The organism is Streptomyces sp. NPDC002795, from assembly GCF_042888725.1.
In the GTDB taxonomy this organism is placed as follows: domain Bacteria; phylum Actinomycetota; class Actinomycetes; order Streptomycetales; family Streptomycetaceae; genus Streptomyces.
On record NZ_JBIAQB010000003.1, the window covers coordinates 111405 to 562401 of the forward strand.

420 protein-coding genes, 8 pseudogenes and 1 riboswitch (1 of these 429 running past the window's edge) are annotated in these 450997 nt (G+C 71.1%); of the genes and pseudogenes, 205 read left to right on the forward strand and 223 right to left on the reverse strand.

Annotation, left to right across the window (positions count from 1 at the left end):
• Positions 1 to 307: 307 nt before the first annotated feature.
• On the reverse strand, positions 308 to 1747 hold the full coding sequence (locus ACFYWS_RS09815; RefSeq protein WP_389272146.1) for a PLP-dependent aminotransferase family protein: 1440 nt from the start codon (positions 1745 to 1747) through the stop codon (positions 308 to 310).
• 103 nt (positions 1748 to 1850) lie between these two features.
• Here ACFYWS_RS09815 and ACFYWS_RS09820 point away from each other — a divergent pair.
• Positions 1851 to 2687: pseudogene (locus ACFYWS_RS09820) on the forward strand (DMT family transporter); the annotation flags it as partial.
• A gap of 36 nt (positions 2688 to 2723) precedes the next feature.
• Here the strand turns inward: ACFYWS_RS09820 and ACFYWS_RS09825 are convergent.
• Positions 2724 to 3554: an alpha/beta fold hydrolase gene (locus ACFYWS_RS09825; RefSeq protein ID WP_389272149.1), complete on the reverse strand. Its 831-nt coding sequence runs from the start codon at positions 3552 to 3554 to the stop codon at positions 2724 to 2726.
• Positions 3555 to 3706: 152 nt separating this feature from the next.
• Between ACFYWS_RS09825 and sigJ the strand changes: the two genes are divergently transcribed.
• Positions 3707 to 4588: an RNA polymerase sigma factor SigJ gene (gene sigJ, locus ACFYWS_RS09830; protein ID WP_389272152.1), complete on the forward strand. Its 882-nt coding sequence runs from the start codon at positions 3707 to 3709 to the stop codon at positions 4586 to 4588.
• Between the two features lie 203 nt (positions 4589 to 4791).
• Complete coding sequence (locus ACFYWS_RS09835; protein WP_389272155.1) at positions 4792 to 5553, forward strand: GntR family transcriptional regulator; 762 nt, start codon at positions 4792 to 4794, stop codon at positions 5551 to 5553.
• 183 nt (positions 5554 to 5736) lie between these two features.
• Here ACFYWS_RS09835 and ACFYWS_RS09840 read toward each other — a convergent pair whose 3' ends face one another.
• The 3 genes from ACFYWS_RS09840 to ACFYWS_RS09850 form a co-directional block, all read right to left on the reverse strand.
• Entirely contained in the window at positions 5737 to 6894 is a 1158-nt protein-coding gene (locus ACFYWS_RS09840) for an ROK family protein (protein WP_389272158.1), read from the reverse strand.
• A gap of 130 nt (positions 6895 to 7024) precedes the next feature.
• Complete coding sequence (locus tag ACFYWS_RS09845; protein WP_389272161.1) at positions 7025 to 7675, reverse strand: response regulator; 651 nt, start codon at positions 7673 to 7675, stop codon at positions 7025 to 7027.
• A 14-nt stretch (positions 7676 to 7689) separates the two neighbouring features.
• A complete protein-coding gene (locus tag ACFYWS_RS09850) occupies positions 7690 to 8907 on the reverse strand; it encodes a sensor histidine kinase (protein ID WP_389272164.1) in 1218 nt (405 codons plus the stop codon).
• A gap of 108 nt (positions 8908 to 9015) precedes the next feature.
• Between ACFYWS_RS09850 and ACFYWS_RS09855 the strand changes: the two genes are divergently transcribed.
• The 3 genes from ACFYWS_RS09855 (at position 9016) to ACFYWS_RS09865 (ending at position 11570) form a co-directional block, all read left to right on the forward strand.
• Positions 9016 to 9939, forward strand: coding sequence for an ABC transporter ATP-binding protein (locus tag ACFYWS_RS09855; protein ID WP_389272167.1), 924 nt, complete (start codon positions 9016 to 9018; stop codon positions 9937 to 9939).
• A 3-nt stretch (positions 9940 to 9942) separates the two neighbouring features.
• Entirely contained in the window at positions 9943 to 10686 is a 744-nt protein-coding gene (locus tag ACFYWS_RS09860; RefSeq protein ID WP_389272171.1) for an ABC transporter permease, read from the forward strand.
• An 86-nt stretch (positions 10687 to 10772) separates the two neighbouring features.
• A complete protein-coding gene (locus tag ACFYWS_RS09865) occupies positions 10773 to 11570 on the forward strand; it encodes an SAM-dependent methyltransferase (protein ID WP_389272174.1) in 798 nt (265 codons plus the stop codon).
• Here the strand turns inward: ACFYWS_RS09865 and mug are convergent, their stop codons facing one another.
• The 3 genes from mug to ACFYWS_RS09880 form a co-directional block, all read right to left on the reverse strand.
• A complete protein-coding gene (mug, locus tag ACFYWS_RS09870) occupies positions 11571 to 12122 on the reverse strand; it encodes a G/U mismatch-specific DNA glycosylase (RefSeq protein ID WP_389274048.1) in 552 nt (183 codons plus the stop codon).
• Positions 12119 to 13558, reverse strand: a complete 1440-nt coding sequence (gene purB / locus ACFYWS_RS09875) for an adenylosuccinate lyase (RefSeq protein WP_389272177.1) — start codon at positions 13556 to 13558, stop codon at positions 12119 to 12121. The genes mug and purB overlap by 4 nt, the downstream gene beginning before the upstream one ends.
• 68 nt (positions 13559 to 13626) lie before the next feature.
• A complete protein-coding gene (locus ACFYWS_RS09880; RefSeq protein ID WP_389272180.1) occupies positions 13627 to 14421 on the reverse strand; it encodes an SGNH/GDSL hydrolase family protein in 795 nt (264 codons plus the stop codon).
• Between the two features lie 111 nt (positions 14422 to 14532).
• On the opposite strand from ACFYWS_RS09880, the gene ACFYWS_RS09885 reads away from it, so the two are divergent.
• The gene (locus tag ACFYWS_RS09885; protein WP_389272183.1) at positions 14533 to 14823 is read left to right on the forward strand and encodes a holin; all 291 of its coding nucleotides are present in this window, start codon (positions 14533 to 14535) and stop codon (positions 14821 to 14823) included.
• Here ACFYWS_RS09885 and abc-f read toward each other — a convergent pair.
• The 8 genes from abc-f to ACFYWS_RS09925 all read right to left on the reverse strand — a co-directional run bounded on the left by abc-f (position 14778) and on the right by ACFYWS_RS09925 (position 25238).
• The gene (gene abc-f, locus ACFYWS_RS09890; protein ID WP_389272186.1) at positions 14778 to 16406 is read right to left on the reverse strand and encodes a ribosomal protection-like ABC-F family protein; all 1629 of its coding nucleotides are present in this window, start codon (positions 16404 to 16406) and stop codon (positions 14778 to 14780) included. The genes ACFYWS_RS09885 and abc-f overlap by 46 nt on opposite strands.
• A gap of 59 nt (positions 16407 to 16465) precedes the next feature.
• The gene (locus ACFYWS_RS09895) at positions 16466 to 17479 is read right to left on the reverse strand and encodes a hemolysin family protein (protein ID WP_389272189.1); all 1014 of its coding nucleotides are present in this window, start codon (positions 17477 to 17479) and stop codon (positions 16466 to 16468) included.
• Positions 17476 to 18912, reverse strand: a complete 1437-nt coding sequence (locus ACFYWS_RS09900) for a hemolysin family protein (RefSeq protein ID WP_389272192.1) — start codon at positions 18910 to 18912, stop codon at positions 17476 to 17478. Before ACFYWS_RS09900 ends, ACFYWS_RS09895 begins: the two co-directional genes overlap by 4 nt.
• A 232-nt stretch (positions 18913 to 19144) precedes the next feature.
• A complete protein-coding gene (locus ACFYWS_RS09905) occupies positions 19145 to 19570 on the reverse strand; it encodes a GNAT family N-acetyltransferase (protein WP_389272195.1) in 426 nt (141 codons plus the stop codon).
• A gap of 56 nt (positions 19571 to 19626) precedes the next feature.
• On the reverse strand, positions 19627 to 20517 hold the full coding sequence (locus ACFYWS_RS09910) for an LLM class F420-dependent oxidoreductase (protein ID WP_389272198.1): 891 nt from the start codon (positions 20515 to 20517) through the stop codon (positions 19627 to 19629).
• A gap of 64 nt (positions 20518 to 20581) precedes the next feature.
• Positions 20582 to 23146 (reverse strand): ABC transporter permease, encoded by a 2565-nt coding sequence (locus tag ACFYWS_RS09915; protein ID WP_389272201.1) that lies wholly within the window; start codon positions 23144 to 23146, stop codon positions 20582 to 20584.
• A gap of 2 nt (positions 23147 to 23148) precedes the next feature.
• Positions 23149 to 23925, reverse strand: a complete 777-nt coding sequence (locus ACFYWS_RS09920) for an ABC transporter ATP-binding protein (RefSeq protein ID WP_389272204.1) — start codon at positions 23923 to 23925, stop codon at positions 23149 to 23151.
• The gene (locus ACFYWS_RS09925) at positions 23883 to 25238 is read right to left on the reverse strand and encodes a sigma-70 family RNA polymerase sigma factor (protein ID WP_389272207.1); all 1356 of its coding nucleotides are present in this window, start codon (positions 25236 to 25238) and stop codon (positions 23883 to 23885) included. The genes ACFYWS_RS09920 and ACFYWS_RS09925 overlap by 43 nt, the downstream gene beginning before the upstream one ends.
• A gap of 141 nt (positions 25239 to 25379) precedes the next feature.
• Here ACFYWS_RS09925 and ACFYWS_RS09930 point away from each other — a divergent pair, with 141 nt between their 5' ends.
• Both ACFYWS_RS09930 and ACFYWS_RS09935 read left to right on the forward strand, forming a co-directional pair.
• Positions 25380 to 25619, forward strand: a complete 240-nt coding sequence (locus ACFYWS_RS09930; RefSeq protein WP_327664513.1) for a toxin-antitoxin system HicB family antitoxin — start codon at positions 25380 to 25382, stop codon at positions 25617 to 25619.
• Positions 25620 to 25680: 61 nt separating this feature from the next.
• Positions 25681 to 26019 (forward strand): fic family toxin-antitoxin system, toxin component, encoded by a 339-nt coding sequence (locus ACFYWS_RS09935; RefSeq protein WP_389274051.1) that lies wholly within the window; start codon positions 25681 to 25683, stop codon positions 26017 to 26019.
• A gap of 2 nt (positions 26020 to 26021) precedes the next feature.
• Here the strand turns inward: ACFYWS_RS09935 and ACFYWS_RS09940 are convergent, their stop codons facing one another.
• The 4 genes from ACFYWS_RS09940 to bioB form a co-directional block, all read right to left on the reverse strand.
• Entirely contained in the window at positions 26022 to 26720 is a 699-nt protein-coding gene (locus ACFYWS_RS09940; RefSeq protein WP_389272210.1) for a class I SAM-dependent methyltransferase, read from the reverse strand.
• A gap of 528 nt (positions 26721 to 27248) precedes the next feature.
• Positions 27249 to 27965 carry a dethiobiotin synthase gene (bioD, locus tag ACFYWS_RS09945; RefSeq protein ID WP_389274054.1) on the reverse strand — a complete coding sequence of 239 codons (717 nt, stop codon included), beginning with the start codon at positions 27963 to 27965 and terminating at the stop codon, positions 27249 to 27251.
• 8 nt (positions 27966 to 27973) lie between these two features.
• Entirely contained in the window at positions 27974 to 29272 is a 1299-nt protein-coding gene (locus tag ACFYWS_RS09950; protein WP_389272214.1) for an adenosylmethionine--8-amino-7-oxononanoate transaminase, read from the reverse strand.
• Positions 29265 to 30323: a biotin synthase BioB gene (gene bioB / locus ACFYWS_RS09955; RefSeq protein WP_389272217.1), complete on the reverse strand. Its 1059-nt coding sequence runs from the start codon at positions 30321 to 30323 to the stop codon at positions 29265 to 29267. Before bioB ends, ACFYWS_RS09950 begins: the two co-directional genes overlap by 8 nt.
• A 144-nt stretch (positions 30324 to 30467) precedes the next feature.
• Here bioB and ACFYWS_RS09960 point away from each other — a divergent pair, with 144 nt between their 5' ends.
• Positions 30468 to 31637 (forward strand): 8-amino-7-oxononanoate synthase, encoded by a 1170-nt coding sequence (locus ACFYWS_RS09960; protein ID WP_389272220.1) that lies wholly within the window; start codon positions 30468 to 30470, stop codon positions 31635 to 31637.
• Here ACFYWS_RS09960 and ACFYWS_RS09965 read toward each other — a convergent pair.
• Together ACFYWS_RS09965 and ACFYWS_RS09970 are read right to left on the reverse strand one after the other, a co-directional pair.
• Positions 31621 to 31830, reverse strand: a complete 210-nt coding sequence (locus ACFYWS_RS09965; protein ID WP_389272223.1) for a DUF397 domain-containing protein — start codon at positions 31828 to 31830, stop codon at positions 31621 to 31623. The genes ACFYWS_RS09960 and ACFYWS_RS09965 overlap by 17 nt on opposite strands.
• A 50-nt stretch (positions 31831 to 31880) precedes the next feature.
• Positions 31881 to 32732 (reverse strand): helix-turn-helix domain-containing protein, encoded by an 852-nt coding sequence (locus tag ACFYWS_RS09970; protein ID WP_389272225.1) that lies wholly within the window; start codon positions 32730 to 32732, stop codon positions 31881 to 31883.
• A 283-nt stretch (positions 32733 to 33015) separates the two neighbouring features.
• On the opposite strand from ACFYWS_RS09970, the gene ACFYWS_RS09975 reads away from it, so the two are divergent.
• Positions 33016 to 33453 carry an ATP-binding protein gene (locus ACFYWS_RS09975; RefSeq protein ID WP_389272228.1) on the forward strand — a complete coding sequence of 146 codons (438 nt, stop codon included), beginning with the start codon at positions 33016 to 33018 and terminating at the stop codon, positions 33451 to 33453.
• On the opposite strand, the gene ACFYWS_RS09980 is transcribed toward ACFYWS_RS09975, so the two are convergent.
• From ACFYWS_RS09980 to ACFYWS_RS09995, 4 genes are all read right to left on the reverse strand, one after another.
• Complete coding sequence (locus tag ACFYWS_RS09980) at positions 33437 to 33910, reverse strand: DUF6328 family protein (RefSeq protein WP_389272231.1); 474 nt, start codon at positions 33908 to 33910, stop codon at positions 33437 to 33439. The genes ACFYWS_RS09975 and ACFYWS_RS09980 overlap by 17 nt on opposite strands.
• A gap of 48 nt (positions 33911 to 33958) precedes the next feature.
• A complete protein-coding gene (locus ACFYWS_RS09985; RefSeq protein ID WP_389272234.1) occupies positions 33959 to 34432 on the reverse strand; it encodes a C40 family peptidase in 474 nt (157 codons plus the stop codon).
• Between the two features lie 539 nt (positions 34433 to 34971).
• Positions 34972 to 35280, reverse strand: coding sequence for a hypothetical protein (locus tag ACFYWS_RS09990; RefSeq protein ID WP_389272237.1), 309 nt, complete (start codon positions 35278 to 35280; stop codon positions 34972 to 34974).
• 7 nt (positions 35281 to 35287) lie between these two features.
• Positions 35288 to 35923 (reverse strand): ATP-dependent Clp protease proteolytic subunit, encoded by a 636-nt coding sequence (locus ACFYWS_RS09995; RefSeq protein ID WP_389272240.1) that lies wholly within the window; start codon positions 35921 to 35923, stop codon positions 35288 to 35290.
• Positions 35924 to 35990: 67 nt separating this feature from the next.
• On the opposite strand from ACFYWS_RS09995, the gene ACFYWS_RS10000 reads away from it, so the two are divergent.
• The 8 genes from ACFYWS_RS10000 (at position 35991) to ACFYWS_RS10035 (ending at position 42924) form a co-directional block, all read left to right on the forward strand.
• Positions 35991 to 36281 (forward strand): type II toxin-antitoxin system Phd/YefM family antitoxin, encoded by a 291-nt coding sequence (locus tag ACFYWS_RS10000; protein ID WP_389272243.1) that lies wholly within the window; start codon positions 35991 to 35993, stop codon positions 36279 to 36281.
• A 212-nt stretch (positions 36282 to 36493) separates the two neighbouring features.
• Positions 36494 to 36796, forward strand: a complete 303-nt coding sequence (locus tag ACFYWS_RS10005; protein ID WP_326020178.1) for an urease subunit gamma — start codon at positions 36494 to 36496, stop codon at positions 36794 to 36796.
• A gap of 16 nt (positions 36797 to 36812) precedes the next feature.
• A complete protein-coding gene (locus ACFYWS_RS10010; RefSeq protein WP_389272247.1) occupies positions 36813 to 37124 on the forward strand; it encodes an urease subunit beta in 312 nt (103 codons plus the stop codon).
• Complete coding sequence (locus ACFYWS_RS10015; RefSeq protein WP_389272250.1) at positions 37117 to 38838, forward strand: urease subunit alpha; 1722 nt, start codon at positions 37117 to 37119, stop codon at positions 38836 to 38838. The genes ACFYWS_RS10010 and ACFYWS_RS10015 overlap by 8 nt, the downstream gene beginning before the upstream one ends.
• Before the next feature lie 31 nt (positions 38839 to 38869).
• Positions 38870 to 39544 carry an urease accessory protein UreF gene (locus ACFYWS_RS10020; RefSeq protein ID WP_389272253.1) on the forward strand — a complete coding sequence of 225 codons (675 nt, stop codon included), beginning with the start codon at positions 38870 to 38872 and terminating at the stop codon, positions 39542 to 39544.
• 175 nt (positions 39545 to 39719) lie between these two features.
• Positions 39720 to 40397 (forward strand): urease accessory protein UreG, encoded by a 678-nt coding sequence (ureG, locus tag ACFYWS_RS10025; protein WP_389272256.1) that lies wholly within the window; start codon positions 39720 to 39722, stop codon positions 40395 to 40397.
• Entirely contained in the window at positions 40385 to 41158 is a 774-nt protein-coding gene (locus ACFYWS_RS10030) for an urease accessory protein UreD (RefSeq protein WP_389272259.1), read from the forward strand. Before ureG ends, ACFYWS_RS10030 begins: the two co-directional genes overlap by 13 nt.
• Positions 41159 to 41289: 131 nt before the next feature.
• Positions 41290 to 42924: an alpha/beta hydrolase gene (locus ACFYWS_RS10035; protein WP_389272262.1), complete on the forward strand. Its 1635-nt coding sequence runs from the start codon at positions 41290 to 41292 to the stop codon at positions 42922 to 42924.
• Between the two features lie 25 nt (positions 42925 to 42949).
• Here the strand turns inward: ACFYWS_RS10035 and ACFYWS_RS10040 are convergent, their stop codons facing one another.
• Both ACFYWS_RS10040 and ACFYWS_RS10045 read right to left on the reverse strand, forming a co-directional pair.
• Positions 42950 to 43984 carry an NAD-dependent epimerase/dehydratase family protein gene (locus ACFYWS_RS10040; protein WP_389272265.1) on the reverse strand — a complete coding sequence of 345 codons (1035 nt, stop codon included), beginning with the start codon at positions 43982 to 43984 and terminating at the stop codon, positions 42950 to 42952.
• A 74-nt stretch (positions 43985 to 44058) separates the two neighbouring features.
• Positions 44059 to 44775, reverse strand: coding sequence for a lysophospholipid acyltransferase family protein (locus ACFYWS_RS10045; RefSeq protein WP_389272268.1), 717 nt, complete (start codon positions 44773 to 44775; stop codon positions 44059 to 44061).
• A gap of 239 nt (positions 44776 to 45014) precedes the next feature.
• Between ACFYWS_RS10045 and ACFYWS_RS10050 the strand changes: the two genes are divergently transcribed.
• The gene (locus ACFYWS_RS10050; RefSeq protein ID WP_389272271.1) at positions 45015 to 45407 is read left to right on the forward strand and encodes a subtilase-type protease inhibitor; all 393 of its coding nucleotides are present in this window, start codon (positions 45015 to 45017) and stop codon (positions 45405 to 45407) included.
• 18 nt (positions 45408 to 45425) lie between these two features.
• Here the strand turns inward: ACFYWS_RS10050 and ACFYWS_RS10055 are convergent, their stop codons facing one another.
• From ACFYWS_RS10055 to ACFYWS_RS10075, 5 genes are all read right to left on the reverse strand, one after another.
• Positions 45426 to 45584 carry a hypothetical protein gene (locus ACFYWS_RS10055; RefSeq protein WP_326020160.1) on the reverse strand — a complete coding sequence of 53 codons (159 nt, stop codon included), beginning with the start codon at positions 45582 to 45584 and terminating at the stop codon, positions 45426 to 45428.
• Positions 45585 to 45687: 103 nt separating this feature from the next.
• Positions 45688 to 46641 carry a cytochrome c oxidase assembly protein gene (locus ACFYWS_RS10060; RefSeq protein WP_389272275.1) on the reverse strand — a complete coding sequence of 318 codons (954 nt, stop codon included), beginning with the start codon at positions 46639 to 46641 and terminating at the stop codon, positions 45688 to 45690.
• 111 nt (positions 46642 to 46752) lie between these two features.
• Complete coding sequence (locus ACFYWS_RS10065) at positions 46753 to 47778, reverse strand: 6-phosphofructokinase (RefSeq protein WP_389272278.1); 1026 nt, start codon at positions 47776 to 47778, stop codon at positions 46753 to 46755.
• A 177-nt stretch (positions 47779 to 47955) separates the two neighbouring features.
• Positions 47956 to 48687 (reverse strand): type 1 glutamine amidotransferase, encoded by a 732-nt coding sequence (locus ACFYWS_RS10070; RefSeq protein WP_389272281.1) that lies wholly within the window; start codon positions 48685 to 48687, stop codon positions 47956 to 47958.
• A gap of 36 nt (positions 48688 to 48723) precedes the next feature.
• The gene (locus tag ACFYWS_RS10075) at positions 48724 to 49962 is read right to left on the reverse strand and encodes a MurT ligase domain-containing protein (protein ID WP_389272284.1); all 1239 of its coding nucleotides are present in this window, start codon (positions 49960 to 49962) and stop codon (positions 48724 to 48726) included.
• 141 nt (positions 49963 to 50103) lie between these two features.
• Here ACFYWS_RS10075 and def (ACFYWS_RS10080) point away from each other — a divergent pair, with 141 nt between their 5' ends.
• Complete coding sequence (def, locus tag ACFYWS_RS10080; protein WP_389272286.1) at positions 50104 to 50658, forward strand: peptide deformylase; 555 nt, start codon at positions 50104 to 50106, stop codon at positions 50656 to 50658.
• 4 nt (positions 50659 to 50662) lie between these two features.
• On the opposite strand, the gene ACFYWS_RS10085 is transcribed toward def (ACFYWS_RS10080), so the two are convergent.
• The gene (locus ACFYWS_RS10085) at positions 50663 to 51316 is read right to left on the reverse strand and encodes a TetR family transcriptional regulator (protein ID WP_389272289.1); all 654 of its coding nucleotides are present in this window, start codon (positions 51314 to 51316) and stop codon (positions 50663 to 50665) included.
• 161 nt (positions 51317 to 51477) lie between these two features.
• On the opposite strand from ACFYWS_RS10085, the gene ACFYWS_RS10090 reads away from it, so the two are divergent.
• Positions 51478 to 52704 carry an acyl-CoA dehydrogenase family protein gene (locus ACFYWS_RS10090; protein WP_351331104.1) on the forward strand — a complete coding sequence of 409 codons (1227 nt, stop codon included), beginning with the start codon at positions 51478 to 51480 and terminating at the stop codon, positions 52702 to 52704.
• A 206-nt stretch (positions 52705 to 52910) separates the two neighbouring features.
• Here the strand turns inward: ACFYWS_RS10090 and ACFYWS_RS10095 are convergent, their stop codons facing one another.
• Together ACFYWS_RS10095 and ACFYWS_RS10100 are read right to left on the reverse strand one after the other, a co-directional pair.
• The gene (locus ACFYWS_RS10095; protein ID WP_389272292.1) at positions 52911 to 54170 is read right to left on the reverse strand and encodes an SWF or SNF family helicase; all 1260 of its coding nucleotides are present in this window, start codon (positions 54168 to 54170) and stop codon (positions 52911 to 52913) included.
• Positions 54167 to 56977 carry an SNF2-related protein gene (locus ACFYWS_RS10100; protein ID WP_389272295.1) on the reverse strand — a complete coding sequence of 937 codons (2811 nt, stop codon included), beginning with the start codon at positions 56975 to 56977 and terminating at the stop codon, positions 54167 to 54169. The genes ACFYWS_RS10095 and ACFYWS_RS10100 overlap by 4 nt, the downstream gene beginning before the upstream one ends.
• A gap of 342 nt (positions 56978 to 57319) precedes the next feature.
• On the opposite strand from ACFYWS_RS10100, the gene ACFYWS_RS10105 reads away from it, so the two are divergent.
• Positions 57320 to 58375, forward strand: a complete 1056-nt coding sequence (locus tag ACFYWS_RS10105) for a fatty acid desaturase family protein (RefSeq protein WP_389272298.1) — start codon at positions 57320 to 57322, stop codon at positions 58373 to 58375.
• Between the two features lie 149 nt (positions 58376 to 58524).
• The gene (locus tag ACFYWS_RS10110; protein ID WP_385764163.1) at positions 58525 to 58707 is read left to right on the forward strand and encodes a hypothetical protein; all 183 of its coding nucleotides are present in this window, start codon (positions 58525 to 58527) and stop codon (positions 58705 to 58707) included.
• A gap of 60 nt (positions 58708 to 58767) precedes the next feature.
• Here the strand turns inward: ACFYWS_RS10110 and ACFYWS_RS10115 are convergent, their stop codons facing one another.
• From ACFYWS_RS10115 to ACFYWS_RS10125, 3 genes are all read right to left on the reverse strand, one after another.
• On the reverse strand, positions 58768 to 59607 hold the full coding sequence (locus ACFYWS_RS10115; protein ID WP_389272302.1) for a hypothetical protein: 840 nt from the start codon (positions 59605 to 59607) through the stop codon (positions 58768 to 58770).
• A gap of 180 nt (positions 59608 to 59787) precedes the next feature.
• Positions 59788 to 60075 (reverse strand): hypothetical protein, encoded by a 288-nt coding sequence (locus tag ACFYWS_RS10120; protein ID WP_389272304.1) that lies wholly within the window; start codon positions 60073 to 60075, stop codon positions 59788 to 59790.
• A gap of 99 nt (positions 60076 to 60174) precedes the next feature.
• On the reverse strand, positions 60175 to 60777 hold the full coding sequence (locus ACFYWS_RS10125; protein WP_389272307.1) for a class I SAM-dependent methyltransferase: 603 nt from the start codon (positions 60775 to 60777) through the stop codon (positions 60175 to 60177).
• Between the two features lie 230 nt (positions 60778 to 61007).
• On the opposite strand from ACFYWS_RS10125, the gene ACFYWS_RS10130 reads away from it, so the two are divergent.
• The 5 genes from ACFYWS_RS10130 (at position 61008) to ACFYWS_RS10150 (ending at position 65817) form a co-directional block, all read left to right on the forward strand.
• Complete coding sequence (locus ACFYWS_RS10130; protein ID WP_389272310.1) at positions 61008 to 61781, forward strand: MHYT domain-containing protein; 774 nt, start codon at positions 61008 to 61010, stop codon at positions 61779 to 61781.
• Between the two features lie 62 nt (positions 61782 to 61843).
• Complete coding sequence (locus tag ACFYWS_RS10135) at positions 61844 to 64378, forward strand: nitrate- and nitrite sensing domain-containing protein (protein WP_389272312.1); 2535 nt, start codon at positions 61844 to 61846, stop codon at positions 64376 to 64378.
• Positions 64375 to 64815 carry a roadblock/LC7 domain-containing protein gene (locus ACFYWS_RS10140; protein WP_389272315.1) on the forward strand — a complete coding sequence of 147 codons (441 nt, stop codon included), beginning with the start codon at positions 64375 to 64377 and terminating at the stop codon, positions 64813 to 64815. Before ACFYWS_RS10135 ends, ACFYWS_RS10140 begins: the two co-directional genes overlap by 4 nt.
• 17 nt (positions 64816 to 64832) lie before the next feature.
• Positions 64833 to 65228 (forward strand): DUF742 domain-containing protein, encoded by a 396-nt coding sequence (locus tag ACFYWS_RS10145; RefSeq protein ID WP_389272318.1) that lies wholly within the window; start codon positions 64833 to 64835, stop codon positions 65226 to 65228.
• Positions 65209 to 65817: an ATP/GTP-binding protein gene (locus ACFYWS_RS10150; RefSeq protein WP_389272321.1), complete on the forward strand. Its 609-nt coding sequence runs from the start codon at positions 65209 to 65211 to the stop codon at positions 65815 to 65817. The genes ACFYWS_RS10145 and ACFYWS_RS10150 overlap by 20 nt, the downstream gene beginning before the upstream one ends.
• A gap of 12 nt (positions 65818 to 65829) precedes the next feature.
• On the opposite strand, the gene ACFYWS_RS10155 is transcribed toward ACFYWS_RS10150, so the two are convergent.
• On the reverse strand, positions 65830 to 66258 hold the full coding sequence (locus ACFYWS_RS10155; protein WP_389272324.1) for a PPOX class F420-dependent oxidoreductase: 429 nt from the start codon (positions 66256 to 66258) through the stop codon (positions 65830 to 65832).
• Positions 66259 to 66377: 119 nt separating this feature from the next.
• Here ACFYWS_RS10155 and ACFYWS_RS10160 point away from each other — a divergent pair, with 119 nt between their 5' ends.
• Together ACFYWS_RS10160 and ACFYWS_RS10165 are read left to right on the forward strand one after the other, a co-directional pair.
• The gene (locus ACFYWS_RS10160; RefSeq protein ID WP_389272327.1) at positions 66378 to 66782 is read left to right on the forward strand and encodes a roadblock/LC7 domain-containing protein; all 405 of its coding nucleotides are present in this window, start codon (positions 66378 to 66380) and stop codon (positions 66780 to 66782) included.
• A 154-nt stretch (positions 66783 to 66936) separates the two neighbouring features.
• Positions 66937 to 67800 (forward strand): DUF6397 family protein, encoded by an 864-nt coding sequence (locus tag ACFYWS_RS10165; RefSeq protein WP_389272330.1) that lies wholly within the window; start codon positions 66937 to 66939, stop codon positions 67798 to 67800.
• A 24-nt stretch (positions 67801 to 67824) separates the two neighbouring features.
• Here ACFYWS_RS10165 and ACFYWS_RS10170 read toward each other — a convergent pair whose 3' ends face one another.
• Both ACFYWS_RS10170 and ACFYWS_RS10175 read right to left on the reverse strand, forming a co-directional pair.
• On the reverse strand, positions 67825 to 68697 hold the full coding sequence (locus ACFYWS_RS10170) for an acyl-CoA thioesterase II (protein WP_266722381.1): 873 nt from the start codon (positions 68695 to 68697) through the stop codon (positions 67825 to 67827).
• Positions 68698 to 68779: 82 nt separating this feature from the next.
• Positions 68780 to 71434 (reverse strand): DUF3516 domain-containing protein, encoded by a 2655-nt coding sequence (locus ACFYWS_RS10175; RefSeq protein WP_389272333.1) that lies wholly within the window; start codon positions 71432 to 71434, stop codon positions 68780 to 68782.
• Between the two features lie 52 nt (positions 71435 to 71486).
• On the opposite strand from ACFYWS_RS10175, the gene ACFYWS_RS10180 reads away from it, so the two are divergent.
• Positions 71487 to 72281: a metal-dependent hydrolase gene (locus ACFYWS_RS10180; protein ID WP_389272336.1), complete on the forward strand. Its 795-nt coding sequence runs from the start codon at positions 71487 to 71489 to the stop codon at positions 72279 to 72281.
• Between the two features lie 29 nt (positions 72282 to 72310).
• On the opposite strand, the gene ACFYWS_RS10185 is transcribed toward ACFYWS_RS10180, so the two are convergent.
• Positions 72311 to 72964: a hypothetical protein gene (locus ACFYWS_RS10185; RefSeq protein WP_389272339.1), complete on the reverse strand. Its 654-nt coding sequence runs from the start codon at positions 72962 to 72964 to the stop codon at positions 72311 to 72313.
• A complete protein-coding gene (locus ACFYWS_RS10190; RefSeq protein WP_389272342.1) occupies positions 72945 to 73538 on the reverse strand; it encodes an RNA polymerase sigma factor in 594 nt (197 codons plus the stop codon). Before ACFYWS_RS10190 ends, ACFYWS_RS10185 begins: the two co-directional genes overlap by 20 nt.
• A 120-nt stretch (positions 73539 to 73658) precedes the next feature.
• Here ACFYWS_RS10190 and ACFYWS_RS10195 point away from each other — a divergent pair, with 120 nt between their 5' ends.
• Positions 73659 to 74174: a hypothetical protein gene (locus ACFYWS_RS10195; RefSeq protein WP_389272345.1), complete on the forward strand. Its 516-nt coding sequence runs from the start codon at positions 73659 to 73661 to the stop codon at positions 74172 to 74174.
• A gap of 59 nt (positions 74175 to 74233) precedes the next feature.
• Here the strand turns inward: ACFYWS_RS10195 and ACFYWS_RS10200 are convergent, their stop codons facing one another.
• Both ACFYWS_RS10200 and ACFYWS_RS10205 read right to left on the reverse strand, forming a co-directional pair.
• The gene (locus ACFYWS_RS10200; RefSeq protein WP_389272348.1) at positions 74234 to 76033 is read right to left on the reverse strand and encodes an ABC transporter ATP-binding protein; all 1800 of its coding nucleotides are present in this window, start codon (positions 76031 to 76033) and stop codon (positions 74234 to 74236) included.
• Positions 76030 to 77880, reverse strand: coding sequence for an ABC transporter transmembrane domain-containing protein (locus ACFYWS_RS10205; protein ID WP_389272351.1), 1851 nt, complete (start codon positions 77878 to 77880; stop codon positions 76030 to 76032). The genes ACFYWS_RS10200 and ACFYWS_RS10205 overlap by 4 nt, the downstream gene beginning before the upstream one ends.
• A 190-nt stretch (positions 77881 to 78070) precedes the next feature.
• Between ACFYWS_RS10205 and ACFYWS_RS10210 the strand changes: the two genes are divergently transcribed.
• Positions 78071 to 78823, forward strand: coding sequence for a L,D-transpeptidase family protein (locus tag ACFYWS_RS10210; protein WP_389272354.1), 753 nt, complete (start codon positions 78071 to 78073; stop codon positions 78821 to 78823).
• Between the two features lie 58 nt (positions 78824 to 78881).
• On the opposite strand, the gene ACFYWS_RS10215 is transcribed toward ACFYWS_RS10210, so the two are convergent.
• The 3 genes from ACFYWS_RS10215 to ACFYWS_RS10225 all read right to left on the reverse strand — a co-directional run bounded on the left by ACFYWS_RS10215 (position 78882) and on the right by ACFYWS_RS10225 (position 83936).
• Positions 78882 to 80336 carry a Gfo/Idh/MocA family protein gene (locus tag ACFYWS_RS10215; protein WP_389272357.1) on the reverse strand — a complete coding sequence of 485 codons (1455 nt, stop codon included), beginning with the start codon at positions 80334 to 80336 and terminating at the stop codon, positions 78882 to 78884.
• A gap of 140 nt (positions 80337 to 80476) precedes the next feature.
• On the reverse strand, positions 80477 to 83410 hold the full coding sequence (locus ACFYWS_RS10220; protein ID WP_389272360.1) for an FAD-binding and (Fe-S)-binding domain-containing protein: 2934 nt from the start codon (positions 83408 to 83410) through the stop codon (positions 80477 to 80479).
• Positions 83411 to 83492: 82 nt separating this feature from the next.
• Positions 83493 to 83936, reverse strand: a complete 444-nt coding sequence (locus ACFYWS_RS10225) for a MarR family winged helix-turn-helix transcriptional regulator (RefSeq protein WP_389272363.1) — start codon at positions 83934 to 83936, stop codon at positions 83493 to 83495.
• Between the two features lie 138 nt (positions 83937 to 84074).
• Here ACFYWS_RS10225 and ACFYWS_RS10230 point away from each other — a divergent pair, with 138 nt between their 5' ends.
• Positions 84075 to 85898, forward strand: a complete 1824-nt coding sequence (locus ACFYWS_RS10230; RefSeq protein ID WP_389272366.1) for an ABC transporter ATP-binding protein — start codon at positions 84075 to 84077, stop codon at positions 85896 to 85898.
• A 120-nt stretch (positions 85899 to 86018) separates the two neighbouring features.
• Positions 86019 to 86852, forward strand: coding sequence for an endolytic transglycosylase MltG (gene mltG / locus ACFYWS_RS10235; protein ID WP_389272369.1), 834 nt, complete (start codon positions 86019 to 86021; stop codon positions 86850 to 86852).
• Positions 86853 to 87512: 660 nt separating this feature from the next.
• Here mltG and ACFYWS_RS10240 read toward each other — a convergent pair.
• The 6 genes and pseudogenes from ACFYWS_RS10240 to ACFYWS_RS10265 all read right to left on the reverse strand — a co-directional run bounded on the left by ACFYWS_RS10240 (position 87513) and on the right by ACFYWS_RS10265 (position 92489).
• On the reverse strand, positions 87513 to 88640 hold the full coding sequence (locus ACFYWS_RS10240; protein WP_389272372.1) for an NAD(P)-binding domain-containing protein: 1128 nt from the start codon (positions 88638 to 88640) through the stop codon (positions 87513 to 87515).
• 76 nt (positions 88641 to 88716) lie between these two features.
• Positions 88717 to 89886 carry an LLM class flavin-dependent oxidoreductase gene (locus ACFYWS_RS10245; RefSeq protein WP_389272375.1) on the reverse strand — a complete coding sequence of 390 codons (1170 nt, stop codon included), beginning with the start codon at positions 89884 to 89886 and terminating at the stop codon, positions 88717 to 88719.
• 4 nt (positions 89887 to 89890) lie between these two features.
• Positions 89891 to 90513, reverse strand: a pseudogene (locus ACFYWS_RS10250) (hypothetical protein).
• A 73-nt stretch (positions 90514 to 90586) separates the two neighbouring features.
• Entirely contained in the window at positions 90587 to 91354 is a 768-nt protein-coding gene (locus ACFYWS_RS10255) for an ABC transporter ATP-binding protein (RefSeq protein WP_389272378.1), read from the reverse strand.
• The gene (locus tag ACFYWS_RS10260) at positions 91327 to 92220 is read right to left on the reverse strand and encodes an ABC transporter permease (protein ID WP_389272381.1); all 894 of its coding nucleotides are present in this window, start codon (positions 92218 to 92220) and stop codon (positions 91327 to 91329) included. The genes ACFYWS_RS10255 and ACFYWS_RS10260 overlap by 28 nt, the downstream gene beginning before the upstream one ends.
• Positions 92221 to 92342: 122 nt before the next feature.
• Positions 92343 to 92489, reverse strand: coding sequence for a putative leader peptide (locus ACFYWS_RS10265; RefSeq protein ID WP_389272383.1), 147 nt, complete (start codon positions 92487 to 92489; stop codon positions 92343 to 92345).
• A 59-nt stretch (positions 92490 to 92548) separates the two neighbouring features.
• Between ACFYWS_RS10265 and ACFYWS_RS10270 the strand changes: the two genes are divergently transcribed.
• Positions 92549 to 92971: a YjbQ family protein gene (locus tag ACFYWS_RS10270; protein ID WP_389272386.1), complete on the forward strand. Its 423-nt coding sequence runs from the start codon at positions 92549 to 92551 to the stop codon at positions 92969 to 92971.
• A 45-nt stretch (positions 92972 to 93016) separates the two neighbouring features.
• Here ACFYWS_RS10270 and ACFYWS_RS10275 read toward each other — a convergent pair whose 3' ends face one another.
• Positions 93017 to 94522, reverse strand: coding sequence for an MFS transporter (locus ACFYWS_RS10275; RefSeq protein WP_389272389.1), 1506 nt, complete (start codon positions 94520 to 94522; stop codon positions 93017 to 93019).
• A 100-nt stretch (positions 94523 to 94622) separates the two neighbouring features.
• Between ACFYWS_RS10275 and ACFYWS_RS10280 the strand changes: the two are divergent.
• A pseudogene (locus ACFYWS_RS10280) lies at positions 94623 to 95093 on the forward strand (MarR family winged helix-turn-helix transcriptional regulator); the annotation flags it as partial.
• 64 nt (positions 95094 to 95157) lie between these two features.
• Here ACFYWS_RS10280 and ACFYWS_RS10285 read toward each other — a convergent pair.
• Positions 95158 to 97650 (reverse strand): NB-ARC domain-containing protein, encoded by a 2493-nt coding sequence (locus tag ACFYWS_RS10285; RefSeq protein WP_389272392.1) that lies wholly within the window; start codon positions 97648 to 97650, stop codon positions 95158 to 95160.
• Positions 97651 to 97733: 83 nt separating this feature from the next.
• The gene (locus ACFYWS_RS10290; protein ID WP_389272394.1) at positions 97734 to 99428 is read right to left on the reverse strand and encodes a hypothetical protein; all 1695 of its coding nucleotides are present in this window, start codon (positions 99426 to 99428) and stop codon (positions 97734 to 97736) included.
• A gap of 429 nt (positions 99429 to 99857) precedes the next feature.
• Between ACFYWS_RS10290 and ACFYWS_RS10295 the strand changes: the two genes are divergently transcribed.
• On the forward strand, positions 99858 to 100784 hold the full coding sequence (locus ACFYWS_RS10295; protein WP_389272397.1) for a TIGR03619 family F420-dependent LLM class oxidoreductase: 927 nt from the start codon (positions 99858 to 99860) through the stop codon (positions 100782 to 100784).
• Between the two features lie 54 nt (positions 100785 to 100838).
• Here ACFYWS_RS10295 and ACFYWS_RS10300 read toward each other — a convergent pair whose 3' ends face one another.
• A complete protein-coding gene (locus ACFYWS_RS10300) occupies positions 100839 to 101825 on the reverse strand; it encodes a LuxR family transcriptional regulator (RefSeq protein WP_389272400.1) in 987 nt (328 codons plus the stop codon).
• 164 nt (positions 101826 to 101989) lie between these two features.
• Here ACFYWS_RS10300 and ACFYWS_RS10305 point away from each other — a divergent pair, with 164 nt between their 5' ends.
• Positions 101990 to 103399 carry an aminopeptidase P family protein gene (locus ACFYWS_RS10305; RefSeq protein ID WP_389272403.1) on the forward strand — a complete coding sequence of 470 codons (1410 nt, stop codon included), beginning with the start codon at positions 101990 to 101992 and terminating at the stop codon, positions 103397 to 103399.
• A 51-nt stretch (positions 103400 to 103450) separates the two neighbouring features.
• On the opposite strand, the gene ACFYWS_RS10310 is transcribed toward ACFYWS_RS10305, so the two are convergent.
• Entirely contained in the window at positions 103451 to 105100 is a 1650-nt protein-coding gene (locus ACFYWS_RS10310; RefSeq protein WP_389272406.1) for an AMP-binding protein, read from the reverse strand.
• Between the two features lie 284 nt (positions 105101 to 105384).
• The gene (locus tag ACFYWS_RS10315) at positions 105385 to 106605 is read right to left on the reverse strand and encodes a metallophosphoesterase (RefSeq protein WP_389272409.1); all 1221 of its coding nucleotides are present in this window, start codon (positions 106603 to 106605) and stop codon (positions 105385 to 105387) included.
• Positions 106606 to 106705: 100 nt separating this feature from the next.
• Between ACFYWS_RS10315 and ACFYWS_RS10320 the strand changes: the two genes are divergently transcribed.
• Positions 106706 to 108031: a deoxyguanosinetriphosphate triphosphohydrolase family protein gene (locus ACFYWS_RS10320; protein WP_389272412.1), complete on the forward strand. Its 1326-nt coding sequence runs from the start codon at positions 106706 to 106708 to the stop codon at positions 108029 to 108031.
• A gap of 70 nt (positions 108032 to 108101) precedes the next feature.
• On the opposite strand, the gene ACFYWS_RS10325 is transcribed toward ACFYWS_RS10320, so the two are convergent.
• From ACFYWS_RS10325 to ACFYWS_RS10345, 5 genes are all read right to left on the reverse strand, one after another.
• Positions 108102 to 108410 (reverse strand): hypothetical protein, encoded by a 309-nt coding sequence (locus tag ACFYWS_RS10325; RefSeq protein ID WP_389272415.1) that lies wholly within the window; start codon positions 108408 to 108410, stop codon positions 108102 to 108104.
• A 153-nt stretch (positions 108411 to 108563) separates the two neighbouring features.
• Positions 108564 to 109697: an LCP family protein gene (locus ACFYWS_RS10330; RefSeq protein ID WP_389272418.1), complete on the reverse strand. Its 1134-nt coding sequence runs from the start codon at positions 109695 to 109697 to the stop codon at positions 108564 to 108566.
• Positions 109698 to 109961: 264 nt separating this feature from the next.
• Positions 109962 to 110795, reverse strand: coding sequence for a PIG-L family deacetylase (locus ACFYWS_RS10335; RefSeq protein WP_389272421.1), 834 nt, complete (start codon positions 110793 to 110795; stop codon positions 109962 to 109964).
• A gap of 149 nt (positions 110796 to 110944) precedes the next feature.
• Positions 110945 to 111418 (reverse strand): aminoglycoside 6'-N-acetyltransferase, encoded by a 474-nt coding sequence (gene aac(6') / locus ACFYWS_RS10340; protein ID WP_389272424.1) that lies wholly within the window; start codon positions 111416 to 111418, stop codon positions 110945 to 110947.
• A 42-nt stretch (positions 111419 to 111460) separates the two neighbouring features.
• A complete protein-coding gene (locus ACFYWS_RS10345) occupies positions 111461 to 111904 on the reverse strand; it encodes an ATP-binding protein (RefSeq protein ID WP_389272428.1) in 444 nt (147 codons plus the stop codon).
• Between the two features lie 164 nt (positions 111905 to 112068).
• Here ACFYWS_RS10345 and ACFYWS_RS10350 point away from each other — a divergent pair, with 164 nt between their 5' ends.
• The gene (locus ACFYWS_RS10350; protein ID WP_389272431.1) at positions 112069 to 112911 is read left to right on the forward strand and encodes a Scr1 family TA system antitoxin-like transcriptional regulator; all 843 of its coding nucleotides are present in this window, start codon (positions 112069 to 112071) and stop codon (positions 112909 to 112911) included.
• Positions 112908 to 113108 (forward strand): DUF397 domain-containing protein, encoded by a 201-nt coding sequence (locus ACFYWS_RS10355; RefSeq protein WP_389272434.1) that lies wholly within the window; start codon positions 112908 to 112910, stop codon positions 113106 to 113108. Before ACFYWS_RS10350 ends, ACFYWS_RS10355 begins: the two co-directional genes overlap by 4 nt.
• 9 nt (positions 113109 to 113117) lie before the next feature.
• On the opposite strand, the gene ACFYWS_RS10360 is transcribed toward ACFYWS_RS10355, so the two are convergent.
• The 3 genes from ACFYWS_RS10360 to ACFYWS_RS10370 form a co-directional block, all read right to left on the reverse strand.
• Complete coding sequence (locus ACFYWS_RS10360; RefSeq protein WP_389272437.1) at positions 113118 to 114245, reverse strand: hypothetical protein; 1128 nt, start codon at positions 114243 to 114245, stop codon at positions 113118 to 113120.
• Between the two features lie 40 nt (positions 114246 to 114285).
• Positions 114286 to 117927: a CDP-glycerol glycerophosphotransferase family protein gene (locus tag ACFYWS_RS10365; protein WP_389272439.1), complete on the reverse strand. Its 3642-nt coding sequence runs from the start codon at positions 117925 to 117927 to the stop codon at positions 114286 to 114288.
• Between the two features lie 263 nt (positions 117928 to 118190).
• Positions 118191 to 118916 (reverse strand): winged-helix domain-containing protein, encoded by a 726-nt coding sequence (locus tag ACFYWS_RS10370; RefSeq protein WP_389272442.1) that lies wholly within the window; start codon positions 118914 to 118916, stop codon positions 118191 to 118193.
• Positions 118917 to 119105: 189 nt separating this feature from the next.
• On the opposite strand from ACFYWS_RS10370, the gene ACFYWS_RS10375 reads away from it, so the two are divergent.
• Together ACFYWS_RS10375 and ACFYWS_RS10380 are read left to right on the forward strand one after the other, a co-directional pair.
• Entirely contained in the window at positions 119106 to 119363 is a 258-nt protein-coding gene (locus ACFYWS_RS10375) for a hypothetical protein (RefSeq protein WP_389272445.1), read from the forward strand.
• Entirely contained in the window at positions 119350 to 120576 is a 1227-nt protein-coding gene (locus tag ACFYWS_RS10380) for a glycosyltransferase (RefSeq protein WP_389272448.1), read from the forward strand. Before ACFYWS_RS10375 ends, ACFYWS_RS10380 begins: the two co-directional genes overlap by 14 nt.
• A gap of 19 nt (positions 120577 to 120595) precedes the next feature.
• Here ACFYWS_RS10380 and ACFYWS_RS10385 read toward each other — a convergent pair whose 3' ends face one another.
• The gene (locus tag ACFYWS_RS10385; protein ID WP_389272451.1) at positions 120596 to 122803 is read right to left on the reverse strand and encodes a penicillin acylase family protein; all 2208 of its coding nucleotides are present in this window, start codon (positions 122801 to 122803) and stop codon (positions 120596 to 120598) included.
• 331 nt (positions 122804 to 123134) lie between these two features.
• On the opposite strand from ACFYWS_RS10385, the gene ACFYWS_RS10390 reads away from it, so the two are divergent.
• The 3 genes from ACFYWS_RS10390 (at position 123135) to ACFYWS_RS10400 (ending at position 125221) form a co-directional block, all read left to right on the forward strand.
• Entirely contained in the window at positions 123135 to 123470 is a 336-nt protein-coding gene (locus ACFYWS_RS10390; RefSeq protein WP_389272454.1) for a hypothetical protein, read from the forward strand.
• An 81-nt stretch (positions 123471 to 123551) separates the two neighbouring features.
• Complete coding sequence (locus ACFYWS_RS10395; RefSeq protein ID WP_389272457.1) at positions 123552 to 124292, forward strand: hypothetical protein; 741 nt, start codon at positions 123552 to 123554, stop codon at positions 124290 to 124292.
• 473 nt (positions 124293 to 124765) lie between these two features.
• Positions 124766 to 125221: an RDD family protein gene (locus ACFYWS_RS10400; RefSeq protein WP_389272461.1), complete on the forward strand. Its 456-nt coding sequence runs from the start codon at positions 124766 to 124768 to the stop codon at positions 125219 to 125221.
• Here the strand turns inward: ACFYWS_RS10400 and ACFYWS_RS10405 are convergent.
• On the reverse strand, positions 125212 to 126612 hold the full coding sequence (locus tag ACFYWS_RS10405; RefSeq protein WP_389272464.1) for an MFS transporter: 1401 nt from the start codon (positions 126610 to 126612) through the stop codon (positions 125212 to 125214). The two genes, ACFYWS_RS10400 and ACFYWS_RS10405, sit on opposite strands and share 10 nt — an antisense overlap.
• 177 nt (positions 126613 to 126789) lie before the next feature.
• Between ACFYWS_RS10405 and ACFYWS_RS10410 the strand changes: the two genes are divergently transcribed.
• The 4 genes from ACFYWS_RS10410 to ACFYWS_RS10425 all read left to right on the forward strand — a co-directional run bounded on the left by ACFYWS_RS10410 (position 126790) and on the right by ACFYWS_RS10425 (position 130121).
• The gene (locus ACFYWS_RS10410; RefSeq protein ID WP_389272467.1) at positions 126790 to 127212 is read left to right on the forward strand and encodes a hypothetical protein; all 423 of its coding nucleotides are present in this window, start codon (positions 126790 to 126792) and stop codon (positions 127210 to 127212) included.
• A gap of 12 nt (positions 127213 to 127224) precedes the next feature.
• Positions 127225 to 128175 (forward strand): polyphosphate kinase 2 family protein, encoded by a 951-nt coding sequence (locus ACFYWS_RS10415; protein WP_389272470.1) that lies wholly within the window; start codon positions 127225 to 127227, stop codon positions 128173 to 128175.
• A gap of 100 nt (positions 128176 to 128275) precedes the next feature.
• Entirely contained in the window at positions 128276 to 128416 is a 141-nt protein-coding gene (locus ACFYWS_RS10420; protein WP_389272473.1) for a hypothetical protein, read from the forward strand.
• 25 nt (positions 128417 to 128441) lie between these two features.
• On the forward strand, positions 128442 to 130121 hold the full coding sequence (locus ACFYWS_RS10425) for a SulP family inorganic anion transporter (protein ID WP_389274057.1): 1680 nt from the start codon (positions 128442 to 128444) through the stop codon (positions 130119 to 130121).
• A gap of 139 nt (positions 130122 to 130260) precedes the next feature.
• Here ACFYWS_RS10425 and ACFYWS_RS10430 read toward each other — a convergent pair whose 3' ends face one another.
• From ACFYWS_RS10430 to ACFYWS_RS10440, 3 genes are all read right to left on the reverse strand, one after another.
• Positions 130261 to 131733: an alpha-amylase gene (locus ACFYWS_RS10430; protein ID WP_389272476.1), complete on the reverse strand. Its 1473-nt coding sequence runs from the start codon at positions 131731 to 131733 to the stop codon at positions 130261 to 130263.
• 5 nt (positions 131734 to 131738) lie between these two features.
• A complete protein-coding gene (locus ACFYWS_RS10435; RefSeq protein WP_389272480.1) occupies positions 131739 to 134420 on the reverse strand; it encodes a glucosidase in 2682 nt (893 codons plus the stop codon).
• A 97-nt stretch (positions 134421 to 134517) separates the two neighbouring features.
• On the reverse strand, positions 134518 to 135981 hold the full coding sequence (locus ACFYWS_RS10440) for a hypothetical protein (protein ID WP_389272483.1): 1464 nt from the start codon (positions 135979 to 135981) through the stop codon (positions 134518 to 134520).
• Between the two features lie 132 nt (positions 135982 to 136113).
• Between ACFYWS_RS10440 and ACFYWS_RS10445 the strand changes: the two genes are divergently transcribed.
• The 3 genes from ACFYWS_RS10445 (at position 136114) to ACFYWS_RS10455 (ending at position 139595) form a co-directional block, all read left to right on the forward strand.
• Positions 136114 to 136668, forward strand: a complete 555-nt coding sequence (locus tag ACFYWS_RS10445; RefSeq protein WP_389272486.1) for a DUF1269 domain-containing protein — start codon at positions 136114 to 136116, stop codon at positions 136666 to 136668.
• Positions 136668 to 137153 (forward strand): DUF1269 domain-containing protein, encoded by a 486-nt coding sequence (locus ACFYWS_RS10450; protein WP_389272489.1) that lies wholly within the window; start codon positions 136668 to 136670, stop codon positions 137151 to 137153. The genes ACFYWS_RS10445 and ACFYWS_RS10450 overlap by 1 nt, the downstream gene beginning before the upstream one ends.
• Positions 137154 to 137312: 159 nt before the next feature.
• Complete coding sequence (locus tag ACFYWS_RS10455; protein ID WP_389272492.1) at positions 137313 to 139595, forward strand: LuxR C-terminal-related transcriptional regulator; 2283 nt, start codon at positions 137313 to 137315, stop codon at positions 139593 to 139595.
• Between the two features lie 22 nt (positions 139596 to 139617).
• Here the strand turns inward: ACFYWS_RS10455 and ACFYWS_RS10460 are convergent, their stop codons facing one another.
• A complete protein-coding gene (locus tag ACFYWS_RS10460; RefSeq protein WP_389272495.1) occupies positions 139618 to 140079 on the reverse strand; it encodes a response regulator transcription factor in 462 nt (153 codons plus the stop codon).
• Positions 140080 to 140202: 123 nt separating this feature from the next.
• Complete coding sequence (locus ACFYWS_RS10465) at positions 140203 to 140469, reverse strand: hypothetical protein (protein ID WP_389272498.1); 267 nt, start codon at positions 140467 to 140469, stop codon at positions 140203 to 140205.
• A 142-nt stretch (positions 140470 to 140611) separates the two neighbouring features.
• Between ACFYWS_RS10465 and ACFYWS_RS10470 the strand changes: the two genes are divergently transcribed.
• The gene (locus tag ACFYWS_RS10470; protein WP_389272501.1) at positions 140612 to 141073 is read left to right on the forward strand and encodes a hypothetical protein; all 462 of its coding nucleotides are present in this window, start codon (positions 140612 to 140614) and stop codon (positions 141071 to 141073) included.
• 190 nt (positions 141074 to 141263) lie between these two features.
• Here the strand turns inward: ACFYWS_RS10470 and ACFYWS_RS10475 are convergent, their stop codons facing one another.
• A complete protein-coding gene (locus ACFYWS_RS10475; protein WP_389272504.1) occupies positions 141264 to 142577 on the reverse strand; it encodes a diacylglycerol/lipid kinase family protein in 1314 nt (437 codons plus the stop codon).
• Between the two features lie 124 nt (positions 142578 to 142701).
• On the opposite strand from ACFYWS_RS10475, the gene ACFYWS_RS10480 reads away from it, so the two are divergent.
• A complete protein-coding gene (locus tag ACFYWS_RS10480) occupies positions 142702 to 144105 on the forward strand; it encodes a DUF2252 domain-containing protein (RefSeq protein WP_389272507.1) in 1404 nt (467 codons plus the stop codon).
• Here the strand turns inward: ACFYWS_RS10480 and ACFYWS_RS10485 are convergent.
• On the reverse strand, positions 144097 to 144906 hold the full coding sequence (locus ACFYWS_RS10485) for a YhjD/YihY/BrkB family envelope integrity protein (RefSeq protein WP_389272510.1): 810 nt from the start codon (positions 144904 to 144906) through the stop codon (positions 144097 to 144099). The genes ACFYWS_RS10480 and ACFYWS_RS10485 overlap by 9 nt on opposite strands.
• Before the next feature lie 207 nt (positions 144907 to 145113).
• Between ACFYWS_RS10485 and ACFYWS_RS10490 the strand changes: the two genes are divergently transcribed.
• From ACFYWS_RS10490 to ACFYWS_RS10505, 4 genes are read left to right on the forward strand one after another with little or no spacing between them, the layout of a single operon-like run.
• Entirely contained in the window at positions 145114 to 146412 is a 1299-nt protein-coding gene (locus ACFYWS_RS10490; RefSeq protein ID WP_389272513.1) for an ABC transporter substrate-binding protein, read from the forward strand.
• Positions 146412 to 147401 carry a carbohydrate ABC transporter permease gene (locus ACFYWS_RS10495; protein ID WP_389272516.1) on the forward strand — a complete coding sequence of 330 codons (990 nt, stop codon included), beginning with the start codon at positions 146412 to 146414 and terminating at the stop codon, positions 147399 to 147401. The genes ACFYWS_RS10490 and ACFYWS_RS10495 overlap by 1 nt, the downstream gene beginning before the upstream one ends.
• Positions 147394 to 148227 (forward strand): carbohydrate ABC transporter permease, encoded by an 834-nt coding sequence (locus tag ACFYWS_RS10500; protein ID WP_389272519.1) that lies wholly within the window; start codon positions 147394 to 147396, stop codon positions 148225 to 148227. The genes ACFYWS_RS10495 and ACFYWS_RS10500 overlap by 8 nt, the downstream gene beginning before the upstream one ends.
• 7 nt (positions 148228 to 148234) lie before the next feature.
• Positions 148235 to 149464 carry a Gfo/Idh/MocA family protein gene (locus ACFYWS_RS10505; protein WP_389272522.1) on the forward strand — a complete coding sequence of 410 codons (1230 nt, stop codon included), beginning with the start codon at positions 148235 to 148237 and terminating at the stop codon, positions 149462 to 149464.
• Positions 149465 to 149479: 15 nt separating this feature from the next.
• On the opposite strand, the gene ACFYWS_RS10510 is transcribed toward ACFYWS_RS10505, so the two are convergent.
• The gene (locus ACFYWS_RS10510; protein ID WP_389272525.1) at positions 149480 to 151843 is read right to left on the reverse strand and encodes a phosphoketolase; all 2364 of its coding nucleotides are present in this window, start codon (positions 151841 to 151843) and stop codon (positions 149480 to 149482) included.
• 68 nt (positions 151844 to 151911) lie between these two features.
• Complete coding sequence (locus ACFYWS_RS10515) at positions 151912 to 152433, reverse strand: GNAT family N-acetyltransferase (RefSeq protein ID WP_389272529.1); 522 nt, start codon at positions 152431 to 152433, stop codon at positions 151912 to 151914.
• Here ACFYWS_RS10515 and ACFYWS_RS10520 point away from each other — a divergent pair.
• Together ACFYWS_RS10520 and ACFYWS_RS10525 are read left to right on the forward strand one after the other, a co-directional pair.
• A complete protein-coding gene (locus ACFYWS_RS10520) occupies positions 152432 to 153019 on the forward strand; it encodes a helix-turn-helix domain-containing protein (protein WP_389272532.1) in 588 nt (195 codons plus the stop codon). The genes ACFYWS_RS10515 and ACFYWS_RS10520 overlap by 2 nt on opposite strands.
• Positions 153016 to 154203: an MFS transporter gene (locus ACFYWS_RS10525; RefSeq protein ID WP_389272535.1), complete on the forward strand. Its 1188-nt coding sequence runs from the start codon at positions 153016 to 153018 to the stop codon at positions 154201 to 154203. Before ACFYWS_RS10520 ends, ACFYWS_RS10525 begins: the two co-directional genes overlap by 4 nt.
• A gap of 71 nt (positions 154204 to 154274) precedes the next feature.
• Here the strand turns inward: ACFYWS_RS10525 and ACFYWS_RS10530 are convergent, their stop codons facing one another.
• Positions 154275 to 154679 carry a DUF5997 family protein gene (locus ACFYWS_RS10530; RefSeq protein ID WP_389272538.1) on the reverse strand — a complete coding sequence of 135 codons (405 nt, stop codon included), beginning with the start codon at positions 154677 to 154679 and terminating at the stop codon, positions 154275 to 154277.
• Between the two features lie 58 nt (positions 154680 to 154737).
• Here ACFYWS_RS10530 and ACFYWS_RS10535 point away from each other — a divergent pair, with 58 nt between their 5' ends.
• Positions 154738 to 155508 carry a LysR substrate-binding domain-containing protein gene (locus ACFYWS_RS10535; RefSeq protein WP_389272541.1) on the forward strand — a complete coding sequence of 257 codons (771 nt, stop codon included), beginning with the start codon at positions 154738 to 154740 and terminating at the stop codon, positions 155506 to 155508.
• Between the two features lie 65 nt (positions 155509 to 155573).
• On the opposite strand, the gene ACFYWS_RS10540 is transcribed toward ACFYWS_RS10535, so the two are convergent.
• On the reverse strand, positions 155574 to 156164 hold the full coding sequence (locus ACFYWS_RS10540; protein ID WP_389272544.1) for a TetR/AcrR family transcriptional regulator: 591 nt from the start codon (positions 156162 to 156164) through the stop codon (positions 155574 to 155576).
• A 212-nt stretch (positions 156165 to 156376) separates the two neighbouring features.
• On the opposite strand from ACFYWS_RS10540, the gene ACFYWS_RS10545 reads away from it, so the two are divergent.
• From ACFYWS_RS10545 to ACFYWS_RS10560, 4 genes are read left to right on the forward strand one after another with little or no spacing between them, the layout of a single operon-like run.
• Complete coding sequence (locus tag ACFYWS_RS10545) at positions 156377 to 156964, forward strand: 2Fe-2S iron-sulfur cluster-binding protein (protein WP_389272547.1); 588 nt, start codon at positions 156377 to 156379, stop codon at positions 156962 to 156964.
• A complete protein-coding gene (locus ACFYWS_RS10550) occupies positions 156961 to 157953 on the forward strand; it encodes an FAD binding domain-containing protein (protein WP_389272550.1) in 993 nt (330 codons plus the stop codon). Before ACFYWS_RS10545 ends, ACFYWS_RS10550 begins: the two co-directional genes overlap by 4 nt.
• Positions 157950 to 160079: a xanthine dehydrogenase family protein molybdopterin-binding subunit gene (locus ACFYWS_RS10555; RefSeq protein WP_389272553.1), complete on the forward strand. Its 2130-nt coding sequence runs from the start codon at positions 157950 to 157952 to the stop codon at positions 160077 to 160079. Before ACFYWS_RS10550 ends, ACFYWS_RS10555 begins: the two co-directional genes overlap by 4 nt.
• Positions 160072 to 161184, forward strand: a complete 1113-nt coding sequence (locus tag ACFYWS_RS10560; protein WP_389272556.1) for an XdhC family protein — start codon at positions 160072 to 160074, stop codon at positions 161182 to 161184. Before ACFYWS_RS10555 ends, ACFYWS_RS10560 begins: the two co-directional genes overlap by 8 nt.
• Before the next feature lie 2 nt (positions 161185 to 161186).
• Here the strand turns inward: ACFYWS_RS10560 and ACFYWS_RS10565 are convergent, their stop codons facing one another.
• The 4 genes from ACFYWS_RS10565 to ACFYWS_RS10580 are packed head-to-tail and all read right to left on the reverse strand — an operon-like array spanning position 161187 to position 167108.
• Positions 161187 to 163208: a CocE/NonD family hydrolase gene (locus ACFYWS_RS10565; protein ID WP_389272559.1), complete on the reverse strand. Its 2022-nt coding sequence runs from the start codon at positions 163206 to 163208 to the stop codon at positions 161187 to 161189.
• A gap of 14 nt (positions 163209 to 163222) precedes the next feature.
• Complete coding sequence (locus ACFYWS_RS10570; protein ID WP_389272562.1) at positions 163223 to 164521, reverse strand: acetyl-CoA carboxylase biotin carboxylase subunit family protein; 1299 nt, start codon at positions 164519 to 164521, stop codon at positions 163223 to 163225.
• 21 nt (positions 164522 to 164542) lie between these two features.
• A complete protein-coding gene (locus tag ACFYWS_RS10575) occupies positions 164543 to 165532 on the reverse strand; it encodes a YihY/virulence factor BrkB family protein (RefSeq protein WP_389272565.1) in 990 nt (329 codons plus the stop codon).
• A 49-nt stretch (positions 165533 to 165581) separates the two neighbouring features.
• Entirely contained in the window at positions 165582 to 167108 is a 1527-nt protein-coding gene (locus ACFYWS_RS10580; protein ID WP_389272568.1) for an FAD-dependent oxidoreductase, read from the reverse strand.
• A gap of 79 nt (positions 167109 to 167187) precedes the next feature.
• Here ACFYWS_RS10580 and ACFYWS_RS10585 point away from each other — a divergent pair, with 79 nt between their 5' ends.
• Entirely contained in the window at positions 167188 to 168033 is an 846-nt protein-coding gene (locus tag ACFYWS_RS10585) for an endonuclease/exonuclease/phosphatase family protein (protein WP_389272571.1), read from the forward strand.
• Here the strand turns inward: ACFYWS_RS10585 and ACFYWS_RS10590 are convergent.
• Positions 167973 to 169148, reverse strand: coding sequence for an aromatic acid exporter family protein (locus ACFYWS_RS10590; RefSeq protein WP_389272574.1), 1176 nt, complete (start codon positions 169146 to 169148; stop codon positions 167973 to 167975). The two genes, ACFYWS_RS10585 and ACFYWS_RS10590, sit on opposite strands and share 61 nt — an antisense overlap.
• A 130-nt stretch (positions 169149 to 169278) precedes the next feature.
• Between ACFYWS_RS10590 and ACFYWS_RS10595 the strand changes: the two genes are divergently transcribed.
• From ACFYWS_RS10595 to ACFYWS_RS10610, 4 genes are read left to right on the forward strand one after another with little or no spacing between them, the layout of a single operon-like run.
• Positions 169279 to 170334 carry an iron-containing redox enzyme family protein gene (locus tag ACFYWS_RS10595; RefSeq protein ID WP_389272577.1) on the forward strand — a complete coding sequence of 352 codons (1056 nt, stop codon included), beginning with the start codon at positions 169279 to 169281 and terminating at the stop codon, positions 170332 to 170334.
• Positions 170331 to 170990, forward strand: a complete 660-nt coding sequence (locus ACFYWS_RS10600) for a HemK2/MTQ2 family protein methyltransferase (protein WP_389272580.1) — start codon at positions 170331 to 170333, stop codon at positions 170988 to 170990. Before ACFYWS_RS10595 ends, ACFYWS_RS10600 begins: the two co-directional genes overlap by 4 nt.
• A complete protein-coding gene (locus tag ACFYWS_RS10605) occupies positions 170971 to 171183 on the forward strand; it encodes a CDGSH iron-sulfur domain-containing protein (RefSeq protein ID WP_389272583.1) in 213 nt (70 codons plus the stop codon). The genes ACFYWS_RS10600 and ACFYWS_RS10605 overlap by 20 nt, the downstream gene beginning before the upstream one ends.
• A gap of 38 nt (positions 171184 to 171221) precedes the next feature.
• Positions 171222 to 172733 (forward strand): aminotransferase class I/II-fold pyridoxal phosphate-dependent enzyme, encoded by a 1512-nt coding sequence (locus tag ACFYWS_RS10610; protein ID WP_389272586.1) that lies wholly within the window; start codon positions 171222 to 171224, stop codon positions 172731 to 172733.
• On the opposite strand, the gene ACFYWS_RS10615 is transcribed toward ACFYWS_RS10610, so the two are convergent.
• The 3 genes from ACFYWS_RS10615 to ACFYWS_RS10625 form a co-directional block, all read right to left on the reverse strand.
• Complete coding sequence (locus tag ACFYWS_RS10615) at positions 172687 to 173775, reverse strand: acyltransferase family protein (RefSeq protein WP_389272589.1); 1089 nt, start codon at positions 173773 to 173775, stop codon at positions 172687 to 172689. The genes ACFYWS_RS10610 and ACFYWS_RS10615 overlap by 47 nt on opposite strands.
• Before the next feature lie 101 nt (positions 173776 to 173876).
• Entirely contained in the window at positions 173877 to 175232 is a 1356-nt protein-coding gene (locus ACFYWS_RS10620; protein ID WP_389272592.1) for a VWA domain-containing protein, read from the reverse strand.
• Entirely contained in the window at positions 175229 to 176086 is an 858-nt protein-coding gene (locus tag ACFYWS_RS10625) for an AAA family ATPase (protein WP_389272595.1), read from the reverse strand. Before ACFYWS_RS10625 ends, ACFYWS_RS10620 begins: the two co-directional genes overlap by 4 nt.
• Positions 176087 to 176267: 181 nt before the next feature.
• Between ACFYWS_RS10625 and ACFYWS_RS10630 the strand changes: the two genes are divergently transcribed.
• The 3 genes from ACFYWS_RS10630 (at position 176268) to ACFYWS_RS10640 (ending at position 178434) form a co-directional block, all read left to right on the forward strand.
• Positions 176268 to 176765: a winged helix-turn-helix transcriptional regulator gene (locus ACFYWS_RS10630; RefSeq protein WP_389272598.1), complete on the forward strand. Its 498-nt coding sequence runs from the start codon at positions 176268 to 176270 to the stop codon at positions 176763 to 176765.
• A gap of 95 nt (positions 176766 to 176860) precedes the next feature.
• Positions 176861 to 177376: an SRPBCC family protein gene (locus ACFYWS_RS10635; RefSeq protein ID WP_389272600.1), complete on the forward strand. Its 516-nt coding sequence runs from the start codon at positions 176861 to 176863 to the stop codon at positions 177374 to 177376.
• Positions 177376 to 178434 (forward strand): LLM class flavin-dependent oxidoreductase, encoded by a 1059-nt coding sequence (locus ACFYWS_RS10640; RefSeq protein WP_389272603.1) that lies wholly within the window; start codon positions 177376 to 177378, stop codon positions 178432 to 178434. Before ACFYWS_RS10635 ends, ACFYWS_RS10640 begins: the two co-directional genes overlap by 1 nt.
• On the opposite strand, the gene ACFYWS_RS10645 is transcribed toward ACFYWS_RS10640, so the two are convergent.
• Both ACFYWS_RS10645 and ACFYWS_RS10650 read right to left on the reverse strand, forming a co-directional pair.
• A complete protein-coding gene (locus ACFYWS_RS10645; protein WP_389272606.1) occupies positions 178414 to 179442 on the reverse strand; it encodes a Ppx/GppA family phosphatase in 1029 nt (342 codons plus the stop codon). The two genes, ACFYWS_RS10640 and ACFYWS_RS10645, sit on opposite strands and share 21 nt — an antisense overlap.
• Before the next feature lie 29 nt (positions 179443 to 179471).
• Positions 179472 to 182609, reverse strand: coding sequence for a carboxyl transferase domain-containing protein (locus ACFYWS_RS10650; protein WP_389272609.1), 3138 nt, complete (start codon positions 182607 to 182609; stop codon positions 179472 to 179474).
• An 87-nt stretch (positions 182610 to 182696) separates the two neighbouring features.
• On the opposite strand from ACFYWS_RS10650, the gene ACFYWS_RS10655 reads away from it, so the two are divergent.
• Both ACFYWS_RS10655 and ACFYWS_RS10660 read left to right on the forward strand, forming a co-directional pair.
• The gene (locus ACFYWS_RS10655) at positions 182697 to 183338 is read left to right on the forward strand and encodes a TetR/AcrR family transcriptional regulator (protein WP_389272612.1); all 642 of its coding nucleotides are present in this window, start codon (positions 182697 to 182699) and stop codon (positions 183336 to 183338) included.
• Between the two features lie 11 nt (positions 183339 to 183349).
• A complete protein-coding gene (locus ACFYWS_RS10660; RefSeq protein ID WP_389272615.1) occupies positions 183350 to 185005 on the forward strand; it encodes an AMP-binding protein in 1656 nt (551 codons plus the stop codon).
• On the opposite strand, the gene ACFYWS_RS10665 is transcribed toward ACFYWS_RS10660, so the two are convergent.
• From ACFYWS_RS10665 to ACFYWS_RS10675, 3 genes are all read right to left on the reverse strand, one after another.
• Positions 184953 to 185669: an HAD family hydrolase gene (locus tag ACFYWS_RS10665; RefSeq protein ID WP_389272617.1), complete on the reverse strand. Its 717-nt coding sequence runs from the start codon at positions 185667 to 185669 to the stop codon at positions 184953 to 184955. The two genes, ACFYWS_RS10660 and ACFYWS_RS10665, sit on opposite strands and share 53 nt — an antisense overlap.
• A 32-nt stretch (positions 185670 to 185701) precedes the next feature.
• A complete protein-coding gene (locus ACFYWS_RS10670) occupies positions 185702 to 186187 on the reverse strand; it encodes an Lrp/AsnC family transcriptional regulator (RefSeq protein ID WP_389272620.1) in 486 nt (161 codons plus the stop codon).
• A gap of 76 nt (positions 186188 to 186263) precedes the next feature.
• Positions 186264 to 187340, reverse strand: a complete 1077-nt coding sequence (locus tag ACFYWS_RS10675) for a LacI family DNA-binding transcriptional regulator (RefSeq protein WP_389272623.1) — start codon at positions 187338 to 187340, stop codon at positions 186264 to 186266.
• A 273-nt stretch (positions 187341 to 187613) separates the two neighbouring features.
• Here ACFYWS_RS10675 and ACFYWS_RS10680 point away from each other — a divergent pair, with 273 nt between their 5' ends.
• The 5 genes from ACFYWS_RS10680 to ACFYWS_RS10700 all read left to right on the forward strand — a co-directional run bounded on the left by ACFYWS_RS10680 (position 187614) and on the right by ACFYWS_RS10700 (position 193125).
• Complete coding sequence (locus ACFYWS_RS10680) at positions 187614 to 188888, forward strand: extracellular solute-binding protein (protein WP_389272626.1); 1275 nt, start codon at positions 187614 to 187616, stop codon at positions 188886 to 188888.
• Between the two features lie 101 nt (positions 188889 to 188989).
• The gene (locus ACFYWS_RS10685; RefSeq protein WP_389272629.1) at positions 188990 to 189982 is read left to right on the forward strand and encodes a carbohydrate ABC transporter permease; all 993 of its coding nucleotides are present in this window, start codon (positions 188990 to 188992) and stop codon (positions 189980 to 189982) included.
• Positions 189983 to 190001: 19 nt separating this feature from the next.
• Positions 190002 to 190922: a sugar ABC transporter permease gene (locus ACFYWS_RS10690; RefSeq protein WP_389272632.1), complete on the forward strand. Its 921-nt coding sequence runs from the start codon at positions 190002 to 190004 to the stop codon at positions 190920 to 190922.
• A 24-nt stretch (positions 190923 to 190946) separates the two neighbouring features.
• The gene (locus tag ACFYWS_RS10695; RefSeq protein ID WP_389272635.1) at positions 190947 to 192611 is read left to right on the forward strand and encodes a glycoside hydrolase family 13 protein; all 1665 of its coding nucleotides are present in this window, start codon (positions 190947 to 190949) and stop codon (positions 192609 to 192611) included.
• A 67-nt stretch (positions 192612 to 192678) separates the two neighbouring features.
• Positions 192679 to 193125: a hypothetical protein gene (locus ACFYWS_RS10700; RefSeq protein ID WP_389272638.1), complete on the forward strand. Its 447-nt coding sequence runs from the start codon at positions 192679 to 192681 to the stop codon at positions 193123 to 193125.
• A gap of 29 nt (positions 193126 to 193154) precedes the next feature.
• On the opposite strand, the gene ACFYWS_RS10705 is transcribed toward ACFYWS_RS10700, so the two are convergent.
• Positions 193155 to 194588 (reverse strand): alpha-amylase family protein, encoded by a 1434-nt coding sequence (locus ACFYWS_RS10705; RefSeq protein WP_389272641.1) that lies wholly within the window; start codon positions 194586 to 194588, stop codon positions 193155 to 193157.
• A gap of 217 nt (positions 194589 to 194805) precedes the next feature.
• Here ACFYWS_RS10705 and pulA point away from each other — a divergent pair, with 217 nt between their 5' ends.
• Together pulA and ACFYWS_RS10715 are read left to right on the forward strand one after the other, a co-directional pair.
• The gene (gene pulA, locus ACFYWS_RS10710; protein WP_389272644.1) at positions 194806 to 200121 is read left to right on the forward strand and encodes a pullulanase-type alpha-1,6-glucosidase; all 5316 of its coding nucleotides are present in this window, start codon (positions 194806 to 194808) and stop codon (positions 200119 to 200121) included.
• A gap of 46 nt (positions 200122 to 200167) precedes the next feature.
• Positions 200168 to 200980: a MerR family transcriptional regulator gene (locus ACFYWS_RS10715; protein ID WP_389272647.1), complete on the forward strand. Its 813-nt coding sequence runs from the start codon at positions 200168 to 200170 to the stop codon at positions 200978 to 200980.
• A 25-nt stretch (positions 200981 to 201005) separates the two neighbouring features.
• On the opposite strand, the gene ACFYWS_RS10720 is transcribed toward ACFYWS_RS10715, so the two are convergent.
• The gene (locus ACFYWS_RS10720) at positions 201006 to 201377 is read right to left on the reverse strand and encodes a hypothetical protein (RefSeq protein WP_389272650.1); all 372 of its coding nucleotides are present in this window, start codon (positions 201375 to 201377) and stop codon (positions 201006 to 201008) included.
• A 154-nt stretch (positions 201378 to 201531) separates the two neighbouring features.
• Between ACFYWS_RS10720 and ACFYWS_RS10725 the strand changes: the two genes are divergently transcribed.
• Both ACFYWS_RS10725 and ACFYWS_RS10730 read left to right on the forward strand, forming a co-directional pair.
• Positions 201532 to 202269: an HNH endonuclease family protein gene (locus ACFYWS_RS10725; RefSeq protein ID WP_389272653.1), complete on the forward strand. Its 738-nt coding sequence runs from the start codon at positions 201532 to 201534 to the stop codon at positions 202267 to 202269.
• A 62-nt stretch (positions 202270 to 202331) separates the two neighbouring features.
• Entirely contained in the window at positions 202332 to 202547 is a 216-nt protein-coding gene (locus ACFYWS_RS10730) for a hypothetical protein (protein WP_389274060.1), read from the forward strand.
• Here ACFYWS_RS10730 and ACFYWS_RS10735 read toward each other — a convergent pair.
• Together ACFYWS_RS10735 and ACFYWS_RS10740 are read right to left on the reverse strand one after the other, a co-directional pair.
• A complete protein-coding gene (locus ACFYWS_RS10735; RefSeq protein ID WP_389272655.1) occupies positions 202537 to 203520 on the reverse strand; it encodes a phosphotriesterase in 984 nt (327 codons plus the stop codon). The genes ACFYWS_RS10730 and ACFYWS_RS10735 overlap by 11 nt on opposite strands.
• A 172-nt stretch (positions 203521 to 203692) precedes the next feature.
• Positions 203693 to 204124: a hypothetical protein gene (locus ACFYWS_RS10740; RefSeq protein ID WP_389272658.1), complete on the reverse strand. Its 432-nt coding sequence runs from the start codon at positions 204122 to 204124 to the stop codon at positions 203693 to 203695.
• Positions 204125 to 204572: 448 nt separating this feature from the next.
• Here ACFYWS_RS10740 and ACFYWS_RS10745 point away from each other — a divergent pair, with 448 nt between their 5' ends.
• From ACFYWS_RS10745 to ACFYWS_RS10755, 3 genes are all read left to right on the forward strand, one after another.
• Positions 204573 to 206063 (forward strand): FUSC family protein, encoded by a 1491-nt coding sequence (locus ACFYWS_RS10745; RefSeq protein ID WP_389272661.1) that lies wholly within the window; start codon positions 204573 to 204575, stop codon positions 206061 to 206063.
• Positions 206064 to 206235: 172 nt separating this feature from the next.
• Positions 206236 to 207576, forward strand: a complete 1341-nt coding sequence (locus tag ACFYWS_RS10750; protein ID WP_389272664.1) for a nitric oxide synthase oxygenase — start codon at positions 206236 to 206238, stop codon at positions 207574 to 207576.
• A 61-nt stretch (positions 207577 to 207637) separates the two neighbouring features.
• Positions 207638 to 208678 carry a lactonase family protein gene (locus ACFYWS_RS10755; protein ID WP_389272667.1) on the forward strand — a complete coding sequence of 347 codons (1041 nt, stop codon included), beginning with the start codon at positions 207638 to 207640 and terminating at the stop codon, positions 208676 to 208678.
• On the opposite strand, the gene ACFYWS_RS10760 is transcribed toward ACFYWS_RS10755, so the two are convergent.
• The 8 genes from ACFYWS_RS10760 to ACFYWS_RS10795 form a co-directional block, all read right to left on the reverse strand.
• Positions 208675 to 209325 (reverse strand): class I SAM-dependent methyltransferase, encoded by a 651-nt coding sequence (locus ACFYWS_RS10760; RefSeq protein ID WP_389272670.1) that lies wholly within the window; start codon positions 209323 to 209325, stop codon positions 208675 to 208677. The genes ACFYWS_RS10755 and ACFYWS_RS10760 overlap by 4 nt on opposite strands.
• Positions 209326 to 209483: 158 nt before the next feature.
• On the reverse strand, positions 209484 to 210419 hold the full coding sequence (locus tag ACFYWS_RS10765) for a sirohydrochlorin chelatase (RefSeq protein ID WP_389272673.1): 936 nt from the start codon (positions 210417 to 210419) through the stop codon (positions 209484 to 209486).
• A 140-nt stretch (positions 210420 to 210559) separates the two neighbouring features.
• Positions 210560 to 211528 (reverse strand): N-acetylglucosamine kinase, encoded by a 969-nt coding sequence (locus ACFYWS_RS10770; RefSeq protein WP_389272676.1) that lies wholly within the window; start codon positions 211526 to 211528, stop codon positions 210560 to 210562.
• On the reverse strand, positions 211525 to 212202 hold the full coding sequence (locus ACFYWS_RS10775) for a uracil-DNA glycosylase (RefSeq protein ID WP_389272679.1): 678 nt from the start codon (positions 212200 to 212202) through the stop codon (positions 211525 to 211527). The genes ACFYWS_RS10770 and ACFYWS_RS10775 overlap by 4 nt, the downstream gene beginning before the upstream one ends.
• Before the next feature lie 48 nt (positions 212203 to 212250).
• Complete coding sequence (locus tag ACFYWS_RS10780) at positions 212251 to 214140, reverse strand: glycogen debranching N-terminal domain-containing protein (protein ID WP_389272682.1); 1890 nt, start codon at positions 214138 to 214140, stop codon at positions 212251 to 212253.
• The gene (locus ACFYWS_RS10785) at positions 214137 to 215486 is read right to left on the reverse strand and encodes a trehalase family glycosidase (RefSeq protein ID WP_389272685.1); all 1350 of its coding nucleotides are present in this window, start codon (positions 215484 to 215486) and stop codon (positions 214137 to 214139) included. The genes ACFYWS_RS10780 and ACFYWS_RS10785 overlap by 4 nt, the downstream gene beginning before the upstream one ends.
• Positions 215483 to 216283: a sugar phosphate isomerase/epimerase family protein gene (locus ACFYWS_RS10790; protein WP_389272688.1), complete on the reverse strand. Its 801-nt coding sequence runs from the start codon at positions 216281 to 216283 to the stop codon at positions 215483 to 215485. The genes ACFYWS_RS10785 and ACFYWS_RS10790 overlap by 4 nt, the downstream gene beginning before the upstream one ends.
• Before the next feature lie 47 nt (positions 216284 to 216330).
• Positions 216331 to 217377, reverse strand: coding sequence for a zinc-binding alcohol dehydrogenase (locus ACFYWS_RS10795; RefSeq protein ID WP_389272691.1), 1047 nt, complete (start codon positions 217375 to 217377; stop codon positions 216331 to 216333).
• Between the two features lie 130 nt (positions 217378 to 217507).
• Between ACFYWS_RS10795 and ACFYWS_RS10800 the strand changes: the two genes are divergently transcribed.
• From ACFYWS_RS10800 to ACFYWS_RS10820, 5 genes are read left to right on the forward strand one after another with little or no spacing between them, the layout of a single operon-like run.
• Positions 217508 to 218914 (forward strand): ABC transporter substrate-binding protein, encoded by a 1407-nt coding sequence (locus tag ACFYWS_RS10800; protein WP_389272694.1) that lies wholly within the window; start codon positions 217508 to 217510, stop codon positions 218912 to 218914.
• Between the two features lie 52 nt (positions 218915 to 218966).
• A complete protein-coding gene (locus tag ACFYWS_RS10805; protein ID WP_389272697.1) occupies positions 218967 to 219989 on the forward strand; it encodes a carbohydrate ABC transporter permease in 1023 nt (340 codons plus the stop codon).
• Between the two features lie 32 nt (positions 219990 to 220021).
• Positions 220022 to 220888 (forward strand): carbohydrate ABC transporter permease, encoded by an 867-nt coding sequence (locus ACFYWS_RS10810; RefSeq protein WP_389274063.1) that lies wholly within the window; start codon positions 220022 to 220024, stop codon positions 220886 to 220888.
• Positions 220889 to 220927: 39 nt separating this feature from the next.
• Positions 220928 to 222169: an ROK family protein gene (locus ACFYWS_RS10815; RefSeq protein ID WP_389272700.1), complete on the forward strand. Its 1242-nt coding sequence runs from the start codon at positions 220928 to 220930 to the stop codon at positions 222167 to 222169.
• The gene (locus ACFYWS_RS10820; RefSeq protein WP_389272703.1) at positions 222166 to 223071 is read left to right on the forward strand and encodes a Gfo/Idh/MocA family protein; all 906 of its coding nucleotides are present in this window, start codon (positions 222166 to 222168) and stop codon (positions 223069 to 223071) included. The genes ACFYWS_RS10815 and ACFYWS_RS10820 overlap by 4 nt, the downstream gene beginning before the upstream one ends.
• 48 nt (positions 223072 to 223119) lie before the next feature.
• On the opposite strand, the gene ACFYWS_RS10825 is transcribed toward ACFYWS_RS10820, so the two are convergent.
• The 5 genes from ACFYWS_RS10825 to ACFYWS_RS10845 all read right to left on the reverse strand — a co-directional run bounded on the left by ACFYWS_RS10825 (position 223120) and on the right by ACFYWS_RS10845 (position 230071).
• Positions 223120 to 224208: a WD40/YVTN/BNR-like repeat-containing protein gene (locus tag ACFYWS_RS10825; RefSeq protein ID WP_389272706.1), complete on the reverse strand. Its 1089-nt coding sequence runs from the start codon at positions 224206 to 224208 to the stop codon at positions 223120 to 223122.
• Between the two features lie 91 nt (positions 224209 to 224299).
• The gene (locus ACFYWS_RS10830) at positions 224300 to 226384 is read right to left on the reverse strand and encodes a dipeptide ABC transporter ATP-binding protein (protein ID WP_389272709.1); all 2085 of its coding nucleotides are present in this window, start codon (positions 226382 to 226384) and stop codon (positions 224300 to 224302) included.
• Positions 226381 to 227286 (reverse strand): ABC transporter permease, encoded by a 906-nt coding sequence (locus ACFYWS_RS10835; protein ID WP_389272712.1) that lies wholly within the window; start codon positions 227284 to 227286, stop codon positions 226381 to 226383. Before ACFYWS_RS10835 ends, ACFYWS_RS10830 begins: the two co-directional genes overlap by 4 nt.
• Positions 227283 to 228233, reverse strand: coding sequence for an ABC transporter permease (locus tag ACFYWS_RS10840; protein WP_389272715.1), 951 nt, complete (start codon positions 228231 to 228233; stop codon positions 227283 to 227285). The genes ACFYWS_RS10835 and ACFYWS_RS10840 overlap by 4 nt, the downstream gene beginning before the upstream one ends.
• A complete protein-coding gene (locus tag ACFYWS_RS10845; protein WP_389272719.1) occupies positions 228230 to 230071 on the reverse strand; it encodes a peptide ABC transporter substrate-binding protein in 1842 nt (613 codons plus the stop codon). The genes ACFYWS_RS10840 and ACFYWS_RS10845 overlap by 4 nt, the downstream gene beginning before the upstream one ends.
• A 243-nt stretch (positions 230072 to 230314) precedes the next feature.
• On the opposite strand from ACFYWS_RS10845, the gene ACFYWS_RS10850 reads away from it, so the two are divergent.
• Both ACFYWS_RS10850 and ACFYWS_RS10855 read left to right on the forward strand, forming a co-directional pair.
• Positions 230315 to 231502 carry an ROK family protein gene (locus tag ACFYWS_RS10850; protein WP_389272722.1) on the forward strand — a complete coding sequence of 396 codons (1188 nt, stop codon included), beginning with the start codon at positions 230315 to 230317 and terminating at the stop codon, positions 231500 to 231502.
• Positions 231499 to 233073: a M81 family metallopeptidase gene (locus ACFYWS_RS10855; protein WP_389272724.1), complete on the forward strand. Its 1575-nt coding sequence runs from the start codon at positions 231499 to 231501 to the stop codon at positions 233071 to 233073. Before ACFYWS_RS10850 ends, ACFYWS_RS10855 begins: the two co-directional genes overlap by 4 nt.
• A gap of 3 nt (positions 233074 to 233076) precedes the next feature.
• Here the strand turns inward: ACFYWS_RS10855 and ACFYWS_RS10860 are convergent, their stop codons facing one another.
• The 4 genes from ACFYWS_RS10860 to ACFYWS_RS10875 all read right to left on the reverse strand — a co-directional run bounded on the left by ACFYWS_RS10860 (position 233077) and on the right by ACFYWS_RS10875 (position 236695).
• Positions 233077 to 233907: a transporter substrate-binding domain-containing protein gene (locus ACFYWS_RS10860; RefSeq protein ID WP_389272727.1), complete on the reverse strand. Its 831-nt coding sequence runs from the start codon at positions 233905 to 233907 to the stop codon at positions 233077 to 233079.
• Between the two features lie 127 nt (positions 233908 to 234034).
• Positions 234035 to 235213 (reverse strand): globin domain-containing protein, encoded by a 1179-nt coding sequence (locus ACFYWS_RS10865; protein ID WP_389272729.1) that lies wholly within the window; start codon positions 235211 to 235213, stop codon positions 234035 to 234037.
• Positions 235214 to 235291: 78 nt separating this feature from the next.
• Positions 235292 to 235735, reverse strand: coding sequence for an RrF2 family transcriptional regulator (locus tag ACFYWS_RS10870; protein ID WP_389272732.1), 444 nt, complete (start codon positions 235733 to 235735; stop codon positions 235292 to 235294).
• A gap of 36 nt (positions 235736 to 235771) precedes the next feature.
• A complete protein-coding gene (locus ACFYWS_RS10875; protein ID WP_389272735.1) occupies positions 235772 to 236695 on the reverse strand; it encodes a LysR family transcriptional regulator in 924 nt (307 codons plus the stop codon).
• A 215-nt stretch (positions 236696 to 236910) separates the two neighbouring features.
• Here ACFYWS_RS10875 and ACFYWS_RS10880 point away from each other — a divergent pair, with 215 nt between their 5' ends.
• The 3 genes from ACFYWS_RS10880 (at position 236911) to ACFYWS_RS10890 (ending at position 239451) form a co-directional block, all read left to right on the forward strand.
• Positions 236911 to 237744: a transporter substrate-binding domain-containing protein gene (locus ACFYWS_RS10880; protein ID WP_389272738.1), complete on the forward strand. Its 834-nt coding sequence runs from the start codon at positions 236911 to 236913 to the stop codon at positions 237742 to 237744.
• Between the two features lie 62 nt (positions 237745 to 237806).
• Positions 237807 to 238595, forward strand: a complete 789-nt coding sequence (locus ACFYWS_RS10885; RefSeq protein WP_389274066.1) for an amino acid ABC transporter permease — start codon at positions 237807 to 237809, stop codon at positions 238593 to 238595.
• A gap of 73 nt (positions 238596 to 238668) precedes the next feature.
• Entirely contained in the window at positions 238669 to 239451 is a 783-nt protein-coding gene (locus ACFYWS_RS10890; protein WP_389274070.1) for an amino acid ABC transporter ATP-binding protein, read from the forward strand.
• Positions 239452 to 239721: 270 nt separating this feature from the next.
• Here ACFYWS_RS10890 and ACFYWS_RS10895 read toward each other — a convergent pair whose 3' ends face one another.
• Positions 239722 to 240081, reverse strand: coding sequence for a nuclear transport factor 2 family protein (locus tag ACFYWS_RS10895; protein ID WP_389272741.1), 360 nt, complete (start codon positions 240079 to 240081; stop codon positions 239722 to 239724).
• Between the two features lie 132 nt (positions 240082 to 240213).
• Between ACFYWS_RS10895 and ACFYWS_RS10900 the strand changes: the two genes are divergently transcribed.
• Positions 240214 to 240999: a helix-turn-helix domain-containing protein gene (locus ACFYWS_RS10900; RefSeq protein WP_389272744.1), complete on the forward strand. Its 786-nt coding sequence runs from the start codon at positions 240214 to 240216 to the stop codon at positions 240997 to 240999.
• A 49-nt stretch (positions 241000 to 241048) separates the two neighbouring features.
• Here ACFYWS_RS10900 and aztA read toward each other — a convergent pair whose 3' ends face one another.
• Complete coding sequence (aztA, locus tag ACFYWS_RS10905) at positions 241049 to 241792, reverse strand: zinc ABC transporter ATP-binding protein AztA (RefSeq protein WP_389272747.1); 744 nt, start codon at positions 241790 to 241792, stop codon at positions 241049 to 241051.
• A 14-nt stretch (positions 241793 to 241806) separates the two neighbouring features.
• On the opposite strand from aztA, the gene aztB reads away from it, so the two are divergent.
• The 4 genes from aztB (at position 241807) to aztD (ending at position 246149) form a co-directional block, all read left to right on the forward strand.
• The gene (gene aztB, locus ACFYWS_RS10910) at positions 241807 to 242700 is read left to right on the forward strand and encodes a zinc ABC transporter permease AztB (protein WP_389272751.1); all 894 of its coding nucleotides are present in this window, start codon (positions 241807 to 241809) and stop codon (positions 242698 to 242700) included.
• Positions 242697 to 243923, forward strand: coding sequence for a hypothetical protein (locus ACFYWS_RS10915; RefSeq protein ID WP_389272754.1), 1227 nt, complete (start codon positions 242697 to 242699; stop codon positions 243921 to 243923). The genes aztB and ACFYWS_RS10915 overlap by 4 nt, the downstream gene beginning before the upstream one ends.
• Complete coding sequence (aztC, locus tag ACFYWS_RS10920; protein ID WP_389272756.1) at positions 243920 to 244885, forward strand: zinc ABC transporter substrate-binding protein AztC; 966 nt, start codon at positions 243920 to 243922, stop codon at positions 244883 to 244885. Before ACFYWS_RS10915 ends, aztC begins: the two co-directional genes overlap by 4 nt.
• A 64-nt stretch (positions 244886 to 244949) precedes the next feature.
• Complete coding sequence (gene aztD, locus ACFYWS_RS10925; protein WP_389272759.1) at positions 244950 to 246149, forward strand: zinc metallochaperone AztD; 1200 nt, start codon at positions 244950 to 244952, stop codon at positions 246147 to 246149.
• Positions 246150 to 246214: 65 nt separating this feature from the next.
• Here the strand turns inward: aztD and ACFYWS_RS10930 are convergent, their stop codons facing one another.
• Positions 246215 to 247297, reverse strand: a complete 1083-nt coding sequence (locus tag ACFYWS_RS10930) for an NADH:flavin oxidoreductase/NADH oxidase (protein WP_389272762.1) — start codon at positions 247295 to 247297, stop codon at positions 246215 to 246217.
• A 173-nt stretch (positions 247298 to 247470) separates the two neighbouring features.
• Between ACFYWS_RS10930 and ACFYWS_RS10935 the strand changes: the two genes are divergently transcribed.
• A complete protein-coding gene (locus ACFYWS_RS10935) occupies positions 247471 to 247845 on the forward strand; it encodes an ArsR/SmtB family transcription factor (protein WP_389272765.1) in 375 nt (124 codons plus the stop codon).
• An 18-nt stretch (positions 247846 to 247863) separates the two neighbouring features.
• Here the strand turns inward: ACFYWS_RS10935 and ACFYWS_RS10940 are convergent, their stop codons facing one another.
• Together ACFYWS_RS10940 and ACFYWS_RS10945 are read right to left on the reverse strand one after the other, a co-directional pair.
• Complete coding sequence (locus ACFYWS_RS10940) at positions 247864 to 249216, reverse strand: NADP oxidoreductase (protein ID WP_389272768.1); 1353 nt, start codon at positions 249214 to 249216, stop codon at positions 247864 to 247866.
• Between the two features lie 80 nt (positions 249217 to 249296).
• Positions 249297 to 249941 carry a DUF305 domain-containing protein gene (locus ACFYWS_RS10945; RefSeq protein ID WP_389272771.1) on the reverse strand — a complete coding sequence of 215 codons (645 nt, stop codon included), beginning with the start codon at positions 249939 to 249941 and terminating at the stop codon, positions 249297 to 249299.
• 108 nt (positions 249942 to 250049) lie between these two features.
• Between ACFYWS_RS10945 and ACFYWS_RS10950 the strand changes: the two genes are divergently transcribed.
• Positions 250050 to 251549 (forward strand): LVIVD repeat-containing protein, encoded by a 1500-nt coding sequence (locus ACFYWS_RS10950; RefSeq protein WP_389272774.1) that lies wholly within the window; start codon positions 250050 to 250052, stop codon positions 251547 to 251549.
• Here the strand turns inward: ACFYWS_RS10950 and ACFYWS_RS10955 are convergent.
• The 5 genes from ACFYWS_RS10955 to ACFYWS_RS10975 form a co-directional block, all read right to left on the reverse strand.
• Positions 251537 to 252253 (reverse strand): TetR/AcrR family transcriptional regulator, encoded by a 717-nt coding sequence (locus ACFYWS_RS10955; protein WP_389272777.1) that lies wholly within the window; start codon positions 252251 to 252253, stop codon positions 251537 to 251539. The genes ACFYWS_RS10950 and ACFYWS_RS10955 overlap by 13 nt on opposite strands.
• 164 nt (positions 252254 to 252417) lie before the next feature.
• Positions 252418 to 253113: an HAD family hydrolase gene (locus tag ACFYWS_RS10960; protein ID WP_389272781.1), complete on the reverse strand. Its 696-nt coding sequence runs from the start codon at positions 253111 to 253113 to the stop codon at positions 252418 to 252420.
• A 33-nt stretch (positions 253114 to 253146) separates the two neighbouring features.
• On the reverse strand, positions 253147 to 253827 hold the full coding sequence (locus ACFYWS_RS10965) for a phosphatase PAP2 family protein (protein ID WP_389272784.1): 681 nt from the start codon (positions 253825 to 253827) through the stop codon (positions 253147 to 253149).
• A 62-nt stretch (positions 253828 to 253889) separates the two neighbouring features.
• Positions 253890 to 254825, reverse strand: a complete 936-nt coding sequence (locus tag ACFYWS_RS10970) for a M56 family metallopeptidase (protein WP_389272787.1) — start codon at positions 254823 to 254825, stop codon at positions 253890 to 253892.
• A gap of 86 nt (positions 254826 to 254911) precedes the next feature.
• Positions 254912 to 255448 (reverse strand): DUF5134 domain-containing protein, encoded by a 537-nt coding sequence (locus ACFYWS_RS10975; protein WP_389274073.1) that lies wholly within the window; start codon positions 255446 to 255448, stop codon positions 254912 to 254914.
• A gap of 161 nt (positions 255449 to 255609) precedes the next feature.
• Here ACFYWS_RS10975 and ACFYWS_RS10980 point away from each other — a divergent pair, with 161 nt between their 5' ends.
• Positions 255610 to 257274: an FUSC family protein gene (locus ACFYWS_RS10980; protein ID WP_389272790.1), complete on the forward strand. Its 1665-nt coding sequence runs from the start codon at positions 255610 to 255612 to the stop codon at positions 257272 to 257274.
• 56 nt (positions 257275 to 257330) lie between these two features.
• Positions 257331 to 257867, forward strand: coding sequence for a MarR family winged helix-turn-helix transcriptional regulator (locus tag ACFYWS_RS10985; protein WP_389272793.1), 537 nt, complete (start codon positions 257331 to 257333; stop codon positions 257865 to 257867).
• 53 nt (positions 257868 to 257920) lie between these two features.
• Here the strand turns inward: ACFYWS_RS10985 and ACFYWS_RS10990 are convergent, their stop codons facing one another.
• From ACFYWS_RS10990 to ACFYWS_RS11000, 3 genes are read right to left on the reverse strand one after another with little or no spacing between them, the layout of a single operon-like run.
• Positions 257921 to 258670: a cupin gene (locus tag ACFYWS_RS10990; protein ID WP_389272795.1), complete on the reverse strand. Its 750-nt coding sequence runs from the start codon at positions 258668 to 258670 to the stop codon at positions 257921 to 257923.
• Positions 258664 to 259614: a PmoA family protein gene (locus ACFYWS_RS10995; RefSeq protein WP_389272798.1), complete on the reverse strand. Its 951-nt coding sequence runs from the start codon at positions 259612 to 259614 to the stop codon at positions 258664 to 258666. Before ACFYWS_RS10995 ends, ACFYWS_RS10990 begins: the two co-directional genes overlap by 7 nt.
• Positions 259611 to 260726: a Gfo/Idh/MocA family protein gene (locus ACFYWS_RS11000; RefSeq protein ID WP_389272800.1), complete on the reverse strand. Its 1116-nt coding sequence runs from the start codon at positions 260724 to 260726 to the stop codon at positions 259611 to 259613. Before ACFYWS_RS11000 ends, ACFYWS_RS10995 begins: the two co-directional genes overlap by 4 nt.
• A 358-nt stretch (positions 260727 to 261084) precedes the next feature.
• Here ACFYWS_RS11000 and ACFYWS_RS11005 point away from each other — a divergent pair, with 358 nt between their 5' ends.
• A complete protein-coding gene (locus ACFYWS_RS11005) occupies positions 261085 to 262482 on the forward strand; it encodes an MFS transporter (protein WP_389272803.1) in 1398 nt (465 codons plus the stop codon).
• Between the two features lie 134 nt (positions 262483 to 262616).
• Here the strand turns inward: ACFYWS_RS11005 and ACFYWS_RS11010 are convergent, their stop codons facing one another.
• The gene (locus ACFYWS_RS11010; protein ID WP_389272806.1) at positions 262617 to 264047 is read right to left on the reverse strand and encodes an NAD(P)/FAD-dependent oxidoreductase; all 1431 of its coding nucleotides are present in this window, start codon (positions 264045 to 264047) and stop codon (positions 262617 to 262619) included.
• A gap of 241 nt (positions 264048 to 264288) precedes the next feature.
• A complete protein-coding gene (locus ACFYWS_RS11015; RefSeq protein ID WP_389272809.1) occupies positions 264289 to 264681 on the reverse strand; it encodes a VOC family protein in 393 nt (130 codons plus the stop codon).
• A gap of 82 nt (positions 264682 to 264763) precedes the next feature.
• Between ACFYWS_RS11015 and ACFYWS_RS11020 the strand changes: the two genes are divergently transcribed.
• The gene (locus ACFYWS_RS11020) at positions 264764 to 265297 is read left to right on the forward strand and encodes a GNAT family N-acetyltransferase (protein WP_389272813.1); all 534 of its coding nucleotides are present in this window, start codon (positions 264764 to 264766) and stop codon (positions 265295 to 265297) included.
• 11 nt (positions 265298 to 265308) lie between these two features.
• Here the strand turns inward: ACFYWS_RS11020 and ACFYWS_RS11025 are convergent, their stop codons facing one another.
• The 3 genes from ACFYWS_RS11025 to ACFYWS_RS11035 all read right to left on the reverse strand — a co-directional run bounded on the left by ACFYWS_RS11025 (position 265309) and on the right by ACFYWS_RS11035 (position 267428).
• Complete coding sequence (locus tag ACFYWS_RS11025) at positions 265309 to 265992, reverse strand: glycerophosphodiester phosphodiesterase (RefSeq protein WP_389272816.1); 684 nt, start codon at positions 265990 to 265992, stop codon at positions 265309 to 265311.
• Positions 265993 to 266257: 265 nt separating this feature from the next.
• Complete coding sequence (locus ACFYWS_RS11030; protein ID WP_389272819.1) at positions 266258 to 266860, reverse strand: PadR family transcriptional regulator; 603 nt, start codon at positions 266858 to 266860, stop codon at positions 266258 to 266260.
• 25 nt (positions 266861 to 266885) lie between these two features.
• Positions 266886 to 267428, reverse strand: coding sequence for an FABP family protein (locus ACFYWS_RS11035; protein ID WP_389272822.1), 543 nt, complete (start codon positions 267426 to 267428; stop codon positions 266886 to 266888).
• A gap of 187 nt (positions 267429 to 267615) precedes the next feature.
• On the opposite strand from ACFYWS_RS11035, the gene ACFYWS_RS11040 reads away from it, so the two are divergent.
• The 6 genes from ACFYWS_RS11040 to ACFYWS_RS11065 all read left to right on the forward strand — a co-directional run bounded on the left by ACFYWS_RS11040 (position 267616) and on the right by ACFYWS_RS11065 (position 273851).
• Positions 267616 to 268746: an LLM class flavin-dependent oxidoreductase gene (locus tag ACFYWS_RS11040; RefSeq protein WP_389272825.1), complete on the forward strand. Its 1131-nt coding sequence runs from the start codon at positions 267616 to 267618 to the stop codon at positions 268744 to 268746.
• Between the two features lie 70 nt (positions 268747 to 268816).
• Positions 268817 to 269821, forward strand: a complete 1005-nt coding sequence (locus tag ACFYWS_RS11045; RefSeq protein ID WP_389272828.1) for an alpha/beta hydrolase — start codon at positions 268817 to 268819, stop codon at positions 269819 to 269821.
• A gap of 81 nt (positions 269822 to 269902) precedes the next feature.
• Positions 269903 to 271312, forward strand: coding sequence for a DUF6421 family protein (locus ACFYWS_RS11050; protein ID WP_389272831.1), 1410 nt, complete (start codon positions 269903 to 269905; stop codon positions 271310 to 271312).
• A 32-nt stretch (positions 271313 to 271344) separates the two neighbouring features.
• Positions 271345 to 272106 (forward strand): SDR family NAD(P)-dependent oxidoreductase, encoded by a 762-nt coding sequence (locus ACFYWS_RS11055; RefSeq protein WP_389274075.1) that lies wholly within the window; start codon positions 271345 to 271347, stop codon positions 272104 to 272106.
• Positions 272103 to 273173 (forward strand): threonine aldolase family protein, encoded by a 1071-nt coding sequence (locus ACFYWS_RS11060; RefSeq protein WP_389272834.1) that lies wholly within the window; start codon positions 272103 to 272105, stop codon positions 273171 to 273173. The genes ACFYWS_RS11055 and ACFYWS_RS11060 overlap by 4 nt, the downstream gene beginning before the upstream one ends.
• 78 nt (positions 273174 to 273251) lie before the next feature.
• The gene (locus ACFYWS_RS11065) at positions 273252 to 273851 is read left to right on the forward strand and encodes a transglutaminase domain-containing protein (protein WP_389272837.1); all 600 of its coding nucleotides are present in this window, start codon (positions 273252 to 273254) and stop codon (positions 273849 to 273851) included.
• A 1-nt stretch (position 273852) separates the two neighbouring features.
• Here ACFYWS_RS11065 and ACFYWS_RS11070 read toward each other — a convergent pair whose 3' ends face one another.
• Positions 273853 to 274581, reverse strand: coding sequence for a lysophospholipid acyltransferase family protein (locus tag ACFYWS_RS11070; RefSeq protein WP_389272840.1), 729 nt, complete (start codon positions 274579 to 274581; stop codon positions 273853 to 273855).
• Positions 274582 to 274767: 186 nt separating this feature from the next.
• Between ACFYWS_RS11070 and ACFYWS_RS11075 the strand changes: the two genes are divergently transcribed.
• The 6 genes from ACFYWS_RS11075 (at position 274768) to ACFYWS_RS11100 (ending at position 279930) form a co-directional block, all read left to right on the forward strand.
• On the forward strand, positions 274768 to 275088 hold the full coding sequence (locus ACFYWS_RS11075; protein ID WP_389272843.1) for a TlpA family protein disulfide reductase: 321 nt from the start codon (positions 274768 to 274770) through the stop codon (positions 275086 to 275088).
• 236 nt (positions 275089 to 275324) lie between these two features.
• Entirely contained in the window at positions 275325 to 275834 is a 510-nt protein-coding gene (locus ACFYWS_RS11080) for a flavin reductase family protein (protein WP_389272846.1), read from the forward strand.
• Between the two features lie 259 nt (positions 275835 to 276093).
• Positions 276094 to 276882: an electron transfer flavoprotein subunit beta/FixA family protein gene (locus ACFYWS_RS11085; protein ID WP_389272849.1), complete on the forward strand. Its 789-nt coding sequence runs from the start codon at positions 276094 to 276096 to the stop codon at positions 276880 to 276882.
• A gap of 61 nt (positions 276883 to 276943) precedes the next feature.
• Positions 276944 to 277906 (forward strand): electron transfer flavoprotein subunit alpha/FixB family protein, encoded by a 963-nt coding sequence (locus tag ACFYWS_RS11090; protein ID WP_389272851.1) that lies wholly within the window; start codon positions 276944 to 276946, stop codon positions 277904 to 277906.
• A gap of 190 nt (positions 277907 to 278096) precedes the next feature.
• The gene (locus tag ACFYWS_RS11095) at positions 278097 to 279395 is read left to right on the forward strand and encodes a DUF6986 family protein (RefSeq protein WP_389272853.1); all 1299 of its coding nucleotides are present in this window, start codon (positions 278097 to 278099) and stop codon (positions 279393 to 279395) included.
• A 61-nt stretch (positions 279396 to 279456) separates the two neighbouring features.
• Positions 279457 to 279930 (forward strand): NUDIX hydrolase, encoded by a 474-nt coding sequence (locus ACFYWS_RS11100; protein ID WP_389272856.1) that lies wholly within the window; start codon positions 279457 to 279459, stop codon positions 279928 to 279930.
• Between the two features lie 26 nt (positions 279931 to 279956).
• Here the strand turns inward: ACFYWS_RS11100 and ACFYWS_RS11105 are convergent, their stop codons facing one another.
• The gene (locus ACFYWS_RS11105; protein ID WP_389272859.1) at positions 279957 to 281039 is read right to left on the reverse strand and encodes a LacI family DNA-binding transcriptional regulator; all 1083 of its coding nucleotides are present in this window, start codon (positions 281037 to 281039) and stop codon (positions 279957 to 279959) included.
• A 105-nt stretch (positions 281040 to 281144) separates the two neighbouring features.
• Here ACFYWS_RS11105 and ACFYWS_RS11110 point away from each other — a divergent pair, with 105 nt between their 5' ends.
• Complete coding sequence (locus ACFYWS_RS11110) at positions 281145 to 282107, forward strand: ROK family protein (protein ID WP_389272862.1); 963 nt, start codon at positions 281145 to 281147, stop codon at positions 282105 to 282107.
• Between the two features lie 39 nt (positions 282108 to 282146).
• Here the strand turns inward: ACFYWS_RS11110 and ACFYWS_RS11115 are convergent, their stop codons facing one another.
• Positions 282147 to 282695 carry an anti-sigma factor antagonist gene (locus tag ACFYWS_RS11115; RefSeq protein WP_389272865.1) on the reverse strand — a complete coding sequence of 183 codons (549 nt, stop codon included), beginning with the start codon at positions 282693 to 282695 and terminating at the stop codon, positions 282147 to 282149.
• A gap of 543 nt (positions 282696 to 283238) precedes the next feature.
• On the opposite strand from ACFYWS_RS11115, the gene ACFYWS_RS11120 reads away from it, so the two are divergent.
• Positions 283239 to 284234, forward strand: a complete 996-nt coding sequence (locus ACFYWS_RS11120) for an NUDIX domain-containing protein (protein ID WP_389272868.1) — start codon at positions 283239 to 283241, stop codon at positions 284232 to 284234.
• Here ACFYWS_RS11120 and ACFYWS_RS11125 read toward each other — a convergent pair.
• On the reverse strand, positions 284204 to 284968 hold the full coding sequence (locus ACFYWS_RS11125; protein WP_389272871.1) for an MBL fold metallo-hydrolase: 765 nt from the start codon (positions 284966 to 284968) through the stop codon (positions 284204 to 284206). The two genes, ACFYWS_RS11120 and ACFYWS_RS11125, sit on opposite strands and share 31 nt — an antisense overlap.
• A 72-nt stretch (positions 284969 to 285040) precedes the next feature.
• On the reverse strand, positions 285041 to 286402 hold the full coding sequence (locus ACFYWS_RS11130; protein WP_389272874.1) for a dipeptidase: 1362 nt from the start codon (positions 286400 to 286402) through the stop codon (positions 285041 to 285043).
• Between the two features lie 143 nt (positions 286403 to 286545).
• On the opposite strand from ACFYWS_RS11130, the gene ACFYWS_RS11135 reads away from it, so the two are divergent.
• Complete coding sequence (locus ACFYWS_RS11135; protein ID WP_389272876.1) at positions 286546 to 287784, forward strand: geranylgeranyl reductase family protein; 1239 nt, start codon at positions 286546 to 286548, stop codon at positions 287782 to 287784.
• Positions 287785 to 287787: 3 nt separating this feature from the next.
• On the opposite strand, the gene ACFYWS_RS11140 is transcribed toward ACFYWS_RS11135, so the two are convergent.
• Entirely contained in the window at positions 287788 to 288240 is a 453-nt protein-coding gene (locus ACFYWS_RS11140; protein WP_389272879.1) for a nitroreductase family deazaflavin-dependent oxidoreductase, read from the reverse strand.
• A 145-nt stretch (positions 288241 to 288385) separates the two neighbouring features.
• On the opposite strand from ACFYWS_RS11140, the gene ACFYWS_RS11145 reads away from it, so the two are divergent.
• The 3 genes from ACFYWS_RS11145 (at position 288386) to ACFYWS_RS11155 (ending at position 291099) form a co-directional block, all read left to right on the forward strand.
• Positions 288386 to 289111 (forward strand): TetR/AcrR family transcriptional regulator, encoded by a 726-nt coding sequence (locus ACFYWS_RS11145; RefSeq protein ID WP_389272882.1) that lies wholly within the window; start codon positions 288386 to 288388, stop codon positions 289109 to 289111.
• Positions 289112 to 289189: 78 nt separating this feature from the next.
• Positions 289190 to 290437 carry a sensor histidine kinase gene (locus ACFYWS_RS11150; protein ID WP_389272886.1) on the forward strand — a complete coding sequence of 416 codons (1248 nt, stop codon included), beginning with the start codon at positions 289190 to 289192 and terminating at the stop codon, positions 290435 to 290437.
• On the forward strand, positions 290434 to 291099 hold the full coding sequence (locus tag ACFYWS_RS11155) for a response regulator (protein WP_389272890.1): 666 nt from the start codon (positions 290434 to 290436) through the stop codon (positions 291097 to 291099). The genes ACFYWS_RS11150 and ACFYWS_RS11155 overlap by 4 nt, the downstream gene beginning before the upstream one ends.
• A gap of 23 nt (positions 291100 to 291122) precedes the next feature.
• On the opposite strand, the gene ACFYWS_RS11160 is transcribed toward ACFYWS_RS11155, so the two are convergent.
• The 3 genes from ACFYWS_RS11160 to ACFYWS_RS11170 form a co-directional block, all read right to left on the reverse strand.
• The gene (locus tag ACFYWS_RS11160; RefSeq protein ID WP_389272893.1) at positions 291123 to 291869 is read right to left on the reverse strand and encodes a maleylpyruvate isomerase family mycothiol-dependent enzyme; all 747 of its coding nucleotides are present in this window, start codon (positions 291867 to 291869) and stop codon (positions 291123 to 291125) included.
• A gap of 62 nt (positions 291870 to 291931) precedes the next feature.
• Positions 291932 to 293176, reverse strand: a complete 1245-nt coding sequence (locus ACFYWS_RS11165) for an MFS transporter (protein ID WP_389272896.1) — start codon at positions 293174 to 293176, stop codon at positions 291932 to 291934.
• A 62-nt stretch (positions 293177 to 293238) separates the two neighbouring features.
• A complete protein-coding gene (locus tag ACFYWS_RS11170) occupies positions 293239 to 294018 on the reverse strand; it encodes a DeoR/GlpR family DNA-binding transcription regulator (RefSeq protein WP_389272899.1) in 780 nt (259 codons plus the stop codon).
• A 156-nt stretch (positions 294019 to 294174) separates the two neighbouring features.
• Between ACFYWS_RS11170 and ACFYWS_RS11175 the strand changes: the two genes are divergently transcribed.
• Positions 294175 to 295077: an SIS domain-containing protein gene (locus ACFYWS_RS11175; RefSeq protein WP_389272902.1), complete on the forward strand. Its 903-nt coding sequence runs from the start codon at positions 294175 to 294177 to the stop codon at positions 295075 to 295077.
• A 34-nt stretch (positions 295078 to 295111) separates the two neighbouring features.
• Positions 295112 to 295963 carry a ketose-bisphosphate aldolase gene (locus ACFYWS_RS11180; protein WP_389272905.1) on the forward strand — a complete coding sequence of 284 codons (852 nt, stop codon included), beginning with the start codon at positions 295112 to 295114 and terminating at the stop codon, positions 295961 to 295963.
• Positions 295964 to 295975: 12 nt separating this feature from the next.
• On the opposite strand, the gene ACFYWS_RS11185 is transcribed toward ACFYWS_RS11180, so the two are convergent.
• The 3 genes from ACFYWS_RS11185 to ACFYWS_RS11195 all read right to left on the reverse strand — a co-directional run bounded on the left by ACFYWS_RS11185 (position 295976) and on the right by ACFYWS_RS11195 (position 298813).
• Positions 295976 to 296644 (reverse strand): TetR/AcrR family transcriptional regulator, encoded by a 669-nt coding sequence (locus tag ACFYWS_RS11185; protein ID WP_389272908.1) that lies wholly within the window; start codon positions 296642 to 296644, stop codon positions 295976 to 295978.
• A 77-nt stretch (positions 296645 to 296721) separates the two neighbouring features.
• Positions 296722 to 298236, reverse strand: a complete 1515-nt coding sequence (locus ACFYWS_RS11190; protein ID WP_389272911.1) for a class I adenylate-forming enzyme family protein — start codon at positions 298234 to 298236, stop codon at positions 296722 to 296724.
• A 4-nt stretch (positions 298237 to 298240) separates the two neighbouring features.
• A complete protein-coding gene (locus ACFYWS_RS11195) occupies positions 298241 to 298813 on the reverse strand; it encodes a VOC family protein (RefSeq protein ID WP_389272914.1) in 573 nt (190 codons plus the stop codon).
• 167 nt (positions 298814 to 298980) lie between these two features.
• Here ACFYWS_RS11195 and ACFYWS_RS11200 point away from each other — a divergent pair, with 167 nt between their 5' ends.
• Genes ACFYWS_RS11200 through ACFYWS_RS11210 form a run of 3 tightly spaced genes read left to right on the forward strand, consistent with a single transcriptional unit; the run spans position 298981 to position 302068 of the window.
• Positions 298981 to 300099, forward strand: a complete 1119-nt coding sequence (locus ACFYWS_RS11200) for a hypothetical protein (RefSeq protein WP_389272918.1) — start codon at positions 298981 to 298983, stop codon at positions 300097 to 300099.
• 46 nt (positions 300100 to 300145) lie between these two features.
• Positions 300146 to 301672 (forward strand): class I adenylate-forming enzyme family protein, encoded by a 1527-nt coding sequence (locus ACFYWS_RS11205; protein WP_389272921.1) that lies wholly within the window; start codon positions 300146 to 300148, stop codon positions 301670 to 301672.
• Positions 301673 to 301681: 9 nt separating this feature from the next.
• Positions 301682 to 302068, forward strand: a complete 387-nt coding sequence (locus ACFYWS_RS11210; RefSeq protein ID WP_389272924.1) for a nuclear transport factor 2 family protein — start codon at positions 301682 to 301684, stop codon at positions 302066 to 302068.
• 2 nt (positions 302069 to 302070) lie between these two features.
• On the opposite strand, the gene ACFYWS_RS11215 is transcribed toward ACFYWS_RS11210, so the two are convergent.
• Positions 302071 to 303735 carry a putative glycoside hydrolase gene (locus ACFYWS_RS11215; RefSeq protein WP_389272927.1) on the reverse strand — a complete coding sequence of 555 codons (1665 nt, stop codon included), beginning with the start codon at positions 303733 to 303735 and terminating at the stop codon, positions 302071 to 302073.
• Positions 303736 to 303989: 254 nt separating this feature from the next.
• Between ACFYWS_RS11215 and ACFYWS_RS11220 the strand changes: the two genes are divergently transcribed.
• The 3 genes from ACFYWS_RS11220 to ACFYWS_RS11230 all read left to right on the forward strand — a co-directional run bounded on the left by ACFYWS_RS11220 (position 303990) and on the right by ACFYWS_RS11230 (position 306919).
• A complete protein-coding gene (locus ACFYWS_RS11220; protein WP_389272930.1) occupies positions 303990 to 304865 on the forward strand; it encodes a polysaccharide deacetylase family protein in 876 nt (291 codons plus the stop codon).
• 71 nt (positions 304866 to 304936) lie between these two features.
• Complete coding sequence (locus ACFYWS_RS11225) at positions 304937 to 305581, forward strand: alpha-ketoglutarate-dependent dioxygenase AlkB family protein (protein ID WP_389272933.1); 645 nt, start codon at positions 304937 to 304939, stop codon at positions 305579 to 305581.
• A gap of 78 nt (positions 305582 to 305659) precedes the next feature.
• Complete coding sequence (locus tag ACFYWS_RS11230; RefSeq protein ID WP_389272936.1) at positions 305660 to 306919, forward strand: ROK family protein; 1260 nt, start codon at positions 305660 to 305662, stop codon at positions 306917 to 306919.
• Here the strand turns inward: ACFYWS_RS11230 and ACFYWS_RS11235 are convergent.
• The 5 genes from ACFYWS_RS11235 to ACFYWS_RS11255 form a co-directional block, all read right to left on the reverse strand.
• Positions 306906 to 307079 carry a hypothetical protein gene (locus ACFYWS_RS11235; protein WP_389272939.1) on the reverse strand — a complete coding sequence of 58 codons (174 nt, stop codon included), beginning with the start codon at positions 307077 to 307079 and terminating at the stop codon, positions 306906 to 306908. The two genes, ACFYWS_RS11230 and ACFYWS_RS11235, sit on opposite strands and share 14 nt — an antisense overlap.
• Positions 307080 to 307106: 27 nt before the next feature.
• The gene (locus ACFYWS_RS11240) at positions 307107 to 308027 is read right to left on the reverse strand and encodes a phosphotriesterase (RefSeq protein WP_389272942.1); all 921 of its coding nucleotides are present in this window, start codon (positions 308025 to 308027) and stop codon (positions 307107 to 307109) included.
• Positions 308021 to 308605 (reverse strand): DUF4865 family protein, encoded by a 585-nt coding sequence (locus ACFYWS_RS11245; protein ID WP_389272944.1) that lies wholly within the window; start codon positions 308603 to 308605, stop codon positions 308021 to 308023. The genes ACFYWS_RS11240 and ACFYWS_RS11245 overlap by 7 nt, the downstream gene beginning before the upstream one ends.
• A gap of 11 nt (positions 308606 to 308616) precedes the next feature.
• Complete coding sequence (locus ACFYWS_RS11250; protein WP_389272947.1) at positions 308617 to 309210, reverse strand: TetR family transcriptional regulator; 594 nt, start codon at positions 309208 to 309210, stop codon at positions 308617 to 308619.
• Between the two features lie 93 nt (positions 309211 to 309303).
• Positions 309304 to 310023 (reverse strand): DUF998 domain-containing protein, encoded by a 720-nt coding sequence (locus tag ACFYWS_RS11255; protein WP_389272950.1) that lies wholly within the window; start codon positions 310021 to 310023, stop codon positions 309304 to 309306.
• 263 nt (positions 310024 to 310286) lie between these two features.
• Between ACFYWS_RS11255 and ACFYWS_RS11260 the strand changes: the two genes are divergently transcribed.
• Genes ACFYWS_RS11260 through ACFYWS_RS11270 form a run of 3 tightly spaced genes read left to right on the forward strand, consistent with a single transcriptional unit; the run spans position 310287 to position 313965 of the window.
• Positions 310287 to 310628: an SHOCT domain-containing protein gene (locus ACFYWS_RS11260; protein WP_389272953.1), complete on the forward strand. Its 342-nt coding sequence runs from the start codon at positions 310287 to 310289 to the stop codon at positions 310626 to 310628.
• Positions 310625 to 311407 carry an ABC transporter ATP-binding protein gene (locus ACFYWS_RS11265; RefSeq protein WP_389272956.1) on the forward strand — a complete coding sequence of 261 codons (783 nt, stop codon included), beginning with the start codon at positions 310625 to 310627 and terminating at the stop codon, positions 311405 to 311407. Before ACFYWS_RS11260 ends, ACFYWS_RS11265 begins: the two co-directional genes overlap by 4 nt.
• Positions 311404 to 313965 (forward strand): ABC transporter permease, encoded by a 2562-nt coding sequence (locus tag ACFYWS_RS11270; RefSeq protein WP_389272959.1) that lies wholly within the window; start codon positions 311404 to 311406, stop codon positions 313963 to 313965. Before ACFYWS_RS11265 ends, ACFYWS_RS11270 begins: the two co-directional genes overlap by 4 nt.
• Positions 313966 to 313994: 29 nt before the next feature.
• On the opposite strand, the gene ACFYWS_RS11275 is transcribed toward ACFYWS_RS11270, so the two are convergent.
• Both ACFYWS_RS11275 and ACFYWS_RS11280 read right to left on the reverse strand, forming a co-directional pair.
• On the reverse strand, positions 313995 to 314507 hold the full coding sequence (locus tag ACFYWS_RS11275) for an ATP-binding protein (RefSeq protein WP_389272963.1): 513 nt from the start codon (positions 314505 to 314507) through the stop codon (positions 313995 to 313997).
• A 205-nt stretch (positions 314508 to 314712) separates the two neighbouring features.
• Positions 314713 to 315027, reverse strand: a complete 315-nt coding sequence (locus ACFYWS_RS11280) for a hypothetical protein (protein ID WP_389272966.1) — start codon at positions 315025 to 315027, stop codon at positions 314713 to 314715.
• Positions 315028 to 315348: 321 nt separating this feature from the next.
• Between ACFYWS_RS11280 and ACFYWS_RS11285 the strand changes: the two genes are divergently transcribed.
• Positions 315349 to 316536 (forward strand): PLP-dependent cysteine synthase family protein, encoded by a 1188-nt coding sequence (locus ACFYWS_RS11285; protein WP_389272969.1) that lies wholly within the window; start codon positions 315349 to 315351, stop codon positions 316534 to 316536.
• 64 nt (positions 316537 to 316600) lie between these two features.
• On the opposite strand, the gene ACFYWS_RS11290 is transcribed toward ACFYWS_RS11285, so the two are convergent.
• Both ACFYWS_RS11290 and ACFYWS_RS11295 read right to left on the reverse strand, forming a co-directional pair.
• A complete protein-coding gene (locus tag ACFYWS_RS11290) occupies positions 316601 to 317083 on the reverse strand; it encodes an SRPBCC family protein (protein ID WP_389272972.1) in 483 nt (160 codons plus the stop codon).
• 119 nt (positions 317084 to 317202) lie between these two features.
• Entirely contained in the window at positions 317203 to 318030 is an 828-nt protein-coding gene (locus ACFYWS_RS11295; protein WP_328634412.1) for a DeoR/GlpR family DNA-binding transcription regulator, read from the reverse strand.
• Between the two features lie 236 nt (positions 318031 to 318266).
• Between ACFYWS_RS11295 and ACFYWS_RS11300 the strand changes: the two genes are divergently transcribed.
• Positions 318267 to 320714 carry a hypothetical protein gene (locus ACFYWS_RS11300; protein WP_389272976.1) on the forward strand — a complete coding sequence of 816 codons (2448 nt, stop codon included), beginning with the start codon at positions 318267 to 318269 and terminating at the stop codon, positions 320712 to 320714.
• On the opposite strand, the gene ACFYWS_RS11305 is transcribed toward ACFYWS_RS11300, so the two are convergent.
• From ACFYWS_RS11305 to ACFYWS_RS11325, 5 genes are all read right to left on the reverse strand, one after another.
• A complete protein-coding gene (locus tag ACFYWS_RS11305; protein WP_389272979.1) occupies positions 320684 to 323089 on the reverse strand; it encodes a right-handed parallel beta-helix repeat-containing protein in 2406 nt (801 codons plus the stop codon). The genes ACFYWS_RS11300 and ACFYWS_RS11305 overlap by 31 nt on opposite strands.
• A 160-nt stretch (positions 323090 to 323249) precedes the next feature.
• Entirely contained in the window at positions 323250 to 323855 is a 606-nt protein-coding gene (locus tag ACFYWS_RS11310; protein WP_389272982.1) for a hypothetical protein, read from the reverse strand.
• Between the two features lie 176 nt (positions 323856 to 324031).
• Complete coding sequence (locus ACFYWS_RS11315; RefSeq protein ID WP_389272984.1) at positions 324032 to 324856, reverse strand: MOSC domain-containing protein; 825 nt, start codon at positions 324854 to 324856, stop codon at positions 324032 to 324034.
• A gap of 76 nt (positions 324857 to 324932) precedes the next feature.
• Positions 324933 to 325361 carry a DUF6643 family protein gene (locus tag ACFYWS_RS11320; RefSeq protein ID WP_389272987.1) on the reverse strand — a complete coding sequence of 143 codons (429 nt, stop codon included), beginning with the start codon at positions 325359 to 325361 and terminating at the stop codon, positions 324933 to 324935.
• A 288-nt stretch (positions 325362 to 325649) separates the two neighbouring features.
• Positions 325650 to 326813: a glycosyltransferase gene (locus ACFYWS_RS11325; protein WP_389272990.1), complete on the reverse strand. Its 1164-nt coding sequence runs from the start codon at positions 326811 to 326813 to the stop codon at positions 325650 to 325652.
• Positions 326814 to 326872: 59 nt separating this feature from the next.
• On the opposite strand from ACFYWS_RS11325, the gene ACFYWS_RS11330 reads away from it, so the two are divergent.
• Together ACFYWS_RS11330 and ACFYWS_RS11335 are read left to right on the forward strand one after the other, a co-directional pair.
• Positions 326873 to 327658 (forward strand): glutamate racemase, encoded by a 786-nt coding sequence (locus ACFYWS_RS11330; protein WP_389272993.1) that lies wholly within the window; start codon positions 326873 to 326875, stop codon positions 327656 to 327658.
• A 75-nt stretch (positions 327659 to 327733) separates the two neighbouring features.
• Positions 327734 to 328297 (forward strand): hypothetical protein, encoded by a 564-nt coding sequence (locus ACFYWS_RS11335; protein ID WP_389272996.1) that lies wholly within the window; start codon positions 327734 to 327736, stop codon positions 328295 to 328297.
• 22 nt (positions 328298 to 328319) lie between these two features.
• On the opposite strand, the gene ACFYWS_RS11340 is transcribed toward ACFYWS_RS11335, so the two are convergent.
• Positions 328320 to 329405 carry an O-antigen ligase family protein gene (locus ACFYWS_RS11340; RefSeq protein ID WP_389272999.1) on the reverse strand — a complete coding sequence of 362 codons (1086 nt, stop codon included), beginning with the start codon at positions 329403 to 329405 and terminating at the stop codon, positions 328320 to 328322.
• 193 nt (positions 329406 to 329598) lie between these two features.
• Between ACFYWS_RS11340 and lnt the strand changes: the two genes are divergently transcribed.
• The 4 genes from lnt to ACFYWS_RS11360 all read left to right on the forward strand — a co-directional run bounded on the left by lnt (position 329599) and on the right by ACFYWS_RS11360 (position 334694).
• Entirely contained in the window at positions 329599 to 331248 is a 1650-nt protein-coding gene (lnt, locus tag ACFYWS_RS11345; RefSeq protein WP_389273002.1) for an apolipoprotein N-acyltransferase, read from the forward strand.
• A 51-nt stretch (positions 331249 to 331299) separates the two neighbouring features.
• Complete coding sequence (locus ACFYWS_RS11350) at positions 331300 to 331779, forward strand: NUDIX domain-containing protein (protein WP_389273005.1); 480 nt, start codon at positions 331300 to 331302, stop codon at positions 331777 to 331779.
• Between the two features lie 55 nt (positions 331780 to 331834).
• A complete protein-coding gene (locus ACFYWS_RS11355) occupies positions 331835 to 332623 on the forward strand; it encodes a 3-hydroxybutyrate dehydrogenase (RefSeq protein WP_389273008.1) in 789 nt (262 codons plus the stop codon).
• Positions 332624 to 332762: 139 nt separating this feature from the next.
• Positions 332763 to 334694, forward strand: a complete 1932-nt coding sequence (locus ACFYWS_RS11360; protein ID WP_389273011.1) for a GAF domain-containing protein — start codon at positions 332763 to 332765, stop codon at positions 334692 to 334694.
• A gap of 110 nt (positions 334695 to 334804) precedes the next feature.
• Here the strand turns inward: ACFYWS_RS11360 and ACFYWS_RS11365 are convergent, their stop codons facing one another.
• Positions 334805 to 336190: an MFS transporter gene (locus ACFYWS_RS11365; protein ID WP_389273014.1), complete on the reverse strand. Its 1386-nt coding sequence runs from the start codon at positions 336188 to 336190 to the stop codon at positions 334805 to 334807.
• A 229-nt stretch (positions 336191 to 336419) separates the two neighbouring features.
• On the opposite strand from ACFYWS_RS11365, the gene ACFYWS_RS11370 reads away from it, so the two are divergent.
• The 4 genes from ACFYWS_RS11370 (at position 336420) to ACFYWS_RS11385 (ending at position 342641) form a co-directional block, all read left to right on the forward strand.
• On the forward strand, positions 336420 to 337439 hold the full coding sequence (locus ACFYWS_RS11370) for a PHP domain-containing protein (RefSeq protein ID WP_389274078.1): 1020 nt from the start codon (positions 336420 to 336422) through the stop codon (positions 337437 to 337439).
• A 69-nt stretch (positions 337440 to 337508) separates the two neighbouring features.
• A complete protein-coding gene (locus ACFYWS_RS11375) occupies positions 337509 to 338210 on the forward strand; it encodes a hypothetical protein (protein ID WP_389273017.1) in 702 nt (233 codons plus the stop codon).
• 127 nt (positions 338211 to 338337) lie between these two features.
• Positions 338338 to 340557, forward strand: a complete 2220-nt coding sequence (locus tag ACFYWS_RS11380) for an NADP-dependent isocitrate dehydrogenase (RefSeq protein ID WP_389273020.1) — start codon at positions 338338 to 338340, stop codon at positions 340555 to 340557.
• 122 nt (positions 340558 to 340679) lie between these two features.
• Positions 340680 to 342641: a M13 family metallopeptidase gene (locus ACFYWS_RS11385; protein WP_389273023.1), complete on the forward strand. Its 1962-nt coding sequence runs from the start codon at positions 340680 to 340682 to the stop codon at positions 342639 to 342641.
• Positions 342642 to 342743: 102 nt separating this feature from the next.
• On the opposite strand, the gene ACFYWS_RS11390 is transcribed toward ACFYWS_RS11385, so the two are convergent.
• The 6 genes from ACFYWS_RS11390 to rho all read right to left on the reverse strand — a co-directional run bounded on the left by ACFYWS_RS11390 (position 342744) and on the right by rho (position 350245).
• Positions 342744 to 344075 carry a hypothetical protein gene (locus ACFYWS_RS11390; RefSeq protein ID WP_389273026.1) on the reverse strand — a complete coding sequence of 444 codons (1332 nt, stop codon included), beginning with the start codon at positions 344073 to 344075 and terminating at the stop codon, positions 342744 to 342746.
• A 347-nt stretch (positions 344076 to 344422) separates the two neighbouring features.
• A complete protein-coding gene (locus tag ACFYWS_RS11395; protein WP_389273029.1) occupies positions 344423 to 346429 on the reverse strand; it encodes a GTP-binding protein in 2007 nt (668 codons plus the stop codon).
• A 148-nt stretch (positions 346430 to 346577) separates the two neighbouring features.
• A complete protein-coding gene (locus ACFYWS_RS11400) occupies positions 346578 to 347699 on the reverse strand; it encodes a HoxN/HupN/NixA family nickel/cobalt transporter (RefSeq protein WP_389273032.1) in 1122 nt (373 codons plus the stop codon).
• A gap of 30 nt (positions 347700 to 347729) precedes the next feature.
• Positions 347730 to 347959, reverse strand: a riboswitch (cobalamin riboswitch).
• A complete protein-coding gene (locus ACFYWS_RS11405) occupies positions 347949 to 348452 on the reverse strand; it encodes an inorganic diphosphatase (RefSeq protein WP_389273035.1) in 504 nt (167 codons plus the stop codon). (Overlaps the previous riboswitch by 11 nt.)
• Before the next feature lie 65 nt (positions 348453 to 348517).
• Complete coding sequence (locus ACFYWS_RS11410) at positions 348518 to 349009, reverse strand: GNAT family N-acetyltransferase (RefSeq protein WP_389273038.1); 492 nt, start codon at positions 349007 to 349009, stop codon at positions 348518 to 348520.
• Between the two features lie 42 nt (positions 349010 to 349051).
• Complete coding sequence (gene rho, locus ACFYWS_RS11415; protein ID WP_389273041.1) at positions 349052 to 350245, reverse strand: transcription termination factor Rho; 1194 nt, start codon at positions 350243 to 350245, stop codon at positions 349052 to 349054.
• 298 nt (positions 350246 to 350543) lie between these two features.
• Here rho and ACFYWS_RS11420 point away from each other — a divergent pair, with 298 nt between their 5' ends.
• Both ACFYWS_RS11420 and ACFYWS_RS11425 read left to right on the forward strand, forming a co-directional pair.
• Positions 350544 to 351254, forward strand: a complete 711-nt coding sequence (locus ACFYWS_RS11420; RefSeq protein WP_389273044.1) for a class I SAM-dependent methyltransferase — start codon at positions 350544 to 350546, stop codon at positions 351252 to 351254.
• Positions 351255 to 351352: 98 nt separating this feature from the next.
• Positions 351353 to 352147 (forward strand): VOC family protein, encoded by a 795-nt coding sequence (locus tag ACFYWS_RS11425; protein WP_389273047.1) that lies wholly within the window; start codon positions 351353 to 351355, stop codon positions 352145 to 352147.
• A 3-nt stretch (positions 352148 to 352150) separates the two neighbouring features.
• Here ACFYWS_RS11425 and def (ACFYWS_RS11430) read toward each other — a convergent pair whose 3' ends face one another.
• The gene (gene def, locus ACFYWS_RS11430; RefSeq protein WP_389273050.1) at positions 352151 to 352804 is read right to left on the reverse strand and encodes a peptide deformylase; all 654 of its coding nucleotides are present in this window, start codon (positions 352802 to 352804) and stop codon (positions 352151 to 352153) included.
• A gap of 140 nt (positions 352805 to 352944) precedes the next feature.
• Here def (ACFYWS_RS11430) and ACFYWS_RS11435 point away from each other — a divergent pair, with 140 nt between their 5' ends.
• On the forward strand, positions 352945 to 353700 hold the full coding sequence (locus tag ACFYWS_RS11435; protein WP_389273053.1) for a GNAT family N-acetyltransferase: 756 nt from the start codon (positions 352945 to 352947) through the stop codon (positions 353698 to 353700).
• Positions 353701 to 353713: 13 nt separating this feature from the next.
• Here the strand turns inward: ACFYWS_RS11435 and ACFYWS_RS11440 are convergent, their stop codons facing one another.
• Entirely contained in the window at positions 353714 to 354172 is a 459-nt protein-coding gene (locus tag ACFYWS_RS11440) for a MarR family winged helix-turn-helix transcriptional regulator (protein WP_389273056.1), read from the reverse strand.
• Between the two features lie 152 nt (positions 354173 to 354324).
• On the opposite strand from ACFYWS_RS11440, the gene ACFYWS_RS11445 reads away from it, so the two are divergent.
• Both ACFYWS_RS11445 and ACFYWS_RS11450 read left to right on the forward strand, forming a co-directional pair.
• A complete protein-coding gene (locus ACFYWS_RS11445) occupies positions 354325 to 356340 on the forward strand; it encodes an FAD-dependent oxidoreductase (protein ID WP_389273059.1) in 2016 nt (671 codons plus the stop codon).
• Between the two features lie 79 nt (positions 356341 to 356419).
• On the forward strand, positions 356420 to 356947 hold the full coding sequence (locus ACFYWS_RS11450) for a PadR family transcriptional regulator (RefSeq protein ID WP_389273062.1): 528 nt from the start codon (positions 356420 to 356422) through the stop codon (positions 356945 to 356947).
• A gap of 13 nt (positions 356948 to 356960) precedes the next feature.
• Here ACFYWS_RS11450 and ACFYWS_RS11455 read toward each other — a convergent pair whose 3' ends face one another.
• From ACFYWS_RS11455 to ACFYWS_RS11475, 5 genes and pseudogenes are all read right to left on the reverse strand, one after another.
• Complete coding sequence (locus ACFYWS_RS11455) at positions 356961 to 357956, reverse strand: fibronectin type III domain-containing protein (RefSeq protein WP_389273065.1); 996 nt, start codon at positions 357954 to 357956, stop codon at positions 356961 to 356963.
• Positions 357957 to 358088: 132 nt separating this feature from the next.
• The gene (gene dhaM, locus ACFYWS_RS11460) at positions 358089 to 358502 is read right to left on the reverse strand and encodes a dihydroxyacetone kinase phosphoryl donor subunit DhaM (RefSeq protein ID WP_389273069.1); all 414 of its coding nucleotides are present in this window, start codon (positions 358500 to 358502) and stop codon (positions 358089 to 358091) included.
• Positions 358499 to 359107 carry a dihydroxyacetone kinase subunit DhaL gene (gene dhaL, locus ACFYWS_RS11465; protein WP_389273072.1) on the reverse strand — a complete coding sequence of 203 codons (609 nt, stop codon included), beginning with the start codon at positions 359105 to 359107 and terminating at the stop codon, positions 358499 to 358501. The genes dhaM and dhaL (ACFYWS_RS11465) overlap by 4 nt, the downstream gene beginning before the upstream one ends.
• Positions 359108 to 359162: 55 nt before the next feature.
• Entirely contained in the window at positions 359163 to 360155 is a 993-nt protein-coding gene (gene dhaK / locus ACFYWS_RS11470) for a dihydroxyacetone kinase subunit DhaK (protein ID WP_389273075.1), read from the reverse strand.
• A gap of 496 nt (positions 360156 to 360651) precedes the next feature.
• Positions 360652 to 360806, reverse strand: a pseudogene (locus tag ACFYWS_RS11475) (sugar kinase); the annotation flags it as partial.
• A gap of 10 nt (positions 360807 to 360816) precedes the next feature.
• Between ACFYWS_RS11475 and ACFYWS_RS11480 the strand changes: the two are divergent.
• Entirely contained in the window at positions 360817 to 361404 is a 588-nt protein-coding gene (locus tag ACFYWS_RS11480) for a sigma-70 family RNA polymerase sigma factor (protein ID WP_389273078.1), read from the forward strand.
• 378 nt (positions 361405 to 361782) lie between these two features.
• Here the strand turns inward: ACFYWS_RS11480 and ACFYWS_RS11485 are convergent, their stop codons facing one another.
• The 3 genes from ACFYWS_RS11485 to ACFYWS_RS11495 form a co-directional block, all read right to left on the reverse strand.
• Entirely contained in the window at positions 361783 to 362502 is a 720-nt protein-coding gene (locus ACFYWS_RS11485) for an NAD(P)/FAD-dependent oxidoreductase (protein ID WP_389273081.1), read from the reverse strand.
• An 88-nt stretch (positions 362503 to 362590) separates the two neighbouring features.
• Positions 362591 to 363937 (reverse strand): L-fuculokinase, encoded by a 1347-nt coding sequence (locus tag ACFYWS_RS11490; RefSeq protein WP_389273084.1) that lies wholly within the window; start codon positions 363935 to 363937, stop codon positions 362591 to 362593.
• Between the two features lie 58 nt (positions 363938 to 363995).
• Positions 363996 to 364781 carry a class I fructose-bisphosphate aldolase gene (locus tag ACFYWS_RS11495; protein WP_389273087.1) on the reverse strand — a complete coding sequence of 262 codons (786 nt, stop codon included), beginning with the start codon at positions 364779 to 364781 and terminating at the stop codon, positions 363996 to 363998.
• Positions 364782 to 364991: 210 nt separating this feature from the next.
• Here ACFYWS_RS11495 and ACFYWS_RS11500 point away from each other — a divergent pair, with 210 nt between their 5' ends.
• The 3 genes from ACFYWS_RS11500 to ACFYWS_RS11510 all read left to right on the forward strand — a co-directional run bounded on the left by ACFYWS_RS11500 (position 364992) and on the right by ACFYWS_RS11510 (position 367733).
• Positions 364992 to 365993 carry a dihydroxyacetone kinase subunit DhaK gene (locus ACFYWS_RS11500; RefSeq protein WP_389273090.1) on the forward strand — a complete coding sequence of 334 codons (1002 nt, stop codon included), beginning with the start codon at positions 364992 to 364994 and terminating at the stop codon, positions 365991 to 365993.
• 11 nt (positions 365994 to 366004) lie between these two features.
• A complete protein-coding gene (dhaL, locus tag ACFYWS_RS11505) occupies positions 366005 to 366706 on the forward strand; it encodes a dihydroxyacetone kinase subunit DhaL (RefSeq protein WP_389273093.1) in 702 nt (233 codons plus the stop codon).
• A 259-nt stretch (positions 366707 to 366965) separates the two neighbouring features.
• Entirely contained in the window at positions 366966 to 367733 is a 768-nt protein-coding gene (locus ACFYWS_RS11510) for a GntR family transcriptional regulator (protein ID WP_389273096.1), read from the forward strand.
• Positions 367734 to 367781: 48 nt separating this feature from the next.
• On the opposite strand, the gene ACFYWS_RS11515 is transcribed toward ACFYWS_RS11510, so the two are convergent.
• Entirely contained in the window at positions 367782 to 369089 is a 1308-nt protein-coding gene (locus ACFYWS_RS11515) for an MFS transporter (protein WP_389273099.1), read from the reverse strand.
• A 428-nt stretch (positions 369090 to 369517) separates the two neighbouring features.
• Between ACFYWS_RS11515 and ACFYWS_RS11520 the strand changes: the two genes are divergently transcribed.
• From ACFYWS_RS11520 to ACFYWS_RS11530, 3 genes and pseudogenes are all read left to right on the forward strand, one after another.
• Entirely contained in the window at positions 369518 to 370513 is a 996-nt protein-coding gene (locus ACFYWS_RS11520) for an alcohol dehydrogenase catalytic domain-containing protein (protein WP_389273102.1), read from the forward strand.
• Positions 370514 to 370548: 35 nt separating this feature from the next.
• Positions 370549 to 371862 carry an MFS transporter gene (locus tag ACFYWS_RS11525; protein ID WP_389273105.1) on the forward strand — a complete coding sequence of 438 codons (1314 nt, stop codon included), beginning with the start codon at positions 370549 to 370551 and terminating at the stop codon, positions 371860 to 371862.
• A 572-nt stretch (positions 371863 to 372434) separates the two neighbouring features.
• A pseudogene (locus tag ACFYWS_RS11530) lies at positions 372435 to 372608 on the forward strand (site-specific DNA-methyltransferase); the annotation flags it as partial.
• 192 nt (positions 372609 to 372800) lie between these two features.
• Here ACFYWS_RS11530 and ACFYWS_RS11535 read toward each other — a convergent pair.
• Together ACFYWS_RS11535 and ACFYWS_RS11540 are read right to left on the reverse strand one after the other, a co-directional pair.
• The gene (locus ACFYWS_RS11535; RefSeq protein WP_389273108.1) at positions 372801 to 372974 is read right to left on the reverse strand and encodes a CsbD family protein; all 174 of its coding nucleotides are present in this window, start codon (positions 372972 to 372974) and stop codon (positions 372801 to 372803) included.
• A gap of 88 nt (positions 372975 to 373062) precedes the next feature.
• Positions 373063 to 373248 carry a hydrophobic protein gene (locus ACFYWS_RS11540; RefSeq protein WP_389273111.1) on the reverse strand — a complete coding sequence of 62 codons (186 nt, stop codon included), beginning with the start codon at positions 373246 to 373248 and terminating at the stop codon, positions 373063 to 373065.
• A 901-nt stretch (positions 373249 to 374149) separates the two neighbouring features.
• Here ACFYWS_RS11540 and ACFYWS_RS11545 point away from each other — a divergent pair.
• From ACFYWS_RS11545 to ACFYWS_RS11555, 3 genes and pseudogenes are all read left to right on the forward strand, one after another.
• On the forward strand, positions 374150 to 374560 hold the full coding sequence (locus tag ACFYWS_RS11545) for an ANTAR domain-containing protein (protein ID WP_389273114.1): 411 nt from the start codon (positions 374150 to 374152) through the stop codon (positions 374558 to 374560).
• Positions 374557 to 374837: pseudogene (locus tag ACFYWS_RS11550) on the forward strand (PRC-barrel domain-containing protein); the annotation flags it as partial. The gene ACFYWS_RS11545 and the pseudogene ACFYWS_RS11550, both read left to right, overlap by 4 nt.
• A gap of 906 nt (positions 374838 to 375743) precedes the next feature.
• Positions 375744 to 376580, forward strand: coding sequence for a DUF1206 domain-containing protein (locus ACFYWS_RS11555; protein WP_389273118.1), 837 nt, complete (start codon positions 375744 to 375746; stop codon positions 376578 to 376580).
• Positions 376581 to 376686: 106 nt separating this feature from the next.
• Here the strand turns inward: ACFYWS_RS11555 and ACFYWS_RS11560 are convergent, their stop codons facing one another.
• Positions 376687 to 378060 (reverse strand): diacylglycerol/lipid kinase family protein, encoded by a 1374-nt coding sequence (locus ACFYWS_RS11560; protein WP_389273121.1) that lies wholly within the window; start codon positions 378058 to 378060, stop codon positions 376687 to 376689.
• A gap of 204 nt (positions 378061 to 378264) precedes the next feature.
• On the opposite strand from ACFYWS_RS11560, the gene ACFYWS_RS11565 reads away from it, so the two are divergent.
• The 3 genes from ACFYWS_RS11565 (at position 378265) to ACFYWS_RS11575 (ending at position 380336) form a co-directional block, all read left to right on the forward strand.
• Positions 378265 to 378912, forward strand: a complete 648-nt coding sequence (locus tag ACFYWS_RS11565; protein WP_389273124.1) for a hypothetical protein — start codon at positions 378265 to 378267, stop codon at positions 378910 to 378912.
• The gene (locus ACFYWS_RS11570; RefSeq protein WP_389273127.1) at positions 378909 to 379298 is read left to right on the forward strand and encodes a hypothetical protein; all 390 of its coding nucleotides are present in this window, start codon (positions 378909 to 378911) and stop codon (positions 379296 to 379298) included. Before ACFYWS_RS11565 ends, ACFYWS_RS11570 begins: the two co-directional genes overlap by 4 nt.
• A 195-nt stretch (positions 379299 to 379493) precedes the next feature.
• Entirely contained in the window at positions 379494 to 380336 is an 843-nt protein-coding gene (locus tag ACFYWS_RS11575) for a SigB/SigF/SigG family RNA polymerase sigma factor (protein WP_389273130.1), read from the forward strand.
• A gap of 116 nt (positions 380337 to 380452) precedes the next feature.
• Here the strand turns inward: ACFYWS_RS11575 and ACFYWS_RS11580 are convergent, their stop codons facing one another.
• From ACFYWS_RS11580 to ACFYWS_RS11600, 5 genes and pseudogenes are all read right to left on the reverse strand, one after another.
• Positions 380453 to 381169, reverse strand: a complete 717-nt coding sequence (locus tag ACFYWS_RS11580) for an ANTAR domain-containing protein (protein ID WP_389273133.1) — start codon at positions 381167 to 381169, stop codon at positions 380453 to 380455.
• An 81-nt stretch (positions 381170 to 381250) separates the two neighbouring features.
• Positions 381251 to 381865, reverse strand: a complete 615-nt coding sequence (locus ACFYWS_RS11585) for a GAF and ANTAR domain-containing protein (protein ID WP_389273136.1) — start codon at positions 381863 to 381865, stop codon at positions 381251 to 381253.
• Between the two features lie 137 nt (positions 381866 to 382002).
• The gene (locus tag ACFYWS_RS11590; RefSeq protein WP_389273139.1) at positions 382003 to 382584 is read right to left on the reverse strand and encodes a hypothetical protein; all 582 of its coding nucleotides are present in this window, start codon (positions 382582 to 382584) and stop codon (positions 382003 to 382005) included.
• 80 nt (positions 382585 to 382664) lie between these two features.
• Positions 382665 to 383078: an STAS domain-containing protein gene (locus tag ACFYWS_RS11595; protein ID WP_389273142.1), complete on the reverse strand. Its 414-nt coding sequence runs from the start codon at positions 383076 to 383078 to the stop codon at positions 382665 to 382667.
• 617 nt (positions 383079 to 383695) lie between these two features.
• A pseudogene (locus ACFYWS_RS11600) lies at positions 383696 to 383896 on the reverse strand (DNA cytosine methyltransferase); the annotation flags it as partial.
• Between the two features lie 215 nt (positions 383897 to 384111).
• On the opposite strand from ACFYWS_RS11600, the gene ACFYWS_RS11605 reads away from it, so the two are divergent.
• The 3 genes from ACFYWS_RS11605 to ACFYWS_RS11615 all read left to right on the forward strand — a co-directional run bounded on the left by ACFYWS_RS11605 (position 384112) and on the right by ACFYWS_RS11615 (position 385425).
• On the forward strand, positions 384112 to 384282 hold the full coding sequence (locus ACFYWS_RS11605) for a hypothetical protein (protein ID WP_389273145.1): 171 nt from the start codon (positions 384112 to 384114) through the stop codon (positions 384280 to 384282).
• A 375-nt stretch (positions 384283 to 384657) separates the two neighbouring features.
• On the forward strand, positions 384658 to 385014 hold the full coding sequence (locus tag ACFYWS_RS11610; protein ID WP_389273148.1) for a PRC-barrel domain-containing protein: 357 nt from the start codon (positions 384658 to 384660) through the stop codon (positions 385012 to 385014).
• A gap of 117 nt (positions 385015 to 385131) precedes the next feature.
• The gene (locus ACFYWS_RS11615) at positions 385132 to 385425 is read left to right on the forward strand and encodes an ANTAR domain-containing protein (protein WP_389273151.1); all 294 of its coding nucleotides are present in this window, start codon (positions 385132 to 385134) and stop codon (positions 385423 to 385425) included.
• Positions 385426 to 385603: 178 nt separating this feature from the next.
• Here the strand turns inward: ACFYWS_RS11615 and ACFYWS_RS11620 are convergent, their stop codons facing one another.
• Positions 385604 to 386770, reverse strand: coding sequence for a PucR family transcriptional regulator (locus tag ACFYWS_RS11620; protein ID WP_389273154.1), 1167 nt, complete (start codon positions 386768 to 386770; stop codon positions 385604 to 385606).
• 170 nt (positions 386771 to 386940) lie between these two features.
• Between ACFYWS_RS11620 and ACFYWS_RS11625 the strand changes: the two genes are divergently transcribed.
• The 4 genes from ACFYWS_RS11625 to ACFYWS_RS11640 all read left to right on the forward strand — a co-directional run bounded on the left by ACFYWS_RS11625 (position 386941) and on the right by ACFYWS_RS11640 (position 391861).
• A complete protein-coding gene (locus ACFYWS_RS11625; protein ID WP_389273156.1) occupies positions 386941 to 387456 on the forward strand; it encodes a hypothetical protein in 516 nt (171 codons plus the stop codon).
• 92 nt (positions 387457 to 387548) lie between these two features.
• Positions 387549 to 388982, forward strand: coding sequence for a flotillin family protein (locus ACFYWS_RS11630; protein ID WP_389273159.1), 1434 nt, complete (start codon positions 387549 to 387551; stop codon positions 388980 to 388982).
• A 107-nt stretch (positions 388983 to 389089) separates the two neighbouring features.
• Positions 389090 to 389701 (forward strand): TetR/AcrR family transcriptional regulator, encoded by a 612-nt coding sequence (locus ACFYWS_RS11635; RefSeq protein ID WP_389273161.1) that lies wholly within the window; start codon positions 389090 to 389092, stop codon positions 389699 to 389701.
• Positions 389702 to 389794: 93 nt separating this feature from the next.
• Positions 389795 to 391861 (forward strand): restriction endonuclease, encoded by a 2067-nt coding sequence (locus tag ACFYWS_RS11640; RefSeq protein ID WP_389273164.1) that lies wholly within the window; start codon positions 389795 to 389797, stop codon positions 391859 to 391861.
• Between the two features lie 9 nt (positions 391862 to 391870).
• On the opposite strand, the gene ACFYWS_RS11645 is transcribed toward ACFYWS_RS11640, so the two are convergent.
• From ACFYWS_RS11645 to ACFYWS_RS11665, 5 genes are all read right to left on the reverse strand, one after another.
• Positions 391871 to 392671 carry a GntR family transcriptional regulator gene (locus ACFYWS_RS11645; RefSeq protein WP_389273167.1) on the reverse strand — a complete coding sequence of 267 codons (801 nt, stop codon included), beginning with the start codon at positions 392669 to 392671 and terminating at the stop codon, positions 391871 to 391873.
• 41 nt (positions 392672 to 392712) lie between these two features.
• Positions 392713 to 393483: a sulfite exporter TauE/SafE family protein gene (locus ACFYWS_RS11650; protein WP_389273170.1), complete on the reverse strand. Its 771-nt coding sequence runs from the start codon at positions 393481 to 393483 to the stop codon at positions 392713 to 392715.
• Positions 393480 to 394922 (reverse strand): rhodanese-like domain-containing protein, encoded by a 1443-nt coding sequence (locus tag ACFYWS_RS11655; RefSeq protein WP_389273172.1) that lies wholly within the window; start codon positions 394920 to 394922, stop codon positions 393480 to 393482. Before ACFYWS_RS11655 ends, ACFYWS_RS11650 begins: the two co-directional genes overlap by 4 nt.
• A gap of 50 nt (positions 394923 to 394972) precedes the next feature.
• Positions 394973 to 396175: an FAD-dependent oxidoreductase gene (locus ACFYWS_RS11660; protein ID WP_389273175.1), complete on the reverse strand. Its 1203-nt coding sequence runs from the start codon at positions 396173 to 396175 to the stop codon at positions 394973 to 394975.
• A gap of 234 nt (positions 396176 to 396409) precedes the next feature.
• Complete coding sequence (locus tag ACFYWS_RS11665) at positions 396410 to 397027, reverse strand: TetR/AcrR family transcriptional regulator (RefSeq protein WP_389273178.1); 618 nt, start codon at positions 397025 to 397027, stop codon at positions 396410 to 396412.
• 163 nt (positions 397028 to 397190) lie between these two features.
• Between ACFYWS_RS11665 and ACFYWS_RS11670 the strand changes: the two genes are divergently transcribed.
• The 7 genes from ACFYWS_RS11670 to ACFYWS_RS11700 all read left to right on the forward strand — a co-directional run bounded on the left by ACFYWS_RS11670 (position 397191) and on the right by ACFYWS_RS11700 (position 403868).
• Positions 397191 to 398099 (forward strand): ABC transporter substrate-binding protein, encoded by a 909-nt coding sequence (locus tag ACFYWS_RS11670; protein WP_389273181.1) that lies wholly within the window; start codon positions 397191 to 397193, stop codon positions 398097 to 398099.
• Positions 398096 to 399010 (forward strand): amino acid ABC transporter permease, encoded by a 915-nt coding sequence (locus ACFYWS_RS11675; protein ID WP_389273184.1) that lies wholly within the window; start codon positions 398096 to 398098, stop codon positions 399008 to 399010. The genes ACFYWS_RS11670 and ACFYWS_RS11675 overlap by 4 nt, the downstream gene beginning before the upstream one ends.
• Positions 399007 to 399786: an amino acid ABC transporter ATP-binding protein gene (locus ACFYWS_RS11680; RefSeq protein ID WP_389273187.1), complete on the forward strand. Its 780-nt coding sequence runs from the start codon at positions 399007 to 399009 to the stop codon at positions 399784 to 399786. Before ACFYWS_RS11675 ends, ACFYWS_RS11680 begins: the two co-directional genes overlap by 4 nt.
• 46 nt (positions 399787 to 399832) lie before the next feature.
• Positions 399833 to 401131 carry an aminotransferase class V-fold PLP-dependent enzyme gene (locus ACFYWS_RS11685; RefSeq protein WP_389273190.1) on the forward strand — a complete coding sequence of 433 codons (1299 nt, stop codon included), beginning with the start codon at positions 399833 to 399835 and terminating at the stop codon, positions 401129 to 401131.
• A gap of 72 nt (positions 401132 to 401203) precedes the next feature.
• The gene (locus ACFYWS_RS11690; RefSeq protein WP_389273192.1) at positions 401204 to 401590 is read left to right on the forward strand and encodes a VOC family protein; all 387 of its coding nucleotides are present in this window, start codon (positions 401204 to 401206) and stop codon (positions 401588 to 401590) included.
• Between the two features lie 137 nt (positions 401591 to 401727).
• Positions 401728 to 403107, forward strand: a complete 1380-nt coding sequence (locus ACFYWS_RS11695) for an aminopeptidase C (RefSeq protein WP_389273193.1) — start codon at positions 401728 to 401730, stop codon at positions 403105 to 403107.
• A gap of 221 nt (positions 403108 to 403328) precedes the next feature.
• Positions 403329 to 403868: a flavin reductase gene (locus tag ACFYWS_RS11700; RefSeq protein ID WP_389273195.1), complete on the forward strand. Its 540-nt coding sequence runs from the start codon at positions 403329 to 403331 to the stop codon at positions 403866 to 403868.
• On the opposite strand, the gene ACFYWS_RS11705 is transcribed toward ACFYWS_RS11700, so the two are convergent.
• Positions 403768 to 404406, reverse strand: a complete 639-nt coding sequence (locus ACFYWS_RS11705) for a helix-turn-helix domain-containing protein (RefSeq protein WP_389273198.1) — start codon at positions 404404 to 404406, stop codon at positions 403768 to 403770. The two genes, ACFYWS_RS11700 and ACFYWS_RS11705, sit on opposite strands and share 101 nt — an antisense overlap.
• A gap of 61 nt (positions 404407 to 404467) precedes the next feature.
• Here ACFYWS_RS11705 and ACFYWS_RS11710 point away from each other — a divergent pair, with 61 nt between their 5' ends.
• The 7 genes from ACFYWS_RS11710 to ACFYWS_RS11740 all read left to right on the forward strand — a co-directional run bounded on the left by ACFYWS_RS11710 (position 404468) and on the right by ACFYWS_RS11740 (position 409457).
• Positions 404468 to 404617, forward strand: coding sequence for a hypothetical protein (locus ACFYWS_RS11710; RefSeq protein ID WP_389273201.1), 150 nt, complete (start codon positions 404468 to 404470; stop codon positions 404615 to 404617).
• A complete protein-coding gene (locus ACFYWS_RS11715) occupies positions 404617 to 404865 on the forward strand; it encodes a hypothetical protein (RefSeq protein ID WP_389273203.1) in 249 nt (82 codons plus the stop codon). The genes ACFYWS_RS11710 and ACFYWS_RS11715 overlap by 1 nt, the downstream gene beginning before the upstream one ends.
• A complete protein-coding gene (locus ACFYWS_RS11720) occupies positions 404862 to 405494 on the forward strand; it encodes a response regulator transcription factor (RefSeq protein WP_389273206.1) in 633 nt (210 codons plus the stop codon). Before ACFYWS_RS11715 ends, ACFYWS_RS11720 begins: the two co-directional genes overlap by 4 nt.
• A 6-nt stretch (positions 405495 to 405500) precedes the next feature.
• Positions 405501 to 407003 carry an ATP-binding protein gene (locus ACFYWS_RS11725; protein ID WP_389273209.1) on the forward strand — a complete coding sequence of 501 codons (1503 nt, stop codon included), beginning with the start codon at positions 405501 to 405503 and terminating at the stop codon, positions 407001 to 407003.
• Positions 407004 to 407129: 126 nt separating this feature from the next.
• Positions 407130 to 408275: an acyl-CoA dehydrogenase family protein gene (locus ACFYWS_RS11730; protein ID WP_389273212.1), complete on the forward strand. Its 1146-nt coding sequence runs from the start codon at positions 407130 to 407132 to the stop codon at positions 408273 to 408275.
• Positions 408276 to 408318: 43 nt separating this feature from the next.
• Entirely contained in the window at positions 408319 to 408681 is a 363-nt protein-coding gene (locus ACFYWS_RS11735) for a hypothetical protein (RefSeq protein ID WP_389273215.1), read from the forward strand.
• Positions 408678 to 409457: an SDR family NAD(P)-dependent oxidoreductase gene (locus tag ACFYWS_RS11740; protein WP_389273218.1), complete on the forward strand. Its 780-nt coding sequence runs from the start codon at positions 408678 to 408680 to the stop codon at positions 409455 to 409457. Before ACFYWS_RS11735 ends, ACFYWS_RS11740 begins: the two co-directional genes overlap by 4 nt.
• On the opposite strand, the gene ACFYWS_RS11745 is transcribed toward ACFYWS_RS11740, so the two are convergent.
• On the reverse strand, positions 409458 to 409922 hold the full coding sequence (locus ACFYWS_RS11745) for a MerR family transcriptional regulator (protein WP_389273220.1): 465 nt from the start codon (positions 409920 to 409922) through the stop codon (positions 409458 to 409460).
• A gap of 24 nt (positions 409923 to 409946) precedes the next feature.
• On the opposite strand from ACFYWS_RS11745, the gene ACFYWS_RS11750 reads away from it, so the two are divergent.
• Positions 409947 to 411401 carry a DHA2 family efflux MFS transporter permease subunit gene (locus ACFYWS_RS11750; RefSeq protein WP_389273223.1) on the forward strand — a complete coding sequence of 485 codons (1455 nt, stop codon included), beginning with the start codon at positions 409947 to 409949 and terminating at the stop codon, positions 411399 to 411401.
• 17 nt (positions 411402 to 411418) lie between these two features.
• Here the strand turns inward: ACFYWS_RS11750 and ACFYWS_RS11755 are convergent, their stop codons facing one another.
• Both ACFYWS_RS11755 and ACFYWS_RS11760 read right to left on the reverse strand, forming a co-directional pair.
• On the reverse strand, positions 411419 to 411577 hold the full coding sequence (locus tag ACFYWS_RS11755; RefSeq protein ID WP_389273226.1) for an aldehyde dehydrogenase family protein: 159 nt from the start codon (positions 411575 to 411577) through the stop codon (positions 411419 to 411421).
• A 94-nt stretch (positions 411578 to 411671) separates the two neighbouring features.
• Positions 411672 to 411923 (reverse strand): annotated as a pseudogene (locus ACFYWS_RS11760) (aldehyde dehydrogenase family protein); the annotation flags it as partial.
• Positions 411924 to 412275: 352 nt separating this feature from the next.
• Between ACFYWS_RS11760 and ACFYWS_RS11765 the strand changes: the two are divergent.
• Positions 412276 to 412470, forward strand: a complete 195-nt coding sequence (locus ACFYWS_RS11765) for a hypothetical protein (RefSeq protein ID WP_389273229.1) — start codon at positions 412276 to 412278, stop codon at positions 412468 to 412470.
• 119 nt (positions 412471 to 412589) lie between these two features.
• Here ACFYWS_RS11765 and ACFYWS_RS11770 read toward each other — a convergent pair whose 3' ends face one another.
• The 10 genes from ACFYWS_RS11770 to ACFYWS_RS11815 all read right to left on the reverse strand — a co-directional run bounded on the left by ACFYWS_RS11770 (position 412590) and on the right by ACFYWS_RS11815 (position 421878).
• Positions 412590 to 413348, reverse strand: coding sequence for an enoyl-CoA hydratase/isomerase family protein (locus tag ACFYWS_RS11770; protein WP_389273232.1), 759 nt, complete (start codon positions 413346 to 413348; stop codon positions 412590 to 412592).
• Positions 413345 to 414595: a cytochrome P450 gene (locus ACFYWS_RS11775; protein ID WP_389273235.1), complete on the reverse strand. Its 1251-nt coding sequence runs from the start codon at positions 414593 to 414595 to the stop codon at positions 413345 to 413347. Before ACFYWS_RS11775 ends, ACFYWS_RS11770 begins: the two co-directional genes overlap by 4 nt.
• A gap of 89 nt (positions 414596 to 414684) precedes the next feature.
• Positions 414685 to 416115 carry a cytochrome P450 gene (locus tag ACFYWS_RS11780; protein WP_389273238.1) on the reverse strand — a complete coding sequence of 477 codons (1431 nt, stop codon included), beginning with the start codon at positions 416113 to 416115 and terminating at the stop codon, positions 414685 to 414687.
• A gap of 8 nt (positions 416116 to 416123) precedes the next feature.
• Positions 416124 to 416687 carry an ATP/GTP-binding protein gene (locus tag ACFYWS_RS11785; RefSeq protein ID WP_389274081.1) on the reverse strand — a complete coding sequence of 188 codons (564 nt, stop codon included), beginning with the start codon at positions 416685 to 416687 and terminating at the stop codon, positions 416124 to 416126.
• Positions 416688 to 416689: 2 nt separating this feature from the next.
• The gene (locus ACFYWS_RS11790) at positions 416690 to 417073 is read right to left on the reverse strand and encodes a DUF742 domain-containing protein (RefSeq protein WP_389273241.1); all 384 of its coding nucleotides are present in this window, start codon (positions 417071 to 417073) and stop codon (positions 416690 to 416692) included.
• Positions 417066 to 417875, reverse strand: a complete 810-nt coding sequence (locus tag ACFYWS_RS11795) for a roadblock/LC7 domain-containing protein (protein ID WP_389274084.1) — start codon at positions 417873 to 417875, stop codon at positions 417066 to 417068. The genes ACFYWS_RS11790 and ACFYWS_RS11795 overlap by 8 nt, the downstream gene beginning before the upstream one ends.
• 17 nt (positions 417876 to 417892) lie before the next feature.
• Positions 417893 to 419107, reverse strand: coding sequence for an ATP-binding protein (locus ACFYWS_RS11800; RefSeq protein WP_389273244.1), 1215 nt, complete (start codon positions 419105 to 419107; stop codon positions 417893 to 417895).
• Positions 419108 to 419370: 263 nt separating this feature from the next.
• Positions 419371 to 419529: an acyl-CoA dehydrogenase family protein gene (locus tag ACFYWS_RS11805; RefSeq protein WP_389273247.1), complete on the reverse strand. Its 159-nt coding sequence runs from the start codon at positions 419527 to 419529 to the stop codon at positions 419371 to 419373.
• A gap of 157 nt (positions 419530 to 419686) precedes the next feature.
• Positions 419687 to 420448, reverse strand: a complete 762-nt coding sequence (locus tag ACFYWS_RS11810) for a FadR/GntR family transcriptional regulator (protein ID WP_389273250.1) — start codon at positions 420446 to 420448, stop codon at positions 419687 to 419689.
• Positions 420445 to 421878: an amidase gene (locus tag ACFYWS_RS11815; RefSeq protein ID WP_389273253.1), complete on the reverse strand. Its 1434-nt coding sequence runs from the start codon at positions 421876 to 421878 to the stop codon at positions 420445 to 420447. Before ACFYWS_RS11815 ends, ACFYWS_RS11810 begins: the two co-directional genes overlap by 4 nt.
• Positions 421879 to 422000: 122 nt before the next feature.
• Here ACFYWS_RS11815 and ACFYWS_RS11820 point away from each other — a divergent pair, with 122 nt between their 5' ends.
• From ACFYWS_RS11820 to ACFYWS_RS11850, 7 genes are read left to right on the forward strand one after another with little or no spacing between them, the layout of a single operon-like run.
• Positions 422001 to 423554 carry an ABC transporter substrate-binding protein gene (locus ACFYWS_RS11820; RefSeq protein ID WP_389273256.1) on the forward strand — a complete coding sequence of 518 codons (1554 nt, stop codon included), beginning with the start codon at positions 422001 to 422003 and terminating at the stop codon, positions 423552 to 423554.
• Between the two features lie 16 nt (positions 423555 to 423570).
• Complete coding sequence (locus tag ACFYWS_RS11825) at positions 423571 to 424518, forward strand: ABC transporter permease (protein WP_389273259.1); 948 nt, start codon at positions 423571 to 423573, stop codon at positions 424516 to 424518.
• Complete coding sequence (locus ACFYWS_RS11830) at positions 424518 to 425372, forward strand: ABC transporter permease (RefSeq protein WP_389273262.1); 855 nt, start codon at positions 424518 to 424520, stop codon at positions 425370 to 425372. The genes ACFYWS_RS11825 and ACFYWS_RS11830 overlap by 1 nt, the downstream gene beginning before the upstream one ends.
• Positions 425369 to 426421 carry an ABC transporter ATP-binding protein gene (locus tag ACFYWS_RS11835; RefSeq protein ID WP_389273265.1) on the forward strand — a complete coding sequence of 351 codons (1053 nt, stop codon included), beginning with the start codon at positions 425369 to 425371 and terminating at the stop codon, positions 426419 to 426421. The genes ACFYWS_RS11830 and ACFYWS_RS11835 overlap by 4 nt, the downstream gene beginning before the upstream one ends.
• On the forward strand, positions 426414 to 427262 hold the full coding sequence (locus ACFYWS_RS11840; protein WP_389273268.1) for an ATP-binding cassette domain-containing protein: 849 nt from the start codon (positions 426414 to 426416) through the stop codon (positions 427260 to 427262). The genes ACFYWS_RS11835 and ACFYWS_RS11840 overlap by 8 nt, the downstream gene beginning before the upstream one ends.
• The gene (locus tag ACFYWS_RS11845; protein WP_389273271.1) at positions 427259 to 428791 is read left to right on the forward strand and encodes an aldehyde dehydrogenase family protein; all 1533 of its coding nucleotides are present in this window, start codon (positions 427259 to 427261) and stop codon (positions 428789 to 428791) included. Before ACFYWS_RS11840 ends, ACFYWS_RS11845 begins: the two co-directional genes overlap by 4 nt.
• Positions 428792 to 428795: 4 nt before the next feature.
• Positions 428796 to 429590 (forward strand): SDR family NAD(P)-dependent oxidoreductase, encoded by a 795-nt coding sequence (locus ACFYWS_RS11850; RefSeq protein WP_389273274.1) that lies wholly within the window; start codon positions 428796 to 428798, stop codon positions 429588 to 429590.
• Positions 429591 to 429606: 16 nt separating this feature from the next.
• Here ACFYWS_RS11850 and ACFYWS_RS11855 read toward each other — a convergent pair whose 3' ends face one another.
• The 4 genes from ACFYWS_RS11855 to ACFYWS_RS11870 form a co-directional block, all read right to left on the reverse strand.
• Entirely contained in the window at positions 429607 to 430335 is a 729-nt protein-coding gene (locus tag ACFYWS_RS11855) for a class I SAM-dependent methyltransferase (protein ID WP_389273277.1), read from the reverse strand.
• 93 nt (positions 430336 to 430428) lie between these two features.
• Positions 430429 to 431364, reverse strand: coding sequence for a threonine/serine dehydratase (locus ACFYWS_RS11860; RefSeq protein WP_389274087.1), 936 nt, complete (start codon positions 431362 to 431364; stop codon positions 430429 to 430431).
• 60 nt (positions 431365 to 431424) lie between these two features.
• Positions 431425 to 432420: an ornithine cyclodeaminase family protein gene (locus tag ACFYWS_RS11865; RefSeq protein WP_389273280.1), complete on the reverse strand. Its 996-nt coding sequence runs from the start codon at positions 432418 to 432420 to the stop codon at positions 431425 to 431427.
• A gap of 53 nt (positions 432421 to 432473) precedes the next feature.
• Complete coding sequence (locus ACFYWS_RS11870; RefSeq protein ID WP_389273283.1) at positions 432474 to 433208, reverse strand: helix-turn-helix domain-containing protein; 735 nt, start codon at positions 433206 to 433208, stop codon at positions 432474 to 432476.
• Positions 433209 to 433451: 243 nt separating this feature from the next.
• On the opposite strand from ACFYWS_RS11870, the gene ACFYWS_RS11875 reads away from it, so the two are divergent.
• On the forward strand, positions 433452 to 434123 hold the full coding sequence (locus ACFYWS_RS11875; RefSeq protein ID WP_389273286.1) for a DUF4097 family beta strand repeat-containing protein: 672 nt from the start codon (positions 433452 to 433454) through the stop codon (positions 434121 to 434123).
• A gap of 101 nt (positions 434124 to 434224) precedes the next feature.
• On the forward strand, positions 434225 to 435022 hold the full coding sequence (locus ACFYWS_RS11880) for an alpha/beta fold hydrolase (protein ID WP_389273289.1): 798 nt from the start codon (positions 434225 to 434227) through the stop codon (positions 435020 to 435022).
• Positions 435023 to 435051: 29 nt separating this feature from the next.
• Here the strand turns inward: ACFYWS_RS11880 and ACFYWS_RS11885 are convergent, their stop codons facing one another.
• Together ACFYWS_RS11885 and ACFYWS_RS11890 are read right to left on the reverse strand one after the other, a co-directional pair.
• Positions 435052 to 436305: an SLC13 family permease gene (locus ACFYWS_RS11885; RefSeq protein WP_389273292.1), complete on the reverse strand. Its 1254-nt coding sequence runs from the start codon at positions 436303 to 436305 to the stop codon at positions 435052 to 435054.
• A gap of 100 nt (positions 436306 to 436405) precedes the next feature.
• Positions 436406 to 437527 (reverse strand): PrpF domain-containing protein, encoded by a 1122-nt coding sequence (locus ACFYWS_RS11890; RefSeq protein ID WP_389273295.1) that lies wholly within the window; start codon positions 437525 to 437527, stop codon positions 436406 to 436408.
• A gap of 139 nt (positions 437528 to 437666) precedes the next feature.
• Between ACFYWS_RS11890 and ACFYWS_RS11895 the strand changes: the two genes are divergently transcribed.
• A complete protein-coding gene (locus ACFYWS_RS11895; RefSeq protein WP_389273298.1) occupies positions 437667 to 438620 on the forward strand; it encodes a LysR family transcriptional regulator in 954 nt (317 codons plus the stop codon).
• Between the two features lie 24 nt (positions 438621 to 438644).
• Here ACFYWS_RS11895 and ACFYWS_RS11900 read toward each other — a convergent pair whose 3' ends face one another.
• The 8 genes from ACFYWS_RS11900 to ACFYWS_RS11935 form a co-directional block, all read right to left on the reverse strand.
• Positions 438645 to 440882 carry a glycoside hydrolase family 3 N-terminal domain-containing protein gene (locus ACFYWS_RS11900; protein ID WP_389273301.1) on the reverse strand — a complete coding sequence of 746 codons (2238 nt, stop codon included), beginning with the start codon at positions 440880 to 440882 and terminating at the stop codon, positions 438645 to 438647.
• A 3-nt stretch (positions 440883 to 440885) separates the two neighbouring features.
• Positions 440886 to 442814, reverse strand: coding sequence for a cellulase family glycosylhydrolase (locus ACFYWS_RS11905; protein ID WP_389273304.1), 1929 nt, complete (start codon positions 442812 to 442814; stop codon positions 440886 to 440888).
• A gap of 51 nt (positions 442815 to 442865) precedes the next feature.
• Complete coding sequence (locus ACFYWS_RS11910; RefSeq protein ID WP_389273307.1) at positions 442866 to 443888, reverse strand: LacI family DNA-binding transcriptional regulator; 1023 nt, start codon at positions 443886 to 443888, stop codon at positions 442866 to 442868.
• Entirely contained in the window at positions 443885 to 444727 is an 843-nt protein-coding gene (locus ACFYWS_RS11915) for a carbohydrate ABC transporter permease (protein ID WP_389273310.1), read from the reverse strand. The genes ACFYWS_RS11910 and ACFYWS_RS11915 overlap by 4 nt, the downstream gene beginning before the upstream one ends.
• A 40-nt stretch (positions 444728 to 444767) precedes the next feature.
• Positions 444768 to 445700 carry a carbohydrate ABC transporter permease gene (locus ACFYWS_RS11920; protein ID WP_389273313.1) on the reverse strand — a complete coding sequence of 311 codons (933 nt, stop codon included), beginning with the start codon at positions 445698 to 445700 and terminating at the stop codon, positions 444768 to 444770.
• Between the two features lie 49 nt (positions 445701 to 445749).
• Positions 445750 to 447024, reverse strand: a complete 1275-nt coding sequence (locus ACFYWS_RS11925; protein WP_389273316.1) for an ABC transporter substrate-binding protein — start codon at positions 447022 to 447024, stop codon at positions 445750 to 445752.
• A gap of 133 nt (positions 447025 to 447157) precedes the next feature.
• Positions 447158 to 447697, reverse strand: a complete 540-nt coding sequence (locus ACFYWS_RS11930) for a GNAT family N-acetyltransferase (protein WP_389273319.1) — start codon at positions 447695 to 447697, stop codon at positions 447158 to 447160.
• Positions 447698 to 447912: 215 nt separating this feature from the next.
• On the reverse strand, positions 447913 to 448647 hold the full coding sequence (locus tag ACFYWS_RS11935; protein WP_389273322.1) for an SDR family oxidoreductase: 735 nt from the start codon (positions 448645 to 448647) through the stop codon (positions 447913 to 447915).
• 145 nt (positions 448648 to 448792) lie between these two features.
• Here ACFYWS_RS11935 and ACFYWS_RS11940 point away from each other — a divergent pair, with 145 nt between their 5' ends.
• A complete protein-coding gene (locus ACFYWS_RS11940) occupies positions 448793 to 449365 on the forward strand; it encodes a TetR/AcrR family transcriptional regulator (RefSeq protein WP_389273325.1) in 573 nt (190 codons plus the stop codon).
• A 4-nt stretch (positions 449366 to 449369) separates the two neighbouring features.
• Here the strand turns inward: ACFYWS_RS11940 and ACFYWS_RS11945 are convergent, their stop codons facing one another.
• Positions 449370 to 450119: a GntR family transcriptional regulator gene (locus ACFYWS_RS11945; RefSeq protein ID WP_389273328.1), complete on the reverse strand. Its 750-nt coding sequence runs from the start codon at positions 450117 to 450119 to the stop codon at positions 449370 to 449372.
• A 131-nt stretch (positions 450120 to 450250) separates the two neighbouring features.
• On the opposite strand from ACFYWS_RS11945, the gene ACFYWS_RS11950 reads away from it, so the two are divergent.
• On the forward strand, positions 450251 to 450997 hold the 5' portion of the coding sequence (locus ACFYWS_RS11950; protein ID WP_389273331.1) for an MFS transporter. 606 nt of this gene lie beyond the right edge of the window; the window shows 747 of its 1353 coding nt (coding positions 1-747); its start codon is at positions 450251 to 450253; the stop codon falls past the right edge of the window.

A 450997-nucleotide genomic window follows, 5' to 3' on the forward strand; every position in this document is an offset into this window, starting at 1 on the left:
CCGTGAACGGCCGAGCTCGAGTGCTCAGCGGTTCGCGCCTCGTCGCGCTCCTTGGCTACCGCTGGCGGCGGCATCGAGGTCGCATCCGCCCTTTCGGGCGCGGGACCGATGACAGGGCCCCACACCGGGACGGCCCCGGTGACACCCGCCTGTTCGACGCCCGCACAACAACCGTGTCCCCGGACAAGCCGGTTCGTGCCTTACGGAGCTCGCAGACTGGCTTCGCCAGCCTAGCGATCGCTTCCACACCCCGCGCCACTTTCCTCTGGATGCGATCTTTCCCGGGCGTGAACAACTGCCCCCACCATCAAGGGAACCTGGCGCGCGGAGCGGCCTGTGCCAGAAGGCGTACCCCTTCGGTGATCCGGGCCGGGGGCAGGTGCGCGTAGCCGATCACCAGGGACACGCCGACGCCCGCGTCCCCTCCGTAGTGGTCCAGGGCGCGGACGGACACCCCGGCGGACGCGCAGCGGTCCAGGAGCTCCTGGTGCGGTCCGTAGCGCTCGGGGAGCGTGGCGATGGCGTGGAGCCCCGCCGCGATGCCGGAGACCTCGGTGCCGGGCAGGTGTGCGTGCAGCGCCGTCACCAGGGCGTCGCGGCGCTCCTTGTAGGCGCGTTGGCAGCGGCGCAGGTGGCGGTCGTAATCGCCGCGCTCGACGAAACGGGCGAGCACCGCCTGGTCGAGGGCCGGGTTGCCGAGGTCCATGTAGCGCTTGCGCGCGACGACGTCGTCGGTCAGCGCGTCCGGCACGATCAGCCAGCCGAGCCGCAGCCCCGGCGCCAGCGACTTGCTCACCGATCCGGTGTACGCGACGTGCTCCGGGTCGAGCCCTTGCAGCGCGCCCACGGGGGCCCGGTCGTAGCGGAAGTCCCCGTCGTAGTCGTCCTCCACGACCAGGCCGCCCAACCGCCGCGCCCAGAAGAGGAGTTGTGCCCTGCGGCGCGGTGAGTACGCGATGCCCGACGGGAAGTGGTGCGACGGGGTGGTGATCGCCGTGCGGACCCCGGACTCCCGCAGCGGCCCCATGGCGAGCCCCTCGTCGTCCATCGGGAGGCGCACCGCCCGCGACCCCACGGTCGCGAACAGGTCCTCGTACTGCGGGCTGCCGGGGTTCTCCACGCCGATGTGGTGCTGCCCGCGCGCGCGGAGCACGATGCCGAGCAGCGTCACCGCCTGCGTCACCCCGGAACACACGGTGATCCGCTCCGGGTCCGCCACCACGCCGCGCCGCCGGGTGAGCAGCTCGGCGAGGGCCGTGCGCAGGCGGGGCAGGCCGCGCGGGTCCGGGTAGCCGAGGGTGTGGTGCGGCAGGTCGGCGAGGACCGCGCGCTGTGCCGCCGACCACGCCGCACGCGGGAACAGCGACAGGTCGGGGGTGCCCGCCACGAAGTCGGCCCGCACACCGGTCGGCCGGCGTGGCGCCAGATCGCTCGCGCCCGGCGCGGCCGCCCGCGCCGCCTCACCCACCCACGTCCCGGCGCCCCGCCCTGCGCGCAGGTACCCCTCGGCCGTCAACTGCTCGTACGCCTCCGTGACCAGGCCCCGCGACACCCCGAGGTCCCGGGCCAGATCCCGGCTCGACGGCAGCCGGGTGCCGGGAGCGAGTCGCCCCGAACGCACCGCGTCCCGCAGCGCGGACTGGAGGGCACGGCCACGCGCGCGTGCCGGGGCGGACGAGGCGGGCAGTAGCAACTCCCAGGCGGGCGAGGGGGATTCACGCCCCTCGGGGATGGCCGGCTGTGTCATACCGGGAGCCTACGGTGGCCTCCCGGTGTCCGTGATTGGTCCCCGATACAGCTGCGCGAATGGACCTCGTGGCGGACCACCCGTGATTCTTAACGTCACGTCCATGAACGCCACTTCCCTTCGCGGCTCCCTGCTCGCCACGTTCGCCTGCGTCCTGGTGGGCGGCTCGTTCACCGCCAACAGCGTCCTGGGCCACTACCCGTACGCCGGCGGCCAGTTCCTCCGCTACGCCGTCGCGTGCCTGCTGCTCCTGCCGCTGGTCGGGAGGGGTGGCCTGCGCCCGCTGCGGCTGCTCACGCCGCGCCAGTGGGCCCGGCTCGCGCTGCTCGCCGCCGTCGGCATGGTGGGCTTCAACCTCGCGGTCCTCGCCGCGGAACGCTCCGCCGAACCCGCGGTACCCGGCGTCTTCGTAGGATGCGCGCCCGTGGTGGTCGCCGTCCTGGTGCCCCTGGTGAGAGGCGTGCGGCCGAGCCGGGCAGTCCTGTACGGGGCGTTGCTCGTGGCGGCCGGGGCCTTCACCGTCCAGGGGTGGGGGCGTACGGACGTCGCCGGGATCGCCTTCTCGGTATGCGCGCTCGTGGGCGAGGTCGGCTTCGCCGTGCTCGCCGTGCCGGTGCTGCGCCCGCTGGGCCCCCGGCTGCTGTCCTGCGCGGTGTGCGGGATCGCCGCTCTGGAGTCCGCCGTCGCCGGGATCGTCGTGGACGGCGGCGGCTGGCTGCGCAGGCCGGACGGCGCCGAGTTCGCGGCCCTGGCGTGGCAGGCCGTGGTCGTCACGGTGGTCGGCTTCGTGTGCTGGTACATGGGTATGCAGCGGATCGGCGCCGAGCGGGCCACGCTGTTCTCCGGGCTCATCCCCGTCGCGGCGGCCTGCACCGCGCCGCTGGTCGGCTCGGGTACGTACGGCATCGCCCAGGGCGCGGGCAGCGCGCTCGTCGCCGCCGGGGTCGCCCTGGGTTCCGGTGTGTTCGCGCGGCGCTCAGCGGCTCCCGTCGAGGATCACCCGCGCGACCAGCGCCGGGTCGTCGTTCATCGGGACGTGTCCGCAGCCGGGGAGCTTGATCAGGCGGGCCCGCGGGATGACGTGCTTGGCGCGGATGCCCTGGCGGCGCACGAGGATGCGGTCGCTGGTGCCCCATGCGATGGTGACCGGCAGCTCCTGGACGTCGTCCTGGAAGAGCACCGAACGACCGGCGTCCAGCGTCTCCCGGAACCCGGTGGCCTCCCGCAGGGCCAGCGTCTCCGCGACGACCGCCTCGGGTGAACGGCGGCCGGGCCGCGCGTAGATGGTGCTGGTGAGCGCCGCGCGCCCCGCCGCGGAGCGGGAGAGCCGCTCGATCACCGGCACCGGCATGGCCCGCGCGCCCGCCCGCATCGCGAGCAGCGTCCCGAAGGCGTAGCGCCGCTCGGCCCCGGTCCAGAACCCGGCGGGGGAGAGCGCCGTGACGGACCGTACGAGCTTCTCCCGGCCGAGGTCGAGGGCGAGCAGCCCGCCCAGCGAGTTCCCCGCCACATGCGGCCGCTCGACCCCGAGATGGCGGCAGAACGCGTCGAGGACGGGGACCACGCCGGCCAGGTCGTACGCGAGTCCGTCCGGCAGCGCGGGCGACTTCCCGAACCCCGGAAGATCCACCGCGATCACGTCCCGCTCCGCCGCGAGGATCGGCAGCACCGGCTGCCAGGCCTCCCAGTGGTGCCCTATCCCGTGCAGCAGAAGCAGCGGCTCACCGCTGCCCGTGCGCTCGTACGCGAGGCGCACGGTGCGGGACCCGCCGGCGCTCTCGATATTGAAGGACGCCTCTGTCGACATGTCGCTCACTCCCTGTCCCCGCCACGCCGCGACGGTTCCTTAGACACCTTGTCAGCAACAATTACCGCTCAGTAGCGCGCAGTTCAAGCCGCGTAGCCGAAGTAGTACGGCGCCCGCTGGACAGCGCCCGAGGTGTCCTATGGGATGGGTGGGTGGCCACCGACACAGAGATCGATGACTTCGAAGAGCACCGCCCCGTCCTCATGGGCGTCGCCTACCGCATGCTGGGCCGGGTCGCCGACGCGGAGGACGTGGTGCAGGACGCCTGGCTGCGCTGGTCCCGCGCGGACCGCGCCGACGTCCGCGAACCGCGCGCCTACCTGGTGCGCGTCACCACCCGCCTCGCCATCGACCGGCTGCGGCAGGTCCAGTCGCGCCGCGAGTCCTACGTAGGCCCCTGGCTGCCCGAGCCGCTCGTCACCGACTTCGGGCCCACGGTGCCCGACACCGCCGAGCGCGCCGTCCTCGCCGACTCCGTGTCGCTCGCGGTACTCGTCGTCCTGGAGTCCCTCTCGCCGCTAGAGCGCGCGGTGTTCGTGCTGCGGGAAGCCTTCGGCCTGACCTACGCGGAGATCGCCGGCACGCTGGAGCGCGGCGAGGCCGCCGTGCGACAACTCGCCGCACGCGCGCGTAAGCACGTGGACGAGCGCAGGCCCCGCTTCGACGTCGACCCCGTCCAGCAGCGCGACCTCACCGAGCGCTTCCTGGCCGCCGCGACCGAGGGCGACCTCGACGGGCTGATGGCCATGCTCGCCCCGGACGCCCGGCTCGTGGGCGACAGCGGAGGCAAGGCCAGGGCGCCGCTGCGGGTCATCGAGACCGCCGACAAGGTGGGGCGGTTCGTCCAGGGCGCCGTACGGCAGGGAGGCTCCGGCGACTTCGAGCTGCGGCTCGTGGAGTTCAACGGCACCCTCGGCGTGCTCGTCACCGGAGACGGAAAGCCGGACTCCGTCCTCCAACTCGGCCTGCACGAAGGCCGGATCCAGCAGATCTACATCGTGCGCAACCCGGACAAGCTCGGTTCGCTCGCGTAGACGCGCGCCGGACACCCGGCCCAGGCCCGCTCCCGTCGCACATGCGGGGGCGGGTCTTCCGCGTTCCCCCACGTGAGAACCCGACGACGATTGGTATTGACCAAGTTCCGAGAACGGTCCTACTCTCGCAGAGATAAGGCAGGAACCTTTAATAAACAAGGGCGATAAAAAGCTGCCAGGGCACGGCTGTTGCGGAGGACAGGGTGGGGACCACGCAGTTGGAAGCGGCTCCGGAGCCGAAATACTGGCACCTGAAGACCGTGCTCACCGATGCGCTCGACTCCGAGTTCACGGTGGGCGAGATCCTGCCGAACGAGCGTGACCTCGCGGCCCGCTTCGGCGTCGCCCGCGCCACACTCCGCCAGGCTCTGGAGCAGCTGGAGCTGGAAGGCCGGCTGCAGCGCCGTCGCGGCGTCGGCACCACGGTCGCGCCGCCCCGCATGGGCGTCGCCGTCGCGTCGAACGACCGGGACTGGCCCGGTGGCAGCGCAGACGCGTGGCAGGCCGTCGACTCCGCCGTCGAGGTCCCGCCGAGCGCCGTCGCCGCCGCCCTGGAGACCGCGCCGGACACCGAGGTGCACGTCCTGCGCCGCACGCGCGTCTCGCACGGCCAGCCGGTCGCTGCCGAGCTGCTGTACGTCCCCGCCGGCTCCGCCCCCGACCTGACGGCCATCGACGCCGCGTCGGGCGCCGCACGCGCGCGTGCGGTCGTGCGGGAGTTGCAGCGCCTTGGCCTGGACGGGGAGGACCGCGCGGTCGAGCTGGGCTCGGCCCGCGCCGACGACGCGAAGGAACTCGACCGGCTGCCCGGCGCCCCGGTCCTCGTCGTCACGACCCGCTACTTCAGCCGCGGCACGACCGCGGCCGTCTCGGTGGCGACCTACCGCGCGGACACCTGCCGGCTCACCTTCGGTGACACGGCGGGCGTCGAGATCCACCACGCTCCGCAGACGCGGGCGTCCTGACCCCCGGGTGACCGCCGCTCGGCGTCCGGGCGAGCGGTGACGGGTTCTTCTGGGGGCGCGGGGAACTGCGCACCGGGCTCCGGGTGAGCGGCGACGGTCGGTCGACCGGGAGCTCGCAGGGGCGCGAGGGACCGCGCACCGGGCCACGGGTGGCCGCAAACCCGGTCGTCGGCGGAGCTGCTGTCACCGGCGGGCCGTGACCGTGCCCTCCGTAGCGAAGAGTTCCTCTTCCACGTGGTCGAGCGCGAGCCGCAATGCTCCCGTGGCCACCGCCGCCTCGCCCAGCGTCGACAGCGCCACCCGCGGCGGCCGCAGACAGTACCGCTCCAGCTCTCGCCGCAGCGGTTCGAGTACGCCGTCGAGCCCCGCGGCCCAGCCGCCCACCACGACCAGTTCCGGATCGAGCGCGAGCACCAGCGCCGCCACGTCGTGCACCAGCCGCTGAAGGAACCGCTCGACCGCGGCGGACGCCCGGTCGTCGCCCTCGCGCGCCAGCGTGAACACGTGCGCCACGGCGAGCTCGTCCAGCGGGTGCAGCGGCTCGTCCGTGGTGGACAGCAGCGCCTCGGGCCGCACCTCGCGGCCCAGCAGGTGCAGCGCGCCGATCTCCCCGGCGGCGCCCCCGAAACCACGGTGCAGGCGGCCGCCGATCAGGGCGCCGGCCCCGGGGCTGAGCCCGGCGAGGACGAACACCATGTCGTCGGTGTCCGACCCGGCGCCCTTCCAGTGCTCGGCCACGGCCGCCGCGTTCGCGTCGTTCTCCACGAGGACCGGGCACTTGAAGGAGCGTTGCAGCCGCTCGCCGAGCGGAAGCCCGGTCCAGCCCGGCAGCGCGGTGCTGAGCCGCACCGTCCCGTCCGCCTGCACGATCCCGGGGCTGCCGACACCGACCGCCCACAGCGAGCCACGGGCCACGCCCGCGCGGCGCAGCAGATCGGCGACGGTGCCGCGCAGCCTTTCGAGCCGCTCGTCCGCCGGAGCGGCCTCGTCGACCTCCTTGGACGCCGAACCGAGCACCCTGCCGTCGAGCGCCGAGAGCACCGCGGCCACCCGATGCGGGCCGATCTCCAGGCCGAGCAGATGCCCGGCCTCGGCCCGGAAGCGGAACTTGCGCGCGGGCCGGCCCTGCCGCCGCGCGCCCGGCTCCTCGACCGTGGTCTCCACGACGAGCCCGGCCACGATGAGCCCCTCGACGACGCCCTCCACAGTGGGCCGCGACAGGCCGGTGACGTGGGTGACCTCGGTGAGCGTCGCGAAATCGGTGGAACGCAGTGCGTGCAGCACCACCGCGGAATTGATCCGCCTGAGCAGAGAGGGATCCCCGCCGGTCAGCCGCCCCACCGTCGTCCTCCCCGCCGTCGCGCGTGTTCGCCGGATGGTACCCGCAGCCGCGGAAAGCGGCGAGAGTCGGGTGCACCTCTGTGACGTACGTTGTTCGGCCGCGCGCAGCCGAATCGGTGCAGGTCGGGTCTCACGTCGGCGCCACGAACCCCGATTCGTACGCCGCGATCACCGCCTGCGTGCGGTCCCGCGCGCCCAGTTTCGTCAGCACCGCGCTGACGTGGGACTTGACCGTCTCGGTGCCGACGACCAGGTCCGCGGCGATCTCCGCGTTCGACAGACCGCGCGCCATGAGCCGCAGGACCTGTCCCTCGCGCTCGGTCAGCGCCGCGCGCTCCAGTGCCGCGCGGGCCGCCGAACTCCCGTACTCCGCCGCCAACTTGCGGACCGCCGCGGGGAACAGGAGCGACTCGCCCGCCGCGACGAGACGAACCGCGTGCACGATCTCCTCGGGGCGCGCCCGCTTCAGCAGGAAGCCGTCGGCGCCCGCGCGCAGCGCCCCGTACACGTACTCGTCGTTCTCGAACGTGGTGATCACGAGGATCTTCGGCGGCCGCTCCGCGCCGCGCAGCACCGCGCGCGTGGCCTCGATCCCGTCGAGCAGCGGCATCCGGACGTCCATGGCGACGACGTCGGGTCGCAGCTCGCGGACCAGGGGGACGACCGCCGCGCCGTCCGCGGCCTCGCCCACCACCGTGATGTCCGGCTGCGCTTCGAGCACGGCGCGCAGGCCCGCGCGGACCAGAGGTTCATCGTCGACAAGAAGCACGGTGAGCGGCACGCCGTCAGCCTAGATCACTCCACCGGCAGTTCGACGTGAACCTGCCACTCGTCGCCGAGCGGGCCCGTCCTGGCGTGGCCGCCGAGCAGCGCCGCGCGCTCCCGTACACCGCGCAGCCCGCTGCCCGTACCGCCGTGCCCGGAGCCGCGTCCGGGCGGCAGGGGATTGCGTACCTCCAGGACGAGGTGCTTGTCCGCGACATGGAGGGTCACGGTGACCGGCACGGTTCCGCAGTGCCGCAGCACGTTCGTGAGCGCCTCCTGGAGGATGCGGTAGCCCTCGCGGGACACCGGCCCCGGCACCGTCTCCAGCGGGCCGGTCACCGTCACCTCCACCTTCGCCCCCGAAGCCCGCGCCGAGTCGAGCAGCCGGTCCGCCTCCTGGAGCGTGGGGCGGCTGCCCACCGGCTGCTCCGCCTCGCGCAGCACCAGGAGCACCCGCTCAAGGTCCTCCAGGGCGGCCCGGCCGGTCTCCTCGATGGCGCCCAGGGCCCGGTCCGTGAACGCCGGATCGCCCGCAGCGCGCGCCGCGCCCGCCTGCACCACGGCGACCGTCAGCGCGTGGCCGATGGAGTCGTGCAGCTCACGGGCGATGCGATTGCGCTCCAGCAACTGCTCGGTGCGCTCCTCCAGCGCGGCAAGCCAATCCGCCCCCGACGGCCCGAGGAGCACCTGCGCCGTGCGAGCCGTCAGCCACCCCGCGCCCGCCGCCACGTACACAAGGAAGAGCAGGACGAAGGGGATCGCCGCCACGCACAACCAGGCCGCTTCCGGCACTGGCAGCGCCGACAGCTCGTCGACTCGCTCGCCCATGGCCGCGCCCGTCAACTCCATGGCCAGCGCGGCGACTTGACCCGAGAACAGGGCGACCGAGAGCCCCAGGAACAGCCGGAACACCAGCCAGGCCGATGTCCTGCCGCGGTCCTGCCACGAGGCCGAGGGCGCGACCGAGATCTCACGCTCCGCGCCGGTGCCGGCCACGCGCGCGTGCTTCCCGGGAAACAGCATCATCCGCGCCTGCAGCCCCTCCGAACGCCGCATCACCGGAATCGCGCCGAGCGCCAGGAGCAGCGGCACGGGGATCACATAGATGAGCACCCAGGCACCCACGGAGGGGGCGGAGAGCCCCGGGTAGACCATCGCGAACACGAAGGCGAGCACCGACGAGCAGAGCAGATGCAGCCAGCGGGTGTACGTGACCGCGCGCGCGAGCGGTCTCAGGAAGCGGGGCATACCGTCATCGTGCCAGTCGCCCCGCGCCCGACGGCTCCCCCGCACGGGGGAGGCGAACTCCACCGGTGGGGGAGGCCAGGGGGCCCTGGCGCGGACGATTCTGTGGGCATGACCAGTATCGACGTCAAGGACCTCAGCAAGGAGTACGGGACGACGCGCGCCGTGGACGGGCTGACCTTCCAGGTCGAGCCCGGCCGCGTCACCGGCTTCCTCGGCCCGAACGGCGCCGGCAAGTCCACCACGATGCGCCTCGCCCTCGGCCTCGACCGCCCCACCTCCGGGACCGCGCTCATCGGAGGCCGCCCCTACGCCACGTACGACGAACCGCTGCGCGTGGTGGGCGCCCTGCTCGATCCGCAGGCGGCGCACGGCTCCCGCACCGCGCGGGACCATCTGCGGGCGCTCGCGGCCAGTAACCGGATCCCGACGCGACGCGTCGACGAGGTGCTGGAGCAGGCCGGCATCGCCGCCGTGGCGAAGAAGCGCGTCAAGACGTTCTCGCTCGGCATGCGGCAGCGGCTCGGCATCGCGGCGGCGCTCCTCGGCGAACCCGAAGTGGTGCTGCTCGACGAGCCGTCCAACGGCCTCGACCCCGAAGGCATCATCTGGATCCGGGAGTTGATGCGCGACCTCGCCCGCGCGGGACGCACGGTGCTGGTCTCCAGCCACCTCATGAACGAGACCGCGACCTTCGCCGACCACCTCGTCGTCCTCGGCCGCGGCCGGCTCCTCGCCGACACCCCGATGCCGGAGTTCATCGCCGCGCACAGCGCACGCCGCGTACGGGTGCGCTCCACGGACCCCGCACGCCTGAGAGCCGCGCTCGTGCGCGCCGGACACACGGTGTCTCTCGCCGACGACGGCCGCTGCGACGTGGAGGGCGTCACCGCCGCCGACGTGGGCGCGCTGGCCGCCGCCGAGGGCGTCCCCGTCCTCGAACTCGCCGACGAACAGGCATCGTTGGAGCAGGCCTACCTCTCCCTGACCGCGAACGACACCGAGTTCGCCGCCGCGCCCCTCCAGGAGGCCTGACCCATGACCGCCACGTCCACCACCGCCGTACTGCACTCCGAGTGGATCAAAGTCAGATCGCTGCGCGGCAGCTTCGGCTCGCTGCTCGCCGTCTTCATCGCGACCCTCGCCGTCACGGCCCTCGTGTTCCCGACGGTCGGCCAGGCCGAGGCCGACAACGGCGAGGACCTGCTCTTCGGCGCCTTCTACGCCCTCAACTTCGGGCAGATCGCGGTGCTCGCCTTCGGCGCCACAGCCGTCTCCTCGGAATACCTGAACAACGCGCTGCGCGTCTCCCTCGCCGCCGTGCCGAACCGGAACCTCTTCTACGCCGCGAAGATGGCGGTCATCGGCGGCTGCGGGCTCGTCGTCGGCCTGCTCACCGTCTTCGCCACGTTCCTCGTCGGCCAGGCGTTCATGGGCCCGTACACGCTCGACCTCGGTGACCCGGGTGCGCTGCGGGCCTGCCTCGGCGGCGGGGTGTACCTCGCGCTGATGGCGCTGCTCGCGGCGGGGCTCACGGCCGTGCTGCGCAGCGCGGTGGCCGTGCTGAGCATCCTGGTGCCGTTCCTGCTGATCGTGTCCTTCGTCGTCGGGGACATCGCGGGTTCGGTCGCCGACCTCCTGCCCGACCGCGCCGGCCAGCAGATCCTCCACCAGCACACGGAGGGCCTCCTCGGCCCGTGGTCCGGGCTCGGCGTGACCGCGCTGTGGGCGGCGGTCGCGGTGCTCGCCGGATGGTGGGCGGTGCGGCGCAGGGACGCGTAGAGCGGCGGGCCCGTCGCGCGCACCGTCGAACTCCCGTGCCAAGATGGGATCTTGAGCAGAGCCCGGCAACGTACGAGGGAGACCGCATGAGTGACGCCGACGGGACGAGGCCGGAGGGACGGATCTCCAGCCACATCGCGCACAACGCGCGCGTGTGGAACTACTGGCTGGGCGGCAAGGACCACTACGAGGTCGACGAGGAGGTCGGCGACATGGTGACGTCCATGTACCCGAGCATCGGCGAGGTCGCCCGCGCCGACCGCGCGTTCCTCGGCCGCGCCGTCACCTTCCTCGCCGGCGAGGCGGGCATCCGCCAGTTCCTCGACATCGGCACGGGCCTGCCGACCGTCGAGAACACGCACGAGGTCGCCCAGCGGATCGCGCCGGACGCGCGCGTCGTCTATGTGGACAACGACCCGATCGTCCTCACCCACGCCCGCGCGCTGCTCACCAGCTCCGCCGAGGGCCGGACGAACTACGTGGACGCGGACGCCCGTGACCCGAGGGCGATCATCGACGCGGCGTCCGAGACCCTCGACTTCGAGCAGCCCGTCGCGGTCATGCTGCTCGGCATCCTCAACTTCGTGCTCGACACGGAGGAGGCCGCGTCCATCGTGCGCGAGCTCGTCGACGCGATCCCCTCCGGCAGCTACGTGGTGCTCACCCACCCCACCCTCGAACTCGGCGGCGAGGGCAACGAGGAGGCCATGAAGTTCTGGAACGAGAACGCGAAGCCGCCGATCACCGCCCGCACCGGCGCCGAGGTGGCGGCGTTCCTCGACGGCCTGGACCTCGTGGAACCCGGCCTCGTCTCGTGCGCGCGCTGGCGCGACGAGGAGGGCACGCAGGTCGCCCAGTTCGGCGCGGTGGCCCGCAAGCCGTGATCACCGGGTAGCGGCGGCCTCGCGGAGGCGTGCGTACTCCTCCGCCATGGTCGCCGCCGTCCAATGGGCGTTCAGACCACTGGGGTTGGGCAGCGCCCACACCTGGGCGCCGCCGATCGTCCGCTCCTGCGGGCCGATCTTCGCCCGGGGCTCACCGAAGGCGGACCGGTACGCGGTCACACCCACCACGGCGAGCCACCGCGGCCGCAGCTCGCCGACCTTCTCGGCGAGCACCCGACCGCCCTCCCGATACTCCTGCGCGCTCAGCTCGTCCGCCCGCGCGGTGGCGCGCGCGACGACGTTCGTGATCCCGAGCCCGTACGACAGGAGCTCCTGCTGCTCGGACGGCTTCAGCTGCCGGGGCGTGAAACCGGACAGGTGGAGGACCGGCCAGAAGCGGTTGCCGGGGCGGGCGAAGTGGTGGCCGGTCACCGCCGTCATCAGGCCCGGATTGATCCCGCAGAACAGAACCCGAAGGCCGCTCGCGACGACGTCCGGTACGAGACGGTCACGAGCGGCCTCCAGGTTCGCCTGCGTAGGGCGCGAGGTCAGAGGATCGCCCCCGGCGTGTAACCGGCGGCCTGAGGGTGCTGCTTCGCGATCTCCTCGACGCGGGCCACGATCTGCGCGACCTGACCGGCGGCGGCGCCCGTGAAGGACAGCTTGTCCGCCATCAGCTCGTCGAGCTGCGCACGGTCCAGCGGGATCCGGGAGTCGGCGGCCAGCTTGTCGAGCAGCTCGTTGCGCTCGGCGCCCTGCTCGCGCATCGCGAGGGCCGAGGCCACCGCGTTCTCCTTGATGGCCTCGTGGGCCTCCTCGCGGCCGACGCCCGCGCGCACCGAGGCCATGAGCACCTTCGTGGTGGCGAGGAACGGAAGGTAGCGGTCCAGCTCACGGGCGACGACGGCCGGGAAGGCGCCGAACTCGTCGAGCACCGTCAGGAACGTCTCCAGCAGACCGTCGAGCGCGAAGAACGCGTCCGGCAGCGCCACGCGGCGCACCACCGAGCACGACACGTCGCCCTCGTTCCACTGGTCGCCCGCCAGCTCGCCGGTCATCGACGCGTAGCCGCGCAGGATCACCATGAGGCCGTTGACACGCTCGCAGGAGCGGGTGTTCATCTTGTGCGGCATCGCGGAGGAGCCGACCTGGCCCGGCTTGAAGCCCTCGGTGACCAGCTCGTGCCCGGCCATCAGCCGGATCGTCTTGGCGGTGGACGAGGGTGCCGCGGCCAGCTGCACCAGCGACGTCACGACCTCGTAGTCGAGCGAGCGCGGGTAGACCTGGCCGACGGAGGTGAATGCCTGCGAGAAGCCCAGGTGCTGAGCGATCCGGTGCTCCAGATCGGCCAGCTTGTCGGCGTCGCCGCCCAGCAGGTCGAGCATGTCCTGGGCCGTGCCGACCGGGCCCTTGATGCCGCGCAGCGGGTAGCGGTTCAGCAGCTCCTCGACCCGGCCGTACGCGACGAGCAGCTCGTCGGTGGCGGTCGCGAAGCGCTTGCCGAGGGTGGTGGCCTGCGCCGCGACGTTGTGCGAGCGGCCGGCCATGACCAGCTCGGCGTACTCGCCGGACAGCTTGCCGAGGCGGGAGAGAACGGCGACGGCACGGTCGCGGACCAGCTCCAGCGAGAGCCGGACCTGCAGCTGCTCGACGTTCTCCGTCAGGTCCCGGGACGTCATGCCCTTGTGGACCTGCTCGTGCCCGGCGAGCGCGTTGAACTCCTCGATACGGGCCTTCACGTCGTGCCGCGTGACCTTCTCGCGCTCGGCGATGGAGGCCAGGTCGACCTGGTCGAGCACACGCTCGTAGTCGGCGATGGCGGCATCCGGGACGTCGATCCCGAGATCCTTCTGGGCCTTCAGCACGGCGAGCCAGAGCTGTCGCTCCAGCTTCACCTTCTCCTCGGGGGACCAGAGGGTGGCGAGCTCGACGGAGGCATAGCGGCCGGCGAGAACATTCGGGATACGGGGCTTTGCAGGCGCAGTCACGTGACCTGAGTTTACCGGGCGTCCCTACAGGCTCCGAACCGTCGTCCGAATGTAGGAACGTACAGGCCCTAGGAAGCCGAGCGGTCCCGCGACTCCTCCGCGTACGGGCTCAGCTCCGACCGCTTCGGTGCCCTGCCGTCGCCCGACGACCTTCCCGTCAGGCGGCGGCCGATCCACGGCACGAGGTGCTGCTTGGCGAAGCGGGCGTCGGTCAGTCGGCGTGTCACCCAGTTCGGCGGGAGCGTGGACGGCAGTGCGGCGCGCCAGTCGGATTCCGCGTCGTAGCCGAGGCCCTGCCAGACCGCCTCGGCGACCCGGCGGTGGCCCTCCGCCGTGAGGTGCAGCCGGTCGACGTCCCACAGGCGCTGGTCGCCGAGGACCGGCGCGCCGTACAGGTCGACGACGAGGGCGCCGTGCTTCGCCGCCAGGTCGTCGATGCAGGTGAACAGCTCCTCCATGCGTGGCCGGAAGCGCTCCATCACCGGGCCGTCGCGGCCGGGGCTGCGCATCAGGACGAGCTGCTCGCAGGACGGGGCAAGCGTCTCCACGGCCCGCGTGAGCAGATCGCGGACGCGGACCATGTCGCACTTGGGGCGCAGGGTGTCGTTGAGGCCGCCGACCAGGGTCACGACATCCGCCTTCATCGCGGCGGCGACGTCGATCTGCTCGTCGACGATCTGGCCGATGAGCTTGCCGCGCACGGCGAGGTTCGCGTAGCGGAAGTCCGGGGTGCGCGCGGCCATCCGGGCGGCGAGGAGGTCGGCCCATCCTCGGTAGGAACCGTCCGGCAGCAGGTCCGACATGCCTTCGGTGAAGGAGTCGCCGACCGCGACGAGGCTGGTGTGGTGGGGGTTCGTGTGCATGGCTGTGTCGATGGTATCCCGAGGCAACGAAGTGCTGGGTGCCGTGGGTCTGTGCAGCGGCGCCCCGCGGCGGTATGCCGGGAGCGGACACGGTGAACGGGGGAGCGGATCATGTGGAGCATCGGTTTCTGGAAGGCCACCGCCGAGCGGGCGATCCGGACGTTCGCGCAGGCGCTCGCGGCGGTGCTGGTCGCGGGCGCGACCAACCTGCTGGACGTCGACTGGGCCGCGGCCCTCGGCACGGCGGGGCTCGCCGCACTGCTCGCGGTCCTCACGGCCGTCGGCACCGCGGGCATCGGGCCGCACGGGCCGGGCGTGCTGGAAACGCCGATGTCGGATCCCGCGACGCCGCGCCCTCAGCCCACGACGCCCACGACGGACCCGCCCGCCACGCACACCTGATCGCCCTCGAAGCGGTCCCGTAGCCTGCGGTCGTGGGAGACCACCACGAGCGTGCCCGCGTAGCCGGCCAGCGCCTCGTCCAGGTCCTCCGCGAGCGCGGGGGAGACGTGGTTCGTCGGCTCGTCCAGGAGCAGCAGATCGGCGGGGCGGGTGACCAGGCGGGCCAGATCGAGCCGACGGCGCTGGCCGACGGAGAGGTTCCGCACCGGCACGGCCAGGTCCTCCTCACGGAACAGGCCGAGCGCCAGCAGGGCCTGCGCGTGCTCATCGGGCAGCCCGCCGAGCCCGGCCGCGAACGCGTCGAGGAGCGGCTGCGCGGCGCCGTCGTGCGCGACCTCCTGCGTCAAGTGGCCGATGCGCGGCGGGAGTTGGATCGTTCCGCGATCCGGTGCGAGGCGCCCGGCGAGGAGTGCGAGCAGCGTCGACTTGCCCGCACCGTTCGGCCCGGTCACCAGCGTGCGCGAGCCCGGCTCCAGCACCAGCCGGTCGACCGCGAGCCGCCCCTCGACGACGACATCGGTCACCTCCACGGGGTGGAGGAAGGGGTGGTCACCGCCTTCCGGACCCTCACCCACCCGGAACCGCAACGGCTCCGGCGGTTTCGGGACCGGATCGGCGCGCAGCCTGCGCAGGCGCTCGCGCGCGTTGCGGACGACGCCGGACACCTGGCCCTCCACGGACCGCTGGTGCTTGGAGAACTTGGCGAACGTGCTGCTGTCCCGCATCCGCCAGCCCCCGGAGAGGCGCGCCGACGTGTCCTCGGCGATTCCCTCCTGCCGGTCCACCTCGTCGGACCACGCCCGGTAGCGCTCCTCCCAGCGGCGCCGCACGGTGGTCCGCTGTTCCAGGTAGCCGTCCCAGCCGTTGCCGTAGCGGGCGACGGACTGCCGGTCGCCGTCGACCTCCAGGATCGCGCCGGCCACCCGGTCGAGGAAGACGCGGTCGTGGGTGACGGCGACGACGGTGCCGCGGTGTGCCCGCAGCCGCTCCTCCAGCCAGCTCAGCGCCTGGTCGTCGAGGTGGTTCGTCGGCTCGTCCAGGAGCAGCAGCTCGGGCCGCGGGGCGAGGACGCAGGCGAGACCGAGCCGCGCCGCCTCGCCGCCCGACAAGGAGCCGAGCGTGCGCGTGCGCGCCAAATGCGGGACGCCGAGCCCGTGCAGGGCCGCCTCAAGACGGGCGTGCGCGCGGTAGCCGTCGCGCGCCTCGAAGGCCGCCACCAGATCGGCGTACGCCGTCAGCGCGCCGGGCCCGGCCGAACCGAGGGACGCCTCCGCCTCGGTGATCCGCCGCTCCAGGTCGCGCAGCTCGGCGAGCGCCGCGTCGACGGCGTCCTGCACCGTGGCCCCGGGCGGCAGCGGCTGCGTCTGGGCGAGGTAGCCGGTGCCGCCGTCGGCGCCGACCACGACGGAGCCCTCCGCGGCGGCCAGCTCGCCCGCGAGCAGCCGCAGCAGCGTCGACTTGCCGGAACCGTTCTCGCCGATGACGCACGCCTTCTCGCCGGGCCGCACCGACAGCGAGATCCGGTCGAGGACCGGCCGGTCCGGGTATCCGTACGACACGTCCTTCAGGACGAGCTGGCTCATGCCTCCCCTTTCCCCGCCCTATGGATTTCCCGGCCATGCGGAACGGCCCTACGAAGGGCTCACACCGGCTGGCCGAACAGCTCCCGCAGCACGTCCTCCATCGTCACCAGACCGGCGAGCCGGCCGTCCGCGCCGAGCACCGCCGCGACGTGCGTACGGCTGCCGCGCATCGCGGTCAGCACGTCGTCCAGCGGAGTCGTCTCCCGCACGCGCGCGATGGACCGCATGTCCGGCACCCGGAACGGCAGATCGCGCGGCATCGCGTCCAGCGCGTCCTTCACGTGCAGATAGCCGACGATCCGCCGGCCCTCGTCCACCACGGGGAAGCGCGAGAAACCGGACTCGGCGGAGAGCCGCTCCAGCTCCTCGGGCGTGACGCCCACGCGCGCGTAGACGACCCGTTCGATCGGCAGCACGACGTCCTTGATGGGCCGCCGGCCGAGTTCCAGCGCGTCGTGCAGGCGCTCCTGCGCGCGGTCGTCGATCAGGCCCGCGTCGGAGGCGTCCTTGACCATGCGGGCCAGCTCGTCGTCCGAGAACGTCGCCGTGACCTCGTCCTTCGCCTCCACGCGGAGCAGCTTGAGCAGCCCGTTCGCGAAGGCGTTGATCGCGAAGATCACCGGTCGCAGGGCGCGCGCGACGGCGACCAGGGGCGGACCGAGCAGCAGCGCCGAGCGCACCGGCTCGGCGAGCGCGATGTTCTTCGGCACCATCTCGCCGAGCAGCATGTGCAGATACGTCGCCACGGCCAGCGCGATCACGAACGAGATCGGGTGGACCAGGCCGTGCGGTACGCCGACCGCGTCGAACGCGGGCTCCAGCAGATGCGCGATGGCCGGCTCCGCCACGATGCCGAGCACCAGCGTGCACAGCGTGATGCCGAGCTGCGCCGCGGCGAGCAGCGCCGACACGTGCTGCAGGCCCCACATGACGCTGCGCGCGCGCCGGTCGCCCTCCTCGGCGTACGGCTCGATCTGGCTGCGGCGCACCGAGATCATCGCGAACTCGCCGCCCACGAAGAAGGCGTTGACGAAGAGAGTCGCCAGGCCGATGAGCAATTGGATCGCGGTCATCGGGCCGCCCCCTTCTCCTTCTCCTGAGAGGCCTTGTCGGCCTTGGCGGACCTGGTCGCCGACCTGGCCTTCGCGGACGCCCGGCCGGTCTTCGACTCGTCCGCCGCCCTGCGTTCCTCGGTGTCCAGGACCAGCGGCGCGTGCAGCAGTACGCGGGCCGCGCGATGCCCGTGCGCGTCCACGACGTCGAGCCGCCACCCGGTGACCTCGACGCTGTCGCCGATGGCCGGGATCCGGCCCAGCTCCGTCGCGACGAGCCCGGCCAGCGTCTCGTACGGCCCGTCGGGCGCACGCAGTCCGACCCGCGCGAGCTGGTCGGTGCGGGCGGCGCCGTCGGCCGAGTAGAGCGTGCGGCCCTCCGGGTCGGTGCCCGCGGCCGCGATGTCGGAGGTCTCGTGCGGGTCGTGCTCGTCGCGGACCTCGCCGACGACTTCCTCGACGATGTCCTCCAGGGTGGCGACACCGGCCGTGCCGCCGTACTCGTCGATGACCACGGCCATCGTCCGCTTTCCGGAGAGCCGGTCGAGCAGCCGGTCCACGGTCAGCGTCTCCGGTACGAGCAGCGGCTCGCGCAGCAGGTCGGTGACGCCCTTGCGGGAGCGCTGCTCGTCGGGCACGGCGAGGACGTCCTTGATGTGCACGACACCGACGACCGAGTCGAGGCTGCCGCGGTAGACGGGGAAGCGGGACAGGCCGGTGGCCCGCGTCGCGTTCGCCACGTCCTCGCAGGTGGCCTGCAGGTCGAGGGCCATGACCTGGACGCGCGGCGTCATCACGTTCTCCGCGGTCAGGTCGGCGAGGTTCAGGGTGCGCACGAACAGCTCGGCGGTGTCCGCCTCCAGGGCGCCCTCCTTCGCCGAGTGCCGGGCGAGCGCCATCAGCTCCTGCGGGCCGCGCGCGGAGGCCAGCTCCTCGGTCGGTTCGATGCCGAAGCGGCGCACGAGCCGGTTCGCGGTGTTGTTGAGGTGCGTGATGAACGGGCGGAACGCCGCGCTGAACCAGCGCTGCGGCGTCGCCACCTTCTTCGCCACGGCCAGCGGCTCGGAGATCGCCCAGTTCTTCGGCACCAGCTCGCCGACGACCATGAGGAACACGGTCGACAGCGCGGTGCCCAGCACGAGGGCGACCGAGCTGGAGGCCCCCTCGGACAGGCCGAGGGACTCCAGCGGCCCCGACAGGAGCTTGGAGATGGACGGTTCGGCGAGCATGCCGACGACCAGGTTGGTGACGGTGATGCCGAGCTGGGCGCCGGACAGCTGGAACGTGAGGTTCCGTACGGCCCGCAGGGCGCCGGCCGCGCCGCGCTCACCGCGCTCGACGGCCTCTTCGAGGTCAGCGCGCTCGACGGTCGTCAGCGAGAACTCCGCGGCCACGAACGCGCCGCAGGCCAGCGACAGCAGGACCGCGACGACGAGCAGCAGTACTTCGGTCATCGGTACGTCACCTCCGTCCCATGGTCGGCCAGGGCCGGGACGGATGCGCGCTCGTGGGGGCCGCGCGGGGAGACGGACCGGGGACTAGGGGGCTCGCCCATGGCCGGACGCTCACACCTTTCGCAAGAGTCGAGTCGTAGGAGTTCGAGTTGTAAGAGTTCGAGTCGTAAGAGTTCGAGTGACTCATTCATGGTAAAGGACCGGCAAAACGGATTTCCCCGCTGCGGGATCGTCAGTCAGTGAGCAGCTTGCCCCAGCGGGACCACCGGGGATCGGGTGCGTACCCCGCCGCCCGCCACGCGTGCTGCGCCCTCTCGTTCCGGTCAAGGACCATCGCGTCCCCCCGGCGCCCGCCGAGCGCGACGAACCGCTCCTCCGCCGCCGCGAGCAGCGCGGACCCGATGCCCTGACGCCGCGCCCGCGGGTGCACGGCGAGCCGGTAGAGATGGCAGCGCCAGCCGTCGAACCCGGCGATGACCGTGCCCACGAGCTCCCCGTCGCGCTCGGCGAGCAGCAGGGCCTCGGGGTCCCGCTCGACCAGGCGCCCGACGCCCGCGCGGTCGTCGCTGATGCTGGTGCCCTCCGCGGCCTCCTTCCAGAACGCGAGCGCGGCGTCGAGATCGGCGGGTCCTGCGGCACGTACACGGAGATCGCTCATGGTCCGATCCCACCACCGCGGATCGCAGGACGCCGCGGATTTCACATGCCGGACGATCAGCGGCCCCGCAGCTCCTCGATCACCGGCGCGAGCGCCTCCATGGACGGCTCCAGGACGGTGATGTACGAGAACCCGAACCGCTCGCGCCGCGCCAGCAGCTGCTCCGTGATCTCCTCGACGGTGCCGACGAGCAGCAGCGGTGAGTCGAGGACCTGCTCCTGCGTGAGCCGCGGCAGATGTTCGAGGAGGGGCTGGACGGCGGCGGGCCTGTCGTCCGTCACCGCCACCAGCTGCACGAGTAGGTTGAGTTCGGCGCTCTCCGGGCGGTCGGCGGCGAACTTCCGGTACCTGGCGACCCGCTCCTCCAGCTCGTCACCGGTCAGTGGTTCGAGCCCGCCCGCGTTCCCGGCGGGCGCCCGGGCCCCGGTGAACGCGGCGATGTCGGCGTGCCCGGCGGTGATCCGCAGCATCCGGTCGCCGTTCGCGCCGATCAGGAGAGGGGGCCGGGGGCCCTGGTCGGGCGCGGAGAGCAGCCGGTCGAGCTCTGCGATGGTGTGTCGCAGATGGTCGACGCGGCTGCCGGGTGTACCCCACTCCAGACCGGCCTGCTCGAACTCCTCACGTACGTAGCCGGTGCCGAGGCCGAGTTCGAGGCGGCCGCCGGTGAGTGCGACGGTGGTGGTGACCTCGCGGGCGAGCAGCACCGGGTTCCAGAACGCGCAGTTGAGGACGAACGTCCCCACCCGCGGCCGGCTCGTCGCGTCGGCCGCCGCCACGAGCGAGGGGAACGGCGACGGGGCGCCCAGGTGGTCGGGCACGAGGATCACGTCGTAGCCGAGCTCCTCGGCCCGCCTGCACTTGGCGCGCCACGCGTCGTCCGGCGCGGGCGTGACCAGGTTGACGCCGAAGCGGAACGGGCGCGTCGTCCCCGAACCTTCCGTACTCATGGGGTCTCCTGAACTCTCCTTGAAACATGGACAGTTACCGCGAGTCGACCCTACGCCCGGCCCGCTACTCGTGCGCGATCGCCGCCAGCACGTTCAGCCGCGAGGCCCGCAGCGCCGGCAGCAGCGCCGCCGCGAGGCCCACGACCACCGAGCCGACCACCACCGCGACGATCGTCGACCACGGGATCGCCAGCGCCTTCATGCCCTCCAGCGCGAGCACCCGCTGCGCGACCACGCCCCATATGAGCCCGAGCGCGAGCCCGAGCACCGCCCCGAACACGGCGATCACCACCGACTCCAGGCGGATCATGAGCCGCAACTGACGCCGCGCGAGCCCGATCGCCCGCAGCAGCCCTATCTCCCGCGTCCGTTCCACGACCGACAGGGCAAGCGTGTTGACCACGCCGAGGACCGCGATGACGATCGCCAGGCCGAGCAGCGCGTACACCAGATACAGGAGCACCGCGATCTGCCCGTGGATCAGTTCCTTGTAGTCGGCGAGGTCGCGCACCTGTACCTGCGGATAGGGGTCGAGCGTCTTCTCCAGGCGCTCGCGCAGCACATCGGGCGAAGTGCCGGAGGAGGCGTTCACGTACACCGCCGAGTCCTGGCCGCCCGGCGCGTGCTTCTCCAGCGTGGGCAGGCCCATCGCGAAGCCTCCGGACATGCCGAAGTCGTTGGCCTGCTGGTCGGTCAGGGCGCCCACCGTCAGCTCGGTGCGCTTCCCGCCGGGGAACTCCACGGGCAGCACGCTGCCGATCCGTGCCCCGTGTTCGTCGGCGAACTCCTTCTGCAGCAGCAGATGTTGAGGTGCCAGGCCCGCGGCGCTGGTGCCCCGCTCGTACGTGACGTGCGCGACGTCGTCGACCCGCCGGTCCCACCCGGCAGCCGTCGTCTTCACCCGCTTCCCGTCCGGCATGCGCACCGCGAGCGCGCTGAACCGCTGGCGCACGACCAGACCCACGCCGTCCGTCGCCCGTATCTTCCGGGTGACCTCCTGCGGGAACGGCATGAAGTTCGCGTTCTGCACCGTGAAGTCGGCGCCGAGCGTGTCGTCGATCTGCTCGTCGAAGGACCTGCTCATGGAGGCGGACGCCACCGACATCCCCGCCACCAGGGCGAGCCCCACCATCAGGGCGGCGGCCGTCGCACCCGTCCTGCGCGGATTGCGCAGCGCGTTGCGCTGGCTCATCCGGCCGATCGAGCCGAACACCCTGGGGAACGAGCCGCCGAGGACCCGGATCACGGGACGTACGAGAAGGGGCCCCGCGACGACCGTCGCGAGCAGCGTGAGGACGATGCCGAGGCCGAGCAGCGAGGCCGCCGACCCGGTCTCGTCCGCCGCCCAGCAGCCGATCAGCGCCGCGGCTCCGGCCGCGCCGATCACCGAGCCCACCAGTGCCCGGACCTTCAACGGCCGCCCCACACCCGCGATCTCGGCGTCGGCGAGCGCGGCCATCGGGGAGACGCGGGACGCGCGCCGCGACGGCAGATACGCGGCCACGAACGTGACCCCGACGCCGACCGCGAACGACACGACAGGCGTGCCCCAGCCCACCACCATCTCCGTGGACTTGAGGTTCATCCCGAAGGCGCCCATCAGCTTGATGAGCCCGACGGCGAGCCCCACCCCGAGCGCGAGCCCGGTCGCCGAACCGACGAGCCCGAGCAGCACCGCCTCCGTCAGCACGGAGCGCCGCACCTGCCGGCGGTCCGCGCCGAGTGCCCGCAGCAGCCCCAACTCCCGCGTCCGCTGGGCGATCAGCATCGAGAACGTGTTGACGATGAGGAACACGCCGACCAGGACGGCGATCCCGGCGAAGCCGAGCATCACGTACTTGATGACGTCGAGGAACCCGCCCAGGTCCTCGGCGGCCGACTTCGCGTCCTCGTCGGCCGTCTTCACGTCGTAGGCCCCGCCCAGCTCCTGGCCGATCCGCCGCTTGAGCGTCGCGTCGGCGACGCCCGGCGCCGCGTCCACCGCGATGCTCGTCGCCCGGCCGGTGCCGCCGAGCAGCCTGCGCTGCGCGGTGCCGGTGTCCAGGAAGACGAGGGCCGCGCCCGGGTTCGTCGTACGGAACGTGGCGATGCCCACGACCTCGACCTTGAACGAGCCGGGCTCGGCGAGGACGGTGAGCGTGTCCCCGACGCGTACGTGCTTCTTGTCGGCGGTGTCCGCGTCGAGCAGTGCCTGACCGGCGCCGCGCGGCGCGTGCCCCGACGTCAGGCGCACCGGACTGCGGTCCGTGGGCTCCCAGTTGGTGGCGATCGTGGGCGCGCCGGTGGTCGGCCCCACCGACTTGTTGTGCCGGTCGACGACGGTGATGTTCTCGACCCCGGCGTCGATGTGCGTGGCGGCCACGCCGTCGACCCGGTCGATCCGCCCCGCCAGCGAAGCGGGCACCGTACGCACCGTGCCCGACGGCACCGACTCGTCGAGATCGTCCTCCTCGGGGCCCACCCGTACGTCCGCCGACGTCGAAGCGAAGAGCCGGTCGAAGGTGCGCGACACGGTGTCAGAGAAGATCAGGCTGCCCGCGACGAACGCCACCGACAGGACGACGGCGAGCGCGGACAGGACAAGGCGCCCCTTGTGCGCCAGGAAGCTCCGTAACGTCGCCTTCAACATGGCTACGCCCGGGGGCTCGGGTGCTCGGGGACGGGTCCGCGCACGCTGTCGAACCGCTTAAGGCGCTCCAGGACGGCCTCGGCGGTCGGCTCCCGCATCTCGTCCACGAGGCGGCCGTCACCGAGGAAGAGCACCAGGTCCGCGTGGGCGGCGGCGCCCGGGTCGTGGGTCACCATGACCACGGTCTGGCCCAGTTCGTCGACCGACTGGCGCAGGAATCCGAGCACTTCGAGCCCGGCCCGCGAGTCCAGGTTCCCCGTCGGCTCGTCCGCGAAGATCAGCTCGGGGCGCGCGGCGAGCGCCCGCGCGCACGCGACGCGCTGCTGCTGCCCGCCGGACAGCTGAGCGGGACGGTGCTTCAGCCGGTCCCGCAGGCCGAGCGTGTCGATGACCTGCGCGAGCCACTCGGGGTCCGGGGACTTGCCCGCGATGTCCATCGGCAGCGTGATGTTCTCCGCCGCGTTCAGCGTCGGGATCAGGTTGAAGGACTGGAACATGAAGCCCACCCGGTCACGCCTCAGCCGCGTCAGTTCGCGCTCCTTCAGGCCCGTGATCTCCGTTTCCCCGAGCCACACCTGTCCCGCCGAGACCGTGTCGAGGCCGGCCAGGCAGTGCATCAGCGTGGACTTGCCCGAGCCCGAAGGGCCCATCACGGCCGTGAACCGGCCGCGCGCGATGTCCACGTCCACCGCGTCGAGAGCGAGCACCTGCGTCTCGCCGGAGCCGTACGCCTTCGTCAGGCCCCGGGCCCGCGCGGCGACGGCGGCATCCTTGACCACACCCGTTCCCCCCACCCCAACTCCCTTACTCCGTAAGCCAGTTGTGCATCGGGCTCCGAGGCTCGATATCGGGTCCGAGGATAGTCTGTCGCACTGACAACGGGCCTCTGCCGGTGGTGGGTGCTGGTGCCGGGGTGGCCCCGCCGGCCGTGCTGACGCACTTCTGACACCTGCTCTACGGGGAGGTGGGGGCGGTCCGTCGCGGCGGGGGCGGAATTCTTCCGGGGCTCGTCAGGCCTCGGGGCAGGCGTGGCCGGCGGCGGGTTCCGCCGATCAAGCCCCGCTTCCGGACGAGAGCCGGCGGGGTCCGCGGCGGAGCCCCGTGGCGTGGGCGGAAGCGCAGGCAGCGACACCGTCACTCCCGGCGCCGTCACTCCCAGCACCGAAACGGAGGGCAGCGCCACCACCGGCGGAGCAAGCGTCGGCAGCGCCACCGTCGGCAACCACCGCGCAGGTGCCTCCCCGGTGGAACGCGGACGCTCCGGACTCGGACCGGTGCGGGCGGGCGACAGGACGGCCGGGTGCGGAGCACCCCGCGTCTGGCGGGCGCGGGGGAGCGCGGAGGCGGGACGCGGCGCGCCCACGGGCCGCACCTCGCCCGTGGGCGCCCCCGCCGCCCGCGGCCCGGCCGGTGGCCGAGGGGCGGTGTGCTCGGCGGCGTACGGCAGAACGAACCCCGCCGCCACCAGGCCCCCCGTCGCCGAGGACACCGCGACGACCTGCGCCGGACCGCTCGCGAGCAGCTTCCCGCGGCCCCACAGGAGCGCGGCGAGCCCCAGCGTCCCCGCCAAGGTGGTGCGCAAGGTGCGCCGGGCCCGCGCGAGCAGCGATTCGACGGTCCGGTAGCCGAGCCGCATCCGCAGGGCGACCTCGCCCACGTCGAGGCCCTCGGACTTCAGCCGCAGTGCCTCGGCCTGCCGCTCGGGCAGCTGGGCGCTGCGGGCCGCCAGCCAGCGCGCCTCGTCCCGGTCGCACACGGCCTCGTCGACGGGGACGGGGCCCGGCACCGTCAGCGTCGGGCTGCGGTGCACCTCGGCCTCCCGCGTGACCTGCCGGTGCCGGTCGACGCACAGCCGCATCGTCACCGTCGTGAGCCAGCCGCTGAGCCGCTCGTCGTCCAGGCCGGGACGCTCCGCCGCGCGCAGCATCGCCTCGTGCACCGCGTCCTCGGCGTCCTCCGGGGTCATGGATCTGTGCCGGGCGACTCTGAGCAGGTCCTCGCGGTGGCTCCAGACGCGCAGCCAGCGCTCGGGGTACGTGTCACGGCCCGCGGCCGCGGTGGCATTCGGTGTGTCCGGTATGTCCATCGGCATGAGGGCCCCTTCGCGCTCATCCGCAGGTCCTGTCCCGTCCGGCCCGCGAGAGTACAGCCGGAGATCAAAGGTGTGGAGAGGCACAGACGATCGATCGTCCGCGCCTTGCCGGTGCTAGCACAACGGCGCTAGCGTGGAGGTATGGCCAAGACGCAGCTGAACGTCAGGGTGGAAGAGGGCACCGCCCGCGCCGCCCGCGAGCGCGCGCTCGCCCAAGGGGTGAGCGTGAACCGGTACATCGAGGAGCTGGTGCGGCGCGACGCGGGCGAGCAGGGGCGGACGTTCGTCGACGCCGCCGCCGACTTCATGAAGCAGTACGAGTCGGTGTTCGCCGAGGAGTTCGGCGCGGACACCGAAGGTCGGCGCCGCCCCGTTGAGTGAGCCGTCGAATGAACCGCTGAACGAACCGCCGCATCTCACCATCGATCTCGCCTGGCTGCTCATGGTCGCGGAGCAGAAGACCCCCGGCGATCCGCAGGTCACCGACTGGGGCGCGCTTGTGGGCGCCGTCGCCCGCCACCGGGCCGCGATATTCGATGTGCCGGTCTACGACTCGCCGCACGCGCGCGCCGCGTCGCTTCTCCAACTCCTCATCCATGTACCGGCGTTGGAGCGCTCGAACGCCATGTACGCGACAGCCGTCGCCTACGCGTACCTCGTCGCCAGCGGTCTGAAGATCGTCACGTCGCCCGAGCAGATCCGCGATCTGGCGCGCCTGGTGAAGACGGGCACGGCGACGATCGACGACATCGAGAAGGAACTCCGCACCTGGTGCCTGTGAGGCTACGACCGGTCGTCGGTGCGGCCGGGGCGCCGGGCCGTGCCCAGGACGCAGTACGACGTCGGCAGCCGGGGCCCCTGCCCCGGCATGGCCAGCACCCGGTGCGCGCCGAGCTCGAAGCCGGCCGCGCGCAGCGAGCCGAGGGCGTCCCGCCGCAGGTGACAGCCGCCGACACAGAGCGGCCATACCGTCAGGTCGAGGGCGCCCTGCACGAGGCGCATGCCGCGCCCCGGAGCCCGCACGTGTTCGAAGAACCGCACCTCGCCGCCCGGCCGCAGCACGCGCCGCACCTCGCCGAGGGCGCGTTCCACGTTCCGCACGCTGCACAGCACGGTGCTGAGCACCACCGCGTCGTACGCCTCGCTCTTCACGGGCAGCGCCTCCGCGGCGCCCGGCACCACGTCGACCGGCACATCGACGCGCTGCGCCGCGTCGACGGCGATCCGGCGCAGGGTGCGCTCGGGTTCGATGGCGACGACCTCGGAGACGGTGGACGGGTAATGCGCGAAACCGATGCCGGTCCCGGCGCCGATCTCCAGTACGCGTCCGGAGAGCCCGGCGACGAGTTCTTTGCGTACGGGGGCCATGAGGGGTTCCACGCGTTCGATGGCCTGCGCGTAGTACCGGGCGAACACGGGATGATGCACGGCGTCCCCGCGCGCCCTCGCCCTGCCGGCGAACACTGCCTGTGCCTTGCCCACGATGGCGCCTCCTCAGGGTCCGCCCCCCCACCTACCTACTTGCCCGCGCATACGGGTGCGGACCCCCAACACGGGGACGTCCGTCCTTAAGAGTCCGTCCTTAAGACACGTGCCGCGCGAACGACTCCCCGTCCCACGATCCGCCCAGGGACGGCGCCAGCCACCCCTCGGCCCGGCTCCGGAACACCTCCGGTGACATCGCCCCGGCGCCCGCCGGCACCGCGCCCAGCAGCTTCGCCCCCCCACCTACCTACTTGCCCGCGCATACGGGTGCGGACCCCCAACACGGGGACGTCCGTCCTTAAGAGTCCGTCCTTAAGACACGTGCCGCGCGAACGACTCCCCGTCCCACGATCCGCCCAAGGGCGGCGCCAGCCACCCCTCGGCCCGGCTCCGGAACACCTCCGGTGACATCGCCCCGGCCCCCGCCGGCACCGCGCCCAGCAGCTTCGCCCCCCACCTACCTACTTGCCCGCGCATACGGGTGCGGACCCCCACACGGGGGACCCCGTCCTTAAGGGGCCGTTCTTAAGACACGTGCCGCGCGAACGACTCCCCGTCCCACGATCCGCCCAAGGACGGCGCCAGCCACCCCCCGGCCCGGCTCCGGAACACCTCCGGTGACATCGCCCCGGCCCCCTCGGGCACCGCGCCCAGCAGCTTCGCCCCCGCCGCCACCGGCAGGTCCGCCACATTGCAGCGCTCTGCGAGGCCCGGGTCGCGGGGCCAGCTGCCGATGACGACGCCCGCCTGACGGAGGCCGCGCGACCGCAGGGCCTCACCCGTCAACTGCACGGAGTTCAACGTCCCGAGCCCCGCCGCCGCGACCACAAGGACCGGCGCCCCGAGCAACCCCGCCACATCCGCCAGCGTCGCCCCTTCTTCGTCGAAGCGCACGAGCAGGCCGCCCGCCCCCTCCACCAGCATGAGGTCGTGCGACGCCGCCAACTTCTCGACGGCGTCCACGACTTGCCGCGGTCGCACGGGCGCGAGCCCGCACCGCGCCGCCGCCGTCCCGGGCGCGAGCGGCTCCGGATACCGCGCCAGCTCGACCCCCGTCACCGCGTCCCCCGCGAGCCGCACCACCTCGGCCACGTCCCCCGGCTCCCCGGGCGCGACGCCCGTCTGCGCCGGTTTGAGCACGGCCACCGAGCGCCCGGACCGCGCCGCGACGGCCGCCAGCGCGGCCGTCGTCACGGTCTTGCCCACCTCGGTCCCGGTCCCGGTCACCACCAGCACACCCACCTCGGCACTCACCGTTCCCCTCGCGAGGCGGCAGCGACCGCGCACACCGCACGACCGATCCGCGCCACGTCCTCGTCGCTCGTGACGTACGGCGGCATCGTGTAGACGAGGTCCCGGAACGGCCGCAGCCACACACCCTCCGCGACCGCCGCCCGCGTCGCCGCGGCCATGTCCACCTCGTGGTCGAGCTGGACGACGCCGATGGCACCGAGGACGCGTACGTCTCGAACGCCCGGAAGCCCCACGGCTTCTGACAGGGCGTCACGCAATCCCGTCTCGATCCTCTTCACCTCGCCGCGCCAGTCCTGCTCCAGCAGCAGATCGATCGACGCGCACGCGATGGCCGACGCCAACGGGTTGCCCATGAACGTCGGCCCGTGCGCGAGCACCGGTACCTCGCCCCGCGAGATTCCCTCGGCGACCCGCGCCGTGCACAAGGTCGCCGCCATCGTCAGATAGCCACCGGTCAGCGCCTTCCCGACACACATCACATCGGGCGACACCCCAGCGTGCCCGGCCGCGAACAGCTCCCCGGTCCGCCCGAACCCCGTGGCGATCTCGTCGAACACCAGCAGCACATCGTGCGCGTCGCACGCCTCCCGCAGCACCCGCAGATACGCGGGGGAGTGGAAGCGCATCCCGCCCGCGCCCTGCACCACCGGCTCCACGATCACGGCCGCCACCTCGTGCGCGTGCCGTTCGATCGCCTCCCGCAGCTGCTCCGCGTACGACTCGTCGTACGCGTCGAAGCCGCTCGGCGGCTCGTCGACGAAGATCTGCTCCTGCAACACCCCCGCCCACAGTCCGTGCATCCCGCCCTCCGGGTCGCACACGGACATCGGCTGCCAGGTGTCACCGTGGTAACCGCCGCGCCACGTCAGCATGCGCCGCTTCTCGGGACGGCCGAGCGAGCGCCAGTACTGGAGGCACATCTTCAGGGCGACCTCGACCGACACGGATCCCGAGTCGGCGAGGAAGACGTGTTCCAGGCCCTCCGGTGACATGTCGACCAGGCGTTCCACGAGCCGTACCGCCGGCTCGTGTGTCAGGCCGCCGAACATCACATGGCTCATCCGCTCCAACTGGCCGCGCGCCGCCTCGTCGAGCACCGGGTGGCCGTAGCCGTGGATCGCCGACCACCACGACGACATCCCGTCCACCAACTCGCCGTGCCCCGCGACCCGCAGCCGCACCCCGGCCGCCGACTCGACGACCAGGGGCCGCTGCGTGCCGGGCATCGGACCGTACGGGTGCCAGACGTGGCGCCGGTCCAGGTCGAGCAGTTCGTCCAGGTTCAGTTCAGGCATTGGGCGCCAGATCCGTCCCCGCGCCCCGGCGACGTACGGCGACACCGGCCCGGTGCTCCGGCAGCGTGACCCGGTCCGTGCCCTCCACCTCGAACCCGGCGTCCGCGATCATGTCCAGGTCGGTCTTCCCGGCCTGGCCCTCGCTCGTCAAGTAGTCACCCAGGAAAATGGAGTTGGCGATGTGCAGCGCGAGCGGCTGCATCGACCGCAGGTGCACCTCGCGGCCACCCGCGATCCGCACCTCCACGTCCGGGCACACGAACCGCACCATGGCCAGGATCCGCAGACACCGCTGCGGCGTCAGGTTCCACTCCTTGGCCAGCGGTGTCCCCTCGAACGGGATCAGGAAGTTCACCGGCACCGAGTCGGGGTCGAGTTCGCGCAGCCCGTAGACGACATCGACCAGGTCCCCGTCGCTCTCGCCCATGCCCGCGATGAGTCCCGAGCAGGCGGAGAGACCCGCCCCGTGCGCCTTCTTCACGGTCTCGACGCGGTCCGCGTACGTGTGCGTCGTGGTGATGTCGCCGTACGTCGCCTCGGAGGTGTTGAGGTTGTGGTTGTACGCGTCCGCCCCCGCGCCGCGCAGCCGCTCCGCCTGCCCCTCGCCGAGCAGACCGAGACAGGCGCACACCTCCACGCCCTCGTTCCCGGACTTGATCGCGTCGATGGTGCGCGCGACCCGGTCCACGTCCTTGTCCGTCGGTCCGCGCCCGCTCGCCACCAGACACACCCGCTTGGCGCCGCCCGCGACCCCGGCGGCCGCCGCCTTCGAGGCCTCGTCGGGCTTCAGCCACGTGTACTTGAGGATCTCCGCCTTCGAACCGAGGCGCTGCGAGCAGTACGAGCAGTCCTCCGGGCACAGGCCCGACTTGAGGTTCACCAGATAGTTGAGTTTCACCCGCCGCCCGAACCATTGGCGGCGCACCTTGCCGGCCGCGGCCACCACGTCGAGCAGTTCGTCGTCCGACGTCGCGAGTACCGCGAGCGCCTCTTCACGGCTCGGCAGTTCGCGCCGAAGCCCCTTGTCCACCAGCGTGTTCAGCAGGTCCATGGGCCCTGATCCTTACCTATCCCGTGGTCCCGGGGAAAGGAGAGTCCCTACAAAGGACGGCGTACGTCGTGTGGGTATTGCCACATCCTGCCCGAGTGGCGCGGCCGCTAGTGTCTGTGCATTACCTACAAATCAGAGGGGCTCATGGCCACGGCTCACACGTCCGCGTTCGACTGGATCGGCGCACAGCGGCGCGCCCGCGAGGCCGCGGGACTCGTCCGCACCCTGCGCCCGCGCCCCGCGGACAGCCCGGTGCTCGACCTCGCGAGCAATGACTACTTGGGCCTCGCCCGGCATCCCGAGGTCGTCGAGGGCGCGGCCGCGGCGGCGCGCCGGTGGGGCGGCGGGGCCACCGGCTCCCGTCTGGTGACGGGCAGTACCGAGCTGCACGCCCAACTGGAGCGGGAACTGGCGGAGTTCTGCGGTTTCGAGGCGGCCCTCGTGTTCTCCTCCGGGTACGCGGCGAACCTCGCGGCCGTCACCGCGCTCGCCCCGCACGGCTCACTGATCGTGTCCGACGCGGGCAACCACGCCTCGCTGATCGACGGATGCCGGCTCGCCCGCGGCGCCACCCAGGTGGCCCCGCACGCGGACCCGGAAGCCGTCCGCAAGGCACTCGGCACGCATGAGGGGCCTGCCGTCGTCGTCACCGACTCGGTCTTCTCGGTGGACGGCGACCGGGCCCCGATCGCCGAACTGGCGCAAGCGGCACGGGAGTTCGGTGCGGGACTTATCATCGACGACGCGCACGGGCTCGGTGTCGTGGGCTCCGGCGGGCGCGGCGTTCCGTACGCGGAGGGGCTGGGGGGCGCGGCCGACACCGTCGTCAGTATCACCCTCTCCAAGTCCCTCGGCAGTCAGGGCGGCGCGGTGCTCGGCCCGGCCCATGTCATCGACCATCTCGTCAACGCGGCCCGCACCTTCATCTTCGACACGGGCCTCGCCCCGGCCGCGTGCGGCTCGGCCCTCGCGGCGCTGCGACTCTTGCGCCGCGAGCCCGAGCGGGCGGCGCGCGCACGGGACGTAGCGATGTCCCTGCATCAACTCCTGGTGAGCCAGGGCCTGTTGGCCGTACGTCCCGACGCTGCGGTCGTCTCCGTACGTGCCCCCTCGCCCGACGCGGCGGTGCGCTGGGCGGCGGACTGCCGCGACGCCGGGCTCTCGGTGGGGTGCTTCCGGCCGCCCTCCGTGCCCGACGGCATCGCGCGGCTGCGGCTGACCGCCCGCGCCGACCTCACGGAGACCGAGGTCGCCGAGGCCGTCCGGGTGATCAGCCGCACCGCTCCCAACGGAGCGGCTACCGCAGGGAGTTGACGAACGCCCGCCACGGCGCGGACGAGAACAGGAGCGCGGGCCCCGTCGTGCGCTTGGAGTCACGGACGGCCAGCAGTCCGGCCGTCGCGCTCGTCCTCAACGGGGCTGTCTCCACGCAGTTGTTGGCGCCCGTACTGCGGCTGCTGCGCCGCCATCGGACGCCGCTCAGCGACGTACTACAGGCAATGGCCATGATGCCTCCTCACGCGGTGCCGGCGCACGACGAGGTGTCGGCGTCCTCGCTTACCCGGCAATCTCTGCGATGAATTCCAGCGAATCCTCGGGTGACCTGGCATGGAGCAGAAGAGCTTCGAAGGCGTCCGTGTACGCCTTGAGGTCTTCTTTCCGTTCGAGGTAGAGGCTACTCGTCAAATGGTCGAGAACAACCACATCCAGATCAGATGTGTTCGGAAAAGAGAACACAACGAAAGGTCCCGTCAAGCCGATATGGCCTCCCGCCGAGAACGGAAGCACCTGGATCCGGACATGGGGCATCGCTGCCGCTTCGGCCAGATGCGCCAACTGCCGCCGCAGCACCCCGTTCCCGCCCACCTCCCTGCGCAGCACCGCCTCGTCGAGCACCGCGGTCAGCCGCAGCGGCGGCTCGGCGCGCAGCACGTCCTGGCGCGCGAGCCGCACCTCCACCAGCGCGTTGATGTGCCGGTCCGCCGCCCCGTTCAACACCGAACGTGTCACCGCGTGCGCGTACTCGGGTGTCTGCAGCAGCCCCGGTACGACGCTCGTCTCCAGGGTCCTGATGCGGCACGCCTGGGACTCCAGGCTGATGAAGTCGCGGTACGCGGGCGGCAGCAAACCCCGGTACGCGTGCCACCAGTGATGCCCGCCCGCGTCCTCCCCGCCGGCCAACGCGACCACCAGTTCGCGGATGCGGGGATCGCGGGCCTCGAAGGCGTCGAGCAGCCGCAGCACGTCCGAGGGCTTCACACCGCTGCGCCCTGTCTCGATCCTGCTCACCTTCGACTGGTGCCAGCCGACGAGCCGGGCCGCCTCCCCGCTCGTGAGGCCGGCCTGGACGCGCAGCGTCCGCAGTTCGGCACCGAGCTTGCGACGGCGTACCGCGGGACCGTATTTCATGGAGGACTCCTCGGGCTCCCCGCGCCACCCGGCCGGACTCCCTCCCGGCCCGCACGGGGCGCGTGTCTGAGCCGACGGTAGAGGCGGAGCGTACGTCGGCCCAAATGCACTCCACCGTCGCAGAGTTCACCGCATCGAGCGACAGATATATGCATATCTTGGGGGATCGGCACCACAGTGGCACGTCCAAGTGGCAATCTGGCGCGAAGCAGTTGCCGGGGGCCGAGCGCGAGCGATCCGCGAGGCCGGACGAGCCACCTCGGCGGGAAAGGGACACGTCGCCATGGCAGATCACCAGGAAGCATCCGTCACTCTGCCGAGCGATCCCGCCTCGGTCTCGGCCGCCCGCAGGTATGTCGCCACCGTCCTCGCGGAGTGGGGCATGGCGCCGGGGAGCGAAGCGGCGGACACCGTCCGCCTGATCGTGTCCGAGCTCGCGACGAACGCGGTGCAGCACACGCTCGGACAGTCACCCACGTTCACCGTCGACATGGAGCTGGAGCGCGACGAGCAGCTGCGCATCGGTGTCACCGACAGCCACCCGCGCTACCCCAAGCGGCTGCCGGCCGCGGTCCAGCAGGACAACGGCCGGGGGATGGTCATCATCCGCTGCCTCACCGCGGAGTGCGGCGGCACGCTGACCGTCCGGCCGACGCCCGAGGGCGGCAAGACGGTGTTGATCACGCTGCCCTGGGTGGCCCCGGTCAGTCGTCCCGCTTGAGGACCGCCCGCCGCAGCAGCCACGGCAGCAGTCCCCACAGGCCCGTACAGACGCAGAACGCCCCGACGCCCGCCGCGATCCCACCGCCCCTGCCGACCGTCACATCGACCACGAGCAGCACGGACCCGCTCAGCGCCAGCACCAGCGTGGCCATCCCGTACGCGGCGAGCCGCGAGGACACCCGTACGATCAGCGGCTTCGCGCCCAGCTGGAACAGCGTCCGGTGCACCGCGGCCGGCGCCGTGAACAGCGCGGCCGCGATGACCGTGAGGAGCAACGTCGTGATGTACGTGGCCCGTTGGACCGTGTCGAGCGAAGGAAAGCGCGGCGTGAACGCCAGGGTCAACAAGAACGCGAACAGGAACTGCACACCGGTCTGGATGACCCGGAGCTCCTGAAGGAGTTCTCCGAAGTTCCGATCGGCGCGCTCAAACGGCGTCTCGTTGCGCTCGTCCATCCCCTACAAGTATCCGCTCGGGACACCCTCAAGCGCGAGTGTGGCGGCTCACCGAACCCGGCCGTACATCACGCTGTTCGTCCAGATCCGCTCCAGTCGCACCACGGAACCGGTCTTCGGGGAGTGCCAGATGCGGCCCTTACCGGCGTAGATGCCGACGTGGTAGATGCTCCGGCCGGAGCGGAAGAACACCAGGTCACCGCGGGTGCGATGGGACCTGGAGATGTGCTTGGTCCTGTTGTACTGCTGGGCGGCGGTGCGCGGCAGCTTCTTGCCCGCCCGCTTGAACGAGTAGAGCGTGAGGCCCGAGCAGTCGAACCGGTGCGGTCCTGCGGCGCCCCACTTGTACGGTGCACCCTTCTTGGACGCGGCGACTTTCAGTGCCTTGACGGATGCCGTGGCCGCCGATGCCTCGGAAGCGGCGCCTGGGGCCATGAGCCCCGCGCCGGCGACGGCGAGGGAGAGGGCGGAAGCGGTACCCGCCCGGGTCAGCAGCGACGGAACACGATTCAGCGCAGTCATGCGCAACCCTTCGTCAGCCGCCTGTGAAGGATGACCTGTCGGGTTCGGGTGGCGAAGTTGCCCGGCCGCGTGCTGCGGCTTCACCCCAAGGACCGTCCGGCGCGGCCTCTGGCGAGGCGCGGCGGTGGCCCGTCGTGCTCGGGTCCTCCACTCCTGCCGATGCACTCCTGTCGACCTGGCATCCGCACGGCGGCAGGACTCGGCGTCCGTGCGGACCGCCCCGCCGCGGTGGCGGGGGCTTGTCGTCGCAACGGATCTTTGCTCACGGCGAAGGCGAAAACCGAGGTGAACCGGCGGTAAGTGAGGTTCGTCACGCTTGACCCGTTCGGGTGGACGATGGGGCGTTCGCCCTTGCCCGCCGAGACCCGACGAGCCCCGCACCAGTGACGGAACACCGGATTCCGGCAGCCGCCTACGGCTCGTACGCAACTTTGCCGGGCACATTGGCGGACCGGAGGCTAGGCCGTCCGGGGTACCCCGTACGGGTCGTTTGGGTCGGGGCGTGGCGGTTCGGGATGTCGGGTGAACGGTCCACGACGTCAACTGACCGGTTCTGACGGCAAAGTGACCCGCTTGGTGCGCCGCTCCCCGTCCAGGACGCGCAGTGCCCGCGCCAGCGTGCTCGCGTGCACCCGGCTCTCGCCCCTCTGGTGCATCAGGTTCAGCGCGTCCCGCAGCTCCGTCGCCCGGCTCACCAGCGCCTGCGCCGCGCGCAGCCCGCTGTAGGTGTCGTCGCCCCGGGCCGGGTTGATCCGCGCGATGAGGTCGACGACCTCCAGATAGCGGTCCACGAGCTCGCACTCGGCTCGGGTCATCGCGGGCAGCGGCGGAAGTTCGGGCGGATACATCGGCCGATCACCTCGCGCCGGGGGAGCGCAGCGTGGCGGTCCGGTTCTCCACGACGTGGTCCACCAGGCCGTACTCAAGGGCCTGCTGGGCCGTCAGCACGGTGTCCCGCTCGATGTCCGCGCCGACCTGTTCCTTGGAGCGCCCACTGTGCCGGGCGAGCAGCCCTTCCAGCTGATCGCGCATGCGCGTGAGCTCGCTCGCGTAGATCTCCAAGTCGCTCGGCTGACCCTGGGCCGGCTCGGGCAGCGAGGGCTGGTCGATCACCACGCGCGCGCCGGGCAGCGTCATCCGCTTCCCCGGCGCCCCCGCCGCGAGCAGCACCGCGGCCACGGAAGAGCACTGCCCCAGGCAGGTCGTCGCCACGTCGCAGCCGACGAACTGCATCGTGTCGTAGAGCGCGGTCATCGCGCTGAACGAGCCGCCCGGGGAGTTGATGTAGAGGGAGATGTCCTGGTCGGGCGCCAGGTACTCGAGGTGCATGAACTGCGCCATCACATCGTTCGCCGAGATGTCGTCGATCGGCGTCCCGAGGAAGACGATGCGCTCTTCCAGGAGCTTCGAATACGGGTCGAGGGTGCGGCTCCCCGAGCTGGTGCGCTCGGTGAACTCGGGCAGGACGTAGCGGCCGGACGGACGGTGCATGGTGCCTCCTCTGGAGATACCCGTTTCTCTAAAAATGTACAGGACGTACATGACGTACGATGTGAGCATGGCCTACGAGATTCCGGTGACGCAAGCCAGGGCTGAGCTCGCCGACCTGATCAATCGCGTCGTGTACGGCAGCGAGCGGGTGGTCGTCACCCGGCACGGCAAGCCGCTCGTCGCCCTGGTCTCGGCCGCCGACCTGGAGCGACTCGAGGCGATGGGGGAGCCCGCGGGGGATGTCGCGGATGTACCGTCGATCACGTCTGTGTCACGGATTGGCACCCTGGCGTCCGCTCCGGGCGAACAGCAAAAGTTCGGTATTGCCGCCGAGCACCGCGGCCCCGAGGTGAGGTAGCGCGACCGGCGTTCAGCAATAAGACGGTCAAGCGACGGTTAACGCCGTTGAAACTCCGCTGAATTAGCCTTCAATCCCAGGTCACCGGCCGCTTCTTGCGGCATGGGTCCACACGGATGCACACCTTTGTTGTGTGTTACATCTAGACCCGTCGCGGTGGCCGCGGCAGCCGGGCCCGCACGGTCCGGCATGAAGGACTGTGAGGTGGATTCGTGCAACTGACCCCGCACGAGCAGGAGAGACTGCTCATCCATGTGGCATCCGACGTCGCCGAGAAGCGTCGGGCCCGGGGTCTTAAACTGAATCATCCCGAGGCGGTCGCGCTGATCACCTCGCACATTCTCGAAGGCGCCCGGGACGGGCGCACCGTCGCCGAACTCATGGCATCCGGCCGCAAGTTGCTCACCCGCGACGACGTCATGGACGGCATCCCCGAGATGATCCACGACGTGCAGGTCGAGGCGACGTTCCCGGACGGCACGAAGCTCGTCACCGTTCACGAGCCGATCGTCTGACGGGGGAGCGGCAGTCATGATTCCCGGAGAAATACTCTTCGCCGACGAGCCGGTCGCATACAACGAGGGCCGCGACGTCATACGTATGACGGTGCTCAACGCCGCCGACCGGCCCATCCAAGTGGGCTCCCACTACCACTTCTTCGAGGCCAACCCCGGCCTCGACTTCGACCGCGCCGCCGCCCGCGGCGAGCGGCTGAACATCGCCGCGGGCACCGCCGTACGCTTCGAGCCCGGCATCCCCGTCGACGTCGAACTCGTAGCTCTCGCAGGCGATCGCATCGTCACCGGCCTGCGCGGCGAGACCGGAGGTGCCCTCGATGCCTGAGTTGTCCCGTGCCGCCTACGCCGATCTGTTCGGCCCCACCACAGGCGACCGCATCCGGCTCGCCGACACCGATCTGCTCGTCGAGATCGAGGAGGACCGTTCCGGCGGCCCCGGCCTCTCCGGTGACGAGTCCGTCTTCGGCGGCGGCAAGGTCATCCGCGAGTCCATGGGCCAGTCGCGCGCCACCCGCGCCGACGGCACCCCGGACACGGTCATCACCGGCGCCGTGATCATCGACCACTGGGGCATCGTCAAGGCCGACATCGGCATCCGCGACGGCCGCGTCACGGCGATCGGCAAGTCCGGCAACCCGGACACCATGTACGGCGTCCACCCCGACCTCGTCCTCGGCCCGGACACCGAGATCATCGCGGGCAACGGCAAGATCGTCACCGCCGGTGGCATCGACACCCACATCCACTTCATCTCGCCGACCCAGTTCGACGAGGCCCTCGCCTCGGGCGTCACCACACTGGTCGGCGGCGGCACGGGCCCCGCGGAGGGCTCCAAGGCGACCACCATCACCCCCGGCTCCTGGCACCTCGCCCGGATGTTCGCGGCGATGGAGAGCAGCCCGGTCAACATCGGCTTCCTGGGCAAGGGCAACACCATGTCGAAGGAGTCCATGCGCGCCCAGCTGCGCGGCGGCGCCATCGGCTTCAAGATCCACGAGGACTGGGGCGCGACCCCGGCCGTGATCGACGCCTGCCTCGACATCTGTGAGGAGTCCGGCGTCCAACTCGCCATCCACTCCGACACGTTGAACGAGGCAGGCTTCGTCCAGGACACCTTCGACGCGGTCGCGGGGCGAACACTTCACGCGTTCCACGTCGAGGGCGCGGGCGGCGGGCACGCGCCCGACATGATCACCGCGGTGTCGCTGCCCAACATGCTGCCGTCGTCCACCAACCCGACGCGGCCGCACACCGTCAACACCGTCGAGGAACACCTCGACATGCTGATGGTCTGCCACCACCTCAACCCCGCGGTGCCCGAGGACCTGGCCTTCGCCGAGTCCCGCATCAGGCCCACCACGATCGCGGCCGAGGACATCCTGCACGACCTCGGCGCCATCTCGATCATGTCCTCGGACTCGCAGGCCATGGGCCGCGTCGGCGAGGTCATCATGCGGACCTGGCAGACCGCGCACGTGATGAAGCGCCGCCGCGGCTTCCTCCCGGGCGACACCCGCGCCGACAACGCGCGCGCCCGCCGCTACGTCGCCAAGTACACGATCAACGCGGCCGTTTCGCAGGGCATCGACCACGAGGTCGGCTCCGTGGAGCCCGGCAAGCTCGCCGACCTGGTGCTCTGGGACCCGAAGTTCTTCGGCGTGAAGCCGCAGCTCGTCGTCAAGGGCGGACAGATCGCGTACGCGCAGATGGGCGACGCCAACGGGTCCATCCCCACACCGCAGCCGGTCCTGCCGCGCCCGATGTACGGCGCGTACGGCAAGGCGCCCCAGGCCAACTCGGTCAACTTCACCAGCGAGTGGGCCATCGAGGACGGACTGCCGGAGCGGCTCGGGCTCGGGCGGTCGTTCGTGCCGATCCACTCCACCCGCGGTCGCGGCAAGGCGGACATGGTCAACAACGACGCCCTGCCGCGCGTCGAGGTCGCCGCCGACTCGTTCGCCGTGACCATCGACGGCGAACTCGTCGAGCCCGCCCCCGCCGCCGAACTGCCGCTCGCGCAGCGGTACTTCCTGTTCTGATGCGGGTTCACACGCGTTCGGTGCGTACGTCATGACGCGCGCCGCGCTGCTCGTCCTGGCCGACGGCCGCTTCCCCGCCGGAGGGCATGCCCACTCCGGCGGGGCGGAGGCCGCCGTCAAGGCGGGACGCATCACCGACGCGGCGACCCTGGAGACGTTCTGCCGGGGCCGCCTGCACACCAGCGGCGCCGTGACCGCCGCCCTCGCCGCGGCGGCCGCGCTCGGCATCGACCCCGCCGTGCTCGACGAGGCCGCCGACGCGCGGGCGCCGTCAGTGGCGCTGCGGGTCGTCGCGCGCAAGCTCGGGCGGCAGATGATGCGGGCCGCCCGCGCCACCTGGCCGCATCCCGAACTCGATGCCCTGGCGCGGCAGTTCCCCAAGGGTGCGCACCAGCCCGTCGTGCTCGGGCTCGCCGCGCGGGCCGCCGGGCTCGGGGCGGAGGACGCCGCGTACTGCTCCGCGTACGAAGGGGTGGGTGGGGCCGCGACCGCCGTGGTGCGGTTGCTGAGCCTCGACCCGTTCGACGCGACCGGGGTTCTCGCGCGGCTCGCGCCGGAGGTCGACCGGGTGGTGGCCGATGCGGTGGAGGCGGCCGGGCGGGCGGTCGAGCTCGGTGTCGATGCGCTGCCCGCCGGGTCGGCGCCGCTGCTGGAGATCGGCGCGGAGGCGCATGCGGCTTGGCCCGTGCGGTTGTTCGCGTCCTAGGTGGGGTTGGCCCGCCGCACCCCGGGGGCTTCGCCCCCGGACCCCCTTGTCCTCAATCGCCGGACGGGCTGGTGGTGACGCCAGTCGGACTTCGGCTGGTGGTAGCGCCAGTCGACCACGGCTGGTGGTGACGCCAGTCGTCGCGGCGAATTCTCTCTTTGGAGTTGTGATCTTTATGCACCTCGGACACCACCACGACGAAGCCTCCGCCGTTTCCGCCGACGCCCGTCGGCCCGACGGCACCCGGCGGGCGCTGCGGATCGGGCTCGGTGGGCCCGTCGGTTCGGGCAAGACCGCCACCGTCGCCGCGCTCTGCCGCGCGCTGCGCGAGGAGCTCTCGCTCGCCGTCGTCACGAACGACATCTACACGCGCGAGGACGCCGCCTTCCTGCTGCGCGAGGCCGTGCTGCCGCCCGAGCGGATCACCGCCGTGGAGACGGGCGCCTGCCCGCACACCGCGATCCGCGACGACATCTCCGCGAACCTGGAGGCCGTCGAGGACCTGGAGGACGAGGTCGGCCCGCTCGACCTGATCCTCATCGAGTCCGGCGGCGACAACCTCACCGCCACCTTCTCCAAGGGGCTCATCGACGCGCAGATCTTCGTGATCGACGTCGCGGGCGGCGACGACATCCCGCGCAAGGGCGGCCCCGGCGTCACCACCGCCGACCTGCTCGTCATCAACAAGACCGACCTCGCCCCGTACGTCGGCTCCGACCTGGCGCGGATGGAGGCCGACGCCAAGGAGGCGCGGGCCGAACTCCCCGTCGTGCTGCAGTCCCTGCGCTCCGAGGTCGGCGTCGGGGACGTCGCGGCCTGGGCGCGGGAGCGGCTCGCCGCGTGGACCGCGTGAGCGCGGGGGTCAGGTCCACCGCCCGGATCGCCGCGCGCGGCGACGGGCGGGGCGGGACCGCGCTGCCCGTCCTGGAGGGCGAGGGCTCGTTCGCGCTGCGCCGCACGCGCGGCGCGAGCGCCGGCGAGGCCCGCGTCATGCTCGTCGGTGCCATGAGCGGCCCGCTCGGCGGCGACCACCTCACCGTGGAGGCGCGCGCCGACGAGGGCGCCCATCTGCACGTGGGCTCCATCGCCGCGACCATCGCCCTGCCGGGACAGGCCAAGGACGAGGCCCACTACGACGTACGCCTCGACGTCGCCGACGGGGCCCGCCTCGACTGGCTGCCCGAGCAGCTGATCTCGGCGGGCGGGAGCGATCTGCGGGTGAACACGCGCGCCGAACTGGCGCCGGGCGCACGGCTGGTGCTCCGCGAGGAGCAGGTGCTCGGGCGCGTGGCGGAGGAGCCGGGCCGGCTCACCAGCCGGCTCAGCGTGTACCGGGCCGGGCGTCCGCTGCTCGACCAGGAACTGGCCTGCGGTCCGGGCGCGCCGGGCGGCTGGGACGGTCCCGCCGTCCTCGCCGGCCACCGGGCCCTCGGTCAACTGGTCGTCGTACGCCCGGAGTTCGAGACGGACAGGCCGTCCGCCGCCCTTCTCGACGATGCCGGAACGGCCGCGCTCACCCCCCTCGCGGGCCCCGCCGTGCTGGTCACGGCGGTCGCGCCGGACGCCCTGCGGCTGCGCCGGACGCTCGACGAGGCGCTGGACCGACTGGCCTGAACCGCTCACCGGGCGAGTTATACCGTTTATCGGATTGGTAAAGAACACCCGATGTCTCTGTCGCCGGAGGCACCGCACGCGTCAGGATCCGCGTACCGATCAGCAACACGATCGACGTACGGATCGAATCGATGTGCGGGAGGCCTCACTTGAGACGGACCAGACAGACAGCGCGCGGCAGCCGGAAGGCGGTGATCGGCTCCGCGAGCGCGTTCGCAGCGGCGGCGCTCATAGCGGGCGCGGTCGCCGCACCCAGCGCCCAGGCCGACGCGCCCAAGTCCGGCAGCAGCACCGCCGACCGCCAGGCGCGCGGCGCGGCCCTCGCCGCCGCCAAGGCCGCGAAGGCCGGCGTCGACTGGAAGGACTGCCCCGCGGACTGGGGCCTCGCCAAGCCCATCCAGTGCGGCTGGGTCAGCGTGCCGCTCGACTACACGAAGCCGCACGGCAAGCAGATCAAGCTCGCCGTCGACCGCATCGGCAACACCGGCACCAAGGGCGAGCGCCAGGGCTCCCTCGTCTACAACCCGGGTGGCCCCGGCGGCTCCGGCATGCGCTTCCCGACGCGCGTGACCACCAAGAACCCGATCTACGCGAAGATGGCGAAGGCCTACGACTTCGTCGGCTTCGACCCGCGCGGCGTCGGCCACTCCGCGCCGATCTCCTGCGTCGACCCGCAGGAGTACGTCAAGGCGCCCAAGGCCGACCCGGTGCCCGACAGCGAGGCGGACAAGCTGGCCCAGCGCAAGCTGGCCAAGGAGTACGCGGACGGCTGCTACGACAAGAGCGGCGAGATGCTGCCGCACATGACGACGCCGAACACCGCGCGCGACCTCGACGTCATCCGTGCCGCCCTCGGCGACAAGAAGCTCAACTACCTCGGCGTCTCCTACGGCACCTACCTGGGCGCCGTCTACGGCACGCTCTTCCCGGGCCACGTCCGCCGCATGATCGTCGACAGCGTCGTCAACCCGGCGAAGAGCAACATCTGGTACCAGGCGAACCTGAACCAGGACATCGCCTTCGAGGGCCGCTGGAAGGACTGGCAGGACTGGGTCGCCAAGAACGACGCCACCTTCCACCTCGGTGACACCCGCGCCAAGGTCCAGCAGCAGTGGGAGACCCTGCGCGCCGCCGCGAAGAAGAGCCCGATCGGCGGGGTCCTCGGCCCGGCCGAGCTGATCGCCTTCTTCCAGAGCGCGCCGTACTACGACTCCTCATGGGTGCCGGTCGCCCAGACGTGGAGCAAGTACGTCGCCGGTGACACCCAGGCCCTGGTCGACGCCGCCGCCCCCGACATGTCGGACACCGCGGGCAACGCCTCCGCGGAGAACGGCAACGCCGTCTACACGGCCGTCGAGTGCGCCGACGCCAAGTGGCCCACCAGCTGGTCCAAGTGGGACAAGGACAACACCGAGCTCCACAAGAAGTACCCGTTCATGACGTGGTCCAACGCGTGGATGAACCTGCCCTGCGCCACCTGGAAGACCAAGCAGCAGACGCCGCTGGACGTGAAGACCGGCAAGGGCCTCCCGCCGGTCCTCATCGTGCAGTCCACGCGTGACGCCGCCACCCCGTACGAGGGCGCCGTCGAGCTGCACAAGCGGTTCAAGGGCTCCCGCCTGATCACCGAGAAGGACGCGGGCTCGCACGGTGTCACCGGTCTGACCAACCCCTGCGTCAACGACCGGGTCGACACGTACCTGCTCTCCGGCAGGACCGACGGCAAGGACGTGACGTGCGCGCCGCACGCCACACCCAAGCCGTAACGATTCCCTAGGTCTACGCGGAGGTCTACGCGGCCCGGGACGCCAGCCAGGCGTCCTCGGCCGCGTAGTCGAAGAGTCCGGTCGTGTACGACGCGACCATCTTCGGGAATCCGCTCTCCCAGTCCTGCTCCCGCAGCCGCGCGGTCAGCCACTCGACCGTCTCCGGGAGCGCGTCGGCGTACGTCGTCACCGGCTTGTACCCGAGCTCCCGCTCGGCGGCCGACATGTCGAGGATCAGGGGCCGCGGCACCGACCAGGGGCTGTCGCCGACGTTCGGCGCCGGGGGAGGACCGTCGACCAGCACCGTCCTGGTCGCCACGCCCATCAGCTCGTCGATCATCGCGCCGATCCCGGCGACCGAGGGATGGCCGGGGTCCGCCGCGTTCAGTACCCGGGACCCGGGCCGCGCCGCCGAGAGCCGCACCAGCTCCGCCACGTTCCGTACGCTCGCCGGATGGAAGCGGCTCTCGCCGTTGTACGCGAGAACGCGGGTGCGGCGACCGTCGAGGTTCCGCTTGACGAAGTAGAGCTCCCGGGGAGTGCGGCAGTACGGGCCGTACACGGCGGACGGCCGCAGCACGGTCGTCGGCAGCCGGTCACCGAGCGCCAGCAGATCCTGCTCGATCCGCACCTTGCTCGCCCTTGATCCATCCCCGGGCGCCGCCGTCCGCAAGGTCTCCGGGATCGGCACGGGATAGTGCGGCCAGCCGTCCGGCTCCCCCTGCGTGTGGAAGCCGCGCCCCCGCTCGTCCTCGTACACCGCCGCGCTGGACGCCACGACCGCCGAACCGATCCGGCCGGCGAGCCCCGCGAGCTGCTGTCCGTGGGCCGCCGTGAAGGCGACCAGGTCCACGACGAGGTCGACCCCGTCCCCGACGAGCGCCGCCACGGAGTCCGCGTCCTCCCGGTCGAGCCGCACCGCCCGCACCTCGGCCGGCCATCCCGCGTCCCGCCCGCCACCGCGCGAGGCCGCCGTCACCTCCCAGCCGTCCTGCGCGAGCGCCCGCACAGTAGGCCGCCCGATCTGCCCCGCCGCACCGATCACCAATGCCGTCTTCATGACCGGACCGTACGTCGGCGGGGCCCGCCCGGACCCCGGAATCTGCTCAGCGCAGAGAGCGGAACCCGGGGAGGTCAGCTCAGCGGCAGCCGCGGGAACTTCCGGGCCTTCTCCTCCTCGGCCTCCGCCTTCACGAGGGCCGCGTACTTGTCGACGTACTCCTGTCCGGACAGCTCCAGGATCGCGTACATGATCTCGTCGGTGACCGCGCGCAGGATCGCCTTCTCGCCGTCCATCCCGACGTAGCGCGAGAAGTCGAGCGGCTTGCCGAACCGGATCGTCACCCGGTGCATCTTCGGGATCTTCTGGCCGGGCGGCTGCGCCTCGAACGTGCCGATCATCGCGCACGGGACCACCGGCGCCCGCGCCTTGAGCGCCATCGCGGCGACACCGACCTTGCCCTTGTACAGGCGCCCGTCGTGCGAGCGCGTGCCCTCCGGATAGATACCGAGCAGCTCCTCACGGCGCAGCACCCCGAGGCCCTCGCGGATCGCCGCCTTCCCGGCCTCCTTGCCCGAGCGGTCGACCGGGATCTGGCCCGCGCTGCGGAAGAACGCGGCGGTGAACCGGCCCTTGAGGCCTGGCCCGGTGAAGTACTCGGCCTTCGCCAGGAACGTGATCCGCCTCTTGATGATCGCGGGCATCAGGAAGTGATCGGCGAACGACAGATGATTGCCCGCGACGATCGCGGCGCCGGATTCCGGAATGTGCTCCAGGCCCTCGATCCGGGGCCGGAAGACCAGCCGCAGCAGCGGCCCGAGGATCACGTACTTGAGCAGCCGGTAGAACATCCCGATCGCCTTCCCCCACGAACCACTTGGACCACTTGGACCACTAGGGCCGCTTGTACTGCCGCTTGTACCGCCGTGTGTTCGCGCACAGTAACCAATCGGCAGCGCCGACGCGAGAGCCCGTTCGGGCCCTGTCCGGGGCCCGAACGGCGCGTCCGCTTGGCGGCGGCGGCCCCGGCGGGTGCTCTGTTCCCACCCTGACGTCCCACCCCGACGTCCCAGCACCGGAGGTATTCCGAATGCGTTCCGTCCACGTAGCCGCAGCCGCGTTCCTGGCCCTGGCCGCGGCCGCCCCGGCCGCCCACGCCGCGACCGACCGGCCCGAGCAGCCGAGCCACCTGTTCCTGACGGTCTCCGGCGCCGAGGACACCTGGGTCCACGGCGTCCGCCTGAACTGCACGCCCCACCCCTCGGGCCACCACCCGTACGCCGCCGAGGCCTGCGAGGCCCTCGACGCGGCGGACGGCGACCTGGACGCGCTGCTGGTCGAGCAGCGGATCTGCACGCAGGAGTACGCGCCGGTCACGGTGTTGGCCACCGGCACGTACCGCGGCGAGCCCGTCGACTGGCGCAAGACCTTCGGCAACGCCTGCGCGATGGACGCGTCGACGGGCCACGTCTTCCGCTTCTGACCTCGCGGGCGCCGGCCGTCAGCTGCTGCGGGAGGCCACCATCGCCACCGTGAGCAGGCCGAGCACCACCCAGCCGAACCACAGCCACCCGTTGCTACCGAGCGCCACCGTGTAGGCGGTCACGGCCACCAGGCCGCCCACGGTGAACGCACCCATCGTTTTCGTGGAACCGGGCATCACACACCCTCCTCCCAGCAGCCGGACAAAGTCCGAACCGCGACCAGGAGGCCATATTCACCCGTAACGGGGTAGTGGCGCTACTGCCACGCGCGGGATGGCGCTACTGTCCACGCGCGTTGAGCGAGGCCAGGTAGGCGTTGTACGCCGCCAGCTCCTTGTCGCCGTCCCGGTCCGCGGCCCGGTCCTTGCGGCGCGCCTGCCGGTCGTCCGACTTCTTCCACTGGAAGAGCAGGGCCAGCAGCACCAGGACCGAGGGCACCTCGCTGAACGCCCAGGCGATGCCGCCCGCGGCCGTCTGGTCGGCGAGCGGATCGATGCCCAGCGAGGCCGGCGGGTTCTCGAACGTGCCGACCATCGTCGTCGACGCCATCATCAGCGCGATCCCGAAGAAGGCATGGAACGGCATGCCCGCGAACAGCTCCAGCATCCGCATCACATAGCCGGGCCGGTTCGGCCCCGGGTCCACGCCCATGATCGGCCAGAAGAACACCAGGCCGACGGCGAGGAAGTGCACCATCATCCCGAGGTGGCCGACCTTGGACCCCATGAGGAAGTCGAACAGCGGCGTGAAGTAGAGCGCGTACAGGCTCGCGATGAACAGCGGGATCGTGAAGGCCGCGTGCGTGATGATCCGCATGTAGCGGCTGTGCAGCAGGGCGAGGAGCAGCTCGCGCGGCCCCTTGCTCCCGCGCTTCGCGGACACCGGCAGCGCCCGCAGCGCGAGCGTGATCGGGGCGCCCATCAGGAGCAGGATCGGCGACAGCATGCTGATGACCATGTGCTGCACCATGTGCACGCTGAACATGACCATGCCGTAGTCGTTGAGCTTCGTGCACATCACCAGACCGATGGTGAGCACGCCCGCGACGTACGCGATCGTCCGGGACACCGGCCACGCGTCGCCGCGCCGCATCAGGCGCACCACACCCCACCCGTACAGGGCGAGCGCCAGCAGGCACCCGACGAGGAAGAAGGGGTCGGCCGACCATTCAAGGCCACGCCCCAGCGTGAACGGCGGCAGATCCATGTTCATGCCGTGCCCGCTGTGATCCATCCGCCGGCTCCTGTTGCTCGTTTCGTACGGATTGTGCGCACCCAGACTAGAACTGCCCCCGGCCGGTACTTCGGCCGGGGGCAGTTCTGTGCGGTTCGGGGTGGGTGTGGATCAGAGCACGCACTCGGCTTCGGCGTACCGCTCGTCCGGCACCGTCTTCAGCGTCTCCACGGCCTCGGCCAGCGGCACCATCACGATGTCGGTACCACGCAGCGCGGTCATCTTGCCGAACTCGCCGCGGTGCACGGCCTCCACGGCATGCCAGCCGAACCGCGTCGCGAGCACGCGGTCGTACGCGGTGGGGGTGCCGCCGCGCTGCACATGGCCGAGGATCACGGGGCGCGCCTCCTTGCCGAGGCGCTCCTCCAGCTCGATGGAGAGCTGCCGCGCGATCCCCGCGAACCGCTCGTGGCCGTAGACGTCCTTGCCGCCCTCGTCGTACTCCATCGACCCGACCCGGGGCTTGGCGCCCTCGGCGACGACGACGATGGCGAACTTCTTGCCGGCCTCGAACCGCTCGCCGACCTTCTTGGTCAGCTCGTCGATGTCGAAGGGCCGCTCCGGCACGACGACGGCGTGCGCGCCCGCGGCCATGCCGGAGTGCAGCGCGATCCAGCCGGTGTGCCGGCCCATGACCTCGACGATCAGCACGCGCTGGTGCGATTCGGCGGTGGTCTTGAGGCGGTCGAGTGCCTCGGTGGCGACGCCGACGGCCGTGTCGAAGCCGAAGGTCACGTCGGTGACGGCGATGTCGTTGTCGATCGTCTTCGGTACGCCGACGATCGGGAGGCCGCTGTCCGAGAGGAGGCGGGCCGCCTTCAGGGTGCCCTCGCCGCCGATCGGGATGATCGCGTCCAGGCCCAGGTCCGCGACGTGACCCCTGGCCCGCTCGACGCCGTCGCGCAGATGCGCGGGCTGTACGCGGGAGGAGCCGAGGATGGTGCCGCCGCGGGCGAGGATGCCGCCCACCGCGTCGAGGTCCAGCTTGCGATAGTCGCACTCGAGCAGGCCCTTCCACCCGTCGTGGAAGCCGATGACCTCGTCGCCGTGATCGACGACGGCACGGTGCACGACCGAGCGGATCACGGCGTTCAGGCCGGGGCAGTCGCCCCCGGAGGTGAGGACACCAATACGCATAAGCCCGGATTACCTTTGCAACGTGGGCCGATGGCCGGACCACGCCGTCCGGCTGGACCCCCGTACCTTATCGGCGTCCGGGGGGCCGTCCGCACGGGGCGTCCGACTGGTGGACCGGCCTGCTCACATGGGCGCGAGGGTGCCCTAAAGGGCCCTTTGCGGGGCCCTTTCGAGAGGTCAGGCGGGCTGCGTCGTGGCCGCCGCGATGCGCTCGCCGCGGAGCTCCTCGTACCAGTGGTCGTTCACCGGCGGCAGCGCGTTCACGTCCAGCGCCAGCTTGATCAGCAGGTCGGCGATCTGCGGATTGCGCGCGAGCACGGGCCCGTGCATGTACGTGCCGAAAACGGTGTCGTTGAAGGCGCCTTCGGTGCCGTCCCCCGTGCCGTTGCCCTTGCCGATCCGGGTGCGGGCGAAGGCTCGCGCCGTGGGGCCGAGGTGCGTGACGCCCTGGTGGTTCTCGAAGCCGGTCAGCTCCGGGAGGCCCAACTCCGGGTCGATGTCACCCAGTACGTCACCGACACAGCGCTCGCCCTCGCCGCGCGTCGAGACGACGTCGAGCAGGCCGAGACCGGGCTCGCGCTCACCGAGGTCGTTCACGAACTCGTGGCCGAGGATCTGGTAGCCGGCGCACACGGAGAAGACGATCGCGCCGTTGGCCACCGCGCGCTGCAGTCCGCCGTCGCGGCGCAGCCGCTCCGCGGCGAGGCGCTGCGGACGGTCCTCGCCGCCGCCGATGAGGTAGATGTCGCCGGAGGTCGGCACCGCCTGGTCGCTGCGCACGTCGTAGCGCTCGACCTGGAGGCGGCGCTGCTGGGCGCGGCGCTCCACCACCAGGGCGTTGCCCTGGTCGCCGTAGGTGCTCAGGAGGTCGGGGTAGACCCACACGAGACGCAGGCTGTTGTCACTCATGCTCATGATCCTTCGCTGGTCCTCGTGGCGGCGGGCTCAGTTGCCCACACGGCGGCGGACGTCCTGGAACGCGGTGTAGTTGGCGATCAGCTCGATCCGCCCCTGGGGCGACATCTGCACCGCCTCGTCGAGCGAGTCGCAGACCCGGAAGTCCAGGCCGGCGACCTCGAGGCGGACCGCGAGGTCGAGCCGGCGGTCGCCGATCACGCAGATCGGGTGCCCGGCCAGGCGCGTGTAGTCGACGTCCCACAGCCAGGAGGTGTCGGTGCCGTCGGCCCCCCGCGCGTTCACCGAGAGGATCACCGGCGTCGGCGGCGGGTCGATCAGAGTGAACGTTTCGAGCCAGCCCGCCGGGTTCTTGGCGAGCAGCAGCCGCAGCTCGCGCTCCTGGAACTGCACGACGTCGTAGCGCCCCGCCACCGCCTGCACCTGGTACATGCGCTCCAGGGCGACCTGCGGGGGCACCCCGAAGCAGGCGGCCACGGCCGCGGACGTCGCCGCGTTCGCCTTGTTGGCGCGGCCCGGCAGCTGGAGGTTGATCGGCCAGGCGGAGCCGTGCGGGTCGATGACGTGGTCGCCCTGGAGCGCCCAGCTCGCGATCGGGCGGCGGAAGCCGCATTCGCCGCAGAACCAGTCGTCACCGGGGCGCTGCATCACGCCGCCGCACGCCGGGCAGGACCAGGCGTCGTCCTTCCATTCCTGACCCGCGGCGACCCACACCACGTTCGGCGAGGAGGAGGCGGCCCAGACGATCAGCGGGTCGTCCGCGTTCGCGATCACGACGGCCTTCGAACCGGACAGGCCCTCGCGCCACTTCTCGGCGAGCATGCGGGTCTCACCGGCGCGGTCCAGCTGGTCGCGCGAGAGGTTGAGCAGCGCGATCGCCTTCGGTTCGGTGTCGCGGGCGACACCGGCCAGGTACTTCTCGTCGACCTCGATCACGCCGTACTTGGCCTCGCCGCCGCCGGCCAGCGCGGAGGTGATGCCCGCGGGCATGTTTGCCCCCAGCGCGTTCGAGACGACGGGGCCGCTGGCGCGCAGGGCCTCCGCGAGCAGTCTGGTGGTCGTCGTCTTGCCGTTCGTGGCCGAGACGAGCACCACGTCCAGGTGCTGGGCGACCCGCGCGAGCAGCTCGGGGTCGAGCCGCAGCGCGACCTTGCCACCGATCACTGATCCGCTGCCGCGGCCCGCCGCCCGCGACACCGCGGCCGCGGCCCGGCCGGCCGTCACGGCCAGCTTGGCGCGCGGAGTCATCGGCTCCGAGTTGCCTGCCATCTTCCTGGGTCCTCCTTGCGTACGGCGCCGCGCCTGCCCCCGGCATCGTTAATGGGCTCAGCCTATCGAGATCCTCTGACAAGCCCGAACAGCGGCACCACCAGCGCTTCGTGGTGCGCACAGGACCGTACCCTTACCGGCATGCGACACGGCTCGATCCCGGGCGCCTCAGGGCGCGTACGACCCCTGACCCTGCTCGGTGAAACCGTGCTGCACCAATCCTGCGCGCAGGTCACGGACTTCGGCCCGGCTCTCGCGCGCCTGGTCGAGGACATGTTCGCCACGATGTACGCGGCGCAAGGTGTGGGTCTCGCCGCGAACCAGGTCGGCGAGGGAATGCGGGTCTTCGTCTTCGACTGTGAGGATGACGACGATGTGCGCCACGTCGGCCACGTCGTCAACCCGCGCCTGGTCGAGGCCGACGGTGAGGTGATCCGCGGCCCCGAGGGCTGCCTGTCGCTCCCCGGCCTGGAGGCGGGCACGCCCCGCTTCGACCACGCGCGCGTGGAGGGGTTCGACGTCGACGGCGCACCTGTGGTGATCCACGGCACGGGCTGGTTCGCCCGTTGCCTCCAGCACGAGTGCGACCACCTGGAGGGGCGTACGTACACGGAGCGGGTCACCGGGTGGCGGCGCAGGAAGGTGCTGCGCCAGGCGGCGAAGGCGTCGTGGGCGTCGGGTTCCGTGCCATCCTGAGGCGTCAGAAGCCGGGGCCGCCCACCTTGTCGCCCGCCGCGGCGAGCCGCCCCCACAGCAGGTCGGCGAGGCCGCGCACCAACTCGGCGCGCTCGCACGGACGGTCACCGAGCCACCAGTCGCCCGCGGCGTGCATCATGCCGACGATCCCGTGTCCCCACACGCGCGCGAGCTGCTGGCTGCCGGGGCCGAGGTCCACGCGCTCCTCGATGACCTCGGCCAGCTCCTCGCCCATGCGGCGCAGCACAGGCGCCGAGTGCTGTCCGACGTCGAACCCTGATTCGGCGGGGGAGCCCTCCGACGGATGCATCAGGAAGCGGTAGACCTGGGGGCGGGCCTCGATCGCGGCGAGGTAGGTGTCGAGCGTCGCCTCGACGCGCTCACGCCGCTCCGCGGGCGCGTCCAGCGCGGCCCGCAGCGAGGCGAGCAGCGCGTCCGTGTGGCGAATGGCGAGCGCGGCGTAGAGGCCGCCCTTGTCGCCGAAGTGCCGGTACAGGATCGGCTTGGTGATCCCGGCCTCCGCCGCGATCGCGTTCATCGAGGCGCCGGGGCCGTCCCGGAGCACCACGCGGTCCGCGGCCTCCAGCAGCTCGCGCCGCCGACGCTCGGCGGCGGACTGCTGGTCCGCGCGCTGATCGGTCCGCTGTGTGGTCTCCATGAGCACTCCCCGCCCCCTGCGATTGCCTGATGCTCGCGAAAGGTAACACCCGACGGCCATCCGGTATCGAACGCGTACTCGGAGGTTGACAGGTGCTACTCGTCAGTAACAGACTCGGGTTACCTTAAGTAACACAGTATTGCGTGCGCCCTGGAGGGGTTATGGCCGAGTTCACCATGGATCTCAACGACGAGCAGAAGGAAGTGCGTGACTGGCTGCACGGCTTCGCCGCCGACGTGATCCGCCCCGCGGCCGCCGAATGGGACGAGCGCGAGGAGACCCCTTGGCCGGTCATCCAGGAAGCGGCCAAGCTCGGAATCTACTCCCTGGACTTCTACGCGCAGCAGTTCTTCGACCCTTCGGGCCTCGGCATCCCGATGGCCATGGAGGAGCTGTTCTGGGGCGACGCGGGCATCGGCCTGTCCATCGTCGGCACGGGCCTCGCCGCGGTGGGCGTCCTCGCCAACGGCACCGAGGAGCAGATCGGCACCTGGATCCCGCAGATGTACGGCGACGTGAACGACGTGAAGGTGGCCGCCTTCTGCTCGTCCGAGCCCGACGCGGGATCCGACGTCGCCGCCATGCGCACGCGTGCCGTCTACGACGAGGCCAAGGACGAGTGGGTCCTCAACGGCACCAAGACGTGGGCGACGAACGGCGGCATCGCCAACGTCCACGTAGTGGTCGCTTCCGTGGACGCGGAGCTCGGCTCCAAGGGGCACGCCTCCTTCATCGTGCCGCCGAACACCCCCGGCCTGTCCCAGGGCCAGAAGTTCAAGAAGCACGGCATCCGCGCCTCGCACACCGCCGAGGTCGTCCTGGAGAACGTCCGGGTGCCCGGCTCCTGCCTGCTCGGCGGCAAGGACAAGCTCGACGAGCGCCTCGCCCGCTCCCGCGAGAAGGCCAAGAAGGGCGGCGAGCGCGTGAAGAACGCCGCGATGGCCACCTTCGAGGCCTCGCGTCCCGCCGTCGGCGCCATGGCGGTCGGCACGGCCCGCGCCGCCTACGAGGAGGCCCTGGAGTACGCGAAGACGCGCGAGCAGTTCGGCCGCCCGATCATCGACAACCAGGGCGTGGCCTTCCAGCTCGCCGACATGCGCACCCAGATCGACGCCGCGCGCCTCCTGGTGTGGCGTGCCTCCTGGATGGCGTCCACGGGCAAGAAGTTCGAGAACGCCGAAGGCTCCATGTCCAAGCTGTTCGCGAGCGAGACCGCCAAGAAGGTCAGCGCCCAGGCGGTCCAGATCCTCGGCGGCAATGGCTTCACGCGCGAGTACCCCGTGGAGCGCATGCACCGCGACGCCGCGATCTACACGATCTTCGAGGGTACGAGTGAGATCCAGCGCCTGGTCATCGCCCGCACCCTCTCGGGCATGCCGATCCGCTAGCGGGTCCCTACCCGTCCTCGTCGGCGGAGCCGAGCGCGCCAGCTAGGGCCCTTCTGACGGATCTTGCTGGCAGGGGGGACCCCCTCGGCGTTGTCGTCGGTTGCCAACGCTCCGCGTTGACGCCCTCCTCTGCCTTGCAGCTGCACGCACCAGGCCCCGCTTGTCGGCACCGGCCCGTGAACGCCGTCCGTATCCAGCCCGATCCGTCAGAAGGGCCCTAGCGCCGAGGCGGGGTCGGACGCCGCGGGACCGGCCGGGGCCCAGCGGCCGCGCTGCTTGCGGTACGGCCACCAGCGCCCGTCCCGGCCGAGCCGCAACTGGGCCTGCCCGTCGGCGGTGCTCCAGCGGCCGCGAGCGGCCTTGAGCACGGGGCGCTCGTCGTCGTCCCAGGCCGCGTCGAGCGCGGCACGCGCGCGTGCCAGGACTTCCCCGTCCGGGGCCCACTCCTCGTCCAGTACGTCGAGCGCGGCGGCGCCCCCGTACTCCCAGGCGTGCACGGCGAGCGTCAGGCCCTCCCGGCCGCGGCCGTCGACCTCGGCGAGCCGTGCCCGGATGTGCTGTTCGGGCGACGCGGCGGCCAGACGTACGGCGTCCTGCGGCACGGTCAACTCCGGCGGGGCAGGGCGCTGTTCGTGCCCGGGGGACAACGCCTCCGTCAGCAGCCTGTGCGCCTCGGCCGCCGCCCGCGCGCCGAGGAAGCCGAGCGCGGCGACGTCCGTGCCCGCGGGCGGCGGCGTCTCCGTGTCGAGCGACGGCGGCAGGCCCGGTTCTTCGGGCAGCGGCGGCGGACCCGGCAGCGGCGGCAGCACGATCGCCGACGCGTACGCCTCGGCCGCGTCCACGCCCTCGGCCTCGGCCTCTCGGCCCTCGCGCGGCGCTTGCGGTTCGGTGCGCGCGGTGCTGCGCACCTGAAGCTCGTCGAGCAGCGCGCGCTCGCCGCGCCCGCGCAACAGGAGCAGCACGAACGGATCCTGGTCCAGCAGGCGGGCGAGCTGATAGCTCAGCGCCGCCGTGTGCGCGCAGTGGTCCCAGGCGTCGCAGTCGCAGCGCGGCTCCAAGTCGCCGATCCCCGGCAGGAGTTCCACACCTGAGGCCGACGCGTCCTCCACCAGATGCGGCGGCATGTCGCGGTCCAGGAGCGCCGCGATGTGCCCGGCCCGCTCGGCCGCCATCGTCAGGAAGGCGTCCCACTCGTCCTCGTTCAGGCACTGCAGCAGCACGTCTGAGCGGTGGGTGGCGCCGCCGCGGTCCTCCACCACCGCGGTGATGCGCCCCGGCAGGACCGACACCGCGCCCACCGCTCCCGCGCGCGCGAGTCGGCGCCCCGCCTTCAGCTGCGCGGTGTCGAGCGCGGTGTCCTCCAGAGCCTTCAACCAGGCCTGTCCCCACCAGGTCCGGGCAAAGGCCCGCCCCTGCGCGGGCGGCAGCGCCGCGAACGTGCGCATGTCGTCTTCGCTGTGGCTCATCGGGTGCCCCCTCGCAACTCGACCAGATCCGCCAGTTCCGCGTCGGTGAGTTCGGTCAGCGCCGCCTCACCGGAGCCGAGCACCGCGTCCGCCAACTCCTGCTTACGCAGGAGCATCTCCGCGATGCGGTCCTCGATCGTGCCCTCGGCGATCAGCCGGTGCACCTGCACCGGCCTGGTCTGCCCGATGCGGTACGCGCGGTCGGTGGCCTGCGCCTCCACGGCCGGGTTCCACCAGCGGTCGTAGTGCACGACGTGCTCCGCGCGCGTGAGGTTGAGTCCCGTGCCCGCGGCCTTCAACGAGAGCAGGAAGACGGGTACTTCGCCCCGCTGGAAGCGCTCCACCATCGCCTCGCGCTCCGCGACCGGGGTGCCTCCGTGGAGGAACATCACCGGGACGCCACGCGCCGCCAGATGCCGTTCCACGAGGCGGGCCATCTGCACGTACTGCGTGAAGACGAGCACACCGGCGTCCTCGGACAGGATCGTGTCCAGGAGCTCGTCGAGGAGTTCCAGCTTTCCGGAGCGGCCGGTGATGCGCGGCCTGTCCTCCTTGAGGTACTGCGCCGGGTGGTTGCAGATCTGCTTGAGACCGGTGAGGAGCTTGACGATCAGACCGCGCCGCTCGAATCCGGCCGCCCCGGAGATCTCCGCGAGCGTCTCCCGCACCACGGCCTCGTAGAGGCCCGCCTGTTCGGCGGTGAGGGACACCGCGCGATCCGTCTCGGTCTTGGGCGGCAGTTCCGGCGCGATGCCGGGGTCCGACTTGCGCCGACGCAACAAGAAGGGCCCGACGAGCTTGGCCAGACGCTCCGCGGCCGCCGGGTCCTTGCCGCCCTCGATCGCCTGGGCGTAGCGCGTGCGGAAGGCGCCGAGGCGGCCCAGGAGGCCGGGCGTCGTCCAGTCGAGCAGGGCCCACAGCTCGGAGAGGTTGTTCTCGACCGGGGTGCCGGTGAGCGCCACGCGCGCGCGTGCGCCGATGGTGCGCAGCTCCTTGGCCGTCGCCGAGTAGGGGTTCTTCACGTGCTGGGCCTCGTCGGCGACGAGCATTCCCCAGGCCGCGGTGCCGAGTTGGGCGGCGTCGAGGCGCATCGTGCCGTAGGTGGTGAGCACGAACTCGCCGTCGGCGAGGTTCTCCAGGGAGCGCCGCCCGCCGTGGAAGCGGCGTACGGGGGTGCCGGGCGCGAACTTCTCGATCTCGCGCTGCCAGTTGCCCATCAGGGACGTCGGGCAGACCACGAGCGTGGGTCCCGCGCTCTCCGGGGAACTCTGGCGGTGCAGGTGCAGCGCGATCAGTGTGATCGTCTTGCCCAGGCCCATGTCGTCGGCGAGGCAGGCGCCGAGGCCCAGCGATGTCATGTGGGCGAGCCAGTTGAGCCCGCGCAGCTGGTAGTCGCGCAAGTCGGCTTCGAGCGCGGCCGGTTGGCCGACCGGCGTCATGCCCTCGGGGTCGGCGAGGCGGTCCCGCAGGGCCGTGAGCCAGCCCGTCGGCCGCACGTCGACCCGGCGGCCCTCGACCTCCGTCGAGCCCGTGAGGACGGCGCTCAGCGCGTCGACAGGGGTGACCTTGCGGTCCTGGTGGGAGCGCGCGCGGCGGGCCTCCACGGGGTCGATCAGCACCCACTGGTCCCGCAGCCGTACGACGGGACGGTTCGCCTCGGCGAGCACGTCCAGCTCCGCGCGGCTCAACTCCTGGTCGCCGAGGGCGAAGCGCCAGTCGAACGTCAGCAGGGCGTCGGCGGACAGGAAGGACGGTCCGTCGGAGGACAGTCCGTCAGGGTCCCCGCCCTCGGCCGGGCCGATCACGGCACGGGCCGTCAGCTTGCGGGCCAGCTCCTTGGGCCAGTGCACCTCGACACCGGCCGCGGACAGCGCCCGCGCGCCCTCACCGAGCAGCTCCGTGACCTCCTCGTCGGCCAGTTCCACGGCGTCCGGCACGGTTGCGGAGAGCAGCGGCGCGAGCGGAGTCCACGCGCGCGTGGCGCGGCGCAGCGCCAACAACGCGTCCATACGGGCGCGGTCGCCGAAGGCCCGCCCCGCGGCGCCGGATGCGGCCCACACCTGTGCCGCATCCGCGACCAGGGTGGGATCGCTGACGCTGTGCAGTTGAAGCACCGCGCGGAACGGGACGCGGGCCTCGTCGTCCGCGAGCTGTTCGAGCTGATCGAGTCCAGGGACCTCCACGCGCAGCGAGATCCGCACGCCCGCGTCGAGCCCCGCCGCGACATCCGCCGCCCAGGGGCGCAGCTCGGGCACCCGCTGCGGCTCCCGCGCCGCGAACGCGGGTCCACCGGCGGCGTGCGCGGCGGCAGGGGAGCGCGGCAGGGCGTCGGCCACCGCGTCCAGGAACGCGCGCAGCAGCCGCTCAGGGGCGTGCAGGCGCGGCGGTTCGGTCCCGTCCAGGGGCACGGCGTGCGCCTCGGGCGGCATCGCGGCAGCCAGCTCCCTGACCCGGTCGAGGTCGTCGGCGCCCAGTGGGCCGGCGCGCCACGCGTCGTGGCCTTCGGCGCTCACCCCCGGCAACAGCAGGCCACGGGCGACGAGTTGGAGCGCCAGGAAGCCGGCCGCGCCCCAGAACGTCACCGTCGGGTCGGCGTCCGCGGTGCTACGCGCGCGGGTGAGCACCGGCAGCGCGGCGCGCACGGGCAGGGTGACGGCCGGTACGCTCACCGGCTCCACGGCGTCCTCGCCGGGCAGCGCGAGGCGCAGCTCGGTGCGGGTGCCCGCGTCCGGCAGCGGCGGTTCGCCGCCTTCGGGTCGCCAGAAGGACACGGTCGACGTGCGGGCCGGGTCGGCGGGGTGGAACACGGCGCCGCAGCGCGCGAGTTCGGTGGTCTCGGACGGGGTGGGCGGAGCGGTGTGGGTGTGCTCGGAGATGGCGACGTCCTCGTATTCATCAAACTTGACTACTCACCCTGGAGGCGCCGAGGGTACACCTCTGGATCAGCCGGACGCGCCTCCATGTGTCGTGATCTGAATCACTCGACCCTTAAGGGTGGGGCTTACCCCCCTCTTGAGGTGGGGTCAACCCAGGCGGTACTCGGGTGGTGGCGCCATGGCCGATCAAGGCCCGTGATCCATAGGTTCCTAGTGGTCGGGCGACGCGTAGCCCGCCGCGTCGACCTCACCCACCACAGACCGGAGACCGCCATGCCCTCGGCCGTCGGAACCCTGCCGGAACCCGCCACCAGGCCGGCCTCCCCCGAAGGGGGAAGCGAGTTCACGCCACTGCTGCGCGCCATCAAGGGGCAGGGGCTGCTGGAGCGGCGCACCGGCTGGTACGTGCGCACCATCCTGGTCAACGCCCTCTGCCTCGGCGCCGTCGTCACGGGCATGGCCCTCCTCGGCGGCTCGTGGTGGGTGCTCGCCCTCGCGCCGGTCCTCGCGGCGCTGTGTGCGCGCACCGCCTTCATCGGGCACGACGCGGGCCACGCCCAGATCACCGGGAACCGGTCGGTGAGCCGGCTGATCGGCCTCGTCCACGGCAATCTGCTGCTCGGCATGAGCTACTCCTGGTGGAACGACAAGCACAACCGGCACCACGCCAACCCGAACCACATCGAGAAGGACCCCGACGTCGCCGCCGACGTACTCGTCTTCACCAGCAAGCAGGCCGCCACGCGCGCGGGGTTCCGCGGCTGGCTCACCCGCCACCAGGCCTGGCTCTTCTTCCCGCTCACCCTGCTCGAGGGCCTCGCCCTGAAGATCTCCGGATTCCAGGACCTGCGCCGCCAGAGCGGCCGCGAACGCCTCGTGGAGGGCGCGTTCCTGGTCGCGCACGTGGCCGGCTACGTCACCCTGCTCCTCACCACCATGCCGCTCGGCCACGCGCTCGCCTTCGCGGCCATCCACCAGGCCCTGTTCGGGCTGCACCTGGGCATGGCGTTCGCCCCCAACCACAAGGGCATGGAGATGCCGGACCCGGACGGCGACAAGTGGGGCCACCTGCGCCGCCAGGTCCTCACCTCGCGCAACATCAAGGGCGGCCTGCTGACCGACTGGTTCCTCGGCGGCCTCAACTACCAGATCGAGCACCACCTGTTCCCGAGCATGCCCCGCCCCCACCTGCGCCTCGCCCAGCCCCTGGTGAAGGACCACTGCCGCGGGCTCGGCATCCCCTTCGTGGAGACAGGGCTCGTCGACTCCTACCGCCAGGCGCTGCGCCACATGTATGAAGTGGGAGAGCCGCTGCGGGTCGACATCTGACGGCATCCCGGCCGGGTGCGGGGGCACGGAATCAGGGATGTCTCAGGGTCGGTCTACGGAACTGCGGGCGACATGGGCCCGTTTCTCACAGCAGAGGCGGGTCCGCTCCACTCAGGCGAGGGCGGGCCGCCCCGAAGGAGGCCACACACATGTCGAAGAACGCGAAGATCGCCGCGGGAGGTGTGGCGGCCGGCATCATCCTGCTGATCTGGCTGCCCTGGTGGGCGGCCCTGCTCATCGTGCTGGGTGCGCCCGCCGCCGCGTACCTGATGCTCGACCCCTCGCAGCGGCGCAGGCTGCGCCGCGTCTCGCGCAAGGAGCTGGGGCGCTGAGGGGACATCGCGACGGTCGGAGCCGCGCGGGGCGCGAACGCCCCGTGCGGCTTCGGCGGTTCACGTAGGGCGTACGGCCATCTTGTCGAGTGCTTCGAGCAGGCTCGGCAGTTCCCGGCCGCGGCCGACCGGCAGCACTTCGCCCGGCTCGTCGTCGAGGAGTACGAAGGCGATGTCGTCGGTTCGCGCGACCATCGACCAGCCCGGCCCGTCGGCGCGCAGCGTCCGGGCGTCGCCGGAGGCGAACGCGGAGCGCACGCGGCCCAGGGGCGGCGGCGCGTCCACGTACCCGCGCGCCTCCGAGAGGACCCGCCGGATGCCCGTTGGCGTTCCGCTCGGCCCGTCCTCCGCGGCGTCGCCCTCCTGAGGCGCCTCGGCGTCCTCCTCCGCGGCGAACTGGGAGTCGTCGAGCTGTTCCCGCCACACGGCCCACTGAAGCGCTATCTCGTCGGCTCCCAGGCGCCGTTGGGCCGGGCCCCACGTCTCCGTGTCGGGCGGCGTCAGCGGCGCCGTGTCGGCGTACTCGGGGTCGGGCTCGGGATCGTGCGGCGCCGGGACGCCGGGGGCCGCCACGGCGAGCGCGAGCGGCCAGCCCGGCAGCGCGGCGACCATGCTGTTCTCGTCGGGCGAGAGCTCGTACTCCATGCCGCAGTCCCACGACGCGATGGCGACGGCGACCAGCGACACATCGTCGACCACGACGGTCCAGCGGGCACCCTCTCCGTCCTGGCCGAGCACCAGGCCGTATCCCTCGGCCAGCGGCTCAAGCCCCAGCGCCGCGCAGGCCTCCGGGTAGTCGTCGCCGAGCACGCTCGGGAACTTCGCAGGTGTCAGCAACACCGCCGTCAGTACGTACAGCGCGTCGTCCCCTTCGACCGCTGCTTCGTCCACTCCGGCCACGCCAGCCTCCCCTGAACTTCGTTCCACCGGCGAGACCTTAGCCAGTGCCCGATGGCGTCGTACAGGGGGGTCCATGGTCGATGACCAGGAAAATCAGCGGCAGTTCAGCTCCTGTAGCCCCGCCGTGAACATAATGTCGACGTGATGTGCTCATGATGTGCGCCCGGGGCGTGTGTGCGGTCAACCGGCGGGCAGTCCAAGAAGGGCGCGGGCGACAGTCCGTGGCGGCTCGTCGCGCTCGCGCGCGAGGGCGACGACGGCCCTGCAGGCGAGCTCGTTGACCCCGAAGGCCAGCGCGCTCGGCTCGACCCAGGTAGCCGCCTCGTCAGCACGCTCCTGATCGTCCTCGACACCCGCCACTACGTAGGCGGCAGCCGCCTCGAAGAGATTGTGCGCACGCTCTTTCCTGCTCGGCGTGCCGCCGTCCTCGCGCCACGTCCTCCAGGCCTTGCGGACTCGATCGATCATGGACGCCACCGTCCCCCTGCCCGTAACCGCCAACGTGTGTCGCGCAGTTGCGGCCATGGTGGCAGACCCGGCCGCGGAGCGGATCCCACGCGGCGCGGCTCAGTTCTCCTCCCGCACCGCGAGGGCCAGGAAGCGCTCGTCCTCGTCGGCGTACGAGGTCATGCGCCAGCCGGCGGCGGCGAGCAGCGGGCGCAGGTTGGGCTCGGCGCGCAGGTCGTCCGGCGTGAGCGTGCGGCCGTGGCGTGCGGCGAGGGCGGCCCGGCCGATGGGGTGGAACAGCGCGAGCAGCCCGCCGGGGCGCACTACGCGCGCCAACTCGCGCAGATTCCCGGACGGTTGCGGCAAGTGCGAGATGAGTCCGGCCCCGAACACCGCGTCCAGCACGCCCGTACGCAGCGGAAGCCGGGCCACGTCCGTGAGCAGCAACCGCCCTTCGGCGTCCCTGCCCGCCCGTACAGCCCGCTCCAGCATGGCCGCTGTCAGGTCGGCGCCCAGGACCACCCCGGAAGGCCCCACGGCCGCGCGCAGCGGCGACAGCGCCCGCCCCGTGCCACAGCCGGCGTCGAGCACACGGCTACCGGGGCGCAGCCCCAACGCGGTCACGGCGGACGCGTAGGCCGGGCCGTCGTCGGGGAAACGGGTGTCCCAGTCGGCGGCCCTGGCCGTGAAGAACTCCTGCACACGCGTGGCGTCATCGCTCATGCGCTCCATGATTGCGCAGCGCAGTGACAGCGGCGCCCAGGCGCGTCCTGTGACACGAGTGGGGGACACGGGGTCGAAAGGTCCCCTTCTCCGTCGAAGACATCGCATGCACGTGCGGTGCGCATGTTCGACTCTCCGGCGACCGTTCCGAACCGTATCTCCTCCGTATTCCAAAACCTTTCGAACTGCGCCCCTGCTGTACGCCCCCAGCGGCATACCGTCCCTGACCCATGGGACACCTGGACCACGCCGCCTTCGGTTGGCTTACCCCCGTGCTGTCGTACGCGATGGCCTGCATCGGCGCCGCGCTCGGACTGCGCTGCACCGTGCGCGCCCTGAACACCACCGGAAGCGCACGGCGCAACTGGCTGCTCACCGCGGCCTCCGCCCTCGGCACCGGCATCTGGACCATGCACTTCGTGGCGATGCTGGGGTTCACCGTCACCGGCACCGAGATCCGGTACAACGTTCCGCTGACCATCCTCAGCCTCGTCGTCGCGGTGACCGTCGTCGGTGTCGGCGTCTTCGCCGTCGGCCATCAGCGCGAGCGCGGGCGCGCGCTGGCCCTGGGCGGACTCACCACGGGCATCGGCGTGGCCAGCATGCACTACCTGGGAATGGCCGCCCTGCGCCTGCACGGGCAGGTCAGTTATGACCTGTTGCTGGTCGTCCTCTCCGTGGTGATCGCCGTCGTCGCGGCGACCGCCGCGCTGTGGGCCGGCCTCAACATCAAGTCGCCGGGCGCCGTCGCGGTCGCCTCCCTCGTCATGGGCGGCGCGGTGAGCAGCATGCACTACACCGGGATGATGGCGGTGAGCGTGCGGGTGGCCCCCTCCACGGCGGAACTCGCCGGGGCCACGGCGATGCAGTTCATCTTCCCGCTGGCCGTGGGGCTCGGTTCCTACCTCTTCCTGACCTCGGCGTTCGTCGCACTGTCCCCGACCGCGGACGAACGGGAGGCCTCCACGTCGGCGCAGCGCCCGCTGGAGCACCAGACCCCCTGACCGCACCGCCACCGGCCCGGCACCAGGAGCGCGAAGGTGCCCCGACCCCGATCGAGGAGGCCATGCGCCCGCCCCGCAGAACCCCCAGCTCCGGCCCTGTGCACGAGAGTTCGGCCCCCGCGCGCGGACGGCGTGCGCACGCCGGGCTCCCTGCCGACGAACGCGCCCCGGTGGAGCCGGAGCCCCGCAGGGCGCCCCCCGTGCGCGGGGGAGCCATGAATCTGCGTCCGCGTACGGTCCGCGCGAAAATCATCTGCCTCCTGATGGTGCCCGTCGTCTCGCTGCTCGCCCTGTGGGCCTTCGCCACCGTGAGCACCGCCCAGGACGTCGCACGGCTGCGGCAGTTGCAGCGGGTCGACGAGACGGTGCGCACGCCCGTGGGCGCGGCCGTGGCCGCCTTGCAGGCCGAACGCACCGCGGCCGTCTCCTACGCCACCGAGCCCACCGCCGCCCGCGGCGACAACCTCACAAGGCGCGCCGCACTCACCGACCGCGCCGTCTCCGCCCTGCGCATCGGCAAGGACGGCACCGTCGCCGACGGAGCCGACCTCCCGCGCGCGGTGGCCGGCCGACTGGAGTCGTTCGTCGGCAACGTCGAGCACCTACGAAGTGTGCGCAAGGCCGTACAGGAGCGACGCACCGGCTGGGACGACACATACGGGCAGTACACGAGGACCGTCGACAGCGCCTTCGCGGTCAGCGGCTCGCTCACCGGCATCCAGGACTCCGAACTCGGCTCCGACGCGCGCGTGCTCCTGGAGTTCGGCCGCTCCGGCGAGATGCTCGCCCGCGAGAACACGGTGCTCATCGGTGCGCGCCTGGCCGGCTCCCTGGACGGCGAGCGGCTGCGGCTGTTCACCGGGGCGGTGGAGACCCGCGGGAACCTGATGGGCACGGCCGCGAGCGACCTGCGCGGGCCCGAACGAGCCGCCTGGAAGCGCCTGGCCGCAAGCCGCGCCTACAGCGACGTGCGTGCCGTCGAGGACCGCACCCTCATCGCGGAACCGGGCGGGAAGGCGCTCGCCGCCGCGTCCGCCGGCTCCTGGAACACGGCGTACGCGACCGTGCAGGACCGATTGCGCACCATCGAGACGGACGCCGCACGCGGCGCCGCGGTCCGCGCCGACCCGCTCACCCGCGGACTGCTCACCCCGGCGGGAGCAGCCGTCCTGCTCGGACTCGTCGCCGTGGCTGCCTCGCTGGTGATCTCCGTGCGCATCGGCCGCGGCCTCGTCGTCGAACTGGTCAGCCTGCGCAACACCGCGTTGGAGATCGCCCGCCGCAAACTGCCCGACACCATGCGCAGGTTGCGGGCCGGAGAGGAGATCGACGTGGCGGCCGAAGCACCCCAGGGCCCGCCCGCGGAGGACGAGACGGGCCAGGTGTCCGAGGCGCTCACCACCGTGCACCGCGCGGCCCTGTACGCCGCCGTGGAGCGCGCCGAACTCGCCAGCGGCATCTCCGGGGTCTTCGTCAACCTCGCCCGCCGCAGCCAGGTCCTCGTCCACCGCCAACTCGGCCTCCTGGACAGCATGGAGCGCCGCGCCGACGACCCGAGCGAACTCGGTGACCTGTTCCGGCTCGACCACCTCACGACACGGATGCGCCGCCACGCGGAGAGCCTGATCATCCTGTCCGGAGCCGCGCCGGGCCGCGCCTGGCGCCAGCCCGTCCCGCTGACGAACGTCGTGCGGGCCGCGGTCTCCGAGATCGAGGACTACGCGCGCGTGGAGGTGCGCCATCTCTCCGCCGCCCAGGTGTCCGGCGCGGCCGTCGCGGACCTCACCCACCTGGTGGCCGAACTCGTCGAGAACGCCGCCCAGTTCTCACCCCCGCACACGAAGGTGCGCATCAGCGGCGAGCCCGTCGGCAACGGGTACGCGATCGAGATCGAGGACCGCGGCCTCGGCATGGGCAAGGAGAGCCTCGCCGAGGCCAACCAGCGCATCGGACACTCGGAAGCCCTCGACCTGTTCGACAGTGACCAGCTCGGCCTCTTCGTGGTCAGCAGGCTCGCCAAACGCCACGACATCAAGGTGCACCTGCGTACGTCCCCGTACGGGGGCACCACCGCCGTCGTCCTGCTGCCCACTCCCATGCTGCACAAGGACCGCGAGGTCGGGCCGAGTGCCCGTGACGCACACCAACTGTCCCAGGAAGAGCGCCGCTACGCGCGCGTGCCCGAGCCCGAAGCAGCGCCGATGAACGACAGCAACCCCGTGCCGGCGCCGGCGCCCCGCCCGGCGCTCGCCTCCTCGTCGGAGACCGAGAGCCCCCGGCACCCGCCGGGTGTCACCGCGCTGCGCCTGCGCACGTCGCCGGAGCCCGCGCTCCCCGAACAGCCCGATCACCCCGAGCATCCCGATGACGACACGGCCCCACCCCCCGACGGCCTTCCACGCCGCGTACGCCAGGCCAGCCTCGCGCCCCAACTGCGCGAGCGGCCGGCCGAACCGACGCCCCCCGCGCGCGTACCCGCACCGGACGAGCGCACCCCCGAACAGGTCCGGTCCCGGATGGCCTCCTTCCGGGACGGCTGGGCCAGAGGCGGTGGCCGCCCGCCCGGCCCCGACACCCATGAAGGAGATCCCGCATGATCAAGGAACCGAGCATTACGGGGACGGCCCACGGTTCCGGCGAACTCGACTGGCTCCTCGACGACTTGGTGCTTCGAGTGCCCGGACTGCGGCATGCCGTGATCCTCTCCAACGACGGGCTTGCCGTCGGCTCCTCCAGCGGCCTGCGCCGGGAGGACGCCGAACATCTCTCGGCCGTCGCCTCCGGCTTCAACAGCCTCGCCAAGGGAACGGGGCGGCATTTCGGCACGGGAGGGGTGCGGCAGACCATGGTCGAGATGGATGAAGGTTTCCTCTTCGTAGCGGCCGCAGGCGACGGTTCCTGCCTCGCTGTCCTGAGCACCGGAACCGCCGATATCGGGCTCGTCGCCTACGAGATGGCGCGCCTGGTCAAGAGGGTCGGCGAACACCTCTACACGGCCCCGAGAGCCGCCGGGCAGCCGCCCACCGCGGGCTGACGGGCACGGTCGGCGACATGAACGACAACGACCCCGGCAGCCAGTGGTTCGACCAAGACGCCGGGCCCCTGGTCCGCCCCTACGCGATGACCGGTGGACGGACCGCGCCCGGGCCCCAGGGGGCGCACTTCGACCTGATCGCCCTGGTGTCGCTCGACACCGCGGCGCCGGGTCCCCACGACGACACCGCCCTCGGTCCCGAGCACCGGTCGATCATCGAACTGTGCCGCACGGAGACCCAGACGGTCGCTGAACTGGCCGCAGGGACCGACGTACCCCTGGGCGTGGTCCGTGTGCTCCTCGGCGACCTGCTCGAACTGACCTGCGTGAAGGTCACCAGGCCGGTGCCGCCCGCACAGCTACCTGACGAGAAGATCCTGAGAGAAGTCATCGATGGGCTCAGAGCACTCTGACATCACGGCCGAAGGACCCACGCCCGCCCTCGCGCTGAAGATACTGGTCGCGGGCGGTTTCGGGGTGGGCAAGACCACCCTGGTCGGCTCGGTCAGCGAGATCAGGCCGCTGCGCACCGAGGAACGCCTGAGCGAAGCGGGCCAGCACGTGGACGACACCGGGGCGGTCGAACGCAAGACGACCACGACCGTCGCCATGGACTTCGGCCGCATCACCATCAGGTCCGGTCTTTCGCTCTACCTGTTCGGCACGCCGGGCCAGGACCGCTTCTGGTTCCTGTGGGACGAGCTCTCGCAGGGCGCGCTCGGCGCCGTGGTCCTCGCGGACACCCGGCGGCTGGAGGACTGCTTCCCCGCCGTCGACTACTTCGAGCACCGGCACATTCCGTTCGTCGTGGCGGTGAACTGCTTCGCGGACAGCAAGGCCTTCGGGGCGCACCAAGTGGCCCGTGCCCTGGACCTCGACCGCGGAACCCCCGTGGTGCTGTGCGACGCGCGCGACCGTGACTCGGGGAAGGAGGTGCTGATCAGACTGGTCGAGTACGCCGGGCGCATGCACTCCGCCCGGCTGCTCGACTCCGTGGGCTGACGCCAGGGCCCTTCAGCCGGCCATGTCGCCCAGCGCCACGACCTTCTCCACCCGTACGCGGACGACGAGTTCACCCGGCACCGCGTTGCGCCGGCCGAACTCCTCGGCGCGGTCCGCGCCCATGTACCGGCCGCCGATCCTGGTGGCCGAATCCAGCAGCTCGTCCGGGTCGTCGCTGAGCTCGGCGCGGCCCTGGATCGACACGAACGCGAACGGGGGCCGCTCGTCGTCGATGCACAGGGCGACCCGATCGTCCCGGGCCAGATTGCGGCCCTTGACCGTGTCCTTGCCGGTGTTGAACACGATGTCGTCGCCGTCGACAACGAACCAGACGGGCGCGATGTGCGGGCTGCCGTCGGCCCGCACCGTGGACAACTTGGCGGTGTGAGTGCCCTCGGAGACGAAGGCCTTCCATTGCTCATCGGTCATCTTGTGTGCCATGCGCCCATCCTCCTTGCCCGGATGTCCACCGTGGGGAAGGCTTGCGAGTGAGATCCTCCGGGCAGGGGAGCGGATCCCCTCCGGGGCGGGGAGCCACAGGGAAGCGGGGACAGGGGATCATGGGGCAGCAGTACGAAGGACTGGGTTGGCTGCTGGACGACCTGACGCAGCGCGTCGAACATGTGCGGCACGCTCTGGTCCTGTCCAACGACGGCCTGGTGACGGGCGCGAGTACGGGCCTGCCCCGCGAGGACGCCGAGCACCTCGCCGCGGTCTCGTCCGGTCTGCACAGCCTCGCCAAGGGATCCGGCCGGTACTTCGGCACCGGCGGAGTGCGCCAGACAATGATCGAGTTCGACGACGCGGTGCTGTTCGTCACCGCGGCGGGCGAGGGCAGCTGCTTGTGCGTGCTCAGCGCGGCCGAGGCCGACATCGGGCAGGTCGCGTACGAGATGACGCTGCTGGTGCACCGGGTCGGCGAACACCTCACCGTCGACGTGCGCAAACCGGAGCGAGGCCGCTAGCAGACCTGTGACCTGCGGCGATCCAGAAGTCGGAAGGGTTATCCACAGGCCCGCACGGGGCCGGGTGATCCGGGCTACGGTTCTCTCAAGTGGTCACGGAGAGTGACCGCGTCTGATTCGCAGACGGGGGAGAACCATCGTGCAAGGCGACATCATGACCAGGCCCCAGAGCAGCGCGGCGAAGGAACTGGGGCTGAAACGCGGCGAGTTCGACCTCGCCGTCCGGCTGGGCCGCATCCGTACCGTCCCGGCGCCGGGCGGCGGCCGACGCCGCGTTCCGCGCGAGGAGATCGACCGCATCCGTGAGGCCGAGGGCTTCCCGGACACGCTGCTCGCGCAGGTCAGGGTCGTGGGCACGACAGAGGGCTCCGAGCTCATGGACATCCCGTCGACCCGCTTCACCAGGCTGGCCCGCGCCGGGATGCTGACGCCCGCGAAGTTCTACGTCAACCGGTACCGCGCGGTGGTGTGGCTGTACCTCGCCCAGGAACTACGTGAGTTCGCGGCGGCCGAGGTCAACGGGCCGCTGTTGACGGGGCGGGCGCCCGACAGGGTGCGCGCAAGGCTGCAGGCCGGTGCGGATCTACGGCCGAAGAACTGGCGGGCCAGGCACGCCGGATATCTGCTCGGGCAGGCCGACGGCCCATGGGAACGGGCGGCGGCCGTCGCGACGCTCCTGGACCCGACGCAGCTCGCGGAACTCGTCGCGAGCCCCTACGAGAGGGCCCACTTGCAACGGCTGCGGTCCGACGAGTTCTGGTACGGAGCACCGGAGTCGCCGAACGCCGCGATCGTCCAGCGCATCCTGACCGCCGACGACCCGGACGAGATCAGCTGGCTGCGCGGCACTCTCCTGCTCAACCTGGAGGAGGCCCGAAGGCGGCTCCCGGCACCACGGCCCGCCGGGCACCTGGAGCCCGCGGCGGCGCTGCCGAAGGCCTCGCCGGAGCCCGTGGCCGAACCTCCAGAGGTGCGGCCACGGAGCCTGTGGTCCCGCCTCATCGGCAGAGGAGCCTGAACCGCGGCGCGGCCCCGCGCCAGGTCAGCCCTCGAGCTTGCGGAACAGCCCCTCCTGGACCACGGAGACCAGCAGACGGCCCTCCGTGTCGTAGATGCGGCCACGGGCCAGACCACGGCCGCCCGTCGCGATCGGCGACTCCTGGTCGTACAGGAACCACTCATCGGCACGGAAGGGACGGTGGAACCACATGGCGTGGTCGAGCGAGGCCATGTCGAAGCCGCGCGGACCCCACAGCGGTTCGACGGGCAGCCGCACGGCGTCGAGCAGAGTCATATCGCTGGCGTAGGTGAGCGCGCACGTGTGCACGAGCGGATCGTCACCGAGGGGGCCCACGGCGCGCATCCACACCGCGCTGCGCGGCTCGGCCGCCTCGATGTCCTCGGGCGACCAGCGCAGCCGGTCGACGTAGCGGATGTCGAAGGGCTGCCGGCGGGCCATCCGCTCCAGGGCGTCGGGCAGCGCGCCCAGATGACCCCGCACCTCGTCGGCGATCGTCGGCAGCGAATCCGGGTCCGGTACCTGCCGGGCCGGCGGCAACTGGTGCTCGAAGGCACCCTCTTCGGGCTTGTGGAAGGAGGCGGTGAGATTGAAGATCGTGCGACCCTGCTGCACGGCGGTGACGCGCCGCGTGGTGAACGAGCGCCCGTCGCGCATCCGCTCGACCTGGTACACGATCGGCACGCCGGGGCGGCCGGGGCGAATGAAGTACGCGTGCAGCGAGTGCACGGGGCGATCGCCCTCGGTGGTGCGTCCCGCCGCCACCAGGGCCTGCCCCGCGACCTGCCCGCCGAAGACGCGCTGGAGGGACTCGTCCGGGCTGAGTCCGCGGAAGATGTTGACTTCGATCTGCTCCAGGTCGAGCAGATCGACGAGCCGTTCCGCAGGATTCGTCATGGGTGGATCTCTCTCGTGTGTGCGGCCGGAGGGGCCCGGCGCAGGGGCGCGGCCGGAAACTACCGTCCGACCGTCCTTGGATTTACAACTGGCCGACGTCCGTGACCCGGACGACGGCACGGCCCTCGGTGTCGGATGCCGCGAGGTCGACCTCGGCGCTGACGCCCCAGTCGTGGTCACTGTTCGGGTCCGCGAAGGTCTGGCGCACCTTCCACAGCCCGTGCTCCGGATCCTCCTCGATCATGAGCAGCTTGGGGCCGCGCGCGTCGGGTCCTGTGCCGAGGTCCTCGTACTCGTCCCAGTACTTGTCCATCGCGTCGCCCCAGGCGTCCGCGTCCCAGCCCGAGTCGCCGTCCATCTCGCCGAGTTCCTCGACATTGTCGAGTGCCGCGAGTTCGACGCGGCGGAACATGGCGTTGCGGACGAGGACCCGGAAGGCGCGCGCGTTCGCCGTGACCGGCTTGACCTGGTCGGCCTTCTCCTGAGCCTCCTCGGCGGTCATCTCACCCGGGTTGGCGAGCTGCTCCCACTCGTCCAGGAGGCTGGAGTCGACCTGGCGCACCATCTCGCCGAGCCAGGCGATCAGGTCCTCCAGGTCCTCCGACTTCAGGTCGTCGGGCACCGTGTGGTCGAGCGTCTTGTAGGCGCTCGCCAGGTAGCGCAGGACGATGCCCTCGGTGCGTGCGAGTTCGTAGTGGGAGGTGAACTCCGTGAAGGTCATGGCCCGTTCGAACATGTCGCGGATCACGGACTTCGGCGACAGCGGGTGATCGCCGACCCACGGGTGGCTCTGCCGGTACGTGTCGTAGGCGTGGAAGAGCAGCTCCTCCATCGGCTTCGGGTAGGAGATGTCCTGGAGGCGCTCCATGCGGTCCTCGTACTCGACCCCGTCCGCCTTCATCAGGGCCACGGCCTCGCCGCGCGCCTTGTTCTGCTGCGCGTGCAGGATCTGCCGCGGGTCGTCGAGCGTGGACTCCACGACGGACACCATGTCGAGGGCGTACGAGGGCGACTCCTGGTCGAGCAGGTCGAACGAGGCGAGGGCGAACGTCGACAGCGGCTGGTTGAGCGCGAAGTCCTGCTGCAGGTCGACGGTCAGGCGCACGATGCGGCCGGTCGGATCCGGTGTGTCCAGCTTCTCGACGACGCCGCCGTCCAGGAGCGAGCGGTAGATCGCGATGGCCCGGCGGATGTGCCGCAGCTGCGCCTTGCGCGGCTCGTGGTTGTCCTCCAGGAGGTGCCGCATCGCGTCGAAGGCGTTTCCCGGACGCGCGATGATCGACAGGAGCATCGTGTGCGTGACACGGAAGCGCGAGGTGAGCTGTTCCGGAGCGGAGCCGATCAGCTTCTCGAAGGTGCTCTCCGTCCAGGCGATGAAGCCATCGGGAGCCTTCTTACGGACGACCTTGCGGCGCTTCTTGGCGTCGTCACCCGCCTTCGCGAGGGCCTTCTCGTTCTCGATGACGTGCTCAGGCGCCTGCGCGACAACGAAGCCGGCCGTGTCGAACCCGGCCCGTCCCGCGCGGCCCGCGATCTGGTGGAACTCCCGAGCGCGCAGCGTCCGTACGCGCGTGCCGTCGTACTTGGTGAGGGCGGTGAACAGCACCGTACGGATGGGCACGTTGACGCCGACGCCGAGGGTGTCGGTGCCGCAGATGACCTTCAACAGGCCCGCCTGGGCGAGCTTTTCCACGAGGCGGCGGTACTTCGGCAGCATGCCGGCATGGTGCACACCGATGCCATGGCGTACGTAACGGGACAGGTTGCGGCCGAACTTGGTGGTGAACCGGAAGTTGCCGATCAGCTCGGCGATCTGGTCCTTCTCCGCGCGCGTGCACATGTTGATGCTCATCAGCGCCTGCGCGCGCTCGACGGCCTGCGCCTGTGTGAAGTGCACGATGTAGACAGGCGCCTGCTTCGTCTCCAGGAGCTCCGTCAGCGTCTCCGTGAGCGGCGTGAGCCGGTACTCGTACGAGAGCGGGACGGGGCGCGTCGCCGAGCGGACCACCGACGTGGTCCTGCCGGTACGGCGCGTGAGGTCCTCCTCGAACATCGAGACGTCGCCGAGCGTCGCCGACATCAGGATGAACTGCGCCTGCGGCAGCTCGAGCAGCGGAATCTGCCAGGCCCAGCCGCGGTCCCCCTCCGCGTAGAAGTGGAACTCGTCCATCACGACCTGGCCGATGTCGGCCTGCGCGCCGTCGCGCAGCGCGATGGACGCGAGGACCTCGGCGGTGCAGCAGATGACGGGCGCGTCCGCGTTCACGGAGGCGTCGCCGGTCAGCATGCCGACGTTCTCCGTACCGAAGAGCTTGCACAGCTCGAAGAACTTCTCGGACACCAGCGCCTTGATCGGCGCCGTGTAGAACGTGACCTCGTCACGCGCCAGCGCGGCGAAGTGCGCACCGGCGGCGATCATGGACTTGCCGGATCCCGTGGGCGTCGAAACGATCACGTTCGCGCCCGAGACCACCTCGATCAGCGCCTCCTCCTGGTGGGGATAGAGGGTGAGCCCACGCTCGCCGGCCCACGACTCGAAGGCGTCATAGAGGGCGTCCGGGTCGGCGGTCTTCGGGAGCTGATCGATAAGGGTCACGGAACCATCTTGCCTGCCTTCCGGCTCGATCCGGCAATCGGATGTCCGAGCGAAGATCACGAAGGTTACGCTGGGTCGCCGACGGGGCGTCAGTACGCGCGCGGCCCTCACGGGGCAACTCGGCGCAGCAAGAAGCGACATGTCGGCACATCGCGTGCGGTCGGCACAACAGAAACAGGGGCGGAACACAGCCATGATGGGACCGGCACACTCGCTGTCAGGAGCGGCGGCCTGGCTGGGGGTGGGGGCGGCGACAACGGCAGCCGGGTACCCGATGCCATGGCCGGTCCTCCTCGTCGGAGCATTGATCTGCGCGGGCGCCGCGCTCGCCCCCGACCTCGACCACAAGTCGGCGACCATCTCCGGTGCCTTCGGCCCGATCTCCCGCGGGCTCTGCGAAATCGTCGACAAACTCTCGTACGCCGCCTACAAGAGCACCCGGAAGCAGGGCGACCCACGGCGTTCGGGCGGCCACCGCACGCTCACCCACACGTGGGTGTGGGCGGTCCTGATCGGGGCGGGCACGTCGTTCGCAGCGATCACCGGCGGCCGCTGGACGGTCCTCGGGATCCTCTTCGTGCACATGGTGCTCGCCATCGAGGGCCTGCTGTGGCGGGCGGCCCGCGGTCACAGCAGCGACATCCTCGTGTGGCTGCTGGCGGCGACCAGCGCGTGGATACTCGCGGGCATCCTGGACCAGCCCGGCAACGGCTCGGACTGGCTGTTCCCGGACCCCGGCCAGGAGTACCTGTGGCTGGGCCTGCCGATCGTGCTCGGCGCGCTGGTGCACGACATCGGGGACTCGCTCACCGTCTCGGGCTGCCCGATACTGTGGCCCATCCCGATCGGCCGCAAGCGCTGGTACCCGATCGGGCCGCCGAAGCTGATGCGGTTCCGGGCCGGCAGCTGGATCGAGCTGAAGGTCCTCATGCCGGTGTTCATGCTGGCCGGCGGCGTGGGGTGCGCGGCCGCGCTGAACTTCATCTGACCGAGGGACGGTCCCGCCATGGGCGGGCGTCAGCCATCCAGGTCCGCGGACGACCAGACCCGGCCCCTGTCGTCCACCAGGTCGACCCGGTCGATCGAGCCGGCCGCTCCGGGGGCGATCCAGGTGGCCTGGCCGGACGCAGGCAGCCACCAGTGGCCGGCGTCGCGGACGGAGCCGTCCTTCAGCTGGAGCCGGCACGTGTAGTAGCCGCCCGGGACGCCGTCCGCGATCTGCATGACCACCACGCGCTGGTCGCCGACGCGGCTGGGCTCGACCGTTCCCACCGCTGTGCCGGAGCCGGTGACGAGCGCCGCACCGTGGTCGCTCGCGGTGACGGCGGGCGGGTCCCCCCGGCCGAGCTGCCCCAGGACCGTGGCGCCGGCGCCTCCCGCACACACGCCGGCGAGCACGGCCGCGACGACGAGCAGGGCCGGCCGCCGCAGCGCGCGGCGCCGCGCGGGCCGGTGCACGTCGAGGCGTTCCAGGACCCGTGCGTCGAACCCCGCCGGGGCGGCGAGCGCGGGAGCCGCGGGCAGCACACCGTCGACGGCCGCGGACAGGTCGTCGTACGCGGAGCGGCAGTTGGAGCACAGGGAGAGGTGGCGCAGCAGCTCGTCCTGGCCACCGGGGTGCGTGCCGAGGGCGAGGGCGACCAGCTCGTCCTCATCGGGGTGGCGTGTCATCGCGGCTCTCCTCCTTCGACGCCTCACGCAGCCTCCGCAGGCCGGTCCGGATCCGGGTCTTGGCGGTGCCGAGCGGAATGTCCTCGTGCCGGCCCACCTCCTGCGCCGTGCACCCGCCGAGCACCGCGAGCACGACCGCGCGAGCCTGCTCGACCGGCAGGGCGCGCAGCCGTCGGACGGCACGGTCGCTCTCGAGCGAGACCAGGGCCAGGCGCTCCGGGCTCTCGCTCTGCAGCGACACATCGAGCAGCCGCTCCAGCGTCTCGGCCAGCACCGGTACGGGCCTGCGGGCGCGTACGGCGTCGATGGCGGCGTTGCGCGTGATCGTCAGCAGCCAGGTGAGGGCCGAGGCGCGGCGGGCGTCGTAGCTGCCCGCGGCCCGCCAGGCCCGGACGAACACCTCCTGGCTCACGTCCTCGGCCAGAGCGGGGTCGCGAGTGACCGACAGCGCGAGGCCGTACACCGCGTCCTGGAAGCGGCGTACGAAGGCGACGGCCGCCTGCTCGTCGCCCAGGGCGAAACCGGCGACGAGCGAGGCGTCGTCGGCGCGATCCGCCCGCGAGAACAGTTCCACGCCCCCTTATACGTACGAAAGAGGTGAAGGGATTGCACGCAGCGTCCGTGTTCCGTCGGGTGGCGCAATCCATCGGCGTCTCCCGCTCGTACAACCTCCGCGAGAAGGGACGGAGTGATCATGAAGAACTTCAGGATCGGCGTGGCCGGGTTCGCACTGGTGGCGGCCTTCGGACTGGCGGGCTGCGGGGGTGGTGGTGGCTCGGGTGGAGGTACGCCCGCGGTCAAGGACGCCTCCACGCTGAGCACGAGCGACTCGCCCATGGGCAAGATCCTCGTCGACGGCAAGGGCCGCACGCTCTACCTCTTCACCAGCGACGGCAAGAACAGCAACTCCATGAAGTGCGACGCGAAGTGCGTCAAGGAATGGCCGCACATGGAAGGCAAGCCGAAGGCCGGCGCCGGGGTCCGGTCGAACCTCATCGCCACGACGCAGGGAAGCGGCACAGCGCAGGCGACGTATGCCGGACACCCGCTCTACTACTACGCCGGCGATCACAAGGCGGGGGACACGAAGGGACAGGGCATCGACCAGATCTGGTACGTCCTCGATTCCCACGGCAATGCGATCAAGAAGACCGCCCCCGAGGGCGGCGGGAACGACGGCGGCAACGACGGTGGTGGCTACGGCTACTGAGGCGACGCCGGTCGGAAGTCATCCCGAAGAGAGGACTCCCGACCGCCGCCGTCGGCACATCAGCCGTGCCAGGACCTCCACAGCGCCGCGTACGCGCCGTCGGCCGCGACCAGGTCGTCGTGGCTGCCGAGCTCACGGATCCGGCCGTCCTCGACCACGGCGATCACGTCCGCGTCGTGCGCGGTGTGCAGCCGGTGCGCGATGGCCACGACCGTGCGGCCGTCGAGAACCCGACTGAGCGAGCGCTCCAGGTTGCGGGCCGCGCGCGGGTCGAGCAGCGATGTCGCCTCGTCGAGGACAAGCGTGTGCGGGTCGGCGAGGACCAGCCGGGCCAGCGCGATCTGCTGCGCTTGCGCCGGAGTGAGGGCGACCCCGCCCGAGCCGACCTCCGTGTCGAGTCCGTCGGCGAGGCCACCGGCCCACCCGTCGGCGTCGACCGCGCCGAGGGCGGCCCACAGCTCCGCGTCCTGTGCACCGGTGCGGGCCAGGCGGAGGTTGTCGCGCAGGGAGCCCACGAAGACGTGGTGCTCCTGGTTGACCAGGGCCACATGGGCGCGCACCCGCTCGGCCTGCATCCGGGAGAGTTCCGCGCCGCCCAGCGTGACCTGCCCGGTGCGGGGCGCGTAGATCCCGGCGAGCAGCCGCCCGAGCGTCGACTTGCCCGCGCCCGAGGGGCCTACGAGGGCGAGCCGCGTGCCGGGAGCGACCTCCAGGGACACCTCGCGCAGCACGTCGACTCCCTCGCGGTAGCCGAAGTGCACCGCGTCCGCCTGGACATCACGGCCGTCGGGCCGCACGGAGGCGTCGCCCGCGTCCGGCTCGATGTCCCGCACGCCGACGAGCCGGGCCAGCGACACCTGGGCGACCTGAAGCTCGTCGTACCAGCGCAGGATCAGGCCGAGCGGATCCACCAGCATCTGCGCGATGAGCGCACTCGTGGTCAGCTGCCCCACGCCGATCCAGCCCTGGAGGACGAAGACCCCGCCGACCACCAGCACCGACAGCAGCACCAGGACGTGCACGGTGTTGATCACCGGGAAGAACGCGGAGCGCAGATAGAGCGTGTAGCGCTCCCATGCGGTCCACTCCTTGATGCGCCGCTCCGACAGCTCGATGCGGCGGTCTCCGAGCCGGTGCGCCTCGATGGTGCGCCCGGCGTCCACGGTCTCGGCGAGCGCGGCGGCGACGGCCGCGTACCCGGCGGCCTCCGAGCGGTACGCCGACGGCGCCCGCTTGAAGTACCAGCGGCAGCCGAGCACCAGGATCGGCACCGCGATGAGCAGCGCGGGTGCCAGCGGCGGCGCGGTCACCGCGAGACCGCCGACGAGCAGCACCGCCCACACGACACCGATGGACAGTTGGGGCACGGCCTCCCGCATCGCGTTCGCGAGCCGGTCGATGTCCGTGGTGATCCGGGACAGCAGGTCGCCCGTGCCCGCCCGCTCCAGGACGCCGGGCGGCAGGCCCACGGACCGCACCAGGAAGTCCTCGCGCAGATCCGCAAGCATCCGCTCGCCGAGCATCGCCCCGCGCAGCCGCACCTGTCGGATGAACACGGCCTGCACCACCAGGGCGAGCCCGAACAGGCCGATGGTGCGGGCCAGTTGGGCCCCTTCGATGGAGTCGGCGCCGCCCGGGTTCTCGGAGACGTCCTGGATCAGCCCGCCGAGCAGGTACGGGCCGGCCATCGATGCGATGACGGCGACCGTGTTCACGCCGATGAGCAGGAGGAACTCGCGCCGGTGGCGCTGGTACAGCTCGCGTACATAGGCGCGGACGGTGGCCGGGGCGCCGACCGGAAGGGTGTTCGCCGTGGTGGGGGCCGCCGGGTCGTAGGCCGGGGGCGCTACGCCGATCATGCCGTCTCCTCGATGTCGATCTCGATATCGGTACTGATCCCGGTTCCGGTCGCGGCCCTGGCCCCGGTCTCGGTCCCGGGAGAGGTCTTCTCCTCGTCGGTCTCGCGAGTGACGACCGCGCGGTACAAGGGCTCGGTGCGCACCAGTTCGCGGTGCTCGCCGACCGCGGCGACCGCGCCCTCGTGGACGAACACCACGCGGTCGGCGCGGTCGAGGACCAGCGGTGACGAGGTCAGCACCACGGTCGTGCGACCACGCCGCAGGGCGCGCACACCTTGGGCGATACGAACCTCGGTGTGCGAGTCGACGGCGGACGTCGGCTCGTCGAGCACCAGCGTCTCCGGGTCGGTGACCAGCGAGCGGGCCAGCGCGAGGCGCTGGCGCTGGCCGCCGGAGAGGGACCGGCCGCGTTCGGTGATGCGGGCCGCCATCGGGTCCTCGTCCGGGGCGCCCTGGGTGAGGGCGTCCAGTACGTCGGAGCACTGGGCCGCGGCCAGCGCGTCATCGGGCGCGACGCCTCCGGAGGCCGGAACCGCGAGGAGTTCGGCGAGCGTGCCGGAGAGCAGCACCGGGTCCTTGTCCTGGACGAGCACGGCCGTCCGCGCGACATCCAGCGGCAGTTCGTCGAGCGGCACGCCGTCGAGCAGGGCGGACGGCGCCGCCTCACCCGCGTCGTCGTCGGTGGCGGAAGCGGGGTGTCCGCCCAGCCGGTCGGCGAGGCGCCCCGCCAGGTCCGGGTCGCCGCACACCACGGCGGTGAGCCGCCCCGCGGGCGCCAGCACACCGGTCGCCGGGTCGTACAGATCGCCGGTCGGAGCCTTCGCCTCGCGCAGCCCGCCCTGCGGTTCCGTGACGCGCCGCAGCGACAGCACCCTGGACGCGCGCTGCGCGGACGGCTGGGAGAACGAGTACGCCATGGCGATCTCCTCGAAGTGCCGCAGCGGGTAATTGAGGAGCATCACCCCGCTGTAGACGGTGACCAGTTCACCGACGGTGATCCGGCCTTCGCGCGCGAGGGCGACGCCGTACCAGACCAGCGCGATCGTCAGCAGACCGGGAAGGAGGACCTGGATCGCGGAGATCAGCGCCCACATGCGCGCGCTGCGCACGGCGGCCCGGCGCACGTCCTGCGAGGCGCGGCGGTAGCGGTCGAGGAACAGCTCCTCGCCGCCGATGCCGCGCAGCACGCGCAGGCCCGCGACGGTGTCCGAGGCGAGTTCGGTGGCATGGCCCGCCTTCTCCCGCTGGTGGTCGGCGCGCCGGGTGGCGCGGGGCAGCAGCGGCAGCACGGCGAGCGCCAGGACCGGCATGCCGAGTGCGACGACGACACCGAGCGCGGGCTGGTAGATAAGGAGCCCCACGGCGGCGATGACGACGGTGAGCGCGGCGGCGGTGAAGCGGGAGAGTGCCTCGACGAACCAGCCGATCTTCTCGACGTCGCCGGTGGACACCGCGACGACCTCGCCCGCCGCGACCCGCCGGGTGAGGGCGGCGCCGAGCGTCGCGGTCTTGCGGGCGAGGAGCTGCTGGACGCGGGCGGCGGCGGTGATCCAGTTCGTGACGGACGTGCGGTGCAGCATCGTGTCGCCGACCGCGACACCGATGCCGAGCAGCACGATCAGCGCACCGGCCTTGGCGAGACCGGAGCCGGAGCGGTCGACGACCGCCTGTACCGCGTAGCCGACGCCGTACGCGAGGCCGGCGACGGAGACGAAGTGGATCAGGCCCCAGACAAGGGACTTGGCCTGCCCACCGAGCTGGTTCCGGCCGAGCCAGAGCAGGAACCGGGGGCCCGAGCGTGCGTCCGGCACACCGGGGTCTGGATACGGAAGGTCGGAGATCTGCATGACGTCCCAGGGCTCGAAGCGGGGTGGATCGAAGAAGCGGACTCAAACGCAGCAAACCGTGAAAGGTTCGCGTCCCGTGGCGAGCCGAGGCAAACGGTTTTACGGCGCAGGGCAAAGAATCGGACCGGATCGACCGTCGTGATCGGATTCGACTCCGCGGTTCACGACCTGTGGTGCGACCATGGAGCGCATGCGGAGTGCGGGTGTGATCAGGGCGGGCGTCGCGATGGCGGCGTGCGGTGTCCTGCTGACGACGGTGGCCGCCTGCGGCGCCGACGGCGGCGGCAGCGGGAAGAAGACCACGACGGGGGCGAACTCCTCGGGCGGTGAGTCCCGGGGCGCCGAGGCGCGCGCGGCGGACCCGGGGCGCATCCCGGGGGTGGGCGACCGCTACCAGAAGCAGATCCCGGCGAACGCCCGGCAGGTCGTCGCCGTGTACGGCGACGGCAAGGACGCGGCAGGCTCCACCATCGCGCTCTACACCAAGTCCGGCGACACCTGGAAGAAGCAGCGCGGCTGGTCCGGGCACAACGGCAAGAAGGGCTGGACGACCAGCCACCACGAGGATGACAAGCGCAGCCCCGTCGGCGTCTTCACGCTCAGCGACGCCGGCGGCGTGCTGGCAGCCCCGGGCGCGAAGCTGCCGTACACGCAGTCGGCGTCGTTCCAGGCCCCGCACTACTGGGCGAAGTCGCACTGGCACGACTTCGACTACGTCATCGCCATCGACTACAACCGCGCCAAGGGCACGCCGCCCAACGACCCGACCCGGCCGCAGGGCCAGTCGAAGGGCGGCAGCATCTGGCTGCACATGGACCACGGCAGCGGCACCTCGGGGTGCGTGAGCCAGTCGAAGGGCGACATGGAGTACCTGCTCAAGACGCTCGATCCGAAGCAGCACCCGGTGGTCGTGATGGGCGACAAGGCCGAGCTCAAGGCGTGAGCCGGCGCCCCCCCCGCCAGGTCACGCCTCAGCGCCCGCCCCGGCCCCCGCCCCGTGCTCAGGTCTCGCTGGGCTTCTCCGAGTTGACACCGCCGCGTGCCTTGCGCCATCCGCCGCGCGTGAAGTCGGGGATCTGCTGCGGCGCGCCCTTCGCCTTGATCGAGAGGTGGCTCAGCGGGACCGGTGAGGTCCAGGTGGCGGCGTCGTACACGTCGAAGTCCGGGACGAGGCCGAGGCGCATCGTCTGCATCAGGCGGAAGACCATGATGTAGTCCATGCCGCCGTGCCCGCCCGGCGGGTTCGCGTGCTCCTTCCACAGCCAGTGGTCCCAGTCGGCGTACTTCGCGAAGTCGCCCCAGGCGTCGTTCGTGTGGTCGGGCTCGATGTAGATCCGCGCCGGATAGTCCTCGAACACGCCCTTCGTACCGCCGAGTTGGTTGATCCGCGAGTACGGGTGCGGGGTGCTGACGTCGTGCTCCAGGCGGATCACCCGGCCCTTCGCCGTCTGGACCAGGCTGATCGTGCGGTCCGACTCGATGTACGTCTCCTTCCAGCTCGGGTCGCTCTTGGGCATGTGTGCCTCGCGGTACTCGGCCAGGCCGAGAGCGGGGGTGCCGAAGCTGGAGATGTGGGTGACGCGGTCGCCGCGGTTGATGTCCATGTAGTTCGAGACCGGGCCGAAACCGTGGTTCGGGTACAGGTCGCCGCGCAGCCGGGTGTGCCACAGCCGGCGCCACGGGCCCTCGTAGTAGTCCGGGTCGAACATCAGGCCGCGCAGGTCGTGGTTGTACGCGCCGGCGCCGTGCAGCAGCTCACCGAACTTGCCCGCGTGGGCCATCCGCAGGACGCGCATTTCGTTGCGCCCGTAACAGCAGTTCTCCAGCTGCATACAGTGTCTTCGGGTGCGCTCGGACAGGTTCACCAGCTCCCACAGCTGGTCGAGTTGGAGAGAGACGGGGCACTCCACGCCGACGTGTTTGCCGTTCAGCATCGCCGTCTTCGACATCTCGAAGTGCCAGTCCCACGGCGTCGCCACGTACACGAAGTCGATGTCCCCGCGCTTGCACAGGTTCTCGAAGTCGTGGTCGCCCTTGACGTAGACGGCGGGCGCGGGCTGACCCGCCGCCGTCACCTTCGCCGCCGCCTTGGCGGTCTTCTCCTTGACCGGGTCGCACAGGGCGACGACCCGGACGCCCGGTATCGCCAGGAAGAGGTCGATCATGCTGCCGCCGCGGTTGCCGAGGCCGACGATGCCGACCCGGACCGTGGACCGTCGCTCGAACGGTACGCCGATCATCGTGTCGCCCTGCCGGGCCGGCGCCGCCGCGGCGGTGGCCTCGGCCGCCCCGGAGCCACCGGCGCCGGAAGCCTCCGCGGCCTGGGCAGGCACGCTCGAACCCAGCGCGACGAGCCCGAGTCCGGCGCCGGCGGCACCCGCGGTGCGCAGGACATCTCGGCGGGAGTGGCCATCGGGTTCGGGAGAGTCGAGTGGGCTGCGCTCGTTGTCGTGCATCGGACCTCCAACAGGGTGGGTGCGGTGCCGGGAGCAAGCGCAAGCCACCCTGCTGGGAGTGAGAGCAGGGGCGCAAGAGGTCGAATCGGACGGGTGGTTGGACTTCTGTCATCGAGCCTTTGGACTCATGTGACGAGCCTTCACGCGCGGGCCGCGCCGGGGCGCGTCGCCCGCTCCAGCTCGACCAGTACGGAGTAGTACGAGCGGCCCGTCGCATGATCCATGCCGACCTCGCACATCCGGTTCGCCGACAGATGGGCGTCGTACGCGCGGGACGTGACCTCCGCGGCCTCCTTCGCCGTGGCGGACTCGGTCAGCTCCTTGTGGAGCATGCCGCGGTCGCCCGCGAAGCCGCAGCAGCCCGCGTCGTCCGGGAGCACCACCTCGTCGGCGCAGGCCTCGGCCACGGCTCTCAACTGCCCCACGTCGCCCAGGTGTTCCATGGAGCACGTCGGGTGCAGCACGGCGGAGCCGATCGTGCGCTCGACGGTGAGCCGCGGCAGCAGCTCCTCCGCGGCCCAGACCAGGGAGTCCACGATGGTCAGCTCCGCGTGCAACTCCCGGTTGTCGTCGGTGAGATACGCCACCACCTCGTGCGCGATGCCCAGCGTGCACGAGGAGGCGTCCACCACGAGGGGCAACCGGCCGCCCCCGGTCCAGGCCCAGGCGGCCTCGACGATCCGGTTCGCCATCACCTTGTTGCCCTCGTCGTAGCCCTTGGAGTGCCAGATCGTGGCGCAGCAGGTCCCGGCCACATCGTCCGGGATCCACACCGGCTTGCCCGCGCGCGCGGAGACCGCGACAACGGCCTGAGGCAGCGATACGTCGCCGGGGGTGCCGAAAATGCGGTTCACGCACGCCGGGTAGTAGACGGCCGTCGCCCCCACGCGCGCGGTACGCGGTAGCTTGCGGGCCGCCGCGGCAGGTACCTCGGGCAGCCACTCGGGCACCAGGTCCGGCCGGATCGCCTTGCGTGCGGCGCCCGTCACGGCCGTGAGGAGGCGGTCACCGATCTTGTCGGCCGCCGCCACGGCGAGCCGGGCCGAGGCCTCCACCGCCTTGAAGTTCTTCGCGACGAGCGCGGCCGTCCGCTCCTCGCGCGGCGAGTGACGGGCGTGCCGGAAGCTCTTCATGAACGCCCCCGTGTCGATGCCGACCGGACAGGCCAGCTTGCACGTGGAGTCACCGGCGCAGGTGTCCACGGCGTCGTACCCGTAGGCGTCGATCAGCTCGTTCTCCACCGGCGAACCGGAGGGCTGGCGCATCATCTCGCGGCGCAGCACGATCCGCTGGCGCGGCGTGGTCGTCAAGTCCTCGCTGGGGCACGTGGGTTCGCAGAAGCCGCACTCGATGCACGGGTCGGCGATCAGCTCCACCTTGGGGATCGTCTTGAGGCCCCGCAGATGGGCCTTCGGGTCGCGGTCCAGCACGATGCGGGGCGCGAGCACGCCGTCCGGGTCGATGACCTGCTTCGTGCGCCACATCAACTCCGTTGCCCGAGCGCCCCATTCGAGCTCCAGGAAGGGGGCGATATTGCGGCCTGTCGCGTGCTCCGCCTTCAGGGAGCCGTCGAACCGGTCGACGGTGAGGCGGCAGAACTCGTCCATGAAGGCCGCATACCGATCCACGTCCTCGGGCCTCGCCGCGTCGAACGCCAGCAGGAAGTGCAGGTTGCCGTGAGCGGCGTGGCCCGCCACCGCGGCGTCGAAGCCGTGCCGCGTCTGCAGTTCGAGCAGCTCCTCGCAGGCCTCCGCGAGCCGCGAGGGCGGCACCGCGAAGTCCTCCGTGATGAGCGTCGTGCCCGAAGGGCGCGAGCCGCCCACCGCCGTCACGAACGCCTTGCGCGCCTTCCAGTAGCCCGCGATCGTCTTCGCGTCCCGCGTGAACTCATTGGTCACCGAGGCGACGGGCGCGACGAGGTCGAGGCCTTCGAGGGCCTTCGCGGCCGCCCTCTCGTAGGCGGCCTGTGCGGCCGCGTCCGGGGCGCGGAACTCCACGAGCAGCGCCGTCGTCTCCTTGGGCAGCTCGGCCCAGTCCCGCGGCACGCCCTGCACGCTGACGGAGGCGCGCAGCGTATTGCCGTCCATCAGCTCCACGGCCAGTGCGCCCGCCGCGTTGAACACCGGTACCGCCGCCGCGGCCGCGGGCAGGGAGGGGAAGAACAGCAGCGCCGTCGACACTTTCCGGTCCAACGGCAGGGTGTCGAAGACGACTTCGGAGATGAACCCGAAGGTGCCCTCCGAGCCCACCATCAGGCCGCGCATGATCTGCACCGGCGTCCCGCCGTCGAGGAAGGCGTCCAGACGGTACCCGTTCGTGTTCTTGATCTCGTACTTGGCGCGGATCCTGCGGGCGAGCTCCGCGTCGTCCTCGATCTCCCGCTTGATCGCCAACAGGGCCTCGCAGAGCGCCGGTTCGGCATGTGCCAGATCCTCGTCCGCGCGCGGGTCGCCCGTGTCGACGACGGTGCCGGACGGCAGCACGAAGGTGAGGGAGGACACCGTCCGGTACGAGTTCCGGGTGGTGCCCGCCGTCATCCCCGACGCGTTGTTCGCCACCACGCCGCCCACCGTGCAGGCGATCGCGCTCGCCGGGTCGGGGCCGAGCACGCGCCCGTGCCGCGCGAGCGTGGCGTTGGCCCGCACGATCGTGGTGCCGGGGCCGATCCGCGCGCGCGAACCGTCGCCGAGCACCTCGATGCCCGCCCAGAACTTGCGTACGTCGACGAGGATGTCCTCGCCCTGCGCCTGCCCGTTCAGCGACGTGCCCGCCGCGCGGAAGACGACCTCGCGGTCCTTGCCGTGCGCGTAGGAGAGCACCGCCGACACGTCGTCGATGTCCTCGGCGACCACCACGACCTGCGGCACGAAGCGGTACGGGCTGGCGTCCGACGCGTAGCGCACCAGGTCCGAGATCTTGGTGAGCACCTTGTCCGCACCGAGCAGTCGCGTCAGCTCCGAGCGCAGTGGCTCGGGAGTGCCACCGGCCTGCCGGTCCGCGACCCGGTCGGGCGCCGGCCCCGACGAGCGGGCTCCGGGGCGCAGGGCTTCCGGCTTCGGCTCCAGCAGCGGCATGGCCTCTCCTCGATCGCTTCGATCGCTGTCAGTTCTCCGGACTCAGCGCTCCGGCATTGTCACTGTCAGCACTCCGGCGCGGTCAGCACTCCGGTGTGCGCGGGAGCTCGAACAGTGCGTTCAGCAAGACCGTCAGCTGCGCGCGCTGCTCCTTGTCCAACGGTGACAGGATCTCCTCTGCCGCCGCGCGGCGCGCGCTGCGCAGCTCCCGCAGTGCGGCCCGCCCCTTGTCGGTGAGCTCGATGCGGATGACCCGGCGGTTCGTGGGATCCGGCGCGCGGCGCACCATATCGGCCGCCTCCAGGCCGTCCACCGTCGTCGTCACGGCGCGCGGGACCACCTCCAGGCGCTGCGCCAGATCGGCCATGCGCGGCGGCGTCTCGTAATGCACCAGCGTGCGCAGCAGGCGGGACTGTGCGGGCGTGATCCCGACCGGCTCCAGCTGGCGCCGCTGTATCCGCTGCAGGCGGCGCGTGAGCCGCAGCAGCTGCTCGGCGAGGAAACCGTCGGCGTCCGGTGTCTTCATGCCGGGAACATTAGCAGGACCTAGTGCATTGTGAATAGAGGTAACAATGCATTATGCTCCTCGAGTCGAGCTCGACTGCTGACCTGCCGGGACCCGGTGCGTGGCGCGTGCCGAGCTCTCCCTACGCCTAGGAGGCCCATGCGCCGCGACGAAATCGACTGGACGCCGCCTCCCGATGCCCAGGCATCGGGCCAGCCGCGACAGATCCGCCGCATCCTGTCCCTGTTCCGCCCCTACCGCGCCCGGCTCGCCCTCGTCGGCCTGCTGGTCGGCGCCGCCTCGCTGGTCACGGTCGCGACGCCGTTCCTGCTCAAGGAGATCCTCGACGTCGCGATCCCGCAGGGCCGCACCGGGCTGCTCAGCCTGCTCGCCCTCGGCATGATCGTCAGCGCCGTCGTCACCAGCGTCTTCGGCGTCCTGCAGACGCTGATCTCGACGACCGTCGGCCAGCGCGTCATGCACGATCTGCGCACCGCCGTCTACGGCCGGCTGCAGAGCATGTCCCTCGCCTTCTTCACCCGGACCCGCACCGGCGAGGTCCAGTCCCGCATCGCCAACGACATCGGCGGCATGCAGGCGACCGTGACCTCCACCGCGACCTCCCTCGTCTCGAACCTGACGAGCGTCATCGCCACGGTCGTGGCGATGATCGCCCTCGACTGGCGCCTGACGATCGTCTCCCTGCTTCTGCTGCCGTTCTTCGTGTGGATCAGCCGCAGGGTCGGCCGCGAGCGCAAGAAGATCGCCACGCAGCGCCAGAAGCAGATGGCGGCGATGGCCGCCACGGTCACCGAGTCGCTCTCCGTCAGCGGCATCCTGCTGGGCCGCACCATGGGCCGCGCCGACTCCCTCACCAAGTCCTTCGCCGACGAGTCGGACGAACTGGTCGGCCTGGAGGTCAGGTCGAACATGGCGGGGCGCTGGCGGATGGCCGTCATCAGCATCGTCATGGCCGCCATGCCCGCGGTCATCTACTGGGCGGCCGGCCTCGCCCTGCACTTCGGTGGCCCCACCGTCTCCATCGGCACCCTCGTCGCGTTCGTCTCCCTGCAGCAGGGCCTGTTCCGGCCGACCGTGAGCCTGCTGCAGACCGGCGTCCAGATCCAGACCTCGCTCGCCCTGTTCCAGCGCATCTTCGAGTACCTCGACCTGCCGGTGGACATCACCGAGCGCGAGGACGCGGTCCGTCTCGACACCGTCAAGGGCGAGGTCCGCTTCGAGAACGTCGAGTTCCGCTATGCCGCCGAAGACGCCGCCGACAAGCGGCAGAGCGCGATCCTCGACGGCATCGACCTCACCGTCCCCGCGGGCGGCAGCCTCGCCGTCGTCGGCCCCACCGGCTCCGGAAAGTCCACGCTCAGCTATCTGGTGCCGCGGCTCTACGACGTCACGGGCGGCCGCGTCACCCTCGACGGGATCGACGTACGCGACCTGGACTTCGACACCCTCGCGCGCGCGATCGGCGTGGTCTCGCAGGAGACGTACCTGTTCCACGCCTCAGTAGCCGAGAACCTGCGGTTCGCCAAGCCCGACGCCACCGACGAGGAGCTGTACGCGGCGGCCCGCGCGGCCCAGATCCACGAGCACATTGCCGCTCTGCCGGACGGCTACGACACCGTGGTCGGCGAGCGCGGTCACCGCTTCTCCGGAGGCGAGAAGCAGCGCCTGGCCATCGCCCGCACCATTCTGCGGGACCCGCCGGTGCTCATCCTCGACGAGGCGACCAGCGCGCTCGACACCCGCACCGAGCACGCCGTGCAGGAAGCCATCGACGCGCTCTCGGCCAACCGCACGACGATCACGATCGCGCACCGCCTCTCCACGGTCCGCGGCGCCGAGCAGATCGTGGTCCTGGACTCCGGGCGAATAGCCGAGCGCGGCACGCACGAGGAACTGCTCGGTCGCGAGGGCCGTTACGCGGCGCTGGTGCGGCGGGACACGCGCGTGGAAGCGGCGGCGTGACGGGTGTGGTGTCCGGTCCGCCATGGCATCGGCGCGAACAGCGGGGAGAGAGTCCGTGAGGGAGTCGGGGAAGGCAGAGATTTGTCAGGGATGCTCTGACGCACGGGTTACCGTTCCGGCATGCAGACCGAGACTCCGCGACGGAACACGACGCGACTCACGCGCCGAGGACGCGTCGCCATGACGGTGACCGGGGCCGTCGTGGCGGCAACGGCCGTCGCGGTGCCACTGGCCCTGGCGGGCGCGGACGAGGCGAACCGGACTCTGACCATTCCGGAGGGCTGGCGTTCGGGCCAGGTGTACGAGGCCGTCGACAAGGCACTCGACGTCCCGGCCGGCACCACGAAGAAGGCCGCGACCAAGGCGCACCTCAAGGTCCCGGGCGACGCGGGTGGCAACGCCGAGGGGTACCTCTTCCCGGCCACGTATCCCTTGAACGACAAGTCGACCCCGCAGTCGGTCCTTTCGTACATGGTCGACACGGCGAACAAGAGGTTCGGTGGCAGCGGCACCACCGCGGGCGCCGAGCGCAAGACCGTCAACCCGTACCAGCGGGTCATCATCGCGAGCATCGTGCAGGCCGAGGCGGACAACAAGGAGGACATGGGCAGGGTCGCCCGCGTCATATACAACCGGCTCGATCACGGCATGCCGCTGCAGATGGACTCCACCATCAACTACGCGCTCGGCCGTTCCACGTTGGACACCACGCACGACGACACCAAGATCGACAACCCGTACAACACTTACGCGCGCAAGGGGCTGCCGCCCACCCCGATCGGCAACCCGGGGGAGCAGGCGATGCAGGCGGCGACCAGGCCGACGTCCGGCGATTGGCTGTACTTCGTGACGGTCAAGGCGGGGGACACGCGCTTCACGGCGGACCTGGGTGAGCAGGAGAAGAACGTGGCGGAGTTCAACAAGAACCAGGCGAAGGCCAGGAAGGACGGCTGACGAGGCCCTCCGGGGGGCGGGTCGTGTCGTCGTGTGGTCGTGTGGTCGTGTGGGGCGGGGCAGGGATCCCGGGGGTGGAGCGGGCGCTTGGCCGGCGGGGCCGGGCCCGGGGTCGGGGCCGGATCGGGTTCGGCCGGGCGGGACCGGAGCCGGAGCCCGAGCTGGAATCTGAGCTGGAATCTGAGCTGGAACTGGAGCCGGAGCCCGAGCCCGAGCTGGAATCTGAGCTGGAGCTGGAGCTGGAGCTGGAGCCGGAGCCGGAGCCCGAGCCCGAATCTGAGCCGGAATCCGAGCCGGGCAGAAGGGCGGCGCACCGGCTCGGTTCGGATCGCCCCGACCGCGTCGCCCGGCCGTGTCATCCGGCCGCGTCGCCGGACCGTGCCGCCCGGCCGCGTCGCCCGGCCGCGTCGCCCGGCCGCGTCGCCCGGCCGCGTCGCCCGGCCGCGTCGCCGGACCGCGTCGCCCGACTGCGCCGCCGGACCGTGCCGTCCGGCCGCGTCGTCCGACTGCGCCGCCGGACGGTGCCGCCGGACCGCGTCGCCCGGCCGCGTCGCCGGACCGCGCCCCCCGGCCGCGTCGCCGGACCGCGCCGCCCGACTGCGCCACCGGACCGCGCCGCCGAACCGCGCCGCCCGACCGCGCCGCCCCAGCCTCTACGCCTCAGACCGTGACCGGCGCCGGCGCCCTCCGCCCCAGTAGCCGCTGGATGTCGCGGGCCGTCGACCGCCCCGCGCGGTTCGCACCGATTGTGCTGGCCGACGGGCCGTAGCCGACCAGGTGGACGCGGGCGTCGAGCGCCGCGTGCGTGCCCTCCATCCGGATCCCGCCGCCCGGCTCCCGCAGCTTCAGCGGCGCCAGATGCTCGATGGAGGCGCGGAAGCCGGTGGCCCAGAGGATCGCGTCGGCCGCCACCTCGTGCCCGTCGTCCCAGGCCACACCGGTCGGCGTGATCCGGTCGAACATGGGGTGGCGGTCGAGGACACCGTTCGCGCGGGCCGCGCGGATCGCGTCGTTCACCGGAAGCCCGGTCACCGACACCACGCTCTGCGGCGCGAGCCCTTGGCGTACCCGTTCCTCGACCATCGCCACGGCGGCCCGCCCCTCCTCCTCGCCGAAGGGGCCGTCGCGGAAGACGGGCGGCCGGCGGGTCACCCAGGTCGTCGAGGCGGCGTAGGGCGCGATCTCCATCAGGTGCTGCGTCCCTGAGGCCCCGCCGCCCACTACCACGACGCGCTGACCTGCGAACTCCTCGGGCCCCTGGTACTGAGCGGTGTGCAGCTGCCGCCCGCGGAAGGTCTCCTGCCCGGGGTAGCGCGGCCAGAACGGCCGGTCCCAGGTGCCCGTCGCGTTGACCAGGGCGCGCGTCGACCACACCCCGTCCGAGGTCTCGACGAGCAGCCGCCCGTCCTCCCCCTCGCGCCCCTCGCGCACCGCCCGCACGTCGACCGGGCGCCGCACGCGCAGATCGAAGGCCTCCTCGTACGAGGTGAAGTACCCGGAGATGACCTCGGAGGACGGCCGCGCGGGGTCGGCGCCGGTCAGCTCCATGCCGGGCAGCGCGTGCATGCCGTGCACCTTGCCGTACGTGAGCGAGGGCCACCGGAACTGCCAGGCGCCGCCCGGGCGGGGCGCGTGGTCGAGGACGACGAGGTCCCGCTCGGGCTCGAATCCCACGCGGCGTAGGTGGTAGGCGGCGGAAAGCCCTGCCTGGCCCGCGCCGATGATGACGACGTCGACTCGGCGCGGACCATCGGCGGAGGCGGCGTCTCGTACCCCGATGTCGTTCACGTTTCTACTAACTCCATCGGGGAGCGAGATCTTCCCGCCTGTACGAAGCCGCCTGTACGAAGCGGGTCGAAACAGATCAGCGCCCGCCCGCGACCGCCAGCGGCACACCCGACCGGCGCGCGACCGGCGCCACGAGCCCGCGTGCGGCGAGTTCCGGAATGACCCCCTCTCCGAACCAGTACGCCTCCTCCAGATGCGGATACCCGGAGAGCACGAAGTGCTCGATGCCGAGCGCGTGGTACTCCTCGATCCGGTCGGCGACATCGGCGTGGCTGCCGACGAGCGCCGTCCCGGCGCCACCGCGCACCAGACCGACCCCGGCCCACAGATTGGGAGAGATCTCCAGGCTCCCCCGCTCACCACCGTGCAGCGCCAGCATCCGCTGCTGCCCGACCGACTCACTGCGACCGAGCGCGGCCTGCGCGGCGGCGACGGCCTCGGGGGAGAGGTCGTCGAGCAGCCGGTCCGCGGTGGCCCACGCCTCCCGCGCCGAATCACGCGAGATCGTGTGCAGCCGGATCCCGAACCGCACGGTGCGCCCCTCCCGCTCGGCGAGCGAGCGGATCCAGTCGATCTTCTCCTTCACCTGCTGCGGTGGCTCGCCCCACGTCAGATACACGTCGGAGTGCCGCGCCGCGACGGGCCCCGCCGCGGCCGACGAACCACCGAAGAAGATCTCCGGCCGGGGGTTCGGCGGAAGCGCGGTGTAGCCGCCGTCGACCCGGTAGTGCTCACCGGCGAAGTCGAACGGCTCCTGCGAGCTGCCGCCCCACACACCACGCACCACCGAAAGGAACTCGTCGGTGCGGGCATAGCGCTGATCGTGGTCGAGATGGTCGCCGAAGCGCCGCTGCTCGGCCGAGTCACCACCGGTGACGACGTTGAGCAACAGCCGCCCGTTCGTGAGGCGTTGATACGTCGACGCCATCTGCGCGGCGAGCGTCGGCGAGATCACCCCGGGCCGGAACGCCACGAGGAACTTCAGGCGCTCGGTGTGCTGGGCGAGCGCGACCGTCGTCAGCCACGCGTCCTCGCACCACGTCCCCGTCGGAGTGAGAACGGCCTCGAACCCCAACCGCTCGGCAGCCTTGGCGATTTGAACGAGATAGTCGAGATCGGGCGCGCGCACTCCGGAGATCGGTCCGCCCGGCGAACGCTCGAGCGCCCCGCCGCTGAAGGCGTGCCGGTCGACGAGAGTACGGCCGTCGCCACCCGTCGGCAGGAACCAGTGCAGCGATACGTTCATGGGTTCAGGACTCCTTGCCGTACGTGCGCGGGGCGGTGGTGGACGGCGGCAGCTCGCCGTTGAAGCGCGTATCGACGTACTTCGAGAAGTCGACCTTGCGCGGAATCAGCTTCAACTGCGTGAAGACCTCCGCGATTTGCTGCTCGGAGGCGATCACGTTCTTGTCGACGGCGACCGTGACACGTGTGCCGTTCGTACGCTTCACGGCGTCGTACGCCGCCCCGTACGGCAGTCCGGTGTCCTTGGCCCACACCTTCGCCCACGCCTGCGGATGCTTGTAGACCCAGTCCTGGGCGCGCCGCAGCCGGTCGAGATAGTCCTGAATCGCGGCGGACTTCTTCTTGTCGGCGAGGGCGATGGGGGAGGCGACCTGGAAGGCGAGCCCGAGGTGAACGTGGACCAGCGAATCTTGTAGTCCAGGTCGTCGAGTTCACCGGCGGCCCTCAGTACGGCCTCCGAACCACCCTTCTGGTCACCGACGTTGAGGGTGAGCGACCCCTTTCCGTCGACGCCGCCGCCACTTCCACCGCTGCCGGTGGACGTGCTGGCGGTGGAGGCACCGGAGCAGGCGGCGAGCAGGAGGGTGAGGGGAGTGACGAGGGCGCCGGCTATGAGAGGGCGTCGCATGACAAGTCCGTTCAGGATTAGGGGGGTTGAGCGAAACGGATGGGATGGGTGGGATGGGCGGGAGGGGCGGCGATCAGGGGGAGGACTCGTCCACGCCGAGCCGGTTCAGCAGCTCGGCGCGCAGTTCGGCGAAGCGCGGATCGGTGATGTCGCGCGGCCGCTCCAGATCGATACGGGTCTCGTGGGCGATGACACCGTCATCCATGACGAGCACCCGGTCGGCGAGCAGCACCGCCTCCTCGACGTCGTGTGTCACCAACAGCACGGCACAGCCCCGCCGTTGCCACAGCTCACCGACCAGACGCTGGGCCTTGATCCGGGTCAGCGCGTCGAGCGCACCGAACGGCTCGTCGAGCAGCAGCAGATCGGGCTCGCGCACGAGGGCACGGGCGAGCGAGGCGCGCTGGGCCTCGCCGCCGGAGAGCGTCTTGGGCCAGGCGTCGTTGTGATGCCCGAGCCCCACCTCCTCCAATGCCCGCTCGGCTACGCCCCGTTCGGGCTTGCCCGGCAGGCCGAGCAGTACGTTGCGCCACACCCGCTTCCACGGCATGAGCCGCGGCGCCTGGAACGCGACGGCCTTGCGTCGCGGCACGAGTACGGTGCCCTCGATGTCGCGGTCGAGCCCGGCGAGGATGCGTAGCAGTGTGGACTTGCCGCATCCACTGCGTCCGAGCAGGGCGACGAACTCCCCCGGCTGTACCTCAAGTTGGAGGTCGTCGATGACGGCGCGCCCGTCGAAGGACCGACTGAGCCCGTCGACGCGCACGGCGGAACCGGCATCGAGGGTGGTCTCGGGGGAATCAGGAGAAGCGGTCACCGGCCGGTGAACGTCGGTCGCCATTGCAGCAACAGCCTTTCGAGGGAACGGACGACGAAGTCGGCGAGCAGGCCGAGGAACGCGTAGACGATCAGGCAGACGACGATGACGTCGGTGCGCAGAAAGTCCCGCGCCTGCACCATCAGGAAGCCGATGCCGGCGTCGGCGTTGATCTGCTCGGCGAAGACGAGCGCCAGCCACGCGATGCCGAGCGAGTACCGCAGCCCGGTCATGGCGCTGGGCAGTGCACCCGGCAGCACGACATGACGTACGAGCCCGCACCGGCCGAGCCCCAACGACACCCCGGCCTCGATGAGTTGGGAGTCGACGCCGCGAATCCCGGCGTACACGTTCAGGTACAGCGGGAACGACACACCAAGGGTGATGATGGCGACCTTCGGTGCCTCGCCGATCCCGAACCAGATGATGAACAGCGGAATCAGCCCGACGAACGGCACCGTCCGCAGCATCTGCACACTCGCGTCGACGAGATCCTCGCCGACCCGGAAAAGACCGGACAACAGCGCGAGCCCGGTCCCGACGACGACACCGCACAGCAGTCCGACGGCGACGCGTTGCAGCGAGACACCCATGGCCGCGGGCAGCGACCCGTCGGAGACGAGATCCGCACCGACACCCGCGATGGTGCCCGGCGACGCCAGTACTTCGGGCGTCAACACCCCTACAGACGTGAGGACTTGCCACAGTGCGAGGAGGAGCAGCGGCCCACTGGTGCGGCGCAGCCAACGGGGGACGCGGGTGCGGCGGGTGGAGGAGGGGACGAGAGGGACGAGCTCGGGCGGCGACGCCGGAGACCCGGGCGAGTCCGGGTCGGCGGGCGAGCCTTGTTTTCCGGCAGGCGGAACGGGCGGAGCATGACTGACGCTCATGGCACTCCATGGCAGGCGAGGGCACGCCTCGGCGTCAGCGGGCGCGCGTCAGTGGCGCGCCGTCACGGGCGAACGCCGAGGCGGCAACGAGAAAAAGGTGAGGAAGGCGAGAGGAGAAGGCGTCAGCAGCCGGGTCGACACGCGGCAGAGGCCACCCGCAGCAGGTCGATGTGACCGCGCGTGGTGAGCATGGCTGAACGCAACATGCGGCAGAACGTATCCAGTTGTCGACGCATGGTCAACAACGTCTCAGCGTATGGACCGGGCATCCCGGGGGTCGACCCTCCCCGCCGGGCGCCCGACGGCTTTCCTGGGGGACAATGTCCCCATGTCAGACGTCTTCACGACCCGAGTCCTGGACCTCACCACCGGCTCCGCCGAGCGCGTCGTCGACCTGACGCGCGACTGCGAGTCCTTCCTGCGCGAGGTCGCCCACGGCCGCGACGGCCTCCTCAACCTCTTCGTCCCGCACGCCACCGCGGGCATCGCCATCATCGAAACGGGCGCCGGCAGCGACGACGACCTCCTCGCCGCCCTCCACACCCTCCTCCCCGCGGACGACCGCTGGCAGCACAGCCACGGCTCCCCGGGCCACGGCCGCGACCACGTCCTGCCGGCGCTCGTGCCGCCGCATGCGACGTTGCCGGTGGTGGGGGGCGGGTTGGAGCTGGGGACGTGGCAGTCGGTGTGTTTGGTGGACACCAACATCGACAACCCCAACCGCCACGTTCGGTTGAGCTTCCTGGGGTAATGGGGCGGGGCCGCCGCCGTCGCGCGGACGGCTCCCGGCCCGGGGTTACACGGCCGCGTGTTGGGCGTCGGTGGGGGCCTGGGTGTCGGTGCCGTGCTGCTCGTCCTCGGGGCGTCCCTGTTTGGGCAGCAGGAAGGTGATCGCGAGGAACGCCACCAGCAGACATGCCTGGACGATCAGCGCGCGGTGGAATCCGCTGGTGAAATCACCGGTCTTGGCCTGGGCGAAGAACACTGATCCGAAGAGCGCGACTCCGATGGATCCGCCAACTGCCTGCACGGCCGACAGTACGCCGGAGGCGGAGCCGATCTCGTCGTCGTCGACCGCGGCGAGGATGAAGCTGAACAGGGCGGCGATCACCATGCCCGCTCCGATGCCCGCCACGGTGATGCCGGGGGCGATGTCCCAGATCGAGAACGAGGCGGCGTCGAGGCCGTCCAGTTCGAACCACAGCAGGGCCGCTCCGGCCAGCTGGATCAGCGGGCCGATCTGCAGGACCTTGCGGCCGATCTTGTCGGCGAGGAACGCGCCGCTGACGGCGCCGCCGATCGCGGTGCCGACGGCGAGCGGCAGGTTGCCGAGCCCCGCGTCCCCGGCGGTGAAGTGCTGGCCGATCTGGAGGAAGAGGGTGAGTACGAGCTGTGTGCCGATCAGGCCGCCGAAGAAGAGGGCGATGCCGCCGAGCCCGACGGTGAAGGCGGGTTTGCGCAGCAGGCCGGGGGTGATCAGTGGTTCCCGGTCCGCTGCGGCCGTGCGGCGCTGCTGCACGGCGAAGAGGGCGAACCCGACCGCGGAGGCGGCCATGCACAGCCATGTCCACAGCGGCCAGCCGTCCTCCTGCCCCTGGTTGAGCGGCAGCACCAGCAGGGCGCAGGAGACCGCGATCAGGGCCGCGCCGGCCATGTCGACGCGCACCGTGCGGTCGCCTGCCTTCTTGGGCACGAACGCCGCGGCGACGATCAGTGCCGCGATGCCGATGGGCAGGTTGACCAGGAACACGGACCGCCAGCCCAGGCCGAAGAAGTCGCCCTCGATGAGGAAGCCGCCGAGGACCGGGCCGATGATGCCGCCCAGGCCGAGGACGGGGCCGAAGATCGCGAAGACCTTGGTGAGTTCGGGCCCGGAGAAGTTCTCGCGCAGCAGGCCGAGGCCCTGAGGCAGGAGCATCGCCGCGGCGGTGCCCTGCAGCAGCCTGAAGGCGATCAGTGACTCGATGTTCGGTGCGACCGCACAGAGCAGCGAGGTCGCGGTGAAGGCGGTCAGGCCGAGCAGGAACATGGTGCGGCGCCCGTAGCGGTCGCCGAGTCGGCCGCCGAGTACGAGCCCGGCGCCCATCGTGAGGGCGTAGCCGCCGATCACCCATTGCAGGCCGACGGAGCTGGCGCCGAGGGACTCCTCCAGGGCCGGTCCTGCGACGTTGACGATCGAGGCGTCCAGGAGATCCATGATCTCCGCGATGATCATCACGGCCAGGATCAGCCACCGCCATCGGTGGGGTTCGGTGGTCTCTTCGCCGGTGGGGGACGGGTCGCGCACGGTCAATACCTCCATGATGGAATAGTTCCATGGTGAAAGTAAAGTGGGGGCGGTGGGTTGTCAAAATGGCCGCCGGCGCAGACGCGCGGCAGGGGAGAAAGGTGGTGGGCCCGCCATGGAAGAAGCGGTGCGCGAGGACGCCACAGCGCAGCGTGAGCGACTCATGGAGGGGCTGAGGATCCACGGCAGTCACTACGCCGAGCTCAGTCGGCGCTTCGCCGCGTGGCTGGGCCTGCACTCCACCGACGCGACGGCGGTACTGGAGATCGCCGCCGCGGAAGAGCGCGGCACGCTTCTCTCACCGGCACGACTGAGCGAGCGCATCTCGCTGTCCACGGGCGCCACCACCGCACTCCTGAACCGTCTCGAAGCGGCTGGGCACATCAGCCGCATACGCGAGCACTCCGACCGGCGCGTCATCTCCTTGCGCAGCGGCGCGCACATCCAGGAACGGGCGGACGAGTTCTTCGGCCCGCTCGCCCACCGCCTCGACGCCGCGATGTCGCACTACCCGCCGGACCTCCTGGCGCGGTTCGAGTCGTTCATGGACGATATGAACTCGACCATGGACGCCCACCTCGCGGAGCCGATCGCGGCGCCACCACGCTCCCCCGACGACGTCGCTCAGCCGAGGCCGGCCCCGTCGGTTCTCAGCCGTCCTCGTCCGCCCGCTCCGCGTCGCGCAGCCGTTGGTGCAACTCGGCCACGAAGGCGGGAGGACCGCCCATCTCCTCGTGGATGGTGAGCGCCCTGGCGAGGTCGGAGCGGAGCCGGGACCGGTCGGCGCCGGGGCGCTCGGCGATGGCCGCGAGGTCGAGCAGGGCCTCGGCCTCGTAGGCGTACGACTGCCCTTCGCGCAAGGCCTGTTCGGCCGAACGCAGTTCGCGTACCGCCTCGTCCGTGCGGCCCAGGTGGTCCAGGACGCGGCCGAGTGCGGCGGTGGCCCTGGCCGCCATGCGGTGGTCGGGGGCGGGCAGCTCAAGGAGATCGGCGCGCGCCCGTCGCAGGGTGCTGAGGGCGTCGGCAGGGGCGCCCGTCCTGTCCTCGGCGCGGCCCAGGAAGAACGCGGCGATGGCAGCGCCGCGCCGTTCGCCGCCCTGCCTGTTCAAGTCCATGGAGCGGCGGTACGCGTCGATCGCGCGGGCCGGGTCGGCCACGTCCCAATAGCGGCCGGAGAACTCCAGCACGGACGCGTGCAGGACGACGTCACCGGCCACTTCGGCGCAGGCCGAAGCCGTACTCAACTCGCGCTCCGCGGCGTCGTACAGTCCGAGGTCCATGAGCGGGCGGGACAGGAGGCTGCGCAGTCGGGCCTCCGCGGCGGGCGCGACCGCGGCACGGGCGCACCGCGCGCCGAGCTCCAGGGACTCCTGCCAGTCGCCGAGGTGGCGGTGGTGCAGGAACAGCACGGTGAAGACCTCGGCCAGTTGCCAGCCGGGTGTGTGCAGACGGAACTCGTCGGCGGCACGAAGGATCGCCACGATGGTGGTGCGTTCGGCTTCCAGCCAGTCCAGCGGGCGTGGGCCGCCGGGCACCGTGAACGGGTCCGTCCGGTGGGCCAGGAGCGCGTCCAGGTCGACGATGCGGGTCCGGTCGGCGCGCACGGCGCGGTCCGCGAACGCGGTGAGCGTGAGGTAGTGCGTCAAAACCCGCCGCACGACGACGCGTTCGGTGTCGGACGGCTCCTCGGCTGCCGCGTGAGTACGGGCGTGCAGGCGCACCAGGCCGTGGAAGCGGTAGCGGCGCTCGATGGTGCGCTCCAGCAGATTCAGGTCCTCAAGAACGTCGAGGAGGATCTGTGCGGCTGGTGTGTCCGTGTCGAGGGCGGCCGCGGCCGTCGCCGCGTCGACCGGGCCGGGGCCTGGAATCAGGGAGAGAAGCCGGTAGCCGCGGGCCATCTCCGGCGGCAGCTGCCGATACGACGCGTCGAGGACGGTGGTCACCGGGGAATCGCCTCCGACGCTCAGAGCGGTCAATCTGCCTTTCTCGTCGGCCAGTTCGGCGGCGAGGGCGGCCAGGGTGAGGTGCCGGTCGGTCGCGATCCGGGCCGCGGCGACATGGAGGGCGACCGGTAGGCCTTCGCACAGTGCAGCCACCTGCCGGGCCGCCTCGGGCTCCGCGGAGACGGCCGCCTCACCGCACCGATCGGCCAGCAGGAGAAGGGCGGCGTCCGGGGTGAGGGGGTCCAGGTGCAGTGGGCGGGCGCCGTCAAGGGTGAGTTCGCCGAGCTTCGCGGTGCTGGTGGCCAGCACGGTACTGCCGGGCCCGTGCGGGATGAGGGCACGCACCTGGGCGGGGGCCGTCACGTCGTCGAGGACGAGGAGCAGTCGCAGATCGGCGGTACGGCTACGGAAGAGGGCGGTCCGCTCGGCCAGTGCGGGTGGCAGCAGAGTGTCGTCGACTCCCAGGGAGCGCAGGCAGTGGCCGACCGCTTCCGCCACGTCCGCGCCGGAACCACCGTCGCCGGAGGCCCGCAACGCGGCGAAGTCGACGTGGAGCCGACCGTCGGGGAAGCGCCCGCGCATCCGGTGCGCCCAGTGCCGGGCCAGGGCTGTCTTGCCGACCCCGGGCTGCCCGGCGAGCACGCGAACGTCGACGTGCGTGCCGTCGGTCGCGTCCGGCCGGCCGTCGGCCGACTGGCCGTCGAGGTCGGCCAGTTCGGTGGACCTGTTGACGAATCGCGCCTGTAGCGCGGGTACCTGGGACGGCGGACCGTCGTGTCGCAGGGCGGGCGGCACGGCGTAGGCGATGCCGGAAGGCGAGGTGTCCCGGTGGGCGTCTGCGCGGATCGGGTCCGGCTCGCCGGTCCGTTCCTCGTCCTGCTCCTGTTCCAACTCGCGTAACAGGGTGACCAGTTCAGCCGCGCTGGCGGATCCCTCCCGCAAGGCGTGCCGCAGTCTGCTGCGGAGCAGGTGCCCGGCGGCCCCCACGGCGTGGTGGTCGCCTCCCTGGATGGCGACCGCCAACTCCTCGACCGCGGCCTGGAGCTGAGAGTCGTCCGCGCCGACCGTCCCCGCCTGGCGGCGGTTGCCGAACAGCCGGGCGATCCGGGTCCGCGCCTGCGTCCACGCCTCAGTGACGACGAGCCCGACCACGGTGCTCGTCGCCCCCGACGCGGCGAGCGCCGCCACCTCGACTGCCATCAGCTCCCCCTCGCATTCGTACTCGGGCCCACCGTAGAGGGATCAAGGGTTCCTGGGTAGTGCGACAGGAGGGAACCCGGAGGTCACGGCGGCGCCGGTGTGGCGGCGCGCAGCAGCAGCGTGAGGTGTGCGGCCCCGACGTGCAAGGTCACTGGGCCGTCCGCCGACGCGTGTCCGGCGCGCAAGAACGTATAGACGGCCGAGGCGGCCAGACCCGGGTCGATGCGCCCGTCGGTGGCCGATGCCACCACGGACCGCCCGTCGCGCACAGCCACCAGGCACTCGCCCGAGGGGAGCGGCGCCGCAGCCAGCAGGCTGCCGGGCCACCGGGCGAGGGCGTCCCACGCCCAGTGCGCGGCGGCGTCCGGAGTCGGCGCGGGCAGGGAACTCGACCCCAGGACAACGGAGGCGCTCTCGCACAGCCGCCGGTCCCGCTCCTCGTCGGGGCGGACGGCGAGGTGGGTGAAGTGGGAGGCCCCCTCGGGCTGTTGCTCAAGACCGGTCACGGCGGCCGGGAAGCGCCGCACGGTGACATGTGTCCGGCCCTCGGCGTCGACGTCGACACGGGTGCGTACGACCCATGAGGTGACGGGGCCGGCCGGGTTGCCCGGCGCCGGCAGAATCCGTGCGGTCGGCGGTGCGGTGGGCGGCTCCTCCAGTCGTAGCAACTGGTACACAGCCGCCCGCAGCCGGGCGAACGCCGTGCCGTGTCCCGCGGCGGCGCGGGCGGCCACGGGAGCGTACCGTTCGGATGCCTGCGCGCGGCCCCGCAGCAGCTCCTCGACCTGTGTCAGCGGATCACCCTTCGTCTCGAACCGCGGTGCGAGATCGGCCAGTTCGGCACCGGCGGTACCGGGCACCGCGTCCTCTCCGTACGCGGCCAGAGCCACGGGCTTGCCGAGCGCGGCGGCGTACAGAGTCACCGATCCGTGGTCCCCGACGACCGCGTCGGCGGCCACGAGCGCGGTCCGCCAGTCGTGCACCGGCGGCATCAGCAGCAGCCCGGCGTCGAGCGCGGCGGCCAGCAGGGTGCGGATGTGCCACGCGCCGTGCGCCGACCAGACGTTGGGGTGCAGGATCAGGCCGACGCGGTACGTGTCCCAGGGCAGAGCGGCGAGCAGCTGTGCGGGCAGTTCGGCCGCGCGGCCGATCAGGGACGTCGGCCCCCAGGTCGAACTCACCATGACCAGGCGGTGGTCGGCCGTCAGGCCGAGCGCGCGCCGGTAGTCGTCCCGCCGCTCCGTGCTGACCAGCAACTCGTCGAGGCACGGATCGCCGACGAGCAGGGTCCTTCCGGCGGTCCTGGGATGCGCGGCGAGCAACTGCCGCTCCTGCTCCGGGTGCGAGAGCGCGAGCCAGGCGCGTCCGGTTTCGAGAAGAGCGTCAGGCGCGACGCCGGACATACGGCTGTGCGGGGAGCGCGAGTCGGGCACGTACTTCTGGAAGCCGATGCCGTGCGGGAGGACGAGCACGGGACACACGCCGTCCGGAACCTCGATGTTCTCGCTCGCACTGAGGATCAGGTCCGGGTCGACGTCCGAGAGCTGCGCCCACGGCATGACGCGGCAGCCGGAATCCTGGAGCAGTTCGAGCGAGCCGTCGCTGAACGCGGAGGTGGGGTCGTACGCGAAGACCACGGTCACCCGGGGGTCGTCGCGCAGCAGGGAGGGCAGCACTTCCAGGACGCGGATGGTCGAGGTGAGGGTCCGGGCGGCGACGATCAGTGTGCGCTCGCTGGGAAACGTGCGCCAACGGTGGGCGTCGGATCCCACTGGCACGCGCAGGAACGGGAGGTTAGATGACGGCCTGGCCACCCCGGCCCCCCTCGCGCTCAGCACTGGCTACCCGGCGACGTGGTTCGTGGTTCGTGGTTCGTGGTTCGTGGTTCGTGGTTCGTGGTTCGTGGTTCGTGGTGGAGCCTCGCTAGCACATCTCAAATCGGGGTACAACCCTTCTGCTGCGTACGGATCCTGGGCATGGATCCGCCCAGGATAGAGCGCGGCCCACTCCGGCGACGGGTGACGGCAGACGCGTATCGAACCCCAGGTCAACTGGGGCCTACCGGAGCCGACTACCTGGCTACCCGCACCCCGCCCCCGCTTCGTGCCGCGCCGCGTCCCGTGGTTAGCCTGGCGTCTCCGACCAACAACTACGGCGTGCGCTCGCCACTCGGTGATGCCGTGCGCCCATCGAGAGGAGACCCGTCGGTGAAGTTCGGGATCAATGTGCTCAATTACGGGCCGGGCACCACCCCCGCGTCCATGGAGGACTGGGTTCTCCGCGCCGAGGGGCTGGGGTTCCACCTGGCGATGATCTCGGACCACGTGACGCTCCCACAGGAGGCCCTGCCGGTCTTCCCGCCGCCGTTCTACGACCCGTTCACCACCCTCGCCTACCTCGCCGGCCGCACTTCGACCATCGAGCTGGGCACCACGGTCATCGTGCTCCCGTACCGGCACCCGTTGCAGACGGCCCGGGTCGCGGCCAACATCGACCAGATGTGCAACGGCCGGTTCGTGTTCGGCGTGGGCGTCGGCTGGTCGGAGCAGGAATTCCAGGCGCTGGGCGTCGACTTCGCCGCCCGCGGCAAGATCACCGACGAGTACCTGACGTCCATCAAGGACCACTGGACCAAGCCGCTGATCTCCTTCCACGGCGAGCACCTGGACTACACGGACATCACCACGGGACCCGCGCCGGCCCGTGACCCGCACCCGCCGGTGTGGGTCGGCGGCCTCAACGGCCCCGCCATGCGGCGGGCCGCGCGCTTCGGCGACGCCTGGCACCCGTTCGGTCTCGGCCCGGCCGAGATCCGGGAGCGGCTGCCCAAGCTCAGGGCCGCGGCCGAGGAGGCCGGCCGTCCTACGCCCGCCCTCGCGCCGCGTATCCCGCTGCACATCACCGAGCGGCCGGTTGCGGAGGAGGGGCGGCTCACCGGGCACGGCACCGTCGCTCAGGTGCGGCGGGACCTGGAGGAGATGGCCGAGCTGGAGCCCGACTGGATGGTGCTCGACACCTTCCTCACCTTCTATCTCGGCGCCGTCTCCGCCGAGGAGGTCCCCCGTCACGACCCGGCCCAGCTGGAGATCGCGGCGGCGGAACTGCTCGACCTCAAGGGCGAGACCCTGCGCTGAAGTCCGGAAGTCCGGTCGGACCGCACCTCGGCGAGCGAAGGTGGACGAGGGCCCTCACAGCCACCCGTTGCGCTGCGCGTGCAGAGCCAGTTGGAAGCGGTTCGCGGCGCCGAGCCGGGCCATCAGGATCTGTAGGCGGCGGAAGAGCGTGCGTCGGCTGATGTCCAGTTCGCGGGCGATGGTCTCGTCGCTCGCGCCGCCCGCGAGGAGCCACAGCAGACGGCGGTCGGCGGGCGGTGGGCCGCCCGGGGTCGTGGTGCGGCCGTGGAACGGCAGGGCCTGGCGCCAGCACTGCTCGAACAGGGCCACCAGCGCGGACAGCAGCCCGCACGGCTGCACGACCAGCGTCGTGTGGTTCACGTCGGCCTCTTCGATGGCCAGTGACACCAGGGCGTACGCGTCGTCGATGATCACGAGTTTGACCGGTACCGAGGGGAGCACCCTGGCCTGCTCGCCGGCGTTGACGCACGGTTCGATGGACTCCCGCAGGCGGCCCGGATGCTCCAGTGACTCGCGCGAGTAGACGACCCGCTGGGTGACGCCGCGGGCGAGTGTGGCCAGTGCGTCGTCCGTGGACTCGGGCAAGGGTGAGTACGGCGGGGACTCCAGCTGGCGGATCTGTTCGCGCGCGCTCGCCCAGGCCTGCCGCGTCCGGGGGCCGACGGCGTCACCGGTGACGACCTCGACGAGTGTGTCCCGGTGGGTGGCGAGCCGGCGGCGCCGGAACGACTCGAAGGCGCCGCCGACGGCGACCCGTGACTCCTCCAGCTCCGCCGTGCGGTGCCGGGCGAGCACATCCAGCGCGGCGGCGGGCGGCACCGGCGCGACCGGATCCCCGTCCGGCCCGGCGGCCACGGCGAGACCCGCGTCGACGAGCACGCCGTACGCCGCCTCCGGGTCGTCGGTCCGGCCCAGGCCCGCCGCCGCGGCGATCTCGCTCAGCGGGGCGGGAGCCAGGTCGAGCAGCGCCGGATAGAGCCGGGCCGCCGCGTCGTCGAGGCCGAGCAGCTGGAGGGCCGCACCGAGTTTCGCGTTCGTCATGAAGCGCATTATCGGCTGTCTCCGGAGCGCGCGCGTGGCCGATCCGTGCCAATGGCACTGCTGGGCACCACAGGGCCGCCGAGCGGGCTACCGTGCGCGAGGATCGCGGCCGACGGGACGCGGAACACCCCGAGCAAGCACCCACAGATCGGAAGGCGTACGTCATGGCGGAAGGCCGCAGGAACGGGCTCTACTCCGGGATCTCCGACGAACTGTCCGCCCTGATGCGCACGCGCTGGGCGGACACCGAGCGGCGCGACCTGGCTCCCGACGAGCAGGCCCCGTACGCGGCCGCCCGGCGCACCGCGCTCTCCGCGCGCTTCCCCGGAGAGCGCCTCGTGATCCCCTCGGGGAACCTGAAGGTGCGCTCGAACGACGACACCTACCCGTTCCGGCCGTACTCGGCATACGTGCATCTGACCGGCGACCAGGCCCGTGACGGCGCGCTGGTGCTCGAACCGCGGGCGGTGGGCGGCCACGACGCGTACTGCTACCAGCTTCCGCGCGACAGCCGCGATGACGACGGGTTCTGGACCGGTGCCACCGCGGAGCTCTGGATGGGCCGCCGCCGTTCCCTCGCGGAGGCACGGAGCGTGCTCGGCATCGAGTGCCGGGACGTGCGCACGGCCGCGGCCGACCTGGCCACCGGCAGCGCACCCACCCGCATCGTCCGCGGTGTGGACCCGGCCCTGGAGGCCGCCGTCACCACGGACGCCGACCGCGACGCCGAACTGGTGGCGGCGCTCGACGACCTGCGCGTCGTCAAGGACACGTGGGAGATCGCCGAGATCCGCGGCGCGGTCGACTCCACCGTGCGCGGATTCACCGATGTGGTCGGGGAGTTGTCGAGGGCGGTCGCCTCGTCCGAGCGGTGGATCGAGGGAACCTTCTTCCGCCGCGCGCGACTTGAGGGAAACGCCGTCGGCTACGGCAGCATCTGCGCGGCGGGCGAGCACGCGACGATCATGCACTGGACCGACAACGACGGCCTGGTGCGCCCCGGCGACCTGCTGCTCCTCGACGCCGGTGTCGAATCGCGCACCCTGTACACCGCCGACGTCACCCGCACCCTGCCGATCAGCGGCACCTTCACGCCCGTCCAGCGCCAGGTCTACGACGCCGTGTACGAGGCCCAGGAGGCGGGCTTCGCAGCCGTGAAGCCGGGCGCCGCGTACCGGGACTTCCACGAGGCGGCCCAGCGTCATCTGGCGGCCCGGCTCGTCGAGTGGGGCTTCATCGAAGGCCCTGCCGAGCGCGCCTACGAACTCGGTCTCCAGCGGCGCTTCACCATGGCGGGCACCGGCCACATGCTGGGCCTCGACGTCCACGACTGCGCGCAGGCCCACACGGAGGGATACGTCGACGGTGTCCTGGAGCCAGGCATGGTGCTCACCGTCGAGCCCGGCCTGTACTTCCAGGCCGACGACCTGAGTGTGCCCGAGGAGTGGCGCGGCATCGGCGTGCGGATCGAGGACGACCTGCTGGTCACCGCCGAAGGACACGAGAACCTGTCGGCGGGCCTGCCGCGCTCGGCGGACGAGGTCGAGGCGTGGATGGCCCGGCACGCGGGCTGAGCGGCTCGGGGCCGGGGCGGGTGACGCAGCGGGCCGCCCCGGCCGGGACCCCTACACCCGCTCCTCCGCCCACCGCCGCAGCAGCTTCTTGTCCGGCTTGCCCGCGTCCGTCAGGGGGAGTGTGTCGACGAAGGTGATGTGGGCCGGTTCGTACATCGCGCCGCGCTGTCCGCGCACCGCGGCGCGCAGCTCCTCCGCCTCCACCGCGACGTCCGGCGCGGCCACGACCGCGGCGTGCACCTGCTCCATGCGGTCGGCGTCACGGACGCCGAAGACCGCGCTCTGGAGCACCTTCGGGTGCGAGTTGAGGAGGTCTTCCAGCTCCGTGGTGTACACGTGGCCGCCGACGACCACGATCATGTCCTTGAGCCGGTCGACGACGGTGATGTAGTTCTCGTCGTCGAGGAAGCCGATGTCACCGGTGTGCAGCCAGCCGTCCCGCAGCACCTCCGCGGTCAGCTCCGGCTGCTTCCAGTAGCCCGTCATCGTGCCCTCGGACCGGATGCAGATCTCGCCCAGTTCACCGACCGGCAGATCCTTGCCGTCGGTGTCGCGGACGGCGACCTCCACGCTCGGCAGCACCCTGCCCGCGGAGCGCATCCGCTCGGGCCGGTCCAGGTCGTGGTCCGCGGGGGTGAGCACGCTGATGCCGCCCGCCTCGTTCTGCCCGTAGAACTGCAGGAGTACGGGCCCGAAGCGGCGTACGGCGTCAGCGATCCGCGCGGGCGAGGCCTGGCAACCGCCGTACGTCAGGCCTCGCAGGCTGCTCAGGTCGCGGCGCTCGGAGTCGGGGTGGTCGAGGAGCTGGTACACCAGCGGCGGCAGCAGGAACAGGTGCGTGATGCGCTCGCGCTCGATGGTGGCGAGGACCTCGCCCGCGTCGAAGTCGTCGTGCAGGACGATGGTGCCGCCGGACTGGAGGACGCCGTCCGCCAGCATGCCCGCGGCGTGCGCGAGCGTGGTGCACGCGAGCTGCCGGGGCAACTCCCGTTCCGCGGGGCGCGCTTGGTCCACCATCCGGCGCATCCGGTTGACCTGTTCGAAGGTGGTGACGATGCCCTTGGGGTGGCCCGTCGTACCGCCGGTGTGCCGGATGGTGCAGATGTCGTCGGGGCGGGCGCGGGACACGAACGGCTCGTCGGGCTGCTCGGCGGCGAGCGCCAGCAGATCCTGCCCGATCTCACGCTTGGTCCCGCCCAGTACGAGGACGTGCCGGACGGGCGTGCTGTCGATGATCTCCGCGGCGCGGTCCGCGTAGTGCGGGTCGACGATCAGTACCTGGGTCTCGACGTCCTGAACGATCGCCGCCTGTACGTCGGCCGACAGCTTGTTGTAGAGGTGGTTGACCCGGCAGCCCACGAGATTGGCGGCGTAGCGGGCCGCGATGGTCTCGGGAAGATTGCCGCTGAGCAGGGTGACGGTCGCATCGCGTGTGACGCCTTGCGCGGCGATCGCGTGGGCCATGCGGTAGACCAGCGTACGGAATTGACCAGCCGTCAGGCGCTGGTTCTCGTGGACCAGGACCTCGCGGTCCGGGTGGGCCGCCAGTGCGTCGAGGTTGTCCTCGACGAAGGTGCGGAAGGCGCCCGATGTGTCGGACGCCGCGTCAGATATCGCGGGGCCGTCCGAAGTGTCCTTGGACGTAAGCGGTGTTGCGGGGGTGGGCGTGGGGGTGGTGGGTGCGGATGCCTCTGCAGGCATGGATGGTCCTCCTGGGGCCACCGGCCCGACTGTCTTCGTACGCGCCGGTGGTCGTGCTTTGTTGGGCGTGGGGGAGGCGGCCCGGAGCCGTCGGCGCATGACGCCGCGCCCGGCACAAGTGGCACCCGCCCGGGAACATTGGTTGCCCCGGACAACCAAGATCCAGGCTAACTCCCCACTCCATCCGCACTCGCCTCGGGTTGGCCCGCACCCGCACCCTTGACTCCTTCTTTTCCTTTGTACTTCCTGGATTTGACCTCTGTATGCCTCGGTGTGCCTCGGTACTACGACGCCGTGGCGCCCTGTGGCGACCGCAGCACGAGCAGTGTGATCTCGCTCGGGGCGAAGACGCGGAAGGGCGGGCCCCAGAAGCCGGCGCCGCGGCTGGTGTAGAGGAGCGTGCGGGAGCCGTGGTGGCTGAGGCCGGCGAGGGCCGGCTGGTCGAGGCGGACCAAGTGGTGGAACGGCCAGATCTGGCCGCCGTGGGTGTGGCCGGAGAGCTGGAGGTCGACGCCGTGGGCCGCCGCGCGGTCGACGAACTTGGGCTGGTGGGCGAGGAGGAGCACGGGGAGTTCGGGGTCGGCGCCGTCGAGGGCCCCGTCGAGGTGGGCGCGGTGGCCCGGGAGGCCGGAGGACTCGGCCGTGACATCGTCGACGCCGGCGACCACGAGGGTGTCACCACCGCGTTCCAGGAGAAGGTGGCGGTTGCGCAGTGGCTCCCAGCCCAGCTCGTCCATCAGGTCGACCCAGCCCTGGGCCTCGCTGTAGTACTCGTGGTTGCCGGTGACATAGACACGGGCCCGAGTCGCCTGCACGGTGCCCAGCGGGATGGCCTGGGCGCGGCGGCGTTCGGCCGTGCCGTCCGCGATGTCGCCGGTGTGGCAGACCAGGTCCGCCTCCAGGGTGTTCACCGTCTCGCAGAGCCGCTGCGACCAGCGGGCGCGGTCGAGCGGACCGTAGTGGGTGTCCGTGATCAGGACGACCCGAGTGTCGTCCAACCCGGCTCCCAGGCGCGGGAGTTGAACGTCGAGTCGGCGCACGCGCGGCACGCGGCGGGCCTCGGCGTACCCCCAGGCGAGCAGCAGGGCGGATACGCCGAGGACGGCCCAGGTGACGATGCGCGCCCGGTCCTGGCCGTCACCGACGCCGGCCACGGTCAGGGCGAGCCGCAGCAGGACGCCGAGCAGCACGGACCACGTGAACAGGACCCAGGCGCCGCCCAGCAGCGTGTCACCGACGATCGCCGCCCGGTCCCGCTGGCGGCGGCCGTGACCGCGCACCATGGCGAGTGGCATCCCGATCAGCCCGAGGGCGAACAGCGCGGTGCCGGTCAGGGTGACAGGGAGCGGCCAGTCCTGGCCGGTGTGCAGGAGGACCCAGCACGGCACGGCCCACAGCAGGACAGGGGCGATCACGGGGATGTAGCGCATCAGGCGCCGCAGCCGGCTCGATGGTTCCCCTCGCGCTCCACTGGCGGCGGATCGGGTGTCGCTGGTCTCGGTCACGCTTCCCCTCCTGCGGGTCCGATGGACCGTTCCCGTAGCGGTCCTGGAGGGCCCATTGTCCGCCGTCGAGGAAAGGAGCCGAACCAGTACCATCGCGCCCATGCGACCTGCCTATTACACCGATGAGGACCTGGAGCAGCACTCGCTGCGCCGACGCGTCGCGGACGACGGACAGCGGTCGGGGTTCGAGCACGATGTGGACCGCATCCTGTACTCGACGCAATGGCGGGCGCTCGCGGGCAAGAGCCAGGTCGTCGCCAGCAGCGAACTCGGCGCGTACCACACGCGGCTCACCCACTCGATGAAGGTCGCGCAGCTGGGGCGGCGCATGGCCGAACGTCTTGAGCGGCGTTACGGCGGCCCGAATCCGGCCCTCGTCGAGGCGGCCTGCATGGCGCACGACATCGGGCACCCGCCGTTCGGCCACGCCGGAGAGACCGCGTTGCGCGCGACGATGGACGAACTGCACGCCGGACACGGCGTCCTCGACAGCTTCGAGGGCAACGCCCAGACCCTCCACATCCTCACCTTCCTCGCCGCCCACAAGTACGCGGGCCATCGCGGCCTGCACCTGTCCCGGGCCTGCCTCGACGCGGCCACGAAGTACCCGTGGGAGCGTGCCCCGCGCGACGTCGACCCGGCGCGGCACGCGAAATGGGGTGTCTACGCGGTCGACCGGGAGGCGTTCAGGTGGGTGCGGGCGGGCCGTGACGACGGCGCGGTGCCGGTCGAGGAGCAGGTGATGGACTGGGCCGACGATGTCACCTACGCCTGCCATGACGTAGAGGACTTCTACCGCGCAGGACTGATCCCGCTGGCCGCGCTGTTCCCGCCGCCGGGGGCCGCCGGCGGAGACACCGAGCGCGAGACGCAGCGGTTCCTGGATTACGTGGCGGCCAAGCGCCACCGTGCGGGCGCCGGCTTCGACCGCGACGAGGCACTCCACATCCTGTCCGACATCGCCAAGGCACTGTCGATCGCGAAGCCCTTCGGTGGCCGCCACGAGGACGATGTCGCCCTCAACGCCCGCACCGCCAAGCTGATCGACCACTTCACCCGCGACATAGACCTTCAGGTCGGCGGCGCGGCCGCGATCCGCTTCGGCGCCCGCCTCGTCGTCCCCGCCGAACGCCGGACCGCGTGCGAGCTGCTCAAGGAACTGGTCTGGTGCTACGTCATCGACCGCCCGGCCCTGGCCACCCAGCAGCACGGCAAGCGCCGCATCGTCTCCCAACTGCTGCGCTGGACCTACGAATCCCCGCACCTGCTGCCCACCGACCGCTCCGAGGAACTCGACCTCCACGGCGACCCGCTGCGCGCCGCCGCCGACCACGTCGCTTCACTGACGGAGGGTCAGGCGGTGGCCCTGCACCGCCGGTTGTCGGGCGTCGGCCTCGGCTCGGTGAGCGACGGAGACTGGCTCTGACCTGTACGGGTACCCGTGCTGGTACCCGTACCCGTACCCGTACCGTGCTGGTCGCACAGGTCCTGACGCGTCACGCCGCCCGGTTGATGCGGGCCGCGATTCCGTGGCCGAGGAGCAGGTAGATGGCGGCCGGGAGGCCGTGGTTCAGGATGACGCGTAGGGCCTCGGTGTCCATGGTGAAGATGTCCTGCGCCCACCAGCCGAGCCAGCCGGCCGTTCCCTGCACGAATTCGACGAATACGTTCGCCTGGTTGGCACCGAGAAGGAAAAGCAGGATCCACAGGATCAGAAAGCCTGCCGCGACATCCGCGATGGTGCTGACGATCAACGCCGTGCGCCGCGTGCCGTTTTGGCGGCGCACCGCGCGGTCCGCGTCCATGGGCTGATGGTGCGAGGGGTGCGAGGGGTATCCCGAAACCGGGTCCATGTTGCTCACGAGAATTCCGATCTGACGAGTTGTACGTCGACTGCTCTGTTGCTTCTGCGTCGCGGCGGCCGGAAAGTGTTACACCGGCCGCGGAACACGCAATGCCTACCGGTCGTTTGTGACCGTGACAGCGGAGTCGCTCCGCAGTTCGTTCACGAGTTGTTTGACCTTCGGCATGTCCCAGGCGAGGTTGCCGCCGACGCTGCCGGAAATCGGCATGTTCATGGACTTGCCCTGGCCGCTGTTGACGTCCTTCATGGCGAGGAACATCCGGCCGAGCTGGTACGGGTTCATGTCCTCGTCCACCACGAGCGTGTCGAGGCCGGCGCTCATGAGGGGGTAGAGCCTGAGCGGGTTGAGGGCCGTACTCGGCGACGCCGCCTGGTTCGAGAGGGTGGACAGGAACTTCTGCTGGTTCTTGGTGCGGTCCAGGTCACTGCCGCTGAAGGCGTGCCGGGTGCGGACGTAGACGAGGGCCTGCTTGCCGTCCAGGGTCTGTTCGCCGGCCTGGAAGTCGGCGCCCGACCACTTGTCCTGGAAGCCCTTGTCGAGGTTCATGTCGACGCCGCCCATGGCGTCCACGACGTTCGCGAAACCGGCGAAACCGATCTCCGCGTAGTGGTCGACGCGCAGGCCGGTGTTGTACTCGACGGTGCGTGTCAGCAGCTGGGGGCCGTCGAAGGCGTACGCGGAGTTGAGCTTGTTGGCGCCCATCGCGGGCCGCATCCGCCCGGACTCGGAGCCGCGGAACGCCGGGATGTTCACGTTCGAGTCCCGCGGCAGGGAGATCAGCGTCGGGTCGCCCGCGCCGACGTGCAGGATCATCATCGAGTCGGTGCGCCTGCCCTCGGCCGCACCCGTGTGCAGGTCCTTCTCCTCCTGCTTGGACATGCCCTCGCGGCTGTCGGAGCCGACGATGAGGTAGTTCGTGCCCTCTCCCTCGCCCGGCCGGTCGACGACCTTGCCGAGATCGACTTCCTTTCGCAGGTGGGAATCGGCCCAGAAATAGGTGCCTCCCACAACCAGTAGGAGAAGTACGAGGACCGTCAGCAGAATTCTTCGGACTCTGCGGCCACGGCGGGGACGGGGCCGACCGGAGTCGTAGGGATCGCCGCCTTGTGGCGGCACCATCGGCCGCTGCGGTTCCGTGCCCCGTATGCCGTTCGGACGGGGGGCGGCGTACCCGCGCTCGTACCGATCTTGGAAATCGACGTTCTGGACGCCGCGCCTCTGATTCATGCGGGGCAGTGTGCATTCTGTACTGCCCTCGGGGGCAAGTCGCCAAAGGCGACGCCGCAAAAGGGGCGCGAACCTACAAGCCGCCTCCAGAAATGGTGGTTCGCGGCTCAATTCCGACAGGGAGGTGCCGAGTTCTCACTCGCGATATCCACATCCCTCCCCAAACGCTCACGGGGCCGCACGGAAACGTCCCTCGGAATTCACCGCGTCGGGCCCGGCACTGATCTCTCAGTACCGGGCCCGGGGCAGGAGGCGGATGACGGATCAGCGCAATCCGGCGAAAAGGTCGTTCTCGGGTACGGCCGCGTCCGTGGTGTCCTTCACGCGTACGAAGGTCTCCAGGCCCATCAGCTCGCCGAACCGCTCCTTGCCCATCTTGAGGAAGAAGATGTTCTCGCCCTGGCTGGCGTGCGCGGCCAGCGAGTCGAACTTCTGGTCACTGAACGCGGCGGTGTCCACCCACGTGGTGATCTCGTCGTCCGGGAGGCCGATGTCGGCCAGCGCGGCGGTCTCGGCGGGGTCCGGCTCCGGCATGTCCTCGTGGAACTCGCGCATGATCTCGCCGAACCGCTGCATCCCCGAGTGGGGCATCGTCGTCCAGTACACCTTCGGCGTGAAGTCGATCATCTCCAGTGCCGCCATGGTGATGCGGTGGGCCTGGATGTGGTCGGGGTGACCGTAGAAACCGTTCTCGTCGTACGTGACGACCACATCGGGGCGGTAGTGGCGCATGAGCTCCGCGAGGCGGGCGGCGCCCACGTCCACGGGGGTCTGCCAGAAGGAACCGGGGGCCTCGTTGCTCGGCCAGCCGATCATCCCGGAGTCGGCGTAGTCCAGCGTCTCCAGGTCGCTGACCTTCAGGACCTCGCAGCTCGTCTCCAGTTCCTGGTGGCGCATCTTGACGACGGCCGCCGGATCGTGGCCGGGTTCGCCGGGCTTGACGCCTCCCGGCCCGTCACCGCAACCGCCGTCGGTACAGGTCACGAGAACCGTGCGGATTCCTTCCGCCGCATACCGCGCGAGAACCCCTCCGGTGCTGGTGGCCTCGTCGTCGGGGTGGGCGTGCACGGCCATGAGCGTCAGGGGTCGGTCGGTCATGAAGGGGTCCTCCTGCGGAAACGTGTCTGGTCCGGGGGCGCGGTGAATGTGTGGATGTCTCGCGCCCCCGCCAGATGCAACCGCGCGGGACGGGTCGGCTGTTCCCGGGGTGACCGATCCGTGTGCCGTGCCGTGCCGCACCCCGCCGATCAGGTCAGCTCTCCGGCGAGCAGATCCATGAGCAGCCCGTCCTCCCAGAGGCCCGTCCGGTGGTCGCGCCAGTACGCCCGCATGACGCCCACGGGCTTGAAGCCGACCTTGGCGTAGCTGTGGATCGCGACGGTGTTGGCCGCGGCGGGGTCGATGGTCAGCCGGTGATGACCGCGCTCCCGCACCAGCCACCTGGCCAGCGTGCGCACCGCGTCGGTCCCCAGTCCCTTCCCGTGGTGCCTCGCCGTCAGGAAGATGTCGATGCCGGCGTGGCGGTAGTCCGGCTCGTTCTCCTCGTCGAACTGGATCGCGCCGATGACCTCGCCCTCGAAGACCACGGCGAGCATGCCCTCGTAGTCGTCCGGGGTCGACCACCATGCGGCGACCTCCGGTTCGCTCACGATCCCGGCGAGGATCTCTTCCTCACCGGCGGCCACCGGTCGCAGGAGAACCTTGTCCCCGTTCAGCTCCATGCCCCGCATCCTCCCTTGGCGGTGGGGGCCTCTCAACGGGATTTACGTCTGCTCGGCGATCGCGGAGACCGACAGCAGGCCCACGACCGTCTTGCCCCCCGGCGGATGGGCGACCGTCTCCCAGTGGTCGCACAACGCCGATACGAGGAGCAGTCCGCGGCCGCCCGTGGGGAGGGGGGTGGGCGTGGGTGGGTGGTGGGGGAGGCGGTCGCCGCGGGGGTCGGTCAGTTCGATGCGGAGCAGGTCGTCGTACGTCAGGGACAGGCGGAAGCCGCGGCCCGGTACGCGGCCGTGGGTGACCGCGTTGGTGGCGAGTTCCGCGACGACGAGTTCGGCACGTTCCGTGAGGTCGGGTGGGGCGTCCCAGGAGTGCAGCGTGGTGACTGCCAGGTGGCGGGCGAGGCGGGCGCCGCGGGGTGTTGAGGGCAGGAGCTGCGTGAAGGTGCGTGCTGGTGTGGTGAGTTGGGGCGCCGGGTGCTGGTTCATGGTGTCAGCGTGGTGGGTGTGACGCCGTGGGGGCGAGGGCGGTGGGCCGTACGGGGGGTCAGCGTACGGGCACGCGGGGTGGACAGTACGCGGGGTCAGTCGTCACTCTGAGTGCACACAACGCGGGGAGCCGTCGCGATGCGGCGCGGAGGAAGGGGCGGCGTATGAGCGGCGTCGAAGTGGTCGAGATCGAGCGGGAGCCTCAGCCGTCGGACAGTCTGCGCACGTTCGGCGCGGTCGTCCAGGCCCTGCGTGAGCACGCGGGGCTGAGCAGGGAGGAGCTCGGTGCGCGGGTGCGGTACTCCAAACACACCGTGGAATCGGTGGAGTTGGGGCGGCGGATGCCGGACGAGGCGTTCGTGCGCAGGGCGGAGGAGGTGCTCGGGAATACGGGCGCGCTGTGCAAGGCGGCGCGTCATCTCACGCGCGGCGAGGCCGGGTTCGCGGCGTGGTTCAGGCGGTGGGCGCGTCTGGAGCGGGAGGCGGCGGGCCTGTGTACGTACGAATGCCGACTGGTGCCGGGGCTGTTGCAGTCGGCTTCGTATGCGCGGGCCGTCTTCGAGGGGACCATTCCGCTGCGTACCGACGAGGAGCTGGAGGCGCAGTTCGTCGCCCGGATGGAGCGGCAGACGATGATGCGTGAGCGGCCGACCGTGCCGTTCAGCTTCATCGTCGAGGAGCATGTGTTCCGGCGGCGGTTCGGTGACGCGGACGCGATGCGTGAGTCGTTCGACCATGTGCTGGAGCTGAGCGCTCCGCGCAATGTGACGCTTCAAGTGGTGCCGTTGGAGGGCGCGTTGCATGCGTGCCTGGACGGACCGGTGCAGATTTTGGAGACGGGGGAGGGGAGGCGGCTCGGGTACTCCGAAGGGCAGGAGAACGGGCGGTTGATCTCTGGCCCGAAAGAGGTCAGTGTGCTCTGCCAGCGCTATGACACACTGCGCTCGCAGGCCCTGAACCACAAGGAATCGCGGGCTCTGCTGGAGCGACTGCGAGGAGATCTATGAGCGGCAGCGTGGGTACGACGACGGAACTCGCCTGGTTCAAGTCCAGCTACAGCGGCAGCCAGGGCGACAGCTGCGTGGAGGTCGCGATCGCCGAACAGGCCGTGCACGTACGGGACTCCAAGGACACGAGCCGCCCCGCCTTCGCTGTGGGGGCGGAGGGGTGGGGGCGGTTCGTGGGGTTCGTGTCCGGGGCGTGACGCGCGGCGTCACACGTGGACGTCCACGGGCGCGGCGGTGAAGGTGACCGTGGTGCGTTCGGACTCGATGCCGTTGGCGTTCGTCGCGAAGGTCCTCAGTGTGTGCCGGCCTGCGGACCAGAGGGTGTCGGGCATCCAGGCCCAGGTGTCGTCGGCGCCGACGCCGGTCTTGCCGACGTATCGGCCGTTTTCCCAGAACTGCACGGTGACGGCTCCGCGGGCCGTGCCCGTGAAGTTCACGGCCTCACCGGACGTGGAGGCCTTCACCACCGGTGGAGAGACCCAGGTGCCGGGGGCGGCGGTGGTTGCGAGGTAGGCGTCGAGGGCGGTGCGGTCGGCCGCGGGGTCCTCGTAGCCGTTTCGTACGAACCCGATCCGCGGGGCGATGCCGTCGATGAGGAGGTTGACGATGCCCATGATGGCGGGGACGTTACGCCCGGCCACCTGGGTGTGGTCGGACACGTAAGGGGAGTCCGTCATGCAGAAGTTGAAGTTGTCGTAGTCGCGGAAGGACAGCAGGTACGGCTTGATCTGGGTCTCGTACTGCGCATCCGCGGGCGAGGAGAACAGGTAGATGTTGGCCTCGCGGTTTCGCGCCTGCCCGACCAGGTCGGGCAGGCATGCGTCCAGGGCCGCCACGGCGTCGTCCCCGGTGCCCGCGCCGGTCATGAAGCGGGCGGTCCGCGGGTGCGTCGCGCGGACGTAGGACCCGATCGCGAACTGGGGCGCGACGGCCACGATGTTCCGGAAGTCGTACTTCAGGCCGTAGTAGAGCGCGGCGCTGGCGCCCTTCGAGCTGCCGATCAGCGTGCAGTCCCGGTTCGTGAGGCGCAACGCGTCCCGGAACCGGTCGATGACGGCGATGACGGACCGCTCGATGGAGAACTCCATGTTCCGGCACAGGTAGTAGCTGTTGTGCCCGTCGAAGCGGTCACGGATCCACAGGACATTGGCACGCAGGTCGTTCAGAACGCCGTTGGACCAGCCGTAGTCCTCGGGGACCAAGAAGTTGGCGAATACGACGACCAGGTGCCGGTTGCCCCGCCTGGCCGGGTAGAAGCGGTAGTCGACCGGGAGTTCCCCCGAGGTGTCGGTGCCGGTGAACATACGCCGGCCCTTGCTGGACATGGTCGCCATGGAAGGGCTCCTCTGCTGGGAAGTCTGTGAGGTACGAACGTCAGGCCGCGACGCGGTCGCCGTGCGCCGCAAGCGGGGTGTCGAGGCCGGCAGCGGCGAGCATGCGGTCGGTCACGCGGTCGGCCGCGTGACCGTCGTCCAAGTCGCAGAACTGACGCTGGAATCGTCGGTACGCGAGGGCGTACTGCTCCCGCAGCCCGTCGACGTCGCGGATGGAATCGATCAGTTCCTCGGACGTGGACAGCAGCGGTCCCGGTGCCTGCTGCTCGAAGTCGAAGTAGAAGCCGCGCAGCGTGTCCCGGTAGTGGTCGAGGTCGTAGGTGAAGAACAGCATCGGGCGGCCGGTGTTCGCGAAGTCGAACATCAGCGAGGAGTAGTCCGTGACCATCACATCGGTGATCAGCATCAGGTCGGCCATGTCCGAATAGTCGGTGACGTCGAACACGAAGCCGTCTCCCGCGCGCGGCACCGGGTCGATCACGTTGGGGTGCCGGCGGACCAGTAGGACGTGGTCGTCGCCGAGTTTCCGGTGCGCGTCGTCCAGGTCGATACGGAAGTCGAGCCGGTACTTCCCCGCGCTGTAGTAGAGGTGGTCCCGCCAGGTGGGTGCGTACAGTACGACGCGCTTGCCCTCCGGCAGTCCGAGCCGACGCCGCACCTGCGCCGCGCGTTCGGCGCTTTCGGGGCGGTGGTGGATGTCGTTGCGCGGATACCCGGTCTCCAGCAGCTCGCCCTCGAAGTGGAAGGCGCGACGCATGATCGGTGTGGAGAAGGAGTTCGGCGAGACCAGCATCGACCACTGGGCGACCTCGGTGGGAAGCCGCTCCAGATAGTCGTTGTCGGCGAAGTGCAGTGTGTCGATGTCGTGGGCGATCTTCTTCAACGGGGTGCCGTGCCACGTCTGCACCACGATCTGGCCCTCGCGGCGGCGGAAGAATCGGGGCAGGTGGTTGTTGTAGACGAGGAAGCGGCTGCGGGCCAACGCCTCGTGCCACTCCGGCGACCACATGCGTACGGCCTTGGCGCCCGTGGGCACCTCGAGCTGGTCGTCGCGCACGACCCACAGCAGTTCCAGGCCGGTGTCGCGCCGGACGAGTTCGTCGAAGACAGCGCGGGGGCTGCCCGATATCTGGGTGCCGCGGAAGCTGTCGAAGAGCACGGCATCGCGGAGCGGCTGCTTGCCGCAGGCCGGATAGTGCTTGTTGCGCAGCAGCTTCTGGCGGTAGGGGCCACGGCCCTCCACAGGCATTCCGGTACGGGCAAGGAGAGTGAACCGGTCGTGCCGCTGCGTCTGTACGGCGTAGTCGCGGCCGCCCACGTCGGCCGACACGGGCATCCGGGCGATAAGGTCGCGATGTACCTTCATCGGCACGTCGAGCGGGTCGGCGTCACCCGGCTGCACCAGGCGGAAGTCGAAATCCCAGCGTCCCGTGGCGAGTTCGGCCACGCCGTTGACGCTCTCCACGTGGGACGGGTCGAGGCGTACCTGGAAGCGGCCTGCCACGCAGCTCACGGGGAAGAGGAGCTCGGCATGCTTGGCCCGCGGGCTCACCACCAGGCGAAGCTGGTCACGCTGCTGCTCGGACAGGCCCTCGTACCCGGGGAAGTGTCCTTCGACGGTGAGCGTTCCGTCCTCGTCCCAGACGCAGGAGTCCGCCACCGGGGCCGCGGCGCGCTCGAAGAACACCAGGAAGCCCTGAGCGTTGCGGTGCACCACGGCCTCGCGGCCCACGGCACCCTCGCCGTCCCTGTCCGGTGCGGGGTAGATGCCGTCGGGTACGTCCGGGTTGACGACGGGGTAGAGAGGGCGATCACGGCCCGGGATGTGCAGCGTGGTCTTCCAGCCGCTGGCTCCGGAAGCCGAGGACACGGGCCCGGATCCGCCGTCGCGGTGGATGGCCGGCGGGACGAGCCCGGACAGCGGCACGCGCACGCGGAAGTGGCACCAGCCCTTGCCGCCGGGGGTGAAGACGGCCGGAGTCTCGTGCAGGCCCGCGCCACTGAGCCCGCTCAGGCGCAGCGTTCCCTCGGCGGGGGTCTCGTCGAGCAGCGCCACACCACGCAGCTCCACATGGTCGCCGCGCAGGCTGTGGGCCTCGATCCGGCAGCGGACCCGCTCGACCCGGATCTTGAGCGAGCCGTCGACGAAGAGCGGCACGACGCGTGTGTTCCTTTCCACGTAGAACGGTGCCGGGTGGGAGGCCGTGCAGTTGTCGCCCGCGATGATGCCCTTCCGGCGATACAGCCCGCGGCTCACCGCCCCAACGCCTACGTCCCAGACGCCCTCGACCCACTTGCCGTCGCGCTTCAGACGCTGCGGGTCGACCGTCGCCTCGAACCCCGCCCAGTCGTAGTTGTAGCGCTTCTGGTTCGAGTACTCAGTGGCTTCCGGGGTGCAGGTCGTCCGGGCCCGCACGATCTGGGGGCGCCGGCCCAGCTTCTTGTTGCGCAGCGCGAGGACCTTGAAGGTGTGGCGGCGCTTGTGGATGTTGAGGTTGCGGACGTAGGCGCGCCCGGTGAGCGTCAGCTTCCCGTCCTCCCAGTGGGCCGAGGTGAGCGAGGAGCGCATCGTGAACTCACGGCTCAGGCGGTACGCGCTGCGCGGCACGCCCACGGAGCGGTCGCCGAGGAACGGGTAGTCGAGGTACCGGCGGAAACGACGGCGGACCGGGATGGGACCGCCTCGGCGCTCGAATTCCAGCACCTCGAGCAGCTCGTCCATCTTGTGCGCCCGCACCAGATGCCATTTGACCCGGGTGGTCGCAGGCAGACCGTCGACGACGGTGGGGTCCGTGGTGGCCAGATACGCGTTGGCGTGCTCCAGGAAGTAGGCGCGGCACTCCTCGTCGGCCTCGGGCATCGCGTTGAGATGGTGCATGAGGTCGACACCGATCGCCGCCTCGTCGTAGCGGCGCTTGTGTTCCGCGAACTCCGGCTCCGGGCGGCTGCCGAGGTACTGGCTCACTTCCTGCACCGCGGAAATGCGGTCGCGCACATTGGTCAGCGCATGGTTGGCCTGCGTGATCGACGGGGCGGCGCCCCCGTCGCGGCGACGCCAGAAGTACACGGGCGTGCTGACCACGTCGACGGCCGTGGCGCTGTAGTGGGCGTAGAGGTTGACCCAGATGTCCTCGTAGAGAACACCTTCGGGATACGTGATCTGCGCGCGGTCCCAGAACGAGCGGCGGAAGACCTTGTTCCACACCGTCCGGTCGTACATCAGGCTCTGATCGTGGGTGATGTGGGTACGCCGCCGGTCGCGCTTGAGGTGCTCGTGGTGAAGGTTCGACGGCCACTCCGCCTGCGAGTTCATCATGCGCACATTGCCCGATACGAAGTCGGACCCGCTGTTCTCGAGCGTGCTGATCAGCAGCTCGTGCGCGTAGTCCGGGATGACGTCGTCGCCGTCCACGAAGGCGAGGAACTCGGCGTCCGGACGGGCGGCCCGGATCGCCGTGTTCCTCGCGTGGCCAGGACCGTGCGCCTCCTGGCGGATGAGCCGGAACCGGGCATCCTTGCGGCAGTACGCGGCCGCGAGCTCGGTCGAGCCGTCGGTGGAGCCGTCGTCGACGAGGATCGCCTCGAAGTCCTCGAAGGTCTGCAGCGAGATGGACCGCAGGCACCGCTCCAGGTACTGCTCGACGTTCTGGAACGGCACGACGATGCTGAGCCGCGGCGACATGGAAGGGGCCTCCCTGGGGCTTCTGCGAAAGCGCGTCAACTTTGGGCGTTTCAGGGGCGTCGGGCACACGGTGCCCCATGCGCGACGAGTGTCATTGACGAGCTGTCCCTTGCTCTGCCGTGGACCCTCGCAGGCGGATCACCCTGCGATGTCCTCGACTCTGAGCATGCTGTGGGGCAGTGAGGTCGCAGGAAGGTTGCGCGACGGTTGCAGCGGCCCCCGCGGGGAAGAAAGGGACTTTTGGCCCGGGACTTAAGTCAGTCCTAGCCAGGCAGTACGTACCGGTAGCCGACGCCGCGCACGGTCTCGATGGGGGCCTTCTCCCCGGTCGCCCGCTCGATGCCGCGGCGCAGGCGCAGGACGGCGTACTTGACCTTGTGCGCGTCGCCGCCGGGGCGGCTGCGCCAGGCGTGGTGCAGCAACTGCTCCGGGGAGAGGACCTGCCCCGCGTTGCGCGCGAGGAAGTGCAGCAGGTCGAATTCCAGCGGGGTGAGCGGTACGTACTGGCCGCCCATGCCCACCTCGCGGCTGGCGAGGTCGAGCCTGAGACGGCCGACCTCCAGGAGCTGGTCGGGCGGCGACACGGGAGTCGCGCGGCGCAGCCGGGCCAACAGCAGCGCCTTGGGCAGCCCCTCTGGCATCTCGGGCCAGACCACGTCGTCGGCGCCGGCGTCGAGGGCCCGCAGGGCGTCCGGCCCGTTGAAGTGCCGGGCGGCCACCATGACGCGGAGCTCCGCGGTCATGTCCCGGACCCGCTGGAGCACCTCCCAGGGCCCCGGATCCCGTACGTGGAGGCCGAGGACAAGCAGGTCGGGCTGGTAGCGGTACAGGTCCCGCAGGGCTTCCTGGCCGCTGTGTGCGAGCCGGTAGGAGAAGCGGGGGTCGTCGAGCTCGGCCAGCCACTCCAGGGGCGCCTCAGGCGCCACCGCCACCAGGAGCAGCGGCAGCGCCCGGCCTCGCGTGCCGAACCCGGGTGCGGATGCCTGCATACCCCACATGCTCGGGCCACGGGGACCGCGTGTCGAACGGACCGGTACGGGAGCGTTGAGCCATCGAGGCGGACGTCTCGGGCGGTGACGGTGAACGGTGGGGAGTCCGCGCGTGTCACGCCCGCCTGGCACCAGGCGACCTGCTGTGATCCACGGCAAGCGATTTGCAAGTGAGAAGCGGGGTGTGTCATGGGGGCACGCAGGGACCGGCCGGCGGTGAGGTTCCAGCCGAACAGGCCCGCCTCTCGTCGGCGCCGGGCCTTTGCCTTCCTGCTCGGAGCGGTGGTGTGGATCGGGGCGGCATGGATCGGCCTGGTGCTCCTGGGACACACCTACATCCTGTGGCACCTCGCTGTCGTGACCGCGGTGTCCTGCGTGGTCTTCGCGATCGCACTGGCCTGGGCCATCTCCGTCAGACGACGGGAGGAACGCCGTGTCCCCGATTGACCTGCTGCTGCTCTTCCTCGCCTTCTATCCGGTGGTCACCGGAGCCGCATGGATGGTCGGTGGAGTGATCTTCCGGCTCGGGCAGGAGAAGCCGCCCCTGGTCACCCCGCCCGAAGGCTGGCCGGGCGTGACCGTCCTCGTACCGGCATACAACGAGGAGAAGGTGATCGGTGGCTGTGTCGCGGCCCTGCGCGACGTGGACTATCCCGACCTCGAGATCCTGATTCTCAACGACGGCTCCAAGGACGCGACGGTCGCCGCCGCCCGCGCGGCCGCCACAGGCGACGACCGGATCACCGTCCATGACGACGGCACCAATCTCGGCAAGGCGGACCGTCTCAACGACGGCTTCCGCAGGGCAGGCCACGAGCTCGTCCTCGTCACGGACGCCGACACCCATCTGCACCCGGACGCCGTCCGCCATCTCGTCGCCCGCCTGCGGCGCTCTCCGCGCTACGCGGCCGTCGCGGGCAGCCCGCGCGTCACCAACCGGCGCGGGGTGATCACGGTCATGCAGATGCTGGAGACGGCGTCGCTGATCGGCCTGATGCGCCGCACCCACGCCCTGGCCGGGCGGGTCGGGACCGTGGCCGGCGTCTTGGGCCTGTTCCGCCGTGATGCCGTCCTGGCGGTCAACGGCTACGACCCCAGGATGGCCACCGAGGACATCGAGCTCACCTGGCGGCTGCTGCAGGCCGGACATCTGACGGGCTTCGAGCCGAACGCCCTGGTGGGCATGGAGGTGCCCCAGTCGGTGCGCTCCATCTGGGCCCAGCGCACCCGGTGGTCCCGAGGCCAGGGCGAGGTGCTCCGTACCCACCTGCGATGGGTGTGGCGGCTGCGCCACTGGCCGCTGTGGCCCATCGCAGCCGAGGCCCTCCTGTCGTACGTGTGGGTGGTGATGCTGCTCATCGCCACGGTGTACGGCCTGGTCCATGTGATCCTGCACCCCGACGACGCCGCCGGGTTCCGGTGGATGCTCGCCTGGGGGGTGGGCATCGCCGTCATCGCCATGGTTCAGATCATCGTGGCCACCGTGATCGACCTGCGTCTCGACCCGAGGCTCCCCTACGCCTGCCTGCTGCTGCCGATCTATCCCCTGGCGTACTGGACGATCAATGCGCTGGCAGCGATCGTCGCCCAGACCCAGGGGCTTGTCCGCGGCCCCCGCAAAAAGCGTGTCGTCTGGGACCTGGAGCGCAGCGACGACTGACGGAGGGCGCGGCCGCCACTTACATCCCCGGTCGATACCTCCGCTCCACGTGTCCCTCCAGCTCCTCCGGATAGAAGTACACCGGCCGCAGGTCCCCGCTCGCGTACCGCTTCACCTGGTCGCCGAAGTGCGGGGAGTCCGGGTGGCCGCTCGCGCCGCCTGCCGTGATGGCCCAGGCCCGGAGCTTCGGGCCGAATTCGACGACCGCGACGAAGCTGTTGCCGCTCGTGCCGTAGTAGCGCTTCGTGCCGGGGTAGCGCTTCGCGCCGAAGGAGGCGAGGGAGCCCCATTGGGCGGAGGTGAAGGGGACGGGGTAGCTGGGCTTGGCGTCGTCGAAGGTCTGGGTGACGGCGCCGTCGTTGCGCTGGTAGCGGTTGATCTCGGACCACGGGACCTGCCAGCCGCCGAAGTCCTGCGTCAGGCGGTCCACCGCGGATTCGAGGGCGTCGACGCGCTGGGTGTCCGTGGCGCGGTCGGCCATGTAGTCCCAGACGGAGAGGCCCGCGTCGGCCGCCGCCTTGGAGACGAGGGCCCAGAGTGCCTCGCCCCAGAACACCGCCAGTGACGTCGCCGTCGACCTGGCCGACCAGCGGTGGTCCCAGTCGCGCAACAGGTCGGTCGGGGCTGCCAGTTTCCTCTTGCGGGCACTGCCCGCCGGCAGCTGGTCCGCTGCCTTCACCAGACCGGGGAGGAGACGGGCGAACGCCGTCAGGTACGAGTCGTAGGCGCCCTCGATGAGGGTCTGCGGGGTGAAGTCGTCCCGCGATGTCAGGACGCGGATCGCGTGTGGGCCGCGTGGGTTCTCGCCCGCCTTGTCGAAGTAGCGGGGGTAGTCGGACGCGTGCGGGCTGTCCGCGCCGGCGGCCGTCCAGGGCCAGTTGTTGCTGTTGAACGCCCAGCCGCTCTTCGGGTTCACCGCCTGCGGCATGCTGTCCAGGGTGTGCAGGCCGTGCCAGTCGGTGGCCGGGTCGCTGCCGTCGACGGGTTTCATGTAGTCGAAGCGGTCGTCGCGGACCGGCATGAACTGCGGCATCAGGAAGGCGATGGCACCCTTCGAGTCCGCGAAGAGCGTGTTGTTGGAGCTGTTGGCCTTCAGCTCCGCCACCTTCATGTACTCGGCGTAGTCACGGGTCGTCGTGCGCAGGTAGCTCTGCTTCAGGGCCTCCACCGGCTTGTTCATCAGCGCGCACGCGATCCACTTTCCGCCGTCCGTCTCGCGGACGATCGGGCCGTGGTGGGTCGCGTAGGTGGTGAAGGTGTGTCGCTCCTTTCCACCTTGCTCCGTACGGCAGTTCAGGGTGATGTCGTGTGTCGTGACCGGGCGGTGTTCCTTGCCGTAGCGGTAGGTGTACGTGCCGTCCGGTGCGCGGCCGACCGTCTCCGCGAACTCGTCGATGTTGTCGACGCCGCTCGATGTGTGCATCCAGCCGGTGTTCTCGTTGAAGCCCTGGTAGATGAAGAACTGGCCCCAGGTCGCGGCGCCGTAGACGTCGAGGCCCTCTTCGCTCGTCACGTGCTGTTCCGCGCGGAAGAAGAAGCTGGTGTGGGGGTTGATCAGGAGGAGGGCGTTGCCGTCGCGGGTGTTGCCCGGGGCGATCGACATGCCGTTGGAGCCGGACGGTTCGCGGAACTTCAGGCCGCGTTCCTCGTCGGTCATGGGGATTTCGCGGCTGTCGTAGAACGCTTCGAGTTGGCTGAGTGCCACCGACTCGATGTCGCCGCCGATGCTGCCTTCGGAGAAGCTCAGGGGCATCCACGGCTCGAAGTGGGTGAGCACCTTGGGGTGTACGTCGGGGTGGGTCGCCAAGTAGTAGTTCAGGCCGTCGGCCCAGCCGCGCATCAGGGCGCGCAGCCAGGAAGGGCACTTCGCGTACTGCTTCTTGAGGTCCTCCGGGTCGATGAACAGGCGTTGGCGCAGGTCCTGCCAGAGTGCGCTCTCGCCCTCGGACTCGGCGAGGCGGCCGAGGCTGACCAGGTAGTTGCGCTCGATGCGGTTGAAGTCGTCCTCGGCCTGCGTGTACATCATTCCGAACACGGCGTCGGCGTCCGTCTTGCCCACCACGTGCGGGATGCCCCAGTCGTCGCGGGTGACCGTCACCCGGGTTGCTTGTCTTTTCCAGCGGGCGAGGTCGGCGGGGGTGGATTGGGCGGGGGCGGCGGAGGCGATGCCGGTGGGCAACGTTGTCGCGGCGGTGGCGGCGGCGAGGGTGGCCGCGGTGCCGATCACCTGGCGGCGGCTTGGGCCGTTGTGCGGTGTGTGGTTTGCGGGGGCTGCGTGATCTGCGTGATCTGCGTGATCTACGTGGGCTGCGTGATCGGCATGGTCTGCGTGGCTCATGCGGTGCTCCACCTTCGTCAGGGCCGTGCGGGGGGTGGGAAAGGGGTCCACGGTGCGACGGGGTCGAGCGTATGAACCTCCCGGGCGATGATCAACAGTGCGGGCGGGAACGGTCGTTGCCGATCCCGCCGAAGCCGCTCACCCGCGCGGAGCGATGCCGCGGGCGTGCGGCGTGACGATGCTGTCCTCCCAAGTCCGGAGCGGTCGGGGGGACTTATTCATGGCATGGAACGTTCCGCTCGTGGCGCGCAGGCCGAAGGTGGTGTCGCGCCGTTCCGACGCCTCGCCCGTTGTGATGCGACGCGTCGCGGGCTGTCTGGTGATCGAGGTGCACGAGGCGATCGGCCCCGCCGCGGAGGCCCGTATCGGGCGGGTGCTGCACGGGGCCATCCGGCCGGGTGGCGGGGGTGTCGTGGTCGACCTGCGCCAGGTAGGTGACCTGGGGGTCAGCGGCCTCAGCGTGTTGCGGCTCGCCCGCCTGCTGGCAGCGCAGCGCGGAGTGGCGTTCGGGTTCGCCGGTGAGCGTCCTCCGGTTCCTGAACTGCCCCCGGGGTGACGGACTTTTGGGCCCGCCGGTGTGCGCCACTCACCCGTGGCGGAGGATGCCGGGCGCGCCGCGGGCTGCTTCGGTCGCGGCATGGTCGAGGTGAGTACGGGCGCCGCGGTGGCGGTGGCGGTGGCGGTGACAGGCCGGGTGGCGCGGGGTGTGCTCGGTGTGGCGGGGAAGGTGCCGCGGGTCGTCGTCCGTCGGTTGGTCGGGGCGGTGCTCGACTGCCTCGACCTGGACGAGCTGGTCGACCGCGTGGACGTGAACCGGGTCGCCGACAGGGTGGATGTGGACCGGGTCGCTCGGCGGGTGGATGTGGGCGCGGTGGTGGGTCGGGTGGATGTCAACGCGATCGCCGCGCGGGTGGATGTGGCCGCGGTTGCCGGGCGGGTCGACGTGAATGCCATCGCGGATCGGGTGGATGTGGAGCGGGTCGCTCGGCGGGTGGATGTGGATGGTGTGGCGGATCGGGTGGATGTGGAGCGGGTCGTTCGGCGGGTGGATGTGGATGGTGTGGCCGACCGCGTGGACGTCGACCGCATCGCCGCGCGGGTGGATGTGGACCGTGTCGCCGGCCGCGTAGACGTCGACCGTATCGCCGACAGGCTCGATGTGGGTGCCGTGCTCGCCCGGTTCGATTTGGTGGGGATCACTCGTGGGGTGTTGCGGGAGATCGATCTCGGGCGGATCGTGCGGGACACCGGGGGCGGGCTCACCGTGGAGGCGGTGGAGGCGGTGCGGGTGTTGGGGCAGCGTGGGGATCGGAGCGTGAACCGGTTCGCCGACAGGGTGTTGCGGCGTGTTGGGGTGTCGGACGGGGGTGCCTCATGATGGCGCCGGACGGTGGGTTCGCTCGTCGTGTCCGGTTGGGCGGGGTGAGTGTCCCGTGACGGCGGCAGGCAGCGGGTTCGTCCGTTGCTTTCGGTCCGCCGAGGGTGGGCGTCCGGTGTTCGTGGTGAACAGCAGGGCCGCTCGCGGCCTTCGGCCCGCCCAGGGGGCGCCTCGTGTCCGTGTCGATCAGTGAGTTCGCTCGTGGCGTCCGGTCCGCCGAGGGTGGGCGTCCCGTGTCCGCGACCGGCAGCGGGCCCGTCCGTCGTCTCCGGTCGGCCGGGGGTGGGCGTCCCGTGTCTGTGCCGAAGAGCGGAGCCGCTTGTTGTCTTCGGTCCGTCGAGGGTGGGCGTCCCGTGTCTGTGCCGAAGAGCGGAGCCGCTTGTTGTCTTCGGTCCGCCGGGGGTGGGCGTCCCGTGTCTGTGCCGAAGAGCGGAGCCGCTTGTTGTCTTCGGTCCGTCGAGGGAGGGCGATCCGTGTCCGTGCCGAACAGCGGAGCAGCTCGTCGCCCCCCGCCCGCCGGAATCGTCTCGCGTGGGCTTGCCGTTCTGGTCGACGTGTTCGTGCTCGCGCTGGTCGGGGTGGTCGTCGAAGTCGGGGTCGGGTGTGCGCGGTTGCTGGTCGTCGGGCCGCCGTTCCAGATGCCGGATGTGCCCAACTGGCTTGCCGGGGCGTTTGGTTGGGGCCTGGCGGTCTGCTATCTCGGGGTGTCGTGGGTGGTGGTCGGGGCTACGCCCGGAGGTCGGCTGCTGGGCGTGTGTGTCACGGATCGGGCGGGGCGGCGGCTGCCGGCGGTGCGGGCACTCGTGCGGGCCGCGCTGGCCGTGAGTTTTCCGTTGGGGTTGCTCTGGATACCGTTCAGCCGGCGCCGGGCGGCGTTGCAGGACCTCGTGGTGCGCAGCAACGTCTCGTACGACCGCGTCTACGAATGATGTGGCAGCAGCGCCGCCGCCCAGAGCCCGCCGAGTCCGATCGCCGCGAGGACCGCCAGCGCGACGGCGTAGGGGCCGACGGCCGGGTTCGCCACGAGGATCGTGCCCGCGAGTGCGGTGCCCACGGACGAGCCCAGGTTGGACACGCTGCGGGACAGGCCCGAGATCTCGCCCTGAAGGTCCTCGGAGAAGCTGGACTGCACCACGTTGACCGAGGGGGTGAGCATGAGGCCGAGGCCCAGGCCGATCAGGAAGAGGCCGGGCGTGGAGGTCCAGGCCTTCGGGGAGCCGTGGGCCATGGCCAGGAGGACGCCGATGCCGCACACCGTGACGGTGAAGCCGGCCATGATGAGGGTGCGTTGTTCGCGACGCTTGGCGAACCGTTCCGCGCCGAGCGAGCTGATGAGCAGGCCCACGGTCGACGCGGTGAAGATGACGCCGGTCTCGATCGCGTTGTAGCCACGGACGACCTGGAGATACGCGGCGACCACGAACGACACCCCCATGAGCATCAGCCACTGGACGTGCTGGGTGATCAGGCCGAGGTTCGACGTCCGGTTGTGGAACAGCTCGGTGGGGAGGAGGGGTTGGGCGCCGGCCCGCTGCCGCTTGCTGACCCAGCGGAAGAACGCCACCAGGGTCAGGGCGCCGACCAGGAGCAGCGCCCCCATGAGCCAGGCGTTGTCGTCCGCCGCGAGGATCCCGAGGACGACGAGGACGAGTCCGGTCGCCGACAGGATGGCGCCCACCGTGTCGAAGTCGCGTTCGCGGTCGGCGGGGAGCGGGTCGTGGAGTCCCCGGCTCAGTAGGATGATCACCGCGACCACCGCCGCCTGGAACACGAAGGCCGCCCGCCAGCTGATCGCCGACGTGATCAGTCCGCCGAGGAGCGGTCCCGTGGCGGCGCCGATGCCGGCGAAGGCCATGATCGTGCCGAACGCCTTGGCCCGGCTGGTCACTTCGGTGAACAGGAGAGTGGTGAGGATGTAGACCGGCGGGATCAGCAGAGCGGTGCCGATGCCCTCCAGGATCGAGTTGCCCAGGATCAGCAGCCCGAGTCCTGGCGCCGCCGCGCTGAGCAGCGCTCCGGCCCCGTAGATCCCGAGGCCGAGGACGAGGCAGCGCTTGCGGCCGTAACGGTCGGCGAGGATCCCGCCGGGGATCATCAGCGCGGCCATGACCAGCAGGAAGATCGTGATCGCGGTCTGAACGCCCTGCACGGTGGTGTCCAGGTCCTCGCTGATGTCCTGGATCATCACGTTCATGTTCGAACCCGCGAAGCTGCAGATGAACTGGGCCAGCGCGAGCGGCGCGAGGACGCGGCGCTGCCTGCCCCGGTCGCGGCCGTGGTCGGGCCCGCGGCCGTCGGCCGCCTCCGGAGTGCTTGCCACGCTCATCGCCTCGCTTCAGCTCGCGGGCCCGTGTCCTCTTCAAACTCCCGACAGCCTCCGGGCGGGACCCCGCGCGGTCGTCACCCCCGGAGGGTGACGACCCGGCCCCGCCGGGCCATGACACTCGGCGGCACAGCGGTGCAATCGGCACCCTTCTCAACCCTTGGGGGTCCTGTGATGGCCACCTCGACCACTGCGCAGCACGGCATGGGCAGCGCGAAGGAAGCCGCCGCCGGCGGGCTGACCGTCTTCGCGGCGGTGATGCTCTTCATCGCGGGAATCATGGACTTCTGCCGCGGCCTGATGGCGGTTCTGAAGGACAACGTGTTCCTCAGGACGCCCGACTACACCTTCGAGTTCGACCTCACGGCCTGGGGCTGGATCCACATGATGCTCGGCATTGTCGCCGTGATCGTCAGCTTCGGCCTGTTCGTCGCGATGAAGTGGGCCCGGATCCTCGGCGTGCTCCTGGCCGTCCTGATTATGATCGGCAACTTCCTCTCCATCCCGTACTACCCCTTCTGGTCCCTGACGCTGATCGCGATCAACGTGCTGGTGATCTGGGGCCTGTGCGTGGTCAAGAGGGACACGTTGTACTGACCGGGGTGGCTCATGAAGAACAAGCGGGCCGAGCGGATCGCCGAGTTGATCGAACCCCTGCGGGTCGAGCCCGGAGCGAAGGTGCGCCTGTCCAAGGACTTCGATCCCGCACGCACGTCGGGTCTGAAGAACAAGCGGCAGGGCAAGGAGCTGCTGGGAGAGGGTATTGCTCTGCTCGCCGACCACCAGCGCAGGCTGGCCGCCGAGGGGACGCACGGGGTGCTGCTCTGCTTGCAGGCCCTCGACGCCGGTGGCAAGGACGGCACGATCCGTCATGTCATGAGCGGTGTGAACCCGCAGGGCGTGCGCGTCGCCGGGTTCAAGGTGCCCTCGCCCGACGAGCTGAGCCACGACTACCTCTGGCGGTACTCCCGCGCGCTGCCGCGCCGCGGAGAGATCGGCATCTTCAACCGTTCCCACTACGAGGAGGTCCTGGTGGTGCGGGTGCATCCCGAACTCCTGGACCGCCAGCGGCTTCCGTGCCGCAAGCAGAGCGGGAAGGCGCTCTGGCGCAACCGCTACCGCGAGATCAACGAGTGGGAGCGGTATCTGACGGACAACGGACTCAGGGTCATCAAGCTGTTCCTGAACCTGTCCAAGGAGGAGCAGCGCGTCCGCTTCCTCAAGCGCATCGACGTACCGGAGCGGAACTGGAAGTTCTCCGCGGCGGACGCGCGTGAACGCGCCCGATGGGACGACTATCAGGACGCGTTCGAGGACATGCTGTCCGCCACGAGCACACACTGGGCGCCGTGGTACGTCGTGCCCGCCGACCACAAGTGGTACGCGCGCACCTGTGCGGCCGCCGTGCTCCTCCACACCCTGATGGACATCGATCAGCAGTATCCGGACATCGGTGACAAGGCCCGGCACGAACTGGAGCTGGAAAAACGGCAGTTGGAGAAGGAGGCGCCGACCGGAGCCGCGGCCGACCCGAACGCGGCCGGGAGGCGGGCCCGGTGACCGCGGCGGCCACCGGGCCAGGGGCCTCGCCCGCACACCTGTGGCACACGGAGCCCGCCGAGTCGGTGGCCCGTGAACTCGGCATCGCGGACACCGGGTGATGGCCGCCGCGACGCGCGACCTGGCCCTGGACGTCGGCCCGGTCGATCCCGCGCGCCCCGAGTCGAAGATCGCCGAACAGATCGGGATCGGTGTGGGAAGGGTCGCGCCAGAGCACAAGCCGATCGCCCGGCGGAGGTGACTCAGTGGTGCCCAAGGCCCTGCCGATGCCGCCCGGTGTGCGGACGCTGCGCAGCTATCGGCGTTCCTGGCTGGTCAAGGATCTCGTGGCGGGCGTCGTCCTGACCACGCTGCTTGTGCCGCAGGGCATGGCGTACGCCGAGCTGGCGGGGCTCCCCGCGATCACCGGGCTCTATACGTCGGTGATGTGTCTGCTCGCCTACGCCGTCGCGGGGCCTTCCCGCATCCTCGTCCTCGGGCCCGACTCCTCGCTCGGCCCGATGATCGCGGCGACGATCCTGCCGCTGGTCGCCTCCGGCGGCGACAGCGGGCGCGCGGTCGCCCTCGCCTCGGTGCTCGCCCTGATGGTCGGGGCGATCACGATCCTGGCGGGCGTGGCACGCCTGGGCTTCGTCGCCGACCTCATCTCCAAGCCCACGATGATCGGCTACATGAACGGCCTCGCCCTGACCATCCTGATCGGCCAGCTGCCGAAGCTGTTCGGGTTCTCCGTGGACGCGGACGGACTGATCGAGGAAGTCGACGCACTCGTACGGGGGCTGGCGGACGGGGCGGCCGTGCCGGCGGCGGTCGCCGTCGGCGGCGGCTGCATCGTGCTCGTCCTACTGCTGCAACGGGTCCTGCCGAAGGTGCCCGCCGTGCTCGTGATGGTGGTGCTCGCCATCGGCTCGACCGTCGCGTTCGACCTCGGGGACCACGGCGTGAAGCTGGTCGGCCGGCTGCCGGAGGGGCTGCCGCCGTTCACCGTCCCCGACATCCGCTGGGACGACCTCGGCCCGCTGTTCGTGGGCGCCGTCGGCATCGCCCTGGTCTCCCTCGCCGACACCATCTCCAACGCCACCGCGTTCGCGAACCGCTCCGGCCAGGAGGTGCGCGGCAACGACGAGATGATCGCCATCGGTGTGGCGAACACGGCCGCGGGCCTCTTCCAGGGGTTCCCCGTGAGCACCAGCGGGTCACGTACGGCGGTGGCCGAACGGGCGCGCGCCAAGACGCAGTTGACCGGGCTCGTGGGGGCGGGCCTCATCCTGCTGATGCTCGTGCTGTTGCCAGGCCTCTTCCGGAATCTGCCGCAACCGGCGCTCGCCGCCGTCGTCATCACGGCGTCGCTCTCGCTCGCCGACTTGTCGGGTGCGGGGCGGCTGTGGCGGCAGCGCAAGGCCGAGTTCTGGCTGTGCATGGCCGCGTTCCTCGGCGTCGCGCTGCTCGGTGTGCTGCCGGGGATCGCGGTCGCGGTCGGCCTGTCGATCCTGAACGTGTTCCGGCGGGCGTGGTGGCCGTACAGCACGGTGCTCGGGCGGGTGTCGGGAATCGAGGGCTACCACGATGTGCGCTCACATCCCGGCGCGCGGTGCCTGCCGGGCCTTGTGGTGCTGCGCTTCGACGCGCCGCTGTTCTTCGCCAACGCGAAGTCGTTCCGCGACGAGGTGCGGGGGGCGCTGCGGGAGGCGGACGACCCGCGCTGTGTGGTGGTCGCCGCCGAGCCGATCACGGATGTCGACACGACCGCGGCGGATGTCCTGGAGGAGCTCGACGAGGTGCTGCGCGGGCGGGGGGTCGAGTTGGTGTTCGCCGAGCTGAAGGATCCGGTGCGGAGGAAGATCGAGCGGTATGGCTTGGGGCGGACGTTCGGTCCGGAGGCGTTCTATCCCACGGTGGAGAGTGCGGTGGAGGCGTATCGCTCGCGCGCCGGTGTGGACTGGTGAGCTCGACCGGCGTTGCGGCCTCGGGGCTCCGCCCCGGACCCCGCTGCTCAATCGCCGCAGGGGCTTGAAAAGCCAATCCCCACGGGGCTTGAGGCGCGGGGTCCGGGGCGGAGCCCCGAGGCCGCGACGCCGGGTCGGCTCACGCTGCGGAGAGCAGATGCGTACCCCACGCCGGCAGGTCCACGTACAGCCCGGAGTCCAGCAGCTCCGCGCCCGAGCGCTCGTACTGGTCGGAGCCGAGCAGGCTCGTCAACTGCCAGGTGGATTCCCCGAGTTCGGGCCAAGGGAGGCGAATCCGGCCCTGGGCCCGTTGGCCGGAGAGGTTGATCACCGACAGGAAGTGGCCCGCCGGGCCCGTCCAGCACGACGCGATGAGGGACGCTGCCGAATCGTTGTCCGGCCAGCCCGCGCAGTCGAGGAGCCGCCAGCTGCCCGTGCGCATGCCGCTGTGGTGCACGGCGGACAGCAGCCGTTCGTGGAAGGAGCGCAGCTCGACGTCGACCGGCTCGTCGGGGCGCCGGTCGAGGAACACCGGCAGCTGGACGCGGCGCCCGGTGAACTGGCCCTCGTGCCACAGCGTCGCGCCCGGCAGCGTGGCGATCAGGGCGGCCGCCGCGCGCCCCTTGTCCGGGGGCAGCGTGTGCGCGGCACGGGGCTCGTCGTGGTTCTCCAGGAAGCGGACGAGCCGCCGCTGGTACGTCTCGTCGGCGCGCAAGTGGGCACGCACGGACGTGGCGTCGTGGGCGAGGATCCGGTCGTAGAGACGCTTGTCGTAGCAGAAGTCGAAGCCCTGCTGCTGAAGCGTCCATTCGAGGTCCCAGTACGCTTCCGCCGCGAACAGCATGTCCGGGTGCTCGCGGTGCACCGCGCCGATCACCTCGACCCAGAACTCCTCCACGGGACGCTTCCCGGCCCGCTCGCCCCAGGTGCGCTCGAAGACGTCGTTGGTCATCAGCATCGCCATGTCGCAGCGCACCCCGTCACAGAACCGGCCGATGTGGTCGAGGATCTCGACGGTCGAGTGGCGCAACTCTGTCGCGAACGCGTTGAGTTGGACCACGTCCGGCCACGGCGGGAAGAACGGGTCCCGGCCCCGCGCGAGCACCGCGCGTCCCGTGTCGAGGAAGCCGTCCGGGTCCCGCCGCAGGTCCTCGGTGTCACCGCGCACGAACAGCTCCGGGTGCTCGTCCACCCACGGGTTGTCGGGCGCCACATGGTTCGGCACGTAGTCGAGCAGCAACCCGACGCCCCTGCGGTCGAGTTCGGTGCGCGCCGCGGTGAGGCCGAAGGACCCGCCGAGCGCTCCGTCGACCTCGTAGCGGCGGACGCAGTACGGGGAGCCCGCGATGTCCTCCTCGCCGATGCCGGGGACGGCCGCCTCGAACGCGGCGCGCAGCGCGGGGTTCTGGAGGGCGATGGAGCGTCCCAGCGGGCTGCGTTCCCACACACCCATCAGCCAGACGACATCGACCCCGGACGGGGTGATCTCGTCCCAGATGTCCTTGGGCACGTCCGCGAGGCCGATCTCGCGGCCGAGCCTACGTCCCGTCTCCCGCAGCCACACACGGGTGTTGACCTCGTGGATCACGGGCTGTGCCGGCGATGCGGCCATCGCTGCTACCTCCTCGTGTTGCGCGGCTGGAAGGCGTCGGGGCCGAGGGTGCCGAAGATCTTCATCAGGGCGGCGACGAGCCCCGTCCACCCCGTCTGGTGCGAGGCACCGAGGCCGGCCCCGTTGTCGCCGTGGAAGTACTCGTAGAACGAGACGAGGTCGCGCCAGTGCGGGTCGTCCTTGAAGAGCGGCTGTCCGCCGTAGACCGGGCGGTGCCCGTTCTCGTCGCGCAGGAAGATGCGGGTGAGTCGCGTGGCGATGTCCTCCGCGACCTCGAACAGGTTCTTGTGCACCCCGGACCCCGTCGGACACTCCACCGTGAGCTCGTCACCGTAGAAGCCGTACAGATGCAGCAGGGACCGGATGACGAGGACGTTCATCGGCAGCCACACCGGGCCGCGCCAGTTGGAGTTGCCGCCGAACATGCCGGTGTCGGACTCGGCGGGCAGATAGCCGACCTTGTACTCCTGGCCGTGCACCCAGAACGTGTACGGGTGCTCCGCGTGGTACCGGGACAGTGACCTGATCCCGTACGGGCTGAGGAACTCGTCCTCCGAAAGGGCCCGTGACAGGACGCGTACGAGCTTCTTCTCGTCGACCACGGAGAGGAGCCGGGGGCCGCCCGGCTTCCCGGCCCGCGCCTGTGCCAGCGGCACCGACAGGGACGGGTGGCGCGCGGCGAACCGTCGCAGGCGCTCGCCGAGGTCCGGCAGGCGCTCCAGCTGCTGCGGCTGGAACACGGTGGACGCGCACAGCGGCAGCAGGCCGACCATCGAGCGGACCTTCAGGCGCACCGCCTGCCCGTCGGGCAGCCGCAGCACGTCGTAGAAGAACCCGTCCTCCTCGTCCCAGAGTTCGTCGCCGAGGTCACCGAGCCGGTCCATGGACGCGGAGATCCACAGATAGTGCTCGACGAACTTCAGGACCAGATCGCCGTACGACTCGTTGTGCTCGACGAGTTCGAGGGCGATCTGCAGCATCGACTGGCAGTACAGGGCCATCCACGCCGTGCCGTCGGCCTGTTCCAGGGAGCCGCCGGTGGGCAGCGGCGCGCTGCGGTCGAAGACTCCGATGTTGTCGAGGCCGAGGAAGCCGCCCTGGAAGACATTGCGGCCGTCGGGGTCCTTGCGGTTGACCCACCACGTGAAGTTCGTCAGGAGCTTTTGGAAGGTGCGCTCCAGGAACGCGTGATCGGCGTGGCCCGTCGTCTTCTTCTCCACCATGTACGTGAAGTACGCGGCCCAGGCGTGCACCGGCGGGTTCACATCGCTGAAGCTCCACTCGTAGGCGGGGATCTGCCCGTTGGGGTGCAAGAAGGAGCCCCGCAGCAGGAGTTCGAGCTGCTGCTTGGCGAAGTCGATGTCGACGACGGACAGGGCCACCGCGTGGAAGGCGAGGTCCCACGCCGCGAACCACGGGTACTCCCACTTGTCCGGCATGGCCACGATGTCGTCGCTGACCATGTGGAACCACTCGCGGTTGCGTACGCCCGGCCGCGGCAGGCTCCACGGCGTCAGATGGTGCTCGCCGAGCCATGTCTCCAGGTCGAACGCGTAGTACTGCTTGGACCACAGCATCCCGGCGAGCGCCTGCCGGAACACCCGCGCCTCGTCCTCGCCCGCACCGGTTGGAGTCAACTCCCGATAGAACGCGTCCGCTTCGGCGATCCGGTCCCGGAACACCGTGTCGAAACCGCGGGCCAGCGTGAGCTGGGCACCGGCGGGTCCGAGACGCAGCCGCAACGTCTCGGACCCGCCGGCGGGCACGGTGAGTATGTGGTGGGCGGCGGCCTTGGTGCCCTCCCGTGCCGGGTTGACGGTGCCCGGCTCGCCCTCGACGACGTGGCGGCCGATGCCGTCCTTGACGTACTGGCTGTCGCTCGCTGTGCCGAACAGGCGCGCCCTGTCGGTCTCGTTCTCCGTGAACAGCAGCTCGGGTGCGCCGCCGCAGCGCAGGTCGTAGCTGCCGAGCTCGGGGTGGTCCGCGCGGATCGTGTCGGCCGAGCGGGGGCTCTCCGCCGCCCGCAGCCGGGGCCTTGCTGTCGCGGCGGCGTGCTCGCCCCACGACCAGGTGTTGCGGAACCACAGCGTCGGCAGCACGTGCAGAGTCGCCTCGTCCGGTCCCCGGTTGTCCACGGTGATCCGCATCAGGATGTCGTCGTGATCCGCCTTCGCGTACTCCACCGTCACGTCGAAGTACCGGTTCTCGGCGAAGACACCGGTGTCGAGGAGCTCGTACTCGAACTCCTGCCGGGAACGCGACCCGTTGACGGACACGAGCTCGTTGTACGGGTACTCCGCCTGCGGATACTTGTAGAGGTACTTCAGGTAGGAGTGGCTGGGCGTGCCGTCGAGGTAGAAGTAGTACTCCTTGACGTCCTCGCCGTGGTTGCCCTCCGCGTTGGTGAGGCCGAAAGCGCGCTCCTTCAGGATCGGGTCGCGGCCGTTCCACAGGGAGAGCGCCAGACACAGGCGCTGCTTCTCGTCGCAGATGCCGCCGAGACCGTCCTCGCCCCAGCGGTAGGCGCGCGAACGCGCGTGGTCGTGCGGGAAGTACGACCACGCGTCGCCGCCCGGACTGTAGTCCTCGCGCACGGTGCCCCATTGCCGCTCGCTCAGGTACGGGCCCCACAGTCGGGAGCGTCCGACTCCGTCGTTGGTCGGGCCGATGCGCGACTGCGACTTCATGTGACCTCCCAGTGCCCTCGCCGTGCCTTGTGTCGCGGTCCTCCGGCGTTGCGGTCGCGGGGCTCTGCCCCGGGCCCCGCGCCTCAATCTCCCCCGGCTAACGCTGGGAGGTGCCCCCTGCGGGGCTTGATGCGGAGGCGCCAGTCTCCGCAGGGGAGCGCGGGGTCGCCTCACCTTCCGGGGGTGAGCTCCCCGCACGGGCCGCGAGCGTGATCGCGATCTCGTACGCGGCGAGCAGCAGGGCGACCACGAGGAGAGCGGTCCACGACGACAGCAGGATCGACACCAGAGCCGCGAGGACGGCCCCGCCGACCCGCAGCGCGTCCGCGTGCCGGGCCAGCCACGGCCGCAACTGCCCGCCCATGCCCACCTGTTCCCCCGCCTTCGCGAGCCCGCGGCCGGTGGCGCGGGCGCCCTGCCCGACCCACTTGCGCAGCGCGGACGGCAGCCGCCCGGGGCCCACCAGGTAGCAGAGGACGGCGACGGCGACGCCGAGCCACAACAGTTGGTCGCCCCGTTCACGCAGCGTCGTGAAGACGGTCCACAGTGCTGAGCGCAGTCCCTCGCGGTAGACACCCTCCGGCACCTGGCCGAGCAACTGTTCGCGCACGGCCCGTAGGACCGCCGTCAGCACGGTGACCGTCACCACCAGCCACAGACCGAGCTGCAGCAAGGTGCGCCGCCGGTTCGGCGACACCCACAGGGAGAGGGCGAGCAGGACCGGGACGCCGATCAGCAGACCCACGAGGGCCTGCTTGAACAGCACGACCGCGTCCTGGAGCTGGCTGAGCGTGTTCCGGTTGTAGAGGCGGATCTGCGCGAAGTTCTCGGGCAGATCCTTCCCGATCGCCTTCTCGATCCGCTGGTGCAGACCGGGCGGCAGCTCCCCGGAGGACAGCGCCGGAAGGTCGAGCTTCTTGCCGAAGACGGACGGGAGTTCGCTCTCCAGGGAGCCCAGCAGATTGTTGACCACGGGCAGCAGGTCGAGAGTGACCGTGTCACCCTTCACCCGCACGTTCTCGTTGCGCTTCTCCAGTAGGGCGACGATGCGCTCGTGCGCGAACCGGTTCGTGGTCCGCCACAGTTCCTGGAATCGGTCGTTCGCGATCAGCTGCGAGATCTTCTCGCGCATGAAGTCGTGCACGGCCCCGGTCACCGGGCCCGCGAGGAACGCGGCACGCGGCGGCAGCGCCTCGGACAGCCGCTGCTCCACGTCGAGTTGATCGAAGATCTCGTTCGCCAGGTACGTGGAGACCGCGGCGTTCACCTTCGGATCCTCGGGCAGCGGGCCCACCGTGGCGATCCAGCGGTCCGTGTTCAGCGTGGTCCGCGAACCCCACACGCCCACCACGGAGGTGACCGCGAGCACCGCGACGAGCGCGATGAGCACCGCGGCGACGACGCGCCGCAGCGCCAACGTCCGGGCGTGACGGCGGCGTTGGGTACCGGCGCGATCGCGCAGCACCTCGACCTCGGCGCGCAGTCGTTCCAGTTCCGATGCGGTGGCGGACGGTGTGCCGGGCGCGGTCCCGCCGGCCCCGGGGGCCTGTTGATCGCTCATGGCGTGGCACCTCCCGCGGCCAGCGTCGCCGTCGACCGGGACGCGTTGCTCACCTACGGCGGGTGACGCGGGGAACGGGCGCCGCCGCTGTGATGCCGGTGGAGATTCCGTCGGCAGTCGGAGGGAGACACCATGGCGGTCATCGGACCGGTGCAGCTGCTCACCATCGAGTTCGGGCCCGACGCCAAGTTCGAGGGGCGCGTCATCGAGGAACTGGCGATCCTGGAGGCGAACGAACAGATCCGCGTCCTCGACCTGCTCTTCGTCAGCAAGGACCCCACCGGCGGACTGTTCTCCCTCGACTTCCAGCAGGAGGGGATGGGCGAGACCGTCGCCGCCCTGCTCGGAATCTCCAGGGAGCGGATCCGCGCGGCGCAGGAGACGTATCCCAGCCTGGCCGAGGGCAACGCGTTCGGGCTGAGCACCACCGACATCAGGGAGACGGCCGACTCCCTCGACCCGGGCACCTCCGCGGCGTACGTCCTGCTCGAACACGTCTGGGCGAAGTATCTGCGCAAGGCGGTCAGGGACGCGGGCGGGGTGCCTGTCGCCGAGGGCTTCCTCACCGAGGAGGCCCTCGAACCCGTGGCCGTCGAACTCGCCGCCGCGGCCAGGCGACTGGGCGACCCGGTCGTCCCCGGACCCACCCCCGTACCCAAACCCGGAAACCGTCCTAGGAGGACCTGATGGCCGATCTCGTCGTACTCGGATTCACGGACAAGGAAAAGGCCGAATCGGTGATGCGCCTCGCCGGCGAACTGTCCCGGCAGGAACTGCTGGAACTTGAGGACGCCGCGGTGGCCTGGCGCACCATGGACGGCAAGCTGCACGTCCACCAGACGCACAGCACCACCGGAGCCGGAGCGGCAGGCGGCGCCCTGTGGGGCTCGCTGTTCGGACTGCTCTTCCTGATGCCGGTCTTCGGCGCCGCCGTGGGCGCGGCCACCGGAGCCCTCGCGGGAAAGCTCACCGACATCGGCATCAACGACGCCTTCATCAAGGAGACCGCGCGCGCCCTCGAACCGGGCCGCGCCGCGGTCTTCGCACTCGTCCGGCGCACCACCCCGGACCGGGTACAGGAAGCGCTGCGCCCCTTCGGCCCCACCGTGATCCACACGTCCCTCACCAAGGACAGGGAAGACGAGCTGGTGGCGGCCCTCCAGACCACGTAGCCGCCAGTCCGCCCACTGGGCCGCACCCCCTGCCAACGTGCCGTCCCACACCGGAACTTCACCCGGGTGAGATGGCGCCTGGCATGTGCCGGACGCGATGCCCACGGCCCCACACTTCGCTGTACGTGGGTCCGCGGCGCTGCGAGAGCGAGGGGCACCATGGCCGAGTGGTCACACCGCACACCGGACTGCGATCACGACACGGGGCCCGCGGGCCCCGTGCCCGCGCTGCCCGACTGGATCGTGCCGCGCCCCCGGCTGACCGACCAGCTGGCGAGGGGCGTACGCGGCCCGCTCACCGTGGTGGTCGGCCCCGTGGGAGCGGGCAAGACGGCCCTCGCCCTGGAGTGGGCGCACACACGGCGCCCGCCCTGGCCGCTCGCCTGGGTCACCTGCGACGGCCCCGCCGAGCACCCCGGCGTGTTCTGGCAGCGGGTCTTCGGCGCGCTGCGCGCCGCGGGGGTCGATGTACCCGAACCCGCCGCGAGCGAGGACGGTCCGCTGCTCGTCGCGACACTCGCCGCCTGCCTGAACGCTCACGCCGAGCCCGCCGTCCTCGTCCTCGACGACTTCCAGCCGGCCCTCGACTCGCCGATAGCCAGCGGCGTCACGCATCTGCTCCGGCACGCCCCCGACAAGCTGCGCCTCGTGGTGCTCGCCCGCCGCGACCCGCCCCTGCACCTGTACCGCGGGCGGCTCACCAGCGAGGTCGCCGAAGTACGCACCGCGGACCTCGCCTTCGACGACCGGGAAGCGGCGGCCCTCCTCGCCCAGCACGGCATCGACGTGACGAAGCAGACGGTGAGCACGCTGCGGCGGCGCGCGGACGGCTGGGCCGCGGGACTGCGGCTCGCCGCGATGTCCATGGAGCGGCGCGACGACCCCGAACGGTTCGTCGCGCAGCTCGCGGGGGACGACGAGGCGATCTCCAGCTATCTGGTCGAGGAGGTGCTCGACCAGCAGTCGCCCGGCATGCGCAGGCTGCTCCTGACGACGAGCATCCTGGACCGCGTGAACGCCGAACTGGCCGCCGAACTCGCGGGCGACGTGGACGGCGTCCTGTTCGCGGGGCTCGTCCGGGAGAACTCCTTCCTGAGGCCCATGGGGCAGGGCTGGTACCGCTGTCACCAGATGTTCGCCGACGTGCTGCGGACCTGCCTGCGGCACGAGACGCCCGGACTCGTGGCCCCCTTGCACCGCACGGCCGCCGCCTGGCTCGCCGGGCGCGGTCTGCTCGCCGACGCCGTGCGGCACCTGTTCGCCGCGGGTGACTCGGACGAGGCGGCCCGGCTCGTCGTGCATCGTCTCGCGATCGGGCAGGTGCTCGGCCTCGCCAGGACCCGGCTGCCCGTCGACGCGGGGCGGCAGTGGCCCGGGGAACCGGCCGCCGACGAGCCGGAATCCGTGCTGCTCGCCGCGGCCGTCGCCAGGACCCGCAGGGACGATCAGGCGTGCACCAGGAATCTGGAGCGGTCCGCCGGGCTCATCGACGCGTTGCCGCCGGGGGAGGGCGACCGCGCCGCGCGGTGCCGGCTCGCCCACGCCCTGATCCGGATGGAACGGCTGCGCAGCCGCGACCCGCGCAGGGCCGGGGCCGCCGCGGCCGACGCGGAGTCGGCCGGAACGCACGTGCCGCACGCCCTGCTGGCCGAGCGGCCCGAGATCCCGGCGCTCATCCTGTCCGTACGGGGTGGCGGAGAGCTGCGCGCGGGCAGCCTGAAGGCCGCTCAAGCCTCACTCACCCGTGGCCTCAAGGCGGCGGGCGCCGCGGGAAACGGCGCGCTGCGCCGGGACTGCCTCGTCGACCTCGCGCTCCTGGAAGCGCTGCACGGCCGATTCCGGGCCGCGGACGAACTCACCGCCCAGGCCGTCCAGCCGCCGATGCCGGCGTGGACCGCGGGCGAGCCCTCGCGCGCCACGCTCCACCTGGTGCGGGCCTGGGGCGCCCTGGCGCGCGGCGAGCCGAACCGGGCGCGGCACGAACTCGCCCACAGTGAGGGCGTGCTGGGGAAGGGGTCCGACGCGTTCCTCGCCGAGATCGGCGGGGTCGTCGCCCGGATCGCCGCCACGGTGGAGCGCGGCGGCCGGGGCGCCGAGGCCGTCGCGAACGCGGTGACGGTGTCCCGGCTGCCGCAGACGGTGCAGCGGACGGTGGCACCCACCTGCGCCCGGCTGCTGAGCCCCGCGCGGCCGCGCCGCGGCTTCGCCACCGCGCCGCCCGACCAGGGCCCGCCGGAGCCGGTGCCCGCCGAGCGGCTCAGCGCACGCGAACGCGATGTCCTCGACCGGCTCGCGCAGATGATGACCACGGAGGAGATCGCCAATGAGCTCTACCTCTCGGTCAACACGGTGAAGACACACCTCAAAAGCGTCTACCGCAAACTGGCCGTGTCCCGCCGCTCGGCCGCGGTCCGCAGGGCCCGCGAGCTCCAGATCCTGTGAACGCGCCGGGCCGCTCCGCGCCTCACATCAGTCCCAACTCCCTTGCTCTGGCGAGTGCTTCGGCCCTGGAGCGGGCGCCCAGTTTGCGGTACACGGCGCGCGTGTGGCTCTTGACCGTGTTGTACGAGACGTAGAGATCGTTGGCGATCTGGCGCAGCGAGACCTCCTCCTGCAACTGTTTCAGGACGGCGAGCTGGCGGGCTGTCAGCTGCTGCGGGCCAGGGCCCGAACCGTTCTCCGGCGGGACCGGCACCGCGGCGAGCGCGGCCGACGCCCGGTGCACCAGCACCTTTGCGGTCCGTGGATCCGCCACGTCCCCCGCTGTCTCCACCAGGACGCCCGCGACCCACATCAGGCAGGTCGTCAGGGCGGCGTCGGCCGCCGCATCCTCCTGGTTGAGCGAGCACAGCTGCAGGCGCAGCGCCGATACCCGCCCCTTGCTCCCCGGCTCTTCGACCGTGCGTGGGCACAGTGCTGTGGGCATGCCCCTCACCTCCCCATGTGGAGGGCATCACCCCACCACGGTGCGGTCCGCGCGTACGCGGCGTAAGGGGTCTTCCGCGCCGTTTTCAGGGAGGGCCGACCTATTGCAGGGGCCGAGCGGCCCCTATCCGCGAGCCTCGTGCGGCCCGGGAAGCCTGCGGACCTCGAGGAGTTCGAGGCCGAGGCCCTGGATACGGTCGAGGATCCCGTACAGGGCCGCCTGGTCGAGGCCCGCGCCGACCAGCACCGTCTCGGCGGGGCGCAGCACGATCGTCAGCTCGCCGAACGCCGACCGGAAGGCGTCGCCGAGCCTGCCCCTGATACGGATCTCGAAGTCACTGCGACCGAAGGGCGTTCCGGCCGGCTCCGGCCCCGTATGTGACCCGCCCATGACGTCACCTCCAGTGCGAGCGTCACCCCGCGTGCCATTCTCCCGGCAACCGCACCGGCGCGGGCTCATCCGCTGCGGGTGAACCGGTCCCGGCGGCGCGGGCGGCATGCTCCGGGTCCACCGAGACCGAGGAGGGTCCGACATGGCTGAGCAGATCTCGCCGGGTCAGGAGCGCTCGGGAGCGTCGGAGCCGGCGCCCCGTGTCCGTCCGGTCGCCGTCGGCGGAGTCGTCTTCGCCGCGTTCGTGATGGGCATCATCGGCGCCTACCACGCGATCGCAGGACTCGCCGCGATCCTCAACGACAACTACTACCAAGCGCAGAACGACTACGCGTTCGACTTCGACACCAACGCCCGCGGCTGGGTGCAGATGATCACCGGCGTCATCGTCTTCGCCGCGGCGGTCAGCCTCTTCAGCGGCCGCACCTGGGCGCGGTTCGTCGTCATGACCATCGCCGCGATGAGCGCGCTGGAGAACTTCTTCTTCACCCCGTACCAGCCCGTGTGGTCGGCGACCCTCATCGCCCTCGACATCCTCGTGATCTGGTCCCTCGCCATGTACGGCCACCGCGAGGCACACAAGGTCTACGGGGCGCCGCTCTAGGGCCCTTCTGACGGATCAGGCTGGATCCGGGTGGCCGCCATGTGCGGTGCCGACAAGCGGGGTCTGGTGGGTGCAGCTGCAAGGCGGAGGAGGGCGTCAACGCGGAGCGTTGGCAACCGACGACAACGCCGCAGATGCGCGTGCCAGGGCCCGCGACTCCAGCAAGATCCGTCAGAAGGGCCCTAGCCCCTCAGGGCCGCCGTACCGTCAGGGCGAGGCCCGTGATGCCGCGCCAGTCGAGCGGCGGGCGTTCCCGGTACGTTCCCGGGCGCTGCCTCGGCACGACCACCCTCAGTGCGGCGGGGCGCACTTCGATGCGTACGGGGACGTCCATGTGCACCGCTTCGCCGTCCAGGCCGACGGGGATCGAGTCCCGGTCGGCGTCGACGATCACCGAGGCGGCGGTGCGCGTCGTCACGCCCGCGGACCGGCTGCCCCGCAGCAGCCCCGCGGCCTGCGCGGCGCTCGTGACCCGCACGCCTACGCAGCCGAGGATCCCGCCGTCCAGGCGGGTGCGCCGGCCGAGGCCCGCGATGTCGTGGGCTCCGTACGGGTTGTTGCTCACCAACAGCGCCTGCGGGTCCGCGACCTCGTGCTCGCCGACCCGCGCCGTGAGCTCGGCGCCCTTGTGCCGGGCGAGCAGGTCGGGCAGCAGGTCGAGGGTGGTGCGGGTCTTGCCGTCGCGGTAGGCGGGGCTCTGCACCACCTCGGCGTAGGCCCCGAACGACACGTTGTTGACGAACGGGTGGCCGCCCGCCCGGCCGAGGTCGACCCGTAGCTCCACGCCGTCGGCCAGCGCGTCCAGCGCCTTCGCCGGGTCCTCGCGGTCCAGGCCCAGGTCGAGGGCGAAGTGGTTGCGGGTCCCTGCGGGGATCACCAGGAACGGCAGCCCGAGTTCGGCGGCGACGTCGGCGACGAGGGCCTGCGTGCCGTCGCCACCCGCGACGCCGAGGAGGTCCGCCCCGGCGGCGGCGCGCTCCCGGGCCAGCGCCGCCACATCGACCGTCCTCGGTCCCTCCAGCAGTACGACCTCGGCCCCCAGTCGCTCGGCCTTCGTGCGCAGCCCGAAGCGGTCGACCTTCCCGCCGCCCGAGCGCGGATTCATGATCAGCACCGGTCGGTGGAACGCCGGAGCCGCCGTCTCGGGCATCGGGGCGGGGGACGAGCGCGGCCCCAGCGCCGCCCGGCCCGCCCCCGCGGCGAGCAGCCACAGCCCGCCCGACACCAGCACCACCCACACCAGGTGCGCGCGGGCGTACTCGACCAGCACCCAGACCGGGGCGGCGACGGCCAGGAGCAGCGCCAGGTACCGGACGGGGCCCCGCCTGCTGAGCACCCACCACACCGAGGCAGCCGTGACCGCCGTCCCCAGGATTCCCGCGCCGAGCAGCGCGAAGGTCCGCATCCCCGCGAAGGCGGCCAGGACCAGCACGGCGGCCGCCGCGGCAGCGAGCGACGCACGCGCCAGCCACCGTTGTCCCCGCCTCTGTGTCGTCGCTTCCATGCCGACATTCTGCGACGTGCGAGGGCCCGCGGGACTCACCCCCGGAAGGCGACCTCACACCGGCGGGGTGACGTCGCGGCGCCCGGCCCGGCGCACGGTGTGCACAGCCAGGAAGGAGCCCGCCATGACCGAGATGACGAGCCGTCGCCGCACCGCGCGCGAGCAGGCGGACGCGGGCAGGTCCGCGCGGTCCCGTGTCCCGCGTTCCGAGCACGCCGGCTACGCCCCGGCCGCCGACCGCCCCGACCCAGTCGAGGTGCTGGAGAGGCAGTCGGCGAGCAGGCTGCCGGAACTCATACCGATCCGCTACGGCCGCATGCTGGAGTCGCCGTTCCGGTTCTTCCGGGGTGCCGCCGCGATCATGGCATCCGATCTGGCGCACACCCCGGTCACCGGACTGCGCGCCCAGCTGTGCGGAGACGCCCACCTGTTGAACTTCCGGCTGCTCGCCTCTCCGGAGCGGCGCCTGATGTTCGACGTCAACGACTTCGACGAGACGCTGCGCGGACCGTGGGAGTGGGACGTAAAGCGACTCGCCGCCAGCCTCGTCATCGCCGGCCGCGGCAACGGCTTCGGCCGCTCCGAGCGGCAACGCGTGGTGCGGGCCACGGCGGCCTCGTACCGGCAGTCGATGGGGCGGTTCGCCGGGATGCGCACGCTCGACGTGTGGTACTCACGGATCGAGGCGGACGAGCTGTACGCCGCCGTGTCCGCGAAGCTGGACACCCGCAGCAGGCGGCGCATGTCGCAGGCGCTCAGCAAGGCCCGCGGCCGTGACCACCTCCAGGCCCTGGAGAAGCTCGCCCACGTCGTCGACGGTGAGCTGCGCATCGCCGCCGACCCGCCTCTGGTCACCCCGCTCGACCAACTGCTGCCCGGCGTCGAACGCAAGCAGCTGGAGGCCCAGTTGATCGATCTGATCGAGCGGTACGCACGCACGCTCACGGCCGAACGCAGGGCGCTGCTCACCCAGTACCGGGTCGTCGACATGGCGCGCAAAGTGGTCGGGGTGGGCAGTGTGGGCACCCGGTGCTGGATCATCCTGCTGCTCGGCCGCGACGACCACGATCCGCTGCTGCTCCAGGCGAAGGAGGCGCAGACCTCCGTGCTCGCGCAATTCGCGGGGCCCGGTGCCCACGCCAACCAGGGCGAACGCGTCGTCGTCGGGCAGCGCCTCATGCAGGCGGCCGGCGACATGTTCCTCGGGTGGGAGCGGGTGGAGGGGCTCGACGGGCGTGAACGCGACTTCTACGTGCGGCAGTTGCGGGACTGGAAGGCGATCCCGCAGGCGGACCTCATGTCCCCGCGCGTCATGGGTCTGTTCGGCCGGGCCTGTGGCGCGACGCTGGCCCGCGCCCACGCCCGCTCCGGCGACCGTATCTCCATCGCCGCCTACCTGGGCCGCTCCGACCGCTTCGACCAGGCGCTCGCCCGCTTCGCCGAGACCTACGCCGACCAGAACGAGCGCGACCACGAGGCGCTGGCCGCGGCCGCCCGGGACGGCAGGGTGACGGTGGAGTCAGTGTGAGCCGGTGCCTGCGGCGCCGCCGAGCCGGTGCCGCAGGAACTCCTCCTGGGCCAGGACGCGTCCGACGGCCACCCCGAACACCACCATGGTGAAGAACAGGATCAGCCAGGACAGCACCGTGAACACCGAGCCGAGGGCGCCGTAGCGCTCCACGCTCATCCGCAGTGCCCGGGGCAGCCACAGCCCCGACACCCCGCAGAACGCCACCACTCCCGCCCCGGTCAGCAGCGCCCCCGGCAGCAGTGGCGGCCACGGCACCCGCCCGGCGAGCAGCAGATGCTGGGTCCACCACCACATCAAGGCGGCCGCCACGAACTGCAGGGGGTAGCCGAGGAGAGCGCCTGCGCCGAACGCCCGGTGCAGCGCGCCCTGCACGATCAGCATCGCCACCCACACGAGCAGCCACACGGCCCACCGCCACGCCACGAGGCGCACCCCGGAGTGGGGCAGACCCCAGGACCGCTCGCACAGCCGCTGAAGGGCACGGGTGAACGCGGTCGCCGAGAGGAGCGCGACGAGTACGCCCGCGGCGCCCCAGCTGTGCAGGGCCGAGTCGGCGCCCCCGGTCGCCTCCTCGGCCTGCGCCACCACCGGCCCGGACGTCCCGATCAACGTACGCAGTGAGCGCAGGAGTTCACGCCGCACCACCTGCGGACAGAACGAGGCGAGGGCGATGAGCATCGGCAGGGCGGCCAGGAACGCCTGTGCGGCGAGGCGCGTCGCCATGTCCAGGATGGTGACGTGTGCCAACTGCTGCACGATCCGGCCCAGCAGGGGCCTGGCGGCGCCCGTGATCGTCATGACAACGCCCTCCCGGGGCGGGGACACGCACTCCTGCCGGGCACTGTCGGGCCCGCCGCCCGTACGCACGTCGCCCGCGCCGGGTGACACCTCGCCGGTCACCGACCCCACGTTTGCGTAAAGGTGATCGAAACAAGCCTTGACCCATCAACTTCGAGCAAATAGCGTCCTTGCATTCCGGTCGACTCTTCACCAGGAAGGCTCCCTGTGCGCAGGCGCTCTCTCCTCGCCGCGGCCGCCACGACGCTCGCGGCGGCCCCGCTCGCGTCCGGCTGCGGCCCGTCCTCGTCGAATGCCTCGGACGCCGCGGGCGGCGGTTCGCGGCGCGGCCATCTCACGTACGGCGTCTGGGACGTCTACCAACTGCCCGCCATGCAGCGCGCGGCCCGCGCCTTCGAGAGGGCCCGGCCGGGCGTCACCGTCGACGTCCAGCTGACCCCGAACGGGACGTACTGGACCAAGCTGCGCACCGCCTGCACCGGCGGCTCCGCGCCCGACGTGTTCTGGATGAACGGGCCCAACTTCGGCATGTACGCCGACGCCGGGCAGCTGCTCCCCCTGGACACCGACGGCGGCGACGCCGTGCTGCGGACCGACGACTTCCCGGCCGAACTGGTCTCCCTGTACCGCTGGAAGGGCACCCAGTACGGCGCTCCGAAGGACTTCGACACCGTCGCCCTCTGGTACAACAAGGAACTCTTCGACCGGGCCAAGGTGCCCTACCCGGACGCCAGTTGGACCTGGCAGGACCTCATCGAGCACTCCCAGCGGCTCACCGACCGCAAACGCGGGATCTACGGGGTCGGGGCGCCCGTCCGCGCGCAGGAGAACTACTACGACTCCATTCCGCAGGCCGGAGGCTGGGTCATCTCCGACGACAAGCGGGAATCCGGATACGCCGACGAGAGGACCCGCGACGGACTGCGGCTGTGGATCGACCTGATCCACCGGTACCGCTCCTCGCCCACCCTCCAGCAGATGGCCGACACCGACCCCACCCAGATGTTCCAGTCGGGCACGCTGGCCATGACCTACGAGGCGTCCTACAACGCCGCGATGTTCTACCGCGACCGCGAGCTGCGCGCCAAGGTCGACGTCGCGCCGATGCCCAAGGGGAAGAGCCGCGCAGGCGTGCTGCACGGCCTCGCCAACGTCGTCTACGCCCGCACACCGAACCCCGAACTCGCCCGCGACTTCGTCCGCTTCCTCGGCACCGAACGCATCTCCCTCCTCCAGGGCAAGTACGGCACCGCGATCCCCGCCCGCAACGGCACCGCGAAGCCATGGGCCGCAGGAATGCCGCACTTCAACCTGAAGGTGCATCTGGACGCGCTCGACGACGCGGTGCCCTTCCCCAGTTCCGCCAACAGCGCGGCCTGGTCGCACAAGGAACAGATGTGGCTCGCCAAGGCGTGGAGCGGCGTCGAAAGCCTCGAATCCGCCACCGACTCCCTCGCGGACGCCATGAACCAGCTGCTCGCGCAGGAGAGGAAGGGCAAGTCCTGATGAGCGTCGACACACAGCCGAGAGCGGCGGTTCCCGCGCAGAGCAACCACCAAAAGCCGCTGGAACAGCGGGAGTTGAGGCGGCGCGAGCGCCGGTTCCGGCATCGCGACAAGTGGTGGGGGTACGCCCTCATCGCCCCGGCAGGACTCGGCCTCGCCGTCTTCTACCTGTGGCCCGTGGTGCAGACGCTGTACTACAGCTTCACCGAATGGGGCGCCTTCGGCGGGACGACCTGGATCGGGGCCGCCAACTACCGCACCCTCGTGGGCGACCCGGAGTTCTGGCAGTCCCTCGGCAACACCGCCGTCTACACCGGACTCGTCCTCCTCGGCATCCCGGTCTCGATGGTGATCGCCGTCCTGCTCAACCTGAAGGGACTGCGCGGCACCGGCATCTACCGGACGCTCTACTTCCTGCCCGTCGTCACCATGCCCGCCGCGGTCGCCGTCGTCTGGCGCTGGCTCTACAACGGCGACGCCGGCATCCTCAACCACGCGCTGTCCACGATCGGCATCGACGGCACCCACTGGGTGTCCGACCCGGGCACCATCCGCTTCGCGGTCGCCCTCGTCGGTGTGTGGATGACCGTCGGATACAACATGATCCTGCTGCTCGCCGGATTGCAGTCCATCCCCGGCGACTACTATGAGGCCGCCGCCCTCGACGGCGCGGGCCGCGTACGGCAGTTTCTCTCGGTCACCCTGCCGCTGCTGAGCCCCACGCTGTTCTTCACCACCGTGCTCTCGGTGATCCAGTCGCTCCAGGTCTTCGACCTCGTCTACCTGATGCTCGGCGCCAACACGCAGAACGCGTTGCAGAACCCGGCCTACGGCGAGGGGCAGACGGTGGTGATGCTCTTCTTCCAGAAGGCGTTCTTCGACAACCAGCGCGGCTACGGCGCGGCCATCGTGTGCGTCCTGTTCGTCCTCATCATGGCGCTGACCGCCGTCCAGTTCCGGCTGCAGAAGAAGTGGGTCCACTATGCGTAAGACGGACATGCGCCAGGGGCGGATCTGGCCCGCCCACGTCCTGCTCGTGCTCGGCGCCGTGATCACCGTGTTCCCGCTGCTGTGGGAGCTGCTGACCTCCTTCAAGAGCTTCGGCGAGTCCGTGCGCGTACCGCCGACGATCCTGCCCTCGCACTGGGACTTCTCGAACTACGGCAAGGTCTTCGACGGCGTCCCGTTCGGCAGGCAGTTCGTGAACACCATGGTCATGGCGCTGCTGCGGACCGCCGCCCAACTGCTGCTGTGCTCCATGGCGGCGTACGCCTTCGCCCGTATCCGCTTCCCGGGACGCGGGCCGATCTTCCTCGGGTTCCTCGCCGTCCTGATGGTGCCGGGACAGCTCTTCCTGCTGCCGCAGTACCAGATCATGCAGAACCTCGGCTGGCTCGACTCCATGCAGGCACTCGTCGTCCCCGGCATGTTCTCCGCGTTCGGCACCTTCCTGCTGCGCCAGTTCTTCATGGGGCTTCCCGAGGAGGTGGAGGAGGCGGCCAAGATCGACGGCGCCAACCCCTTCACCGTCTTCTGGCGCATCGCGCTGCCGCTGGCCCGCCCCGGCCTTCTGGCGCTCGGCATCCTCACGTTCCTGTGGTCCTGGAACGACCTGATGTGGCCGCTGATCGTCAACACCGACCCGGCCAAGATGCCGCTGTCGGCGGGCCTCGCCTCGCTCCAGGGCGCCCACCTCACCGAGTACCCGGTGCTGATGGCGGGGTCCCTGCTCGCCACGCTCCCGGTGATCGTGGTGTTCGTCGCGATGCAGCGCCAGTTCATCCAGGGCATCGCTTTCTCCGGCATGAAGGGTTGAACCACGCATGACCACCGAGATCCGTATGGAAGAGCCGAACACCCCCCTGCACACCCGTGACCTCCGTCTCGGTGTCATCGGGCTCGGCCTGCGCGCCACCGTCGCCCGTGAGGCGCACCGCCCCGGCGAGGGCTCCGCCGTGGTGGCCGTCGCCGACACCGCGCCCGGCATGTTCGGCCGGGCCCGCGAGTGGTTCGGCGACGACGTGCACACCCACGAAAGCCACCGGGCCATGCTGGACGCCGAGGACCTGGACGCCGTCTTCGTCATCACCCCGGACCACACCCACGAAGAGCTCGCGGTCGACCTCCTCGAAGCCGGGGTCGCCGTCTTCGTCGAGAAGCCGCTCGCCATCACCACCGAAGGCTGCGACCGCGTCCTGGAAGCCGCCCGCACCTCCGGCTCCCGGCTCTACGTCGGGCACAACATGCGGCACATGCCCGTGGTCCGCGTCATGCGCGAGCTCATCGAGCGCGGCGAGATCGGCGAGGTCAAGGCCGTCTGGTGCCGCCACTTCGTCGGGCACGGCGGCGACTTCTACTTCAAGGACTGGCACGCCGACCGCCGCAACACCACAGGACTGCTCCTCCAGAAGGGCGCCCACGACCTCGACGTCATCCACTGGCTCGCCGGCGCCTACACGGAGCGGGTCAGCGCGCTCGGCGGGCTCACCGTGTACGGGGACATCGCCGACCGCTCGGGGCAGGCGCCCGGAGCCACCATGCCCGACTGGTACGACCCCGAGAACAACTGGCCCCCGAAGTCCCTCACCGGGCTCAACCCCGTCGTGGACGTCGAGGACCTCTCCATGATGGTGATGCGCCTCGAAGGCGGCATCCACGCCAGCTACCAGCAGTGCCACTACACACCCGACTACTGGCGCAACTACACCGTCATCGGCACCGAGGGCCGCCTGGAGAACTTCGGCGACCACGGAGACACCGCCGAGGTCCGCGTCTGGAAGCACCGCAGCGGCTACCGCGCCGACGCCGACCTCGTCGTCCCGATGCCGGCGCCCGGCGAGGGCGGGCACGGCGGCTCCGACCCGCTGCTCGTCGCCGAGTTCCTGCGCTTCGTGCGCGAGGGCGGCGCCACCGACACCAGCCCCGTGGCGGCCCGCGAGGCGGTCGCCGCGGGTGTCGCGGCGACGGACTCGCTGCGGGCCGACGGGCAGCCGGTGACGGTGGAGCGGGTCGCGCCGGAACTCGCCAACTGGTTCACCAACGGCCAGAGTTGACCGCGCCGGGGTCCCTCACCCCGTCCACGACCAGTTCGCGACCTCCGGAAGGTCCGTGCCGTGCTCGCGGATCCACGCGTCGTGCCGCGTGCGGGTGTCGGCCATCGTCTGGCGCACCGCCGCGGCCCGCACGGCGAGCCCCGGCACCCGGTCGATGACATCCATGACGAGGCGGTACCGGTCGAGATCGTTGCGCACGACCATGTCGAAGGGCGTGGTCGTGGTGCCCGACTCCTTGTAGCCGCGTACGTGCAGGTGGGCGTGGCCGTTGCGGCGGTACGCGAGACGGTGGATGAGCCACGGGTAGCCGTGGTACGCGAAGATCACCGGCTTGTCGGCCGTGAACAGCGCGTCGTACTCGGAGTCCGGCATCCCGTGCGGGTGTTCCCCCTGGGGCAGCAGCCGCGTCATGTCGACGACGTTGACGACACGCACCGCGAGCTCCGGCAGGTGGGTGCGCAACAGGCCAGCCGCGGCGAGGACTTCCTGCGTCGGCACGTCGCCCGCGCACGCGAGGACGACGTCCGGATCGCGGCTGCCGTCCTCGGTGCCCGCCCACTCCCACACCCCGGCGCCGCGCGCGCAGTGGGCGCGGGCCGCGTCCAGGGACAGCCAGTCGAAGCACGGTTGCTTCCCGGCCACCACGACATTGACGTAGTCGCGGCTGTGCAGCACGTGCTCGGCCACCGAAAGCAGCGTGTTGGCGTCCGGCGGCAGATAGACCCGTACGACGTCGGGGCTCTTGTTGAGGACGTGGTCGACGAAGCCGGGGTCCTGGTGCGAGAACCCGTTGTGGTCCTGGCGCCAGACATGCGAGGTCAGCAGGTAGTTCAGGGAGGGCAGCGGGGCACGCCACGACAACTCCCGCGAGGTCTTCAGCCACTTGATGTGCTGGTTGACCATGGAGTCGACGATGTGCACGAACGCCTCGTAGCAGGAGAACAGTCCGTGCCTGCCGGTGAGGTTGTAACCCTCCAGCCAGCCCTGACAGAGGTGTTCGGACAGCACTTCCATCACGCGGCCGTCGCGCTCCAGGTGCTCGTCGGTGGCGAGCGTGCCCGCCTGCCAGGCCTTGCCGGAGGCGTCGTAGACGGCCTGGAGGCGGTTGGACGCGGTCTCGTCCGGGCCGACGATGCGGAAGTCGCGGCGGTCCGCGGTGTCCCGCATGACCTGGGCCAGCAGGTCGCCGAGCACCCGGGTGGGCTCGTGCAGAGCGGTGCCCGGCTTGTCGACGGGCACCGCGAAGCGCTCCAACGGGGCGATCGGCAGCTTGCGGGTGAGCAGCCCGCCGTTCGCGTGCGGAGTCGCACCGAGGCGCCGGGTGCCCTCGGGGACGCAACTGAGGACCTGCTCGGTGGGGCGGCCCTCGGCGTCGAAGAGTTCCTCGGGTCGGTAGGAGCGCAGCCACGCCTCCAACTGCCGCAGGTGGTCCGGGTTCTCACGGACGCCGGGCAGCGGCACCTGGTGGGAGCGCCACGTGCCTTCGACGGGTTCGTCGTCCACGACGCGCGGGCCCGTCCAGCCCTTCGGCGTGCGCAGCACGATCATCGGCCAGCGCGGGCGGTCCTTCGTGTTCCCCGCGCGGGCCTCGCGCTGGATGCGGGCGATGCGGTCGAGGGCCTGGTCCATGGTGCGGGCGAGGTCGCGGTGGACGCGCAGCGGGTCGTCGCCCGTCACGTGCAGCGGCTCGTGCCCGTAGCCGCGAAGGAGTTCGTCGAGCTCGGCGTCGGGGATGCGGGCGAGCACGGTCGGGTTGGCGATCTTGTAGCCGTTGAGGTGCAGGATCGGCAGCACGGCCCCGTCGTGCACCGGGTCGAGGAACTTGTTCGCGTGCCAGGACGTCGCGAGCGGCCCGGTCTCCGCCTCGCCGTCACCGATCACGCACGCGACGAGCAGCTCCGGGTTGTCGAGGGCGGCGCCGTAGGCGTGCGCGAGGGAGTAGCCGAGTTCGCCGCCCTCATGGATCGAGCCGGGCGTCTCGGGCGCGACATGGCTCGGCACGCCGCCGGGGAACGAGAACTGCTTGAACAGCCGCCCCATCCCGGCTGCGTCCCGCGAGACGTCCGGATACGTCTGCGCGTACGTCCCCTCCAGCCAGGAGTTCGCGAGCACGGCGGGCCCGCCGTGGCCCGGACCCCAGACGCACAGGGCGTCGATGCCGCGTTCCTTGATGACACGGTTGAGGTGGGTGTGCACGAGGTTGAGGCCCGGGGAGGTGCCCCAGTGGCCGAGAAGGCGCGGCTTGATGTGCTCGGGCGTGAGCGGCTCGGTGAGCAGCGGGTTGTCGAGGAGGTAGATCTGGCCCGCCGCGAGATAGTTGGCGGCGCGCCAGTGCGCGTCGAGCGCGGCGGCCTGGTGCTTGGAAAGATCCTTCGCCATGGCAGCTCCATCGGTAGCGGCAGCGGTGTGCTCGGCGCCGCCAGTCTGCCGCCTGCCCCGGCCGATGGTCAGCTCAGCTTCCGCCGCATGAGCGTCAGATCGAGCCATCGGCCGAACTTGGTGCCCACCTCGCGCACCGTCCCGGCGTGTTCGAAGCCGTGCCGTTCGTGCAGGCGGATCGAGGCCGCGTTGCCCGACTCGATCCCGGCGATCATGACGTGCAGGCCCGCGGCCGTGGCCGAGTCGACGAGCGTCGCCAGCAGGGCGGATCCGATACCGGCCCCGTGGTGGCCGCTAGTGACGTACACCGAGTTCTCCACGGTGTGCCGGAAGCCGGAGTACGCCTTCCAGGGCCCGTAGACACCGAACCCGACGACCTTGCCGCCGAGCTCGGCCACGTACGCCGCACCGCGCTCACGGTGCGCGCCCAGCCAGGCCGCGCCCTCCTCGCGGGACTGCGGAGTGTCCGTCCACAGTGCCGTGCCGTGCTCGATGGCGTGGTTGCGGATGGCGAGGACGGCGTCCAGGTCGCCCTCGTGGGCCGGGCGGACCTTCACCGCCGGGCCCCGCGTCTCGTATCGTGGATCCATGTCCAATATCGTAGACCCCCTGGTGGAGCGCATCGGTGCCCGGATCCGCGCGGAGCGGGACCTGCGCCGTTGGACCCTGGCGGAGCTGGCCGAGGAGTCCGGGGTGTCCCGGGCGATGATCCACCGGATCGAGCGCGGCGAGAGCAGCCCGAGCGCCGTGATCCTCGGCAAGCTGTCGGCGGCGTTCCGGCTGAGCGTGGCGACGCTGCTCGACCCGGAACCCGAACCTCGGCCCGAGTCGGCCGACGAACGGGTGCGGCGCGCGGCCGCGGCACAGCGGTGGCACGACCCCGAGACCGGATACGCGCGACGGCAGGTGTCAGGGCCCGGATTCCCCGCGGAGGTCGCCGAGATCCGGCTCCCGGCCGGGGCCGAGGTCCCGTACCCGGCCGCGGCGTTCGCGTTCCACCAGCAGATCATCTGGGTGCTCGAAGGACACCTCACGTTCCACGAGGGCGACGCGGTGCACGAACTCGACGCGGGCGACACCGTCGAACTGGGCCCGCCCACCGCCTGCGTCTTCGCCAACTCCACTGAGCTGGACTGCCGTTACGCCGTGGTCCTCGTGCGCGGCGAGGCACCGTGAGGCTGCCGCGCGGCGGCGTCGCGGTGCTCTCCTGCACCGCAGGCGTGGCGCTCGCCAACAATTACGCGATCCAGCCCGCGCTCGGCGACGTCGCCCGCGACACCGGCTCCTCCGCCGCCGCCATCGGCCTGGTCACGACCGCCGCGCTCGGCGGCTGCATCGCCGGATTCGCCTTCCTGCTGCCGCTCGCCGACCGGACGGCCCCGCGGCGGCTCGTCACGGGGCAGCTCGCGCTGCTCACGGCGGGCCTGCTGCTCGCCTCCCGCGCACCCGGCCTCGGCCTGCTGCTCCTCGCGTACGTGATGGTGGGCGCGGGGGCGAGCGTCAGCGCGATGGCGTCCACCATCGCCGGGCGCGGGGTGCCGGGGGAGCGGCGCGGGACCGCCGTCGCGGGCGTCGCGGCGGGCATGTCGGCCGGGATCCTGCTCAGCCGGCTCGTCGGCGGAGCGCTCACGGACGCGCTCGGCTGGCGCGGGATGCTGCTCGTGTTCGCGGGGCTCGTGGTGGTGTGCGGGGCGGCGGCGTGGGCGCGGCTGCCGGGGGAGCGGCCCGAAGGCGGTGACAGCGGCGGGTACCTCGGCACCCTCGCCGCGCTGCCCGGACTGCTGCGCCGGCACCGTGCACTGCGGCTCGCCGTGCTCAGCGGCAGCCTCTGGTACCTGGCCTTCAGCCTCGTCTGGGTCGCGCTCACGGTGCGGCTCGCGCAGCCGCCGTACGGGCTCGGCGCCGCGGACATCGGTCTGTACAGCCTGGCCGGGGCGCTCGGGTTCGCGGCGTTGCCCGTGGCCGGGCGTCTTGGGGACCGGTACTCGCCGCGTGCGGTGATCGCCGGGAGCATGGTCGTGGCGGCCTGCGGTGCGGCGCTGCTGTGCACGGGGCTCGACCGGCCCGTGGTCACTGCGGCGGGGCTCGCCCTGGTCGACGCGGGCTGCTTCACGGCCCAGGCCGCCAACCAGACCCGCGTCATGTCCATCGACCCACGCCGCAGCGGCAGCCTCAGCGGGGTCTACCTGCTTTTGTACTTCTTGGCGGGCGCGCTGGGTGCGGGGGTTGCGGCGCCGCTTCTCGCGGTGGGTGGTTGGGGTGCGGCGAGCGGGGTGGTGTGTGGGGCGTTGGTTGTGGCGGGTGTGTCCGTCGTGCCTCTCCGGCTGCGGGTGGGCCAATCAAGCCCCTGCGGCGATTGAGCAGCGGGGTCCGGGGCAGAGCCCCGTGCGGTGGGGCGCAGGCCACCCGGTGACCTCAACGCCCCACTCGGTCACGCCTCGCGCTGAGCCCGCTTCTCCGCCTGTTCCGCGTGGAGCTTCTTGACGCGGACGTTCTCCTTGCGGACGTCGGCCTGCGTGGCCCGCTCCGCCTGAAGCCACTCGGGGTTCTCGGCCTTGACGGCCTCGATCTGCTCCGTGGTCAGCGCCTCCGTGATGCCGCCGCGGGCCAGGCCCGAGATGGAGACACCCAGCTTCTGCGCCACCACGGGGCGGGGGTGCGGTCCGTTCTCGCGCAGGTCGATGAGCCACTGCGGCGGCTCGGCCTGCAGCGTGGCCAGCTCGGCGCGCGAGACGACGCCGTCCTGGAACTCGGCGGGCGTGGCGTCGAGGTACACACCCAGCTTCTTCGCCGCGGTCGCGGGCTTCATGGTCTGGGTGCTCTGGTGCGAACTCATGAGGTCAAGGGTATCGAGCGTGAAGGGGCCCGCCGACCACGGCGGGTAGCCTTGCCCCGTGACCGGCACGCAAGAAACCCCCGCACCGCCCTCAGAACCAGCCTTCCGCCTGGCCTACGTTCCCGGGGCCACCCCCGCCAAGTGGGTGCGGATCTGGCGTGAGCGCCTGCCCGATGTGCCGCTCGACCTGGTGCAGGTGTCCGCGGCCGAGGTGCCCGACGTGCTGCGCCGCGGGGACGCCGACGCGGGCCTGGTGCGGCCGCCCGTGGACCGCACGTACTTCAGCGCGATCCCGCTCTACACCGAGAAGACCGTGGTCGTGGTCCCCAAGGACCATCTCGTGACCGCCGCGGACGAGGTCACCGTCGCCGACCTCGCCGACGAGATCGTGCAGCATCCGCTCGACGACGTGATCGGCTGGGAGCGGCCGCCGGGGCAGCCCGCCTTCGAGCGCCCCGCCACCACGGCCGACGCCATCGAGCTGGTCGCGGCGGGCGTGGGCGTGCTCGTCGTCCCGATGTCGCTCGCCCGCCTGCACCACCGCCGCGACCTCACGTACCGCACGGTCACCGACGCGCCGGAGTCGAGCGTGGTGCTCGCCTGGCCCGAGGAGCGCACCACGGACCGCGTGGAGGACTTCATCGGCATCGTCCGCGGCCGCACGGTGAACAGTTCACGGGGTCGTACGCAGGCGGAGCCCGAGAAGGCGGAGCCCAAGAAGAAGCCGCAGTCGGGGAAGAAGTTCGTGAAGCCGGGTCGTATCCGGCAGGACGGGAAGCCGCAGTCGAAGCGGAGTGCGAACAAGCCGGCTAGGCGGAAGCGGTCCTGAGGTAGCGGGCTGCGTGGCCGGTCGACCGTCCTCCGGTCGCGGGGCTCCGCCCCGGACCCCGCGCCTCAATCGCCGGCGGGGCTTGATCGGCCCGCCCGCAGGCCGGCCATCACCAGGTCCAGCAGGCGGCCCGCCCGTGTCTGCCAGTCGCTGTGCGGGTCGATCAGCCACAGGCCCGCGATGGCCAGCATGAAGTCGTCCGGGGTGACGCCGGGGCGGATCGTGCCCGCCTTCTCGTTGGCGTCCAGGAGATGTGTCACCGCCTCGGTCAGCGGGCCGTGTGCGAGCTGCTTCATCGCGCCGCGCGCGCTCGTCGCCTCGCGGAGCGCGTCCGCGAGACCGGCCTTGGCCATCGCGTACTGGGCGAGGCGGTCCATCCACTCGCGCAGGGCCAGTTCCGGCGGCCGTCCGCACAGCAACTCGCAGGCCGCGTCGGCGACCTGCTCCACCTCGTAGCGGTACACCTCAAGGACGAGCGCCTCACGGCTGGGGAAATTGCGGTAGAACGTGCCCTGCCCGACGCCCGCCTTCTTCGCGATCGCGCTCAACGGCGCATCCGCGGAACGCGTCAGTTCGGCCAGGGCCACTTCGAGGATGCGGTCGCGGTTGCGCTGCGCGTCCGAGCGCAGCGCGGCGGACTTCTTCGCGTGCCCCACGCGACTTCTCCTCCTTCGGCCGTGGCGGGGAATAGTCCTTGCTGGGCGGACAGTTGTCCACTACGTTCGTGTCCCGTTGAACGGACAGCTGTCCGGTTAGGTCGATACCCTAGTGGTTCCGGCTCCGGACCGCACCCATGTCCGGTCCGCGTTCCACCTTGCGTACAGCGCAGATTCTCCACGCATCAGACACGCGAAAGAAGGCTGCACACATGCCCCCAGCTGACATCGGCGGCACGACCGTGTCCGCTACGTCCAGCGTCGTCACCCTGAACATCAACGGGGAGAAGCACACACTGCCCGTCGACCACCGCACCACGCTGCTCGACGCCCTGCGCGAGCGGCTCGATCTGACCGGCACGAAGAAGGGCTGCGACCAGGGGCAGTGCGGGGCCTGCACGGTGCTCGTCGACGGGCGCAGGACCGTGGCCTGTCTCCAGCTCGCGGTCGCCGCGGAGGACCGCGAGATCACCACCATCGAGGGCGTCGCGGGCCCGGACGGCGAACTGCACCCGGTGCAGGAGGCGTTCGTCGAGCTCGACGGCTACCAGTGCGGCTACTGCACGCCCGGCCAGATCTGTTCGGCCATCGCCGTCATCGAGGAGCACGCTGCGGGCTGGCCGTCCGCGGCCACCGGGGACGTGCGGCCCGCGGCTCAGCCGCAGCCGCTGACCCCGGAGGAGATCAGGGAACGGATGAGCGGAAACCTGTGCCGCTGCGGCGCCTACGTGTCGATCGTGCAAGCGGTCGCCCACGCGGCCGCGCACTCCGCCGACGACGCGAAGGAGACCGTGGCGTGAGGGAGTTCGGATACGAGCGGGCGTCCGATGTGTCGGGCGCGGTGGCGGTGCTCGGCGCCGACCCCGAGGCGCGCTACCTCGGCGGCGGCACCAACCTCGTCGACCTGATGAAGATCGGCGTGGAGCGCCCCGCGCACCTCGTCGACGTACGGGAACTGCCGCTCGACAGCGTCGAGTCGACCCCCGACGGCGGGCTCCGTATCGGAGCCACCGTCACCAACAGCGACCTCGCCGCCCACCCCGAAGTGCGGCTCCGCTACCCGGCGTTGGCGCAGGCCGTGCTCGCCGGGGCCTCCGGGCAGCTGCGGAACATGGCCACCGTCGGCGGGAATCTGCTGCAGCGCACCCGCTGCGGCTACTTCACCGACGTCAGCAAGCCGTGCAACAAGCGGGAGCCCGGCAGTGGCTGCCCGGCCATCGAGGGGGAGCACCGCAATCACGCCATTCTCGGCGCGAGCGAGCACTGCGTGGCCGTGCACCCGTCCGACATGGGTGTCGCGCTCGCCGCGTTCGACGCCGTCGTCGAGTACGAAACCGCCGAGGGCAAGGGCGAGTTGGCGCTGACCGACTTCTACCGGCCCGTCGGTGACACCCCGCACCTGGAGACCGGTCTTCCGGCCGGTGCGCTCATCACCGCGGTCACCCTGCCGCCCGCGCCCGTCGCGGCGAACTCGACGTACCGCAAGGTCCGCGAGCGCGCCTCGTACGCCTTCGCCATCGGCTCCGTGGCCGCAGCCGTCGACGTACAGGACGGCGTCGTACGCGACGCGCGGATCGCGCTCGGCGCGGTCGCCTCGCGGCCGTGGCGGGCCCGTGCCGCCGAAGCGGCGCTGATCGGGCAGCCCGCCGAGGGAGCGACGTTCGCGGCCGCCGCCGACGCCGAACTCGCGGCGGCGAAGCCGCTGCCCGACAGCACGTACAAGGTGCCCCTGATGCGCAATCTGATCGTTGCGCTGCTCACCGAACTCGCCTCGGAGGCCACCCGATGACGACGACCACCACCACAGCGGCCGGCACGACGACAACGGACTCGGTGGGTGTCGGGCGCAGCCGCGTCGAGGGGCGCGAGAAGGTCACGGGAGCCGCCCGGTACGCGGGCGAGTTCCCGTTCACCGACCTCGCGCACGGCTGGCTCGTGCTGTCCACCGTGGCACGCGGCCGGATCCGTTCGGTCGGCGACGAGGCCGTGCGCGCCATGCCCGGCGTCCTCGCCGTCCTGCACCACGGCAACGCGCCCCGGATCAACACCGACTACATGGGCATGCTCGGCCAGCCCGACGGCATCCTGCACGTCTTCCAGCACGACCAGGTGCTGCACGCCGGCTGGCCCGTCGCGCTCGTCGTCGCCGAGACGCCCGAGCAGGCCCGGGAGGCCGCGGAGGCGCTCGTCGTCGAGTACGACACCGAGCCGCACGACATCGCCTTCGAGGCCGACAGGCCCGGCACCTACGCCCCCGAGGGTTCAGAGGCGGTCAAGGGCGATCTGGAGGCCGAACTCGCCGCGTCCGCCGCCGTCGTGGACGAGCGCTACACCACCCCCGAGGCGCACCACACCGCCATGGAGCCGCACGCGGTGACCGTGCGCTGGGAGGACGGGCGCCTGGAGGTGTACGACGCCAACCAGGGCAGCAAGGCCGTCGCCGACGAGCTCGCGCAGCTGTTCTCGCTCGACCCGGCCGCCGTCCGCGTCGTCTCCGAGCACGTCGGCGGCGCCTTCGGCAGCAAGCTCGTGCGCTCGCACCACGTCGCGGCCGTGATGGCCGCGACGCAGCTCCAGCGTCCCGTCCGGCTCGCCATGACGCGACGTCAGGTCTTCGCGCTCACCGGCTACCGCAGCCCCACCACCCAGCGGATGCGGCTCGGCGCCGACGCCGACGGACGGCTTCGCGCGTTCGGTCACGACGCCCAGTCGCTGACCTCGAACATCCGCGAGTTCGTCGAGGCGAGCGCCGGATACGGCCGCGTGATGTACGCCTCGGACGCGCACTACTCCGTGAACCGGGTCGTGCCCGTGGACCTGCCGACCCCGACGTTCGTGCGGGCGCCCGGCGAGGCCCCCGGCTCGTACGCCGTGGAGTCGGCGCTCGACGAGCTCGCAGAGAAGCTCGGCATGGACCCGGTCGCGCTGCGCGTGCGCAACGAGCCGGAGGTCGGCCCCGTTTCCGGTCTGCCGTTCAGCAGCCGCAACCTTCTCGGCTGCTACGAGGACGGCGCGCGGCGCTTCGGCTGGGAGGGGCGCGACCCGCGGCCGCGCGTGCGCCGCGAGGGCCGCTGGCTGCTCGGCACGGGCGTCGCCGCGTGCTCGTTCCCGTCCGGTGTCGCCCCGTCCACGGCGGCCATCACCGCCGAGCAGGACGGTACGTACACCGTCCGGATCACGGCGGCGGACGTCGGTACCGGCGCCCGCACCGCGCTGACCCAGATCGCCGCCGACGAACTCGGCGTCGACCAGGGCCTGGTGCGGGTGCGGATCGCCGACAGCGACTTCGGCCAGGCCTGGGTCTCCGGCGGCTCGATGGGCACGCGCTCGTGGGGCTGGGCTGTGATGGCCGCGAGCCGTGAGCTGCGCGAGCGCATGACCTCGACCGCCGCCATCCCGGCAGAGGGTTTCACCGTGCGCACCGACACCACCGCACTGGTCGGCGCCCTCGCGCAGAAGGAGCGCTACTCCTACGGCGCGCAGTTCGCCGAGGTCGCCGTGGACGTGGCGAGCGGAGAGGTCCGCGTGCGGCGCCTCCTCGGCGTCTTCTCCGCGGGCCGCATCATCAACCCGCTGACCGCGCGCAGCCAGTTGGTGGGCGGCATGACGTGGGGCATCTCCATGGCGCTGCACGAGGAGGCCGTGCGGGACGCGACGGACGGCGGGCACGTCGGCGCCGACTTCGCGGGCTACCACGTCGCCGCCAACGCGGACGTGCCGGTCGTCGAGGCGCACTGGGTCGACGACAGTGACCCGGACGACCCCGTCGGCATCAAGGGAGTCGGCGAGATCGGCATCGTCGGCACGGCCGCCGCGATCGGCAACGCCGTGTGGCACGCGACCGGGGTGCGCCACCGCGACCTGCCGCTGCGGCCGGACAGGGTGCTGCTCGCCGAGGCGCAGCGCAATGCTTGACCTCGCCGCCGAACTGAGCGAATGGGCCGCGCAGGGCCGGGAGTTCGCTGTCGCCACCGTCGTCTCGGTGAGCGGCAGCGCGCCCCGGCCGCCCGGCGCGGCCCTCGCCGTCGACGCGGCGGGCGAGGTCATCGGCTCGGTGTCCGGCGGCTGCGTCGAGGGCGCGGTGTACGAACTGTGCGTGCAGGCCCTGGAGGACGCGGCGCCGGCGCGGGAGCGGTTCGGCTACAGCGACGACGACGCGTTCGCCGTGGGCCTGACCTGCGGCGGCGAGGTCGAGGTGCACGTCGAACCGGTGCGGCTCGACTCGCCGTCCCGTGCGGCGGTGGTCTCGGCGCTCGCCGTCGCGGCGCGCGGCGAGGCCGTCGCGCTGGCCCGGATCCTCGAAGGGCCCGGTGAACTCGCCACTACTGGCGGCCTGTTGATGATCCGCCCCGACGGCTCGCACGAGGGACACCTCACGGAGGGCGACGACTCGGGGCTCGCGGCACAGGCCCGTGCCTACCTCGACCTCGGCCGCACCGGGCTGTGCGAGGTGCCCGAGAGCAAGGCGCGCTGCGACGGTGATGTCACCCTGTTCGTCGAGTCGAGCGTGCCGCCCGCGCGGATGATCGTGTTCGGCGCGGTGGACTTCGCGGGCGCGCTGGTCAAGGTCGGCAAGCTGCTCGGCTTCCACGTCACCCTGTGCGACGCGCGCGGCGTCTTCGCCACGCCGACCCGCTTCCCGGAGGCGGACGAGGTGGTCGTGGAGTGGCCGGACCGCTACCTCCGCTCGACCGACACGGACGAGCGCACCGTGCTGTGCGTGCTGACGCACGACGCGAAGTTCGATGTGCCGTTGCTGGAGGTGGCGTTGCGGCGGCCGGTCGCGTACGTCGGGGCGATGGGTTCGCGGCGCACGCACGACGACCGGATGGAGAAGCTGCGCGAAGTCGGCCTGAGTGAAGGCGAGTTGGCGCGGCTGCACTCCCCGATAGGACTCGACATCGGCGGCCGTACACCGGAGGAGACCGCCGTGTCGATCGGGGCGGAGATCATCGCGGCCCGGCGGGGCGGCAGTGGATTGCCCCTCCGGGCGGGGGAGGGCGCGATCCACGACCGCTGAGACTACAACGCGTCCCGCGGCACCGTCTCGTTCCACGTCCGTGAGAACACCCGGCGGTCGGACTCGTACGCGTCCAGTGTCGCGTTGACGTAGAACTGCATGGCGTCGCAGGTCAGCGTCGTACTCGTCCGCACCCGTACGTCCCAGCCGTCCCGCTGGAAGCGCATCGTCCACGTCGACTCGCCCTCCGGCGACGTGAAGTCGTCCGCCGTGGACGTGTACCGCTCGTGCGCCCGGCACCCCACGTCGATGTCCGCCGCGTCGAAGTGGATCGTGCCCCGGTCCTTCACGATGTCCAGGGCCGCGCCGTAGTTGATGAGGTCACGGGTGACCTCCCAGCGTTCCTCCGGCGGCGTCACCCGCGTCGACCGGATCGGGGGCGCGCCCTCGGGCGGCTCGAAGGGCGGCGCGTCGTCCGGAGCCGACGCGGGCCGTACCGGCAGCGACAGGCGGCACCCCTCCTCGTGCACGGTCAGGAGCGTGGGCTCGGGCGGTGGCCAGGCCAGCGGCCAGTACGACGTGGACAGGGAGAGCCGGACGCGGTGGCCGGGCGGGAACGCCTGCGCCACCCCGTTGAGTTCGAGCACCGCGCGACAGCGCTCGCCCGGTGCGAGGGGGTCCGGTTCGCCGGTGCCCTCGCGGCGGGTCAGGTTCAGGATCCCGTACGTGACCCGGGTCGCCCGGCCGTCGGGCGCCACGTCGGACAGCCGCGCGGCGACCGTCGCCACCGGGCGGTCCGCGCTCACCTCCAGTTCGACGCGCGGCGAGCCGAGGATCTCCAGGCGCTCGGTGAGCGGCCGCGTCTCGTAGATGAGCGAGCCGCCGTCCTCCTCGCGCTGGTCGTAGGGAAGGTCGGGCGGCGCGTTGTACGACGCCCACTTTCCCGCGAACTGGCCCACGGACAACGGGGATCGGACGGAGGCGTCCCTGGGTTCGGGGGTCGGCTCGTCAGGACCCGCCAGGTGCCGGTCGCCGAGTCCGAACGACGTCTCCTCGACGCGCGGCGACGGCCACGACAGCTCGCCGACCCAGCGGCCGGGACGCTCCTCGTACGACGTGGAAGGCGGCACGCTCTCCTGCATCCAGGCGCGCAGCATCGGCCCGTCCATCGCGCCGTTGTCCGCGCCCTTGAGCCAGTGGTCCCACCAGCGCACCACCTCCTGGAGGTAGCCGATGGCGGGCCCAGGCTCGCCGAGGTGCGGGTACTTGTGCGACCACGGGCCGACCAGGCCCTTGCGCGGGACGTCGAGGTGGGCGAGGAGACGGGTCACCGCGTTCGAGTAGCCGTCGGCCCAGCCGCTGGAGGCGAGGACGGGGCAGCGTACGGCCGTGTAGTCCTCGCAGACAGAGGCGTGCCGCCAGTACGCGTCGCGGCGCTGGTGGCGCAGCCAGTTCAGGACCCACGGATCGACGGCGGACAGCCGCTCGTGCCACAGCTCGCGCCACCGCCCGCCGACCACGGCCGGGTCGGGCGGGCACGTGGAGTAGGCGAACATGGTGCCCGCCTCGGCGAGGCTGTCCGACAGCAGCGCGCCGCCCATGTAGTGCATGTCGTCCGCGTACCGGTCGTCCGTGAACGAGGAGATGGCGATCGCACGCAGGCTCGGCGGCTGCCGGGCCGCCACCTGGAGCGCGGCGAACGCGCCCCACGAGATGCCCATCATCCCGGTCGACCCGTCGCACCAGTCCTGCGCGGCGAGCCACGCGAGCACCTGCTCGGCGTCCTCCTGCTCCTGCTCCAGGTACTCGTCCGTGAGCACACCCTCGGAGTCACCGGTGCCCCGCACGTCGACACGGACGCAGGCGTAGCCGTGTCCCGCGATGTACGGGTGGTGGATCGAGTCGCGAACCGAGCTCAAGTCCCCCTTGCGGTAAGGGATGTACTCCAGGATCGCGGGGACGGGCGCGCTGTCGGACGAGACCGGGCGCCAGACGCGCGCGGACAGCCGGACGCCGTCCGGCATCGGGATCGTGAGGTGGTCCTCTTCCTTCGTCGGGTGCGGAAGGTCATCGATGTGTCGCATGGGGGGTGCGTCTTTCAGGACGGGGTTTCAGCCGGTGTGTCGAGGCCGAGACTGAGCGCGGCCACGCAGCGGTCGTACTTCTCGCGCAGCTCCTCCTCGCTGTCTCCGCCGGTGAAGATGTGTGCCACTTCGTAGCTGTAACTGTCCTGGTGGCCGCTGTCGGAGAGGTGCTGCGGCTCGTCGGGCACCAGGTCGATGCGGACGCCGGGGATCTCCCGCTCGATGCGGGCGATCTCCTCGTCCGACGGCACACGGTGGACGACGCCGTCCGTGAACCAGCGGTAGTACCACTTGGCGGCAAGCGTGTACGGGCCCTTGCGGCGGGGGAGCGCCGGGTCGCGGCCGAGGGCGAGGGCGAGCATGCTGTGGTGGTTCGCCGCCCCGTCGACGTAGGTGAACAGCTCGGCGTGCGACTGGGAGTGGCGCGGATTGATCTCCAGGATGGCCGTCCTGTCGGTGGCCGGGTCGTGGAAGAACTCGATGCTGAACGTCGCCTCCGACCACCCGATGTGCCGCATCACGCGCTCGGCGACGGAACGCAGCCGCTGCTGCACCGGCTCGGGCAGCGCCGAAGGGTACTGGTGGCGCAGAAAGCTGGTGGAATCGGGGTAGTTGATCGAGTCGAGGACGCCGTACACGGTGATCTCGCCGTCGTGCGCGTATCCCTCGACGGCGACCTGCACCCCGTTCAGCGTCTCCTCCGCGAGGCACACCTGCCCGCCGACGTCGGCCATCTCCGGGGGCAGGTCGAGCTGGTCGAGTATGTACTCGAAGGGCCGGCCGACCCGGTGGATGCCCGCCTTGATCGCGTCGACGGCCTCCCGGAACTCGGTCATGTCCCCTACGCCGTAGGCGAGTTCGGAGGAGTACGAGAGGGCCGGCTTGAGCCACATCGGGAAGCGCACACCGTCCGGGGGGCTCGGGTTCTCGGCGGTCAGATCGACCCGGCCGAAGCGCGGGTGCTCGGTGACGACCTCCTGCTGGACGAGCCGGCTCCAGTACTTGTGCTCGCACTTGACGACCGACTCCAGGCTCGTGGCGCGCGTTCCGTAGCGCTCGGAGAGCAGGGAGACGAGAGTGCTCGCCGGGAAGTCCCAGTAGCCGACGATCGCGTCGATGGACCCCTCGAACCCGTCCAGGACGGTGCAGGCCCGGTCGATGAGATCGGGCACGTGCACCTCCCCGCTCTGAAGTTCCGTCGCGGACAGCAGCGGGTGCAGGTTCATGCGGTCGGTGCCGGGGACGGCTCGCAGTGCCGGCAGATTGGCCTCGTCGAGGCCCAGCACGAAGACGTTCGGTGGTCGGTTGCTCACGGACGGCTCCCAAGTAGGTGGTCAGGGCTCCCGCGTACCCCTGCGCCTCAGTGGCACACGTGAGGGCCACTTGCGGGTGTCACGTGGCTCCACGTACGGCTCCTCGCCCTCGGGCCGGCCGGCGCTGATGGCGCGCTGCCGGGCCAGCTCCGCGTCGAATTCCAGGCCGAGCAGCAGCGCCAGGTTCGACAGCCACAGCCAGACCAGGAAGATGATGGCGCCGGCCAGCGTGCCGTACGTCTTGTTGTACGAGCCGAACCCGGCCACGTACAGCGCGAAGCCGCCGGAGGCGAGCAGCCACAGCAGCACGGCGAGGATGCTGCCGGGGCTCAGCCAGCGGAAGCCGGGACCACGGACGTTGGGGGCGCGCCAGAACAACAGCGCCACCATCAGGACCATCAGCGCGAGCAGCACCGGCCACTTCGCGATGTTCCACGTCATGAGCGCCGCGTCACCGGCCCCGAGCCAGTCACCCGCGCGCTTGGCCAGCGGTCCTGTGAACACGACGATGGTCGCGCTCGCCGCGAGCAGCACCATCAACGTGACGGTCAGCGCGAGCCGCAGCGGTGTCAGCTTCCATAGCGGGCGGCCCTCCTCCGTGTCGTAGACGGCGTTCGCGGTGCGGATGAACGCGGCGATGTAGCTGGAGGCCGTCCAGACGGCGGTCAGCAGGCTCACCGTCGCGATCACCCCGCTGGACCCGCCCCTGTCCTGCAACTGCCCCACGGCATCGTTGAGCAGGTCCCGCACGGGACCCGGTGTGAGGTGGCGCAGGTTGTCCAGGACACCCTGCGTCGCCCGCTCGCCGGCCACGCCGAGCAGGGACACCAGGACGAGCAGCGCAGGAAAGAGCGAGAGGACGCCGTAGTACGTCAGCGCGGCCGCCCGGTCGGGCAGATCGTCGTCGAGGGACTCCTTGCCGGTGCGGCGCAGCACGGCCCACCACGAGCGGGCCGGGAGATCCGTCGGATCCCTCGGCTCCTCGTGACCGCGACGCTCGTGGTCGGCCATGGCCCTCCCTCAACTCGCGCTCGCCGCCGGGGGGTTCGGATCAGCGGGTTCAGATGTCGCGCTGCTCAAGACCCCGGGTCGCCGGGCCCTGTACGACCGTCCCGTCCGTGTCGAAGCGGGAGCCGTGGCAGGGGCACTCCCAGGCGCGCTCCGCCGCGTTGAACGCGACCAGGCAGCCCAGGTGGGTACAGCGCGCGGACACGGCGTGGAGCTTGCTGTCGGCGTCCCGGTAGACGGCCGCGCGCCCGCCCTTGGTGCGCAGCACCGCCCCGGAGTCCGGGCGCAGCTCGTCGACGGAGTCGACGCTCGGGGACCGCACCCGGTCACCCACGAAGTGATAGGCCACGTCCGCCTGGTGCTTCAGGAAGCGGGGCGCCTCACGCAGCACCGAGCGCACCCGGCGAGGATCGTAGATGCCCGCCCACTCGGGTTCCTCACGCCCCGTGATGAGCGCGCTGAGCAGCCGGCCGGCCATGATGCCGCCGCTCAGACCCCAGCCGCCGAAGCCCGTGGCGACGTACGTGTGCTTGGCCGCCGGGTGCAGCCGGCCCACGAGTGCCGTCGTGTCGCAGGGGAAGGTGTCCTGCGTCGCCCACCCGTAGGCGGGCTCGATGCCGGGGAAGTGCTCCTCGGCCCACGCCACGAGGCGCTCCAGGCGCAGCGGGGTGTTCCCGGTGCCGGGGGTGAACTTCTCGCCGGTGACGATGAGCAGCCGCTGCCCGTCCTCGTAGGGCGCGGTGCGCACCGAGCGCGTGTTGTCCTCCGGCGTGATGTACATGCCGTCCGGGTCGCGCTCCGCGTCGATCGGCGCGGCCACCACCAGCTCCCGGCGGGGCGCGAGCCGGGCGAACAGCAGGGCCCGGTCGAAGATGGGGTAGTGGGTCGCGACGACCACGTCGCGCGCGGTCACCGTGGCTCCCGTCTCGGCCGTCACATGGCAGGCGTGGTCCTCCTCCAGGCCGAACACCGACGTGTGCTCGTACAGCAGCGCGCCCCGCGCGTGCAGGTCCTCGGCGAGCCCGAGCAGGTACTTGCGCGGATGGAACTGGGCCTGGCCGGTGACGCGCACCGCTCCCGCGACGGGGAACGGCAGACCGGTCTGCGTCACGAACGACGCGGGAAGCCCTGCGGCCCGCGCCGCCTCGGCCTCGGCACGCACCGCGGGCAGATGGTGGCCGTCGGTCGCGTACGTGTAGGCGTCGCGGCGCTCCAACTCGCAGTCGACACCGAGGAGTTCGGACACCTCGAAGGCGTGCTCCACGGCCTCGGACTGGGAGCGCGCGTACAGGCGGGCGGCCTCGGAGCCACGTGTGCGCCGCAATCGTTGGTAGGTCAGTGTGTGCAGCGCGGACAGCTTGGCCGACGTGTGCCCGGTGACGCCCTCGGCGATGCGGCCCGCTTCCAGGACCGCCACGCTCAGCCCGGAGCGTGTCAGCTCCCACGCGGTGCTCAGCCCGGCGATGCCCGCGCCGATCACCGCGACGTCCACGTTCACGTCCCGCTCCAGCGGCGGGAAGTCCCGTCCCGGCGCGGACTCGATCCAGTACGAACTCCGGATGGATGCGCTCTCGGTCATGGCGGCCGGGTTCCCCCGAAAAGGCTGATCACGCTCTGACTGCCGGGTACCCGGCAGGTGTCCCCTACAAGGAGCTCCGATGGCCGCGAACCCGCGCCTGCGCGCGCTGACCATGAACGTCCTCGCCCCCGAGTACGCCGACGGCCCCACGCGCCGCGGCGTCCTCGCCGCCGCGCTCGCCGACGCCGCCCCCGACGTGCTGGCACTGCAAGAAGTGGTACCGGACGACGTGCGGCGGCTGGAGGCCGACGGCTGGCGGGTCGTCCCGCACCCCCGCAGCGGCCCGGACGGCGTCGGCGCCGTGCTCGCCGTCCGCGCGCCGCTCGGCCGCGTGCGCACCGATCCGTTGCAGGTGACCGAGCGTACGGCGGCTACGCCGTGGTGCGGGGTGGCCGCGGCCGAGGTCGCGTACGAGGAGCCGCTCGGCGGCGTCCTCGTCGTCCATCACAAGCCGAGCTGGCCCTACGGCTTCGAAGCCGAGCGGGAGCGGCAGGCGCGGGCCGCGGCCCTCCTGGCGGAGCGGATGCTCGCCGAGGGGGCCGGGCGGCTGCGGCACGTGATCGTCCTCGGCGACTTCGACGCGGGGCCCGACGCCGCGAGCCTGCGGTTCTGGCGCGGACTCCAGTCCCTGGGCGGGGCGAGCGTCTGCTATCAGGACGCGTGGGAGGCCCGGCACGGCGCAGCGCCGGGACACACCTTCAGCCCGGACAATCCGCTGGTGCGCGCGGGGGACATGCCGCTGGAGCCGGGGCGCCGCATCGACCACGTGCTGGCGCGCTGCGGACGGCACGGGCCGACCCTGCGGGTCGAGGCGTGCCGGCGGTTCCTCGTCGAACCGGTCGACGGCGTCCAGGTCAGCGATCACTACGGTGTGTTGACCGACTTCGCGGTGCCGGAGCGGGAGTCCGGGGCCTGGCCGGAGTGATCCGTCGCCGCCGACAGGTCGTCCAGCAGGCGCGTCGTCGCCGTGGTCAGCTCGCCGAGCGCCGCGAAGCCGTGACCGGCCGGATCGGCCAGGAACGCGGCGATGCGGTCGCCCGCCGCCTGCGCCGCGGTGAGCGCCTGGGCGGCCTGCTCCCCGCCCGGACGGCCGATCCGGTCGGCGTCCGTGGCGCACGCCTCGCCGGCCGAGCGGAACAGCGTGGCCAGCTCGCGCAGCGCCTGCGGCGGAGGTGTCGCGAACGGTGGTGTGTCGTGCGCGGCCTCCGTCAGTGAACGCAGCGCCTCCGCGAGGTGGTCCGCGATCCGCTCCCAGCGGATGTCTCGGGACGGCGGGGCGGGGCGCCCGCGGCGCAGCCGGCGGCCCGGATTGAGCCGGCGGCCCTCGTCCGCCCGGTGCCGCGCGGTGCGCAGCTCGGCGACCGTGGCGCCGAGCCGCAGCGCCCGCCCGTGCCACTCCTCCGCGTCGGCCGCGCCGTACCCGCCCTCGATGCCGTCCGCGATCTCCCGCAGCAGCCGGGCGCAGTCCGTCGGCACCTGGGTCCGCAGCCGCCGCACGTCGCTGGTGTGCACGGGTGGCAGCACGAGCGCGTTGACCAGGACGCCGACGACCGCGCCGAGCACCGTCTCCATGAGCCGGTGACCGATCTCCACGAGACCGTACGAGCCGTACGTCAGGACGAAGAGGGCCGCGCTCGGCGCGTACCAGCCCTGGTCGCCGAAGCGCCCGTACGAGCCGATGAGCACGGTGATCGGCAGTGCGATCGCCATCCCGATCATCACGTTCTGGGTGAGCGCCATCGCGCCGGAGGCGATGAGCGTGCCCGCCGCGACGACCAGGAACTGCTGCACCGCCGAATACACCGAGCGGTACACGGTGCTGTGCACCAGCACCACGGCGGTCCACGGTGCGAGCAGCGCCATCGGCGCGTTCCACCACCAGCCCGCCAGCGCCCACGCCACGATCGCCGCGGCGGAGGCCTTCAGCGCCTGTACGGCCGTGGCCCGCTCGGGCCCCGGAACCGACACGGCGCGGCGTGCGGAACCGCCGATGGCCCGGAACTCCTCCACGATCATGCGCCCCGGCATGTGTCGCGGCATCGGTACGTCCTCCAAGGTGTGGGGGCGGGAAGCGTCGGTCGGAAAGGTGCCCGGCCGGGTTCCCCGGGCCGCGTCGAGTGAAACACCGCAGGCCGGGAGTGGTACGGGTGGGTGTGGGTACTCGGGCGCCATGACCACCACAAACGACAGCGGGCCCACCACGGCGCCCGGCCCCGCGCAGGAACGGGCCCCGGCGCTGCCGCCCCCGCGCGGACCGGTGTCGGCCGCCGTGCTCGGGCATCTGCGCGCCGCGCGCCACCCGCTGCCCGGCCCGGAGGCGATCGCCGCGGCGCCCCCGCTCGGCGACGACGCCCAGCTGGCCCTGTACGTGTGCTACGAACTCCACTACAGGGGTTTCGCCGGAGTCCGCGACACCCTGGAATGGGACCCGGAACTCCTGCGTGTACGAGGCCAGTTGGAACAGCGCATGCTGTCCGACCTGCGTGCCCACGCGACCGGGCACACCCGCGCGCACGACGCCCTCGACGACCTGCTGGTGGAACCGGCGGACGGCGACGGCCTCACCCATCTCCTCAGTGAGAAGGGGGAGTTGTGGCAGCTGCGCGAGTACGCGGCGCACCGCTCGATCTACCACCTCAAGGAGGCCGACCCGCACGCCTGGGTGCTGCCCCGGCTGCACGGGCGGCCCAAGGCGGGGATGGCCGCCATCGAGTTCGACGAGTACGGCGGCGGCCGCGCCGACCGCATCCACGCGCGGCTCTTCGCCGACCTGATGGCCGACCTGGACCTCGCACCCGACTACGGCCACTACCTCGACGCGGCATCGGCCGAGGCGCTGGCCCTGGTGAACCTGATGTCCCTGTTCGGCCTGCACCGCTCCCTGCGCGGCGCGCTGGTCGGCCACTTCGCCACCGTCGAGACCACCTCGTCACCGGGCTCCCGCCGCCTCGCCCACGCGCTGCGCCGCGTCGGCGCGGGCGAACGCGCGGTGTTCTTCTACGACGAGCACGTCGAGGCCGACGCCGTGCACGAGCAGGTGGTACGCCATGAGGTCGTGGACGGCCTCCTGGCCCAGGAACCCGAGCTCGACCGGGACATCGCCTTCGGCGTCAACGCCACCGGGTACCTGGAGGACCGCTTCGGACGGACACTGCGGGCCGCGTGGGAGGCGGGGGAGTCGTCCCTGCGCCCGGGCTCGTCCTCATACCCAGGGAGCCCGACATGACCAGCCCACTGCTCACCTTCCCGGGCGTCTACGCCCCGCAGGACGACACCTGGATGCTCGCCGACGCACTGCTGCGGGAACCGCTCGCGCGCGGCGCGGAGGTGCTCGACGTCGGCACCGGGACGGGAGCCGTCGCGCTCTTCGCCGCCGGGCGCGGCGCACGGGTGACCGCCGTCGACGTCTCCTGGCGCGCCGTGCTCACCGCGCGGCTGAACGCCCGCCTGAACCGGCTGCCGCTGCGGGTGCTGCGCGGCGACCTGCTCGCGCCCGTCATGGGCCGCCGCTTCGATCTCATCGTCGCCAACCCGCCCTACGTACCCGCCCCCGCGGCCCGCGTGCCGCGCCGCGGCGCCGCACGGGCCTGGGACGCCGGCCGCGACGGGCGCCTGGTGCTCGACCGGATCTGCCGCGCCGCACCGCCACTGCTGCGCCCCGGCGGCACACTGCTCATCGTCCAGTCGGCACTCAGCGACGCCGACCGCACCCTCGACCTCCTGCGCTCCAGCGGCCTGCGCGCGGACGTCGTGGGCCGCAGATCGATCCCCTTCGGCCCCGTCCTGGAGGAACGCCAACAGTGGCTGCGGCGACACAAGTTGCTCGCCGCCGACGCGTCGAGGGAAGGACTGGTGGTCGTCCGTGCCGAACGAACCGACTGAGCCGACGCCGCGCCGCGAGGTCACCCGCATCACCGCCCGGCGCACCGGCCCGCTCCTCGTCGAGGGCCCCGTCGAGGTCACCCTCGACGACGGCACGACGGTGCGGTCGGACCGCTTCGAGGTCGCCCTGTGCACCTGCCGCCGCAGCCGCCGCTACCCCTGGTGCGACACGAGCCACCGGCGGCGCGGCTGAATCCGCCCTCACCACACGATCCGGCAGGAGCAGGTGGCATGAACAGGCCCGACACCCGGTACCCGGACCCCATGGATCACACCTCCGCCCCCCTTCTGGAAGCCCTCGACTCCTACCACGCACACGGCAGGCTCGCCTTCACACCACCCGGCCACAAGCAGGCGCGGGGCGCCGACGAGCAGGCCAGGAGGGTGCTCGGCGACGCCTTCCACGCGGACGTCCTCGCCAGCGGCGGCCTCGACGACCGCCGGACGCGCGGCCGGGTCCTGCTCCGCGCCGAGGAGCTGATGGCCGACGCGGTCCACGCCGACCACACCTTCTTCACCACCTGCGGCAGCTCCCTGTCGGTCAAGGCCGCCATGCTGGCGGTCGCCGGGCCCCACGAGCAGCTGCTCATCGGGCGTGACGCCCACAAGTCCGTGGTGAGCGGGCTGATCCTGTGCGGCATCGACCCCGTGTGGGTCGAACCGCAGTGGGACGCCGAGCGGGGCCTCGCACACGCGCCGTCCCCGCAGTCGTACGAGGAGGCCTTCGAGCGCCACCCGGACGCGCGCGGCGCGCTGATCACCAGCCCGACCCCGTACGGGACGTGCGCCGACCTGGAGCGGCTCGCCGAGATCTGCCACGCGCGGGGCAGGCCGCTGATCGTCGACGAGGCGTGGGGCGCCCATCTGCCGTTCCACCCCGACCTGCCCAAGTGGGCCATGGACGCGGGCGCCGACGTCTGTGTCACCAGCATCCACAAGATGGGCAGCGGCCTGGAACAGGGCTCGGTGTTCCATCTGCGGGGCGACCTCATCGACGCGGCCACGCTCACCTCACGCGCCGACCTGCTCGGCACCACCAGTCCCTCCGTCCTCATCTACGCGGGTCTCGACGGCTGGCGCCGGCAGATGCGGCTGCACGGCCGCGAACTCCTGGGCGACGCCCTCGACCTGGCGGCGGACGCCCGGCAGGCCATCGACGCGATCGACGGCCTGCACGTGTACGGCCCAGACGACCTCACGGGCCCCGGCCTCTCCCACGACCTCGACCCGCTGCCCGTCCTCATCGACGTGGCCGACCTCGACACGAGCGGCTACCGCGTGGCCGACTGGCTGCGCTCCCACCGCGCCCTCGACGTGCACATCGCCGACCACCGCAGGATCGGCGCCCAGCTCACCTTCGCGGACTCCCCGGCGACGCTCGCCGCGCTCCTCGACGGCCTGCGGGACGTCGCCGAACACCGCGCCGAACTGCGCGGCGCGCCCACGGTCGCGGTGCCGAAGCCCTCCGAACTCCGCCTGGAACAGGCCATGTTGCCGCGCGACGCGTACTTCGGGCCGGTCGAGGACGTGCCGCTGGACCGCGCCGCGGGACGGATCGCCGCCGAGATGGCCACCCCGTACCCGCCGGGGATCCCGACGGTGCTGCCGGGGGAGCGGCTCACCGACCCGGTCCTCACGTATCTACGCACCGGAATCGATGCCGGCATGAACGTCCCCGACCCGGCGGACCCCTCGCTCAGGACGCTCCGGGTGGTGGCACAGGACGCTCCGCGTCCGGCTTGACGGGATCCCGCCTGAACGCCCACGCCATCTCGGGCTCCATGGCCCAGCGGAACAGCCATCGCACGGGTGGTGTGCACAGGGCGGTGATGACCGACGCCGCGATCACGGTGACGGTGATCTCGCCGAGCGGGGTGTGCACCCAGGCGTGGTCGTACCAGCCCCAGAAGCGGGAGCCCTTCGCGAGGAAGCCGTGCAGCAGATAGCCGTACAGGGTGCCCGCGCCGAGCGCCGTGCACCACAGCCTGCGCCCCGGCACCCACGCGAAGAAGCAGGCCATCAGGATCACCGAGCAGCCGAACAGGGCGAGCGTCATCACCACGCCCGTCCAGCCGGGCGCGCCCAGCTCCTGCGCGCTGTCCCGGCGGTAGAACCAGGCGGCGGTCATCCGCGGCGAGGCCCAGTACGCGACGAGCAGCGCGCCCACGAACACCGGCACGGCGGCCAGCCGGGCCCCGCGGCGCCGCACGAACTGAAAGTGCTCCGGCTTCAGGACAAGACCGAGCACGAAGAACGGCAGGAACTGCAGCACCCGCTGAAGGTCCAGGTCGTCACCGATGTCGGGGGAGACGGCGGCGAGCACGGCGACCGCGAGAGCCAGCGGCAGCGGCGCGCGGATGACCTTCCAGAGCGGGGTGGTGAGCCGCCAGATGAAGAGCGCGATCAGGAACCAGGTCAGATACCAGGGGTCGAGCAGCGTGATCGGGTAGTCCGGGTCGTCGCCCACGGTGCGCTTGAAGTACGTATACGCGACCTCGAAGATCACATACGGCACCAGTACGCCCGTGACCAGGCGCTTCATCCGCCGAGGGCTCGCGTCGAACGACCGCGAGAAGTAGCCGGAGATCACGATGAACGCCGGCATATGGAACGTGTAGACGGTGAAGTACAGCGCGGAGGCCGCACGGCTGTCCCCGCGCAGCGGCTCCCAGGCGTGCCCGAGCGCGACGAGGACGATGGCCAGGTACTTGGCGTTGTCGAAGTACGCGTCACGGCCGTCCGCCTTCATACGGCCTCCGTCCCGGTCGGTGAACCTCCGGATCACGTTTCCCGGCCTTTCACGGTTGCGCAAGTTCGTGTCGCGCGGAGTTTGCGGGACTGTGACGGCTGACCACGACGGCGTCGTAGCTGGACGTCACAGTTCCGCTATACGGGGAGGAGGCGGCCCACCAGGGTGCTCAGCTGGCGGGCGTTGCGGCACTCGTGGAGGTCGACCACCTCCGCGTACGTGGAGGCGGCGGAGTCGCCCGTGTCCCATTGGGAGCGGGGTTCCGGGTTGAGCCAGTAGGTGCGGCGGGAGGCGCGGGTGATGCGGCGCAGGGCCGGGAGGTTCGGGTTCTGCTGGTTGTTGCGGGCGTCACCGAGGATGAGGACCGTGCTGCGGGGGCCCACCGCGGACGCGTAGCGCTCCACGAACTCGCCGAGCGCCGTGCCGTAGTCGCTGCTGCCGTGCCAGCCGGTCAGTGTGGCCTCCGACGCGATGCGGGCGCCGAGGCCCTCCGCGTCCGCGGCGCCGTGCGCGATGAGGTCGGTGACCTCGTCGATCCGGTTGACGAAGGCGAAGACGCGGATCTTGCTGAACTGGTCGTGCAGGGCCTGGACCAGCAGCATCGTGAAGTTCGCGAAGCCGGCCACCGAGCCAGATACGTCGCAGAGCAGCACCAGCTCCGGGCGGGTCGGGCGGCGTTTGCGCAGGACGGGGCGCATCGGGACGCCGCCCGTCGAGAGTGAGCCGCGCAGCGTGCGGCGCAGGTCGATGTGGCCGCGGGCCGCGCGGCGTCTGCGGGCCGCGAGGCGGGTGGCCAGCTTGCGGGCCAGGGGGTGGACCGTGCGGCGCAGCTCGGCGAGCTGGGCCTTGTCCGCGTAGAGGAAGAGGGTGCGGTCGGGGGTCTGGACCGGCATGCGGCGCGCCAGCTCGTCGCGGTCGCGGGCCTCCGCGACCCGGCGGCGGGCCTCGCCGCGCACGCCTTCGCGGAAGGCTTCGATGCGGCGGCGGATCTCGTCGGCCTCGATGCGGTCGGTGAACGCTCCGGACTGGCCGCTGCCGCCCGCGCGGATCGCGGACATGACGGGGGCGAGGAGCGTCTGCGGGCGCAGCCGGTCCAGCGTCTGCTGGGACGACCAGCCGTTCGTGTCGTAGCCGCCGAGGGCTTCCACCGCCTCGGCGGCCAGGCGGGCCAGCGCCGCGCGGTCGTTTGCCGTCAGGGCCTCGGTGAGGCGGTCGCGGAGGCTGTCCCTGTCCGCTTCGCGACTCGACCCCGGCGCGCCCACCGCCCTCGGGAAGTACACGTCGAAGACCGGGTCGAAGACCGCGCGCTGGCCCTGGTCGTGCAGGAGCGCGGAGGCCAGGCCCTCGCGCAGATGGTCACGGCTGTCCAGGCCCAGTGCCGCGACCGTCTGCGCGGCGTCCACGCTCTCCCCCGTACCGATCCGGATGCCGTGTGCGCGCAGCGCCCGGACGAGCGAGGTGACCCGGTCCGCGACCGAGAGCGCCGTGCTCACACCGCGTCCAGGTCGAGCTTCGCCGCGGCCGTGTTCACGTCCTCCTGATGCTTGAGGACGACGCCGAGGGACGCCCGTACGACCTCCTCGTCGAGGCGGTCCGCGCCGAGCGCCAGCAGGGTGCGGGCCCAGTCCACCGTCTCCGCGACCGAGGGCACCTTGCGCAGATCCATCGCGCGCAGCGCGCCCACGACCCGTACGAGGGACTCGGCGAGCACCGCGTCGAGCTCGGGCACCTTCAGGGCGACGATGCGGCGCTCCAACTCCTCCTCGGGGAAGCCGATGTGGAGGAAGAGGCAGCGGCGGCGCAGCGCTTCCGACAGTTCGCGGCTCGCGTTGGAGGTGAGGACCACGAAGGGGCGCCGGGTGGCGGCGATCGTGCCCAGCTCGGGGACCGTGACCTGGAAGTCGGAGAGGACTTCGAGGAGGAGACCCTCTACCTCTACGTCCGCCTTGTCCATCTCGTCGATCAGGAGGACCTTCGCGTCCTCGCCGCGGATCGCCGTCAGGAGGGGGCGCGGGAGGAGGAACTCCTCGCTGAAGATGTCCGAGCGGGTCTGGTCCCAGGTCTCGCCCTGGCCCGCCGTGATGCGCAGCAGCTGCTTGGCGTGGTTCCACTCGTAGAGCGCGCGGCTCTCGTCCACGCCCTCGTAGCACTGGAGGCGGATCAGGCGGGCGTCGCTGATCGCCGCGACCGCCTTCGCCAGCTCCGTCTTGCCGACGCCCGCCGGGCCCTCGACGAGCAGCGGCTTGCCGAGCCTGGCGGCCAGGAAGACGGTGGTCGCCACGGCCGGAGAGGCCAGATAGCCGGTCCCGGCAAGGCGCGTGGTGACTTCGTCCACGGAAGCGAACAACGGGGCCTCCAGCTCGGTGCGTTGTCGAGCCTTCAGGTGATCAGGCGGCGCACCTTCTTCACAATGGGTCCGCGCTGTTCATGGTGAATGTCACGTCGGCCATGTCTCCCTTCTGACCGGCTCCGTCTCGTGCGAGGACTCGGACAGGGTCTTACTTGCGGGCCTTCGTATTCTGATCGGTATGAGGCGTACTTCCTTTGCCGGCTGGCCCTGCTCCATCGCCCGCACCATGGACCTCCTGGGCGACTGGTGGACGCCGCTCGTGCTGCGCGAGGCCTTCTACGGCATCACCCGCTTCGACGTGTTCCAGCAGGAGCTCGGCATCGCCCGGACGACCCTGGCGGAGCGGTTGCGCCGGCTGGTCGATGCGGGGCTGATGGAGAAGCGCGCCTACGACAGCGCTCCGGTGCGGCACGACTACGTCCTTACGGAGAAGGGGCGCGAGTTCTTCGGCGTCCTCGCCGCCATGAACGCCTGGGGCAACCGCTGGCTGTCCGGCGAGGAGGGCGCGCCCGTCGTCTTCGAGCACGACCGGTGCGGGCACGAGAGCGAGGCCGCGGTCGTCTGCGGGCACTGCGGTGAGCCGATGACCGCCGACGACACCCACGCGCGGATGGGCCCCGGCTACCCGGAGAAGCTCGCGCGCCGCCCGGATGTCGCGGCGCGCTTCACCCGCTGAGCTGTTCCCTTCGGTGGCCGGGTAGCTCTTGACGTAGTGAGTCCATCTACGAAACTCTCATGGTCACAGGCTGTTCTACAGAGAGGTGGAGCACGATGGAGTGGACGGGCGCACGCTATGCGGACACGCCGACGGTCGAGGTGCGGCGCACGATCGCGGCGCCTCCTGGGCGGGTGTGGGAGCTGGTCAGTGATGTCGGTCTGATGCCCCGGTTCAGCGCCGAACTCCAGTCGGCCCAGTGGCTGGACGAGAAGCGCGGCGTCGGCGCCCGCTTCCTGGGGCGCAGCCGACACGAGGCGTTCGGGGCGTGGGAGACCACCTCGTACGTCGTCGAGTGCGCGCCCGAGCGCGTCTTCGCGTGGGCCGTGGGCGATCCCGAACAGCCCAGTGCTGTCTGGCGGTTCAGCCTGGCGGAGGGGGACGGCGGGGGTACGGAGCTGACGCAGTGGGCGCAGATGGGGCCCGGGCGCTCCGGCCTCTCGTACGCCATCGACCGGATGCCGGAGAAGGAGCAGAAGATCGTCTACGGGCGGCTGCGGGAGTGGGAGCGGGGCATGGACGCGGCTCTCGACGGGCTGAAGGCGCTCGCCGAGGGGAACGAGGCTCTGTGATGCGTACGTCGACCACCATCGAGGCGTCCGGCGGGAACTGGCGGGAGACCGTCGACTACGTCACCGAGGCCGAGAAGCTGGGCCTGGACATCTGCTGGGTCGCCGAGGCCTGGGGCTCCGAAGCGCCGTCCCCGCTGGGGTACTTGGCGGCGCGCACCGAGCGCATGCTGCTCGGCTCCGGAATCATCCAGCTCGCCACCCGCACCCCGGCCGCCATCGCGCGCGCCGCGATCACCTTGTCGAACATCTCGGAGGGCCGCTTCCTCCTCGGGCTCGGGCCGTCCGGGCCGCAGGTGATCGAGGGGCTGCACGGGGTGCCGTTCGCCCGGCCGCTGGCCCGGATGCGGGAGACCGTCGAGATCGTGCGGATGGCGGCGACCGGCGAGAAGATCGCCTACGAGGGGCGGGAGTTCGCGCTGCCGCTGCCCGGTGGCGATGCGAAGCCGATGCGGCTCTCGATGCGGGCGGAGCACGAACTGCCCATCTACCTGGCCACGTTGTCGCCGAAGATGCTGCGGCTCACCGGGGAGGTCGCCGACGGGTGGCTCGGGACGAGTTTCGTGCCCGAGGGGGCGAAGGAGGCGTACTTCGACCACCTGGACGCGGGGCTCGCGGCGTCCGGCCGGACCAGGGCCGACCTCGACATCTGCCAGGGCGCCGAGGTGAACTTCGTCGAGGACGAGGAGGAGCTGGCCGCCGTGGTGGGCAGCCGGAAGAAGGAACTCGCCTTCAGCCTGGGCGGCATGGGCTCCGCCTCGACGAACTTCTACAACCAGGCCTACAGCAGGCAGGGTTGGGCCGACGTCGCCGCGGCCGTCCGGGAGCGGTGGCAGGCCGGCGACCGCGAAGGGGCCGCCGAACTGGTCACCGACGACATGGTCCTGGCCACGACGCTCATCGGCACGGAGGACATGGTGCGGGCCCGGTTGGCCGTGTGGCGGGAGGCGGGGGTGGACACGGTGCGGCTCTACCCGGCCGGGGACACGGTGGACGCGCGGCTCGCGACGCTGGGGCGGGCGATCGAGCTGGTACGCAGCTCAAGCCCCGCCGGCGATTGAGGCGCGGGGTCCGGCGCGGAGCCCCGTGGCGTACGTACGGTCGGCCGCGACATGCAGCGCCGGATGCCCCGTCGCGGACCAGCCCGCGTCCCCCTCTATGCGGCGCAGCAGAATGCCCTCCCGGATCGCCCACGGGCAGACCGTGAGCTCGCGGATGCCCATGAGCTTCATCGCCGTATGACCGACGAGCGCCCCCGCGAGGGACTGCGACGCCCGGGGCGCGGAGATGCCGGGCAGCTCCGCGCGCCGCTCGGCGGGGAGCGCCGCCAGCTCGGTGATCGCCAGGCCCAGCGACCTGCGGCTCAACCGCCGTGGCACGAACGGCCCATGGCGCCCCGGAGGGGACCCGCACAGGCGCGCCAGCTGCGTGAACGTGCGGGACGTGGCCGCCGCCGTGAGCGGGCCCTCCCAGCGGATCCGCGCCGCGACATCCCTGAGCTGGTGCCGCACATGGCGCCGCAGCGCCTTCAGGTCCTGCTCGGTCGGCGGCACCCCGTCGTCCGGCAGATGCTCGCGCGTGAGCCGCCCCGCCCCGAGCGGCAGCGAGATCGCGAAGTCGGGCAACCGGCCACGCCCGAAGGCGACTTCGAGTGAGCCGCCGCCGATGTCGAGGACACCGAGCGGCCCGGCCCGCCAGCCCATCCAGCGCCGCGCCGCGAGGAACGTCAGCTCGGCCTCCACCTCGCCGGGCAGCACCCGGGGCCGCACACCGGTGCCCGCCTCGACGGCGTCGAGCACCTCGTCCCGGTTCGGCGCGTCCCGGACGATGGCCGTGGCGAAGACGAACGGCTCGTCGCTGCCCCAGCGTTCGGCCTCCGTGACCGCCGTCCGCACCGCGTCGACCAGGCGCTCGACGGCCGCGGCACCCAGCCTGCGGTCGCCGTCCACCAGCTCCGACAGGCGCAGCCGCCGCTTGGCCGTGTGCACCGGCAGCGGTGCTCCGTCCCGGGCGTCCGCGATCGCCAGGCGCACGGTGTTCGAACCGACATCCACCACACTGATCCGCATGATCGACCGAGTACCCTCCTTGGCGTGCATCAATGCGCGGGAACGGCCGGCGCATCGAGCGCCGACATGATCCAACGCCTGGAATCCGCCGGGTCGATGACCGCGTCGATCTCCAGAGCCGCCGCCGCGTTCACCGCCTTCCCGTGCTCGTACATCTCCGCGACCCGCGCCTCGAACGCCCGCTCCCGCTCGGCCGGATCGGCGATCGCCTCCAGTTCGCGCCGGTAGCCGAGCCGCACCGCGCCCTCCAGGCCCATCCCGCCGAACTCGCCGCTCGGCCAGGCCGCCGTGCCGAGCGGCACCCGCGTCGAACCACCCATCATGGCCATCGCCCCGAGCCCGTACGCCTTGCGCAGCACGAGACAGACCAGTGGCACGGTGAGGCGGGCGCCCGCGACGAACAGGTCCGCGAACTGCCGTACCGTCGCGGTGCGTTCGGACTCCGGGCCCACCATGAACCCCGGGGTGTCGCACAGTGAGAGGACCGGGAGGCCGAACGCCTCGCACAGCCGCAGGAAGCGTGCCGCCTTGTCCGCGGCGTCCCGGTCGACGGCCCCGCCGAGGTGCGCCGGATTGTTGGCGACCAGGCCCATCGGGCGCCCCTCGATCCGGACCAGCGCCGTGATCACTCCCGCCCCGAACCCGCGGCGCAGTTCGAGCACCGAGTCCGTGTCGGCGAGGCCCTCGACCGCGGCGCGGATGTCGTAGGCGCGGCGCCGGTTCTCGGGGATGGTGTGACGAAGGCGCCGGGGGTCGGGAGCTTCCCAACTCAGCCGCGGGCCCTGGAAGTACGACAGGTAGGCGCGGGCCACGCGTACCGCCTCCGCCTCGTCGGCGACCGGGACGTCCACCACCCCGTTCGGCACCTGCACCGAGAGCGGGCCGATGTCTTCGGGGCGGTGCACGCCGAGGCCACCGCCCTCGATCATCGCGGGACCGCCCATGCCGATGTTGGCCTCGGGCGTCGCGATGATGACGTCGCAGCTGCCGAGCAGCGCCGCGTTCCCCGCGAAGCAGCGGCCCGACGCGATGCCGACCAGCGGTACCTTCCCGTTGAGCCGCGCCATTTGATGGAACGTCATGACGTCCAGGCCAGCGATCGACGACGTGTCCGTGTCCCCGGGCCGGCCCCCGCCGCCCTCCGCGAACAGCACGACGGGCAGCCCGCGTTCCTCGGCCAGATGCAGCATCCGGTCCGTCTTGCGGTGGTTGTTGTGGCCCTGCGTTCCGGCGAGCACCGTGTAGTCGTACGACATCGCGACCACGGGCGCGCCGCCGATCCTGCCGGTGCCGGTCACCATGCCGTCGGCGGGCGTCGAGCGGATCAGGTCGTCCAGCGGGCGGCGCCGCCGCTGCGCGGCCACCGCGAGCGCGCCGTACTCGGTGAACGTCCCCGGGTCACAGAGGTCCTCGATGTTCTCGCGCGCCGTACGGAGCCCGGTCGCATGCCGCTTGGCGACCGCTCCGGGACGGTTCTCGTCGAGGCCGAAGGCGTGCCGCTCGACGACCTGGGCGAGGTCGGGACGCACCGCGTCGAGATCGAGCTCCTCGGCCGCCGCCTCCTGGGCGCCACCGCTCTCCGTCACATCAAGGAGCACCAACTCGGCGCCCTCGGAGACCGTTTCGCCGACTCCCGCTGACACCGCACGGATGACACCCGCGTGTTCGGCGCGCACCACGTGCTCCATCTTCATGGCTTCCAGTACGAGCAAGGTGGCACCCGCCGCGACGAGTTGTCCGGGCGAGGCATCCACGGAGACGACCGTGCCCGCCATGGGCGCGGTCACCGTGCCCGGTTCCGCGTCACCTTCCGGCGCGGTGGAGGGTGGTGCGAGTTCGGACAAGTGGCGCTGTACGAACCCGGTGTCGAAGCCGCCCGCCGTGAAACCGGGGTGGTCGAGCAGCCGGGCCAGGAAGGGGATGCCGGTCCGCACGCCCTCCACCGTGAACTCGTCGAGCGCCCGCCGCGCCCGCGCGCACGCCGCCCCGAAGTCGCCCGCAGGCGCGTGCGCGACGACCTTGGCGAGAAGGGAGTCGTAGCGCGTGCCGACGTCCGTGCCGGTGCGGGCTGCGGTGTCGACGCGCACGCCGGGGCCCGTCGGCACGTCGAGGCGCGCGAGCCGCCCCGCCGACGGGCGCACCGCACCGTCCGCCCCCGTGACCTCCGCGTTCACTCGCAACTGCACGGCGAAGCCGCGTGGCGCGGGCGGTTCCCCGGCGAGACCGAGGTCGGCCAGGCACTCACCCGCCGCGATCCGCAGCTGCGCCGCGACCAGGTCGACGCCGGTGACCTCCTCCGTCACCGTGTGCTCCACCTGGAGGCGCGGATTGGCCTCCATGAACACGAACTCCTCTCCCTGGACCAGGAATTCGACCGTGCCGACACCCGCGTAGTGGGTGGCATCGGCCAGGCGCAGGGCGGCGTCGAGGAGCCGGCCGCGCACAGTGGCGTCGAGGCCCGGCGCCGGGGCGATCTCGACGAGCTTCTGGTGGCGGCGCTGCGCGCTGCAGTCCCGCTCCCACAGATGACTCACGGTGTCACCGTCGCCGACCACCTGCACCTCGATGTGCCGGGCCCCCTCCCACAGCCGCTCCACGTACAACTCGCTGCGCCCGAAGGCCTGTTGCGCCTCCGATGCGCACCGCAGCCACGCCTCGTCGAGCTCGGCCGCGTCCCGGACGACCCGCATCCCGCGCCCGCCGCCCCCACCCACGGCCTTGACCATCACCGGCCCATCGGCGAGGAACGTCCGTGCCTCCTCCAGCGTGGTGTCACCCTCCGTGCCGGGCAGGACCGGCACCCCCGTCTCGACGGCGAGCGCACGGGCGCGTGCCTTGTCCCCGAACAGGTCGAGCACCTCCGGCGAAGGGCCCACGAAGGTGAGACCGGCGTCCGCGCACCGCCGGGCGAGCGCCGCGGACTCGCTCAGGAAGCCGTAGCCGGGGTGGAGATACGTACAGCCGGCCCGGCGCGCGGCGGCGACCAGCGCCTCGGCGTCCAGATAGCCGCCCGCCGCGAGCGGCACGGCCTCGTCCGCCAGGTGCAGGTGCGCCTCGTCGCCCGGTTCGTGCACGGCCACCGTGCGCAGCCCGAGTTCGGCGGCGGCGCGCAGCACCCGGACGGCGATCTCCCCTCGGTTGGCGACGAGTACGGCGGCAGACCCCATGTGCCCCTCCGGGAAGTCGAATGCGGATTCAGGACCGGATTCCGTCATGTTCATTGACACTGACGTCAACGTCAATACTCTGGCGCTGTGGCACGCAGTCAGCAGGCACAACAGGCATGGTCCGTCCGCACCGCCCGCGACCGGACCGACGCCCCGGCGCGCGGACGGCTGCTCGACGCCGCCGAGCAGGTCTTCGCGCGGCTCGGCTACGGCCCGGCGACCATCGCCGACATCACGGCACGGGCCGAGGTGTCACGGGCCGGTTTCTACGTCTACTTCGCGTCCAAGGAAGAGATCTTCCGGGTGCTCGCGGGGCGCGTACGGGACGCGTTCCTCACCGCGCAGGACGTGCCCGGAGTGGACACCGACGACGTGGCGGCCGTGGCCCGCGCCTCCACGGGCGCGTTCATCGCCGCGTACGCGCGGCACCTCCCCCTGCTCGTCCTGCTCGAACAGCAGGCGCGGGGCGACGCCGAGGTGCGCGCCCTGTGGGAGGAGATCCGCGAGCGCCCGGTCCGCCGCGCCGCCCGCTACGTACGCAGGGTCACGGCACAGGGCCGGGCGCACCCGGTCGTCGACCCGCTCACCCTGTCCCGTGCCGTCGGCGGCATGAGCATCGAGTTCGCACGGCTCGTCGCCGAGCGGCCGGCCACGTACGACCAGGCGGTCGCCGACGCGACCGCCATGTACCTGCACCTTCTCGGTATCGGAGCAGCACCGCAGCAGTAGGGAGCCGCACGTTGTCCACCCGCACAGCAGTCGAGGCGTATCTGCACGACCTGCGCGCCCGGCAGGCCACGTCCAGGTCCGGCCGCCAGCCGTCCGAAACCCGCCACGCGGGCGGGGAGCTGACACTCCCCGGACATGTGGCCCGCTGGGCCGAACTCCATCCGGACCGGCCCGCGATCGTCACGGCGGCCGAGACCCTCAGCTACCGCCAACTCGACGACCAGAGCGCCCGGTTGGCGGGCTGGATGACCGGGCAGGGCGTGCGGACCGGCGACCGCGTCGGCGTGTTCCTGCCGAACGGGGCCCGCTTCGTCGTCACCCTGCTCGCCGTCCTGCGCATCGGCGCGGTGCACGTGCCGGTGAACCCGATGTTCCGCGCGGCCGAGCTGCGGCACGAACTGAACGACGCAGGACCGGAGTTGGTCGTCACGCGGGACGCGCTGCTGCCCGCTGTCGACGAGGTGCGCGCCGACACCCCCGTACGTACCGTGCTCGCGGACGCCGAATGGCCGCGGGCCGTCGCCCACGACCGCCACGAGACCGTCGCCGACGACCTCGACGCGCTGGCCGCCCTCAACTACACCGGAGGCACCACCGGACTGCCCAAGGGCTGCGAGCACACCCAGCGGCACATGGTGTACACGGCCACCGCCATCGACAACGGCCGCGCCGCCACGGACGAGGAGCAGTCGCGCGGCATCGTCTCGGTCTGCTACCTGCCCATCTTCTGGATCGCCGGGGAGAACCTCGGCATCCTCGCCCCGCTCGTCTCCGGCGGCACCAGCATCCTGCTCACCCGCTGGAACGCGGCCGAGGTCCTCGACGCCATCGAGACCCACGGCGTGACCACCATGGCGGGCACCGTCGAGAACTACCTCGAACTCCTCGACCACCCCGACTTCGCGCGCCGCGACCTGACGAGCCTGTCGACCCCGCTCACCGTCTCCTTCGTCCGCAAGCTCACCCCGGCCCTGCGCGCCCGGTGGAAGGCGGCGGTCGGCGAGCACAGTGTGCTGCGCGAGGCCTCGTACGGCATGACCGAGACACATACCAGTGACACCAACACACTCGGCTTCCAGGACGGTGACCGCGATCTGCTGAGCGCCCCGGTGTTCTGCGGACTGCCGGTCCCCGGAACGGACTTCATGGTCGTCGACTTCACGACCGGTGAGCCGCTGCCGCTGGGGGAGCGGGGCGAGATCGTGGTGCGCGGCCCGTCCGTGCTCACGCGGTACTGGCGGGCGCCCGAGGCGACGGAGGCGGCGCTCCGGGACGGCTGGCTGCACACCGGGGACATCGGCGCCCTCGACGAAGAGGGGTGCCTGCACTACCTCGGCCGCGACAAGGACATGATCAAGGTGAAGGGCATGAGTGTCTTCCCGACGGAGGTGGAGACACTGCTCGGCCAGCACCCCGACGTGCTCGCCGCCGCGGTCGTCGCCGTCGAGGACCCGGAGAGCGGGCAGCTTCCCTACGCCTTCGCGCGCACCGTCCCCGGGTCCGCGCTCACCGGGGACGCGTTGAAGGAGTGGGCGGCCGGGGCCATGGCGACGTACAAGGTCCCGCACACCGTCGAGATACTCGACGAGCTGCCGCTCACCCCCACGGGGAAGATCAGGAAGACGGAGCTGAGCGCTCGAGCCACTCGCACGCGGCCCGCGCCGTGAACTCCTCCTGACCGCCCTTGAACAGCAGATCGACCGTGGTGAACGCCGGGTCGTCCGCCTGCGCCGCGACATACGGCAGCGCGATGCAGCGCATGCCGGCCGCGTGCGCGGCGGCGGCCCCCGGCGCCGCGTCCTCCAGGACCACACAGTGCGAGGCCCGCGTGCCGAGCCGGTGTGCCGCCTCCAGGAACACGTCGGGCGCGGGCTTGCCGTGCTCGACCTCGTCCGCCGACACGTACAGCGGGAGCTGCGCCCCGAGCCCCGTGCCGGTGAGGATCGCGTCGATGGCCTCCGGCGATGAGCCCGACGCGACGATCATCGGCACGCCCGCCGCGTGCAGCCGCTCGACGAACAGCCGCATCTGCGGGAAGACATCGGTCTCGGCGCGTGCGAGCTCCAGATAGCGGGCGTTCATCTCGTCGAGCAGCTCGCCGTCCGGCACGTCGATGCCGTACTTCCGCTTCCAGATGCCGATGGTCTCCAGTGTGGAGATCCCGACGTACGTCTCGTGGTCGGCCCACGTGAAGTCGTTGACGCCCTGACGGGTGAGGGTGGCGAGGGAGGCCCTGAAGTAGTTCGGCTCGCTGTCGACGAGGGTGCCGTCGAGATCGAAGACGACCGCGGTGTCGCCGAAGCGGTACGAGGGGTGGTTCGCGTCGTTCATGTGACCCAGGATGCAGGACCGGAGTCCCCGGATCATCCGCGCGGCTTGCCCGCGGCCTTTCCGATCGCCTCGACCAGGGGCAGCAGCCGGTGCGGGACGCGCTCGCGCAGGGCCACCTCCGTGCGGGTGCGGACCACGCCCGGCAGGCGGTTGAGCTGCTGGATCACATCCTCCAGATGCTCGGCGTCGCGCGCGGCCACGCGGGCGAGGAGATCGCCGCCGCCGGTGGTGGAGTACGCCTCGATGATCTCCGGGACGCCCGCGAGCTCGTCCCCGACGTCCCCCAGGTGGCCCTGCGTGGTCTCGATGTGCACGAAGGCGAGCACCGGGTGGCCGAGGGCCGCGGGGGAGAGGGACGGCTGCACGCCCGTGATGACACCGTCCCGCTCCATCCGGTCGACCCGGGCCTGGAGTGTGCCGCGGGCGACGCCGAGGATGCGGGCGTATTCGCGCATGCTGGTTCGCGGCCGCTCCAGTAGCAGGCGGAGGATTCGGGTGTCCAAGTGGTCGACCGGCACGTTGGTGACTGTACCAATGGTCTAGTTGCGCGGCACCGGCGTTGCGGTTGCGGGGCTCTGCCCCGGGCCCCGCGCCTCAATCGCCGGCGGGGCTTGAGCTGGTTGAGCCGCGGACTACCAGTTCGGGCATGAAGATGAACTCCGTGTGCGGGGCCGGAGTGCCGGCGATCTCTTCGAGGACTGTGCGGACCGCTGCCTGGCCCATCGCCTGTACGGGTTTGCGGATGGTCGTCAGTGGTGGGTCCGTGAACGCGATGAGCGGGGAGTCGTCGAAGCCGACCACCGAGATGTCGTCCGGCACCTCAAGGCCCCGCTGGCGGGCCGCCCGGATCGCGCCGAGCGCCATCATGTCGCTCGCGCACACGATCGCCGTGCAGCCGCGGTCCATCAGGTCGCAGGCCGCCGCCTGCCCGCCCTCCAGCGTGTACAGGGAGTGCTGCACGAGCTCGCGCTCGACGACGTCGGCGGTCAGGTCGAACCGGTCGCGCATCGCCCGTACGAAGCCCTCGATCTTCCGCTGCACCGGCACGAACCGCTTCGGCCCGAGCGCCAGGCCGATCCGCGTGTGGCCGAGCGAGCCGAGATGGGTGACCGCCAGTTGCATGGCCGCGCGGTCGTCCGGCGAGATGAACGGCGCCCGCACCTGCGGCGAGAACCCGTCCACGAGCACGAACGGCACGCCCTGCGCCCGCAGTTGCTCGTAGCGCCGCATGTCGGCCGTGGTGTCGGCGTGCAGCCCGGACACGTAGATGATGCCGGTGACACCCCGGTCGACGAGCATCTCCGTCAGCTCGTCCTCGGTCGAGCCGCCGGGGGTCTGCGTCGCGAGGACCGGTGTGTAGCCCTGGCGGGTCAGGGCCTGGCCGATGACCTGGGCGAGCGCCGGGAAGATCGGGTTCTCCAGCTCCGGCGTGATCAGGCCGACGAGCCCCTCGCTGCGCCGGCGCAGCCGCACCGGCCGTTCGTAGCCGAGCACGTCGAGCGCGGCGAGGACGGACTGGCGGGTGGCCGCGGCGACGCCCGGCTTGCTGTTGAGGACCCGGCTCACCGTCGCCTCGCTCACCCCCGCCTGCGCCGCGATGTCGGCGAGGCGCGCGGTCGCGGGCGGGGCCTGCGCCGCCTTGCGGGCGGCCTGGGCGGGCAGCTGGGTCATCGCACTCCTTGTGGGGGCCAAGAGTCGGGGGAGCCGGGCAAGAGTCCCGATGATCCCTGTGGCGGCGCCTTGTGGCAAGAGCTTGCAGACCCTTGCAGCATCACATAAGGCCATGTAGTGGGCTGTAACACCCCAGTATGTGCCGCAACTTGGAGGTCACGAACCCGTAACCTCCGCCTCGCTCTGCAAAATTTTTCAGCAAGGTCTTTCCTCGGGCTTGCAGCGCTGTTACGTTCACGTCGCCCAGTCGGGCCCAACCCTCTAGGAGATCTCATGCGGCGTGGCATAGCGGCCACCGCGGTGGTGGCGTCCCTCGCACTCGCGGCGACGGCCTGCGGTGGAAGTGACGACAGCGGCGACAAGGCGTCGGGCCCGGTCACCATCACCTGGTGGGACACATCGAACGCCACCAACGAGGCACCCACGTACAGGGCGTTGGCCAAGGACTTCACCAAGGCCAACCCCGACATCAAGGTCAAGTACGTCAACGTGCCCTTCGACGACGCGCAGAACAAGTTCGACACCGCGGCCGGCGCGAGCGGCGCCCCCGACGTGCTGCGCGCCGAGGTCGGCTGGACGCCGGCGTTCGCCAAGAAGAGCTACCTGCTGCCGCTCGACGGCACCGACGCGCTCGCCGACAAGGACAAGTTCCAGGCATCGCTCATCGAGCAGGCCCAGTTCGACGGCAAGACGTACGGCGTCCCGCTGGTCACCGACACCCTCGCCTTCGTCTACAACAAGGCCCTCTTCAAGAAGGCGGGCATCACCGAGGCGCCCACCACCTGGGACCAGCTGAAGAAGGACGCGGCCAAGGTGAAGGCCGAGACCGGGGCCGACGGCTTCTGGGGCTCCACGGCCGGCTACTACGCCCAGCCGTTCCTGTTCGGTGAGAACACCGACACCGTCGACGCCGAGGGCAAGAAGATCACCATCGGTTCCGCCGCCGCCAAGAAGGGCCTCACCGCCTGGAAGGGCCTGTTCAGCGGCAAGGGCCTGCACAAGGCCGACGCCACCGCGGACGCGTACGCGCACATCCAGGACGCGTTCGTGAACGGCAAGGTCGCCTCGACCATCCAGGGCCCGTGGGAGATCACGAACTTCTACAAGGGCTCGGCGTTCAAGGACAAGAAGAATCTGGGCATCGCCACCGTCCCCGCCGGCTCCGGCGGCAAGCCGGGCGCCCCGACGGGCGGCCACAACCTGTCCGTGTACGCGGGTTCGGACAAGGCCCACCAGGACGCCTCGCTGAAGTTCGTGAAGTGGATGACGTCGGCGAAGACGCAGGAGCAGATCGCCCTGAAGAACTCGACGCTGCCCACCCGCGAGGACGCGTTCACCGCGAAGGTCACCGCCGACCCCGGCATCGCCGGCTACCAGAAGGTGCTCGACGCGGCCCGGCCCCGCCCCGAACTGCCCGAGTACAGCTCGCTGTGGACGCCGATGGACCAGGAGCTGCCGAAGGTCGCCACCGGCAAGGAGTCCCTCGACCAGGGCGTGAGCAGCCTGGAGACCTCGTTCGCCAAGCTGCTGCCCGGCTTCTCCAAGTGACCTGTTAGTACCGCCGGTTCGCGCCCCGGAGGGGAGGGCGCGAACCGGCACAGCACTGTCGCAGCCCGCACACCGGCAGCCCGATTCAGAAGGTGCCCCGCATGACCCTTGCCGTCGACCGACCGGACGCGAAGAAGCGCGCGCCGCGCCCAGGCCCGATCCGGCGCTTCAAGGACTCGTACCGCAGGTACTGGTACGCGTACGCGATGATCACCCCGGTCGTCGTCGTCCTCGGCGTCCTCGTCCTCTATCCCCTGGCGCGCGGCTTCTACCTGACGCTCACCGACGCCAACAGCCTCAACTCGGCCCGCACCATCGGCGTCAACGAGATCGAGGCGACCTACAAGTTCATCGGCCTCGACAACTACGCCGACATCCTGTGGGGCCCCTCCTCGTACGACCGCTTCTGGTCGCACTTCGTGTGGACCGTCGCGTGGACGGCGATCTGTGTGGCCCTGCACTACTGCATCGGGCTCGGCCTCGCGCTGCTCCTCAACGAGAAGCTGCGCGGCCGCACCTTCTACCGGCTCCTGCTGATCCTGCCGTGGGCGGTCCCGACCTTCGTCACCGTCTTCGCGTGGCGCATCATGCTCGCCGACTCCGGGATCATCAACGTAGCCCTCGGGTCACTGCATCTGCCGCAGCCGAGCTGGCTGGAGGACCCGACCTTCCAGCGGATCGCCGCGATCCTCGTCAACACGTGGTGCGGTGTGCCGTTCATGATGATCTCGCTGCTCGGCGGCCTCCAGTCCATCGACGGGTCGCTGTACGAGGCCGCCGAGATGGACGGAGCCACCTCCTGGCAGCGCTTCCGGCACATCACCCTGCCGGGGCTCAGGCCGGTCAGCTCGACGGTCGTGCTGCTCGGCATCATCTGGACCTTCAATCAGTTCGCGATCATCTTCCTGCTCTTCGGCAACACCGCACCGGACGCGCAGATCCTCGTCACCTGGGCCTATCGGCTCGGCTTCGGTCAGCAGCCGCGCGACTTCGCGCAGTCCGCCGCGTACGGCGTGCTGCTCCTGTCGATCCTCACCGTCTTCACGTCCTTCTACTACCGCTGGCTGAAGCGCAATGAGCAGCTCGCCGTCTGACGCAGCAGGAGCCAACACCATGAGCCCTACCAGTGCTCCCCCCGCCTCGCAGGTCCCCGCGCAGCGCTCGGCGCCGCGTGCCACCGAGAGCACCAGGCCGCCGCGCAGGCGCGGCGAGCGCAGCCCGCTCGCGAAGGCTCTCTCGCACGGCGTCCTCGCCGTGGCGAGCCTCGTCGCGCTGTTCCCCGTCGTCTGGCTGGTCTATCTGTCGCTCGGACCCGACAAGGACGACTATCTGCACCCGGGCAACATCGTGAGCAAGGCGACGCTCGACAACTACGCGTACGTCCTGCAGCACACCCAGTTCTTCCACTGGGCGGCGTCGACGCTGATCGTGGCGTTCGGCACCACGATCGTCGGCGTGCTGTTCGCGGCGACCACCGGCTACGCCGTCTCTCGGATGCGCTTCCCCGGCTACCGCTCGCTGATGTGGGTGCTGCTGCTCACGCAGGCCTTCCCGATCGCCGTGCTGATCGTGCCGATCTACGAGATCTTCTCGGAACTCGGCCTGATCGACACGTACCAGGGCCTCATCCTCATCAACTGCACGACGATCGTGCCGTACTGCACCTGGCTGTTGAAGGGCTACTTCGACACCATCCCCGGCGAGATCGACGAGGCGGGCAGGATCGACGGGCTCAGCCCGTTCGGCACCTTCTGGCGGCTCATCCTGCCGCTCGCGAAGCCGGGCATCGCGGTCGCCGCGTTCTACGCCTTCATCACGGCGTTCGCCGAAGTCGCCTTCGCCAACACCTTCATGCTCAGTGACACCAAGTACACCTTCGCGATCGGCCTGTCGAGCTTCGTCAGCGAACACGACGCGCAGTGGAACCTGATGGCAGCGACCGCGGTGTTGATCGCCATCCCGGTGACCGCTTTCTTCTACCTTGTCCAGAAGCACCTGGTCACCGGCCTGACCGCCGGCGGGACCAAGGGCTGAACCCGGCTACGCAGCAAGGACATCATGAGCCAGCACTCCACGGACGCGGCACCGGCGTCTGCCACCTCGACCCGCGAGACCTCCGACTGGTGGCGGGACGCGGTCATCTACCAGGTCTATCCGCGCAGTTTCGCGGACAGCGACGGCGACGGCACCGGTGACCTCGAAGGCATCCGCCGACGGCTGCCGCACCTGCGCGAGTTGGGCGTGGACGCGGTGTGGCTTTCCCCGTTCTACGCCTCGCCGCAGGCCGACGGCGGCTACGACGTCGCCGACTACCGGGCCGTCGACCCCATGTACGGCACGCTGCTCGACGCCGACGCGGTGATCCGCGACGCACACGCCCTCGACCTGCGCATCATCGTCGACCTGGTGCCCAACCACTCCTCCGACCAGCACGAATGGTTCAAGCGGGCCGTCGCGGACGGCCCCGGCTCGCCCCTGCGCGACCGCTACCACTTCCGCCCCGGAAAGGGCGAGAGCGGCGAACTCCCGCCCAACGACTGGGAGTCCATCTTCGGCGGCCCCGCCTGGACCCGACTCCCGGACGGCGCCTGGTACCTGCACCTCTTCGCGCCGGAGCAGCCCGACCTCAACTGGGAACACCCGGCGGTCGCCGACGAGTTCCGCTCCATCCTGCGCTTCTGGCTGGACATGGGTGTCGACGGCTTCCGCGTCGACGTCGCCCACGGCCTCGTCAAGGCGGAGGGCCTGCCGGACCTCGGCGGCAGCGGCGACCAGTTGAAGCTCCTCGGCAATGACGTGATGCCGTTCTTCGACCAGGACGGCGTCCACGAGATCTACCGTTCGTGGCGCACGATTCTCGACGAGTACGACAGCAACCGCATCTTCGTCGCCGAGGCGTGGACGCCGACCGTCGAGCGCACCGCCAACTACGTACGGCCCGACGAGCTGCACCAGGCCTTCAACTTCCAGTACCTGGGCGCCCCTTGGGACGCCGAGGGCCTGCGCGCCATCATCGACAGCTCGCTCGACGCGATGCGCCCCGTCGGCGCCCCCGCCACGTGGGTCCTCTCCAACCACGACGTCACCCGGCACGCCACCCGCTACGCCAACCCGCCCGCAGGCACCCAGATCCGCACTCCCGGCGACCGCGAACTCGGCCTGCGCCGCGCCCGCGCCGCCACCTTGCTGATGCTCGCCCTGCCCGGCTCCGCGTACCTCTACCAGGGCGAGGAACTCGGCCTCCCGGACGTCACCGACCTCCCCGACGAGGCGCGCCAGGACCCGGCGTACTTCCGCGGCGCCGGCCAGGACGGGTTCCGCGACGGCTGCCGCGTGCCGATCCCGTGGACCCGCACGGGACCCTCGTACGGCTTCGGTGACGGCGGCAGCTGGCTCCCGCAGCCCGACACCTGGGGCGAGTTGAGCGTCGAGGCGCAGACCGGCGACCCGGACTCGACGCTGGAGATGTACCGCTCGGCGCTCGCGCTGCGCCGCACCACGCCGGGCCTCGGCGCGGGCGACGGTGTGAAGTGGCACGGCGACGCCCCGCAGGGTGTGCTCCTCTTCGAGCGTCCCGGCTTCGCCTGCACGGTCAACACGACGGACGCGACGGCGCGCGTCCAGGCACCCGGCACGGTGCTGCTCGCCTCGGCGCCGGTGACGGTGGAGGACGGACACATCGACCTGCCGGCCGACACGACGGTGTGGTGGGAGATCGCCTGACCCCAGCCATCAAGCAGGGGCGGCGCCCGGCCGGGTGCCGCCCCTGCGGCATAGGCTCCCGGATGTGATGTCACAGGGGAGGGGCGGCCGCGTGTCGGGCCCGCGCTGGGCCGCGAGGGCCGTGGTGTGGGCGTTGCTGCTGCTCGCGTTCGCGCTGCCGCTGCGCCATGCGCTGGTGGCGACACATGCGTACGTGGGCGGGTACTGGGCCACGGCGAACGAGGCGAACGAGGCGGCCGAGAACGGTGACACCTTCACCTGGAAGTCGCCGCACGGCGAGGCCGTGCACGGTGGCGTGCACGGCCTCGCGGAGAAGGGGTACTACGACGAGGCGCTCGAACCGGGGCAGCGGCTCGGCCCGCTGCGGATCTGGGTCTCCGCCTCCGGTTCGGCGCATGTCGACGAGGCGCCGCCCGAGAGCTCGATGGTGTTCGGCTACGGCGCCGCGCTCGCCGTCGCGGGCGCGACCGCCTACGTGATGTGGGCGGTGCGGCGCGCCCGCGACCCGCGCTGAGCGCTACGCGGTGTGGCTACGAGGTGTGCCTACGAGGTATGGAAGGCCACCGCGCCCTTCGCGGGCACCGTGAGCTCCACCTTGCCGCCGCTGACGGTCACCGAGCCCTCGCCGGCGACGTTGTCGTACGTGCCGTCGGGGACGCTCGTCGTGTACGTGTGCGTGTTGGCGGACGACGAGTTGTTGATCGCGACGAAGCCGACGTCACCGCGCCCGAAACCGATCACGTTCGAGCCGGGTGACTGCCAGTCCGTCACCGCCTTGCCGGCCGCCGCGTTGTGCCAGCCCACCATCCCGGTGATCGCGGTGTCCCGGTCCAGGCAGGACCAGGAACCCGAGCAGTCCGTGCCGGTCACGAACCCGCTGCCGTCGTTCGGCGGCGCCTGATCGCTCTGGTCGAACTTCCAGGCCGCGTAGACCGAGGGCCGGCCGTAGCCGCGCGCCAGCTGGAAGACGTTGGCGAGGGTGGCGGTCGCGCCGTCCTTGTAGCTGAGCGTGTAGCCGTTGCGTTCGGTGTCGTGGTTGGTGACGAAGGTGTTGGAGTGCTCCTCGTCCGCCAGGCCCCAACTACTGCCGAAGGACGACAGGTTGGCGATGTCACCACCGCTGAACTGCGACTTCATGGCGGCCGCGTACGTGAAGTCGAGGACGTCCCCGTTGCCGTAGTAGTCGCCGAGGGCGGGCGGATTGCCGGGGTAGACCTCCTGGGTGACGTACGGGGCGTCGCCCGCGCCCGTGGTGTGCAGCGAGCCCACGATGGCGTTCAGGTCCGCGGTGGGTATGTGCTTCGCGGCGTCGACGCGGAATCCGTCGACACCCAGGTCGATCTGCTTGTTGAGGAAGCCCGCGATCTTCTCGCGGACGCCCGGCTCGGAGGTGTCGAGGTCGGGCATGCCGAGCAGCTCGCAGTTCTGCACCTCCTGCTGGTCCGACCAGTTGGCGATGGTCTTCTTGCAGTCGTCGCTGTCGGCCGGGTCGTAGTCGGGGGTGTCGTACTGGTTGCCGATGGTGGTGCCCGCGTAGCCGGTGCCGGTCTGGGCGGCCGTGTGGTTGATGACGGCGTCCGTGTAGACCTCGATGCCGGCGCCGTGGCAGGTGTCGACCATCTTCTTGAAGTCGCTCTCGCTGCCGAAACGGCTGTCGAGCTTGTACGAGTACGGCTGGTAGACGTCCCACCAGTAGAGGTTGCCCTGCTTGAGGGACTCCTCGGGCGGGGCGACCTGCACGGCGCCGTAGCCCGCGGGGTCGAGGGTGTCGGTGCACTCCTTGGCGACCGAGGCCCAGTTCCACTGCCACAGGTTGGCGATGACATCACCGTTGGGTGTGCCGGTGTCGGCGGCGGTCGCGGTCGGCGCGGGCAGGCTCGCCATGCCACCGAGGGTGAGGGCGCTGAGAGCCACCGCGGTGGCCGTGCGGCGGCGCCTGCGAGGGCTTCTGGGGGTGAGGTGTGTGCCGTGCTGCATGTGCGGCTCCTGAATGTGGGGTTCTGGTGGCGCGTCGTGAGCGTGGGGCAGCCGAGTACGCCCCGTCAATGGGAAGTTGAAAATTCTTGCTACATCTTTCGCAACTCTTGCAGTCGTGTTCCGGCAGGCGTTACCGTCACGCGGCGGACCGGCCCCACCTCCCCACGCGCGCGGCCGGTCCGCCCCAACACACCGCATCCCGCGAGGAGTTCACGACGTGAGCCGCACTACGATTCGCGTACCGCACAGACGCGCCGCCGCGTACACCGCGGCGGCCGCGCTCCTCGTGACGCTCGCCCAGCCGCTGGCGGCCCGCGCCGCCGCCCCACCGCCCCCGCCCTCCGACGCGAAACTCGCGGCCGAGCCTGCCCGCCACGACCTCACCCGCGAGCAGTACTACTTCGCGCTCCCGGACCGCTTCGCGAACGGTGAAACCGCCAACGACAAGGGCGGCCTGACCGGTTCACGCCTCGCCACCGGCTACGACCCCACCGACAAGGGCTTCTACCAGGGCGGTGACCTCAAGGGCCTGACGAACCGGCTCGACTACATCAAGGACCTCGGGACGACGGCCATCTGGCTGGCCCCGATCTTCAAGAACAAGCCCGTGCAGGGCGAGGGCAAGGACGCCTCGGCCGGCTACCACGGCTACTGGATCACCGACTTCACGCAGGTCGACCCGCACTTCGGCAGCAACGCCGACCTCAAGAACCTGATCTCCAAGGCCCACGGCAAGGGCATGAAGGTCTTCTTCGACGTCATCACCAACCACACCGCCGACACGGTCGACTACACCGAGAAGAAGTACGGCTACCGCCCCAAGGGCGCCTACCCCTACCTCGACAGCAAGGGCCGTCCCTTCGACGACGCCTCGTCGATGGCGAAGGTCGACACCGACTCCTTCCCGTACACACCGAAGAACACGGGCGAGATGGTGCCTTCCTGGCTCAACGACCCGACGATGTACCACAACCGGGGCGACTCCACCTGGGAAGGCGAGTCCACGACGTACGGCGACTTCTCCGGCCTCGACGACCTGTGGACCGAACGTCCCGAGGTCGTCTCCGGCATGGAGAAGATCTACGAGAAGTGGGTGCGGGACTTCGGTGTCGACGGCTTCCGCATCGACACCGCCAAGCACGTGGACATGGACTTCTGGACCCAGTGGGCGACGGCGCTCGACAAGTACGCCGCCGCGCACGGCCGCGAGGACTTCTTCATGTTCGGCGAGGTCTACTCCGCCGACACCGACGTCACCTCCCCGTACGTCACCCAGGGCCGGCTCGACGCCACACTCGACTTCCCGTTCCAGGACGCGGCCCGCGCCTACGCCTCGCAGGGCGCCCCCGCCGACAAGCTCGCCAAGGTCTTCGCCGACGACTACAAGTACGCCTCCGGCAAGGCGAACGCGTACGAACAGGTCACCTTCCTCGGCAACCACGACATGGGCCGCATCGGCACCTTCCTGAAGGCCGACAACCCCAAGGCGTCGGACACCGAACTCCTTCAACGCGACCGGCTCGCCAACGAGTTGATGTTCCTCTCGCGCGGCAACCCCGTCGTCTACTACGGTGACGAACAGGGCTTCACCGGCGCGGGTGGCGACAAGGACGCCCGCCAGACGATGTTCGGCTCGAAGGTCGCCGACTACCTCGACGACGACGAGCTGGGCACCGACCGCACGCACGCCGACGCCGCGTACGACACGAAGCACCCGCTGTTCACCTCCATCGCCGCGCTGTCGAAGCTCCGCAAGGACCATCCGGCGCTCGCCGACGGAACCCAGAAGGAGCTGTACGCGAAGGATTCCGTGTACGCCTTCTCGCGGACCGGCGAGGGTCGCGAGTACGTCGTCGCCGTGAACAACGCGAGCGCGGCGAAGGCGGTCGAGCTTCCGGTCGAGTCGGTGAAGTTCCATGCTCTGTACGGCGGTTCGGGCATCGAGTCGGCGTCCGGCGGCCGCGTGAAGGTCACCGTGCCCGCCCTGTCGTCGCTCGTCCTGCGTGCCTCGTCGAAGCTCCCCGCGCCGGCCGCGAAGCCCACGCTGTCCCTGAAGGCCCCCGCCGCCGGAGCCACCGGCACGGCCACCCTCTCCGCCGACCCCGGCGACACGGCCTCGGCCCGCGTCGTCTTCGCCGCCCAGACCGGCGACGGCAAGTGGCGCACGCTCGGCTCCGTCGACCACGCCCCGTACAAGATCACGCAGCACATCCCGGACACGGTGTCGGCCGGAACGCCCCTGCGGTACAAGGCAGTTGTGGTGGACCGCGCCGGACGCACCGCCAGTGCCCTCGCCGACACGACGGCGGGGCAGACACCCGCGCCCGAGAAGCCGACGGCCGTGGACCGTGACTACGCCGTCGTCCACTACAGGCGTGCCGACGGCGACTACGACGGATGGCGCCTCAACTCCGGTGACATATCGGCGAAGTTCGTCGGCCGCGACGCCTACGGAGCCTTCGCCTGGGTGAAGGTCCCCGAGGGCGCGGGCCCGGTGACGTACACGATCGACAAGTCCGGCACGGCCGACGGCCCGCAACGCACCATCGACCTCGGGAAGACCGGCGAGGTCTGGGTCGAGCAGGGCAAGGACGCCCAGTCCGCGACCAGGCCCGACGGCGTCTACCCGCCACAGGACGCGAAGAAGGCGGTCATCCACGTGCACCGCCCCGACGGTGACTACGACGGCTGGGGCCTGCACACCTGGACCGGCGCCGCGAACCCCACCGACTGGTCGAAGCCGCTTCAGCCCACCGGCAAGGACGCGTACGGCCTGACCTTCGAGGTGCCGCTCGCCGACGGTGCGACCTCGCTCAGCTACATCCTGCACAAGGGCGACGAGAAGGACATCGCCTCGGACCGCTCCCTCGACTTCGCCACGCACGGCAAGGAGGCGTGGCTCAACTCGGGTGACACCAACTACCTGCTCCCGTCCGTGGGTTCGGGAGCGGACCTGGACCTCTCCAAGGCCGAGGCGCAGTGGATCGACGCCGACACCGTCGCCTGGAAGGTGAAGGCCACGCCCGCCACCAGCCAGCAGCTGGTGTACGCGCCCGAGGGCGGCATCGGCGTCGAGGGCGGGGCACTGGCCGACGAGGGCCACTGGCTGCGGCTGACTCCCGCCACCCTCACCGACGCGCAGAAGGCCAAGTACCCGCACCTCAAGGACTATCCGGCGTTCACCGTCGACGCGCGCGACCGGGACCGGGTGCGCGACGCGCTGCGCGGCCAGCTCCTCGCCACGCAGCGGGCGGCGAACGGGGCGCTGCTGGCGGCGACCGGCGTGCAGACGGCAGGCATCCTCGACGACACCTACGCGGACAGCGCCCAGAAGGCGTCCCTTGGCCCGGTGTTCAAGAACGGCAAGGTGACACTGTCGGTGTGGGCACCCACCGCCCGTGAGGTGTCCCTCGAACTCGCAGGGAAGGCCCTGCCCATGCGCCGCGACGACGCCAGCGGCGTATGGTCGGCGACCGGGCCCGCGGCCGCGTGGCGCGGCAAGGAGTACCGGTACGCCGTGCGGGTGTGGGCGCCCAGCGTCCAGAAACTCGTCACGAACAAGGTCACCGACCCGTACTCCGTGGCACTCACCGCGAACTCGGAGCGAAGTCTCGTCGTCGACCTCGGCGACAAGTCCCTCGCCCCGCAAGGGTGGTCGGGCCTCGCCAAGCCCAAGGCCGTGCCAATGAAGGAGGCGCAGATCCAGGAACTCCACGTCCGGGACTTCTCGGTCGAGGACAAGACGACACCGGCGAAGGACCGTGGCACGTACCGCGCCTTCACCGACAAGAACACCGACGGATCCAAGCACCTGCGCGCGCTCGCGAAGTCCGGCACCTCGTACGTGCATCTGCTGCCGGCCTTCGACATCGCCACGATCCCCGAGAAGAGGTCCGAACAGGCCGCCCTCGACTGCGCATTGAAGTCGTTCGCGCCCGACAGCGACAAACAACAGGAATGCGTCGGCAAGTCGGCCGGCAAGGACGCCTACAACTGGGGCTACGACCCGTACCACTACACCGTCCCCGAGGGCTCGTACGCGAGCGACCCCGACGGCACCGACCGCACCGTCGAGTTCCGCGAGATGGTCAAGTCGCTGAACGAGGACGGCCTGCGGGTGGTCATGGACGTCGTCTACAACCACACCGCGGCCAGCGGCCAGGACAAGACATCGGTCCTCGACCAGGTCGTGCCCGGCTACTACCAGCGGCTCCTGGCCGACGGCTCGGTGGCGAACTCCACCTGCTGCTCCAACACGGCGCCCGAGAACCAGATGATGGGCAAGCTGGTCGTCGACTCGATCGTGACGTGGGCGCGCGAGTACAAGGTCGACGGCTTCCGCTTCGACCTGATGGGGCACCACCCGAAGGCCAACATCCTCGCGGTCCGCAAGGCCCTCGACGCCCTGACCGTGGAGAAGGACGGCGTCGACGGCAAGAAGATCATCCTCTACGGGGAGGGCTGGAACTTCGGCGAGATCGCCGACGACGCACGCTTCGTCCAGGCCACACAGAAGAACATGGCGGGCACCGGCATCGCCACGTTCTCCGACCGGGCGCGGGACGCGGTGCGCGGCGGCTCGCCGTTCGACGAGGACCCGGGTGTGCAGGGCTTCGCGTCCGGCCTCTACACCGACCCCAACTCCTCGAAGTCGAACGGCACTTCTGCCGAGCAGAAGGACCGCCTGCTGCACTACCAGGACCTCATCAAGGTCGGCCTTTCGGGGAACCTCGCGGACTACCGGTTCACGGACACGGGCGGGCGCACGGTCAAGGGCTCCGACGTCGACTACAACGGCGCGCCCGCCGGCTACGCGGCCGCCCCCGGCGACGCCCTCGCCTACGCCGACGCGCACGACAACGAGTCCCTCTACGACACCCTGACGTACAAGCTGCCCGCGTCGACGGGCACGGCGGACCGCTCCCGCATGCAGGTCCTCGCGATGGCCACGGCGGCCCTCTCCCAGGGCCCGGCGCTCTCACAGGCGGGCACCGACCTGCTGCGCTCGAAGTCGCTGGACCGCAACTCGTTCGACAGCGGCGACTGGTTCAACGCGATCCACTGGGACTGCCGGGCGGGCAACGGGTTCGGCCGCGGCCTGCCGATGGCCGCCGACAACAAGCCCAAGTGGCCTTACGCACAACCCCTGTTGGCATCGGTTAAGGTGCCCGGCTGCCCGGACATCGAGCGGACATCGGCCGCGTACCAGGACCTCCTGAAGATCCGCACGACCGAGCCGGCCTTCCAGCTGTCCACATCCGCGGCGGTCCAGAAGGCACTCTCCTTCCCGCTCTCCGGCAAGGACGAGACACCAGGTGTCATCACGATGCGGCTCGGTGACCTCGTGGTGGTCTTCAACGCGACGCCCGAACGGCAGAAGCAGACGGTCGGCGATGCGGCCGGGACGGGTTACCGGTTGCATCCGGTGCAGGCCGGTGGCGCGGACGAAGGGGTCAAGTCGGCCTCGTACGCGAAGGGCTCGGGCACCTTCGAGGTGCCGGCCCGTACGGTGGCGGTCTTCACCGCGAAGTAGGCGGCTTGACCCTCACACCGTGTGAGCCCGTGGACTGGGAGACATCATGTTCACCATCGGAGAGTTCGCCCGGCACGGGCGTGTGTCGGTCCGCATGCTGCGTCACTACGACGCCATGGGGCTGCTGCGCCCGGCCCATGTCGACCCGGCCACGGGCTACCGCCGCTACGCCGCCGCCCAGCTCGCCCGCCTCAACCGTGTGATCGCGCTCAAGGACCTCGGTTTCACGCTGGAACAGGTCGGGGAGCTGCTGGACGAGAAGATCGACTCCGGTCAGCTGCGCGCCATGCTGCGGATGCGGCGCGCGGATCTGGAGACGGAGATGGCCGCGGCGGCGGCCCGGCTGACCGGCGTCGAGGCGCGGCTCCGATCGATCGAGAGCGAGGGATTCATGCCCACCGACGACGTCGTCATCAAACGCCTGCCACCTGTGCGCGTGGCCCAATTGACTGCCGTGGCACCCGACTTCGAGCCCGGCTCCATCGGCCCGGTCATCCAGCCGCTGTACGGGGAGCTGTTCCAGCGCCTCGACGCGGCCGGCATCCGTCCCACCGGGCCCGGCGTCGCCCGCTACGAGGACGCGCCCGGCGGCGGCATCCTCATCCACGCGGGCGTCGAGGTGGCCGCCGCGCCGCGTGAGGACGGCGGGCTGCGCATCCTCGACGTGCCGCCCGTCGAGCGCGCCGCGACGCTCGTGCACCGTGGCTCCATGGACGCGATTCTGCCGTCGGCCCAGACCCTCGCCCGCTGGATCGACGCACACGGGCACCGGTCGGCCGGCTACCCGAGGGAGATCAGCTTGGAGTGCCCTGAGGACCCGAAGGAGTGGGTGACCGAGCTGCAGGAGCCGCTTGCCTGAGAGGGGGTCCGCGCCCCGGCTCCGCTCAGCGCGTCGCGTCGCGCGCCACCTTGCGTGCCCACAGCACCAGCGGGATCTGCAGCGGAACCCGCGCCTGGACGGCCCGCCGCAGCGGCGCGGGGCGGTCCTTCCAGTCGGCCGCCATCTTCATGTTGGCGGGCACGACGGCGACGAAGAACGCGGCGGCCGCGGTGGCGGAGCGGGCTCGGGTGCGCGGCACGGCGATGCCCGCCGCGAGCGCCAGCTCCACCACCCCGCTGGCCTGCGTCCAAAAGCGCGGGGAGCCGGGGAGCCGGCGCGGCACGATGGCGTCGAACTGCCGGGGGATCAGGAAGTGGGCGACCCCGGCCCCGGCCAGCAGACCGGCGAGGAGGTCGGAGGAACGGGCGCGGCGCATAAGTGCCTCCTGGCGGCGGGCGGACGGAGTGCGGTGCGGCCCGCAAGATCCTACTCGCCGGTCGGGCGCTGCACCGGGTCGGTCCCTGACGCCCCGTCGGCCGCGCCGTACGCTTCGAGTGTTCGAAGCGGCCGACGGAAGGTAGTTGCGGGGCATGGGGTTTCAGGAACGTACGCGGTTCGGGCGGCTGGGGCGGTCGGCGGTGCCGGCCGCACTCACGGTGCTGTTGCTCGCGGGGTGCCAGGGGGTGGGCGACGGCGGGTCCGAGGACTCGGCGCACGGCGCGGAACCCTCGGCGTCGGCGAGCGCGACCACCGGCGCTCCCGCGCAGGACGGCACCCTCCCCGGCGTGCCCGGCGCGGACGAGGCCCGCGACGCGCTGGCCGAACTGAAGGTGGCACCCCACGGCTCCATGTCCGGCTACAGCCGCGACAAGTTCCCGCACTGGATGGAGCAGGGCGACAGCTGCACCACCCGCGAGGTGGTCCTCAAGCGCGACGGCAAGGACGTGAAGACGGACGACGAGTGCCGGGCGGTCTCCGGGAACTGGGTGAGCGTGTACGACGGCGAGAAGTTCACGGACTCCGGTGACCTCGACATCGATCACACCGTGCCGCTCGCCAACGCCTGGCGCTCCGGCGCCGACAAGTGGACCCAGGAGGAGCGCAAGACGTTCGCCAACGACCTTGAGCACCCCCAACTCCTGTCGGTGTCCGCCCACTCGAACCGCTCCAAGGGCGACCAGGGACCCGACGAGTGGCAGCCTGAGGTCAAGGACTACTGGTGCACGTACGCCCGCTCCTGGGTGGCGGTGAAGTCGACGTACGAGCTGACGGTCACCGACGCCGAGAAGGCCGAGCTGACCAGCATGCTGGGGACGTGTTCCGCGTGAGCGGGGACGAGAAGAAGGCCGAGACCCTCACCGGTGACGTGCACGCGGGCCCCGGTGGCGCCATGACCGACGAGGTCGGCGTGGTCACCGGAGATCTCACCGTCGCCACCATCCGCGAGGCCGGGGACCGGGCCAGGATCGCCGTCCAGTACACCGGCGCCGACGAGTGGTACACCCTCACCGGCAGCCCCGCGACCGTGCCGGCCGGCGGTCTTGCCGCCCTGCACGCCGAGGTGCTGCGCGGCGTGGAGCGCGGGGGAGGCGCGGTCAGCCCCTGAGGTCCTGGGCGCTGTCGCCCTCGAAGTGGCGTCGCGGGTTCGCCCGCAGGATCGTGTCGATGTCGTCCTTGGACACACCCTTGTCGGCGAGGGCGGGCAGTACGTCCTCGCTGATGTGCCGGTAGTTCCAGTGCGGGGCGACCTCGGCGCGGTCGATGTCGCCGAACCAGTCGATGACGCACGAGGCGTCGTGCGAGATCGTGATCCGGTCGGTGCAGCCGCGGCGCACCAGCTCCACGATGGTGTCGACGCGCTGCTCGGTGGTCAGCGGGGTGTCCAGCCCGAACCGGTCCATGCCGAGGTACGAGCCGGCGTCGGCGAGCCGCATCAGATAGTCGAGGTCGGCGGTGTCACCGGAGTGCCCGATGACGACACGGGAGAGGTCGACGCCCTCCTCCGCGAGCACCCGCTGCGCGACGAGCCCCGACTCCGAGGCCGCGTGGGTGTGCACGGTGATCGGCGCCCCGGTGCGCACGGACGCCTGGCCGACCGCGCGCATGGCCCGCTCGACGCCGGGCGTGAGGCCCTGTTCCTCGATGGCGCACTTGAGGAACGCGGCGCGCACACCGGTGTCCGCGATGCCCTCGGTCAGATCCTTCACGAACAGGTCGACGAGTGGCTCGGGGCCGCCGAAGAGGGTGCCGGGACCGTTGTAGTGGAACTGGAACGGCAGGTCGTCGTACGTGTAGAGACCGGTCGCGGGGACGATGTTGAGGTCCGTGCGCGCGGCGATCTTCTGGATGCGGGGGATGTATCTGCCGAGGCCGAGCACCGTCGGGTCGAGGATGGTGTCGATGCCGAGCCCCTTGAGCTCGTTCAGCTGGGCGGCGGCGTCGTCGACGACGGCCTGCTCGTCCCACTGCGCGTAGTTCTGCCGGAACTCCTCGCCGACGATGACGACATGTTCGTGGACGAGTACGTTCCCGAGTTCGCTGGAGTCGATCGGACCGCGGACCGTCCAGACCTGCGTCATCGGCGCGCCTCTCGATGTGGACGTCGGAGTTGACGTCGGATTCAACGTGAGCCGAGCGTCCCGCCGGGTGCCCGCGGGCGTCAAGGTGTGCGGCGCGATGTGATCGCAAGAGGCCCGTCGGCGGAGTCTCCAGGGCGTTGGGGGCCGCCCCGAAGTCCGGCCGACGAGCGAGTCACAGGCGGCGGATCCAGGCGGCGACGCCGTGGCCCACCACGAGGTAGATCACCGCGGGCAGCGCGTTGTTGAAGAAGACACGCAGCCCCTCGGTCTCCATGGTGAAGATGTCCTGCGACCAGCCGGAGAGCCAGTCGGCCATGCCGTGCACGAACTCGACGAACACGTTCGCCTGGTTCGCGTCCAGCAGGTACAGCAGGATCCAGAGGCCGAGGAAGACCGCGGCGATGTCGGCCAGCGTGTGGACGACCAGGGCGAGCCGGTCCGCGCCACGGCCGCTCCGGTTCCGCACCGGGCGGCCGGACGCGGTGAACCCGGAGTTCTGGCCGTAACCGGTCTGGGGCACGGGCTCGTACGGCACGTTCGGGTCCTGGCGGTAGGCGGGCTGCGGGGGACCGTCGTACGGGGCGCGGGGGCCGCCGCCGTGCATCGGGGCCCCGGGGCCGCCGTCGTACGGGGCGCCAGGGCCGCCGTGAATCGGGGCGGTGTCTCCGCCTTGAGCGGGATAAGGGCCCCTATATGGGGGCCTGTTCGGGTCGGAACCGTATGGGGCATTGCTGGGGATGCCGTCGCTGGGGTGAGTCACGGGCGGCATGTTGCCCGTCCCGAGCAGCCGAAACCCGCTTCACCTTCACTTCGCAGACACCACACATCATGGGCTTTCCGGTGCCGGTGGCCCGGCTGGACAGATGGCCCGGTGGCGCGACGGGACCGGAGCCGGGGACTGGGCCAATGGCCCAGCGATGTCGAGCACTGTTGAACCACGGGCCCCGCGGGTGCTGTGATGGGCATGTCGATGGCGCTGCGGACCCTGAAGGGTCTCCGCGGCGCCTTTTCCATGTCAGGAGACGGACGCGGTACGGAAGGGGCGGGGCACTTTGCTGAAGAGGGCGTTCGTGGCGGCGGACCCGGGACGGATACGGCTGCGGTTCGCGACGCGGGCCGTGCTGGGGATCGGGCTCGCCGTCGCACTGTGCGGCGCGGTCGGGCACTCGCTGACGGGCGCGATCACGGGCGGCCTCGCCGCGCTGCTCGCGCTGTTCACGGTGACGGACGCGACCGTGCGCGGGCAGGCCGTCACGACGGCGCTGCTGCCGGCCGTCGGGCTGCCGGTGCTCGCGCTCGCCGCGGCCCTGCACGACCTCCCCCTCGCGCGCGATCTCGCCTTCCTCGCGGTCGTGGGAGCGGGTGTGTACGCGCGGCGGTGGGGGCCGCGCGGGCACTCGCTCGGCGTCTTCGCGTTCATGACCTTCTTCGCCGCCCAGTTCCTGCACACCGTGCCGCGGCAGCTGCCCGAGCTGTACGTCGCCGTGCTGCTGTCGCTCGGCGCGGCGGCGGTCGTCCGGTTCGGGGTGTGGTGCTACGAACGGCGGCTCCCGGCGCCCGTCGGCGTGCCCGCGCCGACCGGGGGCACGGGGCTCGCGCGGATCACGACGCGGCAGGCCGTGCAGGCGACCGTGGGGGCGGGCTTCGCGCTCGGCATCGGGCAGCTGCTCTCGGACACCCGGTGGTACTGGGCCGTGGGCGCCACGTGGTGGGTGTTCGTGGCGACGGCGTCGCGCGGGGAGACCGTGGTGCGGGGCTTCCGCCGCTTCCTGGGGACGGTGCTCGGCATCGTGCTGGGCTTCCTGATCGCCGTCCCGCTGCACGACCACGCGGTGGTCGCCGCCGTGACCGTAGCGGTCAGCGTCTTCGGGATCTTTTACACCGCCCACGTCTCGTACACGTGGATGATGCTGGCGGTCACGGTGATGGCGAGCATGCTGTACGGGCTTCTCGGCGTGCTCGACCCGGCGCTGCTGGCGCTCCGGGTGGGGGAGACGGCGGTCGGCTCGCTCGGCGCCGTGCTCGCGGTGCTGCTCCTGCTGCCGGTGACCACGCACTCCGTCACCGACGCGTGGGTCGAGCGGGCGCTGCGGTGCGTGCGCGCGTGCACCGCGGAGGCGGCGGCGCGGCTGGGTGGCGACGCGGGCGCGGACCCGGCGCCGCGCGTCGCGGAGCTGGAGCACATCCTCGGGCGGGTACGTCTCTCGTTGTCGCCGCTCGTGCATCCGCTGAGCCCCGTGAAGGCCCGCAAGGGCCGGGCCAGGCAGGTGCTCGCGCTGCTCGACGACTGTGCGCGCGAGGTGCGCGGGCTCGCGTCCGTCGCCGCGGACCCGGAGGCCTCGCACGACGCGCGGCTCGCCGCGGCGTGCCAGCGGGTGGAGGCGGCGGTCGAGGCGCTCACGGCGCCCGCGCCGTACGCTCGCGCGGCGGTCGTGGTTCCGCAGGCCGCGGAGGCGGAGCATCCGGTCCTGGCCCACCTGCACGCGCTTGAGCGCGCGCTGGCGGAACTGGCGGTACCGCTGCGCGGGGCCCGGGAGGCGTAGCCCGCCGGATGTGCAGGGCGTGCGGCCGACCGCCCGCGCCCCCGGCACAGTTCCGTGCGCTCCCCGTGGGTCCGTAACCGGCCGCCGACCGGCTCCGGCTTGTGGTTGTCTCGCAGCGGCGTGGACACCACCGCACCGGGGTGGGCCCCGCGCCGACGACCAGTTGCTGGGGGTGCACCATGCGCAGCAACCTGCGCCGGAACGGAACACGAGCCGTGGAGGACGCGAAGAACGCGCCGGGCCCGGCGGACGCCGCCGGCTGGCTGGCCCTCGCCCCGAACCGGCGCACCGGCACCCGCGCCCCCGGACCACCCCGCCACGACCGCTGCCCGGTCACCGCCGACGGCGCCCGCCCCAAGCCCGCCACGCCACGCGGAACCGGCGAGGTCGCGCACGCCGCGGCCGCGTTCGTCCGCCAGCACCACGTCGAGCAGGACCTCGGCGACCGGCCGCCCGACTCGCCGAGGTCGACGCCGAGCTCGCGGCCACGGGCACGTACACGCACACCCCGCAGGAACTCGCCTTCGGCGCCCGCGTCGCCTGGCGCAACGCCAACCGCTGCATAGGCCGCCTCTACTGGCAGTCCCTGCGCGTCCGCGACCTGCGGCACCTCAGCACCGCGGAGGAGATCGCCGAGGCCTGCGCCGACCACCTCCGCGAGGCGGCACCCGGCGGCCGCATCCGCCCGCTCATCACGGTCTTCGCCCCCGACCGTCCCGACCACCCCGGCCCCCGCGTCTGGAACGAACAACTCATCCGCTACGCCGGCTACATCCAGCGCGACGGCCATGTGGTCGGCGACCCGCGCGGCACCGGACTCACCGCGTACGCCCGCCGCCTGGGCTGGCGCGGCGGCGAGGGCAGCCCCTTCGACGTACTGCCGCTGCTCGTCCAGGCGGACCCGCGCCGGCGGCCCCGCTGCTTCGACCTCCCCGCCGACGCCGTCCTCGAAGTCCCCCTGCACCACCCGGAGTTCGACTGGTGGTCCGGGCTCGGCCTGCGCTGGCACGCGGTCCCCGCGCTCGCCAACATGTGCCTGGAGATCGGCGGCGTCTGCTACGGCGCCGCGCCCTTCAACGGCTGGTACATGGGCACGGAGATCGGCGCCCGCAACCTCGCCGACACCGACCGCTACAACCTGCTGCCCTACCTCGCCGACCGCCTCGGCCTCGACACCTCCAGCGACCGCTCCCTCTGGAAGGACCGCGCACTCGTCGAGCTGAACCGCTCCGTGCTGCACTCCTTCGACCATGCGGGCGTCACCATGGCCGACCACCACACCGAGTCCCGGCGCTTCCTCACCCACCTCGCCCGCGAGGAGTCCCGAGGCCGCGCCGTCGGCGCCGACTGGTCCTGGATCGTCCCGCCGCTCTCCGGTTCGACGACCCCGGTCTTCCACCGCACGTACGAGGACGAACCGAGCACCCCCGCCTACGTCCACCACCCCGACGCCCACACCCGGGCCCGCGGCGAGGAGCCGATCACGGACAGGTCCTGGCGGGACCTGCTCTGACGTCCCCCGCTGCTACCGTCGGCGGCACGGGCGCCGGGCCCGTACGCCGAAAGGGGACGCAGTGACCGGGAGTCAGGCAGAGCGGGCGTACATCGGATCGTTCACGGCAGCCGGCGGGCGCGGCATCGTGACCGCGGCGCTCGACCCCAAGGACGGCTCGCTCACGCTTCTCGACGCCACGGACGAGCTGCCCGACCCCTCGTATCTGACGGTCTCCGGCGGACTGCTGTACGCGGTGAGCGAGACGGCCGAAGGGTCGGTGGCGGCGTTCCGCACGGACTCGGCGCCGCTGACGCCCGCCGCGCCGCCCGTGCCGGTCGACGGCGCGGGCCCCACTCACCTGTCCGTGTGGGCCGGGCGCGTCCTGACCGCCAACTACGGTTCCGGCAGCGTCAGTTCGGTCCCCTTGCGCGCCGACGGTATCCCGGCCGGGTCCGGGGCCGAGGTGCACCGCCACACGGGCTCGGGCCCGCATCCGAAACGACAGCAAGCCCCGCACGCCCACCAGATCCTGCCCGACCCGACCGGCACCTGGGCCCTCGCGGTCGACCTGGGCACGGACTCGATCCGTACGTACACGCGAACCCCCGAAGGAAGCGGCCTCCTGCCGCACCAGGAGACGGCCCTGCGCCCCGGCTCGGGCCCCCGCCACCTGGCCTTCCACCCGTCGGGCGACTACGTGTACGTCCTCAACGAACTCGTCCCCACGCTGACGGTCTGCGCCTGGAACGCCGCGGACGGCGCCCTCAAGCCGCTCACGGAGGTCCCGGTCCTGGCGGGCGCGCCGGCCGACGACGCGTACCCCTCGGCGCTCGTCGTGGCCCCCGACGGCCGCTTCCTGTGGACGGCGACACGCGGCGCCGACGTGCTCTCCCTCTTCGCCCTCGACCGGACGGGCGAGCAGCCGACCCTCCGCGGCACGGTCCCCTGCGGTGGCAACTGGCCCCGCGATCTGGCCCTCGACCCGTCGGGCCGCTTCCTCTACGCCGCTAACGAGCGCTCCGGCGACGTCACGTGGTTCACGGTCGACCGGGAGTCCGGAGTGCCGGTGCGGGGCGGCAGTGTGCCGGTGCCCGCGGCGTCGTGCGTGGTGTTCGGCTAGACCGCCGGTTCGGCGACACCCACGAGGTAGTTCCGCGCCGCGGGACGTACCTCCGCCGCCCAGCCGAGAGAGGACAGGTCCCCGGTCAGCGCCTCGGCCTCGTGGAAGACCTTCACGATGCGGTACCGGCTGCCGTCGTCGAGCTCGCGCACGGCGGCCGGGGAGGCCTCGCCCGACAGCAACTCCTCGTTCGCGGCCATGGAAGGACCGTCGTCGACGAAGACCACCTTGCCGCCCGGCGCGAGCGAGGCGGCGACGGTGTTCCAGAACCCCGGCATCCGGGCCGGCGGCACATGCGACAGCCAGAAGCCGAAGAACACCGTGTCGTAGCGCCGCGACGGCCGCCAGTCGAACAGATCGGCCTGCTCGAACCGGACGTTGGGCGCGGAGACCCGCTCCCGTGCGATCGCGAGCACTTCCTCCGACGCGTCGACGGCCGTCACGGACGTGGCCCGCGGCGCGAACAGCGCGGTCCACTGCCCGGTCCCGCAGGCCAGCTCCAGCACGTCCCCGCCGACGGGCCACTCCACGCTTTCCCGCAACAACTCCCGCAGGTCCGCCCGCTCCGAATAGGGCCGGTCGTACTCGGGCGCCCGCGCCCGGTAGTAAGCCAGCTGTTCCGTCTCCAGGGCGTCATCGAGGCTCATCCCCCGACCGTAACGGCCAAAGATCACCCTCGTCAGTCATTCCCCCTCAAGCCCGTCCAGCAACTCTCAAGCCCGCCCGGCAACTCTCAAGCCCGTCCGGCGATTGAGGACAAAAAAACGGGGCCCGGGGCACACCCCGGACCCCGACCCCCAACGGCTCAACTGCCAGAGGCAACCGGCTGAGGCGCAATCCCCAACGCCGTCGCATACTTCGCCAGCGCGAGCTTCCCCATCGCCGGATACGCCCCCAGCGGCTCCGCAACCGCACACCCCGCGTCCTTGGCGGCAGCCTCCAGCACGGACGGGTCGACCTCAGGGCCGACGAGATACGGCGCGAGCGCCAACTGCTGCGAACCGGAACCGCGCAGCTGCTCCGCGATGGAGGCGACCGCGCCCTCCTCGTCGAGCGCGGCGGCCATCACCGGCACGGCGAGCCGCGCGGCGAGCAGCATGCCGGTGATCCCGGCGGCCTGCACCGCCTCCTCGCCGCCTATGGAGGCGAGGATGATCCCGTCCGCGGCCGTGGTCACGGCGAAGAGGCGGGCGCGGTCGGCGCGGGCCAGGCCGGCCTCCGAGAGCCGCACGTGCAGCGCCTCCGCGAGCAGCGGGTGCGGTCCGAGCACATCGGTCAGCTCCGCGGCGACGCGGCTGTCGGCGATGGCCTGCCGGATCTGCCGCAGCTGGGCGTTGTCCGGTCCCGCCAGCAGCGGCACGACGACCCCGACGGGCCCGGCCGGCTCCCGCGCCTCGACACCGGCCGCGAGCGCCTGCTCGTAGCGGGCGGTGCGCTCCTTCGCGGCGTGCGCGAGCACGGACGCCAGCGAGGGGAACTCCGCGGAGATCGGGAAGTCGGTGAGCTCACCCTCCACGAAGCCGACCCGCGCGTCCAGACCGGGCAGCTCGGACCGGGCGATGCTCACCACCTCGTCGGCGAGCATGCGCGTGGCGGCGCTGGGCGTGCCGGGCACCGCGAGCACTAGAGACGGCGCGCCCTCGGGGGCGGCCACGGGTTCCGGGCGACGGTGGCGTCCGGACTGTCGGGGTCGCGGCATTCGTACGGGCAGGCCGGATGCGGGCCCAGTGGGGGTGCTCATGGCGCCGCATGCTACTGGCTCGACCGGCTTCGTTGTTCGGTCAGGGTGCAGGTGAGCGGTTTCCGTCCGAGATTGTCCTTTCAGTTACGAATTCTGTAAGTGTCCTGGTCCGGAGGGGTGTGCGGTGGATTCGAAGTGAGTTACGGCACATGAAGCAGGCGCCGGTCCAGCGGCAGCCCGAGTGCGTCCGTGGCGAGCGCGGACGCGATCACGAGAGCCCCGTGCAGGGGGTCGCCGATGGCGGTCACGACCGTGGCCTGCGGAAGCTGCTCGGTCAGCTCTTCACGCAGCGGGCCGAGCAGTGGCTCGCCCATCTTGAAAAGGCCACCGGTCAGGGCGACCTCACCGCCGTCGGCCGGGCAGACCGCCGCGGCGGCCTCGGCGATGTGCGCGGCGGCCCGGCGCAGGATGTCGGCGGACGCGGGGTCGTCGACGGCGCAGCGCGCCACGTCGGGGGCGAACGCGGCGAGCGCCGCCGGCCGGTCGGTACGCGGGTAGATCCGGCCCGGCAGCTCGATCGCGGGCCCGAAACGTTCCTCCGCGAGTGCGAGAAGCGCCTTGCTTCCGCCGCGCCGCCCGTCGAAGGCGCGCATCGCGGCGTCGAGCCCGGCCTGACCGATCCACGCGCCGCCGCCGCAGTCGCCGAGCAGGTGCCCCCACCCGTCGGCCCGCCGCCAGTTCGAGAGGTCGGTGCCGAGGGCGATCATCCCGGTGCCCGCGGCGACGACCGCGCCGCGCCGCTGCCCGAGCGCACCCGCGTACGCGGTGACACCGTCGGCGGCCAACGCGAGCCGCTCGACGCCCAGTTCACGCCCGAGGGCACCCGGCAGCTCGGCCCGCAGCTCGTCGCCGAGCGTCGCCATCCCGGCCGCGCCCAACGCGGCACCGGACAACGCGACATCCCCGGCGCGGCCCAGCAACTCCCGTGCCATCGGGACCAGTTGTTCCACCATGTGCCCGGGGTCGATACCGGAGCCGGACGTACGCACCGGGACGGACGAAGCGGCCGTCAGCGCGCGCCCGATGTCGCCGACCGGCGCGAGGGCGACACGGAGCCCCGAGCCGCCCGAGTCCACCCCGAGCACCCACTCGGCCGGGGTCCGGGTCACGGCAGCCGCCAGTCGACGGGCTGCGAACCCTGGCGTTCGAGAAGGTCGTTGGCCCGGCTGAACGGGCGGGAGCCGAAGAAACCGCGGTCCGCCGACATGGGGGAGGGGTGCGATGACTCGACCGCAGGGTAGTCGCTGAGCAGCGGCCGCAGATTGCGCGCGTCACGGCCCCACAGGATCGACACGAGCGGCGTCCCGCGTGCGGCGAGGGCGCGGATCGCCTGCTCGGTGACCTGCTCCCAGCCCTTGTCACGGTGCGCGGCGGGACGCCGAGGAGCCGTGGTGAGCGCCCGGTTCAGCAGCAGCACACCCTGCCGCGTCCACGGGGTCAGGTCCCCGTTCGAGGGCTGCGGCAGGCCCAGGTCCGCGTTCAACTCGCGGTAGATGTTGATGAGGCTGGGCGGCAGGGGGGCGACGTTCGGGGCCACGGAGAACGACAGGCCGACAGCGTGTCCCGGCGTGGGATAGGGATCCTGCCCGACGATCAGCACCCGCACGTCGTCGAACGGCTGCTGGAAGGCGCGCAGCACGTTGGCGCCCGCCGGGAGGTAGGTGCGCCCGGCGGCGATCTCCGCGCGGAGGAATTCCCCCATCGCGGAGATCTGCCCGGCCACGGGCTCAAGGGCCTTCGCCCAGCCCGCTTCGACGATTTCGTGCAGAGGTCGTGGTGCCACGGGCGTCACCCTACTGCCGCGCTCGCATCCCCACTCAACCGGCCGCGGTCAACCTCCCACCGTGGTAAGGGCCGTGCGCAACGCCCACGGCGTCGCCGCCGCCCACGCCTGCGGGGAGCAGGAGTGCGGGTAGGGGACCGGGCGGGCGGCGTCGGTGCGTGCGTAGCCGCCGAGCACCTCGGGAAGCCGGTGCCCGTGCCCGGCCGCCGCGTCGATCAGGCCGGACGCCATCCGGCGCAGTTCGTCGCCGAGCCCGTGGCGGGCGAGGCCGAGTGCGATGACGGCGTTGTCGTGCGGCCAGGCGCTGCCCCGGTGGTACGACAGCGGGTGGTACGGCCGCTGGCCCGCCGCGAGCGTACGGATCGCCCAGCCGGAGAAGAAGTCCGCCTCGAGGAGTCGCTCGCCCACGCGTCGGGCGCGGTCGTCGTCGAGGATGCCGGACCACAGCAGGTGTCCCGCGTCCGAGGCGAGCGCGTCGACCTGGCGGCCCTCCCCGTCGAGGGCGAGCGCCGGGAAGTCGTCATCGGCAAGCCAGAAGTCGCGGGCGAAGCGCGCCCGGAGTTCGTCGGCGAGCCGGTCCAACTCCCTTGCGTACGCGTCGTCCTGCCACACCTCCGCGGCGAGGAGGGCCGTGCGGCGCAGCGCGTCGTAGGCGTAACCCTGGGCCTCGGACACGGCGATGGGACCGTCCGCCTGGGTGCCGTCCTTGAAGCAGATGGCGCCGGCGGAGTCCTTCCAGTTCTGGTTGACGAGGCCGTTCGGGTCCGGCTCGTAGACGAGGTATCCGTGCTCGCGCAGGCCGCCGTCGCCGAGCATCCAGTCGACGGCGGAGCGCGCGTGCGTCTCCAGGCGGGCGGCGAGCGCCGCGTCCTTCGTCGTCTCGTGGTGGGCGTGCAGCAGCACCAGGAACAGCGGCGTCGCGTCGATCGTCCCGTAGTAACGCCCGTACGGCACCTGGCCGAAGTGGGCGAGCTCGCCGCGCCGTGTCTCGTGCACGATGCGGCCGGGCTGCTCGCCGCGGAACGCGTCGTACTCCTGCCCCTGCGTGGCGGCGAGCGCGCTCAGCGTGCCGGCCGCGAGGGCGGGGCGGTAGGGGAGCATGAAGTACGAGGTGAGCAGCGAGTCCCGGCTGAAGAGGGTGAGGAACCACGGCACACCGGCCGCCGGGATGCTGACGGGCTCGCCGTCCACGCCGGGCGCGGAGATCGTCAACAGGTCGAGGTCCGCAAGGCCTTGGGCGCATGCCCGGTCCAAGTCGCCCGATACGTCGGGGAGTTCGGACTCGCCGCCGCGCACCGGGGCCGCCACGAGCTGTGGGCCGCCGTGCGGGCGCGCCGTGACGCTCAGCCGCAGCTCGGCCCTGCCGTGCGGCGCCAGGCTCAGCCGCCACACCAGCTCGTACGGTCCCTCACCGCGCACGGAGTCGGGCGCGGGGGCCGCGGACACGATGGTGCGGGAGTGCCAGTCGGCCCTGCGGTAGTGGAACTCGACGCCCGTGTCCGTGTGGTGAGCCGTGCGCTCCGCGCCGGGCTTGGGGTAGCCGCGCTCGTCCGCGCGCAGCTCGAAGGTGTCGGCGAAGTCGGCGTCCGCGGTGATGACGACCTCGGCGACGAGCGGGTCCGGGCTGTTGCTGACCAGCTGCAACGTGTCCGTGAACTCGCCCGCCGCGACGGCCTGTTGACGGAACACGGTGTACGCGGGCGGCGCGTCGCGGGTCCCCTCCGGGGTGAGTACGCACTCGCCGGCTGGCCCGACGGGGGAGAGCACGACCGGCGCGCTGCCGTCGACGGTGAGCTGCCAGCGGCTCAGGTGCCGGGCGTCGCGCACGAACAACCCGTCGGGCGTCGCCCCGCGCGTACCGGTGACACCACCGTCCGGGTCGATGTGCGCGAACGTGGCGTCGCGCACGAGCTGGACGCGTGGGGTGGCGCCGCTCATCGGGCTGCCTCCTCGGAGTTCAGCAGGTCAAGGGCGAGCGCCGCCGTCCACGAGAACGAGCGGGCGCCGCGCGCCGCGCCCGTGGTCGGGTCGACGTACTCCGCGAAGCCGGACGCGCCCGCCGTGTCGAGGAACGCGGCGCGGATACGGTCGGCGCGGAGGTGCCGGCCGTGGGTACGAAGGCCGCGCTCGATGAGCCACGCGGTGTTGAACCAGGCGGGGCCCCGCCAGTACCGGGTCGGGTCGAAGGCCGGGCCCGTCAGGTCGTAACTCGGCACGAGGGCAGTGGAGTCGGCATGGAAGGCCGGTCCTTCGAGCGTCGACACGAGGCGGTCCACGACGGCGTCGGGCAGACCGGGCGCCAGCAGCGGAACGAGCCCCGCCACACTGCGCGCCGGCACGAACGTGTCGTCGACCAGGTCACGCGCCCGGAACAGGCCCGCTTCGTCGTCCCACAGGCGCGTCACGAGCGCGTCGGTGAGCCGCGCGGCCCGTGCCTCGTGGGCGGACGCGTCGCCGCCCACACAGCCCGCGATCTCGGCGAGCGCCAGCTCGCTCGCGATCAACAGGGCGTTCACGCACGGGTCTTCGAGCCGGAACGGATGCGCGGCAGCACGGTCGTCGTACCCCGCGTCGCGGTAGTCGACGGCGAGCCGCACATAGCGGCCGTAGTCGAGGTCCGTGGGGCGGTCCGCCGGGTGGCCGTGGTCGAGGTCGGCGCGCCGGTAGCTGCCGGGGTCGGCCGGAGTGATGCGGGCCAACGGAGCGTCCCAGCAAGGGCTGTTGTCCATGCCGGGCTCCCACGGGTGCACGATCGCCGCGAGGCCGCCGCCGCCCAGATCACGCCGGTCGAGCAGGTAGCGGTGCCAGGCCACGAGCCGCGGATACACCCGGGGCAGGAAGCCGCGGCGCCGCGACTCGGCCGGGTCGGCCCGGTGCACGAGCAGGGCGGCCAGCGCGTGCACGGGCGGCTGGACGATGCCGGACGTCTCGGGCGCGACCGGCGCGCCCACTCCCGCGCCCGCCGTGGACGAGCGCCAGAAGTCGGGGCTCGGGAAGTACGCCCCGTTCGGCACCGCCGCGTTGAACACGATGTGTGGGACACGTCCGTCGCCCCACTGTGCCCCGAGCAGCGACTCCAGCTCGCGCTGCGCCCGGCGCGCGGACAGGTGCCGCAGGCCGATCGCGATGAACGCGGAGTCCCAACTCCATTGGTGCGGATAGAGAGTTCGGGACGGCACGGTGCTCGTGCCCACCCAGTTGTCGAGGAGGACCCGGCCCGCACCGCGCCGCAGGGTCAGGTCCGCGGCGGCGGTGCGGGCGGGCCTGTCGAGGAGAGCGGTCACGCGCCGGACCCCTTGAGGAACGCGGGCACGGCGCGGACCGCCTCGGCCGGGTCGCCGGTCAGCCGGCACTCGGCCGCGAGGTAGCCCTCGTAGCCGGCGGTGTGCAGGGCGCCGAGCCACGCCTGCCAGTCGAGGTGTCCCGCGCCCGGCTGGAAGCGGTTGGAGTCCGACACCTGGGCGTGCCCGATGTAGGGGGCGTGGGCGAGGATCGCCTGCGCGGGGTCGGTCTCCTCGATGTTCATGTGGTAGCTGTCGATGCCGATCCGGACCGCGTCCAGACCGACCTCCTTGATCAGATCGGCGGCCTGCTCAAGGCGGTTGACCATGTGGTCCTCGTACCGGTTGAGAGGTTCGAGGTAGAGCGTGACGCCCTCGGCGGAGGCGTGCTCGCCGAGTTCGGTGAGCCCTTCGAGCAGGATCTCGCGGTCCCGCTCCTCGGAGCGCGGCGGCTCGAACGGGGGGAGCCTGCGCGAGAACATCCCGTAAGAGGCCGGGGTCTGCGCGCCGAGCCCGCCGAGCTCCGCGATGACGGACAGCTGCGACTTCATCTGGACGATCGCGTCGCGGCGCAGTTCGTCGTCGAAGGCGCCGAAGAAGTGCAGCATCTCGACGCACACGGTCGGCATGACCACGCCGTCCTTGAGCGCCTGCTTCAGCTCGGGGAGCCGGGAGGCGAAGTGCAGGTCGCCCTTGGCGCGCAGCTCGATGGCGTCGTACCCGGCGCCCTGCGCGAACTCCCACTTGTGCTGGAGGCTCTCGCCGGGCAGCAGCTGTTCCTGGGCAGCGATCTTCAGCATGTTCTCTGGGTACCTCTCAGGCCTTTCTGGGGCCGTCTCGAAACTTCTCAGAATGCCAGGACGACCTGGAGGGCGTCCGCGGGTCGCTCGTCGAGCAGAACGTAGGCGTCGGCGGCGTCCGCGACCGGGACCACATGGCTGACGAGGGACTGCACGTCCACCTGTCCCTCGGCGACGAGCCGCAGGAACGTCTGCTGGAGGCGCTCCACGCTCCAGCGGCCGGACAGTGGGGCCGGTACTCCGCCGATCTGCGAGCAGACGATCTCCACGCGGTTGTGGTGGAACTCGTCGCCGAGCCGCAGGCCCATGCCGTCGCCCTGGTAGAAGCCGGAGGCGACGACGCGGCCGCCGACGGTCACCGAGCGCACGGCCTGGTGCAACGCCGGGTAGACGCCGCTGATCTCGATGGCGAGGTCGGTGCCGCGGCCCCCGGTGGCCTCGCGGATACGTTCGGCGACGGCGTCCGTGCGGGCGTTGAGCGTGGCGTGGGCGCCGTACTTCTTCGCCGATTCCAGTCGGGCGTCCATCGCGTCGACCGCGGTGACGCGGGCGCCGCTGAGCTGGGCGAGGCGGGTGGCGATCAGGCCGATGACGCCCTGGCCGAACACGGCGACGTCCTCGCCGAGGTTGATGCCGCCGGCCAGGATCGCGTTGTACGCGATGGCGCCGACCCGGGCGAAGGCGCCCGCCAGTGGTTCGAGGCCCGCCGGGAGGGTGTGGCCGATCATGCGCTCGGCCGGGACGATGCCCTCGCTGCGGTGACCCCAGATGCCCCACACGAGATCGCCGACCTCGGGCATGCCGGGCGTTCCCACCAACTCGGGGGAGACCTCGGCGACTTCGCCCACCTCGGAGTAGCCCCAGCCGACGACCGGGTACGAGATGCCGGCCTCGTCGTCGCGGAACAGCCGGGCCTCGGCGTCCCAGGTCCGGGTCAGGTAGGGGTTCGTGCCGCGGTAGGCGGTCAGCTCCGTGCCGGCCGAAATGCCCGAATAGCGGGTGTGGACGCGCAGGTGGCCCGGCGGGAGCTCCAGGCTCTCGTGCTCGGCCACCTCCACCTGGCGGGGACCTGTGAATTGAACGACGCGTTCCACGGACGACTCCGAAAAGGGTGGTGTGCCTGCTGGTTGGGTCGACAATATCCGCAACTTATGTCTTGTCAACAGGCAAAAGTAGTGCTGAGATGCGTCCTTGATAGACGTAAGTCGGCGATGAGGACGGGCAATGCGCACCAGGACGCGGCGGTCGAGGGCGATCGCGGTCGGCGCCACGGCAGCCTTGGGGATAGGGCTGCTCACCGGCTGCTCCAGCAGCACCGGGCCGGGGAAACCCGACCGTGAGATCACCGTGTGGTCCCAGGAGAACCTCCCGGACCGCGTCGCGGCGACGCAGAAGATCATCGACGGCTTCGAGAAGAAGACCGGCGTCAAGGTCCATCTCGTCGGGGTCGACGAGGGGCAGATGCCCCAACTCATCATGTCCGCGGCGGCCTCGGGACGGCTGCCCGACGTGATCGGCGCCGCCCCCATGGGTCAGACCTGGCAGATGTACAGCAACGGTCTGCTCAACACGGACATACCCCGGCAGATCGTCAAGAAGCTGGGCCGGGGAACGTTCGACAAGAACGCCCTCAAGCTCACCAGCGACGGCAAGGTCAACCTCGGCGTCCCCTCCGACGCCTGGCTCCAGCTCCTCGTCTACCGCAAGGACGACTTCGCCAAGGCGGGCCTCGACAAGCCCGACACGTACAGCAAGCTCGTCAAGGCCGCCAAGAAGCTCACCACCAAGGGGCACGACGGCGTCTCCGCCGCCACCGACCCCTCGGACGTCTTCACCTCGCAGAGCTTCGAGAGCCTCGCGCTCGCCAACAACTGCCAGCTGGTCGACGACCACGGCAAGGTCACCCTCGGCTCCCCGAGTTGCGTCAAGGCGTTCGACACCTACGACCAGCTGGCGCGCGAGTACGGAGCCCCCGGCACCCAGACCGTCGACTCGACGCGCGCCACCTACTTCGCGGGCCGCTCGTCGATGATGATCTGGTCCTCGTTCCTCCTCGACGAGCTGGCGGGCCTGCGCAAGGACGCCCTGCCCAGCTGCCCGCAGTGCGGCGGCAAGGACAAGCAGTTCCTCGCCGACAACACCGGCATCGTCACCGCGCTCAAGGGCGCCGAGGGCGACAAGGCCGCACAGTTCGGCGAGATCACCTCCTGGGTCACCACCAAGACCGCCGAGACGGACGCCTCCCGCCAGTTCATCGAGTACATGATGGGCAGCGGCTACGAGTCCTGGTTCGGACAGGCCCCCGAGGGCAAGATCCCGGTCCGCCGGGGCACCGCCGACGAGCCCGAGAAGTACATGGCCGCCTGGCGGCACAGCAAGATCGGCGTCGGCGAGCGCAAGCCCCTCGACGAGGTCTACTCGCCGCAGGTCCTCGACCAACTGGCAGGCGGCATCGGCGACCTGCGCCGCTGGGGCATCGAGCAGGGCGAAGGCGCACTGGTCGGCGCCACCAACGGCGAACTGCCGGTACCGAAGGCCATCGGCTCCATGACCGCGGGCCAGACCTCACCCCGCGAGGCCTCGCGCGAGGCCGAGGAAGAGGTCGCCGCCCTGAAGAAGTCCCTGCAGTAGCGGCCGCCTCCGCCCTGCCCTCCCTCGTGACCTTCTCGTCGAAAGCCTCGCCATGACTACCACCACCCCCGGCGCGAAGCAGCGCACCGACCCGCCCGACGGATCACCCGCACCGACCGGCGGCCGCCGCGACCGTAAGCCCATGACCGCGAGCCGCCGCACCAACCGCGCGGGCCTCGCCTTCGTCAGCCCCACCTTCCTCGTCGTCCTCGTCGTCGTCGTGCTGCCGATCCTGTGGACGGTGCTGCTCGCCTTCCAGCGCGCCAAGCTCGTCGACATCCAGGACATGGGCCTGTTCGGCAACTGGAGCCTGCGCAATTTCTCGCAGGTCTTCGACTCCGCCGGCTTCTGGTCCAGCCTCGGCACCACGCTGATCTACACCGTCGGCGCCACCTTCGGCTCCGTCGCCCTCGGCCTGATCGCCGCGCTCGCCCTGCGCAAGCCCTTCCGCGGGCGCGGCCTGCTGCGCGCCGCGATGCTGCTGCCGTACGTGGCACCGGTCGTCGCCGTCGCGTTCGTGTGGGAGGTCGCGCTCAGCCCGCAGTACGGCATCGTCAACGAGTGGGGCCAGAAGCTCTTCGGCTGGGACGACCCCATCGCGTTCCTGTCCACACGCAGTTACGAAGTCCACCTGCTCGGCCTGCACTTCGACATCCCGCTGGCCCTGCTCACGGTGATCGCCTTCGAGTGCTGGCGCTACTTCCCCTTCGCCTTCCTCTTCATCCTCGCCCGCCTCCAGGCGGTACCCGACGGCCTGGAGGAAGCCGCGAAGGTCGACGGCGCCACGCCCACCCAGCAGTTCCGGCACGTCATGCTGCCGCAGCTGATGCCCGTGATCGCGCTGCTGTGCGTGCTGCGCTTCATCATGACGTTCAACAAATTCGACGACGTCTACCTGCTGACCGGCGGCGGCGCCGGCACGGACGTCGCCGCCGTGCGCGTCTACGACTTCCTGACCTCGCGCTACGACGTCGGCGCCGCGGCCGCCCAGGCACTCGTCCTGGCCGTCGCCCTCATGGTCCTGCTGGGCCTGTACTTCAAGTTCTTCGGCAACAAGGTCCAGGAGGAGTCGTGACCAGCACCGGTACCGGTAGCCGCAGGCCGGCCATGACACGCGCCCGGTTCGAGGAGCGGTTCTTCGGCGTCGCACGCTGGGTGGTCATCGCGTTCCTCGCGCTGATCACGATCGTGCCCTTCTACTACATGCTGCTGCTGTCGGTGAAGCCGATCGACGCGCTGCTGCTCGACCCCGGCTCCCTGTGGGTGTCGGCCAAGCAGTTCACCCTCGACACGTACACCGAGGTGCTGCGCTCCACCGACGACGGCGGCCAGGGCTTCCTCCAGCTCCTGCGCAATTCGGCCCTGGTCTCCCTCGGCACGGTCGCCCTGACCCTGCTCGCGGCAGTCCCTGGCGCGTACGCCATCAGCCGCCTCAAGTTCTTCGGAAACCGCCAGGTCAGCGCGCTGTTCCTCGCGGTCTACATGTTCCCTTCGACGCTGCTCGCGGTCCCGCTGTTCGTGATGTTCGCGAAGATCGGCCTGTCGTCCAGTCTCCTCGGACTCGCGATCGTGTACGTGGCGCAGACCGTCCCGGTCGCGATCTACATGCTCAAGAACTACCTGGTCACCATCCCGGTCTCGATCGAGGAGGCGGCGGCGCTCGACGGCTGCAGCCGTCTGCAGACGGTCCGGAAGGTCATCCTCCCGCTGGCGCTGCCCTCGCTCATGGCGACGGGCCTCTACGTGCTGATGATCGCGTGGAACGAATTCCTCTTCGCGCTCCTCTTCCTGGCCGCCGACCCCGACAAGTGGACGGTGTCGCTCGGCCTCGCCCAGTTGTCCAACGGCATCGAGGTGTCCAAGACGGTGCTGATGGCCGGGTCCGTGGTGCTGACGATCCCCGTGGTAATCCTGTTCTTCGCCGCGGAACGCCTGTTGACCGAGGGTCTCACCGCCGGCGCGGACAAGAGCTGACCGGGGAGAACGACCCAGGTGAACAGGGGGAAGACGACGATGAGTACGCCAAGCCCGGCGAGCGCGGGGCGGCTGCTGCAGCTGATCCGCGGCGGCCGGGCCACGACCCGCGCCGAGCTGCAACGCGCGACAGGCCTGTCCCGGTCGACGGTGGGGTTCCGCCTCGACGAACTCGACCGGGCGGGCTGGCTGCGCCAGGACACCGGCACGTCCACCGGCGGGCGGCCCTCGCACCGCATCGCCTTCGACCCCGGCCACGCGGCCGTCCTCGCGGTGGACCTGGAGACCCGGTACGCGCGCGTGGCCGTGCTCGACCTCGGCGGCACGGTCCTCGCGGAGCGGGCCGTCGACCTCGACATCGGCGACGGACCCGACCGGGTGCTCGACCGCCTTGCCCGCTGCTTCCCGGACCTCCTCGCGACGTCCGGCACCCCGGCCGAGCGGATCTGCGGCATCGGCCTGTCGGTGCCGGGCCCGGTGGACTGGGACGCGGGGCAGGTCGTCCAGCCACCGATCATGCCGGGCTGGGACCGCTTCCCGATCAGGGAGCGAATGCGAGAGGCGTACGCCGAGCACGTCGGCGCCTCGATGGAGGACACGACGGGCGGCCGGACGATCCCCGTCTTCGTCGACAACGACGCCAACCTGATGGCACTGGCCGAACACCAGGCGAGCCACCCCGACTGCGCCGCCTTCGTCCTCATCAAGGTGTCCACGGGCATCGGCGCGGGCGTCGTCGTCAACAACGAGATCTTCCGCGGCGTCGACGGCGGCGCGGGCGACATCGGCCACATCCGGCTGCACGACAAGCCCGACGCCCTGTGCATGTGCGGGTCCTACGGCTGTCTGGCGGCGGTGGCCAGCGGCCGGGCGCTCGCCAGGGACCTCTCCCATCAGGGCATGGAGGTCGCCACCGGCGCCGACGTCAAGGCCCTCCTGGAACAGGGGAACCCCGACGCCGTCCGCCTCGCCCGCGAAGCGGGACAGCGCGCAGGCGAGGTCCTGGCCACGGTCGTGACCCTCCTCAACCCCGGCGTGCTGATGCTCGCCGGAGACCTCGCGAGCATCCCCTTCCTCACCGGCGTACGCGAACTCCTCTACCAGCGCGCGATGCCCCGCACCACCGCCCACCTCGACGTCGTCACCTCCCGGCTCGGCGACCACGCGGGCCTGATCGGCGCGGCGGCGATGGTCGTCGACGTCCTCTACGCACCCGAGAACGCGGACGCCCGCCTGCGCGCGCTCGCCGAATCCCCCGAAGCCCCCGAAGGAGCCTCGTGACCGAGCACGCCGCATGGCCCCACGCCCCCGTCCGGGTCGCACTCGTCGGCGCCGGTCCCTGGGCCCGCACCATGCACGCCCGCATGCTCGCCGCGGGCCCGGAGACGGAGCTGACCGCCGTCTGGGCCCGCCGCACGGACGCGGCCCGCGCGACGGCCGAACCCTATGGCGCGGCGGTGGCGGGGAGCTTCGACGAACTCCTCGACCACTGCGAGGCGGTCGCCTTCGCCGTACCGCCATCCGTGCAGGCGGAGTTGGCGCCGAGGGCGGCGAAGGCGGGCAAGGCGTTGCTTCTGGAGAAGCCTCTCGCGCTGGACCTGCCATCGGCCGAACGCCTCGTGGACGCCGTCGACGAGGCGGGTGTCGTCTCCCAACTCGTCCTGACGAAGCGCTACCACCCGACGACGCGCCGCTTCATCGAACAGGCACGCCGCACCGAGGTGACGGGCGCCCGCTCCTGCTACCTCCACGGAGCCTTCCTGGGCGGCGACTTCGCCACCTCCTGGCGCCTGGAACACGGCGCCCTCTACGACCTCGGCCCGCACCTCCTCGACCTCCTCGACGCGGCGGTGGGCCCGATCGCTTCGATCCGCGCCACGGGCGACTCCCGCCGCTGGCTTGAGCTGACCTGCGAACACGAGAACGGCGCGGTGAGCCAGGCATCGCTGTCCGGCCGCGTGTCCCGCGACCGCGCCCTCACCCGCGTCGAACTCTTCGGCCCGGGCCCGGAGTTGGTCTACGACACGGCCGAGATCGACCACGAGGAATGCTGGCCGGTGCTGCGGCGCGAGTTCGCGGAGGCGGTGCGGGCGGGGCGGTCCAGTGAACTGGACGCGCACAGGGGCCTGCACCTGCAACGCCTGCTGGCCCAGGCGACCAATGAAAGCCCCGCCGGCGATTGAGGCGCGGGGTCCGGGGCGGAGCCCCGCGACCGCAACCCCCGGTCGGCCTCACCCCACAACGGCCGCCCGCACACACAACACATCCGGCAGATGCGACGCCACCCGCTTCCACGTGTCGCCATCATCCGCCGACGCGTACACCTCGCCGTTGCGGTTGCCGAAGTAGACGCCCGCCGGGTCGTTGTCGTCCGTGGACAGGGCGTCGCGCAGGACCGTGCCGTAGTGGTCCCCCTCCGGGAGGCCGTGGGTGAGGGGTTCCCAGGTGGTGCCGGCGTCCTGGGTGCGGTAGACGCGACAGCGGTGGTCGGCCGGGACGCGGTCGATGTCCGCGGTGATGGGGAAGATGTACGCCGTGTCACCGCGGTGCGGGTGCGCGGCCGCGGCGAAGCCGAAGGTCGAGGGGAGGCCCTCGCCGATGTCGAGCCACTTTCCGCCGCCGTCGTCACTGCGGTACACGCCCCAGTGGTTCTGCAGATAGAGGCGGTCGGGGTCGGCGGCGTCCCGCGTCACCTTGTGCACGCACTGGCCGAACTCGGGGTTCGGGTCGGGGAGGAAGACCGCGGCCACTCCGGAGTTGGCTGGGGCCCAGCTCTCGCCGCCGTCCGTCGTGCGGAAGACCCCGGCCGTGGAGACGGCCACCGTCACCGCGCGGGGATCCCGCTTGTCCGTCAGGATCGTGTGCAGGCCCTCTCCGCCCCCGCCCGGCACCCACTGCGAACGCGTGGGGTGCTCCCACAGCGGGCGGCACAGCTCGAACGTCTCGCCACGGTCCTCCGAGCGGTACAGCGCCGCCGGTTCCGTGCCCGCGTACACCACGTCGGGTTCGGCGGCCGAGGGGTGCAGCTGCCACACCCGCTCCAGCGAAGTGCCGGTGAACTCAGGGAACTTGACGGCCGGCTTGGACGGCTCGGTCCAGGTGCGGCCCAGGTCGTCCGAGTGGAAGACCGACGGGCCGAAGTGGGCGCTGTCGCCGCCCGCGAGGAGCCGTGGTCGCTGCCCGCGGGTGTCGATGGCGACCGAGTACACCGCCTGCGCGTTGAAGTACGGGTTCTCGTCGAACTCGAAGGGGCCTCCATCGCGCTTGCGGCCCAGAAAGAGGCCCTTGCGGGTGCCCACTGCCAGCAGTACGTCAGTCATGCCGAAACCTCCGAAACGTCGTTGTCTCCAGGTATCGGTCAGTCTGCACCCCGCCACTGACAATGGCCCCCGCATGAGCCGTCGCCGCAGGTCAGGCCGGTGTCGGCACCGCCAGTGGGAAGTGGCACGCCACCTGGTGGCCCGCCGAGTCCGGCGTCGAGACCGGCGGCTCCGTCGTCGCGCAGACGTCCTGCGCGACAGGGCACCGCGTGCGGAACCGGCAGCCCGACGGGGGCTTCGCCGCCGACGGGGTCTCGCCCGTCAGCGGGGTCCCGACGGTGGCCGCCTCCGGATCCGGCACGTTCACCGTGTCGAGCAGGCCGCGCGTGTAGGGGTGGAGCGGGTGCGTGTAGACCTGCTCGGCGGGGCCCACCTCCACCAGCTTGCCCAGGTACATCACGCCGACCGTGTCCGCGAGGTAGCGGACCACCGCCAGGTCGTGCGAGATGAAGAGGTAGGTGAGGCCCCGTTCGCGTTGCAGCTCCCGCATCAGGTTCAGGATCTGGGCCTGCACCGAGACGTCGAGCGCCGACACCGGTTCGTCCGCCACCACCAGGTCGGGGGAGAGCGTCAACGCCCGTGCCAGGCCAAGGCGTTGACGCTGACCGCCGGAGAACTCGTGCGGGTAGCGGTGCACCGCGCCGCGCGGCAGGCCCACCGCGTCGAGGAGTTCGCCGATCAGCTTCTCCTGCTCGGCCTTGTCGCCGACGCCCTGGATGACGAGCGGCTCGCGCAGGATCTCGCCGACCCGCATGCGCGGGTCCATTGCCGCCGTCGAGTCCTGGAACATCAGCTGGACGTCGCGGCGGTGCGCCCGCCGTTCGGAGCGCGACAACGACGCGCGGTCCCGGCCCCCGAAACGTACGGAACCCGCCGTCGGCTCCTCCAGGCCCGCCACGATCCGGCCGAGCGTCGTCTTGCCGCAGCCCGACTCGCCGACCATGCCGAACGTCTCGCCCTTGCGGATGCTCAGCGACACCCCGCCGACCGCGCTGACCGTGCCCTTGCTGCGCGAGAACGGGCCGCCCTTGAGCGGGAACTCCTTGACCAGTGTGTCGAGTTCGACCAGGACGTCGCCGGGGGCCGACGGGGAAGGGAGCGGGGCCGGTGCGATCACCTCGTCCGGTGTGATGGCGTCCGCCTCGTGTGGCACTGGGTGGAAGCACGCGAACCGGTGGTCCGCGCCCTGCGCCTCGTCCTCCTCCAGGAACGGCTCCAGCGTCCGGCAGTCGTCCGTCGCGAACAGGCAGCGCGGCGCGAACCGGCACCCCGTGGGCCGCACGGTCAGGCTCGGCGGCAGTCCGGGGATGGTGTGCAGTTCCGTCTCGTTGTCCGCCGCGCGCTCGGGCAGCGCCGCGAACAGCGCCTCCGTGTAGCGGTGCCGGGGGCGGGCGAACAGGCCGCGTACATCGGACTGTTCCGCCACCTGGCCCGCGTACATCACGGCCACCTTGTCGACCCGGTTCGCGATGACGCCGAGGTCGTGCGTGACCAGGATCATCGCCATGCCGAGCCGCTCGCGCAGGCCGTCGATGAGCTCCAGGATCTGGTGCTGCGTCGTCACGTCGAGTGCCGTCGTGGGCTCGTCCGCGATCAGCAGCTTCGGCTCGCAGACCAGCGCCATGGCGATGGCGACGCGCTGGCGCATGCCGCCGGACAGCTGGTGCGGATACGCCTTCATCCGCTCGGCCGGCTGCGGCATGCCGACGAGGCGCAGCGTTTCCTCGGCGCGCGCCCACGCCTCCTTCCTGGACACGTCCCGGTGCAGCAGGAGCGGCTCGGCGACCTGCGCGCCGATCGTCATCGTCGGGTTCAGGGAGGTCAGCGGGTCCTGGAACACCATGCCGATGGTGTTGCCGCGCACGTCCTGGAGGACCGGCGCGGGCGCCGCCGCCAGGTCCTGTCCTTCGAACATGACGCGTCCGCCGGTCACCTCGCCGCCGGGCGGCAGCAGGCCGAGGACGCTGAGCGCTGTCATGGTCTTTCCGCAGCCGGACTCGCCGACGATGCCCAGGGCTTCCCCGGGCGCGAGTTCGAGGGAGACGCCGTCGAGGGCGTGCACCGTACGGTCGCGCGTGGAGATGTCGACGCGGAGGTCCTCGATGCGGAGCAGGGGAGTCGTCATGGTCGTGGTGCGGCCCTTCTCGCCGGTCAAATCCCTTGGTTCGTACGTCACTTGCGCAGCCGTACTTCGAACGCGTCGCGCAGTCCGTCGCCGATGAAGTTGAACGCGGCGACGACCAGGACGATCGCGATGCCCGGCGGGAAGATCAGCCACCAGTAGCCGTTCTGCGTGTAGGTGATGCCGGCGGACAGCATCGAGCCCCAGTCGGCGGACGGCGGCGGGATCGACAGGCCGAGGAAGGCCAGGTAGCTGACGTAGAGGATGGCGTCGGCGATCTGGAACGTGCAGTTGACGATGACCGTGCCGATGGCGTTCGGGACGATGTGCTTGAAGACCGCACGCGCGCCGCCACCGCCCATCATCCGCATCGCCTGTACGTACTCCCGGTTGCGCAGCGACAGCGCCTCGCCGCGCACCAGGCGGGCGGGGGAGAGCCAGGCGACGCCCGCGATGATGAGGATCAGGATGCCCTTGCTGGGCGTGATGATCGCGGCCACGACCACGAGGAGGAACATCGCCGGAATGGCGAGCGCGGCGTCGGTGATCCGCATCATCGCCGCGTCGACCCAGCCGCCGAAGTACCCGGCGACGGCGCCGTACACGGTGCCGAACAGGGTCGCCAGCAGGCCTGCCGCCAGGCCGATCTCGAGGGACGTCTGCCCCGCGACCATGAGCCGGCCCACCATGTCGTAGCCGAGGTCGGTGGTGCCCAGGAGGTGACCGGACGTGCCCGGCGCGAGGTTCGCCTGGGACAGGTCCGTGTGGATCTGCTCCGTCGGGTGGACCAGTGGGCCCAGGTAGCAGAAGGCCAGGAGTAGTGCGAGCAGGATGACGCCGCCCAGCGCCAGCTTGTTGCCCGTGAACACGCGCAGGGTGCGGCGGGCGAGCGAGGGCGTGGCCTGCGCGGTCTCCTCCTGCCCGGGTATGGCAGAGGTCGTCACAGCGGTGGTCATGACACGCTCCGGATCCGCGGGTCGAGGACGGCGTACAGGATGTCGGTGAGCAGCGAGCCGAGGACGGTCGCGATGCCGACGACGAGGGTCACGCCGAGGAGGACGGGGAAGTCCGAGCCCTGCGCGGCGTTCCAGAACAGCAGCCCCATGCCGGGGTAGTTGAACATCGACTCGACGACGAGGGCGCCGCTGAACAGGGTCGGCAGATACAGGCCGAGGAGGGTGGCGAGCGGGATCAGGGCGTTGCGCAGCACGTGCTTGACCATGATCCGGCGGCTCGACTGGCCCTTCGCCATGGCCGTGCGCACGTATTCCTCGGTGAGGTTGTCGAGGACCGCCGAGCGCATGTACCGGCTGAACATGGCCACGATGCCGAAGGCCATCGTCACGACCGGAAGGATCAACCCCGGTATGTCGCCGAGCAGTTGGCCGATCGTCTCGCCCTGCGGGGCCTCCGCGGGGAAGATCGGCAGCACCTGCGCGAACAGGATGATCATGATGAGGCCGAGGAAGAACACGGGCGTCGCGTACATCAGGAACGCGAGACCGGTCAGCGCGTAGTCGGACGCCTTGCCGCGCCGCACCGCCTGGAGCAGGCCGAGCGGCACCGCGATGATCACCGCGAGCACCGTCGACATGAGGGTGAGCAGGAGCGTCTTCGGCAGGCGCTGGGTGAGCAGGTCGAGCACCGGCGAGTTGAGCTTGTACGACTCGCCGAGGTCGCCCGTCACCAGGCGCTTCATGTACATCAGGTACTGCGTCGGCAGCGAACGGTCGTAGCCCTGCACGTGGTTGAAGTGCTCGATCTGCTGCGGCGTCCCCTTGGGGCCGAGGATCGCGCGCGCGGGGCCGCCCGGCAGCAGGTGCAGCAGGGTGAACACGATGATCGAGACGAGGAACAGGACGACGAGCGCCTGAAGGAAACGCTTGACCAGAAAGCCGGTCACTTCTCGGCTCCCTTCTTGACGTAGTACCAGTGCGACGGTGCGAACGTCACGGTCGGGTTCTGCTCGACGCCGCGCAGATCGTTGCGGATCACCGACACCTGGTACGCGGGGTTCGGCATCCACATCACCGGCAGCTGCTCCGCCAGGTACTCGCCGTACTCATGGACGGCCTTCATGTCGGGCGCGTACTGCACGGCGCGGATGAGGCTGTCGGCCTTCTTGTCGCTGTAGTTGCCGAAGTTGGAGGAGGCTCCGGTGGAGAAGAGCTGCTCGCCACTCGGGTTGAGCGGGTAGTACCAGCTGCCCGCCGTGCCGAAGAAGGACATGTCCCAGGTGCAGCCGGGGTCCTTCGCCTTGCAGGGGACGGAGTTGCCGAGCACGGAGTTGAGCGGCTGCTGACGCACGCTGAGGTCGATGCCGGCCTTGCTGAGCGAGGACTTGAGCTCCTGCATCATGTTCGTCGTCTCGGTCGACCCGGACTGCGAGAGCAGGGTCAGCTCCAGCGGGTCGTTCTTCCCGATGCCCTTGCCGCACTCGTCGTCAGCCGTGCCGGGCCGTACGCAGCGCGCCGTGCCGTCGACCGTCTTCCAGCCGTGCGCCGACAGCAGCGACCTGGCCTTGGAGACGGAGAACGGGTACTGGTTGTGCGCCATCTCCTTCGACAGGTACTGGCTCTTCGGCGTGACCGGGACCGGGCCGAGCGTCGAGGTCGCGCTGCCCTGCCAGATGACCTTGCTCATCGCCTTCTGGTCGACGAGATGCTGCATCGCCTGCCGGATGTAGAGCTGGTTCATCTCCGGGCCCGCGTGCGTGGAGTTGAAGTTGTAGACGATGTAGGTGGCCGCCCAGCCCTCCCACGGGTCGACGCGGTACCCCTTGTCCTCGAACTTCTCCTTCTGCGCCATCACCGAGGGCGGGATGTAGCCGTAGTCGACGCCACCGGAGCGCAGCACGTTGTACTCGGAGTCGGCGGTGGTGAACGGCTTGAAGACGACCTTGTCGAGGTGCGGGCGCTCCGACTTCGGACCCGTGTACTTCTCGTTCGGGACGAGTGTCACCTGCCCGTTGTCCTGCCAGCCGGCCAGCTTCCAGGGCCCGTTGACGGTCTTCCACAGCGGGTCGCTGCCGTACGAGCCGAGGCTCTTGGCGTGCTGGGTGAGCCGGGCGAAGACGGCCTTGGCGCCCTTCGTGGTGCGGTCGTGATCGCCGATCTCGCCGCCGTCCTTCGTGGCGTCCCAGGCGTGCTGGGGCATGGCGCGCATGAGGGAGAGCTGGTTCGCCGTGAACCAGTCCGGGTTGTACGCCCGGTCCAGATGGAGCCGCACCGTGTGGTCGTCGACGACCTCGAACTTCTTCACGTTGTCCGGCATGGTGCCGACCGAGTAGCTGCCCCAGTCGGCTTTGTTCGCCTTGACGAGGTTGAACCAGAACTCGACGTCGCGCGAGGTCACTTCGTTTCCGTCGGACCACGTGAGGCTCTTGCGCAGCGGCACGGTGACCGTCTTGTTGCCGTCGCTGTACTTCGGCTCAAGGCCCAGCGTGCTCGGGCCGTGGGTGACCAGTTCGCCCTTGTCCTGCACGGCGTCGTACACGGGGGTGAAGAGCTGGCTCAGGATCGCGTAGTTGTAGGAGGCGCCGTAGCCGGGGGCGCCGATCGGGAAGATCCAGTTCGGGGTCGCGGCGGGCGGCAGGGCCATGGTGGCCGTGCCGCCCTCGACGGGAGTGCCGCCCGTGCGGCCCATGGCGATGCTGCCGGCTTCGTGCGTACAGCCGGTGAGCGCCACGAGCGCCGCCGCTAGGGCGAGCGCCGCGGACGCCTTTGACCTGAGGGAACGCATGCCGAAGGGCCTCCAAGGGGACGGGATCCGGCCCCGTGTGAAGATTCGACGAGGGGCGCCCGAACGCTAAGTCGACCGTTCGAAGCAAGTCAATAGGTTCATTCGGAAAGTAATCCAAAAACCCCGGGGGCTGGCGAACTTGGTTCGCTGATGGTTACTGTTCGGTCCAGCATCGAACGAACTCATCGAAGTAAGTACACCTCGAAGTAAGTACGCATCGGAGCACGACCCCAGGGGGACCGGATGACGGACACCGCGAACGAAGGCGAGCCGGGTTCGGCCCGGCACATACTCCGGCTCGTCTCGTCCGGAGCCGCCTCCTCCCGCGCCGACCTCGTCAGGGAACTGGGCCTCGCGCCCTCCACCGTCTCGCTGCGCGTGCAGGAGCTGGTGGCCCAGGGCGTGCTCACCGAGTCCGGCGAGGGCGCCTCGCGCGGCGGACGCAGGCCCCGGCTGCTGCGGGTCAAGGCGCAGGGCGGCGTCGCGCTCGCCGCCGACCTCGGCAGCCGGCACGCGCGGCTCGGCGCCGTCGACCTCGGCGCGGCCGTGCACGACGCCGTCGACCTGCCGCACGACATCACCGCGGGACCCGAGTCCGCCGTCGACTGGCTCTGCGCCCAGGTGGCCCGGCTCGCCGAGAAGCAGCGGGAGTCGGGGCGGACCGTGCGCGCTCTCGGCGTCTCCTTCCCGGGCCCCGTCGACCCGGCGGACGGCCGTGTGCTGAGCCCCTCGCGGATGCCGGGCTGGCACCGCTACCCGCTGCGCGACGTCCTCGCCGAGCGGCTCGGCATGCCGGTGACCGTCGCCAACGACGCCACGATGATGGCGGTCGGCGAGCACCGCACCTCCCGGCCCGAGCTCGACCACATCGTCGTCGTGAAGGCGGGACGCGGCATCGGCAGCGGCGTCATCGTCGCGGGCAGGCCGCACGACGGAGCCAACGGAAGCGCCGGCGACATCAGCCACGTCCGCGTCGAGGAGGCCGGTGAGCGGCCCTGCTCCTGCGGGAACATCGGCTGCCTGGAGACCGTCGCGAGCGGCGCCGCCCTCATCCGCGAACTCGCGGCGCGAGGCGTCGACGTGGCGAACACCACCGAGCTGCTCCAGCTCGTCGCCGACGGCGACCCCGTCGCCACCACCCTCGTACGCGCCGCCGGACGGCACATCGGCACCGTGCTCTCCGTCGTCGTGAACTTCTTCAACCCGCGGGCCGTCGCCATCGGCGGCGTCCTCGCCACCGCCGAACCCCTCGTGGCCGCCGTTCGCGGCGTGCTCTACGAGCGCTGCCTGCCGCTCGCCACGGCAGACCTGGAGATCACCACGACGGCCGCGGGCCGCGACGCGGGCCTGCTCGGCGCGGGCCTCACCGCGCTGCACCAGAACCTGTCGTCCACCGCCACCGCCCTGAAGGAAGAGAGCGTCCACGCATGACGAGCACCACCCCGATCACCGGCCGCCGCCTGCGCATCGGCATCGGCGGCATCGGCATCGAGTCCTCCACGTTCTGCCCGCACCGCTCCACCGCCGACGACTTCCGGCAGACGCGCGGCCAGGACCTCCTCGACCGCTACACGTGGACGCAAGGAGACTCGGACCTCGCCGACACGGTCGAGTGGGTGCCGCTGCTGCACGCGACCTCGCTGCCCGGCGGCCCGGTGGAGGCCGAGTCGTACCTGATCCTCAAGGACGAACTCGTCACCCGCATACGGGAGGCGGGCCCGCTCGACGGTCTCGTCTACGACATCCACGGCGCCATGAGCGTCATCGGCCTCACCGACGCCGAGGGCGACCTCACCGAGGCGGTCCGCGCGGCGCTCGACCACAACGGCACCCCGGACGACCCGGCCCGGGGCCGCCCGATGATCTCCACCGGCATGGACCTGCACGGCAACGTCTCGCGCCGCTTCGCCGAGCCCATCGACCTGCTCACCGCGCACCGCCTCGCCCCGCACGAGGACGCCTGGGACACCCGCGAACGCGCCGCCCGCAACCTCGTGCACTGCCTGCGCGAGGGCGCCCGCCCGCACCGCGCCTGGGTCCAGGTCCCGGTCCTGCTGCCCGGCGAGAAGACCAGCACCCGCCTGGAGCCCGCGAAGTCCCTCTACGCCTCGCTCGCCGACATCGAGAAGAAGGACGGCATCCTCGACGCCGCGATGTGGGTCGGCTACGCCTGGGCCGACGAACCGCGCTGCAAGGCGGCCATCGTCGTCACCGGCGAGGACGCCGAGCTGGCGGCGCAGGAAGCCGAGTCGCTGGCCCGCCGCTACTGGGACGCCCGCAAGGACTTCCTCTTCGTCGGCCCGACCGGCAGCGCCGAGGAGTGCGTCGAGAAGGCCGTCGCCTCCGACAAGCGGCCCTTCCTCATCAGCGACTCCGGCGACAACCCGACCGCGGGCGGCGCGGGCGACCTCGCGTACATGCTGGGCAAGCTGCTGGAGAACGACGCGATCCGCACCGGGAAGGTCACGGCCGTGCACCCCGGCATCACCGACCCGGTCGCCGTCGCCCGCTGCTTCGAGGCCGGGGTGGGCGCCGAGGTGACGCTCTCCGTCGGCGGCAAGGTCGACGCGAACCACGGCGGTCCCTACGAACTCACCGGCACCGTCGAGGCGTTGCAGCGCGCGGCCGACCAGAAGGACCGCGCGGAGGGCGGGGCGTACGACCGCGGTGTCGACATGGCGGCCGTCCGCGTCGGCGGCCTCACCGTGATCCTCGTGGAGCGCCGCAAGCCGTTCCACACGCTCGCCGACTTCACCGGCCCGGCCGAGGGCGGCCTCGGCATCGACCCGCGGACGTACGACGTGGTCGTCGTCAAGATCGGCTACCTGGAGCCGGAGCTGCACGACATGGCCGCAGACTGGCTGCTCGCGCTCACCCCCGGCGGCGTCGACCAAGACCTGCTGCGCCTGGGACACCACCGGGTGGAGCGCCCCCTGTACCCGTTCGACGAGGACGCGTACGAGGTCGGGGCGGGCCCCGACCTCACGCCCACCCTGCTGTAGGGCTCAGCTCAGCCACTCCGACTCGTAATTCTTGTACGTGCCGTCGCGCGTCGTCAGGTGCACGAACTGGTCGACGTATTCGTGGAAGTCGCGGTCGCCGCGCGGCGTCGCGTACGCCTTCTCCGCGAACGAGAAGGGCTTGTCGGGGTGGACCGAGCACAGCTCGGGGTGGAGCTTGGACTGGTAGAGCGTCTCGCTCGCGTCGGTCATCATCACGTCCGCCCGGCCCGCCACGATCTCGTCGAAGATCGTGCGGTTGTCCGGGTGGAGCTTGATGGTGGCCTGCTTGATGTTCGCGCGGGCGAACTGCTCGTTCGTACCACCCGGGTTGACGACGACGGTCGTCCCGGCCTGGTCGATGTCCTTGAGCGTCTGGTACTTGTCCTTGTCCGCGCAGCGCACGATCGGCGTCTTGCCGTCCTCGCGGGTCGGCTCGCTGAAGTACACCTGGCGGGCGCGCGGCAGCGTGATCGAGACACCGCCGACGGCGACGTCGCACTTCCCGGCCGCCAGGTCGCTCGACAGATTCGCCCATGTGGTGTCCACCCACCGGGTCTTGGCGTCCAGGCTCTTCGCGAGTTCCTTCGCCATGTCGATGTCGATGCCGCTGTACGAACCGTCCTTCGGGTCCTTGTACGTGAACGGCTTGTAGTCGCCGGTCGTGCACACGCGCAGGACACCGGACTTGGGGACCGAGTCCAGCAGGCTGGCCGGCTGCTTCTTGGCGGCCTGCTGGGTGGCCGACGGCGCGGCGGGCGCGGCGGCGGTCAGACCCAGCAGACACACCAGGGCGGACAGGGTGGCGACACGTTGTCTGGATGTGCGGCGGCTCATCGCGACGACTCCTCGGCATGGTGGTTGCAGACTGAACTGATCGTTCAGCGAGACACCTTTTCAGAAGAGTTCACACCGGTGAAGGCCGTGTCCACGGCTCGGATGGCCACGAAAACCAAGGCCGGCACTACGCCGCCGCGGCCAGCCAGAGGTCCGGCCCGAACACCTCGTAGTGGATGTCGGCCGCGGCCACCCCCATGGCCAGCAACTGCTCCCGCATCGCGCGCATGAAGGGCAACGGCCCGCACAGGTACGCGCGCGTACCCGGCGCGACCGCCACCTCCGCGAGATCGGCGAACCCCGTACGCCCACCGGCCAAAGCCCCCTCCTCGTACCAGAAGTGGGCGGCCCCCTCGACGAGTTTCCCGGCGAGCGCCGCGTGCTCGGTGCGCAGCGCGTGCGTGCCGGGGGAGCGGTCGGCGTGTACGACGGTGACCGGGCCCGCGTGCCGGGTGGCCGCCAGGTCCTCCAGCATGGCGAGGATCGGAGTGCAGCCGATGCCGGCGGAGGCGAGCAGTAGAGGTGTCTCGTCGGCGCTCAGGACGAGGTCGCCGTACGGCGCGGAGACCCGCAGCCGGTCGCCCTCGTGGACGTGGCGGTGCAGATGGGTCGACACCTCGCCGCCGTCGGCCCGCTTCACCGCGATGGAACGCCCCGAGGCGGCGGGCGCGCCGGTCAGGCTGTACTGGCGTATCTGCCGTGCCCCGTCCGGGAGTTCGACCTGCACGGACACGTACTGGCCCGCCCTGAACGCGGGCGCGGGGGCGCCGTCGGCCGGGCGCAGCAGGAAGGACGCGACGTCGGGCGTCTCCTCGGCGCGGGACACCACCTCCCACTCGCGCCAGACGTCGCCGTCGACCGCGCCCTGTTCCGCGTAGAGGCGCTTCTCGATCGTGATGAGGGCGTTCGCCATCAGCCAGTACACCTCGTCCCAGGCCGCCGCGACCTGCGGGGTGACCGCGTCGCCGAGGACCTCGGCGATGGCCTCGAAGAGGTGCCGGTGCACGACCGGGTACTGCTCGGCGCGCACGCCGAGGGAGGCGTGCTTGTGCGCGATCCGGGCCAGCATCACGTCGGGCCGGTCGTCCGGGTGGTTCACGAGGTACCCGGCGAACGCGGCGATCGAACCGGCGAGCGCCTGGCGCTGGGTGCCGGCCGCCTGGTTGCCGCGGTTGAACAGGTCGCGCAGCAGCTCGGGGTGGGCCGAGAACAGCTTCTCGTAGAAGAGGCCGGTGATGTCCTCGATGGCGGCGCCCACGGCGGGGAGGGTGGCGCGGACGACGGTGGCCGACTGGTCGGTGAGCATCGGCAGGACTCCTTAATCTGACTCTCAGATGCGTATTTGAGTGCGCGGGTGTCTCCCGCTTGTGCGGACGTGGATGGGTCAGTCCGTCCCGGGAGGGGGTGAAAGGGCCACCAGTAGCGGGCCGGTGGGCGCCTTGACGAGGTCGGTGAGGCTGAGTGGATCGAGCGACGCGAAGAACGCCTCCTGTGCCTCGCGCAGCGCTCCGCGCAGGCGGCAGGCCGAACGCAGGGGGCAGGGTGTCGTCCCCTCGCAGTCCACGACGTCCCCCGGCCCCTCCAGCTCGCGTACGAGCGCGCCGATGGAGGCCGACCGCCCGGCTCCGGTGAGTGCGAGCCCGCCGCCCCGGCCGCGCCGCGCCTCGACGAGGCCCATCCGCTGGAGCTTGGCGACGGCCTTCGCGGTGTGCGTGTAGGGCACCTCCATGGCGCCCGCTACCTCGCGGGTGGTGGGCAGTTCGCCCTCCTCGACCGCGAGGCGCATCAGTACGCGCAGGGCGAGATCCGTGAATCGCGTCAGCCGCATGGCCGCAGGCTATAAATGTTGCATATGAAAGGCAAATTAAGCGATGGCCGGCTCCATGCCCGCCGCCGCCTCGCTCAGCGTCCGCAGCATCAGCGCGGTGACCGGCGCCGTCTCGTGCCCCTCGGGCACAAAGGCCGACACCCGGCGGCTGCCCGCCGGTGCGAGCGGGCGGGCCACGACCTCGGTGTGCCGCAGGAGTGACAGCGTCATGCCGGGCACCAGCGCGATGCCCGCCCCGGCGGCCACCAGCCCCCGCACCGCGAGGCTGTCGTCGGTGGTGAAGGCGATGTCCGGCGCGAAACCCGCGGCCGCGCAGGCGGCGACGAAATGCCCCCGGCAGCGCCCGCACCCGGCTATCCAACGCTCCCGCTCCAGCCGGCCGAGCTCCACGTGGCTGCTCCCGGCGAGGGTGTGGCCTGCCGGGAGCAGTGCCAACAGCGGATCGTCGAGCAGCTCCGTCTCGACCAGCCCCTCCCCGCTGTCGTGGTGCGCGCCGTCACCGGTGTGCTCCGGTGCGAAGGCGAGCGCCAGATCGCACCGCCCCTCGCGCAGCGCGCGCAGGGAGTCGGGCGGCTCCTCCTCCAGGAGCTCGACGCGGATGCCCGGGTGGGCCGCGGCGAGGTGGGCGACGGTCGCCGGGAGCAGGGCGGCGTTCGCGGCGGGGAAGCCGCAGACGCGGACGCGCCCCGACTCCAGGCGGGTGATCGCCTTCAGCTGGCCGTGCGCCGTCTCGATGGAGCTGAGGATGCCCGTGGCGTGCCGGGCCAGCACCTGCCCGGCGTCCGTGAGCCGCAGGCCGCGCCCCGCCCGGACGAACAGCGGCGTGCCGGCGGCGCGTTCGAGCGCCTTCATCTGCTGGCTGATGGCGGGCTGCGTGTACCCGAGGTCCCGCGCCGTCGCCGCGTAGGAGCCCGTGCGCACGACCTCGGCGAACGTCTGGATGTGCCGGGAGTCAAACATGCGTACAAGCTATGGAGTTCATCCCGCAAGTCAAGATCGGTAAGCATTTCTTGGGGTGGGCAAAGAAACGTGATGTGGACCCTGCCGCGCCCGTGCGTCAGTGTGTCCGAACCTCATGTTTTCCGAGGTCAGTGCCGGTCCCGCACCCCGGGCCGACGTGCTCTCGGCCGCCCGTGCCGGGCACCGCCCGCCCCTCCAAGTCCCAGGGAAGCCCCGTGACTTCAACCGCACGCCTCGCCCGCCGCTGTGTCCCGCTCGCCGTCGCGGCCTGCCTCGTGGCCCTGACGACCTCGTGCAGCAAGAGCGCCGATGTCACGACGACCGAGAGCGGGGTGAAGCTGGTCCACAAGGGCAAGCTGACCACCTGCACACACCTGCCGTACGCGCCCTTCCAGTCGGAGAAGAACGGCAAGGTCGTCGGCTTCGACGTCTCCCTGATGGACCTCGTGGCCAAGGAGCTCGGGGTGAAGCAGGACATCATCGACAAGTCCTTCGAGACCATCAAGACCGGGGCCGACCTCAACGCGGGCCTGTGCGACGTCGCCGCGGCGGGCATGACCATCACCGCCGAGCGCAAGAAGAACCTCGACTTCTCCGACCCCTACTTCGACGCCGACCAGGCGCTGCTCGCCCGCAAGGGAGTCGACGCGAAGAGCATCGACGACATCAAGGGCAGCAAGCTGAAGCTGGGCTCCCAGGCCGCGACCACCGGTGAGGACCTGGCGCACAAGAAGGGCATCGACTCGCAGTCCTTCGAGAGCTCCGACGCCGAGCTCAACGGGCTGCGCACCGGCCAGGTCGACGTCATCATCCAGGACTACCCGGTCGTCCAGAACTGGCTGAAGGACTCCGCGGTCAAGGACAAGTTCGTCCTCCTCGGCACCGTCCCCACCGGCGAGGAGTACGGCTTCGCCGTGAAGAAGGGCGGCAACCCGAAGCTGCTCGCCGCGGTCAATAAGGCGATCGGCCAGGCCAAGAAGGACGGCACGTACAAGAAGCTCTACGAGCAGTGGATCGGCCCGATGCCGAAGGACGGGGCCACGAAGTGAGCACCGTCAAGGCACCATCGCTGGACGGGAGTTCGGGACGGGACTCACCACCGCGCAAGCGCATGTCCCCGCGCCGCAGGCGCACGATCACGCGCGCCGTCCAGTACGCGGTCCTCGTTGTCGCGGTGCTGCTCGCCGCGACGCTCGCCGACTGGGGGCAGCTCCAGCACCAGTTCCTCGACCCGTCCGTCGCCCGGCGGATGTTCCCGGGGATGATCACCACCGCCCTGGTCAACACGGTGATCTACACCCTCACCGGGTTCGGCGTCGGCCTCGTGCTCGGTCTGGTCATCGCCCTGATGCGGCTGTCGTCGGTGGCCCCCTACCGGTGGCTCGCCTCCATCTACATCGAGTTGTTCCGTGGCCTGCCCGCGCTGCTGATCTTCATCTTCATCGGTGTCGGCGTGCCGCTCGCGTTCCCCGGCACCGCCCTTCCCGGCGGCGTCTACGGGCAGGTGGCCATCGCGCTCGGCCTGGTCGCCGCGGCGTACATGGCCGAGACGATCAGGGCCGGCATCCAGGCCGTGCCCCGCGGCCAGATGGAGGCCGCCCGCACGCTCGGCATGTCGCGGACCCTGGCGATGCGCTCGATCGTCATCCCGCAGGCCTTCCGCATCATCGTGCCGCCGCTCACCAACGAACTGGTCCTGCTGTTCAAGGACTCCTCCCTGGTCCTCTTCCTCGGCGTCTCCCTGGAGACCCGCGAACTCACCAAGTTCGGCCGGGACCTGGCGGGCGAGACCGCCAACAGCACGCCCATCTTCGTCGCGGGCCTGTGCTACCTGCTCGTCACCGTCCCCCTGGGCTATCTGGTGCGCCGCCTAGAGGCGCGGCACGCGAAGGCCAGGTGAGCGGGGCGTGGCACATGACACTAGGGACGCACCCAAGGACGCACCGAACGGCACCGAGGACGAGGACACCGGCATGACCGCGGCCATCGAGATCCAGGGACTGCACAAGTCCTTCGGCGACCTGGAAGTGCTGCGCGGGGTGGACTTCACCGTCGCGCAGGGCGAGGTGGTCTGCGTCATCGGCCCCTCAGGGTCCGGCAAGTCCACCCTGCTGCGCTGCGCCAACCTGCTGGAAGAGCCCACGTCCGGGCGGGTGGTGGTGGCAGGCGCGGACCTCACGGACCCGGACCTCGACATCGACCGCGTACGCCGTCGGATCGGCATGGTCTTCCAGCAGTTCAACCTCTTCCCGCACCTGAACGTCCTGGAGAACCTCACCATCGCGCAGCGCCGGGTCCTCGGCCGCGACCGGGCCGAGGCGGAGCGGACGGCGCGCGCGAACCTCGAACGCGTCGGCCTCGCCGACAAGGAGGCCGGCTTCCCGTCCCAGCTGTCCGGCGGCCAGCAGCAGCGGGTGGCCATCGCCCGCGCCCTGTCGATGGGGCCCGAGCTGATGCTGTTCGACGAGCCGACCAGCGCGCTCGACCCGGAACTCGTGGGCGATGTACTCGGCGTGATGCGCTCGCTCGCCGACGAGGGCATGACGATGCTGGTCGTCACCCACGAGATGGGCTTCGCCCGCGAGGTCGCGGACCGCGTCGTGTTCATGGACGGCGGCGTGGTCGTCGAGGAGGGCAGCCCGGACGAGGTCCTTGCCAACCCCCGCCATGAGCGCACCCGTTCGTTCCTCGCGCGCGTCGTGAACCCGGGGGACGCGATGCCCGCGGACGTGCGGCCCGCGGACGCGGAGTCGTAGCGGCGGGCCGTGCTCACCGGGCGTGCGGCGCCGTCCCCCACAGGTCCGGGCCCACGAACCGCTCGCGGGCCCCGTCCGGCGCCAGGATCTGCCCGCCCAGCTTCTGGCTGCGCGGGGCCAGGGTCGTCTCGGTGACACGGACCGCCGGGACCCGCGCGGGTCAACTGCGCAGCGCCGACGAGTTGCGCGGCGGAGGCCTGCGCGCGGCCGCGGCGGTGGTGGGACGGGTGGTGTCGTGATCCGGCGATCTACGGCCCGCCCGCGTACGTGTCAGGCCGCGGGCACCTTGTCCAGGAAGCCGCGGACGTCGAGGATCCGGCCCTCGTCGTCCAGCACCAGGACGTCGAAGCCGATCACCAGCGGCTCGGCTCCCTCGGGGCCGAGGCCCCACTGGAACCGCAGCTGCCGGTGGTGCGCGTCCACCTCACCGACCGGCGTGAACACACAGCCAGGGAACTGCTGGTGCACCCCGTCGATCAGCGCGGAGAGCGCCGCGTGGCCCGCCACCTCGGCCAGCGGATCGGTGTACGTGGCGCCGGGCGCCCAGTGCTCGGCGACGAGCTTCGTGAGCTGCTCGCCCTGCGCGTTCCAGGTGGCGAGGTAGGCGTCGACGGCGTGGTGTGCGGTCATGATCTTCATGGTCGAACCTCCGGTGACACGTGGTGTGTTGATGCTGATGCCATCACCCTGACCGGGCGGCGACTGAAGCTCCATGACCTCAGAGGTCATGGAGCGCGTGCCCCGCCGCCGTACGCTGCCGTCATGACCACCTCCGTGGACGCCCGCACCGTCGGCCCGCTGCTGCGCGACTGGCGCGAACGGCGCCGCTTCAGCCAGCAGGAGCTGTCCAACCGCTCCGCCGTCTCCACCCGGCACCTCAGCCGCGTGGAGACCGGCAGGGCGCACCCGACGCCCGAGATGATCCTGCACCTGGCCGACCACCTCGACGTCCCACTGCGCTCCCGCAACCAGCTGCTCCTCGCCGGCGGCTACGCGCCGCACTACCGGGACCGGGACCTGGCGGACGCCTCGCTCGCCGTCGTCATGGACGGGCTGCGGGGACTCCTCGACGCCCATATGCCGTACCCGGCACTGCTGTTGGACACCTACTGGGACGTCGTCGACGCCAACGAGGGCGTGGCCGCGCTGCTCGAAGGGTGTGCGCCCCAGCTCCTCGAACCCCCGATCAACGTCATCCGGCTGTGCGTCCACGAACAGGGTCTGGCCCCGCGGATCCGCAACTTCACACAGTGGGCCTCCCACCTGCACCACCAGCTGATCCACCGCGCCGAACGCACCCACGACCCACGCCACTTCGCACTCGCCGAGGAGACCGCGCACCACCTCGCGACGGTGCCCCGCACCGCCCCCACCGGCAACCCCGTCCTCACCCTGGAACTCACCGTGCCGGACGCCGACCCGCTGCGCTTCTTCAGCACTTCCGCCCAGCTGACCACACCCGCCGACGCGGCCCTGGAGGGTCTGCACCTGGAGACGTTCCTGCCGGCGGACGCTGCGACGCGGCGCCGTTTCGAAGAGAACTCGTAGGTGTACGGGGGTGTTCGGGCGCACTTGGCAATGAGTCGCGCCTCCGACGTCAGACAGGCTGCCAGACCCGAGCCAGCGCCGACTCCGTGAGCACCTCGTCGGGTGGGCCCTGCCCTGCCAGGTGGCCGTCGCGCAGCAGCAGGCAGACGTCCGCCGCGCGTGCGGCGTCGAGGTCGTGGGTTGCCTGGACGACGGTCACCCCCTCGTCCGCGAGGGCCGTGAGCAGTGACCCGATCCGGTCGCGGGCCTCCGGATCGAGGCCCGTGGTCGGCTCGTCGAGGAGCAGCAGGTCGGACTCCTGGGCAAGTCCCTGCGCGATCAGCGTGCGCTGCCGCTGCCCGCCCGACAGCTCGCCCAGCTGACGTCCGGCGAGGTCGCCGATGCCGAGCCGGTCGAGCGCGGCCCCGACGGCGGCCCGGTCCCGCCGCGACGGCCTGCGCCAAGACCCGAGCCCGCCCCAGCGCCCCATCTCCACCGTCTGACGCACGGTCAGGGGGAGCGTGTCCCCGACGGCCCCGCGCTGCGGCACGAAGGCCGGCCGCCGGTCCCCGTGGTGCCGCACCTCTCCCGATGTAGGACGGATCACACCGGCCACCACGCCGAGCAGCGTCGACTTTCCGCTGCCGTTCGGACCGACGAGCGCGACGTTCGCCAACTCCGGTATGTCGGTGGCCAGTTGATGGAGGACCTTGCGGCCGGGGTATCCGGCGCAGAGGTCCTCCAGGTGGACGCGGGCGGTCCGGTGCTGCCGTGGGGCCGGAACGATGGTCGGTTTGTTGAACATGGTTTTCATTGTACTGTCCTCGCATGGAGTGGTTGACGGCCCCCTTCGAGGTGGCCTTTGTGCAGCGAGCCCTGTGGGGCGGAATCCTGGTGTCCGCGATATGTGCGTTGGCCGGGACCTGGGTGGCGCTCAGGGGGATGGCCTTCCTCGGGGACGCGATGTCCCACGGGCTGCTGCCCGGCGTCGCGTTGGCCGCGCTGTTCGGCGGCAACCTGATGGTGGGCGCGGTCGCGAGCGCGGCGGTGATGACGGCGGGGGTGACCGCACTCGGCAGGGCCCGGCGACTGTCCCGGGACACCGGGATCGGGCTGCTGTTCGTCGGCATGCTGTCGCTCGGCGTGATCATCGTGTCGCGCTCGCAGTCCTTCGCGGTGGATCTGACCGGATTCCTCTTCGGTGACGTACTCGCGGTGCGCGGACAGGACCTCGCCGTGCTAGGGGTGGCTCTGTGCGTGGCGCTGCTCGTCTCGGCCCTCGGCCACCGCGCCTTCCTCGCCCTGACCTTCGACGCCCGCAAGGCCGAGACGCTGGGCCTGCGCCCGCGGCTCGCGCACGCCGTGCTGCTCGGTCTCCTTGGTCTCGCGATCGTCGCCTCGTTCCACATCGTGGGCACGCTGCTCGTCCTCGGCCTGCTGATCGCGCCACCCGCGGCCGCCCTGCCCTGGGCGCGCGGCGTCCGCGGGGTCATGGTGGGCGCCGCCCTCCTCGGCGCCGCCGCCACCTTCGGAGGGCTGCTCCTGTCGTGGCACCTCGGCACCGCGGCCGGGGCCACCGTCTCGGCGCTCGCGGTGAGTCTCTTCTTCCTCTCCCACCTCGCCTCCGGCGTCCGCCACCGCCGTACGAGCCGTGCGGCCGACGGTGTCCCTCCCGCTCCCGTGCCCGAAGTCGACCGAAGGAAGTCGGAGGCAATGTCTTGACCGCCAGAACCAACGCCGCGAAGTGGACCCCGGTCCCGCTGGCGCTCACCGCCCTGCTCGCCGCGGGCTGCGCCACGCAGGGCGACAACGACCCGAAACCGGCGGCGAGTTCGCCGTCGACCGCCCCGCACGGCTACGTGGCGGGAGCGAAGGAGGGCGCCGAGCAGCAGTCCCGGCTGCTCCTCAACGACCCCGGCAGCGGAAGCACCCGCGTCCTCGACCTCATCACCGGCAAGGTGACGAAGACCGACAAGGTCGAAGGCACCGCCCACCTCGCCACGGACGGCCGCTTCGGCTACCTCCACACCTCCGGCGCCACCCACGTCCTCGACGGCGGCTCCTGGACCGTGGACCACGGCGACCACGTCCACTACTACCGCGCGGCGATCCGCGACGTAGGGCAACTCGCCGCCGGAGACGGCGCGTTGGTGCGAAGTGACATGGCCGTCACCGCGGTGACCGGTAAGGGCGGACGGACCGCCTTGTACGACCGCGCCAAGCTCGACAAGGGCGAAATCGCGCGCACCGGGACACTGCCTGGCACGGCCACCGGACCCGTCGTCCCGTACGAGGAACACCTGCTGGCACTCACCGGCAAGGGCGACACCGCGAAGCTCGCCGTGTTCGACCGCGACGGCAAGCGCGTCACCGCGCCGGACGCCACGTGCGAGAACCCGAAGGGCGACGCCGTCACCCGCCGCGGAGCGGTGTTCGGCTGCGCCGACGGAGCGCTGCTCGTACGCGAGGAGGACGGGAAGTTCACCGCCGAGTCCATCCCCTACGAGAAGGACGTGCCGGAGGCCGAACGCGCCGCCGAGTTCCGGCAGCGCCCCGGCAGCGACACCCTGACCGCGCGGGCCGGTGACGACGCCGTATGGGTGCTCGACGTCGGCGAGCGCGCCTGGAAGCGGGTGGAGACCGGGACCGCCGTCGCCGCCAACACCGCAGGGGAGGGCGCACCACTCCTCGTCCTGGAGGCCGACGGCAGACTGCACGGCTACGACATCAAGGCGGGCGAGGAGACCACCCGCACCAAGAAGCTCCTGACCGGAAAGCCGCACACCGGGAACGCCCCCGTCATCGAGGTCGACCGCAGCCGCGCCTACGTCAACGACCCCGACGGCAAGCGGGTGTTCGAGGTCGACTACAACGACGACCTGCGCATCGCCCGCACCTTCGACCTCGACGTCGAACCCGTGCTGATGGCGGAGACCGGCCGATGAGCGCGGACGAGGCGAAGAAGCACGTACGCGTGGGCACGGCGCGGCTGCGCAGTCTGCTGCTCGGACTGCTGACCCTGGTGGCCGCCGCCACCGCGACCGCCTGCACCACCGACAGCGCACGGCCCCGCATCGTCGTCACCACCAACATCCTCGGCGACGTCACCCGGCAGATAGCGGGCGCCCAGGCCGAGGTCACCGTCCTCATGAAGCCCAACGCCGACCCGCACTCCTTTGGCCTCTCCGCACGGCAGGCCGCCGACATCGAACGGGCCGACCTGGTCGTCCACAACGGCCTCGGCCTGGAGGAGAACGTGCTGCGCCACGTCGACGCCGCCCGGGAATCCGGCGTCGCCACCTTCGAGGTCGGCAAGGCCGTCGACCCGCTCACCTTCCACACCGGCGACGACGCCGGGGACGGCCAGGCCGACCCGCACTTCTGGACCGACCCCGACCGCATGCGCAAGGCCGCGGGGCTCATCGCCGACCAGATCACCCAGCACGTCGACGGCGTCGACGACAGCGCCGTGCGGGCCCAAGCCGACCACTACGACAAGGAGTTGGCGAAGCTCAGCACCTGGATGGGCAAGTCCTTCGACCGCCTACCCGAGGACCGGCGCGCGATCGTCACCAACCACCACGTCTTCGGCTACCTCGCCGACCGCTTCGGCCTCCGCGTCGTCGGCGCCGTCGTCCCCAGCGGCACCACCCTCGCCTCACCCAGCTCCTCCGACCTGCGCTCCCTGACCCGGGCCATGGAACGGGCCGGTGTCCGCGCCGTGTTCGCCGACTCCTCCCAGCCCACACGCCTCGCCGACGTACTGCGCAAGGAGATGGGCGGCCGGGTCCAGGTCGTGAAGCTGTACTCCGAGTCCCTGACGGCCGAGGGCGAGGGCGCGGACACGTACCTGCGGATGATGCGCGCCAACACGACCGCGATGACCAAGGGCCTGACAGGCCACTGAACTCCGAACGTTCGACAGCGACACAGACAGCGACACGGACAGCGACAGAGAAGGAAGAACACAAGTGAACACGACCCGGACGACCCGCAGGAGAGCCCTCGGGGGGACGGCCTGCGCCCTCGCGATCGCCACGGTGCTGACCGCCTGCGGGAGCGAGGACGACACCACCACCTCGTCCAAGGCCAAGCGCGCCACACCCGCCACCGCGGCCGAGGACCCGCTCGTCGCAGGCTTCGACGGCGGCCTGTACATACTCGACGGCAAGAGCCTCAAGCTCGCCAAGACGATCGACCTGCCGGGCTTCAACCGCCTCAACCCCGCAGGTGACAAGGACCACGTCATGGTCTCCACCGACAGCGGCTTCCGCGTCCTGGACGCCGCCGGACAGCGCTTCACCGACATCGCGTACAAGGGCTCCGAGCCGGGCCATGTCGTGCGGCACGCGGGCAAGACGGTGCTCTTCACCGACGGCACCGGCGAGGTCAACGTCTTCGACCCCGCCGACCTGGGCGCCGGTACGAAGCCCAAGGGCCGCGACTACGCCTCGGCCGAGGCCCACCACGGCGTGGCCATCGAGCTGGAGAACGGCGAACTCCTCAGCACGCTCGGCAACAAGGAGACGCGCACCGGCGTCCTCGTCCTCGACAAGAACAACAAGGAGATCGCGCGCAACGAGAAGTGCCCCGGCGTGCACGGAGAGGCCGCGGCCAAGGGCGAGGCCGTCGGCGTCGGCTGCGAGGACGGCATCCTCATCTACAAGGACGGCAAGTTCACCAAGGTCGACGCACCCGACGACTACGGCCGCATCGGCAACCAGGCCGGCAGCGACGCCTCCCCGGTCCTCCTCGGCGACTACAAGACCGACGAGGAGGCCGAGCTGGAACGCCCCACCCGTATCTCCCTCGTCGACACGGAGAAGAAGAAGCTCCGCCTGGTCGACCTGGGGACCAGCTACTCGTTCCGCTCGCTGGCCAGGGGCCCGGAGGGTGAGGCGCTGGTCCTGGGCACCGACGGAAAGATCCACGTCATCGACCCGGCCACCGGAAAGATCGAGAAGAAGATCGACGCCGTGGGCGAGTGGCGGGAACCCCTGGACTGGCAGCAGCCCCGGCCCACGCTGTTCGTCCGCGACCACACGGCGTACGTCTCCGACCCCGGCGAGAAGGCCCTGCACGCCATCGACCTGGACACCGGCAAGAAGCGGACCTCCGTGAAGCTGCCGAAGGGCACCAATGAGCTGTCCGGCGTGGTGGCCGGGCACTGACGCCATGCGTACGCCCCCGTGGTCGGCGGACCACGGGGGCGTACGGCTCTGTAAGGCTGCCAGGCTCAGACGGACCGGTGGTACTGGTCCGGGACGTGGCTCTCGGCGCCCAGCTCGCGCGCCGCGTGGCGGGCGAACGACGGGTCGCGGAGCAGCTCGCGACCGAGGAGGATCGCGTCGGCCTCACCGTTGGCGAGGATCTTCTCGGCCTGCTCGGGCTCGGTGATGAGGCCGACCGCGGCGGCCGGGACCCCGGCCTCGTTGCGGACGCGGGCCGCGAAGGGGACCTGGTAACCAGGGCCGAGCGGGATGCGGACGCCCGCAGCGTTGCCGCCGGTCGACACGTCGATGAGGTCCACGCCGTGGGCCTTCAGCTCGGCGGCGAACCGGACGGTGTCGTCGGCGGTCCAGCCCTCCTCGCCCTCCAGCCAGTCGGTCGCGGAGATACGGAAGAGCAGCGGAAGCTCCTCGGGCCACACCTCGCGGACCGCGTCCACGACCTCAAGGGCGAAACGGGTGCGGTTCTCGTAGGAGCCGCCGTACTCGTCCGTGCGCTTGTTGGAGTGCGGGGAGAGGAACTCGCCGATGAGGTAGCCGTGCGCGCCGTGCAGCTCGATGACCTGGAAACCGGCGTCGAGAGAGCGGCGGGTGGCGGCCACGAACTGCTGGACGATCTCCTTGATGCCCTCGACCGACAGCTCGGCGGGGATCGGGTGCTTCTCGTCGAACGGGACCGCGCTGGGCGCGACGGCCTCCCAGCCGTACGCGTCCGGGCCCACCGGCGCGCCGCCCTTCCAGGGCCGGTCGGTCGAGGCCTTGCGGCCGGCGTGACCGAGCTGGATGCCCGGAACCGTGTTCTGCGACTTCAGGAACGACGTGATCCGGCGGAAGGCCTCGACCTGGGTGTCGTTCCAGATGCCGAGGTCCTGCGGGGAGATGCGGCCCTCGGGGGAGACGGCCGTCGCCTCGACGATGATCAGGCCGGTGCCGCCCGCGGCGCGTGCCCCGTAGTGCTGGAAGTGCCAGTCGTTCGGCGCACCGGTGAGCGGGCCCTCGGGAGCCGCGCTGTACTGGCACATCGGCGGCATCCACACGCGGTTGGGGATGGTCAGGGACCGCAGGGTGTAGGGCTCGAACAGTGCGCTCACGGCGGACTCCATTCGGTGTGGATCGCGGAAACGGCCTCGCGGATCGCTACGAGGACCTCGCTAGTACGATAGCCACCGTAGTACGGCAGGTGTCAAACTACGATGGTTCTCGTACAATGACGGTGACGCACCGCAGGCACCCAGCCACCCGTACCGCAAAAGGGGAGTCGTCCATGACGGCCGCAGCACCGCACACCGTGACCGCCGCCTCCGGCCGCACGCTCGCGCACCCCGCCCGTCCGGAGATCCGGCTCGAAGCGGTGCTGCACGCGCTGTCCGACCCGATGCGCCTGGCCGTCGTCCGGGAGATGGCGGCCTCTGCGGAGGCCGAGCTGTCCTGTTCGGCCTTCGACCTGCCCGTCACCAAGTCGACCACCACGCACCACTTCCGCGTGCTGCGCGAGGCAGGGGTGATCGAGCAGGTCTACCGGGGGACCGCCAAGCTCAACGGCCTGCGCAGGGCCGACCTGGACGCGCTCTTCCCCGGCCTTCTCGACGCCGTCCTCGACGCGGCCGACCGGCAGGAGGACCGGCTCGGCGAGGGCTGAGCCGCTCGGTCGCGCCGGCTACGACCCCCGCGCCGCGCCCAACAGGCCCTCCCAGTCCGGGATCTTCACCGAGCCCCGCCCGAGCCCGCGCCCCAACTCCGCCTCGGCCCGCTCGATGGCCCGCCACCCGTCCCACAGCACGGGCCGCGCCCCCGCCGCGATCAGACCGCTCAGCGGATCCCGCGCGGGACTGTCACCTACGAAGGCGACGGCATCGCCCAGATCGTCCAGGAGCGACGTGACGGTCTCCTTGGCGCAGGGACGGTTGGTGCCGATCACGCCGGTAGGGCCGCGCTTGATCCACCCAGCGACGTACTCGCCCGGCGCCACCCGGCCGTCCCGCAGCACCCGACCGGCCTCGTGCGGCACGGTGCCGCTGCTCTCGTCGAACGGGAGGCCCTCCAGCGGCACGCCGCGATAGCCCACCGAACGCAGCACCAGCTGCGCGGCGACCTCCTCGAAGTCGCCGGTGCCGGTCACGCCCCCGTGCCCGTCGGGCCGCGTCCGCTCGAAACGGACCCCGGCCACCCGGCCGTCGCCCCCCGCGAGCACCTCGACGGGGCGCAGGTAGAACCGCAGGTGGATCCGGCGGCGCGCGCCCCGTGGTGGCTCGGCGGCCCAGCCGCGCAACACCTCCACGTTGCGCCGCTGCGCGGCGGGCAGCCCTGATGTGTCGGCGTACGCCGGATCGAGCGCCAACTCGCTCTCGTCGACCACGACTTCGGTGTCCGGAAGTCCGCCCAGCTCGCGCAGCTCTTTCGTGGTGAAGCGGGCCTGCGAGGGGCCGCGCCGACCCACCATGTGCACGTCCCGGACCTCGCTCGCGGCGAGGGTGTCGAGCGCGGCGCGCGGCATGTCGGTGGGCAGGAGTTCGGTGGCGCCACGGGCCAGCATCCGGGTCACGTCCACCGACACATTGCCCACTCCGATGGCGACGGCCGAACGCACACCCCCTACGAAGCCGCCGTCGACCGCGTCCGGGTGGGCGCTGTACCAGGCCACGAAGTCGGTCGCCGACCAGCTGCCCGGCAGGTCCTCGCCCGGCACCCCCAGTCGCCGGTCGGCCGCCGCGCCCACGCAGTACACCACCGCGTCGTACAGCTCCAGGAGCCCCGCGGGCGGCAGGGCCGGGCCGATCTCCACCCCGCCGAGAAAGCGGACCCGCTCGTCCTCCAGGACCGACCGCAGATTGCCCTGCAACGACTTGATCTTCTCGTGGTCCGGGGCGACGCCGTAGCGCACGAGGCCGTACGGGCAGGGGAGCCGGTCGAGCACGTCGACGCGGACATCCGGAACCCGGTCCTGCCGTACGAGGCCCTGCGCGGTGTAGACCCCGCTCGGACCCGAGCCGACGACGGCGATGTGCGGCACGGGAGGCTCCCTCCGCCGGGGTGCTGATGTGTCCAAGCATGACACCGGGAGGCGCGGTGGGGGAGGGGGCGCGGCGTCGCTCAGGACATGTCGCGCATCCGCTCGATCTCGGTCGTCTGCTGCGCGATCACGTCGTCGGCCATCTCTTCCACCTGGATGTTGTTCCCGCCGCTCTTGACCTCCGTGGCCATCGTCACGGCCCCCTGGTGGTGCGTGATCATCAGTTTCAGGAACAGCTCGTCGAAGGCCTCGCCGCGGGCGGCCTTCAACTTCTTCAGCTGGGACTCCGTCGCCATCCCCGGCATCGTGTCGTGCGCGTGGTGGCCTTCGGGCGCGGTGTCGCGGTCGTACTTCTGGAGCCAGCCGCGCATCGTCTCGATCTCGGGCCCCTGCGCGGCGCTGATCCGCTCGGCGAGTCCCTTGAGCTTCGCCGACCCGGCCTGTTTCGGGGCCAGTTGGGTCATCCTCAGGGCCTGCTCGTGGTGCGTGATCATCATCTGCGCGTACGTGACGTCGGCGGAGTTCGGGGTGTCGTCCGCGCCGCGCTTCTTGGCGTCGTCGGCGGACAGGGTCTCGGCCGCGTCGCCCGGTTTGCCCGGCGCGATGACCGAAGGTCCCGCGGACGCACGGGAGTTGGCCTTGCCCGCGTCGTCCGCACCTCCCGAGTCGCACCCGGTCAATGCCAGCGCCGGAACCGCCACCAGCGCGGCGACAGCAACTTTCATGACGATTGCGTTGCCACCTATTGATCTGTGCATGAGGAGGACGATACTCGGGGAGATCCGTGAATCGTTCACGTACGAGCGAAGTCACCGTCACCCAAGGAGACAACAGTGACCCTGTACTCCCCGAGAACGCGGCGCAGACGCCTGGGAGTTGCCACCGCGGCAGTCGGACTCCTCGCGGCGCTGCTCGCGGCGGGCCCCGTATCGGCGACGCCCGACCCGGGCGACAAGTCGTCGGCCCCCAAGGGCGTTTCGAAGAGCACCGAGGCCGAGGTCGAGAAGGCGATATCCGCCGGCGACATACCCGGCCAGGACGAGATAGTCCACTCGGACAACATCCAGCACGTCACCAACATCCCCAAGGACGCGCTGCCCGGCACCAACTCGGACCTCGCCTTCCAGGGCAAGTACGCCTTCGCCGGGAACTACGACGGGTTCCGTGTCTTCGACATCAGCAACCCCAAGGCGCCGAAGACGGTCGCCCAGGTGCTGTGTCCCGGCTCCCAGAACGACATCTCCGTCTCCGGGAACCTGCTGTTCCTGTCCACGGACAGCTCCCGCAGCGACGACTCCTGTGCCTCCACCACCCAGCCGGCGACCGAGAAGTCGTCCTGGGAGGGCATGAAGGTCTTCGACATCAGCGACAAGAAGAACCCGAAGTACGTCTCCGCCGTCGAGACCGCGTGCGGCTCGCACACGCACACCCTGGTGCCGGAGAAGAAGAACGTCTACGTGTACGTCTCCTCGTACTCGCCGAGCGCGACGTTCCCGGACTGCAAGCCTCCGCACGACGGCATCTCGGTCATCAAGGTGCCCCGCAAGGCGCCGCAGAAGGCGGCCGTGGTGAACTTCCCCGTCCTCTTCCCCGGTGACGGCGAGGACGGCGGCGGCAACCCCGGCGGGCCCACCAACCCGGGTGTCTCCAAGACCACCGGCTGCCACGACATCACGGTCCTGCCCTCCAAGGACCTCGCGGCGGGCGCCTGCATGGGCGACGGCATCCTGTTCTCCATCGCGGACCCGGAGAACCCGAAGGTCATCGACCAGGTCCAGGACAACGTCAACTTCGCGTTCTGGCACTCGGCGACCTTCAACCAGAAGGCCAACAAGGTCGTCTTCACCGACGAGTTGGGCGGCGGTGGCGCGGCCACCTGCAACGAGGCCATCGGCCCGGACCGCGGCGCCGACGGCATCTACGACATCACCGGCAAGGGCGACAAGCGCAAGCTCGTCTTCAAGAGCTACTTCAAGATCCCGCGCCACCAGGCCGACACCGAGAACTGTGTCGCGCACAACGGCTCGCTGATCCCGGTCAAGGGCAAGGACCTCATGGTGCAGGCCTGGTACCAGGGCGGCGTCTCCGTCTGGGACTTCACGGACTCCTCCAAGCCCAAGGAGATCGGCTACTTCGAGCGCGGCCCGCTCACCACGGACAAGATCACGACGGGCGGCTCCTGGTCGGCGTACTACTACAACGGCTACATCTACTCGAACGACATCGCGAAGGGCTTCGACGTCCTGAAGGTCAACGATGCCCGCACCGACCCGGCGAAGAAGATCCGCCTGGGCGAACTGAACACCCAGACGCAGCCGGACTACTTCGGCTGACTGGTCCGTTCACCGTTGCCGGCCGGTGACAGCGGCTCGAAGTAGCGTGAGAAATCGGCCGGTCTGCCGTGAACGGGGTCCCCGCCGGACGACGCGTCATCCTCGTCGTCCGGCGGGAAGCCCCACCGCCACTCCAGGCCGTAGCGGCGGAACAGCTCGGCGCGCAGCGCCCTCAGCGGCATCGGCGCGCCGGGCACCAGGAGCGAGAACACGGCGCCCATCAACAGGGCCCGAAGCAGCGGGTAGTCCGTGTCGACGTCGAGCGTCCCGTGCCGCACGACGGTGTCGCGCAGCAGCGCCGCGAGCCGCTGCTGCTCCGGGCACTGCACGAAGCCCTCGGCCTGAAGGATTCCCGCCATGTGCGTGCGCATGAGGACGGGGTGGTCGCGGGCGAGGCCGAGGATCGCGTCGACGGCGCGGGCCAGGCGCTCGTCCCCGTCGTCGAGTCCGGGCCGCGGCTCCCGCTCCAGCGTCTCCTCAAGGGTGCGGTGCATCAGCCGGTGCACGGCGGACTGCAGCAACTGCCGCTTGCCCGGGAAGTAGTACGAGATCAGGCCGCGGGCCGAGCGGGCGCGGTCCGCGATGTCGCCGAGCGTCGTCGCGTCGTACCCACGTTCCCCGACGAGCTCCAACGTCGCCTGCAGGAGCCGCTCACGGGAACGTCGGCGCAACTCCTCATTGACCGATGCGCTGCGGGGGGACATTCTTGACTCCTGCGTTGACTGGCTCGCAGCCAACTATACTCAGCGCTTCCCGGCCACCGGCCTGTTGGGCGTGGTGTGCGCGGGAGGGCCGGCCGTATTCGGGCGACGCGGGGGATCGTCCGAATACGGCTGTGTCATGTGCGGGGGCGTCAGGTGAAGGCGGCTCAGATCATGCCGAGCACCGGCCGCAGCGCATCGGGACGGGCCTCGGCCGGCAGGTGGTCCACGAAGTGCACCGCGCAGCCCAGCTCCGCGGCTCCGCCGTCGGCGAGGCGGTCGTCACCCACCATCAGCGCGTCACCGGGCGCCACGCCCAACTCCTCGCAGGCCGCCGCGAACAGCCGCGGATCCGGCTTCGTGACGCCGTGCCGGTACGACAGGACGTACGCGTCGACGAACGGGTCGAGGCCGTGCTCGGCGAAGACGGGACGCGGGTCCCAGCCGATGTTGCTGATCACGGCCACCGGGACGCCGCGCTCGCGCAGCCCGGCGAGCACCTCAAGGGCGTCCGGGTAGGGCCGCCAGGCGGCGGGCGTCATGTGCCGGTCGTACAGGGCGTCGTAGAGCCGCTCGTCGGGCAGCGGCACCTGGCGGGCCAGGCCCGTGTACGCGGCGCGGTGCCGCGAGGCGTCCACGTCGCGGACGGCGACGAGCTCCGCGAGGTGCTCGGGGACGTTCGCCTGGTGCGTGCTGCCGCCCGGCAGCGCTCCCGCCGCCTCCAGCCCCTCGGCCGCACGCGCGAACTCCTGTGCCGACAGCGCGAGTTGGGTCTCGTCGAGCACGGCACGCAGCCAGGATTGGGTGGATTCGATACGGAAGAGTGTCCCGGAGAAGTCGAACAGCACGGCTTTGATCGTCATGCCGTCGATCCTCAGGTGTGTCGAACGCACTGGTCAAGAACGGGCGTTGGGTGCGACCCACTTGCCGTACGCCGCTGTGGACACCACCACCGTCAGCCCCCCGAACAGCCAGCCGGCCAGCACGTCCGACGGCCAGTGCACGCCCAGCCACAGGCGGGTGAGGCCGACGCCGAGCACCGACACCACGGCGAGCGTGAGCGTGGTGCGCCACAGTGCGCGCCCGGCCCCGTACCGCCGCAGCAGCCACAGGACGAGCGCGCACACCACGGTGGCCGTCATCGCGTGGCCCGAGGGGAACGCCGCGTAGTGCGCCGAGTCCACCGGCTCGCGCCACTGCGGGCGCGGCCGGTCGACGGCCGCCTTCAGGCCCTGTTGCAGCAGCGTGCCGACCAGGCAGGTGGCCGCCACCCAGCCCGCGAGCAACCAGTCCCGCAAGCGCCAGACGAGGGCCAGTACGATCACCGCGCACAGGGCCCGCATGGTCCACGGGTCCCACACCCAGTCGGTCAGGACGCGGTTGACGTGTGTGACGCCGGGTTCGGCGAGTGCCCGGACGTGCAGCGAGCGGGCGATGTCGCGGTCGAGGCCCATCAGCGGGCTCCACCGGAGCGCCACCAGGACGAGCAGCAGGGCGGAGGCCAGGGCCAGCGCGGTGGCGAGCGCGAGGACGGGTCGGGGGCGTCGGGTCGTGGAGTCGAGCCGTACCGGGTGCATGGGGAAGATCCTCGCGCATCGGGCGCCGCGCGGGCCATCCCGGTGGGCGGGTCGGCGTGGTGCTACCCCAGCGCCCGCAGCGCGGGGACGAAGGTGACCAGGAGGGGGACGAGCGGGATCAGCGCCGCCGAGGCCGTCAGGCGTAGTCGGTGCGCGGGCGTCAGGCGCGAGGGCGGGGCGAGCAGCCGGTGCACGCGCTGCGGGACCTGCGTGTGCGGCGTCGGGCAGGGCCCGAACACCCCGCGGTCCTCGTTGAGTTCCACCAGCGCGAGCGCGATGCTCATGCGCCCGAAGCGGCGCGAGGCGACATCGTCCGCCGCCAGCTCCACAAGCCGGTGCATCTCGTCCCGGAACGAGGCGAACACCGGAACCTGCGGAAAACCGGACGCCAGCGCGCCCGAGCAGTGCAGCAGCCAGTCGTGCCGCCACCGCGCGTGACCCATCTCGTGCGCGAGCACCGCGTCCAGCTGACGTCCCTTCAGGCGCTGCAACGCGGCGGTGGTGATGATCAGTTGGGGTGTCGCTCCCGACATCCACCAGGCGTCCGGGCGCTTGCCCTCCAGGATGACGAGGCGGTCGGGGCCCGGCTCCTCGCCCGGCAACAGCGGCGCGCGCTCCAGGAGTTCGGACCGCCTCGCGCGTCGCCTCGCCCGCGCGCCCCGCACCTCGCGCACCAGCATCGCCGCCGTCCACGCCCCGCCCAGGGCGAGCGTCACGGCGACGGTCGCCGCCCACGGCCCCGCCGCGCGCAACGCGTACGCGTCCACGACCCCGTGCGGTGCCGCGGCGAACACATGGCCGCGCACGGCGCCCCAGGCTGCGGCCGCGCTCAACGTCATCGACAAGGCGCAGCACAGCAGTACGCCCGCCACCACGCACTGCCACGCCCACAGCGCGACGATCGGCTCCCGCTCCGTCCAGTCCGAGCGCGCGAGGAGTCTCGGCGCGACCAGGGCGGCCAGGGCGCCGAGCAGCAACAGTGCTACGGGGACCGTCATGGCCGTCACCCTATGAGGCGAGCGCTACCCACGGGTATGACCTGGCGCGTCAAGTGACGCACGCCACGGTTTCGTTGATCGCCGCGCTACATCGTCAGCAGCATCGCCAGCATCCCGATCCCCATCGAGAGCCGGCACGCCCGCGCCAGTTCCGGCCGGTCGCCCCAGCCGGCAGCGGCCACAGGACCGGCGGGAACGAGGCGGGCGCCCGACCACAGGACGTAGACCGTGAAGTAGAGGAGAAGGGCTCCCGTGAGGGCCGGGGCGCCCGCGCCGCCGTGGTGCGCGTGGGCATCCGGACGGACGGCCATCGCCACCGCCATGTACGCCATGGCGAACGTGCCCACCAGGTGATGCAGGTGATGGGTTCCCGTCCGGGACGCCCACAGGGCGCGGAGCGCGGCGGCCCCGAACACGGTCGCATACAGCAGCCACGCCCAGTGTGGGGGCGTGAGCACCGCCGCGGGGACGGCCATCAGTGCCATCCCGAATCCCATCAGGGCCTCGCCGCCGGCCGTGCGGCGCTGCTCCTCGACGTCGCTGCGCAGGCGCAGCAGGCAGTACGCGCCGGTCGCCGCGCACAGTGCGACCAGCAGCCACGCGGCCGAGAGCGGTCCGTGCACCGGGTCCCCCATCCTGTCCGTCCCGACTTCTGTCTCGTCATCGGCGTCCATCACGTGTCCGTCAGGGAGATGCCCCGGCGGGCAGGGGCGTATGGCGGCGCAGGGGAGCACGGGCGGTCGCGCGGATCGTTTACGGGTAAAACACCTGCTAAGGTTTCCTTATGAGCAGCACACCCCCGTCACCTCGCACCCCCGCAGTCCATCGCCTCCCGCTCGCCGGAGTGCTGCGCCTCAACAAGCCGTCGGACGTCTGGCTCAAGCCCGCGACCAGTGTGGTCGTCGCCACCGCGATACCGAACCTGGCGCTGCTCGCCCTCGGCCGGCTCGACCTGGCCATGTACACGATGGCGGGCAGCCTGTGTGCCCTGTACGGACACAACCTCCCGTACGCGGCACGCGCGCGTGCGCTGGCGTGGGTGGTCGCCGGGATGCTCGCGAGCATCGCGGTCGCCCTGGTCTCCGCCTCGCTCACCTCGTCCGCGGCCGTCCTCGTCGCCATCGGCGCGCTGCTCGCCGCCGCACAGAAGACGCTGTGCGACGCCACCCGGATCGGGCCGCCCGGACACCTGATCTTCACGTTCATCAGCTCCGCGACGCTGTTCGCTCCGCAGACCCTCGGCCAGGTGCCCGGCCATCTCGCGCTGACGCTGGCCGCCGGTGCCGTGTCCTGGATCGTCGGCATGGCCCCGGCCCTGGTCCGGCCCCACGGCCCCGAGCGCCGCGCCACCGCCCGCGCGCTGAACGCCGCCGCCGCGTACGTCGAGCGCCCCGAGCACGCACCCGCCCGTGGTGCGGCGGCCGCCGCCGTGCACGCCGCGTGGCAGTCGCTGCTCGCCACCGGGGCGCGCACCGAGGCGCGGCGCGCCCTTGAGCGGCTCGTGCTGCGCGCCGAGGTCGCCATCGCCGCACCCGGCGACACCGACGCGGGCCGGCTGCGCGCCTGGGCGGGCGGGCTGCGCGGAGCGGGCTCGGTGCCGCGGCCCGCGCGCATCGCCGGGATGGACGACGAACTCCTCGGCATCGAGGCCGAGCTCGCGGACAGCAAGCCCTCGCTGTGGCGGCGGATCGGCCCCGGCTCCCCGCTGCTGCCCATCGCCCTGCGTACGTTCGTCGGCTGCGCCCTCGCCGGATACGGTTCGCTCGCCCTCGGTGTCGGCCGCCCCTACTGGGCCCTCGTCACCGCCGCCTCGATCTACCAGGCCAACATCACGCTGTCCTGGAACCGCGGCGTTCAGCGCGTCGTCGGCAACATCGCCGGTGTCCTCGTCTTCGCCGCCGTCGTCCCGCTCGCCCACGCCAGCCGGCTCGCCCTCGTACTGTGCTGCCTCGCCTGCGCCTTCGGGGCCGAGGCGCTCATCACCCGCAACTACTGGCTGGGCAGTCTGTGCGTGACGCCGATGGCGCTGCTGGTCACCGAGTTCGCCCGCTACCAGGAGCCCGGTGAACTGATCGGCGACCGCATCGTCGACACCCTCGTCGGCGCCGTGCTCGGCGTCGTCGCGGCCATCGTCGTCACCAACCGGCGTGCCACCGACGGCATCGAGCAGGCCCTCGCCGCGAGCGACACCGCCCGCGAGAGCGCCGAACGCACCCTCGCGCTGCCCGCCCCCGGCCACGCCGCCCTGGAGACGGCCCGCCGCGGCCTCACCGCCGCCCTCGTCGAACTGCGCGCCGCCGCCGACACCGCGGCCGGCGAGTGGTGGCAGCGCGCCCTGCCGGAAGAGCGCGTCCTCGCCGCCGAACAGTCCGGCCACCGCACGCTCGCGGCCACGGTCCGGCGGCAGGCGATGACGGGCGACCCGAGTGGTGCGGGCGCCCAGAAGTAGCGGATAGTGGCGGACGCACCACGTTCGGCCCATGAGGAAGGTCCGGTCAGGCAGGCATGAGCACGCAGCAAGACGCGGCGGCAACGGGGCCGCACGACATCGTGTCGTCGGTCGTACGGCAGTGGCAGGCCGTGCGCCCCGACATCGACACCGGCCCGATGGAGATCATCGGCCGCATCAACCGGTGCGCCGCGCTGCTCCAGCAGGCCGAGGACGCTCCGCTGCGGCACGCGGGCCTGACCAGGGCCGAGTTCGACCTGCTCGGCACGCTGCGCAGGACCGGCCGCGAGCTCACCCCCGGCGACCTCGCCCGCGAGACGTTCGCCTCCGGTGCCGCCGTCACCAAGCGCCTCAAACAGCTCCAGGAACGCGGCCTCATCTCCCGCCGCGGCGACACCCGCGACCGCCGCGTCTCCCACCTGAGCCTGACGGACGAGGGCCGCGCCCTCGTCGACGAACTGCTCCCGAGCCAACTCGCGTACGAGGGCTCGGTCCTCGCAGGTCTCGGCGCGGACAAGGACGCCCAACTCAGCGGTCTGCTGGGGGATTTGCTGCTCCAGCTGGAGGGACGACTGGGCGCGGGCCCGCCCTAGGGAGCTGCTGCGGGCGCTGAGTGCTGTGCCTGCTCGGGCCCACCCACGGGGGGTCAGCGCGGCACCGTCGCCCCCTCGATGCCGTACTCCTCCCGGCGGCCGCACATGCCGAGGCCGCCGTGGCGTGTCGGCATGGAGGTGTGGGCGGTCGACGTGGACAGGTAGGCGTCGGCCTCGCCCCGCTCCAGGGCGTCGAGTTGGGCGCCCGTGCGCTCGGCCGCCGTCAGGGCGCCGGTGCGCCACAGCTCGCGCCAGGCCGCGACGCGGGGGCGGACCAGGTCGGCGGCCGCCCGCTGGAACGCGCGCAGCGGTTCCGCGTCGCCGGCCGCGAGCGCCTCGCGCAGCGGCAGATAGCCCTCGACCGCGAGATCCCGGCGACGGCGCGCGGCCGCCTCCGCCCCGGGGCCCGCAGGAAGCGCCGCGGCCGCCGCGTACTTCTCCGGGTCGGCCAGATACTCCGGCGGGAACGTGAACACCGCGTCGCCCGCCTCCGGCAGCCCGCTGTTCTGCATCAGGACGGTGATCCGCAGATCCTCGCCCTGCACCATGCGGTGCACCGTGCCCGGCTCGAACCACGCGAGCGAACCCGCCTCAAGAGGCGTGTCCCGGTAGCCGTCCGGGCTCAGCGTCTGCACCGCGCCGTGCCCGCCCGTCACGACGTACGCCTCCGTGCACACCAGGTGCAGATGCGGACTGCCGCCACAGACACCGTCCGCCGCCCGCCAGTCGTACGCGGAGATGTGGGAGAGACCGATCCCGCCGGGCAGCGGCCGGTCGAGGCCCGAGGCGTCGGGGCTCACCACGCGAGTTCCTTCAGGCGGCTCGCGACCCGCTCCTCGTCCCAGGCGCCGTCGGCGACCACGATCCGGTACCGGTAGCGGAACGTCTCACCCGCCGGCAGCTCGAACTCCTCGAAGAACGCCCAGGAGAACGCGACCGTCGGAATCGGCTGCGAGCGCACGAACCAGTGCGAGGCGTGGACCGCCCGCGTGGCGTCGAGGTTCTCCGGAGCGTGCTCGAACACCAGCGTCGAGTGCGCGTCGACGTCGTCGTGCTCGCCGGTGAACGCCAGCCACGGACCTTGCGTGCCCATCAACTCGCCGTCGGAGGCGTCTCCTTGAGGCCCGAACACCTTGCCGCCCGTGAAGTCGCGCGGCCCGCGCCACTGCAGGCCCGTGTACCCGGCCATCTCGCGCCCCGCGGTGGTCGGCGAGCCGAAGCGCAGCGCCTCGCCGTCGGCGCGGGTGTTCGTCAGCTCGATCGACCAGTCGACGGCGTACGAACCGGACTCCGGGTCCACCGCGTGCACACGGACGCCGCGCCGCTCGTGAGCCCACTCGGAGCCGCCGTTCTCGATCCAGGTCAGGCGCTCGGTGAAGCTCAGCTCATCGGTACCGGCCTCGACGGAGTCGAAGCCGTCGTGGCGCATCGAACCGATGCGATCGTGCAGCGGGAGGTAACCCTCGCCGTGGACATAGGAGTTGCCGCCCCAGAAGTTCTGCCCGGACAGGTGGCTGGCCGTCATCTGCAGGCCCTTGTGCCAGCGGTGGTCATTGGGCCGGTAGCCCGAGACGAGGTTGCCGGACAGGGTGCGCAGCGGATGCACGTACGGCTTGCGGGCCTCGAAGGCGTCCGGGTCCGGCTTGTAGACGTAGGAGAAGAGGTCCGTGCCGGTCGCGGTGGAGCGCACCACGACGCGGTCGCCGTGGGTGTGGGTGATTTCGAGCGAGTTCTCGGCGCTGCTCACTGCTTCGGGCTCCAATCCGGGTGGTCTCCGTGCATCGTGGCGTAGAACGGGTCGCCGGGGCCGATCTCGCCGGCCGCGACCGTGGCACCGGTGAACGCCGACTTGTACAGCGCGGCGGCGAACTCCAGTGTGCTGCGGGCGCTTTGGCCGCTGCCGGGCGGGCGGCTGCCGACGTCGTACGCGTCGAGCAGCGCGGTCAGCTGCGCGGTGTGTGAACTGGGTACGTCGGCGGTGGGCGCGGGCGGTTGCTCGCTGCCCGGGGCCGGGGTGTAGTGCCAGTCGTCGTTGCCGTGCCCGTACAGGTGCGTCAGCTCGACCGTGGCCTTCTCGCAGTCGATGCGGATGCGGCTCGTCTCGTCGGGCGAGAGCACGGAGTTGACGACCGTACCGAGGGCGCCGTCCTTGAAGCGGACGAGTGCGGTCGACACGTCCTCGCTCTCCGTGTCGTGCACCAGGCGGGCCGCCATCGCCCGGATCTCGGTCCACTCGCCGAGCAGATGCAGCATCAGGTCGTACTGGTGGATGCCGTGGCCCATGACGGGACCGCCGCCCTCGCTGGCCCAACGGCCGCGCCAGGGCACCTCGTAGTACGCGGCGTCCCGGTACCAGGTCGTCTGGCAGTGGGCGACGAGCGGACGGCCGAGCGTGCCCTCGCCGAGCAGGGAGCGGGCGTGCACGGCGCCCGAGCCGTAGCGGTGCTGGAAGACGACGGACGCGTAGGCGCCGCCGGCCTCCTCGGCGGCGGCGATCTCGTCGTACTCGGCGAGGGACAGGGTGAGCGGCTTCTCGCACAGCACCCAGGCGCCGGACTTGAGCGCCGCGATGGTCTGTTCGCGGTGGAACACCGGCGGGGTGCCGATGAGGACGAGGTCCGGCCTCGCCTCTTCGAGCATCGCGGTCAGGTCGGTGTGCACGGAGACGTCCGCGAACCCGGCGTCGGCGGCCTGGGCGCGGAATCCGTCGAGGCGGGCCTGGTCCACGTCGACGGCGGCGACGAGTTCGACGCGATCGCGCAGGGAGACGAGGGCGGGCAGGTGGCTGCCGGTGACGATCGCGCCCGTGCCGACGACGGCGGCACGCAGACGGGATCCCTGGCGGGCGGGGCTTGGCATGCGGGTTCCTCGCGGAGAGCTGTCGGAGGGGGAAAGCGCTTTCCGTGTCTGTGACCCTAAGTGGGTGACGCGGGTCCGGACAAGAGGGTCCGGGGGTCCGGCCGGCGATCGAGGCCCACATTTTGAAACGTCTCAGTCGCTTCGCTTCCCCGGATGGGAAAGCTTCCGGAATCCATTGACACGGGCGTACGCCGCGGGTTCGTATGGACCCGCCCGCAGGTCGACCACCCTCCGCTGTCGAGCGCGGAGCCGCGAGGCCACCACCAATAGAGCGTTTCAAGAGCGGTTGCGGCTGCCTCCTGTGCAAGCGCTTTCCATTCGGTGCTGCGGCCTGATCACACCTAGGAGAGCCATGAGCGTGACCGCGTCAAAGGAGTCGCGTACCGCGGACGCGCCCGCCACTGGGCGGGCGATGTCGAGGAAGGCCGCGGCCAGCGGCTGGATCGGCAGTGCCCTCGAGTACTACGACTGGTTCATCTACGCCCAGGCGGCGGCGCTCGTCTTCCCGGGGATCTTCTTCCCGGAGGGCAACGCGACGATCGCCGTGCTCGCGTCGCTGGGCACCTATGCCGTCGGCTACGTCGCGCGCCCCATCGGCGCCGCCGTGCTCGGCCACTGGGGAGACAAGAAGGGCCGGAAGAACGTCCTGGTCCTGGCCATGTTCCTGATGGGTGTCTCCACGTTCGTGGTGGCACTGCTGCCCACCTACAGCCAGGTCGGGATCATCGCGCCGATCCTGCTGACCCTCGTCCGCCTCGTGCAGGGCTTCGCCGTGGCGGGCGAGCTGAGCGGGGCCAGCGCGATGATCATCGAGCACGCTCCGCACGGCAGGCGCGGCTTCCTCGCGAGCTTCGCCCTGCACGGGACCGTCGCCGGGCAGATCCTCGGCGCCGCGATCTTCCTGCCCATGTCGATGCTGCTGTCCGACGAGGCCTTCACGTCCTGGGGCTGGCGCGTCCCGTTCGTGCTGAGCGCCGTGGTCGTCCTCGCCGGCTTCCTGATCCGGCGGCGCGTGGAGGAGACGAAGACCTTCGAGGAGCAGCAGGAGGCCGGTCCCGAGGCGCACAAGGTGCCGCTGGTCGAGGCGTTCCGGGAGAACTGGCGGGAGATCGTCCGCGCGGTGGGCATGACCCTCGTCAACGTCATCGGCGTCACGGTCTCGGTGTTCGGCGGCGCCTACGCGACGCAGTCCGGCTACGGCGTCGGCATGAGCACGAGCGTCTACCTCTGGATCCAGATCGCCGCGAACGTGGCGGGCATGTTCGTCGTCCCGGTCTTCGGCCACCTCTCCGACCGGTTCGGCCGCCGCCCGATCATGATCGGGGGCGGTCTCGCGGCGGGTGTGCTCTGCTACCCGTACCTGTGGGCGGTCAGCGCGAACAACGTGCCGCTGACCTTCGTACTCGCGGTCCTCTCCTGGGGCATCGCCTACCAGTGCTGGAACGCCACGTTCGCCTGCTTCTTCCAGGAACTGTTCCCGGCGGCCCGCCGTGTCACCGGGTTCGCGCTGGCGCAGAACATCGGCCTGGCGATCGTCGCCTTCCTGCCGACGATCTTCACGCTGGTGGCTCCGCCCGGCTCCTCGAACGTGCCGCTCGTCATCGGCACCCTCTGCCTCGCCATCACCGTCGTCGCCTCGATCGCGACGTGGAAGTCCCCGGAGACGTACCGCGTCCCGCTCGACCAACTCGGCAGCCCGGACGCGAAGCCGTTGTCCCGTGAGGCGTATGAGGAGCTGCGCGCGGCGGGGAAGTAGTGAGGCCGCGGCGCGGGCGTGGAGTCGGGTAACGCGTCGCTGGACTCGCCCGGTTCGGCCGACACGGGACGACCGGCCCGGGCGTGTGCCGTGAGCAACTCCCCAACGCCGACGGGGCCTGCGCCCCGGTGACGTCAGGTGATCGGGAGATCCGGTTTCTCCGGGGACATCGAGCGGCCGTCGACCCGCGCCGCGATCACCTCGTGCAGCTCCTCGGCCGAGAGATACGCGTCGGTCATCTCGAAGTCCCTGAGCGTCGCGGGACGGTGCCGCTGGAAGCCGGTGCGGACGAAGTCGTCGCCGGCGACCGCGTTGAGGCCCCAGTTGGCCGCCGTGCGGAACCGCGCCGTCAGGGTGCGCAGCGCGCCCAAGTGGTAGCCGCGCGCGACGACTTGGGCGGGCAGCCCGGTCAGCTGGATGCCCAGCGGCTTCGACACCGCCTGGATGCCGCCCAGGTCGACGACGAGGCCCAGGTCCTTGTGGCGGTAGGGCGTCAGCGGGGTGCCGCGCACCGACGCGAGGATGTTGCGGGCGGCCGCCCAGCCCTGCCGCATCGCGTGCTGCGCGGTCGGCGGGCACATCGCGTCGCCGCCCTTGACGAGGTCGGGGACGGCGGCCGCGTCGCCCAGCGCGAACACGCCGTCGAGCCCGGGCACGGTCAGCTCGGGTGTCACCACCAGCCGGCCGCGGTTGGTCTCCGCCCCGAGGGTCGCCACGAGCGGGCTGGGCGCGACACCGGCCGTCCAGATCAACGTGTGGCAGGGCAGCTCGCGCCCGTCGGTGAGCGTCACCGTGTCCTCGGTGACGCTCGCCACCGACACCCCGAGCGAGACATGCACCCCGCGCCGCTCCAGGATGTCCATGGCCTTGTCACCGAGCCGCTCGCCCAGCTCCGGCATGAGCTTGGGGGCCACATCGACCAGGTGCCACTTGATGAGCTTGGGGTCGAGTCCGGGGTAGCGCTTGACCGCCGCGGTCGTCAGGCGCTGCAGATACGCGGCCGTCTCCGTGCCCGCGTAGCCGCCGCCGACCACGACGAACTGCAGGCGCGCGGCCTGCTCGGCCGGATCGGAGCTGGCCGCGGCCAGGTCGAGCTGGGTGATCACGTGGTCGCGGATCCAGGCCGCCTCACCGAGCGTCTTGACGCCGACCGCGTACTTGTCCAGGCCGGGGATGTCGAACTGGCGCGTCACGCTGCCCGGCGTGAGCACCAGGTAGTCGTAGTGCTCGATGCTGACCTCGCCGTTTATCTTCCGTACGACGACGGCCTTCGCCTGCGGGTCCACGCCGATCGCGCCGCCCGGCACGATCGAGGTGCGCCGCAGCATCCTGCGCAGCGGCACCGCCACGGACTGCGGTGTGAGCACGCCGGAGGCCACGTGCGGAAGCAGTGGCAGATACAGCTGGTGCGCGGTGGGGCTGATGAGCCGCAGCACCGCCTCTCCGGGCTTGAGCGACTTCTCCAGCTTGTGCGCGCACTCCATCCCGGCGAATCCCGCGCCGATGATCAGGATCCGGGGCACGGACGACGTACGGGAAGCGCTGGTGTTCCGCGGAGTGGTCATGTCGGATCTCTCCTGGGGTGGGCTGCGTGGGAACGGTGGGCGTCGTCGATCCCTGCGTATCCGGATTCGGCACACCGAATCCCGAACTCACGCCATCCTGCGCCCCCGGCCGGGCCACCGCACGCGTTCTACGGACAGCACGGCACACCCGGCCCGCGTCCCCACCGCCCCGAACCACCCTGTACGCGGGGCTCCACGGCCTACGCCGTTCGGGCGATGCGGACGTCCGAGCCAAGGCGGTTCAGATTCCCGGCCGGTATCGGATCGGATGTTCCTGCGGCACCTCCACGAGGACGATCTCGTGGCCGTCCGGGTCCGTGATCCACATTTCGATGAGGCCCCACGGCTCCTTGACCGGCTCCCGGACCACCGTGACGCCCCGTCCGGCCAGCTCCTCGTGCGCCGCGTGCACATCGGCCACCTGCATCCACAGCTTGAGGCTCGGGACCGGAGGCTCCGCGGAGCGGCCCGCCACCTCCAGGAATCCGCCGCCGAGGAAATACACGGTGCCCCGCTCGGGCCCGGTGCCGAACTCCCGGTAGACCGCGAGGCCCAGCGCCTCGCCGTAGAACGCCCGTGACCGCTCGGGGTCGGTCGGCCGGATCAGGACCCTGCTGCTCAGTACGTGAACCATGCCGACGGAGCGTAGTGCGCCCGCGTTAATCTCGACGGCGTCCCGCACGCTCGCCGCCCTCAATCAATCTGGAGGCCCTCACATGACCACCGTCGACCTCGTCTTCCGTGACGCCGGGCCCAAGGACGTCGACGTGCTCGTCGCCCTCATCGAGTCGGCCTACCGAGGGGACTCCAGCCGGACCGGCTGGACCACGGAGGCGGACATCCTCCAGGGGCAGCGGACCGACCCGCAGGGCGTGCTCGAGGTCATCGAGGACCCCGACAGCCGGCTGCTCACGGTGGAGCGGGACGGTGCGGTCGTCGCCTGCTGCCAGCTGGAGCACCGCGGCGAGTACGCCTACTTCGGCATGTTCGCGGTCAGCCCCGCCCAGCAGGGCGCGGGCCTCGGCAAGACGATCATCGCGGAGGCCGAGCGCAGGGCCCGCGAGACGTGGGGCGTCGGTGAGATGCACATGACGGTGATCGACGCCCGCGAGGACCTCATCGCCTGGTACGAGCGCCGCGGCTACCGCCGTACGGGACGGTTCAGCCCCTTCCCGTACGGCGACGAGCGCTTCGGCATCCCGCAGCGCGACGACCTCAGGTTCGAGCTGCTCGTCAAGCCGCTTCCGTAGTCAGTCGGCGCTCACGCGGTGAAGCGGCCGGTGCGCTTGATCTCCGGGTAGTCGGTGGTCGCGCCGTCGAGGCCGAGCGCTCGTACGAGCCGCAGATCGTCCTGGGTGTTCACGACCCAGCCGATGATCCGCAGGTCGGCCTTGCGGGCGTGCTCGACGATCTCCTGCGTGAGCCGCCGGATGTTGAGCACCAGCGTCGTGGCGCCCGCCGTGACGGCCCGCTCGACGACGCCGGTGCCGTAGCGGCTGGCGACGAGCGCCGTGCGCACGCCCGGCACGAGCCGGGCGATCTCGGCGATCGCCTCGTCGTGGAACGAGATCACCTCGACCCGGTGCACCAGATCGCGGCGCAGCATCACATCGGCGAGCGCCCGCGCCGCCGCCGTGTCCTTGATCTCCGCTTGCAGAGGGGAGCCGACCGCGTCGAGCACCTCCTCGAAGACCGGTACGCGCTCGCCGCGCCCGGCGTCGAGGCCGCGGATCTCGGCGAGGGTCTTCTCGGCGATCGGCCCGCTGCCGTCCGTGGTCCGGTCGACGTCGGCGTCGTGCATGACGACGAGCGCGCCGTCCTTGCTCAGGTGCAGGTCGAGTTCGATGATGTCGAGTCCCCCGCGCTCGGCGGCGACGAAGGACCTCAGGGTGTTCTCGGGTTCGAGACCCATGGCTCCGCGATGCCCGATGGTGAGGAAGTTCAAGGTCGTCTCGCCTCCGTCGACTGCGGCTCGGTGCTGCCGCGCGGACGCGACAGACTCGTACACTAACGGGCCGTCTGCGTCAGGGAACCGTGCCTACGAGAAGGACCGGAGTCATGGGTTCTGGTGCCCACGACCCCGAGGATCAATCCGGTGATCACGGCGGCGACGAGGACGGCACGGGTACTCATGGCGGATGCGCCTCCGGGCGGTACGGGCAGGGGTGCGGCCCGTCCTACCGGGCGGGTCACCCTCGGCGCGAGTTCGCTCACCCGGTGGTGGGCGCGTCCCCGTCGGCGTTGACTTCTGGGGCGGCGGGCAGCGCGTCGAGGTCCGCCAACATGCCCTGAGCGAGATCCACTTCGGCCGCCAGGTGCCGCTCGCTCCAGCGCAGCGCGATCTGCGGGTGCGCCCACGCCTCCACGCCCTCCGCCCGCGCGAGCGCGTCCCGAACCTCCTTCAACTCGCCCTCGGCGCGCGCCACATGCTCCTCGACGAGCGTGCGCAGCCGCCCCGGGGCGGCGAGATGCCCCAGCCATACGCGCAGCAGCACCGGGTGCCGCAGCGACACGGCGGCCGTGTCCCGGTCGCCGGCCGCCCATGCGGCGAGCGCGTCCCGGCCCGCGCGCGTGATGGCGTACGTGCGTTTGGTGCGCGGCTCCTCCGGGCCCGAGCGCCGGGACGTGGCGTAGCCGAGCCGCTCCAGCCTGCGCAGCTCGGCGTAGATCTGGCTGAAGGCGGGGGAGCCGTAGAAGAAGCGCAGTGACGCGTCCGCCCACTTCTTCAGCTCGTACCCGGTCCGCTCGCCGGGCGGGAAGGACAGCAGCCCGAGCACGGCCCAGGCGGTCGGCGGCAGCTGCGTGTTCGGCATGGCTCCGCATTGAAGCCAGCGGAGGTCACGGGCGCAAGACCTGCTGCCTGCGCAGCTGAGCCGAGAGGTGGTGCTGGAGCGGTTGGCCGACGGCCGCGAGGTCGTGGGTGAACGTGAGGGTGTCCTCGTCGGCGAGCGCGTAGCGGCGCCCCGTCGCGTCGACCCGCTTGGCGGTCGGAGTGAGGCCCACGGTGTGCGTCGCGAGCTCGACCGTGCCGTCGGCGGCGGCGCCGACCATGATCTCCGCGATCCCCGTGGGCTGCGTGATCAACGCCTCGACGCGGCCCTCGGGCTGGATCCGCCACCAGCCGCTCTCGCGCGCGGCGGGCCGCACGGGGGCGTCGTCGGCGTCGATCAGCCAGGCCCGCGCCTCGTACCGCAGGAAGGGCCTGCCGTCGTGGCTGAACGTGACCTCCTGCGCGTACGTGAAGTCGCTGTCCAGGGTGGGGTATTCGCCCCGGCCCCGGCCGTGCCAGCTGCCGAGGAGGCCGAGGACGGGCGCGAGCAGCGGGTGCGGCTCGGGGGTCTCGCCGTACGGGTAGGCGGGCGCGGGCGTGGGGTCGAACACGGGTGGCTCCTGGGGCTAGGGGGTTACCGGGGAAGCGTAGAGCGTGGCCGGATCGCCCGCAGCGCCTGTGTGGAGCGTCGTGCCCCTTCCCATCTCTGACGAGTCGTCATATAGCTACTAGTCATATGGAGCCCGCCGCATCCACTGCACCGACAGCACTCACTGCACCGACCGCTCGGGAGGCACCGTGAAGTTCAGCGTCATCTTCGAGGCCCAGCTCGCCGACCCCACCGTCGAACGCGAGCACCAGCTGCTGCGCGACAGCGTCGAACAGGCCGTGCTCGCCGAGGAGATGGGCTTCGACCGGATCTGGGCGGTCGAGCACCACTCCCTCAAGTGGTACGCGCACATGTCCGCGCCGGAGATCTTCCTGACCTGGGTCGCGGCCCGCACCACCCGCATCCGCGTCGGGCACGGCGTGGTGTGCATGCCGTTCAACTTCAACCACCCCGCGCGCGTGGCCGAGCGCGCCGCCATGCTCGACCTGCTGTCCGGCGGGCGGCTCGACCTCGGGGCGGGGCGTGGCGGCACCACGCAGGAGACGTCGCTGTGCGGCGTCGACAAGGAGCGGACGACGCAGGAGGTCGAGGAGGCGCTGCGGATCATCGGGAAGGCGTGGGAGAAGGACGAGCTGGAGCACCACGGACCGCTCCTCGACATCGACCCGCACCCGATCCTGCCCCGCCCCGCGCAGACCCCGCACCCGCCGCTGTTCCTCGCGTGCAGCCGCACGGAGACGCTCCGCCAGGCCGCCGAACTCGGCGTCGGCGCCCTGGTGATGGGCTTCGCGGGCCCGGAGGCGATCGCCGGCATGCGCGGCGCCTACGACGCGGCGATCGCGGCCCGCACCCCGGAGCGCCATGTCTCCTCCGTCGTCAACGACCACTTCTCCGTGCTCTGCCCGACGATCGTCCTCGACGACCGGGAGACGGCGCGCAGCATCGGCATCCGCGGCCAGCGCTTCTTCGCGCAGTCCATCGGGCACTGGTACGGCGGCGCGGGCATCCCCGACGAGGCCGTCGTGGAGGGCGCGGACGAGGCGGAGGAGATGCGCAAGGCCGCCGAGCAGGTCGTCGCCCGCCTCCACGAGCACCACATCCCCGTCCGCCCCACCGCCACGGCCACCTTCAACGCGGACCACGCGTACGGCACCGCCGACGACGCCATCGCCTACGTGGAGCGCCTCCGCGACGCGGGCGCCGACGAGATCATGTGCCTGATCCAGATGGGCACGGTGCCGCAGGAGGCGTGCATGGAGACGCTGCGGCAGTGGGGCGAGAAGGTGATGCCGCACTTCCGCGGCGAGGGCGGTGCGTGATGCCCGCCGCTGGGCAGGGATCCGTCCGCCACCCCGCGATCGCACCGCCACACCGACCCAGGAGCCGTCCATGACCCCCGAACCGGCCGACCGCCTCGCACCCGGGGCGCGCCCTCTCGTCGACGCCATCGCCGCCGCGTTCCCCGACCTCGGTGGCGCCGTCACCGATGCCGTCGAGGCCCGCCGGATCCTCGCCGCCGCCCCCGATTCGCCGTTCCCCGCGCCCGTGGTGGGGGCGGTGGAGGACCGCGAGATACCCGGGCCGCCGGGCGCGCCCGCGATCCCCGTGCGCGTGTACCTGCCGGAGCCCGACGAGGCGGCGGGCCCCCGCCCCGTCGTCGTCTTCTTCCACGGTGGCGGCTGGGTCATCTGCGACCTCGACAGCCACGACCACACCGCCCGCGCCCTGTGCAGGGACGCGGGCGCCGTCGTCGTCTCGGTGGACTACCGGCTCGCGCCCGAGGCCCCGTTCCCCGCCGCCGTCGAGGACGCGTACGCCGCCGTGTGCTGGACCGCCGACCACGCACGCGAACTGGGGGCCGACCCGGGCGCGTTGACGGTGGCGGGTGACAGCGCGGGCGGGAACCTCGCCGCGGTCGTCGCGCAGATCGCGCGCGACGAGGACGGTCCCGGCATCGCGTGCCAGGTCCTCGTCTACCCGGCCACCGACGCCCGCCAGAAGTCCGGCTCCTTCGACTCCAACGCCGAGGGCTACTTCCTCACCGCGGCCCACTGCGGCTGGTTCCGCGAGCAGTACCTGGGCGCGGACGGCGACCCCGCCCACCCCCGCGTATCGCCGCTCCTCGCCGAGGACCTCGCAGGGTTGCCCGCCGCTCACATCGTCACCGCCGGCTGCGATCCGCTGTGCGACGAGGGCCGGGCGTACGGGAAGGCGCTGCGCGACGCGGGCGTCGCGGTCACGGAGGACCACTTCCCGCAGATGTTCCACGGCTTCTTCGGCTTCCCCGCACTCCTGGAGGACTCCCGGCAGGCCCTGGCCGGAGCGGTAGAGGCGATTGTGAATACCGCCTGCGACAGGAAAAACAGCGGTGATCTGGGGGGTGGCGCAGGATAATTTCCCGATACCCCCCTTGTGGTCGGGAACCTCGCACGCATACGGTGTTCTTACGCGAGGTTCTCCCGTGGAGGTTGGGACATGACGGAAATTCTTGTGCAGGCTGGTGCGGAGGGGGAAGTTTCTCCGGTCCAGGTGGTCGGACCCAGGGTGGTGGAACACCCGGCCTGGCCCTTGCTCAAGGACGCCGTGGAAGAGTTCAGGCCCCTGCAGAGCAAGGACGGCTCGATCGACTTCGAGGCGGAAGGCGCCCCGGCGAAGGCCGACGCCGAGCGGATCCTGAGCCGTGTCATAGCCGCGGTCGAGGAGCTCGCCCCGCTGCTGCCGCACGACGCCGCGTACCACGAGGAGCTCGTGCGCGACCTGCGCCGCTGGATGGAGGGCGGCTTCGAGGTCCCGGACTTCCTGGACTCGCTGCTCGCCTTCCAGCCCGCCGCGCAGCGCAGGGACGGGCTCCAGCACCTGGTGCTCTTCGCGATGTACACGCAGAACGGCAATCCGGACCGCAATCTGGAAGCCGTCGTGCTGCGCATGGTGTGGCCCGAGTGGCTCGCCGAGCTGGAGGCGACCCGTTACGACAACCCGCTGTTCTGCGGCATCACGTTCGAGGACTTCACCTCCGGGTACGACACGAACTCGGCGGTGCTCTTCCCGGAGACGATCGCCGTGCGCGAGGCGCCCGAGCGCTTCTCCTGGGGCGGCATCTTCTGCGACCGCGAGGCGGCCCGCTTCCGCCGCGTCACCGAGGCCGCCGTCGACATCCTCGGCGTCGAACTGCCCGCGGACATCGAGGCGATGGTCGCCGACCAGGACCGCTGCCAGCAGGCGTTCGTGCTGTGGGACATGGTCCACGACCGCACGCACAGCCACGGTGACCTGCCCTTCGACCCGTTCATGATCAAACAGCGCCAGCCGTTCTGGATGTACGGCCTCGAAGAGCTGCGCTGCGACCTCACCGCCTTCAAGGAGGCCGTGAAGCTGGAGGCGGACGGCGTCCCGCAGGCGCGCGACGTGCAGTACGCCGTTCTCTTCGACCGGATGTTCCGCTTCCCCGTCACCGGTGACCGGGTCAAGAACTACGACGGTCTCGGCGGCCAGCTCCTCTTCGCGTACCTGCACAAGCACGACGTGGTGCGCTGGACGGACAACAAGCTGCTGATCGACTGGCAGCGCGCCCCCGAGGTGACCAACCAGCTGTGCGGCGAGATCGAGAAGCTGTACCGCGACGGCATCGACCGCCCGAAGCTGGTGCACTGGTTCGCCGCGTACGACCTGGTGTCCACGTATCTGTCCCCGCACCCCGGCTCCCGCTGGGCGAAGGGCCCCGACGCCCTGGACACGTCCCTGCCGCCGCGCAAACTCGTGGACGAGGTGCTTCCCGACGAGTTTCCGCTCAGCATGTTTTATGAGGCCCTCTCCAAGAAGCTGAAGACCGTGATCGCCTCCACGAAGGGGATCACGGCGGAGCGTGCCGAGAAGGTGGCCGCGTGAGCCACCGCGACCAGCAGCAGGAGGCGACGGACATGAGCGACACCAACGGGACCAGGGACACGCTGGACGGTGCGGTGATCGCGGTCGCCGGAGCGGCCGGACCGGCAGGCAAGGCCACCCTCAAGCGGCTCGCGGAGGCCGGTGCCACCGTCATCGGGGCCGACGCGGACGCGGAGCGCCTGGTGGCGGCCGTCGACGAGGCGCGCTACGCGCACGGCGGCGCCACCGTCATCGGCGACAACGTCGACCTGCTCGACCTGCACGCCACCCGCGACTGGGCCGGACGCATCGAGAAGGACTTCGGCCGCGTCGACGGCCTCGTGCACCTGGTGGGCGGCTGGCGCGGCGGCGCGACCTTCGCCGACACCGACCTCGCCGACTGGGACCTGCTCGAAAAGCTCCTGATCCGCACGGTGCAGCACACGTCCCTCGCGTTCTACGAGGGCCTGTCCCGCAGCGACCGCGGCCGCTACCTGCTCATCAGCGCCGCGGGCGCCTCCAAGCCGACCGCGGGCAACGCCGCGTACGCCGCCTCCAAGGCCGCCGCCGAGGCGTGGACGCTCGCGCTCGGTGACTCCTTCCGTAAGGCGGGGGGCGAGGCGGGGCCGCAGCAGGCGGCTGCGATCCTGGTGGTCAAGGCGCTGGTGCACGACGCGATGCGCGCCGAACGCCCCAACGCGAAGTTCGCGGGCTTCACGGACGTCACGGAACTGGCAGAGGCCATCTCCGGCGTCTGGGAGCGGCCCGCCGCCGAACTGAACGGGACCCGTCTGTGGCTGACCGAGAAGCCGTGAACCCTGCAAAGACCGATGCCCGCCGGCATCACGACCCCGCCACGCAGGGGTTCGCCAGCGACAACTACGCGGGGGGCCATCCCGAGGTGATGGCGGCGCTCGCCCTCGCCAACGGCGGGCACCAGGTCGCGTACGGCGGGGACGAGTACACGGACCATCTCCAGACGATCATCCGCAGCCACTTCGGCCCGACCGCCGAGGCGTTCCCGGTGTTCAACGGCACGGGGGCCAACGTCGTCGCGCTCCAGGCGGTCACCGACCGCTGGGGCGCGGTGATCTGCGCCGAGTCCGCGCACATCCACGTGGACGAGGGCGGCGCCCCCGAGCGGATGGGCGGCCTGAAGCTGCTCACGGTCCCGACCCCGGACGGCAAGCTCACCCCCGAGCTGATCGACCAGCAGGCCTACGGCTGGGACGACGAGCACCGGGCGATGCCGCAGGTCGTCTCGATCACGCAGTCCACCGAACTCGGCACGCTCTACACGCCCGACGAGATCCGCGCGATCTGCGAGCACGCCCACGGGCACGGCATGACGGTGCACCTCGACGGCTCCCGGATATCCAACGCCGCCGCGTCCCTGGACGTCCCGATGCGGACGTTCACGAACGCGGTCGGCGTCGACATCCTGTCGCTGGGCGGCACCAAGAACGGCGCGCTGTTCGGCGAGGCCGTCGTCGTCCTCAACCAGGACCGCGTGCGCCACATGAAGCACCTGCGCAAGCTGTCCATGCAGCTGCACTCCAAGATGCGCTTCATCTCGGTGCAGTTGGAGGCGCTGTTCGCCAAGGACCTGTGGCTGCGCAACGCCCGGCACGCGAACGAGATGGCCCAGCGCCTCGCCGAGGGCGCCCGCGGCGTCGACGGCGTGGAGATCCTCTACCCGGTGCAGGCCAACGGCGTCTTCGCCCGCCTCCCGCACGACGTCTCCGAGCGCATGATGAAGAAGTACCGCTTCTACTTCTGGGACGAGGCGGCCGGCGACGTGCGCTGGATGTGCGCCTTCGACACGCGCGAGGAGGACATCGACTCCTTCGTCGCGGCCCTCAAGGAAGAGATGGCGCGGTAGCCACCTCCGTCGCATAGGTATGCGGTCGACCGTAAATGTATTGACGTACGGGCGGCCGCATTCCTATGCTCGCTTGCCATGCAGCTGATCCAGCAGAACCCCGATCTGTCCGCGTACTTGGCGGCCGACGACGTCATCGACCACCATCACCCGCTCGTGCGGGAGACGGCTGTGCGCCTCGCGCGCGAGGTCGCCGATTCATATGCATACGCTCGGGCGGCCTATGAATTCGTACGGGACGCCATCCCGCACTCCGCCGACAGCGGGGACCCGCGCGTCACTTGGCGGGCGTCGGACGTCCTGGAGAAGGGCACCGGAATCTGCCACGCGAAGGCGCACGCGCTGGCGGCGCTGCTGCGCGCCGAGGACATCCCGACCGCGCTCTGCTACCAGCGGCTGACGTACGACGCGGGTACGGGCTGGTGCGTCCACGGCCTGGTGGCCGTGCGGCTGCGCGGGGCGTGGCACCGGCAGGACTGCCGGGGGAACAAGCCGGGCGTAGACGCCCAATTCTCCCTGGACGGGGAGCGGCTGGCGTGGATACCCGACCCGGAGGCCGGGGAAGCGGACTACCCGGCGCTCCACGACGCACCGCATCCGGCGGTGCTCGACGCGCTGCGCGGCGCGCCGGACCGCCCGTACCTGTGGGAGCACCTTCCGGACGCGCTCCCGGCGTGAATCAGCCGGCCTCGGCGGCCTTGACCTCTTCCGGGGTCGGGGCGGTGCCGCCCAGGTGCGCCGGCATCCACCACGTGTCGTCGGGGCCCTTGGGGCGCACCGGGTAGGCGCGCTGCGCGGCCTCGAGCAGCTCCTGCATGCGCGTGCGCAGGCGGCGCGTGATCGCCCCCGCGTACTGGTCGCTCGGCGCCTCCATGGCCTCACCGACGCGGACCGTGATCGGGATGTGCTGCCGCTTGAAGTTCTTCGGACGGCCCTTGGTCCACAGCCGCTGCGTGCCCCAAAGCGCCATCGGGATCAGCGGAACACCGGCCTCCTGGGCCAGGCGCACGGCGCCGGTCTTGAAGCTCTTGAGCGTGTACGACTCCGAGATCGTCGCTTCCGGGAAGACGCCGATGATTTCGCCCGAGCGCAGCGACCGCAGCGCGTGCTGGTACGCGTGCTCGCCCTGGGCGCGGTCCACCGGGATGTGCTTCATGCCGCGCATCAGCGGGCCGGAGATCTTGTGCCGGAAGACCGACTCCTTGGCCATGAAGCGGACGAGACGCTTCTGCGGCAGGGCCGCCAGGCCGTCGAAGATGAAGTCCAGGTAGCTGATGTGGTTGCTGACCAGGACCGCTCCGCCGGTACGCGGAATGTTCTCCGAGCCTTTGCAGTCGATCTTCAGGTCGAGCGCCTTGAACATCGTGCGGGCGGCGCCGATGACCGGAGGGTAGACGAGCTCTGCCATGGAGGGGGTTGGCCCTTCAGTAAGTTACGCGGCCGTAGGTTTTCCGGCTTGCGCAGATCGTGCCCCATCAACGGCTGGGTGGCCAGTCCTGGTTCCAGCGTCGTAAGAGATCCTGGTCACGTGCCGGGAATACGCGAACGGCCGGAAAGCGCTGCACATAGAGCTGCGAAATGGAGGAGGAGCAGGGTGACGGTCAGTGAACAGACGTGGAGCGCCGCGCAGTTGGGCGAGGAGCTGGGGGAGCGGGCGACGCTCGTGCAGTTCTCCAGCGCGTTCTGCGCCCCCTGCCGGGCCACCCGCCGGGTCCTCGACGAGGTCGCCGCGATGGTGCCCGGCGTCTCCCACGTGGAGATCGACGCCGAGGCCCGCCTCGATCTCGTACGCGACGTCGGCGTCCTCAAGACCCCGACCGTGCTCGTCCTGGACGCGCGCGGACGCGAGGTGCGCCGGGCATCGGGGCAGCCGCGCAAGGCGGACGTCATCGCCGCGCTGGGCGAAGCGGTCTGAGGCGCGAGGGTGTGGAGAGAACGGGGACACAGGGGCACCGCGTGACGCATCTCCCAGATGACGGAACGCACTTGACTGCATGCGCCACGTATCGTCAGAGTGACCGTATGCCTTCGGAACTCCTTCTCGTCGAGCGGGTCCACGTGGACCTGGCTCGCTGTTCGAGCGCCCGCTGTCCGCGCGTCTGACGCAGCCACGGCCCCTCGCTCGAACCCTCCAGCCAGAAGGACAACTCCATGACGGCCACGCCCGACCTGCGCACCGCCCAGGCAGCGACCCCCGACCTGTTCCGCTCCGTCTTCCGTCAGCACGCGGCGGGTGTGGCGGTGGTCACCGCTCCTGGCGCCGCGGCCCCCGTCGGCTTCACCGCCACCTCCCTCACCTCGGTCTCCGCGAGGCCGCCCGTCGTCTCGTTCGGTATCGGTGTCGGCGCGTCGAGCTGGCCGACCGTCGCCGAGGCCGAGCACGTCGGCGTGCACATACTCGGCGAGCACCAGGCCGACCTCGCCGCGACGTTCGCGAAGAGCGGCGCCGACCGCTTCGGCGCGCCCACCCGCTGGTTCGAGGGCCCCGAGGGCGTGCCGATCCTCGACGGCGTGCTCGCCTGGCTCGTCTGCAAGGTCATCGCGCGGGTGCCCGCGGGGGACCACCAGATCGTGCTGGCGGAGGCGGTCTGCGGGGACCCGGCGGGCGCGGGGCGTCCGCTGCTGTACCACCAGGGCCGCTTCAACGGGCTGCGCGACTGAGAGTTCCTGGGTCGGGCGGTTACACAGCGTTGGCAACGTCACAGTTCAAAGCGCTTGCTTAGTGGGCATAACCTGGGTGTACTGGCGAGTAACCTTTTGTTCGGAGCGCGGGCCGCCCCGACCGGAAGAGTCCGCACAAGGCGCATATGCTGCCTGCGAGAAGGCGTTTTCAGCCGAGCAGTACAGCTAGGCGTGTGGCCAGTACGACTGGCAGCAAGACAGCCGCCCAGATAAAGACGATTGCAGTAGGAGAGCCGGCGTGAGCTTGAGGATCGTTGTCACCGTGAAGTACGTGCCGGACGCCACGGGCGACCGGGGTTTCGCCGATGACCTGACGTTGGACCGTGACGATGTCGATGGTCTGCTGTCGGAGCTCGATGAGTACGCGGTGGAGCAGGCGCTGCAGATCTCGGAGAACTCCGATGACGACGTGGAGATCACCGTGTTGACGGTGGGTCCCGAGGACGCCAAGGACGCGCTGCGCAAGGCGCTGTCGATGGGTGCGGACAAGGCGATCCACATCGAGGACGACGACCTGCACGGCACGGACGCGATCGGCACCTCGCTGGTGTTGGCGAAGGCGATCGAGAAGGCCGGGTTCGACCTGGTGGTCTCCGGTATGGCGTCCACGGACGGCACCGCGGGGATCGTGCCGGCGCTGGTCGCCGAGCGTCTGGGTGTGCCGCAGGTGACGCTGCTGTCCGAGGTCGCGGTGGCCGACGGCAAGGTGACCGGCCGTCGTGACGGTGACACCGCCTCGGAGCAGCTGGAGGCTTCGCTTCCGGCGGTCGTCTCGGTGACGGACCAGTCCGGTGAGGCGCGTTACCCCTCGTTCAAGGGGATCATGGCGGCGAAGAAGAAGCCGGTCGAGGCGTGGGACCTGGACGACCTGGACATCGAGGCCGGGGAAGTGGGTCTGGAGGGTGCCTGGACGAAGGTCGCGTCCGCCGATGAGCGTCCGGCGCGGACCGCGGGCACGATCGTCAAGGACGAGGGCGAGGGCGGCAAGCAGCTCGCCGAGTTCCTCGCGGGCCAGAAGTTCATCTAAAGCTTCCCGCCCACCCATTCCGCCGCCCAAGTTCTTTGTGATTGCAGGAGATTGAAGTCCCATGGCTGAAGTTCTGGTCTTTGTCGACCACGTGGACGGTGCCGTCCGCAAGCCCACCCTGGAACTCTTGACGCTGGCCCGCCGGATCGGCGACCCGGTCGCCGTCGCGCTGGGCAACGGCGCCGGTGACACGCAGGCCGCGCTGGCCGAGCACGGCGCCGTCAAGGTGCTCACGCACGAGGCCGCCGAGTACGCCGACTACCTGGTCGTGCCGAAGGTCGACGCGCTGCAGGCCGCCGTCGAGGCCGTCTCCCCGGCCGCCGTGCTGGTGCCGTCGTCCGCGGAGGGCAAGGAGATCGCCGCGCGTCTGGCGCTGCGGATCGGTTCGGGCATCATCACCGACGCCACCGACCTGGTGGCCGGCGAGTCCGGTCCCCTCGCCACGCAGTCGGTGTTCGCCGCCTCCTACACCACCACGTCGACGGTGTCGAAGGGCACGCCGGTCATCACCGTCAAGCCCAACTCCGCCGCCGTGGAGGCCGCTCCGGCCGCCGGCGCCGTCGAGGCCCTGGCCGTCTCCTTCTCCGAGAAGGCGACGGGTACGAAGGTGACCTCGCGCACCGCGCGTGAGTCCTCGGGCCGCCCGGACCTGACCGAGGCCGCGATCGTGGTCTCCGGTGGCCGTGGCGTCAACGGTGCCGAGAACTTCTCGGTCATCGAGGCGCTCGCCGACTCCCTGGGCGCGGCCGTCGGCGCTTCGCGTGCCGCGGTGGACGCGGGCTGGTACCCGCACTCCAACCAGGTCGGCCAGACCGGCAAGTCCGTCTCGCCGCAGCTGTACATCGCCTCCGGCATCTCCGGCGCGATCCAGCACCGGGCCGGCATGCAGACCTCGAAGACGATCGTCGCGATCAACAAGGACGCCGAGGCCCCGATCTTCGACCTCGTCGACTACGGCGTCGTCGGCGACCTCTTCGACGTCGTCCCCGCCCTGACCGAAGAGGTCAAGACCCGCAAGGGCTGAGGCAGTTGTGAAGTCGACGGGGCCGCGTGGTGTTCGCACCGCGCGGCCCCGTCCGCGTGACGAGACGAGTACGGGACGAGCGCGGGACCACAAAAAGACCCATTGACGCCGATCAAGCCGACGGTTAACTTCGCTATACGGATTGTTGATTCCGTGAAGTGGAAACATCGAGCATACGGAGAGTGCACGAATGGGTCAGCAGGAGAAGGTGTCGACGAGCCTCGCGGGCGCGGTCAGCGAGAGCATCAGCGCCTCACTCGCCCCGGTCGACGCGGAGCTCGCCCGCCGCTACCCGGGGGACCCCGGCACCCGTCAGCCCGTCCACACGGTCTACGTCCCCGGTGACGCCTTCGACGCCGAGACCATCCGCACCTGGGGCGACAAGGCGCTCGCGCAGCTCGACGAGCACGCGCCGGACGCCGCCTCCTTCGCCGCCGTCCTCGGCCTGAGCGCGGAGCTCGCCGAGCCGGTCTACACCCGCGTACGGGCGAAGCTGGAGCGCGAGCCGGTGGAGGACCTGCGGGTCGACTTCGAGGACGGCTACCGGCCCGCCTCCGACGCCGACGAGGACGAGACCGCGGCGCGCGCCGCCCGCGTCATCGCCGAGGCGTACGCGAACGGCACGGCCGCCCCGTACATGGGCATCCGCATGAAGTGCATGGAGGAGGCGGTACGCGACCGCGCCATCCGCACCCTCGACATCTTCCTCACCGGCCTCATGGAGCACGGCGGGCTGCCCGAGGGCCTCGTGCTCACGCTGCCCAAGGTGACGTACCCGGAGCAGGTCACCGCCATGGTGCGGATCCTGGAGGCGTTCGAGAAGCAGCACGGTCTCGACGCGGGACGGATCGGCTTCGAGATCCAGATCGAGACCAGCCAGTCCATCCTCGGCGGCGACGGCACCGCCACGGTGGCCCGCATGATCGAGGCGGCACAGGGCCGCGCGACCGGCCTCCACTACGGCACCTTCGACTACAGCGCCTGCCTCGGCGTCTCCGCCGCGTACCAGGCGAGCGACCACCCGGCCGCCGACTACGCGAAGGCCGTCATGCAGGTCGCCGCCGCCGGCACCGGGGTCCGCGTCTCGGACGGCTCGACGAACGTGCTGCCCGTCGGTTCCACCGCCAAGGTCCACGACGCCTGGCGCCTGCACTTCGGCCTCACCCGGCGCGCCCTCGCCCGCGCCTACTACCAGGGCTGGGACATGCACCCGGGCCACATCCCGACGCGCTACGCCGCCGTCTTCGCCTTCTATCGCGAGGGCTTCGAGGCCGCCGCCGCGCGCATGGCCGCCTACGCCAACCAGGCCGAGGGCGACATCGCCGACGAGCCCGCCACCGCGAAGGCCCTCGCCGGCTACCTGCTGCGCGGCATCGACTGCGGCGCCCTCGACGTCGCCGAGGTCGCCCGCCTCACCGGCCTCACCCGCGCCGACCTGGAGGGCTACTCGGCCCCGCGCCGCGGCGACCTGACCGCCGCGGCCGAGTAGGACGCACACGGTTCGTCGCCGCGCTTCGGTTGTCCATCCCCGCAGGCCCTAACCTCCGGGGATGGATCTGCGACTGGCGGCGTACGCCGTGTGCATCGAGGACGGGCGGGTGCTGCTGGCGCACGCCGTCAAGCCGGGTGGCGAGCGGACCTGGACGCTGCCCGGCGGGCGCGTCGAGGACGCGGAGGACCCCGTGAACGCCGTGGTCCGAGAGGTCGCCGAGGAGACCGGCCTGACGGGCGAGGTCGAACGACTGCTGGGTGTGGACTCGCGGGTGGTGCCCGCGGCGGAGCGCCGCGTGCCCGGATCGCCGCCGCTGCACAACGTCGGTGTCTTCTACGCGGTCCGGATCACCGGCGGAACCCTGCGGCCCGAGCCCAACGGGCAGACGGCCGAGTCGGTTTGGACGCCGCGCGCCGAAGTCGAGGGCCTTGCCCGCTCCTCGCTGCTCGACATCGGGCTCACGCTGGCCCTGACCGGTCCGGCGACCGGCCACGTCGCGCCGGTTCCGGTGGGCGGCCTGATCGAGCACTGAGCCGACCGCCCCCGGCCGCCTTCCGCTCAGCCCGTCGGCGGGATCTCCCCCGAGCCGCGCTGGATCAGACGGGTCGTCAGTTCTATCCGTTCGGGCGGCAGCGCCGCCCCGTCCAGTTGCAGGAAGAGACGGTCCGCCGCCGTGCGGCCCAGCTGCGCCGCGTCCTGCGACACCACCGTCACGCCCGGCTTCAGCAGGTCGCCCAGCTCGATGTCGTCGAAGCCCACGAGGGCGACGGGCCGCTCGCGTTCGGCCAGGACGCGGACCACGGTGACGGTCACTCGGTTGTTGCCCGAGAAGATCGCCGTGACCGAGTCGGGGCCCGTGAGCATGTCCTCGGCCGCGCGCCGCACCCGCTCGGGTTCCGTGACACCGAGCGACACCCACCGGTCGTCGACGACGAGCCCGGCGTCCTCCATGGCCACCCGGTATCCGCGCACACGCTCGACCGCCGTGTGGATGCGGGGCTGGTCACCGATGAAGCCGATGCGGCGGTGGCCCTGGGCGATGAGGTGGGCGACGCCGTCGCGCGCGCCGCCGAAGTTGTCGGACAGCACCACATCCGCGTCGATCTTCCCGGCGGGCCGGTCCACGAAGACGGTCGCGACCCCGGCCGCGATCTCCGGCTCCAGGTACTGGTGGTCGGCGCCCGCGGGGATCACGACGAGCCCGTCCACGCGCCGTGCGCACAGCGCGAGCACCAACTCCTGCTCCCGCTGAGGGTCCTCCGCGCTCGACCCGTTGATCAGCAGCGCTCCGTGCGCCCGGGCGACCTCCTCGACGGCGCGGCTGAGCGGTCCGTAGAACGGGTCGGCCAGATCCTCCAGGACGAGCCCGATGCTCGCCGTACGTCCCTTGCGCAGGACGCGCGCGCTGTCGTTGCGCCGGAAGCCGAGCGCGGCGATCGCTTCCTGTACGCGGCGCTCGGTGTCCTCGGTGACACCCGGCTCCGCGTTGACGACGCGGGAGACCGTCTTCAGGCCGACCCCGGCCCGCGCGGCGACGTCCTTCATCGTCGGTCGGTTGCCGTAGCGGTTCTCGGTGCGGCGGGCGGTACGGTCCACTGTGCGCTGTCCTGTCCTGTCGTCCCGGCGTGTGGCGTCGAGCATAGGGCCTGGACAACGTTGTCAGATGCGGGAGAGACTGTCCACCACTGATCGGTTGCCGACTCGCAACCGCCCATCCGACCTGCCGTTCCGGGGGAACAGACACTGATGCACATGGACCTCGTCGCCGCGCTCGACATCGGCGGCACCAAGATCGCCGGTGCCCTTGTGGACGACCGGGGCCACCTCCTTCTGCGAGCGCAGCGGCCGACCCTCGCGCAGGAGGACGGCGAGACGGTGATGGGCGCGGTGGCGGAGGTGCTCGGCGAGCTCACGGCCTCCGAGCTGTGGCCGCGGGTACGCGCCGTGGGCATCGGCAGCGCCGGACCGGTGGACCGTTCGCGGGGCACGGTCAGCCCGGTCAACGTGCCGGGCTGGCGCGGGTTTCCGCTGGTCGACCGGGTCCGCGCGGTGTCCGGCGAGCTGCCCGTGGAGCTGATCGGCGACGGCGTGGCGATCACGGCGGCCGAGCACTGGCAGGGCGCGGCGCAGGGGCACGACAACGCGCTGTGCATGGTCGTGTCGACCGGTGTCGGCGGCGGGCTGATCCTGGGCGGCGAGCTGCACCCCGGCCCGACGGGCAACGCCGGGCACATCGGCCACATCAGCGTCGACCTCGACGGCGACCCCTGCCCCTGCGGCGCGCGCGGCTGCGTCGAGCGGATCGCCAGCGGCCCCAACATCGCCCGCCGCGCCCTCGCCGAAGGCTGGCAACCGGGGCCGGACGGCGACGCCACCGCCGCCGCGGTGGCGGTGGCGGCCCGCGCAGGTGACCCGGTGGCGATCGCCTCCTTCGAGCGCGCGGCCCAGGCGCTCGCGGCCGGCATCGCGGCGACGGCGACGCTCGTGGAGATCGACATCGCGGTGATCGGCGGTGGCGTGGCGAAGTCCGGCGACATCCTGTTCACGCCCCTGCGCCGCGCGCTGCGGGACTACGCCACGCTGTCCTTCGTGCAGGGCCTCACGGTGGTCCCGGCGTCGACGGGCACGGACGCGGGCCTTGTGGGCGCGGCGGCAGCGGCGCTGCGCGTGGGTCCTGGCGTGAACGGGGTGCGCCGGCAGGCGGTTTGAGGCAACGGCGAGCACGCCGTCGTCCGCCGTCAGGGCCCGCTAATCGGGCAGCTGCCGGCCTTTGCGCACCGCCTCGCTCACCGTCCAGGCCGGTGCCAGCAGCCCGGTCAGGCCGCCCAGTGCGATGAGGCGGAGGGTGAGGCGGTGGCGGCAGACGACGGTGACGCGGCCGTCGTGCTCGCCCGCCCTGTGCGCGGCGCGTTCCAGGAGCCGGAGGCCGGAGCAGTCGAAGAACGTGGCGCCGGTCAGGTCGACGACCACCACGCGGTAGGGCCCGGCGGCCACCGAGTTGAGGAGCGGGGAGATCCTGTGGAACGTCAGGATGTCGATCTCGCCCGCGAGTTCGACCACGACGCAGTCCCCGACGGTGCGCAGCCGGGGCGCGGTGGTGCCGTCCTCGGGTGCGGACGTGATGTCGATGGCTCCGAAAGAGCCGAAAGAGCCGAAAGCACCGAAAGCTCCGAAAGCGCAGTCCTGTTGCCCGCTCTGTAGCATCTGGCCCCCCGGGTCACGTGCCCGGCCGGGTCCGAAGGCGGTGCCGGGCAGGCGGAACGAGGTCACCGAGGTCCGGGGTGCCTGGGCGATCACGCTAGCCGCAGGGTTCCCTCGCCGTGGTGGCGTAACGATTCCTAAGCGGCTTTCGTCACTTGAAGGGGTGAATAACTCCGAAATCGCTTGACGTCCAGGGGTGTTCGGCTCGGGGAGGCTGCCCGTGTGTTCCGTGCACACCCCGTGTGAACTCCGCACCGTCACAGGGTGCGCACACACGGTGTCGTCCGTCGCAGGGGCGCGCTTGACTGGCTCGAAGAAAGCGCGGGAGGTCATGATCAGGGCCGGCCGTCGACCGTCGGGCAGCGGTGGACGCCATCCGCCTTGCGGGTCTCCCGCGCGTGGCTCCGGGGCTCCCCCCGATACCCGGAGTCGTGCGGGCGGTGTCATGGCGTGCGACCGCCTGGTACGCAGAGCTCGCCTGCCGCCACTTCCCTGGGTGGCGGGCGAGCTCTCCGTACGGTGGGCCCCAGGGTGGGCCGTGAGATCGCTGCCATGTGCATCGACCCCCTCATCAGCGGCTGGTTTCCGTGGCAGGGTGTTGCGGGCAAGCCACAGGGGGCCGATGGATGAGGGGGAACCGTGATCGTCTGGATCAACGGGGCGTCCCGCGCGGGGAAGACCACCGCGGCGCGGGAGTTGATCGACCTGATCCCCGACAGCACACTCTTCGACCCCGAGGTGATCGACGGCGAGCTGGAGCGGCTGCTGCCCGCGAAGCGGCTCGCCGAGGTGAGCGCCTACCAGGACCTGCCGATCTGGCGGCGCCTGGTCGTCGACACCGCCGCCGCGCTCCTCGCCGAGCTCGGCGGCGTGCTCGTGGTGCCGATGGGGCTGCTCCGCCAGGAGTACCGCGACGAGGTCTTCGGTGGGCTCGCGGCCCGGCGGATTCCTGTGCGCCATGTGCTCCTTGCTCCTGGTGAAACGATCCTGCGTGCCCGTGACCCCGCCGGTGAGGCGCCCGCCGACATCGAGCCGTACCGGGCCGCGCTCGCCGGTTGGCTCACCGCCGACGCCTACCCCGTCGACAACGGCGCTCTGTCCCCGTACGAGACCGCCGTCCGGATCGCCGCCGCCCTGAGCACCGGGGACGCGCCGTCCTGCGACATCGTGCAGACGCCCGAGCCGACCGCCGAGACGGTCGCCGCGGGCGTGCTCCTCTTCGACGACGAGGACCGGGTGCTGCTCGTCGACCCCACGTACAAGCCCGGCTGGGAGTTCCCCGGCGGTGTCGTCGAGGCGGGTGAGGCGCCCGCGCGCGCGGGGGTGCGCGAGGTGGCGGAGGAGACGGGTATCCAGCTCGACGAAGTGCCGCGGCTCCTGGTCGTCGACTGGGAGGCGCCCGCGCCGCCCGGCTACGGCGGCCTGCGCCTCCTCTTCGACGGCGGCCGGCTCACGGGCGCGCGGGCGCGTGAAGTGCTGCTGCCGGGCCCTGAGTTGCGCGCATGGCGCTTCGTGACGGAGAGCGAGGCGGCCACGCTGCTCCCGCCCGTACGCTTCGAGCGGCTGCGCTGGGCGCTCAGGGCGCGCGAACGCGGCGCCGCGCACTACCTGGAGGCCGGGGTGCCGGTGGGGTGAGCGCGCGCCACCGCCGCCCGCAGTGCCGCGCCCGCGCCGCCCACCACCGGGTCGCCGTGCCCGAAGCAGGCCACGTCGCTGTCGAGTCCGGCGAGCCGCCGGTAGGACGCGATCGCCCGCTCCTTGTCCAGGTTGAACACGCCGAGCATCACCTGCCCGTCCACCGGTGACGCCGCGATCGCGTCGCCGGTGAACAGCACGCCGTGGTGGGGGAGATGGATCGCGATCGACCCCTCGGTGTGTCCGGGCGCCGCGACGACATGTGCCCCGTCGCCGAAGTCGAGTACGTCACCGTCGTCCAACTCCCTTACGTAGTAAGGGAGCACAGGGTCGGCCGGAGGCGGCGGGAGCTGGGCCAGGGCCTGGGCGTGAAGGGGGCGCTCCCAGTCCTCGTGAACCGGCTCGGGCCCCCTCGCCTCGCCGCGCACATACGGGGCGTCGAGCCGGTGCGCGGACACCTCGGCCCCGCTCAGCCGCGCGAACTCCCCTGCCCCGCCCGCGTGGTCCTCGTGGAAGTGCGTGAGCACGATCCGCCGTACGTCGCCGGGCTCGTGCCCCCACGCGCGTACGGCCTCGGCGATGGGGTGCGCGGCGCCGGCCGCGCCCGCGTCGATGAGCGTCAACTCGTCGCCGTCGCGCCAGAGATACGCCTGGCCGACGGCGAACCGCAGCAGCCGGAGCCGGGGAGTGACGTCGATGGTCCCGGTGATCGGGTACGCGTCGGTGGTGTCCATGCCGCGACCGTACGAGCCCCGTGCCCCGAGCCGCGTACGACTTGGCTCAGGGCAGAGACGGGCCGCGCGAGGTCAGTTGGCGGCCGCGTACTTCTGAAGGAAGAGGGCCTCCGCCACCGAGAGGCGCTCCAGCTCCTCGGGGGACACCGACTCGTTGACCGCGTGGATCCGGGCCTCCGGCTCGCTCAGGCCGATGAGGAGGATCTCCGCCTCCGGGTAGAGCGAGGCGAGCGTGTTGCACAGCGGGATCGAGCCGCCCTGGCCCGCGTACTGCATTTCCTGACCGTCGTACGCCTGCCGCATGGCGTCGGCCATCGCCGCGTACGCGGGGCTCGCCGTGTTCGCGCGGAACGGCTGGCCCTGGCCGACCTGTTCGACCAGGACCTTGGCGCCCCACGGAGTGTGCGCCTCGATGTGCGCCATGAGGAGCTTCGTGGCGTCCGCGGCGTCGGTGCCCGGCGGGACGCGCAGGCTGATCAGCGCGCGGGCGCCCGCCTGCACGGACGGCGTCGCGCCGACGACGGGCGGGCTGTCGATGCCGAGGACGGTGACGGCGGGGCGCGCCCAGATGCGGTCGGCGACCGTGCCGGAACCGATCAGGCCTACCCCGTCGAGCACCTTCGCGTCGCCCCGGAACGCGTCCTCCTCGTACTGGAGGCCGTCCCAGGACTCGGTGGAGTCCAGGCCGTCGATGGTCGTCGAGCCGTCCTCGGCGCGCAGCGAGTCCAGGACGCGGACCAGGGCGGCCAGCGCGTCCGGGGCGGCGCCGCCGAACTGGCCGGAGTGCAGGTTGCCTTCGAGGGTGTCGATCCGGACGCGGACCAGCGTCATGCCGCGCAGCGTCGCCGTCGCGGTGGGCAGGCCGACGCGGAAGTTGCCCGCGTCGCCGATGACGATCGTGTCGGCGGTGAGCAGCTCCGGGTGCTGCTCGGCGTAGCGCTCCAGGCCACCCGTGCCCTGCTCCTCGGAACCCTCCGCGATCACCTTGACGTTGACGGGAACCCCGCCGTTCGCCTTCAGCGCGCGGATCGCCAGCAGGTGAAGGAGTACGCCGCCCTTGCAGTCGGCCGAGCCGCGCCCGTACCAGCGGCCGTCCGCGCGCTCGGTGAGCTCGAACGGGGGCGTCACCCACGCCGCCTCGTCCAGCGTGGGCTGCACGTCGTAGTGCGCGTACAGCAGCACCGTCGGCGCGCCCTCGGGGCCGGGCAGGAATCCGTACACCGACTGTGTGCCGTCCGGGGTGTCGAGCAGCGCGACGTCCTGGAAACCGTCGGTGCGCAGCGCGTCGGCGACCCAGTTGGCGGCGCCCTCGCTCTCGCTGCGCGGGTACTGCTCGAAGTCCGCAACCGACTTGAAAGCGACCAGTTCGGTCAGCTCCGCCTTGGCCCTCGGCATGAGCGAGGCGACGGTCTCGGCGATCGGATGCGGCGACATGGGCACGCTCCTCGTAGGTGCGACGTTGTGCAGGGTGTGCGGAAGATCCTCCCACAGAGGGCCGACGCACTGCCCGCCGTAGGATGCCTGGGACAGGTGCGGCAGGCATTCCTAGATGGCCGAAACGGGAGCAGCAGACCATCGTGAGCAGCGAGAATCCGGCGACGGACGACACGGACGGCAACGAGACGGGCGACGGCGGGTCTTCCGGGAGTGTGTGGGACATCGTCGTCGTGGGCGCGGGCCCGGCCGGCGCCTCCGCCGCGTACGCGGCCGCGAGCGCGGGGCGTCGTGTGCTGCTCCTGGAGAAGGCCGAACTGCCCCGCTACAAGACGTGCGGCGGCGGCATCATCGGCCCTTCGCGGGACGCGCTGCCGCCCGGCTTCGCGCTGCCGTTCAAGGACCGGATCAACGCGGTGACGTTCTCCCTGAACGGCAAGTACACCCGCACCCGGCGCTCCAGGACGATGCTGTTCGGGCTCATCAACCGGCCAGAGTTCGACGCCCAGCTCGTCGAGCACGCGCAGAAGGCGGGCGCCGAGCTGCGCACCGGTGTCACGGTGACCAGCGTCGAGCAGCACGGCAGCGCCGTGCCCGACCGGCGCACCGTCGCGGTCGGGCTGCAGGGCGGCGAGACGATCCTGGCGCGGGCGGTGGTCGGCGCCGACGGCAGCGCGAGCCGGATCGGGGCGCACGTCGGTGTCGAGATGGACCAGGTCGACCTGGGGCTCGAGGCGGAGATCCCCGTCCCCCCGAGCGTCGCAGAGGACTGGCAGGGGCGCGTCCTCATCGACTGGGGGCCGATTCCCGGCAGTTACGGGTGGGTGTTCCCGAAGGGGGACACGCTCACCGTGGGTGTGATCTCGGCGAAGGGTGAAGGGGCCGCCACCAAGCGGTACTTGGAGGACTTCATCGCGCGCCAGGGGCTCGCCGGCTTCGAGCCGTCGATCTCGTCAGGGCATCTGACGCGCTGCCGCGCCGACGACTCGCCGCTCTCGCGCGGCCGCGTCCTGGTGTGCGGCGACGCGGCGGGGCTCCTGGAGCCGTGGACCCGGGAGGGCATCTCGTTCGCGCTGCGCTCGGGGCGGCTCGCGGGGGAGTGGGCGGTGCGCGTCGCCGAGGCGCACGACGCGGTGGACGCGCGGCGCCAGGCGCTGAACTACGCGTTCGCCGTCAAGGCCGGGCTCGGTGTCGAAATGGCCGTCGGCAAGAGCATGTTGGCGGTCTTCGCGCGCAAGCCGGGGCTGCTGCACGCGGCGCTCACCTCGGTGCGCCCCGCCTGGAACGCCTTCGCGAGGATCACGCGGGGCTCTTCGACCCTGGGCGAGCTCGTGCGGGCGCATCCGATGGCGGGGCGGGCGCTGTCGCGCCTCGACCGCTGACGGTCACTTCAGTGTGATGCGGAAGACGGGGTGGTCCGGCGCGATCCGGCGCAGTTCGGCGTCGGGGGAGTCGGGCCCCACCCCGTTGAAGAACACCCCGACCTCTGCCTTCCAGCGCTTGAGGTAGGCGCGCAGCAGGGCGGGCTTGTCGTCGTCCGTGACCTCGACCGCGGTGAAGGCGTCGGCCCGCTTGCCCAGGCGCAGTTCCCCGCCGCCCGCGGCCCGCATGTTGTGGGTCCACTGGACATGGCCGCGGGGGGCCACGAGGTACTGCGAGCCGTCCACGGTCATGAGGTTGACCGGGGTGGTGCGCCACTCGCCGCTCTTGCGGCCACGGACGGCGAGGACGCGGGACCCCCACACGCTGAGACCCCGGCGGGTCATCCACGCCACGGCCCGGTTCATGACGTTCACGGTGAACCAGCCGGGCTTCTGAACGTGTACGGACGCGGACATGAGGTCCTCCAGGAAAGTGTGAGCGGTGCTCTCGCTTGAGAGCAGTGTGCACCGGTTCGGTGATCCAAAGCAAGAGCAGTGCTCTCTTTTCGGATCGGCGCACCGCAATGTGTGCACCGATCCGATTCCGTGGAACACTCGAACCATGAGTACGCGCCGCAGCACACCCCCACGAACCACAAGTGCCGCCCAAGGGGCCCGCGCCCGCGCCCGCCAGGAGGTCACCGCCGCCATCAAGGACGAGGCGCGCAGACAGCTCGCCGAGGACGGTGCGGCCAAGCTCTCCCTGCGCGCCGTGGCCCGCGAACTCGGCATGGTCTCCTCGGCCCTGTACCGCTACTTCCCCAGCCGCGACGACCTGCTGACCGCGCTCATCATCGACGCGTACGACGCCCTCGGCGAGGCCGCGGAGGGCGCGGACGTCGGCTTCGTCCGGACATCGTCGGCCACTGAGCGCTGGAGCGCCGTGTGCGGGGCGGTACGGGACTGGGCCCTGACGTACCCGCACGAGTACGCCCTCATCTACGGGTCCCCCGTCCCCGGATACACGGCTCCGGACAGCACGGTCCGGGCCGCCGCCCGCGTCGGGCAACTGCTCATCGGGATCGTCCGCGACGCGCACCAGGGCGGCGGCGTGACACCGCCCCCGCTCTCCGACGCGCTGCGGGCCGAGGCCGAGCGCATGGCCGCGGACCTCGCGCCGGACCTGCCGCCGGAGGTGGTGGCCGCGCTGGTCGCCGCGTGGGCGCAGCTGTTCGGGCTCGTCGGTTTTGAACTGTTCGGCCAGTTCAACCGCGTCGTCGACGACCGCTCGGCCTTCTTCGCCCAGGCCGTGTCCCGGCTCGCCCGCGACGTCGGGCTCGCCGCGTAGTCGTACTCCCCGGGAAGTACGCCTGATCACCTCGCACGGCGGACGCCCGAAGCCGCCCCCGGCGCTTAGCGTGGCGGCATGGACGAGCAGCGCGTACGTGACGGTGGCCCGCCCCGCCAGTGGGGCGGGCCACCGTGGCTGCGTGCCCGGTGGGGGCGCGGTCCCGCCGCGGGCGACCGGCGGTGGCCGTGGCGGTCCACGCTCCTCGCCACCGCGTTCGTCCTCGTGGGGACGAACTTCGCCGCGCACGGGCAGGTGGGCGAGCGCGCGGACCTGGACGTGTTCGCGCGGCTGCTGATGCTCGCCGGAGGCGCGCTGCTGCTGTGGCGTCTGCGCCACCCCGTGCTCGTCGCGTTCGGGACGGCGGCGTGCGTGACCGTGTACCTGGGCGCCGGATATCCGTACGGACCGGTGTTCCTGCTCGTCGCCCTCGCGTGCTTCTCTGCGATCGTGGCGGGGCGCCGATGGGCGGCGTGGGCGGCCGCCGGGGTGCTCTGGGCGGGGCATCTGCTCATCGGGCACTGGCTGTACGCGTATCTGCCGCCGGCTGGTGACGGGCCCGCCGGATGGGGCGAGGAGGGCATCGTCGCCGCCTGGGTGCTCGCGGTGATGGCGATCGCCGAACTGGCGCGGGTGCGGCGCGAACAGTGGGAGCACGCGCGCGTGGAGCGCGAGAAGGCGGCCAGACGGCGGGCCGACGAGGAGCGCCTGCGCATGGCCCGCGAACTGCACGACGTGCTCGCCCACTCCATCTCCGTGATCAACGTGCAGGCGGGCGTCGGGCTCGCGCTGCTCGACACCGACCCCGAGCAGGCACGCACTGCGCTGACCACCATCAAGAGCGCGAGCAAGGAGGCGCTGGGAGAGGTGCGGCAGGTCCTCGACACCCTCCGGACCCCCGGCGACGCGCCCCGCGCCCCCGCGCCCGGCCTCGACCGCCTCCCGGAACTCGTCGACCAGGCCGCGGGCGCCGGGCTCACCGTCGACGTCACCACCGCCGGACGGCGGACCGCACTGCCGCCGGGCGCGGACCTCGCCGCGTTCCGCGTCGTGCAGGAAGCGCTCACCAACGTCGTACGGCACTCGGGTTCACGCCACGCGCGCGTACAACTGGCGTACCGGGAAGCCGAGATGACGCTCACCGTCGACGACGACGGGCCCGCGACCCACGTCGAGGCGGGCGGCAGCGGCAACGGGCTGGCCGGAATGCGCGAGCGTGCCGCGGCCCTCGGTGGCACGATCGAGGCGGGCCCGCGCTCCGACGGAGGCTTCCGCGTCGTCGCACGGCTCCTGCTCACCACCCCGAACCGGGAGGCATCGCCTTGATTCGCGTACTGCTCGCCGACGACCAGTCGCTCGTCCGCGCCGGATTCAGGGCGCTGCTCGACGCGCAGAGCGACATCGAGGTCGCGGGCGAGGCGGCGGACGGCGAGGAAGCGGTGCGCCTCGTGCGCGAACTGCGGCCCGACGTCGTGCTCATGGACATCCGCATGCCGCTGCTCGACGGCCTCGCGGCGACCCGCCGGATCGGCGAGGACACGGACCTGGAAGTGGTGAAGGTGGTCATGCTCACCACCTTCGAGCTCGACGAGTACGTCTTCGAGGCGATCCGCGCCGGCGCCTCCGGGTTCCTCGTCAAGGACACCGAACCGGAGGAACTGCTGCGCGCGGTAAGGGCAGTTGTTCATGGTGACGCCCTGCTCTCGCCGGGCGTCACCCGGCGCCTGATCGCCGAGTTCGCGGCGCGCTCGAAGGAGCCGGAGGCCGCCGCCCCGCTCGCCGAACTGACCGAGCGGGAACGGGAGGTGATGGCGCTCGTCGGCATCGGTCTGTCCAACGACGAGATCGCCCGCCGCCTCGTCGTCAGCCCACTCACCGCGAAGACCCACGTGAGCCGCGCGATGGTGAAACTGGGCGCCCGCGACCGGGCCCAACTCGTCGTCCTCGCCTATGAGTCGGGCCTTGTGCGGCCGGGGTGGCTGGGCTGAGACCGGCCGCACAAGGCGCGCCGTCAGACTCCCGAGTGCTCCCGCCAGAACGCGGCGAGCGCCCGGTCCCCGCTCACCTCCGGGAACGGCAGCCGGTTCCACAGCGCCAGGTACAAGCGCGCCGCGGGACCGGACAGTTCGCACTCCGCCTCGCCCGAGGCGCCGCGCTCCGTGGCCGGGGGCTCCTGCGTGATGCGCACCGTCCACACGGCGTCCGTGCCCGCGTCGGTGGCCCGTACGCGCAGGGTCCGGGGCACGTCCGAGCGGACCCGGCTGCGCTTACGGGCGTGGAAACAGGTGAGCAGCTCGTCGATGCCGTCGGCCGCGAACTCCGGGGTGATCGGGTCGGGTTCCTCGTGAGTGGCCCGGTTCAGGGCCGACTGCGCGTCCACGCGGTGCACCGCCGTCTCGTGCGCCTGGCGGCGGGCCCAGAACGCCAGCGGAGAAGGGGCCGGGAAGAAGGTCCAGCAGTCCACGTCGGGCCGCGCGGCCGTGAGCGTGTCGACGAGTCGGCGGTGGCCCTCGCGGTACCAGGCGAGAAGGGCGTCGCCGTCCAGGTCGGAGCGGTCCTCAAGGGGGCGGCGCTCCTGGAGTTCCTCCGCCACGTACGAGGTCGCCCAGCGGTGGACCGCACCCTGGTGACGTAGAAGATCGCGCACCTGCCAGCCGGGGCACGTCGACACCTTGGCGTCGACGCCCGCCTCCTCGGCTGCCGCGGCCAGCAACTGGCCCTCTTCGTCCACGATTCGAATATGTTCGGCAATCTGCATACGCAGAGTCTGTCGCCTGAAGTGCGCGCGTACGCAAGTCAATTGATCGCGCGATCACGTGGTCACGTGATCGCCACCCGTCGTGTCGCGAAGCCGATCGTGGCCGCCACGGCGGCGAGCAGCGCCACGCTCGTCAGGGCGGCGGACAGCGAGAACCAGTCCGCCATGAAGCCGATCGCGGGCGGGCCGAGCAGCATGCCGCCGTAGCCGAGCGTGGAGGCGGCCGCGACGCCCGTGGGTCCGGCGAGCGCCCCGGCCCGTTCGATCGCGACGGGGAAGAGGTTCGCGAGGCCGATCCCGGTGATCGCGAAGCCGATCAGCGCGAGCCACACCGTGGGCGCCAGCGCGCCGAGCAGCATGCCGAACGCGCCGGTGAGGCCGCCGGCCACCAGCGTGCGGGTCCTGCCGAGGCGTTCGAGCAGGGTCGTGCCGGTGAGCCGGCCGATCGTCATGGCGAACGCGAAGCAGGAGTAGCTGGCCGCCGCGACGCCGGGGTGGGCGTGCAGGTCCTGCTCCATGTGCAGCGCGCTCCAGTCGGCCAGCGCCCCTTCGCCGTACGCCGTGCACAGTGCGATGAGCCCGAAGACCAGGACGAGGACGCGGGTGCGGCCGTCGATGCGGGGGCGCGTCCCCTCGCGGGTGTTCTCGCCCTTGCTGTCGTTCTCGTTCTTGTTCTCGGGTGTACGGGCGGCCACGGGAGTCGGCGCCGGGTGGCGCAGCAGCGTCGGGGCGGCGCACGCGGTGACGATCAGGCCGAGCACGGCGATCGCCATCAGGTGTTTGGTGGGTGTCAGGTGCCCCGCGACCAGGCCGCCGAGGCCCGAACCGAGCATGCCGCCGAGGCTGAACGCGGCGTGGAAGCTGGGCATGACCGGCCTGCCGAGGGCGCCGACCAGGTCGACGGCGGCGCTGTTCATCGCCACGTTGATCCCGCCGTACGCCGCCCCGAACGCCAACAGCACGAGGCCGAGCGCGAGGGGGGAGTGCGTGAGCGGCGGCAGGATCACGGTCAGCGGGAGCAGCACCCCGCACGCGACGGTCACCGCGTGCGAGCCGAAGCGCCGGCAAAGCCGTCCGGTCAGCATCATCGTGATGACGGCACCGGCCGAGACGCCGAGCAGCGCGAGGCCGAGGGCGCTCGCGGACGCCCCGGTCTGCTCCTTGACGGCGGGGATGCGCACCACCCAGCCGGCGAAGACGAAGCCGTCGAGCGCGAAGAACGCGGTGAGGGCGAGGCGCAGCCGGGCCAAAGACGCGGCGCGGGGGTCGTCGGCGCTGACGCACCGGAGTTTGTTCAGTAGCGGCACAAAGTCAGAGTAGAGCGGGACCGCGCGGCCGAACAAGGGGGTTGTCCGCAACTGCGTGTAGGTCACACGGTGAGGACCCGCACCCCCGCCTCCTCGAACCGTGCCAGCGTCGCCTGGTCCGCCGCCGTGTCCGTGACCAGGATGTCCACCTGCGTCACGTCGCAGATCCGCGCGAACGCCCGGTGGCCGAGCTTGCTGGAGTCGGCCGCGACCACCACGCGCTCCGCCCGCTCGCACAGCATCCGGTTGATCGCCGCCTCCGCCTCGTCGTGCGCGGACGCGCCGTGCGTGACGTCGAGGCCGACCACGCCGAGCACCGCCGTGTCGAGCGTGACCTGCCCGAGCACGCCGTCGGCGAGCGGGCCGATCAACTCGTACGACTGCGGGCGCGCGACCCCACCCGTGAGCACGATCTTGAACTGGGGCCGCACCGCGAGTTCGTTGGCGATGTTGAGCGCGTTCGTGACGATCGTCAGCGCGGGTGTGCCGGAGGCGAGGTCGGGCCTGACGGCGAGGGCCCGCGCCACCTCTGTCGTCGTCGTGCCGCCGGTGAGGCCGACCGCCTCGCCCGGGGTGAGGAGTTCGGCGACGGCCTTGGCGATGCGCTGCTTCTCGGCGGCGCCGAGCGCGGACTTGTAGCGCAGCGGGAGTTCATAGCTGACGCCGTGCACGACGGCGCCGCCGCGGGTGCGCACCAGCATCTGCTGCTCGGCGAGCCCGTCGAAGTCCCGGCGGATGGTCGCGGCGGAGACGCCGAGCTCGCTCGCCGCGTCCTCCACGTCCAGGCGCCCGCGCTCGACGAGCAGTTCCAGGAGGGACTTCCAGCGGGCGTCGCGGGACATCGGCGGCTCCAACTCGTCGTTCGGTTCGGTGGCACGACCTTAACCGGCATGCGCACTAATGCTTGATTGTGCGCGAAAGCTGGCTATATCTTGCAGGAACACGCATTCAGTGAGCGCGCCCCAGAGGCGTGACCAACCGCGGAGTGGGGGCACGGCATGAGCAACGTCCACAAGGAAAGCCACGTCGAGAACGAACTGAACAGCCAGCCGGAGTGCTGGACGCGGGCCGCGGGGCTCGCCACCCGGCACAAGGCGGCGCTGCCCGCCGCGGGGGAGCGGGTGGCCATCGTCGGCTGCGGCACCTCGTGGTTCATGGCGCAGGCCGCCGCCGCGCTGCGCGAACAGGCGGGCCACGGCGAGACCGACGCGTTCGCCGCGTCCGAGTTCCCGGCCGGGCGGACCTACGACCACGTGATCGCGCTGACCCGGTCCGGCACCACCACCGAGGTCCTCGACCTCCTCGCCGCCCACCGGGGCAGGGCCCGCACCACGGCGATCACCGGCGACCCGGCCACCCCGATCGCGGACGCCGCGGATGACCTGGTCGTCCTCGACTTCGCCGACGAGCAGTCGGTCGTCCAGACCCGCTTCGCCACCACCGCCCTCACGCTGCTCCGCGCGCACCTGGGCCTGCACCCCGAGCAGGCCGTCGCCGACGCGCGCACGGCGCTCGCCGAGCCGCTGCCCGAAGGCCTCGTGGACTGCGAGCAGTTCACCTTCCTCGGCCGCGGCTGGACGGTCGGCCTCGCGAACGAGGCGGCGCTGAAGATGCGCGAGGCCTCCCTGTCCTGGACCGAGGCGTACCCGGCGATGGAGTACCGCCACGGCCCCATCAGCATCACCACGTCCGGCACCGCGACGTGGATGCTGGGCGAGGCGCCCGAGGGGCTCGCCGAGCAGGTCGGCGCGACCGGCGGGCTCTGGATCGAGGGCCGCCTCGACCCGCTGGCCGAACTGGTCCGCGCACAGCGCCTCGCGGTCGCCGTGGCGGCCCGCAGGGAGCTCGACCCGGACCGCCCGCGTCACCTCACCCGCTCGGTGATCCTCGACGCCAACTGACCTGTCCCGCACGGCTCTTGAGAAGGGAGGGGCAGTGCCCCTCGCAGCAACAGGGACCCTCGTGGGCGCGGCGGCGGACCGGCACGGCGCCGTGGCCGCGTTCAACGTGATCACCCTCGAACACATCGAGGCGGTCGTCGCCGGCGCCGAGGCGGTCGACGCCCCCGTCATCCTCCAGATCAGCGAGAACGCCGTGCGCTACCGCTACGGCCGCCTCCTGCCGCTGGCCCGCGCCGCGGTCGCGGCGGCCGAGGGCGCGCGCGTCGACGTAGGCCTGCACCTGGACCACGTACAGAGCGACGAACTGCTGCGGCAGGCCGCCGACGCCGGGTTCGGCTCGGTGATGTACGACGCCGCGCGTCTGCCCTACGACGAGAACCTCGCAGCTACCCGCGCCGCCGCCGACTGGGGCCACGCCAACGGGCTGTGGGTGGAGGCCGAGTTGGGCCAGGTCGGAGGAAAGGACGGGGCCGCGCCGCTGGACGCGCACGCGCCCGGCGCCCGCACCGACCCCGGCGAGGCCCGCGCCTACGTCACCGACACGGGTGTGGACGCGCTCGCCGTCGCGGTCGGCTCCTCGCACGCGATGACCACCCGCACCGCCATGCTCGACCACGACCTGCTGAAAAGGCTCGCCGACGGCCTCGACGTACCGCTGGTGCTGCACGGCTCGTCCGGCGTGCCCGACGATGAACTGGCGGCGGCCGTCCGCGGCGGCATCGCCAAGGTCAACGTGGGCACGGCCCTGAACATCGCGATGACCACCGCCATCCGCGAGTTCCTCACCGCACACCCGGAAGCGGTCGACTCGCGCAAGTACCTCGGGGTGGCGCGCGAGGCGATGGTGCGCACCGTGAGCGAACTCATCGGGGTGGTACGCGGCTGAGGGGCAGCCCTGTCACGGGCGCCAGTAGACGGACTTGACCCAGATCGTGGCGAGCGCGTCGATGGCGCGCTCCTCGTCCGCGGCGGTGCCGCCGTCGCCGTGCTCCATCCAGATGTAGCAGGAGTGCTCCAACATGGCCGAAAGGGCCGACGCCGTCAGCTCGGGGTCGGTCCCGGGGCAGTACCCGTCCTTCTGCGCCCGCCGGATCTCGGCGGCGATCATCCCGGTGCCCTCGGCGCGGATCGCCAGCCACCGGTCGCGGAACTCCTCCTCCAGCATCGACGCCTGGAACACCCCGACGAGTTCGCCGCGGTGTCTGCGGTACGTGTGCCAGAACGCGGCCACCGCCTCGCGCAGCGCCTCCTGGGGTGCGAGGCCCGCGCGGTAGGGCCGCTTCGTGAGCTCGGACGCCTCGTGGTGGAAGTCCTCGGCGAGCGCGGTCAGCAGGTCGGCCTTGGTGTCGTAGTAGTTGTAGAACGACGCCACCGACTTGCCGGCCTCGGCCGCGATGTCGCTGATCCGGGAGTTGAGATAGCCGTCCCTGGCGAACACGGTCCGGGCCGCGGCGCGGAACGCCTCGTCCGTCTCGCGGCCCTTCCGGGTCGCCTTCGCCGCGCGCTCGGCGCCCGGCCGGGCCGTGGTCGTCGCCTTGCGCGCGGGCCTGACGGTGTGTCTCCGCATGCTGCTGCCTCCCCCTGGTACCGGCGCGATGCTATCCGGTCGAAGATCGGCGCCGACCCGCAGCCCCAGGCCCGCGGTCACGACACCCGGCGAGCGTGCCCTGCCCAGAACGGCTCCCGCAACGGCCCCTTCAGCACCTTGCCCGTGGCGTTGCGCGGGAGGTGTGCGGCGACCGTGATTCCGGTCGGCGCCTTGAAGTGGGCGAGCCGTTCCCGCGCCCACGCGAGGAACTGTTCGGCCGCGAACTCCCCTTCTCCGTCGGCTTCTCCGTCAGCGGGAACGACCACCGCGTGCACCGTCTCGCCCCACCGCGGATGCGGCACGCCGATCACCGCGACCTCGCGCACCGCGGGATGCGCCGCGAGCACCGCCTCCACCTCGGCCGGGTACACGTTCTCACCGCCGGAGACGACCATGTCCTTGAGCCGGTCGACGAGGGTGAGATAGCCGTCGGCGTCGATCGTGCCGATGTCTCCTGTGCGGTAGAACCCGTCGGACGTGAGCACCTGGCGGGTGGCGACCGGATCGTTCCAGTAGCCGGGGAAGGGCGCCGCCCCGCGCACCTGGACCTCGCCGTGCTCGCCGAGCCGTATCTCCCAGCCCAGCGAGGGGCGGCCCGCCGAGGCGAGGCGGCCAAGCGACACGTCGTGGTCGGCGGGTGTCAGCGAGCTGATCGGCAGCGGTCCCGTCTCGGTGCTCGCGTACGCCTGCCGGAACCGGCAGCCCAGCGTGGTGACGGCCCGCTCCAGCACCTCGGGCCGGATGGCCGACGCCCCGTACACCACCTCGACCAGCGCGGACAGGTCGGGCGCTGTCGCGCGCGAGGCCACTTCCGACGTCACCGCGTCCACCAACGTCGGTACGAGCTGAGTGAGTTGGATGCGGCGGTTCGTCAGCTCGTCCACGAAGCGGGGTGGCACGAAGCCGTCCAGCAGATGCAGATGGCCGCCGGTGAACAGGGCGTAGCCCAGATTCACGAGCCCCGCGACGTGGAACAGCGGCAGAGCGCTCAGGTGGCGGGCGCCCGGCATGGCCTCCGGCACCTCCAGGGACATGAAGGTGGCGGCCGAGATCAGCATCTCGTGCGTGACCGGCACCAGTTTGGGTCGCCCGGTCGTGCCGCTGGTGTGCAGCAGCGCGCAGGGGGCGGAGGTCAGCATGCGTTCGTGGGTGCGTACGGGGGGCGTTGACCCGGCCGGGGGGTCGGGCAGCAGGGGGAGGACGGTGCCGCCGAACCCGTCGACCTTGCCCAGGAGTTGGGCTCCGGCATCGTCCGCCACGACATGACGCGCCCTCATCATGTCGAGCAGGACGGCCACTTCGGGCGGTGCGAGACGCCAGTTGACCGGCGCGGGCAGCGCCCCCGCCCGGAGCAGGCCGAAGAGCGTGACCGCCCACTCCACCCTGTTGTGCGCGAGCAGCGGGACGACGTCCCCCGGCGCCACCCCGGCCGCCGCGAGGCGCGCCGCCTCGCGCTCCACCGCGTCCGCCAACTCCGCGTAGCCGAGCTCGCCGCCCCGGTCGTCGCTGAGCGCGATCCGGTCGGCGTCGTGCGCGGCGCGCCAGTCCAGTACGTGCTGCCAGGCCGGCACGGCGTCAGCCGGCGGTGGCCGGGGTGACCCGGTCGGCCGCGGTCTTCGGGGTGTGGGCGACATCGCCGGGGGCGCCCATCTCCCGGCGCCAGCAGGCGAATTCGAGCAGGATGCCGTCCGGATCCTGGAAGTAGAAGGACCGCACGAAGACGCCGTCGTGCAGCTTCTCGGCGTACCCGTCCTCGCTGTCGTCGTGGTCGATGACCGGGCTGACCCGGACACCGTCCTCCTTGAGCTTGGCGCGGTACTCCAGGAACCGCTCCTCCGGCACATTGATCGCGACGTGGTTCATGGTGCCGACCGCCGAGATCCACTCGCCGATGCCCGGCACGGTCACGGGCCGGGACACCCCCGGCACCGCGTCGGGCGCGTCGGCGAACCAGAAGAACGCCAGCGCGTTGCCGCCGCCCATGTCGAAGAAGAAGTGCTGCCCGGTGCCGCCCGGGAACTCGATCGTCTTGATCAGGCGCATGCCGAGGACCCGTGTATAGAAGTCCACCGTGCGCTCCATGTCCGCACACACCAGGGCGAGATGGTTGACCCCGCCCAACTCGTACTTCGGGTTCCGCCATGTCATGTGCCGGACCTCCCTGTCGTCGACCGGTGAATCGTGTCCTGACGGTGAATCCTGTTCTGAATCTAAACTCAGATTCAGAACTGCGCTAGGGTGCCGACGCATCAGACGTTCTCGTCTGCCGTTCTCAGCCGTTCTTGTCAGCCGTTCTCGTCAGAGGAGGCAGCGCAGTGCAGGACATCACCAGGGAATTCGTCGGGTTGGCATCGCCACTGGTGGGGCGGGCAGGGGCGGGAGGCCACCCCTGCCAGGGCGTCTACCACCGCCCCGAGGGACACCGGCCGACCACCGCGTTCATCGCCACCCACTACAACGTGGACTTCTCCGAGCACTATTTGGCCTCGTATCTCGCCGAGCGTGGCTACGGCTTCCTCGGCTGGAACACCCGCTTCCGCGGCAACGAGCCGTACTTCCTCCTCGACCACGCGCTCGCGGAGATCGGCGTCGGTGTGCGCTGGCTCAAGGAGGTCGCGGGTGTCGAGCGCGTCGTCCTGCTCGGCAACTCCGGCGGCGGCTCCCTGATGGCCGCCTACCAGTCGCAGGCGGTCGAGCCGAACGTGCTTCCCACGGCGGGCGGCCGTCCCGTCGAAGCCATCCAACACCTCGACGCAGGTGACCTGTTCGTGGCCCTCGCCGCGCACTCGGGGCGTCCCGAGGTGCTCACGAACTGGATGGACCCGTCGGTCACGGACGAGACCGACGCCCTCTCCGTCGACCCGGACCTCGACCCCTTCGGCCCGCGCAATCCGGCCCCGTACGACGAGGAGTTCCAGCGGCGCTACCGGGCGGCGCAGCGGGCCCGCAACGAGCGGATCACCGACTGGGCACTCGAACGGCTCGACGCGCTGCGTGGCACCCGAGCCCGCGACCAGTTGTTCCAACTCCACCGCACCTGGGCCGACTTGCGCATGATCGACCCGGCCATCGAGCCTTCGGACCGCCGCCCCAACTGGTGCTACCTGGGCGAGCCCGCTCGCGCCAACTACGGCATGTTCGGCATCGGCAAGCAGTCCACCCTCCGCACCTGGCTGTCGATGTGGAGCCTGCGCACCTCGCAGTGCATCGCCGCCCCGCACCTGGCCCGGATCACCGTGCCGTCCCTCGTGGTGCACGCGACGGCCGACGCCTGCGTGTACGACAGCGACGCGGACGCGCTGTTCCGCCATCTCGCCGCCCCGGACAAGCGCCTCGAAACCGTCAAGTCCGACCACTACCTTCAGGAGCCGGACGACACCCGGTCCCTGGCCGCCGACCTGATCGCGAACTGGGTGGCACAGCGCACGCCGTGACGTGGGAGACGTACGCAGTCGGAGGGAAACGGACGGAGACGCACGGATGCAGAGCTGGATCCATGTCCTGGAATGGCGGGCCACCACGCGCCCGGACATTCCCGCACTGATCGACGACCGGGGGACCCGCCTCACCTACGCCGAGCTGCTCGCCGCGGTGGAACGCCGGGCCGGTGGCTGGGCGCGGGCGGGTGTCGCTCCCGGAGACGTGGTCGCGGTGATCGCGCGCAACAGCGCGGACTTCTTCGTCCACTCCTTCGCGCTGATGCGCGTCGGCGCCATCCCCGCACTCATCAACTGGCGCCTGTCGTCAGGGGAGTTGAAGGACCTGTTCGACCTTCTCCGGCCGGTGGCCGTCGCCGCCGACGCGGAGTTCGCCGCGCCCCACGATCTCCCCCTACGCGTCCGGATCGGTGGCGGTCCGCTCCCCGAAGGATGGCGCGACGGCGAATCCCTGGACGCGCCCGCGCCCGCCCGGCCCGTCGAGCACCTGCGCGGCGACGCCGTCATGGCCCTGGTGCACAGCAGCGGAACCACGGGCAGGCCCAAGGCGGTTCCGCTGCGCCACGGGGCGCTCGTCACCAGCGTCGCCGCGTTCGCCCTGGAGATCGGCGACCAGGTCGCGGGTTCGCGCCACCTGCAACTGATGCCGCTCTTCCACCTGGGCGGACTCGGCCAGGCACTTCAAGTGCTGCTCACCGCGGGCACGTTGGTGATCCCGACGGCGTTCCGCCCGGCGGCGGCGATCGACACCGTCGACCGCGAGCGCATCCAGTTCTTCACGGCGGGCCCCTCCATCGTCGACATGCTCGTCGCCGAGGTACGCGGCCGTGACCACGCCCCCGACCTGTCGAGCCTGGTGGAGATCGCCTACGGTTCCGCGCCCATCACCCCGACCTCGCTGGAGGCGGCCCTCGGCACGTTCGGGTGCCGGTTCCGGCAGATCTACGGCAACACCGAGAGCCAGAGCATGATCAGCCTGCTGGCGCCCGACGACCATCAGCCGGACAACCCGCACCTGGCCACGGCGGGCCGGATCTCCTTCGGCTGGGAGGTCGCGATCGTCGACCCGGCCGGACGGCCGGTGCCCACCGGCGAGGCGGGCGAACTCCTGATCCGCGGCGACTGCCTCATCAACGGCTACTGGAACGCCCCGGAGACCACCGCCGAGGCCTTCACGGACGGCGGCTGGTACCGCACGGGCGACATCGCCCGGCTCGACGCCGACCGCTACCTGACCATCCTCGACCGGGCCACCGACATGATCATCACCGGCGAGGAGAACGTCTACCCCGCGGAGGTCGAGGCGGTCCTCGCGCGCCACCCCGACATCACCGAGGCCGCGGTCGTCGGCCGCCCCGACGCGCGTTGGGGCGAGGCCGTGCACGCCGTCGTCGTACCGGCAGAGGGCCGGGCGCCGACGGCGGAGACGGTCATCGCCTTCACCCGCGAGCACCTGGCCCACTTCAAATGCCCCCGCAGCGTGGAGTTCACCGCCGAACTGCCCCGCACCACGACCGGCAAGGTACTCAAGCGCGAGCTGCGCAGCCGCCGCACCACCCAGCCCTCCTGAGGAGTGCCCATGGACGACCAGCTCATCGACAGGTTCTTCACCGCCATCGAGGCCGGCGACATCGACACCGTCCGCTCCCTGTACGCGCCGCACGCGGTCATCTGGCACAACGACGACCTCGTGGAACAGTCCGTCGAGGACAACCTCAAGGTGCTGCGAGGCCTGCACCGCACGGTCGCCGACCTCCACTACGAAATCATCCGCCGCGCCCGCCTCGACGACGGCATCCTCCAACAGCACGTCCTGCACGGCACGTTGCCCGGCGGCGCCGCGGTGACGCTGCACGCCGCCATGTACGTACGGATCGAGGACGGCCTGATCAGCCGCATCGACGAATACCTGGACTCCGCCCACCGGGCCACGATTCGGGCGGCGCGGGAGGCGCACTCGGGCTGACCTCAGCCCAACGCCCCCTCGTGGTACCGAACCCCCGGATTCCACAGCAGGAATCCCTTGATGCCGTCGGAGCGGGCCGCGTCGAGTTGGGCGCGGACCTCCTTGTCGCCGTACGGGACGCCGAGGGAGAAGTCCTGGATCCAGGGGACGATCTGCGCGTCGGTGTGCCGGGTCTTCTTCGCGAAGGCGGCGAGGGAGCGCTTGGTGATCGGGTACGGGTGGGAGTTGGGGTCGGAGACGCCGTACTCGCCCTTCGCCCAGTGCGAGGGGTAGATCATCGGTGCGATGTAGTCGGACTCCTGCGCGAGCAGACCGACGTCCTGGGCGATCTCCTTCGGCCGGTCGACGGCGATGCCGAACACCGAGACACCGAGGAACGCGTCGTGCTCGCGGACGGCGGCACGCGTCTCGCCGACGACATCGGCGACGGACCGCTCGGGCGTGGTGTCACCGAGGCCCGGGAAGGACATCTTGGTCATCGGGCCGTCGGGACGGCGGATGTAGTCGTAGAGGATGTCGTCGAAGCCCAGCTTCGCGGCCTCCGCTGCCAGATCGATGTTGTACCGCCTGACCTCCTTGTTCGCGAAGTTGGTGAACGACAACTGGCCGTAGCTGCCGCCGTTGTAGGCACCCCCGCCCGGAGTGCGCACCACGCGGTCGCGGTGCCCGGACTTCCACGACGTGGTGGCGAGGATCGGATCACGGAAGGCCACGATGCGGCCGACGACCGTGCCGCCCGCGGCGTGGATCTCCTTGATGGCCTTCTTCGCGTCGTAATAGCCCTTGACGGCGCCGACGCTCTTCGCCAGCGGCACCTTGGAGGCGTAGCCGATCTCGCCGAGCTCGTCCTTGATGTCGAGCTGCACGGCGTTGATCTTCTTCTGCTTCAGCATCTTCATGACCGGCCCCCGCAGCGCGTCGGAGGCCCAGCCCTGGGCGCTGACGTGGGCGGCTCGCAATGTCGGGCGGTGCACGGTGAGTTCGGCGTCCCGGCGGGCGGTGTTGCCCGCCGCGTCGGTCGCGGTGACCGTCGTACGTCCCGGTGGGCGCGGGAGCCGCACGGCGAAGGCGCCGTCCTTCGCGGGCCTCGTCGTGCGCCCCGCGACGGATATCTTCCGCGCGCCGGCCGCCGTGCCCCTGACGGTGACGGGTTCACGGAAGCCGTCCGCCGTGGTGTCGGCCACCTTGAGGCGGGGTGCCTCGGTGTCGACGGTCAGTTTTCGGACGATCTCGGTGTCACCGGCGGGCCAGGAACCGGGGTGGGTGACACGCAGTTCGTGTGTGCCGTCCTTGATGTCACCCAGGCCGACGGAGAGGCTGCCGTGCACGGCCCGCGTCCGCAGGGGCTCGCCGTCGAGGGTGACCTTGGTGCCTTTGAGTGCGTCGCCCTCCGCGCCGGTGACCTCGAACTCTCCCGTACGCAGGAGTTGCGCGCCCAGCTTGCCGTCGCTCGGCAGGCCGACGACGCTCGGAGTGGTTCCGTGTGCGGCACGTAGCGAGAGTGTGCCGCCTATGGCGAGAACCAGTGCGAGCAGTACGCAGACGAGGATGACCGGCCTTCTGCGGGGGAAGCCCGCCGGGGAAGCGCCGACCGCAGGGGCGGAAACGGAACCGGACGAGCGGGAGGTGGGAGAGGAGCGGAGCCAGTTCTTCCAGTCGAGCCGCATCAGCAGATCCTCCAGGAGGTCTCGTGCGTCGTGGTCTACTGCGTCTTCTTGGCGTTCACCGGTCCGGCACAACTGCCGTATCTGCTCTGGTCCTTGCGATGGCCGCGGTCTCCTGCGGCGGTACCGGGAGCGATGCGCCGGTTGACGGGGCCAGGACCCCGGAGTCCGCCGGTGACCGGCAGGCTTCCCGTTCCCCGGCGTCCGGACACCCGTCCGGGGCAGCGAAACCGGCCAAACCTCCGGCGCCGGACAAGGTGCGCGCCAACGAGCTGGGCGCCGTGCCGGTGCTCATGTACCACCAGGTCCTCGAACGCCCGAAGAGCGCGTACGACCGGACACCCAAGGAACTCCGCGCCGAACTGGAACGACTCGTCCGCGAGGGGTACGTGCCCGTGACCGCCGCCGACTACGAGACGGGCGACATCGACATCCCGGCCGGCGCCCACCCGGTCGTCCTCACCTTCGACGACTCCACCGACAGCCAGTTCCGCCTCGGCGCCGACGGCGAACCCACCGATGACTGCGCGGTCGGTGTCCTGCGCGCCGTCGCCCGCGACCATCCGCGCTTCAAGGCCCGCGCGACCCTGTTCGTGAACGGCGACGCGTTCGCCGCCACCGGCCAGAAGAAGGCCCTGACCTGGCTGGAGAAGAACGGCTTCGAGATCGGCAACCACACCCTCGACCACGCCAATCTCGCGCAGGTCGGCGCCGCCGAGGCACGCGAACAGATCGCCGCGGGCCAGCGCTCCATCGTGCGCGACGTCCCCGGCGCGGACGTCCGTTCCTTCGCGCTCCCGTACGGCGTCCGGCCCGAACCCGCCGACCTCGCCCTGACCGGCAGCGCGTCCGGCACGGCGTACAAGAACAGGGGCGTCTACCTCGTCGGCGCGAACCCGGCCCCCTCCCCGTACGCGGACTCCTTCGACCCGGCCGGGATCCCGCGCATCCGCTCGGCCCCCGCCAAGGGCAAGGACGCGAACTACAGCTCCGCGCACTGGCTCGACCAGCTGTCGGCGGGGAAGCTCGCGCGCTACACATCCGACGGCGACCCGGACCACATCTCGTACCCGAAGGACACGGGGACGCGCCCGGGAAAGTCGGCGGCCAAGGGGGAGCTCCGGCCGTACTGAGCCGCGCACCGTACTGAGCCGCGCACCGCACCGAGCCGCACGGGTCCGGTGTCTTCGTGAACACTGGGCCCATGAACGAACTGTTCGCCCGCGACCGCACGGAGCCCGCCCCCGGCGCTGTCCACGTCCCCGACTGGCTCCACGAGGACGAACAGCGGCACCTGGTCGAGCTGTGCCGCACATGGGCGCGCCCGCCCGCGGGCCTGCGCGACGTGCGGCTGCCGGGCGGGGGCCGGATGAGCGTGCGGCAGTTCGGACTCGGCTGGCACTGGTACCCGTACGGATACGCCCGCACCGTCGTCGACGGCGACGGGGAGGCGGTGAAACCGATGCCGGACGAGCTGGTGGCGCTCGGCCGACGCGCCGGCGCAGCGGCCTACGGCGAGGGACACACCCCCGATCCGTACGACATCGCCCTGATCAACTACTACGACACCGACGCCCACATGGGCATGCACAAGGACCGCGACGAGAGGTCGCCGGCGCCGGTGGTGTCCCTCAGCCTCGGTGACACCTGCGTCTTCCGGTTCGGCAACACCGAGACCCGTACGAAGCCGTACACGGACGTCGAGCTGCGCAGCGGGGACCTGTTCGTGTTCGGCGGCGACTCGCGGTTCGCGTACCACGGGGTGCCGAGGACCGAGCCGGGGACGGCGCCGCCCGGGCTCGGCCTGAGCGGGCGGCTCAACATCACGTTGCGGGTCAGCGGCTTGTAGGGAGGGTGGGCGCAAGGATCGGCCGCGGGGCGTTCACCGGCTACCATTCCTGAGCGTGATCAGGGCGAGGAGTTGCTGATGGGCGGCGGCAAGGCGGCCTCCGGGACCGGGGGCCACACGGCGGGCGATGCGGCCGGGCGGCCACCACGTCTGGAGCGGGGGCGCAGCGCGCTCGGTCCCGCGCTCGAACTCGTGCACACCGGGCGGGCTCCCACCCGCGCCGTGCTGACGGCCGAGCTGGGGGTGACCCGCGCGACGGCGGGCGCCGTCGCCGCGGAGCTGGAGGCGCTCGGCCTCATCCGCATCGACGCGAAGCCGAGCGCGGCATCCGGTTCCCAGGGCCGCCCCTCGCACCGCCTCTCCGTCGCCGACGAAGGACCGGTCGCGCTGGCGGCACAGGTCCACTCCGACGGCTACCGGGCGGCGCTCGTCGGCCTCGGCGGCGGCATCGTCGCCACCACGCCGGGCTGCGAGATCATCGACCCGGACCCGGCGGACGTACTGCGTTCGGTGGTGGAGGCGGGCGTCCGGCTCCTCGAATCCTCGGGACGACGTTGCGTGGGCGCGGGTCTCGCCGTCCCCTCCGCGGTCGCCGAACCCGACGGCACGGCCCTCAACCCCCTCCACCTGGCCTGGCCGGTGGGCGCGCCGGTGCGGCAGATTTTCACCGACTGCGTACGCGAATCGGGCCTGGACATCCCGGCGTTCGCGGCCAACGACGTCAACCTGGGAGCGCTCGCCGAGCACCGCCACGGCGCGGGACGCGGCGCCCGCGACCTCCTCCTCGTGGCGACCGGCCACCGCGGAGTGGGCGGCGCCCTCGTCCTCGACGGCCACCTCCACACCGGCAGTTCGGGCCTCGCCCTGGAAGTCGGCCACCTCACGGTGAACCCCGAGGGACGCCCCTGCCACTGCGGGAGCCGCGGCTGCCTGGACGTCGAGGCCGACCCGCTCGCCTTCCTCACCGCGGCGGGCCGCGCCCCCGACCCCGGCGGCTCGCTCCTGTCCCAGGCCCGCGGCCTGCTGACCGAGGCGAAGGACGACCCGGACGTCCGCGCGGCGACAGCCCTCCTCATCGACCGCCTCGGCCTCGGCCTCGCCGGCCTGGTCAACATCCTCAACCCGGACCGCATCGTCCTCGGCGGCCTCCACCGCACCCTCCTCGACGCCGACCCCGAGCGCCTCCGCGCCGTGGTGGCGGACCGCAGCCTGTGGGGCCGCAGCGGCAGCGTCCCGATCCTGGCATCGACACTCGACCACAACAGCCTGGTGGGCGCGGCGGAACTGGCCTGGCAGCCGGTCCTGGACGATCCGCTGGGGGCCCTCAGCGGAGGGTGACCCCGACCGCCTCCGCGACCGGCTCCTGCCGCACCGCCGCCTCGTTCCTACGCGCCATCAGATCCGGTACGAGCGAGGCGATCCCGGCGAGCGCGAGGACGTAGTCGGTGCGTCCGACGACACGCATTCCGCCGATCACGGTGTAGCGCTTGCTCCGCATCCTCCAGAATCTCCACCTGGTCCGCCGTCACCGCCACTCGACCGAAAACGCCTGCGCCGGATTGTCCACCAGGATCCGCTCCACCGCCCCCTCGCCCAGCACCGCTTCGAGGCGCGGGCGGACCCGGCGCAGCAGGTACGGCATGCCGGGGCCGCCCGTCACCGATCGCGCCCCGGCGGTCGTCGTGTCGCCGCCGAGCAGGAGGCGGTCGGCGTGGCCCGCGTCGGACAGGGCCGTGAGGGCGTCCGGCATCCGCCAGTCCGTGGCGTGGTTCGCCCGTGAGGGGCCGTCGAAGGCCAGGTACGCGCCCGAGTCGGCGGCCTCCCGCTGGGCCACGAGGTCGGGGGAGCGGTTGAGGTGGCCGAGGATGACGCGGTGCGCGGGCACCTCCAACTCCTCGCACAGCAGGTCGAGTACGTCCAGCGCACCCGTGCCCAGCTCCAGGTGGACGGCGATCGGCGCGCCGGTCGCATGGTGTGCCTCGGCCGCGGCCGCCATCGTCCAGCGGGCGTGCGCGTCCAGGGTGTGAAAGCCGCCGGCGACCTTGATCAGGCCGGCGCGCACCTCGCTGTCGGCGATGCCCTCGGTGAGCTCGCGTACGAAGACCTCGGCGAGGTCGTCGCGCCGGGCGGCCAGCAACTCCTCGGTGTAGTGGGCGGATTGGTGCAGGCCGGTGGCAGCCACGATGTGCACGCCCGTCGCCTCGGCGAGCGCGGGCAGGTCCGAGGCGTGGCGGCCGAGCCCGTGCGGCGTCCACTGCACGACGGTGCCGCCGCCCACGGCCGCGTACGCCTCCAGCTCCTGGTGCGCGAGTGTGGCGTCGTCCAGTTCCTGGCCCGGCAGTACGGGGCTCCGGAAGAAGACGTGGTCGTGCGCGTTGACCACGCCCAACTGGCCTGGATCCAGGTCACCTTGGACGCTGCGGACGGACCCGACCCCGCTCACCACTGCCGCCCACGCGGAAGGCTCGCGCGCTCGGGCTGCGCGAGGTGCAGGACCTCGTATCGGTCGCCGGGGGCCTTGGGGGTGTCGTGCTCCCAGAGGGAGAAGGTCAGCAGCTCCCAGGTGCGGGGGTCGATGGCCGACGCCGCGAACAACACGCCTTGCTCTTGGGCGAGTTGGTCGGTCCCCTCTACTGCCTCGGCGGTCAGTTTCGGGAGGTCGGCGCCCGCCTCGATCGGCGTCCGCTGCCGCACGGCCGTCCGCCCCCGCGCCGTGGCCGCGCCCCCCTCGTCGTACGCGATGCCCGTCCAGTGCTGGACGACGGGACGCCCGAAGTCGGCGACGATGCCCTGGAATCCCGCGCCCCAGAGGAAGGCGTTCATGCCGGCCGCCCCGTTCCACAGGTAGAACGGGGCGTACTGGTTCACCGGCGAGCCGTCCACGCCGCGCTCCCGCATCAGATACGCCTTGGCGCCGAGGCCGGGGAAGTCGTCGAGCAAGTGGCCCTTGGTCTCCACGCGGCGGCGGATGATGCCCATGTCGTAATCGGCCGGCAGCGTGATCTCGTACTGCATCGCGTGCATGAATCGCGTCCTCAGTGGTCGGCGGCAGCGTAGGTGGTGGTGGGTGCGGCGGGGGAGAGGAGCGCGAGCAGGCCGCGCACGCCCGCGTCGAACGCCTTCGTGTCGCCCGATGCCCGCGCCAGGACGTAACCGCCCTGTACGGTCGCCACGATCGCCGCCGCGATCTCGCGCGGCACCAGGTGGGGCGCCAACTCGCCGTCGTCCACGCCCTCTTGGACGGCATCGGCGATCCGGCTCTCGACGTACGAGATCGTCTCGTCGACCGGCGCCCGCAGCTCGTCGCTGGCGATCACGTCCGGGTCCATCGTCAGCCGCCCGACAGGACAGCCGCGCAGCACATCGCGTTCGCGGAGCAGATACGCCGCTATCCGCTCGTACGCCGAACCGCCGCCGCCGAGCACCCGGTCGACCATCGTCCGCATCTCGTCCCCGGTGCGCCGTATCGAGGCGAGCGCCAGGTCCTGTTTCCCGGTGAAGTGGTGGTACATGCTGCCCTGGCCGACGCCCGCGCGCTGCAGGATCGCCTTCGGGCTGGTGCCCACGTAACCGCGCTCCCACAGGAGCTCGCGGGTGGTCTCGATCAGTCGCTCCTGGGTGGTGGCCATGGCATCCACCGTACATACCAGTAGTTACAGATTCAATGCCCCGCCTCAGAACCCAGCCATCTCAGAACCCAGCCATCTCAGAACCCAGCCATCTCAGGACCCAGCCATCTCAGAACCCAGCCATCGGGACCCGTCCCTGGCGCCCATGCGCTGAACGTACCGACCCAGCACACCCAGCATGATCACCTCGCACCCGAGCATCACCCTCTCCACCAGACCGATCAGCTCCCGCCCACCCGGCCCCGCCGAGTACGCCATCACCCCGGCCCCGGCCACCGCGAGCAGGGACAGTGCACGCAGCCACCACGCGGTGCGCCCCGCCTTGGAGGTGAGCCGCCGCGCCAGGACAAGACCGGCCGCCGGCAGCGCCGCGAACGCCGCGACGGACGCGTAGCGGTGCACATACGCCGATCCGGTCAGCTGCGTGGTGAGCGGATCCGTCGGCACCACGGCCGCGAGCACGAGCCCCGCACCCCAGATCGCCAGCAGCACGGACGGCAGCCCGCGCATCGCCGGGAGCCGTCTTCTCGCCACCGCGAGGAGCAGCAGTGAGACGAGGCCGAGCGAGGCTATGGCGGTCTCGATCGGTCCGCCGCGGTCAAGCGCCGCGAAGTCGCTGACGGTGAGGGACAGTTGACTGAGCCCCGGATCGGTGTCCCGGGGAGCCAGCAACGCCGCCATCATCGCCACGACCACGGTGGTCCACACCGCGGGGGCGAGCAGCCGGCCAGACGCCCCGGGCCGGCCGAAGGCGAACCGTCGGCCGAAGGCGATCCGCAGGCCGAAGGTGTCTCGTCTCGAAGTGTTCTTCACGGTCCGATCCTCCAGCCCGAGAGGGCCCACACACATGCGGGCAGCCCCGGACGCACCCCTGATCCGGCCCCTGACACGCATCAGGGTCGGCCGATCGGCAGGGAGCAGCCGCACACCCCACACGTACTCCCACGGAGGTACGCACAGTGCCGCTGGCCGTACGACGCCTTCGGCCCCCTCCCGGCGGGACGCTCGAGTCATCACCACCAGTGGACGCCCGGCACACCGGCCCGGTGCCACCGCGACAAGAGGAGATGAGTCGGATGCAGACCCTCGCAGAGTTCGGACCCGGCAACGGACCCGGTCCCTGGATCCTGTTCTTCCCGCTGATCTGGGCCGCCGTCATCATCGGTGGCGTCACCCTGCTGCGCCGCACCGTCTGGCGCGGGCGACGCGGACCGTGGCGCCCGGGCGGCCCGCGTTCCGGCGGCCCCCGCTTCGACGAGAACTCGCCGATCGCCGTCCTCGGCCGGCGCTTCGCCGCGGGCGAGATCGACGAGGAAGAGTACTGGCGCCGACTGACCGTCCTGAACGAGGAGTTCGGCCACGACAGCCACTACGGCCAGTACGCCGCCGACGGCAAGACGAAGGGCGGCGCGTCATGAGCACCGCCGCGACGCTCACCCCCACCGCCCTCGCGGCACGCGTCGACAACGCCGTCAAGGTGTACGGGTCCGGGGACACCGCCGTCCGTGCCCTCGACTGCGTGAGCGTCGGCTTCCGCGCCGGACGGTTCACCGCGATCATGGGCCCGTCCGGCTCCGGGAAGTCGACCCTGATGCACTGCGCGGCGGGCCTCGACACCCTCACCGAGGGAGCCGTGTACATCGGTGACACCGACCTCGGCTCCCTCGACGACCGACGGCTGACCCTGCTGCGGCGCGACCGCGTCGGGTTCGTGTTCCAGGCGTTCAACCTGGTCCCGACGCTGAACGTCGCCGAGAACATCACGCTGCCGATCGACCTGGCGGGCGAACGCCCCGACCGCGAGTGGCTCGACGCGCTCGTCGATGTCGTAGGACTGCGCGACCGGCTGCACCACCGGCCCGCCGAACTCTCCGGCGGACAGCAGCAACGCGTCGCCGTGGCACGGGCGTTCGCGGGCAGGCCCGACGTCGTCTTCGCCGACGAACCCACCGGAAACCTCGACTCCCGCTCCGGCGGCGAGGTGCTCCGGCTCCTCGGCGACACGGCCCGCCAGGCCTCGCGCACGGTCGTCATGGTCACCCACGACCCGGTTGCCGCCGCCCACGCCGACGAGGTCGTCTTCCTCGCGGACGGCCGCCTCGTCGACCGGATGGAACGGCCGACCGCGGACCGGGTCCTCGACCGGATGAAGGCGTTCGACGGCACCACGTCAACGAGTGGGGGTGAACCGTCATGAACGCCTCCGTCCGCCTCAGCCTCACCTCGCTGCGCGCCCACAAGCGGCGCTTCGCCGGAACGTTCAGCGCGGTCCTGCTCGGTGTCGCGTTCCTCGCGGGCACCCTCGTCATGGGCGACACCCTGCGCGCGAGCTTCGACTCGATGTTCGCGGGCGCCGGCAGCGGCACCGACGCCGTCGTGCGCTCCGGCAACGTCATCACCACCCCCGGCGAGAGCCAGGGCACCCGCCGCCCGGTGGACGCCTCGCTCGCCGACGACCTGGCGAAGGTGCCGGGCGTCGCCGCGGCGGCGCCGAACATCCAGGGCGCGGGACAACTCGTCGACGCCCACGGCGAACCCATCGGCGGACAGGGCCCGCCCACCCTCGCCGGCAACTGGATCGACGACCCCGAGCTCAACGCGTACCAGCTCGCCGACGGCCGCACTCCGCACAACAGCGGTGAGGTCGTCATCAACCGCGGCGCCGCGAAGACCGGCGATCTGTTGGTCGGTGACACGACGACACTGCGCACACCCGACCCGGTGAAGGTCACCATCGTGGGCCTGGCCACCTTCGGTGGCGAGGACGGCATGGCGCAGACCACCTTCACCGGCATGACCCGCGCCGACGCCGAGAAGTACCTCACCCCGAAGCCGGGGGAGGCGTCCACCATCCAGGTGCGGGCGGGGCCCGGCGTCAGCCAGCAGGAGCTCGTCGACTCGCTGACTGGCCACCTCCCCAAGGGAGTTGAGGTCGTCACCGGTCAGGAGTCGGTGCAGGAGAACACCGACATGATCTCCGGCCAGTTCCTCTCCCTGTTCACGACCTTCCTTCTGGTCTTCTCCGGTGTCGCGCTGCTCGTCGCGACCTTCTCCATCCACAACACCTTCGCCATCGTCGTGGCCCAACGCTCCCGCGAGAACGCCCTATTGAGGGCTCTCGGCGCGGCCCGCCGGCAGATCGCGTCGGCGACCCTCGTCGAGGCGACCGCGGTCGCCGTGGTGGCCTCGGCCGCAGGAATCGCGGGCGGCATCGGTATCGCGGCGGGGCTCCAGGCGTTGTTCCCCGCCATCGGATTCCCTTTCCCCGAAGGGGACTTGGTGATCAGTCCGCTGTCCATGCTGCTGCCGCTCGCCGTCGGCATCGTGGTGTGCGTCGGCTCCGCCCTGCTGCCCGCCCTGCGGGCCGGGCGCACCGCGCCGCTGGCCGCCCTGCGCGAGAGCACCGTCGACGACTCCGGTGCCTCACGGCGTCGCGCCGTCATCGGAGGCGTGCTGGGTGTGGCCGCGATCGCGGCGACCCTCGTAGGCGTCCTGGTGTCCCCGTCGATCACCCTCGCGGGCATCGGCGCCGTGCTCGTCCTCGCGTCGTTCGTCGTACTCGGCCCCGTCGCGTCCACGTCCGCCGTACGGGCCCTGGGCGCGCCGCTCGACCGGCTGCGCGGGGCCACCGGCGGGCTCGCGAGGCGCAACGCCCTGCGCAGCCCGAAGCGCACGGCCGCCACGGCGAGCGCCCTGATGATCGGCGTCGCGGTGGTCTCCCTGTTCACCGTCTTCGGGGCCTCGCTGAAGGCGACCATGGACCAGACCGTGAACCGTTCCTTCGCCGGCGACGTCGCCGTCTCCACCCCGTCGTTCGGCGCGGGCGGCAGCGGCCTCAGCCCGAAACTGGCGTCCGCGATCGCCGAACGGCCCGAGGTGGCCACTGCGGTCGGCCTCGGCAGCGGCGTCGCCGACGTCGAAGGCAAGGGGCGCGCCCTCACCGTCACCGACCCGGCCGTCCTCGCGAAGTCGTTCGACCTCGGCACGGTCAGTGGCTCGATGGACGACCTCGGGAAGAACGGCATCGCGATCACCCGCTCCGAGGCCGACAGCCGGCACCTCGCGGTCGGCGACACGGCACGGCTCGCCTTCACCGACGGCAAGAAGGAACCCTTCACGGTCCGCGCCGTCTACGGCCAGTCCGAGCTCGCCGGCGACTACGTGATCTCGCGCGAGGCCTGGTCACCGCACCGTACGCAGGACGCCGACAGGCTGGTCTCCGTCACCTTCAAGGACGGAGTCTCCACGGCCGACGGTACGAAGGCGGTCGAGAAGGTCGCGGCGGCGTACGGAAATCCGGATGTGCAGACCCGTGACGCGTACGCGCAGTCCTCGGCGTCCGGCATCGACATGATGCTCACGCTCGTCTACGCGCTGCTGGCCCTGGCCGTCGTCATCGCGCTGCTCGGCATCGCCAACACCCTCACCCTCGCCGTGCACGAACGGACCCGTGAGCTGGGCCTGTTGCGCGCCGTCGGCCAGACCCGCGGGCAGCTGCGGGCGATGGTCCGCTGGGAGTCGGTGCTCGTCGCCGCGTTCGGCACGGCGGGCGGGCTCGTGCTCGGCGGGTTCCTCGGCTGGGTCCTGGTGAAGGCGTCCGACGGGGCGAGCGACAGCGCCTTCGCGTTCGCGCTGCCGCCGGGCCGGCTGGCGATCGTGGCCCTCGTCGGGCTCGCCGCCGGCGCCCTCGCGGGCCTGCGCCCCGCCCGCAGGGCGGCACGCCTGGACGTACTGCGGGCCATCGCCACCGAGTGAGCGACGCACCTTCGGTGATCACCGCCCGGTCAGCCTGCGACGGCCGACCGGGCGGGAGCATGCGGGGACACCTTGCGCTCGTGTGTGTCCGTGTGGCGCGCGGGATGTGTCGCGTACACCGGGTACGGCGCGATGGCCATCGCCGGCGCGGGGGCCGGCAGGACGAACCAGACGACCTTGCCGCCCTCGCGGTGCGGCCGTACGCCCCAGCTCTCGCTCACCGCGGCGATCATCGCGAGTCCGCGGCCGCAGGTGGCGAGGGAGTCGGCGTCCCGAACCTCGGGGAGCCTCGGGTCGTGGTCGTGCACCGAGACCGTGAGCCTGCCGCTGAGCAGCTCGATCTCCACGGTGCAGAGCTTGTCCGGCTCCGCGTGCCGGTGGACGTTGGTCAGAAGCTCGGTGACGCCGAGCGCGGCCATCTCGATCAACGAATCGAGATGCCAGTAGCGCAACTGCGCCGAGACGATTCTGCGGACCTGACCTATCCGCGACGGCAGGGCATGGAGCTCCACCGTGCAATGCCTGTTCGGCTGGCTGATCACGGCTACGACTCCCCGAATTGAGTCCGGAAGAAGACGAAAACGGATCGAGCGGTGCGACCGCGCTGTGACAGGACTGCCCGCTCCGTGTCCGGCGGGCTGGTTCGCAGCGTTATCGCCGGTAAACCCTGAGTAGTGATGTGTGACCAGCGTGACCCAGGGGGCGTGGGCGTGCAACTTCGCCGGCTGTCCGCTGTGGTGCGGGGCGCTATCCGGTGCGTGAGGTGGCGGCACGCACGGCCTCGATGAACCGCCGGGCCGCGGGCGGTCCCGAGGTGCCGCCAGGTCCGCCGAGGCGCAGCAGATAGCGCCGCCCGTCCACGTCGGCCATCGCCCGGTCCTCGGCGCCGAACCACGGCCTGCCCGCGCGGACTTCACCCAGCGGGGCGCTGTCGATCTCGCTCCCGTAGCTCGTGAGCAGCTCCAGCCTGCCGCCCGTGATCCGGATCTGTCCCGCCCGGGTCAGTGATCGCAGGCGCCGGCCGATGCGCACGCCCGTCGCCGTGAACTCCGGCTCCGCCATGCCGATTCGCCCCCTTGAGTACGTGTCTGCGGTGCAGTCTGCACGCACCTGGCCAGGAGCACCAGTGCACATGTGGACGCGCTGTGAAGCACTGGGGGCAACTTCGGCGCGCGCCCCCTCGCACGCACGTTCCCGGCCTCTCCCGGCATCCAGGGCGCGTGTTCCGCCACCCTCCCAGGCGTTCCTTTGAGACGCTCAAAGATGCGTTTATGCAGGTGAGAAGCGTGCGCAAGGTGCCTATGATCGTGGTGTCCGGCTGTCGTCGGCGCCCCGGACCGGCGCGCGGAACGACGGCCGGACACGACGAGAAGGAGCCAATCGGTGAGCACCACGGAACAAGGTCGGCCCTCGGGCGAGGGCGCGGCGCCCGGCCCCCTGCCGACGCTCGACGTCGACCACACGGACCCCGGCTACCGTGCGTGGCTCAAAGAAGCGGTACGCAAGGTGCAGGCGGACAACAACCGCTCGGCCGACACACACCTGCTGCGCTTCCCGCTCCCCGAGCAGTGGGGCATCGACCTCTACCTGAAGGACGAGTCGACCCACCCCACGGGCAGCCTCAAGCACCGTCTGGCCCGCTCGCTCTTCCTCTACGGGCTGTGCAATGGCTGGATCCGCCCCGGTCGCCCCGTCATCGAGGCGTCGAGCGGTTCGACGGCGGTCTCGGAGGCGTACTTCGCGAAGCTGATCGGCGTCCCCTTCATCGCGGTGATGCCGCGTACGACCAGCGCCGAGAAGTGCCGACTGATCGAATTCCACGGCGGCCGGTGCCACTTCGTGGACGACTCCAGGACGATGTACGCGGAGTCCGCGGCCCTCGCGTCCCGCACCGGCGGCCACTACATGGACCAGTTCACGTACGCGGAGCGGGCCACGGACTGGCGCGGGAACAACAACATCGCCGAGTCGATCTATCGCCAACTCTCCCTGGAGCGCTACCCGGAGCCCACCTGGATCGTCGCCACGGCGGGCACCGGCGGCACCTCGGCGACGCTCGCCCGCTACGTCCACTACATGCAGCACGACACCCGCATCTGCGTCGCGGACCCCGAGAACTCCTGCTTCTTCGAGGGCTGGACGACCGACAACCCCGACGCGACGAGCGACTGCGGCTCCCGCATCGAGGGCATCGGCCGCCCCCGCATGGAACCGAGCTTCGTGCCGGGTGCCATCGACCGCATGATGAAGGTCCCCGACGCGGCGAGCGTCGCGGCGGTACGCGCCCTGGAGTCGGCCATCGGCCGTAGGGCGGGCGGTTCGACGGGTACGGGCCTGTGGAGCGCCCTCAAGATCGTCGCGGAAATGGTGGCGGAGGGCCGCACGGGCAGCGTGGTCACCCTGATCTGCGACCCCGGCGACCGCTACCTTGACAAGTACTACTCGGACGACTGGCTGAGGCAGCAGTCCCTGGACATCACCCCATACGCGAAGGCGATCACACGCCTGCTGGAAACGGGGGAGTGGCCACATTCAAGCCCGGCCGTCCCATCAAGCCCCGCCGGCGATTGAGGCGCGGGGGCAGGGGCAGAGCCCCGCAACGTCAACCACGCCGCGGCGCAACGTCAACCACCCCTCACGCGGGCGCCGCCGCCAACCTCCGGTCAAGCGCCCCCACAGCCCCCCGAAACGCCCGCCCCAACCCGCCCCTCCCGAGCCTCATCCCCACCCGCACCCCAGCACCCGCATCCACGGCGAACGTCCACCGCACCCGGGACCCCCCACCGGGAACCCCCTCGATCCGCCACTCCTCCACCATCGCCCGGATCCCCGGCACATTGGTCTCGTCAACGCGATACGCGTAGACCTCAGCGGGCTCCGCGGCGACAATCGTCTCCAGGAACCGCGTCCCACCCTTGAGCCGGACCTCCCGCCGCGCCCCACCGTCCAGCGGCCGCGCAAGCGTCACCGCGGAGAACCACTCGGGCCACCCGGCGACATCCTCGGCGAGCGCCCGGTACACGGCATCCGGGGAAGCCGACACCTCACGGGCGAACACGAGCCGCAACGGCGCACTGTCGACGAAGTCGAGCTCGACGGGGAGAAGACGGCGTGCCATGAAGGTTCAGCCCCCAAGGTTGAAAGCGACGGATGCGACATCCGGGTCAACGGGCTTCGCCCGTACCCGAGTTGACGTGCTCCAGGTGCCCGGACCCGGCCACCATAACTGGCGCACCGTCAGATGTCTGTACCGTCCTCGGGCTCCCCGGCCACCACGAGCCGCATGTGCTCGGCGACCTCCGCCCGCGCCTCGACCGGCAGCCCGCCGTCCGTCACCAACGTGTCCACCTGGTCGAGCGCGGCGAACGAACTGAGCCCCACCGTCCCCCACTTGGTGTGGTCCGCCACCACGACGACCCGCCGCGCGGACTGCACCAGCCGCCGATTCGTCTCCGCCTCCGCCAGGTTCGGCGTGGACAGTCCTGCCTCCGGGCTTATGCCGTGCACCCCGAGGAACAGCACGTCGAAGTGGAGCGCCGCGATCGCCTGGTCGGCGACGGGGCCCACCAGCGAGTCCGACGGCGTGCGCACCCCGCCGGTCAGCACCACCGTCGCCGCCCCCTGCCGGGACGCCGCACCGCGCTGCGACGCGTGGAAGACATCGGCCACCCGCACCGAGTTGGTCACCACCGTGAGGTCCGGAACGTCGAGCAACTGCTGGGCCAGCGCGAACGTCGTCGTACCACCGGAGAGCGCGATCGCCGTGCCGGGCGCGGCCAGTGGCGCCGCGGCGCGCGCGATGTCCTCCTTGGCGGTCAACTCCAGGCCCGACTTGGCCTCGAAACCGGGCTCATGGGTGCTGGCCTCGACGACCGGGACCGCTCCGCCGTGCACCTTCTCGACGACGCCCTGCCGGGCCAGCGCGTCCAGATCGCGCCGGACCGTCATGTCGGAGACGCCGAGCTTCCTGGTCAGCTCGTTGACCCGGACGCCGCCGCGCCGACGGACCTCGTCGATGATCAGGGCGCGGCGCTGCTCCGCGAGGAGGTTCTGATTCTCGCTCACGTCCGTCGGATCCTTCCGGCTCGTCCCGCCTGCCACCACCGCCGTACCGGCCAGCGCTTTCTCGTCATCCTCGCACGCGCCACTGACACCGCGACCATCGCCTGCGCGGCCCACCTGCGCCGCGACGCGGCGGCACGGGGTGAATGGGGCGGGGCGCCTCGGGGAGATTCAGTGACGAGGGGTGCCCGAGGGGGCGCAGGGCCGAGATCCTGGTCGTGTTCAGAAACGGGGGACACATGAGCACGACGCACGAGCACGAACAACAGAACGGCACCGCGGCACATCCGGCGACGACGCCTTCCGCGAAACCGTCCACCACACCATCCGCGACACCGTCCACGACCACGGACGAGACCGCTCTGGAACTTCTCGTCCACGGAGTCGGCGGCACCACTCCTCAAGAGATGCTCGGCGACCCGCAACCGGTGCGGGTGACGGGCGACGATACGGCGGCCGTCTTCCGGCGCGGCGAGGACGCCGACGCGGAGACCCGCCCCGACGACTACCGGGGCAAGCCCGTCCCCGAGGCGTACGTGTGGTGCAACCTCACCTCGGGCAACGGATCACGGGCGCTGTGGCTGCTGCTGCTCCCCTTCATGGTGGTGAACCTGTCCCACTGGATGCGCCCCAACGCCCGCCGCAGGACCCGCACCGTACGCCTCTACGGCCTGCTCGTCCGCCTCCTGTCGCTCACCCTCACGGTGCTGCTGGTCGGTGCCGCGTGCGAGGTCGCCCTGGACCTGACGGCCTGGCAGTGCGCGGGCACGCCCGCCTGCGCCGAGCAGCGGACCTGGCTGGGCTTCCTCTCCGTCGACGCGCACGGAGACGGCGGCTGGTGGAGCCAGCCCGGCCGCCGCCTCGCGCTCGCCTCGCTCGTCCCCACCGCCCTGGCGGTCCTGCTCTGGTACCTCTCGCACCGCACCTGGAGCGCGTACGAGGCGCAGCGCCCGCTGCCGAAAATGCCCGAACCCACCGACGGCGAGATCGACAACGCGCTCGGCAGGCCCGGCTTCTGGTACGGACGCCGCCTCGTCGCGCGCCTGCGCTCGGCGCACACCGCGGCCGCGCTGCTCACGGTCGCCGCGGCCGTCGGCACCTCCGCGGCCCGCTTCGACCGGGTGTCCGGCGGTCCTGCCCTGCTCGACGTGCTGGGCTGGGTGATCGTGGGCGCGCTGACCCTCGGCACCCTCGCCGTCATCGGCGTCATCGTGCACCGCGGCCGCAGCGAGAACCGGGTCGACGAGCGCCTGGACCGCACGATGGTGCGCGCCCTGCCCTACGCGGCGCTCGCCCTGCTCGTCGTCACCATGGTGTACGCGGCCTGGTCGCGCCCCGGATGGCAGTCCTCCGGACGGCTGCCCGGGGACACGAGCTTCGGTGGGATCGCCCTCGTCCAGGGCGCACTCGTGATCGCCCTGGCCTTCGTCGCGCACGCCATCTACCGCACGGCCCGCGACCCGCGCACCGCGCTGCGCGGCCTCGGCGGCCCCGCCACCGCGATGCTCGCGTGCGCGCTGGGCGGCGTGATGACCGGTGGCGTGGCGCAGCGCGTCGCCGACTGGCTGGACGGCACGAGCGGTGTCATCAAGGGCCCGCCGGTGCTGCTCACCTGGCAGGCCTCCGTCATCCCGCCGCTGCTCATCGTGCTCGCCGTCCTGTGCGGCGCACTCGCCCTGCGCACGGCCCGTATCAAGAAGCGCGAGACGGCCCAAGTGGCGGTCGACTACCACCTCGACGAGCAGCCGGGCACCACCGCCGAACCCCCCGACGCGGCCCGTACGGCACGCATCGCGGGCACACGCGCGCGTGCCGCCCTCACCGACAAGGCGCCGGTGATGATCGGCGTCGTCTCCTCGGTGACGCTGCTGCTCGGCACCCTCGCCGTGGTCGGCGCCTGGACCACCGGGAAGGTGCCGGGCAGCGCGGCCCGCGGCTCGTACGAGGTCGTACAGGGGGCGGCGGATTCCGCGCAGGCGCTCGGCTCCTGGCTCATCGGTCTTGGCTTCATACTGTTCGTCACCTGGGGACGCCGCGCCTACAAGGACGCGTCCGCGCGCCGCACCATCGGCATCCTGTGGGACGTGGGCACCTTCTGGCCGCGTGCCGCGCACCCCTTCGCGCCGCCCTGCTACGCCGAGCGCGCCGTCCCCGACCTGACCTGGCGCATGGCCACCTGGACGCAGGCCACCGGGGGCCGGCTCATCCTGTCGGGGCACTCCCAGGGCAGCGTCCTCGCGGCGGCGGCCGCCTGGCAACTGCATCCCTCCGTAAGGAAGCGCGTCGGACTGCTCACCTACGGATCGCCCCTTGAGCGGCTGTACGGGCGCTGGTTCCCGGCCCAGTTCGGACCCGAGGCGCTGGCCTCGCTGCACCGACAGGTCGACTGCTGGCGCAACCTGCACCGCAAGACCGACCCCATCGGCGGGCCGATCAACCTGCCCGGCGAGTGCGGCCCCCAGGTCGACCACCCGGCCCTCCTCGACCCGCTCGCCTACGGCCGCACCGGCGAACACCCGCTCCCCGCACCGATCCTGGGCCACAGCGACTACCAGGCCGACCCGGTCTTCGCCGAGGAACGCGCCCGCCTCCTCGCCCGCCTCAAACCGGCCGTACCGCAGCAGCGACCAGAAGGAGACCAGGGGCAGGCCGACGCTCAGGGAAGCTCCGGCAGATCCTCCGGGTAGAGCAGCGTGAGCGCGTCGGTGTCCAGGGCGTCGAGCTGTGCGACCCGGCCCGCGTGCCGCTCGACCATCGACTCGAACGTCTGCCGCGCGGTGCGGCCGTTGCCGAACGCGGGCCCCTTCGGGAGCGCCGTGAAGTACTTGAGCAGTGCTTCCGGCGTCCCGTCGGCGAGCCGGTACTCGTGCTCGTCGGCCTGCTGCTCCACGATGCGCAGCAACTCCTCGGGCACGTAGTCGGAGAACGTGATGGTCCGTGAGAAGCGGGAGGCCACACCGGGGTTGGTGGACAAAAAGCGCTCCATCTCCCCTGTGTAGCCCGCGACGATCACCACGACCTCGTCGCGGTGGTCCTCCATCAGCTTCACGAGCGTGTCGATCGCCTCGCGGCCGAAGTCGCGCCCGGAGTCCTCGGGGGAGAGGGCGTACGCCTCGTCGATGAACAGGACGCCGCCGTGGGCCCGTTGGAAGGCCTCCTGGGTGCGGATCGCGGTGGAGCCGATGTGCTCGCCGACCAGATCCACACGGGACACCTCTACGAGGTGTCCCTGGCCCAGCACGCCGAGCGTCGCGAGGATCTCGCCGTACAGGCGCGCCACCGTGGTCTTGCCGGTGCCGGGGGAGCCCGTGAACACCAAGTGCCGCCGGACGGAGGCCGCCTTGAGTCCCGCCTCCTGACGCTTGCGGCCCACCTCGATCATGTCGGTGAGGGCGCGCACCTCGCGCTTGACGCTCTCCAGGCCCACCAGAGCGTCGAGTTCACCGAGGACGAGCGTGGGCGTGCGGGACTTCTCCACGGGCTTCTGAGGCGCCGCCACGGGCCGCTGGTCGGGCACGGCGCTGAGCAGGCCGACGGTCTGCGTCGCCGTCTGCAGAGCCGGCTGCGGGGCCGCCGTCGCTCCGGGGCGCACGCCGCCGCTCTCGTCGCTCGTGCAGTCCTCGATCAGCGGCCCGTCCTCGGCGAACTCGTAGCCGCCGCGCGAACACCGCTCCGTACGGCACTTCTTGAGGCTCGTACGGCAGCCGTCGATGACGTGGAACCCGAAGCCGCCGCTGTCCGCGACCCGGCAGCCGTGGAAGCTGCCCCGGCCGCCCGCGGACACGTAGAAACCGGCTTCGGCGGGCGAGGTGACCGTGCAGCGCTCGATCGTGGGGTCCGCGCCTTTCGTGACGATCACGCCGGTCTGCGTGGCGTCCACCGTGCAGTTGGCGAGCGTGCCGCCGCTGCCGTGGTCGCGGAACCAGGCGCCCGTCGCGGCCTCGCGGATGCGGCAGTCGTCGAGCTGCGCGGTGGCTCCGTCGCTCACCGACACGGCCGTGTTGCGCACTTGGGAGAGGTCGCTGTCGACGACGTCCACACGCGAGCCGCGGTCGAGCACGAACAGCGCGTCCGGCACGTCGTGCACCCGGCAGGAGTCGAGCACGGCGGTCGCGCCGTCGCTGACCCAGACGGCCGGATAGTCGCCCGTACTGTCGTGGATCTCGGTCTGGTTGGCGTCCACGCGCGTGCCGGGGTCCCACACCGAAAGACCGTTGCGCCCGAACTGGCGCACGGTGGACCGCGTCAGCGTGAGCACGGACCGGGAGCGTAGGTCGATCGCGTTCTCCGGAACGTCGTGGACGCGGCAGTCGGCGAGGGTGAGCACCGCGTCCGTGTCGAGCGTGACGCCGTCCCCCGTCGTGCGGTGCACATCGCAGTCGGTCAGGTGCGCGGCGGCCCGCCCGGTGATCTGCACACCGGAACCCTTGACCTCGTACACCTCACAGCCCACGGCCTCCAGGCCGGAGTTCTCGCCCGTCGCCGACAGGCCCGCACCCGACGTGTGGTGCACCCGGCAGCGCTCGAGCCGCGGATGCGCGCCGCCGCGCACGGCGACGCCCGCCTGTCCGGCGGCGACGACCTCGCACTCCTCGAACACACCGCCCCCGCCGTCGAGGACGGCGATGCCGATGCCGCCGGGGTTGTCGACGGTGCACTGCCGCACCATGGGCCGGGCGCCGCCGCGGACCTCGACGCCGGTCGCGGAGCGGGTCACCACGCGGACACCGATGATCTCCGGGGCGCCCTCCTCGACGAGCAGCGCGGGCGCCGCCGCGTCCTGCCCCTCGACGTGCAGGTCACGCACGGTCGCGGAGGCCCGTACGGTCAAGGGGACGCCGTCCAGGGGCGCGATCCGCACGGAGCCGGGGGAGCCCTCGGGGCCACGCAGCGTCACGGCCCGCCGCAGGATCAGGTTCTCCCGGTACGTACCGGGAGCCACGGTCAGCACGTCGCCGTCGGTCGCCGCCTCCAGGGCGGCTGCCAGCGACGCGTACTCACCCGTGCGGCGCCGCCACCGCGAAGTGCTGGTGTGCGTCACCTGGACCGAGCCCTGTGCCATGGCGCTGATCTGCCCCCACCTCGTCCCGCGCAGGAAGTGTGCGCGCCTCGCGCGGCGCCGTTCCTGGCTTCTTCCTGCACTCTGCCTGCCAAAAGGTGGCTCCACCGTAGCGTGCGCGGAGCACGGCAGTTGACCAGAGCCGCGAGCCTGTGGACGGCGGTCAGCTGCCCGTGCCGGTCCTGCCCCAGTCGGGTCCCGCGATGTCCCAGGCACTGTCCCAACGCGCGTACCGGCGGCGCATCATGCGCCACAGGACCAGGCGCCGGGTGCCCTCCACCAGTCCGATGACGGCGACGGCCGCACCGAACCCGGCGAGCGCCGCGTGCGTGGCGGCGGTGGGCCGGTCGAGGGGCCGGCCGACGGCGCGGCCCTGGTCGTCGGTCCACACGGTGAACTTGTCGCCGCGGTGCGGGGTGCTGAGGGCGGCGACGACGCGGTCCTGCCGCATCGAACCGTCCGGCGCTCTCCAGGTCGCCACCACGCGCGTGTGCGCGTCACGCGCCGTGGAGGTCTCCGGGTCGGGGTCGAGCGGCGGCTGGGCCACCTTGTGCACCACGGTCGCCGTCACCTCGTGGCGCACGCTGCGCTGCTCCTCCACGGAGCGGTACAGAGCGTCACGTGACGCGGACCCCGCGACGACACCGACCACCGGCGCGGCGACGACGATGAGGAACAGCGCGACCAGGGCGACCCAGGCCTCTGCCAGGTCGGTCCCGCGGCACACCGGATTGCGGCGCCAGCGCCAGAGCCCGATCAACGCTCGCACGGTCTGCACCCCCTTCCGGGTCTGTCTTAACCCCGAACGGCAGCGCCCGCATGCCGGAGAAGAGAAGAGAGAGCGACTTCACTCGACTTGCTCGCCCCTGCTCACCGGCGCTTCCGACCCTGCCATTGTCTCTCAACGAGCATGTCGCGGCGCCGGGTTCCCCGACCGGATGACGGTTATTCGAGGATCGTCAGGGGATCTCCGACACGCACCGTGCCCGTCGATTCGGGCACCACGTTCGTGCCGAAACACAGCTGGTCACCGAAGCGGCGGTGGCGCGCGAGCGTGCGCAGCGGCTCCTTGCCACGCTCCGCGGTCTGCTGGTTCGTCGTCGTGACCACGCAGCGGCCGCTCTTCTTGGCGATACGGAACGTGACCTCGCCGATCGCGATGCGCGACCAGTCGTCCTCCGCCCACGGAGGCGTGCCGGAGACGACGACATTCGGCCGGAACCGGTTCATGGGCAGCGGGCCCTCGTCGGCGTGGTCACCTTGAGCGATCAAGGAGTTGAGTGCGTCGAGGGAGGAGAGGGTCGTCAGGAGCAGCGGGTAACCGTCGGCGAAACTCACTGTCTCGCCCGGGCGCGCGTACTCCGGGTCGATGGGGCGTCTGGTCGCCGGGTCGTCCAGATGCATCAGGCGTATCCCGGTGTCCAGGTACGCACTCCACCACGCGTGGGCGGCGCGGTCGGCGGGGACCGCCTCGACCTTGTCCGACCAGACCTCGATCGTGGTCGTCTCCCGCGGCTCGGGCACGTCGACGGTCAGCGGGTCCATCCCTGGGGCCGAGACGCGGACGCCGCCGCCGGGCAGCTGCTCGGCGGCGGCCAACGCCAGGCGCGGATGCGGCCGTTGAGTGACGATCTTGTCGTCCTTGCCCACCAGCACCCAGCGCCGGTCCCCGGCGAGGCCCCACGGCTCAACGGCGGCCTCGCGCGGAGCGTGCCCCCGAACCGCCTTGAGCGGGTGGACATGGATCGAACTGAGTGCTGGCTGCGACATGCCGGTGATTGTGCCAGCAGCCACGGACATCGTCCGTGGCTGCTGTGGTGGGCCGGGACGTTCCGGCCGTGTCGGGTCAGTAACCGCGGTACTGCTGGCGGTTGTACGGATCCTCGTACGGAGCGGGGGCGGGCCGCGGTGTGGCCGGGCGCATCGCCTCGTAGCCGGTCGCGGGACGCTGCGGCTGCTGGGCCTGCTGGCCCGGATAGCCGCGCTGGGCGCTCGCCTGCTGCGGGATGTAGGCGGTCGGGGCCGCCTGCATCGGGGCGTTCTGCGGGTGCGGGTAACCGTACTGCGGCGAGGGCGCGGAGTGTGCCGACGGCAGGGCGGGCAGCGCGGCCGGCAGCGCCGGCAGGTGGCTGTTGCTGTCGTACGCGGAAGGAACCCGGATCGGGGCGATCTGCGGTGTACCCCGTTCCGCGACGAGTGAGTCGTAGATCGGAGTATCCGGGAAGGACGGCGCGGAGTAGTAACCGCCGCCATATGTGGAGCGGGGGGAGGTCATGACACATAAGTTAAGCCCACGATGTGGTCGTTGGGGTAGACCGATAAGAGGGTTCTTTTGCGTGTCGTGTGTGACCGCGCGTCCTCAATGCGAGCGAACTTGGGGAAAACGGTCGTCGCCCGAGGTGGTTTTCCTGTAGAGGCCGAGATTTCGGGGGGTTACCGGCGGTTGGCCAGTGATCTTCGAATATGTTGACCGGTAAGCCGGGCCGGGCGTTTGGTGCGGACATGACAATATCTAAAGGCGTGGATGGCAGCGCCGAACTCGCCCGCTACGAAAGCGCGGTGTTCATCCTCGATCGGGAGCGGCGTACGTGCGCCCCTTCCAGGACGCTCCCCGCCCCCTGTAGTGCTGCACAGCGGAGTCCACCGTCATCAGCAGGTACAGCAGCGCGGTGAACGGCAGCAGCGGCGCCAGCCACAGCGTCTGCCGGTAGTAGCGCAGCATGGGGATGTACGTTCCCGCCATCACCGCCCAGGCGAGCGCGCCGAACAGGGCGGCCGGCGCGCTGCCCGCGACCAGGCCGACGACAAGAGCCGCGGGCGGCACCAGGTAGACCAGGGCGAGCCCCAGCACGGTGGCGAGCAGCACCAGCGGGTTGTGCCGCAGCTGCGCGTACGCGCTGCGGGACACCATGCGCCACAGATCCGCGAGGCGGGGATACGGCCGCACGCTGTCGACGCGCTCGGCCAGACCGAGCCAGATGCGACCGCCGGACCGCTTCACGGCCCGCGCCAGCGACACATCGTCGATGACCGCCTGCCGGATCGCGTCCGGAATCCGCGCCCGCTCGGCCGCCTCGGCGCGCAGCAGGACGCAGCCGCCCGCCGCCGCGGCCGTGCGCGCGCCCTGCCGCGCGATCCGACGGAACGGGTACAGCTGCGCGAAGAAGTACACGAACGCGGGCACGACCAGCCGCTCCCACCCGCTCTCCACCCGCAGCCGCGCCATCTGCGACACCAGGTCGAAGCCGCCCGTGCGCGCCGCCGCCACCAACTCCCGCAGACTGTCCGGCTCATGCGCGATGTCGGCGTCGGTCAGCAGCAGGAACTCGGGGTCACGCCCGCGTGCCAGGCCGATGCCGTGCCGCACCGCCCACAGCTTCCCGGTCCACCCCGCGGGCGGCTCGCCCGGTGAGTCGACCGTGAGGGGAAGCCCGCCGAACCGGTCCGCGAGGGTGCGCGCCAGCTCGCCCGTGCCGTCCGAGCTGCCGTCGTCCACCAGGAAGATCTCCGCCCGCCCCGGATAGTCCTGGGCGAGCAGGGACGGCAGGCTGTCCGGCAGTACCTCCGCCTCGTCGCGGGCCGGCACCACGACGCACACATCCGGCCAGCTTCCGGGGTCGGTGCGCGGCGGCAGACGCAGGTCCGTACGCCAGAAGAAGCCCTGGCACAGCAGCAGCCACAGCCATGCGGCGAGCGAAGCCGCGGTGATCCACACAACGACGTCCATCCGCCGCAGTCTGCCCCACCGGCACGGGCATTGTCGGGCCCATCGTCTATGGTTTCCGGGTGAAGATCGCGCTGATGGACTCGGGAATCGGACTGCTCGCGGCCGCCGCCGCGGTACGGCGCCTGCGGCCGGACGCCGACCTCGTGCTCTCCTCCGCCCCGGAGACCATGCCGTGGGGGCCGCGCACGCCCGAGGATGTGACCGAGCGGGCGCTCGCCGTCGCCGAGGCCGCCGCCGCCCAGGGCCCGGACGCACTGATCATCGCCTGCAACACGGCCTCCGTGCACGCGCTGCCCGCGGTGCGCGCCCGCCTCGAACCGCGGATTCCCGTCATCGGCACCGTCCCCGCGATCAAGCCCGCCGCCGCGGGCGGCGGCCCGGTCGCCATCTGGGCGACGCCCGCGACGACAGGAAGCCCCTACCAGCAGACGCTGATCCGGGACTTCGGGGGCGGCGCCCAGGTCACCGAGGTGCCCTGCCCCGGCCTCGCCGACGCGGTGCAGTGGGCCGACGAGGAGGGCATCGACCGGGCCATCGAGGCGGCGGCCGCCCTCACGCCCCGTGATGTAAGGGCCGTCGTCCTGGGCTGCACCCATTACGAGCTGGTCGCGGAGCGTATCCGCGCGGCGGTGCAGCAGCCCGACGCCGAGCCGTTGGCCCTGTACAGCAGCGCGGGCGCCGTCGCCGCGCAGGCGCTGCGGCGGATCGGCGAGAGCCCGCAGGCCGGGCCTGATGCGCGCGGCCGGCTCACCGTCCTCCTGGGAGGCCGGGAGGACACGCTGCCCAAGGAGGCACTCGCCTACGCGGAAGGCCGTGACCTGCAGGCGCTGAGCCACGCGGGCTGAGCGTTCGCACAGGCCCGCCCGACGGGGCTGCGCAAGCCGGTGCCGGACCCGCGGAACTTGAGTACGCTCGATTCCATGAGGGAACACGCCCCCGACGAGCACTCAGGGCGGCACTCTTCCGCCCCCGCGACCGACATCTGGACCGGCCGCGCACATAACCGTGTGCAGTGGTTCCTGGCCTGTGGCGGGCTCGCCTGCCTGGCTCTGGGCATCGAGCTGGCCGTGGACAACTCCTGGGCCACCGGAATACTCGCCCTGGCCATGTCCGTGGTCGGCCTGATCGCCGTGGGTCTGCTCATCCTGTTCGGCACTCTCGCCTTCCTCCACGTCGCGGTGAAGGTCGACAAGGACCACCTCGAAGTGCGCTGCGGCCACGTCGGCCTGCCGCGCCGCCGGATCCCGCTCGCCCATGTGGTCGAGGCGGACTTCGCGCCCCGCGTCACGCCCCGGCAGTGGGGTGGCTGGGGCTACCGCTGGCGCCCGGAGATCGGCACGGCCGTGGTGGTGCGGCGCGGCGAGGGTGTGGTGCTCCGCCTCGGTGACGGCCGCAGATTCACGGTGACCGTGGACGACGCCGAGAGCGCGGTGCGGCACATCCGCGACCGCCTGAAGCCGACCGCCGCGGGCCCGGCCGTCTGAGGCAGGACCCCGGCCCACACACTCAGTCGCGGCCGTCCCGGAGGAATTCCGGGGCGGCCGCGTCGTCGTCGGGTGGCCCGTCCGTGAGCGGTTCCGCCGTGGCGATCCCGGCGAGCAGGCCCACGCCCACCGTCACGGTCGTGAAGCTGAGCGCGTTGCCGACCGTCGCCATCGCGGCCACCGCGGTCAGGGCCGCACCCGCCGCCAGCACCACCTGCGTCGAGCGCGCGGAGCGCCACAGGACGTACAGCAGCCAGCAGTAGGCCGTCGCGAGCAGCAGCACGCCGATGAGCCCCTGCTCGGCCACCACCTGGAGGACGGCGGAGTGCGGCTTGCCGTCGGAGAGCGGGGACTGCGCGAGCGTCGGGCTGAGGTCCTCGAAGCGCCCGGGTCCCGCGCCCAGCGCGGGATGCGCCTCGGCGAGGTGCACGGCGTCGTGCCACAGCAGGATCCGCCGGTGCGACAGCCACGTCTCCAGAGAGGCCGTCGGGCCGGCCGGCAGGGCGCTCTTGGCGAGTGCCACACCGAGACCGGCCACCAACGCCGTGGCGAGGCCGAGACCTGTCAGGCCGAGTGCCCGGCGACGCAGGCGGGCCGCCGCGAGCGAGCACAGGACGACGCCCGCGCACACCGTGACCCCGGCCGGCGAGTCGACGACAGCGGCCACCACCACGCTGCCCGCCGCAAGGAGGTGCAGCACGACCCGCGGCGCCCGCTGCCGCGCCGACCAGGCCGCGCAGCACAGAGCCCCCGCCGACAGGGCGAGCAGCGCCGCGGTCGCGCCGACCCGGCCCAGCGGCGTCACGACATCCGGCGCGGGCGCCGCGTACGGGGCGGTGAGCGCGAGGCACAGACCGCCGAGCCCGACCGCACAGGACGCGGCGACCGGGACGAGCGCCCCACCGATGCGCCCGCACGCGTACCCCGCGATCACGGCGAGCACCGCCAGGAGCACCCCTTCCGGTCTGCCCGCGCGCGCCGTCGCGCTGATCAGCGCCCACGCCGCACAACACCCGAGAACCGCGACCCCCGCGGCGTCCGAGGCGCCGTGGTGCCCCCTCAGCGCGCTGTCCGTCGCGGCACCCGTCGACCACCCCGTCGCATCCACCCGTCGCCCCCCGACGTAGCCGGGCCCCGGACGCGGGGCCGGATGCGGCCGCGCTGTCGGGAACCGGGCCACACGCTAACGGCTGCCCGGCCGCGGCGGACCGGTGTTGCACAGGAACGATCCTCCGCGCGACCGACGCAGGGTGCGCCGACCGGCATGCCGGCGTGACAGTGCCGCGCCGTACACTCCCCGGGTGACCGCCACCGCACCTCCCGTAGCCCCGTCGGACGAGCCCGCAGAGCAGTCGGCGTCGGCGAGGGTTCGCTTCTACCTGCGGCGGCTCGCGCCCCTCGCGTTCGCGGTGACCGCCGGGCTGCTCCTGTACGTGAGCTTTCCGCCGCGCGAGCTCCCGTGGCTCGCGCCGATCTCCTTCGCGCTGTTCGGCGTGGCCGTGTACGGGCGGCGGCTGAGGGCGGGCTTCGGACTCGGACTGGCCTTCGGGCTCGCCTACTTGGTGCCACTGCTCTCCTGGACCGGTGTCGATGTCGGGCCGCTGCCGTGGCTGGCGCTCGCCGCCGCGGAGGCGCTGCTGGTCTCGCTCGCGGGCACGGGCATCGCCTACGTGTCGCGGCTTCCGCTGTGGCCGTTGTGGGCCAGTGGGGTCTGGATCGCGTCCGAGGCGCTGCGCGCGCGTGCCCCGTTCGGTGGGTTCCCTTGGGGGAAGGTCGCGTTCGGGCAGCCCAGTGGGGTGTTCCTGCCGCTCGCCTCGCTGGGCGGCACCCCGCTGCTCGGCTTCGGTGTGGTGCTGTGCGGCTTCGGGCTCGGGGCCCTGGCCCTGCGGGTGAGGAAGGTGCGCCGGGCGTCGTCCGAAGACGCATCGCCCCTGAAGGGCTTGTCCTTCTTGAAGGACAGGTTGAAGGACAAGGGCGTGGCCGCCGCGGCCGCGTTCACCGTCGCCCCGGTCGTCGCAGGCGCGGTCGCGATGCCCTTCGTAGCGACCGGCGCCGAGGCAGGCACCGCGCGCGTGGCGCTCATTCAGGGCAATGTGCCGCGCATGGGCCTGGACTTCAACGCCCAGCGCCGCGCCGTGCTCGACTACCACGTGCGCGAGACCATGAAGCTCGCCGCGAAGATCAAGTCTGGACAGGTCGAGCGCCCCGACCTGGTGCTGTGGCCGGAGAACTCCTCGGACATCGACCCGTACGTCAACCAGGACGCCTACGACGAGATCACCAAGGCCGCGCAAGCCGTCGGAGTACCCATCTCGGTGGGCGCCGTGGTGACCGCCAAGGACGGCACACCCCGCAACCGGCTGATCCAGTGGGACCCCAAGACGGGCCCGGGCGCGGTGTACGACAAGCGGCATCTGCAGCCGTTCGGCGAGTACATGCCGTACCGCGGCTTCTTCCGGATCTTCAGCAAGGAGGTCGACAGGGCGGGCGAGTTCGTGCCCGGCAAGAAGCCCGTCGTCTTCGACATGGCGGGCACCAAGGTCGGCAACGTGACCTGCTACGAGGCCGCGTTCGACGACACGGTGCGCGACCAGGTCCGCGAGGGCGCGCAGATCCTGTCCGTGCCGAGCAACAACGCGACGTTCGAGCGCAGTCAGATGACGTACCAGCAGCTCGCCATGGACCGGGTGCGGGCCGTCGAACACGGCCGGACCGTGATGGTCCCGGTCACCAGCGGGGTCAGCGCCGTCATCCGGGCCGACGGCTCGATCGCGCAGCAGACCGGCATGTTCGAGCCCGCCACACTGCTCGCCGATGTCCCGAAGCGCACGTCGCAGACGCTCGCCACGCGCGTGGGCGTGTGGCCCGAGGCACTGATCGTGGCGATCGGCGTCGGGGGCCTCGCCTGGGCCGTCGTGCGGGCCCGCGCGGGGCGCCGCTCGGACGCCTGACGGGGCTTGTGGCCTGCCGGTTCGTTGGGGCGCACAGGTAGGCTCGTCAGCATGGCGACACCTGATTTCATCCGTACGATCCGGGCCTCCGCGGGCCACCAGCTGCTGCTTCTGCCGGGAGTCAGTGCCATCGTCTTCGACGACGAGGGCCGAGTGCTGCTCGGGCGCCGCGCCGACACCGGCAAGTGGTCGATCATCGGCGGCATCCCCGAGCCGGGCGAGCAGCCCGCGGACGTCGCAGAGCGCGAGGTGTACGAGGAGACCGGCGTCGAATGCGTCGTCGAGCGGGTCGTGCTGGTGCAGGCCCTACAGCCCGTCACGTACCCCAACGGCGACCAGTGCCAGTTCATGGACACGTCCTTCCTCTGCCGGGCCACCGGCGGCGAGGCACGCGTCAACGACGACGAGTCGCTGGAGGTCGCCTGGTTCGCCCTGGACGCGCTGCCGCCGCTCGACGAGTTCTCGCTGTTCCGGATCAAGCAGGCACAGTCAGAGGGACCCACATGGTTCGAGACCATGAGCGAGCGCTGAAGTATGGGTGCCGCCCACATCGGGCGGCGCTGATCAACTGCCTAGGGTGCCAGTCATGACGCCGCGCACCCCGCTGACCGCACCCACCGCCCCCGACCTCGACCTCGGCGGGCGCACCGCGCTCGTCACCGGCGCCGCCAGTGGCATCGGCCGGGCCTGCGCCCTGCGCCTCGCCGCGGCGGGCGCCAAGGTGAGAGCCGTGGACCGGGACGCGGCGGGGATCGAGGCGCTGGCCGGGGAGACCGACGGCATCGAGCCGTACGTCCTGGACCTCAGCGACCTCGACGCCGCGGAGGCGGCGGCGGCCGGCACCGACGTCCTCGTGAACAACGCGGGGATCCAACTGGTTCGGCCCATCGAGGAGTTCCCGCCCGAGGTCTTCCACACCGTGCTGACCGTGATGCTGGAGGCCCCGTTCCGGCTGCTGCGCGGGGCGCTGCCGCACATGTACGGGCAGGGCTGGGGCCGCGTCGTGAACGTGTCGTCGGTGCACGGGCTGCGGGCCTCCCCGTACAAGTCCGCGTACGTCGCCGCGAAGCACGGGCTGGAGGGGCTGTCGAAGACGGCCGCGCTGGAAGGGGCGGCGCACGGCGTCACCTCGAACTGCGTGAACCCTGGCTATGTGCGCACGCCGCTCGTCGAGCAGCAGGTCGCCGACCAGGCCGCCGCGCACGGCATCCCCGAGGAGCGGGTGCTCGCCGAGGTGCTGTTGCAGGACAGCGCGATCAAGCGGCTGATCGAACCGTCCGAGGTCGCCGAGGCCGTCGCGTATCTGTGCACGCCGCAGGCCTCGTTCATGACCGGCACGTCCCTCGTTCTCGACGGCGGCTGGTCTGCCCACTGATCCAGCCCGACCATTCGCCGGGTTTCAGCTGGTTTCGCATGTAACGCGGTCCCTCGACCGGGTGAGCGAGATTCCGCGACGACCCGAGTTGTCCACAGGGCTAGCAGGCCCGACCGCTCGACGGGTAATCCTTGTCCGCATGTCGCGCCACCAACCGCACTCAGCCACCGCCTCCGGCCCGGTGACCACCGAGGACCCGCAGGCCCCGTTCCTGGAACTGCTCGCCAGGGGCGCCTCCGCCGATGCCTACGAACAGCCCGTGCTGCTCGCCCGGGCCGAGGGCGCGACGGCCGAGCGGATAGCGGCACTCGAAGCGGCCAAGGCGCTCGCGCTGCGGGTGCGCGCGGAGATGGAGGGCAGGCGCCGCCGCGAGGCGGAGCTGTCCGCACTGTTCGAGACCGCGCACGACCTCGCGGGCCTGCGCGACCTGGACGCGGTGCTGCAGGCCATCGTTCAGCGGGCCCGCTCGCTGCTCGGCACCGACGTCGCCTATCTGACGCTGAACGACCCGGTCAGAGGCGACACCTGCATGCGGGTCACCGAAGGCTCGGTCGCCGCGCGTTTCCAGCAACTGCGTCTCGGCATGGGCGAGGGCCTCGGCGGCCTCGTCGCGCAGACCGCGCGGCCGTACGTCACCGACGACTACGGGCACGACGTGCGCTTCCAGCACACCCGCACCATCGACGCGGGGGTGGGGGACGAGGGGCTCGTCGCCATCCTCGGCGTGCCGCTCATGCTGGGAGCGCAGGTCATCGGGGTGCTGTTCGCCTCCGACCGGCGCGAGCGGGTCTTCGAGCGCGAGGAGATCGCGCTCCTCGGCTCTTTCGCGGCGCTCGCCGCCGCGGCCATCGACACCGCGAACCTGCTTACGGAGACCCGGCAGGCGCTGAACGAGCTGGAGCGCGCCAACGAGATCATCCGTGACCGCAGCGGCGTCATCGAGCGCGCGTCCGACGTCCACGACCGGCTCGCCGAGCTGGTGCTGCGCGGCGGCGGAGTGCACGACGTGGCCGCCGCCGTCTCCCAAGTCCTCGACGGCACCGTGGAGTTCACCGACGCGGAGGTGGCGCCCGGCCACGCCCTCGAAGCGTCCCGTGCCGACGGGCACGCGGTGCGACACCAGGACGACTGGGTCGCGGCCGTCGCCGCCGGCGGCGAGCTGCTCGGCGCCCTCGTGCTGCGCGGCCACCCGGGCCTCGACCCGGTCGACCAGCGCACCCTGGAGCGCGCCGCCATGGTCACCTCGCTGCTGCTGCTCGCCCGGCGCTCCGCGGCCGAGGCCGAACAGCGGGTGAGGGGCGAGCTGTTGGACGACCTCCTTGACGGGCGCGACCGGGACCCGCGGCTGCTGCGTGAGAGAGCGGAGCGGCTGCACGCCGACCTCGACGGGCCCCATGTGGTGCTCGCCGCCCGCCTGGAGAGCACCGGTGACGCCGAGCAGGAGGCGGCCGCGCGCCGCCGCCTGTGGTCCGCGGCCAACCACCTCGCGGCGACCCGGCACGGCCTTGCCGCCGCGCGGGACGGCGGCACCGTCCTGCTGCTCCCGGCGCACACCACCGCCGCATCGGAACTGGCGTCCCAGGTCGCGGGCCGGCTCTCCGAGGCGATCCACGAGAGCGTCACCGTGGGCGCCTCCGCCCCCGTCGCCGACCTGGCCGGGTGGACCGAGAGAGCCGCCGCCGCGTACGTGGAGGCGCAGCGCTGCCTCGACGCGCTGCGGCTGCTCGGCCGGTCCGGGCAGGGCGCGGCGGCCGAGGACTTCGGGTTCCTCGGGCTGCTGCTCGCCGACAGCCGGGACGTCGCGGGATTCGTCGCCCGAACGATCGGCGAGGTCGTCACCTACGACGAGCGCAGAGGCACCGACCTGCTGCGCACCATGGACGCCTACTTCGCGTCCGGGATGAGCCCGGCCCGTACGAAGGACGCGCTGCACGTGCACGTGAACACGGTCGCGCAGCGTCTGGAGCGGGTGGGCCGGCTCCTCGGCGAGGACTGGCAGACGCCGGAGCGCGCACTGGAGATCCAACTGGCCCTGCGGCTGCACCGGTTGGCGGCCCCGGACATAGCCTGACCCCGTCCGCGTGGGTCACCTCAAGCCCCGCCGGCGATTGAGGCGCGGGGCCCGGGGCAGAGCCCCGAGCCCGCAGCCACGGGGCCGGCGGGGGTAAGGCGCTGCACGCGTCAGGCGCCGTGGAGCTTCACCGGGCGGTCGCTGCGCGCTACGTCGTCCGAGCCCACGGCGTCCAGGTCGGACAGGTCCCGGTGCCTGGTCTCCTTCGCCACCCCCACGGCGATCAGCGTCAGGAGCGCGGCGGCGATGACGTACAGGGAGATCGGCGTGGAGGAGCCGTACTCGGTCAGCAGAGCCGTCGCGATGAGCGGTGCGGGCGCGCCTGCCGCCACCGAGGCGAACTGTGCCCCGATCGACGCCCCGGAGTAGCGCATCCGCGTCGCGAACATCTCGGAGAAGAACGCGGCCTGTGGGGCGTACATGGCGCCGTGCAGCACCAGGCCGACGGTCACGGCGAGGAGCAGGCCACCGAAGCTCGCCGAGTCGATGAGGGAGAAGAACGGGAACATCCACAGGCCGACGCCCGCCGCGCCCAGCAGATACACGGGCCTGCGGCCGACCCGGTCGGAGAGGGCGCCCCAGGCGGGGATCACGGCGAAGTGCACGGCGGACGCGATGAGCACGGCGTTCAGCGCGGTCTGCTTCGAGACGCCGGCCGAGGTGGTGGCGTACACGAGGATGAAGGCGGTGATGACGTAGTAGCTGATGTTCTCGGCCATGCGGGCGCCGATGGCGACCAGGACATCGCGCCAGTGGTGCCGCAGGACCGCTACCAGCGGCAGCTTCTCCACGGTGTCGGCGTCCGCCTTGCGGGCCTCGGAGCGGGCCAACGCCTCCTTGAAGACGGGGGATTCATCGACAGAGAGACGTATCCACAGACCCACGAGCACGAGCACGCCGGAGAGGAGGAACGGGATCCGCCAGCCCCAGTCGGTGAACGCGGCATCCGAGATCAGGGCGGTCAGGGCCGAGAGCACGCCGGTCGCGAGGAGCTGTCCCGCGGGCGCGCCCGTCTGCGGCCAGGAGGCCCAGAAGCCGCGGCGCCTGGCATCTCCGTGCTCGGACACGAGAAGCACCGCGCCGCCCCACTCGCCGCCGAGGGCGAAGCCCTGGACGAGGCGGAGCACGGTGAGCAGGACGGGCGCGGCCGAGCCGACGGTCGCGTGGGTCGGCAGTAGACCGATGGCGAAGGTGGCGCCGCCCATCATGAGCAGGCTCACCACCAGGAGCTTCTTGCGGCCGAGCCGGTCGCCGTAGTGCCCGAAGACGAGCGCGCCCAGCGGGCGGGCGGCGAATCCGACGGCGTACGTCAGGAAGGAGAGGAGGGTGCCGACCAGGGGATCGGAGTCGGGGAAGAAGAGCTTGTTGAACACCAGCGCCGCGGCGCTGCCGTAGAGGAAGAAGTCGTACCACTCGATGGTGGTGCCTATGAGACTCGCCGCGACAATGCGCTTGAGCTTTCCGGGCGTTGGCGGAGCGGCTGCTGCGGAGGCCATGTGCACCACTTCCAGGCGTTGGTGGGGACGTGTATCCGGGGACGTGTATCTGCTGGCACAAGGTAGGAACACGCAGGTCACCGGCACATGTGGTGGGACACCATACTTTCGTGGCCGACTGTGGCCGCTGGACACGGAAGGCGACCGAATCCCGAGGGGCGGCAGCGGGTGCCGGTCGCCGGGGAGTGCGGCACGCTGGAGACCTACGCGTAGGTGGCCGGAGGTGGCGATGGAGCCCGTGCGGGCGCTGGAACGGATCGCGTTCCTGCTGGAGCGGGAGGGCGCGCCCACCTACCGGGTGCGGGCGTTCCGTACCGCGGCAGGTGTGATCAGCGGGCTGGGGGACGCCGAGGTCGCGCGGCACGTCGCGGCCGGCTCCCTGGAGTCGCTCAAGGGCATCGGCCCCAAGACCGCCGCGGTGATCCGGGAGGCGGCCGCCGGTCAGGTCCCGGACTACCTCACGCACCTGGAGGACGAGCTGGCCCGCACGGTTCCCCTGGAGGGGGAGGCGGGCGTGGAGCTGCGGTCCCTGCTGCGCGGCGACTGTCATCTGCACTCCGACTGGTCGGACGGCGGCAGCCCGATCGAGGAGATGGGCCGCGCCGCCCGGGACATCGGCCACGAGTGGGCGGTGCTCACGGACCACTCGCCGCGACTGACGGTGGCCCGCGGCCTTTCGCCGCAGCGGCTGCGCGAGCAACTGGACGTGGTGGCCGAACTCAACGCGCGCTGGGCGCCGTTCCGCCTGCTGACCGGCATCGAGTGCGACATCCTCGACGACGGTTCGCTCGACCAGGAACCCGAACTGCTCGACCGCCTGGACGTGGTCGTCGTCTCGGTCCACTCCAAGCTGCGGATGGACGCCGCCGCGATGACCCGCCGCCTGGTCGCCGCCGTCGGAAACCCGCACGCCGACATCCTGGGCCACTGCACCGGCCGCCTGGTCACCGGAAAGGGCCGCCCCGAGTCGCGGTTCGACGCCGACGAGGTGTTCGCGGCGTGCGCGGCCGCCGGCACCGCGGTCGAGATCAACAGCCGCCCGGAACGGCTGGACCCGCCCCGCCGACTGCTGCGCAAGGCGGTGGCGGCCGGCACCCTGTTCGCCATCGACACCGATGCCCACGCCCCCGGCCAACTCGACTGGCAGCTCTTCGGCTGTGCCCGCGCCGAGGAATGCGAGGTTCCGGCCGACCGAGTGGTGACCACCTGGCCGGTGGAGAAGTTGCTGGCCTGGACCGGCGACACCTGAGGGGCTCGAAATGCCGTGAAATGACGGAACCGTGCGCACGGTCGCCCTCGTGTACACAACGGGGCCGTCGTGCAGATCATCGAGGTGACCGGGTACGCCGTACGTTCCGCCGTGATCACACTGCGGCGGAGCGGCACACCGCTGGAGTTCGTGCTCTTCCCGATGCTGCACGTCGCGTCGCCGACGTTCTACGCGCAGGTCAAGCGCCGGCTGGCGGAGTGCGACCTCGTCGTCATGGAGGGCATCCGCGGGAAGTCGGCCGTGGTGAGCACCCTCACGCTCGCCTACCGCTTCGCCCCGCGCCGGAGCCGGGGCGGCCTCCAGCAGCAGCGCTGCGACCTGCTGCTCCCCGAGTCCGTGCCGGTCCTGCGCCCGGACGTGACCGCCGCCGAGGCGGTCGCGGACCTGAAGACGCTGCCGCGAGGGACCTACCTGATGATGCTGCTCGCGGCGCCCGTCATGGGGCTGGTCTTCGCGCTGCGCGGGCCGCGCGCCTTCCTCGACGAGGACCTGGCGGTCGACGATCTGCCGACGACCGCGCGCGCGGAGATGCTGGCCGACCATCCGATCGGGCACGCCATGTCCGACCACCGCGACCTGCGGCTGCTCGACGCGCTCGACGGGATCCACGCCGAGCACCACGCCGCACCGCTGCGGGTGGCCGTCGTCTACGGAGCCGGGCACGTCCCGGCGATCGTGGCCGGGCTGCGGGAGCGGCACGGGTACCGGCCCCGGTCCGCGGAGTGGCTCACGGTCTGCGTCCCGGCGTGAACCACCGGCCGGGAAGATCTTGGCGGGCGGACCCCTTTCGAATCCTGGCCGGGGAGGAGATATCTTGATGTCGAGCAATCCGATCCAAGACTGCAGAGACGTGGAAGACGTGGAAGCGGAGCACCCGGTGACTGACTCGACCATTATTTACACGCACACTGACGAGGCCCCGGCCCTCGCGACGTACTCCTTCCTGCCGGTCATCGAGGCTTACGCGTCCACCGCCGGCGTGGGCGTCGAGACCCGTGACATCTCCCTGGCCGGGCGCATCCTCGCCCAGTTCCCGGAGTACCTGACCGAGGACCAGCGCGTCCCGGACACCCTCGCCGAGCTCGGCGAGCTGGCCAAGACGCCGCAGGCCAACATCATCAAGCTGCCGAACATCTCGGCCTCGGTCTCGCAGCTCAAGGCCGCGATCGCCGAGCTGCGCGAGCACGGCTACGCACTCCCGGCCTACCCGGACGAGCCGAAGACCGACGAGGAGCGCGAGGTCGGCGCCCGCTACGACAAGGTCAAGGGCTCCGCCGTCAACCCGGTGCTGCGCGAGGGCAACTCCGACCGCCGCGCCCCCGCCTCGGTGAAGAACTACGCCAAGGCCCACCCGCACCGCATGGGCGCCTGGACCCCCGAGTCCAGGACGAACGTCGCGACCATGGGTGAGAACGACTTCCGCTCGACCGAGAAGTCCACCGTCATCCCGGCCGACGACAAGCTGAAGATCGAACTCGTCGCCGACGACGGCACCACCACCGTGCTGCGCGAGTCCGTACCGGTCCTCGCCGGCGAGGTCGTCGACGCCTCCGTGCTGCACGTCGCGCCGCTGCGCGAGTTCCTTAACCAGCAGATCGCCCGGGCCAAGGAAGAGGGTGTGCTGTTCTCCGCGCACCTGAAGGCCACCATGATGAAGGTCTCCGACCCGATCATCTTCGGCCACGTCGTGCGCGCCTTCTTCCCGGAGACCTTCGCCCGCTTCGGCGCCGACCTGGCCGCCGCGGGCCTCTCCCCGAACGACGGCCTCGGCGGCATCTACAAGGGCCTCGAGACCCTCGCCAACGGCGCCGAGATCAAGGCGTCCTTCGACGCCGAGCTGGCCGCGGGCCCCGACCTGGCCATGGTCGACTCGCACCGCGGCATCACCAACCTGCACGTGCCGTCCGACGTCATCATCGACGCCTCCATGCCCGCGATGATCCGTACGTCCGGCCACATGTGGAACAAGGACGACCAGGAGCAGGACACCCTCGCGGTGATCCCGGACTCCTCGTACGCCGGTGTCTACCAGGCCGTCATCGAGGACTGCCGCGCCAACGGCGCCTTCGACCCGTCGACGATGGGCACCGTCCCGAACGTCGGTCTCATGGCGCAGAAGGCCGAGGAGTACGGCTCGCACGACAAGACCTTCGAGATCGCCACCACCGGCACCGTCCGCGTGCTCAACCAGGCCGGCGACGTCGTCCTGGAGCAGGCCGTCTCCGAGGGCGACATCTTCCGCGCCTGCCAGACCAAGGACGCCCCGATCAAGGACTGGGTCAAGCTCGCCGTCACGCGCGCCCGCGCCACCGGCGACCCGGCCGTGTTCTGGCTCGACGAGGGCCGCGCCCACGACGCGCAGCTGATCAAGAAGGTCGAGCAGTACCTGCCGGAGTTCGACCCCGAGGGCCTGGACATCCGGATCCTCAACCCGGAGGACGCCACCAAGCTCTCCGTCGAGCGCATCCGCCAGGGCCTGAACACCATCTCGGTGACCGGCAACGTGCTGCGCGACTACCTGACCGACCTCTTCCCGATCCTGGAGCTGGGCACCAGCGCCAAGATGCTGTCGGTCGTCCCGCTGATGAACGGCGGCGGCCTCTTCGAGACGGGCGCCGGCGGCTCCGCCCCGAAGCACGTCCAGCAGCTGGTCAAGGAGAACTACCTGCGCTGGGACTCCCTCGGTGAGTTCCTCGCCCTGGCCGTCTCCTTCGAGCACCTCGCCACCACCACGGACAACGCCCGCGCGAAGGTCCTCGGCGAGACCCTGGACCGCGCCACCGGCACCTTCCTCAACGAGGACAAGTCGCCGACCCGTCGCCTCGGCGGCATCGACAACCGCGGCAGCCACTTCTACGTCGCCCTGTACTGGGCCCAGGAGCTGGCCAAGCAGACCGAGGACGCCGAGCTCGCCAAGGCCTTCGGCCCGGTCGCGGAGAAGCTCGCCGCGAACGAGCAGAAGATCGTCGACGAGCTGATCGCCGTCCAGGGCTCCCCGGCCGACATCGGCGGCTACTTCCAGCCCGACTCGGCCAAGGCCGACAAGGTCATGCGCCCGTCGCAGACGCTGAACGAGACGCTGGCCTCGCTCGCCTGATCCCGTTCGCCCGAAGCTCCGCCCCGGTCGGCCCGCGCCGACCGGGGCGGAGCTGTTCACGGAGCGCGGAAGCACCCGTATTTGACGCTCTTCCTACGCCCTGACCTGGGTAAGGTGCAGCGATGAGCACTCTGGATGACGCACGCCCGGGCATGGACCCGGCGATCCGACCGCAGGACGATCTCTTCGGGCATGTCAACGGCCAGTGGCTGGAGACCGAGCCGATCCCCGACGACCGCTCCAGCTGGGGCCCCTTCGTGGAGCTCGTGGACGTGGCCGAGCAGCGGGTCAAGGAGATCATTCAGGAGATCGCGGCCGGCGGCCCCACAAGCCTGGACGCGGACGAGGCGCGAAAGATCGCCGACCTGTACGCGTCGTTCATGGACGAGGAGGCCGTCGAGGCCCGCGGCCTCGACCCGGTACGCCCCCTGATCGAGGAGGCGGCGGCGCTCAGTGACGTGAGGCAGCTGGCCGGCTTCCTCGGCCGCTTCGAGCGCAAGGGCGGCTCCGGCCTGTTCGGCGCCTACATCGACAGCGACGACCGGAACTCCGACCGCTACCTCTTCAACATCCTCCAGGGCGGCATCGGCCTGCCCGACGAGTCGTACTACCGCGAAGAGAAGTTCGCCGAGATCCGCGAGAAGTACGAGGCGTACCTGACCGAGCTGTTCACGCTCGGCGAGCACACCGATCCGGCCGCCGCCGCGCGCACCGTCCTCGCCCTGGAGACCCGGCTCGCCGAGGGGCACTGGGAGCGCGCCGAGACCCGCGACGTACAGAAGACGTACAACCTCACGACCTTCGACGAACTCACCGCGCTCGCCCCGGCGTTCGACTGGCGGAGCTACGTCACCGGGCTCGGCGGCAAGGACGAGACCCTCGCCGAGTCGTGCGTGCGCCAGCCCTCCTACCTCACCCACCTCTCCGCGGTCCTCACCGAGGTGCCGGTCGAGCAGTGGCGCGACTGGCTGCTCGCGCGCGTGCTGCGCTCCGCCGCGCCGTACCTGTCGACGCCGTTCGTGCGCGTCAACTTCGAGTTCTACGGACGCACGCTGAACGGCACGCCGGAGCTGCGCGCCCGCTGGAAGCGCGGCGTCGCCTTCGTCGAGGGCGCCATCGGCGAGTCCGTCGGCAAGGAGTACGTGGCCCGGCACTTCCCGCCGCGCTCCAAGGCGCTCATGGACGAGCTGGTCGCCAACCTCCTCGAGGCGTACCGCCAGTCCATCTCCCGCCTCGACTGGATGACGGACGAGACGAAGGAGCGGGCGTACGAGAAGCTCGCGACGTTCCGGCCGAAGATCGGCTACCCGGACGCGTTCCGTGACTACTCGGGGCTCGCCGTCGTCCCCGACGACCTGCTCGCCAACGCGTACGCCGCCGATGCCTTCGAGCACGACCGGCAGATGGCGAAGATCGGCGCGCCGGTCGACCGCGACGAGTGGTTCATGCTGCCGCAGACCGTGAACGCCTACTACAACCCGGGAACGAATGAGATCTGCTTCCCGGCCGGCATCCTGCAGAAGCCGTTCTTCTCCCCGGACGCCGACGCCGCCGAGAACTACGGCGGCATCGGCGCCGTCATCGGTCACGAGATCGGCCACGGCTTCGACGACCAGGGCGCGCAGTACGACGGACAAGGCAACCTGAACGACTGGTGGACCGCCGACGACAAGTCCGCCTTCGAAGCGAAGTCGAAGGCGCTCATCAAGCAGTACGACGGGTTCTCGCCGCGCAACCTGCCGGGCGAGTTCGTCAACGGGTCGCTGACCGTCGGTGAGAACATCGGCGACCTCGGCGGCCTCACCATCGGCCACACCGCGTACAAGATCGCGCTGGGCGACGCCCCCGTGCCGACCGAGGGTGAACTCACCGGTACGCAGCGGCTGTTCATGAACTGGGCGTACTGCTGGCGCACGAAGCGGCGCACGGAGCAGGAGCAGCAGTACCTGACGATCGACCCGCACTCGCCGCCGGAGTTCCGGGCGAACATCGTGCGGAACCTGGACGAGTTCCATGAGGCGTTCGCCACGAAGGTGGGGGACGGGTTGTGGGTCGCGCCGGGGGACCGGGTGCGGATCTGGTGACGTGATCCTTGGGTAGGGCCGGACGGTTGACGTCGTCCGGCCCTACGTCTCGGGGCTCTGCCCCGGGCCCCGCTGCTCAAGCGCCGCAGGGGCTTGAATGGGTCAGTCCTTCTTCTGGGCCGACTGCAGGGCCGTGATGCACATCGTGATCGCCGACTGCAGCTCCTCAAGGCGCTGCAGCATGTCGTCCTCCACGATGTCGTCGATCTCCTCGGCGGCGACGTCGTCGAACGTCAGCTCCTCGAAGGCCTTCGTGGCCTTCTGCAGACTGCTGTAGAACTTCGCGCGCCGCTCCTGCACCCGCAGCTCGGGGTCCTTCTCGACGGTCTCGGCGACGAGCGTGCGCACGGTGTCGTACGCCTCGCGGGCCCACTCGCCCGCCTCCTCGTCCTCGTCCAGCTCGTCGATGAGGGACAGATGCCGCTCGGCCTCCTCGCGCAGCGCGGGGGACGCCTCGATCTTCTGGCCCGCGGGGGTCTTGACCTGCCCCTCCTCCGCGATCTTGCGCACGTACTCGAGCTGGCCGCCGGTCTTGGTCTCCTCGGCGACGGCCTTCTTCAGGTCGTCCGTGCGCACGATGTCGCGCGCCATGCCCGTGCGCAGCACCGGGTCCTCGTCGAGGCGGTCCATCAGCGCCTTGCGGGCGGCCTCCGCGGTGCCGGGGTCGGCGAGGATCGCGGCCCGCAGCGCGGTCGGGTTCTCCGCGACCTCCAGGGCCTTCGTCGGGCGGATGCCCTCGGCCGCGGCGGCCTCGGTGATCGCCTGACCGCGCACCGAGGTCGCGCTGTTGCGGGAGACGTAGTACGACAACCAGACGTCGGCGTCCGGGAGTTCGATGTCGGCGCCGGGCTCCAGGGACTCGAACTGGGGGACCACGCCGTCGTCCGCCGCGCTGTCCCACGCCTTGTAGAACCGCATGACGCGGTCGGGGGAACAGCCCGCGAGCGCGGCGAACCTCCGCGCCGAGACCTTGGACGACTCCCCGGCGGGCTGCCCGCCGGGACGTACGCTGCGGGCCACCTTCAGGGCGAAGGCCCAGCCTCCGGTGCGGGCGTAGACGCCGAACTCGTGGGCATCGCGGGTGATGGACTCCGGTACGTCGCCGGGGGCCGGGTCGTCGTCGGCCTCCTCGTCGGCGTCGGCCTCGGAGCTCTCCGCGAAGGGGACCTCCGTGGGCGGCGTCCAGAAGCTGTCGGACGCGCTGTCGGACCCGCTCTCGGCGGCCGGGGCGGTGTCGTCCGTGGCAGCGGCGTCCGGGGTCTCGGTGGTCGGCGGGGTCCACATGTTCGCGGTGTCGCCGGGCTCGGCCGTCTCCTCGCTCGCGGGTGCGGCGGCGCTGCTGTCCGGGGCGACGGCCGGCGCGGGCACGGGCTCCGCGAGGGCGGTGTCGCCGGACGGGGTGGCGGCGTCGGACGAGTCGATGGCTACGGACACGTAGGCACTCCTGAGTGATCGGGCGTGTGCGGGTTGACGAGCTACTTTATCGCTCCGATTGAGCCGTTTTGCGCGCGAGTTGTCACCACGGCGCGGCGGACGCGGGTGCGAAGCCGGGGCGGCCCGTCCTGGGCGGCGGCGCGGACGGGCCCGCCATTCGCGGCTCCCCCTTCTGCGAACAGCGGGCCCGTGCTCGGCCTCGACCGTGCACCGCGGCGGGAGGGCGAAGGCACGGGAGGCTCGATACCGCAGCATCTCAGCGCCCGGCCCACGGCGGACGGGGCCAAGGGGCCCTCGCGGTGGGCCGAACGGCCCGGAATCAACCGTCCCGGATCGACCCAGAACCTTCACGCCGTCCGCGCCCCCGCCCCGCGCACCACCCGCAGCAGGTACTCCTTGCGGTGCAGCGGGTCGTGGTCCGTGCGGGAGCGGCGCGGGGTGTCCTCGCGGACCGGGGCGTAGTGGTCGAAGGAGGCCTCCAGGACCCCTTCGCCCCTGGTGAGGGACGGCAGTTGCTGCTCCAGGGCGCGCACCCGTGCCGCGGGGATCAGTCCGTCGACCGTCGTCCACGCCCCGCCGTCCGTCCGCTGCCCCGTCGGCACCGCCCGCAGCCGGGTGATCACCGGCAGTACCGCCCCGTACAGATCGGCCGGGATGTCCAGCCGGAAGTGGTGCATCGGCTCGCACACCGCCGTGCCCGCGCGGGCGAGTGCGCTCATCAGGACGAGCGGGGTCAGCCCGCGGAAGTCGCCCGCCGTGCTCGACATCGACTTGTCGAAGACGGCGTGCGCGTGGCTCTGTCGTGGCGCGTATCCGGAGCGCGTCAGCGTCACCGTGCAGTCGGTGACCTGCCAGCCGAGCAGCCCCTGGCGCAGTGTCCTGTGCACGGTCTCCTCGATGGCCTTGATGAAGGCCAGGGGGAGGGAGCCGAGCTCGATGCCGAGCCGGAACGCGACGCCCGAGCCGACCGGCGCCGGATCGACCCGCAGGCCGATGGTCGCCAGGAACGGGTTCCCTTCGCCCTTCATGACCTCGACCGCCGCACCGGAGCCCGTCGGCCGCTCGACGCACAGCGGCGTCGACGCCCGGAACGTCACGGCGAGCCCGAACTCCTCGGCGAGCGTGGCCTGCACGACCTCCTTCTGCACCTCGCCGTAGAGCGAAAGGAAGATCTCCTGGCGGATGTCGTCCTGCCGCAGGCCGATCAGGGGGTCCTGCTCGGCGAGCTGGGTGAGTGCGGCGAGCAGGGCGCCGCGCAGCCCCGGCCGCTCCGGGTCGACGACCGTCTCCAGGGTCGGAGGCGCGAAGTGGTGCTCTCTCACGGGCACTTGGGGCTCACCGAGGTCGTCCCCGACGCGTACTCCGCCGAGTCCCCACAAGCGCGCCACCTGCCCGGGGCCCACTTCCGTACGCGGTGTGTCAGCCCCGTCCGCGAAGACGCGCACCGACGTCACCCGGTCCTCCCCGCCGCCGGGCAGCGCGAGCCGCTCGCGCACCCGCAGCGTCCCGGTGAACACGCGGGCGTACGCGATCTTCTCGCCGGCCGCGCCGCGCTCCACCTTGAACACGCGTGCGGACAGCGGTAGTTGGGGCAGCTCCTCGGCGGGAGGCAGCAGTCGTGTGATGCCGTCCACGAGGGCGTCGACCCCCGCCCCGGTCATCGCCGAGCCGAAGTACACGGGATGCGCCTCGGTCCGCGCCGTCTGCTCGGCGAGCGCGTCGCGCAGCCAGGCGTACGTGACCGACTCCTCGTCCTTGACGTACGCCTCCAGCAGCGCGTCGTCGCGGGCGGAGAGTACGTCGACCAGGCGGGCGCGATGGTCCGTGTCATGGGCGACGTAGGGGACACAGAGCGCGTCCCGGCTGCCGAGGCCGCGTGTCACCGTGTTCATCGGGACCATGGCGGGAGCCAGTTTGCGGCGCAGGTCGTCGAGGAGTGATGCCTCGCGGGCGCCCGCGCGGTCGACCTTGTTGACGAACACCACGGTGGGGATGCGCAGTCGGCGCAGTGTCCGCATCAGGACGCGGGTCTGCGCCTGCACGCCCTCCACGGCAGAGACGACGAGCACCGCCCCGTCGAGCACCCCGAGCACCCGCTCGACCTCGGCGATGAAGTCGGGGTGGCCAGGTGTGTCCACGAGGTTGACGCTCGTGCCGCGGACCGGGAACGACACCACGGCCGACTTGATGGTGATGCCGCGCCGGCGCTCCAGGTCGAGGGAGTCGGTGCGGGTGCTTCCGTCGTCGACCCGGCCGAGTTCGTCGATCACCCCTGCGGTGTGCAGGAGCCGCTCGGTCAGGCTGGTCTTACCGGCGTCGACGTGCGCGAGAATGCCCAGATTCAGGGTGTGCACTGGCAGTCATGTCCTTGAGGGAGAGGGCAGGGGCCTTCTGAAGGAACATGTCTGCAGTGCGCATGGATCGGTCCTCACGGTCGGGGTGCGCGGCCGGCTGCCGCGTGGAGCTCAGTGCAGCAGTCGGCCGCGCATCCCGGCAACCGAATTACGCGCCGTCGGCGAGCCTCGCCGACCAGCGCTGCTCGACCCTCGCCAGCCGCCAGTAGGCGATCGCCGCCGCCCACACGGCCACGAACAGGCCCACGATCACGTACCCGACGTTGTCGAGGTCGAGCCCGGCGATCCACCCGGTGACGGCGTCGCTGAGGGCGAGCTTGTCGTGCAGGACGCCGACGAGTTCGATCGTGCCGATGAAGAACGCGACCGCGATCGAAAGACCGGTGATGGTGAGGTTGTAGAACACCTTGCGCACCGGGTTGGAGAACGCCCACTGGTAGGCGAAGTTCATGAACGTGCCGTCGAGCGTGTCGAACAGGCTCATGCCCGCGGCGAACAGCAGCGGCAGGCACAGGATCGCGTACCACGGCAGGCCCGCCGCGGCGCCGCTGCCCGCCATCACCATCAGCGTCACCTCGGTCGCGGTGTCGAAGCCGAGCCCGAAGAGAAAGCCGAGCGGGAACATCTGCCCCGGGCGGGTGATGGACTTGGTGAAGCGGCCGAGGATCCGGTTCATGAACCCGCGGGAGTCCAGGTGCTCCTCCAGCTTGCGCTCGTCGTAGGAGCCCGCGCGCATCGCCTTGAAGACCTTCAGGATGCCCATCAGGGCCACGAGGTTGAGCGCCGCGATGAGGTACAGGAACGTACCGGAGACGGTCGTGCCGACGGCGCCGAGCACCTGGTGGGTGCGTGACTCGTCGTTCAGCAGCGTGCCCGCGAGCGCCGCGCCGCCCGCGACGAGCGCCGCCATCGCGACGACCACGCTGGAGTGGCCGAGCGCGAACCAGAAGCCGACCGAGACGGGTCGCTTGCCGTCGGCCATCAGCTTGCGGGTGGTGTTGTCGATGGCCGCGATGTGGTCGGCGTCGAAGGCGTGCCGCATGCCGAGCGTGTACGCCGTGATGCCGAGGCCGATACCGAAGGCCTTGTTGCCCACTTCGTAGTGCTCGGGGACGACGAGAAGGAACAGCACGCCGAACGCGACGACGTGCAGCGCGGCGATCACCGCGATCAGTCCTGCCGTGCGCAGCGTGTCCTCGCGGCGCCAACGGAAGGCAGGGGGAGGGGAGTTCAGGGCAGGGGAATTCTGGGAGTTCCCGGGCAGGGTCATGCGTCGATCACGCTCCAGCACCTCGTGGATCACTTCGTGAGATGCCGCGGCCGGTCTCCTGGCTTACGGGTGTGCCCGCCGCTCCGGCCTTCCCAGCGGCCGACGGCCGCCAGTGGCGTACAGGGTGGAACGACGCGCTCCGGACGGCGCTGTCCGAAACCCGATCACAGTGGCGAGGGCCGCTCCGGAATGAGCCCCTGAAGGGCTGTCACCGGCTTCCCGAGCACCACGGCCCGACCACCCTACTACCTACTCAAAAGCGCGCTCGCGGGCCCGGTGGATCTCCTCGTAGGCCTTCTCCCGGCCCTCCCAGTGGGACCCCGCGACCGACTTGCCCGGCTCCAGATCCTTGTAGACCTCGAAGAAATGGGTGATCTCCAGGCGGTCGAACTCGGGGATGTCCCCGATGTCCCGGGTCGCGTCGTGCCGAGGATCGTGCGCGGGGACGCACAGCACCTTCTCGTCCGGGCCCTTCTCGTCGCTCATCACGAACATGCCGATCGCCCGGCACTCGACGACGCAGCCGGGGAACGTCGCGTCGCCGGTCAGGACGAGCGCGTCCAGCGGGTCGCCGTCGCCGCCGAGCGTGCCCTCGATGTAGCCGTAGTCCGCGGGGTACTGCGTCGACGTGAACAGCATCCGGTCGAGCCGGATCCGGCCGAGATCGTGGTCCATCTCGTACTTGTTCCGTGAGCCCTGCGGGATCTCCACGATCACGTCGAACGCCTCGGCGCGTGCCTGACTGCTGCCCAATGTGGCCTCCTTGCCGCATTCCGACGCCCATGAGTGTGCGCCGTACCGGGCAAGGGCGGAACCCCTCAGGCGGCGGGGGGAATGGGGAATTCGAGTTCGGGTCGGTCCCAGGCGACGGCCGGCGGGCGCGCGGGCACCGTGCCGGTGCGGTGCGCGCCCATGCCGCGGTAGAAGCCCTCGGCGGGCGGGTGCGCGACGACGCGTACGTGATCGAGGCCGGCTGCGAGGGCCCGCTCCCGCATGTGGTCGACGAGCAGCCGGCCGATGCCCCGGCCCTGCGCCTCGTCCGCGACGAACATCAGGTCCAGCTCCGGCGGCTCGGTGAGCAGCGCGTAGAAGCCGAGTACCCGCCCGTCGGCCTGATCCACCGCTACGTAGACGTGGTGCGCCTCTACGTAGTCGGGCCCCACTCGATAGCCCGCGACCATGGAGGCGTAGGGGTCCCGGTAGGCGCTGGAGCCGCGCACGAGGCGGGTGAGGCGCCGGGCGTCCTGGGTGGTGGCCCGCCGGATGGTGATCGAGGGGCCCCCTCCGCGGCGCGTAATACTCGCGTTCATGTGTCGAGTATTACGTATTCGGTAGCGCATTCGGGGGCGGGGTCAGGCGGCCGGCACCGTGGACCGGGCCTGGCGCAGGAACGTGGCGTTGTCCGGGGTCTGGCGCAGCTTGTCGAGAAGCGCCTCGTAGGAAGCGGCCGGGTCGCGGCTCTGGAGGGCGCGCCGCAGTCCGCGGACGACGCTCAACTCAGCGGCGGGGAACAGGAGTTCCTCGCGGCGGGTGCCGGAGGGGATGAGCTCGACGGCCGGGTGGACGCGGCGCTGCGCCAGGGTGCGGTCGAGGCGCAGCTCCATGTTGCCGGTGCTCTTGAGCTCCTCGAAGTAGTAGTCGTCGGCGCGGGAACCGGTGTCGACGAGGGTGGTGGCGAGGATGGTCAGCGAACCGGCCTCCTCGGCGTCGCGGGCCGCGCCGAAGAAGCGCTTCGGCCCGTGCAGGGCGGCCGCGTCGACACCGCCCGACAGGGTGCGGCCGCTGGTGGAGGCGGCGTTGTTGTGCGCCCGGCACAGCCGGGTGAGGGAGTCGAGGAGGATCACGACGTCGCGGCCCCGCTCGGTGAGGCGCTTGGCGCGCTCGACCGCGAGTTCGGCGAGCGCGATGTGTTCCTTCGCCGGGCGGTCGAACGTCGAGGCGTAGACCTCGCCGCGTACGGAGCGGCGCATGTCGGTGACCTCCTCGGGGCGCTCGTCGACGAGCACCACCATGAGGTGGACCTCGGGGTGGTTGGCGGCGAACGCGGCGGCGAGCTGTTGCAGCAGCACCGTCTTGCCGGTCTTCGGCGGGGCGACGATCAGGCCGCGCTGCCCCTTGCCGACGGGCGTGAACAGGTCGACGACCCGTCCGGCCAGCCCCGCGGCCGGGTGCTCCAGGCGGAACCGCTCGCTGGGGTGGAGCGGGGTGAGGTCGGCGAAGTGCGGGCGGCGGCGGCTCGCGTCCGCGGGGGCGCCGTCGAGGGTCTCGACGTGTACGAGGCCGCGCGGCTTCCCGCACGTCCCCTCGACGAAGTCGCCCTTGCGCAGGCCCAGTCGGCGGATGAGGTGGGCGGGGACCTGGACGTCGTGCGACGTGGGCTCCAGGTCGGCCGCCCGCAGGAAACCGGCCCCGTTCCCGCCGATGTCGAGGACGCCGGCGGCGCGGACGGATTCTTGGGGTGGGGCGGGGGTGGTGCTCGTGGTGGTGGCCGTGGTCATGGTGATCACAGGTCCTTTCGCGGGCCGGGCCGCGGACGCGGCAGGCATACAGAGGCAGGGAAGGGGTGGGATCCGGCGAGTGGCGGGGGCGGCTGAGCGCGCCCCGCGGCCGAGGAGAACCTGGCGGGTACGGCGACGGGTGAAGAGCCCGCCAGAAGCCGCTGACCAGGGATGACGTGCGCAGTATGGCGACGGGAACACCGTCGAACCAGGAGCGCTGAAGAGAGAGATTCGGTACCGGCGCCTCGAAACGGGCGAGCACATGTACCGCTAAGACCGTACCACCAGAAGCCTGCCGCGCGGCAAGCCCCGACGTCGGCCCCGGCACGCCCTATGCTGATCCGCCATGTTCACCGATCAGGGCCCCACCCTCCGCGAGCTGGCCGTTCAGGCACTGTCCTCGGTCGAGCGGGGGTACGACCTGCTGGCGCCGAAATTCGACCACACACCGTTCCGCACCCCGGATGTCGTGCTGGACGCGGTGGGCCGCACGCTCGCCGGACTCGGCCCGTACGACACCGGGCTCGACCTGTGCTGCGGCACGGGGGCGGGCCTGCGCGTGCTGCGTGAGGCGGGTGTCGGGCGGGCCGTGGGCGTCGACTTCAGCGGCGGGATGCTGGATGTCGCGAGGCGCGGTGAGCCGGCGGCCGACTGCGTGCGAGCGGACGCGCTGGCACTGCCCTTCGGTGAGGTCTTCGACCTGGTGGTGAGCTTCGGGGCGTTCGGACACTTCCTGCCGCGCGAGTGGCCGCGACTGTTCTCCGAGGTGTGCCAAGTGCTGCGCCCGGGCGGGCAGTTCGCGTTCCCGCTGCCCGCGCCTGCGGGCCCTGGATCGGTGGGCTACTGGGCGATGCTCGGTTTCGACGGTGCGATGCGGGTGCGCAACGCGGTGTGGCGGCCCCCGTTCGTCATGTACTACCGGCCGTTCCGGCTCGGCGACGTACGGAGGGAGTTGGACCGCGCCGGGTTCGATGTGGCGCTGCACGCGCTGCCCGAGCTCGGCGAGCGGGCCGACGGCAGCCCGCGGTGCAGGCTGGTCGTGGCCACGCGCCGCTGACGGGCCCGCCGGATAGCGCCCCGGCCCCGCCGCGCCTAGCGTGGTCCCATACCTGCCGGGCCGCGTCGTGCCCGGCGGCCGACCGAAGGGTGTCGCGCATGTCCGCTCGTCCTGAAGGCGCGCCGGTCTGGGCCGACGCCATGTTCCCCGACCTGGAGGCCGCGAAGGGCTTCTACACGGAGCTGTTCGGCTGGACCTACGACGAGGGCAGCGCCGAGTTCGGCAACTACACGCAGGCCAGGACGCCCGACGGCAAGCGCGTCGCGGCTCTCGTGCCGCAGATGCCCGGCGCGGAGGGCGTGCACCCCGCCTGGAACCTGTACCTCGCCACCGCGGACATCGAGTCGGTCGCCGAGCGGATCAGGGACGCGGGCGGCAGTCTCATGATGGACCCGATGCAGGTCGCCTCGTTCGGCACGATGGTCACCGCCCAAGACCCGGCGGGCGTCGTCTTCAGCGTCTGGCAGCCCGACACCCACGAGGGCTTCGAGAAGGTCAACGAGCCCGGCGCGTTCTGCTGGGCCGAGGTCAACACCCGCAACGCCGCGAGGACCGACTCCTTCTTCCCTGCCGTCTTCAATTACGACGTGCACAAGATGGCCGACGAGCAGATGGACTTCAACGTCTGGAACCTGGCCGGCGAACCGGCCATGGGCCGCTTGCAGATGACGGACGACTTCCCCGCCGAGGTCCCCTCGCACATCAACGTGTACTTCGTCGTCGAGGACTGCGACGCGGCCGTCGACACCGTCCAACGCCTGGGCGGCCAGCTGTACTTCGGGCCGATGGACAGCCCGTTCGGCCGGTTCGCGACGGTCGGGGACCCGCAGGGCGCGGCGTTCTCCGTCATCGACGTGAGTGCGGCCAAGGGCGAGATGCCGGACATCGGCTGACGCTCAGTCGGATCCGGGAAGAGTGAACCCCAGCTCCTGAGAGGCGAGTTGGGGAGTCGGCTGTGCCCAGCGCCTCACCGTGACACTGCTCTGCGTCGACGACAGGGAGCGCATCTCGGCCCGGTCCAGGTAGAGCGTGCCGTTCAGATGGTCCGTCTCGTGCTGCACGATCCGCGCGGGCCAGCCCGTGAACTCCTCGTCCACCGCGCGCCCTTGCCCGTCGAGGGCGCGCAGTCGAACGCGCTCGTGCCGGGCGACCGCGGCCTGGTAGCCCGGCACGCTCAAGCACCCTTCGTAGAGCCCCACTTGGCGCTCGCCCACGGGCTCGAAGGCCGGATTGACCAGTACGCGGAACGGCTGCGGCGTCCGCCCCCGCGCGACCCGCAGCTCCTCGCTCACGGCCGCCGCGTCCTCGATGACCGCGAGCCGCAGCGGCACCCCGATCTGCGGCGCGGCCAGGCCCACGCCGGGCGCGGCATGCATCGTGACCCGCATCGCGGCGATCAGCCGGGCGAGCAGCTCGTCCGGGAGCTGCCCGTCGACGGACTCGGCGGGGCGGCGCAGGACCGGGTCGCCCGCCGCGACGATCGGCAGTGGCTGCTCGGCGGCTCCGGCCAGTAGGGACTCGACGTGATCAGTCAGTGACGTGAACGGCATCGCGCCAGGATGCCAAGCGTGGTCGCGCGTCGACAACGGGGGTGGGGGAATGCCTCGGCCGCACCGACGGTTCTGATCCTGTGGCCGCCCTGACGGATGGGGCGGCAGTGGCACAGGAGAAGGTTCGAAGGTTCCGACGGATGACGCAGACGCAGCCGCAGACGCAGATGTACGCAGCACACGAGGGCACCACGGGTCCCGCACCGCACACCGGCGGCGGGTTCCACCCCCTCGACCACCCCGCGTACGCCGCGCTCACAGGACCGCACGCGCACTTCGCCGAGTGGAGCGGCCGGGCCCTGCGCTATCCCACCGACGTCACGCCGTGGACCGCGCTGCCCCCTGACCCCGGCCCCGCGGACTGGGCCGATCTCGCCGCCTTCGCCGCCCCCGACGGAACGCTGCCGCTGCTCGGCACCGACGTCGGGCTGCCGGACGGGTGGGAGGCGACGGTGGATCACGCGGGCGTGCGCATGGTCGGTGACGCGGTGGACGCGGCCCTGGACCCGGAGGCCGTCGTGCTCACCGCCGACGACGTGCCGGAGATGCTCGACCTGGTGGCCCGCACCCGGCCGGGCCCGTTCACGCCCCGCACCATAGAACTCGGCACGTACCTGGGGATCCGCCAGGGCGGCACGCTCGTCGCGATGGCGGGGGAGCGCCTGCACCTGCCGGGACACACCGAGATCAGCGCCGTGTGCACCGACCCGGACCAGCGGGGCAAGGGCCTCGCGGGGCGTCTGGTGAAGGCCGTCGCGGCCGTGGTCCGGGAGCGTGGCGAGACGCCGTTCCTGCACACCGGCGCGGCCAACACGAGTGCGATCCGCCTGTACGAGTCCCTGGGCTTCCACCTGCGCAACACGACCCGCTTCCGCACGGTGCGCGCGCCGCGATAGCGCGGGGTGTGCTCTACGCGCCGGGCTCCTCCTGGGCCGCGTGGTTGTAGCGCACCAGGTAGTCGGCGAAACGCTCCAGGTCCTCCTCCGGCCAGTCCGCCAGGCGGTCGCCGAAGATCTGGCGGCGGTTGACGGTCACCTGGCGCAGGAGGTCGGCGCCGGCCTCGGTCGGGTGCAGGACCTGGACCCGGTGGTCGTCGGGGTCGACGCGGCGGATCACGAGGCCTGCCCGCTGAAGGGTGGCCACCTGGCGGCTGACGGTCGACTTGTCGAGGGCGTAGTGCGCCGCCAGGTCCGTGGCGCGGCAGCCGCCCCGCTCGTCGAGGTGGGCGAGCAGCGAGTACGAGACGAGCGAGAGCTCGGGGTGCATCCGGGCGGCGGTGGCCCGCGCGCGCCGTGCGAACGAGGTCAGCTCGCGCTGAATGGTCTCCACGGCCGCCTCGCGGTCGGCCGGGTGATCTGGCTGTGCCACGGCGGTTCCTTTCGGGATGCTCGTTGCACTCTACAACCCAGCTCGCCCCGCGGCGGCCCGACGTGGCGCGGATCTCTTATGCAACTTGTTGCAAAACCGGTGCGGTGTCCTCTACAACTGACTCGACCGTTCACCGCCGCACGGAGGGCCCCATGAGCCGCTATCCGCACCTGCTCGCCCCGCTCGACCTCGGTTTCACGACGCTCCCCAACCGCGTTCTGATGGGCTCGATGCACGTGGGCCTGGAGGAGGCGCCGAACGGGTTCGCGCGCATGGCCGAGTTCTACGCCACCCGCGCCCGCGGCGGCGTCGGCCTCATGGTCACCGGCGGCATCGCGCCCAACGCCGAAGGCTGCTCCTTCGACGGCGGCGCCAAGATGACCGACGAGGCGGAGGCCGCACAGCACCGCGAGGTCACCGACGCCGTGCACGCGGCGGGCGGCAGGATCGCCATGCAGATCCTGCACTTCGGCCGGTACGCGCACCACGCGGGCCTCGTCGCGCCGAGCGCCGTGCAGGCGCCGATCAGCGCCCACGTCCCGCGCGCCCTCACCGACGAAGAGGTCGAGCGGACCATCGAGGACTACGCGCGCGCCGCCGAGCTCGCCCAGTCCGCCGGGTACGACGGCGTCGAGGTCATGGGCTCCGAGGGCTACCTCATCAACGAGTTCATCGTCTCCGCCACCAACCACCGCGAGGACCGCTGGGGCGGCTCCTACGAGAACCGGATCCGGTTCGCCGTCGAGATCGTGCGCCGCGTGCGCGAGCGGGTCGGCCCCGACTTCATCCTCATCTACCGCCTGTCCATGCTGGACCTGGTCCCCGGCGGCTCGACCCTCGACGAGGTCGTGCACCTCGCCAAGGAGATCGAGGCGGCAGGCGCCACCATCATCAACACCGGCATCGGCTGGCACGAGGCCCGCATCCCCACCATCGCCACGTCCGTGCCGCGCGGCGCGTACACCTTCGTCACCAAGAAGGTCATGGGCGAGGTGAACGTCCCGCTGGTGACCACCAACCGCATCAACACCCCGGAACTCGCCGAGGAGTTGCTCGCCGACGGCGCCGCCGACATGGTCTCCATGGCGCGCCCGATGCTCGCCGACCCGGAGTTCGTGAACAAGGCCGCCGCCGACCGCTCCGACACCATCAACACCTGCATCGGCTGCAACCAGGCCTGCCTCGACCACATCTTCAGCCTCCAGATCACCTCCTGCCTGGTGAACCCGCGCGCCTGCCACGAGACCGAACTGGTCCTCTCCCCGACCAGGATCCGCAAGCGCGTCGCCGTCGTCGGCGCGGGCCCCGCCGGACTCGCCTGCGCCGTCAGCGCCGCCGAGCGCGGCCACGAGGTGACCCTGTTCGACGCCGCCGCCGAGATCGGCGGGCAGCTCAACGTCGCCCGCCAGGTCCCCGGCAAGGAGGAGTTCGACGAGACGCTGCGCTACTTCCGTACACAGCTCGAACTGCACGCTGTGAACGTCAAGTTGGAGACCCGCGTCGTCGCCGACGACCTCGACTCCTACGACGAGGTCGTCGTCGCCACCGGCGTCACGCCGCGCACCCCCGCCATCGACGGCGTCGACCACCCCAGCGTCGTCAGCTACCTCGACGTCCTGCGCGGCGGCGCGCCCGTCGGCGACCGCGTCGCCGTCATCGGCGCCGGCGGCATCGGCTTCGACGTCGCCGAGTACCTCACGGACGGCGGCGAGAAGGCGAGCCTCGACCCGGCCACGTACTTCCGGCAGTGGGGCGTCGACATGGACTACGCCGACCGCGGCGGCCTCACCAGGCCCGAGCGGCCCACCCCGCCCCGCCAGGTGCACCTCGTCCAGCGCAAGGCCACCAAGGTCGGCGCGGGCCTCGGCAAGACGACCGGCTGGATCCACCGCACCGAACTGCGCCACCGCGGCGTCACCATGGTCGCGGGCGCCACGTACGACCTGATCGACGACGCGGGCCTGCACATCACTGTCGAGGGCGAGCAGTCCCTCATCCCCGTCGACACCGTCGTCCTGTGCGCCGGCCAGGAACCCCACCGCTCGCTGTACGACGACCTGGTGGCCGCCGGACGTACCCCGCACCTGATCGGCGGTGCCGACCTCGCGGCCGAGCTCGACGCCAAGCGCGCCATCAAGCAGGGCACCGAGGTCGCCGCGGCGCTGTAGAGACCGGGGAGTCACGTGACCGGGCCCGCCGGACACGTGACTCCCCTTCCACCGACGGGAACTCACCTACCCTTACGACATGTCACTCCCGCACGCGATCCTCACGGCGCTCCTGGAGAAGCCGTCGTCGGGCCTCGAACTGACCCGCAGGTTCGACAAGTCCATCGGCTACTTCTGGTCGGCCACGCACCAGCAGATCTACCGTGAGCTCGGCAAACTCGAACGCGAGGGACTGATCCGCGCGCTGCCCACCGAGACACCCGCGCGCGGCCAGAAGAAGGAGTACGAGGTCCTGCCGCGGGGCCGCGCCGAACTGGCCCGCTGGACCGCCGCCCCGCACGATCCCAAGCCGCTGCGCGACCCCCTGCCACTGCGCCTGCGCTCGGCCGCGGTCGTCGGCACCGAGGGCATCGCCGAGGACCTGCACCGCCATCTCGCCCTGCACCGCGAGCAGTTGACGACGTATCAGGACATCGAGAAGCGGGACTTCCCGCCGGAGAAGAACAGTGAGGCGGACCGTCTCCAGCACGCCGTGCTGCGCGCGGGCATCGACCTCGAACGGTTCTGGGTGGACTGGCTGGAGCGGACCCTGACGGAGCTGGACTGAGCCGGCCCGCGCCTCAGTTCCCCGTGGTCACGGTCCGCTCCGCCGAGAAGGCACCCCACGTCCCGTCCGGCAACTGCGCCCGCAGCTTCACCCGGTGCTTCACGTGCGGCTTCTTGCCGATGTAGAAGCTGTACGCCGACGAGTCGGCCGGCGCGCTCTCGCCCCACATCACCGTCGTCGCCTCCCGGCCGTCCAGGAACACCTGGTACGCGGGGACCTCGCCGCCGGTCCTCGGCGGCGTCCACGCCAGGTCGATGTAGTACGCGCCCTTCGTGCGCCGTGTCGACGCCTCGAACTCCGAAGGGGCGGTACCGGGCCCCTCCCCGCCCTTGCCCCGCGCGGTCGTCAGGCGCAGCGTCCCGCTCGCGGCCGAGGTGTTGTCGGCGGCGTCCCGGGCCCGCACGCTGAACGCGTACGCGGTACCGGGACGCAGCCCGGTGACCAGCGCCCGCGTCTCCTTGCCGCCGACGCTGTGGATCTTCGTGGCGCCCTGATAGATGTCGTACGAGGCGACGCCCCGGTCGTCCGTCGCCTTCCGCCAGGCCAGCGACACGGCCCGGCCCCCGTCCGCCTCCCCGCGCAGCCCGGACGGCCGGCTCGGGGCCGCGCGGTCCTCCTTGACGGAGGCCGGGGTGGTGACGGTGACGCGGGTACTGGCGGGCCCCAGGGAGCCGTCCGTGCCGCGGGCGCGCACCGTGAACACGTAGCGGGACGTGGGGGAGAGCCCGGTGACATCCACCATGTGCCGCGCCGCGGGCAGCCGCTTCACGCGCTTGGCGCCGCGGTACACCTCGTACCCCTTGACCTCCGCCGTGCTCGCGGGGCGGTTCCACATGACGTGTACGGAGGTGGCGCTCCCGGCCTGCGCGGTGACCCCGGCGGGCGCCGACAGGGCGGGCCCTTCGGCCTTCGCGCCGTCGGAGAGGAGACCGCAGGAGGCGAGCGAGGTCACGAGCGCGGCGGCGCAGGCCGCGCGGGCGAGCAGGGCGCATGGGGGGAGGCGTCGCACGGAGGGCCTTCCGTTCGAGCGGATTGGTACAGACCTGTATGGCACGAGAGGCGGGCATTCCTCAAGTGGTTCACGCCAACAGGTCTGTACCAAACGCTCGTTGGAGGCCTTCTGGCCATGGCCCCCGCGCCCTCATTCCTTCCGGTACGTGTACGCCTCCGAGGCCGCCGCGGCGACCGCGTCCAGGTCCGCCCCGGTGGAGGCGGTGACGACCGCGGCGATCGCGCCCTCCACGAAGGGGGCGTCCACCAGCCGTGTGGCGTCCGGGAGTTCATCACCCTCGGCCAGCAGCGCCTTCACCGTAAGGACGGCGCTGCCGAGATCGACGAGGACCGCGACACCCGCACCCCGGTCGACCTCGGCAGCGGCCGCGGAGATCAGGTCGGAGCTGGTGCCGAGGCCGCCGTCCTCCGTGCCGCCCGCAGCCGCGACGGGCGCGGTGTCACCGCCGCCGGACAGCCCGACCGCGAGCCGCGCCACGGACTCGGCGACGTCCTTGCTGTGCGAGACCAGCACGATGCCGACGGGCTTGCCGAGGGCGCTCACGACTCGGCCCCCGCCGCCTCGGCCAGCGCGGCGATCAGCAGCGCCGACGACGTCGCGCCCGGGTCCTGGTGCCCGATGCTGCGCTCACCCAGGTAACTCGCCCGCCCCTTGCGGGCCTGTAGCGGAATGGTGGCTTCGGCCCCGTGCTCGGCCGCCGACCGTGCCGCGGCGAAGTCCCCGTCGGCGAGCGCCTCCACCGCGGGCACGAGCGCGTCGAGCATCGTCTTGTCGCCGGGAGCGGCCCCGCCGAGCGCGGCGACGGCGTCGACCCCGGCCTTCAGTGCCGGCGCGAAGTCCGCCTCGCTCACCTCGCCCGCGTCGCCCAGTGCCTTGCCGGTGCGGCGCAGCAGCGTCCCGTACAGCGGCCCCGAAGCGCCGCCCACCGTCGAGATCAACTGACGCCCAGCCGTGGTGAGTACAGCCCCCGGAGTGTCCGGCGCGTCCTTGTCGAGGGTGGCGCGCACGGCGTTGAAGCCGCGCTGCAGATTGCTGCCGTGGTCCGCGTCGCCGATCGGCGAGTCGAGTTCGGTCAGCCGGTCGGCCTCGCGGTCCACGGCCGCGGCGGCCACCGTCAGCCAGCGCCGGAAGAAGTCGGCGTCGAGCACGTGATCTCCTTGCTGTTCAGCTTCGTTGACGTGGTATCGGCCCAGGGTGGGGCCGTCACATGCCCCAGCGCAGCCCGGCCGTGCTGACGGGCGCGTCCCACAGGCGCAGCAGCTCCTCGTCGGCCTGGCAGATCGTGACGGAGGCCCCGGCCATGTCGAGCGCGGTCACATAGTTCCCGACGAGCGTGCGGGCGACGGGCACACCACGCTCACCGAGCACCCGCTGCACCTCGGCGTTGAATCCGTAGAGCTCAAGCAGCGGGGTGGCACCCATCCCGTTGACAAGGACCAGCACGGGACTGCTCGGGTCGAGGTCCTCAAGCACGGCGTTCACGGAGAAGTCCGCGATCTCCCCTGACGTCATCATCGGACGCCGCTCCCGGCCCGGCTCGCCGTGGATGCCGATCCCCAACTCCAGCTCCCCGGACGGCAGATCGAAGGTGGGCGCGCCCTTGGCCGGCGTACTGCACGCGCTCAACGCGACACCGAAACTGCGCGCGTTCGCATTGACCTGCCGGGCGATCGCCTCGACGCGCTCCAGCGGCTGCCCCTCCTCGGCGGCGGCGCCGGCGATCTTCTCCACGAACAGGGTCGCCCCCGTGCCGCGCCGCCCCGCGGTGTACAGGCTGTCGGTGACGGCGACATCGTCATTGACGAGCACCTTCGCGACCTGGACACCCTCGTCCTCGGCGAGCTCGGCGGCCATGTCGAAGTTCAGCACGTCACCGGTGTAGTTCTTCACGATGAACAACACGCCGGCGCCACTGTCCACGGCGGCGGCGGCCCGCACCATCTGATCCGGCACGGGCGAGGTGAACACCTCACCGGGACAGGCCGCCGCGAGCATCCCGGGACCGACGAACCCACCGTGCAGCGGCTCGTGCCCGGACCCGCCCCCCGACACCAACGCCACCTTCCCTGCCACCGGCGCGTCCCGGCGCGCGATCACCCGGTTCTCGACGTCCACATTCAGCTCCGGATGGGCGGCGGCCATCCCGCGCAGGGCGTCGGCGACGACCGTCTCGGCTACGTTGATCAACATTTTCACTGGTACCTCCGAGTGGCGTGAGCAGGTGGCGCACCGACCTGCGTTTTGCCTGGTCAAGTTGTTGACGGGGTGTCAGGTACTTCGTGTCGAGGGTGCTACTCCATCGCCAGTATCGACGGAGAGGTCGTGTTGGGCACCTGTTGAGACCTGAACGATGTGACGTCGCGGTAGGGCGCGTGGCTGCGGGGGCGGGTGTTCGGCTGCTTGCTTCTGCTGTCGCTGCCGGATGCCCGTGCGCCGTGGGGTGTTGCCTCCGGGGTAGTGACGGAAGGGGAGTAAGCATGTCGGCGTGGTGGGGCCCGGAAACAAGGATGCTGTCTGCCCCGCCCGTAGCGCTGCACTTGCTGATGGGCGTCTCTGAGCCGGCGAGGGAGATCGCGTATTTGCCATGGAGAAGGGGTTCGGCAAGGGAGCACCCCCGCGTCGGCGGGGAGGACAGACCCGAAGCGGCGAGGAGGCCCATGCATGTCGCGGCCGTCGCGCGGGGGTCGCACGGCCGCTCGCCCAGGGCCATCAGGTTCACGTCGTTGTCGACCAGACCGGCGCGTCATAGTGCTCGCGCAGCCAGGACCGGACGCTGAAGCCGTCCCAGCCGGGCATGATCGACGGAGCGACCAGCCGCCCGGTGGCGAACGCCACTGGTCCCGGCACTGTACGCAACGTGCTGATCGAGACGAACCTCTCTCTGGTGCGGTACGCGGCCGCCAGGTTCAAGCACCGTGGGCCCGAGGAGATGGGTCGAGTTCACGTCGTTCGCCGTGCCCTACATCGTCACATCGGCGGTGAGATCAAGCGGTTCTTCCGTGACACGTCCTGGGCACTGCATGTGCCGCGCCGACTGCAGGAGGCGCGGGTCGAACTGTCCAAGGCGAGGGTGGGGTTGAGCACCAGACTGGGCCGCTCGCCCTTGACGGTGGAGCCGGCCGAGGCGCACAAGGCGTCCAACGGCTACGGCAGCGTCTCCCCGGACGCGGCGGTGAACGGGGCCGACGACGAGTACGACACGATGCTCGCCGCGTTCATCGGCGTGGACGAGGACCGCTTCGAACTCGTGGAGATCTTCCACTCCCTCGCCCCGCTGATCGTGGACCTGAACGAGCGGGACCGGCGCCTGATCCATCTCCGCTTCGTCGAGGAACGCACCCAGCAGGACATCGCCGACGAGCTCGGCTGCTCCCAGATGCGTGTGTCCCGCCTGATCTCGAAGGTGGTGGCCAGGCTCCGCGAGGGGCTGATGGCGACGGAGTAACGCCTCGCATGGGCTTCCCGTCGCCCGTGGTCATCGGTCCCGAACCGCGCTCACCGGCGGCGCAGCCGAGCGAGCCACCCTCGAGCCTGGGCCTGCCTGCGGGGGTCCGATGCGGTCCGGCGCGCCGTCGCGATCGCCCGCCTGCCCTGCGGGCTACGACTGAACCGCTTGATCCGGTCGAGAATGCCGGCCATGAATCCTCCAGGGTGTTTGTCGTTCGACAAGGGCAGCGATGCTGCGTCCTCGTTCTCCCCGCGCCTACCCGGCAAGCGGTACGGAACACCAAAGCGGGCACTCGGGAGTCGACATCGTCAACGAGGAACAGGACTTCACATGTTCGCATCGCCGCTGCCGTGCTGTTCTTCCTGGCTCTTCTGATCAACGCCGCCGACGTCCGGGAGCGGCCGGCCACGGGCTCGTGCGCCGGGTGATGACCCGCCCGTCCTGGTGCACGGTCACCTTGGGGACGTGTGCGAAGTCGTCGGTCCACAGCAGCAGTTTGCCGCGTGCGGGCGCGGGGTCGCCCGGCCGCAGGATCTGTGGGGCGATCCAGCGGAACGGTGCGTCGGCCAGCAGGCGCAGGCCTTGGGTCGGCTGTGGCCGGCCGTGGAGGTGGTGGATGACCTGGTCGGCGACGTGTTTGCCGTCGAGGGCCGCGGCGTCGGCGACGTCGACGGGGTGCACCAGGTTGCCTGCCGCGAAGACGCCGGGGCGGCTGGTGCGCAGGGCGGTGTCGGTGAGTGGGCCGAGTGTGGCCCGGTCGAGTTCGATGCCTGCGCTGCGGGCGAGTTCGTGGTCGGGGATCCAGTCGCCGGTGAACACGACGGTGTCGCACTCGACGGTGCGGCGCTTCCCGGTGTCGAGGTGTGCGATCTCGACGGCCTGGCAGCGCCCTTTGCCGATGACCCGGGTGACGCGGGTGCGGGTGGCGACGGGGACACGCAGGACGGTGCGCCCGGCGGCATTGAAGGCTCCGTACGACTCGGCCTTCGGGTACTGGCTGACCACCAGGGCAGGTGTGCAGCCGGCTTCGCGCAGGGTGACGGCCGCGGACCAGCTGACGAGTTCACCGCCGACGATCACGGCGCGCTTGCCCACCGGCCGGTGAGTTCGGCGTCATGGGTCCTGTCCCAGCCGCCACCAAGGACCTGACGGAGTCGTACTGGATGGGCGGGGGCGAGATTGGTCAGACGGCCCGCGGTGCCGGGGCCGGTGCGAGGGCGGTGGCAGGGTCGGGGGCCCAGCCGATCGCGTGGGCGGCGAGCAGGGCGGCGCCGGTCGCGGTGACCTCGGGTTCGGAGATGGGGGTCGCTTCGCGTTGGGTGACGGCCTGCTTGATGGCGACCCAGCCGGGGGAGCGGGACCAGCCGCCTGCGGTGAAGACCTGTGTGCCGGGTTCGGCGTAGGCACTGACGCGGTCGATGGCTTGGCCGCCGAGTTCGGCCAGCGCTCCAAGGACGGCTGATGCCCGGGACGCCGGGGAGGTGGGGGCGTCGGGGGTGTAGAGGGGGTGCTGTCCGCCGGCGGCGCCGGGGCGGAAGGTGCCGGAGGTGAGATATCCGTCGGGCTGCCGGTCGCCCCTGATGAGTTCGTCGAGGACGGTGGACAGGGCGGGGTCCTGTCGCGCCCACTTGATGTTGCGGTCGAGCTCTTCGACGCGCAGGACCGTGGTCCCGTCGTGGCGGATGCCGGCGGCGGAGTCGAGCCCGTTGGCCGGGCTGGGGGCAGGGCGACGGGACTGGGTGGTGACGACCTCGGCGGTGCCCATGGAGTCCAGTACCGCCCCTCCGTTCAGCAGGCCGACGCCCCAGCCGCCGACCGGATGGTCGTGGCCTCCCGCGACGACCGCGGCGTCGGGGGCCAGGACTCCGGCCTCGGCGAGGCGGGCGGAGTGCAGCGGGCCGATCACGGCACCGGTGCGGATCACCCGCGGCAGCAGGTCCGTCGTGCCGAGCGTCGCCACTACGCGGGGCGACATCCAGGTACGGGCCGTGGTGTGCCAGGCGGCGGTGCGGGCGGCGAGGGTCTCGCTGAGGAACGGGGTGCCGGCCCAGCGGGCGCCGGCGAAGTCGGTCAGGGCCAGCCAGCCGGTGGCGGTCTCGGTGCCGGGCTGGGTGCGGGCCCAGGTCCAGCCGACGACGGTACGGGCCGGGTCGGGTTCGACCCCCATGTCGTCGGCCGGGCCCAGTTGTGGGGCCAGGGTCTGGAAGATGTCCTGGCGGCGGGGGTCGAACCAGGCCAGGGCGGGAGTGAGGGGGCGCAGACCGGTGTCGGTCAGGACGCCGTCCTCACCGATGCCGGCGGCGCAGACCGCCCGCACGGCCAGCTGGTCGCCGCAGACCTCGAGGACCATGTCCTCGATCGCCTCGAACAGCTGGTCCGCGTCGACCGAGGGATTGTCGGCATTCCTCGGTGTCCGGCGCCGGACGCGGGCGACGACGTGTCCGTCCCGATCGAGCGCGACGACCTTGGTGTTGGTGCTGCCGATGTCGACGCCGAGGACCGTTGTCCGTCGTGTCGTCGTGGTTCCCACGTGTCGTCATCTCCCTCGATCGACGCTGGTGGTGGCTTCGCCCGGGGTGGGCTCAGGCTCAGTCCTCGAAGCTGACCTCACGGGTCAGGGCGCCGACCTCGGAGAGGACCTTGCCGGCCTCGTTCGGCTCGCGCTGCCAGATGTTACGTCCGACGATCACGCCGCGGGCACCGGCCCGGATGGTCTGGCCGACCGCGTCGACGGTCTCGGAGACGTCGCCGCTGAGCGGGCCGCCCGCGATGACCAGCGGAACCTGGAGCTCCTCGACCAGGCGCTTGGTGCGCTCCTCGCCCGGGAAGGCGATCTTGATGATGTGGGCGCCGAGGTCGTACGCGATGCGGGCGACCTTCTCCTCCTCGACGATGACCTCTTCGGTGCGCGGGGCGCCCATGATGACCGGCTCCAGGACGAGGGGGATGTCCCAGGCGTCGCAGGCGGTGACGACCTGGCCGACGCGGTGGCACATCGCGGCCTGCTCGGCGCGCGACATGTTCCACGGGAAGAGCATCTTCACGGCGTCGACGCCCATGCGGACGGCCTCTTCGACGGTGGTGATGAGCTGGTGCGAGCCGCCGCCGTCCAGGTTCGCCACGTCGTAGTAGGTGTCGATGGTCAGCACGCGCGAGAGGTGCGGGTTGGCCGCGAAGAACTTCTCGGTCTGCTTGACCTGGCCCGGCGTCATCATGAAGCCGGTGACGTCATCGGTCTTCGTCCACGTGGGGAAGGGCGCGGAGGGCGTCTCCAGACCCGCGATGCGGTTGAAGATCAGGCCGTGGTCGACGGGCATGATGATCGCCGCGCGGTCGCTGGGGAGGGTGCGGCGCATCCGGTATTCCATGGACATGACTGACTCATCCTTCCTTCGGTCGTTCACGCGCAGGCCGGAGGGATTCCGTCGGCGGACGACGCTGCCACTGCTTTGTACGTACAGACTGTACCGCCCGGACAGTATGCATTAACGTGGGTGACGTCAACACGACGAAGCAAGCCGTCAACAGGCAGCAGCTCAGCGGCCGGTGGCCGGCTGATCGAGCTGGTCAAGGGAGACAGCACGGTGAAACGACACTTCCTGAACCGTCCGGAAAACGCCGTCGAAGAGGCCCTGGAGGGATTCGCGCTCACGCATGCCGGGGCCGTCCGGTACGACAAGGAGGCGCAGCTGGTCACCCGGGCCGTGCCCGCCCGCGACAAGGTGGGCCTCGTCTCCGGCGGCGGCTCCGGGCACGAGCCGCTGCACGCCGGGTTCGTCGGGACGGGCATGCTCGATGTCGCCGTTCCCGGCGCCCTGTTCGCCAGCCCGACCGCGCTCCAGGTGCACGAGGGCACCGTCGCGGCGGACTCGGGGCGTGGCGTCGTGCAGATCGTGAAGAACTACACCGGCGACGTCCTCAACTTCCAGATCGCCCAGGAATTGGCGGGTGACCAGGCGGTCAAGACCGAGACGGTCCTGGTCGACGACGATCTGGCGACCGACACCGGTGACGACGCGGGCGGTCCCGGGCGGCGCGGCACGGCTGCCGTGCTGATGGTCGAGAAGATCTGCGGCGCCGCCGCCGAGGCGGGAGCCCCGCTGGCGGACGTCGGCGCGCTGGGCCGCCGGGTCGCAGCGCGAGCCCGCAGCCTCAGCCTCGCCCTCGAACCGGGCACTCACCCCGGCGAGAGCGAACCCTCCTTCACACTCCCGCCCGACGAGGTCGAACTCGGCGTCGGCATCCACGGTGAACGCGGCACCGGACGCATCCCGTTCACCACCGCCGACGAGCTCATCGCCCAACTCGTCGACCCGCTCACCGAGGCCCTCTCGCTGCGCTCGGGAGACGGTGTCATCGCGCTGGTCAACGGCCTCGGTGGCGCCTCCCAGTTGGAGCTGGACATCGCCGCCCGCGCCGTCCACCTCCGCCTCGCGGACCGCGGCATCACCGTCGCCCGCGCCCTCGTCGGCACGTACATCACCTCGCTGGACATGCACGGTGTGTCCGTGAGCCTGCTGCCCGCCGACGAAGACCTGTTGCCCCTGTGGGACGCCCCCGTGCGCACACCCGCCCTGACCTGGTGAAGGACCGCGCCATGACTGACACCACCACGCACGACGCCACTCTCGGTGCCGACTTCGGCCGGCTTTGGGTGACCGGCATGTTCGACGCGTTCCTCGACCGGACCGAGGCCCTGGGCGACCTCGACCGCCGCGCCGGCGACGGCGACTTCGGCAGCAACATCGCCTCCGCGCTCGGCCGCGCCCGCAAGAACGTCGAAACCACGTCCCCCCAGACGTGCGGCGACTGGCTGACCTGCGTCTCGCGCGGGTTCCTCGGTACCGGCGGCACCAGCGGCCCGCTGTTCGGGATGTTCTTCCGCGAACTCGCCCGCTGCACCGACGCCGACCGACCCACCCTGGCCGAATTCGCCGCCGGACTCGCCGCGGGCCTGGCCACCGTCCAGCACTACGGCAAGGCCGAGATCGGCCACAAGACCATGGTCGACGCCCTCGACCCCGCCGTCCGCGCCCTGCGAGAAGCGGCTCAGGCCGCGCCGGGCGAGGCCCTGGACGGCGCCGCGCAGGCCGCCATCGCGGGCGCCCGCTCCACCGCGAGCCTCGTCGCCAAGCGGGGCCGCGCCAGTTACGTCGGTGAAGTCGCCCGGGGAGTCCTCGACCCCGGTGCCGCCGCGGCCGCCATGATCCTGCAGGCCGCCGCGGCCGCGCAGCACGCGAGCGGCGGCGGCGATCTCACGATCGACCTCACGATCGACAGCGGCTGGCTCGACGACTGAGACGTACCCGGACAGCCGGAGCGGTGGGGGCACCCCGCCTCCCCTGCACACGGCCGCGATCGCCGGGCGCTCCTGCCCGTCCGGTGACCGCGGCCGACGCATGCCCGCCGTGCTCCACCGGCGGCGCGGGTCTGCCCGTGCGACGGGTACGTACAGTACGGACCAACCGACTACCATCGTCAGGATTGACCGCGACCAGCCCCTCGGACCCGGCAGGCCGACGGGCGGCAGGGCGCGCGACGGAGAGGGAGCACACGACGTGGCACAACCGGCAGCCATCGACCGCCAGGCAACCACGCCCTACTACCAGCAGTTGGGCGCCATCCTCGAACAGCGCCTGGCCGACGGCACGATCGAGGCCGGAACGCGGTTGCCCAGCGAACACGAACTGGGCACCGAGTTCGGGCTTTCGCGTGCCACTGTGCGCCAGGCGATGAACCTGCTGGAATCACGTGCGCTGGTCACCCGGATCACCGGACGTGGCGTCTATGCCACCGAGCCGAGCACCGACCAGGGCTGGGTCATCCAGGAGCGCGAGGGCTTCCTGGAGAACGCCATCGGGCACCAGAACCGTTCCGTCACCACGGAGGTCCTGCGCCACGGGCCGACCATCCTGCCGCCCTCGGTCTGCCGCGCGCTGAAGGTCCAGGAGAACACCGCCGGGTACGAGATGGTCCGGCTGCGCTCCCTCGACAACACCCCCGCGCTGTACAGCATCAACTACAGCCCGGCCGACCTGGTCCCCGCGATCGCCGGGATGACCGAAGTCCTCGAAGGGCGCGCCTCCTTCAGTGAGGCGCTGGATGCGGTCGGCTACCCGCTCGGCGGTGCACACCGGTCCATCCGCGCGGTGGCTCCCGCTCCCGAGGTCGCCAAGGCCCTCGACATCACCCCGACCACTCCCGCCCTCCACATCCGCTCGACCTCCTGGACCCCCCAGGGCAAGCGGTTCGACGTCTACGACACGTGGGTGCGCAGCGACGTCGTGCCGCTGGAGGTCAACGTCGACGCCACCGCCAAGTCCTGACGGCCGACCGCCACCGGAACTCCTCGACCGGCGGCGGCAGTTCACATGTCACTCGTGGGCGTGCGCCGGCTCTGCGGCGGGCGCCTTACGGTCGTGGCCGGCGGGGGAGTCGAGTGTGCGGCTGAGGACCGCGGCGACGAGGTAGAGCGCGACGAAGGTCCAGATGAGCGCGGTCATGTGGGCCGTTCCGCCGAGTACGCCGACCAGCGCGGGGCCGACGAAGGCGGACAGGCCCGCGGCGAGGCTGTAGACGGCCAGGGCGTTGGCGCTGTCGGCCGGGCGGACCAGGCTGGGCATGAGGGCGGTGAGCGGCACGAACCCCGCGAGGCCGAGACCGAAGACACCCCAGCACAGCAGCGTGACCCAGAAGTTGGGGCCGACGACCTGGGGCACGTAGTAGAGGAGCAGCATGCCGACCGCGCACAGTACGCAGCCGAACCAGGTCACGGTGCGCCGCCAGCCGAACCGGTCCCCGACGATGCCGAAGAGCAGGTTGGCGAAGATGTTGGCGGTGTAGACGCAGGTGACGAGGAGAAGATACGTGCCCTGCGAGAAGCCGATGGTGCGGGTGAAGTAGAGCGGGGCGACGACGAAGAGCGCGAAGTTTGGTGCGGTGTTGACCAGGCGGACGAAGGCGCCGACAGCGACGCGCCGGTCGCGCAGGATGGTGATGCCGCGAGCGAGTTCGCGCAGCGGAGACGTGGGTTCCTCGCGGATCGCGGGCCCGGCATGACGGAGATCGCGCACGCCGAACAGGGCGATCAGGGCGCCGAGGGCGACCAGGGCCGCCGAGATCCACAGGGTGCCGAACTCGCCGACCAGGGGAATGGCGGCGCTGGCGACCAGGGATCCGAGCGTGGGCAGGCCGGCACCGAAGACGAACCAGAACCAGCCTACGGACGTGCCGCGTTGGTACTCGGGAGTGGCCTGGGTGACCCACACCAGGAAGGCGTAGGCGAAGAACGGGTAGCCGATGCCCCGCAGCCCGTAGATGACCGTGACCAGGACGACGGAGTCGCTGGGAATGGCCCAGGCCAGCAGACATGCTTCGAGGACGATCCAGATGACGGCGCCGTAGCACATGACGCGGCGGGGGCCCAGGGCCGCGGACAGTGTGCCGGACAGCCAGGAGCCGATGGCGACGAAGATTCCGTAGACGCTGATCGCGGTGGCGGCATGGCCCGCGCTGAAGCCCTCGTCCTCCAGGAACGGTGAGAGGAAGTTGCTCTCCACCCCGTCGCCGATCATGAAGAGCAGGACGCCGAGGTATCCGAGCAGCAGGGGCGCCGGCAACCCGATCCGGTCCAACAGGCCGCCGGCCGATGGGTCTTGGGCTGGTGTTGTGGAAGAAGGCATGGCGATTCCTTCACCGTTGAAGGGTGCGGTCGTCGATCACGGCCGATGAGGCCCGGGGTGCGCACTGTTCGTGACGGCCGAGGGGGAGCCGCGTGCATGGGCGTGAGAACCGCACCGTGCTGTACGTACAGAACGTATCGGCCGGACGGTATGCAGTCATGGGGTCCCGCGTCAACGGGCGCATCCGCGGCGTCGGGGTCCGGTCCCGGGGTCGTGATTGCCTGAATCTCCAGGTGGGAGAGGTGCGCGGAGTCGGAGTGTCGTGGGTTCCGAAGGGGCCGCATTAATTTTGTACGTACAGTCAGTAAAGTATGGACAGATCTGTCTGGGCGGCCTACCTTGCTGGTGGTTCGCCGGTGCGGGATGACACCGACGGCCAGCCCGGCTGAGCGTTCTTGTTCAGCCCGAGCCGGCGAGAGGAAGCAAAGATGCGTGCGGTTGTCCTGGACGGACAGGGAACGGCCAAGGTCGAGGAGCTGCCCGACCCCGAACCCGGAGCGGATGGTCTGGTGATCGCCCCCGCCGCGGTCGGCATCTGCGGCACGGACCTGCACCTGGCCCACGGCGACTACCCCACGGGCCGGTTCCCCGTCGTGCCCGGCCACGAGTTCTCCGGAACCGTGGTGAAGGTCGGCCCCGGAGTACATGGCTTCGCGCCGGGCGACCGCGTATGCGTGGACCCCAACGTGGCCTGCGGTACCTGTGAGCAGTGCCGGGCCGGCGCGACCAACCTCTGCCCCGATCTTGTGCCCATCGGCGTCGGAGCCGACGGGGCCTGCGCCGAACTGGTCCGCGTCCCCGCGAAGGTCGTCTACCAGCTGCCCGACGGGATCGACTTCGCGACCGGCGCCCTGGTGGAGCCGCTGGCCTGCGTCCTGCACGCCGCCTCACGCATCCGCCCGATCAGGGACCAGCGGGTGCTCGTCTACGGAGCGGGGTCGATCGGGCTGCTCGCCGTCGCCTACGCCCGTGCGCAGGGAGCCTCGACGGTCGATGTCATCGAGCCCAGCGCCGTGCGCCGCGGAGCGGCCGTGGAGTTCGGTGCCGATACGGTGCACGCCCCCGGCGAGCGTCCCGCACGGCACGACGTCGACCTGGCCATCGAGGCCAGCGGCCACCCCACCGCGGTGAGCGACGCCCTGGACCGGCTGGCCAAGCGCGGCACCCTGCTGCAGATGGGCGTGGTCAGCCCGGAGTCCGCGATCAACCTGTTCCCCTACGACCTGTTCGACCGTGAACTGTCACTGGTCGGCTCGCAGTCACTGGCCACGGCTTTCCCCGACGCGGTACGCGCTGTACTCGACCTGCCCCGCCTGTCGGAGCGCATGGTCACACACACCTTCGGCCTCGAGGACTACGCGGACGCGCTCGAAGCGGCCCGCTCCGACACCGCCCGCAAGGTCCACATCCTCCCGCAGCGGTGACACCCCGCACCGCGTCGAACCGATTGGGGACACTGATGTCCGCATCCGCTCCATCGGCCCCGGCCGAGCCGGGACTGATCGACCGCCTCGGCCTGCCCCGCCCCCTGCTGTGGGGGTTCGTCGGCCTGCTGCTCTTCATGATCGGTGACGGGGTCGAGGCCGGCTACATCTCCCCCTACCTGCGCGACAACGGCGCGGACACCGCCACCGGCGCGGCCGTCATCATCACCGTCTACGGCGCGGTGGTCACCGCCGGATCCTGGCTGTCCGGAGCGTTGTCGGATGTGTGGGGGCCGCGCCGAGTCATGTGGCTGGGGCTTGCCATCTGGGGCAGCCTGGAGATCATCTTTCTCGCCGTGGCACTGCCCACCCAGAGCTACCCGCTGCTCCTTCTCTCCTACGGGCTGCGCGGCTTCGGCTATCCGTTCTTCGCCTACGGCTTCCTCGTCTGGGTGCTGGCCGGCAGCTCACCCCGCCGACTCGGCTCGGCCGTGGGCTGGTTCTACTTCGCCTTCACCGGAGGCCTGCCGACGCTGGGCTCCCTGCTGGCCAGCGGCAGCGAACCGCTCATCGGCGAATACGCCACGCTGTGGCTCTCCCTCGTGCTGGTGGTGGCCGGCGGCTTCCTCGCCCTGTTCGGGATCCGCAAGGCGGAGGGCGGCCAGCGGCTGGCTGCCCCTGGAGTGTCGGCGGGCCGTTCCATCGTCAACAGCGTCGCCATCATCTTCTCTCAGCCGAGGATCGCGATCGGCTGTCTGGTGAGGGTCGCGAACACGGCCCCACAGTTCGGATTCCTGGTCTTTCTGCCCAGCGTCTTCGCCGACGACGTGGGATTCGGCACCGCAGGCTGGCTGCAACTGGTGTTCATCCTGGGCGCGGCGAACATCTTCGCCAACCTGTTCTTCGGGATGCTCAGCGACCGGCTCGGCTGGCACCGCACACTGCGCTGGTTCGGCTGCGTGGCCTCGGCGGTCAGCTCCCTGTGCCTGTACTTCCTGCCCACCCATGTCAGCGGGCAGTACTGGGTGGCGGTGGTGTGTGCGGCCCTGTTCGGCATCACGCTGGCCGGGTTCACCCCGATCTCGGTACTGATGTCACTCATGGCACCGGGCCAGAAGGGCAACGCCATCGCCGTACTCAACCTGGGCGCTGGCGCAGCCACGTTCGTCGGCCCCCTGATCGTGGCCGTGTTCCTGGGTCCGCTGGGCCCCGGGGGTGTCACCATCGTCTTCGCCGGCCTGTACGTACTGGCCGCGGTGGCGGTGCGCTGGTTGACGATCCCGGACGAGGCCCAGCAGGCCGTGGCCGAGGACAAGCCCCTTGTGGAGCTCACCGACCCGGCTTCCTGACGGCCCCCGGGCCTTCAGGCGGTGTGGTGTGTTTCAGATGTGCGGAGCAAAGACGACTCCCGCACGTGCAGTTCCACGTCGAACTGCACGTGTGCGGCCTCTGTGCGACCGTCGAGGCGCTCGCGGACGAGCCGGGCGCCTCGCTGGCCCATGGCCCGGCCCGGCGGGCTCGGCTTGCGCGGCTGGGTAGGTCGACGCGAGGGGTGCCTTGCGGTGGCCCTTTGTGGAGACAGATACCTCATGTCGTGCTCGACGGTTCTCTGGTCTGCAAAGTGGCCGTCTGGTACGGCGTGTCACCGTCGTGGCTCTGGACTCGGGTGCCGGGTTGTCGAGCGCGACACTTCAGCAGCGTCTGGTTGGTGGTCGGTGGCGAGGCTGGGCGGGGCTGACGCTGATTCAATGCTGATTTTGTCGAGGGGGGTGTCAGGTGATCCTTGTCGAGCGTGCTACTCCATCGCCAGCATCGACGGAGGGGCCGTCTTGAGCACCTGTTGCGGCCGGAACGGTGCGGCGTTGCGGTAGGTGTGTGGCCGCGGGGCCGTACCGCGCCACCGTCGAATCCGGCTCCGCCCCTCGTCTTCACCGACTGGAGGCAACTGCCCGCCACCACCGACGCATTGCAGGCCGCAGGCTGGACATGGCGCGGCGTCGCCGCGTGGCACAAGCCCGTTTCGAGCGAGCCGCGCAAGGACCGCGTTCACATCACCCAGAAGCCGGTCGAGGTCATGCAGGAACTGGTGAGGATCTGATCTGCCCATGCCGACATCGCTGATGAGCGGCTGTCGCAGACAATGCAACAAATGGGCGGTCAGGGGGACTTCGAACTCGTCGGGCCGGAAGAGTGAGAGCGTGGAGAAAACCACAGCGCTGAAGCGCAATAAGGGCTGTTGTTCCACCAGAGCAGTGGAACAACAGCCCTCCTTCGTATCCTGCGCCCGCTAGCGTCGGAAGGCGTCCTTCGCCTTCTGGGTCGACTGCTTCAGGTTCCCGGACATTTGGTCGGTCCGGCCTTCCCGCTGCATTCGCCGATTGCGGGTGGCCTCTCCGGCCCTGTGGGTGAACTTGCCCTTCATTGCCTGTGCCGTGTTCCTGATCGTTCGTCCGATGCTCATGGCCGTCCTCGTGTTGGTCCGCCGGGATGGCTCGCGCAGGTGATGGCGGTGTCAGCTCCCGCGGGAGTGGCAGAGAGGGGGCGCCGGGTTATCCGCGGCTGCGGCTGAACCGGCGTCCACGGCCGCTGCGGCTGCCGTTTCCGCGGCCGCGCCTGACGAAGCCGACGATCCAGACAACGAGCAACACGGCAGCGACGTACCAGAGGAGTTGAATGGTGAAGCCGAACCCGAAGATCACCAGGATCAGCAGAAGGAGAAGGAGCCAGAAGAGCATTGCCGGGCCTCCAGAACGCGCGGAGGGAGATCCTGGTATTCGCGGGGTCCGGGCGAAGCGGGAAGGGGAATGCGCGTCGCCCGAACGGTCCGGAGCGGCAAATCCCTACGCCGTGCTGTCAGTCAACGCCCAGGAACATCCCTTGTCAACGAGCCGATGTCCGAACGGAGTTCTGGACGGGCGGCCGGGGCCGCTGGGGTGAACGGAGTCTCGGCGGGGGCCTCGCCCGGCACCGCCGGCGGCAGGACCTTGTCCTCCCACCAGGACAAGCCCATTACGGTGCCGAGCAGAATGAAGGGGACGGGAAGGACAAGCGCGTACATGCGTATCGCCTGCTGTGGGAAAGCGTGCGATGGGTCCGGGCCGGTGGCCGCGGCAGCGCCCTGGAGGCCAGCCGCTGCCGTTCAGGCCCGACAGAGACCAAGTGGCCATCCATGAACATACGCGTCCACGTAGGACAGGCTCTTGAACCCTTGGACAGGACTACGCTGTGGAGTGAAGCCCCGGACCCGGCATCGATGCCATTCTCCCAGCGCTCGCCCATCTTCCCACTGGCTCTCGGCTTCGCCCGAGCGGGGAAGACGCCGTTGAGCAGGGACCCTCTTACTTCCGGAGGCCCGCCGTGATCCTCTTGTCCGCCGTCCTTGTCATGGTCCTGTTCGCCTTGGGCTTCCTCAATGCCCTGTGGTGGCTGGCTGCGGTCGTGCTGATCTTTGGGTACCTCCACTACGGCATGGGGGGCGCGCAAAGGCGGCACCGTGGCGGTGATTCCGAGTACGGGGAGTACCGGGACGATCGCGATCACGAGGCTCGCCTGGACCGCCGATACCGACGCCAGCGCCGAGGGCGCTGGATGCGCCAGGACCGCCGCGACCGACAACACCATGGATAGGCAGGCGTCATGAACCGGACGGTCAGGACACGGGAAGAGCGATGGGCGTTGAAAGCCGACGTGGTCTGGGGGAATGTCGAGCTGGCGCCGGCCATTGTCATGCTGCGGGCGGAGAACGACATGCTGCGGCGGGCGCTGGCCAGCCACGGGGTGATCGACCAGGCGCGCGGCATGGTGATGGCCCTGGCGCCGTGCTCCCGCGGTGAGGCCAGGAGTCTGCTGATGGATGTGGCACGGCAGTGCGACGTCAAACTCCGCGAGGTCGCCAACGCCTTGGTGGCCACGTCCGACGGAGACCCGTTGCCCGCCGAGCTGGGCCATGCGCTGCCCCTGGCGCTGCGGCGCCTTCACGCGGCAGCGCGCCGATCACGGCCCGCAACGCTCACATGCCAAAGACATCTTCAGAAGGACAGGCCATGATCCAGACAGCTGATGTCCGAGAGTGGCGCGAACGCGAAGTGGTGGACACCGAAGGGCACAAGATCGGCGTACTCGACGCGGTCTACGTGGACACCACCACCGACGAGCCCGCCATGGCCACCGTGCGGGCCGGGCTGCCGACCCAGCACCGGCTGTTCATTGTCCCGCTCGCCGAGGCGCCCGCAGGCCCGGCCATCTGAAGGTCTCCTACGCCACATCCCTGGTGAGCACGGCACCTACGATCGGCACGGACGACCTCCTGCCCGCCGCTGACCAGTTCGGCCCGGGCCACGCATGACTTGCGTTGCGAGGTACGCAGCATGCGTCGGGCGATCGCACCAGAAGTCGTCGAACTGCGGGCCACCAAGGAACAGTTCAATCGGCGGTCGTGTTCCAGCGAGCGGACTTGGCGCCTGCTGGTGGACATCTCGCAGCACCGCAACGTCAAACTCCGGGAGGTTGGCCGTGGGCGTGGCCTTGGTCGCTACGGCCGAGGGCGAGGCGCTCCCCGAAGCGCTGCGGCGCGAGCTGCGTCGTGTACTCCGACGACGCCTCCAAGCGAACCGACCGGGCGTGATGATCGACGGACTCAAGGGCGGCACCTGCTGCCGGTGACGGTGCTGTACGTGGCTGTTCCGCAGTGGTAGTCGACAAGCCTGTGTGTGTCGACGGCCGCCCGGCAACACATTCGGCAGAAGGTCCGGCAACGAACCATCCTTGCGGAATGAGCAACTCCCGTGCGTGGCACATGCCGTGAAGCGGCGGGCGTCGAGACGTACCTGAGGCGGACCCAACGCGGCAATCTTCTGCCAGGCGTCCCGTACGCCGCGCAACGAGACCAAGCTGCAACAGGCCGACCGCAACTACGGTGACCTGCTCCAAGAGTTGCCGCTTCGCCGCAATCGATACCCCGCGGCGTGCCGGGTACATCACCACGCTGCTGCTCGCGGTTCGCAGCGGCCCCGTTCAGCAAGCCGGCCGCGCTGCACCGCACGCTGTTCCGGCGCGGGGCCAAGTCCGTACGCCGCGCGGGTCGCGGCCCGGGCAGCGCGCTCACCGGCAGCGGACCCAGGCAGAGAAACACCGCGGCTCCCTCGGTGACGCCGAGCGCATCGAACTCCCGGTCCGGGGAACTCGGGGACGGCGGGCGCGGACCGCGCACCCACCGTTTGGGGAGGGCATCGTGACGTCATCTCAGGCACACGGGAAGCGAAGGACCGCAGGCGCCGCAACCCGGCGCTCCGCGGAGAACCAGACACTGTCCGCCGCGGGACGGGCGGGCTTTGCCGCGCGCGGCGTCGTCTACGTACTCATCGGCGCCCTGGCCGTACAGATGGCCGTGGGCAGCGGCGGGGAATCGGCGGACCGGCAGGGCGCGTTGTCGAAGATCGCGGAGCAGCCCTTCGGGGAGATCATGCTGTGGGCGCTGGTTGTGGGCTTCGGCTCCATGGCCCTGTGGCGAGCCTCCCGAGCGGTCCTGACCAGGGGCCCGGACCGGAAGGCCCCCTCCCGGCTCCTCGACGGTGGCCGGGCGCTGTTCTACGGCTTCATTTGCTGGGCCACCGCCACGTACGCTGCAGGCGGTGGGCAGGGTTCCAGCGGCAACGCGAAGTCGAAGGACTGGACCGCCTCCGTGCTGAAACTGGCCTACGGCCAAGTCCTGGTCGCCGCAGGGGGATGCCTCCTGATCGGCATCGGCGTGGTACTCGCGACACGGGCGGCCATGCGCAAGTTCTTGCGTCAGCTCGACACTGCCGCCATGAGCCCCGGCACGAACCAGATCGTCACCGGCCTCGGTGTGGTCGGGGGTGTGGCCCGCGGCATCGTGTTCGCCGCGGCCGGCATCTTCATACTGATAGCTGCCGTCCAGTTCGACGCGGACGAGGCCAAAGGCGTAGATGCCACGCTCCGCAGCTTCACCCAGACCCCGATCGGGCCGTGGCTGCTCGTCGCCGTCGCGATCGGACTGATCCTCTTCGGTGCCTTCTCTTTCGCCTCCGCGCGCTGGCGTCGCCTGTGAGACCTGACGCGCGAAGGGGGGATGGTCATGTGCCCACGGCCGGCAGTCGTGCCGGCTGGGCCCCGGTTACCAACGTGGATGCGGCGGTGACCGGGGTATCGCGCGGTCACCCGGGTGCCGGCACGTACACGGTGAGCGCACGGGGTGACTTGTCGATGATGAGCGTGTCGGCGGCTGGACTGACTTCCCCGTCGCGGGTGTAGTCCCCGGTCTGTCCCACTGCGTCGATACGTAGCCGGGTCGCTGTGGTCGCCTGGTAGACGCGGGAGCGGGCGAGGGTTCCGGTGAGGAACGCGGTGACGAGTCGCGTGCGGGCGAAGGGGTGCCTTCCGTCGACGATACGGAGGTCGAGCAGACCGTCGTCGAGGCTGCGGCGGTAGGAGGGGGCGAAACCCGAGGGTTCATAACGGCTGTTGCCGACGAAGAGAAGCCACAGTCGACGGCGGCGCCCGTCGATGGTGACCTCGTTGGGCGTGCCGTCGGCCAGGACACGCAGGAGACCCACGCAGAGTGCGGGCCATTTGCCGAGGCGGCGCTCGCGGGCTTCGCGGGCCCGGACGAGTTCTGGGTAGACGCCGATGCTGAAGGTGTTGAGGAAGTACATGCCGGGGCCGTCGCCGGTGACCCGGCCGAGGTCGACGGCTCCGCCGCAGCCCGACTCCACGGCCTGCGCGGTGGACTTGAGCGTCGGCAGCCCGAGATCGGTGGCGAAGTGGTTGAGGGTGCCGCCGGGGAACACCGCGAGTGGCAGTCCGCTCTCGGCGGCCAGGATCGCCGCCGCATTGACCGTTCCGTCGCCGCCGACCACGCCGAGCGCACCATCCGGTCGGGCGAGGACGTCCTTGGCGGCTCTCCTGAGCACATGATGAAGATCGACGCCGTTCTCACAGACTCGTATCTCCGCCTGTGGCAGGAGAGTTCGCAGTTCGGCCTCCGCCGGGGTGTCGCCGCCCGCCCCGTTGTTGACGACCGCGATCAGCCCGCGGCCCGCGGGGAGCGCGGGGACGGGGACGTTCGGCCGGGCGGCGTCGGCAGGCTGGTCCATGAGCAGCGGCCACCAGCGGCAGGTGGCCACCGCCACGCCCGTCCCGAGCACGGCACCCTCGAGAACGGCCGCCGGAGAGCGGGTGCCAGTACGGGCGGCGGTGACCACCGTGGCGAGGGGAGCGAGGGCGGCCCCCAGCCAGGGTGACTCCAGCGTCGCGGCCGTCACGAACGCTGCGGCTGCGGCCGTGTGCCTGCAGGGCAGCGCCGTCACGACGTGCCGCTGGGAAGTCGGCCTGCCCGACGTCGACCTGGCGGCGATGGCGGCTGCTGCTGAGGCCAGTGCCAGTGACACGGTGCCGCGCAGGGCGGCGCGCCGTGCACGGCGGTTGCCAGAGACGGCCATGGCGGCCGCACCGCTCAGCCATGGCAGCAAAGGGTGGGCCGAGACCGCATGTTCGACGTGCCGCGTGCCGGGCAAGCGGAGATCTGTCATGCCGACCGGGTACCCGCCACGGTGACGGGCACGCGGTCGGCCGCCCGCCGGCTCCGACCGCGGAAGCTCTGCTGAGCGCCCGTATCCAGCTATCATGCGGATGCCGTACGAGACCTCCGCCGGGTCGTTCCGTTTGGTGTTGTCGGCCGCGGCTACCCGGCGTGCACAGCCCGAAGTGCGGGCTCATCCACCGGAAGGCACCTCATGTCCACCGGTTTCCTCATCATCCTGCTCGTCGTGGTGGTCCTCATCGCCGGACTGCTCGCCGTCAAGTTCCGTGCGGGCGCGGGCGCGAGCGGACTGCGCCGTCGATTCGGCCCGGAGTACGAGCGGACCGTGGCCCAGTACGACGGTGACACCAAAGCCGCCAAGAAGGACCTCGACGGCCGGCTCCACCGCCACAGTGACCTGAAGATCCACCCGCTGACGGCAGAGGCATACGACCAGTACACCGCTGAATGGTCCTACGCCCAGGAGGAGTTCGTGGACGATCCGGCCAAGGCGGCCACCCACGCCGACGGGATCCTCGGCGAACTCGTCCGTCAGCGCGGCTTCCCGGCCGACCCGTTCCGGGAGCAGCTCGCCGCGCTCTCGGTGCACCACCCGCAGCACGTCGACAGCTACCGCCGGCTGCACGCCGCCGTCCACTGCACCGACGGAGGACGGGCCCGGACGGAGGAGCTGCGCGACCTCTTCGTACACGCCCGCGCGTTCTACGACGACCTTGTCGGCGACCGGCCCGGGGACGCGGACACACACCACGACACGAACGCGCACCACAGCGACGAATCCGAGCGGCGCCCCTGGGGGACCCTGCGGCACCGTGACACCAGCCGAGGGAGTACACCATGACCGAGCCCAAGGAATCCGCGGACAGGCGCGAGACCCATCAATTCGCGCGCAGGCCGGCCCCTCAGGAAGCCATGTCGATGTCCGAACCCCGGCAGCCGGCCCCTGTTCCGGAGCCCGGCACGGCGCTCGCGTCAGGTGACCGCGACAAGTTGCAGACGCGCCTCCAGCACGCCGTCAACGGCTTCGTGGACGCACCGCGACCGGCGGTCGAGGAAGCCGACGCACTGCTCGGCGAACTCATCGCCAAGGTCGGCCAGATCCTCGGTGAGCGCCACGCCATGATGCGCGAGTCCTGGCAGCAATCGGCCGGTGATCCTGACACCGAGGGTCTGCGCACTGCACTGCGCGAATACCGCAGCCTCTCCGAACGACTCCTGCGTCTCTGATTTGCGTCTCTGACTGGAGGTTCCCCGGTCCGTGCGAAGTTCCCGGCAGGCTGTTTGAGGGCGCCCTGTCCGGGAACTCGCCCGTCGTGCTTCGGACCGGAGGCGCTCCGTGGGAGCAACTGAGGTTGCTCCCCAGCGTGGCGGTCCACACGCTCCCACGGTGAGGGACACCACATACCGGGGAGACACGCACCCATGACATACGTACGCGCACAGAGCACACGAAGCGTACGCAGTACCCATCCCCATGACGACGCCCCGGACACCACGGCCGCGCTCGCCCGTATCGCCACCCTGCCCGACGGCCCGGAGAAATCCGCACTGCAGCAGGAGGTGGTGTGTGCCTGGATGCCGATGGCCGTCCGGCTCGCCCGTCGATACCGGCATCGAGGGGAGTCCTCCGAGGACCTTGTGCAGGTCGCCCACCTGGGCCTGGTCAAGGCGGTCTCCCGCTTCGACCCGAGCCGCGGTGCCGCGTTTCAGAGCTTTGCCATTCCGACCATCCTCGGCGCGATGAAACGGCACTTCCGGGACGGCCTCTGGGGGCTGCATGTGCCGCGGCGCGTACAGGAGTTGCGCATGAAGGTCAGGGCCGCGAGCCGGGAACTGGGCTGTTCGCTCGACGCGCGAGGGGCCTCGGTCCAGGAGATCGCGACGTACACGGGCCTGTCCGAGGACGAGGTACGCCTCGGACAAGGGGCCTTGGAGAGTTTCGCCCTGCTGTCACTGGATGCCGGGCCCGTCCTCTCAGACGAGAGTCGTACCTTGGCCGACACTCTCGGTGTCGTCGATCCCGGCTTCGACTGGATCGTCGACCGTGAGGCCCTTCGGCCGCTGCTGAAGGCGCTGCCCGAGCGCGAGCGGCAGATCCTCTATCTGAGGTTCTTTCGTGAGATGACGCAGCGCGGCATCGCCGAGCAGTTCGGCATCTCCCAGATGCACGTTTCCCGCCTGATCAGCGGCACTTGTGCGCGCCTGCGCGACCAGGTGATGGCCGAGACCGGAGGCCGACGGGCTGAAGAACGCATCGTGATGTGAGGCCGAAGAAGAGGGCGGGGCCCGATCACGCGTCCTCAGCGGGCAGGATCGCGAAGAACAGGACGCTCTCCGCCATTGGGTGGGTTCACTGTCGGCGGTCGTCGAGGCGGTGGGGGTCAGGCACCCAGGCCGGCGAGCGGCTCGTCATCGTTGATGAAGGCGCGGGCCACATCGGACAGGCGCTGGTTGCGGGTGCGGGCGTAGCGGCGCAGCGCGCTGAAGGCTTGTTCCATGTCGATGTTCTGGCGTTCGGCGAGTTTGCCCTTGGCCTGTTCGATCAGCACGCGGCTGTTGAGCGCGGCCTGGAGCTGCTCGTTGAGGATCGTGCTGCGCTGGGTCGAACGTTGCTGCAACAGACTGATGGTCGCGACATCCGCCAGGGCCTGGGCGACGGACGCGCCGAGCGGGTCGAAGGGGCCTGGGGCGGCTCGGAAGAGGTTGAGGGCGCCGATCACCTCGTCCCGCAGGCGCATCGGCACGGCCTGCACCGCGCCGAACCCGCACAGGGCAGCCGCCTCGGTGAATCGGGGCCACCGCGCAGCCTGCGTGCTCAAGTCCGCCACGGTCACCGGTGCGCCGCCTTGGAAACACTCCAGGCAAGGGCCCTCGTCGCTCTGGAGCTGGAAGAGTTCCAGGAGACGTACCTGCTCGTCGGAGGCCGCCATGACACGCAGTTCGCCATCGTGATCGGCGAGAAGCACACCAGCAGCTGTCGCGTCGAACATGTCCACACAGCGGTCGCTCAACAGGCGCAGGAAATCGATCAGATCGAAGTCGGCGACCAAGTTGTCGGCCAGTTCGACGAAGGTCTGGGCCAGCAGTTGCTCATTCATCGGACGCACCCTTGATGGAGAGTAGTACCGCTCTGACGGGGCGGGAAGTGCAGCGAGTGCATGTGCCGATCGAGCAGGACGTCAGTCATCGCGATCGGCCGGGTCCGTGTCGTCAGCGAGGTGGAGCCGCTGGGACACCACATCGGTGGCGACATCGGCGAGGTGGCGGCCATGGGCGAAGGCGTAGGCGCGCAGACGGATGAAGGCATCCTCGATGCCGATGCCGAGCTGAATCGTGAGAACTCCGGTGGCCTGATCTATCTCGGCCCGGTATCCGCCCACGTCCTCCGTGTCTTCGTGCGCGGTGTCCTCGTCGCGTGGCGCTCCTGTCGCGTCGATCTGTGTGTCGAGCAGGACGAGGGTGGCCATGTCGGCGAAGGCCAGGGCATCGGCCAGTTCCTCCACGTTCAGCGTGCCGGGTGCGTGGGCGTACAGATCGAGTACGCCTGGGCTGATCGCCCCGACCTGCAAGGGGAAGGAGAAGACCGCGCGTGCTCCGGCCTCCAGGGCCGCATCGGCGAACACCGGCCAGTGGTCCTGCAGATCACCGTTCCGCAGATCAGGCGTCAGGACGGCGGACTGCTGCGTGAAGGCCGCCACGCAGGGCCCCTCGCCGAGAGTGAGCTGCAGTTCCTCCAACCGGCCGCTGATCTCGTCGGTACTGCACAGGGGATGGCTCGCCGCGGTCTCGGACATCGCGGACACCCCGGCTCCGCTGACCGGTAACGACGCCACCGCTGCCGTGCACACGTCCACCACGCCGACCCGACCGCCTCGCTGGGCCGCTTGTTCGGCGACCAGCGACTGGATCCGGGCCGACCGGCCGATGGGCCTCATTCGGGCCAACCGGTCCAGGTATGGAGGGCAAGTCCCTCTAACCTCTGTGTTGTTCGTTCCCCGACGGGCAGCACGAGCACCCGAAACACCATGGGACCGGCGGGGCGCCAGATGTCTCCGAGGTCCTGCCATCCCCGGGACCGTATGGAATCGAGAGCAGGGTGATCATCCTGAGCCACCAGGGTGACGCCCAGCGACGCCTGGTGATCGGCGAGCAACCGCTCCTGCAGACGGCGGGCCACCTCCAACTCCTGGGCATGCGGGCGGACCAGAAGATGGGTGATCGCGAACACGCAGCCGGACTTGGTGAGTTGCTCGACGCCGAGCGGTAGCGCGCCGTCGAAGCCGTGCCACCAGAGGCTGTCGCTGCGGACCGGGAAGCCGAACGCGCACCCCGCCAAGTCCACTGTCTCCGCGATCACCATGGCGAATCCAGGCCGCCGGGCATCGCCACTGAGACGGCTCAGGAAGTCGAGACGGCTGTGGCTTCGCAAGGACTCGCTGGGAGGTGTCGCGCAGGACTCCTCGTACAGGTCGGCGAGGTCCTCGCGCATGTCTTCCGCCAGCCAGCGGTTCACCCGACGTACACGCACTCCGTCCTTGGCGGGTGATCCCTCGCTGCCGGGCTTTCGTGACAGCCCGCGGCCGGGCCGGGCCTTCACAGCACACCGCCCGAGGCGACAGGGGCGACAGGGGCGAGGCGGCGCAGGGTCTCGAAGCAGGGCACCGGCAGCGTTGCCGGCATGGGGGCGGGAACCGGGTTCGAGAGGAGGAACGAGCAGCGGGCGAGGGAGATCATCCGGGTCAGCATGGGTGGGGGGTAGTGGAGTTGGAGGGATCCGTCGGCCGCGCTGACCTGCTGTGCCGCCTCGATGAAGGTGTTGAGGCCTGTGCAGTCGCAGAAGACGACACGGGTGAGGTCGATGTCGAATGTGCGGATCCCGTCGCGCAGACACCCCTCCAGCGTCTTGCGCAGCAGGGGTACGGACTCCATGTCGATCTCACCGGCCAGGGTGATCAGGGCCCGGCTGTTCCGGTCGTGCCGGTAGACGTTCAACTGCGGCAGGGGCATGACGCCTCGGTTCGGAAGACCCGCCGGACAGAGTCACACAGTGGAACCGGGGTTCCCGGAACCTGAGTGTGCTTTCGGCGGGGTGCTGCGTGGCGGAGGCAGACGGAAGCGGTCCAGCAGAACAGGAATCCGCACAGCCCGTCCTAGGAGATGCGCCGAGTGAGGGACGAAGATTCAGCTCCCCGTGGCCATCCATGTGAAACGACAATGAGCCGCCGGGGTCTGGGACGTCCGACTCTCAGCATAGTCCCCGGACCGGCCCGACGGACGGTCGCAAGGCGTGCACGTTTGCAATGGGGTGACAGTGGCCGAGGCGAGGTGGCTCTTTCGAGATTTTCGTCAAGTCCGTCATGCGGCAGGACGCGCTTCTCAGCAGGGGAAGCCCGGAAGGTTCCCCCATTGGGCTCTGCGGCGGGCAGCGGGGGTGATGTGGCACGGGGCAGGAGGCCGGCGCGCGGGTACGTGGCGGTGACACCGTGCGTCTGCTCGCGTCCCGTGGTGATCACGAGGTCGCGCCATTTGGTGTTCTTCGCGTGCTCGTCGGGGTTGGGCGGCGGCAGGGCGCGGATCGCCGCGAACACCGCGGCGTGCACGGCGGTGGAGAAGGAGGTGGGGGATCAGGCGGCGAGAGTGAAGGTGTCGGGGGTTGAGGGCGATGTCGGGGTGTGGGGCGAGGAGGTGGCACGCGAGCAGCGGGGGTACGGCGGTGCCGATCTGCGAGAACGGGTGGCCCTTGTTCCTGCCCACGGGTAGTCGGCGGGGAAGGTCTGAAGGAGGCCCGTCTCGCGTGTGGTGATCCGGATCGGCTCCGGCACCGCCAGGGTTGTTCAGTTGCCGGGGTCCGGGGCGTCACGGCGCACGCCAGCTCTCGGCGCATTCTCTGACCAGATGTCAAGTGGCCATCTGCGCCCCGCGCCCCACAGAAAAGCGGTGATGACGCACCGTATCCACATCCTCTGGGCAGGACTACGCTGTGAAGTGCGGCCCCGGACCCCGGCAGCGGCGTCCTATCCGGCTTCCGAGCAGGCCCACCATGCTGGCCCTGCTGTTCATCCTCCTCGCGGGCCCCTTCGGGCTCGGCGTCCTCAACCCCCTGTGGTGGGCGGCCGCAGCCGCACTGATCTTCGGTCTCCTCCACTACCGCCGAGGCGGTAGGGACCACCGCGATCGTCAGGACCGCTGGGACCACGCGCACCACGGGTGACCTGGGGGCAGCATGCCCCGACACTCCGGGCGACATCAGTCGGGCCGGACCTGCGCAACTCGGCGAGAGGCAACTGCCATGTGGCGGATGGCCACGATCCACGAAGCCCGGTGGAATCTGACGGTCGATGCTACGTGCGGGCGGTCGTCGACCAGGCGTGCGGCATGGTGGTAACTCTGACCACGTGCCGCCGCACGGCAGCGAGGGGACTGCGGGTGGACCGCGGGTGGATGTCGCGCGGTAACGCGATCCCAAGCTCCGAGAGAGTCCCCCCGGCAGCCCTGCTCGCCACCAGGGCGGACGAGGCGCTGGCCGTGCAGATGCGGCGTGCCTTGCGCCACACCAACCAGACAGGCCCTCCGGAAGGAAGACGTCATGATTCACGCAGCCGATGTCCGGGAGTGGCGGGACCTTACCGTCGTCGACACCGCGGCACGCAAGATCGGGGTCCTCGAAGCGGTCTACGTGGACACCACCACCGACCAACCGGCCATGGCCACCGTGCGCGCCGGACTGCCCACCCGGCGGCGGCTGTTCTTCGTCTCCCTCGACGATGCGATCGCCGGCCCGGACTACCTCAAAGTCACCTATGCCAAGGCCCTGGTGACGACGGCCCCCTCGATCGGCACCGACGACGTCCTGCCCGCAGCGGGCGAGGAAGCGATCTTCAAGCACTACGGGCTGCCCTACGAGCCCGGCGCGGCCGGGGAGCGTCAACTCGCCCGCCGTTAAAGGCCCTTCGGGGGCGCTTGCAAAGGCCCCTCGTCACTACGTTGTGAGGTAGGCGTCATGCACCAACCGACCATGACCCACGGGGAACGGCGCCTGTTGACGGCTGAGGGTTCAGCGGTGGATACGGCTCTGGTCGCCGAGATCGCTGAACTACGAGCAGAGAACGACCAGTTGAACACGGCGTTGTCGAGTCGTACGGTGATCGACCAGGCGCGGGGCATGATCATGGCCCTGGCGTTCTGTTCCAGCGAGAGGGCCTGGGGCCTGCTGGTGGACGTCTCGCAGCACTGCAACATCAAGCTCCGGGACGTGGCCGTCGCCTTGACCGTCACGGTCCAGGGCGAGCCGCTCCCCGAGAAGATGCGGCACGAGGTGGGCCGCGCACTGAAGCGCCTCAACGCCGGGTGCTGACTGCTTGAGTTGTCGGGGAGGGCTCTCGTCGAACCGCGTCGGGTGGCTGCCGGTGCAGCAGCGAGAGCCCGTACGATCCAACTTCCGACTGGTGCATGGGAGTTGTCCGCTTGTCGCTGTAGCGGATGGCGTACGGGTGTGCGTACCGGCTCTGCGCCCCGGCCCCTCTCCGGGGGCCTTAGCAGGTGGCGCTCGTCGACGTCTGCCCGTTCCCCGCCAGTATCGATGGAGCCGCTCCGCCTGGCACGTGTTGCGAGGGTGCGGATCCCGACGGCGGCCTGGGAGAGGACTCCGTCGGCCAGCCGAGGAGGCGGGCGCCGATCACCGCGGTCTGCAACGTGTAACGGTCGGCCGGGACCGCCGGGTCGATGCCCGTGAGCTGATGGATGCGGGCGAGGCGATACGTGAAGGCCCGCACGCTGAGGGACAGTTGACGGGCGGCCTCCGCCGACACGCAGCCGGAGTCGAAGTACGCCATGAGAGTGTCGATCAGTGGCTGGGCGCCGCCCCGCGCGTGGTGCAGCGGCCCCAGCGTGTTGTGGACCAGGTCGGTCATGGCCTGCCGGTCACGGGTGAGGACGGGGTACACGAGGAGGTCGGCCGAGCGCAGCACCGGCGTGTCGAGGTCGAGGCGGGTGGCCAGGTCGAGCGCGCCCAGCGCCTCTTCGTACGACTGGACGACACCGCCCGGACCCGACTGCGGACGGCCGATGGCGACCTGGCCCCCGCCGTCCGCGGCGGCGTAGGCCTGCTTGGCGAAGTAGGTGAGGACCTCCGTCTGGTCGCCGGGGGCGATGCAGACGAGCCGCCCTTCCTTGGTGGTCAGCAGGATGTTCCGGTTGCCGAAGCGTGCGATCACCGCGCGTTCGATCTCGCGCGCGACGGTGTCACCTTCCTCGTACGCACTGTCGCCGCGGGCCACCGCGATCGCGTGCTCGCCGGCCAGGCGCAGCCCGAAACGCTCGGCGCGCTCGGCGAGTTGGCCGAGGTCGCTGCGGCCGTAGAGCAGGTCGTCGATGAACTCGCGGCGCGCCGCTTCCTCCCGGCGCATCGTCTGCCGCTGCGCGCGCTCGTAGCCTTCGGCGAACGCGTCGATGGCCTGGGCACCCGCCGCGACGACGGCGTCGACCGTCACCCTGGTGCCCAGGTTGCCGGTGTGCGTGCGCGCGAGATGGGCGGCGACCAGGGCACGCAGCCCGAGGCCGGCCTCCGCGGCGCGTTCGCCCAGCGCGCGGCGCGCGTCGAGTTCGTCCCGGGTCAGCCGCCGCCCGGTGGCGGAGGCGTCGGCCACCGCCTCGACGTACCCGTCCAGGTACTCGTCGGGGACGTCCTGCTGCGACGCCATGCCCACCCCCATTCGTGGTGCCGTGTGCTCCCCGTACGTTTTAGCGGATGCGCAAGTAGGCATCAAAATCGCGTCAAGATTGCCGGGATCCGGAAGTTACTTCAGGTGGTTGCCCATGACAACATCCGGGGCAAGCACGCGGAACAGCGGTGACCAGGGAGGCCAGTGACATGACGTGGTTTCTCGGCCTCGGCATCGCGGGAGTGGTGCTGCTCGCACTGTCCCTGGTGCTGGACGGGGTGCTGGAGGGGCTCTTCGACGGAGTCGGGGTCCTGGACGGGCTCTTCGACGGACTGCTGTCGCTGCCCGTGATCGCGGGCTTCGTGTCGATGCTCGGGTTCGGCGGCGCGATCGTGCTCGGCACCACCGACCTCGGTGCCGGCCCCGCCACAGCCGTCGGTGCCGTCGCGGGGGGCGGCGCCGGCTGGCTGACGTGGAAGCTGACCCGCGCGCTGATGCGGGACCAGACCGCGACAACGCCCCGCGGCGACGACCTCGTCGGCAGCGCGGGCACCGTGGTCACCGCCATCCCGGTCGACGGATACGGCGAGGTGCTGCTGCACCTCGCGGGGCAGCCGACGAAGTTCTCGGCGAAGAGCGCGATCGCGGTCGCCCGCGGTGCCGAGGTGTGGGTGGCGGACATCCTGTCGCCGACCTCGGTCGAGGTCCGTGCTGTCGACCGCTGACCACCGTTCGTACGCACATCGCGAACCATCACGAACCATCACCAACCGACTGTCGCCTGCCGGGAGGCGAGGGGGCAGAGGGGGAAGCCATCATGAGCCCTGTCACCATCGCCGTGGCCGGAGTCGTCGTACTCCTGGTCCTGCTGGCACTCGTCGTCATCACCCGCTACAAGGTCGCGGGGCCCAGCCAGGCGTTCATCGTCACCGGGCGGCGCGGCAAGAAGTCCACCGACCCGGAGACCGGCCACGTCATCACCGACAACAGCGGCCAGAAGGTCGTGGTTGGCGGCGGCGTCTTCGTCGTCCCGTTCGTGCAGCAGAAGTTCACCCTCGACCTGTCCTCGCGGCACATCCCCGTCGCGGTGCGCGGCGCGGTCACCCTGCGCGGCGTGAAGGCGCACCTCGAAGGCGTCGCGATCGTCAAGGTCGGCGGCACCGAGGACTCGATACGGGCGGCCGCCCAGCGCTTCCTGATGCAGCAGGACGGCATCGTCGGCTTCACCCAGGAAGTGCTGTCCGGCGCGCTGCGCTCCATCGTCGGACGCATGTCGGTGGAGGACGTCATCCGCGACCGGGCCGCGTTCGCCGGGCAGGTCGCCGAGGAGGCGGAGGCGTCGCTGTCCGGGCAGGGCCTGGTCCTGGACGCCTTCCAGATCCAGGACATCACCACCGAGGGCTCCTACCTGGAGGACCTCGGCAGGCCCGAGGCCGCCCGCGCCAAGCAGGAGGCCGACATCGCCGAGGCCGTCGCGCGCCGCGCGTCCGAACAGGCGCGGCTGAAGGCCGAGGAGGAGATCGCGATCGCGCAGCGCACGTTCGCGCTGAAGCAGGCCGAGATCAAGGCGGCGACCGACCAGGCCTCCGCGCAGGCGAACGCGGCGGGCCCGCTCGCCGAAGCGGCCCGGCAGCAGGAAGTGCTGACCGAGCAGGAAAAGGTGGCGCAGCGTCAGGCAGCCCTGACCGACCGGGAGTTGGACACGAAGGTCCGCAAGCCCGCCGACGCCGCCCGCTACCAGGCCGAACAGGAGGCCGAGGCCCGCCGGATCGGCCTGGTCAAGCAGGCCGAGGCGGACGCCGAGCGGGCCCGCCTGACCGGTGAGGGCGAGAAGGCGCACCGTGCCGCGCTCGCGGACGCGGTCCGTATCGAGGGCGAGTCCGAGGCGGCGGCGATCGGCGCGAAGGGCGCCGCCGAGGCCGAGGCCATGCGGAAGAAGGCCGACGCGTTCGCTCAGTACGGCGACGCGGCCGTGCTGCAGATGCTGGTCGAGGTGCTGCCGCAGGTCGTCGCGAAGGCGTCCGAACCGCTGGGCGCCGTCGACAAGATGACGGTGATCTCCACGGACGGGGCGAGCCAGCTGACCCGTACGGTCGCCGACAACGTGGCGCAGGGAGTGGAACTCCTGAACTCCACCACCGGAGTCGACCTCGCCGCGCTTCTGAAGAACATCACCGGAGGAAGCGGGAAGACCGCGGAGCCGGCGGGCGCCCCGGAATCGGTGAACGGCCACATCGAGATCACCGACTGAGCGGCGTTGGGCGAGGAGACACGGGGCTACGATGACGGCGCCGTCGCCGACTGTACGGATGTTCAGTGGCGGGGCGCGCACTGAGCGGCCCAGCAGATCGGAGCATCGTGTCCACTCGCCCCGCAGGTCACAAGGCCATCATCGAGGCCGCCCGCGAAGAGTTCTCCGAACAGGGCTACGGGGCCACCTCGATCCGCGACATCGCGGGGCGCGCCGGAGTCAGCCTGTCCGCGCTGTACTACTACTACAAGGGCAAGCAGGACCTGCTCGTCGCCATCCTCGAAGAGGGCCTCGACGCCTACTTCGGCGCCTGCGGCACCGCCCTCGAAGAGGCCGGGGACGACCCCGCGGAGCAGCTGGAGGCCCTCGTCACCGCGACGGTGCAGTTCCGTATCGAGCACCCGGTCAAGAGCAGCATCGTGCTGACCGAGGGCCGCAGCCTCGAACCCGAGCACCTCGCCCGCTACCGCAAGAACGAGGAGCGCGGCACCCAGCAGTTCCGCGAGGTCATCGAACGGGGCGTCGCCGACGGCACGTTCCTGACCCCCCACCCGGACGACGCCCGCCGCGCCGTCATCGCCATGTGCAACGCCATCGCCCAGTGGTACCGCACCGACGGCGAGGTGACCCCCGACGAACTCGTCGAGCGGTATGTGTCGTTGGCGCTGACGGTGGTGGAGTACCGGCCGCGGTCGGTGCGGCGGGTGGCGCGTAGGTGAGTGCGGTCCGCGCACCGTCGGCGTCCCGCTAAAGTAGTGCGGCTACACCTGATTGTGGGGACAGTCGGGGTACTTGGGGAGGGGCGCTCACAGATGAGCCGTCGTAGTGGGGGAACAGTTGGTGTCTGGGCCGAGATGCAGCGGCAGCAGCAACGCCAGCGGGAGATGGAAGCCAGACGGAGCAGGCACGAAGCGCAGGAAGTGCGCGCCTACCAGAGGCGCGCCGCGCAGAGCCGGCGTGAGTATCAACAGGCAGAGGTGAGGCGTCGCACGGAGGCGTTGGAGACGCAGGTCGTCGCGTTGCAGGGGCTCCTCGCGGCAGGCTGCCGGGCACCCGCGTTCCGCGCGTCCTCCTTGCTGCGCGCCGAAGAGGTGCAACCGTTCTCGCCGGGGCCACTGGCGTACCCACTGCCCATGCCGAACCCGCAGCAGTACCAGGCGCAGGGCGGCTGGACCGCGGGGCGGCGGGCCCATGCGCAGGCCGAGGCGCGGGCGCGGTTCGAACGGGACTGGCATTCCGCCCAGGCCGCCGAGGCGCACCGGCAGCAGCAGCTGGCCGCGTACCAGCGCGAACACGAGCAGCGCAGCGACGCGCACCTGGCGGAGATCCGGCGGCACAACGCCGCGGTGGAAGCAGTGGCCGAGGGGGTGCGGCGCCACGCCCCGGACTCCGTCGTCGAGTACTTCTCGGCCGCGCTCTACGCGTCGTCGGCGTGGCCCGAAGGGTTTCCGCGCCAGGTGACGGCGGCTTACGATCCGGCCGCGCGCCAGCTGGTCCTGGACTGGGAGCTGCCCGCGTACGACATCGTGCCCGAGGCCAAGTCCGTGCGGTACATGGCCGGTGCCGACCAGTACAAGGAGACCGCGCGCCCCGTCGCGCAGCGCCGTGCGCTGTACCGGGAGGTGCTCGCACAGTGCGTACTGCTGGTGGTGCACGAGCTTTTCGCCGCGGACGAGTCGGGGGCCCTGGAGTCGGTGGCCCTGAACGGATTCGTCGACGGCCACGACCCGACGACGGGCCGGCCCGAGCACCTCGTCCTGGCCACAGTGATGGCCACCCGCACCGCGTTCCGCGACCTGCACCTGGCACAGGTCGACGCGTGCGGATGCCTGGTGGACGCGTTGCGGGGACAGCTCTCCGCGCGACCCGACCAGGCCGCTGTGGTCCGGCCAAGCCGACGGCCGCAGGATGTCGGCAGCCGCGTCGTGGCCCATGGCGACGACGACTCGGAACCCGACCTGTACGAGATGGACCCCATCGCGTTCGAGTCGCTCGTCGCCCGGCTCTTCGAGGCCATGGGCATGCAGGCGGTGACGACACAGCGGTCGAACGACGGGGGAGTGGACGTCAGGGCCCTGGATCCGACGCCGATCCGGGGCGGCGACATCGTCGTCCAGGTGAAGCGGTACCGCAAGACGGTGCCACCCACCGCCGTACGTGACCTGTACGGGACGGTGCAGGACGCGGGCGCCAACAAGGGTGTCCTCGTCACCACATCGGGCTTCGGCCCGGGCTCCCACACGTTCGCCAACGGAAAGCCACTGGAGCTGATCGCGGGTGCGGAACTCGTCGACCTGCTCCACCGGCACGGCCTGAGCGGGCAGTTGGGAGGCGGCGCCGGTCGCAGGGACGCGGGGGCGCAGCCGACGCCGGAGCAAAGCCCCGCCCTGCCCGACGACTACAACGTCCTGGGCATGTCGTGGGCAGGAGAGGTCGCCCTGGACGTGTGCGCCCTCGTCTGCCGCGGCTCCCGCGTTCTCGGCGACGGGCACTTCGTCTTCTGCAACAACCCGCGGACACCGGACGGTTCGGTGCGGGCTCTGCCGCCCAACGCCCCGGACAAGGCGGCGATCTGTGTGGCCTTCGACCAACTGCCGAGCGAGGCGGACCGGTTGGTGCTCGTCGCCGCCATCGACCCGGACGTCAACCCCGACGCCGATCTCGCGGGATTCACCCAGGCCCGCATCCGCCTGCTCGACCCGGGCCTCGCGGAACTCGCCCACCTGGAGGTCTCCGACGGGCGCCCGGGTGAGACGGCCCTCGTCCTTGGCTCCTTCCGCCACCGGCCGGGCGGGGACTGGGATTTCGTCCTGGGCGGGAAGGGGTACACCGGAGGCCTGGAGGAACTGGTCCAGGACTTCGGCATCGAGGTCGAGTAGTCCCTCCTGTCAGGGCGTCGGCACCGGCGCGCCCAAGCGGTACCCGTCGTCGGCCGAGAAGGCCGCGGCCACGGTGAAGCGGTCCGCGCGGACCAGGGTCTGGCGCCATTCGACCTGGCGGTGGGAGGCGTCGTGGCCGAGCCGGTCGATCGCGAACAGGGCAGTGGACTCGGGGCAGTCGAGCAGCTTGCGTTCCGCGCGGGTGGGGACGACGGCCCGGATGCGCTCCCAGCCGCCGCTGATGTGCGTACGGCAGTGGCGTTCCAGCTCGTCGTAGAGCGAGGTGTGCGTGAAGTCGACGGACAGGAGTGGGGCGGCGACGTCCGCGGGGAGCCAGACGCGGTCGACGGCGAGCGGCTCCCCGTCGGCGAGACGCAGGCGTTCCAGGTGGACGAGGGGAGTGGACTCCTCAAGGCCGAGGCGGGCGGCGATGACACCGTCGGCGAGCCGGTCGAGGCGGCGGACGACGCTGCGCTGGACGGCGCCGACCTCCTCGACGGAGCGGAAGAGGCTGTACGCCTCGCCGACCTTCTGCTCCAGCGGCCGGCTCGTCGCGAACCGGGACACCCTGCCCCGCTGCGCCGTGACCAGGCCCTCCGCGCGCAGCGTGCGCAGTGCCTCGCGGACGGTGTGCCGACTGACCTGGTACTCGGCGACGAGGTCGTGCTCGCCGGGGAAGACGTCGCGGAACTCGCCGTCCTCAAGGCGTCGCAACAGGTCGGCGCGGAGCTGGGACCACAGCGGCTTGCCCTTGGACCGGGTGAGCGGACGGGGGCCGGACTGTGAGCTGCTGGTGGGCACGGGATGCATGCTCGTCGATTTGCGGAGGCGGTGCAAACCCCCGGCCGCGCTCACACGAACGCGTCCACCAGCATGAACGCCGCCGTCGCGAGCAGCAGGACCGCGAACGTGCGCTGCAATGCCGGTCCCGGCAGCCTGGCCGCGAGGCGCCTGGCGTCCCACGCCCCGAGGATCGCGGCGCCGACGAAGGGGCCGAGCACCGCGGGATCGACGGAGACGCCCTCGGTCGTCAGACGGGTGGTGAGGGACACCAGCGAGTTGAGCAGGGTGACGACGAGGCTGGTGCCGACGGCCGTCCGCATCGGCAGCCGCAGCACGGACACCAGAGTGGGTACGGCCAGGAATCCACCGCCCACCCCAAGGAGACCGGTCACCGCGCCGAGCCCGGCCCCGGCCCCGGCGGTCCGCGCCGCCACCAATGGCGGTGGTCCGGTGCTCGTCGGCGTCGCGTCGACGCAGGCGCGTGTGCCGCGCAACATCGCCGCGGCGGCCACCGCGGCCAGTACGGCGAACGCGCCGGTCAGCAGGTTCTGCGGGAGGCGGTGCGCGAGCATCGACGCCCCGACGGTGGGCACCGCGCCGACCGCGGCGAACAGGACGCCGGTCCGCCCGCGGACGGTCCCGGTGCCCACGTGGCGGGCGAGCGCGGTGGCGGAGGTGATGGTGACGATGAGCAGGCTGGCGGTGCCCGCGTCGGCCGGGTCGACACCCAGGAGGTAGACGAGGGCCGGGACCGCGAGCACGCCACCGCCGCCGCCGAGCCCGCCGAGGGCCAGGCCGACGACGGCGCCGCAGAGTACGGCGAGGATCAGGACGTTCACGCGGGGATGCCGCCCCCGCAGGCCGGATGCTCGACCGGGCCGCGCCACGCGGCGAAGCCACCACGCAGATCGTCGGCGTCGAAGCCGCGGGCCCGGAGCACGGAGGCGGCCACGGACGAGCGGTTGCCGCTGGCGCACATCACGATGAGTGGCTGGTGCTGATGTGGCGTCAACTCAGCGACACGGGCGAGGAGTTCGGGCAGGGGGATCGTGTGGGCGCCGGGGAGGGTGCCGGTGTCCTGGATCTCGCCGGGGGCGCGTACGTCCAGCGAAGTGAAGGGGCGGGTGTCGTCGGTGAGGCGGGCGGCGAGGGCCGTCGCTTCCACGCGTGGCGTCGACGTTATGTGCTCGGCCCGCAGGGTGTCGGCGGGCAGGGCGCCGATGACCCGGTCGTAGCCGATGCGGGCGAGGCGGTTGCGGGCCTCGCGGGCGGTGGCGGGGTCCCCGCACAGGACGAGGTCGGCCCCGGCCGGGAGCACCTCGCCGCAGAGTTCGGCGAACCGGCCGCCGAGCGGGACGTTGACCGATCCGGGCAGATGGGCGGCGGCGAAGGGGGCCGGGGCCCGTGTGTCGAGGACGGTCGCGCCGGCGGCGACGGCCTGCCGTACGGCGTCCGGGGTGAGGGGAGGGACGGGGGAGTCCTCGTCGAGCACCGGGCGGGCCTCGCGGTTGCGCGCCGACGTGAACGAGAAGTAGGCGGGCGCCACGGACTGGCCGGAGGTCACGACCTCGACGAAGGCGTCCTCGGACATGTCGGCCAGGGCGTAGTTGGTGCGGCGCTGGGTGCCGAGGGTGCAACTCAGTTCGGTCGACAGGTTCTTGCCGCAGGCCGAGCCGGCCCCGTGCGCGGGGAAGACGCGCGTTTCGTCGGGGAGGGGGAGCAGGCGCTCGCGGGTGGAGCGGTACAGGGCGCGGGCCATCTCCTGGGCGGACCGGCCGCGTGCGTTGACCAGATCGGGGCGGCCGACGTCGCCGATGAACAGCGTGTCGCCGGTGAGGACGCCGTAGGGGACGGGGTCGCCGGCGTGCTCGCGTACGACGACGCAGACCGACTCCGGGGTGTGGCCGGGTGTGTGCAGGATCTCCAGGTCGACCTCCCCGAGGCGGAGGTGTCGGCCGTCGGCGAGGGGGTCGGTATCGAAGTCGACGTCGGCGGCGGAGCCGTACGAGATGGGTGCGCCGGTGCGCTCGGCCAGTTCCAGGTGACCGGAGAGGAAGTCGGCGTGGACGTGGGTCTCGACGACGCGCTCGATGGTGAGGCCGTGGTGTGCGGCGGTGGCGAGGTACTCGTTGACATCACGCTGGGGGTCGACCACGACGGCGCGGCCCGTGGTGCGGTCGCCGATGAGGTACGAGGCGTGCGAGAGGCAGTCGAGGTAGAACTGCACGAATATCAGCGGGCGGCCGGTGTCGTCGTGGGTGACTGGCTCCTTGGGCATGCGGGACTCCTGGGGCGTGAAGCTGCTGGTGGGTCGGGGTGGCGTGCGGGTCACGCGAGGCCGCGGAGCATGAGGTTCCAGTACAGGAACGGCAGACCGTGCCGCTTGAGGTACCACATGTCGGTGCGCTCGCGGACGGTGTCGATCAGCGGGATCGACGGGGCGGGGCGGCCGCTGTAGTCGAACTCGGCGAGCAGCATCTTGTCGCGGGCCGTGGTCAGCGGGCACGAGGAGTAGCCGTTGTAGACGGCGAGCGGCTCCTGGCCGTGCATCGTCGCGAGCAGGTTCTCGACGACCACGGGTGCCTGTTGCCGCACGGCGGCTCCGGTCTTGGAGTTCGGCGAGGAGCCCGCGTCGCCGAGAGCCCAGACGTTGGGGTACCGGACGTGCCGCATCGTGTACTTGTCGATCTCGACGTAGCCGGCCGGGGCGGCGGCGTCCGCGAGCGGGCTGCGCTTGATCCAGTCCGGGGCGCTCTGCGGGGGTACGAGATGAGCCATGTCGTACGGGAGGGTCGTCTTCAGGCCCGTGCCGATGTCACTGACGACGACCTCGCGCGCCTCGGGGCGGACCTCGGTGACCTCGCTGCCGTAGTGGACGTGGATGCCGTACCGGCGGGCCACGCCCTCCAGCACCCGCGCGAACTCCGGGACACCGAAGATGGTGTCCGTCGGGAGCACCAGATGGATGTCCATCCGGCCGAGAACACCTTCCCGGCGCCAGTGGTCGGCGGCGAGGTAGGCGATCTTCTGCGGGGCGCCGCCGCACTTGATGGCTCCGGGCGGCATGCTGAACACGGCGCTGCCGGAGCGGGTCTCGCGGATGAAACGCCAGGTCGCGGGCGCGGTGTGCGGCAGATAGTTGCTGGAGAGCCCGTCCTGGCCGAGTCCGGCCTTCAGGCCGGGCACGCCGTCCCAGTCCAGCTGGATGCCGGCGCAGACCACGAGATGGTCGTACGTCACGACACCGCCGTCGTCCAGGGTCACCTCCTGGGCCTCCGGGTCGACGGCGACCGCGGCGCGCCGGATCCACCGGACCCCCTTCGGCATCACGGACCTCTGCGGCCGAACGCTCTCCTTCAGCGGCGCCCGTCCGCCGCCGACCAGCGTCCACAGCGGCTGGTAGTAGTGCCGCTCGCTCGGGTCGAGTACCGCGACGTCCCGCTCACCGGCACGCCGGAGCCGCGCCGCGACCGAAATGCCGGCCGTGCCGCCTCCCACGATCACCGTCCGGTGGTGCTGTGTGGTCACCAAGGGAATCCCTCCCACGAATGTACGTACATCTACGCTAGGTCGCGTGTCCGTGGAAGTACAAGTGGCCGCCGGGATTCTGGCGCAAGATGTACGTACATTTATGGTGGGTTCGGTGCTGGCGATGCCCGCGGTCGGTACGGTCGGCCTGACGTTCGTGGCACACGGCGGACCACGCCGCACCTTCGCCAGGGGCGGCCGCGCGTGTGGGCCCGCGGTGGATTTCTTGCCGGGGTGTCAGGACTCCCCGGCCACCCACCCCCGCAGTGCCCCGTAGTACGCCCGCGTCAGGCGGCGCACCACCGTCTCCTCGGCCAGGTCCGTGGCGAGGAGGTCGAGGATGTCGCGGGGGTCGAACATGATGTTGTACAGGAACAGTGCGTGGTCGAAGTGCTCATCGGCCAGGTCCAGTTGGCGCAGCACGGCCCGGATCGGCCGCTCCCAGATGTCACGGACCGCGGTGATCACCTCGTCCTGCGCATGCAGTCGGGCCAGGAAGCCCTGCCGTGAGCGGACCTGGACGGTCGCCGCGCCGTGCCTGCGGACGAGGCGGACCCGCTCGGCCGCGACGGCCTCGAAGAGGGCGGTGCCGGTTCTGGGGCAGTCGTGGCTGAAGTTCCGGAGTTCGACGATGGTGCTGTAGACGTAGGCGGAGATCAGCTCTTCAAGGGTGGAGAAGTAGCGATAGGCCGTGGCCGTGGAGAGGCCGGCCCGCCGGGCGACGAGCGGCATGGACACCGAGGCGGGCTCGGACTCGAGGATGGCGCCCACCGCGTCGAGCAGCTTGTTGCGGTTGCGGACGGCGTCCTGGCGCGGTCCACGGTTGCGCGCCGCCGGTCGGCCGGTGCTGGTCACAGTGGCCTCCGAGGTCCATCCGTACTCACTGATCCATGAGATTCGAGTCTTACTTTCCGGCAGGGTATCTCAACTCGGTATCTGAACTGTTGTGTGTTCAAGGTGGTTCAAGGTCTTGACGGGCGGAGCGGCATGCCTTCAACTCGGTCACTAACTGAGACTGATGTCGCAGTTAGTGTCCATCGTGGAGGAGACCGATGTGAAGAGAGCCCAGCTCATGCGTCCGGCCCTCACGGCCGTGGCGCTCGCCCTCACCCTCACGGCCTGCGGCGCCGACCCGGCGGCGCGCAACATCGCCGACTCCCACCCGCTCCACCGGCTGCTGCCCGAGCACATCCGGCAGTCGGGGAAGCTCAAGATCGGCGGCAGTACGAACGTCGCTCCGTACCTGTACCGGGACGGCTCCGAAATCACCGGATTCGAGAAGGAGTTGATGGACGCGCTGGGCGAAGAGCTCGGCGTGGAGATCGAGTTCTACGACGCGGGATTCACCGCGCTCGTGCCGGGCCTGCAGTCCGGGAAGCTCGACGTGGCGATGGGGGACTTCACCGACACCAAGGAGCGGCAGCGGGCCGTGACCTTCGTCGACTACACGACCTCGTACCAGACCCTGTTCGTGCAGAAGGGGAATCCGAAACGGCTGAAGACCGCGGACGATCTGTGCGGCACCACGGCCGCCGCCACCGTCGGCAGCCTGTCCGGCGAGCTCGCCGCCCAGCAGGACACCGACTGCAGGAAGGCGGGCCGGTCCGGCGTGAAGCTCATCGAGATGGACAACGCCGCCGCCACGATGATGCAAGTGCGCACCGGGCGGGCCGACTCCGTGGTCATCGACTACGTCATCGGGCGGCATGTGGCCGAGAACAGCGACGCGGGCGACGTGGCGGGATCCCCCTTCTACGAACAGTTCCACGGCGCGGCCGTACGCAAGGACAACGCCCCCCTTCGCAAGGCGCTCGCCGCCGCATTCGAGGAGATCATGCGCAACGGAAGCTATGAACGGATCCTCAAGCACTGGGACATGGAGCAGCTGGCGATGGACGCTCCCCAGGTGAACGCGGCCACCTCATGAGCGCCCCGACCGTCCCGTCGCGCGCCCTCGACATCGAGGCCGCCGCCGCGCTGCCCGTCACCCCGGTCCGCAGGCCCTGGCAGTGGGCCGCGAGCGTGGTCGTCATCGCGCTGCTCGCCCTGCTCCTCGTATCGGTCGCGGGCAACTCCAACATGGGCTGGCCGGTCGTCGGCGACTACCTCTTCGACGCCGACATCCTGCACGGCATCGGCTGGACCGTGCTCCTCACCGTGGTGTGCATGGTGCTCGCCGTCGTCATCGGCGTCGTGGTCGCCGTGCTGCGGACATCGGGCAACCGCGCCCTGGCCGCGGCCGCCTCGCTGTTCGTGTGGTTCTTCCGCGGGACGCCGCTCCTCGTCCAGCTCATCTTCTGGTTCAACCTGGCGCTCGTCTTCCCCGAGTTGGGCCCCGCGATGTTCTTCGGGCAGGGCGCCGGCGGCATCGACACCAACGACGCCATCGACTGGTTCACCGCGGCCCTCCTCGCCTTCGGCCTGCACGAGGGTGCCTACATGGCGGAGATCGTGCGCGGCGGCTTCCTCGCCGTGGACCGCGGTCAGATCGAGGCCGCCGAATCCATCGGCATGACGAACGGTCAGCTGCTGCGGCGCGTGCTGCTGCCGCAGGCGCTGCGGGTGATCGTGCCGCCGTCGGTGAACCAGTTCGTCAACCTCTTCAAGGCCACGTCCCTGGTGGCCTTCGTGGCCGGACTCGACCTGCTCTCCGCCGTCCAGCACATCTACGCCACCAACTACGAGGTCGTCCCGCTCCTGATCGTCGCGAGCCTGTGGTACCTGGCACTCGTCTCCCTGGCCACACTCGGCCAGCACGTGCTGGAGAAACGGCTCAACCAGGGCTACGGGCACGCGCGCGTACAGATACGCAAGAACGCGAAGGAGGCCGCCGCATGACCGCCACCGTCACCGGCACCGCCATGGTGCAGGCCCGCGGGCTCACCAAGTCGTACGGCTCGCTGACCGTCCTCGACGGCCTCGACTTCGATGTCGACCGCGGTGAAGTGATCTGCCTGCTCGGCCCGTCCGGGTCCGGCAAGAGCACCCTGCTGCGCTGCCTCAACCGGCTGGAGAAGCCGGACGCGGGAGTCGTCGGTGTCGACGGGGAGATCATGGGCTACCGACGTGAGCCCGACCGCCTGCAGGAGCTGCGCGGCAGCCAACTCGCCCGCCAGCGCGCTGATATCGGCATGGTCTTCCAGCGCTTCAACCTCTTCCCGCATCGCACGAGTCTCGAGAACGTCGTCGAGGGACCGTTGCTCGTACGCAAGGAACCACGGGAAGCCGCCCTCGCACACGCCCGGCAGCTGCTCGCGCGCGTGGGTCTCGCCGACAAGGTCGACGCGTACCCCAACCATCTCTCCGGCGGCCAGCAGCAACGCGTCGCCATCGCACGCGCGTTGGCGATGCGTCCGAAGCTGATGCTGTTCGACGAGCCCACCTCCGCCCTCGACCCCGAACTCGTCGGTGAGGTCCTCGCCGTGATGAGGGACCTCGCCCGCGACGGCATGACCATGATCGTGGTCACGCACGAGATGGGATTCGCCCGTGAGGTCGCCGACCGGGTCATCTTCATGGACGGCGGCAAGATCGTCGAACAGGGCCCGCCCGATGAGGTCATCGACCACCCGCGGGCCGAACGCACCCGCGCCTTCCTCGCCCGCATGAACTGACCGCGCCGACTTCAGCCCCGCCCTCCACGACACCTTGGAGCCACCCGTGTCCCGCACCACCCCCGAAGCGCGCCCCTTCTCCGCCCGGACCATGACGTTCGTACGCGAACAATTCGCCCACCTGGAACGGGACGTGCACGGCACGGACCGGCTCTTCTTCGAGAACTCGGGTGGCTCGCTGCGCCTGCGCGCCGCCGCCGAGCGCGCACTGGACATATCCCTCTCGCCCGACAGCAACTCCCGGCCCACACGCGTCGCCCGGGGCCTCGCCCGCGTACAGAAGCAGGGTGAGGAGGACCTGCTCGCCTTCTTCGGCGGTCACCGCGACGGGGCCCTGCTGCCCACCGCCACGGCGTCCCAGGCCATGTTCGCGCTCGTCCGCGTCATCACCGACCACGTCCCTGGCACGAACATCGTCACGACGGCCCTCGAACACCCCTCCTCCTACGACGCCTGCACGCTCCACGCCGAACGCACCGGTCAGGAGTTCCGCGTCGCGCCGGCCGACCAGGGGACCGGTGGCATCGACCCGCGAGCCGTCGCCGCGCTGGTCGACGCGGGCACCTCGTTGGTCTCCGTCATCGCCACCTCCAACATCACCGGAGCCGTCACCGACATCGCGGCGGTCGTGGCGGCGGTGCGGGCCAAGAATCCGGAGGTGTACGTGGTCACCGACGGCGTCCAGTACGCCCCGCACGGAATCATCGACGCACGGGCGTGGGGTGTCGACGCCGTGAACATCGCCCCGTACAAGATGTTCGGCGACCGCGGCAACGCCTTCACCTACCTCTCGCCCCGCCTCGCGGCCCTCCCGCACGACAAGCTCGCCGCCGCGGGCAGCGACACCTGGGCCGTCGGCAGCTCCGCCCCCGCCGTCTACGCCGGCTTCTCGGCCATCGTCGACTACCTCGCCGCGGTCGGTGACACCGCACCCGGCACCGACCGCCGCTCCGCGCTCGTCGCCGGAATGCGGGCCGTCCACGCTCACGAACAGGCCCTCCTGCGCACCCTCCTGGACGGCACGGACAACCAGGCAGGGCTGCGCCGACTGCCCGGCGTCCACGTCCACTTCGCGGACCGCGCCGCCACCCTGCCGCGCGACCTGATCGTGCCCCTCACCTTTGACGACCTGCCCTGCACCGAAGCCGTACGCGCCTACGAAGAACGCGGCGTCATCGTCTACGAGCGGGTGGCGAGCAGCCCGTACTCCGAGCGCATCCTGCGGGCGGTGGGCCTGGAGGGCGTCGTGCGCGTCTCCCCGCTGCACTGCCACACCTTGGAGGAGATCGAACGGTTCCTGAGGGTGACGCAGGAGATCGCGGAGAAGGGGCGCGCCGGGGAATAGTCCTTGCCGCCGCGCCGTCCTTGGGCTAGGCAGTGCATGACCGCGCGACCGACAGAGACGGGGACCGTGCCCATGCGAGTCAAAGCTCTCGATCATTTGGTGCTGAACGTGGCCGACGTGGAGACGTCGCTCGAGTTCTACAGCGGCCGGCTGGGGCTCGAGCCCGAGAGGGTGGAGGAGTGGCGGGCCGGGAAGGTGCCGTTCCCGTCCGTGCGGATCGACGGCAGTACGGTCATCGACCTGTTCGCCACCGCGCGGGTCGAGGCCAACGTCGATCACTTCTGCCTCGTCGTCGACCCCCTGGACTGGCAGGAGGTCATCGACTCGGGAGCGTTCGACGTCCTGGAGGGGCCGGTGCCGCGCTGGGGTGCGCGGGGGCAGGCGCAGTCCGTGTACGTCAGGGATCCGGACGGGAACACTGTCGAACTCCGCTGGTACCCGCAGGACGCCGAGGGCTGAGTGCGGGACCTGCGGGCTTCCTCACCGGTCCGTTGACTGGCTAGAACGGCCGTGCGACGGTGAGAGCGCGTTGCCCCTTTTACCTGCCCAGGCCCCGCGCGAGCACGGGCCGATTCGAGAATTGGGAAGCGGATACCGTGACGCTCGGACACGCCCACACCTCTCAGCCCGCCGACGCCTCGGCCGACAGCGGCCGCAGTCTCACTCCGGCACAACTCGAGGCCTACGAGAAGGAGTTCGCGGCCCGTCCCGCCAACCGGCTGATGCAGAACGCCGTGACGCAGACGACGGTGGACGACATCGCCCTGGACCGGCGGATCGTCACCGCCATCGACCATTCCGTCTCGCACCACCTGGACGACTGGAAGGTCACCAACCAGAAGCGCAGCGGCCGCTGTTGGATGTTCGCCGGACTCAACCTGCTGCGTGTCGGCGCCGCGGAGAAGCTCGGCGTGAAGGACTTCGAGTTCTCCCAGAACTACATGCTGTGGTGGGACAAGTTCGAGCGCGCGAACCACTTCCTCGAGAGCGTCATCGCCACCTCCGACCGCGATGTCGACGACCGTACGGTGGCACGCCTGCTCGGCGACCCGATCAGCGACGGCGGGCAGTGGAACATGTTCGTGGCGCTGGTCGCCAAGCACGGACTGGTGCCCAAGTCGGCGATGCCGGAGACCGAGAGCTCGTCGGCGACCGGGCCGATGAACCGCGCCCTGATGAGCCTGCTCCGGCAGGGCGCCCGCGATCTGCGCCGCGCGACGGCCGAGGGGGTGGAGGCGCAGCGCGCCCGTAAGGCGGAGGTGCTCGGCGCCGTCCACCGCGTGCTCAGCATCCACCTCGGCACACCACCGCGGAACTTCCTGTGGCAGTGGCGGGACAAGGACCAGGAGTTCCACCGCGACGGCTGGATGACACCGACCGAGTTCGCCGAGGCGTATGTGCGCATACCCCTCGACGAGTACGTCTGTCTTGTTCACGATCCGCGCGAGTCGAGCCCGGCCGGCCGCACCTTCACCGTCGAGCACCTGGGCAACATCGTCGAGGCCCCGCCCGTGGTCTACCTCAACGTGGACATCGACCTGCTCAAGCGCCTCAGCATGGAGGCCGTCGTGGGCGGCGAACCGGTCTGGTTCGGCTGCGACGTCGGCCGGCAGATGCGCCCCGACCTCGGCATCTGGGACGCCGAACTCTTCGACTACGAGGCCGTCTACGACGCGTCGTTCGAGCTCGACAAGGCGGACCGGCTCCTCCACCACGAGACGCAGATGACGCACGCGATGCTCTTCACCGGCGTCGACGTCGTGGACGGCGCGCCGCGCCGCTGGCGTGTCGAGAACAGCTGGGGCGAGGAGAAGGCAGACAAGGGCTTCTGGACCATGAACGACTCGTGGTTCGGCGAGTACGTCTTCGAGGTCGCCGTCCGCCGCTCCTCCCTCCCGCCGGAGCTCTCCGCCGCCCTCGACGAGCCGCCGATCGTGCTGCCGGCCTGGGACCCGATGGGGGCGCTGGCCGACTGATCCGGTCGTCAGGGGAGCACCGGCGAGTCCGGGGACATGACCACGGCCTCCGGGCCCGGGTGTGCGACATACGGCACCGGTGACGATGCCTTCGCTTCCCGCAGGACCGACGCTCCGCCACCGGTCAAGCCCGCCCGGCGCCCGGCATAGGGGAAATCCTTAACGGGTGCGAAGGAACTCTCGATATCGCGGGCCACCCGCCGCGCCCTACCGTGGCAGCCATGACACCCGTGACACGCAGGGCAGCGGTGGACCAACTCACCTCGAACCAACGATCGTTCCGTGACGCGATGGCGAACCTCTCCGCAGGCGTCAACATCGTCACCACGGACGGACCGCGCGGTCGCGCCGGCATCACGGTGAGCGCGGCCTGCTCCGTCACCGACGACCCGCCCACCATGCTCGTCTGCATCAACCAGTCCAGCCGCAGCCACGACCTGTTCACGGAGAACGGGCGGGTCTGCGTCAACGTCCTCGGCCCCGACCACGCCGACGTCGCCAAGGCCTTCGCCGGCGGCGAACCCGCCGAGGAACGCTTCGCGGCCTGCGGCGACGTATGGGACCACACGCTGGCCGACGTGCCGGTGCTCAAGGGCTCCGCCGCCTCGATCGTCGGGCGCGTCACCGGCACCGCCGAACGCGGTTCGCACACCGTGATGTTCATCGAGGCGGAGCGGGTGCTCGTCGGCGAGGACGGGGCGGGCGCGCTGGTCTACTTCCGTCGGCAGTTCCACGCGATCCCGACGTCACTGACCGCGTGACGGGCGCTGCCCGCGCACGCGTGGAGAGCTCCCCGTCGGCCCGCGTGCCGATGCGGCCGTGAGGGGCCCGCTCCGCGAGTGCGCGGCGGCGGAAATCGCGCGGCGTGCAGCCGTACGCCGTCTTGAACACCCGGCTGAAGCGGCGGCCGTCCAGCAGCCCCCAGCGCGCGGCGATCATGCCGATGGGCTGCCGCGCCGCCGCCGGACTCGCCAGATCCCGCGCGCACCGCTCCAGACGGCGCGTCCGGATCCAGCCCGCGACGGTGAGGTCCTCGGCGGCGAACAGCTTGAACAGACAGCGGCGGGAGATCCCGTGCGCCCCGGCGATCGAGTCCGGGGTGAGCCCCGGGTCCGGGAGGTGGCTGTCGATGTGCGCGCGGATCCGCAGCATCATCGCGTGCCCCGGCTCCGCGGGCGCCGCACGGTCGAGTCGCTCCGACACCAGCGCCGTCATCAGCGACGCCGCCCCGTCCGCGAGGCCGGCCGCCGCGGGCACCGCCTCGGGCCGCACCGGCAGCATCGCCCGCGGCACCAGCATCAGCACCGTGCGGAAGGCGGTGTCGTAGCGGAACGCGTATCACTCCCTCGGCCGAGCCGGCGTGCTGCCCCGCCGGCTCGCCCGCACCAACCGGCACGGGGCGCACTACGCGGCGAGCCTGGCGCAGACGGTGCTCGCCGCCGTCCTCGTCGTGCCGTTCGCCGTCGCCGGGGCCGACCCGGTGCCGGCGGCGTCAGTGTGCTCGCGCTGATGCTGCCCCACCTGCTCACCTCGGTGTCCGTGATCGTGTTCTTCCGCAGGACCCGGCTCGATGAAAGGATCTGGCACACCGTGCTCGCCCTGCTGTGCGGCGCGACGGTACTGGCGCTGCGCAACTTCACGACCCTGGTCTCCGCGTCCGGCAGCACGACGCTGGTCCTGGAGCCGACCGTGGTCCTCGGCCTCCTGCGGCCGGGCGGCGCGGAGGTGTGTACGTACGAAGGAAGCGAGGAACCATGACAGGTGAACCGGCGGCCGACCTCGTCTATGTGCTCGACGACGACGAGCAACTGTGCCTCTCCCTGGCCTGGTTGCTGGAGTCCGTGCACATCAGGACCGAGTGGTTCACCGACGCCGACGCCTTCCTCGACGCCTTCGACCCGGACCGCCCGGCCTGCCTCGTCCTCGACGTACGTATGCCGGGCATCGGCGGATTCCGCGTACAGGAACTCCTCAACGCCCGGGGCGCCGCACTGCCCATCGTGTTCGTGTCCGCGCACGGAGACATCCCCATGTCGGTGCGCGCGCTGCAGGCCGGAGCCGTCGACTTCCTGGAGAAGCCCTACGATCCTCAGCGGCTGCTGGACATCCTGCAGAACGCCCTGCGGGTAGCCGGCGAGCGCTACGCGCTCCGAGCCGAGCAGCGCTCCCTGAGCGAGCGGATCACCCATCTCAGCCCGCGCGAACGCGAGATCCTGCGCCAGGTCGTCGAGGGCGTCCCCAGCAAGGTGATCGCGCGCCAACTCGGCATCAGCCTGAAGACGGTCGACGCCCACCGTGCGCGCATCCGCGAGAAGACGGACGCCGACACCCTCGGCGCGCTCATCGGCGACATGATGCGCTGCGGCCTGCGCCCCGAAGAGGTGTGACACCCGATGCCCGCCACCGCCGACCTCGCCTGCCCCGACCTGGCCCGCCTCTTCGAGGTCATCGACCACTGCGTCCTGGTGCACGACGCACACACCAAGGACATCCTGTGGGCCAACCCCGCCGCGCGCACCGCGCTCGGCTTCACCCTCGACGAACTCAAGCCGCTCAAGGCCCCCGACATGAGCTCCAACGCGGCGCAGTACGCGCGGCACATCGGCGTCGCCTGGCTCCAGCGGGCCGCCGACGAGGGCCGCAGCCGCATCGAATGGTGCTACCGGTCGAAGTCCGGCACGGACATCCTCAGCGAGGCGCTCGCCGTGCGCGTGGAGCTGTCGTTCGGACCCGTCGTCATGGTGCAGTTCCGCGACATCGCCGAGGAGAAGGCCACACGGCGTGACCTGACCCGCACCGAGGCCCGGCTGCAGGCGTTCCTGCGCAACCTCGACGAGGGCATCGTCGTCCTCGACGACGACGGCCGGATCTCCTTCGCGGGCGAATCGGCCGGCATCCTGCTCGACCGGGACCCCGACGACCTGCTCGGCACGGACTTCACCGCGTTCCTCGCGGCCGACTCCGGAGCCGTCCTGCGCGACGTACTGAAGGACACCTCACGGGGAGGCCGGCCCACCGACGCCCGCTACCGCCTGTCGGTCTCCGACGGCGCGGGCGGCGGCCCCGACCGCTGGTTCGCGGCGCGCAGCCAGTACATCGACATCGAGAACGACCTGCGGGGCCTGCTCCTCCTCTTCCACGACATCACCGACACGGTGCACACCGAGGAGGAACACCGGCGCGACGCCCAGTACCTCAACCACCTCGCCCGCTACAACGCCATGGGTGACATGGCGATGGCCATCGCCCACGAGGTCAGCCAGCCCATCGCCGCCGCCCACAACTTCGTCGCGGGCGCCCTCGGCCGCATCGACGACACCCCCGAATCCGGGCCGCTGCGCTGGGGCCTGGACCACGCCACCCGCCAACTCGACCGCGCCTCCACGATCCTGTCGAGCCTGCGCGCCTACGTGGTGCGCCTGGAGGACGCGAAACGCTCCGTCGACCTGAACGAGATCGTCGCCGACTGCGCGTACTTCGTCGACGTAAGGGCCAGGGCACACCACATCGCCGTGCGATGGGAACGCACGACAGCGGACCTGCCCGTCAGCTGCGAGAAGGTGCTCATCGGGCAGGTCGTCATGAACCTCGCCTTCAACGCCCTGGAAGAGATAGCCCGTTGGCCCGACCGGCCCGGCGAGGTCACCATCGCCACCCGCAGGGGCGCCGACCACGCCGAGGTCGAGGTGCGCGACACCGGCGGCGGCCTGCCGACGCAGCAGGGCGGGCGGATCTTCGACGGGGTGTTCACCTCGAAGGGCAACGGCCACGGCATCGGCCTCGCCCTGAGCCATCGCATCATCACCCGCCACGGCGGCGAGATCGAGGCGTTCCCGAACTCCCCGCGCGGCACCGTCTTCCGGTTCAGGCTGCCGCTGCGGGGCACGGGCGCGTAAACGATCAGGGAAATCCCCTACGTTCCGCCAGCCATTCCCAATTGTTGGCGCACCGTGACCGCGCATAGCGTGATGGGTGCATCGAGTTCGAGCGATCAACTCGCAGGCCAGGCAGGGGAATTACTCATGACGCAGACGCTGGATCCGCTCTCGACCTCCACCGACGCGGCCTTCGAGCACGTGCTGGACCTGGTGGCCGAGCGCAGGGCGGAATTCGAGACCGCGCGGCACGTGCCGCGCGACATGATCACCGAATTCAAGAAGGCGGGCCTCTACCGCGCCGGCGCGCCTCGGCGTTTCGGCGGTGAACCGCTGCCACCGGCCGCATTCCTGCGCCTGATCGAGCGGATATCGCGGGTCGACGGATCGGCCGGCTGGGTCGCGAGTTTCGGCTCCTCCCTGATCTACCTCGCGGCGCTGCCGCTGGAGACCCAGGAGCGGCTTTACGCGGACGGGCCCGATGTCGCCTTCGCCGGCGGCCTCTTCCCCGTCCAGAGCGCCGAACAGGTCGACGGCGGCTACCGGGTCTCCGGCCGCTGGAAGTTCGCGAGCGGCTGCAAGGGCGCCGACGTCCTCGGCGTCGGCATCAAGGTGGGCGAGGACCGGGCGGGCCGGCCGCGCACCGCGGTGCTGCGCCCCGAGGACGTCGAGATCGTCGAGAACTGGGACGTCATCGGGATGCGCGGCACCGGCAGCCACGACCTCGCCGTCGACGGGGTCGTCGTGCCCGAGGAGTGGACCTTCGTCCGCGGCGGCGAGCCGACCGTCGACGAACCGCTGTACCGCTACCCGGCCGTGCCGTACGCGGCGCAGGTCCTCGCCGTCGTCGGCCTCGGCGTGGCGCGGGCCGCGCTCGACCAGGTCATCACGGAGGGCGGACGCGCCAGTTACACCGGAGGGCCCGTCGCGGCCGACCGTGCCGCGTACCGGATCGCGGTGGGGCGGGCGGAGGCCCGGCTGCGTTCGGCCCGCGCCTTCTTCTACGAGATCACCGAAGAAGTGTGGGAGACCGTGCTGAGCGGCGATCCGGCCACCGCCCACCAGGCGAGCCTGCTGCGCCTCGCCTCCACCGCCCTCGCGCAGGAATCCTTCGACGTCGCCCGCGCCGCCTACCAGCTCGCGGGCATCCGGGCCATCGCGGACGGCAGCCCGATGCAGCGCTATCTGCGGGACGCCTCCGTCGTGCCGCAGCACGCGTTCCTGCAAGAGGGCCTGTACGACGGGGCGGGGGCGGTGCTCATGGGCGTCGACCCGTTCCCCGGCTATCTCTGAACCCCGTTATTTCTGAATCCTGTTCACGAAAGGTGTGACCCACATGTCCGCTTCCCCCCAGGCACCCCTGCGGACGCTGTTCTGCATCGGCGTCAACCAGAACTTCTTCGACCTGCCGACCGGCCAGGGCAAGGCGGTCTGGGACGGTTTCACCAGCATGCTCCGACAGCTGCACGAACTGCCGGGCGTCAATGTCATCGGCACCATCGACGACGACCAGCACATGGTCGGCCCCTCCGGCTCCTGGCCCTGGACCAGCTACGTCCTCGCCGACGTCGTGGACCAGCCGACCGTCGCCGCGGCCTGCAACCTCTTCCGTACCGTGCAGGTCGGCGAGCACGGCCTGTGGCGGTACATGAAGATCGAGGCCCGCGTCGGCCGTCCGCTCCCGGACGTGACGAAGTGAGCCCGGAGGGTGTGGGGGAGCGCTGGGAGGACGACACGCACCGCGTGGTCCTGGTCACCGGTGCGGCCGGCGGCCTCGGTGGCTGCATCGCCGCGCGCTTCTACGATCACGGGTACCGGGTCGCCCTGACCGACCTGGACGAGGACGCTGCCACCAAGGCGGCGGCCGAACTCGACCCCACCGGCGAGAACGCCATCGGCCTCGCCCTCGACGTCCGCGACAAGGACGCCTTCGCGCGCGCCCGCGACCGTCTCGTCGAACGGTGGGGCGCGGTGCACGTCCTCGTGAACAACGCCGGGCACTCCAAGGTCGAGTCACTCATGGACATCACCCCGGAGAGCTTCGCCGCCGTCGTGGAGACCAACATGCACGGCACCTTCTTCGGCTGCCAGGTGTTCGGTTCGTACTTCGCCGAGCGCGGCTACGGACGCATCGTCAACCTCGGCTCGCTCGCGGGCCAGAACGGCGGCACGGCGACCGGCGCCCACTACGCGGCGGCCAAGGGTGGCGTCGCCACCCTCACCAAGGTCTTCGCCCGGGACCTCGGCCCGCGCGGCGTCACGGTCAACGCCGTCTCGCCGGGCCCGCAGGACCTCCCGGTGGTGCGCCGCACCGTGGACCCGGAGAAGCTCGCGCAGATGGAGACGGTGATCCCGGTGGGCCGCCTCGGCCGCCCGCAGTTCATCGCCGACATGGTCGTCCTGCTCTCCGCCGAGCACGCCGACACGGTGACCGGCGCGTGCTGGGACGCCAACGGGGGGCTGTTCATGCGGTGATCACGGCAGCCGGGGGTCGACCGGGGCCACCGGGGCCCACAACCGGTCGGCCTCGCCCGCGGCCATGCTGTCCCGGTAGACATCGATCTTGTGGTCGATCATCTTCAGGTTCTCCCGGGTCTCCGCCAACTTGGCCAGCACCTCGGCGCGATGGGCCTCAAGCAGCGCCAGGCGCTCCGCCTCGTTGCCAGGACCGGCGGCGACCAGTTCCGCGTAGACGCGGATGCCGCGGATGGGCATGCCGGTGGCGCGCAGTTTGGCGCAGACGACGATCCACTTGAGGTCGAGCTCCCGGTACCGGCGGCGATTGGTACTGGTGCGGTCGACGGGGCTGACGACCAGGCCCGCCCGCTCGTAATAGCGCAAGGTGTGCACGCTGACCCCGGTGCGGCGGGCCGCCTCGGCGATGCTCACGCCTGCTGCGGGGATGGCTCCGTACGCGGATTCGGGCTTGATTTCGAGCACGCTCTCAATTCTAGCGTCGCGGTCATGAGTTCCTCCTTGCGCTCTCCCACGGCGGCGGTCGGCGACCCGGGCCCACGCCGCAAGTCCCTTGTCCTGGCGATCTGTTGCCTCAGCATCGTGGTCGTCGTGATGGACATCTCCATCGTCAACGTCGCGCTTCCCGCGATCCGCCGCGACCTGCACGCCTCCGAGTCCGGCCTGCAGTGGACGGTCGACGCCTACACCTTGGTGCTGGCCGCGTTCCTCGTCCTGGCCGGATCCACCGCCGACCGGTTCGGTCGCCGAAGGATCTTCATGTGCGGTCTGGCCGCGTTCGGCCTCGGCTCGCTGCTGTGCGGCCTCGCGCCGGGCATCGGCTGGCTCATCGCCGCGCGTGCCGTGCAGGCCGTCGGTGGCACGATGCTCAACCCTGTGGCCATGGCGATCGTCGCGAACACCTACACCGACGCCGCCGAACGGGCCCGCGCCATCGGCGTGTTCACCTCGATGTCGGGCCTCGCCCTCGCGCTCGGCCCGATCGTCGGCGGCGGTCTGGTCGACACGTTCGGCTGGCGGTCCGTCTTCTGGGTCAACGTCCCGATCGTGGCGGTGGCGATCGTGTGCTCCGCGCTGTACGTGCCCGAGTCCCGCGCCGGCCGCGCCCGCCGGTTCGACCCCGTCGGACAGGTGCTGATCGTCGTGGTCCTGGGCAGCGTCGTCTACGCGATCATCGAGTCCGGGGCGCTCGGCTGGACCTCTTGGCCCATCCTCGGGCTTCTCGCGCTCGCCGCGTTCGGCACGGCAGGCCTCATCGGATACGAACTGCGGTGCGGCGAGCCGCTGTTGGAGCTGCGCCTGTTCCGCAGCGTGCCGTTCAGCTCGGCGATCGTGACGGCGCTCCTGGCGCTGTGCGGGTTCGGCGCGTTCCTGTTCGTCACCACCCAGTACTTGCAGGACGTACGCGGTCTGCCGCCGGTCACGGCCGGACTCTGCCTGCTCCCGGTCGGCGTGCCGGTGCTCCTGGTGTCACGGCGCATCGGGCGCATGGTCGGTGCGCGCGGCCCCCGGCTCCCGTTGCTGATCGCCGGAGGCGCCCTGGCCCTCGGCGGCGGCCTGTCGCTGGGGCTCGGCCCGGACACCCCGCTGGTCGCGGTCCTCGCGGTCTACCTGTTGTTCGGTGTCTTCGTCGGCGCGGTCAACCCGCCCATCAGCAACTCGGCGATCTCCGGTATGCCGCGCTCGATGGCCGGTCTGGCCGGGGCGCTGGCCTCCACCGGACGGCAGGCCGGAACCACCTTGGGCGTGGCCGTCGCGGGCGCGGTGATGGGCCCGCATCTCGCGGGCGGCGGCGCGGAGTTCACCGGCGCCGCACACGGCGTGTGGTGGCTCGTCCTGGCGCTCGGCACGGGTGTCGCCGCCCTCGCCGTGATCGCCTCCAGCGCGTGGGCGCGCGGCACGGCCGTGCGGGTGGGGGCGGCGGCCGAGGCGCCGCACCCGTGAGCGGCCGCGCCCGGGCGTCAGCGTGCGCCGACCCCGTACACGCTCTGGTACCGCAGATACGCCGCGAGTCCCTCGGGACCCAGCTCGCTGCCCGTTCGGCCGCTGGCCTTCGCGCCGCCGAACGGGGCGACGGGGTCCGGCAGATAACCGTTCACACCGATCGTGCCGGCGCGCACGCGGCGGGCGACGGCCGCGCCGCGCTCCGGGGGTGCCGCCGAGCCCGAAGTCGGAGTCGTTGGCGATGCGGACGGCGTCCGCGGCGTCCTCGTAGGGGATGACGCACAGGACCGGGCCGAAGATCTCCTCGCGGGCCACGGTCCAGGAGTTGTCGACGTCGGCGAGGACGGTCGGCTCCAGGAACCAGCCGCGGTCGAGTCCGGCGGAGCGATGCCCTCCAAAGAGGCGGCGACCGCGTCGCTCCACTTGCCGTGCGGCGGACCGCTGATGGTCCGAAGGAGGGGCCGCGGACGCTGTGGACGCGCCGCGCGATCTCGCCGAGCTTGCCGGTAGTACCCCGGCCACGCCGAGGGCGGATACGTGCGCAGGTGCTCGCTCGCTGGGGTGCCTCGATCTCTTCCGGGGTCACGGACTGCTGGAACGCACCGGGTCTGCCGAGGCACCGTGGCGCGGGGAACAGCTCGGGAACGTCAGGTCACCGACGCCATCGCAGGGGAAGGTGTGGGGAACGCGTCCCGGGCAGGTGGGGTACGTGTTGTGCGGTCGCCGACAGTCTTTAACGATCGGACGACCTGGCCGGGCGCTCTTCTTCTGCAGCACCCGTCGGCCCGCTTGGGAATGCGCCCACTGCCTGGGCAGCGTCCCCTACCGCGGAACCGTCCACTGGAGCCACCCGACGGCTCCCACGATCGAGCACATGATGCCGGTGCCATGGGAAGCGGTCCCCCGCTGCCGCGAGAACATCCACTACGGCCTCGAACGCCGGGGCAGCCTGACGCTCTTCGCCGAGGTCGAGTGCTCGACGAAACTGGATGAGGGCCTGGCGTGCCGCAACGCCGCCAACCATGTCCCGCCCTTCAGCGACACCGACTACTGGACCGTCGAGCCGTGACCGAGCGGCAGTGCACCTCTACCGACGCCGGGAGGCGGCGGGCCCGGCCTGTCTGATCCGGCCCCGGGGAGGAGAGGTGCAACCTGCGGTGCTCCGGGCTGCACGGCCCGGAGCAGAGTTCAGGCGAGGTGGGCGGTGAGCAGGTTGGCGTCGAGGGGGCCCAGGTCGACGGTCCGGTCGGCGCGCGCGTAGCCGGTCAGCATGCGCTTCGTGGCGATCATGGACTCGTGGGAGCGGCGGCTCAGCGAGCGGGTCCAGGCGCTGACGGCGCGGTCGAGGTCTGCTTCGGGCACGGTTTCGTGCAGGAGGTCGATGCGGTGGGCTGTGGCGGCGTCGAACTCACGGCAGGTGAGCATGAGTTCGCGGATGCGGGAGAGCCCAACTTCGGTGATGAGGCGGCCGGTGGCGCCGCCCCATGCGGGCGGGAGGCCGAGGACGCCTTCGGGCATGCGGTAGCGGCTGGTGTCGGCGCCGACCCGGAGGTCGAAGTAGGAGACCAGGGCGAGGCCGGCGCCGGTGACCCGGCCGCTGAGGCGGGCGATGGTGATGGTGTCGGTGGTCTCCAGGGCCTGGCACAGCCGGTAGCCCTTGTCGACGATGCGGCGCAGGGCCGCCCCGGTCGGGTCGGCCTCGCGGGCGGCGGCGAACTCGGTGCGGTCCGCTCCCAGGCAGAAGTCTTCGGCTGTCGAGGACAGGACCAGGACCTTCACGTCGGTGCGCTCGGTGAGGCTGTCGAGCAGCTTCAGGAGGTCGTCGATGGCGGCGACGTCGAGTACGGCGTCGGTGCGGCCGGTGTGGAGGCGGGCGGTCAGGACGGGTCCGTCCTGGTCGATGTGGAGGGTCTTGTAGCCCTCGGAGGGCTGGGGGTCATCGGTCATGCGAGGGCGAGGTCCAGATTCAGGAGGCGGCGGAAGGCGACTCGGGGTGCCCAGAGTGGCGGACGAGTCAGGGTGAGGCGGGGTATGCGGCGGGTGAGGTGGGTGATGAGGGTCTGTGCCTCCATGCGGGCAAGGGGGGCGCCCAGGCAGTAATGGCTGCCGCCGCTGAATGCCAAGTGTCCCGGTGTGCGGCGAGGGTTGAAGAGGTGTGGGTCGCTGTGGCGGGCCGGGTCGTGGTGTGCGGCGCCGATCATGAGGTGGACCATCTCACCCTCGCGGACGTTCTGTCCGGCCAGCGCCATGTCGCTGGCGGCGACGCGACTGATCACGTGGGTGGGCGGGTCGAAGCGCAGGCTCTCTTCCACGGCGCCGGCGGCCAGTTCGGGAACCGCGGCGGTCGCGTCCCAGTGGTGTGGATGTTCGACGAGACGGAGGACGACCTGGGACAGGAGCGTCGCGGTGGTCTCCAGCGCAGCCAGCAGGACGAAGCGGCTCAGGTGGTAGACCTGCTGGTCGGCCTGGTCGCGGTCGCCTTCGATCGTGTCCCATGCGCGGATCCAGTGAGAGACGGGGTCGTCCCCCGGGTGGGCTCGGCGTGCGCGGACGAGGTCGGTGAAGTAGTCCCGCAGCTCGACGGTGGCGGCGTCGGATTGAGCGAGCTGGCTCGCACTCGGCAGCAGTTCCTGGGTGTGAACCTGGTCGTGGGTGAGCTCGCGCAGACGGGGCCAGTCGGCGCTGGGCAAGCCGAGCCAGCGACCGACGGTGGCGATGGGTAGTTCTTCACCGACCAGAGCGGTGAAGTCTGCGGGTTCTCCGTCGAGGAGGCGTTCGTGCAGCGCGTCCAGGAGTCGGTCGGTGGCGGCCGTGATGACCGGGCGGAGGCGTTCGATGGAGCTGCGGTCGAAGCCGCCGGCGGCACGGCGTACTCGGGTGTGCTCAGCGCCGTTGAGGGTGGGCAGCGTGTGGCTCATCTCCTGGGAGGAGGGAGCCATCCAGCGGGTCCCCTGCCCTTGCTTCTCGCGCCAGCGCCGGTCGGGCTCGATCCAGTTCCGGTCGCGCAGGACCTGGTCGCACTCGGCGAAGCCAGTGATCAGGTGGCCGCCCCAGGGAGCGGGGCTGACCGGTCCTGGGGCGGCGAGTTCGGCGTAGAACGGGAGAGGGTCGGATTGCCCCTGCGTGGTGCGCAGGCGCGAGAAAGTTCTGACGGTGGCGCGGCGAAGATCCTGCGGCAGTAAGGCGAGTCCCACTGTGCTCCTTCCCGAGCATCAGTCGGCATGAATACCCACAAGATCATTTGAGTATCCAATCACACTGCAGGAAAGTGGAGTTGCCTGCGTCACTCGCCCCTGACCCATGCCATGAATCCGCTGAACAGTCCCCCCTTGCGCTTTTTGCCCTGCCCGGGCTCGTCCGTGGCGCTGAACCCGGTCGAAACGGAGGCATGTGGTTCGGCCGCGGGCAGATTGGGTCCGGGTGTGGGCTGGTGTGCCACCGGGGCCGCGGGCTCGGGGGCGACGGGGGCCTTGGGTATGGTCCGCGGGGTGAAGTTGACGGGCAGCTGGCTCAGCGCGCGGCTCCACGGTGAGGGCACCCACTCCAGCGCTTCGAGCGGCTCCTCCAGCTCCACGTCGGGCAGCCGGTTGCGCAGCAGCTCGACCGCTGTCACCGCGATGAGCAGGGCGGGGTCCTTCGCCGGGCATGCGTGGGGGCCGGCCCCGAAGGCGAGATGGGCCTTGGAGTTCAGCCGCGCGCGGTGTTCGGTCAGCCCGGGGTCGGTGTTGGCTGCGGCGAACGAGATGAGGACCGGGTCGCCGGCGCGCAGCGTTCGCTCGCCGAGCTCGATGTCCACGGCCGGGTAGTGCCCGGCGTAGTTGGCGATCGGTGCGTACGACCACAGTGCCTGGGAGACGGCGTCCTCGACCGGAAGGCCGGTGGGCCAGTCCTTGCCGAGGTAGAGGGCGGCGCTGGTGCCGATGGCCGCGGAGAGTGGTGCGGTGCCGCCGGACAGTAGCGTGACGAGTTGGTGGAGGACGGCCTCGTCCGCCTCGGCCGGATCTTGGGTGACGAGCGCGTGCTGGCGGATCAGTTCGGTGGTGAGGTCCTCGCCCGGTCGGCGGTGCTTGAGCGCGATCAGCTCGGCGAGCGCCTGGTTGAGAGTCACGTCGGCGCCGGCGGTGCCCTCGAAGATGCCGGAGATTCCTCGGATGACCCGGTCGCCGATGTCGGGCGGGCAGCCGAACAGGTGGGAGAACACGAGCAGCGGCAGGGGGCCGGCGTATTCGGCCATGAGGTCGGCGCTGCCGTCCAGGTCCGAGCTGAAGCCGCTGATGAGGTAGTCGGCGGAGTCCTGGGTCTGGCGGATCAGGGCCCGCTCGTCGACGGTGGCCAGCGCGGCGGTGACCGCTTGACGCAGTTTCGCGTGGTCGGCGCCGTCGGAGAACAGGGCGTTGGGCCGGTAGGCCATCATCGGCAGGGCCGGGCTGTCGGCCGGCACCCGCCCCTCGTTCAGCGCGTTCCAGTGGCGTGAGTCCCGTGGGAAGGTCGCGGGGTTCTGCAAGATGTGCAGGGCGGCGTCGTAGCTCGTGACGAGCTCGACCTCGACGCCGGGGGCGATGTCGACAGGTGCGCTGGGGCCTTGTGCGCGCAGGTGTGCGTAGTAGGCCTCTGGGTTCGCCGCGAAGTCGGGCCCGTAGAGCGGGGTGTTGCCGCCTTGGGTGTGTGCGGGGCAGCCGGGCGGTATCGAGCGGGGGTCGGTCGGCTGGGGCATTCTGGCTCCTAGGCGGCGAGCTGGGTCATGAGGTGCTGCACGAGGGTGATCAGGGCCTCGGCGGAGGAGCGCTCGTCGCGCACGTCGCACCGCACGATCGGTGTCTGGGGCTCGAGGTTCAGTGCCTCGCGCACTTCCTTGAGCTCGTACTGGGCGTTGCCCTCGAAGGAGTTCACGCCGATCGTGTAGGTGAGGCCGAAGGACTCCACGAGGTCGAGGACGGCGAAGGACTCGTCGATACGGTCGGGGTCGACCAGGACCAGCGCGCCCAGTGCACCGCGTGAGAGGTCCTCCCACATTTCTGAGAATCGTTCCTGGCCGGGTGTGCCGAACAGGTAGAGGACCAACTCCTTGGAGAGGGTGAGTCGGCCGAAGTCCATCGCCACGGTGGTGGTCGTCTTGTTCGGTGTGCTCGAGAGGTCGTCGAGGCCGACGCTCGCCACGGTGATCTGCTCTTCGGTCCGCAGCGGCTTGATCTCCGAAAGGCTGCCGATGCATGTCGTTTTCCCCACGCCGAAGTGGCCGACGACGAGGATCTTCACTGCCTGGGTGACAGTTGGATCGAGGTACACGCTCACGCTCCGAATTTCTTCTGCAGGCCGGTGAGGACAGCGCTGACGACGTCCATGTCCACTTGTTCGCTGGCCGGGACCGGCTTGCGTACGACGAGCAGGCCGGCCTCAGCGAGTTGGGCCAGGAGGATGCGCACGACGCCGACCGGGAGCTGGGTGTGTCCGGCGACCTCGGCGACGGACAGGAACCCTTCAGCGACCAGGTCCATGACAGTGCGGGCCTCTGGCGTCAGGGTGCGGAGGGCTGTCTCGGTCCCCTCGGCCGAGGTCACCATCGCGGTGTGTTCGTACTCGTGCTGCGGAGGCAGCGTCCGCCCGCCCGTGATCACAAAGAGTGGCACGAGGTCGGACGTCACCACGGGCCCCGGGTCGGTGGGCTCAGACATGGCCCGGCATCCTGCCGACCGCGGCGGCCATCTTGGGCTCCACCTCGTGCAGTCGGGCGGTCAGTTGCTCGATATTGCAGTCGTGGTCGGCAGAGGCCGCAACGAGGGCACCGTCTCCCGCCGCGATGAGGACGATCCACCCGTGCTGGAACTCGATGGCCGTCTGCCGCCACACCACGGTCGCGGCAGGGCCGGCGAACTGGCCGGCGGCCCGGCTGTTGGCGTGAATGGCCGTCATCGCCGCAGAGATCCTGTCGGCAAGATCGCGCGGCAGGCCCGTGGTGGCACCCCGCGGCAAGCCGTCTCCGCCCAGGAGCACTGCGTGGCGGGCGCCGTGCACTTCGGCGAGCGCGTGGTCGAGGTAGCTCAGCACCTCGGCGGTCTCCTCGCCGGGCGCCAACTCCTGTCGGCCGTGACGGCCGCTCTGGGGTGAGTCCACGCGCGGGGCAGAGGTCATGTTGTGTCCCAGCCGGGCGACCAGCCGGTGCATGCGGTAGCTGATCTGCTGCATGTCCACATCGGGCTCCGCGGCGGCCGCCAGGTAGGCGCCCTGCCCGGCACCGATCAGGAAGATCCATCCGTGCTCAAGCTCAATGATCGTCTGCGTCCACGCTGCGTTCGGTGCGCTCCCGACAAACGGCGCGGTGGCCCGGCTCAGTGCTTGGATCCCGGACATGGCCGTGGAGATGGTGCTCAGTTCTTTCTCGGTCAGGCCTTCGGTGGAAGCGCGGGGAAGTCCGTCGGCGGACAGCAGCACGGCATGGCGCGCTCCGATCACGTTCTTGACGATGTCATCGAGCATCCATGACAGGTCAGCGCTCACCGGTCATCAGACCCTTCATTCTGAGAGGCTTCGCCGGCGCGAGCTTCTTGGGTGCCGCGCTGGAACGCGCCGAGCCCCCGGCTTGACCCTCTGGGCCCGCTCTGCTTCGCGCCGTCCACCGGGCGGGGCACGGTGCTGGCGATTGGTCGTGTGGCTGGCGTCTGTCGGGAAGCACGCTTGGGCAGCCCGTTCGCGGTGTGCTCACGTGCCGCTTCGGACGGGCTTGGTCCCTGCGACACCAGAGCGGGCGCGGTGGGCTCGGCCGGCGCAGGCATGGCTGGCGTCGGTGCGGGCTTGGGGGCCGCCTCTTCCATGGTCCACAGCTCTTCGGGGAGCAGCACGACGGCCCGCACGCCGCCGTAGCGGGACACGCCGGTGACGTCGACCTTGAAGCCGTACTGACGGGCGATCAGGCTGATCACCGGGAAGCCGAACTTCGGTTGCGTGCCCAGCTGCTGCAGTCGCGGAGGTTCGTCGCCGGACAGCAAGGAAGTGGCCCGCTGGCGGTCTTCGTCGCTCATGCTCACGCCGGCGTCGTCGATGACGATGCAGAGGTTGCCCTGGACGCGTTGGAAGGTCACCTCGATCGGGGCGTCCTGCTGCGAGAAGCTCGCCGCGTTGTCCAGCAGTTCGGCGACGGCGAGGGCGACCGGGGCGACCGCGGATGCCTTGAGGGCCAGGCCGGTCTGCTGCATGATCGACACGCGCTGGAAGTTGCGGATCTGGCCCTGGGCGTTGCGTACTACGTCGTAGACGCTGGCGGGGCGGTTGCGGCGGCCCAGTGGCGCCCCACACATCACCGCGATGCCCTGGGCCTTCCGTGCCATCTGGGCATTCGCGTGGTGGACGTCGAGGAGGTCGTTGAGGACCTCGTGGCCGCCGTGCTTGCGCTGCACCTTGTCCAGGAGCGCGGTCTGTTCGGCAGCGAGGCTCTGCAGGAAGCTCGCCGCACCCTTGAGGACCGACTTAGTGCTGTCTTCTGCGGCCGCACGTGCCTCGGTGATCACGCTGTCGCGCTCGGTCGTGGCCCGGTTCAGCTCGGCCTGTTTCAGCCTGAGGGTCTCGTGGGCCTGGTTCAGCTTCTGGTTCAGCTCTGTCTCGCTCTGGCGTCTCTTCTCGGCCAGCGCTCGGCTGCGGGCAATGAGTACAACGACAGCGACGACGGATATCAGCGCAATTGCACCCAGGAACCACACAAGTGCGTGTGTCATGGCGCCTCTCTTGGCACGGGCAAGTAGAACAGGCGACCCGTACCCCCGTCCTCATCCCCCGGGCCATGTCAAGTCGGCACGCGGAATGAGTTGATCAAGATCGCCGCGGGGATGCTATCAGGGCTTCTCGCACTCAACCCGCCTGCCATTCCACTCTGTTGGAGAACACGGACCAGCCGCCTCCGCATCAGAAGTGTTCTCGCCACACCTAGATCAATTCCAGCCAGCACGCCCCTGCTTGCCGCCCGACACACTCCTCTATCTCAGGAAGCCGTGACGCCGATCCGCCCCTGCCGCGCGATCAGCCGCGCCAGCTCGAACTCGACGTCGCGAGAGGCCTCCATATCGGCCACGCGAGGCGCGATCTTCTCCTCGGCGAACGACCGCACCTCCGCCCGGAGCTCCTCATGACGTGCCGTCATGACATGGGCGTCCATGGTGCAGCCTCTTCTCCGTACGACCGGTGATCAACATTCCGCTTCCTGACCTGACCACCTCCGGCCGCGAAAACACCAGCGCCCCAGGGTCGTTCCGGGGTCGTTCCACATACGACGGCGTGGCGCACTGTCGCCGGACGGGTCACCGGTCCACCAGCGCCAGCAACGGCCCCCGCTCCTCCTCCGGCACATACCCCGCGTAGTAGTCGTACAGGGTCCGCCGTGAGATGCGCGCCGCCGCCAGGCCGTCGCGGGTGCGGATGGCCTCCAGAACCTCCTGGTGGTGGCGGAGCGAGGTGCGCATGAGGGCCTGGCGGTTGTCCGCGTGGGCCACCTTGTCGGCGATCAGGGTGAGGACCGCGCCGCGGGCGACCTGGTTGGAGACCTCTATCAGCGCGTTGCGGCTGGCCCTCGCCACCACCTCGTGGAACGCCACGTCCGCCGTGCTGAACTCCTCGTAGCCCGCGTCGATGGCGTGCGCCATCGCTGTCACCGTCTCCTCCATCGCGGACAGTTCGGCGTCCGTGCGCAGACGCGCCGCGAGCTGGCTCGCCGAGCCGTCGAGGATCATGCGGAACGACACCAGCTCGGCCATCGAGATGCGCTCGAAGCGGGCCAGGCGTGTCATCTCCTTGGCCAGGCCCGCCGTGGTGAACGGCAAGACTTCCGGACCGTGCGGGTCGCCGTGGCGGGACCGGATCAGCCCGTCGCTCTCCAGAACGCGCAGCGCCTCGCGTACGGTGGGGCGGCTCGCGCCGAACTGGGTCACCAACTCCCGCTCGCTGGGCAGGCGTTGGCCCGGCTTCAGGTCGCCGGAGGCGATCGCCTGCTCGATCTGTTCCACGATGCGCTGGTAGAGGCGGACCGGCGCGACCCGCTGGAACCGTGCCCCGTCCGTCGTCACGGCGCCTCCCCCTGATCGCCACGAAGGGCGCTGTCGTCCGGCCACCGCGGGACCGCCTCGGCCGGGCGATTGCGCTCGTACCAGGACGCTGCCCGGAGGACGCCCAGGTCGTCGAAGCGGCGCCCCGAGATCTGCACGCCGACGGGCCGGCCGTCCGCCGTGAAGGCGCAGTTGACCGTCGCGGCGGGCTGCCCGGACATGTTGTACGGGGCGGTGAAGCCGATGTGCGACATGGTCTTGCCGGGTTCCATGAACGGCATCGGCTGCTCCGCCGCGAACGCCGCCACGGGTGCCACCGGCGAGAGCACGATGTCGTACGGGAGTGTCGCCGCCACCGTCAGGGACTGGATGCGCATGATCTGCTGGTAGCAGTGCAGCACTCGCGTGCCGGGCACGTCGGCGCCCTCGCGGCACCAGCCCATGATGTACGGGTGGACGCGCAGCGCGGCCTCGGGGGACAGCTTGCGGAGGTCGTTCCAGGAGCGCACCCGCCAGAACAGGTCGAGGTCGTCCAGGAGTTGCTGGGACATGAACGGCTCCACCGGTTCGACCGTCGCTCCCGCCGACTCGAAGACGTCCGCCGCCCGGCGCACGGCCTCGACCACCTCCGGGTCGCGCGGGCCTCCGCAGCCCGCGTCCAGGTGCAGGCCGACCCGCAGCCCGCGCACGTCCCCGGCCGCCCGCGACCAGTCGATGTCCTGCGGCGGCAGGCTCGTCCAGTCGCGCGGGTCGGGCCTGCTCAGGACCCGCATGAGCAGGGCCAGGTCGGCGACCGTGCGCGCCATGGGACCCGCGGCCCGCCCCAAGTACGGTGTGTCCAGGGGGACTCGGCCGTCGCTCGGCTTGAGGGTGGCAAGGCCCAGCCACGTGCCCGGAAGTCGGATCGAGCCGCCGATGTCCGAGCCGACATGCAGCGGCCCGTACCCGCCGGCTGCCGCCGCGCCCGCCCCGGAGCTCGAACCGCCCGTCGTCCAGGCCGGGTTCCACGCACTGCGGGTGATGCCGTGCCGGCTGGAGACACCGGAGGAGAGCATGCCCCAGTCGGGCATGACGGTCGAGCCGAGGACCGATCCACCTGATTCCAGGACCCGTTCGGTGATCGGCGCGTCCCGGTCGGGGACGACCGGCTCCACTCCCGCGTTGCCCGAAGGCATCGGGACGCCTCTGCGGGCGATGTTCTCCTTGAGGGTCACCGGCACACCGTCGATCGGCCCCAGCGGCTCCCCGGCCGCCCAACGCGCCTCGCTCGCCGCTGCCGCCTTGCGGGACTCCGCGGGATCCCGCACCCAGAACGCGTTGAGCACACCCTCGCGCGCCTCGATCACCGACTGCACGGCGTCGTGCACCTCGACCGGTGACACCGTGCGATCGGCGAAACGGGCGGTCATCTCGACGGCGGACATGGTGGCCAGGCCCTGTTCGCTGTACATCCGCACCCTCTCCTTCAGACCGGTGGACAGGCACCGCCCTCTTGACAGGCATCGACTCAGTCGTCACGGTACCTGTCAAGTGAGCTTACTGGTCAGGCCAGTTACGGCGGAAGGTGTCGTGCATGAGCAAGGACCGACGACGCGGGCGGCGCCCCGCCCGGACGCCCGCGTCCCTGCTGGCCTGCTGCCTCCTGCTGTCGGCCACGGCCTGCTCCGCCGGATCCACCGCCGCGGGGTCCCGCCCCGAGGGCCCCGGCGACTCCCTCGCGATCGGCGTCACCGCCGAACCCGCCAACCTCGACTTCACGAAGACCGACGGCGCCGCCATCCCACAGGCGCTGCTCTACAACGTCTACGAGAACCTCGTGAAGCTCGACCAGCACGGCACCATCCGGCCCGCGCTCGCGAGGTCGTGGGAGCTGTCGAAGGACCGCAGGACGTACACCTTCCACCTCACCAAGAACGCGAAGTTCAGCAACGGCGCACCGTTCACCGCCGAGGACGCCAAGTTCTCCATCGAGCGCGTCGTCCCCAAGTGGACCGTGGCGCTCAAGGCCCAGATGAGCGTCGTGAACCGCGTACAAGCCGTGTCCCGCGACGAGTTGAAGGTGACACTGAAGCGGCCCAGCAACGACTGGCTGTACCGGATGGCCACCCGCACCGGCGCCATGTTCAGCCGCACCGGCGTCGACAAGCTGGCCACCGACCCGGTCGGCACCGGACCGTACGAACTGAAGAGGTGGAACCGGGGCGACTCACTCACCCTCGCCCGCCGCCCGGACTACTGGGGACCGGCACCACACTTCGACACGGTCACGCTCAAGTACTTCAAGGACCCGACGGCGATGAACAACGCGCTGCTCACGGGCACCATCGACGTCATCGGCGCGATGCAGTCACCCGACTCCCTCTACCGCTTCGAGAACAACCCCAAGTACCGCGTCATCGAGGGCTCGACCAACGGCGAGGTGATGCTCTCGCTGAACAACGGGTCAGGCCCCATGAAGAGCAGGAAGGCCCGACAGGCCGTCCGTCACGCCATCGACCACCAGGCCCTCGTCGACACCTGCTGGGGCGGGCGCGGCAAGCTCATCGGGAGCATGGCGCCGCCGACCGACCCCTGGTACCAGGACCTCACCGACCTGTACCCGTACGACCGGGACAAGGCGCGCAGGCTCCTCAAGGAGTCGGGTGAGGCCGGGCACACACTGCGGCTGCGGATTCCGACACTGCCGTACGCCACCGCCTGCGGCACCGTCGTCAAGAGCCAGCTCGAACAGGCCGGATTCAAGGTCGAGTTGAGCCAGCTGGAGTTCCCCGCGGCCTGGCTGTCGACGGTGTTCAAGAACGCCGACTACGACATGACGATCATGTCGCATGTCGAACCCCGCGACATGCCCGCCGTGTTCGGCGACAAGAACTACTACACCCGCTACGACAACCCCGCGTTCCGCGATCTCCTCGCGAAGGCGGACACCGGCAGCCAGAAGGAGCAGACCGCCAAGATGCGTGCGGCCGCCCGGACACTCTCGAAGGACGCCGCCGCCGACTGGCTGTTCCTGCTGCCGAACCTGATGGTGGCGGACGCGGACATCACCGGCCTTCCGGTCAACAGCGTCACCGAATCCCTGGACCTCACCGGCCTGAGCCGGTCCGGCCGGACCGACGGATCCTGAAAGGCGGCCTGAACCGATGATCGTCCGTCTGGTGCAGCGGATCGCGATCCTGGTGGCGAGCCTGCTCGTCAGCTCCGTCGTGGTGTTCGCGTTCATGGCGGTGCTGCCGGGAGACCCCGCGCGCGTCGCCCTCGGGACCGGCGCGTCCGACTCCGCGGTCGCCCAACTGCGCGAACAGTTCGGCCTCGACCGCCCCCTCGTCGACCAGTACCTGGGCTGGCTGCACGACCTGGTCACCTTCGACCTCGGTGACTCGTACATCTCGCACACACCGATCGGCCCGCAGCTCGCCGACCGCCTCCTGGTCACCCTGTGGCTCGTGGGGACGGGCATGGTGATCGCCTGCCTCGTGGCGGTGCCGCTGGGCACGCTGATGGCGGTGCGGCACCGCAAGCCGTCCGGGCTCGTCCTGTCGGCACTGTCCCAAGTGGGCGTCGCCGTACCGGCGTTCCTCGCGGGCATCCTCATGATCACCGTGTTCGCGGTGGGGCTCGGCTGGCTGCCGGCGAACGGCTGGACACCACCCGTCGACGATCCCGTGCTCTTCCTCAAACAACTGCTGATGCCCGCGCTCTCCCTCGGCCTCGTGCAGGCCGCGGTCCTCACCCGCTACGTCCGCAGCTCCGTGCTCGACGTGCTGCGCGAGGACTACCTGCGCACCGCCCGCGCCAAGGGCCTGCGCCCGATGAAGGCACTGGTACGGCACGGGCTTCGCAACGCCTCCGTGCCGGTGGTCACCGTCCTCGCGCTGCAACTGGCGACGCTCCTCGTGGGCGCCGTCGTCATCGAGCGGGTCTTCGTGATCCCAGGACTCGGCAGCCTGCTGCTCGACAGCGTCGCGGGCCGTGACCTCATCGTGGTGCAGGACGTCGTCATGATCGTCGCGGCGGCGGTGCTGCTCGTGAACTTCCTCGTCGACCTGGCCTATCTGCTGATCGATCCCCGACTCAGGGTGCGTGGCTGATGACTGCTTCCAAGACCCTGGACACCGGAGCGCCGGTCCGTCGCCGCCGCAGGCCCCTGCTCGTCGGTGGCGTCGTCGTCGCGCTCGTGATCGCCGTGGCGCTGCTGTCCTTCGTCTGGACACCGCACGACCCGACGCTGGTGGACCCCGCCGTACGGATGCAGGAGCCGTCCGCCGAGTACTGGTTCGGCACCGACAAGTTCGGGCGCGACGTCTTCAGTCAGATCATGATCGGCTCGCGGACGACGCTCTACGTCGGCCTGGTCGCGGTCGGCGTCGCCGCGGTCATCGGTGTTCCGCTGGGCATCCTCGCCGGGATGGGCTCGCGCCGGCTCGGCGAACTCCTCATGCGCGGCAACGACCTGATCCTCGCGTTCCCCGCCCTCCTGCTGGCCATCATGTTCGCCGCCGTCTACGGCGCGGGCACTGGCGTCGCCATGGTCGCCATCGGCATCGCCTCCATCCCCAGCTTCGCCCGCCTGATCCGCGGCGGCACCCTCCAGGTCATGAGCACGGAGTACGTACTGGCCGCACGCGCGGCCGGACGCAGGCCGCTCGCCATCGCGGTGCGCCACGTACTGCCCAACGTCAGCAGCCTCGTCATCGTGCAGGCCTCGGTCGGCTTCGCGCTCGCCGTGCTCGCCGAGGCCGCGCTGTCCTTCCTCGGCTTCGGCACCCCGCCGCCCACCCCGTCCTGGGGCCGGATGCTCCAGGAGAGCCAGGAACTGCTTGCCGCCGCGCCCCGGCTCGCCGTCTTCCCCGGCCTCGCGATCGCGGTGGCCGTCCTCGGATTCAACCTGCTCGGCGACGGGCTGCGCGACCGCTTCGACCCCAAGGTGGAGGAATCCCGATGACAGCCGCTGCCGCGACCGACGACGTACTGAGAGTCCGCGGTCTCGACGTGTCCACCGGCGACGGCCGTACGCTCGTCGAGGACGTCGACTTCACCATCCGCTCCGGTGAACGCGTCGGCCTCATCGGCGAATCCGGCTCCGGCAAGTCACTGACCTCGCTGAGCCTCATGGGCCTGCTCCCCGAAGGACTGCGCGCCACCGGCTCGGTCCGGCTCGCCGGAGTCGACCACGACCTGGTCGGAGCGGACGAGGCGCGGATGTCCCGCGTACGGGGCAAGGACATCGCCATGGTGTTCCAGGAGCCCATGACCGCCCTGAACCCCACCATGCGGATCGGCCGCCAGATCGCCGAGGTGCTCCTCATCCACCGCACCCGGCCCGACCGCGCCTCCGCGCAAGCCGCCGCCGTGGAACTCCTCGACCAGGTGGGCCTGGCAGAGCCGGCGGCCGCGGCGCGCGCCTACCCGCACCAGTTCTCCGGCGGCCAGCGCCAACGCGTCGTCCTCGCCATCGCGCTGGCCAACGACCCCGCACTCCTTGTCTGCGACGAACCCACCACCGCGCTCGACGTCACCGTGCAGGCCCGCGTCCTCGACCTCATCGTGCGCGGGGTGGAGGACCGCGGCTCGGCGCTCCTGTTCATCACGCACGACCTGGCCGTGGTCGCCACCGCCTGCGAACGCGTCATGGTCATGTACGGCGGCCGGGTCGTCGAATCCGGCCCCGTACGCGAGGTGTTCACACGCCCCAGACACCGCTACACCCAGGGCCTGATCGGCGCGTCCGACCTGACGGCCGTCGACGAACGCGGCCGGCTCGCCACCATCGGAGGCTCGGTGCCGCCCGCGGGAGCCTTCCCCGCCGGATGTGTCTTCCGCAACCGGTGCACCAAAGCATCCGACCTGTGTGCGACCCGCCCCGTGTGGACCCCGACGGGCCCCGACTCCGGCTACGCGTGTTTCCACCCCGTGCCGAAGGGCCACGGCGGCGTACGGGGCGCGGGCACGGGTGTGGACACCCCCGACCACCAGGAGGCCGGCCATGGCTGAGCAGCAGACACCCGGCGACGCACTCCGCGTCACCGACGTCACCCGCGACTACCACCGGCCGCGCGCCTCCCTGCGCACCCCCGCCCCACCCGTGCACGCGCTGCGCGGCGTCAGCTTCGCCGTGCCGCACGGCCAACGCTTCGGCATCGTGGGGGAGTCGGGGTGCGGCAAGTCGACCCTCCTGCGCATCCTGGCGGGGCTCGACAAGCCGACGAGCGGCACCGTCGAAGTCGCGGGGCGCGACATCACGCGGCTGCGGGAACGGCAGCTCCGCTTCGTCCGCGAACGCCTCCAACTCGTCTTCCAGGACCCGATGAGCTCGCTCGACCCGCGGATGAAGGTGGGCGACATCGTGGCGGAACCACTCGTCGCTCAGGGCATCGGGAACCGCAAGGAGCGGGTGGCCGAACTCCTCGAATCGGTGGGCCTGGGCGCCGACGCCGCGCGACGCTACCCGCACCAGTTCTCCGGCGGCCAGCGCCAGCGCGTCTCCATCGCCCGCGCCCTGGCCCCGCGCCCGAGCATCATCGTGGCGGACGAGCCGGTCAGCGCCCTGGACGTGTCCGTACGTGCCCAGGTCCTCAACCTCATCGCCGACCTCGTCGACGAGCTGAACCTCACCCTCGTCTTCGTCTCCCACGACCTGTCCGTCGTGCGGCACGTGTGCGATCGCGTCGCCGTCATGCAGGCGGGGCAGATCGTCGAGAGCGGACCGACCGAGCAGCTCTACGAGGACCCCCAACACCCGTACACCCGCAGGCTGATCGCCGCCGTACCCACGCTGGAGAAGGCCCTCTCCGGAGTGACGGCGGCCGACCTCTACCAGGAGCACCACTCGTGAACGCACCCCCTGAACCGGCGGCAATGGCCGACCCGTCGACAACGGAATTCCCCGAGGGCCTGCCCGTCGGCGACACCTGGCTGCCCGCCCCCGCGAGCGACGACGTGCGCTTCCCGTACGACGGGTCGGTCATCGGCCGCGCACCCGTCGGCGACACCAAGCTGGCCCGGCGCGCCCTGGACGAGGCGGTCGCGGTCCGTACCCGCGTCGGCGCACTGCCTTCGCACATCCGCAGTACGGCCCTCCAGTCGACGCACGACGCGATCGCCGCCCGCAGCGCCGACTTCGAGCGCCTCCTCGTCCTGGAGACGGGAAAGCCGCTGGTCGACTGCCGGGTGGAGGTGGCCCGCACCCTGCTGACGCTGCGTACGTCCGCCGAGGAGGTAGCCCGGCTGCATGGCGAGACGGTGCCGCTCGACCTGCTGCCCTCGGGCGAGGGACTGCTCGGCTTCTGGACCCGCAAGCCGATCGGCGTCGTCGTCGGCATCGCGGGCTTCAACTACCCGCTGCTCCTCGCCGCGCACAAGCTCGCGCCTTCCATCGCGGCCGGCTGCCCGGTCATCGCCAAGCCCGCCCCGCAGACACCGCTGGCCACGCTCTGGCTCGTCCACCTGCTGCGGGAGGCGCTGTACGCGGCCGGGGCGCCGCGGGCGACGGTGCAACTGGTCACCGGAGGACCCGAGGTGGGTGAGGTGCTCACCACCGACCGCCGGATCGGCGCCGTCTCCTTCACCGGCTCCGCCGCCGTCGGCCACCGCATCGCCAAGGACGCGGCCCCCACCAAGACACTCCTCGAACTCGGCGCCAACGCCGCCCTGTTGGTGGCCGCCGACGCCGACCTCGACGCAGCCGCGGACGCCGTCGTACGCGGCGGCTACTACGCCTCCGGGCAGGCCTGCATCAGCGTGCAGCGCGTCATCGTGGAGGCGGCGGTGCGCGAGGAGTTCGTGGCACTCCTGAAGCAGCGCATCCCGGGGATCACGACGGGTGACCCGAGGGACCCCGAGACACGTGTGTCGGCCCTGATCGACCAGGGCTCGACGAACCGTGTCCGTACATGGGTCGAGGAAGCGGTGAAGTCGGGCGCGGTACCGGCCGCGGGCGGTGACATCAAGGACGGCGTCATCGGCCCCGCGCTCCTCCTGGACCCGGACCCCGCGCTGCCCGTCTGGAGCGAGGAGATCTTCGGCCCGGTGGTGTGCCTGCGCTCGGTCCCCGACATGGACGCGGCCTTCGAGCTCGCCAACGACTCCCGGTACGGGCTCCACGCGAGCGTCTACACCGCGTCGCTGGACACGGCGTTCGCCGCCGTGGAACGCCTGGAGGCGGGAGGTGTGGTCGTCAACGAGGTGCCAGGATTCCGCTCCGACACCATGCCGTACGGCGGCGTGAAGGACTCGGGGGCGGGCCGCGAGGGGCCGAGGTTCGCGATCGACGAACTGACGGTGACCCGCATGGCAGTGATCCGCCCGAAGACGAACCCGAAGACGAATCCGACGACGAACCCGACGACGAAGAAGGACCGGTGACACGGTGACGACCCAGGAACCGACGCGGCCCACCGACTACACGGGCCTGTTCCGCCTCGACGGGCGCAAGGCCGTCGTGGTGGGCGGGGGCGGCGGCATCGGCCGGGAGAGCGCCCTGGCACTTGCCGCGCACGGCGCGCACGTGGTGTGCGCGGACCGCGACCTGAAGGCGGCCGAGGAGTCGGCCTCGCTGGCCCCCGGCATGTCGGCGTACGCGCTCGACGTACTCGACACCGAAGCGGTCGACCGCGCGGCCGAGGACCTGGGCCCGGTCGACGTCCTCGTCTTCACCGCCGCGACGAATGTCCGCAAGCGCCTCCTCGACTACACGTCGGAGGAGTTCGACCGGGTCGTCGCCCTCAACCTGCGCGCCTCCTTCGACCTGGTGCGGGCGTTCGGCCGCGGCATGGCGGAGCGCGGCCGGGGCAGCATCATCGGCTTCAGCTCGATCCGCGCCGTGACGGTCGAGCCGGGACAGGGCGTGTACGCGGCGACCAAGGCGGGCCTCGTCCAGCTCGCGCGGACGGCGGCGGCCGAACTGGGCCCGTCCGGCGTGCGCGTGAACACCATCGCGCCGGGCGTCGTGTCGACCCCGCTGACCGCGCAGATCCGCGCGGTCCCGGAGTGGTCCGCCGCGTACGCCGAGAAGAGCGCGCTCGGCCGCTGGTCCCGCCCCGACGAACTGGCGGGCGCGGTCGTGTACTTGGCGTCCGACGCCTCGTCCTTCGTGACGGGCAGTCAACTGTTCGTGGACGGCGGCTGGACGGCCGTCGACGGCCGCTATACGCCGCCGAGCTGATGCAGGGGAGCGGAGGCTAGAGCGGGCGTCGCGCCACGAAGACGAACTCCTTCCCCGGCCGGTCGGGCGCCCCGCGGACCCCCGTGACCTCGTAGCCGTGCGCGAGCAGGTCCCGCTCGACCTCCTCCCGGTCACGGAAACGCAGCGTCGAGTCCGAGGCCAGGGTCTGCCCGTCGGCGCCGAACACGAAGGTCTGGCGGAAGGTCACCAACGGGCCGTCCACGTCGGTCAGTTGAATCCACTTCTCGACCGGCCCGACACCGGGGATGTCAGCCACCTGGTGGGTGCGGTCACGGGTCCACTCCTCCCAGGCGCGGCGGGCCGGATCGCGCGTCTCGAAGACGAGGTGCCCGCCGGGGCAGAGAGCTTCGTAGGCGCCCCGCAAGGTGCTCCGCCACGCCTGTGGGTCGGCGATCGCCTGGGAGACATTGGCCGTCATGGTCGCGAGGTCGACCCGGAGCGGCGGGAGGGTCGTCACGTCACCGTCGATCCACCGCACCCGCTCGCCGCCCGGCTTGCCTCGGGCGACGTCGAGGGACGCCGAGGCAGGGTCGACCCCGACGACCTCGATCCCGCGGTCCGCCAGGAGCAGCGCGAACACACCTGTGCCGCATCCGATGTCGAGCACGCGGCGCGCCTCGAAGGCCTCCGCGATCCGGAGGTAGGCGTCGAGATCGCCGCGGTCGGGATCGAGCGGGTCGTAGATCGCGGCGAGCCGTGGGTGCCCGAAGCATGCGTCAGTCATGCGGCCGACGGTAGGTGCGGCCGGACCCGTTGTCTCGTCAATTGCCGGGCGCGCACACGGTCCGCAGCGGCAGCGGCACCGTAACCTCACCCGTCAGATCAGATCCGACGGATCCGTGTTCGCCCCGCACAGCAGCACGGCGACCCGCTCGCCCGGCGCGGGCCGGTAGGCGCCCGAGAGCAGGGCCGCAGCGGCCGCGGCCGTGCCGTGCTCGACGACCACGCGGTACCGGTCCCAGACCGTGCGGCGGGCCCTGACGATGTCCTCGTCGGTCACGAGAACCGACTCGACCCCCGCGGTGCGCGCGACCTCGAAGGCGATGTCGCCGATCCGGCTCGCGCCGAGCGAATCCGCGGCGACCCCCGAGACGGGCACCGTCACCGGGCCGTCCGCGGCGAGCGCCGCGTGCAGCGTCGGCGCGTTCTCCGGCTCGACGGCGACCACCTTCGCCCGCCCCGCGAGCGCGGTGGCCACTCCCGCCATGAGCCCGCCGCCACCGACGGCGATCAGCACGGTGTCCAGCTCGCCCGCGGCCTGCTCCCACAGTTCAAGGCCGATCGTGCCCTGCCCCGCGCACACCGCGGGCTGGTCGTAGGCGTGACAGAACAGGGCGCCGGAATCGGTGACCCGCTTGGTCGCCGCCTCGTAGGCGTCGTTGTACTTCACGCCGACCTGCACCACGTCCGCGCCGAGCTCGCGCAGCCTGGCCACCTTCACGGCGGGCGCCGTCTCGGGCACGAACACCTCGGCCCGGGTGCCCAGTTCGGCGGCGGCGTACGCGAAGGCGAGCCCCGCGTTGCCACCGGACGCAGCGACGACCCCGGCGTCGGTCAGCAGGCCCTGGTCGGCCGCGGTGAGCAGATGGTTGAAGGCGCCGCGGGCCTTGAACGAGCCGGTGTGCTGGAGCAGTTCGAGCTTGAGCCAGGCCCGTCCTGCCGTCGGCGCGAGCTCATGCGGAGCCACCTCCACGAGCGGGGTGCGCCGCACGCGCCCGCCGATGCGCAGGGCCGCCGACTCGACATCTTCCACAGTGATCAAAACGCGCCTTCCTACGAATATCTGCAACCGGCACGGTGACGCGAGGGGACCTCAGGTTCGACCGGCAGGACCGACGTTACCGGCGCTGTCGTCCGAAGCCCGCACCGCCGCGTCCGCGACCACCGCGTCCTGCCAGGCCATGCCCGATCCCTTGAACAGCACGGGCCGGTCCGTGGCGTACGGAGACTCGTCGCGTACGACCCGTGCCATGGGCAGCAGCCGCGCGACCGGCAACACACCCTCCGCCACGGGGATCACGATGTCGCCGCACTCCCGCAGCGCCGTGTCCACGTCCTCCACGATGACCTGGGCGCGGGCCGTCAGGGCCGAGTCCACCTCGCGGGCGTCGGCGTCGTGCGAACCGACGGCCAGCACGACGGCGTCGTCACCGAGGAGGGCCGAGTCGAAGAGCGGGGTGCGGGAGGGCGTCGCGCACACCACGAGGTCGGCGCGCCGCACCCATGCCTCGGCGTCCGCCGTCGCCACCACCCTGTCGTCCCCGACCGACGCCGGGTCCACCCGCGACGGGTCCCGAACGACGTAGGTCACCTCGGCCAGTTCGGCACCGACATCCCTCAAGGTCCGTACGTGGCCGGCCCCTTGGGGTCCCGCGCCGAACACCACGACCCGCCACCTTCGCCCCGGCCGCGTCAGCAGCGGCAGTACCGCCGCCACCGACACGGCAGGCGTACGCAGCGTGGTCAGCGCCGCGCCGTCGACGACCGCGGCGGGTGCGTACGACGGCGGGCGGAAGACGAGGTGGACGCCCTGGATGCGGGGGAGTCCGCGGTCGGCGTTGGCGGGGACCGCCGAGATCGCCTTCACCCCGACACCGAACTCGGACGCGGCGGGCATGGCGAGCAACTGGCCTTGGTCACCCGGTAGTTCGAGGATCGATCGGGGCGGTCCCGCAGCCGTGGGGTCGAGGCCGCCGATGAGTGCCTCGCGGATCGCGGCGACCGCGTCGCGGGGCGGCAGCAGCTTCGTCAGCTCGGTGGCGGCGATGTACTCGATGTGCGGGGGTCGGTCGTTCTGCGCCTTCTGCACCTGTGCTCCTCTTCGCGTGGGCGAGGACGGTTGATCACCGTATCCCCGAAGGGTCAGTCGGCCGGCCCCGCCGCGTCCTCGTCCGCCTCCGGCTTCGTGTGCAGGATGTCGCGCACCTGGTCGGCGGCGCGGAGCATGCTCTCGCTCATGAACTCGCTGTACCGGGCGATGTTCTCGAGCCGCGCGGCGGCCGCCGTGTCGCGGCCGAGGACCCCGACGCCCTGCCGTGCGACCTCGGCGAGCTGCGCGGTGCCGCGGGCGCTCGCGACCGTCGACCGGTACCAGACGTCGTCGTCGACGCGATAGCGCTCGCGGCGCCGGGTTTCCCGCTCGCGCCGGATCAGGCCCTGGTCATCGAGGAACGCTATCGACTTGGAGACGGACGCAGGGCTGACGTCCAGGCGCCGCACCAGCTCGGACGCGGTGACACTCCCCGCCTCGCTGGTGAGCAGGCATGTCAGTACGCGCGCCGTCATCTTGGGCAGACCCTGCTGCATGAGGAGGGTCGTGAACATCTCCTCGTACTCGCGCACCGCCTCGTCGTCCCGCCCGGAGGCGCGCGCGGGCTCCCGTGGGGCGGCCTGCTTGCGGCGGTGGGCGCGGTGTTCGGTGGCGCGGTGGGCGAGGTCGGCGCGGTAGGACGTGGGTCCGCCGTTGCGCATCACCTCGCGGGTGATGGTCGAGGTGGGACGCTCCAGTCGGCGGGCGATCTCGGCGTAGGCGAGCCCGTCGGCGAGCCCGAGCGAGATCTGCTGCCGTTCCTGCTGGGTGAGTCGGCCTCCCGGCATCGCGAGCACCTCTCCTTCTTCGGCGTGGACCTGAATCAGTGTCAGCGTAGCGTTCACCCTCAACTCGTTGCAACGGAACTGTGCGTTCTGTTGCGTTAGATCTCTACTCGTTGCAATGAAATTGCCACGCTGACCTGCGAGTTGACCTTTGGAGTGCAACGAGTACGTTGATTGATCATGAAACGCAACGTAGCTTTTCACTCATCGGAAACAGCGCGACAACTACAGCTCAAGGAGCACACGATGCAGAAGTTCGACACCTCCGCCGCCATCTCCGCCGTCCTGCGTCTCCCGGCCGGCCGCGTCCAGGTCATCGCCGCGGACCGCACCGACACCACCGTCGAGGTCCGCCCCGCCGACTCCTCGAAGGGCCGCGACGTGAAGGCCGCCGAGCGGACCACCGTCGAGTTCGCCGACGGTGTCCTGCGGGTCACCGCCCCGGCCGAGAAGAACCAGCTCCTCGGCGCGTCCGGTGCCATCGAGGTGACCATCCAACTGCCCGCCGGATCAAGCGTGGAGGCCGTCTCGGCCGCCGTCGAGTTCCGCGGCGTCGGACGCCTCGGCGAGCTGGCCTGCGAGGGCGCGCACGGCGCCGTGAAGATCGACGAGGCCGCGAGCGTGCGGCTGTCCTCCTACGCCGGTGATGTCACGGTCGGCCGGCTGACGGGCCCCGCCGAGATCAAGGTGCAGAAGGGTGACATCCGCATCGCCGAGGCCACATCGGGCGCGCTCGAACTGGACACCCAGATGGGCCATGTGACGGTCGACGTCGCCCGGGGTGTCTCCGCCACCCTCGACGCGGGCACCGGTTACGGCCGGGTCCACAACTCGCTGACGAATGCCGAAGGCGCGAAGGACCGGCTCACCATCCACGCGACCACCGGCCACGGGGACGTCACCGCCCGCAGCCTGTGACCTCGCACCACCGCACGACGCCCCACCACCGCGCGGGGCCCGCCCACTGACCCCGGGCCCCGCGCGCACCGCCCGACCGACCCGCCGAACCAGGAGAAGCCATGACGAACCGCACCGCACCCTCGGCCGCCGCTCCGTGGACCGGCATGGTCCCGGTCGACGACACCGCCCTCGCCGTCACCGACTCCGGCGGCCCCGGCATCCCGGTCCTCTACCTCAACGGCCAGTTCGCCACGCAGGGTTACTGGCGCCGGGTCCTCGCCGACCTCGGCCCGCAGTGGCGGCACATCACCTACGACGAGCGGGCCCGCGGCAGAAAGTCGGGGCGCTCGGCGGACTACTCCTTCGAGGCCGCCGTCCGTGACGTCGACGCGGTCCTCGCCGCGAGGGGCGTCGACCGGGCGCTGATCGTGGGCTGGTCCTACGGCGCGTACGTCGGCGCGCACTGGGCGAGCCGGAACCCGGAGCGCGCCATCGGCGCGGTCCTGGTCGACGGCGCGCAGCCCTTCGACTGGCTGGACGAGGCGATGGAGGCACGGATCCGCAAGCTGTTCCGGCGCGTCGGATGGTTCGCGCCGCTGGTCCGGCCGACGGGCCTGATGCCGCGGATGTCGGCCGCGCAGATGGCCGAGAGCAACATCGAACTCGGCAGGCTCGGCGGCACGAGCGAACTCGGCCCCGTCCTCGACGCCATCACCGTCCCCACGCGCTACGTCGTGGCCTCCGGCTCGTCCTTCGGCAGCCGCGGCGACGAGCAGGAGCGCATTCGCGCCGGACTCGTCGAGGTGACCGACCGCAACGCCCACATCGAGATCCACGCCAAGGTCGCCAGCAACCACGGCGCGATCCTGAAGAAGGACTACCGCGCCATCGCCGAAGCCGTACGCACGATCTGCTGAACAGGGGCCGCTGGTAAGCCCGTTGTCCACTACGACCAGGGCAGGACCAGCGCGCCCCAGGCCACCACGGGGCCGATGGCCACGATGCCGCCGGTGTAGCTGATGACCTGGCGGTAGAAGCGGCGGGGGTCGACGCCGCGGGCGTTGCTCAGGACCAGAGCGCCGTTCGTGGAGAAGGGGGACGTGTCCACGATCGTCGTCGAGACGGCGAGCGCGGCGATCAGACCGGCGGCATTGAGATGGCTGGACAGCAGCAGCGGTACGGCGACCGGGATGATCGCGGTGATGATCGCCGTGGAGGAGGCGAAGGCCGAGGTGATGGCCACGGTGAAGCACAGCAGCAGGGCGACGAAGAGCGGGGCGCCCAGGCCTGCCGCGTGTTCGGAGATGTTCTCGATGATGCCGGCCTTCTCCAGCATGGCGATGTACGTCATCATCCCCGCGACCAGCAGCAACGTCGACCAGCTGATCCCGTCCACGGCCTTCTCCTGCCGCTTCATGTCCACCAGCGCGAGCAGCGCACCCGCCGCGAGCGCCAGCAGCCCGATCTCCAGATGGAAGCCGAGCGCGCCGACGACCAGGACGACCAGGGCGCCGAGCGTGAGCCACTGCCGCCAGTCCGGCATGCCGGAGACGGCAGGTTCCGCGTCCCCGGGCGCCGCTTCGGCGCCCTCGGCCAGCGGGGCGGGGCGCTTCGCGAGGAGCGCGTAAGTCACGGCGGACAGCACCAGGTTGATCACGAAGCTGGCGGTGAACAGGGTCACGGGGGAGACGTTCAGCGTGGTCTTGTCCACGACTCCCAGCACCAGCGCCCCGGACACGGCGAGCGGCGAGAACGCCCCCGCGTGTCCGCCGCTGATCACCATCATGCCGACGACCAGCGGGTTCAGCTTGTAACGGTGGGCGAAGTTCATGCCGATCGGAACGAGGAGCGCGACCGCGGCCGGAGTGAACGTGCCGAAGGCCGTCAGCAGCGCCGCGACCAGGAACAGCACCCACGGAATGAGCGCCACCTTGCCGCGCACCAACCGCACGCCCGCGGTGACGAGCCAGTCGATGGTGCCGTTGCGGCGGGCGACGGAGAACAGATAGGTGACCCCGACGATCGTCACGAAGAGATCCACAGGGAACCCCTCGAAGATCTGGTCCTCGGTGAGACCGAGCGCGGCGGTGCCGACCACGAAGGTCGCGACGAAGGCGAGGATGCCCAGGTTGATCGGCAGCACGGTGCCGACAACGAACATCACCAACAGGGCGCCTATGGATATCACTTCGGCAGACATCATTGTCCTTGATGCGGTGGGGACAGGGGCGGGGGCGGGCGGCCGGTCGCGGGCCGCCCGTGCGGGGGGTGTGGTGTGTTCGTGCGTTGGTGCGTCCCGGTCAGGCGGCCCGCTGCTCGTCGGCGCCGGGTACGTAGATCCGGGCGTCGGCGAGCAGTCGCGCGGCCCGCCGCACGGTGACCCGGCCGGGTCGGCCGTCCCGTACGTCGGAGCAGCGGACCGCGACCACGCCCGCCGGGGTGCCGAGCCGCAGCCAGCCGTCGTCCCGGGCGGCCGCGATCCCGTGGACCACGGAGTCCTTCACGAGCCCCGCGGCGGCGAGGGCGACGGCCGAGGTCAGGCCGATCGCCGGGTGCGGCGCGTTCATGCTGAGCATGCGGACCGAGACGTCGTGGTCCTCGGCCGCGATGTGTTCGCCGAGCGTCGTGGTGTACGGCGCCGGAGCCCCGACGAGGCCCACCTTCGGCACCGCGTCACCCGGCGCACGCCCCGGCTCGACCAGACCCATCAACGGCGCCGCGGCATGCCGGATCGCGCGCAGCCACGGCACATCGGCCCGAACCTCGTCCAGGGACTCGGAGCCGCTGCGCCCCGCCCCGTCGGCGTCGACGAGGACCACAGGGGCACCGGCGTCCACGATGCTCACGAGGACCGGGTCGGCGTCGTGGACCGGCAGCTTCTGCGTGGCCTGCCCGGTCGGGAGCAGGGCGCCCGTGGTGCCGCCCGCCGGATCGCGGAACGTGAGGTCGACGGCGACACCACCGGCGCGCGTGCCCGGAACGGTCTGCCGCCCGAAGTGCTGCACCACGCCTCCCGTGGTGTCCACGACGCCCTCAAGGACCGCGCCCGTGTTGCTGTTGCGCATGACCACGCGGGTCCGGTCGCCCGCGATCGGCACCATCCCCTTCGCCACCGCGTACAGGGCGACGCCCGTGGCACAGTTGCCGCAGTTGCTCGTCCACTCCACGGTGGCGTCGCCGATGCCCACCTGAGCGAAGAGATAGTCGATGTCGACGCCAGGATCGGGCGAGACACTGACGATCGCCGCCTTCGATGTGGTGGGGGTGGCGCCGCCGACACCGTCCAGTTCCACGGGGTCCGCGGCGCCGTACGCGGCGACCAGCATCCGCGTCAACTCCTCGCGGTCCGAGGGGACATGGACCTGCTGGAACAACCAGCACTTGCTGGTGCCGCCACGCACGAGCGTCGCAGGGATGTGCACGTCTGAGGCTCTTCCTTGATCAGTGGTGAACGCCGGCGGAACAGTCCGTTCCGACGATTGCCAAGACCATCGCAGAGCCACGACTTGGGGACAATGGCAGTTCACTTCACTCGGGTTAAGCTGCGCTAAAGTCACACCCATGCTGAACGTGCGCCGCCTGCTGCTCCTCACCGAGGCCGCCGAGCGCGGCTCGCTCACCGCCGCCGCGGAGGGGCTGGGCATGACCACCTCCGCGGCCTCCCAGCAGATGTCGCTCCTGGAACAGGAGGCCGGGCAGCCCCTCGTGGAGCGGCTGCCCCGCGGTATCCGGCCCACCCCGGCGGGCGCCGCGCTCGCCGAGCGCGGCCGCGCCGTACGTCGTGAACTGCGCGCAGCCGAGGCCGACCTGCACTCGTTCGCCGCCCTCGACCAGGGGACACTGCAACTCGGTTCGTTCCCCACCGCGAGTGCGTCGCTGCTGCCGCTGGCGCTCACCAAGTTCCGCCGCAGCCACACCGGCATCCGCATCGAGGTGCGGGCGGGTGTGCTCGCCGAACTCCGCGAGATGCTGCACACCGGCGAGGTGGAACAGGCGCTGCTGTGGGACTACGAGTGGAACCGTGTCGATGACGCGGCCCTCGCTCTCACCCATCTCCTCGACGACCCCACGGTGCTCGTCGTCCCCGCCGACTCCCCGCTGCGCGCCCACTCGCCGGTCCACCTCGGCGGCCTCGCCGACCAGGAGTGGATCATCCGCGCGGACAACCACCCCGTCGCCGACGTGCTGCGCCGCAGCTGCCGGCAGGCGGGCTTCGAACCGCGTATCGCCTACGCCTCGCACGACTACCAGGAGGCGCAGGCCATGGTCGCGGCCGGACTCGGCATCGCCCTGGCGCCCCGGCTCGCCCTCACCAGCAGGCGCAGCGACGTCCGACTGCTGCCGTTCGCCTCCGACGTCGCCGCGCCGACCCGCCGCATCCTCCTCGCGCGCTCCACGTCCCGGCCCGCGACGCCGCCCGCGCAGGCGATGGCACGCGTCCTGCGTACGGTGGCGCGGCGGTTCGCGGCGCCGGGCCTCGACCGGGCGCAGCTCGGAGCGGTGCGCCGCGGCTGAGGGTGGTCACATGGTTCGGCCGGTTCAGACGGTCAGTGTCACGGACTGCGTCGAGTCCGACGAGCGGCCCGTCCCGATCTCGTACGTCCCCGGTTCCACGGCCAGGTCCAGGGATCGGGTCACCGACGCCAGGACCGTGTCGTCGAGGGGGAACGCGACCGTGGCCTTCTCGTCCGGCGCCAGGTCCACGTGCCGGAAACCCCGCAGCTCACGGACGCGCGGCCAGGACGTCCCGCCGCTGACCCGGCGCACGTACAGCTGCACGGTCTCGCGGACCGGCCGGTCCCCGGTGTTGGTGACCTCGACCTCGCACACCCCGTCGGCCACGCACGGAGCGCCGAACTCGGTGGTGGTGTAGGAGAGCCCGTGACCGAAGGCGTAGAGGGGTGTGCCGGGTTCGTCGACGTAGCCGCGGAAGCCGTGGTCCTTGGAGTTGTAGAAGACGGGGAGCTGGCCGGAGGAGCGGGGGACCGAGACGGGCAGCCGTCCGCTCGGCTCGCAGACACCAAAGAGCACGTCCGCGACGGCCCGGCCGCCCCACGGCCCCGGATACCAGGCGCTCACCAACGCCCCGGCCCCGTCGGCGAGTTCGGGCACCGCGTGCGGGCGGCCCTGGATCAGCACCGCGACGCACGGCGTGCCGGTCGCCGCCACCGCCTCTGCGAGTGCCCGCTGCCCGGCGCCGAGCCGGACGTCGGCGAGGTCGACGCCCTCACCGCAGGTCATCTCCGTCGGGTTGCCGGTGGCGATGACCGCGGCACCGTTGTCGTCGAAGAGTGTGTCGTGTTCGCGTGCGCTGGAGCCACCGAGCACGAGCACCGCGACATCGGACGCGGCGGCCAGCGCCACGGCACCCGCGATCCCCGAACGGTCGTCGCCCACCAGGTCACAGCCGCGCGCGTACGTCACGTCCGCACCGGCCTCCCTCAGCCCGGCGAGCACCGAGACACCACTGTCAGGTCGCTGCGGCGACGTGTAGTCGCCGATCTGCTGCGGCACCGAGTCGGCGTTCGGGCCGATGACGGCGATGCGCTTCGCGTCGGGTCCGAGGGGGAGCAGGGCCCCGTCGTTGTGCAGGAGCGTGATCGACGCGCGGGCGATCCGCTCACTCAACTCTTGTGCATGAGCGCCTTGTTGTTGTCCATCGGCGACGTAGGGGCGCTCGAAGAGGCCCAGCCGGAACTTCAGCGTCAGGACGCGGGCCACCGCCGTGTCCAGGACCCCGACCGGGACGAGACCGCGCTCCACCGCCGTCCCCAGCTCCGGGAACACCCCGTCCCACAGGCTCAGATCCGTGCCCGCCGACAGGGCGAGCGCCGCCGCCGACGGCCGGTCCCCGGCCAGCCGCACCAGGCGGTCGAGCGCGCAACCGTCCGCCATGACCAGGCCGTCGAACCCCCAACGCTCCCGCAGCAGCCCGGTCAGCAACTCGTGCGAGGCCGCACACGGCAGACCGTCGAACTCGTTGTACGCGGCCATCACACCCGCCGCCCCCGCCCGCACCCCCGCGAGGGCCGCCGGGAGATGGATCTCGTGCAGCTCGCGCGCGCCGATCTCGGTGGCGGCACTGTTCCGCCCACCCACCGAACTCCCTTGCCCCGCGAAGTGCTTGAGCACCACGGCAGCCCGGTCCGCGCCGAAGGTCTCACCCGCGCCCTGCATCCCCTCCACCAGCGCCTCGGTGAGCCGCGCCGCCAGGTACGGGTCCTCGCCGAAGCACTCCTCCGCGCGGCCCCAGCGCGGATCCCGCACCAGGTCGAGCGCCGACACGAGCGCGATGTGCCCGCCACGGGCCCGCAGTTCGGCCGCCGCGGCGGCCGCCGCCTCCCGGTACAGATCCGGGTCCCAGGTGGCACCGACCGCCAGGTTCACCGGCAGCACGGTGCCGTCGAGCGCCTGATGGCCGTGCGGCACCTCCTCCACCATCAAAACGGGGATGCCCAGCCGCGTGTTCTCGATGACATGCCGCTGCACCGCGTCCGCGACACGCGCCCCGTCCGCCGCCGTGATGCCGTCGCCGAAGGTGACACCTGACCACGGGTCGGCCCGCTGCAACCCGTACAGCGCGCCCATCCCCTCGAACCGTGCCACCTCCTCACGGAAGGCGTCCGTGAGCCGATGCCCGTCCGCCGTGCGCTCGTAGGCGTCCCAGCCGTACATCCGCTGGTTGACCTGGCCGACCTTCTCGGTGAGTGTCATCCGGGCGAGCAGGTCACGCACCCGGTCGGCGACCGGCGCGTCCGCGTCCTGGTACAGCTCCATGGGTCAGGCCTCCGTGTCCAGTTCGAGCACCCGCACCCCGTACGGCGCGAGAGTCACCTCGTCGAGCGGCTTGCCCAGACGGTCCGAAGGACGCACCGTCAGCTCCTCGTCCGCCTGGCTGACCAGCCACAGGAACCGCCGCCCGTCCTCGTGCACGAGGGTGTCCGCGCTGACCAGCGGCGTGTCCACGGTCACCGGGCGGGCCGCCCCCGCGACCTCGGCGAGTGCCGCGTACAGCCGGTGCGTCTGCTCCGGGTTCACCCGTGCCGTACGCGCCGCCATGTGCTCCAGCGGATACGTGGCCAGGACCGTGCGGCCCGCGCCCATCTCGTGGACGAGCAGCGCCGGACGGCCGTGCGCGTCCGTCGCGACGACCCGCGCGCCGTCCGGCACGACCGGCAGCCACGCGCGGCTGTCCTCGTTCCCCGCGACGGGGAAGCGCAGCGTCTCACCGGCCCGCACACCGCCGAAGTCCTCGGTGAACGTCATGGCCAGCTCGTCGTCCTCGATCGGCTCCGCCACCCCGTACGACAGCTGCATCTCGACCCCGAACAGACCGTCCAGGTCGTGGAACCACGGCCCGCGCGTACCCGGGTGCTCGCCCGAGCAGAACGACAGATACACCGTCGCCCCCTCGCGCGCCCGCTGCTCCAGGTCGCGCCGCGTACGCGTCGTCAACTGCCGTGTGGACGGCAGCAGATACAGCTGGACGTCACCGGCCTCCGGCAGCCCGTCGACCTCGCGGACGATCCCCACCGGGAGGTCCGCGCCGCGCGCGGCGACGTAACCCTGGTGCAGCGAGGAGAAGATGAGTGGCCGGTCGGCGGGGCGGCTGTACGGGTAGCCCTTCTCCAGGAACGCCGGGACGACGAGCGCCGCGCCCGCGTCCGTGCGCCGGCAGCGCGGGAAGTCCACGGTCTTCAACACATCGGCGAAAGCGGCGAGTTCACGCAGCGGTTCCTTCGGGAGGCCCGCACTGTCCGTGATCCCGAAGTGCATCTCGAACGGGTGGTGGTCGTACGGCGACTGCTCCCACAGGTCATCGTAGTCCGTGTTGTTCCACGCCATCCAGCCCGTCGCACCGCCGAGCAGTGAATTGTGCAGGGTCTGACGGTAGTAGACACCAGCGTTGCGCGCGGACACGGTGTCCGTGGACACACCGAACTCCTCCAGGATCACCGGCTTCCCGGCGACCGCCGCCAGCTCGCACTCGAACGCGGCCCGGTAGTGCTGGCGCGGCCGGTCCGTGTCCGAGCGATAGACGTGCGGGCCGACGAAGTCCACGTACGGGTCGGTGTCACGCAGCGAGAAACCGTTGTCCTTGCCGGTGACCTCGATGCCCCACGCACCGTCGCCCAGCGACACCGGCTGCGTCGCGCCAGCCGCCACCACGGCCTGACACATGAACTGCGCCCACGCCGTCACCACGTCGGAGGACGGCGGGTCGACCTGGTAGATCCGGCCGTACCCCGGCATCTCGTTGGTGATCAGCCAGCCGGTCACCGCCGGATGGTCCTTGAACCGTCGCGTCATCTCACTCGCGAACCACGCCTGCCGGCCGACCATCCACACGTCCTCGTACAGGTCGCGATTGCCGCGCCAGGCCGGGTCCCAGTTCTCGCCGGACATGTGCCCGACGATGAAGGTGGGCACCGAACCCATACCGAGTTCCTCGTGCGCGTCGAGGAAGTCCCGGAAGTGGTCGCAGAGTTGCTCGTCGATACGGTGCGGCTCCGGGTGGAAGTCGGGCCAGTAGAAGAACGAGCGGGTCATGTTCAGGCCGTGGTCGCGGAGGACCGTGAGTTCCTCGCGTACGACGGCCGGGTCGTAGTTCCGCCACATCAGCGGGCCGCCCGTGCGGGACCAGTAGTTGGTGCCGAGCCAGGGGAGAACGGACGGGTGGTGGGACAGCTGGGCGCTGTGGCGACGCATGATGCTCCAGAAGATGGTGCCGAAAAGGTAGAAACGCGAGGTGAGTTGGGCCTACGAGGTGGCCGGACCTGTCGACTCCCGTACGACGAGCCGGGGGCGTTCGGTGAGTTCGGGCGCGGGCACGCCCTCCTCGCCGACCTCCGCGAGCAGCACCCGCGCGGCCGCCGCGCCCACCAAGGTCACCCGTTGGTCGACGGTGGTGAGACGTGGGTGCAGCCAGCGGCCGAGCGGCAGGTCGTCGTAGCCGATGACGGAAAGGTCGCCCGGGACCGACAGGCCCGCGCGCTGGGCGGCGCCGATGCCGCACATCGCCATCGAGTCGTTGGCGTAGACGATCGCCGTGGGGCGGGGGGAGAGGGCCAGGAGCCGCTCCGTGGCGGCGATCGCGGCCTCGGCACCGAAGTCCGTGGGGATCACGGCGGCCGGGGCGAGCCCGGACCGGGCGAGCACATCGGTCAACACACCCTGCCGGAACCCGGAGTGGACCAGCTCCGGCGGACCGGACACATAGCCGATCCGCCGGTGGCCGAGCGCGAGCAGATGTTCCACGGCCTCCGTGACACCGGTCTCCTGCCGACTGAGCATCACCCCGTCAGGGCCGCCGAGCAGCACGAACGGCAGTCCCAGGCGCCGCAGTTGGGTCGGGCGCGGGTCGTCGGTACGGCTCTCCGTGAGCACCGCGCCGTCCACGCGGCCCTCGGCGGCGAGCCGCTCGTACAGCCGGCCCTCCTCGTCGACGTCCGCGACGAGATGAAGGAGCAGACCGTAGCCACGCGGCGCGAGCTCGCTCTCCAGACCGTTGATCAGCTCGCTGAAGTGCGGGTCCGTGCCCAGCACGTCGCTGGGGCGGCGCACCACGAGGGCGACGGTGTGGCTGCGGGAGCGGCGCAGGGCGCTGGCCGCCGCGTTCGGCGACCAGCCGAGACTCGCGGCCGCGTCCTGGATACGGCGGCGGGTCTGCTCGGAGATCCGGCCCGTGCCGTTGAACACCTTCGACACCGCGGCCGGAGACACCCCCGCCTCGGCCGCCACGTCCTTGATGGTGGGACGCCTGCCCGTCTTCGGCACACTCACATCTTCACCGCCCCACTGACGAGCGCCGACTGCATCCTCTTCTGCAGCACCGTGTACACGACCCACACCGGGACGAGGGTGAGCACGGTGCCCGCCGTCAGCACACCGTAGTCCGTGCCTGTCACCGACTTCAGGGTGGGCAGGGCGACTTGGACGGTCCGCAGATCCGGGTCGGGGCCGATGATGACGAGGGAGTACAGGTACTCGTTCCAGAAACTCAGGAAGTTGAGGAGGAGCACCGTGGCGATGCCGGGCAGACACATCGGCGTATAGATGTGACGCAACACCGCGAAGGTCGAGGCACCGTCCATCCGCGCCGCCTCCTCCATCTCCTTCGGGATGGTCCGCATGAACTGCACCAGGATCACCACCGACAGAGGCAGCGCCGTCGCCGGGAGCAGCAGCACCATGAACGTACGGGTGTGGAACAGGCCGGCCGCGGCCGAGAGCAGGAACGTCGGGAACAGGGCGGCGAACGTCGGGATCAGGAACCCGAGCGAGAAAACCTTCTCGATCACCGACGCGAGCCGGCCCTCCGAACGGGCCAGCGCGAAGGCCGCGGGGATCGCGAGCCCCAGAGTGAGGACGAGCGCCACCACGGTCACCAGGGCCGAGTTGAAAACCGCCGTGCCCAGGCCCGCGGTCCGGAAAGCCGTCGTGAAGTTGTCGAGGCCCAGTGAGGTCGGCGGCGCCAGCGGGCTGCCGAAGATCGCGTCATTGGACTTGAACGCCGAGACGACGAAGTAGTACAGCGGCACCGCGAGCACCACCGCGTACCCCCACACCAGGATGTGCGCGGGCCACCACGACCGGCCGAACTTCGCATGACTCTTGCTCATGGGAACGCTCATGGGAAAACAGCTCCGATCGGCTCAGACTTCAGTGGCTGGCGCGGAAGACACGGCGGATGGTCAGCAGGCCCACGAGCCCTGACAGGAACAGGATCACGCCCACGGCCTGGCTGTATCCGAGGTCCGCCTCGATGAACGCCTTCTGGTAGACGAGGAAGGACAGCGTCGTCGAGGAGGTGCCGGGGCCGCCCTGGGTGAGCAGCAGCACGTTCTGCGCCGAACCGAACAGCGTCCACAGCAACTGAAGCATCGTCACCACACCCACGTAGTCCCGCACGACCGGGAAGTGGATGCGCCACATCGTCCGCCAGTGCCCCGCCCCGTCCAACTGCGCCGCCTCACCGAGGTCCTCGGGAACGCTGGACAGACGCGCCGCGAACAGCACGGCGGTGAACCCGATGCCCGCCCAGATGTCCATGGCGATCAGGCAGTACAGGGCCGTCGAGGGACTGGCCAGCCAGGCGTCGGTCAGCGAGTCGAGGCCGAGCCCCGAAAGGGCGCCGTTGAGCAGGCCGTCGGGGGAGAGGGCGGCGTAGAAGACCATCGCCTTCGCCGGCGTCGAGATCAGGCCGGGCACGAACAGCAGGTACCGGATGACGCGATGGCCCGGCGGCTTCTGCGCCACGTAGTAGCCGATCATGTACGCGCACACGATCATCACCGGCAGCGCGATCACCAGCTGGACCGCCGTGTTGCGCACGGCCGCCCAGAAGGCCGGATCGGCGAACACCGTACGGAAGTTGTCGAGGCCCGCGAAGGACACCGGCTGGAGCATGCCCGGCCAGTGCAGGGCCGCGATCACGAAGATCGCGACCATCGGGCCGACCATGAACAGCAGATACCAGACGAGCGCGGGCAGCGCGAGGATCGTGCTGCCCTGGCGCTTGCGGCCGCCGCTGGGCTTTACGGGGGTGGGGGCCCGGCCCGCGGTGACGGCGGGCCGAGGCGTTGTGATCGTCATCGGGGGCGACTTCCGTTCTCGGCGTTCTCGGCGTTCTCGGCGGGCGGGCTCACGCGGAGCGGTACGCGGATTCCAGCGCGCTGCGGATGGCGCGCGCGGAGGTACCGGGGGTGAAGGCGATCGACGTCGCCTGGATCAGCGGCTGCGCGGCGACGGACGGGATGTACTGGTCCGGCAGCACCACCTGATCGACCGAGTCGCCGAGTTGCTGCGCCTTCGCCACCAGCGGGAAGTCCTTGCTCAGCGCGTCGGTCACCACCGACATGTCACGACCTCCCTCCGTGACGAACCGCCCCACGACATCCGGCCGGTACATGAACCGGATGAACCGCTCCACCGTCCCGATCTTCTTCACGCCGTTCGGGCTGACCCAGAAGCCGGAGACGGTGTACGTGCGCAGGATCGTCGGCTTCTTCCGCGCGGCCCCTTCGGTGAGCGGGAAGCCGCCTACCGAAGTGCTCTTGACAACGTTGTCGGGGACGCTGGCGAGGGCGGACGACATCGCCGACTGCATGGCCGCGTGCCCCGTGTTGAACTGCGTCGTCATCGCGTCCGACGTGAGTCCCTGCGCCTTGTCGGCGAACACCCCGGCGTCGCGGAGATCCACGAAGTACCCGATGCCCTCCTGTGCGCCGCGCGAGCCGCTGAAGTCGCCGGTGCGGTACAGGTGTCGGGCCTCGGCCGGGGTCAGGAACGTCTGGATGATCTGGGCGAGCAGCTTCTGCCCCGTCCAGTCGTTGCCGCCCACCGTGAACGGGGTGATGCCCTTGCCGCGCAACTTCCGTGCGGCGGCGACGAGTTCGTCGGACGTGGTCGGCGGGGCGTCGACCCCGGCGCGCTCAAGGAGGGCGTGGTTGAAGGCGATCGGCCAGTTCGTCCCGATGTAGGGGAAGGCGCGCAGCCGCCCCTGACCGTCGGTCCACTCGGTGACCGCCTTCGGGATGACGCGCTCGCGCAGCCCCCAGTCGTCGAGGTAGCCGCCGACCGGAACGGTGGCGCCGACCTCGGTCCACGACAGTGTCTTGTCGTAGAGGTTGACCATCACGACATCGGCCTCGGCGCGCGCGAGCCGCGAGGTCTCGTACACCTGCCCGAGGTCATCGCCGTTGATCAGGTTCTTCACGGTGATGTCCGGGTTTTCCTTGCGGAACTGGTTCACCACCGCGCGGAACGTGGGGGAGCCGGGCGCGTTCCCGCCCATCTGGCTGTGGAGCACCAGGGTGTCGGGGTCGGAGCCATAGGCGCCGCACGCACTGAGCGCGGGCACCGCCGCAAGGCCCGCACCCAGAGCCATGAAGCCGCGTCGATTCATCGGGGAGCGCAAGGCGGGAGGCCTCCTGTCGCGTTGGTATATCGATATACCTTCGGGGTGCGAGCACCGTAAGCAGGAAGCGGGGCGGGGTCAACCCTTTGGTGTGGAGGAGAAGTTGCGCGGGTGTGGGGAGGGGGCAGGGAATTCAGCCGGACGGCGCGACCGGGGCCCGCATGCCGAGCCACTGCTCGGCACCCCAGGCCTCGAACCGCTCGACCTCGGCGAAGCCGAGCTTCGCCGCGAGGGGCATCGAGCTGGTGTTGGCGGTCTGGGTGGTGAGCACCACGGGTTCGCCGGGAAGGGTGTCGGCGAGCCAGTCCAGTGCCGCCGCGCACGCTTCGGACGCGTACCCGAGTCCCCAGGCCCGCGGCAGGAACAGATAGCCGAGATCGGCCTTCCCCGCGGCGGCCGGGCGTTGGTGTGCCGGAGCCCTCCGGAGCAGAATCTGGCCGATCATCGCCCCGTCGAGCTCGACGACGAAGCTCCCGGGCCACCGCTCAGGCACTCCGGGCAACTCGCGCTCCAGTGCTGCACGCGGCCGGGGCCCGCCGAGGTAGGTGTGCACCTCCGACGAGGCGAGCAGCTCGACGAACGCGGCACGGTCCCGGGCCTCGGACCCGCGAAGCACGAGCCTCTCGGTCCTGACCGGCTCGGGCGGCCAGCCGGTGAGTCCCAGTTCTTCCATCGCCGCACGCTAACAGGCAGTCGCGTCAACCAGGGCCCTTCTGACGGATCTTGCCGGAGTCGCGGGCCGTGGCACGCACATCTGCTGCGTTGTCGTCGGTTGCCAACGCTCCGCGTTGACGCCCTCCTCCGCCTTGCGGCTGCACGCACCAGAACCCACTCGCCTGCACCGCACGTGGACGCCGTCCGCGTCCAGCCTGATCCGTCAGAAGGGCCCTACCCCTGCGCGGTAGGCCGCACCACGATGTCACCCACGTCGACATTGGCCGGCTGCTCGACGGCGAAGGCGATGGCGTTCGCGATGGACTCCGGCGGGATGCCGATGTCGGCCATGGACGAGGTGATCCGGTCCTTCACCTCCGGCGCGATGTGATCCGCGAACTCCGTACGGGTCATGCCCGGCGAGACGACCGTCACCCGCAGACTGTCACCGGCCTCCTGGCGCAGACCCTCGGAGAGAGTGCGCACCGCGTTCTTGGTGGCCGCGTACACCGCCTGCGTCGGGACGATCCGCAGACCGGCGGTGGAGACGACGTTCACGAAGTGGCCCGAGCCCTGCTCCCGGAAGACCGGCAGCGCGGCAGCGATCCCGTACAGCACGCCCTTGAAGTTGACGTCGATCATGTTCTCCCAGTCCTCGACGCGCAGGTCGTCCAGTGGGGAGATCGGTCCGATCCCGGCGTTGCTGACGAGCGCGTCGAGCCTGCCGAAGCGGCTGCGCGCCAACTCGACCAGTGACGCGAGGTCCTGGCGGACCGTCACATCGGTGCGAATCCAGACGACTTGGCCGCCGGACTTCTCGATGCGGGATGCCAGCGCCTCCAGGCGTTCGGTGCGGCGCGCTCCGAGGACGACCTTCGCGCCGCGTTCCGCGAGCAGCAGGGCCGTGGCCTCGCCGATGCCGCTGCCGGCGCCTGTGATCGCAATGACTTTGCCTTCGATTCCCGACATTGGTGTGTCCTTCTGAAGGGGTGGGTGTGGGCAGGCCGAGGCCGTGCCCCCGGAGTGGAAGTGGGGGATCCCCCACTTAGGCTGATGGTGTGACCGTAAGTGGGGTAGCCTCCACTTAGCAAGTGGGCACGAAGGGGAGCCGGCGATGGACCGAGGTACTCAGCGGCCGCTGAGAGCGGACGCGCGACGCAACAGGGAGAAGATTCTGACCGCCGCGGTGCGGGTGTTCACCGAGGACGGGCTCGACGCCGGCCTCGAACACATCGCCAAGGTCGCGGGCGTCGGCAGCGCGACCCTGTACCGCAACTTCCCGACCCGTGAGGCCCTGATCGAGGCGGCCTACCGCAACGAGGTGGCCCAGCTCTGCGAGGCGGCCACCGGACTGCTCGAGGCGCACCCGCCGTACGAGGCCCTGCGCGCGTGGACCCGCCGTTTCATGGACTACGCGAGCGCGAAGTACGGCATGGCCGACGCCCTGCGCGCCATGGCAGCCGAGGGCGGCAATCCGTACGGGCACAGCCGGGACATGATCGAGGCGTCCATCGCCGAGCTGATGGAGGCCTGCAAGGAGGCCGGGGTGATCCGCTCCGACATCCCCACGAGCGACATCTTCGCCGCCCTCGCCGGGATCGCCCTCACCTCGGCGAAGCCGGATCAGCGCGCCCAGGCCGAGCGGCTCCTCGACCTCACCCTGGACGGGCTGCGGCGCACCCCCTGAGTGCTCAGGCGCGCACACCGGGGTGGGCGCGGGGCCTGCTGGGCGGGGGCAACTCCCCGATGTCTACGAAGAGTTCGGGGCGCTCGGCCTGGATGGTGCCGATGTCGGCGAACACGATCTGCAGGTGACCGCGCAGCGCCTGCTCGGCCCGTGGTGCGTCGCGCAGTTCGAGGGCGTCGACCACCGCCTTGTGCTCGTCGATGAGGTGCTCGATACGGCGGGGCAGCGGCAGGCTCAGCCGGCGGGCGCGGTCGAGGTGGGCCTTGGCGGTGGTGACCGTGCGCCACAGTGTGCGGTGGCCGCTGGCCTCCATCAGGCGGCGGTGGAACGCCTCGTCCTGCTCGAAGAACAGATCGTCGTCCGCCGCCTCGAACGCGGCGCGCTGGGCGTCCAGAATCGCGCGCAGCGCGGCGATGTCCTCGCCGTCGGCCCGCTGCACCGCCTCGCGCAGCGCGGCCAGTTCGAGCGCCTCGCGCATGAACTGGGCCTCCAGGACGGCGTCGACGCTGATCCGTGAGACGAACGTGCCGAGCTTCGGGAAGATGTCGACCAGCGACTCCTCGCCGAGCAGGATCAGCGCCTCACGCACCGGGGTGCGGCTGACGTCGAGTTCCGCGGCGAGTTCGTTCTCCGACAGCGGGGCGCCCGGCAGCAGTGCGAGGGACGTGATGCGCGAGCGCAGCAGCGCGTGCACCCGTGCCCGGTTCGACTCCCTGGGCGGCGCCGCCTCCGCCGTGCGTCGTGTCGTCTTCATGGTTCGTCGCTGCTCGTCCCGCATGCCGTCACCTTCTCACCTCAGCTGCGGAAATTCTTACATACAAGCCTTGTATGTAAGTAGCTGCGCAGGTAGAAAGTGACAGGCCCGCCCCCGACCGGAGGTCAACGATGACCAGCCACCCCGTCACCGACACCGAGGTGACGACGCAGTCCGGCACGACCCCGCCACCTCGCCCCCGCGGCCGCGGCAAGAACGTCCGTTGGGGCATCGCCGTGCTCTGCTTCGGCGGCCTCGCGGTCAACTACCTCGACCGCTCCACCCTCAGCGTCGCACTGCCCGCCATGTCCAAGGACCTGCACATAGGCCCCGAGACCCAGGGCTTCGTCCTCAGCGCGTTCTTCGTGACGTACGCGATCTGCCAGCTGCCCGCCGGTGCGCTTCTCGACAAGTACGGCGTGAAGCGGGTCTTCGCGCTCGGCGCGATCTGGTGGTCGGTGGCCACCATCGGCATGGGCCTGGTGCGCGGTGTCGGCTCGCTCATCGGGGCGCGGATGCTGCTCGGCGCGGGCGAGGCCGCGGGGTACCCGGCGCCCGCGAAGGCCGTCTCGCGCTGGTTCCCGCGGCACGAGCGCACCCTCGCCAACAGTGTGTGGGACAACGGCGCCCGCGTCGGCACCGCCATCGCCCTGCCGCTCGTCACCATGCTGGTCTCGGTCTTCCACTGGCGGGTCGCCTTCGTCGTCTGCGGACTGCTCGGATTCCTGTGGATCATCGGCTGGTGGCGGCTCTACCACGAGCCCGCCGACCACCCGAGGCTCAGCGCGGAGGAGCGCGAGTACATCGAGGCCGGCGGCGCGCGCATCGAGGAGACACCTGCCGAGAAGGCGGACGCGCCCAAGGTGCGCTGGCGCGAC

Coding starts and splice junctions, on each gene's coding strand:
- ACFYWS_RS09815 (WP_389272146.1), bottom strand. CDS start 1,747: ATGACACAGCCGGCCATCCCCGAGGGGCGTGAATCCCCCTCGCCCGCC.
- ACFYWS_RS09825 (WP_389272149.1), bottom strand. CDS start 3,554: ATGTCGACAGAGGCGTCCTTCAATATCGAGAGCGCCGGCGGGTCCCGC.
- ACFYWS_RS09850 (WP_389272164.1), bottom strand. CDS start 8,907: ATGCCCCGCTTCCTGAGACCGCTCGCGCGCGCGGTCACGTACACCCGC.
- ACFYWS_RS09855 (WP_389272167.1), top strand. CDS start 9,016: ATGACCAGTATCGACGTCAAGGACCTCAGCAAGGAGTACGGGACGACG.
- ACFYWS_RS09860 (WP_389272171.1), top strand. CDS start 9,943: ATGACCGCCACGTCCACCACCGCCGTACTGCACTCCGAGTGGATCAAA.
- ACFYWS_RS09865 (WP_389272174.1), top strand. CDS start 10,773: ATGAGTGACGCCGACGGGACGAGGCCGGAGGGACGGATCTCCAGCCAC.
- ACFYWS_RS09880 (WP_389272180.1), bottom strand. CDS start 14,421: ATGCACACGAACCCCCACCACACCAGCCTCGTCGCGGTCGGCGACTCC.
- ACFYWS_RS09885 (WP_389272183.1), top strand. CDS start 14,533: ATGTGGAGCATCGGTTTCTGGAAGGCCACCGCCGAGCGGGCGATCCGG.
- abc-f (WP_389272186.1), bottom strand. CDS start 16,406: ATGAGCCAGCTCGTCCTGAAGGACGTGTCGTACGGATACCCGGACCGG.
- ACFYWS_RS09895 (WP_389272189.1), bottom strand. CDS start 17,479: ATGACCGCGATCCAATTGCTCATCGGCCTGGCGACTCTCTTCGTCAAC.
- ACFYWS_RS09900 (WP_389272192.1), bottom strand. CDS start 18,912: ATGACCGAAGTACTGCTGCTCGTCGTCGCGGTCCTGCTGTCGCTGGCC.
- ACFYWS_RS09905 (WP_389272195.1), bottom strand. CDS start 19,570: ATGAGCGATCTCCGTGTACGTGCCGCAGGACCCGCCGATCTCGACGCC.
- ACFYWS_RS09910 (WP_389272198.1), bottom strand. CDS start 20,517: ATGAGTACGGAAGGTTCGGGGACGACGCGCCCGTTCCGCTTCGGCGTC.
- ACFYWS_RS09915 (WP_389272201.1), bottom strand. CDS start 23,146: ATGTTGAAGGCGACGTTACGGAGCTTCCTGGCGCACAAGGGGCGCCTT.
- ACFYWS_RS09925 (WP_389272207.1), bottom strand. CDS start 25,238: ATGCCGATGGACATACCGGACACACCGAATGCCACCGCGGCCGCGGGC.
- ACFYWS_RS09930 (WP_327664513.1), top strand. CDS start 25,380: ATGGCCAAGACGCAGCTGAACGTCAGGGTGGAAGAGGGCACCGCCCGC.
- ACFYWS_RS09935 (WP_389274051.1), top strand. CDS start 25,681: ATGGTCGCGGAGCAGAAGACCCCCGGCGATCCGCAGGTCACCGACTGG.
- ACFYWS_RS09950 (WP_389272214.1), bottom strand. CDS start 29,272: ATGCCTGAACTGAACCTGGACGAACTGCTCGACCTGGACCGGCGCCAC.
- bioB (WP_389272217.1), bottom strand. CDS start 30,323: ATGGACCTGCTGAACACGCTGGTGGACAAGGGGCTTCGGCGCGAACTG.
- ACFYWS_RS09960 (WP_389272220.1), top strand. CDS start 30,468: ATGGCCACGGCTCACACGTCCGCGTTCGACTGGATCGGCGCACAGCGG.
- ACFYWS_RS09965 (WP_389272223.1), bottom strand. CDS start 31,830: ATGGCCATTGCCTGTAGTACGTCGCTGAGCGGCGTCCGATGGCGGCGC.
- ACFYWS_RS09970 (WP_389272225.1), bottom strand. CDS start 32,732: ATGAAATACGGTCCCGCGGTACGCCGTCGCAAGCTCGGTGCCGAACTG.
- ACFYWS_RS09975 (WP_389272228.1), top strand. CDS start 33,016: ATGGCAGATCACCAGGAAGCATCCGTCACTCTGCCGAGCGATCCCGCC.
- ACFYWS_RS09980 (WP_389272231.1), bottom strand. CDS start 33,910: ATGGACGAGCGCAACGAGACGCCGTTTGAGCGCGCCGATCGGAACTTC.
- ACFYWS_RS09985 (WP_389272234.1), bottom strand. CDS start 34,432: ATGACTGCGCTGAATCGTGTTCCGTCGCTGCTGACCCGGGCGGGTACC.
- ACFYWS_RS09990 (WP_389272237.1), bottom strand. CDS start 35,280: ATGTATCCGCCCGAACTTCCGCCGCTGCCCGCGATGACCCGAGCCGAG.
- ACFYWS_RS09995 (WP_389272240.1), bottom strand. CDS start 35,923: ATGCACCGTCCGTCCGGCCGCTACGTCCTGCCCGAGTTCACCGAGCGC.
- ACFYWS_RS10000 (WP_389272243.1), top strand. CDS start 35,991: ATGGCCTACGAGATTCCGGTGACGCAAGCCAGGGCTGAGCTCGCCGAC.
- ACFYWS_RS10010 (WP_389272247.1), top strand. CDS start 36,813: ATGATTCCCGGAGAAATACTCTTCGCCGACGAGCCGGTCGCATACAAC.
- ACFYWS_RS10015 (WP_389272250.1), top strand. CDS start 37,117: ATGCCTGAGTTGTCCCGTGCCGCCTACGCCGATCTGTTCGGCCCCACC.
- ACFYWS_RS10020 (WP_389272253.1), top strand. CDS start 38,870: ATGACGCGCGCCGCGCTGCTCGTCCTGGCCGACGGCCGCTTCCCCGCC.
- ureG (WP_389272256.1), top strand. CDS start 39,720: ATGCACCTCGGACACCACCACGACGAAGCCTCCGCCGTTTCCGCCGAC.
- ACFYWS_RS10035 (WP_389272262.1), top strand. CDS start 41,290: ATGTGCGGGAGGCCTCACTTGAGACGGACCAGACAGACAGCGCGCGGC.
- ACFYWS_RS10040 (WP_389272265.1), bottom strand. CDS start 43,984: ATGAAGACGGCATTGGTGATCGGTGCGGCGGGGCAGATCGGGCGGCCT.
- ACFYWS_RS10045 (WP_389272268.1), bottom strand. CDS start 44,775: ATGTTCTACCGGCTGCTCAAGTACGTGATCCTCGGGCCGCTGCTGCGG.
- ACFYWS_RS10050 (WP_389272271.1), top strand. CDS start 45,015: ATGCGTTCCGTCCACGTAGCCGCAGCCGCGTTCCTGGCCCTGGCCGCG.
- ACFYWS_RS10055 (WP_326020160.1), bottom strand. CDS start 45,584: ATGCCCGGTTCCACGAAAACGATGGGTGCGTTCACCGTGGGCGGCCTG.
- ACFYWS_RS10060 (WP_389272275.1), bottom strand. CDS start 46,641: ATGGATCACAGCGGGCACGGCATGAACATGGATCTGCCGCCGTTCACG.
- ACFYWS_RS10065 (WP_389272278.1), bottom strand. CDS start 47,778: ATGCGTATTGGTGTCCTCACCTCCGGGGGCGACTGCCCCGGCCTGAAC.
- ACFYWS_RS10070 (WP_389272281.1), bottom strand. CDS start 48,687: ATGAGTGACAACAGCCTGCGTCTCGTGTGGGTCTACCCCGACCTCCTG.
- ACFYWS_RS10075 (WP_389272284.1), bottom strand. CDS start 49,962: ATGGCAGGCAACTCGGAGCCGATGACTCCGCGCGCCAAGCTGGCCGTG.
- def (WP_389272286.1), top strand. CDS start 50,104: ATGCGACACGGCTCGATCCCGGGCGCCTCAGGGCGCGTACGACCCCTG.
- ACFYWS_RS10085 (WP_389272289.1), bottom strand. CDS start 51,316: ATGGAGACCACACAGCGGACCGATCAGCGCGCGGACCAGCAGTCCGCC.
- ACFYWS_RS10090 (WP_351331104.1), top strand. CDS start 51,478: ATGGCCGAGTTCACCATGGATCTCAACGACGAGCAGAAGGAAGTGCGT.
- ACFYWS_RS10095 (WP_389272292.1), bottom strand. CDS start 54,170: ATGAGCCACAGCGAAGACGACATGCGCACGTTCGCGGCGCTGCCGCCC.
- ACFYWS_RS10105 (WP_389272298.1), top strand. CDS start 57,320: ATGCCCTCGGCCGTCGGAACCCTGCCGGAACCCGCCACCAGGCCGGCC.
- ACFYWS_RS10110 (WP_385764163.1), top strand. CDS start 58,525: ATGTCGAAGAACGCGAAGATCGCCGCGGGAGGTGTGGCGGCCGGCATC.
- ACFYWS_RS10120 (WP_389272304.1), bottom strand. CDS start 60,075: ATGATCGATCGAGTCCGCAAGGCCTGGAGGACGTGGCGCGAGGACGGC.
- ACFYWS_RS10125 (WP_389272307.1), bottom strand. CDS start 60,777: ATGAGCGATGACGCCACGCGTGTGCAGGAGTTCTTCACGGCCAGGGCC.
- ACFYWS_RS10130 (WP_389272310.1), top strand. CDS start 61,008: ATGGGACACCTGGACCACGCCGCCTTCGGTTGGCTTACCCCCGTGCTG.
- ACFYWS_RS10135 (WP_389272312.1), top strand. CDS start 61,844: ATGCGCCCGCCCCGCAGAACCCCCAGCTCCGGCCCTGTGCACGAGAGT.
- ACFYWS_RS10140 (WP_389272315.1), top strand. CDS start 64,375: ATGATCAAGGAACCGAGCATTACGGGGACGGCCCACGGTTCCGGCGAA.
- ACFYWS_RS10145 (WP_389272318.1), top strand. CDS start 64,833: ATGAACGACAACGACCCCGGCAGCCAGTGGTTCGACCAAGACGCCGGG.
- ACFYWS_RS10150 (WP_389272321.1), top strand. CDS start 65,209: ATGGGCTCAGAGCACTCTGACATCACGGCCGAAGGACCCACGCCCGCC.
- ACFYWS_RS10155 (WP_389272324.1), bottom strand. CDS start 66,258: ATGGCACACAAGATGACCGATGAGCAATGGAAGGCCTTCGTCTCCGAG.
- ACFYWS_RS10160 (WP_389272327.1), top strand. CDS start 66,378: ATGGGGCAGCAGTACGAAGGACTGGGTTGGCTGCTGGACGACCTGACG.
- ACFYWS_RS10165 (WP_389272330.1), top strand. CDS start 66,937: ATGACCAGGCCCCAGAGCAGCGCGGCGAAGGAACTGGGGCTGAAACGC.
- ACFYWS_RS10170 (WP_266722381.1), bottom strand. CDS start 68,697: ATGACGAATCCTGCGGAACGGCTCGTCGATCTGCTCGACCTGGAGCAG.
- ACFYWS_RS10175 (WP_389272333.1), bottom strand. CDS start 71,434: ATGTCGCTTCTTGCTGCGCCGAGTTGCCCCGTGAGGGCCGCGCGCGTA.
- ACFYWS_RS10180 (WP_389272336.1), top strand. CDS start 71,487: ATGATGGGACCGGCACACTCGCTGTCAGGAGCGGCGGCCTGGCTGGGG.
- ACFYWS_RS10185 (WP_389272339.1), bottom strand. CDS start 72,964: ATGACACGCCACCCCGATGAGGACGAGCTGGTCGCCCTCGCCCTCGGC.
- ACFYWS_RS10195 (WP_389272345.1), top strand. CDS start 73,659: ATGAAGAACTTCAGGATCGGCGTGGCCGGGTTCGCACTGGTGGCGGCC.
- ACFYWS_RS10200 (WP_389272348.1), bottom strand. CDS start 76,033: ATGATCGGCGTAGCGCCCCCGGCCTACGACCCGGCGGCCCCCACCACG.
- ACFYWS_RS10205 (WP_389272351.1), bottom strand. CDS start 77,880: ATGCAGATCTCCGACCTTCCGTATCCAGACCCCGGTGTGCCGGACGCA.
- ACFYWS_RS10210 (WP_389272354.1), top strand. CDS start 78,071: ATGCGGAGTGCGGGTGTGATCAGGGCGGGCGTCGCGATGGCGGCGTGC.
- ACFYWS_RS10215 (WP_389272357.1), bottom strand. CDS start 80,336: ATGCACGACAACGAGCGCAGCCCACTCGACTCTCCCGAACCCGATGGC.
- ACFYWS_RS10220 (WP_389272360.1), bottom strand. CDS start 83,410: ATGCCGCTGCTGGAGCCGAAGCCGGAAGCCCTGCGCCCCGGAGCCCGC.
- ACFYWS_RS10225 (WP_389272363.1), bottom strand. CDS start 83,936: ATGAAGACACCGGACGCCGACGGTTTCCTCGCCGAGCAGCTGCTGCGG.
- ACFYWS_RS10230 (WP_389272366.1), top strand. CDS start 84,075: ATGCGCCGCGACGAAATCGACTGGACGCCGCCTCCCGATGCCCAGGCA.
- mltG (WP_389272369.1), top strand. CDS start 86,019: ATGCAGACCGAGACTCCGCGACGGAACACGACGCGACTCACGCGCCGA.
- ACFYWS_RS10245 (WP_389272375.1), bottom strand. CDS start 89,886: ATGAACGTATCGCTGCACTGGTTCCTGCCGACGGGTGGCGACGGCCGT.
- ACFYWS_RS10255 (WP_389272378.1), bottom strand. CDS start 91,354: ATGGCGACCGACGTTCACCGGCCGGTGACCGCTTCTCCTGATTCCCCC.
- ACFYWS_RS10260 (WP_389272381.1), bottom strand. CDS start 92,220: ATGAGCGTCAGTCATGCTCCGCCCGTTCCGCCTGCCGGAAAACAAGGC.
- ACFYWS_RS10265 (WP_389272383.1), bottom strand. CDS start 92,489: ATGCCCGGTCCATACGCTGAGACGTTGTTGACCATGCGTCGACAACTG.
- ACFYWS_RS10270 (WP_389272386.1), top strand. CDS start 92,549: ATGTCAGACGTCTTCACGACCCGAGTCCTGGACCTCACCACCGGCTCC.
- ACFYWS_RS10275 (WP_389272389.1), bottom strand. CDS start 94,522: ATGGAGGTATTGACCGTGCGCGACCCGTCCCCCACCGGCGAAGAGACC.
- ACFYWS_RS10285 (WP_389272392.1), bottom strand. CDS start 97,650: ATGGCAGTCGAGGTGGCGGCGCTCGCCGCGTCGGGGGCGACGAGCACC.
- ACFYWS_RS10300 (WP_389272400.1), bottom strand. CDS start 101,825: ATGACGAACGCGAAACTCGGTGCGGCCCTCCAGCTGCTCGGCCTCGAC.
- ACFYWS_RS10305 (WP_389272403.1), top strand. CDS start 101,990: ATGGCGGAAGGCCGCAGGAACGGGCTCTACTCCGGGATCTCCGACGAA.
- ACFYWS_RS10310 (WP_389272406.1), bottom strand. CDS start 105,100: ATGCCTGCAGAGGCATCCGCACCCACCACCCCCACGCCCACCCCCGCA.
- ACFYWS_RS10320 (WP_389272412.1), top strand. CDS start 106,706: ATGCGACCTGCCTATTACACCGATGAGGACCTGGAGCAGCACTCGCTG.
- ACFYWS_RS10325 (WP_389272415.1), bottom strand. CDS start 108,410: ATGGACGCGGACCGCGCGGTGCGCCGCCAAAACGGCACGCGGCGCACG.
- ACFYWS_RS10330 (WP_389272418.1), bottom strand. CDS start 109,697: ATGAATCAGAGGCGCGGCGTCCAGAACGTCGATTTCCAAGATCGGTAC.
- ACFYWS_RS10335 (WP_389272421.1), bottom strand. CDS start 110,795: ATGACCGACCGACCCCTGACGCTCATGGCCGTGCACGCCCACCCCGAC.
- ACFYWS_RS10345 (WP_389272428.1), bottom strand. CDS start 111,904: ATGAACCAGCACCCGGCGCCCCAACTCACCACACCAGCACGCACCTTC.
- ACFYWS_RS10350 (WP_389272431.1), top strand. CDS start 112,069: ATGAGCGGCGTCGAAGTGGTCGAGATCGAGCGGGAGCCTCAGCCGTCG.
- ACFYWS_RS10355 (WP_389272434.1), top strand. CDS start 112,908: ATGAGCGGCAGCGTGGGTACGACGACGGAACTCGCCTGGTTCAAGTCC.
- ACFYWS_RS10360 (WP_389272437.1), bottom strand. CDS start 114,245: ATGGCGACCATGTCCAGCAAGGGCCGGCGTATGTTCACCGGCACCGAC.
- ACFYWS_RS10365 (WP_389272439.1), bottom strand. CDS start 117,927: ATGTCGCCGCGGCTCAGCATCGTCGTGCCGTTCCAGAACGTCGAGCAG.
- ACFYWS_RS10370 (WP_389272442.1), bottom strand. CDS start 118,916: ATGCAGGCATCCGCACCCGGGTTCGGCACGCGAGGCCGGGCGCTGCCG.
- ACFYWS_RS10375 (WP_389272445.1), top strand. CDS start 119,106: ATGGGGGCACGCAGGGACCGGCCGGCGGTGAGGTTCCAGCCGAACAGG.
- ACFYWS_RS10390 (WP_389272454.1), top strand. CDS start 123,135: ATGGCATGGAACGTTCCGCTCGTGGCGCGCAGGCCGAAGGTGGTGTCG.
- ACFYWS_RS10395 (WP_389272457.1), top strand. CDS start 123,552: ATGGTCGAGGTGAGTACGGGCGCCGCGGTGGCGGTGGCGGTGGCGGTG.
- ACFYWS_RS10410 (WP_389272467.1), top strand. CDS start 126,790: ATGGCCACCTCGACCACTGCGCAGCACGGCATGGGCAGCGCGAAGGAA.
- ACFYWS_RS10415 (WP_389272470.1), top strand. CDS start 127,225: ATGAAGAACAAGCGGGCCGAGCGGATCGCCGAGTTGATCGAACCCCTG.
- ACFYWS_RS10420 (WP_389272473.1), top strand. CDS start 128,276: ATGGCCGCCGCGACGCGCGACCTGGCCCTGGACGTCGGCCCGGTCGAT.
- ACFYWS_RS10425 (WP_389274057.1), top strand. CDS start 128,442: ATGCCGCCCGGTGTGCGGACGCTGCGCAGCTATCGGCGTTCCTGGCTG.
- ACFYWS_RS10430 (WP_389272476.1), bottom strand. CDS start 131,733: ATGGCCGCATCGCCGGCACAGCCCGTGATCCACGAGGTCAACACCCGT.
- ACFYWS_RS10435 (WP_389272480.1), bottom strand. CDS start 134,420: ATGAAGTCGCAGTCGCGCATCGGCCCGACCAACGACGGAGTCGGACGC.
- ACFYWS_RS10440 (WP_389272483.1), bottom strand. CDS start 135,981: ATGAGCGATCAACAGGCCCCCGGGGCCGGCGGGACCGCGCCCGGCACA.
- ACFYWS_RS10445 (WP_389272486.1), top strand. CDS start 136,114: ATGGCGGTCATCGGACCGGTGCAGCTGCTCACCATCGAGTTCGGGCCC.
- ACFYWS_RS10450 (WP_389272489.1), top strand. CDS start 136,668: ATGGCCGATCTCGTCGTACTCGGATTCACGGACAAGGAAAAGGCCGAA.
- ACFYWS_RS10455 (WP_389272492.1), top strand. CDS start 137,313: ATGGCCGAGTGGTCACACCGCACACCGGACTGCGATCACGACACGGGG.
- ACFYWS_RS10460 (WP_389272495.1), bottom strand. CDS start 140,079: ATGCCCACAGCACTGTGCCCACGCACGGTCGAAGAGCCGGGGAGCAAG.
- ACFYWS_RS10465 (WP_389272498.1), bottom strand. CDS start 140,469: ATGGGCGGGTCACATACGGGGCCGGAGCCGGCCGGAACGCCCTTCGGT.
- ACFYWS_RS10470 (WP_389272501.1), top strand. CDS start 140,612: ATGGCTGAGCAGATCTCGCCGGGTCAGGAGCGCTCGGGAGCGTCGGAG.
- ACFYWS_RS10475 (WP_389272504.1), bottom strand. CDS start 142,577: ATGGAAGCGACGACACAGAGGCGGGGACAACGGTGGCTGGCGCGTGCG.
- ACFYWS_RS10480 (WP_389272507.1), top strand. CDS start 142,702: ATGACCGAGATGACGAGCCGTCGCCGCACCGCGCGCGAGCAGGCGGAC.
- ACFYWS_RS10485 (WP_389272510.1), bottom strand. CDS start 144,906: ATGACGATCACGGGCGCCGCCAGGCCCCTGCTGGGCCGGATCGTGCAG.
- ACFYWS_RS10495 (WP_389272516.1), top strand. CDS start 146,412: ATGAGCGTCGACACACAGCCGAGAGCGGCGGTTCCCGCGCAGAGCAAC.
- ACFYWS_RS10500 (WP_389272519.1), top strand. CDS start 147,394: ATGCGTAAGACGGACATGCGCCAGGGGCGGATCTGGCCCGCCCACGTC.
- ACFYWS_RS10505 (WP_389272522.1), top strand. CDS start 148,235: ATGACCACCGAGATCCGTATGGAAGAGCCGAACACCCCCCTGCACACC.
- ACFYWS_RS10510 (WP_389272525.1), bottom strand. CDS start 151,843: ATGGCGAAGGATCTTTCCAAGCACCAGGCCGCCGCGCTCGACGCGCAC.
- ACFYWS_RS10520 (WP_389272532.1), top strand. CDS start 152,432: ATGTCCAATATCGTAGACCCCCTGGTGGAGCGCATCGGTGCCCGGATC.
- ACFYWS_RS10515 (WP_389272529.1), bottom strand. CDS start 152,433: ATGGATCCACGATACGAGACGCGGGGCCCGGCGGTGAAGGTCCGCCCG.
- ACFYWS_RS10530 (WP_389272538.1), bottom strand. CDS start 154,679: ATGAGTTCGCACCAGAGCACCCAGACCATGAAGCCCGCGACCGCGGCG.
- ACFYWS_RS10545 (WP_389272547.1), top strand. CDS start 156,377: ATGCCCCCAGCTGACATCGGCGGCACGACCGTGTCCGCTACGTCCAGC.
- ACFYWS_RS10555 (WP_389272553.1), top strand. CDS start 157,950: ATGACGACGACCACCACCACAGCGGCCGGCACGACGACAACGGACTCG.
- ACFYWS_RS10560 (WP_389272556.1), top strand. CDS start 160,072: ATGCTTGACCTCGCCGCCGAACTGAGCGAATGGGCCGCGCAGGGCCGG.
- ACFYWS_RS10565 (WP_389272559.1), bottom strand. CDS start 163,208: ATGCGACACATCGATGACCTTCCGCACCCGACGAAGGAAGAGGACCAC.
- ACFYWS_RS10575 (WP_389272565.1), bottom strand. CDS start 165,532: ATGGCCGACCACGAGCGTCGCGGTCACGAGGAGCCGAGGGATCCGACG.
- ACFYWS_RS10580 (WP_389272568.1), bottom strand. CDS start 167,108: ATGACCGAGAGCGCATCCATCCGGAGTTCGTACTGGATCGAGTCCGCG.
- ACFYWS_RS10585 (WP_389272571.1), top strand. CDS start 167,188: ATGGCCGCGAACCCGCGCCTGCGCGCGCTGACCATGAACGTCCTCGCC.
- ACFYWS_RS10590 (WP_389272574.1), bottom strand. CDS start 169,148: ATGCCGCGACACATGCCGGGGCGCATGATCGTGGAGGAGTTCCGGGCC.
- ACFYWS_RS10595 (WP_389272577.1), top strand. CDS start 169,279: ATGACCACCACAAACGACAGCGGGCCCACCACGGCGCCCGGCCCCGCG.
- ACFYWS_RS10600 (WP_389272580.1), top strand. CDS start 170,331: ATGACCAGCCCACTGCTCACCTTCCCGGGCGTCTACGCCCCGCAGGAC.
- ACFYWS_RS10610 (WP_389272586.1), top strand. CDS start 171,222: ATGAACAGGCCCGACACCCGGTACCCGGACCCCATGGATCACACCTCC.
- ACFYWS_RS10630 (WP_389272598.1), top strand. CDS start 176,268: ATGAGGCGTACTTCCTTTGCCGGCTGGCCCTGCTCCATCGCCCGCACC.
- ACFYWS_RS10635 (WP_389272600.1), top strand. CDS start 176,861: ATGGAGTGGACGGGCGCACGCTATGCGGACACGCCGACGGTCGAGGTG.
- ACFYWS_RS10640 (WP_389272603.1), top strand. CDS start 177,376: ATGCGTACGTCGACCACCATCGAGGCGTCCGGCGGGAACTGGCGGGAG.
- ACFYWS_RS10645 (WP_389272606.1), bottom strand. CDS start 179,442: ATGCGGATCAGTGTGGTGGATGTCGGTTCGAACACCGTGCGCCTGGCG.
- ACFYWS_RS10650 (WP_389272609.1), bottom strand. CDS start 182,609: ATGGGGTCTGCCGCCGTACTCGTCGCCAACCGAGGGGAGATCGCCGTC.
- ACFYWS_RS10665 (WP_389272617.1), bottom strand. CDS start 185,669: ATGAACGACGCGAACCACCCCTCGTACCGCTTCGGCGACACCGCGGTC.
- ACFYWS_RS10675 (WP_389272623.1), bottom strand. CDS start 187,340: ATGACCCAGCTGCCCGCCCAGGCCGCCCGCAAGGCGGCGCAGGCCCCG.
- ACFYWS_RS10680 (WP_389272626.1), top strand. CDS start 187,614: ATGCGGCGTGGCATAGCGGCCACCGCGGTGGTGGCGTCCCTCGCACTC.
- ACFYWS_RS10685 (WP_389272629.1), top strand. CDS start 188,990: ATGACCCTTGCCGTCGACCGACCGGACGCGAAGAAGCGCGCGCCGCGC.
- ACFYWS_RS10690 (WP_389272632.1), top strand. CDS start 190,002: ATGAGCCCTACCAGTGCTCCCCCCGCCTCGCAGGTCCCCGCGCAGCGC.
- ACFYWS_RS10695 (WP_389272635.1), top strand. CDS start 190,947: ATGAGCCAGCACTCCACGGACGCGGCACCGGCGTCTGCCACCTCGACC.
- ACFYWS_RS10700 (WP_389272638.1), top strand. CDS start 192,679: ATGTCACAGGGGAGGGGCGGCCGCGTGTCGGGCCCGCGCTGGGCCGCG.
- ACFYWS_RS10705 (WP_389272641.1), bottom strand. CDS start 194,588: ATGCAGCACGGCACACACCTCACCCCCAGAAGCCCTCGCAGGCGCCGC.
- ACFYWS_RS10715 (WP_389272647.1), top strand. CDS start 200,168: ATGTTCACCATCGGAGAGTTCGCCCGGCACGGGCGTGTGTCGGTCCGC.
- ACFYWS_RS10720 (WP_389272650.1), bottom strand. CDS start 201,377: ATGCGCCGCGCCCGTTCCTCCGACCTCCTCGCCGGTCTGCTGGCCGGG.
- ACFYWS_RS10725 (WP_389272653.1), top strand. CDS start 201,532: ATGGGGTTTCAGGAACGTACGCGGTTCGGGCGGCTGGGGCGGTCGGCG.
- ACFYWS_RS10730 (WP_389274060.1), top strand. CDS start 202,332: ATGACCGACGAGGTCGGCGTGGTCACCGGAGATCTCACCGTCGCCACC.
- ACFYWS_RS10735 (WP_389272655.1), bottom strand. CDS start 203,520: ATGACGCAGGTCTGGACGGTCCGCGGTCCGATCGACTCCAGCGAACTC.
- ACFYWS_RS10740 (WP_389272658.1), bottom strand. CDS start 204,124: ATGCACGGCGGCGGCCCCCGCGCCCCGTACGACGGTCCCCCGCAGCCC.
- ACFYWS_RS10760 (WP_389272670.1), bottom strand. CDS start 209,325: ATGAGCCTCGATGACGCCCTGGAGACGGAACAGCTGGCTTACTACCGG.
- ACFYWS_RS10765 (WP_389272673.1), bottom strand. CDS start 210,419: ATGAGCACCCCCACTGGGCCCGCATCCGGCCTGCCCGTACGAATGCCG.
- ACFYWS_RS10780 (WP_389272682.1), bottom strand. CDS start 214,140: ATGAGCGGCGCCACCCCACGCGTCCAGCTCGTGCGCGACGCCACGTTC.
- ACFYWS_RS10790 (WP_389272688.1), bottom strand. CDS start 216,283: ATGCTGAAGATCGCTGCCCAGGAACAGCTGCTGCCCGGCGAGAGCCTC.
- ACFYWS_RS10800 (WP_389272694.1), top strand. CDS start 217,508: ATGCGCACCAGGACGCGGCGGTCGAGGGCGATCGCGGTCGGCGCCACG.
- ACFYWS_RS10805 (WP_389272697.1), top strand. CDS start 218,967: ATGACTACCACCACCCCCGGCGCGAAGCAGCGCACCGACCCGCCCGAC.
- ACFYWS_RS10810 (WP_389274063.1), top strand. CDS start 220,022: ATGACACGCGCCCGGTTCGAGGAGCGGTTCTTCGGCGTCGCACGCTGG.
- ACFYWS_RS10815 (WP_389272700.1), top strand. CDS start 220,928: ATGAGTACGCCAAGCCCGGCGAGCGCGGGGCGGCTGCTGCAGCTGATC.
- ACFYWS_RS10825 (WP_389272706.1), bottom strand. CDS start 224,208: ATGACTGACGTACTGCTGGCAGTGGGCACCCGCAAGGGCCTCTTTCTG.
- ACFYWS_RS10835 (WP_389272712.1), bottom strand. CDS start 227,286: ATGACCACCGCTGTGACGACCTCTGCCATACCCGGGCAGGAGGAGACC.
- ACFYWS_RS10845 (WP_389272719.1), bottom strand. CDS start 230,071: ATGCGTTCCCTCAGGTCAAAGGCGTCCGCGGCGCTCGCCCTAGCGGCG.
- ACFYWS_RS10850 (WP_389272722.1), top strand. CDS start 230,315: ATGACGGACACCGCGAACGAAGGCGAGCCGGGTTCGGCCCGGCACATA.
- ACFYWS_RS10855 (WP_389272724.1), top strand. CDS start 231,499: ATGACGAGCACCACCCCGATCACCGGCCGCCGCCTGCGCATCGGCATC.
- ACFYWS_RS10860 (WP_389272727.1), bottom strand. CDS start 233,907: ATGAGCCGCCGCACATCCAGACAACGTGTCGCCACCCTGTCCGCCCTG.
- ACFYWS_RS10865 (WP_389272729.1), bottom strand. CDS start 235,213: ATGCTCACCGACCAGTCGGCCACCGTCGTCCGCGCCACCCTCCCCGCC.
- ACFYWS_RS10870 (WP_389272732.1), bottom strand. CDS start 235,735: ATGCGGCTGACGCGATTCACGGATCTCGCCCTGCGCGTACTGATGCGC.
- ACFYWS_RS10875 (WP_389272735.1), bottom strand. CDS start 236,695: ATGTTTGACTCCCGGCACATCCAGACGTTCGCCGAGGTCGTGCGCACG.
- ACFYWS_RS10885 (WP_389274066.1), top strand. CDS start 237,807: ATGTCCCCGCGCCGCAGGCGCACGATCACGCGCGCCGTCCAGTACGCG.
- ACFYWS_RS10890 (WP_389274070.1), top strand. CDS start 238,669: ATGACCGCGGCCATCGAGATCCAGGGACTGCACAAGTCCTTCGGCGAC.
- ACFYWS_RS10895 (WP_389272741.1), bottom strand. CDS start 240,081: ATGACCGCACACCACGCCGTCGACGCCTACCTCGCCACCTGGAACGCG.
- ACFYWS_RS10900 (WP_389272744.1), top strand. CDS start 240,214: ATGACCACCTCCGTGGACGCCCGCACCGTCGGCCCGCTGCTGCGCGAC.
- aztA (WP_389272747.1), bottom strand. CDS start 241,792: ATGAAAACCATGTTCAACAAACCGACCATCGTTCCGGCCCCACGGCAG.
- aztB (WP_389272751.1), top strand. CDS start 241,807: ATGGAGTGGTTGACGGCCCCCTTCGAGGTGGCCTTTGTGCAGCGAGCC.
- aztC (WP_389272756.1), top strand. CDS start 243,920: ATGAGCGCGGACGAGGCGAAGAAGCACGTACGCGTGGGCACGGCGCGG.
- ACFYWS_RS10935 (WP_389272765.1), top strand. CDS start 247,471: ATGACGGCCGCAGCACCGCACACCGTGACCGCCGCCTCCGGCCGCACG.
- ACFYWS_RS10945 (WP_389272771.1), bottom strand. CDS start 249,941: ATGAAAGTTGCTGTCGCCGCGCTGGTGGCGGTTCCGGCGCTGGCATTG.
- ACFYWS_RS10955 (WP_389272777.1), bottom strand. CDS start 252,253: ATGTCCCCCCGCAGCGCATCGGTCAATGAGGAGTTGCGCCGACGTTCC.
- ACFYWS_RS10960 (WP_389272781.1), bottom strand. CDS start 253,113: ATGACGATCAAAGCCGTGCTGTTCGACTTCTCCGGGACACTCTTCCGT.
- ACFYWS_RS10965 (WP_389272784.1), bottom strand. CDS start 253,827: ATGCACCCGGTACGGCTCGACTCCACGACCCGACGCCCCCGACCCGTC.
- ACFYWS_RS10970 (WP_389272787.1), bottom strand. CDS start 254,825: ATGACGGTCCCCGTAGCACTGTTGCTGCTCGGCGCCCTGGCCGCCCTG.
- ACFYWS_RS10980 (WP_389272790.1), top strand. CDS start 255,610: ATGAGCAGCACACCCCCGTCACCTCGCACCCCCGCAGTCCATCGCCTC.
- ACFYWS_RS10985 (WP_389272793.1), top strand. CDS start 257,331: ATGAGCACGCAGCAAGACGCGGCGGCAACGGGGCCGCACGACATCGTG.
- ACFYWS_RS11000 (WP_389272800.1), bottom strand. CDS start 260,726: ATGCCAAGCCCCGCCCGCCAGGGATCCCGTCTGCGTGCCGCCGTCGTC.
- ACFYWS_RS11010 (WP_389272806.1), bottom strand. CDS start 264,047: ATGACCACTCCGCGGAACACCAGCGCTTCCCGTACGTCGTCCGTGCCC.
- ACFYWS_RS11015 (WP_389272809.1), bottom strand. CDS start 264,681: ATGGTTCACGTACTGAGCAGCAGGGTCCTGATCCGGCCGACCGACCCC.
- ACFYWS_RS11020 (WP_389272813.1), top strand. CDS start 264,764: ATGACCACCGTCGACCTCGTCTTCCGTGACGCCGGGCCCAAGGACGTC.
- ACFYWS_RS11030 (WP_389272819.1), bottom strand. CDS start 266,860: ATGCCGAACACGCAGCTGCCGCCGACCGCCTGGGCCGTGCTCGGGCTG.
- ACFYWS_RS11045 (WP_389272828.1), top strand. CDS start 268,817: ATGACCCCCGAACCGGCCGACCGCCTCGCACCCGGGGCGCGCCCTCTC.
- ACFYWS_RS11050 (WP_389272831.1), top strand. CDS start 269,903: ATGACGGAAATTCTTGTGCAGGCTGGTGCGGAGGGGGAAGTTTCTCCG.
- ACFYWS_RS11055 (WP_389274075.1), top strand. CDS start 271,345: ATGAGCGACACCAACGGGACCAGGGACACGCTGGACGGTGCGGTGATC.
- ACFYWS_RS11065 (WP_389272837.1), top strand. CDS start 273,252: ATGCAGCTGATCCAGCAGAACCCCGATCTGTCCGCGTACTTGGCGGCC.
- ACFYWS_RS11070 (WP_389272840.1), bottom strand. CDS start 274,581: ATGGCAGAGCTCGTCTACCCTCCGGTCATCGGCGCCGCCCGCACGATG.
- ACFYWS_RS11080 (WP_389272846.1), top strand. CDS start 275,325: ATGACGGCCACGCCCGACCTGCGCACCGCCCAGGCAGCGACCCCCGAC.
- ACFYWS_RS11090 (WP_389272851.1), top strand. CDS start 276,944: ATGGCTGAAGTTCTGGTCTTTGTCGACCACGTGGACGGTGCCGTCCGC.
- ACFYWS_RS11095 (WP_389272853.1), top strand. CDS start 278,097: ATGGGTCAGCAGGAGAAGGTGTCGACGAGCCTCGCGGGCGCGGTCAGC.
- ACFYWS_RS11100 (WP_389272856.1), top strand. CDS start 279,457: ATGGATCTGCGACTGGCGGCGTACGCCGTGTGCATCGAGGACGGGCGG.
- ACFYWS_RS11105 (WP_389272859.1), bottom strand. CDS start 281,039: ATGCTCGACGCCACACGCCGGGACGACAGGACAGGACAGCGCACAGTG.
- ACFYWS_RS11110 (WP_389272862.1), top strand. CDS start 281,145: ATGCACATGGACCTCGTCGCCGCGCTCGACATCGGCGGCACCAAGATC.
- ACFYWS_RS11125 (WP_389272871.1), bottom strand. CDS start 284,968: ATGGACACCACCGACGCGTACCCGATCACCGGGACCATCGACGTCACT.
- ACFYWS_RS11130 (WP_389272874.1), bottom strand. CDS start 286,402: ATGTCGCCGCATCCGATCGCCGAGACCGTCGCCTCGCTCATGCCGAGG.
- ACFYWS_RS11140 (WP_389272879.1), bottom strand. CDS start 288,240: ATGTCCGCGTCCGTACACGTTCAGAAGCCCGGCTGGTTCACCGTGAAC.
- ACFYWS_RS11145 (WP_389272882.1), top strand. CDS start 288,386: ATGAGTACGCGCCGCAGCACACCCCCACGAACCACAAGTGCCGCCCAA.
- ACFYWS_RS11150 (WP_389272886.1), top strand. CDS start 289,190: ATGGACGAGCAGCGCGTACGTGACGGTGGCCCGCCCCGCCAGTGGGGC.
- ACFYWS_RS11160 (WP_389272893.1), bottom strand. CDS start 291,869: ATGCAGATTGCCGAACATATTCGAATCGTGGACGAAGAGGGCCAGTTG.
- ACFYWS_RS11170 (WP_389272899.1), bottom strand. CDS start 294,018: ATGTCCCGCGACGCCCGCTGGAAGTCCCTCCTGGAACTGCTCGTCGAG.
- ACFYWS_RS11175 (WP_389272902.1), top strand. CDS start 294,175: ATGAGCAACGTCCACAAGGAAAGCCACGTCGAGAACGAACTGAACAGC.
- ACFYWS_RS11185 (WP_389272908.1), bottom strand. CDS start 296,644: ATGCGGAGACACACCGTCAGGCCCGCGCGCAAGGCGACGACCACGGCC.
- ACFYWS_RS11195 (WP_389272914.1), bottom strand. CDS start 298,813: ATGACATGGCGGAACCCGAAGTACGAGTTGGGCGGGGTCAACCATCTC.
- ACFYWS_RS11205 (WP_389272921.1), top strand. CDS start 300,146: ATGCAGAGCTGGATCCATGTCCTGGAATGGCGGGCCACCACGCGCCCG.
- ACFYWS_RS11210 (WP_389272924.1), top strand. CDS start 301,682: ATGGACGACCAGCTCATCGACAGGTTCTTCACCGCCATCGAGGCCGGC.
- ACFYWS_RS11215 (WP_389272927.1), bottom strand. CDS start 303,735: ATGCGGCTCGACTGGAAGAACTGGCTCCGCTCCTCTCCCACCTCCCGC.
- ACFYWS_RS11225 (WP_389272933.1), top strand. CDS start 304,937: ATGAACGAACTGTTCGCCCGCGACCGCACGGAGCCCGCCCCCGGCGCT.
- ACFYWS_RS11230 (WP_389272936.1), top strand. CDS start 305,660: ATGGGCGGCGGCAAGGCGGCCTCCGGGACCGGGGGCCACACGGCGGGC.
- ACFYWS_RS11235 (WP_389272939.1), bottom strand. CDS start 307,079: ATGCGGAGCAAGCGCTACACCGTGATCGGCGGAATGCGTGTCGTCGGA.
- ACFYWS_RS11245 (WP_389272944.1), bottom strand. CDS start 308,605: ATGCACGCGATGCAGTACGAGATCACGCTGCCGGCCGATTACGACATG.
- ACFYWS_RS11250 (WP_389272947.1), bottom strand. CDS start 309,210: ATGGCCACCACCCAGGAGCGACTGATCGAGACCACCCGCGAGCTCCTG.
- ACFYWS_RS11260 (WP_389272953.1), top strand. CDS start 310,287: ATGCAGACCCTCGCAGAGTTCGGACCCGGCAACGGACCCGGTCCCTGG.
- ACFYWS_RS11265 (WP_389272956.1), top strand. CDS start 310,625: ATGAGCACCGCCGCGACGCTCACCCCCACCGCCCTCGCGGCACGCGTC.
- ACFYWS_RS11270 (WP_389272959.1), top strand. CDS start 311,404: ATGAACGCCTCCGTCCGCCTCAGCCTCACCTCGCTGCGCGCCCACAAG.
- ACFYWS_RS11280 (WP_389272966.1), bottom strand. CDS start 315,027: ATGGCGGAGCCGGAGTTCACGGCGACGGGCGTGCGCATCGGCCGGCGC.
- ACFYWS_RS11290 (WP_389272972.1), bottom strand. CDS start 317,083: ATGGCACGCCGTCTTCTCCCCGTCGAGCTCGACTTCGTCGACAGTGCG.
- ACFYWS_RS11300 (WP_389272976.1), top strand. CDS start 318,267: ATGAGCACGACGCACGAGCACGAACAACAGAACGGCACCGCGGCACAT.
- ACFYWS_RS11305 (WP_389272979.1), bottom strand. CDS start 323,089: ATGGCACAGGGCTCGGTCCAGGTGACGCACACCAGCACTTCGCGGTGG.
- ACFYWS_RS11315 (WP_389272984.1), bottom strand. CDS start 324,856: ATGTCGCAGCCAGCACTCAGTTCGATCCATGTCCACCCGCTCAAGGCG.
- ACFYWS_RS11320 (WP_389272987.1), bottom strand. CDS start 325,361: ATGACCTCCCCCCGCTCCACATATGGCGGCGGTTACTACTCCGCGCCG.
- ACFYWS_RS11325 (WP_389272990.1), bottom strand. CDS start 326,813: ATGGACGTCGTTGTGTGGATCACCGCGGCTTCGCTCGCCGCATGGCTG.
- ACFYWS_RS11335 (WP_389272996.1), top strand. CDS start 327,734: ATGAGGGAACACGCCCCCGACGAGCACTCAGGGCGGCACTCTTCCGCC.
- ACFYWS_RS11350 (WP_389273005.1), top strand. CDS start 331,300: ATGGCGACACCTGATTTCATCCGTACGATCCGGGCCTCCGCGGGCCAC.
- ACFYWS_RS11355 (WP_389273008.1), top strand. CDS start 331,835: ATGACGCCGCGCACCCCGCTGACCGCACCCACCGCCCCCGACCTCGAC.
- ACFYWS_RS11360 (WP_389273011.1), top strand. CDS start 332,763: ATGTCGCGCCACCAACCGCACTCAGCCACCGCCTCCGGCCCGGTGACC.
- ACFYWS_RS11365 (WP_389273014.1), bottom strand. CDS start 336,190: ATGGCCTCCGCAGCAGCCGCTCCGCCAACGCCCGGAAAGCTCAAGCGC.
- ACFYWS_RS11370 (WP_389274078.1), top strand. CDS start 336,420: ATGGAGCCCGTGCGGGCGCTGGAACGGATCGCGTTCCTGCTGGAGCGG.
- ACFYWS_RS11385 (WP_389273023.1), top strand. CDS start 340,680: ATGAGCACTCTGGATGACGCACGCCCGGGCATGGACCCGGCGATCCGA.
- ACFYWS_RS11400 (WP_389273032.1), bottom strand. CDS start 347,699: ATGACCCTGCCCGGGAACTCCCAGAATTCCCCTGCCCTGAACTCCCCT.
- ACFYWS_RS11410 (WP_389273038.1), bottom strand. CDS start 349,009: ATGAACGCGAGTATTACGCGCCGCGGAGGGGGCCCCTCGATCACCATC.
- rho (WP_389273041.1), bottom strand. CDS start 350,245: ATGCCTGCCGCGTCCGCGGCCCGGCCCGCGAAAGGACCTGTGATCACC.
- ACFYWS_RS11420 (WP_389273044.1), top strand. CDS start 350,544: ATGTTCACCGATCAGGGCCCCACCCTCCGCGAGCTGGCCGTTCAGGCA.
- ACFYWS_RS11425 (WP_389273047.1), top strand. CDS start 351,353: ATGTCCGCTCGTCCTGAAGGCGCGCCGGTCTGGGCCGACGCCATGTTC.
- def (WP_389273050.1), bottom strand. CDS start 352,804: ATGCCGTTCACGTCACTGACTGATCACGTCGAGTCCCTACTGGCCGGA.
- ACFYWS_RS11435 (WP_389273053.1), top strand. CDS start 352,945: ATGACGCAGACGCAGCCGCAGACGCAGATGTACGCAGCACACGAGGGC.
- ACFYWS_RS11445 (WP_389273059.1), top strand. CDS start 354,325: ATGAGCCGCTATCCGCACCTGCTCGCCCCGCTCGACCTCGGTTTCACG.
- ACFYWS_RS11450 (WP_389273062.1), top strand. CDS start 356,420: ATGTCACTCCCGCACGCGATCCTCACGGCGCTCCTGGAGAAGCCGTCG.
- ACFYWS_RS11495 (WP_389273087.1), bottom strand. CDS start 364,781: ATGTCCATGGAATACCGGATGCGCCGCACCCTCCCCAGCGACCGCGCG.
- dhaL (WP_389273093.1), top strand. CDS start 366,005: ATGACTGACACCACCACGCACGACGCCACTCTCGGTGCCGACTTCGGC.
- ACFYWS_RS11515 (WP_389273099.1), bottom strand. CDS start 369,089: ATGCCTTCTTCCACAACACCAGCCCAAGACCCATCGGCCGGCGGCCTG.
- ACFYWS_RS11520 (WP_389273102.1), top strand. CDS start 369,518: ATGCGTGCGGTTGTCCTGGACGGACAGGGAACGGCCAAGGTCGAGGAG.
- ACFYWS_RS11525 (WP_389273105.1), top strand. CDS start 370,549: ATGTCCGCATCCGCTCCATCGGCCCCGGCCGAGCCGGGACTGATCGAC.
- ACFYWS_RS11535 (WP_389273108.1), bottom strand. CDS start 372,974: ATGAGCATCGGACGAACGATCAGGAACACGGCACAGGCAATGAAGGGC.
- ACFYWS_RS11540 (WP_389273111.1), bottom strand. CDS start 373,248: ATGCTCTTCTGGCTCCTTCTCCTTCTGCTGATCCTGGTGATCTTCGGG.
- ACFYWS_RS11545 (WP_389273114.1), top strand. CDS start 374,150: ATGAACCGGACGGTCAGGACACGGGAAGAGCGATGGGCGTTGAAAGCC.
- ACFYWS_RS11560 (WP_389273121.1), bottom strand. CDS start 378,060: ATGACAGATCTCCGCTTGCCCGGCACGCGGCACGTCGAACATGCGGTC.
- ACFYWS_RS11565 (WP_389273124.1), top strand. CDS start 378,265: ATGTCCACCGGTTTCCTCATCATCCTGCTCGTCGTGGTGGTCCTCATC.
- ACFYWS_RS11570 (WP_389273127.1), top strand. CDS start 378,909: ATGACCGAGCCCAAGGAATCCGCGGACAGGCGCGAGACCCATCAATTC.
- ACFYWS_RS11575 (WP_389273130.1), top strand. CDS start 379,494: ATGACATACGTACGCGCACAGAGCACACGAAGCGTACGCAGTACCCAT.
- ACFYWS_RS11580 (WP_389273133.1), bottom strand. CDS start 381,169: ATGAATGAGCAACTGCTGGCCCAGACCTTCGTCGAACTGGCCGACAAC.
- ACFYWS_RS11585 (WP_389273136.1), bottom strand. CDS start 381,865: ATGTCCGAGACCGCGGCGAGCCATCCCCTGTGCAGTACCGACGAGATC.
- ACFYWS_RS11595 (WP_389273142.1), bottom strand. CDS start 383,078: ATGCCCCTGCCGCAGTTGAACGTCTACCGGCACGACCGGAACAGCCGG.
- ACFYWS_RS11605 (WP_389273145.1), top strand. CDS start 384,112: ATGCTGGCCCTGCTGTTCATCCTCCTCGCGGGCCCCTTCGGGCTCGGC.
- ACFYWS_RS11610 (WP_389273148.1), top strand. CDS start 384,658: ATGATTCACGCAGCCGATGTCCGGGAGTGGCGGGACCTTACCGTCGTC.
- ACFYWS_RS11620 (WP_389273154.1), bottom strand. CDS start 386,770: ATGGCGTCGCAGCAGGACGTCCCCGACGAGTACCTGGACGGGTACGTC.
- ACFYWS_RS11625 (WP_389273156.1), top strand. CDS start 386,941: ATGACGTGGTTTCTCGGCCTCGGCATCGCGGGAGTGGTGCTGCTCGCA.
- ACFYWS_RS11630 (WP_389273159.1), top strand. CDS start 387,549: ATGAGCCCTGTCACCATCGCCGTGGCCGGAGTCGTCGTACTCCTGGTC.
- ACFYWS_RS11640 (WP_389273164.1), top strand. CDS start 389,795: ATGAGCCGTCGTAGTGGGGGAACAGTTGGTGTCTGGGCCGAGATGCAG.
- ACFYWS_RS11645 (WP_389273167.1), bottom strand. CDS start 392,671: ATGCATCCCGTGCCCACCAGCAGCTCACAGTCCGGCCCCCGTCCGCTC.
- ACFYWS_RS11655 (WP_389273172.1), bottom strand. CDS start 394,922: ATGCCCAAGGAGCCAGTCACCCACGACGACACCGGCCGCCCGCTGATA.
- ACFYWS_RS11670 (WP_389273181.1), top strand. CDS start 397,191: ATGTCGCAGTTAGTGTCCATCGTGGAGGAGACCGATGTGAAGAGAGCC.
- ACFYWS_RS11675 (WP_389273184.1), top strand. CDS start 398,096: ATGAGCGCCCCGACCGTCCCGTCGCGCGCCCTCGACATCGAGGCCGCC.
- ACFYWS_RS11680 (WP_389273187.1), top strand. CDS start 399,007: ATGACCGCCACCGTCACCGGCACCGCCATGGTGCAGGCCCGCGGGCTC.
- ACFYWS_RS11690 (WP_389273192.1), top strand. CDS start 401,204: ATGCGAGTCAAAGCTCTCGATCATTTGGTGCTGAACGTGGCCGACGTG.
- ACFYWS_RS11700 (WP_389273195.1), top strand. CDS start 403,329: ATGACACCCGTGACACGCAGGGCAGCGGTGGACCAACTCACCTCGAAC.
- ACFYWS_RS11705 (WP_389273198.1), bottom strand. CDS start 404,406: ATGCTGGTGCCGCGGGCGATGCTGCCGGTGCGGCCCGAGGCGGTGCCC.
- ACFYWS_RS11715 (WP_389273203.1), top strand. CDS start 404,617: ATGCTGCCCCACCTGCTCACCTCGGTGTCCGTGATCGTGTTCTTCCGC.
- ACFYWS_RS11720 (WP_389273206.1), top strand. CDS start 404,862: ATGACAGGTGAACCGGCGGCCGACCTCGTCTATGTGCTCGACGACGAC.
- ACFYWS_RS11725 (WP_389273209.1), top strand. CDS start 405,501: ATGCCCGCCACCGCCGACCTCGCCTGCCCCGACCTGGCCCGCCTCTTC.
- ACFYWS_RS11730 (WP_389273212.1), top strand. CDS start 407,130: ATGACGCAGACGCTGGATCCGCTCTCGACCTCCACCGACGCGGCCTTC.
- ACFYWS_RS11735 (WP_389273215.1), top strand. CDS start 408,319: ATGTCCGCTTCCCCCCAGGCACCCCTGCGGACGCTGTTCTGCATCGGC.
- ACFYWS_RS11750 (WP_389273223.1), top strand. CDS start 409,947: ATGAGTTCCTCCTTGCGCTCTCCCACGGCGGCGGTCGGCGACCCGGGC.
- ACFYWS_RS11765 (WP_389273229.1), top strand. CDS start 412,276: ATGATGCCGGTGCCATGGGAAGCGGTCCCCCGCTGCCGCGAGAACATC.
- ACFYWS_RS11770 (WP_389273232.1), bottom strand. CDS start 413,348: ATGACCGATGACCCCCAGCCCTCCGAGGGCTACAAGACCCTCCACATC.
- ACFYWS_RS11780 (WP_389273238.1), bottom strand. CDS start 416,115: ATGCCCCAGCCGACCGACCCCCGCTCGATACCGCCCGGCTGCCCCGCA.
- ACFYWS_RS11790 (WP_389273241.1), bottom strand. CDS start 417,073: ATGTCTGAGCCCACCGACCCGGGGCCCGTGGTGACGTCCGACCTCGTG.
- ACFYWS_RS11795 (WP_389274084.1), bottom strand. CDS start 417,875: ATGCTCGATGACATCGTCAAGAACGTGATCGGAGCGCGCCATGCCGTG.
- ACFYWS_RS11800 (WP_389273244.1), bottom strand. CDS start 419,107: ATGACACACGCACTTGTGTGGTTCCTGGGTGCAATTGCGCTGATATCC.
- ACFYWS_RS11805 (WP_389273247.1), bottom strand. CDS start 419,529: ATGACGGCACGTCATGAGGAGCTCCGGGCGGAGGTGCGGTCGTTCGCC.
- ACFYWS_RS11815 (WP_389273253.1), bottom strand. CDS start 421,878: ATGTACAGCGAACAGGGCCTGGCCACCATGTCCGCCGTCGAGATGACC.
- ACFYWS_RS11820 (WP_389273256.1), top strand. CDS start 422,001: ATGAGCAAGGACCGACGACGCGGGCGGCGCCCCGCCCGGACGCCCGCG.
- ACFYWS_RS11825 (WP_389273259.1), top strand. CDS start 423,571: ATGATCGTCCGTCTGGTGCAGCGGATCGCGATCCTGGTGGCGAGCCTG.
- ACFYWS_RS11830 (WP_389273262.1), top strand. CDS start 424,518: ATGACTGCTTCCAAGACCCTGGACACCGGAGCGCCGGTCCGTCGCCGC.
- ACFYWS_RS11835 (WP_389273265.1), top strand. CDS start 425,369: ATGACAGCCGCTGCCGCGACCGACGACGTACTGAGAGTCCGCGGTCTC.
- ACFYWS_RS11840 (WP_389273268.1), top strand. CDS start 426,414: ATGGCTGAGCAGCAGACACCCGGCGACGCACTCCGCGTCACCGACGTC.
- ACFYWS_RS11855 (WP_389273277.1), bottom strand. CDS start 430,335: ATGACTGACGCATGCTTCGGGCACCCACGGCTCGCCGCGATCTACGAC.
- ACFYWS_RS11870 (WP_389273283.1), bottom strand. CDS start 433,208: ATGCCGGGAGGCCGACTCACCCAGCAGGAACGGCAGCAGATCTCGCTC.
- ACFYWS_RS11875 (WP_389273286.1), top strand. CDS start 433,452: ATGCAGAAGTTCGACACCTCCGCCGCCATCTCCGCCGTCCTGCGTCTC.
- ACFYWS_RS11880 (WP_389273289.1), top strand. CDS start 434,225: ATGACGAACCGCACCGCACCCTCGGCCGCCGCTCCGTGGACCGGCATG.
- ACFYWS_RS11885 (WP_389273292.1), bottom strand. CDS start 436,305: ATGTCTGCCGAAGTGATATCCATAGGCGCCCTGTTGGTGATGTTCGTT.
- ACFYWS_RS11895 (WP_389273298.1), top strand. CDS start 437,667: ATGCTGAACGTGCGCCGCCTGCTGCTCCTCACCGAGGCCGCCGAGCGC.
- ACFYWS_RS11900 (WP_389273301.1), bottom strand. CDS start 440,882: ATGGAGCTGTACCAGGACGCGGACGCGCCGGTCGCCGACCGGGTGCGT.
- ACFYWS_RS11905 (WP_389273304.1), bottom strand. CDS start 442,814: ATGCGTCGCCACAGCGCCCAGCTGTCCCACCACCCGTCCGTTCTCCCC.
- ACFYWS_RS11915 (WP_389273310.1), bottom strand. CDS start 444,727: ATGAGCAAGAGTCATGCGAAGTTCGGCCGGTCGTGGTGGCCCGCGCAC.
- ACFYWS_RS11920 (WP_389273313.1), bottom strand. CDS start 445,700: ATGACGATCACAACGCCTCGGCCCGCCGTCACCGCGGGCCGGGCCCCC.
- ACFYWS_RS11930 (WP_389273319.1), bottom strand. CDS start 447,697: ATGGAAGAACTGGGACTCACCGGCTGGCCGCCCGAGCCGGTCAGGACC.
- ACFYWS_RS11935 (WP_389273322.1), bottom strand. CDS start 448,647: ATGTCGGGAATCGAAGGCAAAGTCATTGCGATCACAGGCGCCGGCAGC.
- ACFYWS_RS11940 (WP_389273325.1), top strand. CDS start 448,793: ATGGACCGAGGTACTCAGCGGCCGCTGAGAGCGGACGCGCGACGCAAC.
- ACFYWS_RS11945 (WP_389273328.1), bottom strand. CDS start 450,119: ATGAAGACGACACGACGCACGGCGGAGGCGGCGCCGCCCAGGGAGTCG.